The organism is Corynebacterium sp. TAE3-ERU12, assembly GCF_019209905.1.
GTDB lineage: Bacteria > Actinomycetota > Actinomycetes > Mycobacteriales > Mycobacteriaceae > Corynebacterium.
The window spans coordinates 517,120-978,492 of sequence record NZ_JAHUTM010000001.1 but is presented as its reverse complement, the minus strand read 5'-3'; the positions used below and the strand labels follow the sequence as shown (position 1 = coordinate 978,492).

Here is a 461,373-nt window from a genome sequence, read left to right as displayed (position 1 = left end):
ACGCACTAGATAGGGGCAGATGGGTAGGGTCGGCGTCTATTTCTGGTTGGTGCTGTGGTGACCCGATTAACCCCTGCCCACCAGCCTCGAGGAGCTGCTGGGCAGGGGTTAAACCGCTGAGTTAGCTACCGCTAGAAATTCTCGGCTTCGCGAGCAGCACTGACAAGATTTTCTACCCGGGCGCGCACGGAGACCGGAATCCGGTCATCGTCCAGGTTCAAAAATCCCTGCACGATGAGGTCGCGGGCAGCGTCTTCATCAAGGCCCAAGGCGGTGAGGTAGTCAATTTTCTCATCGTCGATCATGCCGACGGAGGCCTCATGGGACAGCTGGGCACGCGCGACCTTCGCATCCAAGGCGGGCACTGATTCGATGGCACCGTTTTCGCCAAGCAGGAGGCCGTCGCATTCCAGAAAACCGCGCACGTCAGCAGAGCCACCGACGAGGGTGGAACTATTCCGAATCACGCCACCATCAGAGACCATGCGGGAGACCATTTCCGCTTGAGCGCCGGCAGCGCCCAGGGTTGCGGTGCTGTTCATCACGCGCTCAGTGCCGGTGGGGGCGAATACCACCATGTGTGAGGTGTATTTTGCTCCTTCGGCGAGCTCGACGTGGGAATCATCGACGGACTTATGCACCCCTGATACCGCCACCGAGACTGAACTCATCGTGGAGTCTTTGTCCATCTTGGTGCGGCTGTAGGTGTTGATATTCATCTCTTTGCCCCACCGGTCCACATCGACCGAGCGCACTGTCGCCCCGGCACCGACGAAGGTTTCCGAGACTGAGACGTGTGAGCCGTGGGTGAGTTCTGGGGCCACGGCGGAGCCGGAGACTTCGTCGACGGTGGCGCCGGCGCCAATGACGGTGATGTCGTGGACGAACTGGCGTTCCTGCGGAACTGTCATCACGGAGAAGGTCTGGGTGGGCTTGTCGACGTGGGCGCCTTCTTTGACCCATGTGAATGTGCCCAGGGGTTCCCGGGTGGATTCGAAGGCGCGGCGCAGCACTTCATCCTCGTCGGGGTCGATGAGGCTGAACATCAAGTCCTGGACCCATGGGTATTCCAGCAGGGCCTGGGCTAGTGGCAGCACGACGACGTCGTCGTCACGCGAATCCATGGCGGCGTAGCCGTGGTCGAGTAAGACCGTGGTCATGCTGCGATTATCGGGGTCTGCCCAACCAACAGAGCTCAGCAGGTCCGGCGTCGCAGTTGCCGGGCCAAGACCGCTGCGGGTGTGGGTGAGATCAGTAGTCATTGCGATTCACTCCTATAAAACAGTGGGTGCTGCGGTTAGGCGGTGGCTGATGCTCGGTAGCCGCCTTCTTGGATGGCGGTGAACATCTCATCGGGCTTACCGGAGTCGATCAGGCGGCCGTCGACCATGAGGTGGGCGATATCGGCCTTGAGGTGGTTGAGGATGAAGCCGGTATGGGTGATGACCATGCCGGCACGCGGGCGGCCTTCGTCATCGGCGGAGTCGAGCAGATCGCTGATGGCTTTGCCAACGACTTTGACTTGTTCGAGGTCAACGCCGGATTCGGGTTCGTCGAATAGGCATAACGACGGTGATTGCAGGGTCAGCTTGAGTACTTCAAAACGCTTGGATTCGCCGCCGGAGAATCCGCAGTGGATATCCCGATCGGAGAGGTGACCCAGGGCGAGTTTGTCCAGGCCGACATTGACGCCACCGCCGGCGTTGATGGCGTCGGCCAGGCGACGTACCGACACTCCGGTGATGGCCGGTGGGCGTTGGAAGGCCATGCCCACGCCGGCTCGAGCGCGTTGTTCGACGGGCATGTCGGTGATGTCTGTACCGCGCAGCAGGACTTTGCCGGCGGAGATGCGGAAGGGGTGGATTCCCATGATTCCGGCAAGCAGGGTTGATTTACCGGATCCGTTGGGGCCGAGCAGGATGTGTCGCTCGCCTTCGTTGATGATGAGGTTGATGTCGTGGCAGATGATATCGTCGCCAGCAGCGATATCAACACCGCGTAATTCGAGGAGGGGGTTGGCAGACATGGTGCCTCCAAGGGGTCGAAAGGTGAACGAATCAACGATTCCTATGCCCCTTAGTTTATGTCTGTGCAGCACGTAAAAATAGCCCCGAACGGGTATTTTTAGGGCAGCTTTAGCATGTTTTTCTTAGCCAATACCCCTCCCCGCAGGACACATAAGCCGAAGGCGCAATAGGTGAACACCACTAATAAAACCCTTGCCAATACAACTAAGGACCGGCTAACCTTTCCTACTGTGACTCTTATCGATGAGCTTTCCGACAACGACCCGGCCGGCATCGCCGCCCAGGAGCGCCTGAAGGCGGCTACGTCCGCCATCCCGAAACTGCACAACGATGAGAATTCCCCCAAGATCTGCCTCGTTACCGGTGCTGCTGGCGGTATCGGCAAGGCCACTGCAGAACTACTGGAAGAAAACGGCTACCGCGTAATCCGCTGGGATCTGCAGCACGCCCCCAACTGCATACCTATTGACGTCACCGATGCCGCCGCGGTGGCTGATGGTTTCGCCACCATCGTGGAAGAAGAAGGCTGCCTCGACGCCCTAGTGCACGCCTCTGGCGCATTGGTGCCCGATACCGCCATGGACCCGTCCTCAGGCGCACTACAGGCCTGCTTCGAAGTTAACTTCTTCGGCACCGTCAATGTCTGCTCCCAGGCCGCACGCATCATGGCACGCCACGGCGGAGCGATTGTTGGCGTGACCTCCAATTCTGCTGCGGTACCCCGGATCGGCATGGGCTCCTACGGCGCTTCTAAGGCAGCAGCCGAATCCTGGCTGCGCACACTCGCCTTGGACTGCGCCCCGCACGGTGTGCGGTGCAATATCGTCTCCCCCGGTTCCACAGACACCCCCATGCTGCGCAATATGTTCAATGGCGAGGACTTCACCGAACCCCTCGTCAAGGGCGATGCGGAAAACTACAAGATGGGCATCCCGCTGGGCCGAGTCGCGGACCCAGTTGACGTCGCCCAAGCCTGCGCTTTCCTGCTCTCCCCCGCCGCACGGCATATCACCATGCACGACCTGCGCGTCGATGGCGGCGCCACCTTAGACGCTTAGCCCAACAGCGTTCACCAGCGGCCAGCAGCGACCATATGCTGGCCGCTGCTGCTATGGGCACGCCCGTGGGGCTATATCGCGGTTGTGGAACGTTGCGGGCGCACATCGAGGCCCATCAAGCCCCCAAGCACCCGGTCAGACAGTTCGCCAAGGCAACTGAGGTTGGCAAAACCCGGGCCCTGATTGAAACCTGCCAACGACGGCAACAACAGTTTCGGCTGCAGGCCATGCACAGACATATCCGCCGCAATGCTGCGTTCCAGTGCCGGTGCGGTCACATGGCCGCCCACAGCGTCGGAAAGCTCAGCCATGGCCTCCTCATCGAGCAAACCGGTAAACCACAGCGGCGAATTGCCACGAGCATCAATGACGAGGTCATAGGGGTGCTCGGAAGCCTCACCGAAAGAATCGACGATATGGACGCCCAGGCGCCCACCGGCAGCTTCGGTGATATCGGTGACCCGGCCATGCAAATGGCCTACCCGGTCATCCCAGTGCAGATCCTGCTGGACGCGCACACTGAACACTCCCCGGTCGGTGCGGCGAATAACCTCGCGGCGCTCCTCAGCATCCAGCGTCGCCCACTTATCAGGGTCGGTGTATAGCCGGTTTTCGAACTGGCTCTCACCACGGGAAAACACCGCAGCCAGTGGAGATACCACCGAAATCTCGTCCAAATTATGGCGGAACAGCTCAGCGATAATGCTCGCAGCTGTCTCGCCACCACCAATCACGGCGGTCCGGGTGGCATTAAATAACGTGCCCTCGGCAATAGCCGCCCAGAAGCCCGCCACAGACAACACACCATCTAAATCAGCGAAGCGACGATCGCTGCGGCCCGGGCCGGTAATCAGCAAAGCCCCGGAATGGATGGTGCGGGTGCCACCGTCGGCAGCCTCCACGGTGATATCCCACTCACGGTTGCCCTGAGCATCAGAGTCGCCCGGCGCGGTTTTCACCACCCGGCCTTGCACAACTGTGAGATCAATGCGCTCAGCGACCCAGTTGAGGTACTCCGCCCACACCTCATGGCGCGGGAAGGGGGCGCCGCGGTCAACCCAATCGGCATAGCGGTCAGTCTCGATAAGGAAGCGGTTCCAGCTGTGCTCGAGAAGTCCGGCATCGACCTGGGCGGACTGCGGGCCTGCGATGCGGGTGCGGTACGGGAAACCGACGTCCTTGGCTGGCGGGGTTCCCAGGAGGTGGCGGCCGTCAGTCCATCCCCCCACGGCCCGCCAGTTAGCACCAATCCCGCGTGGCTCAACGACGGTGATCTCAGGAACGGTGATGCCAAGAGCGCTCAGCGCGTGCGCCTTGGCAGCAATTGCCACGGCTTTAGGGCCTGCACCGACGATGGTCAAAGAATTCATGCAGCTTTATCCTCGGGTGGAAACGTAGGGTGGAGTGCCGTTGATGTCATGGCCCACTCTGGTGTCCACCACACCTGGGCCACGTAACAGATTAGCATCGCCTTAGTGGATTAACTAAGGAGCCAATAAGCGTTTGCTCACCAAATGACTAGACGCGCATGCTGCCGGTCTCAAGGAAACGGGTATGCCAACTATGCGCAAGCTCCAGGTCATGCGGGGTATGCAGATGTGAGGTACCCGAGGCCTCGGCTCTTTCGACATAGTCCAGCAACATCTCCCGGAAATCCGGGTGGGCGCAGTTATTGATAATCACCTTGGCGCGCTGCCGCGGGGCCAGACCACGCAGGTCTGCCAAGCCCTGTTCGGTGACGATGATCATCGTGTCGTGCTCAGTGTGGTCAGTATGGGAGACCATCGGCACAATCGACGACACCGCACCGCCCTTGGCCACCGAGGGAGAGACGAAAGTCGAAATATAAGCATTTCGAGTGAAATCACCACTGCCGCCAATGCCGTTGAGCATCCGGGTGCCACCAACATGGGTGGAGTTCACATTGCCGTAAATATCGGCCTCCACCATTCCATTGCAGGCCACAACACCTAGCCGGCGGATGACCTCCGGGTTATTGGAAATCTCCTGTGGGCGCAGCACAATTTTCTTCGCATAGTCCGCGGCAGAGCGGTTCATCTGCTCGGCATAGTCCGGAGAAAGCGCGAATGACGTTGCTGAGGCCACCGAGAGCACTCCGGCATCGAGCAGGTTGATCATCTCGTCCTGAATCACTTCGGTGTAGGACTTCAGGTTTGTGAAACCGGACTCGGCAAGCCCGGCGAGCACCGCATTGGCCATATTGCCCACACCGGACTGCAGTGGCAGCATCTGCTGCGGTATCCGGCCGTGGCGGATCTCGTGTTCGAGGAAGTCAACAAAATGCCCGGCGATGTTGTGGGAGGTCTCATCGATCGGGGTGAAGGCGGCATTGCGGTCTGCGGCGTTGGTGTAAACAACGGCGACGACCTTGTCGACATCTATCTCAAATTCTGTGCTGCCGATACGCTGGCCAACCTCGGTCAGCGGGATGATCTGGCGGTTCGGTGGGACTCCGGGGCTCCAGATATCGTGCATGCCCGCTAGGTCCGCTGACTGCCACTCGTTGACCTCAACAATGATCTTTTCTGCTTTGTCGAGGTAGATATTCGTATTACCTACCGACGAGGTGGGCACCAGACCACCGGTTTTAGTGATCTGTGCGGCTTCTACCACGGCGATATTGATCGGCCCTAAGAATCCTTGGGCTACCTGGGCTGCTGAGTGCGACAGGTGCAGGTCAACGTAGTTGGTGACACCTTCGTTGATCTTGGCCCGCATGGCGGGGTCGGATTGGTAGGGCGCGCGGAAGATAACCTCGCCTGTTTTGGCCAGCACACCATCGAGCTCGGATGCGGTGGACGCGCCGGTGAACACTCGGATGGGGAAAGAATCGCCGCGTTGGTGGGCCTCTCCGATACGGTGTGCGAGTGCCTCCGGGACTTCCTTGGGATAACCGGCCCCGGTGAATCCGGAGAAGCCGATGGCGTCGCCCGGCTGGATAAATTCGGCTGCTTCTGCCGCACTCATCACCTTTTCGCGTAGACCTGGGTGGTGGATTCGGTCACTCTTGTCGAACATGATGAGCTCCTTGGCATAAGGTGCGAACCGACAGCGTTAGTACGTCCTAAGTTCTAGGCGTAGTAAATAATGCTTAAAGATTAACTACCGAAAGGACTGTTGTATATGGCACGCACGAGCAGACACGGCGATGTTCACCCCATTAGCCTGCGCGAACTCGAAGTATTGCGCATCGAGGACATCACCTCCGGCATGCGCCGTATTATTTTTGGCGGCCCCGGCTTGGGCGCCCACACGATTGATGGCGTCGAGATGCCTGCGCTGGTCAGCGATGGCTTCGACGACGATATGCGCCTGGTTTTCCCGCACCCGGAAACCGGTGAGCGCCCATACCCGGCACCGATCGGTGACGGTTCCCTCGACTGGACTGCCGAAGTCAATGACCTGTTCCGTGTCTACACCGTGCGTTGGTTTAACCCCGACGCTGGCGAACACGGTGAACTAGCGGTGGATTTCGTGGTTCACCCCGGTGGCCTGGCCGCAGAGTGGGCCCTGGCTGCTGAGGTCGGCGACGCCGTGTGGGCTGCTGGCCCGAAGTTGTGCCTGGATCTTCCGGTGCACCGTGATTGGCTGCTCCTGGTCGGCGATGAGACCGCACTGCCAGCCATTGGTCGTGCTTTGGAGGAGCTGCCCGAAGGCTTCCCGTGCCGCGCCATCGTGGAAGTCGCTGAGGAAGACCATATCCAGGACATTTCGTCCAAGGGGGATGTGGAAATCACCTGGCAGGTGCGCGCCCGTGGCGATGAGCTTGCCGACGTTATCTCCGATCTGAAGCTGCCCGAAGGCCAGCCCTATGTGTGGGTTGCTGGTGAGGCCGGAAAGCTCAAGCCGTGGCGCGGCCTGGTGAAGCAGAACGAGATTGATCGTGCTGATGCTGAGTTCACCGGCTACTGGCGCAAGACTGCGGCGAAGACTGCGGAAGCGAATAAGGGTGGCGCCGCCCCGGCTGCCGACTCGAGTTTCTCGGCTCTGCAGAAGTTGCATGACCTGGCCGATATTGCCCCGGCATTTGCTATTCAGACTGCGGTGGCGCTGGATATTTTCGTCGCTATCGACGAGGCCGAGCCGGCCACTATCGCCAATGTCGCCGCTGCTACCGGTATTGCTCCTGAGCGTTTGGCCCGCCTGCTGCGCTATCTAGCCAGCATCGATATTGTCGCCCTGCCCGATACCGGCAGCGATGATCTCGGCAGCCAGACCATTGAGCTTGGTGCCATCGGTCAGGAGCTCACCAGCCCTGACTCTTATGCGGTGCGCACGCTCAAGGGAGCCACCTGGGCGCGCATGACTGGCCTGATCAACTTAAACCAGGCTCTGCTGGGCCAGGAGCCTGTGGTGATGGGGGCAACCGGGACTACCTGGTCTGAGTATGTGGAGAGTTCCCCGGAAGCTGGCCGTGAGGTCGCCGAGCTGGCCGCTATGCGCGCGATGTGGGTTGCTCCCGCATTGCCGGACACGCTGCCTGATGAGGTGAAATCCGGTGCGCAGTCCATTGCGTTGGCCGGCCCGGGTGCTGTGGTTTACGCCGAAGAGCTGGTTCGTCGCCTGCCCGAGGCTAATATCCGGCTGCTGTTGAGTGCGGCGGAGATGCCGACCGCGCAGGCCCTTTCTGAGGCCGCTCGTCAGCGCGTCGATGTGGCCCCGTGGTCGCCGGGCGCGTCTGCCGACGCTGGTTTCGCGGTGTTGATTGACCCGTTTGCGCTGGCCAATGACGCCGGTGAACTATTAGCTGGGCTGGGCTGCGCGGCGAAGGTCATCACCAAGATTATGGAACCGCACGGCCGTGCCGAGGATCATGATTACGCCGAGGATTTGGCCCGGATGGGTCTGGAGGGCACCTGCTCGCCTACTCCGGCGGATCTGGATGCGGCTGCAGCCGCGGCTGGTGCGACGGTTGAGAACCTCAAGCCGATTGGCTGGGGTGTCATGGTCGCCGATATTGTCCACTCCTAGGCCCTGCCGATATGCCTGACAGTGTGCTGCTATTTTCAGCACACTGTTGAGTCTGCAGATTCCTTAGCCTAGCCTTGGTCGAGGCTCGACCTAACAGCGTCACCATATGGTGGCGCTGCTCTTATCTGTGAGGACGGTTCGCACGTGGAAGACATGCCCACTCAGGCAGTCACCGACGGCCCCGAGATTGACATCTCCGGGCTGGTGAAACATTTCGGCACACTCACCGCACTCGATGGCATTGATATCAGTGTCGAGCGGGGGTCGGTACTCGGCTTATTGGGCCCGAATGGCTGCGGTAAAACCACCACAGTTTCCATCCTGTCGACCCTGCTTAAACCTGATGCCGGTGAAATCCGCATTGCCGGCCGTGACCCGGTAGCCAACCCTGAGAGCGTGCGTGAGGTCATCTCACTGACCGGCCAGTACGCGGCCTTGGACGAACGGCAAACCGTTCGGGAGAACCTCATTATCTTCGGTCGGCTTACCGGGTTGAGTGCATCACGGGCGAAGCAGCGTGCGGTAGAGCTGGCGGAGATTTTTGATCTGTCGGATTTCTTAGACCGCCGTACCGGTTCGCTGTCTGGCGGTATGCGCCGCCGCGCAGATATCGCCGCGGCTCTAGTCACCCGTCCCCGGGTGTTGTTCCTCGATGAGCCAACTACCGGCCTGGACCCCCGGTCGCGGCAGGCGGTGTGGGATGCAGTTCGTCGGCTGCGCGATGAAAACGTCACGGTTCTTTTGACCACCCAGTACTTGGAGGAGGCCGATAAGCTCGCCGACCGCATTGTGTTGTTGCGGCGCGGCAGTGTTGTTGCTGAGGGCACTCCAACTGAGCTCAAGCGCGGTATCGGTGACCAGATTGTCGAGGTCGTGCCAGCTGATCCACATGATGTGCCTCGCCTGCTCGAGCTATTTGATAATGCGCAGGCAACCGGTGCGGATCGGGTTCATATTCCTGCCGTGGATGCCACCGACGACCTTGTGCGGATCGCCACTGCCCTATCGGCGGCGAATATCGCGGTGCACGATATCGGCCTTCGTCACCCCACTCTCGACGAGGTCTTCTTCCATCTCACCGGGGATACCCCGCAGCCGGATGGGCACGATTCTGAGGCTAGGGAAGGCGCGCAGTGAGTTCCACACTTTTTGTTGACCACTATCAGCGTCGCACCGTCGGCTGGGCCGGAGCCCTTCCCCCGCTGGCTCGGGGCGCAACATGGCGGGGTTTACGAGAAGGCGATGTGATCAGCGCAATGGCGGCGCCGATCCTGTTTTTCATCTGCTTTCACGTTCCGCTGAACGAGTCGATGCCGGAGTACGCCAATTTTTTGGTGCCGACGGTCATTATGCAGGCGGTGATGTTCACTGCCATTCTTGCCGCCCAGAATGCTGGGCGAGATGTCAGCGGCGCGGTGCAAGACCGGCTGATGACATTGCCGATTCCTCGTATGGCCCCAGCTGTGGCACGCCTTATTGCCATGGTGGTGCGGACAACACTGGCTATTTTTGCCGCGTTTTTTGTGGCGACGCTTTTTGGTTTCCGTTTCCGCGGTGATGCTCTGGATGCGGTGGCGCTTTTCCTGCTCCCGTTGCTTTTCGCCGTTGGGGTGTCGATGCTGACCGACGCCCTGGGCCAGGCGGTGCCTGAGCCTGACTCGGTCGGCCAGGTGCTCATGGTCCCGCAGATGTTATTGGTGATGATGTCGGTGGGCATTGTTCCGGAGGCGGGTTTTCCGGAGTGGATTCAGCCGTTGGTGCGCAATCAACCGTTGTCGCAGATGATTATTGCTATGCGCGGGTGGATTGAGGGCACGGATGTGAACCTCACTCCGGTTGTGTTGTGGCTTATTGGATTGTTCGTCGCTGGTATAGCGGCACTATATGCAGCTAGCCACCGGGAGGCCCGCCGATGAAAACGTATTTTCCCGATCCTCGTTGCGCTGTGGGTTTTGTTCCGGCGACGCTTTCGCTGACTGGGGCGTTGTTGCGTTCGTGGATGCGCAATCCGGTTATGGCCGTCCAGTCCATTATTTTTCCGGCGTTTTTGTTGATGGTCTTCGACACCGTTTTTGGCAGCACCGTGACTCGCATGGGTGGTACTGATTCCATCGGTGGTACTGCTGCGCTTATCGCCTTGGTGTCGGTGCAGCAGGGCACCTTAACGTCGGCTGTCTATGTCACGCGCGATCGTGATTCCGGTTTGCTTGACCGGCAGTGGTCTTTGCCTTTCCCGCATGGCGCGATCCTGTCGTCGAAGGTGTTGGCTGAGTTCCTTCGTGGTTCGATTTCCACCATCATCATGCTGGCTATCGGTTTCTTATTGGGCTTGCGTTTTTCTGGCGGGTTGCTGCCGGTAGTTGCTGCGATTGGCTTGTCGGCGTTATTTGGCGTGGCATGTTGCTTATTCATTTTGGCGCTTGCTGCCAATAGTGATGAGAAGACTGTGCTGATGGTTTTCAGCAGTATTTTCTTGCTGCAGTTGTTCTTCAATACTGGTTTTGCACCGTTGGAGTCCTACCCGGGCTGGATGCAGCCGTTGGTGGAGTACCAGCCGATGTCGCCGGCTATTGATGCGATGCGGGCCTTTTTTGATGGCACTGTTGATGTGCGCGCGACAACTATTGCTGTGGCTTGGGTGAGCGTCATGATCGCGGTTTTTGGGGTGTGGGCACAGCGCTCAATGTCGTCCATCGTCGGTAGTCGGTAGTACAACCCCGGTGGGCGCGTCGTTGATGTTAAGCTCACCGCTGTTCACAATGTGAGAAGGAGATCCCACGATATGAGTGAAGCGCTCAAGATCGCTGTCATTCCCGGTGACGGCATCGGTACCGAAGTCACCACCGAAGCGCTGAAGGTTCTGCGCGCAACCATCGGCGAGTTCGACTCCACCGAATACGATCTCGGCTCCCGCCGCTATACCCGCAATGGCGAGCTGCTTACCGACGCTGACCTCGACAGTCTCCGCGAGCATGATGCCATTCTGCTCGGTGCTATCGGAGACCCAGCCCGCGTCGCCCCGGGAATCCTGGAACGCGGCCTGCTGCTGAAGATGCGTTTCGCCCTGGATCACCACGTCAATCTGCGCCCGTCCAAGCTGTACCAGGGAGTGAGCTCCCCGCTGCGCAACCCCGGCGATATTGACTTCGTTGTCGTCCGCGAAGGCACTGAGGGCGCCTATACCGGCAATGGTGGCGCTATCCGCGTCGGTACGCCGCAGGAAGTCGCTAATGAGACCAGCGTGAATACCCGCTTCGGTGCTGAGCGCGTGGTCCGTTATGCCTTCGAGTTGGCCATGACTCGGGATAAGAAACTCACCTTGGTGCATAAGACCAATGTGCTGGTCCACGGCGGTGGCCTGTGGCAGCGCACTGTTGACGAGGTCGCCACCGAGTACCCCGAGGTCGAGGTCTCCTACTGCCATATTGATGCGGCGACTATCTACATGGTCACCGATCCTTCGCGTTTCGATGTCATTGTCACCGACAACCTCTTTGGCGACATCATCACCGATGAGGCCGGTGCGGTTGCCGGCGGCATTGGCCTTGCTGCTTCGGGCTGCATTGATGCATCCGGCACCAACCCGTCCATGTTTGAACCCGTCCACGGCTCGGCTCCCGATATTGCTGGCCAGGGCATTGCTGACCCGACTGCCGCTATTTTGTCCGCTGCGATGATGCTGCGCCATGTGGGCCGCGCCGCCGATGCTGAGCGTATCGAGGCCGCGGTGGAAGCCGATGTGGCCCAGCGTGGGGACACCCCGATCCGTACCACCGAGGTCGGCGACCGGATCGCTGCTGCTGTCAAGCAAAACTAGCTACCAACGACAAACACCCGGTCGCCTGCCATAGCGGAGGCGACCGGGTGTTTGTGGTGGCTAAAGGAGAAATCCGGCTGAGGTGTTAGCTCGGGTTGATGACGCGGCCCCAAGTGGACTTATTACCCCAGACGTTCTGGCGCAGACCCTCGAGCTGGAGGATCTGGGAGTGGTCAACGAACAGGTTGCACTCATTGCCGTAGTTCTTGATGTACCACTCGAAGACCGGGCCATCGGCGGCCTCGAACATGACGTTCTCCAGGCCCAGGCCGTTGATGATGGAAGCGGCGGCACCGGTATTCCACTCACGAACGTTTTCGGTGATGCCCTCAGACTCAATCATGATGATCGAGGCACCAGCATCGAGGGCGCGCTTGCCGCGGTCAACCAGGTCTCCGACGTCCTTGGCGGACTCTGCGGCCAGCTCCTCTTCAGAGGAGTCACCGCCGGAACCAATCTGGATACCCAGTTCCGGCTTAGCTTTCAGACCGGCCTTGACAACCTTCTCCACCAGGCGCTCCAGACCAGAGGTGGGCAGCATGATGAAGCCGGTGGAGATCTCGATGACGTCGAATCCGACCTCCTTGGCTTCCTTCAGGTACTGGTCCACAGCATCGTCGCCGTAGCGCAGGACGGTTTCGATCCAGCCGCCGGAGGAAACGTAGGCGTCGTTTTCGTGGGCGATGTCAGAGAACTTACGGACCTGCTCCTTGGGGACCAGGGAGAACGAACCGCCTGCCCACTTAATGCCATCCACCCACTGGCCGGCGACGTCGAAGACATCCTGCAGGTGGCGGGTGCCGAAGGTGTTGTAGTACGGCGCGCGGATCTCGGTCATACCGAACTTGCGGGGCTTGGCCGGGCGCTTGGCGCGGGGAACAAAGTTGAAGGAAACGTCGAAGTCGATCTCGTTACTCATGTGAAAAGGTCCTTTCCAGGAAAACGTGGTGTGTGGTGGGTCGTTGCGCTTAGCTGCGCGTGGTGCTGACACGACCGAGTAGTTCGGTCAGCTCGGAGATCTCGGCGACCTCGTCGAGCTTGTGCACGACCTCGCAGATCTGGTCGCGCAGGTTCTGGTCGGCGAACGGGGTTGCCAGGTCGGTGAACTTGGCAACAGCGCCGTCCCAGTCCAGCGGCTGGGAGTGGAAGCCGTCGTAGGCAGATTCGACGGCGTTGAACTCTGTGCCGTCTTCGAGCACGACGGTGAGGTCGGACGGCATCTCCTGCGGGAAACGGTCGGAGAAACCGTCATCCGGGGTGATGACCACCTTGTTCATCAGGCTCTGCACATCGTCGGCGACGATGCGCTCCGGGGCGTACTGCGCCGGGTTGAGTTCCCCGTCGAGCAGCATTGCAGCGACCATCCACGGCAAGGAGTGGTCTGCTTCTTCCTTGGTGCGGATATTGCGCTTATCGCCCTCTTCGCCGCCACCGATAATGGAGTAGGCGACATCGAAGGTGGTCAGACGCACTTCCTTGATCTTGGTGACGTCGAAGCCCTCGCGGCTGCGGATATCAGCTGCGGCCTCCAGCGCAGACTGCGAGTGAATCTCGGCGTTGTACTTCTTGATGATGGAGCGCTTGACCGACTCAAGGTCTTCCGCAGACCAATCCAGCTCATAATCACCGGCGAGAGCCTTGAAGCCCTTATTGCCTTCAAAGACTTCCTCGGGGCCGGTCATGCCCTTGGAAGCAAACATGGCGTAGAACATGCCTTCCTTGGACACATGCGGGTACGCCAGGGCCTTCCAATGGGAGAGATTGCCGGTGCGGGTGACACGCAACGCGACATTGGCGGTACCGGTCATCGCGGCGGCATTAGCGATCTGGTCTGCGTTGAGACCCATCGCCAGCGCCGCCGACGCACCCGCGGCGAAAGCGCCCTGGGTGGTGTGGTCGAAACCGTGGGCGCGAACCGGAGCAACATCCGACAGGCGGGTGTGGATCTGGTAAGCCACGGCGAAGGCGGTAAGAAAATCCCGGCCGGACGCGCCGGCGATTTCTGCGGCCGCCAGGACTGCACCCATATTGTCCGTGGGGTGGTTGGTCTCCCCCTTGGCCAGGTAGGCGTCCATAAAGTCCAGGTATCGGCTAGCAGCAGAGTTATGGAAAGCAGCCATCGGGGCTGGTGCCTTGCCGCCGCCGATGAGGGTGGCGGCGGGGTTGCCGCCGAGATCGTCGTTAAGCGAACGGATCGCCTGGATAACATCCGAATCAAGTGCGCCGATAGCGACGCCGATGGTGTCCAGGACACGAATCTTGAGCTGCTCCAGGGCCTCGCTGGACATGTCGTCAAGGTTGGCGCTGACAGCGAAATCAGCCATCTGCTGAACTTCGGTGCGCTGTGCTGAGGTCATGTGTGATCCCGTCCGGCGGAGCCGCCTCAGGCCGTGCATGGGCCTTCAAACCCCGCCTAGGTAAGTTTAGGCTTACCTCGCAAGGGTAGGGATTGGCGGATCACTGTCAACGGTGTTTTCAGTACCTCCTGGGGAAATGAGGCAATAGGACCCCACCGTTCACCCCCACTAACCCAATAACAACGCACAAAACCCGCTAAGCACCGGTTCTCCACCGGCACCTAGCGGGTTCATATGCGCTAGAGCGCGACCCTAGTCGAGCTCGATCTGCAGAATCTTCGATGCTTCGATGGCATCGGCGATGCGCTCACGCAGCTCGGCGGGGACCTCAGCGTCGACACGCAACACAATAATGGCGTGGCTGCCATCGGTCTCCGGGGACAGCGCAGCGGCCTCAATATTGATGCCTGCCTCACCGAGGTGACCAGCAATACGACCCAGGGCACCGGGCTTATCCGGGTAGGTCATGATGAGGTTGCGGCCAGCAGCACGCATATCCAGGCCACGGCCATTAATGCGCACGATCTTCTCGACCCGCTGCAGGCCGGTCAGGGCACCAACGACGGTGGCCTTGGAACCATCAGCAGCAATAATCGTGACCTCGAGGGCACTGCGGTGAGTCACAGACTCGGAGTTGGTGGACACCGAAACCTCAATGCCGCGCTCCTCAGCAATGGCCGGGGCGTTGACGAAGGTAACCGGCTCATCAACCATGGTGGCGAACAGGCCACGAGCAGCAGCCAGACCCAGGATGTCAACATCCTCAGTAGACAGCTCGCCACGTGCGGTGACCTCAACAGAGGTCGGGGCGCCATCAAGCAAACCGGCAGCAACCAGACCCAACTCGCGGGCAAGTTCCAGCCAGAGTGCGACCTCTTCGCCCACAGCGCCACCGGTGACATTGACGGCATCCGGGACAAACTCGCCAGCCAGGGCCAACAGCACCGACTTAGCAACATCGGTACCGGCACGGTCCTGGGCCTCAGCGGTCGAAGCACCCAGGTGCGGAGTGACAACAACCTCGTCGAGCTCGAACAGCGGCGAATCGGTGCACGGCTCGGAGGAGTACACGTCGAAACCGGCGCCACGGATCTGACCGTTGCGGATAGCGTCGGCAAGCGCTGCCTCATCAACAAGACCACCACGGGCGGCATTGATGATGATCTGGCCCTTCTTGGACTTAGCCAACAGCTCGGCATTGAACATGCCGGCGGTTTCCTTGGTCTTCGGCAGGTGGATGGTGACGAAGTCAGAACGCTCCATCAGCTCGTCGAGCTCGACAAGCTGCACACCCATCTGAGCTGCCCGCGCGGGGTTAGCGTACGGGTCGTAGGCCACGATGGTGGTCTCGAAGGAAGCCAGGCGGTGGGCAAAGAGCTGACCAATATGGCCGAAACCGACAATGCCGATGGTCTTACCGAAAATCTCGGTGCCCTTGAACGACGAGCGCTTCCATTCCGCATCGCGCAAAGTGGCGTCGGCAGCCGGAATCTGGCGGGCGGTGGACAGCAGCAACGCAATGGCGTGCTCACAGGCCGAGTGGATATTGGAGGTCGGGGCGTTGGCGACCATCACACCGCGCTTGGTGGCGGTATCGATGTCGACATTGTCCAGGCCGACACCAGCACGGCCAACGATCTTCAAGTTCGGGGCGGCTTCGAGAACTTCGGCGTCCACGGTGGTCGCAGAGCGGACCAGCAGGGCATCAGCTTCGCCTACAGCGGCGAGCAGCTCGGGGCGGTTAGGTCCGTCGACCCAGCGCACCTCCACAGAATCTCCCAGCGCGTCCACGGTGGACTGCGCCAACTTGTCGGCGATGAGGACGACCGGGCGAGCGTTATTGCTCACAAGCAACTCCTGTCAATGCAATTGATGACCGCCCCTGCAGGCACGACCGCGTCGGCAGGAGCGGGACCACGCCGGCTCGGTGACGTGGAACAGCACCATCATATCCCGCAACCCCTCCCCCAGATCGGCGCATTCGAACAATAAAAAACCGCGCTCCGGGGCTGAATAGCATTCAGCCGGAGCGCGGTAGGCCTAGCCAGCAGTTACTGGTAGGTCACCACCCACGGGGTGGGATCGATCTGGGCGGTCTGCTCGGGGGTAAACATCGGCTGATCTTCATCAATGAAGTTCTTCCACGCCAAGAAGATATCCGGCTGCAGGTCCTGCTTCATCACATTCCAGGTCTCCAGCTTCTGGCCCGGGGTGCCATGACCGTCGGCATGCAACACGATGGACAGCTCCGGATGGGAGGTGTCGATCTTCTCCCGGTCACGAATCATCTGCAGCTGGAACTGGTGCAGCATCAGCATCTTCTGCGGCAGATTGTTCTCACGGGTCAGATTCGCCAACCAGTCAGCGACCTCGTTGACCTCATCAGCAGTGACATGACCAACCTCAGTGGCCGGCGCCACCCCGGGCTCCATCTTCCACTCCGCATCCAATGCCAAGCCGACATTGGGGCGCTTGAGCAGATCCTCGTAGAACTTCGCCTGGTCGAGGAACTTAGCGTTGCCCGGCTGCAGGTCCAGCACAACATAACCACCAGCATCGGTGATGGCATCAATATAGGGCTCGAGGTCCTTCGCCGGGGCGGTCACCGAGTAGGTGCCATCCGAGCCGGGATCTGCCTGGGCAACAGAGGCGATGATCTCAAACATCGGCACCACGGGCTCATCGGTGTACTTGGCGTACTCCACGACGCGCTTCTTCACGTCCTCGATGGCTTCCTTCGGGGTCTCCTCACCCATCACGCCCATTGCCGGGGCGCCCGGGTGTCCATACAGCGCCACCATGCGCCGACCCGGGAACAACACCTGGCCACCACCAGCCAAATTCAGCTTGGCGACGTCCTTATTACCGGCGATCTTGGAGAGCTTGGCCAGCTTCTCGTTATCCCCAAACACGGAGCCGAGGCCCACAACTTCGCGGCCATCGCGGATCGCAGAGATGGAGTCATCGGTCGCACGGGGGTCAGCCGCCGGCAAGTACAGCACATCATGACCAGCTGCGCGGGCAGTGGCGATAGCGCCCAGCGGAGAGCCAGGTGCGGCGAGGATAACCATGTCATCATCGCCCGAGCCCTTCATCTCAGGAAGCTCGACTTCCTTGGTGTCAGTGGCACTGACCTCCAGGTCGGGAGCGGTGGGCTCTTTGCGGTCCATCGCAGCGATGGCCTTGGCCGGGTAGCGCTCCCCCTCGGGGACGCCCTTAACTTCCCGGCCGGTGATATTCGCAAAGGCCTGGGCATTGCCGGCGTCGGTAATAACGGTGCGGCCTTCGGCGCTGGCGTCGAAGTCGGTCTCGCCCACTAAAACGACGTGGGAGGGCTTGAGCCGTTCCAGTTCAGCACTCACCTCATCTGCGGGAGAGCCGGAGGTGGCCTGAGCCCAGTAGCTTTCCTCCGCAGCCTGCTGTCGGGCCTGCTCAACATCATCTTGGAAGGCGAGCGACCCGCCTTCAGCACGGGCGTTATCGATGCGCTTCTGGTTGTCCGCGGTGCGCACCACAAGCATCGGGGCGCCAACGGCAACAGCGATCGCGGCAGCGCGGCGTTCAGTTTTGGGGCCCATGGCTGAGACCACGACGGTATCGGCATTATCGACGAGGGAATCAGCAGCGTCGATCTCGGTTTCGACAACCGTCGGGTCAGCGGGGGGTTCGGCACTCTTAATGCCGACTCCCTCCTGTGAATCACCGCAAGCGACGAGGCCGCAGGCAAGAGCAACGCTGGCCACAACTGCGACCCACCGACGAGCATGGTGACGGAGAGTGGACGTGGGTAAGGCAGACCGGGTCACGTGAGGTAGACCTTTCGGTAAACGAGAACAAGGTATGTAGGCGATTATACGGCCCGGCTTGGCGAACTTTGTGAGCGGCATTCAGCGAAGCATGAGTCCAGCTTCACCCGGGCTGGCAGGCTACAAACCCGCCGCCATATCCCACTGCGTCAACAGACACCGCGGCCACGGGAATCCAGCTCAGCACCTGTTGTCACGATCGCGTGAGCCCCGTGCAGCAACATGTATGTGCTGCACGGGGCTTTGACGCGACGGTAATGCTTACTGTTTAGGCAGTGGCATCCAGCGGGTTCTTGACCCAGCTCATGAGGTCACGCAGCTTGGCGCCAGTTTCCTCAATCTGGTGGGAGTTGTAGGAGGCACGCAGCTCCTCGAGTTCCTTGTTGCCGCCCTCAACGTTGGCGATAAGGCGCTTGGTGAAGGAACCATCCTGAATGTCAGACAGGATGTCCCGCATGCGCTGCTTGGTGTCGGCGTTGATCACGCGCGGGCCGGAGAGGTAGCCACCGAACTCAGCGGTGTCGGACACCGAGTAATTCATGTTGCCGATGCCGCCCTCGAACATGAGGTCAACGATGAGCTTGAGCTCATGCAGGCACTCGAAGTAGGCCATTTCGGGCTCGTAACCGGCCTCGACGAGGACCTCGAAACCGGTCTTGACCAGTTCCTCGGTGCCGCCACAGAGCACGGCCTGCTCACCGAAGAGGTCGGTGACGGTCTCTGCTTCGAAGGTGGTCGGGATAACGCCGGCGCGGGCGCCACCGATAGCTGCGGCGTAGGACAGGCACAGGTCGCGGCCTTCGCCCTTGGGGTCCTGGTCGACGGCGATGAGGCAGGGCACGCCCTTGCCGTCGACGAACTGGCGGCGCACCAGGTGGCCGGGGCCCTTCGGGGCGATCATGCCGACGGTGATGTTGTCGGCCGGCTTAATCAGGTCGAAGTGGATGTTCAGGCCGTGGCCGAAGAGGATGGTGTCGCCATCATTGAGGTTCGGGGCGATCTCCTCGGCGTACACGGTGGCCTGGGTGGTGTCCGGCACCAGGATCATGATGACGTCCGCCCATGCGGTGGCCTCGGCGTTGGTCTTCACCTCAAAGCCGGCTTCTTCGGCCTTAGCAGCGGACTTGGAGCCTTCACGCAGGCCGATGACAACCTCCACGCCGGAGTCGCGCAGGTTCTGGGCGTGCGCGTGGCCCTGGGAGCCGTAGCCAAGCACGGCAACCTTGCGACCCTGGATAATGCTGAGGTCGGCGTCATCGTCGTAGAACAGTTCAATAGCCATGTGTAGTAATTCGCCTTTCGGGGTGTAACAGTTGTGTATGTGCGGTAGAGCTTACCGACGGTTAGGGCCGGCTGGTGAGCATCGGCTTGGGGCCGCGGGCGACCGCGACTACGCCGGACTGCACCAACTCGCGGATACCGAAGGGCTCGAGGACCTCCAGCAGCGCCTGCAGCTTCGAGGGCTGCCCAGTGGCTTCGATGACCACCGACTCAGGCCCGACGTCGACGACGCGGGCGCGGAAGAGCTTCGCGGCATCGACGACCTGGGGCCGGTTGGAGTTATCGGCGGAGACCTTGACCATCAACAAGGCGCGTGAGACCAGCTGCTCTTCGGGCATGCGCACGACCTTGATGATCGGCACAAGCTTATTGAGCTGCTTGGTGATCTGTTCGATCGGCAAGTCTTCGGTCTCTACCACCAGGGTGATCCGGTTGATGCCTTCGACCTCGGTCTGGCCGGAGGTGATGGACTGGATCGAAAATCCGCGGCGGGTGAACATGCCGGCGATGCGGACTAGGATGCCCGGCTCATCGAGGGTGAGCACGGAGAGAGTGTGCATTTCAGCCATGGTTGCTTCCTCTTTTCCTAGGCTCGCTTAGCGGCCCTGGATGGTCGGGTGGTCGGCGTCGAGGGCGTTGTCTTCGCCGCGCTGGTCGATGGTCTCGTTGATCTCAGCCGGGGGCTCCCCTGCCGAGATTTCGTCGTCGAACAGCGGGCGCAGGCCCCGGGCCGATTCGATCTCATCGTTGGATTTACCGGCGGCGACCATCGGCCACACCTGGGCGTCTTCTCCGACGATGAAGTCGATCACCACGGGGCGGTCGTTGATTTCGCGTGCCTTCTGGATGGCTGGGATAACTTCCTCTTCCTTGGTGACTCGGATGGAAACACAGCCAAGTCCCTCGGAGAGCTGCACAAAGTCGGGCACGAATGAGTTATCGGCCGGGCGCAGCTTGGTGTTGGAGTAGCGCTTTTCGTAGAACAGGGTCTGCCACTGGCGCACCATGCCGAGGTTGCCGTTATTGATCAGGGCAACCTTGATCGGGAATCCTTCCACCGCGCAGGTGGTGAGTTCCTGGTTGGTCATCTGGAAGCAACCATCGCCGTCGATGGCCCAGACTTCCTTTTCGGGGGCTGCGGCTTTAGCACCCATGGCGGCGGGCACGGAGTAGCCCATCGTGCCTAGGCCACCGGAGTTGAGCCAGGTCCGGGGCTTGTCGTACTGGACGAACTGGGCGGCCCACATCTGGTGCTGGCCGACGCCAGCGACGTAGATGCCATCGGTACCGACGATATCGGACAGGGTTTTGATGACGAACTGCGGCGACAAGGAGCCATCGGACTGTTCATCCCAACCCAGCGGGAACCGGGAGCGCAAACTATCGAGTTCTTGGTACCAGGAGCCCATCTTCGGGGCGGGCAGGTCTTTGGCGCGGTAGGTGTCCAGCAGTGCGGTGAGCACTTCGCGGGCATCGCCGACGATGGGGACCTGGGCTTCGCGGATCTTGCCGATTTCGGCCGGGTCGATATCAGCGTGGATGACCTGGGCGTCGGGTGCGAAGGTGGACAGCTGGCCGGTGACGCGGTCGTCGAAGCGGGCGCCGATGGTGATCAGAAGGTCGGCTTTTTGCAGCGCGGCCACCGCGGAGACGTCGCCGTGCATACCGGGCATGCCCATGTGCAGGCGGTGCGAGTCCGGGAAGGCGCCGCGGGCCATCAGTGTGGTGACGACGGGAACATCGGTGTGTTCGGCGAAGGCGAGCAGTTCCGCGGAGGCGTCGGCCTTGATGACACCGCCGCCGACGTAGAGCACCGGTCGCTTGGCGTCGGAGATGAGGCGCACGGCCTCGTCGATCTGGCGGGAGTGCGGGGTGGTGACGGGGCGGTAGCCGGGCAGGTTGATATTGGGCGGCCAGGAGAAGTCGATCTCGGTGTTTTGCAGGTCCTTGGGCACGTCGACGAGCACGGCGCCGGGGCGGCCGGTGGCGGCGAGGTGGAAGGCCTCTGCGATGGTTTTCGGGATGTCTTCGGCGTTGGTGACCATGAAGTTGTGCTTGGTCACCGGCAGGGTCACACCGCGGATATCGGCTTCCTGGAAGGCGTCGGAACCAAGGAGCTGGCAGCCGACCTGGCCGGTGATGGCAACCACGGGCACGGAGTCCATATTCGCGTCGGCCAGCGGCGTGACCAGGTTGGTTGCGCCAGGCCCGGAGGTGGCAATGCACACGCCGACCTTGCCGGAGACCTGGGCGTAGCCGGTGGCTGCGTGTCCTGCGCCTTGTTCGTGGCGGACCAGGACGTGCCGGACTTTTTCGCTGTCGTACAGCGGGTCGTAGAGGGGCAGAATGGCGCCGCCGGGGATGCCGAATACGACGTCCGCGCCGAGCTCTTCGAGGCTGCGCACAATGGCCTTAGCGCCGGTAATGCGCTCTACCGGGGTGCGGTTGGCATGTGCTGCCACGGTCGCGGGCGTGGGACTGGAGTTGGGGGCGGCGGTCACGTCGTGCGCTCCTGATGTTGGTTTCGTTGTTCAGGTCGGCCAGGCCTACCAGGTTTCACTGTAGTTTTCCTGTTTTCGACCACGGACGACGCCCCTGGGTTTCCATGGTGCTGGGCGGGGCGACGAGCATTGGTGCTGGTGAATTGCTCTAGTGGCTGGTGGCGGCTACCGGAATCTGGTGGATCTGGTGCACAGCGCAAATCGTATTCGTCCACATAGTGAGAAGTCAATCCCACTGGTTGGTACGGGCGTGTCTGTGTCCAGTAACGCCTTATCGGCCACCACAGCCGCTCTTAGCGCCACTGGCTGTGCCTCTGGCACCACCACCGCACAAGGCCTACCGTGGCGGCCATGGAATTTCTGCTCTACCTGTTGATGCGGACCTGGTCCTGGGTCGCCGACCGCGGCATCACTATCGCCGCGCTCATCACTGTGCTGGTCCTGATCCCAAGAATCCGCCGCTTCATCCTCCTCATTGCTACCCGCAATCTCAGCGATGATGAGGAAGAAAATAAGGGCCGTAGGGCCCTGGTGGGCGCCATCGTCTATGTCATCGAGATGGTCGCCTACTTTGTGGTGGGCCTGAGCTTGCTGTCGGCAATTGGCATTTCGCTCGGCGCAGCTGTTGTGCCCGCAACCATCATTTCCGCTGCCCTTGGTTTTGGCGCCCAGGGTTTGGTCAATGACCTCCTCGGTGGTGTGTTCATCATCTTGGAGCGCCAGTACGGCGTGGGTGACTGGGTGGCCTTCTACACCCCCTCGGGCATGGTCGAGGGCAATGTTGTGGACTTGACGCTGCGTGCGACGACGATCCGCACTATCAACGGCCAAGAGATCAATATCCCCAATGGCGAGGCCCGGATGGCGATTAACTCGTCGTCTCGCTGGTCGCGCGCAGTCATTGAGGCTCCGGTGCCGATTACCGCAGGTGGGTCCATCACCGAATTGGAGAAGCAGACTCTCGCTGCCGCCCAGAAGGCCATTGAGGCTGACAATGTGCGCGACCATGTCCGCTCTGCCGCCCGCATCCAGTCCTCGACTGGTATCGAGCAGCCCACCACACTGGGTCAGCCGTGGACGGTAACGATGCGCGTGATGGTCGACTGTGACCCAGGAGATCAGTGGCTTATTGAACGCGCGGTTCGTGCCGCGATCATTGATACGTGGTGGCATGCTTATGGTGAGCGCGCTGAGGCCAATGCTCTGGGCAGCCCCGATCAGCTTTCCGACGCTGGCGCGGCAAGGAGCAATGCCACCACCTTCGGCAGCTCCGATCCTTCTATGTCCAGTGACACTGCTGATTCTTCCGGCGCTGGGATCGCTAGCTTCGCCGCTGGCGCTGGTGCTACCGCCGCGGCCACCCATGCCGCCGAGACTGCCGCCACCGAGGAGGAAGGCTCCGGTTGGGGCAATAATCCTGATGCTGCCCCGGGCTTGCCGACGAAGGCGGTCGACGCCGATGACAGTGCGGTGTCCGATGATGACCAGGTCCACGAGGACGATGGCTCCAATAAGGCTGCCGCGAACGATGACAAGCCCAAGAAGCAGTCGTGGCGCCAGAAGACCCGGGAGATTCTTTCTGCGGGTGGCCGCGCCCGCCCCTCTACCGTCGTCATGCTGGTGACCCTTGCGGTGCTGGGGTTGCTGAATTTGGCCACCATCGAGCCCAGTGAGGACTCAGATAGCCCGTCTGGTTGGTTGGCGCCGAGCCGTTTTACCGAGCATGAGGAAGAAAACGAAGAACAAAACGGCGAAAACGGCGCGGTGAATCAGAACCAGCCGGACCGGGGCAATCAGAACCAGTGGAATAACGACCGCACTGACCCCAATGAGCAGGCACCGCAGTCGAATAATTCCGGTAATCAGGATGGGGTTCTGCCCGGCTTTGGCGACGGCGGCAATGGCGATAATGCCGGCGGCTATGGCGGCGGTGATGGCCCTGGGGCGACCTCGGGCGGTAGTGGCGGCGGCGCTGGCGATGGCGACGCCGGTGCTGGCGGCGGCAACACCCAGTAGGCCGAGGGCGGCGTGCGCATCACTGGCGACTACGATGGACTCCCATGAGCTCCGAATCCAGTGATGCGAACCACCGCGGCACCACTACCATTCCGGGTGGTTGTTTCCGCCCCCAGCGCACGCATTACCTCGGCGTGGGCTTCCTGCTGTTGATGGTCATCATCGGCATGGGTTTTTCCATGACCTACTTCTGGTGGACTCTCATCTTCCCGCTGCTGTATGTGGTGTGGATTCACCGAGTCCGCACCACCATTGACCAGCGTGGAATCACCGCTGTTCCACTATTTGGGAAGCGCCATTTCCTGCCCTGGTCAGACTTCCGCGGCGTGTTGTTCAGCAAGAGCGGAATGGCCTACGCAGTAGCTAAAGACGGCAATGACGCAGATAAGGCCGAGCGGTTCCGGATGCCGGCAATCAGCTTTAACTCTTTGCCGTCATTATCCGAAGCTACTGGCGGCCGCATCCCCGATGCTCTGTCGGCTGGTATCGCTGCCCGCGATGACATGGTCGAGATTCATCACAGCGATGGCCGTTCTGAGCTGCGCCCACGCAAGGAGGTCGAGGATAAGAATATTCCGACCTTTGAGGTTAAGACCACCGAAATCCCCCGTAACGGCGAGTAGCACTACCCACCACCAGCCCCATCCCACAATGTGGACACGTTCGCCCATCAAGTGGGATTCACGGTATAGTGCTGCAATGCTCCACTGAGCCAGTGAAAGCACGCACGAACGCACAACGAAAGCCACCCATGATTCCCCTTCGTTCCAAAGTCACCACCTCTGGGCGCAATGCCGCCGGTGCGCGTTCACTATGGCGCGCTACTGGTATGACCGACGATGACTTCGGCAAACCGATCATCGCCATCGCGAATTCCTATACCCAATTCGTCCCCGGCCACGTGCACCTGAAAAATGTCGGCGATATCGTCGCCGAAGCCGTCGCCGAAGCCGGGGGCATCGCCCGCGAATTCAACACCATCGCCGTCGACGACGGCATCGCCATGGGCCACGACGGCATGCTCTACTCACTGCCCTCCCGTGAGATCATCGCTGACTCTGTCGAATACATGGTCAACGCCCATACCGCCGACGCCCTGGTGTGTATCTCCAACTGCGACAAGATCACCCCGGGCATGCTCAACGCGGCCATGCGGCTAAATATCCCGGTGGTCTTCGTCTCCGGCGGCCCGATGGAATCAGGTTCTTCCGTCGTCGTCGACGGCGTCGTCAAAGCCGGTTCCGACCTGGTTTCGGCCATTTCGGCCTCCGCCAACGACCGCGTCAACAATAACCAGCTGCTCGATATTGAGCGCTCCGCCTGCCCCACCTGCGGTTCCTGCTCCGGCATGTTCACCGCAAACTCGATGAACTGCCTCACCGAGGCCCTCGGCCTGTCGCTGCCGGGCAATGGTTCCACCCTGGCCACCCACTATGCCCGCCGGGACCTGTTCACCCGCGCCGGCAAACTGATCGTCGATATCGCCAAGCGACACTACGACGACGGTGACGACTCGGTCCTGCCGCGCAATATCGCCACCCGCGAGGCCTTCGAAAATGCAATGGCCCTCGATGTGGCTATGGGCGGCTCCACCAACACGGTGCTGCATATCCTCGCCGCCGCACAGGAAGGCGAAGTCGACTTCGACTTGCAAGACATCGACCGCATCTCCCGTGGTGTGCCATGTCTATCCAAGGTCGCGCCGAACTCCGATTACTACATGGAGCACGTCCACCGCGCCGGCGGTATCCCCGCTATCCTCGGTGAACTGCACCGCGGCGGCCTGCTCAATGAATCCGTGCATTCGGTGCACTCCCCCAGCCTTATCGAGCATCTCGAAAAGTGGGATATCCGCGGCGGCTCGGCCTGCGCGGAAGCCTCCGAGCTGTTCTACGCCGCCCCTGGTGGCGTGCGCACCACCGAGCCGTTCTCCACCCACAACCGGTGGGAAAGCCTGGATACCGACGCCGCCGAGGGCTGTATCCGCGATATTGAGCATGCCTACACCGCCGAAGGCGGACTATGTGTGCTGCGCGGCAATATTGCCCGCGATGGCGCGATTTTGAAGACCGCCGGAATCAGCGAGGAACAGTTCCACTTCGAAGGCACCGCCCGTGTGGTGGAAAGCCAAGAGCAGGCTGTCTCGGCGATTCTGAAGAAAAAGCTACAGCCCGGTGAGGTTCTGTTCGTGCTCTACGAAGGCCCCGCTGGCGGGCCCGGTATGCAGGAAATGCTGCACCCCACCGCGTTCATTAAGGGCTCTGGCCTCGGCCCGGTATGCGCCTTGGTCACCGATGGCCGGTTCTCCGGCGGTTCCTCTGGCCTTTCCATTGGTCACGTCTCCCCCGAAGCCGCCGCCGGTGGCGCCATTGGCCTGGTCCGCGATGGCGACCCGGTCTATATCGACGTCGGTGAGCGCAAGCTGGAACTGCAGGTTTCCGATGAGGAACTAGAGCGCCGCCGCGCCGAAGAGCTCGCCCGCGAGCACCCGTTTACTCCGCACACCAAGCGCCCGCGTCGGGTAACGAAGGCCCTGCGGGCATACGCGAAGATGGCCTCATCTGCGGATAAGGGCGCTGTCCGGATCGTCGACTAGCCCAGTCCCGGGATCGGCACCTCAGCCGATCCCGGCAACTGCGGGATCGGCGCCGAACCGGACACCGAGTCGATAGTGATAAACGCGTTGCGCACATCATTAGTGTGCGCCTCGCGGGTGCCCCGAGTTTCGGCGGCGACAACAAAACCCGGGCCGATCGACGCCGAGGCGTGATGCGAAACCCGGTCATTAGACCAGCCCAGTTTCGTGCCGGTTACCCCAGGCAAAGTGGCGGTACCGAAATTCTGCGGGTACCCGTCCGCAGCCACCGGGTAGGGGTTGCGCATCGCGTCAAGCACCGGACCGGCGGGATCTTCTAACTGCAGGCGCAGCAAAAAGGTCACCAGGTCATAAGACGAGGTGCGGGAGACTCCCCACGAGGCACCGGCCTTGGTGTCGCTCAGCCCGTAGTCCTCAGCAATGCGCTTAATGGACTGCGGGTACTTCTTATACAGGCGGGTGGCGATCTGGTCATCGGAGGCGCGAATCATCTGACGCACAGCCGGAATATCCAGGGCATTGCCTTCACGCACAATGTAGTGGCCAATATAGAGCTTGACCATCGACAAACCCGGGCGCGGCTCGTGCTGGTTCGCGGTGCCTACGCGCAGCCCCGCTGGAAAATAGGCCACCGTGATCTGGGTCTGCGCGGGGGCGCGAAGATTGCCGGCCTGATCCAGGTTCGGCAGCGGCACTGCCCGGGCTGGTGCTGGTGTAATGGCGCCGGTAAGGGCGCAGCCGAAGACAGTGAGCGCAACAATAAAAGTGCGTACAGGTGGCTTCCACATCAGCAAATTGTCTCTATTTTCCTCGGGGATAGTGCGGCCTTAGTGTGCCATACCCCACCCCGTTTATCCTAGATACACGACGCCGCCCGCATACCTACTGGCATACGGGCGGCATACGCGCAACCACCAGCGCACTGTGTGCGCGGGGTGACTACTAATTCAGCGGGGAGTCCACCGGCACGTCAACGGTGCTGGAGCCGACGAACGGCAAGCTACCGGTAACGAAGAACCAGATGGCCACCGCAGCGGCGATCGCAATCAGGGCGAACAGCCAGGAGCTCACCAGCGGACGGCGTGCCCAGCCACGGGCAACGTCGAGGCCGTAACGGCCCGGACCGGTGAACTGCAGCGCCAGGGAGGCACCGGTGAGCAGCAGGAACAGCTGCATGTAGCCGGAACCTTCGGCGGAGATAATATCCCAGCCAGAAGAGTTCAGCGCCACATCAGCCATCGTGGAGAAGGCGGACACGACGATGGCCAGGGCAGCACCCAGCGGGGTGGCCAGGCCCAGCACCAGCAGAGCGCCGGCAATAACCTGCAGGGTCGGTTCAAGTACGGCGACCAGGCCCGGCATATTCCAGCCAGCCTGGGCGTAATCATTTTCCAGCTGGCCAACACCAGCGGCGCCGGAGAACCCAAAGAAGGTGCTCAGTCCGTGTAGCAGCAACATGCCGCCCACAACGAGGCGCAGCACCAGCAGGCCTAGGTCGAGTGTGCCGCGGCGGGTTTCGACCTCGTCGTCGTCTTCCTCATCGCGGTTGTAGTCCTCGTCGGCGGCCACAGCGGCGCCGGAGGCGGTGGCGTTGTCGGCGAACATGGGGTTGCCAGCGGTCTGGCTGGTCTCGGCGGGGCGGAACTGAGCGGTTTCCGCATTCGCCGCGGCCGTATCGTCGTTGGGCTGGATCACCTGCGGCTGTGCGCGGCCCGCGTTGGCGTATGCGTCCGGCTGGTTGTCGGCTGCGGGCACCTTGGCGGTATCTGCCTGGGCGTTTTCCTGGTAGGTGGGCACGTCGAAGTTATCGTCGTGCAGACCGTCGGAAAGGTCATCGATTTTGTGGTCGTCCGGGTTCTTTTTATCAGTCACGACCTCCACCCTAGGTTTAGTTACCCCCATTCAACAGTCGGCGGGGCCGTGTTTTGGATTTATTTTCCCTATCCTTGGTCACGTGACTATCCCCCGCACCCCACTGCGCCGCGCCGCGGCGGCACTCACCGCCGCGTTGGTGCTGTCCGGGTGCTCATTTGATCCGGCCGCGCAGGCTCCGTTTAGTGACCAGACTGAGCAGATGCCGCCGGCGAAAATGCCGAAGGCCACCCCTGATGGCGCTCCTGGGGCCGGTAAGTCCCACAGCGGCAAGCAGGATAGTTCTGGTGACCCGTGCGCCGTCGATGACACCACGTTGGCTGCGTGCTTGCCGACGGTGACAGCGCTGGTGGGCATTGATATGTCCCGTGGTCTCGCTGCTACTGAGGACGGCGCCGTGTGGGATATCCGGCCTGGATTGCAGCCCACTGTGCTTACCGACGCTGGCGGCCCGGTACGCCAGCTGGTGGCTTCCCCCACGGTGTTCGAAGACGGTCAGGTTTTTGTGCTGATGGAAAGCGGGCAGGTGCGCCGGCTGACCGTATTGCCGAATAACCGGGTCGACTGGCGTGATCTCGATACGTTGCGCGAGCCTGCGGTGCTCACTGCACCGAAGCGACCGGGTGCTGAACCGGAGCCGTTATTCAGCGATGATGAACGCATTGAGCTCATTTCTGCGTGCACCCAGGAAGCTGGCCCGCCGACGCTATTGAGCACCATGCTCGAGGGGGTGCCACTGATTTCGCAGTGGGATGGGTTCTTACTCAGCCCGGTCACTGGGGTCAGTTTCGATAACTCCATCGGCGGCTGCGTGGTGGTTAATAAGACGCTTATTGTTGCGGTCCCTGGGGCGCAGCAGGTCGTCGCCATTGAGTTACAGCTCGATGGCGCCGATGAGTTCAGTTCGTGGACCACCAAGGGCGCACCGGAGGTGCTGGTAGACGGCCAGTTTGGCCATATTGAAGCACTGGCGGCAGTGCCTGGCCCCGATGGCGTAGAGATCTGGGGCGGCACCATTAATCGCCGGATGGGCACCGGCGGCGCCGCCGATGACCGAATCGTGCGGATTCCGTCCGACGGCGCCGGCGGGGCTTCCCCGGTCTAGCTACATCTTGGCGACCAGTTCACCGATGAGCTTGTTGACCTGCGCCGGGTCGGCCTTGCCGCGGGTGGCCTTCATCACCTGGCCGACAATGGCGCCGCCGGCCTTGGTTTTGCCGTCCTTAATCTTGGCGACAATATCGGGGTTATTGTCCAGTGCGTCCTGCACGGCCTGGGTGATCGCCCCGTCGTCACGCACCACCTCAAGACCACGATCCGCAACAACCTGATCGACATCACCTTCGCCGGCGAGCACACCGTCGACGGCCTTACGGGCGAGCTTATTGGTGAGCTTGCCTTCCTTAATCAGCTCGATTACGCGAGCCACCTGGGCCGGGGTGATCTCCAGTTCAGCCAGTTCGCAACCACGCTCATTGGCCTGCTGGGAGAGGTAGGCAACCCACCAGGAGCGGGCCTCATCAGGTGTGGCACCTGCCTCCACGGTGTCGATAATGAGGTCGAGCGCACCGGCATTGACAAGGTCGCGCATTTCCTCATCCTTCAAACCCCACTCGGCCTGAATCCGGGCGCGGCGCACCCAGGGCAACTCCGGCAGGGTGGCCCGGATTTCTTCGACCCATTCGGCCGGGGCCAGTACCGGGGGCAGGTCGGGGTCGTTGAAGTAGCGGTAGTCCTCGGCGGTTTCCTTGATTCGGCCGGCCGAGGTTGACCCGTCGGTCTCCTGGTAGTGGCGGGTTTCCTGGCGGATGGAGCCACCGTCGGTAAGCACCTGGGCCTGGCGCTGCATCTCGTAGCGCACCGCCTGCTCCACGGACTTCAGGGAGTTAATATTCTTCGTCTCGGTGCGGGTACCGAACTCATCCTGGCCCACCGGGCGCAGCGACAGGTTGGAGTCCACACGCATCGAACCCTGGTCCATGCGGGCATCGGAGACACCCAGGGCCTTCACCAGGTCACGCAGCGCGGCAACATAGGCGCGGGCGACCTCGGGGGCACGCGCACCAGCGCCTTCGATGGGTTTGGTGACGATCTCGATCAGCGGCACACCGGCGCGATTGCAGTCCACCAAGGAGCGCGTTGCGCCATGAATGCGGCCGGTAGCGCCGCCGAGGTGGGTGAGTTTGCCGGTGTCTTCCTCCATATGGGCGCGCTCAATCTCAACGCGCCATTCGGTGCCGTCGTCGAGCACCACGTCGAGGTAGCCGTCATAGGCGATCGGTTCGTCGTACTGGGAGATCTGGTAATTCTTCGGCTGGTCCGGGTAGAAGTAGTTCTTCCGGGCGAAGCGGGACGACTCGGCGATCTTGCAGTTCAGCGCCAGGCCGATCTTGATAGCCCATTCCACACCGATGCGGTTCACCACAGGTAGCGCACCGGGCAAGCCCAGCGAGCAGGGGTCGACGTGGCTATTCGGCTCGGCGCCAAAATCGGCCGAGGACGAGGAGAACATCTTCGTCTTCGTGGCGAGCTCCACGTGCACTTCCATACCCATTACCGGGTCGAATCGGGTGAGCACCTCGTCGTAGTCCATCAGATCATCTGCATAAGCGGCGGTCATGGTCGACATCGTACTAGCGGGTTGCTGGCGCCGCGCCGAAGGTCGCACCGGGACGGGTTATCGTTATGCCATTGCTGTTCATCGCACCGCAGTTACCCCAGGTGACCCCGCGCGTGTTCGCCCCAGGAGGTCCTACGTGTCCACACCCGCAACCCCACAGCCTGACGACCAGCCCACCGTTGACCCGGTGACTGCTTCGCGCAGTAGTGCCCAGCCCAACGAGGCCGGCTCCTCGCGGCGCATGATCTGGTTAGTCATCGCCATCATTGTGGTGATTGCGCTCATTGCTGGTGGGGTTGGGTTGTGGAAGCACTTCCAGGGGGCCAAGGGGCACGGCGCGGAAGTGTCGGCTGAGGCGGTACGCGACCGGCTACCAGAGTCGCTGAATAGCTACTGGGTGGCTGAGGGCTGCGTCCGGGGCTCGGAAAATCCGGCCGGGCTTGGTCTGGAACAAGCGGTGCCGTCGATGTCCTGCCTGCTATTCGATGACCCCGAGGGCGGCACGTTGGTGACCCTTTTCGCCGATCCGGAGCTTGCCGACGCCGTTCGCCGCACCGGCGAGGACGCCCCGCTGGCGGAGGTGGGCTCCTCCGCCGACGGCGAGCACAACCTGAGTTATGTGCGTGCCGCCGGGACCTTATACGACCGCACTGATGATGCGGTGCTGCGTTATGGCCCCTTCCCCACTCTGGCGGAGGCAAAGAAATTCGCCGCTGCGCACGGCCTGATTTAAGGCGCGTGCACAGCGGCGGGAATATCCGGATTTGGGCTTAGCCCCTTCTGGCTACCGTGCTTCCGGGGTGTCCTTAGCGGTGGTGGATTCATCGTGGAGCACGATCTCATCGCCTTCTTGGAAGGATGAATCCTCGTCCTTAGCCAGGACGGCGGCGACATCGTCGGCAGCTGCCTGACGCATCTCATCGTCCTCAACATTGGATTCGGCCACCGCAGCGTCCAGCTTCTTCTGGTCGGACTTGGTGAACTCCTCGTCCGGGTCGGCCTTCTTCCGGGCCAGCTTCTGGATGCGGCCGCGGCGCTTGTGCTCATCCATAATCTCGCTGCGCTGACGCAGCCAACCGAAGACGAGCACACCGATCAATGCGATGCCGATATAGCCCAGTGCCGGGTAGACCACGGCAACGAGCTGGGTGAAGCCAATGAAGGACAGGCCGTAGCCGATGACGCAGGCAACGGCGAACAGCGGGTAGAAACGTTCCGGGCGGTTGGCGGTCATGCGCTTGCCGAGGGCGTAGAACATGCCGATGGCGGTGTTGAAGATCATCATGTAGATGACCACGGCCATACCGATCGACAGGGTGGGGTTGATCTCATCGACCAGGGCCAGCATCGGCAGGTCCTGATCGGCGACGTCGGGGGCGGAGAACAGCAGGGCGGCTGCGGCCAGGGTGAGCAGCGCGCCATAGATGATTCCGCCGAGCAGGCCGCCATAGCCGGCCGAGCGCGGCAGGAAGTGGTTACCGCCGATCACAATGGTCATGGAGACGGCCATGATCATGCACAGTCCGACGTAGTTCAGCGCGGAGATCCACCAGTTCGGCAGCGAAGAGCTCAGCTCAGCATTGGCGTAGGCGTCGGCTTCGGCGAGGCTTAAGTCGGTGTGGATGAGTGCCCATACCGAGGCCAGCACCAAGAACACGATGATGAACGGGGTGATGGCGCCGATAACACGGCCGACGGCGTCGACATCGAGCAGACCAGCGCCGAGCACCAGGGCCAGCATGAGTGTTGCACCCACCCATACCGGCAGGTTGAACTGCTGCTCTAGGTTCGAGCCCGCACCGGCGAACATGACGAAGCCGGTACAAAACAGCGTCACCATGATCGATACGTCCAGGAATTTAGCGGTCAGCGGCATGGCGACGCGGTCAAGGACCTGGGTGTGCTCATTGGCGCGGAAGTAGCTGCCCAGCTGCAGCAGTCCCGCACCGGCGACAATCATGACAATGCCGGCGATACCTGCTCCCCAGAGGCCTCCTGCGCCGAATGAGGAGAAGAACTGCAAGGTCTCCTGGCCGGATGCGAAGCCCGCGCCGATGATGAGTCCAACGAAGGCCATGGCAATGGTCAATGCTCTTTTGAGCATGCGTAATTCCCTTTCCGGGCCGGAGCGCAGCTCCTGCGGGCACCGCTAGATGGCACACTACAAACGCTGTACCGACCGGTAGCTTTTGTGCGCGGGTACCGGCTATGAGAAACCAGCACCCGACGGCGTTGGTGTCCCCACCGTGTAGCGGTGGCGGGGCGGCTGCTCATTATGCAGCCATATCTACATTAATAGATCCCTGTTTCGGCCTAGCCGAAGAGGGCCTGCGCGGCATGATAGCGGCCCGGCGGGACAACCTTAAGTTCAGAGACAGCATCGTCGATATCGATGCGGGTAATATTCTCTCCCCGCAGCGCAACGATGGTGCCGTAATCCCCCTCATGAACTGCCCGGGTGGCGTGCACACCGTAGCGGGTGGCTAGTACTCGGTCATAAGCGGTCGGTGTGCCGCCGCGCTGGATATGGCCGAGCACCGTAGTGCGCACGTCATAGCCGGTGCGGGACTTGATCTCATTGCCGATCATCTGGCCGACATTATTGAAGGTCTGGTGGCCGAACTGGTCGATGCCGCCTTCTTCAAATTCCATGGTGCCTTCCTTCGGGGTGGCACCTTCGGCGACGACGATAATGCCGTACTTCTCCCCCATCTGGAACCGGCGTTCCATGGACTTGCAGATCTCGTTGATATCGAAGGCTTCTTCGGGAATCACGATGTAGTGCGCGCCGCCGGCCATACCGGCGTGCAGGGCGATCCAGCCCACGTGGCGGCCCATGACCTCCACAATCATCACGCGCTGGTGTGATTCGGCGGTGGTGTGCAGCCGGTCGACGGCGTCGGTAGCAACGGCCACAGCGGTATCGAAACCGAAGGTGTAGTCGGTGCCGTTGACGTCATTATCGATGGTCTTGGGCACACCGACGACGGGGACGCCGTTATCGGAGAGCCACTTGCCTGCCTTGAGGGTGCCTTCACCACCGATCGGGATCAGGGCGTCGACGCCAGCGTCGTTAAGGTTTTCCTTGATCCGGTCCAGGTTGGCGGTGAGGATATCGGGGTGGACGCGACCGGTGCCCAGCATGGTGCCGCCGCGCAGCAGTACGCGGTCGATGTGTTCGTCGTCGTACAGCTGAACCCTGCGGTCCTCCATCAGGCCAATCCACCCGTCCTCGAAGCCCACGACGGTGGAACCGTACTCGGATGAGGCGGTGCGGACGATGGCTCGGATAACAGCGTTAAGGCCGGGGCAGTCGCCGCCGGAAGTCAGGGTCGCAATGCGCATGAGCACCAGGGTAGCCGGGGCATTCAGATTGCGCCCAATGAGCTGCGTATCGGCCTGTTGCACAACTCAACACAGCAGGAATAGTGAAGGGTTTTCCCAGCTAGAGCGGTTTCTATTGCGTGACCCCCGGGCTGCACTCGCACTACCCCACTGGGTATAGTCACAACAGCCACGTAGTTCCCAGAACCTGCGATGAGAAAGACGTGCCATGCCACTGTCGAGATTCACCACACCCGAACCGGACCGCCACCAGCCAGGTGAGCGGCCCAGCTCTGGGGTACCCGGTGAGGAGCTGGAGCCTGATCCCGCCGAGTCCGCAACCCACCCGCGGCCACGTAGTGCAGCACCTATTGTCATCGCAGCACTGCTCATAGCCGTACTGGCGGTGTCGGGGTATGTGCTTATGCACGATTCGCGCAGTGAGTACGCCCCCACGGATCAGACAGTCGAGGAGCTTCCCGACGAGTTGGTGGACATGGTCGATTTTTCGTCCTGCCATCCGCAGTCGGTCAACGTCATTAATTTATTGCAGGATGACGACTCCACCGCCTGCCGCCTCGATGAGGGCCCGCTGGCCGATGGCAGCATCACCTTCACGAATGACCATGCCGCGCGCACCCTGCCGGCCAAGGTCAATAACGCCTACGAGATGGTCTCGGCCTGGCAGTCGAAGCGTTTGCTGGATCCGAATAAGCAGATGAGCAACCTGACTGTGCTCAAGCAGGAAGGCCCGTCGGGTTTCTTTGTATTCGCCCAAGGCGGCGTGGTTTTTGCCTGTAAAGAAGGGGTGCTCATCACCCTGAGCCCGGTGAAGTCGATGTCTCAGGCCAGGTTGCTCTCTGAAAAAGCCAACCTTATTTAGGGGCTTTCCGACGTATTGGGCCGAAATCCGGCTACCGCGACAAAACCCAGCACCAGGATGACGGCCTGCATCAGCAGTGCTTGGCCGAGTAATTCACTGCCAGCGCCTGCTGCTTCGCGCCACTGAATAAACGCCGCTGTCGCCGCCGAGCCTAAGACAGCACCGACTTGCCGGGCTGTGTTGTACACACCGGAGGCAGCGCCGACCACATCGCGGGCGATATTGCCCATTGTGGTGGTCGAGTTCGGGGCCCAGACGCAACCATTGCCGAAACCAAGCAGCACGCTGGCCACCGGGATCGCCCAGAGCGGCATATCGGGGCGCATCACTGCCCACAGTGCGATATGCCCGGCAACCATCATGGCGAAACCGAACATGGACAGCACCCGTGGCCGAATGCGGCCAATAAGCTTGCCGACGAGCGGTGCGAGCAGACCGGAGACGATCGCCATTGGGGCGATGAGCAAACCTGCGGTCAGGGCGCTGGTGTGTTCAAAACGCTGCAGGTAGATCATGATCGGCAGCGCATTGGAAGCCACGGCGAAGCCCATCGTGGCGATGGAAAATGAGCCGCGGGAGAAGTTGGAGTTGGCAAATAGGCGCAGCGGCACCAGCGCTTCGACTTCCCGCCGCGAAGCGGTGGCCTGCAACCACACAAATACTGCAACCAGCCCGATGCCGCCGATAATCAGCAGCCATACCCACAGTGCCCAGTCGGCGCCTTGTCCTTGTTGGAGTCCAAAGACCAACAGGCTCATCGCGATTAAGGACACCACGATGCTGGGGATGTCGAAACTGCGGGAGACTCCCGGCAGGTTGGGCACAAATTTCGCGGCCATCAGCACGCAGGCAAGCCCGACGGGCACGTTAATGAAGAAGATCCAATGCCAGGTAAGGCCGGTGACGATCACCCCGCCGAGGATGGGCCCAGACAGTGCGGCAAGGCCGGCGACTGTTCCCCACATGCCCATTGCGGGACCGCGCGATTCCGGGGCGAAAACGCGGGTGATGATTGACAGCGACTGCGGCGAAATCATGGACGCGCCGAGGCCTTGGAGGGCGCGGGCGATGATGAGCATTTCCACGGTGGGGGCAAGCCCACAGCACAGCGAAGCGATCGTGAACAGCGCGACGCCGGTCTGGAAAATGCGTTTTTGGCCGAACTGGTCGCCGAGTCGGCCCATAACAAGCAACGGAACAGCGTAGGTGAGTAAGAAGGCGCTGGTGACCCAGATGACTTCGTTATAGTCCGCCCCGAGGCTGGTCATAATGTCCGGGGTGGCAACCGCGACGATGGTTTGGTCCAGCAGGATCATGAAGAAGGCGGTGCATAGCGGGATGATGGCTAGCCAGGCCTGTTTTAAAGGCAGGTAGTCATCGCTGTGCTGGGCGCTAGGTGGGGTGTTGTCCTGGACCACGGTGAAGACGCTACACCCTTATCGAACTGATAAATCGGTTGCGGTGGCTGAGACCCCGCCGAACCGAACACCCCCAAAGCAGCCCATAAACACGCGCACCGGGGCTGGCAGCTATCTGCCAACCCCGGTGTGGATGCGCCCAAACCCCGCAGGCGGGTCTAGTTCACGTCGCCGCGCACCTTCTCGTAGGCAGCGCCGACGCGGTAGAGCCGGTCGTCGCCGTGGCGCGGGGCCATGATCTGCAATCCGGTGGGCAGGCCGGTATCGCTGGCCCGCTGGGACGGCACGCTCATACCGCACATGCCTGCCAGGTTCAGCGGCAGCGTGCACAGGTCGAACATGTACATGCTCAGCGGGTCGTCGACCTTTTCGCCCAGCTGGAAGGCGGTGGTCGGGGTGGTCGGGGAAATCAGCACGTCGACCTGCTCGAAGGCGCGGTCGAAGTCCTGCTGGATGAGGGTACGGATGCGCTGGGCCTGGATGTAGTAGGCGTCGTAGTAGCCCACCGACAGCGCGTAGGTACCAATCATGATGCGGCGCTTGACCTCATCACCGAAGCCTTCGGCGCGGGTAGCGGCCATCACCTGTTCTGCGGAGTGCTTGCCGTCATCGCTGGCGCGGTTGCCGTAGCGCATGCCATCGAAGCGGGCCAGGTTGGAGCTGACTTCACAGGGCAGAATCAGGTAGTAGGCGGACAGGGCGTGGTCGAAATTGGGGCAATCAACCTCGGTGATTTGTGCACCTGCGGCCTTAAGATCCTCCACCGCCTTGTGGAAGCTCTCCAGCACACCGTCCTGGTAGCCATCGCGGTCGAACTGCTTCACAACACCGATCTTCACGCCCGTGAGGTCGCCTTGCGCGCCCTTGCGGGCGCCGGCAACAACATCGGCGATCGGCTGATTGGTGGAGGTGGAGTCGTTGTCATCGTGGCCGGCGATGATCTCGTGGAGCAGCGCGGTGTCGAGCACCGTGCGCGCCGTGGGTCCGCCTTGGTCCAGGGAGGAAGCGCAGGCGACCAGGCCATACCGGGAGACGGTGCCGTAGGTGGGCTTCACGCCGACGGTATTGGTCAGCGCGGCGGGCTGACGGATCGAGCCGCCAGTGTCGGTACCGATCGCCAGCGGCGCCATCGCGGCAGCCAGGGCCGCTGCGGAGCCGCCACCGGAACCACCCGGGGTGCGCTGCAGGTCCCACGGGTTCTTGGTGGCACCAAAAGCCGAGTTTTCCGTGGAGGAGCCCATGGCGAACTCATCCATATTGGTCTTACCCAAAATCGGGATGCCGGCTTCACGGAGTTTCTTCGTCACCGTGGCGTCGTAGGGGCTGAGGTAGCCCTCGAGCATTTTCGAACCACAGGTGGTGGGGGCGTCGGTGGTGGTGAAGACGTCCTTCAATGCCAGCGGCACACCGGCAAGCGCAGAAGCCGGGGCTTCGCCCTTATCCAGTGCCTCATCAACCGCGCGGGCAGCAGCGAGGGCTTCCTCGGCGCCAACGTGCAAGAAGGCGTGAACATCGTCGTCGGCATCAGCGATGCGCTGCAAGAACGCTTCGGTGACTGCTACGGAGGTCAGCTCGCGGGAGTGGATTTTCTCGGCGAGCTCTGCGGCAGTCAGGCCGAGGATCGGGTCATCGGCGACTGCGGAGTACAGGTAGTTGTTATCCGACATGGTTATTCCTCCTCGCCCAGGATCTGCGGCACCTCGAAGCGGTCCTGCTCGACCGATGGGGCTTGGTCGAGTGCCTGCTCAGCGGTGAGCGTGGGCTTAATTTCGTCCTCACGCATCACTCCGGACAGGGAGGAGGGGTGGCTCATCGGCTCCACATCGGCCGCGGCGACCTCCTGGACCTGCTGGACATGGTTAATAATGCCGTCAATCTGGCCGGCGAACTCCTCGAGTTCAGCCTCGGTCAGCGCCAGGCGGGACAAACGTGCGAGGTGGGCGACCTCATCGCGCGAAATGGCGGGCACGCGGGACCCCTTTCCTTTATTTGGGTAGCGGATCTGCCAATAGAGGGTAGCCCGCTTGGCGGCGGCGCGGTTGTATCGGGGGCCGCGCGGCGTTACTCCCCCACGTCTTAGGGGCCGTAGCAGACAGCGCCGCGCCGGTCGGGAACAATGCGTGGGGCCCAACACGTTATTGAGAAGAGTGTTTACACATACGCCATCTTTCGGCGTTTCCGACGCAATGAAAGGCGAGCATCATTACCGCCATGACCTACTTACTTCGTGTCCTGCTGCCCGATGTCCCGGGTTCCCTGGGCTTTTTGGCAGCTGCACTGGGCGAGGCAGGTGGTGACATCCGCAGCGTCGACGTAATCGCTTATCACGAGGATCGCACTGTCGTCGACGATATTGTGGTGGACCTGGAGACCCCTACTCCCCCGGATGCGCTGATTAGTGCAGCCCGGTCTGTGGGGGATATCGAGGTTGATTCCATCCGGCCGTATTCGGGAACCACCAACCGTCGCGGCGAGACCCGGATGCTCGCTGAGTTGGCCGGCGACCGTCGCCAGCCTAAGCGCGCCCTACAGGCTTTTGTTGATGCGTTGCCGCGCACAATGACGGCTGGGTGGGCGATTGTGCTCGATCATGATGACGTTGGCACCCGGCGTCTTGCTGCGTCCTCGGCGTCTCCGGAAGATGATGGCCGGGTGCTGTCCGAGCCGCCGGTGGATTCTCCGCGGGGGTTGGATGCCGAGGCCGAGGACTGGATTCCGGATTCGTGGACGGTGATGGAATCTTCCCTGGCCGCCGCCCCAATGGGCAATGACCGGGTGTTGATTATTGGCCGCCCCGGCGGGCCGGATTTCTTGCCCTGCGAGGTGCAGCACCTCGGCGATTTGGGCACCATTATCGGCGCGATCGTCGATTAGCTGCCCTGCTCCTGGTGGCTTGCCCGGCCCGCTCCGCGAGCACGGCGTGCCGACGGTAAGGTCAATGTGCACGGTTATTCAAATGCAAGGAGTGTGCTGTGACGAGCTTTACTGACCGCCTCGGTTCCCATGTTCGGGCCGAGTCCGGCCGTACCCCGCAGACCGCGACCGAAACAGAGTTCTGGTCGGGGCTCTCTGGTGTCGTCGTCGACGAATTGGCTGAAAACTGGGAGCGCACAAACCGCGCTTATGCCCAGACTCGTCGGCAGCATTATTTCTCCGCCGAGTTCCTCATGGGCCGCGCTTTGTTGAATAATCTGCTCAACCTGGACCGCCTTGATGAGGCCCGCGAGGCAGTTGCCTCCTTCGGCCATGACATCACCGATGTGCTCGAATCGGAGCACGACGCTGCTTTGGGCAATGGTGGCCTGGGTCGCCTGGCCGCCTGCTTCCTCGACTCCTGCGCCACTCAGGATTTGCCGGTCAACGGCTACGGCATTCTCTACCGCTATGGCCTGTTCCGCCAGACTTTCGAAGATGGTTTCCAGGACGAGCACCCCGACCCGTGGATGGAGGAGGGCTACCCCTTCGTCGTGCGCCGGGAGGAGTCTTACCGGATTGTGCGGTTCGACGATCTTGTGGTGCGCGCGGTGCCCTATGACATGCCGATTACCGGTTATGGCACCGATAATGTCAATACGCTGCGGCTGTGGAACTCCGAGCCGATGCGCGAATTCGACTATGACGCCTTCAACTCGCAGCGCTTTACCGACGCCATCGTCGAACGCGAACGTGTGCACGACCTGTGCCGCGTGTTGTACCCGAATGATTCGACCTACGAGGGCAAGGTGCTGCGCGTTCGCCAGCAGTACTTCTTCGTTTCTGCCTCGCTGCAGCAGATGGTCGACGAGTACATCGCCGAGCACGGTGATGACCTGCGCGATTTCCACAAGTACAACTGCATTCAGCTCAACGACACCCACCCGGTGCTTGCCATTCCCGAGCTGATGCGCATCCTGCTCGATGAGCACCACATGAGCTGGGAGGATGCGTGGGAAGTCACCTCCAAGACCTTCGCCTACACCAACCACACCGTGCTGGCTGAGGCCCTGGAGACCTGGGAGTTCTCCATTTTCGAGCGCCTGTTCCGCCGGGTGCTGGAGATCACCCAGGAAATCGACCGCCGCTTCCGCATTGATCTGGCTGAGCGCGGCGTCGACCACGCCACCATTGATTACTTGGCGCCGATTTCCAATGGCCGTATCCACATGGCTTGGATTGCCTGCTACACCTCCTTCTCGATTAATGGCGTGGCCGCGCTGCATACCGAGATCATTAAGCGCGAGACGCTCAAGGAATGGCACGATCTGTGGCCGGAGCGTTTCAATAACAAGACCAATGGTGTGACCCCGCGCCGCTGGCTCAACCAGTGCAACCCGCGGCTGCGGGCATTGCTTACCCGCCTGTGCGGTTCCGACGAGTGGGTCACTGACCTCGATAAGCTCACCGAGCTGGAACGCTTCGCCGATGATGAGGATGTGCTGCGCGAACTCATCGATATCAAGCAGGCCAATAAGGCCGCGTTCGCCGACTGGATCTTGGATCGTCAGGGCGTGCAGGTGCCCACCGACGCTATTTACGACGCCCAGATTAAGCGCCTCCACGAGTACAAGCGCCAGCTGCTCAACGCCTTGTACTTGCTGGATTTGTACTTCCGGATGAAGGAAAACCCGGAGCTGGATGTGGTGCCGCGGGTGGCTATTTTCGGCGCGAAGGCCGCCCCGGGCTATTTCCGGGCTAAGGCGATCATCAAGTTCATCAATGAGATAGCCGAGCTGGTCAATAATGACCCCGCCGTAGGCGACAAGCTCAAGGTGGTGTTCGTGGAGAACTACAACGTCTCCCCCGCCGAGCGCATTATTCCCGCCGCTGATATCTCCGAGCAGATCTCCACTGCCGGTAAGGAAGCCTCGGGTACCGGCAATATGAAGTTCATGATGAACGGTGCGCTGACCTTGGGCACTCTCGATGGCGCCAATGTCGAAATCCATGAGGCTGTTGGCGACGAGAACGCCTATATTTTCGGCGCCCGCGAAGAGGAGCTGCCGCAGCTGCGCGCGAACCATAATCCGTTTGCCCTTTACGAGCAGATTCCGGGGCTCAAGCGCGTGCTGGATACGCTTACCGACGGTACTTTCTCCGACGGCGGCACCGGCATGTTCAACGACCTCAAGGCCTCGCTGCTCAGCGATGACCAGTGGTATGTGCTGGGTGATTTCGCGGACTACCGCGACACCCGCGACCGCATGGCCGAGGATTACCGCGATGAGATGGCCTGGGCACGCAAGTGCTTCATCAACATCATCCGCTCTGGCCGGTTCTCCTCTGACCGCACCATCAGCGACTACGCCAATGAGGTGTGGAAGATCAGCCCAACGGCTATCTAAACCACACCTCGCCCCACACACGCCCGCTGCGGTGGCCCCGTCATTATCGACGAGGCAACCGCGGCGGGCGTGAGTGCGTATCCGGCTGGTTGGACTAGGTGTTGTCGCCGGTGTCTGGGATGGCGGCGGCGCCGTCGGCAAGCAGCTTGGCAAACCCTGCTTCGTCGAGGGTCGGCACCCCCAGCTGGGCGGCCTTATCCGCCTTCGAACCGGCATTTTCACCAATAACCACCACGCTGGTCTTCTTCGACACCGAACCAGCTGCCTTACCGCCGCGAGAAATAATCGCCTCCTTGGCGCTATCGCGGGTGTAATTCTCCAGGGAGCCAGTAACGACGATGGTGAGGCCCTCTAAGGTGGCGGCGGGCGTGTCCTGCTGCGCATCGGCCATCCGCACACCAGCCGCGGCCCACTTCTGCAGCACTTCCTGGTGCCAGTCGACAGCGAACCATTCCAGGATGGAATCCGCCAGCACCCCGCCGATACCGTCGATCTCGGCGAGCTCTTCGCGGCTGGCATTACCGATGGCCGCAATGGAACCAAACCGGGTCGCCAATAGTCGCGCCGCAGTGGGGCCGACATGGCGAATCGTCAGGCTCACCAGTACCCGCCACAGGTCCTGGTCCTTGGCTTCTTCGAGGTTGCTGAGCAGTTTCTTGCCATTGGCGGTCAAGCCCGTCTGCGATGTTGTGGCCCCATAGACCTGGGTGCGGGCAAGATCGTCGGCAGTGATGTCGAACAGGTCAGACTCGTCCTCGACCACGCCGTGGCGGATAAGGTCAGCGACCCCGCGCTCACCGAGGTTCTCGATATCAAACGCAGAACGCGAGGCCATGTACTCCAGCCGGCGGCGCAACTGGCCGGGGCAATGCCGCACATTCGGGCAGCGCCAATCGGCATCATCCTCTTTCGCCGGCGCCAGCCGCGTCCCGCACTGGGGGCACAACGTGGAGTAAATAAATTCACGCTCGGTGCCGTCGCGATCAGCGGCGACTGGGCCCAGTACCTCCGGGATCACATCACCGGCTTTGCGGATAGTGATCGTATCGCCGATAAGCACCCCCTTGCGGCGCACCTCAGAGGGGTTGTGCAGCGTCGCCCGGCTGACCTCAGAACCAGCCACCACCTTCGGCTTCATCACCGCGAAGGGGGTGGCGCGTCCGGTGCGCCCAATAGAGACCCAAATATCGAGCAGCTCAGTCATCGCCTCCTCGGGCGGGTATTTAAATGCAATAGCCCACCGGGGTGCGCGCGAGGTCGCCCCCAATTCCCGCTGCGCGGCGATGTCATCAACCTTGACAACCAGCCCGTCCATCTCATGCTCAGCATCGTGGCGGTGCTCCCCCCAGTACTGCATGCGCTGCACAACCTCATCGGCGGTGTGCACCAGCCGGGTGTGGTCAGACACGTGCAAACCCCAGGCCGCCAACGCCCGGTAGCCCTCATGCTGGCTGCTGAGCTCAATGCCCTGGCGTGCACCGATGCCATGACAGATCATCGACAGGCGCCGCTTGGCGGTTTCTTTCGGGTTTTTCTGCCGCAGTGAACCGGCCGCAGCATTGCGTGGGTTGGCAAACGCATCCTTGCCGGCTGCGGTGCGCTCAGCATTGATGCGATCGAATTCCTCCAACGACAGGTACACCTCGCCGCGTACTTCCAGCAGTTGAGGAACCGGGAATTCCTCAGTGCCGGTGAGCTGGTCGGGAATATCGTCGATGGTGCGGGCATTGGCGGTGACGTTCTCACCAACAATGCCGTCACCGCGGGTAGCCGCGCGCACCAGGCGACCGTTTTCGTAGACCAGGTCAATAGAAAGCCCGTCGATTTTCAGCTCGGTGAGGTAGGACGAAGCCGGGGTGCGTTCCAGCCAACTGCGCAGTTCGGCCTCGTCGAAGACGTTATCTAGGCTGTAGAGCCGCTCAATATGTTCCACCGGGGCGAATACGGTGCCGTCGCCGTCAACGTCGGCAAGCTCGGAGATGGGGGCGCCGACGGACTGGGTGGGACTGTCCGGGGTCTGTAATTCGGGGTAGCGGTCCTCAAGGTCCTGCAGTTCGCGGAAGGCCTCGTCGTATTCGGCATCAGAGACCACCGGTTCGCCGGCGTAGTAGCGCTTGGAGTTCTCCCGGAGACTATCCGCGAGTTCGTGCCAGCGCTGTCGGGCGGTGTCGGGCACATCCTTGTCAGTCACGCGTTCTAGCTTAGTAACGTCGGTCGGCGGCGCTGGTGTCGCAGGCGTGCCTAGACTGGTGCGCATGAGCCGTTTTGATGTCGCCAAGATGGTCGCCTTTGACCTGGAGACCACGGGCACTGACCCGTTGAGCTGCAAGATCGTCACCTCTGCGCTGGTCCGCCTCACCAGCGGCAAACCCCAAAGCCTGGCGATGCTAGCCGACCCGGGAGTCGAAATCCCCGAAGCCGCGGCGAAAGTGCACGGCATCACCACGGAAAAAGCCCGCGCCGAGGGCCAGCCGCATGATGAGGTCCTCCAGCGCACCATTGCTGCGCTGCGTTCGTCCTGGCAGGAGGGCTACACGGCGATTATTTATAACGCCGCCTATGACCTTTCGGTGCTGCACGCCTTAGACCCCACCTTCACTGTCGACGGCCTGGTGGTCGACCCGTTTGTGTTGGACAAAAAGTTCACTCCCCGGGTCAAGGGCGCCGGGCAGCGCAAACTCGGCCCGACCTGCGAACGCTATGGGGTGCGCCTGGATAATGCCCACGACGCCACCGAGGATTCACTGGCTGCGGCGCGGCTGGCGTGGGTGATGGCCAAAAAGCACCCCGAAATCACCGAAATGGACGGTGATGAACTCATGGAGATGCAGGCCATCATCGCCTATGAGCAGGCGAAATCATTCCGCGAGTATTTGCAGTCGCAGGGCAAGTCCGGCGCCGATGTCGACGGGTCCTGGCCGCTGCGCACCCACTAGGTCGACGTCGCGGCCGACTGCGGGTGCGGGCTTTCCGACGGCCACAGCGCCTTATCCCCCAGCAACCGCACAATGGCAGGCACGGTCAGTGGCCGGATGATGAATGTGTCCAACAGGATGCCGATAGCCATGGCGATACCGAACTGGAACAGTTCCCGGATCGGCATCACCGTTAATACGGAAAAAGTCGCGGCCAGGATAAGACCAGCCGATGACACCACCCCACCAGTGGTCGTGATCGCCTCCTGCAATGCCGCCCGACTGGGTTTATCGGCAAGCGCCTGACGATACCGAGCCATGACGAAAATGGTGTAGTCCACGCCCAAAGCAATGGTGAAAACCAACACATAGGCCGGCACCTGGGCACCTATGCCACTGTCCCCACCAATGATGATGGCGGCGATAACAGTGGCCCCCATCGTCGCGGCATACCCCACAGCCTGCAGCGCCATCAGGTACAGCGGCGCCAAAGCCGAACGCAGCAACACACCAAGTACCGCACCGACAACTACCAGCAATAACGGCAGCAATACGAGCAGGTCGCGGTGCACACTGGCGCGGATATCCCGGTTCTCCCCCGCATTACCGGCCGCAACCACTGAGGTGTCGATACCAGCGTCGACAAGCGCCTGCCCATATGCGGCGCTGGCCTCGGCCACACTATCCATGGCCTGATTGGAGTACGGGTCTGTCGCCAGCACCATGCGCACCCGACCCACCGTGCCATCCGCACTGACCGACGCCCCAGGGGCCACCGCAACCCGGTCAATAAGCCCGGGGTGTGTTTCAGCGGCAACATCACCAGCGGCAACCAACGCATCCTCGCTCAAAGCAGCGCCCTGGGTGGTGACCAGTAGCTGCTCAGGTGCCACCTCGCCCGGCGCGATGTGCTCAGCAATGACCTCGCGGCCAGCCTTTGCATCAGATTCCACACGCAGCCCAGAGACAATGTCGTAGCTCTCTGTGAAAGCGAAGAGGCCACCGCACAGGGCGATGAGCAGGGCTAACGAGCCGGCCAGGATTTTTGCCGGGGCGCGGTCAATACCAGCGGCGATCCGCGACCACAGGCTGTGGTGCTGCGCGCGGGCGACCGCCTTAGCCCGGCCGCCCGGCCAGAACACGGCATCGCCGAGGACCACCAGCAATGCGGGCAATAGGGAAAACGCCACCGTGACCATCACCGCCACTCCGATGGCAAAATACGGGCCGAAGCCGCGCAGCACCGGAGTAGTAGCCGCCAGCAACGCCAAGAGGGCCAGCACAATGGTGCCTGCCGACGATGCCAGCGCCGAACCGGCCCGCCCCATAGCCGCAATCATGGCCTCCTGGCGGCGCTGGTGGGTGGCCAATTCCTCCCGGTAGCGGGCGTTAATAATGAGTGCGTAGTCCGTGCCGACGCCAAAAAGCAGCACCGTCAGAATCGAGGTGGACTGGGCGGTGACCTCCACAAAACCGGCCTCGGCCGCCACCGCTGCAACGGCATTGGCCACCATCAGGGCCACCGCAACGGCAACCAGCGGCAGCACCGCCAATACCGGGGAGCGATACACCGCCAACAAAATGACCAGCACCAACACAATGGTGGTCAGCCCCAGCACCCAGTCGGCCTCCGAAAACGCCTGGGTGAGGTCATTGGCCACCCCCGCCGGGCCAGTGAGATGAGTTGTCGTACCCGCTGCGGCGGCCTCTGCTGCCTGCGCGGTGGTGGTACGCAACTGCGCGATAGCTTCGGTGAACCCATCAGCCCCCGGCGGCAATGCCATCAGTGCGGTTACCGTCAGCGTGCGCCCATCGGCGGCCACGGTGCCCTCAGGCGGGGCGGGAATGCACTGCGGGCCGGGGCGTAATCCGCTGCTCGGGTCGGCGCATAGGTGGCTGACCACCTTGCTCACCGCCGAACTGTCCTCCAGGGCGCCGATGACAGCCGCAGCCGCCGATGTGGTGCTGGCCTGCGTGTCCCCGCTAATGGTGATGATGGCTGGTGGGGCGCCATTGCTATCCCGGTCTCCGAAAGCCTCATCGAGTTCGCGGGCGGCGACCTGGGACGGGGTACCAGAGGGGGCTCCCCCAACCTCATTGCCCTGCACCTCACCAATCGGTGGGGCGGCAATAACAACAACGCCCGCAATAACGAGCCAGGCCATAATTGTCAGCCAGGCTCGACGGGTGCTGCCCAGCAGGGCGGAGGAGACACGTTGGTACATGCCCACAATTATTGCCTACTGGTTATCGCCTACCGGTCGTTCCCTACAGGTCACCAGCGGCCCGGCCAATAAGTTCGGCAGTACGCCGAGTCGCCGCCAGCGCAGCGGCAACATACTGGTCATCAGCACGGGCGAAACCAGCCTGCGGGGTGATGGTGACCCGGTCAACAAGATCCGTGCGCGGCAGGCCCAATTCATCCCATATCCGGGCTAATCGCCGGGCGAAAACCCGCTCATCGGGAACCTCCCACGCCCCAGTGGTCGGGTCACTGCTCACCGGCTGCGGCGGAACAACACCCACCTCCAGGTCAACCCCCTCCGAGTACAGCCCACCGACGGCATCCAGCACCTCGGTGCCCACCAACTCACCGGCCTGCACCCACAACGCCGACACACCAGAATCAGCGATAACCTTCGCCGGCAAAATCGGCGCCGGCCCACTACCGGCATCCGGGTCCGGCGCCGGAACCTGCTGAAGCACCGTCGGCGGCTGGCCGGGGCGAATAGTCGTGGCGATCCCAGCGTCGGCAAGCACACTGGTGACCTCCCGCAGGATGGCGGCGGACTCCCGCCACCCGCCTGAGCCCAACACCGGGCGGTGCGCAGCATCGGCGACCTGATTACTGCTCACCCGCGCCAACTGCGGCTCATCGAGCTGAACAACCACCTCAGCGGCATGGCGACGCGCAATATCAGCAGCCACCTCCTGCACCCCCGCAGCCAGAGACTGGGCCAGATAACGCACCGCGCCGGCGTCGGAAAGCAACCGGTGACCATTCGCCAACTCCACCGCGCACGCCAACGTCCACGGCCCCACCACCGGCAACCGCACCACAGCCGGATTCGTGCCCCACACCGCCTCACAACCATCGGCCTCCGCGGCAAGCACATCGCGGGCCCGAATCGCCGCGCGCGAAAAATGCTCCGCCGGAGCAGAAGCCGACACCCGCCACGAACGCGGACCACGATCCACCGGCAAATCCACCAACATCGCACAGGTACGACCCACCGGGTCCGCCCCCAAACCCCGGGCAGGCTGGATAGGACGATGCACAACCCCCGCCGACTCACTGCCAATAATGTCCGCCGCGGCGGGCACATCACTGCCGGGCATAACACCCAGGCCCGTACACGCCGTCACGACGCAGTCTCCCGGATAGTGCCCGAAGCCACCACATAATCACCAGCCACATCAGGGCGATACAGCACCGCCGCCTGACCAGGGGCAATACCGCTGAGTGGCTGCGCCACATGGACCCGGAAAGCACCACCACGGCCAGTGGCCTCATCACGAGGACCCGAAATCACCTCGATAGTGCAATCCGTAGCCCGGCCATGGGCACGAACCTGCACCTGCAACGGGCCAGCAGTAACCTCATCAGGATCGAGCAACCACACCGCGCGATCGACCTCCAAGGTCCGAACCGCCAAATCATCCTTCGTACCCACCGTGACCGTGCCTGTGGTGGCATCAATACCGGTCACATAGCGTGGCTTGCCATCAGCAGCCGGGCCCGGCAACCCCAAACCCTTGCGCTGCCCAATGGTGAACTCATGTACCCCGCCGTGCTGGGCGAGCTCCTCACCTGTGTGCTTATCGACGATGGCGCCCCGACGCACCCCAATCGTGCGGCCCAGAAACGCCTGCGTATCGCCATCAGGGATGAAACAAATATCATACGAATCCGGCTTGCTGGCCGTGCCCAAACCCAGCTCCTTAGCCTCCGCGCGGATCTGGGGCTTCTCCGTATCACCACACGGGAACAAGCACCGGGCCAACTGGGCGCGATCCAACACCCCCAGCACATACGACTGGTCCTTCTTGTCATCCGGGGAACGACGCAACAAACCGTCGGTAAGCACCGCATAATGACCCGAGGCAATAGCATCAAAACCCAGGGCTACCGCGCGCTCCAATAACGCCGCGAACTTGATCTTCTCATTGCAGCGCAAACACGGGTTCGGGGTCTCACCGCGGGCATACGACTCGGTGAAATCACCAATCACCTCATCCTTAAACCGCTCCGAAAAATCCCACACATAAAACGGGATATCCAACATGTCGCACACCCGGCGAGCATCCGCGGAATCCTCCAACGAACAACAACCACGCGAACCTTCACGCAGCGTCTGCGGGTCCTTCGACAAGGCCAAATGCACCCCAGTGACATCATGGCCAGCAGCAATCGCACGCGCAGCGGCCACAGAAGAATCCACTCCCCCGCTCATCGCGGCTAAAACTCGCATGCCTTACGGCCCCCTTCATATGCCTCGCGTGTGATCGTCTGATCGTCGTAGAACAGTTGCGCCTAAGCCATACCAGCGGCCCGCGCCCGTTGGACGGTATCACTGACGCACGCCAGCACCGCGTCCACGTCGGCCTGCGTCGACGCCCAACCAAGACTGAACCGAATCGCGCCACGAGCCACCATCTCATCGACCCCCATCGCCAACAACACATGGCTCGGCCGATTCACTCCCACACTGCACGCCGACCCCGTCGAACAACCCACACCAGCAGCGTCGAACAGCATCAACAAACTATCGCCCTCGGCGCCAGGGAAACTCACGTGCACATGGCCAGGCAACGCCGGCTCACTCGTGTGCACCACGACGTTCTCCACACGCTGCACAATCCCATCGCGCAACTGGTCACGAAGACGCGCGACCCGCACGTGCTCCTGCTCACCATGTGCCCGGCAGGCCGCAACAGCCGCGGCCATCCCCACCGCAGAAGCAACATCTGGAGTACCCGAACGCAAACCACGCTCCTGGCCACCGCCGCGCAGCAGCGCCTCAAGCTTCATATCCCGACGGACAATCAACGCGCCAATACCGCGCGGGCCACCGAATTTATGCGCCGACACCGCAAGTGTGGCCGCCCCACTAGCCGCAAAATTCACGTCCTCGCAGCCGACGGCCTGAACTGCGTCAATATGCACCGGCACACCAGCGTCGCGGGCGGCCTCGGCCACGGCCGCCACCGGCTGGATCGCGCCGGTCTCATTATTGGCCCACATGCAACTAACCAAAGCCAAACGGTCAGCATGAGCAGCGATGAGGTCGCGGGCAGCATCCTCATCAACGCGGCCCTGGGGTGTCACCGGAAGTTCAATGAGCTCCGCGCCGGTGGCGGCGATGGCGTGACCAACGGCGTCGTGCTCAATAGCGGCTGCGGCAATGGCTGGGCGCGGGGTGTCCTTATTGCGCAAAGCGTAGAGGCCCCGGATGCCGAGATTATCGGCCTCCGTACCGCCGGAGGTGAAAATGACCTCAATGGGCTGACACCCGAGATGCCCGGCAATCGTCTCGCGGGCCTCCTCGAGCGCCCGCTTGGCGACCCGACCGGACGCATAGTGGCCGCTGGGGTTGCCGTAGTCGGCATCGAGGGCAGCCACCAGAGCCGCCTTGGCCTCGGGCCGCAGCGGTGCGGTTGCTGCGTAGTCGAGCAGGTGCGCGCTGTGTTGCATGGCTCCCCAGCGTAATGCGCCGGTGGTGTGTGGTGGCTGTGGGGGCTGCTGTCCCGGCTGCCCCGGCTGTCCCCGAGATAGATCCGTACGAATCGCGCAGATCCGTGCGGAATTTCGCACGGATCTGCGCAATTGGTACGGATCTGCGCTGACGAGGCGGCACAGCCTGCGAAACAAGCCAGGCGCCAGCCGCAGCCGCCGCCCCCAGACACACCAAAACGGGGCCGCCCCAGTTTCCTGGAGCGACCCCGCTAAGGGTCTTGAACGCCCGGCGGCCGACAACCTACAGGCTGCCCGCCGCTAGAGAAGCACCAAAAGGCTTACTTGAGCTTCTCGGTCAGGGCCGGGGCAACGTCGAACAGGTCGCCGATGATGCCGAGGTCGGAGATCTCGAAGATCGGGGCTTCTTCGTCCTTATTGACGGCAACCACGGTCTTGGAGGTCTGCATACCGGCCTTGTGCTGGATAGCACCGGAGATACCCAGGGCGATGTAGAGGTCCGGGGAGACGGTCTTGCCGGTCTGGCCCACCTGGAACTGGCCCGGGTAGTAGCCGGCGTCGACAGCGGCGCGGGAAGCACCGACGGCGGCACCGAGGGCGTCGGCCAGCGGCTCGACGACGTCGGAGAAGCCTTCCTCGGAAGCAACGCCACGGCCACCGGAGACGACCAGCTTGGCTTCGGTCAGCTCGGGGCGGTCGCCGCCCTCAGCCGGGGTGAAGGACAGGATCTCGACGGGGGCGTCGGGAGCCTCGGGGAACGGAACCTCGGTGACGGACGGGGAAGCTTCGGCTTCTTCCGGGTCAACCGAGCCCGGGCGCAGTGCGTAGACCGGGGAGGCACCGAAGGCGCCGCCGTCAACGGTGAAGTCGCCACCGAAGATGGAGTACTTCACGGAGCCGTCGTCTTCGATGGCGACGACGTCGGCCATCACGCCGGAGCCGGTCAGGGTAGCAACGCGGCCGGCGATTTCCTTGCCGGCAGCGGTGGCGGCGACGAGCACGGGGACCTGACGCTCGGAGGCCAGCGCCACCAGGGCGTCGACCTCGGAGGACATCAGGTACTTGCCTGCGTCGTCACCTTCGACGGCGAGGATTTCGCCGGCGCCGTACTTGCCGAGCTCGGCGGAAAACTGCTCAGCGGTGCCGGGCTTGCCGACGACAACGGCGGCGGGGGTGCCCAGCTTGCGAGCGGCGGTGAGCAGCTCAGCAGCGGAGTTCTTCAGCTCGCCATCGGTGTGGTCGACGAGAACGAGGACATCGGTCATGGTTTATATTCTCCTGCTTTTCGTTCGTTCAGTGTCGCGGTGGCGGACTAGATGAACTTGTTGGCCTTGAGGAACTCGGCGATCTTGTCGGCGCCGTTGCCCTCGTCGGGCACGATTTCGCCGGCGGTCTTCTCCGGCTTCGGGGTCACGCCGGTGACGTTGGTGGCGGCGTTTTCCACACCCAGCTGCTCCGGCTCGGCGGCGACGTCGGCCAGGGTCAGTTCGCGGACCGGCTTCTTCTTGGCGGCCATGATGCCCTTGAAGGAAGCGAAGCGCGGGGTGTTGGACTTCTCCGTGACGGAGACGATGGCCGGCAGGGAAGCCTTGAGCTCGTAGACGCCGTCCTCGGTCTCACGCTCACCGGTGACGGTTTCGCCGTCGACGGCGACGGAGCGCATGTGGGTCAGCACCGGCAGGCCACGGTAGACACCGAGGTTGGCCGGGACGGTACCGGTGGCACCGTCGGTGGATACGTTGCCGGCGACGATCAGGTCGACCTCGCCGATAGCGTCGATGACGTTGGACAGGGCCCAAGCAGTCTGGACGGCATCGGAGCCGGCAATGGCGTCGTCGGAAAGGATGACGGCGTCGTCGGCACCCATGGCCAGGGCCTTGCGGAGAGCCTCGACGGCACGCTCGGGGCCAAGGGTGGCGACGGTGACATTGCCACCGTGTTCTTCCTTCAGCGCCAGAGCAGCCTCGACGGCGTTCTCGTTGATCTCGTCGAGCACGGCGTCCGCGCTCTCACGATCGAGGGTGAAGTCGCCCTCAGAGAGCTTGCGCTCGGACCAGGTGTCGGGGACCTGCTTGACCAGAACCACGATGTTCGGCATGTGTCTGTCGTCCTAACTGTGGGGAATATGTCTATGTTTCTCGCGTGACGGCGGTGATGGCGTTCAGGGCGCGCACTGGCCAAGTGTTCTTGGTCAGGCACGTGCTCTGGTAGCCGCGTTGCGGCGGCGTCCATCGCTGCCATTCCACGTCGTCCTTCTCGAAGATAACAGCGCTATGACCCACCGTGGGGTGATCCAGGTAACAAAGAGCTAATAATTTCGGCTACAACTCAGTCACGGCGCTTTTCGGGGGTGTATCACGTCTGCCACCTCACCCCCGATGGCGTAGGCAGGAGACCCCACCGGTCGTTTTTAGGGGGTCACCGGCCGCTGTTCGCGCGGGCCACAAATGAAGGCCACCGCCGATGTGCCCACGCGGCTGACCACAACAGCCAGCGGCTGGGTGCCTTTGAGTTTCCAGCTTTTGCGCAGTTTGTCTGGGTCCGCGTCGACTCCTCGGATCAGCACCTCGACGGAGCCGCAGTCGCGGGCGGCGAGTTCCCGGCGCACGTGTTTCAGCCCCACTTGCGCCAACACTTCGAATCCGGATTCGCCGCCCGGGATGGCCGGGCCGGTGAGGTGGGCGATGCGTTCATCTATTTGGTGCAGGTGGTGTGCGGCGGCGAAATGGCGGACCAGGCCGGCGCGCACCACTGCCCCGTCGGGGTCGATGAGGTACCGGTCGACTGGGCCGACTCCGCAGTCGTCTGCCATGGTGTCGTCGTAATGCCGGGTGTGGCCGTCGCGGATCACAGTGGCTTTCCGGCGCTGCCCTTGCCGGATGAGCCCCGGGGTGTACAGGCATGCTTCTTTCACACCGCCGGCAACGCTGACGACGTCGACGGCGCCGTCCCAGTCGGAGTAGTCGATGCCTGGGGCGCATTTGACCGCTAGTTCGCTGCCCTGCCAGGCGTCGAGTAGGGCCGGCAGGGGCGGGATGAGGTCTTCGGGTTTGCTGATGCGACGCCCACCGCTGCGTCGGGCTGGGTCGGCGAGGACGACTGCGCCGGTGCTGACTGGGGCCAGGGCGTCGGCACGCACGAATTGGGCGGTGGGCACGTTGGTGGCGGCCATGCGGACCCGGGCGGGGTCGATATCACTGCCGAGTACGTCGAAGCCTGCGTTGCTCAGCGCTGCGCAGTCGCCGCCGATGGAACAGGTCACGTCATGGATGGGGGCGCCCTGAGCTACGTCGCGCAGGTAGGTGGCGCGGTGTTGGGCGACGTCGGCGTGGGTGGCTTGCTGCGCGGCGTCGGCGCTCATCAGCCAGGTTGTGGGGAGCTTTCCGACGCTGGCGCGGCGGGCCTGCACCAATTCCATCAGTGCCCGTGCTGCCGGGCCGTAGTCAGCGCGGAGGGCGGCGGCGTCGGTAATGGCGCTCTTTTTGGTCATGGGCAGCTCTTCGGCTGCGGTGATGGCGTCGGGGTGGTTGATAAGCCATTCGACGTCGGTGAGGTGAAGACTCATTGGGCGGGGCGGGTGTGGTCACGGTGGGCGCGGGCGGCGTCGCGGAGGCCGCCGAGGTGGTCAGCGACGGCGAAGAAGGGGTCCATCACTTTTTCGCCGAGGAAATCGGAGGTGGTGCGGTACATCGGTTCGCGAGCCATCTCCATTGCCTGGGCTGCTGTGGTTGCTTCACGCAGGCGGTTGAGTTGGTACCACGTCGGCGGCATCAACCCGATCTGGCCGTCTTCCCACTCGTCGAGCAGTGCTTGTGGGGCGGCCCAGCGGGAACGTTCCGATTCCCCGGTGTCACCGTCGGCGCGCTGGTGGGGTGGCTGTGCGGCGAGGAAGAAGAAGGTATCGAACCGGGTCGGCAGCCACGGCGGGGTGACCCAGTTACCCCAGGGGCGGAGCAGGTCAGCGCCTATGGAGAGGTCATTGTCGCGCAAGAACTGGCTCATCGCCAGGGTGCGGTCCTCTAGTGCGTAGCGGGATTGGCGCAGGTGCTCGGTGGTGGTGACGACTTCACCATCGGCGGTGGTGGCCACGAGGGTGCCGGTTTCTTCGAAGGTTTCGCGCACGGCGGCGATAACGAGCGCGGCGGCGGTATCGGCGTCGACATTGAGCATTGTGGCCCAGGTGTGGGCGTCGGCACCGCACCAGGGAACTGATGTGCCGCTGCTGGGCCGGTCGCGGGGGTCTACTCGCCCACCGGGGAAGACAGTCATCCCGGCGGCGAATTTCATTGTTCCCACCCGCTGCTGCACAAAGACTTCCAGCTGATGTGTGTCGGCGTTGTCCCGCAGCAGCAGCACAGTTGACGCCAGCCGCGGTGGGGTCTGCTCGCTCATGGGTTAGTCCTCATCGGCGGCGGTGGCCCCGGGTTGCGGTGGGGTGCGGCGGGCGAAGAAGCGGCCATCAATGCGGTCGACGGTAATCGGCTGGTGGAATGCGCGGGAGAGGTTTTCGGAGGTGAGGACTTCGTCGATAAGGCCTGCGGCGACGACGTCACCGTCGTCAAGTATGAGGGCGTTGGTGAAGCCGTAGGGGATCTCTTCGACGTGGTGGGTGATCATGACAATCGCCGGGGCGTCAGGCGACAGCGCTAGTTCACCGAGGTAGCCGACGAGGTCTTCGCGGCCGCCGAGGTCGAGTCCACCGCCCGGCTCGTCGAGCAGCAACAACTCGGGATTGACCATGAGGGCGCGGGCAATGAGCACCCGCTTGCGTTCGCCCTCGGACAGGGTGCCCCAGGTGCGGTTGGCTAGGTGCTCGGCGCCGAGGCTGGCCAGCATCTTGTCAGCCTGGTCGAAGTCCATGGTGTCGTAGTCCTCACGCCACCGGCCAAGCACGGAATACGATGCGGAAACGACGAGGTCTTTGACCTTTTCTTCGGCCGGGATGCGATGGGCAATCGCCGAGGAGGTCAGGCCAATGAGGGTGCGCAGTTCGCGCATATCGGTGCGGCCTATTTTCTCGCCCATAATCCGCGCGGAGCCTGCCGACGGGAATTCCTCGGCCGCGGCCATGCGGATAAGCGAAGTCTTGCCCGCGCCGTTGGGGCCAATGATGACCCAGCGTTCGTCCAGTTCGACCTGCCAGTCAACTGGGCCGACCAGTGTCCGGCCGCCCCGGTTCAGGCACACCCCGGAGAAGTCGATGAGTAGGTCTTCGTCAAAGTTGTCGTCGAAATCAGCCACGGTATCTATGGTGCCCCAGTCCGTGGCTGCCCGTCGATGTCACTGCCCGGCGCGCCGCAGGTTTATTCCCTTATCCCCTGTTGTACGGGTAGTGGGTGGGGGCTTGTGCTGTCGGGCGGTACCAACCCCGCATCTGCTCTACCCTGGGGCCTGAGGCGACGAAACCGCGTCGATTGTTCCCATAAAGGAGTGGACTTAGTGACTGGACGACTTGGCATCGATGATGTTCGGCCGGTAGTGGATGGCGGCGTAACCCCTGCGAAGGCGGTGGTCGGCGAGGTCGTCCCGGTTTTCGCGGTGGTCTGGCGGGAGGGGCACGATAAGCTCAACGCCACCTTGAACGTGAAGGGCCCCGGGGAGTCTTCTTTCGCCGCGCGCACCCAGCGCATTCCGATGCGGTTTTCTGATCACGACCCGAACCAGGTCAATGCCACCTTCGTGCCGGATGCCCCCGGCCTGTGGACCTTCCGCGTCGACGCGTGGTCTGACCCGATGGCGACGTGGCGTAATTCGGTGACGAAGAAGATTGAGGCTGGCCAGTCGGCCGCGGAGCTCGCTAACGATATGGCTATCGGCGCGGGCCTTTTCGACCGTGCCGCGGCGAATTCGGCCACCCAGTACCGCCCGCATTTGCGTGGTGTGGCCAGCTTGCTGCGCGATGAGTCCGCCGATGTGCGCGCCCGTGTTGCGGCTGCGCTTTCCGACGAGACCCGCCATATCTTGGAGTTGCACCCGCTGCGTGAGCTGCTCACCCGCGGTAAGACCCGCAAGGTGCTCGTGGATCGCCGCGCCGCGTTGGTTGGCGCCTGGTACGAGTTCTTCCCGCGTTCTACCGGCGGTGTCGATGATGCCGGCAATCCGGTGCACGGCACCTTCGCTTCGTCGGTAGGCCAGTTGGACCGGGCGAAGCGGATGGGCTTTGACGTGGTGTACCTGCCGCCGATTCATCCCGTCGGTGAGATTAACCGCAAGGGCCGTAACAACACGTTGACTCCCGAGCCGGAGGATGTCGGCTCCCCGTGGGCTATTGGTTCTGAGCTTGGTGGGCATGACGCGCTGCACCCGGAGTTAGGGGATGCCGACGATTTTAAGAAGTTCATCGCCGAAGCCGAGGACCGTGGCCTGGAGGTCGCTATTGACCTTGCGCTGCAGTGCGCCCCGGATCACCCGTGGGCGAAGGAGCATCCGGAGTGGTTCACGGTGCTTCCCGACGGCACCATCGCGTATGCGGAGAACCCGCCGAAGAAGTACCAGGACATCTACCCGCTGAATTTCGATAATGACCCCAAGGGCATCTATAACGAGATTCTGCGTGTGGTGATGTTGTGGGTCAAGCGCGGTGTACGGACCTTCCGTGTGGACAATCCGCACACCAAGCCCGGCAATTTCTGGGAGTGGCTGATTTCCACGGTCCATGAGACCCACCCGGAGGTCATCTTCCTTGCTGAGGCCTTCACTGCCCCGGCGCGGCTATACGGGCTGGCGAAGGCTGGTTTCCAGCAGTCCTATATCTACTTCCCGTGGAAGACCACGAAGAAGGAACTCACCGAATTTGGTGAAGAAATTGTGCGCCACTCCGATATCGCTCGGCCCTCACTGTGGGTCAATACCCCGGATATCCTGCATGAGTTCCTCGTCAGCGGTGGCCGGGCCGCCTTCGCCATTCGCGCCTCTATTGCTGCGACCATGTCTCCGCTGTGGGGTATGTACTCCGGCTTCGAGCTCTACGAGAATGTGCCGGTCAAGCCGGGTTCGGAGGAGTACCTCGATTCGGAGAAGTACCAACTGCGCCACCGCGATTACGATGCGGCCCTGGAGTCAGGCAATTCCCTGGAGCCCTACATCACCACGCTGAATACGCTGCGGCATGAGCACCCGGCCTTGCAGCAGTTGCGTACGCTGCGCTTCCACGAGGTCGATAATGACAACCTGCTGGCCTACTCCAAGTTCGATCCGCTCACCGGTGACACGGTGCTGGTTGTGGTGAACCTGGACCCGTGGAATGCGCAGGAAGGCACCCTGACTATCGGGATGAATGCTCTTGGCCACCGCACCGTGGACCGCTTCGATGTCACGGACCTGGTCACCGGTGAGACGTTCAACTGGGGGCAGCACAACTATGTGCGCCTCGAGCCGTGGCGCAATGTGGCCCATATCATCCAACTACCCGACGTGCCGGAGCATATGCGTCGTGAACTGGCGTGGCGGGAAGTCCCCGACTACGAGGGTTAACCCAGTGTGACCGCTCTTGCCTAGGCTGGACCTGTATGAGCCGAATATGTCGGGCTGGCGCCTACGCGCTGGCCGACTATTCGCAATAATTCTTCCGGAAGGACGAACTCCCTGATGACCTCCCCGTCTGATCCCCGTCTCGGTATCCCCGAAGGCGACCTGGAACGACTGCGTTCCTGCTCCCACCACGCACCGCATGACTTTTATGGCGCCCACGTCATTGACGGTGACACCATCGTGCGCTCACGCATTTTCGGCGCCGCCGAGGTTGTGGTGGTCACGGACCGGGGTGAATACCCCGCTGAGCCGATTGGCGACGATATTTTCGCCGCTTTGATCCCGGGCACTGAGGGCTTCGATTACCGGCTCCGTATTCAGTGGTCCGCCGGCGGCAGTCAGGAGCGTGCCGACGGTTATTCCTTCCTTCCCACCGTGCGCGAAGGTGACCTGCACCTTATCGCTGAGGGGCGCCATGAGCGGCTGTGGGAGGCCCTCGGTGCCCGCCCGCGCAGTTATGACACGGCCCTGGGCACTGTCACCGGTACGTCCTTTGCTGTGTGGGCGCCCAATGCCCGCGGCGTAGCCGTCGTCGGTGATTTCTGCATGTGGAACGGCGCCCAATTCCCGATGCGTTCGATGGGTTCTTCCGGTGTGTGGGAGTTGTTCATCCCTGGTGTCGAGCCCGGTGATGTCTATAAGTTCGCTATCACCACTCATGAGGGCCACCGCATCGATAAGGCCGACCCGATGGCCTTCGAGGCGGAGATCGCGCCGTCGACGGGTTCTGTTGTCACCCAGTCCGAATACAGCTGGAATGACGATGACTGGATGGCGCGGCGGTCGGCGACGAACTGGCAGGCCGAGCCGATGAGTGTCTATGAGGTCCACCTGGGCTCCTGGAAGAACGGCTTGTCTTTCGAAACGCTCACTGAGCACCTCGTCGCCTATGTCGTGGAGATGGGCTACACGCACGTGGAGTTCATGCCGGTCGCCGAGCACCCGTTCTCTGGTTCCTGGGGCTACCAGGTTTCGGGTTACTACGCTCCGACGGCGCGCTTTGGCACCCCGGACCAGTTGCGTGCCCTCATCGACGCCTTCCACCAGGCAGGTATTGGTGTCATTGTGGACTGGGTGCCTGGCCACTTCCCCAAGGACGAGTGGGCATTGGCGCGTTTCGACGGCACCGCCTGCTACGAGCATCCTGATTGGCGCCGCGGTGAGCAGCGTGACTGGGGCACCTACGTGTTCGACTTCGGTCGCAATGAGGTGCGTAACTTCCTCTACGCCAACGCGCTGTTCTGGGCTGAGGAGTACCACATCGACGGTATTCGTGTGGATGCGGTGGCCTCTATGCTCTACCTGGATTACTCGCGCGAAGAGGGCGAATGGCTGCCGAACCAGTACGGTGGCCGCGAGCACCTCGAGGCGGTGCAGTTCCTGCAGGAGTTCAACGCCACGGTGCATAAGCACTTCCCTGGCTTCCTCACCATTGCTGAGGAATCCACTTCCTGGCCGGGGGTTACCACGCCCACTGACCAGGGTGGCCTGGGCTTTTCGATGAAGTGGAATATGGGGTGGATGAACGACACCTTGGAGTACTTCGCCAAGGACCCGATTCACCGCTCGTACCACCACAATGACCTGACCTTCTCGATGGTCTACGCCTACTCGGAGAAGTTCGTGCTGCCCTTCAGCCACGATGAGGTTGTCCACGGCAAGGGCTCATTGTGGACCCGGATGCCCGGCGATAACTGGAATAAGGCCGCCGGGCTGCGCACCTTATTGGCCTACCAGTGGACTCACCCCGGCAAGCAGCTGCTGTTCATGGGCCAGGACTTAGGCCAGGAGCGCGAGTGGAATCACGATGACTCCGTCGCCTGGGATGATTTAGAGGGCTGGGGCGGCGAATTCCACCGTGGTGTCCAGTTGTTGGTGCGCGATATGAACGCCATCTACAAGGACAATCCCGCACTATTCACCCAGGATGACCAGCCGCAGGGCTTCCGGTGGATTAATGCCGACGATTCGGGCAATAGTGTGCTTTCCTACCTGCGGATGGGGTCTGATGGCTCCAAGATTGCCGTCATCTTGAACCTGGCTGGGGTGACGCACCCGAGTTACCGCCTGGGCTTGCCCGACGCCGGTACGTGGTCGGTGCTGCTCAATACTGACGCCCACCGGTACCAGGGCGCAGGCTTCGGCAATGAAGGGCAGGTCCATACCGAAGCCGAGCCGTGGAATGGTTTCGAGCAGTCGGCTGACCTGTTCTTGCCGGCAATGTCAGCTACCTGGCTGCGGTACGAGGGATAACCCACATGTCTGGCAAACGTGGTTTGGATTCCACTCCCCCAGTGGAGATGGAACGCCGGGTCGGCGCGATCTTAGAGCGCATGATCGCCCACCATGAGCGGCTCAAAACGCGCCGCTTTGGGTTGATCGTCGCCCCGCTGACCATTATTGCCGGACTGCTGCTGCTCATCGTCGGTGTTATTGCCCTGCCGGCACCAGGACCAGGCTGGCTGTTGATCTTCACCGCCCTTGGCGTGCTGTCGCTGGAACTGCGGTTCGCGCGCGGCACTGTGCTCTCCGCGGCCCGCGGTTTCGATAAAAGTGAGCGCTGGTACCGGCGCCGTAATCTCGCCGTGCAGCTGAGCTTAGTGGCGCTGACCACGCTGTCGGTGCTGGCCATCCTGGGTGGCACCTACTATCTTCTCGCCCCCACTGATTGGCCACTGACCAGGGCGGCGCACTAACCGACGGTTGCCGCTAACGCAGCACACCCCGGCGGTGGTGAGGACAACTCCTCGCCACCGCCGGGGTTTTTCGGTGCCCGCCTAGAATAATGCCGAAGCCAGGCGACGGCGCGCGTCGAGAACATCCGGGTCCGCCGGGTCCAACATCTGGAAAAACTCCAGCAGGCGCTTTTGCGCCTTAGCTCGGTCCTCTCCTGCGGTGGCGGTAATGGTGTCGAGCAGGCGGTTAAGGCAACTGGTGCTATCGCCCATAGCCATGTACTGGTCAGCGGCGGCCATCGCGGCGTCCACATCGCCAGGGTTATCGTCGGAACGCTTGATGTGGTCGACGGTGCGGTCTAAGTGGGTCACACGAGCCAGGAAGGCCACATTGGTGCGGGCGGCCTTGAGTTCAGTATTGGCAGGCTCGGATTCCAGGATGGCGTCATAGACGGTAAGGGCCTTATCGAACTCGCCGTCGTTGAGCAGCTCTTCGGCCTCATCCAGGCGCGGGTCCTGCGTCGGAGGCTGCACCGCATCCTGCTCATCGGCGGCGCCATCAGCGGATTCCCCGGCACCACGCATATAGGAACCAGCCGGCAGCCCACGCAGGCGACCACGCACCGCATCGAGGACAGCATTAATCCACTGCTCTAAGAAATCCCGGGTCTTCTCCCCCGCCGCCTGCCCGATCGGGCTTCCGCCAGCCACAGCCACCAGCGTCGGCAGCTGCTGCGCACCGAAAGCCTGGGCAAGCTGCGGGTCGCGGTCAGCGTCGACAAGCCCCAGTACCCATTCCAGATTCGCCTGGCGCACCATCTCAGTCAGTTCGGTCTTCATCCGGGTGTAGTCGGATGCCGCACCGCCGCCAATAAGCACAACGACGGGAACCTCTTGAGAACGCAGCACAACAGCCGGTTCGAGATTATTCGGATCCAGCTCAACGACGGGGTCAATGGCACCATTTGGGTCAGAGTTGCCCTTGGCGAGTTCCTCCTTGCGGCGGGCCTCCGCCTCGGCGCGCTGGCGCATCTGCTCTAGGTCCACAGTGCCCGGCGGGGGCGGCGGGGTGGAGCACTCGCGATGCTGATGCGCACCTGCACCATGATTGTGGCCGTGACTGTGGGTCATTACTGTCCTTCCGCATCGGTCGTATCGGCCATTGCCGGGAAAGTACCGGCGAGGCGCTGTTCTACTCGCTCAACCTTATGCCGCAACTGGCCTGTGCGGCCCGGGCGGATATCGGCCTTGAGCACCAGCGAGGTACGCGGGCTGACCGCACTGACAGCCTCAGTGGCGCGCTTGACGACGTCCATGACTTCATCCCATTCGCCCTCGATGAGGGTGAACATGGCATTTGTCTCATTGGGCAGGCCGGATTCGCGCACGACCCGGACAGCTTCGGCCACAGCCTTGGACATGCCCTCATTGGGGTCGCCGGCTGCCGGAGCTACGGAGAAGGCAATAAGCATGGGCCCAAGGGTAGCCGGTTGGCCAATGGTGCTGAACCGGCACTGCCGACGCGGGGTTCCCACGGCAGCACAAAAGCCGCCCCGGGCCACATACCCAGGGGCGGCTTTTCTAAGTGCCGGGGATTAAGACTCCGGCTTGGCGTTGACCTCGAGGAGACGGTCACCGGCGGCGATATTATCGCCCTCGGCGATGACGTTGATATCACCGAACTTGCGGTAGTTGGTCACCAGAACCGGGGTGATCGGCGAATAACCAGCAGCCACAATGGCCTCGCGGTTAAAGCGCACCAGCGGGGTACCGGCTTCGACCTCATCGCCCTTGGCGACGAGCAGTTCGAAGCCTTCGCCGTCCATATTGACCGTGTCCACACCGATATGGATGAGCAGCTGAACGCCGCCCTCCAGCTTCAGGCCAATAGCGTGGCCGGTCGGGAATGCAGCCATGACCTTGGCGGCACACGGGGCAACGACAGTGTCCCCGGTGGGGTCGATAGCCGCGCCACGACCAACCTTGCCGGCCGCGAAGGCCGGGTCGGGGACCTCAGACAGGGCAATAAGGCGGCCCTGCAGCGGGGACTCCACGGCAACGGCGTCAAGCACAGCTACCGACGTGGTCGCCGGCTCAGCCTTGGTGGCCGCAGCACCGGCACCGGCGCCTGCGGCAGCACCGGCACCGGCAACCGCGGCGGTGTCAGTATTGGTGGTCTCGGCGTCTTTTTCTGCGGCCAGTCGGGCAAGTACCTCGGCGCGCTCATCGGCGGTGCGGTAGTCGAAGAAGACCACCAGCAGCATCGAGGTGAAGAAGGCGACTGACAGGCCGATGGCATAACCGCCCATGGGGTCCATGGGCGGGATGGTCAGCAGCGAGGTGAACACGAATGCATTGGCCTTGACGTTGAAGATGCCCATCACAATGCCGCCGGCCAGACAGCCGGGCAGCAGGCGCAAGTAGGACTTGCGGAAGCGCAGCAGCACACCGTAGAGGCTCGGTTCGGAAATACCGCCAAGCAGGCCGGCCATCATGCCGCCGAAGGAGACCTGGCGCATCTGCTTGTCGTGGTCGCGCAGGGAGATGATGAACGCACCGGTGACCACACCGAAGCAGGCGAAGTTCCATGCACCCATGGGGCCCTGGATGATGTCGTAGCCCAGGGTGGCGATGTTTTGAATCATGATGGCGTTAAGCGGCCAGTGCAGACCCAGCGGCACCAGGAACGGGTACAGCAGCGGAACAATGATTGCCAGGATGAACGGGCTGAACTCATTGATATTGAGCAGCAGCGTAGAGATGCCATTGCCGATACCGATACCGAACGGGCCGAAGACGAAAGCTGTCAGCGGGATCAGGATCAGCAGGGAGAAGAACGGCACGAAGACCATGTGCACCGCGGAGGGGATGATCTTCTTGAGTCCCTTTTCTACCCAGAACAGGGCGATAGCCGCGATGAGCGGCGGGAAGACCTGCCCGGAGTAGCCATTGAGCACCATCGGCAGGCCGAATACCTGGACGATATCGCCCGGTTCGCCCATGTCGATGAAGGTCGGGGTGAGCAGCGCACAGGGAATAGCTGCGCCGACCCACTCATTGGCGCCGAGCTTACGGGCCGCACAGGCGCCGACCATGACCGGAAGGAAGTAGAACACCGACTGCCACATTGCGTGCATGAACGCGAATGTGGGCGGCTGATCTTCGGCGCGGAAGTCCTGGATACCGAAGGTGTCGCATAGCACCAGGAGGGTGATGATGAGCGAGGCGCCCAGCAGGGCCCACAGGATGGGGCGGAACGTGTCAGAGAGGAACTCGAAGCTGTAGTCGACCCAGCCGTACTTGCTGCGCACGCCACCGTATTCCTTGCCGGCTGCCCTGCGGTCATCGTCGCCCATACCGGGCTGCTTACGGAGTTCACCGTAATACTCAGCGACACCGCCGCCCATGATGACCTGGAGGCCAGTGCTGCCCTGGGGGACAACACCCATGACCTCAGGGTTGCTATCAAGTGCGTCGGTGTCGGCTTTGGACTGATCATGGAGCTGGAAACGCAACCGTGTTGCACAGTGCGTCATGGAGGCGATGTTATCGGCGCCACCAAGATGCTCCAGGATGAATCTCGATGTTTTTGCGGTGTCGGCCACCAGAGGCCCCTTTCTCTCCGGCGCAGCTAAGGGGTAAGCCACCAGCTGCGCGGGCTGTCCGACGTGCCGGGCGGCGCGTCATCCTGATTCCCTACCGCTAGGTGCTGATCGCTATCTCTGAATCGATCATTCTGGGGCGTATGAAGCACCCAGATTCGTTAAGGGGTATCAACGGGGAATTATATAAGTGCCCTGGGGCCGTTGGAAGGAGCTATTCGGCATTGGTACGGACGAATTAGTCATACCCGGTGCTGTCCGCCTAACGCGCAGGCCCAATCCGGTTCCTGCGTTGCCAGCAATTTCGGTGCCAGTGCCGACGGTCATCTGCACCGGCGCCATAATCGACCGGCCAGGCCACAATATGGGCTACTCCCGGTGGGATTTCTTGGTCACAGGCCGGGCACCGATAAAACTTCGTCGCCTGACCAGCGGTAATAGCGCGGACATGAAAGTCCTCCTGGGCGAGCCGGCCCGGCCCGGTTTCCACCCAGGTCCCTGATAACGAAGAACCGAACTGCGGCAGTGGGCGCGACGGAGCCTTAGCCGAGCGCGCCCCTGAGCGACGACGAGGACGATTACGACGTGGCATTAGAACAGGCGCAACTCGTTTGAGTCCGTGCCGCGCAGCTCGTCGTAGTCGACCACCACGCACCGAATGCCGCGGTCTTCGGCAAGCGTTCGCGCCTGCGGCTTGATCTCCTGGGCGGCAAAAACACCTTTAACCGGGGCGAGCATCTCATCACGGTTGAGCATCTCGAGATAACGCGTGAGCTGTTCGACACCATCGATATTGCCGCGCCGCTTGACCTCTACGGCAACGGTGGTTCCATCACTATCGCGGCCCAGCAGGTCCACCGGGCCAATGGCGGTGGGGAATTCGCGCCGGATCAGCGTCCATCCAGTGCCGAAGGTGGTGAATTTGTCGGCAAGCAGCTTCTGCAGGTGTTCCTCCACACCGTCTTTTGTCAGCCCCGGGTCCTCCCCTAGCTCTTCGGTGTGGTCGAGCACGATGTCAGAAACGGTGATGCGCAGTTGCTCGCCTTTGCTGTTTTCCACCACCCAGAGCTGTTCGCCGGTGTCTTCGCCGGACTCGTCAGTGATGACGCGTTCGGTCAGCGTGCACGGCGGGGTCATCCAGTTCAGCGGTTTATAGGCGCGGTCGTCGGCATGCACCGACACGGACCCATCGGCTTTGACCAGTACCAGACGGGTTGCTTCGGGTAGGTGGGCGGTGAGCCTACCGACGTAGTCGACAGTGCAGCGGGCGATGACAAGACGCATTCGACCACCATAACCGGCGGCTAGCGGTTGCGCGTATTGCGCTTGCGGGCGGCGCGGAAACCACGTTCGATATTGACCGGCAACCTGCGGGTTTGCCGCATCGATGGGGAGGATTCAATCCAGGAGACTAATGCGGTGTCCCCAGAGATATCCACGGCTAATTCCCACTCGCGGCCGTTGTCTTCAACGATGTGCAACACCCGGGTGTCTTGATCAAAAAATCCCGCCTCGACCTCAGAAGGGTCGCGGCGGGAGACAAGATCGACGCCATGACGGGCGATAGTGATGTCAGCACCGGGGCGCAGCGAACGGAGTTTATACATCTTGGCCACAGAGTCAGAACACACGGCCACACCATGACGCCAGCCACTACCGTCAGTCTTGGTTGGCATCGGGCGGATGGCTACGGGAAGTCCGGAAGAACGCAGGTGCGAAAAGCGCCACAGGGCGAGTAACCCGGCGAGGGCGACGGCCATGCCGAGCGCGAGGGTGAGGAGAAAGAGAAGAGTCAACGTCACCTCTTGCGGACGGTCCCCTAGCCAACGGGCTGGCTGACTACGGGAGGAGGGCGGAGTAGATATTTTTGATAACTCTAGTCCAGCAATCACCCAGTAAAAAACCGATAGCGCTAATTACACCCAAAAAGTTCGTTGCAGCGAACTTGCCCGGATATGACAACAACCCCGCCCCCGGGCAAGCCGGGCAGTGCGGGGTTGTTGGGTACGCAGTGGTCGCTTAGGACACGCCAGCCTTCGCGCGACGCTGGGCACGCAGGGCGCCCTCCGAGCGCGCGACGACAGCAGGGTCGTCGGACGTCAGACCAGCTTCAGCTTCTGCAGTGTCGACATCAGAGGCCCACACTGCCGAATCTGCCAAGATGGTCACCTTCGAGGTGGAAACAGAGAGGAAGCCACCCTGGACAGCCGCGACGAGAACCTCGCCACCGACGGTCTTGATAGTCACCGTGCCATTATCGACCAGCTGGCCGAGGAAAGGCTGGTGGCCGGGCAGGACGCCGATCTCACCCTCGGTGGTCTGTGCAGAGACCAGGGTGGCGTCGCCAGCCCAGAGCCTGCCGTCAACGGCGACCAGTTCAGCGGTGATTTCAGCCATGTGGACTCCCCTTACTTCTTCTGCATTTCGGCGTACTTCTTCTCGACATCGTCGAGACCACCGAGGCCATCGAAGGCCATTTCGGGGTAGTTGTCGAAGTCGCCCTTGCAGATGCGGTCGAAGGCTTCCACGGTGTCGGTCAGCGGGACGTAGGAGCCCTTCAGGCCGGTGAACTTCTCCGCAACGAAGAAGTTCTGGCCCAGGAAGCGCTGGATACGACGTGCGCGCTGGACGGTCACCTTGTCCTCTTCGGACAGTTCGTCCATACCGAGGATGGCGATGATGTCCTGGAGTTCCTTGTTCTTCTGCAGGATGTTGATGACCTGCTGCGCAACTCGGTAGTGCTCGTCGCCGACAATGCTCGGCTCGAGGATACGAGAGGTAGAGGTCAGCGGGTCCACAGCAGGGTAAATACCCTTCGAAGCAATGGAACGCGACAGCTCGGTGGTTGCATCGAGGTGTGCGAAGGTCGTCGCCGGCGCCGGGTCGGTGTAGTCGTCGGCGGGCACGTAGACGGCCTGCAGGGAGGTAATCGAACGACCCTTGGTCGAGGTGATTCGCTCCTGCAGCACACCCATCTCGTCAGCCAGGGTGGGCTGGTAGCCCACGGCAGAAGGCATACGACCCAGCAGGGTCGAGACCTCAGAGCCGGCCTGGGTGAAACGGAAGATGTTGTCGATGAACAGCAGCACGTCCTGGTGCTGCACGTCGCGGAAGTACTCGGCCATAGTCAGGCCGGACAGGGCGACGCGCATACGAACTCCCGGCGGCTCATCCATCTGGCCGAAGACAAGCGCGGTGTCCTGCAGCACACCCATCTCTTCCATTTCCAGGAAGAGGTCGGTGCCCTCACGGGTACGTTCACCAACACCGGCGAAGACGGAGGTACCGGAGAACTCGCGAGCAATACGGGTAATCATCTCCTGGATGAGAACCGTCTTCCCCACACCAGCGCCACCGAACAGGCCAATCTTGCCGCCCTTCACATACGGGGTCAGCAGGTCAATGACCTTAATGCCGGTCTCGAGGATCTCGGTCTTACCTTCGAGCTGGTCGAAGGCCGGCGGCTCGCGGTGGATACCCCACTGCTCGCCATCGCGGCCGAGACCCGGCTCGTCGAGGCAGTCACCGAGTGCGTTGAAGACGTGGCCCTTGACGACGTCGCCCACCGGGACCGAAATCGGCTTTCCGGTGTCGTGCACGTCGACGCCACGAACCAGGCCGTCGGTGGGGGCCATGGCGATAGCGCGCACCATGTTGTCACCGAGGTGCTGGGCAGTCTCCAACACGATGGTCTTCGCCACTGCTTCGAGTTCAACCTCGACGGTCAGGGCGTTGTACAGTGCCGGAAGCTCGTTACGCGGGAACTCCACGTCGACGACGGCACCGATAACACGCGCGACGCGGCCGACGCCGCCCTTCGCGGTGTCCTGCTCTTCAAAATCTTTAAGAGCTGTGCTCATATCTAGTCACTTTCTCCGCTGTCGTCGAGCGCACCGGCGCCACCGACGATTTCTGTGATTTCCTGGGTAATCTGCGCCTGGCGAGCCTGGTTGGCCACCCGGGAGAGGTCCTTGACCAGCTCCGTGGCGTTGTCCGTCGCCGACTTCATGGCAGTACGGCGGGCAGCCGACTCAGAGGCAGCAGCCTCCAGCATGAGGGCGAAAATGGTTTTGGACACATACTGCGGGAGCAGTTCAGCCAACAGGGTGTCGGCATCAGGCTCGAACTCGTAGTCAGGTACGACGTCGTGGTCCGGCGCGGCCAACATGTCCTCGCCGAGATCCAGTTCTTCGTCCTCGTACACAGGCTCGATGGGCAGCAATTTATGCGCCGAGGGAACCTGCGAGAGCATCGACTTGAACTGGGTGTACACGATGTGCACCTGGTCAAAGCCCTGAACCTCTTCGCCCTCGGCAACGCCGCGCAGACCTTCACGCCACTTAGCGGTGCCCTCGGAACCACCGACGAAGCCATCAATCAAGTGACGGCGCACATCGTGGGTGGCCGCGTACTCCGGGTCCTGAGAGAAGCCCTCCCAGGTACCGGCGAGGCCGACCTCGCGGAAATCGTAGTAATCGATTCCCTTCTTACCGGTGACGTACAGGGCGACCTCAAAGCCGTCCTTCTCCAACCGAGCACGAAGCTCGGCGGCGCGCTTGATGACGTTGTGGTTGTAGCCGCCACACATACCGCGGTCACTGGTGACAACCAGAACCGCAGCACGCTTAGCGTCCTCACGCTCCCGGAGCATCGGGTGTTCAAGCGAGGAAGCCGAGGCGAGCCGCCCGATGACGTGCTCGATCTCGTCGGCGTAGGGCTGGGAATCAGCAACACGACGCTGCGCCTTGGTGATGCGCGAGGTCGCAATGAGCTCCTGTGCCTTGGTGATCTTCTTCGTCGAGTTCACCGACTTAATGCGGGCTCGTAGTTCACGAAGATTCGCCATATCTAACGCCTCCCTTCTTTATTTCCGATGACGGTCTGTACACGCATGGCCGCCTACTTCTGGGCCTTGCGAGAGACCGTGATCTGCTCCTTGTTCAGGTCCTTGTCGTCCAGCGCATCAGCCGGGGCTTCGTGGGCGACAGGGTGACCTTCAGAGGTCTGGAAGGAGCGCTTGAACTTATCCACGGCCTGCTTCAGGGTCTCCTGAGACTCATCAGCGAAGGGCTTGCCGCCCTCAATCTGGTCGTAGACCGCGGAATGCTCTGCGTGCAGGTACTCCAGCAGTTCGCTTTCGAAGCGACGGACATCCTCAACCGGGACATCGTCGAACTTGCCCTGGCCGGCAAGCCAGATGGACACCATCTGGTCTTCGACGGGCTGCGGCTGGTTCTCCTTCTGCTTCAGCAGCTCGACCAGTCGCTGGCCGCGCTCAAGCTGAGACTTGGAGGCGTCATCGAGGTCGGATGCGAACATCGCGAAGGCCTCGAGGTCACGGTAGGCAGCCAGGTCCAGACGCAGGTTGCCGGAAACCTTCTTCATGCCCTTGGTCTGGGCGGCACCACCGACACGGGAGACCGAAATACCGACGTTAATAGCCGGGCGGACACCCTGGTTGAACAGGTCGGACTCAAGGAAGACCTGGCCGTCGGTAATCGAAATGACGTTGGTCGGAATGAACGCCGAGACGTCATTGGCCTTGGTTTCGATGATCGGCAGGGCCGTCAGCGAGCCAGCGCCCATATCGTCGGACAGCTTCGCCGCGCGCTCCAGCAGACGGGAGTGCAGGTAGAAGACGTCACCGGGGTATGCCTCACGTCCCGGGGGACGACGCAGCAGCAGGGAGATGGCACGGTAGGCCTCGGCCTGCTTGGTCAGGTCATCGTAAATAACCAGAACGTGCTTGCCCTTGTACATCCAGTGCTGGCCCAGGGCGGCACCGGCGAACGGTGCGAGCCACTTGAAACCAGCCGAATCGGATGCCGGGGCGGCAACGATGGTGGTGTAGTCCAGGGCGCCGTTCTCGGCGAGGGTCTGGCGCACACCAGCGATGGTCGAGCCCTTCTGGCCGACGGCGACGTAGATGCAGCGGACCTGCTTCTCGGGGTCGCCAGACTCCCAGTTGGCCTTCTGGTTGATGATGGTGTCGATGCAGACCGCGGTCTTACCGGTCTTACGGTCACCAATGATCAGCTGACGCTGACCGCGACCAATCGGGGTCATTGCGTCGATGGCTTTGATGCCGGTCTGCATCGGCTCCTCGACGGGCTGGCGCTCAAGCACGGAAGGGGCCTGCAGCTCGAGTACGCGCTGCTCCTCTTCCTTGATGTCGCCGAGACCGTCGATGGGCTCGCCAAGGGGGTTGATAACGCGGCCGAGGAAGTCGTCCCCGACCGGGATGGACAGGACTTCTCCGGTCCGCTTGACCTCGTCACCCTCTGCCAGCGTTTCAAACTGGCCCAAGATAACGACGCCGATCTTGTCAGTGTCTAGGTTCTGGGCCACGCCAATGACGCCACCCGGGAACTCGAGCAGCTCGTTAGTCATCACCGACGGCATGCCAGAAACCTGGGCAATACCATCGGCAGCACTAATGACCGTGCCGACCTCCTCACGGGAGGTCTCCGGCGAGTGGCTCGAAGTGTAGTTCGCAATCGCGCTACGGATCTCATCGGAGGAGATCGTCAGCTCCGCCATGTTCTTCCTGCTCTCGGTTAATTCTCTTCCAGTGAATACGTGTGAAACCATCCGTCAGCTGAGGCCAACCCGCAGGGTTTCGATTTTCTTCGAAACGCTGCCGTCAATGACCTCGTCGCCAACTCGAATAACCAGGCCACCCAGGATCGAATTATCGATCGTGGTGTGCACCGAAATATTCGTGCCATAGATCCGGCCCAACTTCTCCGCCAGTGCGTTCTCTTGCTCAGAGCTCAAACTGGTGGCGCTGGTGACCTGGGCGACCTCGCAATCGCGCAGGTTTGCTGCCTGCTTGCTGATTGCGGTGATGTCGTCGGCAGGTCGCTGCCGGGGGCGTGCGACGGCCTGTGCTGCCAAAGCTTCGGTCACCGAAGTGACCTTGCCGTAGAGCACCGAGGCCAGCAGTTCACGCCGGGCCTCCGGTGTTGCGGTTTTAGTCGCGAGCAGCTGTTCAAGCTGCGTTTCGTTAGCCAGAATATGGCCCAGGCGGAATAGCTCGTCCTCAACGGTTTCGAGCTGATTCTGCTGCTGCGCAGAGCGCAACAGGGCGCGACGGCCAACTTCCACCAATGCACGGGGCAGGTCTCGCGGCTTAGACCACGACTGCGCGGCTGCGGTGGCGACTACCTCCACGGTCAAGTCGGACACCTTGCCATTGAGCACGTCCCGGACAAGTCCGGAGCGCTGCTCGACAGGTGCCGACTGGTCGGCGACGGCACCACGCAGGCCGCGGTCGCCATCAAGAACCTCGACAACGTCGAAGATCTCTGCACCGGCGGTGGCGGCGGCTGCGACGGAGTTATCGGACTGCTCAATGCGCCTGTCCAGATCCGTCTGGAGCGTCTCCAAGGATTCGCGGCTAGCTGCGTGCATGTCGCCTACTTTCCGGCCGGAGCCACGGTGTCGAGGTCGCCTAGGAAGCGATCGATGGTGCCCGAGGTCTTCACATCGTCGGACAGCTGCTCTCCGAGCAGACGCTCAGCAAGGTTGATGGAGTTCTGACCCATCTCCTTGCGCAGCTCGGTCACAACATTTTCGCGCTGCGCCAGAAGCTGACGCTCACCGTTTTCGATGATGCGGTCGCTTTCGGCATTAGCCTTAGCGGTCGCGTCGTCAATGATCTTCTGGCCCTGGACACGGGCTTCATCGCGAATCTTCGCGGCTTCGGTGCGGGCCTCAGCAAGCTGGCTGTTGTACTTCTCAAGGGCAGCCTTGGCCTCGGCCTGTGCGGCCTCGGCACGTTCAATGCCGCCCTCAATCCGGTCCTCCCGCTCGGTCAGGACCTCCTGGAACTTCGGAAGCACAAACTTCCAAAAGATAACCAGAATGATTACGAGGGCAAAGATGGACCAGACGATGTCATAGGACTTCGGGACCAGCGGGTTGATGGCATCCCCCATAGGGATCTCACCCGCCCCCTCCGCCACATTAAAAAAGAAATCGTTCATGGTTCAGTATCTTCCGCTTGTCGGTCCGGATTAGTAGACGAAGCCAGCAACCAGGCCGATGAGGGCGAGGGCCTCGGTGAAGGCAATGCCCAGGAACATGGTGGTACGGAGCTGGCCGGCCATCTCGGGCTGGCGAGCCATGCCTTCGACGGTCTTGCCGGCAACAATGCCGATACCAAGGCCCGGGCCCAGGGTAGAGAGACCGTAACCGATGGTCTTCAGACCACCTTCGCTGGTGGCCACAGCGTCCTGGGCGGTGAGGATGACGTCGTTCATTATGAACTGTTCCCTTTCTGGAGTACCCGGGCGTTGTTTGTAGGTATGAAACCCGGGCGTGAGGTCAAGTGGGGTCGTGCTATTTAGTTGGAGTCATCGTCCCCGGTGCGCTCACCGGGGCCGGGGTTCTAGTGCTCGTCTGCGTGCAGCGACAGTTCGATATACACGGCGCATAGCAGGGCGAAAATATATGCCTGCAGGAAAATTACCAGTAGCTCGAACAGCGTGAACAAGACAGAGGCGACCAGAGTCAGTCCGGACAGGGCCGTCCAACCGTTCAACTGCCAGAAGAAGAAGTTCGTGGCAGAGAACAACAAGACGAGAACCATGTGGCCAGCCAGCATGTTGGCCATCAAACGGATGGTCAGCGTGGCCGGTCGCAGGACGAAGGTGGAGAAAATTTCGATCGGCACCACGATGAGGTGCAGCACTGGCGGCAGATTCGGAATCACCACAGACGACTTCACGAAAGAGAAGAAGCCGTACTTCTTAGCACCTGCGTAGATGAAGACCACGTAGGCGAAGAGGGCGAGAACCAAAGGCATGCCGATACGCGCGTTCGGCGAAATATTCAGTCCAGGAATAACGGCAGCGAAATTCGTCGCGAAGACAAGGAAGAAGATGGTGGCAATCACCGGCAGGAACCGGCGGCCTTCCTTCTTGCCCAAGATGTCTTCGGCGATGTGAATACGCACGAAATCCAGGAAGAACTCCGCAACGTTCTGCAGTCCCGACGGCACGAGCTTCGGACGTCGCATAGCGACGATGAAGAACACACCGACGATCACGGCCATGAGCAAACGGACAAACATCAGACGATCCATGGCGAACCAGTCGCCGGCATCCCCGATGAGCCATTTGCCCAACCAGTCACCCGGGAAAAACTCCTCCTCCAAGCTGGGCGAATGGAATTCGCCCTTCATGGCAAGTGTTGCAACGCTCAGCGTTCTCTCCCGTGTTTGGGCCGCAAGAACCAGGTCAAGCGGTGCGAGGGATGTCCTTTAACGTGGGTTGCCGCGGATTCCCTCGCACATCGGGGCGGCACTCACGGGGAGCCAGCCTGTACTGCCTCCGGACTCCCGGCGCAGCACCGAGAACACGTCATGCACACACCAATGGTGCTGGTATGGGCTGGATCGGGCTCGGCTGTCTTACCCATTGCTTAGGATAACAGTTCCGAATCGGCTACACCCACCCGCCATACCCCCACAACGCGCATTTATTTGGGTGCGTTGTGGACGGGGCCAAGGATCGGGGTACCGCCGATCGGGTGGAAGGGTCAGCCCCTACCCCACAGCTTTGGCCTAGAAAACGCTATGCGCTGCACAGAGTCTGTCTCAGCGACTACTGAGGCGTTATTTCGATCCCACGTAGGTGAGATTTTCCTGTGCCATACCCCACACTTCAGCGCCGATGGTGACAATCAACGCGACGATGACAGTGACGAAAAACGCATTTTTGTCGTAGAAAGTCATGTCGTTAATCAGCGCCAGCACAAGGATGAGGGCCACAACTTTCAGCAGCCAGGACCCCATCACCACTGCACCGGTAACGACGGGGGTGGTGCCTGCGGTAAACCACACCGACAGCACGGTCAGCAGCACAAAACCACCGCCGATGGCTGTACCAAGCACTACCCCCCACACTCCGGGCATGCCTTCTTTACCGCCCCAAGCAAGCAGGGACAACAGCATCGCACCTGCTAGGGCGAGTGCACCGTATTTCGCAGCGGACTGCAGCGGGCGGCGTGAGTTGTCGTACTTGGACAATGTTTCGGCCGGTTCGGGCGTGGCGGAAGAATTGGGCTCAGTCACGTTGCCGGATCATACCGGGCCTATCCCAGGTCCTATTTATGTGGCGCGCTGTTGCGTTTCACCCTGGGTGGGTGTGCTGCACTGGCCCGGCCATTGCGCGCCTTGTGGGAATGCCGCCCGGCAGGTGCGGCGCTCATGTCCGCGTCGGGGGTGGTGTGCCCCGTACTTTCATCGCGAATGTGCTTTGGTTCGCCGATTTGTCCGCGCCAGCCGAAGGTCACCAGCACCGCGACGATGAGCAATACGCCAAATGTAAGCAATACAAAACCAGCTGGGAAGACTGTGGTGCCCACCGCCGCATAGGCCACGACCGACACCCAGGTGTAGAGCACCAACACCACCCGACGGTGACTATGGCCAAGGTCCAATAATCGGTGATGCAGATGCATTTTGTCGGGGGCAAACGGCGACTTGCCGGCCCGGGTGCGGCGCAGCACCGCCAAAACCAGGTCCAGCATGGGGATGGATAATGCTGCTGCGACCACAATGATGGGCGACCACAAGGCGACCGCGTCGGCAGTGCCAAACATCGTCGGAGAGATGCGTCCCGACGCTGATGTCGACGCCGCGGCCAGCAATAGGCCAATCAGCATGGCCCCAGAATCGCCCATAAAAATGCGGGCCGGCTCAAAATTATGCGGCAAAAAGCCCAGGCAAGCACCTAAAAGAGCCGCAGAAATCATCGCCGGCGGGTACGCAGAGACCGCACCGCCCTGGTCGTGCAGCATCACCATCGAATAGACAAGGATGGCCCCGGCGGCAATCATGCCCAGCCCTGCAGCAAGGCCATCGATACCGTCGACAAAATTGATGGCATTAATCAGTGCCACGGTAAACAGCACGGTCAATATCGTCGCCAATACGGGGTCGAGTACCAGCACCGAGCCACCATCAAAAGGTACGTACAGCAGGTACCAACTCACGCCTTTGAGCGAAAGCACCAAGGCAGCCAGAATCTGTCCCAATAATTTCGTCAGCGCGTCCAGGTCGAAAAGGTCGTCGGCAACGCCAATGCACAACAGCACTGTCGCCGACCACACCACCGCTTCCATATCCGGGGTGACCGGCGGGAACCCCCGGTTCAGCGCCGGCAGGTTACTGGCCAACAGCACCGCAATAATGACGCCGGTGTACATCGCCACCCCACCCAGCCTGGGCTTGGGGATATCGTGCACGTCGCGGCTGCGCGGCTCATCCAACCAGCCCGATGCCACCACGGCATAGCGCACCACACCGGTGAGTAAGAACGTAGCTGCCGCAGCAACCAATGCGATGAGCGCCAACTCACGCATTGGTACACCGGCGCCACCTCCGGCGGCGGCCAATATGGCCGTCTCGCCTGCCCCTGCCAACTGCATAGGGCTTAACCGTTCGACTGCCCGCGCAGCAGGTCCGCAGACATGCCCAATACTTCAGCAATGCGCTCGGCAGAAATCGCGCCCTCCCGCAAAAGTCGCGGCTGGTTGCCGGATAGGTCCACGATGGAGGAGGCAGTGCCCGTATCGGCTTGGCCACTGTCGAGGTAAATGGCTACTTCCCCACCGAGCTGTTGTTTAGCGCGCACCGCAGTTACCGCCGGCTCCTGGCCGGAGATATTCGCCGACGACACCGCCATCGGGCCGGTGCGGCGCAAAAGCTCAATCGCCACCGGGTGCAGCGGCATCCGCAACATCACGGTGCCGCGGGTATCTCCCAGATTCCACGGCAAGCTCGGGGCCTGGTTAACCACAATCGACAACCCGCCGGGCCAGAAGGCCTCCACCAGAGTGCGGCCAGCAGCGGTGTGCTCCCGCACCAGCCCATCGACGGTAGACCAGGAACCAATGAGCACCGGCACCGGCATATCCGGGCCACGGTGCTTTGCGCGCAGCAGCGCCGCGACGGCTTCATTATTGAACGCATCGCAGCCCAGGCCGTAGACAGTATCGGTCGGCAGCACGACCAGACGCCCCGACTGCACGGCGTCGGTTGCAGCGGTAAGACCAGCCTCGCGGCCCTGCTCAGTGGAGCAATCGAAAATCCGGCTCATGGGAGTGCGGCCAAACCTTTCTACGCAGATATCGTCGGTCTCGCTAGTGTCGCACAGCGGTACTGAACCGGTCGCGTCCAGCAAGATCCTGGTGCACCGCCGCCGCACTGAAACCACCGGTATCGGCGAATACAGCGCTGATGCCTGCGGCAGCGTCATCATCATGTTCAATTGCCGCCACCCCACCGGAACGCAGCAGGCGGCGCACTGTGGCCATCATAGGTCGAATAACGTCCAAACCATCGTCACCACCGAAAACTGCATGGTGTGGGTCGGCGCGCACCTCGGGTGCGACCACAGTGGCCTCAGGCACATACGGCGGGTTCGACAACACCGCATCAACCCGACCAGATAGGCCGCTGAGCAGCTGCGGGTCGGTGGCATCCCCCTTGATCAGGTGCACGTCGCCGCGCTCGTGAGCATTGCGCGCTAGCCACTCGAACGCGACCGGGTCAATTTCGACGGCATAAATCTCGGCATCGATCTGATCGGCGACGGCCAGCGCGATCGTGCCGGAACCAGCACATAGGTCCACCACAATCGGGCGCGCAATGCCGCGCAGCTCGTTCACCGCCCACTCAATAAGCAGCTCGGTTTCCGGGCGCGGGATGAACACCCCCGGGCCAACAGCGAGTTCGGTGCCGATGATCTGGGCGCTGCCGATGATGTGCTGCAGCGGTTCCCGTCGCGCCCGCCGGGCCACATAATCGACAAAAACACCGGCCAGCGGACTATCGACGCCCACTTCATCGCGCCGGCTAAACAGCAGCTGGGTACGCGACCAGCCGGTGGCATGCATCGCTAAAAGCTCAGTATCGGCACGCGGTGAGGCGCACCCAGCGTCGGCAAGCTCAGCTTCGGCCTGCGCGAGCACCGCCGCGACGGTGCGCATCTATTCCGCCTCCAGGCGCTCCTGGCGCTCTGCCTCATGCAAGGCAGTCAGCAGGTCACCCATATCGCCACCCAACACCGCATCAAGATTGTGCGCCTTATAGCCAATGCGGTGGTCAGACAGGCGATTTTCGGGGAAGTTATAGGTACGCACACGCTCCGAACGGTCGGCCGTACGCACCTGCGAGCGCCGCGCATCAGAGGCCTCAGCCGCGGCTGCTTCCTCCTGCATCTGCTGCAGCCGGGCAGCCAGCACCTGCATGGCGCGCGCCTTATTCTGAATCTGGGAGCGTTCCTTCTGACAGGTCACCACCAGGCCAGTGGGCAGGTGTGTCAGGCGCACAGCAGAGTCAGTGGTGTTCACGCCCTGGCCGCCCTTACCGGAGGAACGGTAGACATCGACGCGCACATCCTTATCGTCGATCTGGACGTCCTCGACCTCATCCGGTTCGGGGTAGACCAGCACCGCTGCCGCGGAGGTCTGAATCCGGCCCTGGGACTCAGTCACCGGTACCCGCTGCACTCGGTGCACGCCGCCCTCGAATTTGAACACGCTCCATGCCCCATCCGGCGACGGGTTCTTCTGCCGGATAGACATGGTGAGGTCCTTCACGCCCCCGAGATCGGACTCGGAAACACCGAGCACCTCGGTGACGAAACCATTTTTCTCCGCGTAGCGCTGGTACATACGAGCCAGCTCACCAGCGAATAGGGCAGCTTCCTCGCCGCCGGCACCGGACTTGACCTCCATGACGATGTCATCACCATCATGGGGGTCACGCGGGGCCAGCAGGTCCGCCAGGTGCTCTTCGAGCTCGATGCGTTCGGTCTCCAGTGTCTCGGCCTCAGCGGCGAATTCACTGTCCTCACGCGCCATCTCCCGGGCGGCTTCCAGGTCTTCTTCGACCTGGGTGAGTCGCTTATGGGCCTGCACGATCGGCTGCAGCTGCGAGAATCGCTTGCCGACGCGGCGGGCTGCCGAGGCGTCGTTATGCAGCTCCGGGTCGGACAGCTGGGCTTCCAGACCGTGATATTCGGAGAGGATGTCGTCTACTGCAGTGACCTTATCGGCCATAAGAATTACTCCTAGACCATCTCGTCGACGTCAACATCGGCAGCCATGGGCGCCGAGGTTGCCACGCGAGTGAGGAATTCGCGGTTATTGGCCGACTTCTTCAGTTGCTTAATCAGCAGGTCAATGGCGTCCTGCGGTTCAAGGGCGGACAGGATGCGACGCAACTTGTGCATCACGCGGGCCTCTTCGGGGTTGAGCAGCAGCTCGTCCTTACGAGTACCCGACGGGGATACATCCACAGCCGGGAATACGCGGCGCTCCGAAATGCGGCGATCCAGCTTCAGCTCGGCATTGCCGGTGCCCTTGAACTCCTCGAAAATCACGGTGTCGCCGGCAGAACCGGTCTCGACCATCGCAGTGGCGATGATGGTCAGCGAGCCGCCCTCTTCGATATTGCGGGCAGCGCCGAGGAACCGCTTCGGCGGGTACAGCGCGGAGGAATCCACACCGCCGGAAAGGATACGGCCCGATGCCGGGGAGGAATTGTTGTAGGCACGACCAAGGCGGGTGATCGAGTCGAGCAGCACAACAACGTCCTTGCCCTCCTCGACCAGGCGCTTGGCGCGCTCAATAGCGAGCTCGGCGACGGTGGTGTGGTCCGACGGCGGGCGGTCGAAGGTGGAGGCAATAACTTCGCCACGCACCGACCGCTTCATGTCGGTGACCTCTTCAGGCCGCTCATCGACCAGGACGACCATGAGGTAGCACTCAGGATTATTCGTGGCGATGGCGTTAGCGATGTTCTGCATGATCGTGGTCTTACCGGCCTTGGGCGGGGACACGATGAGCGCACGCTGGCCCTTACCAATCGGCATGATCAGGTCGATCACACGAGTGGTGAGGATCTTCGGGTCAGTTTCCAAACGCAGGCGCTGGTTGGGGTACAGCGGGGTGAGTTTGGAGAAAGTGGCGCGCTGCTTGGCCTTATCCGGGTCCATGCCGTTGATGGACTCGACCTTGACCAGCGGGTTGTACTTGCGCTTATTGCGGCCGGAGCCGTGGGTGACCTGCCCGGAGGAGCCGCCATCACGCGGGGTGCGGGCTTCACCGACGATGGCATCGCCCTTACGCAGACCGAATTTACGGACCATGTTCTGGGAGATGTAGACATCGGAGTGTCCCGGCAGGTAGCCGGAGGTGCGGACGAAGCCGGAGTCGTTATCGAGCACGTCGACGATGCCGGCGACCTTTTGCAAAACGTCGCCCTCGCGCACCTCATCGGCGCCGCCGCCGTTATTGCCGGGGTTGTCGTTGCGGTTGCGACGATCCCGGCGGTTGCGGCGATTGCGGCGGTTGCGTCCGCGACCGTCATTGCGGTCGTTGCGGTCATTGCGGGGGCCGTTGTTGTTGTCGTTATTGCCGCCGCCGTTGTTATTACCGCGGTTGTCGTTGTTGTTGCCGCGGTTGTCGTTGTTGTTACCGCGGTTGTCGTTATTGCCGCGGTTATCGTTATTGCCGCCGCCGTTATTGTCACGGTTGTCGTTATTGCCGCCACCGTTGTTATCGCGGTTACGGCGGTTGCGGTTGTCGCGGTTGTCGCGATTATCCCGGTTATTCTTGCCGCCACCGTTGTTCTGATCGCGGTCGGACTTATCCTTACCGGAATCCTCGGCAGGCGCGTCCTGCTTGTCCTTGGACTGCTTATCGTCGGACTGCTTATTCGAGGACTGCTGCGGCTTATCAGAGGAATCGTCGCTATTGGCCTTGCCCTCATTCTTCGGCTTGCTGGCCTTCTTGGGCTTGTCCGCAACGGGGGTTGCAGCCGCAGCGTTGCCACCCGTCGAATTCTGAATCGCTTCGATCAGGTTGCTCTTGCGCATCCCGGAAATCCCCTTGATGCCTTTAGAGGCGGCAATGGCGCGCAATTCCGCCATACGAAGCGCAGCAAGGTTTTCTGGCTGTGCCTGGGCGGTGGTGTCCGTATCGGTCACGGTGTCCTTTCAATGTGGGTCCCCACCCGCTGTCCGCTCGGTAAAAATGAACTCAAGCGCCAATGGGCGGTGTACTGCCCCGCCTGGCGATGCCATGTCAGAAGGGCACCGCAAAATCTGGCGGAAAAGATGTGGGGTGGCTCGCGGTAAAACCAGGTGACTCTCCGCCGTTACTCGTAAGAGCGAGTGTGGCGGGTCGGCCGCGATGGCCATCGGACTACAGGGTAGTCATTCTAAGGCCCACCGGGCAACCACAACCCCATTCCAGCGTGTCGGCCCCCTATCCCAGATAGGCTGGACGCCATGCACAGCACCATGCAGCAGGTCCCTTTATCGGTGGCCCGGATTGTGGAGTACGGCCGCACTATTCACGCCAACACCCCGGTAACCACCTGGACTGACGATGGCCCAGAAGAAACGACCTTCGACACGATCGGCGCGCGTGCAGCAGCTTTAGCCCATGCCCTGCGTGATGATCTGGGCATCGACGGTGACCAGCGCGTCGGCACGCTGATGCATAACTGTGCCGAACACCTGGAAACATTCTTTGCGGTAGCCAGCATGGGGGCTGTTTTCCAGCCACTGAACCGGCAGCTGATGCCGGACCAGATTGTGCACATCATCAATCACGCCCACGACGAGGTCATCATCGCTGACCCCCGCCTCGCCGAGCTGCTTGGGAAGATGTTGCCGGACTGCCCGCATGTGCGCGCAGTGGTGTTCATCGGTCTCACCGAGGTTGAGGCCGCCACGCGCCACATCCCCGATTCCGTCGAGTGTTACTCCTACGAGGGGCTTATCGACGGCAAACCCACCAAATTCGACTGGCCTGTTGTCGACGAGAACGACGCGGCAGCCCTGTGCTACTCCACTGGTACTACCGGCGCCCCCAAAGGTGTGGCGTACTCACATCGTTCGATGTACTTGCACACACTGAACCTGCGCACCCCGGATGCTCTGGCGATTACCCACGGTGAAGCGTGGTTGGCGTGTGTGCCGATCTATCACGTGCTGTGCTGGGGTGTGCCGCTGGCGTGCTTTGCCTGCGGGGCGCCGATCGTGTTCCCCGATGCTGATATGTCGCCGCAGCGGCTCGCCGATATTATCGCCACCTCGTCGCCACGGGCGGCTATTGGCGTTCCGACGGTGTGGATTTCGCTCATTGTGCACTACTTGAACAACCCGCCGGAACGGATGAGCCTGCAAGAAATATTTGTTGGCGGCTCCCCCGCCCCGCCGCGACTTATTCGCCTGTGGGAGCAGCATTACGGCATCGACGTCATCCACGCCTGGGGTATGACAGAAACCTCTCCGCTGGGCACGGTGGCCCGGCCGCCACGCGGAGCCTCTGGCGAAGCCCGTGAGAGTTACCGGTTCAGCCAGGGACGTTTCGGCGATTTATTGGAATTCCGCATTGTTGATGAAGAAGGCCGCCAGCTTGGCCTGCATGACCGCAACCAGGGTGAACTCCAGGTCCGGGGTAATACTGTGACTGCCAGGTACTTCCACTCCGAGGAGGAAGACGAAGGCGGCGACGCACATATCTTCCGCGGCAATGAGGTCGAAGACGGTGCAGATATGTTCACCGACGACGGGTGGTTGCGCACCGGCGATGTTGGTTCCATTACCCGTGACGGCTACCTCAATGTTCAGGACCGGGCCCGTGATGTGATTCGCTCCGGTGGCGAATGGATCTACTCCGCCCAGCTGGAGAATCTTGTGATGGCCTCCCAGAAGGTCGTCGAGTGCGCTGTGATCGGCATGCCGGATAAAAAGTGGGGCGAGCGTCCCCTGGCGGTCACTGTGCTTATCGACGGTGTCGAACCCAATGCGGAAACCGCCACCAAACTGCGTGATTTCTTAGCCCCCAAGCTGCCGAAGTGGATGCTGCCGGAGTACTGGGCCTTCGTCGACAGTATCGATAAGACCTCAGTACAAAAATTCGACAAAAAGGACCTACGCAAGCACCTAGCCGATGGCGATTTCGACATCGTGTGCCTGCCGGGGCCGGGCTCTAACCCCACCGCAGCAGGTGCTGGTGAAGTCGGCCGCGGCGGCGCTGCGGCAGGACCGGCCCCACACTAACCGCCCAGGCCACAGCAAGAGCCCGGCTGCGCTGGTACGCGCAGCCGGGCTTTATGCCTCAAAAAGGGCCAGTTAGTCCAGAATCTCTACTGTGGCAGGGCCAGCGACATCGAGGTTCTTTATGGAGATACCGGACTCCCGCGCCTCAGCCAGGACATCGTCTGGCACGTATTCCGTGCCAACAACCAGGCAGGTCGGGCCGGCACCGGAGAGGAACGCGGCATAACCGCGGTTACGCAGGCGGTTGACCCACTCTGCGGTGACCGGCAGCACCTCAGCGCGGTAGGTCTGGTGCAACCGGTCCCGGGTGCCCTCCCACAGCAGCTCGGGGTGTTTGGTCAGCGCGGTGACCATCACGGCAGTACGGGAGACGTTGAACCGTGCGTCGACGTGCGAGACATCGCTAGGCAGCACCTGGCGGACCGCATTAGTAGAGGCATGGAAGGTCGGCACCAATGCGGTGGCTTTAATATCCGGGTGCACGTCGAGACCCACAGCACGGTACTGCGGGGAGGTGTGCCCATCGACAGGTTTATCCGTCCAGCTCACCACTGCCCCACCGAGCACCGATGCCGCGGCATTATCGGGGTGGCCCTCGAAAGCCGAGGCGGTCTGGATGACCTGGCCATCGGTCAACGCGAAACCGGCCAAACCATTGGCGGCGGCCACACCGGCGACTGCGGCGGCAGCCGATGAACCCAACCCACGAGACTGCGGGATGGTGTTATGGCAGCTCACCCGGATACCGGGGGCGGTGACGCCGCTGGCACGCAGGCCCGCCTGGATCGCACGCACTACCAGGTGCGACTCGTTGCGGGGCAGCTCGTGGGCCCCTTCGCCCTCGATTTCGACCTCAATGCCGGATTCGATGACCTCGACCTCGACGACATCGTAGATGCTCAAGGCCAAGCCCAAGGTATCGAAGCCGGGACCCAGATTGGCCGAAGAACCCGGCACGGTGACCCGTACCCGCTGGCCAGGCACAACTTCTTGGACCATGACTAGATATCCATCCCTTCGAGGCGGATGACGGAATTAACCGACAGCACCGCGTCGAGGCTCTTCAAGGACTCCACGCATGCGTGCAAATCTGCCTCACGGGCGGAGTGCGTGATGACCACCAACCGGGCGCCAGAATTATTACCTTCCTGACGCACGGTACGAACCGAAATGCCCTGGTCGGCGAAGGTGCGGGCAACATCGGCGAGCACACCGATGCGATCATCGACATGCAGGTCGATGTGGTACCGGGTGATGACCTCACCGAAGTCAAGAATCGGAAGGTCCGCGTAGGTCGAATCGCCCGGGGCGCGGCCGCCGAAAACCTTATTGCGACCAGCAGCAACCAGGTCACCCAGCACCGAAGAAGCAGTCGGGTTACCGCCGGCACCGCGGCCATAGAACATGAGTCGACCAGCAGCGTCAGCCTCGACGAAAACGGCATTGAAGGACTCGTGCACGGTAGCCAGCGGGTGGCGACGCGGAATTAGGGCCGGGTAGACGCGGGCGGAAATGCCTTCGTTGCCCTCGGAGTCGGTAACGCGCTCACAGGTGGCCAACAGTTTGATGGTGCAGTCAGCGTCCTTTGCCGCAGCGATATCCGAGGCGGTGACGCTGGAGATACCTTCGCAGTAGACATCATCAGAGGTAACCCGGGTGTGGAAAGCCAGTCCGGCGAGAATAGCGGCCTTCGAGGCTGCGTCCAGGCCCTCCACATCGGCGGTCGGGTCGGCCTCGGCGTAGCCCAGTCGGGTGGCCTCGGCGAGCATCTCCTGATAATCGGCGCCGGTGGCGTCCATCGCATCAAGGATGAAGTTGGTGGTGCCGTTGACGATGCCGATGACCTTATTGACCTTGTCACCAGCCAGCGAGCGGCGCAGCGGGCCCACAACCGGAATAGCAGCGGCTACTGCGGCCTCGAAGAACAGGTCCGCACCAGTGGAGTCAGCAGCGTCGGAAAGCTCAGCACCACAGGCGGCCACAAGAGCCTTATTCGCGGTGACCACGGACTTGCCGGCGTGCAGCGCAGCGAGAACGACCTTACGGGGGTAGTCGATACCACCGATGACCTCGACGACAATATCGATATCTTCGCGCTCTACTAAGGAAAACGCATCGTCGGTAAGCAAGGACTGGTCGACTCCGGGGCGCGGTTTGGTCTTATCGCGCACCGCCACGCCACGGATCTCAATGGGGCCGCCAACGCGGCGCTCGAAATCTTCAGCGCGCTCATTAAGCAGACGCAGAACTTCAGCTCCGACGGTGCCGAGGCCGAGGATGGCCACGCCTACCGGCTGACCGGCGCCTTTGCCGGGATTGTAGGTATTCGCGGTCATGAGGGATTCTCACACTCCAGGCTCAGTAGATCGGACAAGCTCTCTCGGCGCAGAATAAGTCGCGCCTGACCATCACGCACGGCAACCACCGCAGGCCGCTGCAACATGTTGTAGCGGCTCGACATGGCATAGCAGTACGCACCGGTCGCGCCGATGGCGAGCAGGTCGCCTTCGGCAATATCGTTCGGGTACAACGCATCGTTGACGAGAATATCGCCGGACTCACAATGCTTACCCACCACACGGGACGGCACCCGGTCGCCGGAGACACGGCGATTAACGATGCGGCCATCATACGGGGCGCTGTACAAGGCGGGCCGAATATTGTCGCTCATGCCACCGTCGACCGACAGGTACCGGCGAGACAAACGCTCATCGACCTGGACCTGCTTAGTCGTACCCACGGTATAGACAGTCACCATGGACGGGCCGATAAGAGAACGACCCGGCTCGATAGCAATCGTCGGCGTCGGCAAGCCAAGGCGCTCGGCCTCGGCCTCCACGGCGGCGAGGATCTCGTCGGCAAGCCCCTGAATCTCCAGCGGGAACTCCCCCGGCAAGTAGGCGATACCAAAACCGCCACCAAGGTCGAGTGTGGTCAAGTCCTGCGTGACAGCGTCACCGTGACGCCCCACAAGATTCGCCACAGCCTTCAAAATGCGCTCCGCGGCAAGCACGAAACCATCCGCATCGACAATCTGGGAACCGATATGGCAGTGCAGGCCAGTCAGCCGCAGATGCGGGTCCGTGTAGGCGCGGTCGGTGGCTTCTAACGCATCACCGGCAGCGAGCGAGAAACCGAACTTCTGATCCTCATGGGCAGTAGCAATGAACTCATGAGTGTGCGCCTCCACACCAGGGGTGACACGGATGAAGACATCCTGCACCACACCAGCTGCCGCGGCGGCAGCACTGACGCGCTCGAGCTCAATGAAGCTGTCCACAACAATCCGGCCCACACCAGCGGCGATGGCATCAGCGATTTCCTGCTCGGACTTGTTATTGCCGTGGAAGGTCATACTCGAGGCCGGGAAACCGGCGTGGAGTGCAACACCCATCTCACCGCCGGAGGCCACATCAAGATGCAGCCCTTCTTCCTGCGCCCACTTCACCACCGTGGTGCACAAGAACGCCTTGGAGGCGTAGTGCACATTATCGGCGCCCCGGAAAGCCTTCGCCATCGCCCGACAGCGGGTACGGAAATCCTCTTCGTCGAGGACGAACACCGGGGTGCCGAACTCCTCGGCAATATCGGTGAGTGCGACACCGCCGACCTCAACAACATCATCAGCACCGCGCTTGGCGGTTATAGGCCACACTGCCTGCGGCAACTCATTGAAATCAGAGCTATCCGGGACATTGGGGCGTTCGCTGCTGTCGAAACCATTACCCAAAATCGTCATGGCTTACATCCTCTCCGGTGCCGTCACGCCGAGCAGACCCAAGGCATTTGCCAGGGTGACTCGGGTAGCGCTGGCCAGGGCGAAACGTGCCGAATGCAATGGTTCAGGTTGCTCATCATTTTTCGGCAGCACCTGGCAGGCGTCGTAGAACCGGTGGAATGTACCGGCGAGTTCTTCGGCATAGCGGGCAATACGGTGCGGTTCCCGCAGTTCAGCGGCAGCTTTCACAACCTCCGGGAACTCCCCGAGGGTACGGATGAGCTTGCCTTCCCGGTCGTGGGTCAGCAGCGCCGGGTCCGCCCCGTCGGCACTGATTCCGGCCTCGGCGGCGCGGCGGGCCAGGGAGCACAGGCGCGCGTGGCCGTACTGCACGTAGTACACCGGATTGTCATTGGACTGCGCGGTCCACACAGCCAGGTCAATATCGAGCGAGCTATCCACCGAGGAGCGAATAAGCGCGTAGCGTGCGCCATCCACACCAATGGCTTCTACCAGGTCATCGAGGGTGATGACGGTGCCTGCGCGCTTCGACATCCGCACCGGTTTGCCGTCCTTGAGCAGATTCACCATCTGGCCGATCATGACCTCAACCGCATCCGGGTCATGCCCCAGGGCAGCCGCGGCGGCCTTCAGCCGGGCGATATAGCCATGGTGGTCCGCACCCAGCATGTAGATGCACAGGTCATGGCCGCGCTTGAACTTATCTTCGATATAGGCGATATCACCTGCGATATATGCGGCGTTGCCATCGGATTTGATGACGACGCGGTCCTTGTCATCGCCATAATTCGTCGAGCGCAACCACCAGGCATTATCGGCTTCGTAGAGCTCGTTGGAGGCTTTCAGCCGGGCAACGGCCTGTTCGACAGCACCGGACTCAAACAGCGAGTTTTCGTGGAAGTACACATCAAAGTCGGTGCCGAATTCATGCAGCGAGGACTTGATGTGGTCAAACATCAGATCCACACCACGGGACCGGAAAACCTCCTGCACCTCTGCGGTGGTGAGCTTCCCGGACTGCTCGTCGGCAAGCAGATTGGGGTTCTCATCGGTGATGGTGGTGGCGATATCTGCGATATAGGCACCGCCGTAGCCATCTTCGGGTGTGGGTTCACCCTTGGCTGCGGCCATCAAAGACCGGGCGAAACGGTCGATCTGGCCACCGTGGTCATTGAAGTAGTACTCGCGGGTCACAGTGGCGCCATTAGCGACCAGCACGCGCCCCAGCGCATCGCCAACAGCTGCCCACCGGGTACCGCCGAGGTGAATCGGGCCGGTGGGGTTGGCGGAGACAAACTCCAAGTTGATGGCGGTATCGCCCAAGGAGTTGTTGTGCCCCCAGTTTTCGGCGGCGTCAAGAATGGTGTGCACCAGGGCGCCCTGCGCGGCAGCGGCGAGCCGAATATTAAGGAATCCAGGCCCGGCGACCTCAGCGGTGTCGATGCCGTCGGCAGCGGTGAGGGCCTCGGCTAGCCAGGTGGCCAGCTCACGCGGGTTAGTCCCCACGCGCTTTCCGCATTGCATGGCGAGGTTCGTAGCGTAGTCGCCATGTTCGGGGTTGCGGGGTCGTTCGACGGTCACCTGCTCCGGCAGCACTTGCTGATCGAGGTCATGTGCGGCGAAGACTTCGGCGGCCACATCCTTGATAAGGGCGGCAAGTTCGGCGGGAGTCATGGTGACACATAGTAGCCGGTGCCCGGACATCACTTATGTCCGGCCAGCCAACGAGAAATACCCCAGGCCAACGCGGGCCTGGGGTATTTAGGTGTGCCCCCGACACGAGTCGAACGTGCGACCTTTGGTACCGGAAACCAGTGCTCTATCCACTGAGCTACGGAGGCGAAGTGCTAGCGAGTAGCACGCCGAACAATATAGCACCGCACCCAGAAGCAACGAAAACCATTGCCCTTTCAGCACGAACAGCGTCATCGCCGTGAGACCGCTACCGTCCTCATTCCGTTTTTATTTCGCATCTATTATGATTTCCAGGCAATGCACAGTTGCTAAGGTCAGGTTGTCCTTATTGCGGCTAGCTGCTGTTTCTACGCCGCACTACACGCCCAGGCGACGCTGACCTTGTACGACCCCCAATCAAGGAGAGTCATATGACGTTCACTTTGCGCCGCAGCACTGCAGCCTTCGCTGCCCTGGCCGTTACCGCCGGTTCCCTCGTTGCCTGCTCCAACGATGAGGAAGCCACTTCCGCCACCGACGCCACCGCAGAAGCCACGGTGGATAAGCCCGCCGCCGTACTCGAATACGTAGCCGCGGACACCATGAACACCCTCGGCATCGAAGACCAGATCAAGGGGGTAGTCACCGTGCGCGGTGAGCTGCCCGCTGAGCTCGACAGCCTCAGCGATAAGGTCGCCGACGGCTCCATCACCGACCTCGGCAGCATTGTGGAACCGAAGCTCGATACGGTGGCCACCGTCGCGCCTGAGATCATCTTCTACGGCCGCCGCAGCGCCGAGCTGGAAGGCGAATTCAATAAGCTCGCCGAGACCGCCATCAATACCCAGGTCTCCGCGCAGGACGGTATCTCCTACTTCGAATCCAACCGCGAGCAGGTGCTCAAGGTTGCCGGCGAATACGATGCCACCGATGCCGCTGAAGAACACCTCGCAGAAATCGACGAGATGGTCGCCGACACCAAGGACAAGGCCGCCGACGCCGGCACCGCACTATTCATCATGACCACCGGCGGCAAGGTCTCCGCTTATGGCAGTGATGACAGCCGCTATGGCTTTGTCTACAACGAACTCGGCTTCGCCCCGGCTGGTGATATTGCCTACGAGGGCCGACATGGCACCGCCATTTCCTTCGAGGAAATCGCCGAGATGAACCCCGACCACGTCTTCGTGCTCGACCGTGACGCCGCTATCGGCAAAGAAGGCGAATCCGCCGAGCAGGTCCTGGACAACCCCATCTTCAAGGAAACCAACGCCGCGAAAAACGGTGGCGTGCACTACGTTGACTCCAGCAACTGGTACCTCATCGGTGGTGGCCTCAACGGCATGAAGGCCATGATCAAGGACATCCAGGACGCCCTGTCCTAAACGTGTCTGATCATCACACCACTATCCGGCAGACCAACCCCCACCGGCTGGGAGGCTTCCTCCCGCTGGTCCGGGGGTTCGTTGCCGTTACGGCCTTAGTTGCTGTCTTCTTAGTGAGCCTCTTTATCAATGTGGCCGATATTTCGCCGTTTGATGCCCTCCGCGGCGATATCACCGAAAAACACGCGCTCTACCTGTGGCAGCAGCGTATCCCCCGGGCAATAGCCAGTGTGTTGGCCGGAGCCAGCCTCGCCATCGCTGGGCTCGTGATGCAGGTACTCGCCCGGAACCGGTTCGTCTCCCCGTCGACAGTGGGCACTGTGGAATCCGCCGGCCTTGGTTTGGTCATCGTCGCCATCATCGCCCCGGGTCTTCCGGTGTGGGTGAAAATGGTGATTGCCATGGTGTTCGCACTAGCCGGCACCGCCGTATTCCTCATTTTTCTCGCCCAGATCCGGCTGCGCGATTCCCCGCTGGTGCCCTTGGTCGGCATCATGCTGGGCAGTGTTATCGGTGCGGCCGCGACATTCCTGGCCCTGCAGTACAACCTCTTGCAGATGCTGTCCACCTGGTTATTCGCAGATTTTTCGGCCGTATTGAAGGGCCGCTACGAGCTTTTGTGGGTGGTGGCTGTGTTAGCAGTTATCACCTACCTGGTGGCCAATATTTTCACTATCGCCGGTTTGGGCTCTGATACCGCAACCAACCTCGGCATCAATCACACCGCAGCTATGTGGGGCGGCATGTCGATTGTCGCCGCGGTATCCGCCGCCGTTGTGGTCACTGTTGGCGCGATTCCCTTCCTTGGCATCGTGGTACCCAACGTGGTGACCCAGGTGCTTGGCGATAACACGCGCCGCAATATTCCGTGGGTGGCCTTCGGTGGCGCGATGACTGTGCTGGTCTGCGACACCGTCGGCAGGATGCTTCCCGACCTGCTGGCTTTTATCTCTACCGGCGAGTTCAACGGTGTCGGTGAGATTCCCGTCGGCACGGTGATGGGTTTTATCGGCGGAGCGGTGTTCTTGGTCCTACTGCTGCGAGGAGATAGTGCCCGTGGACGTTAATAACCATGCCGTCACGCACCGCCGCACCATTGCACATGGTGCTGTGGTGGGCATTGCCATCATCCTCATTGCGGCATTATTCCTCGACACTTTGCCCGACCGGGTGGGCTCTCCTGCTTGGTGGTACACCCTAGAGCTTCTGGGCAGCCAGGTGGGGGCAATGATCGTGGTCAGCGCCTCCATTGGCGTATCGACGGTGCTGTTCCAGACCATCACCACAAACCGCATTCTTACCCCGTCCATCATCGGCTTCGATGCCCTGTATTTGTTGCTCCAGACGATGCTGGTGTGGTTTGTCACCAGTGTGCCCAATGGGGCACTGTCCTTCCTCGATAATCCCCTGGCCAACTATGCGCTCTCCGCTGGGCTGATGATCATTTTCGCCCTCGCGTTGTATTCCTGGTTGTTGTTGGGTCGCAAAGTCCAACTCATGACATTGCTGCTCGTCGGGCTGGTTATTGGCCTGGTTTTCCGCTCGTTTACCAGCCTGTTCATGCGCCTGCTGGACCCGACAGCATTCATTCAGGTGCGTGCGGCAATGTTCGCGAACTTCAGTTATGTCGACCGCCGACTGCTGATAGTGACGGCCATCATCACCATCATCGGTATCGCGGTGGCTTATCGCCGTCGCCGTAACTATGACGTGATGCTGCTGGGCCGCGATCCTGCAATATCACTGGGAATCAACTACCGACGCGAAACCATCATTGTGTTGTTCCTGTGCGCGGTGTTGGTGGCGAGCTCCACCGCATTGGTCGGGCCCGTACTGTTCTTCGGCCTCATCGTCGCCAATGGCGCCTACCAGCTGCTGTCCACGCAGCGGCACTCCCATACTTTGCCGATGGCAGTAGCCCTGGGTGTCGCCGCCCTGGCCGGGGGCCAGTTGGCGCTGCGCCAGTTTGGTGTGGAGGGCTCACTATCGGTTGCCGTCGAGTTCATTGGCGGCGCACTATTCCTATTCCTGCTGTTGAGAGGACGTACCTCGTGAATAAGCCGGTGCATCACGACGCTCACGACGACGGCATCGCGATTGCCGGGATTCACCAAAGTTTTGGTGATAACGAGGTCTTGTCGAATGTGTCTACCTCTATCGCCAAGGGGACGGTGACGTCGATTATCGGCCCCAATGGTGCGGGTAAATCGACTCTTTTGGCGATCATGAGCCGGTTGGCTTCCCCAACGCAGGGCTCAGTACATGTCGACGGGCTGGACGTGCAGACCACTGCGTCGAAAACCATCGCCACCAAATTGGCTGTGCTGCGCCAGGAAAATACCGTCGGAGTGCGGCTGACGGTGCGGGAGCTGGTGGGCTTCGGGCGTTTCCCCCATGACCACGGGCGTCATCGCGCCGAGGATATCGCGGCGATCGATGAGGCCTTGGATTATCTCGAGCTCACCGATCTCGCCGACCGGTTTCTTGATGAGTTATCGGGTGGGCAACGCCAGCGCGCATTCGTGGCCATGGTGTTAGCCCAGGACACTGACTATGTGTTTCTCGATGAGCCGCTGAATAATCTCGATATGAAGCATGCGGCGAACATGATGAAGCGGGTGTGGCGGGCTTCTCGTGAACTTGGCAAAACATTCGTTTTGGTGATTCACGACATCAATGTCGCTGCTGCGTACTGCGACCACATCATTGCGCTGCGCGACGGGCGTGTCGTCGCCGACGGCAGCCCAGCTTCGGTGATGGATACCGACGTGCTGCGCGATATCTACGATATGGACATGCCTGTTATTGATGTCAACGGGCAGAAAATGGCGATGTACTTCGGGCGGCCGGACTGACCCGACCGTCCCGAAGTACCCGCTACTGTGTGTGGCTTACTTCTCCGGCAGGACGATGACCAGGATCAAGTAGATCAACAGCGGCATCGGCGGGGCTGCGAAGAAGAAGGCCAGCGCAACGACTGCGCGGACAATGGTTGAGTCGATATTGAACGCGCGCGCAATGCCTCCGCACACGCCGAAAAACCACTTATCGTCCGTGGGTCGGTAGAGCGGCCGCTTGGCGACTCGCTCCAGTGCTCGGTGGACGGATTCGACATCAAAGCCGTTGGAAGCCATGGTTGAGCCTCTCTGCTGGGTTGGGGTGTACCTGCACTTAATTATATGTACGTGGGCCTATTCGCGGAGCAGCTCAATATCGAGCTGGCGTGCATTGAGATCCCGGTAGCGGTTGATATCGCAGGTAAAGACCAATACCTGGCCCTGCTCCCCCGCTTTGGCGAAGGCGTGGCTCATTGCGCTGCGCCGGTGCGGGTCGGCATAACCCAGGGCATCGTCGAGAATCAGTGGTGCTGTTTCACCACTGTCGAGCAGCGAGGCCGCAGCAAAGCGCAAGAGCAGGTCTGCTTGTTCTTGGGCCCCGCCGGAGAGTTCCTCGAAATCAACGGTGACCCCGCCGAGGGTGCGTTTGGCAATACCGAGGTCATCGTTGAGTTCGAAGTCAACATCGCGGCCAAATACCGGCTGGGCAAATTCGCGCAGTCGCTTCACTAAGGGGGCGTGGTACTGGGCGCGCACGTCATCCCGGGCGGTAACCAGGGCTTGATAGAGCGCTTCGACCGATGCGATGTACTTGCTGTGTGATTCGGCTTTCTGACGAGCCCGCTCCCGGTCTTCATCGAGGCCGCGCATCTCTTCGTCGAGGCCCTGGGCATCATTCATCACGCTTTCGTTTTTCGCGCGACGCACCTGCCACTCGTGGATACTGGCTTCGGTCTGGGTAACTGTGGCAGCAAGCCCCTCATAGGCGCTAAGTGCCGCTTCGGGCTGCACCTCATCGACTTTTTCGGCCACCACGTCGGCTTCTTGCCGCGCTTTGTGCAGCGCTGTTGTTGCCTCAGCCAGTTTCGTATCTAGTTGCGCATCATCGGCGGCCGCCCGCGCTGCGCTGAGCTCATCAGTGACGCGTTTGTGTTCTGCCTCGGCGTTTTCGAGTGCTTTCTCCGCACGGGCCTGGTCTTCGAAGACCGACATTTTCTCGGTGGACTGAACTTTCGCCTCCGCGACCTGCTGCGCCCGCTGGGTGGCACGGGCCTGTTCGGCAGCAGCAGCCAGCACCTCTTCAGCAGCGCTTTTATCGGCCGGGGCTTCCGGGATCTCACCAGCGCCATGCCAGGTGCGTGCGCGGGCTTCTTTTTGTTCTTCGGCGCTACCGGCGCGCTGGATCAGTGCTTCATCGGCATCGCGATCATGGTCGCGGCGCAGCACCTCACGCTCAGTGGCCATCGCGTCGCGGTGCTTAGCAGCGGCAAGGTGTTCTGCATGTGCTTCGCGGGCGGCACTGACCGATTCAATATCGTAGTCCTTGAGCAGCTCGATAAGAGTCGTGCGGGCATCGCTGAGGTCCTGTTCAACGGACTGGCCGGCTACGGACTCGACCACAATATGCAGGCCGTCGGCGGCAAGCTCGAGACTGCCGGCCACGTGGTACTCAATTTCTTCAGCACCGACGTGTTGGTGCGCACCATCGACTGTGATCTCCCGCTGGGGGTCTGCGGTGATGCGCACGGCCGCGGCGGACTGTTTGAACTGGGCCTCGGCAATAGCTACCGCTGTTTCGGCCTCAGTAATTGTGGTGAGCACCTCAGCAGTAATGGGGTGCTGTTTTAAGGCCTGTTCGGCTTCTTCGAGTTGCGCATTGGCCTTGTTCAGCTCCTCGATACGACGCTTAGCCGCGCTGAGTCCGTCGGCATCAGCGGCTGCGCGCACATCGAATTCGGCTAGGGTTTTGCGTGCTTCGGCCTCACGGTGGGATGCCTTTGCTTCCTCAAGCGCACTGCGAGCTTGTGCGACCTGTTCTTCGTAGTGGCCAACGCGCTCTTTGGCCGCAGCGAGGTCATCTTTCGCCTTATCGGCAACGCGGGCGCGTTCGGTGGCTTGTTCGGCCAGCGCGGTACGGGCTGCCACGGCTGCAGCTGCTGATTTTTCGGCGGCCTCAGCTGAGCTGACGCGTTCCTGGGCGCGTTCTAGCTGACCGTGGAGTTCCTGGGCCCTATCGGCTGCTTCTTTAGCCTGGTCCCGGTCCGCGATAAGAGTGGGCAGTTTGTGTGTGAGATCAGCAATTGCGGTTTCAGCCCGGGCGACCTTATCCACCGCCGCATCGCATTCGGCGCGGCGTGAACTGAGCTGCTCATACCGTTCATCAAGCTCGGCGACAGTCTTGGCAAACGCCCGTGATTTGGCGTTCTCATTGCCACTGGGGGTGAACCATTCCTTGTAGAGCTTCTCCACGCTGTCCATCAGCTCGGCTTCTGCGGCAGCGCCTGCCCCGCTGTCCATGCCGGTGATGGCAGTCAGTGAGTCCGATAGGGCGCCGAGCTCGTCGAGATGCAGCTTATTGAGTGCCTCGCCCTGTTGGGCTGCGAAGGCAGACCACAGCTCGCTAAGCCCGGCGTTTTTGACTCGTTCAGCAAGCCAGTCATCTGCCGCACCGCCTTTTAGGGTGTTCCGGCTCGGCTTGTGGACAGTGATAACCGTGGCGTTTTTGCTGCTGCTGCCCGTGAAGGTTTTATCAAGGGTGCAGGTATAGCCATCGATGGTCATGTCAAGGATGATGCGCGGTGGTTCAGCTGTTGTTTTTGAGGCCAGCTCGCGGGCTTCTTTGCGCGTCGAGGTGCCCTTGAGGGTCAGTGCGGCGTACACGGCCTGCACCACGGTGGACTTGCCGAATTCGTTGGCCCCGTGGACCACGGTGACCCCGGGGGAAGTTAAGTCGGTGAGCTCCAGCGAGCTGACACCGCGGACATTGTGGAGAGTAATGCTGTGCAGCTGCACGGTTAGCTGTCCTTCCGGGTGAGTCGGTAGAGCAGGGAGAATGCTTGTCGGCTGGCCTCGGCGGCATCGCCCTGGCCTTCGCTTGCTTCGGCAAGCGCTTCAGCAGCACGGGCTGGGTATCCGGACAGGCCAAGGTCTGCAGGAAGATCGCCGCGCACCACGGCCAGGTCGAATAGTCGCTTTCGTGGGTAGAGGCATGCGTAGAGTTCGCGCAGTTCGGCGACCTCATCTTCTAGGCGTAGCCACTGGTCGTAGGTGACGGTGCCGACGAGGTCGTATTTCACTGCGGTGCGGTCTTTATGCGGAATCTCGCGCATTGTGGTCAGCCAGGCTTCGAGGTCATCCTCGGAATTGATCTGTGCACTCGATGCGTGGAAGGCCCAACTGCCCACCCGCACCGGGCTCACACGGCGTTCCACCGCCCCGGTATCGTTGATGGTGAGCTCCACGACGAGCACATTGCCGGAGTCTTTTTCAACGTCGTCATACCGGGTGACTTCGTGCGCGCCGGAGAACCACACCCCAGGCAGCGCCTCGAGTGTGCCGTGCCGATCTCCGAGTGCCGCATATGCCAGCGTGCCATCGGCGATTGCTGCGCTAAGGCGCTCCCCGTCGATGAGGGCATCATCACCGAAACCTTCGATCTGGCCATGCCCGACGAGCACCCGCGCTGCCGGTTCGGTGTAATCGTCGGCACTGCGCTGCTGCTCCAGCTCATCCAGGGCAACCCCGACGGGGTCATCGGTGGGATGGCGGGTCAACAGTGGTGCCGCTAACAGTTCCACCCGGTCATTGATCCGGACCGGGCCGGGTTCACTAAGAACGTGCACGCCCTCAACGTCGGTAAGCACACTGCGGCGGAACACCGAGGACGGGTCATAGGAGTCGTGGTTTCCGGGCAACAGGTACACCGGAACGTCGAAACCCCGCAGTTTCTCCACGGCCCTACCTAAGGCACGGTCGGAGGGCTGGTTGGTATCGAACACATCGCCGGCAACGACGATGAATTCACAGTCATATTCGGCGGCGACCTGCCCGAGGCGTTCAACCGCATCCAGGCGCGCGCGGGCGAATTCGGCGGGAACTGATTCCCCACCTGCGGCAAGGAATGCTGCAGGCATACCGAGTTGCCAATCAGAGGTGTGCAGGAACTTCACTGTGGTTGCCATCTCAGTTATCTCTCTCCGCCAGCTTGACCAGCGTTATGTAGAGGTCCTCAATATCCGATACTGCCTGGATACTGTCTTGAGCGTTAAAACAAATTGCGGCCATTGCCTTATGCAGCAGCTTGCTGTCCATGTCATACGAGGCCGGGGCTGGCCGCACCGACGGCGGCTCCAGGAAAACCTCCTCACCCCAAAAGCAATACTGCGGCTGCCGGTAATCAACACCTTTTTCCGGGGCGCTGGCCACCGGCACTTCCGCACCGGATCCCCAGCGCAATACCCCATCATTGGCTGAGGGAGGTGACGGCTGCTGCGGCCTGGAGTCCTTCCCGACGGGGTCGGGAATACTGCTGGTATCAACACCGCGCAGTTCCAGGACAGTGCGCGGGTCCTTGGTCATCAGCTCGCCTGCGGCCAAGGCAACAGCCATGACGTGCTTGCATACGACCTGCCGGTCTGGGCAGGTGCATCCGGTGCGCAGGGGTTCTTCCACACCAGCGACGAGGTAGCGCGCCTGACCGGAATCAATACTCCCGCTCAGCAGTGCCCCTACCCCACCGACCCGGTCGGCCATTGCGTGCACCCGGTGGTAGACCTCGGTGGCATCGCGGTGCGGCAGGGTGAGAGTCACCTCAAACGGGTCCAGTTGGGAGCCACGCACCTCAGCGGCGATCACACCGGCACGGAAAGTCAGGTGTGTGACCCGCTCTTCCCGCCAGTACATTGCGCCGCGTTCACAGCGGCCCTTATCCGTTGCTGCCGCCGCCACATTGACGATGGCTTTACCCGCCCAGTTGAAGGTTGCTAGTTCTTTCAGCTGCGCAGGTGGCGCGATATAGGTGACGTTGTGGCGGTGCTCATCGTCGGCCTTATTCAGTGGCTGCTGCGCGCTGTTACGACTGAAGTCCACCCAGTAGACGTTGTTGTTCATGATGGCTCCTGCCCCGGATTGGGGTTGCGCCGCCCCACCCGTAGTCGCACCAGGTCGTGAAGTTCATCATCACTGAGTTGAGTCAGCTCCGGCAGATCACCATCCATGACGGACTCAGTGACCTCAAGCTTAGATTCGATCAGCGCGTCGATACGTTCTTCTACCGTGCCTTTACAGACCAGGTTGTGCACGGTGACCGCTTTGGTTTGGCCGATCCGGTAGGCCCGGTCAGTAGCTTGATTTTCCACCGCGGGGTTCCACCACCTGTCGTAGTGGATGACGTGGTTCGCGGCAGTGAGGTTCACGCCCACACCGCCGGCACGCAGCGACAGCACCATCACCGGGGACCCGAAGGTGGACTGAAAACGGTCCATCATTATTTGCCGCTGGGCGCGGGACACCTGGCCGTGCAGGTAGTCGATATGAATGCCGTAGCGCTGTTCCAGAAAGTCGCGCAGTACGTGCCCAAAGGCGGCGTACTGGGTGAACACCAAGGTCCGCTCCCCGTCGGAGATGAACTCGTCCAATAGCTGGGTGAGCCGCTCAATTTTATAAGAACGCGGGGCAGAACCAGTTTCCACAGCGCTGCCATCGGCGAGGTAATGGGCCGGGTGATTGCAGATCTGCTTCAGCGCTGTGAGAGATTTCAGCACTTCGACGAACCGGGCTGGACCTTCTAATTCGGCGAGCCGCTGCTGCATCTGGTCGACATATGCGGTGTAGAGCGCGGCTTGTTCGTCGGTGAGCGGCACGATTTCCTTGTGCACTGTTTTGCTCGGCAGGTTGTCGAGAATGCCTGGTTGTTTTTTAGTCCGGCGCAGGATGAATGGGTCGATGATCGCGTGCAACCGGGCGGCGACGGCATCATCTTTGGAATGTTCGATGGGGTACATGAATTTCTTGCGGAACTCGACAGTGCTGCCGAGGATGCCTTCATTACAGAAATTCATAATGGCGTGTAGTTCGCCGAGGTTGTTCTCCACCGGGGTGCCGGTCAGCGCTATGCGGTGACGCCCCGGCATACCGCGGCACACCCGATGCACCCGAGTATTGGGGTTCTTAATGGCCTGGGCTTCATCGACAATGACGTGGTCCCAGTCCACCTGGTACAGCTGCTCGGCATCGCGCACCGCCAGGGCGTGAGTGGTCAGCACAATGTCAGCCTCGGCTGCTTGGGCGGCGAAGTCATCCCCGGTAGCCCGGCGCGGCCCGTGTTGCACCAGCACGGTGAGTTCCGGGGTGAAGCGTTCTGCTTCGCGCCGCCAGTTTTCTACGACACTTGTTGGCACGATCACCAGGCTGGGTTGGCTGATCCCGATTTCTTTTTCGTGTTGCAGCAGCGTCAACACTTGGAGGGTTTTGCCCAGCCCCATATCGTCGGCCAGGATGGCGCCGAAGCCTTCGCGGGACATCCAGTCCAACCATTCGAATCCGGTGCGTTGGTAGTCGCGCAGGTAGGCGAGCAAACCGTCGGGAAGCGGCAGGGGTGTGGGCGTTGGTGTGACCACCCCAGTGAATATCTCGGCGAGGTCGCCTTCCCCGTGGATGTCGGTGTCTACGCCGTCGAGGTCATCGCCCGCGTGGGGTTCCCAGCCGTGGAATGCGCCGAGGGTAGCGCTGCCCACACCGGGGTCCTGTCCGGGTTCGGTCTGCTTATTGATGAACCGGATGGCGCGGGCGACGGCACCGGAATTGGCAAAGACCCACCTGTTGCGCAGCCGCACCAGGCTGGTTTTGGCGTCAATGAGGGTGCGCATCTCTTCATCGGAGATTTCTTGGCCGTCGAGGCTGAGCCGCCATTGGTATTCGACGATGCGCTCAAGTCCCACCGGGGACCCGTCGGGGCGGGCGACTGCGCCGGTGGGCACCGGGGAGCGTACCGACGCGGTGAGCGTGGTCTTAGCGGCATCCCATGACCGGGGCACCATGACGTCAATACCCGCTTTACGCAGCACCGCGATGCCGTGGTCGAGGAGGCCGATAACTTCAGCGGTGGTGAGCAGTTTGTCCAGCCCGAATTGGCCGGCCGGCGCGGTTTGCAGCGGCGGGAATGCGTTTCCTGCCGCGACCATAAGGGGCGCAAGATCCCGGCGGACTGTGTCGGTGAGCAGGTCAGGATCGACGTCGTGGACAGTACCGTCGCCGCGGCGCAGCATCACCCGCAGCGGCCAGCGGGGCTCATCTTCAGTGTCGGTATCCGCTGGGTCATCGGCGGTGGTGCTCAGTTCGTTTTCGTCGAGGTCATCGGGCTCTTGGAGCTGCATGACCAGTTGGAGTGCGCCGTCGCTGATAGAGCGTCGCCACGCGGCTAAAGCTGAAATGAGCCCTGGTGTGGTGGTTTTCAGCGGGGTGCCGTAGACGAGGGAGTGCGCAAACCGGTGCAGGTTCGCCGTGCCGGGTTCTGCGGTGCTGCTTCGACCAATGGTCGCTCCGGCCTCAATTGCGGTGACAATATCCCGGTTGGCCAGGGTGTGGGTGAGTTCGTTGCGGAAGTCAGTGAAGCTGGGGGCTCCTCCGTTAACCCACAGCACTCGTGGCGTCATCCGTAGGGCGTATTGCTCCCAGTCGGCGCTTTGCTGGTCTTCGACTAAACGCCACTGCGGCACCCATTCCCCATCGCTGCTGACCATGGTGATGGTGATCCGCCCGGCGCGCACGAACCTGCTCAGCGAGGCCCCGACATAGCGGTAGTAGCGCAGGTCCGGGGCGAGCTGCACGGTGGTGGTTTTCGCATCGAGGTGTTCGAAGAAGTCCGGCACGTTGAGCGGGCCGATGAAAGTGGCCGGCAGCATCACCTGCCCGCGTTTCTTTCCCGCATATTCGATGGTTAGTTCCAACGAGCGTGACCAGGAGCGGCGCTGCAGGTAGTGGATGAGTTGAGTCTGCGCCTGCGGCACACCTGTATCGCCAGCATCGAGGGCGGAGGCATCGGGTAGTGCTTGCCGGGTGGTGGTGTCTTCTAGCCATACTCCAAGTCCGCGGCCGGGCACCCATAGTCCGTGCACCAGGTAGCGTCCCGACGAGGCGGGCACGCCGGTTTCCCCCGGGGAGGTGTGGTCCTCCGCGGGGGCTTGTGCCTCGTCGTGATGATCGCTCATGCATTGATTAGTAGCAGCCGGGTGGACATGAGTTCTTTAGCGGAGTGTGCGCGTTCGAACACGGCTAGATTTGCCCGACCTGTATCTGGGGTGAAAGGTTAGGGCAGCACTGTTATTCCACGGACCTCCCCGGATTTGCCGCGAGCGTCCATATAAGGAGACTTTGATAGATGAGTGAACACTCTTGGTTCCTCGTTGCTATCGCCATCTATTTGGTGATGATGCTTTATATCGGTTGGGCTGGCTTCCGCCGCACCACCGAATATGACGATTATGTTCTTGGCGGACGCGGGCTGCACCCGTTCGTCGCTGCTCTTTCAGCTGCTGCCTCTGATATGTCCGGCTGGCTGCTCATGGGCCTGCCTGGTGCTATCTACCTGTCGGGTCTGAACCAGTTGTGGATTGCTATCGGCTTATTCGTCGGTGCGACCGCTAACTGGCTGCTCACCGCCCCGCGCCTGCGTTCGTACTCGCATGTGGCGCGTAACTCGCTGACCGTGCCGACCTTCTTCGAGGCCCGCGTGCGCGATAACAGCCACCTGATCCGGGTGGCCTCGGGCATCATTATTTTGCTGTTCTTCACCTTCTACGTGTCATCGGGCATGGTTGCCGGCGGTTTGTACTGGCAGTCCGTCTTCGATGGTTCCTACCTCACCGGCATGCTCATTGTGGCCGGTGTGACCGTGGTGTACACCCTGCTGGGTGGTTTCCTCGCGGTGTCTAATACCGACACTGTGCAGGGCAGCATCATGTTCGTGTCCTTGCTTGTGGTGCCTACGGTTGCGGTTATTTCGTTGCTGACTAACCAGGGCTTGAGCCTTGGTGAGATCTTCAGCTTCCCCGCCGATAGCCCCTACCCGGGTTCTGAGGGGGTTGTTGCCTCGGGTTGGTTCAATATGACCGAGGGCATGACGACGCTGGGCATTATTGGTCTGCTTGCTTGGGGCTTGGGCTACTTCGGTCAGCCGCACGTGATTGTGCGTTTCATGGCGCTGCGTAAGCCTTCGGAGGCCCGCAAGGGCATGCTCTATGGCGCTGTGTGGCAGTTCGTGTGCTTGACTGCCGCGGTGATTGTCGCGCTGATCGCTACGTCGTTCTTCGCTTCCACGGGCGCCTCGGTGGTTGATACCAATAGCTACGAGACCATCTTCTTGGATATGGCCCGCTTCCTTATGCACCCGTTGATTGCGGGTCTGGTGCTCACCGCTGTGCTGGCTGCGATCATGTCGACGATTTCTTCCCAGCTGTTGGTCAGCTCCACTGCTTTGGTGGAGGACCTCTACCGGGGTCTGACGAACAACCAGATGTCGTCGAAGGTGTCCATGACGCTGTCCCGGATCGCGGTTCTAATCGTGGCTGTGATCGCCGCGCTGCTGGCCCGTGACCCGGAGAATTCCATCCTGGACCTGGTTGGGTTCGCCTGGGCTGGTTTCGGTTCGGCCTTTGGGCCCATCATGTTGGCTTCGCTGTACTGGCGTCGTTTGAATGCCCCGGGTGCAGCTGCGGGCATGATTACTGGCGCTGTGGTGTCGTTTTTGTGGGGCCGTTCGGAGCTTGCCGACGTTGTCTACGAGATTCTGCCCGGTGTTGCCGCGGCGACGATTGTCATGGTGGTTGTCACCTTGCTGACGAAGAAGCCCAGCGAGGACATCACCGCCGAGTTCGATCGTGCTGCTGCGGAGGCGAAGTTGTAAAACTCATGGAACCGGCCGGGGTGGTCGTGGCGTCTAAATAATGTGCCGCAGAATTTTCCGCCCCGCCGCCGTGTTCCCCGCAGTCTTTATCGGCGCGCACCTGATCCATGTCGGGGGCGCGCCGCTTTTGTGTGTCTGAGTGTTGTGGTTGCGCTCATTACGAGCGTCGGCATGCTCACGCTGCTCCCCCGGCACCGGGTGGACCCGCAGTTGCGTGCCGACGTTAGCGCCGCCTTGGCCGAGGTGAGTGTTGTGCAGCAACGTTCAACGATTACCGGATATGACCGGGATGCTTTTGGGGGTTGGGCGTCGGCTGGCTCGTGTACCACCCGCCAGGTGGTGTTGGTCGATTATTTCGGCGGCCGGCCCTGCCACCCCGCTGGTACCGCCGTGGTGGATTTTTATACCGGCGAGGATCTGCGCGCTGCCGACGCTGATATTGACCACATCTATCCCCTGGCTGCCGCCTGGGATTTCGGGGCCTGTTGGTGGACTGCCGCCGAGCGTGCCCGCTTCGCGAATGACCCAGCGAATTTGGTGCCCACTGATTCAGCGGTGAACCGGAAGAAGTCGGATTTGACGTTGGCGCAGTGGTTGCCGCCGTATCAGCCGCACCGGTGTGCCTATGTTGCCCGCTATGTGGGGGTGGCTCGTGCGTATGGCCTGCCTCTTTCGGTAGCTGATTGGCAGGCGGCGGCGTCGGCATGCGGAATTGATGGCGGATAACCTTATCTATCTGCAGTTGTGGTTAGGGCAACACAATTCGCCGGGCTGGATATCCGTTGCTTAGGGTGTGTTCTGCCCCCGAGGTCATCAGCCTCGGACGTTATTTGTAGCCGCAACCACAAGAAAGCAGCTTTGCTCTCATGAACCTCATCCAGATCGCTCACGTCGTGGCGGCCATTCTCCTGATCGGCCCGGTGACCGTCGCGACCTCCATTTTCCCCCGCACTGCCGCCGCTGCTCATGCCGGTGACCAGGGAACCCTCGGCGCAGCCCGGGTGCTTTATGGCATTTCTCGCACCTACGGCATCATTTCGCTCGCAGTGCCGCTATTGGGTGTGGGGCTGGCCTTCACCGATGTCTCGCTGTACTTCACCAACGGCATCGTGCACGCATCGATCCTCGGCTCGATTATCGCCTGGGCTTTGCTGTTCTTCGTCATCCTGCCCCGCCAGCGCGTGATGCTCGCCGGCTTAGGTATCGCCCCCGACGGTGAGGAAGCTGATGACCCGGATCTGGCCAAGCTCAAGGCCAAGGCTGCCGAGCTGGATTGGCAGAAGGCTAAGGGCCAGTTGGCGATGTTCTCCGGCCTGTTTGCCCTGATCTGGCTGGTCATTGCGGTGCTGATGTTCTACATCTCCTAGCTTTGCCACTTTCCTGGCATAGCAAAAGCCCCGGTACGCAGTTTTTCCTGCTGTACCGGGGCTTTTTGTTTGAGGGCTTAGGCCCTAGTGGGGCTTAGCGTTCCCAGCGGTCACGCTTGGCGCCACGGAAGCCGCCGCCACGGTTGTCGTCACGGCCACGGCCACCACGGTTGCCGCCGCGCTCGCCACGGTAACCGCCACGGCCACCGCGTTCGCTGCGGTCACCGCCACGGTCGCCACCACGGCCACCGCGGTATCCACCACGGTCACCTCCGCGATGGTCGCGTCCACCGCGGTCATCACCGTAGGAGTCGTCGGAACCTTCCGGGGCGGAAGTGTCGTCGGAAAGGTCAATCGGGCGGCCCGCGATGCGGGTACCGGAGAGGTTATTGCGCACGTCCTGCGGGAGGTTCGCGGGCAACTCCACCAGGGTGTAGTCATTGCGGATATCGATATGCCCGAAGTCCTTCGACTGCAAACCACCCTCATTAGCAATGGCACCGACAATGGCACCCGGGCGCACACCGTGGCGGTGGCCGACGGAGATGCGGTAGGGCTTCATGCCTTCGCGGTTGAAGTTAACCGGCTCGGCCTTGCGGTTATTGCGGTTGCCACCACGGTCATCGCGGCCACGGTCGCGGCGGTCGCCACGATCGTTGCGGTCGCGGCGGTCATCACGTTCGCGCTTCGGCCGTTCCTTCATCAGGAAGTCCTCATCCTGGTTGCTGGCGGCAAGCGCGGCAGCAATATCCAGCATGGGGGTGTCATTTTCTTCGGCGTACTGACGAATCAGCTCGCGGAAAAGGGAGACCTGATCGTCGGCAAGCGCCTCGGTAATAGCGTCGGCGAACTTCTGCTTACGCGAGTCATTGACCTCATCGACCGTCGGGAGGTTGATTTCCTCCAGGCGGGACTTGGTGGCGCGCTCGATAGCGCGCAGTAGGCGATTCTCACGCGGGGTGACGAACAGCAGTGCTTCACCGGAACGACCCGCGCGGCCGGTACGGCCAATGCGGTGGACATAAGACTCAGTGTCGTGGGGAATATCGAAGTTCACCACATGGCTAATGCGGTCAACGTCGAGACCACGGGCAGCAACGTCGGTAGCTACCAGAATGTCCAAGCGGCCATCCTTGAGTTGATCGATGGTGCGCTCACGCTGATTCTGGGCGATATCGCCATTGATCGCCGCGGCGGTGAAGCCACGCGCACGCAGCTTCTCGGCGAGCTCTTCGGTCTCGTGCTTGGTGCGCACGAACACGATCATCGCTTCGAATTCTTCGACCTCAAGCATGCGGGTCAGCGCGTCGAGCTTATTGCGGTGCGCAGTCATGAGGTAACGCTGGCGAATATTCTCAGCGGTACGGGTCTCGGACTTAACGGTGACCTCGGCCGGATTATTGAGGTACTTCTTCGACAGGCGACGGATCGCGGCCGGCATCGTCGCGGAGAACAAAGCAACCTGCTTGTCCTCAGGAGTGTCGGACAAGATGCGCTCAACATCGTCCTGGAAGCCCATCTGCAGCATCTCATCGGCCTCATCGAGGACCACGAAGCTCAGCGTGGAGATATCCAGGCTGCCCTTCTGCAGGTGGTCGATAACGCGGCCGGGGGTGCCGACAATGACCTGCGCGCCACGGCGCAGGCCGGAAAGCTGAATGCCATAGGACTGGCCACCGTAAATCGGCAGCACCTGGATGCCACCGAGATGATCGGCGAACTGCTGGAAGCTATCGGCAACCTGCAGGGCAAGCTCACGGGTAGGTGCGAGCACCAGGGCCTGCGGGCGGCGCACGGACGGGTCAATGCGGGCAAGCACGGGCAGCGCGAATGCGGCGGTCTTACCGGTACCGGTCTGGGCCAGACCAACCAGGTCCTGGCCGGTCATCAAGGTGGGGATGGTCTCCGCCTGGATGGGCGAAGGTGTCTCGTAGCCGACCTTGGCTACAGCAGCCACAACCTTTTCCGGCAGGTCGAGGTTGTCGAAGCCGGGCTTGTTATTAGCGGCCTGTGCATCGGTATTTTCGGCGGTGTCGGCGAAATCATTCGCCGCGTCGTTGTTATTCACGTTCTTGCCCTCATCGGCGGAGCGTCCCTGCTCGCCGTCATTCTCGGAGCGTCCCTGCTCCGTATTGTTCAGTGTGCGCGTGGCGTCCTGCGTGCCATCGTGCGCGTGCGCCTCGCGAAAAGGATTGGTTTCGGTGCTGTCTGCACCGCTCGCGGCAGGCGTTGTGGCGGGGCCTTCTCCGTCGGCTGTACCAGTTTCGGGCACAGTTTCTCCGGAGTCACTAGCTTCCCAGCCGTGCAGCAGATCCTCCACTTTTAGTGGGGTGCTGTCATGTGAGCTTTCCTGAGATGTGCTTGGGTCATGTTCCGGCTGTACTTCGTCGCCGGTGACGCTGTTGCTATCACTCATTGCGTAGCTACACTACCGGCGCTACCTGCATAAAGCGACTCGGCGGCGCGTGGTGGACACCGTGCCCGATGTGGGGTTAGCAGCACCAGTAAAATCCACCCCCGGTTCGCCCCCACGCCACCAAAAACCGGACACCGAACACCGCATAGGGTCGCAAAAACCCCACATTTTCGGCCTCCACTAGTGGTTGCTTGCCGACGCACAGAAGACGGAGTGTGGCGTGGTAGCGCGATTTTTATTGCGCCTGTTTCACGAAATAGACCAGTCCCTGACGCCCGTACATCTTTTCCACTGCACAACAATTTGGGAGGCGATGGCCGGGCGGCTACGAACCTGCGTACGTTTTCGCGCCACAAGACTGCCTCAACACCCCACACCTCTTGTGTGGCCAGCAGTTGCCTACCGACGGTGATGGCGCCTGGTGCTAAGCAACCAACAGGCAACGACCTATCCCCCACAACGTGGACAAGTGCTGGCGTTGTGGAAAACCCTAAACGGCGTAAGCGAATCTACGTTTCGCCGTGATACAACACGGGTGCTCATGAGGAAGTCGCCACCGGAGAAGGGTGGCACCAACGGGGAGGGCCCATGGGACGAAAGATTCGGAAGACTCAACTGGCAATGCTGGGTGTCGTTGTGTGTTGCGCGTTGGCAACCGGCTGCACCACTGACGAGAACGCCACGCAGGCAACACCAACTGCCCAGACATCAACAGCACCAGCGGTAAAAGTCGCGCCAGGAACCCTGCCACCCACCGGCGAGCCACAGCCCGGCGACGCACCGCTGACTGAGGACGGCTACTACGACTACGACGACCCAGACTTCACACCCGGCGAACCCTGCTCGCCAGAAATCCTCGCAAGAGCTGAAAAGGAAGGGTTCATACCAACCGGACTTAAAGAGGATTGGGATCAAATATCTCGCAGTCGAAGCTGCATGCTAGGCAAAACCGATGGATTTGAAAGTCTCGTTATATCCGTCGGCACCAGAGGGCTGCTGTCCCTTCGGGAAGCTGAAGTCGAGTACGACACGATCGATATAAACGGGAAAACCGTCTATCTGGAAAACGAACAACACGTTCGCAACATCGCAGATTGTACCGCCCGCATTGATACACCCAAAGGTTCATACGGTCTTACCCGGTTTTGGGGAGATCTGGGTGACTTCCGAACTGCCGAGGAAGCATGTATGTCGGCTTCCCAAAAATTAGATGATTACATACTGGGGGATTTCGAATGAAAATACAGAAGTCATCAATTAGCTCTGCCGCGACACTACTTGGGATTTCATCTACAACGTCCCTAGTCGACTACACACCAAACTTTGCCTCTATCTCTGGTATCCCGTCACTACAGCTTCTCGCTACCCAGCACTCTTCCGCGATTCAGGGTTCTTCTGGTTCCGCGTTCCAGGTGGGACTTCAAATCAACAGTCTACTCCGATGGAATTCCCGCAGTCTCGCTAGTTTCATTAAAGCGCTGGAAGAACATGAGAATGAAATCGCTTTTGATTTAAGTGCAACCTCAACCAAGGGAGAAGGAACTGTTTCAGTTTCCCACGGTGGAACAACGGTAGCTACGTTCCAATCACGCCAGAGCTTTGATTCGGGCAGTGTGAGCTTTACATCTCCAGTACTGACCGCTGAGCTGACGATGACTCCAGAACAGCTCCTTGCCGCATTCCGCGGAACACAGGATGCAAACTTCGTCGCAGCCGGACAATTCTGGCGCCGATACGCAGCGAAGACGTCCGAGACTGCGGCTGATGTAGTGACGACTGCCGGGAGATTAGCTTCTGAAAATTTGGGGGCGTCCATATCAGCAGCAACAACTCACCTATCGAACCTTGCCGCCAAGATTGAAGCCGTCTCCGCATCGGCCACCATCCTGGCCGGCTACCTCGACGCGCTACCCCCAATCAAAAGAGCCGCCATCCACCAGCTCGAAGCAATCATCGCAGAATCAGCCGCCTACGAAGACCCCATCATCGCCCGCACAGTCGCACAAGCAGAGGCCGAAGCCTACCTCACCAGCCAATACCTACCCGCCCTACGCGCAGCAACACCCGTAATCTCACAACTAACCTCCCCACACCACGGCAACGCAGGAACCATCGCCATCACCGGCACCGCATCCTCCACCACCTCAGCCAGCGGCATCGACTACACAATCACCGGCAACAGCACCCTCAACCCGGTCTCCCCCGGCACTACAGCACCAACAACAAGTTCCACAATCACTGAGGCAACACCGTCCGGAATGACCAACCCGGCACACACCTCCCCCAGCTCGGCAACCCCGGCGACTTCCCAAAACGGCATCCCATCTACTGCCGGCCCCACAAATGGAACCATCAACCCCGGATCACCAACTCCGCAAACAACCTCCACAGCGCCCACCAACATCGGCGCCACCAACAGCCCTACCGGGGCCACCACCGGCGGAAATAACGGAACTGTCCGCCCATCCGGAATGGGCTCACACACGACACCAATCGCCCAAACAGCACAATCCGCACGCCACAATCCAGCCTTCCACCCCGGCATAGGCGGAAACACTCTCAGAACTCGACCCCCACACCGAACCAGCGAATTAGGACACAGCTTCCACGCCGCACCCGGCGCCGGCACAGCAACCGGTCACACCCCTAACAGCAACACCGGAACACACACCCGAGGCATACGCCCACCCAGCGCCATGCCAACCACACAAGAAACAACCACCCACACCGGCACCACGCGGAGCGGAGCCAGTGGCGCTTCTTCCCAGAGCAACCAAACCCGCACCAACACCATCTACGGCACCCGCCCACCCCACAACAACCGACACGACGACCACAACAGCGTCCACTCAGTACGCCACACCCCACACGACTACGAACAAAACGAATACCAATCAGAACTATTCGGCCCCAACCCCACCACCATCCCCAGCGTCATCACCGGAGCAGTCCGCAACTAACTGACAGCAGGATTCTCGCCGGTCTGCACGCACATCCGTAGCCGGTTCGAGCGGAACGTGTCGACGGAGTACTCCACCGCCTCGCCGGTGGAGTCAAACGAAGTGCGACGTATTCGCAGAACAGGACCTCGTGGTGAGCCAGAGAATAAGTGCGCTTCTTCAGCGTCGGATAGTCCTGGCTCAATGTGCTCGGTCTTCGACTCCGGTGCACGGTGATACGTATCCCGCATCAGACCGTAGAGCGATGCGGTGATGTTGTGGTCGAGCAGATCGGGGAAAAGGGCAACCGGAAACTGGGAACGCTCTACCAAAATGGGAACATCATCGATGCAGCTTAAACGGTGAATAACCCATACTTCGGCCCCTTGATTGAGGCGGAGGGCTTCACGTTCTTCGGCCTCTACGACACGTTTTTCGGAGAGCAGAACAGTCGACGTCACCTTGTGTCCGCGGTCGTAGAGCTGCCGCATGAAACCGCGGATATCGGTCAGCTCAACCAGTGGTGCTGGTGGGAGCACCACGGTGCCACCACCACGGCCGCGCCGCCGGGTGACAAGCCCCTCAACTTCGAGCGAATCGAGAGCTTGCCGCACTGTTGAGCGCGCAACGCCAAGCTGGGAGCACAGCTCACGCTCGGTGGGCAGCCGGTGTCCAGCGGGGTATTCCCCGGAACGAATGCGTTGTCGCAGCTCAGAGGCGATAGAGCTATACAACGGTGAATTAGGGTGGGTCACTGCAAATCCCCGCTCCGGCCTTGGCTGGGCCAGTGAAGGATGGAAATTTTTATACCGCCACAATGATAGCCCTATGGCGCTGATGGAGACTGTGCGCTCACGGTCGTCATGCCTTTTCGGGTGCGCTTTCCCTACCGAATAGCCATATCAGCGCTGCCATTGCCATCAACACACCGCAAACGGCGAACCCCACCTGGAATCCCGCCGCGTCAACAATGGCACCCACAACGAGCGGCCCGAGGATCATCCCCATGTCCTGCGCCATCTGGTAATTCGCCAGCACCTTTCCGCCAGGCTTTTCCGCCCCGATCACATCTGCGATCACGGCCTGCTGCACGGGGTTGACCATGCCGGCACCGAAACCGGCCAATAGCGAGACCACAAGCACCGCCACGTCGGTATGCATAAATCCGAAGATGCCGGTGAACAGGCCATTGATAATCAGACCAGTTAGCAGCACGGGTCGCCTACCGATCCGGTCGGATAAAGAGCCCGAGAACTGCATCGACAGCACCGTCCCCAGAGCGAACACGGTCAGTGCAATGCCGGCGACGGCGGGGCCACGGCTGAAGGTGGCTCCTGCAAAAAGTGGGATGATCGCGACGCGAACACCAAAATTGGTCCACCCGGTTGCAAAGCCAGAACACAGCACTGAACGGTAGGCAGGATCCTGTGTGGCTTCGCGGAATGTCATTGCCGGGGCTGTTTGACGGGGAACGCGCTGCCGTAGTGACTCAGCGTCAAGGCGTATTGCGACGATAACGACGGCTACGAGCAGGGCGAAGCCGTAGATCAGGAACGGAATCCGCATTCCCCAGCTGGCCATGGCAGCACCAAGGACCGGTCCGATGATGCTGCCCAGCAAGAACGCGCTGCCGTATGTGGCCGAGCATCGACCACGAATAGCTGGTGGCGCGATGCGTGCAATAAGCCCCATGGCTGAGACAGTGAACATGGTCGAGCCGATACCGCCGACAGCACGGAAGATGATGAGCTGCCAGTAGTTCTGGGCTGCGGCGACTGCCAGCGTGGATACCGCCACCACGGTGAGTCCGGTCAGGTAGGTCTTGCGGTAACCAACGCCGTTGACCATGCGTCCACTAAGGGGCGCGAACATCAACCGGAATACAGCGAACACGCTAACCACGAAGCTGGCAGCAAAGATGGAGACATCGAAGCTGCGGGCGTATTGCGGCAGGATTGGGGCGATTAGGCCAAAGCCCAAAGCGATGATGAATGCCGCCGAGACCATGACCCAGATTTCGTGTGGGATGGGGATTTTGGCTGTAGGCGGCGCTTCGTCACCGGTGCGGCGAAGCCACGGGGAAAGCACAAAGCCTCCAATCGGCAGCGGGTCAGACGCTATGGATGTGAGCTGGGTTCACCCTAGCGTGAGTGAAAAACAGGCCCCTCACCAACCCGTTCGAACATAGATTCGACATTCGAACGTTGTGGCGAATCTTCGTGTCCACTCCGGGCTTAGTGTGACAGCCATGAGCAACACAGTAGATCTGCCTTCGCCCACCAATAACACTGCCCCAGCTATTACCACCACCGCTGAGCTCGCTGCGCTTTACCGCACAACAATCGGCGATGACCTGCGCTTAACCGGCACCTTCCTCAGACACCCTACTGCCGCACGTGGCTCTCGCGGCGCCATGACTCACGAGATTGAGCTTCCCGACGCTAGCGGCATCTTCGCGCGAATGAAGACCAGACGAGTTCGCTTACCACGTGTCCTTGTTCGACAACTAGCCAAGCGTGATCCGGACTATTTCATCTTCGACGGCGAGCCCATTTATCTCTGCGAGCTGACCATCACTATCCGGCGCCGAGCCATCGACCTGGCAGCCGGCCCTGGTGCAGCACAGTGGCGAGCGCGCGCTATTGCCGAGGCGATGCATCCTGCACGGGCTGCGATAAATATCCACGATTGCGGGGCTCGCCCAGAAACTGGTGACTACCGGTTCAGTTGGATCAGCACACGCTCCGGGCATGTGCTCACCAGCCCTGCCGAGTTATTCGACAACCCAGGAAAGGCCGCATAAATGCCTGCACCTCATCGTTTCCAACGTCGTAGTCCCTATAATCGCAATACTCGACCAGGATCAGGACGAGGAGTAGTAAACCGGCCGAGCAATACTCGCCCGCACACACCGGTAACTCCCCTGCCCCGGGTATGGGAGAGCCCCGGGTCCTGGTGGAACCGGGGCGCAGCCTAAGCGAGGGAACGGATCATGATGGTTTAGTTGTCGGAGTCCTTTTCCGCAGCGTCATCATCATCGTCGTTATCGTCTTCGTCGTTGTCGTCGTAGTCGTCGTCCCAGTCGTCATCGTCGTCGTCATCGAACAACGGGGCGTAGGCGTATTCGATACACCCGTCGTCGACCGGCACGAGCTGGTCTTCCCATTGCTCAGCACGGTCAACAACAAGAGCCAAGGCATCAAAGAGGAGGTCGAAGTCAGTGAAGGAGCCGAGGTTGAGCACTTCGTTGCGCAGGTTTTGCACATCGGCGTAGAGCTCGTCGAACATCGCCCGACGGTCATCGTCGGTAAGCACCATCTCTGCTTCGGAGTCCCAGAATTCCTCAATGGCCTGGTCCACAATATTGTCCAGGTTGACGTCCTGGGCAATGAAGCGAACGTGGGCAACAGCCGCATTGTCTTCCGTAGTGGCAATGACCTCAACTAGGGACGCTTCACCCACACGGGCAACCAGAAGCGTTGCTTCTTCCGGGTCCTGTTCGAAATCGAGGTTTTCTAGACGATCATCATCGCCATCCAAGAGTTCATCGAGCAACGCGACCATCCGGTCGGTAGCTACATGGTGGTTGACCTGGGCAATCGCATCCTCGGTGGAGAAAACCACCGCAACCAGCGTTGCCTCAAATTCATCATCATCGGAATCCACATCGGCAGCAGCGACGTAGACCTCAGCGGCTGGAAGCTGCTCGTCGATGGTGACGAACTGGACTTCCAAGTCCTCGGTAATCGGAACGAACAAAGTGTCGTCATTAACGCGGCTTTCGATGCCCTCGGCATCCAACCCCGCGGCGATCCGCTCAAAGAAGATCATGGGCTAGGTACCCCTTCCCTCGTTGGCTATACACCGGCAAAGCACCGCCATACACACAGTCGCGCACAGCTAGCCCTTTCCGGCCCAGCCGCCATGGTAGCTAGGTTTTGAATATCAGTGCTCGCAAACGCCAAGCGCACTATCCAGTGAACTTGGTTTACAATCTTGACGTTCAACAGCCGCGACACCCCGCGGCAATAAATCTAAGGAGACCCATGTTCGGACTATTCGAGAAGAACAAGGACAAAAAGACTTCTGGCGAGATCACCGACTCGGTGTCCTCCGACCCCACGGCCATCGAGCGCGAAGCCGGTATCTCCGGCCGTATCCTCATCCATAGCCTCGACACGGCAGTGAGCTGGCAGACCGACTTCATCGCCAGCTACGTGCGTCAACTGCGCGCCAGCCACCCCGATGAGACCCCTGAGCAGATTCAGAAACGAATCGACTCACAGTTCCTCACCATCGTCACCGGCACCGGCGGCGCAGCAGGCTCGGCTGCCCTGGTCCCCGGCATTGGTTTCATCACCGGCCTCGGCGCCATCGCTATTGAGTCCCTGGTCTTCCTCGACATCGCTGCCTGGCACACCCTGGCCTCCGCACGCCTACGCGGCATCGACATCACCGATGAAGAACGACGCAAATCACTGATCCTGGTCACCCTCCTGGGCTCCTCCGGTTCCGCCCTGGTCGCCGCCACCATCGGTGAAGGCTCCCTGCGCCAACACCAGGCTAAGAACTCCGCCGCTAATATGCTCACCCGCCTCGGTGTGCCCCAGCTTGGTGGCATTAACCAGCGCCTCATCGGCATGGCCCAGAAGCGCCTGTTCAAGAAGGTGCGCATGTCTATGCTCGGCAAGCTGGCTCCGCTGGGCATTGGTGCCGTACTCGGCGCCACCGCCAACCGCAGCCTCGGCCGGAAGCACATCGAACGCGCCCACTCCTCCCTCGGCCCGGTGCCCACCGACTTCGACGCAGACCTCTCCGTCTCCAGCGAAGACGTCAAGAAGGCCGAAAACCAGGATGATCCGACCCCACCGATCCTCGACGAGGTCAAGGCCGACGCCCAGGAGTTCGTTGCCCAGAACCTCGGTGACGAGGAAAAGAAGTAGAACGCGACTAGCGTCACAAAGCACTTCAGCGTCGCCCCAGCCCCGGCCTACGATGGTTTCTATGAGTTCCGAGAAACCGATGGCCTTGCTGTGGCGGCGCTGTCTGCATCATCCCCGGATTCTCGCGACGGTGATTGCCTGCACCACCACCGTCATCATCATCGAAACCATCCTGCCGCTGCTGACCCGCGACGCCATCGACGTCGCCACCGGCCAGGGCGACGGCGGCCAATTCGCCAGTTGGCTCCCAGAGTTCTCCCCCATCAACGCAGTCATCATCGCCTTGGTGGGCCTGGCGATCTTCCGCGCAGTCGTACAAGGCATCCGGCGCTATAACTCAGGCCTGCTCTCCCTCGTAGTCCAACACGACCTACGCACCGCAGTCCTGGCAGCCCTCCAGCGCCTCGACGGCCCCGCCCAAGACAGAGTCCGCACCGGCCAAGTCGTTTCCCGGTCCATCTCAGACCTACAAGCCATCCAAGGCGTGCTCGCGATCCTGCCGCTGACCTTAGGCGCAGCCGCAAAAATCGTGCTCACCCTGGGGGTCATGCTCTACCTGTCGGTACCGCTGACAATCGTCGGGCTTTCCGTTGTCCCCATCTTGCTGTTCATCATCGCCCGCTCCCGCGGGGCCCTCCACGCGGCCACCTGGACCGCCCAGCAACAAGCCGCTGAAGTTGCCACCCATGTCGAAGAAACCGTCACCGGCGTCCGCGTCGTCAAAGCCTTCGCCCAAGAACAACGCGAAGTCACCGTCCTCGAACAACTAGCCCGACGCCTGTACGCACTGCGCATGCGGGCGGCGAAACTCTCCGCGCGTTTCCAGCCGGCCCTGCAATCCCTGCCGCAAATCTCACTGGTCGCCAATCTGGCACTCGGCGGTTGGCTCGCGCTGCGGGGCACCATCACCATCGGCACTTTCGTTGCCTTCGCGACCTACCTGTCCACGCTCACCGCCCTAGCCCGCCTGGTGTCCAATATGGTCATCTCGGTGCAGCTGGTCAGCGCCTCTGTTGAACGCGTCCAGGAAATCATCGATACCGGCCCGGACCACAACGACCCCGAAGAACCACATCCGCTGCCCGGCGGCCCGCTAGGCATCGTCCTCGACCACGTCACCCACCAACGCAACGGCCGCACTCTGCTCAGCGACGTCAGTGCCGAGGTGCCCGCCGGCAGCACCATCGCCGTGGTCGGCCCGCCCGCCTCCGGTAAAACCGTGCTGACTGAACTTCTCGGCAGGTTCTACCTCGCCGATAGCGGGTCAATCCGCTTCAGCGGCGCTACCGCCAGCGTCGACCTGCGCGAGGCCGCCGGCGACGATGTGCGCAGAGCCGTCACCGTCGTGCCCGATGAGCCCTTCCTGGCCTCAGGCAGTGTGCGCGACAACATCGCCATGGGCTGCTCCACCGCCGACGACGCCGCCATCCGCCAAGCCGCCGAAGACGCCCAAGTCACCTTCCTCGACGAATTACCTCAGGGCTGGGACACCCTCATCGGTGAACGTGGCCACACTCTTTCCGGCGGGCAACGCCAGCGCATCGCACTGGCACGCGCCTTGCTGTCCCGCCCGAAAGTGTTGGTGCTTGACGACGCCACCTCCGCCATCGACGCTGATACCGAAGCCCGCATTTTCGACGCCCTCGGGCAGCGCTATGGCGATATCACCACCGTCATCATCGCCCACCGCTCCTCCACCGTCGACCGCGCCGACACTGTGCTGGTCCTCGATGGGGGCGTCGCCATTGGCTACGGCACCCCCGCCGAGCTGCTGGCCACCGACACGGCTTTTGCCGACCTGATGGATATCAGCACCGCCGATACGGGGCTGCCCGCATCGGCTAAGACCTCCGGGCCGCAACGGCGCGAACCCGGCGTGACCGTCGATGCCCCCGATGCTGCCGAACCGGACTGGGACACCCTGTGGCCCGCCCCTGCCCCGCCTGATGCGGCTGGTCTTGCTGGTATCCCGCCCTCGGCTGGGATCGTCACCGCAGCATCGCTATGCGGCACCGACGATCTTGGGCGGCCTGCCGACGTGCCCTCCCCTCTGACCGCCCCGCAGGCACGCAGCATTGTCCCCTCAAGTGTGCGCCAACGACCAGGTGCGGGCCGGGGTGGCCCAGGCGGTGGCGGCTCCGGTGTGGCCGGACTTGGCGGCATGAGCACCGCAATGGCGGCCACCCCAATGACCCCGCAGCTCATGGAGCGCATCCGGCGGCTGCCTGAGGCCACTGAGCAACCCAATATTGAGGCCATCGACCCCTCCCCCGGCACTCCTTTCCGGCTGGTGGATTTGCTCCGCCGGGTGCCTGGGCTCATCGCCGCTGTGATCGGTTTGCTTCTTATCGCAGCAGCAGCCGATCTTGCCTTCCCGCTGCTTGTTGGCGCCGTGGTCGATAAGGGCGTCACGGCGGGCAATACCAGCGTCATCTGGCAGGCTTCCCTGGCTGGCCTGGGCATTGTGGCTATTTCGTGGATTGCGGCGACTATTACTGGCGTCTTGACTTCGCGTACCGGTGAGCGGCTGCTATTCGTGCTGCGTGTCCGGTCTTTCCGCCATGTGCATTCGCTGGCGTTGAATTATTTCGAATCGCAGCGCGCTGGCCGCATCATGACGCGGATGACCACCGATATCGATGCGTTGTCCAGCTTTTTGCAGATAGGTGTGGCACTGGGCGCGACAGCGATTTTTACGCTGGCCGGTGTGGTCGCCATGCTGATCATTGTCGATGTCGGTCTTTCTGGCATTGCGTTATTGGCGCTGCCGGCCATCGTGGTGGCCACGGTCATTTTCCGGCGGGTTTCTTCACGGCTTTACAGTCGCGCCCGGGAGCAGGTTTCCACTGTTAATGCTGATTTCCAGGAAGCTATTGCGGGCCTGCGTAGCTCCCAGATGTTCCACCGCGTCGATATTGTTCAGCACAATTTCGCCGCCGGTTCCATGCGGTATCTGCAGCTGCGCGCCCGCGCCCAGGTGGCGGTGGCGACGTTCTTCCCCGTCATTAACCTCATTGCTGATATCACCACTGCGGCGGTGTTGTGGATTGGTGCCGGGCTTGTCGCCACTGGTGAAACATCCGCGGGTGTGTTGGTGTCCTTCACCTTGTACCTCGGCATGATGTTCAGCCCGATCCAGCAGCTTTCTCAGGTTTTCGATAATTATCAGCAGGCCAAAGTTGGTCTGGACCGGATTGAGGCGCTGCTGGCTACTGATACCTCCGTGCCTGACCACGGCACTCGTAGTGGTGCCGCTGAGGCTGCCACCGGTGAGCTGGAGCTTGCCGACGCTCAGTTCGCCTACGCCACTCGCTCCTTTGACGAAACCGGCACCGCAAGCACTGATAGTGACCACGACAAGAATGTGATTAGTGGTTTTGACTTGCAGATCGCCCCGGGGGAAACGGTCGCCCTGGTTGGCGCCACCGGTGCTGGCAAGTCCACCGTCGTGAAGCTCTTAGCTCGATTCCACGACCCCACCAGTGGCGCCGTTTTGGCTTCTGGTGTGGATCTGCGCGAGTTTCCGTTGCAGCAGTGGCGGCAATGCCTGGGGTATGTGCCCCAGGAGGCGCATTTATTCTCTGGCACTATCGCGTCGAATATTGCTTATCCGGATAGTGCCGCCACTGAGGCCGATATCACTGAGGCGGCCCGACGCGTCGGTGCGCTATCCACCATCGCCGCTATGCCCGGTGGTTTCCGCCATCCTGTGGGTGAGCGCGGGCGCGGTTTGAGTAGCGGCCAGCGTCAATTAATTGCCCTTGCCCGGGCGGAGATGGCGCAACCGAAGTTGTTGCTTCTCGACGAGGCGACGGCGACTCTTGACCCGGCTACCGAACAAGCGATCTTGGCGGCAACGAACCGCGCGGCGCAGCGAAGAACAGCAGTTATCGTCGCTCACCGGCTGGCTACTGCTGCCCGGGCGGATAGAATTATTGTCCTAAAAAATGGTTGTATCCAGGAACAGGGCAGTCACGAAACGCTGTTAAGCGCTGGCGGCGCCTACGCCCGATTGTGGAAGACGTACCATGGCCACAGGACCGCCGTGGAAGCGGATCAAGAACACAGTTAATCTTGATAGGACGCGCGCAACCACGGCGGCGTAACCGGCGAACGCACCATAAACCCAGGAAATGAGGCGAGCATCTGCCGTGAGCACTGACATGAGCTTTGGTCAGAACGAATGGCTGGTGGACGAGATGTTCCAGCAGTACAAGGAGGACCCCCAGTCCGTAGATGAGGAGTGGCGGGAGTACTTCAGCAAGAATTCCTCTGGGGCTGAAGCTACATCTGCACCGGCGGCGTCCGATGCTCCGAACACCACTGCCAAGCAGAAGCCGAAGAAGGCTACTACTTCGAAAAAGTCGGCGCCGATGGCTAAGCGCGCCGCAGCCACCGAGGAGGAAGAGCGCGACACCGCGCGTCGTCCCTCCCGCGGCCCGGAGCCGACGAAGTCACCGCATAAGACCCCGTCGCCGAAGGCTAAGCAGTCGCCGATGGAGAAGGCTGCCAACGTAGCGGCACCGGAGGCCAGCGAAACCCAGCTCAAGGGCATCGCGAAGGCGATTGCGAAGAATATGGAAGCCTCCCTGGAGATCCCCACCGCCACCTCGGTGCGGGATATGCCGGCCCGGCTGATGTTCGAAAACCGCGCCCTGATTAACGACCAGCTGGCTCGTTCCCGTGGCGGCAAGATCTCCTTCACCCACATCATTGGCTACGCCATGGTCAAGGCGGTCATGCTCCACCCGGACATGAATAACCGCTACGAGGTCAAGGACGGCAAACCGACCATTGTCACCCCGGAGCACATCAACCTGGGCCTGGCTATTGATATGCCGGCCAAGGACGGCTCCCGCGCGCTGGTGGTCGCCGCCATCCGCGAGTGCGAAAAGATGTCTTTCGCCGAGTTCCTCGAGGCCTATAACGACATCATCAACCGTGCCCGCAATGGCAAGCTCACCGGCAAGGACTTCTCCGGTGTGACCATCTCGCTGACCAACCCCGGTGGTATCGGCACCCGCCACTCGGTGCCGCGCCTGACCGGCGGCCAGGGCGCCATTATTGGTGTGGGTTCGATGGACTACCCGGCCGAGTTCTCCGGTGCGTCCGCTGACCGCCTGGCAGAACTGGGCGTCGGCAAGCTGGTGACTATCACCTCCACCTACGACCACCGCATCATTCAGGGTGCGGAGTCCGGTGAGTTCCTGCGCACCATGTCGCAGATGCTTATCGACGACCACTTCTGGGATCACATCTTCTACTCCATGGGTGTGCCCTACACCCCGGTGCGCTGGGCCCAGGATGTGCCCAATACCGGCATCGACAAGAACACCCGCGTCATGCGCCTCATTGAGGCCTACCGCATGCGCGGTCACCTGCTTGCCGATATCGACCCGCTGCACTTCAACGCCATGGGCACCATGCCCGACCACCGCGACCTCGATATCGCGACCCACGGGCTGTCCCTGTGGGACTACGACCGCACCTTCAACGTCGGTGGTTTCGGCGGCAAGGAGTCCATGACTCTGCGTGAGGTGCTCGGCCGCCTGCGCAATGCCTACTGCCTGAAGGTCGGCACCGAGTACATGCACATCCTCGACGCCGATGAGCGCGAGTGGCTGCAGGACCGCATCGAAGGTGGCCAGCCCAAGCCCACCAACGCCGAGCAGAAGTACATCCTGCAGAAGCTCAATGCCGCTGAGGCCTTCGAGAACTTCCTGCAGACCAAGTACGTCGGCCAGAAGCGCTTCTCCTTGGAAGGCGCCGAGGGCCTGATCCCGATGATGGATGCGGCCATTGACACTGCCGCTGGTGCTGGCCTCGACGAGGTTGTCATCGGTATGCCGCACCGTGGTCGCCTCAACGTGCTGGCCAATATCGTCGGCAAGCCGATGTCGCAGATCTTCACCGAGTTCGAAGGCAATATGGACCCGGCGCAGGCCGGCGGCTCCGGTGACGTGAAGTACCACCTGGGCACTACCGGTGAGCACATCCAGATGTTCGGCGACGGCGAAATCGACGTCACGCTCACCGCCAACCCCTCGCACCTTGAGGCGGTGAACCCTGTGGTTGAGGGCCTGGCCCGCGCCAAGCAGGACACCCTCAATAAGGGCGAGGACGGCTACACCGTGATGCCGATGCTGCTGCACGGCGACGCCGCATTCGCTGGCCTGGGTGTGGTGCAGGAAACCCTGAACCTGATGGACCTGCGCGGCTATAAGGTCGGCGGCACCATCCACATCGTGGTCAATAACCAGATTGGCTTCACCACCGCCCCCTATAACGGTCGTTCCTCCTACTACTCCACCGACCTGGCTAAGGCCTACGGCTGCCCGGTCTTCCACGTCAACGGCGATGACCCCGAAGCTGTGGTGTGGGTTGCCCAGCTGGCCGTGGAGTACCGCAACCGCTTCCACAAGGACGTCTTCATTGACCTCGTGTGCTACCGCCGTCGCGGCCACAATGAGGCCGATGACCCGTCGATCACCCAGCCGTTGATGTACAACATCATCGACGACAAGGAATCGGTGCGCGCCCAGTACACCGAGGACCTCATTGGTCGTGGTGACCTGTCGAAGGAAGAAGCCGAAGCAGCCCGACGCGACTTCCACGATCAGATGGAGTCGGTATTCAACGAGGTGCGTGCCTCTGAGTCCGCCGGCCCCGGCGACCAGACCGGTATCGCCGCCTCGCAGCCGCTGCCGCATGGCCTGGATACCTCCATTGACAAGCCGACCCTGGTTGAGATGGGTCAGTACTTCGTCAACACCCCGGAGGGCTTCACCACCCATAAGCGCATCGCGCCGGTGGCGAAGAAGCGCGCCAAGATGGTCAAGGAAGGCGATATCGACTGGGCAGCAGCTGAGCTGTTCGCTCTTGGTTCGCTGGCCGGCGAAGGCCGCCTGATCCGCCTTGCCGGTGAGGATTCCCGCCGCGGTACCTTCACCCAGCGCCACGCAGTGCTGGTGGACCGCGACACCGCCGGCGAGTACACCCCGCTGGATGTTTACGCCCAGGACCAGGGCAATGGTGGCCGTTTCCTGACCTACAACTCGTCGTTGACTGAGTTTGCCGGTATGGGCTTCGAGTACGGCTACTCCCTGGGCAATCCCGACGCTGTGGTGCTGTGGGAGGCACAGTTCGGCGACTTCGCCAACGGCGCCCAGACCATCATTGACCAGTACGTCTCCTCCGGTGAGGCCAAGTGGGGCCAGACCTCCAAGCTGGTGCTGCTGCTGCCGCACGGCTACGAAGGCCAGGGCCCGGACCACTCCTCGGCGCGTATCGAGCGTTTCCTGCAGCTGTGCGCTGAGGGTTCGTTCACCGTCGCCCAGCCCTCGGACCCGGCGAACTACTTCCACCTGCTGCGTCGCCACGCACTATCGGAGTTGCACCGCCCGCTGGTGGTCTTCACCCCGAAGTCCATGCTGCGCAATAAGGCCGCCGTCTCCCCGATTGATGGCTTCGTGAAGAAGACCAAGTTCGAGTCCGTGCTGGATGACCCGCGTTATGTCGCCGGCGAGGCGGACCGTGAGAAGGTCACCAAGCTGCTGTTCTGCTCCGGCAAGATCTACTACGACCTTGCTAAGAAGCGCGCCGAAGAAGGCCACGACGATGTCGCCATCGTGCGCCTGGAGATGCTGCACCCGGTGCCGTACAACCGGATTCGCCAGGTCTACCAGTCCTACCCGAATGCCGAAGATATCCGTTGGGTGCAGGACGAGCCGGCCAACCAGGGCCCGTGGCCGTTCCTGGCCTTGCAGCTGCCCGAGCTGCTGCCGGATATGCCGAAGGTCAAGCGCGTTTCCCGTCGTGCCCAGTCCTCCACCGCCACCGGTGTGGGCAAGGTGCACAATATGGAAGAAAAGGCGCTGCTTGAGGCCGCTTTTAAATAATGTCGGCTGATGCCTAGCGGCTAAGCGAAGGCGCCCACACCATTTGGTGTGGGCGCCTTCTCGTTGTTGTCTGCGGGGCGAACTGGGTGGTTAGTGCGTGATCTTGGGGCGCTGGTGCGGCGGGTGGTCGCCCTCAACTGCGTGTTCGGCCTGACAAATGGCCTGGATCACCAGGTTCGCGGCGTGCTCATCCTGCAGGGAGTAGAACACCCGGGTGCCTTCCTGGCGGGTTGAGACCATCCGGGCCATGCGCAGCTTCGCTAGGTGCTGCGATACCGACGTGGGGGTCTTATCGACCCGCGCAGCGAGCTCTCCGACGGGCAATTCCCCCTCCCGCAACGCCAGCACGATACGCACCCGCGTGGTATCGGCGAGCATAGAGAACACCTCGACCGCTATATCGATATAGGGCGAATCCGGGTTCAATGAATCCTCGTGGATGTTCTCGTCATTTCCAGCGAAGGGAAAGCGTTGCTCCTGCATGAGGCAAGGTTAGCACGGGGTTTTCGCCGCCCCCGATAGCACCAAAGCTGACCTAACCTGTGCTGAATCTGCTGGTAGTGAGCCATTGTTCGGCCACCTCGGCAGGATCGGCACCGGACTGGACGCGCCTATCGAGCTGGCTGACTTCCACCGTGGAGATCGAGCCGGCTACCCGGTTGAGCACCTGCACCCGGTCCCTGCGGTCCAGTGCGGGCTTGGCGTAGAACGGCACCAGGTGCTGCGGCAGGTACTCCCGCTGCGCCTTAGGTAGCCAATTGCAGGCAAGCGCATTCGACGGGTCGGTGGCCATCACATCGCCCGGCAGGGACTGGGAAAATTCGGCGTAGACCTCGTCGCGCCATTTCGCGGAGAGTTCCTTGCCGGGGTCATCGTCGGCGGCGTAGCGCTGGTGCAGTTGCGCAGCGCGCTGTGGGTTGAGTTGTGCGAGTAACTCCCCGGTGCACCCAAAGGAGACGGTGGCGGCGCCGGTGCGCACCGCGTTGAGGCGTTCCGCAGCGGCGATGGGTTGGGCGATGATCCCTTCGCGGTGGGTGCGGGCGAAGGCTTGGGCGTAGACCTCGGCCAGGACTTGTTGTTCGGGGCTGTCTCCGGTGGCGACTACTACTGGGTCGCGCTGCGATTGCGGCTGGGTTGGTGCTGGTTCCTGGGCGGCGCATGCCGACAGGGCCCCGGTGGCGCTGAGGATAGCGATGACGGCGGCGGTGGTGCAGTTGCGGCGATGACGTAGGATTTCCATGTTCGAACGTCAGGCTACCCTGCAGGAGATGAACGTGGATAACCAGCCACGCCCGATCCCGGTTCAAGAGGCCACCCGTGACTGCGCAGTCTACGTCGATGGCCAGCGGTTATCCGGCGAATGGGACCACCGCACGGCACTCGCCCATGTCCGCGAAACTGGTGAGGGTTTCGCCTGGCTATCGCTTTCCCGGCCCAATGAGGCCGCTATGGATAGCATCGCGGAAACCTACGGTCTTGACGAACTGACCGTAGAGGACGCGCTTACTCAGCGGCAGCGCCCCAAGGTGGAGATTCACGATGACCACATCGTCTATGTGCTGCGGTCGGTGCACTACTCCCCCGAGGGACTGTCTGATGATGAGAACGAAAAGATCCGCACCGGGCAGATGCTCATGGTGCTGGGCAAGGACTACATCATCACCATCCGCCACGGTTCCTCCAAGGAGGATATGAAGCGCCTGCAGCGCCGGGTCAATGCGGATGCGGATCTGCTCAAGCCGGGACCGGCCGGTGTGTTGTGGGCACTGACCGACATGCTGGTGGATAACTACCTCGTCATTGCGCACCAGCTGGAGGGCGTGGTCGAGGATATGGAAGACCAGGTTTTCGAGCCCGGCGGTTTCGGCGATATTGAGGATATCTACGTGCTCAAACGAGAGACCCTCGAGATGCGCCACGCCATTGATCCGCTCACTGCTGCCCTGAAATTGGTGCTTACCCTCAAAGCCCCGCTGATGCCGAAGGTGGTGCGCCGCTATCTTGGTGACGTCCTTGACCATCAGCTCGTCGCCGCAGACATGATCCGGGGTTTCGATGAGCGACTGACCTCGCTGATCGATGCCGCCGCGGTGAAGGTGTCCCTGCAGCAGAACACCGATATGCGCACCATCTCGGCCTATGCTGCGGTGCTTGCGGTACCGACGGCGCTGGCTGGTATCTACGGCATGAACTTTGTTTATATGCCGGAGCTGGAGTGGCATTACGGCTACTACGCGGTACTTTCGGTGATGGGTGTGACCGTTGTGTTCTTGGTCTGGTTATTGCGCCGCAATAAGTGGTTGTAGCCACCAGCCCTGGCCGGCTAGCTCACTGGCCGCCTGGCCACCTGGCCGGCCGGCTGCCTGGTGGTGCTAGCGGATATTTTTCTGTGCGAGCACGTCACGGGCGCGTTCTGCATTACGCGGGGCGCACAACACGTCGTAGCGGCCGGCAACGATCTGGGTGGTGGAGGCGAAATCACGTTTGCCGTTCTGCATGGCATAGGGCACGGCCGCAGCCACCAGGCCGAAAATGGCACCGATTCCTACGCCCACGAGCAGCGGGGTGAGCCAGTCTTCTTGGAATAGGCCGAGCAGCAGGCCGAAGAACAGGCCCATCCACACTCCGTAGAGCGCACCGCCGCCGAGGACTTTGCCCCAGGTCAGCCGCCCGACGACGCGTTCGACCTGCATGAGGTCCACGCCGACGATGGTGAGGTCGCTGACCGGGAATTCGTCGAGGTCAGAGAGCATATCGACGGCTTGCTGCGCTTTTTCGTAGCTGGCGAAGCTACCCACGGGCCAGCCTTCGGGCGGGGTGGGCATGGGGTATGTGGATTGCGCGGCCATGGCGGATAACTCCTTGCGACTGCGGTGGGTTCTTATAAGAAAAACGCTTCCCGCGTGCGTTTTGTTCCGGCGCTGTCGCTAGCGTTTTCTTGCCGTACGGTAACGCCGATAAACTGCCTGGCATGGCATCAATTTCGCGTGTGTACGTCGGCAGGATCACTGGTATGCCAGTGCGCAATCCCGATGGGGATTCCATTGGGCGCGTCCGCGATATTGTTGTGCGTTTGCGACCTCATGGGGTGCCTTCCCGCGCACTTGGTTTGCTGGTGCAGATGACCGATAAACGCCAGGTTTTCATGCCGATGTTGCGGGTGGCCGCGTTCGAGCCGCAGGAGATTTTGCTGACTTCTGGCCAGGTTTCCCTGCGCCAGTTCAAGCCCCGTGCCGGTGAGAAGACCGTTATTGGCGATATCGTCGGCACGCAGGTGCAGGTTGATGACCCGGAGTTGGATGGCCTGCACGGCACCCCGCAGGAGATCACGGACCTGGAGATTGAGCGCACCCGCACCCGGGACTGGGTGGTCTCACGTGCTGCGGTGTTGGGCCCGAAGAAGGGTTTCCGTGGCCGCCGCGATGTCAATGTCACTCCGTGGCAGCACGTCCACGGCGTCGGTGTTGATGATGTGTCGCTTGATTCTGATTCTGAGCTCATCGCCGAGTTCCATGAGATGCACCCGGCCGATATCGCGAATCGGATGAGTGAGCTGTCGACTGCGCGGCGGCGTCGCGTGGCTAATGCTCTTGATGATGAGCTGCTGGCTGACATCATCCAGGAGCTTCCCGACGATGACCAGGCCGAGGTCATTGACGATATGACCATTGAGCGTGCCGCCGACATCCTTGAGGAAATGGATCCTGATGATGCCGCCGACTTGCTCCATGAGCTTGACGACGATCGCGCCGACGTGCTGCTTGAGTTGATGGCCCCAGAGGAGTCGAAGGCGGTGCGGCGCCTGATGACGTTCGATGCGGATTCCGTGGGCGGTTTGATGACATCCGACCCGCTCATCATGCAGCCCACCGATACTGTCGCCGAGGCCCTGGCTCGTGCCCGCGACCCCGAGTTGCCGACGTCGCTGGCCTCCCTGGTGTTTGTGGTGCGCCCGCCGACGGCCACCCCCACTGGGCATTTTTTGGGTTCGGTGCATTTGCAGAAGTTGTTGCGTGAGCCCCCGTCGACCCAGATCGGCGGCATTCTGGACCCGGATTTGCCGCCGCTGTACCCGGAGGACCACTACGACACTGCGGCGCGCTACTTCGCCACCTACAACCTGGTCAGTGGGCCCGTCATTGATGACCAAGGCCACCTGCTGGGCGCCTTGAGCGTCGATGACCTGCTGGATCACATGCTGCCGGAGGATTGGCGCGAACAGGATCTGCGCCCCGATACGGAAGGGAACACTCAATGAGCCGTCGCGAGGAGCGCAGCCAGAGCCGTGATGAACGCCGCGAACACTCCGGGCGGATCGATCTGGGCACCCCCGTCACCCAGCGTCGGCGTAGCTTTTTCACCTTCGATGGTGACCGGTTCGCCGAAGGCGCTGAGGCGGTAGCCCGGTTTTTGGGCACCGGTAAGTATTTGGCGTACCAGACAGCTGTTGTGCTGGTCTGGATTGCCTTGAATATTGGCGGCATGAAGTGGAACTGGGACCCCTACCCGTTCATCCTGCTGAACTTGATGTTCTCCACCCAGGCTGCCTATGCGGCGCCGTTGATTTTGTTGGCGCAGAACCGCCAGGAGGACCGGGACCGCGCCGCTATTGCTGAGGATCGACGCCGGGCTGCCAATACCAAGGCCGATACAGAGTTCCTTGCTCGAGAGATCGCTGGTGTGCGCGCCCAGGTGGGTGAGTCTGTTACTCGTGATTATTTACGCCGCGAGTTGGAGGACCTCACCCGTGTCTTGGACCGCATTGAGGCGCGTCTATATGAGGCCGACGAGCGCGGCCCGGAACCTGATGATCGCCGCTGACTCATGCTGGCGGTTTCGGTGCTGGTAGGGCCTTGGGGTAATCACTAAGGCTGCACTGTTCTGGGGGCTTTTCCATCTTCGGTCTAGGATTGAGCGCGATGTCCACAATTACCGAAGCACAGGTCCGCACTGCCCTCGCAGCTGTCGAGGATCCCGAGGTCCGCCGCCCGATCACAGAGATCGGCATGGTCAAGTCGATCACGATCTCGGATTCCGACGATATTGCCGTCGAGATTTATCTGACCATCGCCGGCTGCCCGATGAAATCCACTCTTATCGAGCGCACTGACGAAGCCCTTAAAGGTATCGACGGGGTGGGTCAGACCACGGTCACCACCGATGTGATGAATGACGAACAGCGCCGTCAGTTCCGGGAGGCCGTGCGCGGCTCCGCGGAGCCGGTGGTGCCATTCGCGCAGGCCGATTCCACCACCCGAGTATTCGCGGTCGCCTCCGGTAAGGGTGGCGTCGGCAAGTCCTCGGTCACCGTGAACCTGGCCGCCGCCCTGGCGAAGAAGGGCCTTGCCGTCGGCGTGCTCGATGCCGACGTCTACGGCCATTCTGTGCCGCACATGATGGGTTCGACGGAGAAGCCGCACCAGGTTGACGACATGATCATGCCGCCGCAGTCGCATGGGGTGTCGCTGATTTCCATCGGTCACTTCATTGATGACAATGCGCCGGTGGTGTGGCGTGGCCCGATGTTGCACCGCGCCATCCAGCAGTTCCTGGTGGATGTGTTCTGGGGTGATCTGGATGTGCTGCTATTCGACCTGCCCCCGGGTACTGGCGATATCGCTATCTCGGTGGCCCAGCTGGTGCCGAATGCCGAACTGTTGATTGTCACCACCCCGCAGCAGGCTGCCGCTGAGGTCGCCGAGCGGGCGGGCACGATTTCGCTGCAGACCCGCCAGCGCATCTTCGGTGTGATTGAGAATATGAGCTGGATGGAGATGCCCGATGGCTCCCGCATGGAGGTCTTCGGTGAGGGCGGCGGCGAGGCCGTGTCCAAGCGACTGACCCGCCTTACCGGCGCGGAGGTGCCGCTATTGGGCCAGGTGCCGCTGGATGTGCAGCTGCGTGAGTGCGGTGATACCGGCACTCCCATTGCTATTGAGAACCCGGACTCGCCGGCGGGTAAGGCGCTTAATGAGATCGCGGGGAAGCTGCAGATTCGTCGCGAGTCCTTAGCTGGTAAGTCCTTGAACCTCGGTGTTGCCCAGAAGGGCGATAACCTGATGGGCTAGGCCGGCCTACAAAATATCGTCGTCATCCCACTTTGACGACCCCGCAGCATTGCCCTCAGCCTGTGGCTGGGGGTTTTCTGCTGCCGGGGTGCTGGTGGAGGTATCGACCTCGGTATGGGCAGGCGTGGGCGAGGGTGCCGCCGCAGGCGCCTGGTACTGGCTGGTATTGGCCTGCTGGGCGCGCTGCACCTGGGCGCGGCGGGCCGCATTGGCTTTGGCCTGCCGGGACTGCCCGGTGGTGCGCGGTTGGGCTGCGGTCGCGCCGCCGCCGACAGCGGGCTGGCCGTTGAGCATGTCGAGGTAAGTGTCATCGCCGTCGAAAAGGGTGCGGGTGATGGCGGTGCGCGGGTTGAGTCGCCGCAACTGGCTAAGTTCGGACAGCGGCTCGCGGAATTCGTCGAAGTCCTCGCCGAATTCGTTATTGAGGGTGTTTTTAGCATCCTCAATGGCGCGTCGGGCGGCGAAGATCATTGCCCGGGCATCCTGTACTACCTGCGGCAACCGCTCGGGGCCGATCAGGATCAGCCCGAGCACAAGGATGAATAGGATTTCTCCCCAGCCGACATTTGAAAACACGCTGTCCTACCTTAGTCGCCGCCGCGAAGTCTCGCGTGCTGAGTGCGCCCTAGCCTGCAATTGGGGTGATTTCGAGGTCCATCTCCGCACCATCGCGCAGCAGCCGCACCGTGGTGGGGTTATCCGAACCATTGCTCCACACCGCCACCTGTAGTTCATCCGCGCTGGTGATATCGCGGTCACCGAGACCAATAATCACATCCCCCTCGCGCACACCTGCGGCAGCAGCGGGACTATCAGGCAGCACCGTAGCCACCCGGGCCCCCACCAGGGCGCCGTTGCCCGCAGTCGCGGCGGTCACCCCGATGCTGGGGTGCAGCACCTCAGTGCCGCCGATGATCTGGCGGGCGACGTCGATCGCGCTATTGATGGGGATGGCGAAACCGATGCCCTGGGAGCCACCAGAGGTCGACAGGATCATCGTGTTGATGCCGATCACCGCGCCCCGCGAATCGACCAGGGGGCCACCGGAATTGCCGGGGTTGATGGAAGCGTCAGTCTGGATCGCGTCGGCGGCGCCGTCGGTATCGCTACCCTCCCCGACCAGCCGCACTGGGCGGTGTAGCGCGGAAATAATGCCGGAGGTGACGGTTCGGTTCAACCCCAGTGGGGAGCCCATGGCGATGACCTCATCGCCGACGCGCACCGCATCGGAGTCACCCAAGGCCGCCACACTCAGCCCGGCAACATCATCAACCTTGATGACCGCCAGGTCCGTTTCGGTATCTCGGCCGACGATGCGGGCAGGCACAAGTTGGGAATTGCCGGAAGATTGGAATTGGACCTGGATCTCCACCTCCGGGTTTTGCGCCGCCATCGAAATGACGTGGTTATTCGTCAGGATGTGGCCCAGATCGTCGATGACAAAACCAGAGCCGGAACCACCCTGCTCCGGCACTGCCGGGTTACCAACACGAATAGCGGCCACCGCGGGCTGTACCCGGTCGGCGACCTGCCCAATGAGCGTGTCCCCGCCGCGGCCTGGTTCCTGCACCAACTGGACTTTGTCCCCCTGGCTGCGGTCCCAACCGCCCAGGCGGCCGCCGAGGTAGCCACCCACACCAGCGATCGCAAGCGTCACCGCAGCGCCGAGGGCAATAATGCGCCAGGCAATGGGCGCACCAAAAACCACTTCCCTACCGGTTACCCGAGGCACCGGCACGACCGGGGTGGCCTCGTCTTGTTGCTGCTGGGGTGCGGCAATGGCGGTATCGCCGGGCCGCATCAGGGTCTGGTCAGTAGCGAAAGGGTTATAGCTGGCGTGTGCTGCGCCATCGTCGGCACGCACCTGGCCCGTAATGGCAGCACGGGTGGCTGCATTGGGGTGGCCGAAAAAATCGCCCTGCTCGGGCGGTAGCTGCAAACCGTCGGCGGCCTCAGCGTCGGCAGGGGCAGAAAACCTCGCCGCGGTCTGCGCATCCGGCTGGTGCAGCTGGGCTCCGATGCGCTGTTCATAATCGGGGGCATTGCGGAAAGCCGGGTCGGCGCCGCCGGAGACGCCATCGGGCCGCGCGAAGGCCCGATCCTGGGGGCTGGTCATGGACGAGGCCCCCACATCCGGGCATTCCGAAGCTGGCGCAGCGTCAATTCCAGTGCCGCGGTCACAGATTTCGGGGTGCGGCGGTCAAGGTGGCTGGCATCGGGACCATTAGGCGAGATTTCGCCTTCGGTGAAACTCGCCAGCCGGGAGCGCAGTTCAGCGGGGATGTGGATATTGCCGCTATCGCGCAGACGGCGGGCGGCTTGGCGCTGCCGGGCGACTTCGTGGCGGCACTCACTGCAGGCAAGAAGGTGCGCGGTGGCGCGGCGGTGGGCCACAGGCGGTAATTCACCGTCGACAAAAGAGGCGACTGCTTGTACCCCCAAGTGATCGGTGGAAGAGAACTCGGGGCTTCGTCGTTTCTTCTGCGGGGCGGACACCGTCACCTCCCTATGGCCGACTGTCATCGTGCTACTTGCCTACGACGATAGCCTTATTTGCGGCACCACTGCATGAGCACAGCCCGCAACCGCCTACTGCACGTGGGCGTGGCTGGCCTGGTCCTGCTGCGCTGCTTCGCGTTCGGCCTCGGCGCGCTTGAGGTGATCGCGCAGTTCGGTACGGGCGCGGTGGATGCGGGAGCGCACCGTGCCCATCTTCACGCCCAGGGTTTCTGAGATTTCCTCGTAGGTCAGGCCGACCACGTCACACAGCACCACAGCGGCGCGGTATTCGGGTCGCAACGCTGCCAGGGCGGCGTCCAGATCCGGGTCAAGGTTGGCGTCATGCCAGGCCTGTTCCGGGGTGGGGGTGGTGCCGGGTACCCGGTCGTAGTTCTCCGGCAGCGCTTCCATCCGGATGGTGCTGCGGTGGCGGACCATATCCAGGAATAGGTTCGTGGTGATGCGGTGCAGCCAGCCTTCGAAGGTGCCTGGGCGGTAGGACTTCAACGAGCGGAACACGCGCATGAAGGTTTCCTGGGTGAGGTCCTCGGCGTCATGCTGGTTACCGGTCAGCCGAAAGGCAAGGCGATAGACCCCGTCGGCATGCTGTTCTACCAGCTCAGCCCAGGTAGGCATATCGGCTTGGCCAGCGTCGAATGCTGCGGTGCCCCGCAGTGACAGCTGTCGTCCGGCGTCATCAGTCATGTCGCCTACTATTCCTCGTCGAGATAGGCACCAGTATATTGCGCCCTAAATAAACTCTGTGAATCAGGTTAACTTTTTTGGGCTAAAGATGCCAGTAGTGAAGTGATAGAAGAATAACGCGCACGCCACATAAAAGCACCTCCACCTGGTCACACCGGCGCGTTACCGCCGCACGCAGGCGCAATGGCCGTAAAGTGTGGCCCGTGACGAACTCAGCATCCCCTCGCGAAGCCATCCGCGCACATATCTCGGCCACCACCGCCGACGATGAGGCCCTCGCTGCCGCCCGCGACGCCGCCGCCGAACTGAGCCTGCCTGTGCCCTCCCCCGCCGACGGGGAAGCCCTGCAGCTCATCGCCGCTTTAGCCACCTCGTCCACCGGCGGTGGCGGCAACTGCGTCGTCGCCGCCCCCGCAGCCGGGGTGATCGGCATCCACTTGCTAGCTGGCATGGCAGAAAACGGCCATATCAGCTGCATCGACCCCGATACCGAACACCAGCGCCTCGCCAAAGAGGCCATCAACGGCTACCGCACAGGCTCAGCGAAGCACCGCTTCTTGCCGGCCCGGCCTACCGACGTGATGGGCCGGCTAGCCACTGACTCCTATGACCTGATCTACGCAGAAGTCGCCCCCGCCGACCTGATGACGGTGCGTGACCTGGCCTGGCCGCTGCTGCGCAAAGGCGGTGTGCTGGTTTTAGGTGGCAGCCTGCTCGATGGCACCATCGCCGATGACAGCCGCCATGACCGGGTGACCACGGCTGCCCGGGATGCTGATGCAGAACTGCGCGCGACATCTGGTGCGTTGGTGGCGCGGATGGATATTTGTGGCGGCGCCACGGTGCTACACAAGCGCTAACGGCCGCACAGCCTGCGGCTGGCTTGTACCAGCGGCCGACGGCGACCCGCTGGGGCGGATATAGAACAACCCGCAAGGAAGCTGCCTTGCGGGTTGTTGTGCGACTGGGGGGGTTGTGGCTAGATAACTTCGTTCTTGCCCACCGTGACCACGCCGCCGTCGGAAATGCGGAAGCGTTCCGCGTCGCGCTCATGGTCCACACCGACGATCTCACCGTCGGAGACGACCACGTTCTTATCGAGGATGGCGTGGCGCACCACAGCGCCGCGGCCGACGCGCACGCCGGGGAAGAGCACCGAGCCTTCAACGGTGGCGCCATCTTCGACAATCACATTGGACGAGAGCACCGAGTTGCGCACAGTGCCGCCGGAAATAATTGTGCCCGAACCCACCATGGAGGCCTGGGCGATACCGCCCTGGACGAATTTCGCCGGGGGCAGCATGGCTTCGCCGTAGGTGTGGATCGGCCAGCGACGGTTGTACAGGTTAAACACCGGGTGCACGGAGATGAGGTCCATATGGGCCTCGTAGAAGGCGTCGACGGTACCGACATCCCGCCAGTAGGCCTTATCGCGCTCGGTAGCGCCGGGCACCTGGTTGTCGTTGAAGTCGTAGACGTAAGCTTCCCCGCGTTCGACGAGCATGGGGATGATGTCGCCGCCCATATCGTGATCGGAATCCTCATTTTCGGAGTCTTCCTTGATCGCCTCGATGAGGGTGGAGGTGGTGAAGATGTAATTACCCATCGACGCGAAGGTCTGGGTTTCATCATCAGGGCAGCCGGGCGGGTCGGCCGGCTTTTCTAGGAACTGGGTGATCCGGTCATCACTATCGGAGTCGATGCAGCCGAATGCGGTGGCTTCTTCGCGGGGGACGCGAATACCGGCCACGGTCACACCAGCACCGGATTTCTCATGGGCGTCGAGCATCTGCTCGGGGTCCATCCGGTAGACGTGGTCAGCGCCGAAGACAATGACGTACTCGGGGTCTTCGTCATAAATCAGGTTCAGGGACTGCAGGATGGCATCAGCAGAGCCAGTGAACCAGCGCTTACCCAGTCGCTGCTGGGCGGGCACTGGGGTGACGTACTGACCAGTGACGCCGGATAGCTGCCAGGCCTGGGAAATATGCCGGTCAAGCGAGTGCGACTTGTACTGGGTCAGCACACAGATTTTCACAAAACCTGCGTTGACCAAGTTCGACAGCACGAAGTCGATAAGCCGGTACATGCCGCCGAAGGGAACAGCGGGCTTGGCGCGGTCTGCGGTTAACGGATATAGGCGCTTGCCTTCACCGCCGGCAAGCACGATGGACAGGACGTGTCGTTTGCTCCTCACGTCCTCCAACTTACGTGCGTTTTGTTCTACGCGCTGGGTATCGCGCGACACTGTGGGCCTGGTTACTCCCCAACGTGGGTGAGCCTCGCTGCGGGCTGCCTCATGCTGCGGCGAGCACGGCCGAAAGCAGGGCGCTGGTGGCCGAACCGGGATAGGCTTGAGTTATGCGCGTTGCGATGATGACCCGAGAATATCCACCGGAAATCTACGGCGGCGCCGGTGTGCACGTCACTGAGTTGACCCGCTTTATGCGCGGTCTCGATGACGTCCACGTCGACGTGCACTGCATGGGTGCGCCCCGCGATGAACAGGACTGCTACGTCCACGGCGTCGATCCTGAGCTTGCCGACGCTAACCCCGCAATCAAGACCCTGTCGACGGGCCTGCGGATGGCATCAGCAACAGAAGGTGTGGACGTGGTGCATTCGCACACCTGGTATTCGGGTTTGGGCGGGCACCTGACTGGTTTGCTGCGCGGTGTGCCCCATGTGGCCACCGCCCATTCCTTGGAGCCGCACCGGCCGTGGAAGCGGGAACAGCTCGGCGGCGGCTATGACGTCTCCTCCTGGTCGGAGAAGAACACCATGGAGTACGCCGATGCGGTGATTGCGGTCTCCCAGGGCATGAAGGGCGCCATTCTCGACGCCTACCCGCGTATTGATGAGTCCCGGGTGCATGTGGTGCTCAACGGTATTGATACCCAGCTGTGGGCCCCGCGCCCAACGTGGGAGGAGTCGCAGGAGGCCAACGGCTGGTCGGTGCTCAACGACCTGGGTGTTGACCCCAACCGCCCGATTGTTGCGTTTGTGGGGCGGATCACCCGTCAGAAGGGTGTTCCGCACCTGCTCAAGGCTGTCGCCCAGTTCGATGAGGATGTGCAGCTGGTGTTGTGCGCCGGCGCCCCTGATACCCCAGAGATCGCCGCGGAGACTGAGCAGCTGGTGCAGCAACTGCAGGCCCGCCGTGATGGTGTGGTGTGGGTGAAGGAGATGTTGGAAAAGGAGAAGCTGCAGGAGATTCTCACTGCGGCCGATACTTTTGTCTGCCCGTCGATTTATGAGCCGTTGGGCATTGTGAACCTTGAGGCTATGGCCTGCGGCACCGCCGTGGTTGCTTCCGATGTCGGCGGTATCCCTGAGGTTGTTGTCGATGGTGAGACCGGCACGTTGGTCCACTACGACGAGAATGACCCGGAGGGCTTTGAGCGCGGTATCGCGGAGGCCGTTAATGCGATGGTCACTGACCGTGACCGCGCTCGTGCCTTCGGCGAGGCAGGCCGCACCCGCGCGGTGGAGACCTTCAGCTGGGAGAATATCGCCGAGGAGACGGTGAACGTCTACCGCAGCCTGATGTAGTAGCTAGTCGGCCAGGCCCAGGCGGGTGATGTGCGCCCGGGCGGTCACGGTCATCTGCTCGGGCAGGGCCGCGATCCGCTCGGCGAGCACGTCGGGGTGGATATGGCGTGCCGACGGGCTCATCCCGATCTGGGCGGCAATGGCGTCCTGGGCCAGGGTCATCTCAAATTCGACCATTTCGGGTTCCCCAACTGGGGTGAGGTGGCCTTCGGCCTGGGCGATCATGCGCTCGACCTTGCCTTTTTCTACGTCGATAATGCCCAGCGGGGCGCGTAGTTCTGCCAGGTGGCCCTGGGCGGCGGTGAGCACCACAACCTGACCACCGGGCTTGAGCACGCGGGCAAATTCCTCGGCATTGCGCGGGGCGAAAACCACGGTGATGGCGTCGACGGAATTATCGCGCAGCGGCATCCGGGACCACGCATCGGCGACGATGGCGCCGACTCGCCGGTGGCAGCCAGCCAGGCGTTTGGCCGCCGGCACGGAGACGTCGATACCCACCCCGCGGGATTGGGCCACCCCGTCGAGGGTGTGCGCCAGGTAGTAGCCGGTACCAGCGCCGACTTCGCAGATGACGGGTTCGGCTTCATCGGCAACACCGGCCTCATCGAGGGCGTCTTGGACATTGCCGGTGACGGCTTCGACGAAGGGGCCGTAGTGACCGCCGGAGAGGAAGGTCTCGCGGGCTGCGATCATTTTTGCGTCATCACCGGTGTAGCGCAGGCCCGCTCCCCCGGCCAGGGTGACGTATCCCTGGCGGGCGACATCGTAGGAGTGCCCGGATTCGGACTTTAGGGTTGCCCAGTCTGCGTCGCCGCGCGTGAGCGGGGTGCCGTCAATGGGATCGGCAAGAACATCAATGATGTCGGCTAGCACGGGTCCTCCTCGTCGATGGGGGTGGGCGGTGTGCGGAAAAGTTCATATCATCTTACGCGCAGTGCTGTCCCCGGCTACGGGCACATATGTATCGGCGGTTTCACCAGGCACTATGGCTTGGTGAAACCGCCGATTAAGGTGATCGCTGCAATGCGCTTCACCTTGGGGGTCGGTCCCGTTGTTTAGGAACCGACTGCGGACAGTGCGGCGCCGAGTTCAGCGGCCTCATCTGCGGTGAGCTCGACTACCAGCCGGCCACCGCCGTCAGCCGGTACACGCATGACAATCTTCTTGCCCTCTTGTACGGCTTCCAGAGGTCCGTCTCCAGTTCGCGGCTTCATCGCTGCCATATGACACTCCTTCACTGTTCCCTGACCCAGCCGTCAGCGGCGTGGGCTCATAGGTGCCATTCTATGCTTTTCCGACGCCGCTGTCGGCTCTTCGTTCCTTCTGCGCTTGCCGACGGCGACGCCGACGGGGCCGCCGATCATCATTTTTGACCCCCACACGCGCCAAAACGTCGGAAACGTGCACAGCTGTGCTGGTCTCTTCGGCGGCTTGATGTCGCGTATCTGTCTTATTGGCGCCTTGATTGGCACCTGGTACGAATGCGCTGAACAGCAACCACAGGCACAGCCAGGTCGCGGGAATGAGCAGGATATACACCGCTGACTCGATCCACTGCTGCATTCCCATTGCTACTCCTGATCAGCGTTGATAGTTCTCAGCGGCGGCCGGTCCGGCGCGAGGGTGCGTTCTATTTCAGCAGACCGGTCAACACCGCATCGGCGCAGCGCAGTCACCATAACCTGGTGGGCCATTGCGGTTAAGTCCCGCAGTGGCCGGTTGCGGTGCCGCCGCGCACCTAAGTCCACCTCGGCGATAGCGCAGCGCCCGTACCGGTCTGCGATATCAATGACGAGTCCTATTTCCACACCGTAACCGGCGGCGAAGGGCAACTGTTCGAGCACATCACGTCGGGCGGCGTACTCCCCGGACAGTGGTTGCACCAAGTCGGCCAGCTGTGGTCGAAAAGCACTGAGCACGGGCCGGGCGGTCAGTTCGGTGACGCGGCCGCCACCGGTATCGCCGGGCAGATCCCGACGGTAGCGGCCTTTGACTAGACGCACTGGCGCGTCCTGCGACCAACTCTGCTGTAGCGGCGCGATGAGTCGGGGCACCCACTCTGGGTCTGGGTCGCGCAGATCGGTGTCGAGAAAGACCACGATATCGCCGGTTGTGGCGGCTAGTCCGCGCCACAGCGCTTCGCCTTTGCCCGGTTGGGGTTCGCCAAGCCCGGTAACCTCACGCCAATTGACCACGGTGGCACCAGCAGCCCGGGCGTGCGCGGCGGTGTTGTCGGTGGAATCAGAATCGACAACCACCACCTCATCGACCAGGCCGCTGTGCAGGTGCGGCATGACTGAGGCGACCACACCGGCGACGGTGTGTTCTTCATTCAGGGCCGGCAACACCACCGAGACCGTCGGGGCGGGCTGAGGTGTCATTGCAGGCCTCGTACGGTGGACAGTGGTGCGACCTCGCCGGTGATTGCTGCGATCATGCGGCAGGTATCGATTGTTTCGGTGACCTCATGTACGCGCAGCATCGCCACCCCGCACAGGCTTGACCAGGCGGTGGCGGCCAGGGTCCCGGCGACTCGGTTGTCAACATCGCGGCCCAGGGTCTCTCCGATGAAGTCCTTATTCGACAGGGCCATCAGGACCGGATAGTCACCTTCGGTCAGCTCCGCCAGGCGTCGCAATAATTCCAGCCCGTGGTGGGTGTTCTTGCCGAAATCATGGGTGGGGTCGATGAGGATTTTCTCGGCCGGCACCCCGGCGGCCTCGGCTTTTTCGGCTAGCCGGTAGGTATCGCGGCGTACCGCATCGACAATATCGCGGTAGTGCACCCGCAGTGGCCGGGTGCGTGGCTGGACATCTCCGGTATGCGAACACACATATCCGACGCGGTGCTGGCCGGCGACGGCGACAAGTTCTGGGTCATGGCCGGACCAGGTGTCATTGACCAGATCCGCCCCGGCGCGGATAGCGGCGTCGGCGACGTCGGCACGCCAGGTGTCCACACTGATGAAGACCTCCGGGTGCTGTTTTTTCGCCTCGGCGATAGTGGGCACCACCCGGTCAATTTCCTCGGCGGCAGCAACGACCGGGCCAGGGCCGGCTTTGACCCCGCCGATATCGAGCACATCCGCCCCGGCGGCGACCACGTCGTCAATGCGCCGCATCGCGGCGTCAAACGATGCGGTCGCGCCGCGGTCATAGAAAGAGTCCGGGGTGCGGTTAATGATGGCCATTACCGCCGGCAGCTGGCTGCGCTGGAATGCGGACAGCGGGACTGTGCCGTCACCAGCAAAGGATTCACTGGTGGGTGTACCGGCGGCGGAGGCGTCCTGGTTACCGAGCATCGGCAGCTCCGGCGTTATGCCGGGCGGCTTCTGCTACCTCACGGACCCGCCCCTCGTGGGCATCCCGGATATGTTCCATTGCCTCATCGACACTGTCGGTGACGAAGATGAGGTCCATATCCTCAGCGGAAATCATCCCTTCGCTGACAAGCCGCTCCCGCATCCAATTCACCAGGCCACCCCAGTGCTCAGTTCCCAGCAGCACGATGGGGAATTTCGTGATCTTGCCGGTCTGCACCATGCACAGCGCCTCGAATAGCTCGTCGAGGGTGCCCAGGCCACCAGGTAGACAAATGAAAGCCTGGGAGTACTTGAGGAACATCGTCTTGCGGACGAAGAAATACCGGAAGTTCATGCCCAGGTCGCACCACTCATTGAGGTGCTGCTCATGGGGCAGTTCAATACCCAAGCCCACCGAGAGGCCATCGGCATTCCATGCGCCACGGTTAGGCGCCTCCATCAGGCCCGGGCCGCCGCCGGTGATGCAGGCATAACCGGCCTTGGCGATCGCCTCCCCCATCTCCATGCCGAGGGTGTAGAGCGGGTCGCCCTCTTTGGTGCGGGCGGAGCCGAACACGGTGATGGCTTTGGGGATCTCAGCCAAGGCCCCGAAGCCCTCCACGAATTCACTCTGGATGCGCAGCACCCGCCAGGTGTCAGTGTGCAACCAGTCCGTATTGGGCTGGGTGTCCAGCAGGCGGGCGTCGGTGGTGGAGCGTTCCGGGTCATTGCTGCCGTCATCGCGGACCATCAACGGCCCACGCAACCGGCGGATGCGGTCTGGGGAAGGGGTGCGTTCCGGGGCCACAGTATTCTCCGTTCGACGAGAGTGACTAGCTAGTGAGGTAGCGCTGCAGAATCTGCGCGACCTGGCGGATCATGGATTCCGGGCAGTGTTCCCCGGGGGTGTGGCATAACGACGGGTCACCGGGGCCAAGGTTGACCGCGGGCATCCCTAACGCCGCGAACCGGGACACATCGGTCCAGCCGTATTTCGCCTGCGGCGGGGCCCCGCAGGCCGCCACCAGTTCCGCGGCAGCCGGCTGGCTCAGGCCCGGCGCGGCTGCGGCACTGATGTCGTCGTATTCGATGCTGAGGAGCTCATCATCACCAATGGCTAGCACCTGCTCAAAGTGTGCTTTGGCTTCTTCGACGCTGCGGTCGGGGGCGAACCGGAAGTTGACGAACATCCATGCTTCATCGGGCACGGTGTTATTGGCCACCCCAGCCGACAGCTTGGTCACCTGCATGCCTTCGCGGTACTCAAGGCCATCAATATCGACGCTACGGGCCTGGTAGGCCGCCACCCGGGCGATCACTGGGGACAGCCGGTGCACGGCGTTATCACCCAGCCAGGACCGGGCGGAGTGGGCGCGGGTGCCGCCGGCGGTGACCTTGATGCGCAGTGTGCCCTGGCAACCAGCTTCGATCACGGCATTGGACGGTTCCCCAAGCAGCGCCACATCGCCGTCGAGAAGCTCGGGCCGTTGCTGTTCAACTAAACCGAGGCCGTTGTATTGGGCGGCGACCTCTTCGGCTTCGTAGAGCACCAGTGTCATATCGCGGGTGAGTTCGTCACTATTGGCCAGGGTGGCGAAAGCATGCAGGTAGCAGGCATCGCCGGCCTTCATATCGACCGCGCCTAGGCCGTGTACCGCGGGGGTGCCATCAGCACCAGGTGCCCGGTGGGAGGGCAGGTTATCCGCAGCCGGCACGGTATCGAGATGCCCGGCGAGGATGACGCGCATCGGCAGGTCGCGGTGGGTGCGGGCCACGAGGGTGTTGTGTACCCGGTCGACAGTGACATTCGGGATATCCCGCAGGACCTGTTCCACGGTGTCGGCGATATCGGCTTCGTGGTGGGACTGGCTGGGGATATCGACCAGCGCAGCGGTGAGATCCACCGGGTCGCCAGTCGGGTCTAGGGAATAACTCACGTCTCGAGACTAACGCGGATTCTGTGTGAGCGCCCAGGTGATCCGGTCGTGCAGGTGCGCCGCGAGCCCGTGGAGCGCATCCCCATTCGGTGGTGCGCCGGCGATGAGGTGGGCCACCAACGGCTGGCAGCCTTCTGGCGTAACGACGGTGGCGTCGGTGGCGGGCAGCTCAACAACGCCGGTATCGAGCAGGAAAACCTTGATGTGGGCGCCGTCGGGAAGCTGCGGTACCGGCTGTGGGTCGGTGCCGGGGCATACCAGCACCGCCACCCGTGAACCGTGCACCGCGATCGCGGGCACCCCGGCAACCACCGTGGCCCCAGGAAGAGCCCGGCAGATAGCGCTCAGGCAGGTCACCGCAGCGTCGGAATGCGAACCAATAACCAGCTGGTCGCCTTGCCGTATATAGGTGGGATCTAATTCGCGGCGGGCGTCGCCTAATTCATCAGCGGCCCAATTGGGCAGCGCGGCAAGACGGTGCTGGCGGCGGCGTTCCGCAGCGTTGTACTGGACCCGGGCTATCGCACCGGCTACCGCGCCGGCTGCTGCCCCACCGACGAGCAGAATCGGAATCCACGCATCCGTGGTGAGCAGTGTGGCCACTAAGGCCACAACGGTTAGCCCCACCACCACCGGCCAGTGCCGCACCGCCACCATCGCGATGATCTCCACTACCGCCAATACCAGCGCCAAGATCAGCGCCGCCGTTAGCGCCAACCAGCCCCAGCGCAGCCACAACACGTCGGCAACAAGCGCCACTACTGCCAAGGGAACAACCGGGGCAACGGTGCCAACCATTGAGATCGCGGCGGTGACCGGGGTGGGAAGCTCAGTTGGTCGGCGCATGGGGACCTCTCAGTTCGCGGGTGGAAACAGCCTCGATATTATGGGTTCATGTTGACTTCGGGTGCCTCCGCCATCGGTATTGCCAATATCGCAATGGATGGGACAGTCCTCGACACCTGGTATCCCTCCCCGAGGCTGGACGACAATATCGACACCTCCGGCACCCGGCGGCTCAGCGCCAGGGACGTCACCCCGCAGCTGCTGCGACAGGTACTTATCGACGAGGACCGCCATGTCGAGCAGGTCGCCGTACACACCCATATCGCCGATCTCTCCGCCGACGCAATCGACGCCCATGATGCCTACCTGCGGCTGCACCTGCTCTCCCACCGGGTCGTGGAGCCTTTTCAGATCAATATGAGCTCGGTGATTTCCAAGCTCAACACTGTGGCCTGGACTAATAAGGGCCCGTGCCTGCCGTATAGCTTCGAATCGGTGCGCACCAACCTGCGCACCCGCGGGCTGATCCACGTCTATTCCATCGACCTGATGCCCCGCATGGTCGATTATGTTTTGCCCGATCACGTCCGCATCGCCGAGGCCGAACGCGTCCGGCTTGGCGCCTACCTCGCGCCGGGCACCACGGTGGTGCGGGAAGGGTTTGTCTCCGTCAACGCCGGCTCGCTGGGCCCCTGCAAAATTGAGGGCCGCGTCTCGTCGAATGTCACCTTGGGTGGGGGCACAAATATTCAGGTCTCTGGTCTGGTTGCCGCCCGCCATGACGAAAATCGGCAGCGGGTGCCCCTGCGCGTCGGGCAGCGGTGCCGGATTGGTGTGGCTGCTGGCACCGTCGGGGTGGATTTAGGTGATGATTGCGTGATCGACAACAACATCCTCATTGACCCTGATGTGTCGATTGACCTGGTCGAAGAGGGTCGTCGGGTCAATGCGTGGGAGCTGGCCGGGCGGGATCGGATGCATTTCTACCGCGATCCGGACCGCAGCTCAGTGTGTATGCGCACCACCGATCCGGTGGCCTAAACCGCACCGGGGCGGCACGATTTAGCTACCCCCTTGGGGTTTTTCGGCACTACGCTTAACTAGCTGTGGCTTCGCCCGGTAACCTCAGCCCCCATGAACGACAACAGCACCTCATCGCCGGTAGCCGGCGGGGCAGCGGGAAGTGTCACCGCTGATACCGAAGGCTTAGGCTCCGGCCTCAAAGTACGACACCTGACCATGATGGGCCTCGGCTCCGCTATTGGCGCCGGGCTTTTCCTCGGCACCGGCGTGGGCATCAACCTCGCTGGTCCGGGCGTGCTCATCTCCTACATCATCGCGGGCATCATTGTGGTGTTCTGTATGCAGATGCTCGGTGAGATGGCCTCGGCCCGGCCCGCCTCGGGTTCTTTCTCCACCTACGCGGAGATGGCCTTCGGTTCCTGGTCTGGTTTTGTGCTGGGCTGGATGTACTGGTTCATGCTGATCATGGTGCTCGGCGCCGAAATCACCGGCGCGGGCGCCATCATGGGCACCTGGTTGGGGGTGCCGGGCTGGATTCCGGGCCTGGTCTGTGTCGTCTTCTTCGCCCTGGTCAACCTGGCTAAGGTGAGCGGTTTTGGTGAGTTCGAGTTCTGGTTCGCTTTTATCAAGATCTTCGTCATCATCGCCTTCCTGATTCTCGGCATCGCCTTGGTGTTCGGTCTGCTTCCGGGCACCACCTTCGTCGGCGCCCAGAACATTGCTGAGTCCGGTTTCCTGCCTAATGGTCTCTCCGGTGTTTCCGCTGGCCTGTTGGCTGTTGCCTTCGCCTTCGGCGGTATTGAGATCGTCACCATCGCCGCCGCTGAGTCTGAGGACCCGAAGCGGTCTATTGCTGCGGCTGTGCGCTCGGTGATTTTCCGCATCCTGGTGCTCTACTTGGGTTGCGTGCTGATCATCACCTTGCTGTTGCCCTACGAGCAGATCAGTGGTGCCGATTCCGCCGCCGATTCCCCGTTCACCCTGGTGCTGCAGCAGGCCAACCTTCCCGGCGTGGTTGGCTTCATGGAGGCCATCATTGTGTTGGCCCTGTTGTCTGCGTTCAACGCCCAGATTTACGCCACGTCCCGCCTGGTGTACTCCATGGCGCAGCGCGGCGAGGCCCCTGGCCTGTTCAATAAGGCCAATAGCAGTGGTGTGCCGATTCCGGCGGTCATCCTGTCGATGATTTTCGCGTTCCTGTCTGTCGGCTTGCAGGTGGTGTTCTCCGGCACCACGTTGTTGGAGTGGCTGTTCAATGCTGTCGGTGGCTGCCTGCTGGTTATCTGGGTGTTTATCGCACTGTCTGAAATTAAGCTGCGCCCGGAGTTGGAGAAGGAAGGCCACCTGGAGATCAAGATGTGGGGTTACCCCTTCCTGCCGTGGCTGGCGGTGGCCATGATTGCTGGTTTGGCTGTGCTGATGCTTACCGACGACAGCGCCCGCTACCAGGTCATTGCTGTGACCGTGCTGTTCGTGGTGTTGGTGGTGACCGCCTTGTCGACGAAGCCGCTGCGTAGCCGGGCCCGTGCTACCGCCGAGCGTAAGGAAGCTGAAGCTCGGCGCTAACAGCGTCGACTGATCATTGCGGATAAAAAGGGGGAAGCGGCCACCAATGCGGTGGCCGCTTTCTTGTACCCTTAACCACCATGACTACTGGAGCACGCGCACTTGGCCTGGCCACTATCACCGATGACGGCACCACGTTGGATGCCTGGTTCCCCGCCCCGGAGCTTACCGACGGCGGCGCCGGCACCCAGGTCACCCAGACCGATGATCTGCCCGAGCACCTAGCGGCCCTCACCGGCACCGATGAGGCCCGCGGCACCCGCCGTGTGGGTGTAGAGGTCACCATCGGCGACCTGGATGCCGCCCCCGAGAGCGCCGCGGACGCCTACCTGCGGTTGCACCTCATCTCCCACCGTTTGGTGAAGCCGCATGGGGTGAATGTGGACGGTGTGTTTGGCCTGCTGGCCAATGTGGTGTGGACCAACCAGGGCCCCTGCGCGGTGGCGAATTTCAACGAGACCCGCGCTAAGTTGCAGGCCCGTGGCCCGCTGAATGTGTACTTGGTCGACAAGTTCCCCCGCATGGTTGATTATGTGGTGCCCACCGGTGTGCGCATCGGTGATGCTGACCGGGTTCGCTTGGGCGCGCACCTGGCTGAGGGCACCACTGTGATGCACGAGGGTTTCGTGAACTTCAATGCCGGCACCCTGGGTAGCTCCATGGTGGAGGGCCGTATCTCTGCTGGTGTGGTTGTTGACGATGGTTCCGATGTCGGCGGCGGCGCCTCCATTATGGGCACTCTCTCCGGTGGCGGTAAGCAGGTTATTTCTATCGGTAAGCGCTGCTTGCTCGGCGCTAACGCCGGTGTGGGTATCTCCCTGGGCGATGACTGCGTGGTCGAGGCTGGGCTGTATGTCACCGCTGGCACCAAGGTTGTTGTCAAGGATGAGGACGGCGAACGCACGGTGAAGGCCGCTGAGCTGTCTGGTGGCTCCCATATGCTGTTCCGCCGCAATTCGCTCTCCGGTGCCGTTGAGGTGGTGCCGTGGGCCGCTGAGGCTGTGGCGCTGAACGAAGAGCTGCACAAGAACTAGAAAACCGAATCGGAAACCCTTTTCCACGATGGGTGCACGCGAGTAAGGTGTTGCTCATGATCGAGTCACGCTCAAACCGTGCCGTCGCCTCTGAGGAGGCCACCACTACCTCTACCGCCTACAGCGTTGGTGCTGTGGCGGGGCTAGTGATCATTGCGGTCTTCGGCGGACTACCCACCGTGATTGAGGGCCAGCCGAAGTGGGCAGCTATCGCGGGTGTGGTCGGTGTCATCGTCGGAGCGGTGATGCTAGGGGTGGCGCTCAATGGTGTGCTGCGGGAACGCCGCCGCCAAGCCAGCCACTAACCCACCTGCCTCCCTTCTGGTCGGGCCCCAAAAAATGACCGTGCCGCTCCCCCTTACACCGGGAGCGGCACGGTCATTGTGCTTGGGCGCCTAATTATCGGCGGCAATGCGACTAGCTGCGGCCTCAATCTTCTCGTCCGTGGCGGTCAGGCCAATGCGCACATGCTGGTGCCCCTTGGGGCCGTAGAAATCACCGGGGGCGACAAGCACGCCACGCTCGGCGAACCAGTCCACCGTCTCACGGCAATCAATGCCTCGACTCACCCACAAGTAGAGGCCACCGTCGGAGTCATCAATGGTGAAACCGGAGTCCAGCAGGGCTGCGCGCAACAACTCCCGGCGGCGGGCATAACGACGCCGCTGCTCGCGTTCCTGCGCGTCATCACCAAGGGCAACGATCATGGCCTGCTGCACCGGGCCGGGCATCATCAGGCCCGCATGACGACGCGTTTCTAATAGTTCCGAGATGAGCTTCGGGTCGCCCGCGAACCAGCCGGCACGGTAGCTGGCAAGATTCGACGTCTTCGATAGCGAATGAATGGCCAGCAGGTTCGTGGTGTCCCCATCGCAGACCCGGGGGTCAAGAATGGATACTGCCTCCTGGTCCCAGGACAGGCCCAGGTAGCACTCATCGGAGGCAATAATGACGTCGCGTTCGCGCGCCCAGGAGACAACCTTGCGCAGGTGCTCAACACCTAGCACCTTGCCGGACGGATTCGCCGGGGAATTGAGGTACATCAACGTCGGCGTCGACGGGCCGAGCTGCAGGGTCGAATCCGCGCGCACAAAATCAGCGCCGGACAGCCGGGCACCGACCTCATAGGTCGGGTACGCCAATTCCGGGATGACAATGGTGTGGCCCTCGCCGATGCCGAGAATAAACGGCAGCCACGCGATGGCTTCCTTCGTGCCAACCACGGGCAGCACCTGGCTATCCGGGTCCAGCTCGATGGTGCGGTAGCGCCGCGTCATCGCATCCGTCAACGCCTGACGCAGCTGCGCGGTGCCGATGGTCTGCGGGTAGCCGGGGGCGGCGGCGCCGTCGGCAAGCCCCTTTTGGATGGAATCGGCAACCGGGTCCACTGGCGTGCCGACGGAGAGGTCCACCATGCCGTCCGGGTGCTGCTGCGCGGTGGCTTTCGCGTCGGCAAGCGAATCCCACGGGAAAGCTGGCAGCCGGTGATCCGCGGGCACGCGGGGCGGACGGGGCATGGCGGTTACTCCTTAGGCATTAGGTGGCAGGTTCTCGATGAACGACACATCGAAATCCTGGGGTCCGAGGCGGGCTGCGCCGCCAGGGGAACCGAGTTTGTCGAAGAAATCGGCATTTGCGTCGGTGAAGTCGAGCCACTCATCGGGCAGATCGTCCTCATAGAAAATAGCTTCCACGGGGCAGACCGGCTCGCATGCGCCGCAATCGACGCACTCATCGGGATGAATATAGAGAGTTCTCTTGCCTTCGTAGATGCAATCTACTGGGCACTCTTCGACGCAAGCACGATCCATCACGTCGACGCAGGGCTGAGCGATGACGTAGGTCATGGTGTGCGGTGTCGCCTTTCCACGGGTGAAGGGAATAATGCAGGCTGCGTTGTATTGTGTCACCTCTGCCGACGTAGAGGCCAACCACCCCCGGCAATCCCCGCGATAAGCAGGGCCAACGGGCGCAGCACCCCGGCTAGGGCCACATCGCCGCCAGCCGGCAGGAACGCCCAGAAAAATACCAGCACGAAACCCGCCACCCACACATAAAGCGGGATGGACGCCACGGTGCGGTTCGTGGTCCACAACAACATCGTGTTGGTGATGATGAGGTTCATGAAATACGCCATCACCACCGTCCACGGCATAGGCACCGTCACACCCCACACGGTGAGATAAGTGCCCAGGTAGACAACCTCAATAATGAGGGCCGCCAAGGCGGCCACGCTCAGCACCACTGTGGCGCCAATGCGTTCGCCACGGCCGGTGTCCTGCCGGACTTGGGCACGGCTGGGGTCTCCCCAATGCGGCTCCGAAGGCTGTTCAGTGGTCATTAATGTCCTGGCTATGAAGGCGGGCGGCTAATTACCAAGCAGCGTGCTAAGACGCTCCCGGTCCACGGTACCGGGTACATAGTGCTCCACCGGCAGCAGCGGCTGGCACAGCAGGTTCGACAATGCCCACACCCCAGCGGCCGCCCCGGAACCATCCACCGCACCGACGGCCGGTTCGGGATTAGTGTCACTTATACGACCATCACCGATCCACACCTGGGTGGCGTGGGCGGCCATAGCTTCCCGCTTGGCCGTGATGTCCTCAGCGTCCAGGTGCACCGCCACTGCCCCGGCGGCACCAGCATCCGCACAAGCAATCTCGTCGGTATTGGTCGGTCGCCAACCATCGGGTATCTCAGTGATGGCGTCAAGCCCGGCCTGCAGTGCCTGCCGGTCAGTGACCGCCCAGGCGGTGCCGTAGAGACCAGCCTCATCTGCGGCGGTGCACTCTGCGCGCAGCCGCTCGGTGGCGGCCACAGTCAGCTCATGGGCGCGGATATGGTCCGGGTGGCCATAGCCGCCATCGGCGTCATAGGAAATGACAAGGTGCGGGCGCACCGCGGCGAGCAGGCCCATCAGCTCCTCGACGGCGGCGGCACCGGAATTGACTAATGCCTTGGTGTTTTCAGCGGTCGCCGACCCGGCCATGCCGGAATCGTGGTACGCACCAAGACCGCCCAGTAGGCGTGGTTGGTGGGCTGGGCCATTAACCCCCAAGACGGCCAGGGCGTCGGCAAGCTCACGCACCCGGAAAGCGCCGAGCTGGTCGAGTTGATGATCCCCAAGGGCCTGGTAGGTATCGCCGATGATCTCACCGTGCTCGCCGAGGGTGCAGGTGATGACGCTGACGTCGGCACCCAGGCGGCGCAGTTTGGCCAACAGCCCACCAGTCCAGATGGATTCATCATCGGGGTGGGCGTGGACGGCGGCGATGCGGTAGTGCGACAGGGGCATAACGCTCTTTTCTAATCAATGCGCCGCCACTGCGGCATAGTCATGAAAATTCCGATTTCCGCATCTGCGGGCCAATAATTCACCGTGGAAAACCCCTCGGCGATGATGGAATCACCAACGACGGTGAGCACGGTGTCCCGCACAATCGGCAACTCCACTGCTTCTGCTGCCACTGCGGCGGTCAGTTCTTCGGGCACGTCGACAGTGTCCGCGTACTGCGTGAGGAGTTGTTCGACGTCTTGGTCACAGATTCCGGACAAATTGGTCCCGCGGGCGGGAATCCGCCGCGTCGAGGTGTCGGCATCGGCTGGCTCGGTCGAGGTCGTAGTTGTCGACGTGGTGGCCGAAGACGTCGCCGAGGTATCAGCTGAAGCATCAGTCGCCTCGTCCTCATCGGGTGCGTCATCCCAGGTGGATGGGGGCACCGGGGGCGTGGCCTGACCATTATCTGGCTTGCGCGACACCCGGGACTCACTTGGGCAACCAAACCGGTCAGCCATAGCCAGCACAGTGTCAGCCTCATCGACCCAGCCGACCACCAGGTCCACCTGACCATAGGGCAATAAGGTGCGTGCCAGGTCATCGGCGTCGGCACCAGAGACCGTGGTGGGCACACCGGCGGCGGAAAGCTCAGCGGCGATGGCCCGGGCTGCGGCAACCGAGGTGGCATCCCCCATGGCACCAATGACGAGCGGCTGCGCTGGAAGCGGGGCGACTGCGGCGTCGTCAGCAACGGGCCAGCGCTGCGGGATCTGCAGGTCATTGCGACGCCCGGTGGCCACCGCGGCGACATCGCTTTGGTTAATCGCCCCCAACACCGCGCGGCGCACCGGCGCTTCCGCTAGCCGCGGGGAGGACACATTGGCCTGCACGGTAAGGGTGCGGGGCCGGTTGAACGTCACTTCGGTAGCGCCAGGCACCATGGAGTAGTTCAGCGACGTGGTCTCTTCCGGGCGGACCTGTACTGCCTGCAGGCGACCAGAGCGCAACAGTTCGGCACCGGCGACGGGGCCGCGCTCAGCGCGCAGGACCAGCGATTCCGTCAGCGGTGGGCGGGAACCCCAGAAGCGGTCATTGCGCACCAGGCGGATCTCATTGCGCCCGATATCAATATCTTTAACGGCGTAGACATTGCCGGAGGCGAGCACCTCGCTGCGCATGATCGTGGCGAAGGAGTCACCAGAAGAGCGCAGCAGGTGGCTGGGCAGCAGGTGCGTAAACAGGGTGCGCCATTCCGGCAGTGGGCCGTCGACGGTGACGTCGACAATGCGGCCGCCGCCGGAGGTGCTGATCCGCTCAATCCGCTCGTAGGCTGCTGCATTGCGCACCCCAGGGGTGGAGGTAATGCCGTCGCGTAGGTAGGTGAAGTCCGACCCGGAGATCGGGGTGCCATCGGACCACTGGGCGCCGGGTTTGATGCGGTAGCGGAATATTTTGCGCCCTGCGGCGCGCGCGGCGGTATCGGGATCGTCGGCGGTATCCCCATCGGCGTCGACTATATCGGCGGATTCCAGCAGGTCAGCGTTCATTACAAGCCGGTCGGGGTTGACTGGGGAATGCACGAAAGCGCTGGGCAGCACCATATTGGCCACCAGGTCCACCACGGGTGAATTTTCGTAGGCCAGGTGGGGGTTAAAGCCTTCGTCGAATTCGCCGACTCCGACGGTGATCTCGCTGGCTTCGGGGTCGGTTACCTGCACGGGCACTTGGTTGGCGTCGCCGTTATCGACGATGGGCGCCTCGGTGGGTTGGACCATGCACGCCGAAAGCAGCCCGGCGCTCAGCAGCGTGGCGGCCACTGACCCGCGGCGGGCGCGTTGGGGTACGCGGGAGCCACTTGTCATGGGCGTCATTCTAGTCTGTGAGCGCCGGGATACTGGTTTAGGTGGTGCGGTTGCGGGCCTTCTCGCGGGAACGGGCGCGTCCCCGCTCGGTGGCGTTGAGGATGACCTTGCGCACACGGATGCCGTCTGGGGTGACCTCAACGCACTCGTCGCCGCCACAGAACTCCATGGCCTCATCCAGGCTGAGGTTCTTGGCCTTTTCCAGGGTCACGGTGGCGTCGGCATTGGCCGAGCGCATATTGGTCAGCTTCTTTTCCTTGGTGATGTTGATGTCCATATCTTCATCACGCGGGTTTTCGCCTACGACCATGCCTTCATAGGCCTGGTCGCCGGGCTCGACGAAGAAGGAACCGCGGTCGCCGAGCTGGGTGAGGGCGTAGGCGGTGATCTGGCCGGAGCGGTCGGCAACGAGGCTGCCGGTATTGCGGGACTTGATCTCGCCGGCCCAGGGTTCGAAACCGGCCGAGTAGTGGTTGGCGATGCCGGTGCCCTTGGTCTCGGTCATAAAGGTGGTGCGGAAACCGATCAGGCCACGGGCCGGCACGGTGTATTCCATGCGGATCCAGCCCGAACCTTGGTTGCCCATCTGATCCATGCGGCCCTTGCGGGAGGCCATGAGCTGGGTGATGGCACCGAGGTATTCCTCCGGCACGTCAATGACGAGGTGCTCGGTGGGCTCATGCAGGGTGCCGTCGATGGTGCGGGTAACGACCTGGGGCTTGCCGACGGTGAGCTCGAAGCCTTCGCGACGCATGGTTTCGACGAGCACGGCTAGTGCCATTTCGCCACGGCCCTGGACTTCCCAGGCGTCGGGGCGCTCGGTGGGCAGCACGCGTAGCGACACGTTGCCGATGAGTTCTTGGTCCAGGCGGGCCTTGACCAGGCGGGCGGTGACCTTATCGCCGCCGCCCTGGCCGGCCATCGGGGAGGTATTCACACCGATGGTCATGGAGATCGCCGGCTCGTCGACGGTGATGCGCGGCAGCGGGTTGGGATGCTCGGGGTCACACAGAGTGTCGCCGATCATGATCTCGTCGATGCCACTGATGGCGGCGATATCGCCTGCGATGGCCTCGTCGGCGGCGACTCGGTCGACACCGACGGTGCGCAGCAGCTCGGCGACTTTAGCGTTTTTAATGTGCTGGTTGCCGTCGGAGTCGTAGTGAATCCAGGCGACCTGCTGACCCTTGCGGATACGGCCGGAGTGGATACGGATCAGGCCGATGCGGCCCAGGAAGGACGAGGAGTCCAGGTTGGCGACCTGTGCCCGAAGGGGCGCGTCGATATCGGCGGAAGGTTCGGGCAGGACCTCGCGGATGACGTCGAAGAGCGGCTGTAGGTCTTCGGAGTCGGGGACCTCGCCGTCGCCGGGATTTTCGGTGGAGGCCTTGCCGGCGCGGCCGGAGGCGTAGAGAACCGGCAGTTCCAGGTTGTTCTCGGCGGCTTCGGCGGCTGCGGGGTCTTCCACAGTGCTGGCCAGTTCGAGGAGCAGGTCCTGGGCTTCTTCGACGACCTCGTCGATGCGGGCGTCGGGGCGGTCGGTCTTATTGACGCAGATGATCACGGGCATCGAGGCTGCGAGGGCCTTGCCGAGGACGAAACGGGTCTGCGGCAGGGGGCCTTCGGAGGCGTCGATGAGCAGGACGACACCGTCGACCATGGATAGGGCGCGCTCAACCTCGCCGCCGAAGTCGGCGTGGCCGGGGGTGTCGATGACGTTAATCACCAGGTCGCCACCATCGGCTGCTTCGCCGCGGCGGCGAATTGAGGTGTTCTTAGCGAGGATGGTGATGCCCTTCTCCCGCTCGAGGTCCCCGGAGTCCATGACTCGGTCCTGAACCTCGCCGTGGTCGCCGAAGAAGCCGGACTGCTCCAACATGGCGTTGACGAGGGTGGTTTTGCCGTGGTCGACGTGGGCGACGATGGCGACATTGCGGAATTCGGCGATGCTCACTGGGTGGTGGCTCCTGGAGATAAATGAAAAGAAAACTGCTACCCGCGATACTGGCCGATTATTCGGCCGGTCTGCGTCGGGGCGTTGCTTAGGCTACTCCCCACTGCCCAAAACCTGCGACTTCTACGCGGCGAGTAGCCCCGACTGATGGGAAAGGGGCCTGTTGTCGGGTGGGGTTCTGGCCTGAAAAAGCGACCCTGAGCGCCACATCAGCCACATATGTCACAGCAACCTCACCCGCCCCACTAGCCACAGTGGTTGATTTGGGCTACTGTTACTGGGGTAAAAGTCTCAGACGCGCAGATTTTGTGTTTTTCTCACGAAAAAGATCTGTGCGGCTATTATGGACCTAGTTCCAGCGGTCACGCGTGCCGCACGTTTTTCTGAACCGACCAAAACACCAAGGGGAATAACCAGTGGCCAGCAACCGTCGCTCCAATATCCGCCGCGTCGCAGCTGCGCTCGGCACAGCTGCTCTACTCACCGGTGGCGCCGTCCCGGCTGCCACCGCTGCTCCGTCTTCCAGCGACATCTTCCCGTTCGACCAGTTCGGCCGCCCGAACCCCTGGTTCGAGGAAAATGCGCGCGAAGCCATCAACAACCCCGCCGTGCCCGAAGAAGTCAAGGCAGCCCTGAACAAGGCCCTCGACTTCCTGGCTGGCGAGGGCGAGCCCGGTATCGATATCCCGACCCCGGGCCCGGAGATCCAGCAGTTCTTGCCGCCGACGGCTGCCGAGAAGTGCATCAATGGTGAGGGCCGTTCCTTCGGCCTGGCCACCTCCGTGCCCGGCCCGGCCGGCCTCCCGCTGCCCGGCGTCGGCCCGGAGCAGACCGCTTTCGTCTTCACCGGCCTGGGTACTGCAGGTGTGGCCAAGGAACAGCGCACTGAGATGAATGTGCACTGGTTCAACCTGGCCAATGCCCGCTACGGCACCACCCAGCTGAAGTACACCGGCATCAACCCTGATGGCCCGGGCACTGTCAATGGCACTGCCGATACCGGTAAGGGCCTTGTCCTCGCCGCCCTGGAAGGTGGCTTCACCTCCGCCGAGTCCGTCGGCCCGGTGGACTGCGAGTACACCCCGACCTTCGCGCTCATCCGCGTCGGTTTCTAAACGCTTTCTGCGTACCGCACCCGCTACAGCCACTGTGCTGTGGCGGGTGTTGTTTTTTCGCCCACTTTCTCGGCGCGCATTTTCTTAGCGCGCATGTTCTCGGCGCCCACTCCCCCGGCTGGGCCAGCACCGTTGTTGCTGGCCGGTAGTCTGGGGCTATGTCTGAGGACCACGCACCGGTCAAAGCGCCAAAGTACGAGCGCTTCGCTATCGCCGCGGGGGTCAACAGTGATCCCAAGGGTTTTCTGCGCGAGGTAGACACCTACCGCGAGCACCCCTTTGGGCTCTATCTGGCGCGCGGCGCCGACCACCCTGATTTCGGATATCTGCAGTCGTGGCTATTGCCAGATCTGGGGCTTAGGGTGAGTATCTTCCACCGCCGCCCCACCAGTTCCTACGATTTTGATTTCTACCTTGATATCGCCGATATCGACCGGCCCAGCAGCGATGGCGGCTCGTGGTCCACCACAGATCTTTATCTTGATGTTGTTGTTGCAGGCACCCAGGTGCGCGTCGAGGATGCCGATGAGCTCACTGCTGCTGTGGAGTGCGGCCTGGTAAGCGCTGAGCGCGCTGCTAGCGCCATTGATCGCGCGTGGACTGCGGCGGTGGGCATCACGGCCCAGCACGGCGATGTCGACGCATGGTTAGCTTCTCAGGGCTGCCCGGTTTCGTGGGCGCAGCCTGATTCAGTCACCCTGGTAGCGCAAGGCGCGTGGCCTGAGCCCACCCGCGATCCCCAACGGAGAGACCTCACCTCATGAGCGTTATTACCGATACTGTTCGCTCACATTTGTGCGGCTATTTTGAGCAGTCCAATCCCGATACTGCGCAGCTGACCTTCCTCGGTGCCGATGCGTTAACTCTGTTGCGCTTTGGCCCGGATACTGACTCAGTGGTCACCTATGCGACGCTGGGTTGTTCGGCCAACCCGATGCACGATCCGGCTGATTTTATGCCGGATCCCCATTCCGGCCCGCGGGCGGAGCTCATTTTGCCGCTGCGTGGCGGCCTCGATGAGGCGATTCGGCCCTTGGCAATGCTGGCTGCTTCCCCGTCGGTGGAGGGTTTGGTGCTGCAGCCGGGGGCGTTATTGGATTTCGCCGCACCGCTATGGACTGATTCGCGTTTTACTGGTTTTGTGCTTGCCGACGCTGATATCCCCAATGTGCCGATTAGCCATTTAGATGGTGTGGATGCCTCGGCTGAGGAGGTGCAGATTTTGCACGCGATCCCGGCGAGTGGCAATGAGTTCGCGCTGGCCCGGGCGAAGGGCGCGGCCGGGTTGCACCAGGCGTGGCAGGCCCAGGGGGCGGATGTTTCCGACCCCCATCGGGCTTCTGTGGTGTAGCTGTTCGCTCGGCTAGGTCAGCCGGAGGAAGAGTTCTTCGATATCGTCTGCGCTCAAAGCGTCGCCGGAGCCGTGAATGCATCCGCGCATGGCGGAGGAGATGATTTTGAATCCGGCCCGGTCAATGGCTTTGGAGACTGCGGCGAGCTGGTTGACGATATCGCGGCATTCCCGGTCGTCTTCGATCATGTTGATGACGCCCTGCAGCTGCCCATTCGCACGTTTGAGCCTATTGATGATGGCCCGGCGTTGCTTGGCTTGCAGCTGTGCGAGCTCCTCGTCGGTCAAGTCTGGTTCGACTGCCGGCACGATGAGGTCCTCGTCAGCTTCGGCCGCTTCGCTGGGAGTTGAGGCGACGTGACTCGATGCGGCGGCATTCGTGTCGTCTTCCTCGTCCCGGGCGGATGTCCAAGGTAGATCCCCCATGGCCGGCTCCTTCCAGGGCTATCGGCGTCACATCGTCGACTGCCGATGCGCTTCTTGTGAATCTTAATTCATACGCAACGAGTCGATGGACCATCGTGGTTGCCCCTACCGGTATTAACCCTGGTAGGGGGTGCCCCGCTGCTTCGTCGTGAACACGATACACCTACTTTGTCGATTTGTTCGAATACCACCGTGGTCACGACCAACTGTTTTAACCTCGAAGCATGACCTCCCAGATGCCGACCTCGCTTGCCGACGCTGTCCGCGCCGCCCACACCGTCGCCTTCTTTACCGGAGCCGGAATGTCTGCTGACTCAGGTCTGGATACCTTCCGTGACTCCACAACTGGCCTGTGGAGTCATGTCGATCCGCAAGCAATGGCGTCGACTGACGCGTGGTTTACCGATCCTGGCTCGATGTGGCCCTGGTACCTGTGGCGACTCCGGCAGGCCCGCCAGGCCTCCCCACACCCCGGGCATATCGCCATTGCCCAGTGGTCCCAGCATCTGGCCGCCGCCGGCGGCTGGGGGCATGTGACCACGCAAAATATCGACGACCTGCATGAGCGCGCAGGAAGCGATGATGTGGCGCATTTACACGGCAAACTCAATGAGTTTCGCTGCGATACCTGCGCTCACCCAGCAGCAGAACCAGAGCCTTTAACCGAGCCGACTGAGTACCTACAGCCGCCCTTGTGCACTATGTGCCTGATGGGTCATATCCGCCCGGGGGTGGTCTGGTTTGGTGAGGCGCTGCCGGCACGTGAATGGTCCGAGGCCGAAGCGCACATCACCACTGCCGACCTGATTGTTGTGGTCGGCACTTCTGGGGTGGTCTACCCCGCGGCGGGGCTGCCTTTGCAGGCCGCACGTCGTGACATCCCCATTGTGGAGATTTCACCGCAGGAAACCGATCTGAGCCCGCTCACAGTTGCCTCATGGCGCACTACCGCCGCCCAGGGCCTGCCTGCTGTAGCGCACCTGGTGTGCAGTTAGCCCATCGTCACCAGGTAGCTACCGACGGCAGCGACCACAATGACAACCACGGATACCAGCCCACCGTGGACGAATGGGCGCCAGCCGGCAGCGGCCAGTGTCTCGCGGCGCACACCAGTACCAAGAGCGGTCATGGCGACGAGGAAGAACCATGTACGTACCTGCTGGCTGGCATCAATGATGGCTTCGGGGATCGGCAGGATTGAACGCAGCGCCACTGCGACGATGAAGCCGATAACAAATAGTGGCACCAGCGGCGGGGTTGCTGCCGACGGATCAGCTTGGCCACGACGACGTTCCTGGATTCCGATGACCGCAAGCACCGGGGCCAGCATGAGCACACGGGCAAGTTTGACGACCACGGCGACGGTCAGTGCCGCGGAGCTCACTGCCGCACCGGCGGCGACGACCTGGGCGACTTCATGGACGGAGCCGCCGATAAAAATGCCGGCAGCTTCATCGCCGAATCCGAGGAGGCGCGCCAATATCGGGGCGATAGCGATCATGGCGGTGCCGTAGAGCACGACCACAGCAACAGCGGTGGCGGCTTCGTGAGCGCGACGTTTGGAGAGCACGCCATCAACACCTGCGACTGCGGCAGCACCACAGATAGAGCAACCGCCGCCGATGAGTAAGGATTGTTCCCGTGGCAGTCCCATTGCCCGGCCGATGAGGACCGCGGCGGCAAGGCCGGCGACAACGACGGCGACGACCAGTACAAGTGCCCCGATTCCCAGGCCGATGATATCGCCGACGGGGATAGCAAAACCGAGCAGCACCACACCGATGCGCAGTACTTGCTTCGCCGCTACCGCGATACCTGGTTCCGCCGCCGTGGGCACACCGGTGGTGTTGACCACGATAATGCCAAGCAGGATAGCTACCAGCAGCGATGGGATACTGATGCCGAGGTGGGCGAAGACCAGCCCTATCCCCCAGGCGATAATTGCGCCTGCCAGACAGAATCCGAGCCCAGGAATTTTCGCTGCTTCCATAGCGGTTTAGTGTAGACCACACTGCCAAGGCCTATCGGCAGCAGAAAACCCCGATCCACCAAAAATTGGATCGGGGTTTTCTATGCTCTGAGCTGGTGTTATCCGCGCTTCTTGGCTTCGGCGAGCACCTGACGGCCCATCACCAGGCGGCAAATCTGGTTGGTGCCCTCGTAGATCTGGGTGATCTTGGCGTCACGCATCATTCGTTCAACCGGGAAGTCAGTGGTGAAGCCGTAGCCGCCGAGCAGCTGAACAGCGTCGGTGGTGACCTCCATGGCAACGTCGGAAGCGAAAGTCTTCGAGGCGGCAGCCATGAAGCCCAGCTTGCCGCCCTCAGCGGTCGTGCCACGCTCGGCATTAGCGGCGGCGGTGTAGACCATGAGGCGGGCAGCTTCGATCTTCATGCGCATATCGGCCAGCATGAACTGGGTGTTCTGGAAGGCGGCGACGGGCTTACCGAACTGCTCGCGCTCCTGGACGTAATTCACGGCGTAGTCGAAGGCACCCTGTGCAATACCCAGGGCCTGCGCACCGATGGTCGGGCGGGTGTGGTCCAGGGTCGCCAATGCGGTTTTGAAGCCGCTGCCTTCTTCACCGATCATGCGGTCGCCGGGAACACGGCAATCCTCGAAGTACAGCTCGGCGGTCGGGGAACCCTTAATGCCCAGCTTGTGCTCGAGGCCGCCGACGCGGAAACCTTCGTCGTCCTTGTGCACCATGAATGCGGAGATGCCATTGGCGCCCTTATCCGGGTCGGTCACGGCCATCACGGTGTACCAGGTGGAGCGGCCACCGTTGGTGATGAAGCACTTGGAGCCGTTGATAACCCAGTCATCGCCGTCGCGGACGGCGCGGGTCTTCATCGCACCGGCATCGGAACCAGCGCCGCGCTCAGTCAGGGCGTAGGAGGCCATCTCGCCATTGACCAGGTCGCCGAGGACCTTCTGCTTCAGTTCGTCATCACCGGCGAGGATAAGGCCCATGGTGCCGAGCTTGTTCACGGCCGGGATAAGAGAGGAAGAACCACACACGCGGGCAACTTCTTCGATGACGATACAAGCGGCAACCGAGTCGCCACCCTGGCCACCGAACTGCTCCGGTACGTGAATGGCGTTGAAGCCAGCGGCGTTCAAAGCCTGCAGGGCTTCTTCGGGGAAACGGGCATTAGCGTCGACATCGGCTGCATGCGGCGCGATTTCCTTCTCAGCCAGGTCGCGAACGACGGAGCGGAGCTCCTGATGAAAATCTTCGAGCTGGAAGAGTTCGAAATCGGGGTTCAGTGCCATTGGGTGGGATCCTCCCTGGATCATTAGCGTCCCGGGCTTAATCTAGCCCGTAGAAGTACATTCTTTGTCTAACTATACGCAGTCAACTGGGGCTGTGGCCGATATTGCGCGCCGACCACAGACTCAGCAGCACCCCCACTGTCAGTCCAGGTAGAGGATGGCGCAGTCCGACGGCAAGAAATTCGCGCAGCATTGCGGTGGCCCAGTACCGCACGGGGGTGGGCGCACCGGTGACATGCCAGTGCAGGCCGCGTGCACGAAGTTCATCGCGGATTCGGAAAACATGGAAATCACTGCTCACAGCCACCACCGGCCACCGGGTCACCATCGGCGCCGAATAATCAAGATTTTCTGCAGTGCTCGTGGACTGAGTTTCTTCGATAGCGCTAATCCCGCGCTGCGCGAACCACTGCCCCATCACGCGAGCTTCAGCGGAAATCTCGTCGCTTCCCTGTCCCCCAGAGACAATGACGTCCACCGGAACAGGGTTGGTGGTGATGATCCGGTAGGCAGTTTCTAAGCGGGCCTCGAGCAGCTCGGAGGGTTCATTGCCGCGTAAAGCACACCCCAGCACCACGACGGTGCCGACAGGCCCGGTGCGCGTGCGGGCCCAATACCGCCGGGCGAGTTCAAATGCTGGCACCATCGCACCGGGCATGGCCGGGGCAATCAATCCGGCGGCCGCTAATACCCGCTGCCAACGAGGCCGCTGCGGCGCATCCGCGACCGGGCTCAGAGCAGCTATGCCAACAGCGGTGAGCGCCCCGAGCGTCGGCAAGCCCCACACCGGCGGTCGGGCCTTCGGCAATTTTGGGGGCTGCATGAGCGGGTCGCACCAAGCACGCAACCCGCCACCTACCAACACTGCGACGGTGGCCGAACCGGCCGCAGCGGTCACAACAGCGCGTGGGCTAAGCATGGTTCTGACGCTAATCGACAACCACACTGAGCTGCACGCACAAACGCCACCGCCGCACCCGAGAGTCGGACGCGGCGGTGGCGTAGCTAGGCGCGGTGGTTTACCGCAGGGCGATATAGGTGTTCTTATCGGCCCAACGCACCAGCTCCACAATCTGCTCGGTGGTCACTGCCACACAGCCGGCCGTGGCGGCGCCATTGGTCTCATGCAGGAAGAACGCAGAACCGCCACCGGGCTTACGGGTCGGGTTGACCCCCATCACCAGGGCGTAATCATAAACGTCGTAGCTGGCGAGGCGCTCAGACTTCGACTCGTCGAAGGGGCAGGTGCCCGGGTTGCATTCCTGGTGAGTGTTGTACAGGGGGCTGTTGGAGTCCCCAACCCACCAGTCATCGCCATCAACCTGGGTGTAGGGCACCTTCGCACCCGGGTCGGCGGCGCGACCAAACGCAGTATTGAGGGTGAATACACCAGCCGGGGTCATCGGGGTGCCTTCGCCGTAGTTCTTACCAATGCCGTGCGGGCCGACCTTGGCGGAGATAGCGGGGCCAACCGGCAGCCAACCACCGCCGACGCGCTCGTACCGGCGCAGGGTGGCATTGGAGCCGTTGGTGCCTTCGACAGCCACAACCTGGGTGGCGGTCAGCGGAACATCGGAGTCAAACCAGGTATCCACTGCGTCCGGGTTGGGCTTGGGCAGCTCCGGCTTGGGGAGTTCCGGCTTCGGCTCGGGCTTGGGCGTCGGTGCCGGTGCCGGTGCAGGTGCAGGTTCCGGTTCCGGCTTCGGCTCGGGCTTCGGGGCCGGCTTATCGGTATCAGTGTCCGGCTTATCGGCATCAGTGTCCGGCTTATCGGTTTCACCGTCGTTCTGGCCGAAAACGCTGCTGAGCACTTCGTCGAGGTAATCGAGTAGGCGCTCCACATTGTCAGTGGGCAGGCCCAGGCTTTCACCCAATGCCACCAGGGCGCGGTAGATATACGGCGGGATGTACTTGCCGTCCAAGGGCAGGGACTCTGCCAGTTCCTTGGCCTCAGCCGGGCTCAGGGAAGCCTCGGCCTGGCGGCGGGCGTGTTCGACCACAGTCGGGTTCAGTGGGCGGTTTTCTGATGAGGTGGTGCCAATAGTGCTCTGCGGCACTGTGGGCGCTGACTCTGCGGCATAGGCCGGCACGGCCAGCGAGCTAAGCAGACCAGCTGCAGTAGCAGCCGATACCAGGGTCCTGCTGAGGTTCATGAATTCACTCCGAAACACGATGTACGCGACTAATTGAGATTACTAACAGCAGCAAACTGTTACAGGTGGGGTTGATGTTACAGGTGTTGCTAGTAGTCGGCCGAAACTATTGCTCAAGATACCCCTGGACACTCCCCCTGGCAGCTACGCATTCTCACGCTGAAAAGTACGCACACCCCAAGCAATACACAGCCCCGAAAGCACCAGCGTCCACAACAAAGCCCACAGGGTCTCCAGGCTCAACACCTCACCGACGAACGTGCCACGCAAACCGTCAACAATATGGCGGAACGGCAAAATATTAGCCACGAACTGCAACCAGTCCGGACCCAGCGACATCGGCAACAAAATGCCCGACAGCAACAGAATCGGCATCAGCGCCATATTGATAATCGGCGCCATCACGTCCTCACTCTTAGTGGTCAACGCCATCGCATTCGACGCCGCCGCACCAGCAGAACCCAGCAATAACGCAATCAACAACCCCACCAACACCCCACCCAACGGGGCATCCATGCCGAACAAATAACCCAAAATGATGAGCAAGGTGGCCTGCGTCAACAACTGCACCAAGTCACGCAACACCCGCCCCAACAGCAGCGACACCCGAGGCGCCGGCGTCACCCGCTCTGCCTCCACAACGCCCTCGCGCCACTCGTTGATCAAACCAAAACCGGCGAACAGGGCACTGAAAATCGCCAACTGAATCAACAGCCCCGGCACGAAAAAGGTGTACGTATTGTCCACCCCAAGGGTTCCCGACAGCGGTTTAAGCAGCGGAGCAAAAAGGAACAGGTACAACACCGGCTGGGCCAAGCCCACAATCACCCACGCAGGATTGCGCAGGTTCATCCGCATCTGGCGGCGAAAAACCACATTGGTACAGGTAAGAAACTCGCTCATCACTACTGCCCTTCCCGCAAAGAGTATCCAGTGAGGTTGAGGAACACGTCGTCAAGCGTCGGACGTTGCACCTCCAACCCATCGGCGGCGACACCAGCGTCGGCAAGCTGACGTAAAAGCTCCGGCAACTGCCGCGAGGCATCACTAACCCGCACCCCAAGCACCGTCGCACCACTGCTGACATCACGATGCACCCGCACCTCATCATCAGCACTGCTGGCATGACGGGCCAGAATCCGGGTGGCGGCGGCACAATCATCAGAATCGGCGACCTCAAGACTCACCAATTCACCAGGAATATCGCGCTTGAGCTTGCGCGGCGAACCATCAGCGACCAGACGACCATGATCAACAATGAGCAACCGGTCTGACAGCGCATCAGCCTCATCGAGATAGTGAGTGGTAATGAACACCGTCACACCATGATTCTCCCGAAGACCCCGAATATGATCCCACAGATTCTGCCGCGCCTGCGGGTCCAGCCCCGTCGTCGGCTCATCAAGAAAAATCAGCTGCGGGCGGTGCACCAACCCCATCGCAATATCGAGACGACGCCGCTGACCACCCGATAAAGTCCGCGGCCGACGATCCCACAGCCCACCCAGATCTAAATCCTCAAATAAAGCCTCAGCCCGGGCGGTGGCCTCACGCAGACTCAACCCATACATCCGGCCGTGGTCAACAACCTCCTCACCGGCATGAGCGGTACCCCCAGTCGAACCGGACTGGGACACATACCCAATCGCGCGCCGCACCCCCACCGGATCAGTAGCAATATCGCACCCCACAACCCGCGCCGACCCCGAATCAGGCTTCAGCAACGTGGTCAACATGCGCAGCGACGTGGATTTACCAGCACCATTGGGCCCCAGGAAACCAATAATGGAGCCCGGCGCGACATCAAAGGTCAGATTGTCGACTGCGGTATGCGTGGTGGTTTTCCCCTTGGCTTTAGAGGTAAACACCTTGGTCAGTTCGCGCGCAGAGATAATGGGTTCAGCCATGAACACTTCCGTTCAGACAGGGCAAGGTGCGCCCCCTTTGAAACACGACACCGAGAGTCTACGCGCCACAGGCCACGCCCTAGGCCCGAGTGTGCAGCGTCCACACCGCCAACTGCTGCGGCTGATGAGCACCAATATGGGCATCTTCCTGCCTGGCCCACATATGCCAAAACGGGCCAAAATTTCCATCCCGCGCCATCGCCCGGCGATACCGGGTTTCGGCGTCCAACTCGACCCAGATCGGCCACACCGGCCCAAAACGCCGGGCAGCAGCAATATTCGCCGCCGTCACCGCCCCACAGCCTTCAATAATCATCGACTGGGTCGGGTCAGTCGGCACGAACTCAGCGAACCTGTCGGCGTACCAATCCCAGCGTCGGAAGCCCGGGCGGCGTGGGTTGAGCATCTCTTCAGCTACCGACGCCGAGCCCTCAGCAAGCCCCGACCAACCCGGGTACGCGTCTTCAATATGCACCACCGGCCAGCCCAGGGTGTTGTGCGCACGGCGGGCGAAAGTGGTTTTCCCGGAGCCGGAACGGCCGTCGATAAGCCAAATCACCTAGCCCCCCATGCCAATCAGCCGGAAGGTACCGAAGTGCATCGCCAGGCCCAAAGCCACAACCGGCACCGCAACGCAGTAGGCAAAGAACACCGCATCGGCGAAACGCAGATGCGATTGCCGGGCCCAGGTGCGTTTACCCTCAGCGCCAAAACCACGGGCTTCCATCGCGGTGGCGAGTTTGGTGGCCCGGCGCAAAGCGAAGACCAGCAGTGCGAACACCTGGTTCAGCAGGCGACGGATAAGCCCGGTATCCCCCAGCCCCCGGGCGCGGCGGGCGCGGGTGAGGGCATACCAGTCATCAATAAACAACGTCACCATGCGCACACTGGCGGTGGTGGCGATAACGAACCGGGCCGGTAGTTTGCACAGCTGGGACAGTCCCGCGCCGAGCTCAGTGGGGTCAATATTGATCGAGAACACCACCGCAGGCAGACCAATAGCCAACACACGCAAAGTGATCGCGATGGCCAATTCCACCGAGTTCTCCGTGACGTGTGCCAGCAGGAACGAGAAGTACTCCTTCCCGCCCGGTTCGCCGTAGAGCAACATGGAGATACCACTCAGCGGCGCGGCGAGAAGGACCTGCCAACCACGCCGGGCAATCCGACGCAGCCCCACCCCGCAGATAAACGCCGCAGTCAGGGTCAGCACTACCGCGATGAGCGCGGAGAGCCAGTCGATGGTCAGCAGCAGCGGGGTGCCCATGACCAACAGCCCAACAAACCGAGTAACCGGGTTTAGGCGACCAATGAGGGTGCGGTCAGGTTCTGCGGTGCCATCAAGGCGTGTCGCCCCGGGGGCGGCAGCAGCAAGATCGAAATCACTCATCGGTTACCTCCCTCGCGGGTAGGTCAATGACATGGTCCCCCATGGCTTCGACCACCAGTGGGTCATGCGTAATAGACACCACCGTGCCCCCATCATCAACGAGGCCGCGCAGCATGTGCAGCAGCTCAGTGAAGGTCCTGCGGTCCTGGCCGAAGGTCGGCTCATCAAGAAGCACCACCGACGGGGCGGTCGACAGCACCGTGGCCACCGACAATCGCCGCTTCTCCCCGCCAGAGAGGGTAAACGGGTTGGCTTTAGCCAAGTGACTAAGCCGGAGGCGTTCGAGTAGCTCATCGACGCGGGCGTTGGCAGTATCCGTCGCAACACCGAGCACCTTCGGTGAGACCAGGAGTTCTTCGCGCACACTCGGCGCGGTGAATTGGTGCTCTGGGGATTGGAAAACACTGCCGATACGGGCGGCGAGTTGGCGCGAAGACCAGTGTTGCGGGTTCGCCCGATAAGCCGGGTCGATGGGCTGGGGTGTTGCCCACCGCCGCCACTTGGGCCGCGTGTGCGTCGGCAAGCCCTCACATAATTGCGCCGAGGCCAGCACCTGCCCGCTAGCGGCTGGCAGCAACCCGCCGAGGGTCAATGCCAGGGTGGATTTTCCGCACCCATTAGGGCCGGTAATGCAGGTCGAAGCGCCGACGGGCAGTTCGATGGACAACCCGGTGCGCACCGGGTCGATGATGCCTTCGGAGTTTTTGTAGCCGACGGCGAGGTTGTCAGTTGCCAGTGCCCAACCATTACCGGGAAGCGGCTGGGCGGTGCCGACCTCAGGTGGCGGCCCGGGAATCCACACGCCATCTTCCCGCAGGGCATCGCCATAGTCGGCGAGGATCTGGGCGACCGGACCGTCGGCGATGATGCCGCCGCGACCGACGACGATGATCCGGTCCACCACATCAACCCAGGCGTGGACACGGTGTTCGACAACAATGACGGTGGCGCCAGTGTCATCGGCGGCGCGGATGACCGCATCGCGCAACTCCCCCACCCCGGCCGGGTCGATATTGGCTGTCGGCTCATCAAGGGCAATGATGCGCGCCCCCATGGCCAGCACGCCGGCCAGCGCTAAGCGTTGTTTCTGCCCACCGGATAGGCGGGCGGTGGGGTAATCCCAAGGCCGGGGCAGCCCGACGACGTCGAGGGCATGGTGGACGCGGGGGAAAATCTGCTCCCGGTCGATACCGAGGTTTTCGGCACCGAAGGCCACATCATCACCAACGCGGGCGGAGATGACCTGCGCATCGGGGTCTTGCAGCACCAGGCCCACATCACCACGCGAGGCATCAGCGCGGCGGCCGTGGATGAGTAGCTCACCGGTCTGCTCGCCCTCATCAGAACCACCCAGCACACCGGCGATAGCGGCTAGCAGGGTGGATTTGCCTGCACCTGAGGCCCCGAGGACTAACACCCGCTCCCCGGGGTCAATACGCAGGTCTATATCAGCAAGCGCTGGGTTTCGGCGGCCACCATGACGCCAGCCGAAACCGCGCGCACGTACTGCTGGGGTGTCGTGGGGACTCACACCAAATCGCGGGCTTCACGGCCAGCGGCGAAGCGGTCCAACGCACCGGTGGCGGCAAGTGCCCGGGTGAGCAGCCAGCCACCAACACCGGCGATAACGGCGCCGGAGATCATCGCGGCCACAAGGTAGATCATGTTGAATTCCAGGGACTTCTCGATATTGCCCCACAGGAACAACTCATGGGCCCACATACCGAAACCGGCCATAGCACCGGCGAACATGGAGGCCTTCAGGCCGAAGAACTTGTAGGCCAGGATCAGGAAGGCAAGTTCAGCAGCAGCGCCCTGGGCCAGGCCGGACCACAACACGGTGTAGCCCCACTCATTACCGACGGCGGCAGATACCGAGGCGCCGACCATTTCCACGAAGAGGGCGGCACCGGGCTTGCGGATAATGAGGCCGCCCAGCACACCGCCGATGAGCCAGCCGCCGCCGGCCAGGCCGGACAGGCCGGGGGTGAATCCGTCGAGGAATTCGTAGCCGCGGCCACCGATGTAGTTCCACACGAGGAAGATCAGGCCGGTTGCCACACCGAGGACGGCGGCGACAACAATATCGACCAGCCGCCAGCTCAAGTTGCGGTGGGCTGGTTCGATTTCTTGGTAGTTACTCAATGTGTGCTCCTTTGCTTTTATAGCTTGAGCACACGGGTCTCACCGTGACACCACCAGCGCGATGTGCGTCGCGTGGCAGTATCTGCTTCCTTCGCCGGCATTACCCGGATCAGGTTCAACGGTCGAAGGCGATCTGCGCCTTACTCTCAGCCCGCCTATTCGGGCCCCCGTGCACTGCGACCAAAAGTACATGATCGGCCACATTGGGCGGTACCGCGGGGTTATAGTCCCACAACCATGAGCACTGTGTTCCGCCCCGGCGTGCCTGCCGCAGATGATCCGGTGGCCGCAGCGAAAGCCCGCGCCGCCCAGTTTGAGCGTCGCCCCTCTAAACAGACATGGCTCCGCCTGGTTTTCGTCGCCATTGCGATCCAAACCGTGGGGCATATCTGGGTGCTGAGCGGCCGCACCTTCTACTGGGATGATTTCATCATCGTCGGTTCGGCGGTGGAGCACTCGATGTTCTCCCCCAGTTTCTGGTGGCAACCCCATGACGGGCATTTAGCGCCGCTTGCTTTCTTCCTGCAGGCCGCCGTCAACGCCATTGCACCCTGGCAGTGGTGGTTACCGGCGGTGATCATGACGCTTGCTCAGATTGGGGTGGGCTTAGTCGCCGCGCGTACCATCCACGCCATAGCTGGGCGTTCCTGGCAGGGCCTGATTGCCTTGGCGTTTATTACCTGGACCCCGCTGGTGCTGCCAGGTGGTACCTGGTGGTCGGCTGCGGTGAACTCCTTGCCGATGCAGTTAGTGCTGTTTTATTGGGTGCGCGCTGCGGTGGTGTTCTCTCTCCGCAGTGAGCGGCAGATTTCTGTGGCCAAGGCCGCCCAGGCCAGTGGTTTGCTCATCATTGCTTTGCTGTTCTTCGAGAAGTCATTGGCGATTGTGCCGGTTTCTGCGGCTATGGCGGTGTCGGTGGCGTATATGGAGCGGCGCAGCTTAGCTGGGATGTTCAACCGGGGCCGCCGGCTGTGGATTCCGGGCACCATCATCACCCTGGTCTGGGCAGTGATTTACGGCATCGTCGCTGCCGACGATGCGCGCAAGGCCTCCGGGGAGCCCCGCATGGAGTTGGTGCTCAACGGTTTGGGCCAGGTTTTGGCTGCTCAGGCAGGTGGTCCGTGGCGTTGGGAGCGGTGGGCCCCAGGCCAGGCGTGGGCTGATGCCCCTGCGGCGCTGATCTCTACGGGCGCGATTTTGGTTCTGCTGGGCGCAGCGGTGGCCATGCACCGGGATTGGCGCGCGTGGCTGCCGCTGAGCTTTGCCACCACCTACCTGTTCGCGGTGCTCATAGCCATGACCTGGGTGCGTTCGGGTGAGGGCACCGCCAATGAGCTGGCGAAAACGCTGCACTATTACGGCGATGTGGCCATGGTGACTGGTTTGGGCCTGGCTGCGGCCTGGTCGGACCGGGTGAATCCGTTGCCGAAACGCTCCCGCTACCTGGTGTTAGCGCTGGGCGCGGCGCTGGCGGCCTCTTCGCTGGTGTCAGTGCATGCCTATCGCACTGCGTGGGCTGATGATGTGGTGCCGTCGTGGTTGGCTACGACAAAGAAGTCGCTTGCCGACGCTGCCCCGAACACGCCGGTGCTGAATCAGCCGGTGCCCTTGGAGGTGCTGTTGCCGGTGGTGCGGCCGATGAACACGTATCACTACGTGTTCGACGATCTGCGCGACCGGCCGCCGTTTGAGCGCTATACCGACCGCCCGCAGATGTTTGATGCCAGTGGTGCGCTTATTGCTGCGGAGGTCTCTGCTGTTGGCACGATGGAGCGCGGTGGGGTGCCTAATTGCGGTTCGCAGATGGTGATTGAGGCTGATGGCACCGGCACCATGGATGTCCCGATTTCGGACATTGTGCAGATAGGTGACTGGGTGGTGGAGTTCAATGCCACCGCCAGCGAACCGATGCAGGTGCGGGTGGCAATGCCCAACCCGTACCAGACTGTTGCGCAGACCTACGAGGGTTCGGCGGTGGTTCCCGTTGGCACTGATTTGAAGCGCCAGTGGGTTGCTGTGGGCGGCGGCGGCAATATTGTGCGCGTGGTGGTGCGCGATGCCACCCCGGGCGCTACCTTGTGCGTCGGCGCAGGCGGGGTGGGGCCCTTGGTCCCGGCTGGTAGTGCTTAGTGCCCGCGTTTGGCCCACTGTGCCGTATCGGCGGGCACAGTCAGATAGAGTTGGTGTCAGCAAGTAGCGTTTCTCACCTATGTACCCGCCTCTAGGAGACACTTATGCGCCACCGTCTACCCGCCGCCATCGCCGCTCTGGCTCTTGCTTCTGCTGGTCTGGTTGCATGCTCCCCGCCGAATGAGCAGGACTCTGATATCACCGTCGGCGATCAGGAAGCCACCACCGACAGCTATAAGCAGGACATGTCGACTACCCCGAGTGACGACGCTGCTACCGACGGCGAGCTGCAGGACAGCACCAGCGAGGTCAACAGCACCGATGAGGTCGACAGCACCTCTGATGATGCCGTCAACGAGGTTGAGGACGCTGTTCAGTAGCGACTTCCGCAACACCGTAAAAAGAACGCCCCCGACCGGTATCCCCGGCCGGGGGCGTTTGTGGTGGCCTACCCAGCCGACCAGTACCAGCTCTCCCCGTTAGCTTCGGTGACCTTCGCCCGGGCCGCTTCGGTGATATCGAGTTCCACATCGATGCCATTGGCGCCGTCGGCAGATACTGAGCGCCACACAATGCGCTCATTATCGACCGAGGTGATCTCCACCCGGGCGTCTTGTAGCCACGGGTTGCGCCGCCGCAGCGAAATAAGTGCCTGGTGGGCCTGGAATACCGGCTCGCCTAGTTCGGAGAGTTCTTCCGGGGTCGGCGGGAACAGCGGGCGGACCTGGTCATCGCCGCCGAAGCGTTCCTCCTTGATCCCGGTATATCCCTGCTCATCGCCGTAGTAGACCAGCGGAACACCGCCGACGGTCATCAGCACAACGAGGGCAAGAACTGCCTTATCAGAGCCGACCTGGGAGGCGATCCGGGTCACATCATGGTTGCCGATAAATGTCACGGGGCGGAACGCGTCCTGGAATCCGTTATGCCGGCCCAGAGTCCATTCCAGCTCGTAGAAATTATTTTCCTTCAGGCTGGACCAGGTGGCTTTCCACAGTTCATACTCGGTGACCGAGTCCAGGCCGGAACGGTTGACGATATCGACGTAATCACCGTGGATGACCTCACCATAAATAAACGCATGCGGATATTCGGCGCGCACCTCCGGCAACACCTGCGCCCAGAACTCCGGTGCCACCGCGTAGGCGGCGTCGAGGCGCCAGCCGTCAATACCGCGGCCCAGCCAGTGCTTCATCACATCGGTGATGAGTTCGCGTACTGCGGCGGAGTCATGATTGAACTCCACCAAAGACTCATGCCCTTCAAAGCACTGCAGGTTTCCGGAGTCATCGAAGCCGAATAGTGCGGCGGCGTCGCTATCGGCGTCGGCAAGCGCTTCTTGGACCAGGTGGTGATCCCGGGCGACGTGGTTGAACACACCGTCGAGAAGCACCTTGATGCCACGCTCATGGGCAGCGGCGATGAGCTCGGCGAAAGCATCATCATCACCGAGGCGCTCATCGATGCGGTAGAAGTCGAGGGTGTCGTAGCCATGACTGACTGATTCGAAGATGGGGCCTAGCTGCACCACATTGGTGCCAAGCTTCTGGACGTAGTCGAACCAGTCCGCAATATGGGCCAGCCGGGGTTTATCCGGCTCGGCGGCCGCGGCGGAACCGGGATGCACCGGCGCACCGGTAAAACCCAGTGGGTAGATATGCCAACCAATGGCGTAGTCGGTCCAGTCGGGGGCGCTCATCGGGTCTCCTGGGGGTCAGAGCTGGTGGATTCGGCATCAATTTTCGGCTCCGCTGGTGCAATACCGGCGCCGGCGGGGGTGGTTGCGTCTGCCTCAGGTGCGACCGCATCAGCAACCGGGACCCGGCCGCTGCGGTCACCGGCTTTGGACTGCGGGGTGCCGTGGCCAGGTTTGGCCGGGCGTGGCGGGATCGACCCCGGGCTCGGCCCCACTGAGCCGTCGCTTGCCGGCATTGGTGGCGGGGTGGGCAGCCCGGGAGCTAGCGCATCGAGGGCGATCTGCACCTCCACTTTCACCCCGGAGACCATGGCGCGTTCCACAACATCGAATTTGGAATTATGCAGGAAGTAGGGGTTGCCGACCTCAGGCCCACCGCTGCCGAGGAACATATAGCAGCCCGGCACTTCCCGAGAGAAGTAGGAGAAATCATCCGACGGGGCCCACGGGGAGGCGCGGAACACGCGGCGCTCGCCGATGGCGCGGGTGGCCGCATGCCAGGCCCGGTCTGCGGCGAGCTGCGCGTTGACGACCATGGGGTACGGGATCTGCCAGTCGAATTCGGCCTGGGCGCCGTGGGCGTGGCAGATGCCAGTGACCAGCCTTTCGATGCGTTGGCACATCGCTTCCCAGTCAGTCTCATCAACAGAGCGCAACGAGACCTCAATATCGGCGGTGTCGGGGATGACGTTGCCGGCGGAGCCGGAATGCAGCGAGCCGACGTTGACAATATTCATGTGCTTCGGGTCCAGGTTTCGGCCCACGATGGTGTTGAGCATCGTGGTGGCCTCACTGGCGATGAGCACCGGGTCGACCGATAGCTGCGGGTTTGACGAGTGCCCGCCGCGGCCCCGGACCTTGATGTGCACAATGCCGGACATGGTGGAGACCCGCCCCGGGCACACTCCGACATAACCGACCGGGTGGGGTGCGACGTGGAAGGCGTAGACCTCGTCGAGGTCATCGGCAGCGCCGTGGGCGATGAGTTCGCGGGCGCCGCCGGGCAGCTGCTCCTCGGCGTGCTGGAAGATGCAGTGGACGCGGCCGTGGAGTTCATCGCGGCGGTCCTGCAGTATTTTCGCCGCGCCCAGCAGCGTTGCGGTGTGCACATCGTGACCGCAGGCGTGCATGACCCCGTCATTACGGGAGGCGAATTCCAGCCCGGTTTCTTCCTGGATTGGCAGGGCGTCGATATCGGCCCGGTAGCCGATCTCGCGCCCGGTATCGGGGTCGCCCGCAGTGCCGGTGATAATGCCGATCACGCTGGTGGGGGTGAGCCGGGTGGTTTCGATATCCCAGCTGCGCAGCAGGCCCTCCACGAAATCAGCGGTATTGGTTTCTTTGAAGGACAGCTCGGGGTGGGCGTGCAAGTGCCGCCGCCACGAGACGACGTCGTCGAAAGGCACCGCGATTTTGGGCGCGGTCGCCTCGGCGGCAGGTGGTGCCTCAGGCGCGTTCGGGTCTACTGCAGCTTCTTCGCTCATAGTTGTTCAGTGTTGTCTGTACTGGGCGGGTTTTCAAAGAATCGGCAGTTATCTGCCGGCCCAATAGGCGGCGAGCACCGCAGCCAGCAGCCACGGGTCCTTCGCGCCGGTCATTTCTCTGGCCGAGTGCATCGACAGCATCGGCGCCCCGACGTCGACGACCTCGATACCCAACCGGGTGGCTGTGAGCGGCCCGATGGTGGAGCCGCAGGGCTTATGGTTGGCGGCGACGAAATCCTGGGCGGCAATAGGGCACCCGGCGGTTTCCGCGGCGGCCCTGGTGAGCCTGCGCCACAGGCCTTGGCCGGCGGCGTCGGTGGCATAGCGCTGGTTGGCGTTGATTTTGAGCACCGGGCCGCAGTTAAGCTGCGGCTGGTGGCCGGGGTCGTGTTCCTCGGCGTAATTGGGGTGCACCGCATGGGCACCATCAGCACTAATACAGCTGGATCGGCGCAGCACTAGGGGGCGCTCATCCGGCGCGATATTCAAGGCGATGCTGATGCGTTCGAGGATTTCGCCCAGCATCGGGCCGGCCGCACCGGTGGTGGTGCTCGACCCGACTTCTTCGTGGTCATTGGCGATGAGCACTGGGACGATCCCAGACTCGGCAAGCCCAGCCGGTGAAAGTGGGGCGCACCAGTGTTCAGTGCCGGCGGGGGCCTGGGTATCGGCCAGCATTGCCTCGAATACGCGCAGGCTGGCGTGGACGGACATGAGGTTATCCAGGCGACCACAGGCAAGGAATTCGCCATTGAGGCCGAATACGCGCGGCGGTTGGGTGTCGGCGGTGATGAGGTCGAAGGCGTCGATATCGTCGGGGCGGACCCCGGCTGCTGCGGCGAGGGTCTCCCGAAGGTCGCCGCTGAGCCCCACTACGGGTGCGGTGTGTTTTTGGCGGTGGAGTTTCAGGCCCTCCTCCCCTATCTCGCGGTGCAGGTGGATGGCCAGTTGGGGGATGCGCGCGATCGGGCCGGTGCGAGTGATGATGCTTTCGCCGCTGGTGGTGACGATGCGTCCGGCGAATTCGATTTCGCGGTCTAGCCAGGCGTTGAGCAGTGCGCCGCCGTAGACCTCCACTTGGGCGCGGGTGTAGCCGGCTTTGGTGTCTTGCAGGTTGGGTTTGAGCCGCAGTCCCGGGGAGTCAGTGTGGGAGCCGATAATGCGGAATCCGGGTAGCTGCGCGGGTTTTTCGGGAATGACCCAGGCTGCCACGGCCCCGCCGCGCACCAGTACGTAGGCGCCCGGTTCGGTGGGGAAAGGTTGCAGGTCATCGACTTCGGTGGCCCCTGCGGCGCGTAGTCGGCGGGCGACTTCGGCGGCGGCGTGGACGGAGGAAGGAGCCGCCTGCACAAACTCCATGAGGTCTTTCAGGTGGGGCTGGTGTGGCAACTGGTGGTCAGTCATAGTGTCCATAATTCCAAAAACCTTGGTAGTCCGGCTGGCGGGGTGTGGTTATTGCTGCGGCACACCGTGGTCTGTGACGCATTGTGGGCGCTTTGGCAGTACCGTCTTTTGCTATGCAGAATTCCGTTCTTGTTTCCGATGGTGCGCTAGTCCTTGAGGGCGGCGGGATGCGGGTGGCCTATACCTCCGCGTTGATTGATCTGTTGTTGTCCGAAGGTATTGATTTCGGTTGGGTGGGCGGCATTTCCGCTGGTTCGTCGCTGGCTGTGAACTATTTATCCCGGGATCGGTTCCGGGTGCAGCAGGGTTTTGTGGATATGGCTACCAACCGTAATTACGGCGGTTGGCGGTCTTTTGTGCGCGGTAATGGGTTTTTCAACGCTGAGTTTATTTATGAGCGCGCCTCCCAGGAGGGTGCTGAGGCGCCGTATGATTTCGCGGCTTATCAGGCCCATCCGGCTGCTATGCGGATTGGGGCGGTGCGGGCTGATACTGGTGAGGCGGTGTATTGGGGTCGTGAGGATGTGCATTCCCGCCGTGATTTGATGGCCCGGGTGTGGGCGTCGTCGACGATGCCGTTATTGATGAGTCCGCCGGATATTGATGGGGTGACGTATTTCGATGGGGCGTTGGGCCCTTCGGGCGGCATTCCTATTGATGTGGCTATTGCTGATGGGTTTGAGAAGTTTTTGGTGGTGTTGTCGCAGACGCGTGATTATGTCAAGCCTGAGGTGTCGCGTCCGAATGTGATTCGTCGTGCGTTGCGGCGGTATCCGGCGGTGGCGGAGGCGATGATTGCTCGTCCGGCTATTTATAACGAGACTCGGCAGCGTCTTTTTGAGCTTGAGCGCGCGGGCAAGGCGGTGTTGTTTTTCCCCGAGGAGATGACGCTGAGTAATCGGGATCGGCGGTTGTCGGAGTTGCGGGCGCATTATCAGCGCGGTGATGCCCATGCGCGGCGGGTATTGCCGGAGATCCGGGAGTTTTTCGGCATTAACTAGGGCTCGCTTGCCGACGGTGGCGTCGTGTCGGGTGCAACCGACTGACGGGTCCACAGTGACAGCTGGTGCCACTGTGGCAGTTCGTTATCTTTGCGTGATGTTTTGGCCGCTGCGCTTTTGCGCTGCCCGCACATCGCCAAACCAGACATCGATGTGTGAAGAGCGTTCCGATACCCACTTTATGCCCGTTTTACCCCCGCGTTTTACCCCCACTTTTACCCCATCTAGCCGTTTATTACCCCCATTTGCAGTAATTTTCGGTTTTTAACTTTTAGAGGCTCATAACGCTCTTGTAACGTTCCCTGCGTCTTCGCGACAGGCGCCCTCGGGACGCAGCTGCCGCGAACCATGATGTCCGCACAACCTGGAGAAAATATGACCTCGGTTTACACCGACGTGCCGGTAGAGTCCGCAGCACGCGGAAAAAAGAAGGTGCTCGCCGGCACCCTCGTTGGCACCACCATTGAGATGTACGACTTCCTCATCTACGCCCAGGCCGCTGGCTTGGTGCTCGTGCCGCTGTTCTTAGAGCCGGCCCAGAAGTCCAATCCCAGCCTGGCGCTGGTTATCTCTTGGGCAACCATCGGTATCTCCTTCCTCTTCCGCCCCTTGGGCGCAATCGTTGGTGGACATATCGGCGACCGCTACGGCCGCAAAACCGTCCTGGTGTTTTCCCTGCTGGGCATGGGCCTGGCCACCACCCTCATCGGCCTGCTGCCCACATACGCCACCATTGGCCTAGTAGCGCCGCTGCTGCTGATACTTCTGCGTATCTTCCAGGGCATCTTCGCTGGCTCTGAGTGGGGCGGTGCGGCCCTGATGTCCGTGGAGCACGCGCCTGACCATAAGCGCGGTTTCTACGGCACCTTCCCGCAGATGGGTGTCCCGCTGGGCTTATTCCTGGCCACTGGTACGTCGCTGACCGTCTTGGCGATCGTCGGCACGGACGCTTATATGGAGTACGGATGGCGTATTCCGTTCCTGTTCTCGATTGTGCTGGTTGTCATCGGCTACGTCATTCGTCGCGCTGTCGACGAATCCCCGGTCTTCCAGGCCATGAAGGAAGCTTCTGCTGAGCGCACCGCTCCCCTGCCGGAGCTGCTGAAGAACCACTGGAAGCCCGTCTTGCAGGCCATCTTTATCTTCGCTGGCAATAATGCCTGCGGCTATATGGTTATTGCCTTCTTCCCGTCCTACGCCATCAATAAGCTCGGCATGGACACGATGGAAATCAAGGCCGCCACACTGCTTGCTGCCGTCGCCTGGGCTGCGCTGACGCTGCTGTCCGGGCCGCTGTCCGACAAGTTCGGCCGCGTCCAGGTCTTCACTGTCGGGTTCATCTTGCAGGCCACCTGGATTCTGGCCCTGTGGCCGCTGCTGCAAAGCGCAAATATCCTCGCCTACACCATCGCAGTGGTTGTCCTGACCATTCCGCTGGCGTTGACCTACGGCCCAACACCTGCGCTGTTCGCTGAGATGTTCCCGGCTGGGGTGCGCTTTTCTGGTGCGTCCATCGGTTACGCCTTCGGCGCCATCGTCGGTGGCGCTTTCGCCCCGATGATCGCCCAGATTCTTACCGACAGCCTCCCGGTGTGGTCGGTTGGTGTCTACCTGGCGCTGATGACCGTGCCTGCACTGATTGCGCTGTTCATGCTGCCGAAGAACCTCCACGAGCGGTGCCTGCATGACTAGGTACTAAATCTTTTCCAGGCTTTGTCACCGCCTGCCGACCCAGCCCCTTTCACGGGAGTCCTCGGCAGGCGGTTTCTGGATCTGAGGGGTCTCATATGTGCTACCTCTCGTGCCGCCACGGGGCTACTGCACGGGGCTATCTTCGGCGCTACCTGGACATTCTCCCCTATGGGAAAGAGTGAATCGGAAGTACACTCGGGTAATGCGCTCACTATCCGATGGCACCATCACCGACACCGTCGCGGCTTTCCGCGGCTGTGCATCCGACCAGGCAGTGCCGGAAAACACCTCTCCGGCGGCCCTTCGCGGCCTGTCCTGGGACCTATGCCGCGCCCACTTCGCTGATTCCAAGCTGAAAAATAAGCCGAAAAAGCGCGAACGCGACCGGCTTCACCTAGCGACCTACCTAGCCAACCAGGGCCTCGTTCAGGCGGCATCACCGCTGCTGAATAAGGTCAATGCCACCCACTACGACGCCTGTTTGGACGTGCTGAAAAAGCATGCCGACGATATCGCCGACCTTGACCTGGGTGACTATAAAAAGAAAAAGCGGCGCCAGAAGCTCCTCGACGCCCACCAGGAGATCAGCCTGACCCTGTTGCCGAATTCCGGCGGCACCGCCACAGCGGCATCACGCACGCTAGACGGGGTTTTTGCCTGCATACCGTGTTTTGATGGCGCGTTTTCCGCCACTATGCGTTATCTGTCGGAAGATATTTTCCCCGCTTCCACATTCGTCGCCCCGAATCATGAGGCCTTGGAATTCGTCTACGAGTTCTACAAAGCCCACGATGACGAGATCGACGAGTTGGCCTCAACTATCCGCGTTGTCGATGTCGTCGCCGGTGAATTCACCGATCTTCCCATCAGCCGCGCCCGGGTGCTGGAGATGTTCACCACCCAGTTCGCTGAGACGCTGCCGAAGCGTTAACCACACAGCGGCCGGACACGCCACCGCCCCCGACTCCTTATCTGGAGCCGGGGGCGGTTGTGCGTGGCAACGAGGTTATTGCGCGCGCTCAATAGCACCGACAGTGGTGATGAGTTGGCCGGGCTGGCCGTCGTTATCGTCGAGCACTAAGGCAATGGGGATACGACGGGTTTCATCGGGGCCGACGTCGGGACGCTTGGATACCTCAGCGGTAATGATCGTGCCCCTGGGCCCGTATTCGATCCACGGGTCACGCACGACAACATGCAGCACCGAGAACTTGATAGTCATATCGGCAGTGCCGGAGTATTTCACCACGCCCTGCCCATCACTATTGCGATCATCGGAGACCAGGGTGAACCCGATCGTGTCATCAGTGGGCGTGACCGCCTTGCCCTTGGCTTTGAGCCCACCGCCCAGGGTGGTGGTGATTGTGTCCACTACGGATGACGAGAACACCAGGTCTGGGCTGCCGGGTTCTGGGGTATTCGGCCCCGGCTGCGGGGAATACGGGATCGGGATGTAGAACTCTTCGGCCTCGTTGACCGAACCGGCGGCGGCGTAGATGTAGACACCGAAATTATCGCCGGTGGTTTCTTCCGGCGGGTCGACAGTGATGACGGCATCGAAATTGCCGTTTTCATCCATTGGCTGATGCACTCGGGCCAGCACGCGACGCATATTGATCACAGTGCCGGGGACCTTCTCTAAGGTGCCCGGAGGCATCACCCAGGCCATCCGGTCGTGCGGGTGGGTGCGGTTTTCGGCCGGGGCGCCCTGGCTGGGTTTCCAGTTATCGGGGAAGCCGCCGTAGAGGACGAAGACCCCATTGGGCGTACCGGGCGGCACGGGCACCGGGAAGCCGCCTTTATTGGCCTCCGGGTCGAAGTCACGGCCGTGCACCACAAGCTGGTCACCGCGGTGCACCACACTGTCGCCGACGGGGGACCCATCGGGGAAGGTGACGGTGACGGACGGGTTTTCCACCGAGGGGTTAGCCTGCGAGGAACCATTGGCAATGGGGCTGTCGTCCGGGATGACGGGGGCGGCCTGCGTGGCGGGGACCAGCGCAGTCGCCATGATGAGGGCGAGCGCGGCTACTCCGGCGCCGAGCCGCGAGCGCCGCGATGGGATAACGCGGTTGGTGCGGTATGCAGTCATAGACCCCATACTATTCGGTTAGCGTCACCTAAAAAAGCCGCTATGAGGTGACATTATTCACCCTGTACCAGCAGTTTTGGCCCCACATAGCTCACCCCGCAACAGCGCATAAACGCTGCTGCGGGGTGAACTACTCAGGCTCTGAACTCAGTATAGAACCACACTAGGCGCGGTCGCCTTCGCGACCCTTGAAATCATCCATCGTGTTATTGATACCCAGCAGGGAGCACAGGCGGTCAAAAATCGGCACCGGCAGCAGGCGACCGAAGAAGGTAGCGCGCGCCACGGCAGGCAGAATGATCTGGTGGCGGCCGTTTTCCACACCATCGATGGTGGTTTCGGCAACGTACTGGGGCTGCAGAATCGGCAGCAGCCACGGCACCTTCGTCTTCACGCCCTCGAACATGCCGGTGTCAATGTAGAACGGGCACAGCGACATGACGTTGACGCGGTTATTCTCGCGCTTCATCTCCACGCGCAGGGACTCAGCAAAGCCGATGGCACCCCACTTCGACGCCGAGTAGTCGGTCTGGCGGGCCACACCGACGATGCCGGCCGCGGAGGCCACCACCACGACGGTGCCGCGGTTGCGCTCAATCATGCCGCCGAGGAACGGGCGGGTGACGATGTAGAGCGCACGCAGGTTGATATCCAGGGTCTTATCGACTGACTCCTGGGAGGTCTCCAGGAAGGTGCGGCCGGAGACCACACCGGCATTATTGATAAGCAGGTCAATCTCGCCGGTCTTGGCGGCCTGGTCCTCGACGGCCTCCTGGTTGGTGACGTCCACAATGGCGTATTCGGCCTCGGCGCCGCGGGCCTGCACCTCTTCGGCAACCTGGGCGGCACGCTCTTCGGAGATATCCCAGATGATAACTTTCTTAGCTCCGCGCTTGGCGCACTCGAGCGCCATCAGGCGGCCGATACCTGAGCCAGCACCGGTAATCAGGGCGGTACGGCCCTTTACTGGAAGTTTGTACTTATTCGGCAACAGGCTCGCGGCCTTGTTCTTGATTGTGTCAACAGCACCCATAGTGGGTCCTTTCGTATATGACCACGCCGATATGTGGCGTGGCATGGATAGTAAGTTGCTTTCACTGTAGTGAACTACGTAGCTAGCGGCTAGAACTCTTGGCTACTTTGGTCATAAAAAAATTTCTACGCGATACACCCAGCCAGCCCCACCGGTGGCGAAAAGCCCCAACGGTGCGCTACACCGCTGGGGCTGGCTAGTCGGCTAGGCGAGAAAAGACTGGCCGAGCCTAGACGCCGAGATTATCGCCGGTTTCGGCGTCAAAGAGCGCAATGCGCTCCTGGTCGAACCACAGCTCAACGATCTCGCCGCGCCGCACCTTCGACTCCGCCGATAGCCGGGCCACCAGGGTGCCGTCGCTCTCGTCGAGCCCGGTGTCCTTCGCCGCAGCGAACGTACGCACATCACCGGCCACACCATCAGGCACGGTGAAGTAGACGAACTTGTCAGAACCCATCGATTCCAACACGTCAATCTCGGCGCGGAAGGACCCTCCCCGCTCCCGCACGTCGTCTTCTACCAGGTCAATATCCTCAAAGGCCTCCGGGCGCAGGCCGACGATGACCTTGCGCTGGGCATTATCGCCAACCTTGGCGGCCAACTCGTCGGTAAGCGGAATATCCCCGAAAGCGGTGCGCACAACTGTGCCGTCCACGTCGCCGGCGGTGAAGTTCATCGCCGGGGAACCAATAAACCCAGCCACGAACAGGTTGCGGGGCCGCTCATAGAGTTCCTGCGGCTCGCCGACCTGCTGGATAACACCATTTTTCAGCACCACGACACGGTCGCCGAGGGTCATCGCCTCGGTCTGGTCATGGGTGACGTAGACGGTGGTCACGCCGAGCTTCTTCTGCAGTCGAGCGATCTCGGTGCGCATCTGCACGCGCAGTTTGGCATCAAGATTGGACAGCGGCTCGTCCATTAAGAACACCTTCGGGCGCCGCACAATAGCGCGCCCCATAGCCACCCGCTGACGCTGCCCGCCGGAGAGGTTGGACGGCTTACGGTCCAAGAACTCGGTGAGGTCCAGGGTTTCTGCGGCCTTATCGACGCGCTGCGCGATTTCCTTCTTGTCCATCTTCGCCAGCTTGAGCGGGAAGGCAATATTCTCGCGCACCGTCATATGCGGGTACAGCGCGTAGGACTGGAAGACCATCGCAATATCGCGGTCTTTGGGGGCGATGTCATTCACGCGCTCGCCGCCGATGAGGAGCTCACCTTCAGTGATGGACTCCAAGCCGGCGATCATATTCAGCGTCGTGGACTTACCGCAGCCTGATGGGCCGACGAGGATGATGAATTCCCCATCGGCGATATCAAGGTTGGCGTTATCCACGCCGACCGCGCCGTCGGGAAACTTCTTGTGCACATTCTTGAGTTGAATTTCGGCCATGACGGTTATCCCTTCACTGCGCCGGAAGTCAGTCCGGCGACGATACGGCGTTGGAAGATGACGACGAAGATGATGATCGGAATCGTGATGATGATGGCTGCAGCAGCGATCGACCCGGTGGGTTCTTCGAACTGGGAGGAACCGGTGAAGTTCGCCATAGCAGCCGGTGCGGTACGCGCAGCTTCTGTCGACGTCAGAGAGACAGCAAGCAGGAAGTCATTCCACGCGAAAATGAACACCAAAATAGCGGCGGTGACAATACCCGGCACCGCCAACGGGGCGATGACCATGCGGAAAGCCTGGAATGGGGTTGCCCCATCCATCTTGGCGGCCTGCTCCAACTCCCACGGGATCTCCTGGAAGAACGAGGACAGGATGAAAATCGCCATCGGCAGCGCGAAGGTGATGTACGGCAGGATCAGGCCTGGCCAGGTATCGAACAGGCCGATTTTGCGTTCGATATCGAACAGCGGGGAGACCAAGGACACCTGCGGGAACATGGCGATCAGCAAGGAGACGCCAACGATGGCTTGTTTACCGGGGAAGTTCAGGCGGGCAATGGCATAGGCGGCCATGGTGCCGATCATCACCGCAATGACTGTGGTGATAAGCCCAATGCCGATGGAGTTAATCAGCGCCCGGGTGAATTCGGTGGTTTCGAAAATGCCCCGGTAGTTATCCAGCGTCCACTCCTGCGGGATGAAGTGCCCATCATGCAACGTCGGGGTGGTCTTAAACGATAGGGACGCTATCCAGGCAACCGGAACCAGTGCGTAGAGAACCACCAGGGTTAACGCAATGGTCCACAGTGTTTTCTGTTTCGATGTGGATTCATTCATGGCGGATCACTTCTCCCCTGCCTCAGGCGCACCAGCACCCAGGCCCTTAACGAAGATGAAGGCGATAATGGCCACGCACAAGAAGATCAGCACCGAAATCGCTGAACCTATGCCGAGGTTGAACGCCTTGAACAAGTTGTTATAACCCAGGATCGATACCGAACCAGTGCCGTTATTGCCCTTCGTCAGGATGTAAATACTGTCGAAAACGCGGAAGGCATCGAGGGTACGGAACAGCAACGCCACCACAATTGAGGACTTCATCAGCGGCAGCGTCACCTTGAACAGGCGCTGCCAGAAATTCGCCCCGTCGAGCTCTGCGGCGCGCAGCACATCATCGGGCACCAAGGCCAGACCGGCCAGCAGCAGCAAAGCCATAAACGGGGTGGTCTTCCAGACCTCTGCGAGCACCACGATCAGAATTGAGGGCCACTGTTCAGTCAGCGGCGCCGAACCGTCGGGAAGCAGATTGGCAAGATAACCAGTTCCGGGGGTCCAGGCGTAGTTCCAGGAATACGCCGCAGCCACAGTCACGATGCCGTAGGGCACCAGGACGACGGTGCGGACAATGCCGCGGCCGAAGATGGCCCGGTGCATCACCATGGCAATGGCCATACCGAGCACAAGCTCGAAGGCGACGGAAACAACGGTGATAAATAGCGTCACGCCGAGCGCTTCCCACCAATACGAGGAGCTCAGCACGGCAATATAGTTGGACAGGCCGACGAATTCGCGGTCGGCGGGGAATCTCAGGTCGTAGCGCTGTAGGGATAGCCATACCGCGTACAGAATCGGGTAGGCGGTCACAGCGACCATCAGCAGCACCGCCGGGGCGACCAGCATCAGCCCGAGGCGACGCTCGGCGCGCTGGTTGGCGTTGCGCTCCTCGACAGCCTTATCTACGCCCTGGTCGGTGGCGGAATCCTTAGCAACGGCTTTATGCGTGGTAGCCATCAGGGCACCAGTCCTTCGGAGTCAACGGCGCGCGTAATTTCGTCGGAAAGCACACCCACCAGCTCATCGGGTTTAATATCCGCCGGCGGGCTGAGCCGGGAAGCCAGCAGAATGGAAATCGACTGGTATGCCGGGGACTGTGCACGCACAGCCACACCGACACGTCGCGGATTAGGCAGCAGGGCCTTTTCTTCCTCGCCGAGCTCGGACGGGTCGAGCTTATTCAGGGACTCGAAAATCTCCCGGTAGAAGGGATATTCCTGCTCAAACTCGGCGGTGGGATTGGTATAGAGCGACGTCAGCGTCGGCGGCAGACCACCGGTGAGGGCGTTATTGAGCTGATTGTCCGCATTGCGCAGGCACTTAATCGCCTTAAACGCCAGGTCCTGGTGCTTCGAGGTACTCGGCACGGCGATATTGAGGCCACCAATAGTGACCTTGGACGGCTCGCCCTTATTCACCCCTGGGTAGACAGTCCAGCCCAGGTCGTCGAAAACTTCCTGCGCTTGGGCATTGCCTTCTTCGGCTTTGCCTTTCACACCCGCATACACGAACGGGTAGTTGACCTGCATGAACGCATCACCGCGGTCGAAGGCCAGGCGGGCTTGGTTCTCATCGAGCTGAGAGGTCGACGGGTCGTGGCCTTTGGCGGTCGCGATCTCGCGCATTGCCGTGAGTGCCTTTTCGGCAGCATCTCCCTCACCGATGGTGACGGTACGGCCATCCTCATCAACGATGGAGCCGCCGGCAGACTCAATCAGGGAGTTAAACCAGACCACAATGCCCTCGTACTGGGCGGCCTGGACACCGGCATAGGACGGCTTGCCCGCATCGGCCAGATCAGCGCCCAGCTGGGCGATTTCTTCCCAGGTCTGCGGCGGCAACGGCTGGCCGTCGGGGCCCTGCGGCATCAACGACTTGCGATACCACATCAGCTGAGTGTTGGTATTAAGCGGAGCGGCGTACAAGGTGTCATTCCACGAGGCCGTCTCCAGTGGGCCTGACATGGTGCCATCGCGCACGTCGGCGGCGAGATCGTCGGGAAGCGGAACCGCCCAACCGGCTTCGGCGAACTCGGGCGTCCAGGTGACGTCCATGCCCATGATGTCGAAGGAATCATCACCACCGACGATGCGACGGGCAAGCTGTAAGCGCTGGTCATCGGTCTGCTTCGCAGAGACATCGTACTCAATGGTGTATTCGCCATTGGACTGCTCACTGCACTTCTGGGCAGCAGCAGTGTACTGGTCGACACCATCAGCTGGCCCCATAAAGCGCAGCACGGTGGCATTGGTCTCTTCTTCACCACAGCCGGTTAGTGCTGTAGCTGAAAGCGCCAGGGCTGATACGACGGCCGCCGGCTTATGCCAGCGCCGACGTGTCGCACCTGCGCGCCCGAAGGGCCCCTGCCGAATCACATCCGACATGAGTTTTTCAGCTCCTCGGTTAGTGCAGATAGGGGAAGGTTTATCTGGTTAAACTACTGGCCACACTAACACCGCAGAGGGTTCTCCGATACCGCTTTTAGCGAGCAGTTATGGATTCTCGCAGGGGCGAAAAATGGGGCGCTAGACCCGTTCCCAGTCCTGGACCTCACCGGGAATAAGCCGGAATAGTGGGTGCGGGCGGTCGGTGCCTGCGGCCCAAAGCTCATTGGCGAGCACATCAGGGGCGCGCGCGTCGAGTTTGGCGCGCAGGTGCGTGAACTCGTAAGCCAATTGCCCCTCAGTCAGGTCAATGCGGTCGAGCTCCACGCCAGGCTGAGGCGGGACGAGAATCTTCGAGCGGTCGAATTTATAGCCCCGCACAACAGCCTCATCCTGGATTCCCGCAAGATAGGCGCCGACTGCGGCCAGCGGCTGCCGGTGCTCGCGGAACCGCACCAACTGTGGGTGGTTGCGGTAGCCCTTAGTGCCGCCATCGAGGACTTTCTGCGCCAATAGGGTCTCTCGCCAACAGGCAACGAGACCCACTCGGTCCAGGTATTCAGGGTGCATGCTCCAGATTCGCATGCCCTCGAGACTATCTGCGGGCAGCCCTTATGCTGTGCCCCAGCGCTGCTGGCGCAGTGCGGCACCACGCCGGATCTCATCGGGCAGCACTGATACGAGCAGGTCATAGGCCCGGTCCAGGGTCGGGTCACTCACCCCGGCAGCGCGGGTTCGTCCCACTGCGGCTAAAAGAGCCTCGGCGATATGGGCGTCGACAGGCACAACCGGGGTTCCCGGGCGCGGGCGGACCCGCCAACGCAGGTCATCACCGAGGTAGGCCTCCAGATTGCGCATCCCGGCGGCCTGGCGCAGGCGTTGTTGCGCAGAAACTGCCGAACGGTCAGTCAAGTGGGATAACTCCGAGGTATTGGGCACACGTTCAATGACCTCAAGCAGCAACCGGTCGACTTCACCAGGCCGGTGCTGGAAGCTGCCCGTGATGGGGTCAGGCACCGTGCCGGGGCCGGCGAACTCATCGGTGGCTGGTTCGTAATCAGCGATGATCTCGGCGATATCGGCAGTATCGGCGGCGCAGACCTCAACAATGCCGCACGCGATAGTGCCGTCAAAAACAGTGCCGACCGCTGGTGGCAGGTACACCACTGCGGGGCGGCCCGCGATGGTGGTGCGGGCCTGGATACGCAAGCCCGGGCCGAGGCTACCGCGCAGTTGGGTGGGCACTTCACGGGCATCAGTGAGGGTGCAGCACACCGGCAAGCGGGTGCCGTAATGCAAGCTGGACGCGCCAAGGCTGGTGTAGGCGTCGAGTACATCGGCGCTATGGGCGCGTTCTTGGTCTGGGTCGAGCCCCCATATGGTGCGCAGCTCCTGCTCCCCGCTGGCCAGGATGGTGTCGATAGCGGCGATATGCAGTGTGGCTACGCAATCGTCGGCACGCCCGGCGCCGCCAGTACTCCACAGGTCATCGCCCATCACACTGGGATCGACATAAGCCGCCCAGCCGCCCGAGGGCAATGAGCGGGCAAGGCAGACCCCGTCGAAACCTTGGCGGGCGATAGTCACTGCGGCTGTGCCGGGGTCGGCGACAGGGCGGTGTGCGGGGTCGAATTCGTAGTGTTCTTGGGTGTGCCACCCAGCATCGCGGGGCGCGGTGGTGATGGTGGTCCAGATATCGCTGGTCTTCCCGAACTGCAGGCCCAAGCAGGTGGCGATATCGGTATCGGTGCGGGTCTGCTGCATATCGGCGATAAGCCCGGGGCCTTCGGCGACGGGGCCGCCAAGGTCCATCCAGCCGGGCCGGCCCAGCACGATGGAGGGCGGATTCGGAGCGAAGAAACGCCCGGTGAGTACCGCGTCTCCGGTGAGGGTGGCGCCGACCGGGTACGGGTTGGTGGGTGTGAGGACGTTCTTGGCTGCGGGGTGGTGGACGCGGCGGGCTGAGATATCTGGGGCGCAGGCGTCGACGACGCAACCATCGGCCAGGCGCACGGTGAGGTGCCAGAACACCGTGGCGGTCATGATGTTGAGGTTTTTCTCGGCGCTGACGATTGCTGCGGTCACCGGGGTGGGGTGGCCGTCGGCAGGCAATGTGGAGAGTTCTTCGCCTCCGATGGCGACGGAGGCGTTATCGGCGAATAGCAGGCATAACTGCAGCCGCCCGTCTGGTTGTTTGACCTGGTAGCTGCCATTTTCCGACGGTGGCCCGGGGAAGATGCCGCGTGGGTCGGTGACGTGGAACAGCCGTGGGATGGGCACGGTGTCGGAAATACGCGGGTCATAGCCGAGGTTCTCGGCTGATTCGGTGGGGTGCAGTGCCGCGTTGAGGCTCAGCAGTGCGCATCCGCGACCGGCGCCGTCTTCGGGCAGATAGGCAGCGCCGACGGGGTTGATCACGCCGCCGTCGAAGCCGAAAACGACGTGATTGTCGCCGACGTGGAGTACTGCCCCGGAGAAGTCGCGGAGACGTCGGCTCAGCACGGGCCCGTGGTCGGTGTTGGTGACCTCGACAGCGCGGTAGGCAGAAAGGCCGTCGCCGAAGGCCTGGCGGATTCCGGCGGCGGTGGTATCAGCGAAGGCGAAACCGACTGAGCGCTGGAATTGCGCCCAGTTCAGCTGGCCTGTGGGCGGCTGGTTGCCGCCGTTGAGGCTGTCGAATTCGCTCATGGCCACACAGGGTACGGGGGTATGCCCAAGCCTGCCGGGTGAAGATCTTTCACTCGCGGCGAGCAGGTTGTGCGGCTGTGGGGTGGTTGGGTTGGACTCTGGGTGGCAAACCACACAAGACCGGGCAGTAAGCCCACCACAACCGGACGTAATACCCCCAAATTCCCCTGATACGCACCAAAAACCCACACTCGGCGGCTTATGTGTCCGCGCCGGGTGGGTGCGGGCATATTCGGCTTATCCACTATCCCGCCGCGTGGACACCGTCGGTAAGCAGCCGAGCTGGGCGGTCATAGGCGCGATCTCACGAAATGAGTGCAACGCAGTGACTGAGACGATAGTTCACCTTTTATTGCCACCCCCACTAAATACCCCCGGCAATGATAGCGATGACGCCATAACCACTCATTACGCCGACAACCGCACCACCTGGCCCCCACACCGCCCCGCCGCGGGTTCATTCCGCCGTAAACGGCACATACACTTCATCGCACTCTTTAAATAATTATGTCTCTGCATCCGACACACCCGTCGGACGTTGGGCTGCACCACCCAAGGGTTCACCGGCCACACCAACCCAGCACGGCCGACAACCCTTACCCACCCACACTCATCCCAGGAGACGAAGTGCGAATCGGAGTCCCCCACGAGCCCGACGAGCGCCAGCCGCTGGTCGCGGCCACCCCGGACACCGTGGCCAAGCTCATCAAGCTCGGCTATGACGTCGACGTCCAGGCCGGAGCCGGCGAAGCCGCCGCCTACCCCGACGACCTCTACCGCGAAGCAGGCGCCACCATCGTTGGCGACGAGGTCTGGCAAGCAGATATTGTCACCGCCCTCGACACCCCGCCGCGCGAATACCGCGACCAGCTGCGCGAAGGCGCCACCCTGATCTGCCGCATGGCACCGGGCCGCAACGAAGAACTCATCAACGAGCTCGCCCAGCGCGACATCACCGCACTGGCAATGGATGCGGTACCGCGCCTATCCCGCGCCCAGTCCATGGACGTACTGTCCTCGATGGCCAATATCGCCGGCAACCGCGCCGTCGTCGAGGCCGCCTCCGCCTTTGGTCGCCTTTTCAACGGCCAAGTCACCGCCGCCGGCAAGGTCAACCCCGCCACCGTGTACGTCATTGGTGCAGGTGTCGGCGGTCTTGCTGCAATCGGTGCAGCAAACTCCATGGGTGCCATCGTCAAAGCCACCGACCTGCGCCCCGAAGCCGGCGAGCAGGTCGAATCAATGGGCGCGGAGTTCATCCCCATCCCCGTCGCCGCGGAGAAATCCGAGGACGGCTACGCCAAGGAGATGAACCAGGACCAGGCCGCCGCTGCCGCCAAGCTGTACTCCGAGCAGTCCGCGCAGGCCGACGTGGTGATCTGTACCGCCAATATCCCGGGCCGAAAGTCCCCTACCCTGCTCACCGCAGCCGACATAGCGAATATGCAGCCCGGCAGTGTGGTCGTCGATATGGCCGCCGCAAATGGTGGCAACTGCGAACTGACCAGGCCCGACGAAACCTACGTCACCGATAATGGGGTGACCATTATTGGCCACCGCGACCTCGCCGGTCGCCTGCCCGGACAGGCCTCGCAGCTATACGGGCAAAATATTGTCAACCTGTTCAAGCTCATCACCCCGGACAAGGACGGCACCCCGACGCTGGATCTCGACGATGAGATCATCCGCGGCATCACGGTGACCCACCACACGGACTCCGGCACCGAGATTCTGTGGCCCCCGCCGCCAGTGAAAGTCTCGGTTACTCCAGCCGCTGATAAGCAGGAAGAACTCGCCGCCAAAGCCCACGCCGAAAAGCCCGAACAGGTCTCTGTTTTCGGCTCCGGCAAAGCCAAGATTGGCCTCGGTGTCGCCATTATTCTCGGCGTGCTGCTGGTGCTGCTCAGCCCGGCCGCGATTAGCGCTAATTACATGGTGCTCACCCTGGCGATTGTGCTTGGTTTCTACGTCATCTCCGCGGTGACCCCGACCCTGCACACCCCGCTGATGTCTGAAACCAACGCTATTTCCGGCATTGTCCTCGTCGGCGCGATCTTGCAGGTCGGCGACGGAAACGTCCTGGTGTCGGCGATGGCGTTTTTCGCCATTGTGGCTTCCTCGGTCAATATCTTCGGCGGTTTCGCCATCACCAACCGCATGCTCGGCATGTTCCAGAAAGAGGGCTAAGCGACCATGAGTGCATCCTTGACTTCCGCAACGCTCGCGGCCGAGACCAGCACCTCCGAACTGCAGCAGTGGACGAACCAGTTCTCCAACCTGGCCTATATCGCCGCTGCTTTGCTGTTCCTGCTGGCCCTGTCTGGCCTCTCCAAACCGGAAACGGCCCGCCGCGGCAACCTTTTCGGCATGGCCGGTATGGCCGTCGCCATTACCGCCGCAGTTATTCAGGCTGCGGTCAACGCAACTGAGCATTCTTCCGATGGCCATTGGGGCCCGCTGGCCACAGTGCTGGTCATCGCCCTGGCGATGAGTATTGGTGCTGTGTACGGCATCTGGCGCGCCCATAGTGTGGAGATGACCGGCCTGCCCGAGCTCATCGCCATGTTTAACGGGCTGGTGGGCCTGGCCGCGATCTTCATTGGCTACAACTCGTTCCTGCACACCGATGAGTCCACTGATTCTGCAATGGTCGCGTTCCACTTGGGCGAGGTCTTCATCGGTGTATTCATCGGTGCGGTCACCCTGGCTGGCTCGATTGTGGCTGGTCTGAAGCTGTCCACGAAGATTTCCGGCGCCCCGAAGCTGCTGCCCGGGCGCAACTGGATCAACCTGGGCATCCTGGTGGTGTCGCTGCTGTTCCTGGTGGTTTTCGTTGCTGCCGACGATTCCTTCATCGGCTGGTTCGCCCTTGCTGTGATGACTGTCCTGGCGCTGCTGTTGGGTTGGCATTTGGTTATCGCTATCGGCGGCGGCGATATGCCGGTGGTGGTCTCGATTATGAACAGCTACTCCGGTTGGGCTGCCGCGTTCACCGGCCTGATGTTGGGCAATACGTTGCTGATCATCACTGGCGCTTTGGTTGGTTCCTCCGGCGCGTTCCTTTCGTACATCATGTGTAAGGCCATGAACCGGTCTTTCGCGTCGGTGATTCTGGGTGGCTTTGGTACCGACGGTGGTGTCATTGGTGACCAGGATTTGGGCACCCACACGGAGATTTCCGTCGGTGAGGCTGCAGAGGCTCTCAAGGCTGCCCGCAGTGTGATGATTACCCCGGGTTATGGCATGGCGGTGTCTCAGGCGCAGTACCCGGTTGCTGCGCTGACCAGCAAGCTACGCGAGATGGGTAAGACTGTCACTTTTGGTATTCACCCGGTGGCGGGCCGGTTGCCTGGCCATATGAATGTGCTGTTGGCAGAGGCCAAGGTGCCTTATGACATCGTGCTGGAAATGGACGAGGTCAATGATGATTTCGACGATGTTGATGTGGTGTTGGTTATCGGCGCCAATGACACCGTGAACCCGATTGCTGAGGAGCCGGGCTCCCCCATTGCCGGTATGCCGGTGTTGAAGGTGTGGGAAGCCGGCCGGGTGATTGTGTTCAAGCGCTCGATGGGTTCGGGCTACTCCGGGGTGCAAAACCCGCTGTTCTTCAATGAGAATTCGGACATGCTGCTTGGTGATGCCAAGGCCTCTGTTGAAGGAATCACCCAGGCGCTGTAATTCGGTTTGCTTTCCGACGCTGACCCCGGCTCGCACATTGTCCTCGTGTGCGGGCCGGGGTTTTTGTGTGCGTTGGGCTAGCTGGTCTTTTTACCCCAGTTTTTGAGGTAGGTGCCTTCGCGCTTTTGGCGGATCTGTTCTTCCCAGCTGAACTCGGGTTCTTCCCAGTCGGTGAAGTAGTCCTCGTCGACGTCTTTGGCCCACGGAGTGCCGGGGCCGGTGGGCGGCCAGTTGGGGTTGTCGGTGACTGGTTCGCGGATTTCGCGCACTGCGGGGTTGTGCCGGCCGTAGCGGAACCACTGGGTGTAGGTCTTCTCGAACATTGGGGTGCCGTCCCAGCGTCCGGCGGGTACCTCGGAGCCGAACCAGCGGCCGCCTAGTACGCCCCGCATGAATTTTCCGGTGTGTTGTTGCTTTTTGCGGAACTCGACGGTGCGCTTGACGTAGATATTTTGCAGCCGGGTCATCACGCCGCCGATGAGTTCGATATTGATCCAGTTGATGGCTGCTGGCAGCGGCCCGTCGGGTTCGTAGCCGATACGCCAGTGGTTGATGAGCCTGGTGCGCTCCCCTTTGAGCGGGACGACGTAGAAGCACCATGCGGCGGCGAAGTGCGTCATCGTCGGAAAGCGGAAGGCGTAGGAGCCTGGTGCGGCGGGCGGGTTTTTGGTGTCGACCCACTGGACGACGTATTTGCCGGGTACGACGTCGGCCCATTCCATGGACATGCCGTGGAAGTCGAAGGCGCCGATATCGCCGGGCATGAGCGAGTCCGGCTGCTGGAACTCTTCTTGGATTTCGTAGCTGTTGTAGAAGGGCAGCCGGGCAAAGGTGCGTTCTAGCCATTCGGAGGAGAATGAGCCGGACTTATCGGCGCCGAGTTGTTTGAACAGTCGCCAGACTGCGTAGGCGGGGGCGTCGATGGTGACGGCGTAGGTGGATGAGTAGCCGTTGTCGTAGTTGGCGTCGATGAGGTCGTCGCCTGGGTAGCGCCATGCTTTTTCTTCGTCGGTGGCTTGGCCGGTGAGTTGGCTGAAGGTGTACATGCCGCCCAGGCCGGCGGCGGCGAGGCCGGTTCCGGCGAGGAGCGGTATGCGCCACTGTTTGTCGTTGGTTGCCATGAGTGGTGGCCTTTCGTGCCGAGTGTGAATGACTCTGTTAGGCATTCACCTTCGAACTAGCCTGTGTGGCTTCCCATACCTTCTAGGCGAACGCCAACCATGATTTTATCAAGTTATAACTACATCCTTTCCGTGATGTTTGCCACACCTATTATTGGTGACAAATATTCGTAATTGCTCGTCATTATAAAGTCATCAAAATCATACAAAAACCGGCCACACGCAGCACGTATGGAAAAAGTTATTATCACACCGGAAATTCATTCCGGCTTGCAAAACAATGAAGAAAAGTTTTAATCTTATAAACAGGTTTCGGCACGAACGAGCCGTCGAACTACGAGCCCGCGGACATGCCGAACGCATACGGTCAGGAGCACACCTGCTATGTGGGAATCAATAACACCACCGGACTACTCCACCCTTTTCTTCTTTGAAACTGGCGAATGGTGGGACTACGCCATGCTGCTCATCGTCACCGCAGCATTGGCCACAACCGCCTGGCTCGCCCAACGCAATAAGTGGGTAGTCCTCGTCGTCTTCGTCATCGCCCCGGTACTGCTCACCATCTTCTGGTGGCCGCACTCGACCGAAGGAACCAACTCCGCTGGCTGGTTCCCGATCGTCAAGCAGTACTCCGCGCTGCTCGGCAGCCTAAGCCTGGTGGCGCTGCAGTTCTTCAAAAAGCTGCGTACCAACTACTGGTACCTGTGCATCCCGCCGCTGATTCTGGCGGTCAATATCGCCGAAGCCGTCGTCCGCGACTTCCAGTGCTACGGCATCCACGGCATCGACCCCTCCCAGGGCATGGTCACCTGGGGTGGGCCGTGGAACATCATGAACGGCATCGCCGGCATCTTGAACCTGCTGGCAATCTCCGGCTGGATCGGTATCTTCGTCGCCCGCGGCAAGTCCAAGGCCATCATCTGGGGAGATCTCACCATTTGGTGGATCATCGCCTACGACGCCTGGAATCTTGCCTACGTCTACAACTGCCTGGCAGACCGCGCCTGGTACTCCGGTGTCGCACTGCTGGCATCGTGCACCATCCCGGTGCTGTTCAAGTTCGGCCGCGGCGCCTGGATCCAGTACCGCGCCTACACGTTGACCCTATGGTCCGCAGTGGTGCTGACCTTCCCGCACTTCATGCAGGATTCGATGTTCGCGCACCGCTCCGCCCATAACCCCTACGCCCTGTTCCTGCTGTCCTTTGTGGCACTGGTGCTCAACGCAGCCGTCTTCGGCTACCACGTCGTGCGCATCATCAAGACCCGCCGCAACCCGCTGACCCAGGAGGTCTACTCCGACACCAAGGAGTACACCGAGATGATCCGAGACAACGCTTCCGTCGAGGACCAGGACCGCATCGCCGCGCGCCTGGGCATCCCCGCCACGGAGCTCGGCTACCGGAGCAGCGCACACCAGCAGCACTCCGGCTCCCCTGTGCCCGCCTAACCCTGGCCCGGCACCTGTAAAGAAAGAGACCCACCAATGGATTCACTATTCCTTTGGGAGATCGGCACCCCGATCGTCTACGTCGTGTGGCTTATCGTCTTCGCCGCGCAGATCGCGATCTCCGAAATCAACCGCCGCTGGACCTGGACGGTCTTCGCGCTGTGGACCGTCGGCGGCATCCTGCTTATGCCCTACGCCGCCATGCACGGCACCCCAATGGTTGGCTGGTTCCCGTTCGGCAAGTACGTCATCATGGTCGCCACCGCGACAATGACCGGCTTCCTGCTCTGGTACGGCAAGCGCAACCCGGCTAAGACGCACCGCTACGCCATCTGGTTCGGTGTGGCTTTGTGGATTGGCCTTGCGGTCAACATCATGGAAGCCAATATCCGGGACATCACCATCTTCTTCGAAAACGACGAGTACCTGCGCTGCGCCGCGGACCCGTCCTGCCTGAAGGCCATTAACGAGGCCCATGTGGGCATCGACATGATTAATGGTCTGCCTGAGTCTCGTGGTGTTGCCGGCCCGGTCGGCTCCGATGCGTGGTACGCCGGTGTGGCCCAAAACTTCGCCGACTCCGGTGTGGGTATTGACCCGGCCACTGGTTTCCGCACCATCGGCGGCTACTGGAATATCATCACCGCGATCGCTGGCCTGCTGAATATCATCACGATCACTGGCCTTGGCAAGATCTACATCACCTCGAATAAGGACCGTAAGGTCAAGGGCCTGATCTGGGTCGACATGGTGTGGCCGTGGGTTATCGCCTACGACCTGTGGAACCACGCATTCCTCTACAACGCCCTGTCTGATTACACCTGGTACTGCACGCTGGCTTTGCTGCTGGCGGCAACTATCCCGGCGTTTACCTGGGCGAAGGGCCAGTGGATTTGGTTCCGTTGCTTCACCCTCATGTTCTGGATTGCCATGAACAACCTGCTTCCGGAATTCTTGGTGCCGCCGAGCGATATCCAGAACTTCTCGACGATGAACCCGACCGCCAATGCGGTGTGCGCGTGGGCAGCGTTCCTGTCGAATGTGGCGCTGTTCATCTACTGGATCTACAAGATTCGCTCCACGGGCCGGAACCCGCTGCGCGACCCGCTCTACGTCGAGCTTGGCGAGTTCCAGCACATCATGCGTACCCATGCCGACGAGAAGGACAAGTACTTCGTTGTCGACACCATTGAGCCCACCCCGAGCGAGCTGAACTTCGAGCCCGCCTCGGATACTCCCCCGGCTGATGGCTGGGTTGGCTGGATGCCGTGGTGGAAGTCCGATAAGCGCTACCCGAAGCCGCGCACCCCGCTGGCTGCGGACCCGGTGCTGGTGGAGAAGGGAATCGAAGCAGACTCCCGCTATGACGCTGTTGCGAAATAGCAGCAGGTAGCCACCGCTACAGTCGGTGTGGACAGGGCCGTGATGGCTCTGCCCACACCGACTTTTTCATAGAACCCCGCCCTTGCCTCTTGACCCTTACGCGACGTCAGGCCCGATGGTGACTGTATGAGCAATGACGAACAACTCCGCACCGTTGGTGAGGTCGCACGTCTGCTGGGTCTTTCCGTACGCACACTGCATTACTGGGAAGAGCGCGGGCTTGTCGTGCCGACGGCGCGTACGTGGTCGGAGTACCGGCTCTATTCCGACGCCGATATTGAGCGCCTGGAGCAGGTGATGGTCTATCGAGCGACGGGCATGAGCCTCGACCACATCGCCGAGGTGCTGACTGATGAAAGCGACCGTGTTGTGCATCTGCGGCGGCAGAAGGCATTGCTCATGGACAAGAAAACCGAGCTTGACACCATGATTCAGGCTCTCGACCGTATCTTGGAGGATTCCATGGGTGAGAAATCATTGTCTGTCGATGAGATCGCGGAGGTGCTGGGCGAGACCCAGTTCCCCGCCTATCAGGCAGAAGCAGAACAGAAGTGGGGCGACACTGAGGACTGGCATCAGTCCCAACAACAGCAGGCTCAGATGTCGCCGGCCGATTGGCAGAAGTTCTCGGAACAGAACCTTGAGCTCGAGCAGCGCCTCGCCGCAGAAATGAAGGCGGGTGTGCCAGCTGATTCCGAGCAGGCCCAAAGCTTCGCCGAGGAGCACCGCGCACTGATCAGTCGGTTCTTCCCGGTAAGCCACGCGAAGCAGGTGTTGATTGCCGAGGGTTATGTTCAAGACCCGCGCTTTAGGAAGCACTACGACAAGCAGGCTGAGGGGCTGGCCGTGTGGTTAAAGCAGGCGATCGATGCCAATGCTGCCGCCCACGGCATCGACCCCAGCGACGCTGAATGGGCCTAACCGGTAGGTCATACTAAGAGCAGTTGGCTGTACCGGCCCTAGATGTCACCTGCTGCTGGGAGTGTTGCTAGATATGTTGGAATACCGTGTCGGTGAGCGGGCTTTGGCCTGGTATTTATCGTCGATTACTGGGTTTATTGACGCCATCGGTTTTATCCACCTGGGTGGGTTCTTCCTGTCTTTCATGTCCGGCAACACCACCCGGCTGACTGCGTCGGCGGCGGAGCAGAACTGGGTGATTACCGCTAAAGCTGCTGGCCTGATGGGTTTGTTCTTGGTGGGTGTGGCGACTGGTTCGTTGATTCATCACATTGGTTCGCGGCGTTGGGGGCATGGCCGACCGCGTGAGGCGGTGTTGTTATTTGTTGCTTCGGCGACGGTGGTCTCGGCGCTGTTGGTGGCGGTCGATCTTGGTGGGCCGGCGATGTTTGCCCTGTCTTTTGCTGTTGGTGCGATGAATAGTGTTTTTGAGCGCAATGGCCAGGTGGCGATCAGTCTGACGTATATGACGGGCACGTTGGTGAAGATGGCGCAGCTTTTTGTGGGGTCGTTTTTCGGCGCCGATCCGCGGCTGTGGATTCACCATTTCTTGCTGTGGGCTTCGCTTGCTGCTGGTTCGGTGCTGGGTGGTTTGAGTTATGTGCACTTTGGCCTGCGGGCGGTGTGGATTGCGGCGGCGTTGGTGATTACTGGTGCGGCTGCGGCGTTTATTAATCGTCAGCGTCGTCGTCGGCTGGGGTTGCCGTTGTAGGTCGTGGTTGTGCTTGCCGACGGTGTGGGCGTGGGGTTAGCACGAGTGCAGCGGAGGTGTACTGCATTTACTGCGAGTGCTGGCAACCAGGTCTACTGTGGGGCGTCCACCAACTCATACGAGTACAAGGAGGACCCATCATGGCCGACTTAAACAACAAGACTGTTGCTGTTATTGCCACTCATGGCTTCGAGGATTCTGAGCTCACCAGCCCGGTCGAGGCCGTGAAGAACGAGGGCGCTACTGTCCACGTCATCTCCACTGAGGGCGAGACCATTTCCGGTAAGAACGGCACTGAGGTCAGCGTCGATAAGCTCACTGCGGACGTCTCCGCCAGCGATTATGACGCGCTGATTCTGCCGGGCGGTACCGGCAATGCTGACCAGATTCGCCTGGACGGCAATGCGGTGGAGTTTGTGAAGCAGATTGTCTCCGCCGGTAAGCCCACCGGTGTCATCTGCCACGGCGGCTGGATTCTGGCCGACGCTGATGTCCTTCAGGGCCGCACGATTACCTCGTACCCGTCGCTGAAGACTGACCTTGCCAATGCAGGCGCTACCTGGGTTGATGAGGAGGTCTGCTGCGATAAGGGCCTGGTTTCCTCGCGCACCCCGGATGACCTTCCGGCGTTCAATAACAAGCTGGTCGAAGAAATCGCCGAAGGCAAGCACTAAGCCTTCGCTACTGCCCTCGCTTGCCGACGGCCTGGGCCCACTCGCCTGCCGCTAGCAACGGGTAGGCGACGTCCCAGCCGCCGAGCCGGCGGGCATCTTTGCCGGCGTCGACAATGAGCCCGTGGAAGTGCGCGAGTTCAGCGGCACTGAAACCGGCCTTGTCGACCTCGAGGTCAAGTGCCTTCTTCGCCTGGTTGTAGTTCGCATACGTTCCGAACCCGGCGGCCTCAAGAAGACGCAGCCCATACCGGTCGTAGATAAACACCGGCCGCTGGTAGACGTAGAGCAGGATGTCATCAGCGGTTTCCGGACCCACTCCCCTAATACTGAGCAATTCCTCGCGCAGCTCGTCAGTTCCAAGCTCTCGGGCAGCGGCATCACGATCAATAAACCACCGGCTTACCTCTTTTAGGTAGCCGGTTTTTGTGTTGTAGTACCCACTCGGACGAATAGCCTCAGCCAGCACAGCCGTGTCCGCGTCGATGACGGCCTGCGGGTCCAGCAACCCGGCTTCCACCAGATTGTCGATAGCCTCCTCCACCCGCTCCCACTGCGTGTTCTGAGTCAGCACCGCACCAACAATGACCTCAAAATCACTATCAGCAGGCCACCAAATACCAGCAGTCACCTGACTACTGAGCAGGTCGAATAGTGTGCGCACGATTATTTTTCCGCTTCTGCGTAGAGCTTCATGAGGTGACCAACAATAGCCGTCTCATCACCAGTGAACTGTTGCCCGTAGGCCCGGGCGCGGTCAATAATGCACTGACGCTGGTCCTCGGTGGAATCGGGCTAGACGAGAGTGTTGTAGACAATGTCGGCTGAGTTCATGACCGAGCTTGACCCGGATCGCTAAATGGACGCTGGCGAAGCGATTCGACCTGTTCGTTGTAGACCTTGAACTTTTTCACCGGCTCCACGAGCAGACCTATGCCTATAAGCGAAGACCGGCCCTGGACTCCCACCAAGGTGGGAAGCGGAACCGGTCATGTTGTCTACAACAAGTACCTCGTCGGAGTGGCCGACGCAAGAGTGATTGCCGCGTTCTACGGCAACGTCTTGAGTTCATCTTTGAGATAAGGGTCCCGTTGTTCTGAATCTCGAAAAGGTCTAGCAGGACTTTACGTAAGTGCCCTGCTTGAAAAAGCCCCGGCTATACCGGCCGAAGGCATCGGCGGTGAAAGTCCCGCGTCCTCGGCGAAAAGGCAGACCACAAACCGCACACACAACACATTCAATGCGTGCTGGGACTCTTCGGACTCGGGATTGATGTACTGCTGTTCTAGCGCGTCATGCAGACGCCCAATGAGTTCACCGGCCTCAATGAAGGCCTTGCGTTCTTTCTCCTGGAGGAAGGTTAGCGGGTCTACCAGGAAGTTCAACAGCGTGAACTGGTCGGGCAGTTCCTCAAGTCTGAACGCCAGGTAGTCATCTTCCAGGTCTTTCTTGTTGCGATCCTGGATGCGGAATTCACCGAAATTACACCCAACGATGTCGTCTGTCCGCTAGTTATTCGGCAGACAGTAGCGGCACGTTTTTGTTCGACGAAAGGAAGTGGCATGACACCTAAACTTGCTGCAGATTGGACACACTGCGAGGCACACAAGAAGGACTGTTCGATACTGCTGCGGTGTTATGCGGATTTTCCGATCGCGAAATACAAAAAATTGTAGGTGAACGGCGCTAGCCTGAATTTATGTCGAAGCAGTCACGACAGCATCAGGTGAGGCAACAACACCGCACTGGTGTTCATCCTTCGCTCCTGCGCGCCACTCTTGTAGGTACTGTGCTCGGCGGTCTCGGGGCGGCTGCAGCACTGTCCACGCCATCCCTGGGCGCTATGGAGACACTTGGGTTAGCGCGCAATCCCGACTCGGCAGCGCAATCACAACCTCAGCAGCCCACCACCACTGTCACGGTTACTGGCGACCTGCTCTGGCATGAGCCGGTGTGGGAGTCAGCCATGACCGAGAACGGCGGCTGGGATTTCACACCCGTCTTTGGTCCCATGTCTGACTTCATCTCCGGGGCGGATCTGTCCATCTGCCACGAAGAAGTTATGTTCGCCCCGTGGGAGGGCCCCTTCACCGGGTACCCGCAGTTCCAGGCGCCGCCGCAGATCGCTCAGGGTGTTGCTGAGGCCGGTTGGGATTTGTGCACCACCGCGTCGAATCACTCCGTCGATGGTGGTTTCCCCAGCATTGAGCGCACCCTCAATGCCTTTGATGAAGCCGGTGTACTGCACGTCGGCACCGCCCGCTCCCCTGAAGAAGCAGCCCAGCCTGTCATTTACACCACCGATGATGGGGTGCGCATCGGGGTTGTTGCCGGCACTTATGGCACCAATGGCCTGCCAGTGCCGCAGCCGTGGATGGTGCAGGACCTCGATGTCGATGAGTTGCTCGCCAAAGCTGCTGCGACCCGCGAGGCCGGCGCGGATATCGTCATGGTGGCGATGCATGCTGGTGGGGAGGGAATGACCGAACCAGATGGGCAGCAGTTATGGCTGGCTGATGCCCTGACCCGCTCCCCTGATGTTGATGTGGTCTATGGGCATTCCTCCCATGCGGTGCAGCCCATTGAGAAGGTCAACGGTAAATGGGTTGTTTATGGGCTTGGCAACCTTGTCGCCGCGCAGACAAAAGACAATTACTTGGCCTATGAGGGCTTGGCTGTGGAGTTCAGTTTCGTGCCCGATGGGGACGGGTACCGGGTGAAACAGCTGAAATACGTGCCGACGGTGATTTCTGCGCATGGGGAACGCCCGGTGCGTGCAACGCCGATCTCTGATCTCTTAGGTACTCCCGGGGCGGATGATGATCGGTTGCGTGCTGTGCTCAACCGCACTAGGGATACTGTGCGTTCGCGTGGTGCGGATATGGAAGCTGAGTTCGTTGAAGGCTAGTTCGGGCAATCAGTTTTTTGACTGATATTTAAATAACTGTCGCTCTGTGGCTACGTCGCCCCCCCCCATAGCGTTTCCTACTACTTTCGGCAGCCGCCGAATCTCGTATTGGAGCCACTTACCCATGCACATTTTGCGCCGCACAGCCTTGGCAACGGGAAAGTCCGCTTTGGTGCTGACTGTTTCCATCTACAGTGAAGCTTACACCTACACAAATAGCAGGTATCATCACTAACGCAAACAATTTAACGAGTTTAGTTAATGCTCCACTGGAACCGCTTGAACCTGTCGGCCAATTCAAGGATCTCGGGACCACTCGTAAGCGCTTTTGTATGCGGTCCACTTCGAACAAAGAATGTTTTATTGAAGGCCAAAGGTTCCGAAATAGCGTTTTCAACGCCAGGCACACCCAACCGAGCGACCAGCCTAGTCTCGCCGCTACGATCCGATATCGACAGCAACTTGAAGTCATTTATCAACGCAGTTTTGAACTTGTCGGCACTTGTGCTATCGGGAAGAGAATCTGTATTGTCGATCAAGTTCCTAAACTTGTTTGCGTACGCTTCGCTGGTCATATCATAGAAAGCTAATTCATGATCAATACCGGTAACGTAAGCGAACTCATTACTGACGTCACTGCCCAAGTCTAGAGGCTCAACGTTAAACATGTCAGCAAGACGCTTGAGCGTCGTGCCATCGTTCTTTTCAACAAGACCGACATAAATCACGCCGCCAACCGAAGGATCACTATTGACCATCGCGGTAGCTGTCTTAATGAGCTTCTCAACCAGTTTTTCAAATTGCTGATCACTGGTCGCTAAGGTTTGACTACTCGATCCAGACGAGTCACTGTGTTGCTTCGGATCTAGGTTTACCGTACCCTGCTTAAACTCGTAGTGGGAATATTCGTCTACGTACTGACGAATATCCACCTTCAACTGATCAATCGCCGCATTTACAGCTTTCATCTCGGGCGAATCCATGTCTTCGAAGCACTTTGCTACTTTGCCTTTGAACTTGTCAATCTCTCCACGGCGGTTTTTAGCCTTCCACGTACCACCTTGATCAATTTTCGAATTTTTCCAGTAACCCTTCGTCTTCTCACAAAGCAAATTTCGGTCTACCAGTTGCTTGGAATCGAGGTAGCGGAGTTCGTAGAGCGCTATAAAGGCCACCAAATGGTACCTAGCGATGGGATTACTCGTCGGCTTTCCGAGATGAGCACACCAAGTCGTTTCGGAAGACCGCTCCACAATTTCTTCGATCATTTTATTAATCGCAATGAACCGCTCACAAAGAAACTCTTTTTCCGAAACTTTTTTTAACTCAGTGTCAACTTTTTTGCCGATCTCTGAGTGAACATCATACGCTTGTGTCCGCTTATCTGCCGAGATATCCACGTCTGGCGCTAGAATGTTCAGCAATAGATCCAGAATCAACTGCTCATCGAATGACGAACGCAAGTCGTCGCGACGCAAAATTGCTTGCTCCACCCAGAACGTTCGATCAACCAAGACCCCATCGGTCGCGCCATCATTCCACCTAAGAGAGATTTCTCCTATGCCATCGAGAGGCACCAGGTTGCTTTTTGTAGCATCTCCACGAACTTCCGCTGCGATTTCTCGAACGACGTCGGCTATGGGTGACACACAACCAGCTTGGCGCACATCTTGGCGACTCAACATTCGACCAGAAGAGTTTATTCTCCGAAATGTGTTGTCAACTAGGCTAGCTTTGGTCGCCTGAAAAGTAGATACAGGAATCTGATACTGCGTAAATTTCAGAGATTCATCTCGACTAAGGATGGGTTCACGTTGCACCAGTTCACCCTTATCCTTTTGCGACTTCGTAAGACCAATGCTTTCAAGGTTAAAGAACTTACCCTGGTAAGAGAATTCGTTTTCAATAAAGCCAAATATTGCGTTTAGTCGCTGCAGACCATCAACAATTTCTGTGCATCGATCGTCGTCTTTCGCCTTAGCCAGAAGAATTAGAGGAACCGGAATGTCAGCAAGTATGGAGTCCACCAACGTTTCTTTTTGATCTTGTGACCAAACAAGCTTTCGTTGATAACGACGGTTTACGTAAAACTTTTTCCTGGCGTAGTTCTCGTACAACTGTTCTATGCGCTGCCCCTGAACAGTTGTAGAGGTGTTTGTCTGCGGCTGCGTGTCCATAGTCCTACCCTTTCGTTTTGGTGAGCAACTAGACTTTAGCGCACGACTTCATCCGCTCCCCCAAAAAGTAGGTACCTGTACAGCCGCGATCGATGACTAATCGTTCCAAGACGTACTCGACCGACCTCTCCAGGAAACGCAAAGCGGAGCACCGGGCACCTCCGCCAACAGTGCAATCACGCTGACGACTTACAGAGGAAAGCACCTCCACATCGTTCACTCTTCTTCAGCAGCGCAGCTCAGATGGGTGCTTTTTCGCCAGGAGGCAACGTAGTGCATCTCCACCTTCTCTCTATCAAGGAATCGCAGGTAAATTATCCCCCCCGTGCCAAGCTTCCTCGTGGCTACAGCCCGTCCGTAGCCCCACTGGGGGCAGAACAAACTCCTACAAGGTGCGGTGACGCCAGGTGCCGGCTGTTTACGAACTTCAGCTCGTTGCCCAAAGAGATTCCCGGACTTCCCCGATCAATCCTGGATGAGAAGCTCTTCGAGCTTTTCTTCACTTGGGGAATCTCGCACACGATGGACACAACCTGGCGACCATAGGTTCCATAACCAGGAAGGTTCTCGTTGTGATCGCCGGTTCCCCGATAAAAACGCGTTATTTTATTTTCAAGGTTCCACTGGTGCACCGGGCGCGTCGAGCAGAGGTCTCGATGAAGGAAGCGTCAGCAGCTTCGTTTTGCAGCATTAGCAAAACCGCCCCACAGTGCAAAGACTGTGGGGCGGTTATGAACTACTTAGAGCTGGATTTTTAGGCCTTATCAGCCAGGTTGGTCCAGTCTTGCGGCATCAGCTTGGCGACGAGTTCGAACTTGCCGTCACCCTTGGGCTGAATCACATAGGCCACGCCCTGCGGGTCCGGGTAGATGCCGGTTGCGGCTTCGAAGACATCATCGTGGCCGACGATGATGTTGTTCTCGCCCTTGGCGGGCTTGTCTGACAGATACGGGGTGATCCCGTCCTTCATCTGCTCGATTTGTTCATCGGTGTACTCCTCGGACTTGGCGAAGTTGAGCGCCGCGTCCTTGTCATACTTTCCGAAGGCCAGCTGTGCGGTCTGCCATGCGCGGCAGTACTCAGAGCTGACAACTTCACCAACAGGAATCTCCGCCTTCTTAAAAGCAGCGCCGATTTCGAGGGCCTGGTCCCAGCCCTTCTCGCTCAGGGCGCGTTGGGTGGAGCAATCGTCCAGATTGAGTTCGCGCGAAGCCTGGTCTGCGTAGTCTTTCTCGGTCTGACCGTGTCGGATGAACACCACCATCCCGCCGTCCTGCAGGCCTTCTAATAGCTCTTCGTCGTCGAGCTTGTTCTTAAAGTCAGCATTTTTCTGCTCGGCTTCGCTCGGGCTGTCATCGCCGTCTTCGCCCTCTTCGGCTTCTTCGGCGTCTGCGCTGCTGGTTTCGGCATTATCCGAGGTCTGCTCGCTGTTGTCGTCGGAATCAGTTGTTACTTCACTGGTGACGCTGGCGGCGGTGTCTTCGGCTTCCTCGGTGGAACAGCCGGTGATGGCCATCGTGGATGCGGCAGCGATGCCGACTAAGGCTGTGACGATGCGTACGTTCTTCATTAACTCTCCTAGGTGTACTTAATCTGTTTAGGTGAGCCTATTCTTTTCATACTTGCATGTCAATGAAAATATTCAGACTGGAAGAGAATATTCTGCAGCCGACAGCCACCCCAGACATGCACAAAGACCCACCCCAGCAACACTGGAATGGGCCTTAACTCTCCTGCGACAGCGTCATGCGCTGCGCGACAACACCTAGGCGGCGCTACGAGATGGAGGAGTCTCTTAGTTGTCGAGATCCATATCGTCGTCCATGTCGTGATCGTCATGATCATCGTGATCGTCGTGATCGCCATGGTCATGCATGTCATCGTCGTCCATGTCATGGTCGCCCATGTGGTCGCCCTTGTCATGGTCGCCGTCATGCATGTCGTCATCCATGTCGTCGCCCATCTCGTCCATCTTGTCGCCAGCCTCGTCAGTGGCGGACTCGACGGAGTTGGTGGCCTCGTTAACGGCGTCTTCAGCGTCATCGCTGGAGCAGCCGGCAAGGGCGATGGAGGAGGCGGCAGCAACGCCGACCAGGGCAGTAACAATACGGAAGTTCTTCATAAAATCTCCTTGGTTAGTTTGATTTACTCTCGCAACCCTATTAACCAAATTCACCAATGTCAAAGATCCACCAATTAATGTGGAACTATTCACACGATATTAATATGAAATAACATCACTAATCCCCCCAAGGCAGGGGCAGCACCAACCACCACCCCAGGCCCCTCACCAGCACCTTTCACCTAACCGTCGGCAGCTGGGACACCACGCGCCACCGGCAGATTAGTTCTCATCCGTGGAAAGCGCGGCAACGAAGGCTTCCTGCGGCACGGACACCGAACCAATATTCTTCATCCGCTTCTTACCGGCCTTCTGCTTCTCCAGCAGCTTGCGCTTACGCGAAATATCGCCGCCGTAGCACTTGGCAAGAACATCCTTACGCAGGGCCCGGATATTCTCACGACTGATGATCTTCGAACCGATCGCAGCCTGCACCGGCACCTCAAACTGCTGACGCGGAATAATCTCCTTGAGCTTCTTCGTCATCTTATTGCCGTAGAACTGGGCATTATCGCGGTGCACAATCGCACTAAACGCATCCACAGCCTCGCCCTGCAGCAAAATATCCACCTTCACCAGGTCGGCCTGCTGCTCACCGGACTCCTCGTAGTTCAACGAGGCGTAGCCCTTAGTCCGCGACTTCAGCAAGTCGAAGAAATCAAAGATGATCTCACCCATCGGCATCGTGTAGCGCAGCTCCACACGATCCTCAGACAGGTAATCCATGCCACCCATCTCGCCGCGCTTGGACTGGCACAATTCCATCGTCGGGCCGACAAATTCACTGGGCACAATGACGGTGCACTTCACCATCGGCTCCCACACCTGCTGCGGCTTACCCTCCGGCCAATCAGAGGGGTTGCGCACCATAATCTCTTCGCCGTCTTCCTTCACCACCCGGTAGACCACGTTCGGCGACGTAGAGATCAAGTCCAGGTCGAACTCACGCTCTAAGCGGGTACGAGTGATCTCCATATGCAGCAGCCCCAAAAAACCACCACGGAAACCGAACCCCAACGCCACTGAGGTCTCCGGCTCAAAGGTGAGTGAAGCGTCGTTAAGCTGCAGCTTTTCCAGCGCGTCGCGCAGGTCCGGGTAGTCCTCCTGAGAGATCGGGAACAGACCCGAGTACACCATCGGGCGCGGGTCGGCATAACCCGGCAACGGGTTGTCCGCACCATTGGTCGCCAAGGTGACGGTGTCACCAACCTTCGACTGGCGCACATCCTTCACACCAGTAATGAGGTAACCAACCTCACCGGCAGATAAGCCCTCACATTTCTGCGGCTGCGGGCTGACAATGCCGATCTCCAGCAACTCATGCTTAGCGTTGGTGGACATCATGCGCACCACATCACGGTGGGTGAGCTTGCCATCAACAACACGCACATACGTCACCACACCGCGGTAGGTGTCGTAGACCGAGTCAAAAATCATCGCCCGCGGCGCGGCGTCGGAATCGCCCTGCGGGGCAGGCACCAGCTCACAAATCTTGTCCAGCAGCTCCGGCACACCCTCACCGGTCTTACCGGATACGCGCAGCACCTCCTCCGGCTCGCAACCAATAATGTGCGCGATCTCCTCGGAGTACTTCTCCGGGTCCGCCGCCGGCAAGTCAATCTTATTGAGCACCGGGATGATTTCGAGGTCATTCTCCATGGCCAAGTACAAATTGGCTAAGGTCTGCGCCTCAATGCCCTGGGCCGCATCTACCAGCAAGATCGCGCCCTCACAGGCATCAAGCGCACGCGAGACCTCATAGGTGAAGTCGACGTGGCCGGGGGTGTCGATGAGGTGCAGCACAATCTCTTCACCCTCATGGGCACCAGAGCGCGGAACCCACGGCAGGCGCACATTCTGCGCCTTAATGGTGATACCGCGCTCACGCTCGATATCCATATTGTCCAGGTACTGATCCCGCATATCGCGGTCCTCAATCACCCCGGAAAGCCCCAGGATGCGATCCGCAAGGGTGGATTTACCGTGATCGATATGCGCGATGATGCAGAAGTTACGGATCTGTTTGGGGTCCGTGAAGGTCGTCGCAGCAAAATTCTTGGTCACGTAAAAGTCACTTTCATCGCGCGTCAGCAGTCAGCAAAGGATATTCGCACCTCACCCTACCGGCTACACTATGGACCTATGAGCAACCGGTTGGTAGACGCCCTGGGACGCGGCATGCGCACGCTCACTGACGCCTTCCGCGGACCGGACGCCCTCGACGAAGGCCTCGCCATGCTCAGCGAACAACTCGGCATGGCCCCCGGCGAACACGCCGACGTACTCCACCGCCGAGAAGCCGCCACCACCGCACGCCCCACCCACGAAGCCGCCCGCTCAGTGGTCTACGCCCCCGATATGGACGGCCAAACCGGCCCCGGCGAAGTCGTCTGGGCACCGGTGCTTATCGACGGCGACTCCGGCTCCGCCCGCGAACGCGCAGTCGTCGTCCTCGGCCGCGATAAGCACTACCTACTCGGCGCACTTATCTCCACCGACATCCGGCACGCCGATGACGATAAGTGGATGCATATCGGCATCGGCGCCTGGGATGGCCAAGCCCGCCCCAGCTGGGTGCGCCTGGACAAAGTCCTCGAGGTACCCGAATCCGGCATCCGACGCTCCGGTGCGGTGATGCCGCGCCGACGTTTCGACCGGATCACCGCTGTGCTGCGCTCTGAATACAACTGGTCCTAGCCCACGCCCACCACAGAAGCCTTTTGGCCAGGACCAGCCCACCTGGTAGGGTCTTTCGAGTTCACCGCGCGCTGATGCGCATTGAGTGTTGATGATCAGGACCTTGGGTTCATCACCTCGACGCATGGGCGGGACCACCAACCCGGCACAGCGTGTGGCAGCCAGAACCGATACAGGAAACAAGAGGTTTTACACATGGCGAATATCAAGTCTCAGATGAAGCGCATCAAGACCAACGAGAAGGCCCGCCTGCGCAACCAGGCCGTCCGCTCCGCGGTCCGCACCGAAATCCGCAAGGTGCGTGCCCTCGTCGACGCCGGCGATAAGGCCGGTGCCGAAGCCCAGCTGCGCATCGCCAACCGCAAGATCGACAAGGCCGTCAGCAAGGGCGTCTTCCACCGCAACACCGCGGCCAATAAGAAGTCCGGCCTGGCCAAGGCCGTCAATAAGCTCGAGGGCTAATCCCCTCCAGCTACAGCGTAAATACCGCCTGAGGTTCCACCCGGACCACAGGCGGTTTTTCGTGCCCAGCCTTGCCTACCCGCCCCTAGCGGCGCGCCGAGTTAGCGATCCGGGCGATCTCAATGACAGCCCGCTCCAAGGAAAACTCCGGCGTATGGCCCTCCCCCTTGACCTCAGCATCCAACCGGGAAGCAACCTGCACCGCCGAAGCGACCATCGGAGTAGTCCACCGCTGGGCAACCGCATGCACCTTCGTCAACTTCCACGGCGGCATGCCATAAGTGCGCGCATCAGCCGGGCCAGGCCGGGCAGCCGCATGCAACCGGGAAATATCCCCCACCGCACTGGTCAGCGCAGAAGCCAACAACACCTGATTGGTGCCCAACTGCATCGATCGCCGCAACCGGCCCAACGCCTGCTGCACATTGCCAGCCACCGCCAAGTCGGCGACCTCAAAGCCGGTGACCTCAGCAGAAGCCCCGTAATAGGTCCGAATTGCCTCCTCGGTGATATTGCCCTCAGTATCCGAGGCCAGCTGGCGCATCGCCGTTGCTAACTCGCGCAGGTCCGACCCCACCGCGTCGAGCAGCGTGGTCACCACATCATGGCTTAGCCGCACCCCCAGCCGGCGGGCCTCGCCCTGCACGAAACTGGGCAACTCATTGCGTTTGGGGGCCTGGGCAATGAACTCACGGGGAGTGAACTTGCGCAGCGCCTTCACTAGCGCCGCCGAGGTCCGCCCCTTACCGGAATGCTCCACAATGACGGTAATACCCGGGCTGGGCTGGCCAATAACGTCAATAATCGGCCCATAGGTGTCCTTGCCAAGGTTGTCCCACTGGTCAATGACCACCACCCTGCTATCGCCAAACAGGGAAGGGCTCAGCAGGTTCACCAGCTCTGTGGTGGTGGCATTGGCCGCATGCACAGTGGTGATATCCAGCCCTGTGGTGTCCCCAGATTCGGCGCGGGCATCAGCGATGATCGCATTGCGGGCGCGCTCCACCAGCAACCCTTCATCGCCGAGGATGAGGTTGAGTGGTTGTGCTCCATGTGCGCTCACGGACACTATCGTGCCAGAGGCGCGGACCTCACCGCAGCCGCACTGCCCCGCCATACCTGCCCGCCGGGATAGAGCACCTGCGGCCCGCCCTCATTCGGGCACACCACGGCCACACCCGTAGGGGTGCGAATATCCCCGCGCGCCCGGTCACCGCAGCGTTCCACCACAATCCAATCCAGCGACCGCCCAGCAAGGCTCGCCTCGTGGGCCTCATCAAGCGTGCCGACGATAGCGCCCTCCACCGACTGCGCCGACGCGCCAACAACCGGCCGGTGGCGCACCGCACGTCGGCACGCCTGTGCGCGCGGCGGGGCAGCACCCGGGCCAATAATGCGCACCTCCCCATCGACCACGCACGCAGCAGCCACCCACCCACCAGGAGCGCTGGGCAGATGCACCCCGGTGCTGAGCACCACAGCGCCAAGCAGGCCCACCACGGCATACAACGCCGCGCACACACGCGGCCAAGCCAGAAAAGCCAGCAGCGCCCCGACGGTCAACACAGCCCCCACGAACCCCATCTGCGATGCCGCCCCAGGCACCGTGCCCGCTGTCTGCCCCACCTCATACACCCACCACGCCCACGGCGCGGCCGCCCACAGCAACGGGAGCGCCAGCCACGCACAGCCAAGCGCGATACACCCCGTAGCAGCGGTGCCCAATACGGTGACCGGTGCCACCGCAGGCGCGGCGACGAGATTGGCCACCACCCCCACATGCGGCACCGTGCCGACAGTCGCCACCAACACCGGCGTTGTTGCCACATGGGCACAGATGGTCACCGCCACCGCCCGCACCACCACCGCCGGCCAGGCGCGAACCCACCACAGCTGCCCCAGGGCCCGCGCCACCGGCTCGGCAAGCACCACCAGCCCCGCCGTCGCGGCGACAGAGAGCATGAACCCCACCGACAAGGCCATCTCCGGGTACACCACCAGCAACAGCAGCACAGCCCCACCCAGGGCGGGCAGTGCGTCGCGGGCCCGGCCGGTGAGAATCGCGATGAGGCCGACAAGGCCGGTACATGCCGCGCGCAGCACACTCGGTTCAGTGCCGACCACAGCGACGAAACCACATAGTGTGGCCAGCGCCGCGAAGAAACGAACCCGCGGGCCCAACCAGGCGGTTATGGCCACCGCCCCGCCACAGACCAGGGCCACATTCGCCCCGGATACTGCCGATAAGTGCGCAAGCCCCGCATTGGTCAGCACCTCACGCTCTGCTGGGGAAACCAACCGCTCATCACCTAGCACCATCGCGGGAACTAGCGTGTCGGCCCCGGCTGGCAGCCGCGCGCATAAGGTGACCAGTTCATTGCGGATCTGGCTGGTAAACCCCCCATCGGCGAGCAGCTCTGGTTCGCCGCGCAGTTTGAGCCCAACCCCAGACAGTGCCGATATTGGTGACTCGGTCACCGCAACAGGGCCGCGCAGCACCGCGCCGCGGTCATAGGCAAGCAGCTCCTGCGCGCCGTGGATGGGCACCGTCCCGGGCAGGCCAGCAATAGTGGCGGTGGCCTGAGCCCCGAAATCGGTTGCCTGCGGGGCGGTTGCCAAAGTGAACTCGGTACGCACAGTCTGGCCCAGGTGCTGGGCAACCCAGTGCCGGTGTACTGCCCATTGTCGGATCGCTGCGCTGCAGGCGGCAGTGGCAATGCAGACCAGGACCAGGCCGACCCCACCGCGCACCCCGGGGTGGAGGCGATACCTGGTCAGAACCACCGGCACCAGGCACCACGCCACAGCCGAAACGCAGGCCGATACGCCAGCACCGCCGCTAGTGTGATGCACACCACCGGCGCTGATTAAGGCCGCCACGCACCCCCAGGTGGCAACAGCTGCGGGGATAAGCCGCAGGTCAAGTTCTCGGGCTTGGGTGATATCACCGTCGCCCGAGCCGCTCATAGCTGAACGTGGTCCTTGATTTCTGCCAGCTTCGCCGGGCCGATGCCGGGTACCTCCACGAGGTCGTCCACGCTGGCAAACGGGCCATTTTCTACACGGTGGGTGATAATGCTCTCCGCGATGGCCGGGCCCACCCCGGGCAACTGTTCCAGCTCCTCGGCACCGGCGGTATTGATATTGATCCGGCCGGCCTGGCCGCTACCAGCAGCTGGCGCCTCCTCCCCTGGGGCCGATCCGCCACCGGGCAGTGGTGTGGGGCCAACGGCGACCTGTTCGCCATCGGATAATTCGGCGGCCTGGTTGACTGAGGCGATATCGGCCTCAGGCAGCATTCCGCCTGCTGCGGCGATAGCGTCGGCCACGCGGGAGCCTGGGGCAAGGGTGACAACAGAAGGATGATGGACCAACCCCACCACGGACACCACGATCTCTTCGGGCACCTCATCGGCAGGCTCCGTCTCGGTGGTAGCTGCCGGTGCTGCGGCGGTGGTGCCACCAGTAATCGGCTGGTTGGCGCTGGGGCGCAGCTGGGTGTGCGGCATGTGGGTGGCGGGTTCGCGCAGCCACCACCACACAGCGCCTATTAGCACCGCGATACTGGCCAGGGCCGCCGCGATAACTGCGACAGTGCGCACCGCCCAGCGTTGGTTGCGGTAGTCCACCGGCATGGTCTCATCGCCTGCGATGGGCTCAAGCAGGTCTCCAACTCGTTTCTGCAGCGTACTCACAGTCGCCAACCTTAGTGCGCTGGTCAATGAGGTGTGCGGGCGCACCAGGTGAAAGCCCTGCTGGCTGGCTGCGGCGGTGGAGAAAATCGCAACCGTGGATAACTACCGCCCGCGCGCCACCAGCAGCTGTGATTAGTGCTTGTCCGAGGCCGAATCGGCCTCCGGGCAGGACTCATCTCCCGGATCAGGTGCATCCTCCGGGCCAGGCGCGGCCTTATCGGCCTTATCGGCACCTGCCTTATCGGCATCGGTGTGGTCGCGGTGCGTGAAATCCGAAATCGCCCGGGCCAAGCTCTCCGCACGCTCCCGGGCGGCGCGCCGGTTTTCCGACCACGTCGGCAACTTCGCCTCAATGGTCGTCACCCCCGGGGTGTGCGGATGAGTCCGCTGCGTATCCGGCTCAGCGTCGGCAGGCGCATAGTCGGCAACATCGGGACTGGCCACTAAAGACACAAAGCACGCATTCGGCCCAGTGTGCACAATCACCGAGGCAGGCAAATCCACACTGCGCACAACCGAGTCCACCGGCAACACCGTCGGCAAGATCTGCGCCAACTGCTCCCCCACCGTGGACTCCCCTGCCGTCTGCACCACACATTCGACCGGCTTCGCCCCAGCAGCATCCGTACAGCGAGAAACAATCGTTTCCAGCAGCTTCTGCTCAGTGCGGCACTTGGCAGCAACCCGGAGTTGGCCGTCGGAAAGCCCAATCATCGGCTTCATCGCCAAAGCCGTCGACAGCACCACCTGGCCCGTGGAAATCCGGCCACCGCGGCGCATCGTATCCAGCTTCGGCACATACCCCCACAGGTACGAACGGTTCAGGCTTTCCTGGGCGATCTCGGCGCACCGCTGCCGGTCCGCACCACGACGAGCCGCCTTCGCCGCAGCAATCGCAGCCACCGCCAGGCCAGCCCCAGCGGCCTTGGAGTCGATCACATCAACGCCGCCGACCGCCTCAGCAGCGGCAACAGCATTGCTATACGTCGACGACAGTGCACTGCCGATATGGATCGCCACCACACCAGCATCCTGGCCGCGCTCCTGGGCCCGGGCGTAGGCGGCACACAACGGCAATGGCTGAATAGCCGAGGTGGTGGGCTCATCCCCATCGGTATTCACCGGCAATTCCAGCACCGTAATGCCGTATTTTTCGGCCTGCTGCTCGGTGATGCAGGAGCCGTCATCAACAATGACTTGAACTTGGTAGGGCATCAGGCCTCATCTGCTGGCTGGGTTGCTTCGCAGTTAAATGCGTCGAGGTACCAGGCCAGCTCCCCGTCGGGGCGAAGTTTGGCCGATAGCTCCACCCACGCGGTATTCCGCATGCCGTTGAACATCATGTAGTGGGACTTCGGCAGATCCGTCAGTGATGCCGTCAACGCCGCAATCGCGCCGCCGTGCGCCACCAGCAGCACAGTATGACCCGGCCACTCGGCGTAGTTGGCAAGCAACTCATCAACAACGACCCGCATCCGCTGCGCGACCTCAAAGCGAGTCTCCCCACCAGGCGGCGCCCAGCCCGGATTATGCCGCCAATGGGCGCGCTGACCAGGGTAATCAGCATCGATCTCGTGGTGGGTCTGGCCCGCCCAGTCCCCCAGCCGGGTCTCCCGCAGGCGCGGATCAGTAGTGACATCGACACCTACTTGCTTGCCGACGGCCTGTGCCGTCATCCGGGCACGACTGAGATCAGAGGAGATAATGCGGGAAATCCCGAAGTCGCGGGCGGCGAAATGGGCGGCAACATTATCCGCCTGCCGCAGACCCACATCCGACAACTGCGTGTCGAGCTGGCCCTGCATCCGGCGGGTGGCGTTATAGCTGGTCTGGCCGTGGCGCAGGAGCAACAGGCGACGAGGGGCAACCACGGTGAGGTTGCCTTCCCGGTCCCACTGGTCTGCCATTAGAGCAGCTCCTGGTCATCCGGGGTTGCCTGGGCCAACGGGATATCGTCAATGCTGTCCGCGCTGCGGGAGGCATCCTGGGCGGCGCCGTCGGCATGCAGCGGGCTGTGCTGCTCCACACCGTCGATCTCCACCTGGGGGCAGTCCTTCCACAGCCGGTCCAGGCCATAGAATTCGCGCTCTTCGTGGCGGAAAACGTGGACGACAACCATGCCGTAGTCCAGCAGCGCCCAGCGGGCCTCCCGAACACCTTCGCGGCGCACTGGGCGGTGGCCAGCATCGCGCAGGTCGTCTTCAACCTCATCAACAATAGCGTTGACCAGGCGTTCATTATCGGCGCTGACCAGGACGAAAGCATCAGTGATCACCAGCGGCCCGGATACGTCAAGGACCTGGATATCCTCGCCCTTCATCCGGTCGGCTGCGGTGGCGGCAATGGCGGCTATCTGGTGGGCCTGTTCAGAAACGGTCACGGTAGTGAGGTCAGCTCCTATGAGTTGGTGAGATCAGAATTAGGGGTGCCCGCCGAGGATTTCCCCTTCGGCGAGGGTCGCACCTGTGCGGCAGTAATCGCCTGGCACTCATGCGTAGTGAGACTATCCAACGGCGGAATGCCCTGGTATAAGCCCCTCTTGGCAATGTACTGCACCACACCATCTGGCACGAGATACCAGACCGGGCGGCCCTTACTGGCGCGTTCGCGGCACTCCGTCGACGAAATAGCCATAGCCGGGATCTCCAGCAAATGAATACGACTGCGGTATTCGGCGGGCAGGTCATCGTCGGCAAGCTGAAAACCTGGGCGGTTGACACCCACGAAGGTGGCCTGGTCGAACATTTTCTCCCAGTCCCGCCAGGTCACAATGCGCTGCAAGGCATCAGCACCGGTGATGAAAAACAGCTCAACATTCTCGCCGAACTGGACATGTAAATCACGCAGAGTATCGACGGTGTAGGTCGGCCCACCACGGTCAATATCGACCCGGGAGACCATAAACCGCGGGTTCGACGCGGTGGCGATAACCGTCATCAAATAGCGGTCTTCACTATCGGTGACAGCCCGGCCACGTTTTTGCCACGGTTCGCCGGTGGGCACAAACACCACCAGGTCCAGTTCGAAACGGTCGGCGACTTCAGAAGCAGCCACCAAGTGCCCGTGGTGGATGGGATCGAATGTGCCACCCATGACGCCAATGCGTCGAGGTGGGCACCGGTGGCGGCTGTCTGACATGGGAAGTGAGCCTAGTCGTGGTGGTGGGGGTGAGGAAACCTCATCGGCCAGCACTGGGTGAACTCGTGCCGCACGAAAGCCGACCCGGCCGCACCACTGGTGCAGTGGCGGCACATCCGGGCCGGCTTAACGCTAGCGCGCGAAGGGGGCAGGGAAAACGCTTAGGCGTTCTTCTCTTCGACGCGTTTGATGGCCTCTTCGGCGACCTTTTCCTGGATGCCCATATCCAGCTCCGAGGTGAAACCAACGCAGGAGCAGTTGATCTCGCCGAGGACATAATCATCGCCGCCGTCTTCAGCGTCGGCAAGCATGAAGTCCGCGGTCCAGATCAGCGGCACGTTATCGCCACCGAGCTTCTCGGCAATGACCGGGCGGGCCTCCTTGAACTGGTCCATCAGGTCCTGCCAAGCCTCGGGCTTGTCGTAGGTGTACTTCGCGCCAGAGAACAGCGTGGCGGAGAAGTTATCGCCACCGGCGGCCGGCTTCTTGTGCACAACAAAGACCGGGTGCGGGCCGACCAGCAGAATGCGGATCTCGCCTTCGACGATGCGCGGCATGAAGCGCATATCCACCAGCATGCCGTTATCGCCGATGATGTACTTGTCACAGAAGTCCATGAAATCACCGAGCTTGAACTCCTCGGTGTGGTTGTCCACAGCCTCGGTGCACTTCAAGACGGTGTCGAGGGGCAGCTCGGTGCCCGGCTCAACGGAGTTCTGCAGATCCTTGTCCTTGATCTGGACGCGCCAGATGCCTTCACCGGTGGAACCGCGGTTCTGCTTGAGCACGCGCTCACCGTAAGACAGGGTCTTCGGGAAGGTCTCGTGGAAGGATTCAACGTCGTAGTAGGCGGCGGTGTCCTCGGGGACCAGCGGGGTCATATTGAGCTTGACCAGCGCGTCCTTAGCGCCGTAGGCCATCATCTCTTCCGGGGTGGACATGCCGACCAGGCCGACTTCTGCCAGGCGGGTCAACAGGTCGAAGTAGCCCTTCTCGCCGCCGGGAATATTGCCGGGGTTGACGCGGGAAATATAGCCGTCAGCCTTTTCCGATACGTAGTCGAACAGTGCCTCGGCCCACTCAGGGCGGTAGTAGAGAACTTCGGCGTCCCAACCTTGTGCCTTGATCGCATTCACGATCGGCATGGTGTCCTTGCGGTGGCCGTCGAAGTACTTGTCCGAACCGCCTTCAATCTCGAAGACGACAATATTCTTTTTCATGTGTGGGGCCTTTCTGCCAGTCACTGTTCCAGTGCTCACGGGTGTCCGCGCCTTATGCAGATGCAGACACTTCCATGGTGCTCCTATTTGGCAGCGCGCACCTTTCAGAACCTGGTGAAATTAGTCACCTTAAAAACACAGAAAAATCCCCACTTTTATGGTCTAGAACGTCCCACAGTCATTGGGTAGCTCGCCCCCGGTGAACGAGTCCATAAAGAACATCAGCGCCTCCGGGATATCGCCGAAGAGCGGCACGACGTGGTTCAGGGCTGTCTTCGGGATGAGCACCGGTGTGTCATTTTCCAGGTACTGCACATTCGACCCCATCGCGCAGTAGTCACGCCCCAACTGTCGGGCCTGCTCAACAGGCACAATGTCATCATTAACACCGATCTCGACCATGATATTGGCCTCGGGCTTACTCTTCGCCAGACTCTGCGCGTCGAGGTAATCCCCCAGCTCGGGGATATCGGCAACGAGGTCACTGAAGCTTTGCCCAGTCGTGGTCAACTCGCGTGTTTTCTGAAAACCCCACGTCACGCCGGAGTCGGCCAGGCATTGGGTCTGGGTGGTCGCCATAAACTCACGCCCCTGCTCATTGAGGTAGCCATCAATGGCTGCGCCCAGCTGCGGCTGGTAAACCAGGCCAGCGTTGAGGCCGTAGCCGATAGCGCCGGCAAGGGTGCCGCCGTCGATAGCGCGAATAACGTCGCGCAAATTCGCCGGCACCGCTCCGAGGTAGGCGCCGGTGACGTTGAGCTCTGGGGCATAGATCGGCTGGTGTTCTGCGGCGGCACCTGACGCACCGCCGCCTTGGGAGTAGCCGTAGATCCCCACTGGCGCGTCAGGCGAGGCGCCAGCAAAGCCCAGTGCGGCGCGACCTGCATCAAGCACAGCTTGTGCCTGGTCAATATAGTTGCCGTAGGTGTGCAGCCCTGGTGTGCCCAAGCCGATGTAATCAGTAAGAATCACCCGGATGCCGCGTTGTGCGAGCGCGTACATCATCGGCAACTCATAATTCAGCGCCAATGAGGGCTGTGCGGTGATACCGGCGAAGAGGCCAGTGCCCCGGGAGGGGGCGCACTGGTCGCCTTGGCCCATTGTCCCTGGGGCGATGATTACGGTGGGCCGCTGCCCTGCGCCGCGCCACGGGGTCGTGGGTTCAATAACGACCCCGGTCACGGGGGTGAGGGCACCGTTTTGCCGGGTGGATGTGTACATGATCCGGGTTGCGCTGCCGGGCCACTTCAGGCCCGTTAATTCCAGCAGGTGTGGGGCTGGCTGGGTTTTGAGAACGTCACCGGCCTGGCCTAAGTCGTCGGGAATCTGGGTATAAAACTCCGCCTGCGCAGGCGACTCCCCTACTGCCGCAATGCTGCCCACCTCAGAACTAGGCCCTGCTGGTGTGGTCTGTGCAGGCAGTGCATAAGCGGGTGCGGCACTAGCAAATAGGGCGAGCAGGCTGGTTGTGGCAATAGCCGCGGTGCGGGTGGATGTCATGATATTTTCCTATCGCTTTGGATACCTAATAAGTATGCGTGACAATACTGCCACGCTGAATACAGCAACCCCGGGTGGCCAATCTTCCGCAGTGTCACACTGCAGCAGCTAGCCACCCGGAGGTAGAGCGTTATTACCGACCTTGGCTGGCTCGACTAGAAGGAGCCGCAGTCATTGGGCAGTTGCTCACCATTGAACGCATCGACGAGATATTCCACCGACGGAGTGGTGTTATACAGCGAGGAAGCAATATGGTTCAGTGCCGAGCGGGACAAAATACTGGGAATCTCGTCGGGACGGAACGCAACATGACCGCCGCGCGCACAGTAGCTTTGCGCCAGTTCGCGCACCTGGCCGGTGGGGATGGCATCGTCATTAACGCCGGTGGCGATGGTCATCGGGGCGTTGAGATCGCGCAGCCCCAGTTGTTGACTATCAATAATCTCCGCAATGACGGGTTCTCGGTCCAGCACTGCGGCGAAATCACTGCCGTCGGTAGTAAACGAGTCAGTAGTCCGGGTGCCCCACATCGCGACTGAGTCCACAATGCACTGGTCCTGCGTGGTCTCAAGGAAGCGTTTGCCCTCGTCGTTGAGGAACCGATCCAGGATGACGTCGACATCAACATCGTCTTCCAGGTACTCGATACCGGAGTTCAAGGCGTAGCCGATCGCCCCGACGATGGCATTACCGTCGATCTGGTGCAGCACCTTGCGCAGGTTCGCCGGCGGCGCTCCGGCATAGGTGGCCTTGAGATTGACGTCGGGAGCATATGAGGCAGCACGCTCGGCCGCAGCCGCTGCCGCGCCGCCACCCTGGGAATAGCCCACCAGGCCCACCGGGTCATCAGCATCGGCCCCAGCCAGAATTAACGCTGCCCGCGCAGCATCCAGGACTGCATGGCCTTCATCATCAGAATTGACGTAGGTATGCACCCCTGGGGTGCCCAGACCGATGTAGTCAGTAACAACGACCCGCATTCCCTTACTTGCCGCGACATAGGCGGTGAGCAGTTCGTAGTTGAAATTCAGGCTGGGCTTTTCCGCATCGACAGCACCCAGCAGCCATTTACCTCGCGACGGGGCGCACTGGTCACCCTGCCCCATCGTGCCGGGGGCGAGCACCACAGTCGGGCGGGGGCCTTTGCCCTCCCAATCCCCCACGGGGTCAATGACGAACCCGGTTACCGGGGCGAGCTGACCATTCTGCCTCGTTGAGGTGTACATGATCCGAGTTGCCGTACCTGGCCAGTCGGTCTCCCCCATGCTTAACAGCTGGTCTGCGGGCTCGGTTTTCAGCACCGTACCTGGGCTACCAAGGGCGTCTGGGATCTCGGTGTAGAAGGGGTTATCCAGTTCATCGGAACGGCCCAAACCAGAGCTGCCCAGCGAGCCGGTATCAGAACCAGGTGCCTGGCCGAAGGGGCCGGGCAAGGCAGCGTTGTCGGTATTGGCAATGTCCTCCCCCAGTGAGGTCCATGGGTCGGCGAAGGGGTCGAGCTGGGCAGGTGCGGCGGCGGCCGGACCAGCCGCAGACAGGGTCATAGCCACTGCACAAGCGGCAGCCAACAAAGAAGGATTCTGTTTCATGCGCATAATTATTACCTTTTGTTAATGATGTTGGCTAGGAATTTACGAATTGAAGTCACAATTTTTTTCAGCCACCACCACAACCCCCGAGAGTCACCACAAACCCCAGCTCACAGCACCGAACACACCCACCAATACCGGTCGGGGTATCGTGCACCAACCACACCAACAACCACCCGCGCCGGCGCAACACACAAAAGCAGCGCCCCATCATCAACGATGGGGCGCTGCAGAAAGGCAAGCTATCGGCGGCGACTAGAACGTGCCGCAGTCATTGCCTACCTCCTCGCCATTAAAGGCCGCGACCAGGAAGTCCATACTGTCCGGCATATTGGCCAACAGCGGAACAATATGGTTCAGGCCGGTCTTGTCAATCAGCAACGGGGTGTCATTTTCCAGGTAGCTCACGTCGGCACCCAGGGCACAATAATCGCGACCAAGCTGACGGGCCTGCCCCGCCGGAATGGCGTCGTCATTAGCGCCGATCTGCACCATCACCTTCGCATCCGGCTTCCACCGACCAAGCTTCTGCTTATCCAGGTACTCCCCCACCTCAGGGATCTCATCCACAAGAGCCTTGAAGGGGCGGCCATCCTTAGTGAAGGACGAAGACTTACGGAAACCCCACATCGCTACCGAGTCCACAATGCACTGGTTCTTCGTGGTCTCTAGGAAACGACGCCCCTCATCATTGAGGTAGGCATCGACCAGCGGCTCAAGCTCGGGGTTATAAAAACGGCCAGTATTGAGCGCATAACCCACCACGCCTTCGATACTGCCGCCCTCAATACCGTCTAGCACCTCACGCAGGTTCGCCGGCGGGGCCCCGGCATATGCGGCCACCAAATTCAGCTCGGGCGCATAGGCAGGCTGGTACTCAGCTGCCGCAGCTGAGGCGCCACCACCCTGGGAATAACCGACCACCCCCACCGGCGAGTCGGCCGGATCTCCGGCAAACTCCAGCGCAGCGCGAGCCGCATCCAATACGGCATGGCCCTCATCAGTGGAGTTGACGTAGGTATGCACCCCAGGGGTACCCATGCCGATATAGTCGGTCACCACCACCCGGATGCCCTTAGCGCTGGCGGTATAGGCACTGAGCAGCTCATAGTCGAAGCCGAAGGACGAGTTCGCCAGGTCAATATTGGCCAGCTGCCCCCAGCCCGCCGACGGGGCACATTGGTCGCCCTGCCCCATTGTTCCCGGGGCAACAACCACGGTGGGGCGCGGGCCACTGCCCTCCCATTCGGTGGTGGGCTCGATGATGAAACCAGAAACCCCCACTCGCTGGCCGCGCTCATTGACTGAGGAGTACAAGATCTTGGTCGAAACGCCCGGCCAGTCGATACCGAATTTCTCGATGATATGCGGGGCAGGCTGGGTGCGGATAAGTGCGCCAGGCTCCGGCAAATCAGCCGGCGGCTGGTAGAAGGGGTCGCTGGCCGGGTCGGAGGAACCGGCCGGGGAACTGCCGACCGGATTAGTAGAGCCCGAGTCCGAGCCCGGCGCGTGGTCGATAGAACCGGTCCACCAGGGCCCGTCACCGCCTTCCGACGGTGCCGCAGCCGCCACCCCAGTAGCGGCGAAACAGAGTGCTACAGAGCAAGAAAGCGCAAGAATACGACGAGATGGTTTCATGCACGCACACTAACAACCACATTTCGAGTTCACAAGCAAAATAGCTTTTTAATGAATACTACTTCGTGGGGTCTCGCAGCCACGTGCGCTAACTACCCCCTAGGGCCGACACTGCCCATCGCCACGAACAATCCACTTCGAACTGGTCAGCTCCGGCAACCCCATCGGCCCCCGCGCATGCAGCTTCTGCGTCGAAATACCTATCTCCGCCCCCATGCCATACTGCTCCCCATCGGTATAGGCCGTCGACGCATTCACCGACACCGCAGCCGCATCCACAGCCTGGGCGAAAACCTCACACACATACCAATCCCGGGCCGCGACCGCCTCCGTATGGCCCGAACCGAACTGGGCGATATGCGAAACCGCGGCGTGCACACCATCAACGACCTTCGCGGCGATATCCATCGACAGGTACTCATCACTCCAGTCCGCATCAGTAGCCGGCACCACCGCATCAAGGAGCTCACCAGCCACACCAGCAGCAGCGAGATTGTCGACGTCACCATGCACGGTGACGCCAGCGTCGGCAAGCGCAGTGAAAACCCGGCGCACCTGATCGGCCGGCAGGGCCGCATCAACCAACACCGTCTCCGTGGCATTACACACCGACGGCCGCCGCGTCTTGCCATTCAGCAATATCGCAATGGCCTGCTCCAGATCAGCTGAAGCATCGATATACAGGTGACAATTGCCAGTACCGGTCTCAATAGCCGGCACCGTCGCACCAGTGACCACAGCATTAATCAAACCAGCACCACCACGCGGAATCACCACATCAACAAGCCCACGCGCAGTAATCAAATCCTGCACCGAATCGTGAGTCGCGCACGGAAGTAACTGCACCAAATCAGCCGGCGCCCCCTGCTCAACAAGCACCTCCCGCAGCACCTCCACAAGGGCAGCATTGGTGCGCTTGGCGGACTTAGAACCACGCAATAACGCCACATTGCCGGACTTCAACGCCAACCCAAAAGCATCGACCGTCACATTCGGGCGGGCCTCATACACCATGCCCATCACCCCAAGCGGCACCCGCACCTGCGATAACCGCAGCCCATTAGGCAACGTCGAGCCCCGCAACACCTCCCCCACCGGGTCCGGCAAACCAGCAACCTGACGCAAACCAGCAGCCACGCCCTGCACCCGATCCGGGCCCAGCCGCAACCGGTCAATCAACGACGGGCTCATCCCGGATTCCGCACCAGCAGCAATATCGCGCTCATTGGCGGCGACAAGCCGATCAGTGGCCGCAACCACAGCATCAGCGGCGGCCAACAAAATCTCGTTCTTCCGAGCAGAGGTATAACCAGCCAACTCGGCTGTCACAGCCTTAGCCCGGCGGGCCTTATCCAAAACCTCAGCACGCTCAGCGGCGCGGGAATCACTAACGGGGGCACTATTGGTCGAAGACATGGCACCCAGCATAGAAAAGCCAGGGCACGCGCGGGCCTATACCGCCACGTCCATCCACGGCAACATATGCGCCACCTCAGGGAACACAAACTCAAACAACACAAAAACCACCAGCAGGAATAAGGCCAACGCCTCAATCGCCTTCACCCACGTCGGCCCAGGCAGGACTCGCCATAACGCTGCGTACATCTACTGCACCTCCTGCTGCGGCTTATCAACAGCCTTCTCCAACACCGCGTGAATAATCATCCGGTGCGCATTCTGCCAATGGGGATGGCACGTGGTCAGCGTCAACAACGGCAAAGTCGGCTGCATATCGCCGCCGGCCATACCCGAACTCTGCGGGACCGCGGCAACCACACCATCACTGCTGGGAACCACGATCTCGCGGCCAGACACCTTCTCGTATTCCGGGCTAGCCAACATCATCCGGGTCTGCTCCGAAACACAATTCATCGCAGCCCCGTCGGTAGGCAACACCCGGTAGAAATACCGCGTACGGGCGGTTTCCACAATGATCTCATCGCAGGTAGACAACTTGTCCAACTCCGAAAAATGCGCCGCATTACCATCGCGGTGCGCAGCGAAAGCCACATTGCCGACCTCACCGGGAAGCTGCGACTGCGGGTACCGGCCCGGGCCATTAGCCAACACCGGTAGCCCCACCCCCTCCTGGAACACCGCATCCAGACCAATCCGGGGGATCTCCAAATACCCCATCGCACCACTAGCGGTCACAGGCACCGCCGTACCCGGCTGACCAGGCTGGCCCGGCTGGCCCGGCAGTTCACGCTGCCACTCGGCCTGCAAATCCTTACGCATCTCATCTTGCGCCTGCCGGGTCTCCACCCCGGTCCACCACAACTGGTGCACCACAAACAGCGCCAAGACCACAGCAATGGTCACCATCAACTCGCCCAGCACGCTGAAAACAGACAAAGAACGGCGCGTGCGGTACTGATCCTGATCGCGGGATATCACAGCGTCGGGGCATCCTCTCGCACGGCGGGGCGGCCACCTATGGCCAATACAGCACAGTTTCGACTAGTCACAGCGATTTTATACACGGGAGGCATAATTCGATAGGTAGTCCGCGTGGATAACCGGGCGCCGCAACGCATCCGGCAACTCCGTCGTCGGCCGGCCCATAATCTGGTCCAGCTCCTCCCAATTAAAGGCAATCTCACCGCGGCCAATGATCTCACCATTAGGGCCCACAATGTCGACAATATCGCCGGCGGAGAACTCCCCATCAGCCGACGTAATCCCCACCGGCAACAGCGACCGGCGGTTCTCCGTCACCGCACGCACCGCACCAGCATCAATACGCAAAACCCCAGAAGAATCCGCAGCGTAGAGCGCCCAAAACTTCCAGGCCGAAATACGCTGATCCCGCGGGGCAAACGCAGTACCAATATCTGCGGTATCCAAAGCGCGATCAATCTGGTCAGCCGAGGTCAACAACACCGGCACCCCACCACGAGAAGCCAACCGCGCAGCCGAGACCTTCGACGCCATCCCGCCGGTACCAAGGCGGCCACCATCACCGGCCACCACCGACTTCAAATCACTTCCGCTCCACACCTCCGGCACAAACCGGGCACCAGGTTCAGCCGGGTTGCGGTCGTATAAGCCCGCGACGTCGGAAAGCAAAATCAACGCATCGCAATACGCCAAATGGCTCACAATCGCAGCGAGGCGATCATTATCGCCAAACCGCATCTCAGAGGTGGCCACCGTGTCGTTCTCATTAACAATCGGCACCGCAGATAGCTGCCGCAACCGGTCCAAAGTGCGCTGCGCATTGCGGGCACGCTGCCGATTACCCGCATCCGACGAGGTCAACAACACCTGCGCGGTAGTACGCCCAAACCGGGCAAACGACCGCGACCACTCCTGGGCCAAGCGCACCTGCCCCACCGCCGCCGCAGCCTGCTTCGTGGCCTGATCCGACGGGCGGGTGGACAACCCCAACGGCCCCATCCCCGAGGCCACCGCGCCCGAAGACACCACAATAAGGTCAGAGCCACGCGCCATGCGCTTTTCGACGGCCTCGGCGATGACATCAATACGCCCAGGGTCAGTACGCCCATCCGGGCCAGTCAACGACGAGGACCCAATTTTCACCACAACCCGCTTCGCATCGCGGATGGCATCGCGGGTAGAACTGGAAAACGTAGCGTCCACGGTCACTGGAAACGCTCCCGATCTGCCTGCTCACCCTCAAACTGGAACTCGTCGATAAGACCACGGCGGGCCTGGGAGGCACGCTTGCGCTCCTCCGCGCTGGCACGGCGCACCCGGTCCAGGCGGCGGTCAGAACCGCGACGATTCGCCAACTCCGCGTCCATACCGGCGGCGGTCTGCGGCTGCCATTCAAACGTGACCTCACCGATAGTCACCGGGGAGCCCTCCACCGCACCGGCCTTGGCCAAAGCGTCTTCCACACCAAGCTTGGCCAGGCGGTCACCGAGGTAGCCGACGGCCTCATCATTTTCGAAATCGGTCTGGTGGATCCAGCGCTCCGGTTTGCGGCCCAGTACCAAGAACCCGCCATCAATATCCGGGTCAGCTTCGATGGTGAAGTCCTTCACACGCCGGCTGACCCCCTGCGGGCGGATCACCTGAGCCGGGGCAGTAGACGTCACCGGGTGGTCCTTGCGGTGCTGATTGACCAGCTCAAGCAGCTTATAGCGCAACTGGTCCAGGCCCTGGTGGGTTGCCGTGGAGATCTCGAAAACCGGCCAGCCAAACGACGCGATTTCTTCGGACATCATCTCCGCCATATCGCGCGCATCGGGGACATCGAGCTTATTGAGCACAATCACACGCGGGCGAGACATCAAGTCCCCCAAGGTGGAGCTTTTGGTCAGCGACTCGGTGTAATTGGCCAGCTCGTGCTCCATGGCGCGGATATCCGAGACCGGGTCGCGGTCGGATTCGAAGGTGGCGCAATCGACCACATGCACCAGCACAGCGCAGCGTTCAATATGGCGCAGAAAGTCCAGCCCCAGGCCCTTGCCTTCACTGGCGCCCGGGATGAGGCCCGGCACATCAGCGATGGTGAAAGAGTCATGGCTGACCTGAACCACACCAAGGTTGGGCTGCAAGGTGGTGAATGGGTAGTCCCCGATTTTCGGTTTAGCCGCAGAAATCGCAGAAACCAGCGAGGATTTGCCTGCCGACGGGAACCCCACCAGGCCCACATCGGCCATGGACTTCAATTCCAGGGTGAGTTCGCGTTCTTCCCCGGGCTCGCCGAGCAGCGCGAAACCCGGCGCACGGCGGTAGCGGTTGGCCAAAGCGGCATTGCCCAGGCCACCGTAGCCGCCTTCGGCGGCAACAAATTCGGTGCCGGTACCCATGAGGTCAGCCAGCACATTGCCTTCGGCATCGGAGACCACGGTGCCCTCGGGCACGCCCATAATGAGGTCTTCGCCACGGGCACCATTGCGGTTATCGCCGGCACCGGGGCTGCCATTACCGGCAGTGATATGCGGGCGGAAGTGGAAGTCGAGCAGGGTGTGTACCTGCGGGTCGACCTTCAAGATGATGTCGCCGCCGTGGCCGCCATTGCCGCCGTCGGGGCCGCCGAGGGGTTTGAATTTTTCGCGCAGGATCGAGTTACAGCCGTGTCCGCCGTTGCCAGCCCGCAGGTGCAGGGTGACGCGGTCAATAAAACGGGACATGGGGTGGGCCTTTCCTCGGGGACTGCGTTGGTGGTCCAACGCTGCATTGTCGCACGTCCGGTCCATTAACCGTAGTTCAGCGGTGTGGCCTGGGGGCATATCCCACCGCAATGTCCACCCCATGTGCTGTAGTGAGGCTATGGCGCAGCACTCTGATTCCGCTTCCCCGACGTCCCAGCCCACCGCCGCATCCCGCGCTGAAGCTGAGCAACTGCTGCGCGCCTTAGCTGGTCACAGTGCTGCGTTGCGTGATGACCAGTGGCGTGCGATTGATGGTTTGGTTAATCACAATCAGCGGATGTTGGTGGTGCAGCGCACGGGGTGGGGAAAATCTGCGGTGTATTTTATTGCCGCTGCGCTGCTGCGGCGGCGAGGTTATGGGGCGGCGGTGATTATTTCCCCGCTGCTGGCGTTGATGCGCAATCAGGTCGCCGCGGCCCGTCGGGCAGGCATTGTTGCCGAGACCCTCAATTCGGCGAATATGACCCAGTGGGAGGAGATTTCGGGCCGGATTAGTGCCGGTGGCGTCGATGTGCTGCTGATTTCCCCGGAGCGGCTGAATAACCCGGATTTCTGCGAGACCACCCTGCCGCGTCTTGCGCAGCAGGCGGGTTTGGTGGTTGTTGATGAGGCGCACTGCATTTCCGACTGGGGCCATGATTTCCGCCCTGACTACCGCCGAATCCGGGACTTGTTGGCCGATTTGCGGCCAGATGTGCCGGTGCTTGCCACCACCGCCACCGCAAATGACCGGGTGGTTGCTGATGTGCGTGCTCAACTTGGTGGGCAGGCGCAGGTGTTGCGCGGCAGCCTGGACCGCGAATCTTTGCACCTCAATGTTGTGCAGCTGGCGGATACCACCTCCCGGCCTGCGTGGTTAGCCACGCACCTGGGTGATTTTGGTGGCTCCGGCATTATTTATTGCCTCACTGTCGCCGCGGCGGAGGAACTCGCTCAGGCTTTGGGGGCGGCTGGTTGGCAGGTCGCTAGTTATACCGGGCGCACTGACGCTGATGAGCGCGAACGGTTAGAACAAGCCTTGTTGAATAATGAGCTCACGGCTTTGGTGGCGACCTCCGCGTTGGGGATGGGCTTCGATAAACCTGATTTAAGCTTCGTTGTGCATATGGGGGCGCCGTCGTCGCCTATTGCCTACTACCAGCAGATTGGCCGTGCCGGGCGTGCCACTGAGCGTGCCGAGGTAGTGCTGTTGCCGGGTGTGGAGGACCAGGAGATCTGGGAGTACTTCGCGTCGGTGTCTTTCCCCGATGAGCAGAAGGTGCATGAAATTCTTGATGCCATTGCATCACGGGATGGGGCCCCGGCCTCACTCGGTGTGATCGAGTCGTTGGTGGATATTCCCAATAGTCGGCTCACACAGGCGTTGAAAGTCCTTGATGTCGATAATGCGGTGCGCCGGGTCAAGGGTGGCTATATCACTACTGGTGCTGGCTGGGAGTACGACCGGGCCCGGTATGCGGGGTTGAGCGCTGCCCGCGCCGCCGAGCAGCAGTCCATGCTCGATTATGAGGCCACTGGCAAGTGCCGGATGGTGTTTTTGCGCGCCGAGCTTGATGATCCGCAGATTGCTGGGCCGTGCGGGCGTTGTGATAACTGCCGTGGTGTGTCCTTGCCGACCGATATTGATGCGGATATGGCGCAGCGTGTTGCTGGGGAAATGTCTGCCCCTGGTGTGGTGGTGCCGGCCCGGAAGCAGTGGCCGACGGGGATGGACCGGCTGGGTGTGCCGGTGAAGGGCAAGATCCGGTTGGGCTCTGGCCGTGGGGCGCCCAATGCGTTGGGTGATGGCCGGGTGCTTGGCCGGCTCAGTGATATTTCCCGTGGCCCGGCGCTGCGGCAACTATTGGAGCTCAATCAGTGGCGGCCGACGGGGGCGGCGAGCTGGGGTGATGATATGTGGCTGCGCCGGATTGTGGCGGTGCTATCGGACTGGTCGTGGGATAGGCGCCCTGGTTCGGTGCTTGTGTTGGGCAGCACGGACCCGGCCCGCACCGAGATGTTGAGGTGCTGTGGGCAAAGCATTGCTGAGATTGGCCGGATGACGTACCTGGGCGAATTGCCGGTGGTGCAAGGTGGTGAACCAGTTGCGGCGCAGAACTCCGCGTACCGGGTTGCGCGCCTTTTGCAGCATTGGCAGTGGGCTAGTATCCCGCAGTTATTGGCCGCCCGGGCTGATGACTCCCCGGTGTTATTGCTTACCGACGTGGTGGGCACTGGCTGGTCGGTGACGGTTGCTGGGGCGAAGGTCGCCGAGCAGGCGGGGGCGCAGGTGTTGCCGTTGGGGCTGGCTTCCCGCGGCTAGCGGTGGTGTGCGGCAGCTGCGTGCGGCAGCAGTGTGCGGGCATGCGAAAGCGCCCGCGGGGAGGAAGGTCCCTGCGGGCGCTTGCGTCGGCAAGCCTGTTTAGGCCTCTGCCTCAGCGTTCTCCACGATGGAGACGATGCGGCGCTTGCGCTTGGTGCCGAACTCGACGGCACCGGACTTGAGGGCGAAGAGAGTGTCGTCGCCGCCACGGCCAACGTTCTCACCGGGGTGGAACGAGGTGCCGCGCTGGCGGACGAGGATCTCGCCGGCCTTGACCTGCTGGCCGCCGAACCGCTTCACGCCGAGGCGCTTGGATTCGGAGTCGCGGCCGTTATTGGTGCTGGACGCACCCTTCTTGGAAGCCATTGTATTCTCCTGGGAAAAGTGTGGTGGAAGGGGCGGTTAGGCCTTGACTTCGGTGATCTTCAGCTCGGTCAGCTGCTGGCGGTGGCCCCAGCGGCGCTTATAACCGGTCTTGTTCTTGTAGTGCATACCGCGGATCTTCTGACCCTTGGTCTGCTCATTGATCTCGGCCTTAACAGTGACCTTGCTCAGGTCGTCGCCGGAAATGACGTTGGCGCCGTCGACGAGCAGAACCGGGGTGAGATCCACGGCGGTACCGGCATCTCCCTCAATCTTCTCGACCTTGACGAGGTCACCTTCGGCAACCTTGTACTGCTTGCCGCCGGTCTTGACGATCGCGTACATAGGAGGGCTACCCCTTTTTCTTGGTTTACTCGTGCAGGCCGCGCGGCGGCCCGAATGGACAATGAAAATTTGCAGCCAGGGCAGAACAGCTCTTGCGAGCTGGGGCGGAACCCGGACATAGGGAAACGTCCGGCGCGCGCCAACTGACTGCGACTGGTCAAGACTAGCCAATGACCCGCCTAAATCACAAACTGCCTGCCCCAAAAACTCATCCACGCCCGCCTCCACCCGAAGCCACCATGTGCGGTGGCCTCAGCTGGAGGCGGCTGCTGCGGCGCTAGTGCGAGGTTTTACGCACAACCCGGCGACGTCCGCGACGACGGGCACCACTAGTGGCCGATGTCGCCTGAGCTGGCTGCTTCGCCTCGGACTTCGCGGCCTTCGGCGCTGCTTCCTTTTCTTTATTCACCGGTTTGTGAGCACGCGCCGTGGAGGTCTTGCGCACCACGCGGCGGCGACCGCGGCGCGGCGCCTGCTTTACGGCGGCGTTTTTCTCAGCTGCTGCCTTATCGGCGGCGTCCTGTGCGGCGCGGTTCTTGGTCTGCGCTTCGGCTTCGGCCTGGGCCTCGGCGCGGTCCTGCTGCGCGGCCTTGGCGGTTGCCTGCTGGGCTTCGCTGGCGTCGCTGGCTGCCTTGCCGGTGATGCCGAAGTCCTCCGGTTTGGGCGCGTGGTCGGAGCGGGAGCGTCCGCGGGTGGGCCGCTTGCGGCGCGGGCTTGCCTCGAATTCGGCGAGGGCCTCTTCGTAGGTCTGGGCCTTGCTTGCCGACGCAGTGGGCTGCTGCTTGGCAGGCTTATCCTGCTTAGCGGGCTTGTCCTGCTTGGGCTGCTCCTGCTTGGGCTGCTCCTGCTTGGCGTCGGCACGCTTGGGCTGGGCAGTGCTCACACGGCGCTTAGCGGTACGGCGCCGACCACGGCGAGCACCCTGGCGGGCCTCATTGGCCTGCTGCTTCGGCTCAGAGGTGGACTCAGGCTGCGCCTCAGCCTTGGGTTGGTCCTGCTTCGGCTGGTCGTCGTGAGCCTGCTCCTGGCCGCGGTCCTGCTGATGTTGCTGGGTGCGGCGGACAACGCGGCGACGGTGCCGACGGCGCGCGGACTGAGACACGTAACGGTCATCCGAGGGTTCCTCGGGGTCCTTATCGCGTGCCTCGTCGGTGGCTGAGGCAGCAATAGCGGCCAGATCCACCGAACCGGCCTGAGCGGATTTCTTCTCCTGCTGCTTCGGCTTATCGTCGCGCTTTTCTTCTTGCTTATCCTCGCGCTTTTCGTCGCGCTTATCGTCGCGGCTCTGCGATTGCTCCTGATTCGAGCGGGTACGGCGACGACGCCCCCGACGGTTGCGGCGGTTGCCGCGCTGCTGGCCATCGGACTCATCACGCGAGTCATCCCGGCCCGTGGTAGCAGCGTCGGACTGCTGATCCTCGGCGGCGTCGTGTTCCCTGGTCTCGGTGGACTCGCCGTTGTCGGAGTCCGTGTCGAGATCATCGTCATCGTCGTCGTGATCATCACCATGCGCCCGCAGCGCCAAGGCAGCCGGGTGCTTCGACGGATCATTGACCTTGCGGCGGCGCTTATTGCGCGGAGTCTGCGCCTCCTGTTCCACCGGGTCCTCATGCACGATCAGACCACGGCCATCACATTCACTACACGGGGTGGTGAAGGTCTCCAGCAGGCCAGTGCCTAAACGCTTCCGCGTCATCTGCACCAGGCCTAGGGAGGTGACCTCAGAAACCTCATGGCGAGTGCGGTCCCGGCTTAGTGCCTCATTCAGGCGGCGTAGCACCAGGTCCTGGTTTTCCGGCAGCACCATGTCGATGAAGTCAACGACAATCATGCCGCCAAGGTCACGCAGCCGCATTTGCCGCACGATCTCGTCGGCGGCTTCAAGATTATTGCGGGTGACAGTCTCTTCGAGGTTGCCGCCAGAACCGGTGAATCGGCCGGTATTGACGTCAATAACGGTCATCGCCTCGGTGCGGTCGATAACCAGCGAACCACCAGAGGGCAGCGTCACTGTGCGATCCAGGGCCTCCCGGATCTGCTCGTCGATGGTGTAGTGGCTGAACACATCGACGCCCTTATTCTTGCTGGCGTCATAGCGCTCAAGCCGGTCAGAAAGCTCCGGGGCAACGTCGTCGACGTAGTTCTTCACCGTGCGCCATGCGGACTTACCCTCCACGATGAGCTTGTCGAAGTCCTCATTGAACAGGTCCCGGACCACCTTGACCAGCATGTCCGGTTCTTCGTACATGGTGACCGGCTTGGCGCCCTTGGTGTTCTTCTCCTTCTCAGCGCGCTTGGAGATGTCCTGCCACCGCTTTTCCAGGCGATTGATGTCCTCGGCGATCGCATCCTTTTCCACGCCTTCTGCGGCGGTGCGAATGATCGTTCCCGAGCCCTGCGGGGTGACGTCTTTGAGGATCTCCTTCAGCCGCTTGCGCTCCGGCTCCGGCAGCTTGCGGGAAATCCCAGCAGACTTACCACCGGGCACATAAACCAGGTACCGGCCAGCCATAGAGATATGCATCGTCAGACGCGGGCCCTTATGCCCCACCGGGTCCTTGCTGACCTGAACCAGAACCTGGTCACCGGTCTTCAAGGCGTGCTCGACACGTCGGGAGCGATTAGCGCCCAACTCGCGCCAGTTGAGGTCAGCGGAGTAGATGACACCATTGCGGTCGGTGCCGATATTGATGAAGGCGGCTTCCATCGACGGCAGCACGTTTTGCACGCGGCCCAGGTAGATATTGCCGATCATCGAGGTCTGCGTATCTGAGGTGACGAAATGCTCAACAAGCAGCCCGTCCTCAAGGATGCCGACTTGGCTGACGGTGCCGGGGTGGTCGGTGCGGTCACGGTCACGCACCACCATGGTGCGCTCAATGGATTCACGTCGGGCCCTGAATTCGGCCATCGACACCGTCGGGCGCTTACGGGACTGCTCACGACGGTCAGCGCGGCGACGACGCTGGGCTTCTAAACGAGTCGAGCCCTTAATCGCGACTGGTTCGTCGACCTGCTCCACCTCGTCGGCCGAATCATCGCTGGTTGCGGAGTTATTGCCGGAAGCGCTGTTATTTCCGGAGCCGGTGTTATTGCCGCTATTGCCGTTATTGCCACCCCGGCCACGACCGCGGCCACGGCGACGACGGTTAGGCCGGTCATCACCGGGCTGGTCATCGCCGTCGTCGGTGGAGTCCTTCTTCGCCGGAGCCGGCTCGGTGACTTCCTGCGGCGCCATGAAGATCGGAATATCGGCAACCGGATTCTCCGGCGGCGGGGTCACCGGGGGCACGACCTCGGTAAGCGTGTCGTCCTGGATCACAAAGTCCGGCAGCAAAGGCTCATCCGAGGCCGCCGGCTGCGCCGAGGGCTGCTCAGTCGCCGTCTCATCTGCTGCCGCGTTCTGTTTGGCAGTGGTCTTCTTAGTGGCGCGCGGCGTGGTTTTCTTCGCCGCGGCCTTATTCGCAGTTGTCTTCTTCGCCGCGGTTTTCTTGGTGGTGCGCTTCGCGGTCTTCTTCGCGGCCTTCTTCGCCGGCGCCTTCTTTGCGGGCTTGTCCTTGGCAGCTTCGCTGTCGGCACCGGCGATGGTATCCAGGGCCCGGTCGCGTTCGTCGGCCGTTACCGACGAGGAGGCGCGCTTGCTGGGAGCACCATTATCGGCGAGGACCCCAATGAGGTCGCGGGACTGCATGCCCAGCAATTTGGCGAGCTCGTGGACGCGCATCTTGCTGGGTGCGGCGTCGCGATCGAAACTGCGCGCGCGTTCAATATTGTCCTGGCTTAATTCGGCCACGATTATTCGGTTCTCCTTGGCGCCACCTGGCCTCGCGACCACCGGTAACGGTGGCGGGGCCCCTATTAGGCAGCTAGTGCTGTGTACAAGTCTTTAGTTGCAGTGTTCAGCGATCGAAAACGCGGATGCGGAGCGAACACTGCTGCCATTGTCGCATAGACAGCACTGGGGTGGGCTCATCCGGTCACTCGGGTTGCATAACAACGCCCCGCACAGCCATAACGGCGATGCGGGGCGTAAGGGGTGCTACGTGGTGCTGCGGCGGCCTAGAGGTTCGGGAACCAGATGCCGATCTCGCGCTCAGCGGACTCGGGCGAGTCGGATCCGTGCACGATGTTCTCGGCCACCTCGAGGGCGAAGTCACCGCGGATGGAACCGGGGGTGGCGGATTCGACGGGGTTGGTGCCACCGGTGATCTGGCGCCATGCGGCAATAGCGTTCGGGCCTTCAACAACACCGGCGACCAGCGGTGCGGAGGTGATGAAGTCCACAAGGTCGCCGTAGAAGGGGCGTTCCTTGTGCTCTGCGTAGTGCTCCTCGGCGGTGGCCTTATCCGCGGTGCGCAGATCCATGGCCACCAGCTTCAGGCCCTTGCGTTCGATGCGGGAGATGACCTCGCCCACGAGGCCGCGTCGGACACCATCGGGCTTGATCAGGATGAGAGTGCGTTCAGTCATGGATCAGATCCTACCGGTAGTGCGCCGCTTTCTCGCCGCGGGCTGATTTAGCCAGATAGCGGGCTTTTTCGACGCTACGGCCTAGGTGTGCTGTGTGGTGAGCAGCCCCATCCGCATGCGTTCCAGCAAGGCTTTGCGCAGATGCAGAATGTAGAACCACACCAGCAGGAATAGCAGGCCCACCAGCCCCATTGACCAGTGCACGAAGACCGCCAGGACACCGAGCACCTGCAGCCCCAGGTCGGCTTTAAGCGCCCAGGACTTCTTCTGCAAAAACGCCATCACCAGCAGCGCAATGCCCAGGAATGCGACGTAGCCCATGCGCCACGGGGTTGCCAGCGTGCCCTCGGCGACGCGGGCGACCACGGACAGGCCGAGCAGCACCGAGATGGATTGCATCACTAAGGTGCCGGCCATGACTCCGCGCAGCCCCACCATGGGGTCTTTTTCCGGGTCGTGACCGGGCCCGAGTGGCCCGTATTCGGTTTGCTGACTCATTGCGGTTCCTTTCCGAACAGGGTGCGGGCCTCACCGGCGGTGACTACTGAACCGGTGATAATCACACCCGATCCTGACACAATGCCGTCACCAGAATCGGTCTCTTCGGCCAGCGCAATCGCCAACTCCACTGCTGATGGCAGATGGTCAATGGCGTGGACTCGCTCGGGGCCGAAAACCTCGATGGCGATATCTTCCAGGTCGCGGAAGTCGGTGGCCCGTGGCGAGGCATTTTGCGTGACGACGACTTGGTCGGCGAATTCCTCCAACTCGACGAGAATGCCGCGCGAGTCCTTCTCCCCCAAGGTGGCCACCACAGCAACCACCCGGCGGAAGTCGAAGGCAGCACCCAGGGCTTCTTTGAGTGCTTTGGCCCCGTGCGGATTATGGGCGGCGTCGACGAACACACTCGGTGTGGCGCGGACGCGCTCCAGCCGTCCCGGAGAGTTCACCTGGGCAAAACCATCGCGTACGGAGTCGATATTGAGCGCTCGCCCCGGGCCGGCACCGAAGAATGCTTCCACCGCAGCCAGGGCGGTGGCCGCATTGCGGGCCTGGTGTGGCCCATGCAGCGGCACAAAGATGTCGGTGTAGGAATCAGCCAGCCCACGCAGGGACATCGACTGTCCACCCACGGCGATGGTGTGCTCTTCCACGCCGTATTCGATACCGGCACGCGCGACCATGGCGTCCACCTCAGTGGCGCGGTTGAGCAGCACCTTCATCGCCTCTGGGGTTTGCTCAGCAATGATCGCCACATTATCTGGCGGGGCCAGCAGGTCACCGCGGTCCCACCGGGACTTGATGATGCCGGCCTTTTCCGCGGCGATCTCCTCGATGGTCTCACCAAGGTATTCGGTGTGGTCTTGGCCCACCGGCATAACAACGGCCACATCAGCATTGGCAACATTGGTGGCATCCCAGGTGCCGCCCATGCCGGTCTCCACGATGGCGACCTCGACGGGGGCGTCGGCAAAAGCGGCGTATGCCATAGCGGTGAGCACCTCGAATTTGCTCATCCGGGGTCCGCCTTCGGCGACAGACTCGGCATCAACCATCTCCACGAAGGGCTGAATCTCCTGCCATACGCGGATGTAATCGCGCGGGTGGATTGGGGACCCATCAATGGCGATGCGTTCGGTAACCAGCTGCAGATGTGGGCTGGTGTAGCGGCCAGTGCGCCGCCCGAGGGCGCGCACGATGGATTCGATCATGCGCACCGTGGAGGTCTTGCCATTGGTGCCGGCAATGTGGATCACCGGGTAGGTGCGCTCCGGGTGGCCGAGGATATCCATCAGCCGCTCGATGCGGTCCAGGCTCGGTTCGATCTGGGTTTCCCCCCAGCGGGTATCCAGCTCCGCTTCGACCTCAGCGAGGGCGGCTAAGTCCGCGGCCGAGATTTTCTCCGGCTCCGGATCGCTGGTGGGTCCGGTCAGCGGTAAAGACAGACCCTCATCATTGAGGTCGATGAGACTGGGATTGCCGGAACCATCCCAGTTGTCATCTAGACCCGCTACCTCAGGGTTCACCGCAGCACCGCTGGGCTCCTGCGCAGCGGCTAGTTCCTCTTCTGGGTCGGCGTCGAAATCAATATTCTTCGCCACCTCACCCATGGTGACGTCGAAAATCTTGTCGTCACCGGTGCCACCGTCGTCGGGCAGTTCGTTGCTATCGGTCATGCCTTGGGCAGTCCATCGAGTCGAGTCTGGAGGCGCTCAATTTCCTCACGCGCCACCTCGTGCCGGGCGCGGATCTTCTCCACCACATGGTCCGGGGCCTTGGCCAAGAAGGACTCATTGGCCAGCTTCTTCTCAGTGCCAGCCAGTTCCTTCTCAGCGGCGGCGAGGTCCTTTTCTAGGCGACGACGCTCAGCGGCGATATCAACCGCGTCGGAGGTATCCAGCTCCACAGTGATGGTGGCCTGAGACAGGCGCACCTCAAGTGAGGCAGTAGCCGAGAAGCCCTCCTCCGGGCGCTCAAGTCGCGCGAGGGTGCGGATGGAATCCTCCTGGGCGGCCAGGTCAGCCGGGGCCAGGTCCACCCGGGCGGGCACCCGCTGGGCGGGCTTAACACCCTGGTCAGAACGGAAGCGGCGCACCTCGGTGACCAGCTTCTGCAGGTCATCCATGCGGCGGGCAGCGGTCTGGTCAGTTTCAGCACCACCATTAGCGCCACCGGCAGCCGGCCACTGGGCAATCACCAGGGATTCGGGCATATCTGCCTCACCCTCGGTAAGCGCCTTGAACAGCACCTCGGTGACGAAGGGCATGGTCGGGTGCAGCAGGCGCAACACGACATCAAGCACGCGGCCGAGCACCACGCGAGTAGAGGCCATGCGGGCCTGCTGCTGCTCGGTCGGGGTGGTCTCATCGTTGGGACGCGGGAAATCGGACTTGGCGATCTCGAGGTACCAGTCGCAGAACTCATCCCACGCGAAGTGGTACAGCGCCTCGGAGGCCTTAGCGAACTCGAAGCGGTCGAAGGCGGCATCCACCTGGGCGCGCACGGTCTCCAACCGGTCCAGAATCCACCGGTCAGCGTCGGTCAGCGTCTCACGATCGGGCAGCTCGCCGACGTGGGCGCCGTTCATCAGGGCGAATTTGGTGGCGTTGAACAGCTTGGTAGCGAAATTACGCGAGGATTGTGCCGCATCATTGCCCAGGGGCAGATCAGATCCAGGGTTCGCACCGCGGGCCAAGGTGAAGCGCAGTGCGTCGGCACCGTAATCGCGGACCCAATCCATTGGGTCAATGCCATTGCCGAGGGACTTACTCATCTTGCGGCCCTGCTCATCGCGGACCAGTCCGTGCAGGAATACGTCAGTAAACGGCACCTGCGGGCGGCCATCCTTGCCCAGCCCAATCGGGGTGTCTTCGAGGGTGGAGGCGAAGGTGGCGAACATCATCATCCGGGCCACCCAGAAAAACAGGATATCGTAGCCAGTGACCAGCACAGACGTCGGATAGAACGTCTTCAGGTCAGCGGTGGCATCCGGCCAGCCGAGCGTAGAGAACGGCCACAGCGCCGAACTGAACCAGGTATCCAGCACATCGGGGTCCTGGTGCCAGCCCTCCCCCGTCGGCGGCTCCTCATCGGGGCCAACACAAATAACTTCATCATTCGGGCCGTACCAGATCGGGATGCGGTGGCCCCACCACAGCTGGCGGGAAATACACCAGTCGTGCATGTCATCAACCCAGTCGAACCAGCGGGGCTCCTGGGAGGACGGGTGGATCACAGTATCGCCATTGCGCACCGCGTCACCGGACATGGTGGCCAGCTTGTCGACGCTGACGAACCACTGCAGCGACAGGCGCGGCTCAATGGGCTCCCCGGTGCGCTCGGAATGACCCACCGAGTGCACGTAGGGGCGGATCTCCTTAACGATGCGGCCTTCTTCGCGCAGTGCCTCGCAAATTTCCTTGCGGGCCTCGAAACGGTCCATGCCGTCGAAACGGGTACCGGTATCGGCAATGACACCGACCTCATTAATGATGACCGGCATGTCCAGGTTGTGCCGCTGGCCCATGGCGAAGTCATTCGGGTCATGTGCCGGGGTGATCTTGACCGCACCGGTACCGAACTCGGGGTCAACATAATCATCAGCGATGATCTTCAGCGTCAGGTCATCACGGAACGGGTGCGGCAATTCCTTGCCGACCATGCCGGTATAGCGCTCATCCTCGGGGTGCACGGCGATCGCAACGTCGCCAAGCATCGTTTCCAAACGAGTAGTGGCCACCACAATGGCGTCATCACCGTCGCCATAGCGGAAGCTGACCAGCTCACCGTCAACGTCCTCGTACTTGACCTCAATATCGGAGATGGCCGTCTGCAGCACCGGCGACCAGTTCACCATGCGGTTAGCGCGGTAGATCATGCCCGCGTCATACAGGTGCTTAAAGATGGTCTGGACAGCGCGGTAGAGGCCCTTATCTAAGGTGAAACGCTCCCGCGACCAGTCCATGGAGTCACCAATGGTGCGCATCTGGCGGGTGATCCGCTTGGCGTAATCGTCCTTCCACTCCCAGACCTTGCCGACGAATTCCTCGCGCCCGTAGTCGAAGCGGTCCTTACCTTCGAGCTCCTTGAGCTTGGCTTCGACCTTGGTCTGGGTGGCGATACCGGCATGGTCCATGCCCGGCAGCCACAGCACCTCATAGCCCTGCATGCGCTTACGTCGGCACAGCACGTCGATAAGCGTGTGGTCCAACGCGTGCCCCATATGCAACTGGCCGGTCACATTCGGCGGCGGCAGCATGATGGTGTACGGCGTCTTATCGCTATTGGCATCAGCTGTGAAATAGCCCGCGTCTACCCAGCCGTCGTAAAGCTCAGTTTCTACGTCGGAAGGGTTCCAAGACTTAGGCAGGCGTGCTGCGCGGTCGGTGGGCTGCTCTGGGGTATCGCTGCTCGAATGTGTCACGCAGGACAGTCTAAAGGGTGCCCGGACATGCTGAAGCGCCGAGGCCATTCCGCTAAGGACTAAGCCCTCACAGATACAGCCTCGGCGCTGGTCAGTGCGCAACTATTATTAGCGCAGCAGGTCGGCGACAGCTTCACGCTCGGCGCGCAGCTCTTCGACGTTGGCCTGGATATTCTTGCGCTGGTAGTCGCTGAGCTCGAGGCCTTCAACGACTTCCCACTTGCCGTTGCGGGACACGCACGGCATACCGAAGACCAGGCCCTCATCGACGCCGTAGGAGCCGTCGGAGGGAAGGGCAACGGACACCCAGTCGCCTTCCGGGGTGCCCTGGACCCAGTCACGCATATGGTCAATGCCAGCGGAGGCAGCCGAGGCGGCCGAGGACTTGCCACGCACCTCAATGATCTCCGCACCGCGCTTAGCAACCCGCGGCATGAACTCATCTTCCAGCCAGGCATTGTCAACCAGGTCGGAAACCTTCTCATCGCCGATGGTGGCGTAGGTGACGTCCGGGAACTGAGTGGCGGAGTGGTTGCCCCACACGGTCATCTTCTCAATATCGGTGACCGGGCGGCCAACCTTCTTCGAGATCTGGGCCAGCGAACGGTTGTGGTCCAGGCGCATCATCGCGGTGAACCGATCCGCGGGCACATCCGGTGCGTGCATCTGGGTGATGAGCGCATTGGTGTTGGCGGGGTTGCCAATGACCAGCACGCGCACATCATCGGCGGCGTGGTCGTTGATCGCCTCGCCCTGGGGGCCGAAAATCTTGCCATTGGAGGCAAGCAGGTCAGAGCGCTCTTCGCCCTTGCCGCGCGGCTTGGCGCCGACGAGGAAAACAGCGTTGGCGCCGTCGAAGGCCTTATTGGGATCTTCATCGATCTCAAGGTTGGCCAACAGCGGGAAGGCGGCATCCTGAAGTTCCATCGCCACGCCTTCGGTGGCCTTGATGGCTTCCGGGATTTCCAGGAGAGTGACACTGACCGGCTGGTCGGGGCCGAACACGTCGCCGTTGCAGAGGCGGAAGAGCAGGGAGTAGGCAATCTGACCGGCGGCGCCGGTAACGGCAACCTTCACAGGAGTCTGGGTCATCGAGATCCTTTCGGCGCGACCCGGGTGAAAACGCGACCGGATCCGCTTCGTAAAACACGTCTTAATTACAGCCCCACGATAGCGGCGTGGGCGGGCACATGCAGAACCGTGCCACCAGGGGCTACACACAGCCAACAGCGACCTACCCCCTGGTCACGCACAGAACCAACACAACCGCGGCTAAACAGTGCCTGCCCATCCAGGCGGAATACCCACACGAGGGTCTAATTACCCCCGTGCAGCGGTTATTCACCCGCAACAACCGGGAGTTTTGTCGATGGTGTTCCCCGCATGGCGGGGGTGCATCACTCTTTGCAGCCTTCGCCACACGATTACAGTTAATTGCAGTAATGACGGCACTGCGTGGACGCGGTGACGTCGGCGTCGGCAGTTATTGCTGGCGCTATTGCACACCCCCGTCGAGGAAGGCTCCATGACCCCACCTGGGAACGACGAGTTTGCCGAGCGCACAGTACTGGAAGCAGCACTGGACCTGTTCGTTCGCAAGGGTTTCGCCAATACTCGCCTCGATGAGATCGCCCAGACCGCTGGGGTGACCCGCCGGCAGCTGACCTACCACTACCGGGATAAAACCTCGCTGTACCGCGAGACGCTCCGCTACGGCCTGCGCCTGCTGCATATCCCGGCCGAACAGCTTCGCTCCACCGCCGATGTGCCTGTTGAGGCGATGCGTGAGGTCATTGGCCGAGTCTTTGACGCCTTCTTCTCCTCCCCCAATTCAGTGCGCCTGATTACCGCGGAGAATCTTCACCCGATACTGCCTCCGGGCGAGTCCGGGGATCTCGTCGAACAGCACCCAGCAGTTCAGGAATACGACCGCATCCTGCTATTAGGCCGCGACCTGGGGGCATTCCGCACCGACGTGTCGGCCCTGGATATCCACTTCATCTGCGCCTCGATGTGCTGCTTCCCCACCCTGGGCGACCCGGCCTTCCACGGTATTTATTCCATGCCGCTCACAGCCGAGGCCCTGCGCGATCGCACCCGCGCATTGGTGACGGACACCATCATTGGTTTTCTCACCTCGAGCTCTGGTGGCTCCGGCGATACGTCGTACACCGGAATCGAACTACCGGCTGAAAAAACGAAGGTTCAGATCAAGCTTGCCGACGAGGTCTACGGCGAGGACGACACTCAGGTCGTCGCCGACGAAGTAGCCCCGGATTTCACTGATATCTACCAGGACTAGCCGACGGCGCCCATTAGGCGGAGCGCTCGTCCTGGTCAGCGGTAATAAGCTCCGGTTCGGCCGCGCCGTCGACGCATTCCTTGGTCACACGCACCCGCACCACATCATCGCGGTCTGGCACGTCGAACATCACCGGCATCAGGATTTCCTCCATAATGCCGCGCAGACCACGGGCACCGGTATTGCGTGCAATGGCCTTAGCCGCGATAGCGTGTAGCGCTGCATCGTCGATGATGAGCTCCACATCGTCCATTGTGAACAGGCGCTCGTACTGCTTGACCAGGGAGTTCTTCGGCTCAGTGAGTACCCGCACCAGCGCTTCTTCGTCCAGGTTGGTCACCGATGCCAGCACCGGCAGGCGGCCAATGAACTCGGGGATAATGCCGAATCGGATGAGGTCTTCGGGCAGCACCTTGCCGAAGACATCAACATCGGCTTCGTCGGCGGCGGACTGAACGTCGGCACCAAAGCCAAGGCCTTTTCGCCCCACGCGTTCCTGGATGACTTTTTCCAGGCCCGCGAATGCGCCGGCGACAATGAAGAGCACATTCGACGTATCGAACTGGATGAACTCCTGATTCGGGTGCTTGCGACCACCCTGGGGCGGCACCGACGCCACCGTGCCCTCCAAGATCTTCAGCAGCGCCTGCTGCACACCTTCGCCAGAAACATCGCGGGTAATTGAGGGATTCTCACTCTTACGCGAGATCTTGTCGACCTCGTCGACGTAAATAATGCCGCGCTGGGCCTTGGCGACATCAAAGTCGGCGGCCTGCAGCAGCTTCAACAAAATATTTTCGACGTCTTCACCGACGTAGCCGGCCTCTGTCAGGCTCGTGGCGTCGGCAATGGCGAAGGGCACGTCAAGTTTGCGGGCCAGGGTTTGCGCCAGGTAGGTCTTACCGCAGCCGGTGGGGCCGAGCAGCAAGATATTGGACTTGGCCAGCTCCACATCATCGGCGGCTAGTTCACCGGCGTTGATGCGCTTGTAGTGGTTGTAGACAGCCACGGCGAGGGTGCGCTTCGCGGAGTCCTGGCCAATGACGTACTGGTCGAGGAAGTCGCGAATTTCACCCGGGCGGGGCAGGCGATCCCCGGTTTCGGCCTCGCCGGTGCCGGTGACCAGCTCTTCTTCAATGATCTCATTGCACAGCTCGATGCACTCATTGCAGATGTACACACCAGGACCGGCGATGAGCTTTTTGACCTGCTTCTGGCTTTTGCCACAGAAGGAGCACTTCAGGAGGTCAGAGCTTTCCTGCATGCGCGCCATAAGAGCGACCACTTCCTTCTGTTGCCGACGTCTGGGACGTTCCCACACTACCCCGCACTATGGGTAGCGCCTTGGCAGCCGGTTCTGCGGCGTGGTGAGACCGGCATATCCCACCATAGGAATAGATTTTGGGTTTCAAAATGATTACCCTATGGGAAGATTGTTGCCACACAGCAGTCATTGCCGCTGCTGCTCCGTGCCGGCCATCGTCGGCGGATGAAAGGAATCCCCATGTCACGCCACTGGCGCCGCATTGCAGCAACCACAACGATGGTTGTCTCGCTCGGCCTTCTCACCCCCGTAGCTGTCGCGGCCCCCACCCCAGACGCCCAGACACCGGGTTCCGCCGCTCTGCCGGGTGCCGACAACCTGCCCGCAGATATCGCCAATATCCTCGACCAGGCCCTTGCCGATGGTGGCGTGAATATTGATGAGTTCACCAAGCTGCTGCCCTTCCTCGGCGAGGGGGCCACAGAGGCCTTCACCCAGATGCGTGCACAGGCCCCGGTCAACCAGGAAAAGCTTGCCGACGGCTCGGTCGACAAAGACGCCACCGCCTCGTTGGGCGATTCCACTGAGAAGAAGGATTTCTGGACCGCCAACCTGGTCACCGGTTGTGGTTTCGCGGACGCGAAAATCTCCGGCGCCCTGTCCTATGTGCAGCCCGGCCCGAACTACGGTCTTGGCCCTCTTATCGGCGCGAATAACCTGTTGTCCCCGTATATCCCCCAGGGGCATATCTTCGTCAATAGTGTGGTCGGTTCGGACAAACTCATCCCCGTGCCTAAAGACGGCGCTGGTCTGAAGGCCATGTGGGTGAACTGGAGCACGTTCACCGCCGGTATCGAGCCGATGGATGACTACGTCGGTGCTCTTTCGTTGATTCCGCAGAACTCCACCCTCATCAACACCGGAGAGGGCCTTGTCACCATCTCCACCTACGGCACGGTTGCCTACCGTGATGAGGTTGAGTGCACTGTGTTGCCCGCAGTCGGCCACGTGCAGGTGCAATCCGCCAAGAACTAACCCCGGCTGATTGATCGCTTAAGCCCGCCGCCGGAAATACTCCGGTGGCGGGCTTTTCGCTGCTCTATTGACGCAAGACGTACTAGGCGCGCTTATTGAGCTTGCGGTACTCGAAGACCTGGTCCACGATGCCGTATTCCTTGGCCTCTTCGGCGGTCAAAATCTTGTCGCGGTCGGTGTCGATACGCACCTGCTCAGCGGTCTGGCCGGTGTGCAGCGCCAGCGTTTGCTCCATGAGGGTACGCATGCGCTCAATCTCCTTGGCCTGGATCTCCAGGTCAGACACCTGACCCTGGACACCCTGGGTGGCCGGCTGGTGAATAAGCACACGCGCGTTGGGCAGTGCGGCGCGCTTACCCGGGGCGCCGGCAGCCAACAGCACCGCGGCCGCCGAGGCGGCCTGGCCCAGGCAGACGGTCTGCACGTCGGGGCGCACGTACTGCATGGTGTCGTAGATCGCCATTAGAGAGGTGAAGGAACCACCGGGCGAATTGATGTACATGGTGATATCGCGATCGGGGTCGAGGCCCTCGAGCACGAGCAGCTGCGCCATGATGTCATTGGCGGCGGTGTCATCAACCTGGGAACCCAGGAAGATAATGCGCTCCTCAAACAGCTTGTTGTACGGGTTGGATTCCTTCGCGCCGAAGCTGGAGTGCTCGACGAAGGAAGGCAGGACATAGCGTGACTGCGGCATCTGCATGGCCGGGCTCATTTCCGAAGTGATCTCGTTCATGTGGTTTCCCTTTTCTCCCATTGCCTATGCCTGGTCCGTGGTGGAATCGCCGGCGGTGTCCTTCAGCGTGGTCACCACGTGGTCAACGAAGCCGTACTCAAGGGCTTCCTTGGCGGTGAACCAGCGGTCGCGGTCCGAGTCAGCCTCGATGCGCTCCAGCGGCTGGCCGGTGTGCTCAGAGATGAGCCGGGCCATTTCCTTCTTCGTCTGCGCGAACTGCTCAGCCTGGATGGTGATATCCGAGGCGGTACCACCGATGCCGGCAGAAGGCTGGTGCATCATGATGCGCGCATGTGGCAGGGCATAACGCTTACCCTTCGCGCCGGCCGACAGCAGGAACTGGCCCATCGAGGCAGCCAGGCCCATGCCATACGTCGCCACGTCGCAGGGCACGAACTGCATGGTGTCGTAGATGGCCATACCCGCGGTGACCGAGCCGCCCGGGGAGTTGATGTAGAGCGCGATATCGCGCTCCGGGTCTTCCGCCGCTAGCAGCAGCATCTGGGCGCACAGGCGGTTGGCGATGTCATCATCAACCTGGTCGCCGAGCCAGACAATGCGCTCCTTCAGGAGCTTGTCGAATACTGCGTTCTCCGCCAAGGGGGTCTGGTCGCTCATCGGTACGCTTCCCTTTCATTTCGCCTTACTCGTCGTACACCCAGTGCACCATCGGGCTGCCTTCGCGGGCAGTCCATGTGGGCGCACACGTGATGTGACAAGTGCTTGCACTAGAGGTTAACGAACACACGCGGCATCTTGTTCTTCGCTTGGCGGGTGTTCGCTATCAGCGTTGGCGCGCGGTGGCGGGTAAAGACCACCCACTACCCCGCTACAGCAAAGCGGGGACAGCCTGCTGTGGGCTATCCCCGCTGGTGCGTCGCTACACAACGGCTAGCGACTATGGGCCGACAGACTTATTCGTCGTCGCCCTCGGACTGGGTTTCAGTCTCGGCGTCGCCCTCGGCCGGGGCGTCGTTCTGGCCGAAGTACTCGGCGACATCGATGTCATTGCCCTCGGTGTCCTTAACCTCGGCTTCGAGGATGGACACAGCCAGGGCCTTGCCGCGGCGAACATCGGCGAAGAGGTTGCCGAGCTGGCCGGACTGCTGAATCTGCTGCACGAACTGGTTCGGGTCCATGCCGTAGGACTGCGCGGTGAACAGGATGTGGTCGGTCAGCTCCTGCTGCGAGACCTCAGGCTGTACCTTCTCGGCCAGCGCGTCGAGGAACAGCTGGGTGCGCACGGCCTCTTCGGCGGACTTGCGGGAGTCAGCGTCGAAGTCCTCGCGGGAGGTGCCCTGGGCCTCGAGCATCTGGTTAAGCACGCGCTCGTCGCCACCGAACTGGCTCAGCAGCTGCTGCAACTGGCCGTCGACCTGCTCCTTGACCACGGATTCGGGAAGCGGAACCTCGGTCTTGCCCATAGCGTCGGCAAGCACCTTGTCGCGAATCTGGGAGGCCTGCTCGCCCTTCTTGGTCTGCTCGACCTTCTTGACCAGGTCCTCGCGCAGCTCTTCGATGGTGTCGAACTCGGAAGCCATCTGAGCGAACTCGTCATCGGCCTCGGGCAGCTCGCGCACCTTCACGGAGCGCACAACCACGGTGACCTGGGCATCCTCGCCCTCGTGCTCGCCGGCGACGAGGGTGGTGGTGAACTCCTTGGACTCATCCACGGACAAGCCGATAATGGCGTCATCCAGGCCGTCGATGAGGTCACCGGAGCCAACCTCGTAGGACATGCCTTCAGTAGAGGCCTCCTCGATTTCCTCGCCGTCCTTGGTGGCGGAGAGATCGATGGAGACGAAGTCACCCTTCTCAACCGGGCGCTCAACGCCCGTCAGGGAGCCGAAGCGGGCCAGCAGGTTGTTCAGTTCGGCCTCGACTGCCTCATCATCGGCGACCAGCGGGTCAACCTCGACGGCGATATCGGAGAAGTCCGGCAGCTCAATCTCGGGGCGGACGTCAACGTCGGCAGTGAATTCGACGACCTCGCCGTCTTCAAGCTTGGTGATGTCCACCTCCGGCTGGCCGATCGGCTTGACGTCGTGCTCCTGCACAGCCTGCTCGTAACGAGAAGGGATCATCTCGTTGAGGACCTGCTCCAGAATCGGGCCGCGACCGATGCGCGCCTCGAGGAGCTTCGCCGGGGCCTTGCCCTTGCGGAATCCGGGGATGGTGACCTGCTGAGCGAGGGCCTTATAGGCCTGTTCGAACTCCGGCTTGAGCTCGTCGAAGGGAACCTCGACGGTCAACTGGACTCGGGTCTCGCTCTGCTTCTCGACGGAGCTCTTCACTGCCTTAACACTCCTGATTGTTGATGTGAAAGGTATTCGTTAGTCAGTTCACGGCGGTTTGCCGTGTTACTGGTCGGGGTAGCGGGATTTGAACCCACGGCCCCTCGCTCCCAAAGCGAGTGCGCTACCAAGCTGCGCCATACCCCGTTGCTTGGTGCAGTGTACGTGTACCTGTTTAGTGGTGTCCGCACGGCCCCATTAAAGAAACCCGCCAACCCCATACGCTGGGATAATAGCGTGCCGACGGTGACGCCAACACACATTATGCGCAAAACGGTTTTTCTCACCATGCACCCGTGCGCTAGACTCTGCTACGCACTGACGCTGATAATCAGCGCCGGTTGCGCCACTGGGGATGTCGTATAGTGGCTAATACCTCAGCCTTCCAAGCTGAAGACGCGGGTTCGATTCCCGTCATCCCCTCCACGTATAGACCGCATCTCGGCTCCGAGATGCGGTCTTCGCCGTGTGTTGCCTTTTGGGCACTTGACACCCCACTTTCAGCTGGTACGTTGTACTCTGGGTTACATCATGACCATTGATTATGTGCGCTGGATGGGTATTGCAGCATGGGCCTGCGGGCTTGCGATCCCACGGTGCTCGCGGGGCTTGTCACTAGCGCCAGGCGAATCTCCGCGCCACATTTGCATTGAAAGTGTCGGCGCGGCGAGGGATGCACTCGAGTTAATCGAGCGCGAATACACCGGTATTCAGTGGCTTCTTGGCGGATCACCTAGTGATGAAACGACGCTCGATTACGTCTACCACCAACAGCTGTGTGTGACCGCAAATGGCCTCGGTAACGACGCTTTCGCTGTGGTTGATTTCGACGCTTCTGCTGGCAACGACCGCGCTTATACCCCCGAGGCATCGCTTGCGGCAGCTCGACACGTTAGCTCGCAATTAGTGGGCCACATTCCATCGTGGCCCCTCGCCGAACCCCTAGGTCTGCTCGCCCTTGCTGTGCGTGAGTGCGTTACCGGTTCCGTCGTGCGGCGACTCACCAGCGAATACGTATCCCGATTTGATGCGGCGCCGCAGCCCGCTGATGGCGCTCTAGGCTACGGTCGGCTGGCGTATAGCGTGCTGCCGCATCATGAGTCAGCAACGAACTCCCCTGCCCTGACTCTGCATGTGCTTGCCGACGACCCGATTTTTACTGCTCCGGTTCTGCAGGACCTCATTGACCGGGCACAGGCCTTTGCCGACGTTTTCGGCAGCGTCGTTGATTGCCACGCAACCTTCGGCGACATCCGTACTCATTCTGTTTTCCCATCGACTATCCACGAACCGGACGCAGAAGATGTCCCCATCCTGCTGTACAAAATCCCATTGGCGGCGGATCTTCTCCCGGTTGCTTCCTGTGCTCCGGTTGTTGCTTCCGACGGCTCGATAGCCTCAGGCTCAACGTCGGTGGTTATCCACCGGGACGCTGACAGCGGCGCAATCGAGGTGCGCCGGTTTATTCCGGGGCAGACAATCATTGACCGCGCACTCCGTGAGGGTGGCTATCTGTCGCCGAAGAAGGTTATTGCCCAGCTGCAGCGCGAGTGCGCAGAAACTGATCCGGGGTGCCTCGCAGCGGCGGCTACTCCAGCGATGATGTCGGAATCGCTAGCTACCTGGGGGTTAGCGGTCGATGGGGACAACGCTATGCGCGCGGTGCGCCCGAATGTTGTGCAGCCAGCCGGCGATTCCATTTCTCAGCCGCTGCTGACGGTAGAGGTCTCCGCATCCGCACCGCCGGGCAGCGTCGTGCACGAGGTGTGCGATGTTCTTGACGCTCTCGGGGTGTACGAGGGGCTGGATTTCCCTGTTGAGGTGGTCGATGCCGGATCGCTTTCTGGCCCCACAGCATCCGCCGAACCCGAAGACGCAACCGCATTGCCATGCCTATGGCCCCGGGCTCTTGGCGCACGCGAAGCCGCCGCCTCTGGTCAAGCGCTTGCCCTCGCCGCGGTACGTCAGGCACTCCGTAAATATCGGCCAGACGGCGGCGTCTGGGTGGGTGTCACGTATTCCCGGCCATCGTCGAGCAACCAGCACCGCATTTCGGTGGCGACGGATACCGATCTGCCCCGCGAGTTCGTCCAGACGCTCAGCGACATCTGCACTGAGCATTTCCCTGACGCGCAGGTGGAGTGCGACATTGTCGCCGCCCCGCACGCCGACGATGCCCACAGCTGGGTCACAGCTGCCGGCTATCACCCTGTTTTCGGCCTTCTGCCAGCATATATCCAACTGGTTCGCCGCAGCGTGACCTAGTGCCCACGCTGCTGGCCTTCGTCGGCTATGGCCAGCGGATCATTCGAGCATTGCAATGGCAATGTGTGACATCTAGGCTTAGTTGCATAACACGCTACTATGCTTAACAAGGGTGTTGCGTTGGCAGAATCACAGTTACGCAAAGGGGCCATCGAACTCATCGTGTTCGGCCTCCTCGAAAGCAGGCCTTCCTACGGCGGTGAGCTTCTCGACCGCCTGCGCCAGGAGGCAGGCGTGGAAGTGTCTTCAGGCACCGTCTACCCACTACTGTCCCGCCTCCGCAAAGCCGGGTTGGTCACTACTTCCTGGGAAGAATCCCCAGCAGGTCCGCCGAGGAAGATCTACGAACTCACAACCTCAGGCAGACAGCGGCTCACCGAGTTAAACGATGAGTGGGACGTACTGACCTCGGCAGTGGCAAAAGTGACACACCGAAAGGAACAGCAGTAATGACATGGTTCGGCCACGACGCAGAAGGAAGCACCCGACTGTTCGGGATCCCTGTTTCACCACTGTGGAATGGAGAAACCGACGCGATTCTCGACGTATTTGAACCCGAGAACCCCAATCTTCTCGTTCCGCGCAAATATGGGCTGGGATGGGATATCAACGTGGCTGCAGTAGCAGTCAAGGCCGGTTGGATTCGCCCCGATGATTCGCTCCCCGATTTAGCGGACAACGTTGCCCCATTATTAAGCAAAATAATGCGGGTTGCACCTACCGTTGTCGGCCTGCTCACCGTAAGTGCAGCTGCACTGGTGGCCCCGCAGGATCGCGTTGCCACAAGTTGGAGTCTCACCGGGAAACCACGCAAATTCACTACCGGGAAAAAGGCAATACTGACTCCCCTGCTCATTTCCGCAGCAACAGCGACGTTGCCACGACTTGCGCAGCGAAGCACTCCCGAGTCACCAAAGGCGGTTGCTCTTGGCCGATATGCGGATCAGCTCGGCATCCACATGATGCTGTTGGCTGGTTTGGCGGCAACATACCGTAGCGCCAACCAGCCCACGAAACGACAACCGCTAGCCCTGATCGCGCCAGCATTATGGCCAATAACCTCTGGCGCCCTACAGATCGCCTACGTCAAAACAGCGCTGAGCAGAATCAATGCTCAACTACACCACCAGCAATCGGAAGGATGAAATTCCATGGTGGGCGTTAACACAACCATTCCAGAACTAGAGACCTTAACCACACCAGTATTAGTGGCAGTCGGACTTATTGCAGTGATTCAGGCAGCACTGATGATCTGGGCACTTGTGCGTTTATACAGAGATAAGCGCACCCGCATTTCCGATATTCCACGGACACTCTGGGTACCTATTATCCTCTGTGGCGGGATAATTGGCTCGGTCGTTTTTCTTGTACTACATAGCAAAGAACGACGTCAACGTGCCGTACAGCGCCATTATGAGCAGACCCATCACCCCAAAAGTGTTGCCGATAGCAAAGAAACATCAACTGTTATTGACAACCTGTACGGAAAATAGGCTCTCATGGATTGGGCAGTAACAACGACCAACTTATGTAAGTCATACGGGAGTCACGACGTCCTCACAAATGTGAATTTACAGGTTCCGGAGGGGGCGGTTTACGGATTCGTGGGAGCCAATGGAGCAGGTAAGACCACAGCTCTCCGCATCCTCTTAGGGTTAGCAACCGCCACCAGCGGCAGTGCCACAGTGCTCGGTGTACCCCGTGGCAGCCTGCCCCCGAAACCAGTTCCAGGTGTGTCGTACTTACCTGATGTTCCCCAGATCACTCCCTGGTTGGGAGCAAAAGATGCTCTGATCTCCTTAGCCCGTTTGGATGGCGTGGAGCCAGATATAGCCGCTAGCAGAGCAACAGACCTCCTCGATGTCGTGGGTTTAAAGCACCCACCGGGGACAGTCGGCGCGTTCTCAAGGGGGATGAAACAGCGTCTTGGAATAGCTGCTGCGCTCATCACAGCCCCACAGTTATTGGTTTTGGATGAGCCCACCAGCGCGATTGATCCCATCGGGCGTGCTGATGTCCTCGCCATCATTAAACACATCGCCGGCCAAGCAACAGTAATTTTTTCCACACACATTCTCGACGATGTGCAGAAGGTCTCAACCCATATCGGAGTCCTACACCGCGGCCACCTACTCGCCCAAGGGCCATTGGATGACGTGCTCGAAAGCACGCACCATGCCCGCGCATATTTCACTCTGAGCGCGCGTCACGAAGTAAGCGAGAAACTAGCCGACGCAGTCCACAGTGTTGATTCCGATGCTGTTCTGGAAAAACAATACCCGGGGATTCAACAGTGGTTCGAGAATCTCACCACACATGCGGATATGGACTCATGATGAACAGTAAAGCGATTCCCGTATGGGGCTACCACGCGAAAAGGCAGCTGCGTTCCACCGGAACCTGGCTAATGGCTTGTCTTGTTGCAGTACTAGCAGTAACGCAGGGCATTTTAACCGAACACATGCTTGCCATCATGGAAAAACTTGGTGGCGAAGAAATGGTCCAACTGATTTCCTCGACGCTGCCCGAGCCTTCGTGGCAGCAAAGCTACGCAGGGTGGGTAAAAAGTCTCTCCCAAGTCATTTCTATTGCCATCATTACGTTTAATGCACTGTCCTGCGCCTCGCTGACAAGTAACGGAGATATCCCCTTTATCCTCACCAGAAATGTCCGCCGTTCGCATTACTTTGTCACTTCGGTACTAACAACCTGGTTAACAGTCATCGCACTCGCCTTTGTTGGGGCGACACTGACCTGGGCGGGCACTGCCCCACTGTTCCCAGATGCTCCCTATTCGGCTGTCTTATCTGCAACTCTGGTGTGGGCACTCGAAATCATCATGATTCACGCAGCCCAGCTTCTGGCCGTGACCATAAAGAAGGGCATCGCTCCTCCACTGCTGACTGGCCTGGGCTTGTACTTGCTGGTCGCCATCGCGGGCGCCTGGGGAAAACTCAGTGCGCACACTCCCCTTGGGGTAGCCACGCTGAGTCATCAACTCTCTGGCCAGGTATCTAACAACATCGGATTATGGCCAGTTATTTCGAGCCTCATGCTCACCTCAGTACTCGTCGGCGGGGCTGTATACCGGTTCAATCGCATGGAGCTTGCCTAGCGGTGGGAGAACACTCAGGGTGGCTCTTTCACAGCTGGTGTTTCGATGACATCCCACGTGATGGCCCACGTGTGTATCTGAACAGGGATAACTTCCTTCCTGGGGAGGAATGTGGGGGTAGTGCAAACACTGTTCACGAAAGGTTTAGGCTTATCCCTATGGATCCCCGCATCATCGACCGTGACTCCGGCATCGAGCTGTGGACGGCGACTCAATGCGCAGAGTTTTCGAACACCGCTCGCGGTACCTTCACCAGCTACGCCGGACGCGGAAAAGCCCCCAAACCTGTCACTAAGCTGCACGGGCTGACCCTGTGGAACTCCACGGAGGTTCGTGAGTGGCAGGAAAATCGGCACGCCCGCAAGCGCGACTAGCCCCTTAGGTAACCGTACGAACCTGCCGGATAAGTACTGCACCAATCAGGGTCAGTCCGGCGGCGAATAGATAGAGCCCGGGATATCCCCCGAAACCCGTCAGCGCCGCTGCGGCAAGCACCGGCGCCAGCGTGTTCGGCCCCGCCACAGCCAGGTTCATGATTCCCATATCTCGTCCGCGGCGGTCGGCGCTTGGCAGTACCTCATTAATGAGAGCCTGGTCGACGGCCATGAATACTCCCCAGGCCAGGCCGAGGACCAACGCGCCCCCAATAACAATGGCAAAGCTGGTGGCCCACGCCATCAGCACGCACGCGGCAGCAACGCCTGCTGAGGACGCACCGACATAGATACGGCGTTTGCCTGATTTATCCGACATCGGTCCGGACACCATCGCCGTGACCACCACGCACACCGCGTAGATGCCGGTCAGCACCAGCACCCCGGAGTCCGGATCGGCCAGGCCAATTCGGTCGCGCAGGAAGTAAAAGAGGTAGAACAGCGCCACATAATTGCCGGCAGTAACCAGGAACCGGGTGATGAATACCCAGTTGAAATCTCGGTAGCTGCGTTCAGGCGGGCTCTTGGCGAGATCCGGAGTTTCTAGCTTGCCGACGCTGACGTCGGCACGAACCGTGTCGTCCCTGGCGGGATCCCGGAAGCCGATGAGGAACTGGATGATGGCGACCATCACGAGTACCGCAGTGACCGTGTAGGCCGCTTGAATATCCAGCAGTGTCGCCACCGCAGTACCGAGCACCAAACCCATTGTGTATGTCAGGCCCAGCACGCCGGAGACTGTGCCGTACTGGCGGGTGGGAACCACATCGGGTGCGACGGCTTGCGCGGCATTAATTGACGCGGCAATGAAGAGCTGGAAGACCGTCCAAGCAGCAACCAAGGTGGCAAAGCCCGGCGCGTGTGCCATCACTATCAGGCAGGCGCTGGCAACAAGACCGCCGCAAGCAATCCACGTTGACCGTCGCCCGAAGCGCACCGGAGTGACGTCGGAAAGCCACCCCGCCAGGGGGTGTCCAATAAGACTTGCCACACCGCCAATAGCCATGAGTAACGCGAGTTTCTGCTCCTTCTCCCCCGGGTACCAGACCAGAATCTGTTGGGCGAGCAATAGTTGCGCAGGCGCCGCCCAGGAAGTGTTCTGCCCCAGGTAGAGCAGCCCATAGCGGGTGATCCAGCCGCGGGACACAGCCGGCCGGTGGTCGGCGGGCTGGTCGACCAGGTCCGTGGGGTGGGTATCGCCAGAACTCATGCCGGCGCCTGCGGGTAGGAAATACCGGCAATGTAGCGGGCATAAAGATCCCGGGTGATGGTGCCGGTGCGACTGAGCTCGCCGAGCAATTCGGCCGAGGGTTTTGGGCTGCGCTGCTGGGTGTCGTAGTCAAGGTGGACAAGACCGAAGCGGGGCTTTTCACCAAGGTTCCACTCCCAATTGTCCACGAAACACCAGTGGTAGTAGCGCGGGATATCAAGCCCCGAGTTCGCGATTGCGGTGAGGTGGTCCACGATGAAACGACTGCGGAACCGCTCAAGCTGCCCGGTGGTGGGATTGCCGTTATCGCAGGTGCCATTTTCGGTAATCCACACCGGGGCGTCATAGCGTTCGATGAGGTCACGGGCGCAGTCGACTAGGCCCTGCGGGTAGATCTCCCAACCGAGGTCGTTGACCGCAACGCCGGGGAAGGTGCCGTCGTCAAGCTTGTCGATGGCGGTGCGTGAGTAGTAGTTCAGGCCCAGGTAGTCGTAGTAGCGGCCCTGTCGCACTCCACTGCGCCAGTTGCCGCCGATTGCTGGGTGGAAGGTGCCTGTAAGCATGGCTTCGGCAATGATGTCTTGAAAAAGCTTGCGGGCAATGGCGCTGGTTGCGCGATGAAACCGGTTATTGCGGTTGCGGGGCGCGAAGGCGCGGGCATGATGGGCGAAGCCGACGTTGGCACGCTCCCCTTGGAGCTCGTGGATGAGGTCATAAGCGCCGATATGGGAGATGGCTGTGTGCCGCAGCACCCGCATCGTGTCCCGCCAGGAGCGGTTCGCCGGCGGGCCTTCGCCGAATAAGTGTGCCTGGGTGGCGTACACATTGGGCTCGTTAATGGTGACCCAATCGGTGACCAGGTCACCAAGAGCATCGACGACGGTGCGGACGTAGCGCAGAAAAGCCCCACGGGATTCAGAGTTGGTGAAGCCGCCGCGTGTGGCGAACCAGACGGGATTAACGAAGTGGTGCAGGGTCACCAGCGGCGCGATATTGCGGTCGACAAGGTCGCCAATTTCTTCGCGGTAATGGTCGATCGCGGCGTGGTCGAAGACCCCGGGGCTGGGTTCAATCCGGGCCCATTCCACACCAAGGCGTGCTGCACGCAACCCCATTGCTTGCATGAGCTGGTTGTCTTCGCGCCAGCGATTCCAGTGGTCGGTGGCGCGCACTGGCGAGGAGCCGTCGGCAATATTGCCGGGAGTGCGCGACCATTCCTCCCAGTCGTTATTGCGGTCACCTCCTTCAATCTGAAGGGCCGCAGAGGCTGTTCCCAGCACGATGCCGCGGAGGTCAATCTCTTCTGCCAGCGTGTTGGGCGCGGTGATGGGTACGGCATTGGGCGGGTGCTGTGGATGGTCGCCGCGTTGTGTCGAAGCTGCGCCCGATGAATGCTTCCAGCCATGAAACTTCATGTGGCAAATAATAAATACTGCGAACCCTTTTGGGTGCAATATTTACCTATCTGTGGAGCCGCCACATAACGCAGCGCCCCGCCCGGAGCTACGTCCGAGCGGGGCGCTAGGTGAGTAAAAGGGTCGCTGCTGCGCGTGTTATTCCGGCAGCGCGGGAGCGATACCGGTCTTTTCGTAATCAGCGAGGATATCGATGCGGCGCTGGTGGCGCTCCTCATTGCTCCACTCCTGAGAGACGAAGGCATCCACAATGGCCAACGCTTCATCCTCGCTGTGCATACGGCCACCTAGGCCGATGAGCTGGGCATTATTGTGCTCGCGGGCGAGCTTGGCGGTCTCTACGGACCAGGCCAGGGCACAGCGCGCGCCCTTGACCTTATTGGCGGCAATCTGCTCGCCATTGCCTGAGCCACCCAGCACGATGCCCAGCGAACCTGGGTCGTTCACGGTGCGGGAGGCGGCCTCAATGCAGTAGGCCGGGTAATCGTCGGCGGCGTCGTACTCGAGGGCACCGCAGTCGACGACCTCGTGGCCTACCTCTTCGAGGTGGGCCTTAATGATGTTCTTCATCTCAAAACCGGCATGGTCTGCACCCAGGTAAATACGCATGCTTCGAACTTTAGTCACAGTTGTGTTCGACCTCAGTACATCCACGCGGTAATCAATGTCCGAGCCGTCTCTAGACTGAGTGATATCAGTTCGACACCACTAGCGATGGAGGCCCCCTTTGGCACCGGTTGTTGATATCACCGGCCGCGGCAAGACGTTTACTGAGCCTGTCGTGGGGCTTAAGTCCAATAACCGGGCGCTGCATCGCCTCTTCACAACCGGCGAGGAAGATAGGTACCGCGCCAGGATAGCCCCGGTTTCGCTTGTGCCAGAGCCGGATAATCCGATGGACCGGCGCGGACATGCGATTTCTGTGCGGTGGGAGGGCACTCATATCGGCTACCTGGAATCAGCGCGTGCCGACGAGTACTGGCCCGAGATCGCCCGGGTGGCTGCCTCCGGAGTCTCGGCGATGGCGTGGATTCAGCTATTTAAGGACGATCTCGGTGATGAGACACGCTTCTACGCCAAGTTGAAGATTCGTGAGCCTGGCCAGTGTGTTCCCCTCAACGATCCGCCAGCCGAGCCTTTTACGTTGCTTCCCGACGGCCGCGTGATCCAGGTGACGAAAGAAGCTGAGCATTTCGACGTGTTGGCGGACTATGTGCCGCCGGGCGGGACTGGCCAATTGCTGGTCAGCCTGCACAGTATTCAGACTGGTATTCGCACGACGAAAACTGTCGTCGAGGTGCGCTTGGACGAGCAGCGTATTGGTGAGTTGTCGAAGGGCACGAGCGACAAACTCCTTGCCGCGGTGCAGCATTTCGAGCAGATGGACTTGGTGCCGGTGAGCAGGGCTGTTATTCAGGGCTCAGCGCTGGCTGCAGAAGTGACATTGCAGTGCGCCCGCTCCGAAGAGCTCACCGATGATGATTTAGAACCAGAGATATCGCCAGCGCCGACGCTGGTGGCTTTTGAGGATGATCCGGCTAATTATGACGTGCCGGATGCCTGGGGCAGCGGCAGTAAACCAGTGCTGACGAGCCTTGGGGCGAAGCTGCAGCACGCAGCTAAGCAGGCAGCGGAGAAAAACGCTGAACGCAAGCAACAGGCCGGGGCTGCGCAGGCAGATGCTTACCGCAGCTACCAGCCCGAACCGCCGGCAGCGCCAATGCCGCCGACAGCCCCACCGAAACCACGCACAGACACGGTGGACCCGTTTGCGCCGCCGGTACACGCTCCCACCCCGGCGGTAATGCCGGATAGGGACATAAGCGCGCCAACGGGGCCGCAGGATACGACGCCCCTTATCCGGCCACGCCATAATCCCAGGTTGCGTCGATTTTTGGCCTATTTCTCCATCTTCCTCGGTGTCGTCATGCTGTTAACCGGCATCTTGGACAACGGAGGAGACCCGAACGTAATTATTGGTTCTATCGGGCTTTCCGGATTGTTCCTTATTCCTCCTGGTGCTTGGTTCTACTACGAGCGCAAAGACGCCAAGGCGTGGGAGGAAGCCCGTGACCAGGCAGAGGCGCAGAAGTACCTCACCGAGACTGACCGTGAATTCTTAGGCCTGGATTTTCCAGTAGAGCCAGAGCGCGTGCGTCGGCGTTGGGGTGTGGTGTGGCTCGTGGCACTCACAATCGGGATTGCAGGCAGTGCCGTCCTGCCCGAGGAGCCGGGCAATGAGCCGCCGGGGCCTGAGACGGGCATCGACTCGCCGACTGATCCTGAATAGGGCCGAAACCCCTGCCGGCCTGCGCCAACGTCGGCAAGCGGGCCAGCTGTAGGCGGCCAGGCAAAACGAACGGTTTGGTAACGTTATTCACCTAAGCCCGTTTGAGTGGGGTTAATATTGTTTTCCTTTGGTAGCGTTCCCACGAACACCAATAAAAATATTTAGTTCTGCAAGTTCGGAAGACACTTGGGACTGAAGCCCACCCGCTGCTTTACCTAGTGAAGCCGAGCGTGGGTTGTCGAAAGGACACCACATGACTCATCCGAATTCTCACGAGCAGAACAACCCCACCGGTTCCGAGCGCATCGTCGATACCGAAAAGCAGCCCTGGTACAAAAAAGCCGGCTGCCTCATTCCGCTCCTAGCCGCCCTACTGATTGCTCTGGCAATCCTGATCTTCTTCGCCGCCTGTGGTGACGAGGTGGAAAACGAAGTAGACGAAGCCAGCAACGAAATCTCTAACGAGGTTGACGAAGCTACCGACGAGGTCAGCGACGAATACACCGAAGCGTCCCGAGAAGCCACCGACCCCAAAGCCGTCGTCTACATGATTGATGGCGACGCCCAGTCGGCCATGGTCAAGTACGTCGTAGCCGAAGGCCAGACCGAAACCGAAGAAGGCCTCGCCGCTGGCTGGTCCAAGGAAATCCCCGTTGAGGATTTCTTCGCCGCCTCCCTCACCGCCACCAATGGTGATGACGATAACGGCGAACTCACCTGCATGATTCAGGTTGATGGCGAGACCCTGGCCGAGGACACCGTCTCCGGTGCCGGCGAGTCCGTCTCTTGTGCCGTCGCTGCTGAAGAGCTCGAAGACAACGAGTAATTCATAAGCCACAGCGGCGCCACCGAGGTTAATCCCGGTGGCGCCGCTTTGTGCGATCCCTACCCCACGTAGGAAGCGCGACTACCCAAACTCAGGAGCTTCAGTGCGAGAGCGCTTGAGCTCGAAGAAATGCGGATTAGCTGCTAGTGCCACAGCACCGTCGAAGATCGTGGCCGCGTCTTCACCACGCGGGATGCGGGTGAGCACCGGGCCAAAGAAGGCGGTATCCCCGAACTTCACCACCGGGGTTCCGACCTCGTCACCAACAGCGTCCATGGCGCCCTGGTGGAATTGCCGCATCGTGGCGTCGTACTTATCGGTATGGGCGGCTTCGATGCGCTCGGCGGGCAGGCCGCAGGACTTCAGGGCGTCGCCGATCATCTCGTCGATAAGCTTCTTGGCGCCCTCAATATCCAGTTCAGCAGCTTTTTTCAGGCCACCATCATCATGGAAGTTGGTTCCCAGCTGGCGGTACAGGCTGTCCATGTGCTCCAGGCCGTCGTGGGTGGCAACGGCGGTGCACACCCGCATCGGTGCCCACGCGGCCGCCATCTTCATTTTGTAATCCTCGGGCAGGTCGCGGCCCTCGTTGAGCACTGCCAGGCTCATCGGGATGAACTGGACCTCAATATCGCGGACCTGCTCAACCTCTTTCATCCAGCGGGAGGTAATCCACGCAAACGGGCAGAACGCATCGAACCAGAAAGTGACCTTCTGAGACATCAGGGGCTCCATTTCATGAGGGTGGAGAACAGTCGTTGGCATCGTATGCGCCCCACAGTAGTGGTCGGCGGTGTTGCTGTGGGGTCTGCGTCGACCGTCGCGCTGCACATGCCTACTCTGTAAGGCACACCTATTCGTTCGACTCGTTTCGCTATAAGGAGACCACCAGGTGACCTCTATTAATCTCACTCGCGACGAAGCACGCGCCCGCACCGAAAAGGTTCGCGTGCAGCACTACGACGTCGCCCTCGATGTCACCGCCGACGCCCCGACCTTCGGTTCGGTCACCACCGTTGAGTTCGAGGCGCTTGCCGACGGCGAGACCTTCATCGACCTACGCGATGCCGATATCAACGCCGTCCACCTCGACGGCACGGATATCACCGACACCGCCTGCCGGGGCGATAAGGCCAACTACAACAGCGACGAGGGCCTTACTGTGCCCCTGTCGAAGGGCACCCACACCCTGGTGGTCGACGCGCAGTGCCGCTACACCACCTCTGGCCAGGGCCTGCACCGCTTCGTCGACCCCGCCGACGACCAGACCTACATGTACACCCAGTTCGAAACCGCTGATGCCAAGCGCGTCTTCGCCTGTTTCGACCAGCCCGATCTGAAGGCGACCTGGTCGCTGCGTGTTACCTCCCCGGCCGAGTGGACCGTGGTCAGCAACTCCGCCCCCACCATCACCGATGCCGACGGCGGCGCGAAGCTGTACTCCTTTGAGGTCCCGGTTCCGCTGTCGACGTATCTCATCGCTTTCTGCATCGGCCCCTGGCATGAGGTGCACGACCAGTGGCGTGGTGAAGTCACTGCGCACCCGGAGACCCCGGCCGATCATCTGCCCGATGGTGAACTCACCATTGACCTGGGCCTGTTCTGCCGCCAGTCCATCGCCGAGCATCTCGACGCGGACACCCTGTTCCGGGAGACTAAGCAGGGCTTCGATTTCTACGCGAAGAATTTCGGCGAGCCCTACCCCTTCGGTAAGTACGACCAGATTTTCTGCCCCGAGTTCAATATGGGCGCGATGGAAAACGCTGGCTGCGTCACCATCCGCGATGAGTACGTATTCCGCTCCCGCGCCACCGGCTACCGCTACGAGCGCCGCAATGACACCGTGCTGCACGAGATGGCGCATATGTGGTTCGGCGACTTGGTGACCATGCAGTGGTGGGATGACCTATGGCTTAATGAGTCCTTCGCCACCTGGTCCGCTGCCGCCGCCCAGGTTGCGGTGTCTGATTACAGCCAGGCCTGGACCACTTTCGCCAATGTGGAGAAGTCCTGGGCCTACCAGCAGGATGAGCTGCCCTCGACGCACCCGATTGCCGCCGACGCCGGCGATATCGACACTGTGGAGCAGAACTTCGACGGCATCACCTACGCCAAGGGCGCCTCGGTTCTCAAGCAGCTGGTCGCCTACGTCGGTGAGGACGCTTTCCTCGCCGGCGCCCGCTTGCACTTCGCCCGGCACCGTTTCGGCAACGCCACCTTCGATGACCTGCTGGAGGCCATGAGTGAAACCTCCGGCCGCGACCTGTCGAACTGGGCTGAACAGTGGCTCAACACCACTGGCTTGCCGACGCTGGCGGCTGACTTCGACGTTAAGGACGGTGTGTACACCTCCTTTGCGGTCACCCAGTCCGGCGCTCAGCCCGGCAAGGGCGAGATTCGTGACCACCGCATCGCCGTCGGCATCTACCGCCTGGACAGCGAGAATGGCGAGCAGTCCTTGCAGCGGGTGCGCCGGGAGGAAATCGATGTCACTTCTGAGCGCACTGAGGTGCCCGAGCTGGTTGGCTGCCCCGCCGGCGACCTGGTCCTGGTCAATGATGATGATCTGACCTACGCCCGGTTGAACCTTGACCAGCGCTCGCTGGAAACGGTCATCAAGCACATCGGCGATATCACTGATCCGATGCCGCGCACGTTGTGCTGGTCGGCGACCTGGCAGATGGTGCGCCGGGGCGATATGCGCGCCCGCAACTTCATCGACCTGGTGCTGGGTGGTTCCGGCGATGAGGACCAGATTGCCGTTTTGGAGCGCGTGCTCTCCCAGGCTGTGACCGCAGCCACCCGCTACGCCGAGCCGGTCTGGGCCAAGCAGACCGGCATTCCGGCGCTGGCCCACGGCCTGTTGGCCAGCGCCCGCGCCGCCGAGCCTGGTTCGGATGCGCAGCTGGCGCATGTCAATGCGTTGGCTCAGGTGCCGCTGGCCGGTCTGGGCGCTCCGGTTGTCGACGTTTTCCGCGCGATTGTGCAAGGCCAGCCGGAAACCGTCGGACTGTCCGGCCTCAGCGCTGATTTCGATATGCGCTGGACTGCCCTGACTGCACTGATTGCCGCCGGTGCGGTGACGGACCCGGCCACCGAGATCGACGAGTTGGCTGCCGAGGACAAGTCCGCCCAGGGTGTGCAGTCAGCCACCCAGGCGCGGGCTTCGCAGCCCACCTCGGACGCTAAGGCCACCACCTGGTCGGCAATGACCGCCCAGGGTGAGGACGCTCCGTCGAACCTGGCGCTACGTCACCTCATCGCGGGCTTTACCGCCCCCGGCTCCGGCGAGCAGTTGGTCGAGGAAGGCTACACCGACCGGTACTTTGAAAGCGCCCTTAAGTGGTGGGAGGACTACTCCTCGGATACCGCGCTGCGGATGCTCGAGGGCCTCTACCCCATCTGGGATATCACCGACGAGGCCATCGCACAGGCCACCGGGGTCATCGACGACCCGGCCACGCCCGCACCGGTGCAGCGGGTGCTTTCTGAGGGCCGCGACCACGTGCGCCGCGCACTGCACGCCCGCGCGATCGACCGCAATTAATTGATAGCCGCGGCCACAGAGGCCGATTCCTCCTGCCCTGTGGCCGCGGTTACTCTTGGAATCATGAGCGCTGATAGCCCCCAGACCGTGTTCGACACCATTGGCCCGGAGACGTTCCAAAGATTTGTGCACGGCTTCTATCAGCGTGTCGCCACCGACGACATCCTCGGCCCGATGTACCCCAGTGACGATATGGAAGGCGCCGAGGAGCGACTGCGGCTGTTCCTGCAGCAGTACTGGGGTGGCCCGGCGGAGTACTCCCAGCAGCGCGGGCACCCGCGACTACGGATGCGGCATATGCCCTTCCGTATCGATGTGCACGCCCGCGACCGCTGGCTGGACCTCATGGCCGCCTCCCTTGAGGAGATCCCAGACGAGGAGTTGCCGCAGGCTGAACGGCGGGCGCTATGGGACCACATGGTGCGGGTGGCGGACATGCTCATCAACGCACACCCCTAAACCATCTGCGGGCTAGATGACGCTGATACCGAACCCGCCACCGGAGAACACACTGCCGTAGCGGCCATCCAGGCGCAGCCACCGGCCCCGCGCGGAAATACGTACCGGCTCATTGGACTGTGGATTATCCGGCACAAAACCCATCCGGCGCAGCGCGAAAATTTCCCGCGTAGTCACCGCGGCACGCAGGCCCTCATCATTGCTCACCGTGAGCACTTCTTGGTCCAGCAGTGCTGCCGGTGGGCCGAGTGGGGTATTAATTGTGCGCGCCTCAGCCTGGGCTTTGTCATCGAGGTCTACGACGACTGAGGCCGGCACCATATCCAGCAGAGTAAAACCATCAGCCGGGGGCAGCACCCCAGGCCAGGGCGCTACCGCACCGCCGCACTGCACCACACTGGCTTCTGGGTCCGCGGCCTGTACCGCGGCGCTAACAGCGTCGGCACGCACACACACCGAAGGGTCATCGGTCTCGATGGCTATCGTGCGGCACGCGAAGGGACCAAACGGGGTGGTGGTGAACACCCGCGGCGCCGTGCCCTCGCGGGGCTGCACGCGCAGCAGCGCACCACCATCAAGACCTTCGGCCCGGCGCGCCAAGATAGCAAGATTACGCAGCTCGGCTGGGGTTGCGCGGACCTCTACCCCGCTCATGAGGCGGTCTCCCCGGAATCACCGCGGGTGAGTTCTTTGGTGGCGAAATTCTGCAGCATCGCTTTGGCTGCCGGGGTGACCTCGACCGGGCGCAGGGTGGTGCCATCGATGACGACAAGCACCGTGGTGACCTTGGCGACAATGTCATCAGCGCTGGTGCGAAGGGTTTGCACCATGGTGTACGAGGTTCTGCCGCAATCGGTGATTTCGGTGTCAATGATGATTTCGCGTGTGCCGGGCAGGATGGGGCGCAAAAAATCGATGCTGACATTGCGGGCCACCGACATGGGCACCTCGGCGCCGTCCATGCCGTCGACAAGCACCCGGTAGCGGGCTTCCTGGGAGTAATCCAGGTAGACGGCATTATTGACATGGCCGTAGCGGTCGAAATCGGACCAGCGCACCGGCAGCGTGACACTGTGCGGGGCCCGGTGGGTGGAATTAGGCATGGCTCCTCCTACAAGAAGAAAAGCCCCCGGTCACCACATCGGCACGAAGCCGGTGTGGGCCGGGGGCCGTGTGAGCCCAGCCTAGCGCTAGCGGGTCAGCTTGCGGCGGGTCACGCGGGACGGGCGTGCGGCCTCGGGGCCGAGGCGCTCAACCTTGTTCTTCTCGTAGTCCTCGAAGTTGCCTTCAAACCAGAACCACTGGCCTTCTTCCACATTGCCTTCCCAGGCGAGGATGTGGGTACAGGTGCGGTCCAGGAACCAGCGGTCGTGGGAGATGACCACGGCGCAGCCAGCGAAGTTCTCCAGCGCGTTTTCCAACGAGGACAGGGTTTCCACGTCCAGGTCGTTGGTCGGCTCATCGAGCAGGATCAGGTTGCCGCCCTTTTTCAGCGTCAGCGCCAAGTTCAGGCGGTTGCGCTCACCACCGGAGAGCACCTTGGCTGGCTTCTGCTGGTCAGCGCCCTTGAATCCGAAGGCCGACAGGTAGGCGCGAGAAGGCATCTCATTCTGGCCGACGTGGATGTAGTCCAGACCGTCAGAAACGACCTCCCACACCGACTTATTGCCATCGATCTGCTCGCGGTTCTGGTCCACGTAGGACAGCTGCACAGTCTGGCCGACCTTGACCTCACCGGCGTCGGGCTCTTCCAAGCCGACGATGGTCTTGAACAAGGTGGTCTTACCAACACCATTAGGGCCAATCACGCCCACAATGCCGTTCCGCGGCAAAGTGAAGGACAAATCCTTAATAAGGGTGCGGCCGTCGAAGCCCTTTTCCAGGTTCTTCACATCAACGACCTGGTTGCCCAGGCGCGGCGGGGTCGGAATCTGGATTTCTTCGAAGTCGAGCTTCTTGTACTGCTCGGCTTCTTCGACCATCTGCTCGTAGCGTTCCAGACGGGCCTTGTTCTTTGCCTGGCGGGCCTTCTGGCCGGACCGGACCCAGTTGAGCTCGTCCTTCAGGCGCTTCTGCAGCTTGGCGTCCTTACGGCCCGCGACCTCAAGGCGCTCGGCCTTCTTCTCCAGGTAGGTGGAGTAGTTGCCCTCGTAGGGGTAGAGCTTGCCGCGGTCGACCTCACAGATCCAGCCAGCGACATGGTCGAGGAAGTACCTATCGTGGGTGACTGCCAGCACAGCACCCGGGTACGTCTGCAAGTGCTGCTCAAGCCACAACACCGACTCCGCATCCAGGTGGTTCGTGGGCTCATCGAGCAGCAGCAGATCCGGCTCGGACAGCAGCAGCTTAGCCAGCGCGACACGGCGGCGCTCACCACCGGAGAGGTGGCTCACCGGCTCATCACCGGGCGGGCAGCGCAGCGCGTCCATAGCCTGTTCAATCTTGGAGTCAATCTCCCAGGCATCAGCCGCGTCGAGGTCCTCCTGCAACTTGCCCATTTCTTCCATGAGCTCGTCGGTGTAGTTCGTCGCCATCTCTTCGGCGATTTCCTCGTAGCGCTGCTTCTTTTCGAAGATCTCGCCGAGGCCTTCCTCGACGTTGCCGCGCACAGTCTTGTCCTCATTCAACGGAGGTTCCTGCTGCAGGATGCCGACGGTGGCACCAGGCTCGAGGAACGCTTCACCATTGGAGGGCTGGTCCAGCCCGGCCATGATCTTCAGAATTGACGACTTACCGGCGCCGTTGGGGCCAACCACGCCAATCTTGGCGCCCGGGTAAAACGCCATGGTCACATTGTCGAGAATGACCTTTTCGCCGTGGGCTTTGCGTACGCCCTTCATCTGGTAGATGAACTCAGCCATAGTGCTACCACTGCCTTCCTGCTGGTGAGGTAATCCCCCAAGAGACTACGCACCGCGTACCGATCGAACAACGCGACAAACCGGACGCGGGTGAGTTAAAACGACGGCTGGGCCTCCTTATCGCGGTACATCGCATTGGTGGCTACGTCGACCTCATCGTCGTTGTCGTCAGAAACCTTCTCGCGTGACGGGTCCGAGGTGTGGTTAGCCCCGGCCTTAGCGACAGTGCTATTGCGGTTCGCCCAATTCATGGTGCCGTCCATGCGGCGCAAATCAGGGCCGACCGCAGTTGCCCGAATACGCATCTTGGTGCGCGTCTCGCCTTCCTTATTGGTCCACCGGGAAGTCTCCAGCCGGCCGTGCACAATCACCGCCATCCCGGACGTCAATGTGGTCATCACATTCGGGCCCATCGGCTCCCAGCAATCCACATCAAGGTAGGTCGGTTCCCCGTCCTGCCATTGATCCTCAACAAAGCGACCCCGGGAGGAGGCGACCCGGAAAGTGGCGACCCGGTGGCCATGAGTGGTGGTGCGAAGTTCCGGCGACTGAGTGAGATTACCCAAAATGGTGATGGTCGAATTAGACATTGCGGTACTGCCTTCCTGTGCGGCGGATGTGGTGTCGCCTCGAACATTGCCCGCAACACAGCACTCGCCCCGGTGCACAACCATGCAACCGGGGCGAGAGTGTGGATAGTCACCGAAGTGTCAACAACTCTATGAGCAGCACCTATTTCATCTTTCGGACCGTTTCTGAACGCACCGGGTTATCCAAATGCATCTCGTGGTCCTGGTCAACAGAACTGGTGAAGTACCGGCTACTGCCAGGCTCACGGCCCTGCCCCATCTCAGCAAGCATCTGGTTATACGCCTGCAGCTCAGCGTCGTTATCGCGTTCGGCCTTACGGTCATAACGTCGGGCTTCGCGCTCATCAGAATTGCGCCACTGCACGAATAGCGCAGCCATCACAATGAACATCGGCACCTCACCCAAAGCCCAGGCAATAGCGCCACCAGTGTTCTGGTCCTCCAACAAATTGACCTGCCACGGCAAGTCCAAGGTGGAGTAGTAATCCAAAGCCATAACCTGGCTCATCTGCATCAACGCGATACCGAAAAACGCGTGGAACGGCAGCGATCCCATCAGGGTCACAAGCTTGATGGACTCCGGAATGCGCTGCGGCGCAGCATCCACACCGATAATCACCCAGTAGAAGATGTAGCCCGAGATCAGGAAGTGGATATTCATGAACAAGTGCCCGGCGTGCTCGTCGGCAAGCGCACCGAAAATCGGCGTCATGTACATGATGTAGAAACCAGCCACGAACTGCACCGTCGCCACCAACGGGTTAGTGAGGAACCTGGAAACCGGGTTGTTAATGAACACCACCAACCACTCACGAAGACCAGGCACACCGTCCTTACCGCACGGCTTAAGCGCGCGCAGACCCAGCGTCATCGGGCCACCCAAGCACAGCATCACCGGCACAGCCATGGAGTAAATCATGTGCGCAAGCATGTGAACGCTGAACAATGCCGGCATGTACACACCCAACGCCGAACACGACGTAAACAGCAGCAACGCGCAACCAGACAACCACCACACGATGTACGACGTCGGCCACTGACCACCGCGCTTCTTCAGCAAATACACCCAGTACAGGTAGATCGCGGCAGCAATAATGGCCGCCGAGCCGAAGAAAACATCAAACCGGAAAGTCGAAAACAGGGCTTCCCAGCCAAACGGAATGTCCAACTTATAACCGAGCTTGACCTCCATCTGGGTAATCTCGGGCAACTCACCGGTACCACCAGCCTGCTCGGCGTACTGCGGCGGCGGAGGAGTACGCGACAAAGCCACGGCCACACCAATGGTCAACGCCATGATGATGACCTCAACAATGGCCAAACGCCGGAACGCGAAACCGAACGGATCATTCTTGATCTTCGGGATAGTGATCTGGCGATGAAGGTAACCCACCAGGCCCAGCACAATAATCGCGACCGCCTTAATCACCACCAACACCCCATACGTGGAGGTGAACAGGTCATGCCAGCCAAGGTTGATCCAGGCATTAATCACGCCAGAGACCGTCATGGCAATGAAAGCAACAAGTGCGACGAAGCTGTACCGCGCAACAGCGACGTCAAGGAAACGGCCACGGCGACGAGCGTGACCAATCAGCGCCATCAAGCCACCGACCCACAACACCGTGAACGTCAAGTGCCAGATATAGGAGTTGGTGCCATAGTCATGGTTGCCGCCAGTAGCGTTATGGCTCACCACAGCCAGCGGCATCATCGACAACAGCGACAAGGCAAAAAACACCGGCTGCCAAATCCACTTCCGCGTCAACGCCGCGCCCAAGGCACACACCAGGGAGAAAATGCCCACCCACAACCAGGCGACAGCCTCAGAAACCTGGTCGAGAGCAACTGACCAGTTCTGCGGCTGAATAGTTTGTGACAACGGCAAGCCCGACACGTCGGAAAGCACCAACGGGATCTGAAGCAGACCAATACAACCCCACGCCGCTATCGACCACATACCGGTGCGCGAGGCGGCATAGCCATCAAGATCCAAAGTGCCGTCAGGGCGGCGCTTAGTGGCAAAAGCGGCCAGCATGAACGAACCAGTCGCCAAAGAAGCAAAGATCTCGCCACCAGCCTTAGCCAGCGGGAAACCGATGGTGGTAATGACACCAGGGTCAGGCACGCCCAGGGTGGTACGAGATTCACTGTTGAACCACAACGACAGTCCGCCAGCGAGACTGCCTGCGATTAAAGCGAACAGCAGGTACCAGCCGACGGTGCGGCGCACACGTTTGCGCCCAGTAGCCGGCGAGGATTCCGGGTGTGCGGAGTCGGTGGGGTGAACCGGGTCCGCAGTTGTCGCAGTCATACCGTCAACGGTAATACTTTCAGGGCCTCGTAGAACCTATCGGGCATACCCGTTAGAATTCGGCGCAGACCGGCTCCCCTGCGCGTATCAACCCGCGTAGGCGCGACCGGTGGGCGACATGAGCGCTCAAAGCCCCTATAGCTCAGTGGATTAGAGCAGCCGGCTTCTACCCGGCGGGTCGTGGGTTCGAGTCCTACTGGGGGCGCTAGCGGAAAACCCCCAACTACCAGTGGTTTTACCTGGTAGTTGGGGCTTTTTCGTGTTTTTAAGGCGTTGAGCTTTACGCCTATTTATGCCGGTTTCTGCGCGGTTCTGAGCCAAAAGTGAGCCAAAAATGAGCCACAAAAACCGACCCCTGAACACGGAAAAAGCGCCCCTCCGCCGTTCAGGCAGAGGGGCGCTATTCCGTTACTGGGCCGGGGGTTCACGCGGATGAGGGCCAGTTGCTTCCACAACCTTCTGAAGCTGCACCAAAACCGGTTTCACCTCCGGCGGCGGCGGCTTCGCGCCCGCGTCTATCCACACCATCACGGCCTGCAACGCGTGAATCGCCCGCGACAACTCCAGCATCAACTCGTGAGCGTTCCATTCGGCAGTCATTAACTGCTTCTGTGTCTCCCCCAACTGCTTATCCATCGTCTGGAGGCGACTCTCCACGTCTGCGAGACGGTTAAACACTCGAGTGTTGAACTCCTCTTGCTGCGAGGTCGCAGTTTCCTCGTGCGTCCCACGCCAGGAGAACCACGCGCCAACAACCGATCCGACAAGGGCAATAACTGCAACGACAATTGACGGGTCCACGCTTCACCCCTCTCGACTGTCGTCGGAGCCAGGCACCTCCGGAAGATCGGGAACCTGTGATTCCAGCGTGCGACCGGTGTTTCGTCCGACGATGAGACCGCATGCCATGGCGACAAGGGCCAACAGGAAGTAGTTCTTTGCGCTCACCCACAGTCGGTTCTGTTGGTCCATGGAGTCGCACAGATAGGCCATCCCCCACCCACACAACAGCCCGGCCGTCAGCGTCATTCCAACACTGCGGCTGATGCGGGCGATGCCACCGACGGTTCCGCCGGGTGGAATGACAGCCCCAATGGTCATGAGCGTTGCGGCTATGCCCCACACCACGGGCACAGCGTGCCCGGGCAGCAGTCGCGCCACCGCGAACAACTGCTCGGGGGTCTCATGGAAGTAAGCGATCATGGTTGCCCACGCCCATAGCGCCCATACAGCGGACACCACACGAGGCAACACAATCACACGATGCATAGCCACCGCGTCACTCCGCCCGATGCCGACCAGACACATCGGCAGCCAGCCGGTCGATAGCTCGACCGTCATGGCCTGAGGCAATCGGCTCACCGACAATCTCGGCCACGCGGCGAGCAGCCTCCTCCACGCGATTAATTGCGGCATCGACCTCAGGGGTGGGCATGGGGATGTGGTTCTCGATCACCTCACGGGACTCGACCTCCCGGGCGTCAGAGTTCGCGCCGGTGAGCAGACCAGCCATACCAAGGGCCAGAGTTGACACGGCGGTGTAGATGGCATCGGCGTTGATAGCAGAGTCGGCCTGCTCAGGGCTTGCCTTGCCGGTGAGCACAAGCACCAGGCCAGCTATGCCGGTGAGCAGGTACACGGACTTACGGGTAATCCAGGGGATCTGGTTCTTGGAAATGTTCATGGTGTTCCTACTTTCGGAGGTTGTTGATGGGGTCCAGGACGTCTGCCTGGTAGTCAATGCCCTGTGCCTCGGCGAGTCGCTGCACGGCGTGGCGCACCTCGAACAGGGTCTTGTCGATCACCTGAATTGCCTGGTCACGAGTGAGAACCACCCTGGGGTCAACCAAGCTGCGGATGTGTCCCTCGGGGCACGGGGGCAGCTCCGGGGTGTCCGGCTCGGGCTCGGGCATGTCTGGCTCGGCGATGACCTGCTCGCCGGTGGCCTCGTCCATGAGCTGTCGGGCACGGGCCAGGACAATGTCGTATGGGAAATTGGGGCCGGGGTCGGTGTGGTCGGTGGTGCCCCAGGCTCGGGCGTCTCGGTGACCACCGACACCGTGGACATAGCGGCCGAACTCGGCCTGGCTGCGCTTCTCGCACGGGATGTTGTAGGTGCGACACCAGTACGCGATGACTCGGGCGCAGCCCTCCAGCATCTTGGGGTGTTGGAGCCACTGCTCGCGGGTCATGGCGGCGCGGGCGCACAGCGACACGTGCAGGGCAATGTCATTGCCGCGGTTGGCCGTGGCCCAGACCTGCCAATCGTCGGTGTTTTCCAAGGTGATGGCGCCGGTGGTATCGACCAGGCGGTGGTATGAGCCGGACTGGCTGCGCTGCTGGTACCTGACGATGTTGATGGACCGGCAGGTCCACGGGTCGTTCTCGGTGGTGTGTACGACAATGAAGCGCTTCGGCAACCGAGTTGGGCGACCAAAGGGGATCATGTGCGACAGGTCAACGTCCCATCCCCGGTCCAGTTTGGCCGCAGTCTGGACGGCCTTCACGGGATGTTGGCCCCAGAAACTGTGCAGGACCTCGTTGACGTCACACTCGACGCCGTCCACAGACACGGTGCCGCGCCGCTGGTACAGGACCGCCTCTGGGGCGCGTTCACCGTGCGACCACGCCGCGGTCTGCCAGGCGAGATGCCGGCCACCACCCAGGGCAGCAATGACACCGTCCTGGGCAGCCCAGGCGATAACGCGACTGTGGCCGTAGATGCCGACTCGTTCAGGGCCGAGAACCTTGCCGGCCGCGCGGAAATAGTCCGCAGCCACCTTGTTCCATTGGTTCAGGGTGATGTCGAAGTCCACGGCGAAGAACACCGGGTGGCGGCTGCACCCGAGCTTATCGAGCTGTGCTTGGGCGGCTTTCGCGTCCAGCTCGCCGCCGCGGGCACCACGCATCGCGTCAGGGTGTTTCTCCTTGCCGAACTGCCACACGAACGCGGTAGCCAGTCCGTGCCCGGTGTAGTCGCGTTGCTCCGCAGGCTCGATGGGCTTGCCGCGCATCCATGACTCGCGTGGCGGGCTGATATACCGCACCGCACCGGCGAACCCTGCGGAAGCCACCTTCTCGGCGCGGGGAACCCCGGCACTGTAATCAATGACCGTCTGCATGTTTTTCTCCTAGATATGCGTAAACCCCGCTCGGTGGCGGGGTTGTGGTGGGTTATTCAGTTGGTTCAGGAATGTAGTAGTGGACGATGAGGCCGCCTGGGGTGCCGGGTTGGCCGTTGGTTCCGCCGGGGGCGGCTTTGCCGCCTGCTCCCCCGTTGCCGACAACGAGATCGGCTGAGGCGGGCATCCGGTCGATATGGATACCGGTGGGGCATGCTTCGGGCAGGTCGGTAACGGTTGGGCCTCGTTTACCGGCCGCGCCACGACGCCCGGGGAATCCCTGACCACTTCCACCAGCCGCGCCACCGTCGCCGCCGGCACCTCCACTAGTCCGGCCTGGGCCACCATTGCCGCCGCTACCACCGGTTCCACCGCGGTCGTTCGCACTCGATCCGCCGTCACCGCCGGGGCCACCTGCCCCACCGGTGACCCCTCCGGCGCCGCCTGCGCCACCATGGTGGCCATATCCGCCCGCAGAGTGCTCACTATCGCCGCCGTTACCGCCGCGCCCACCAGCGCCGCCGGTGATGCCGCCTGCACCGCCCCCGCCGCCGTGCCCACCGAGGCCACCAGCGGTCTGGGTACTAGCAGCTCCAGGGGCACCGTGACCACCTGCGCCACCACTGGAACCGGGGATAGTGCCGGTAAACCCCTCGGGCACAGGGAAATCAGTGCCGTCAGCGCTCGACAGTGCCCCCAGGGTCGATACGCCGCCCTGGCCGCCCGGGCCGCCACGGGAACGTCCCGCGCCGCCGCCACCGCCGCCGTGCGCACCGGAGTACAACCAGCCCTCCGCAACTGCACCAGCAATACTGTGTCGCTTCCACGGGCCTGCCGTGGTGTGGGTTTCCCACATCTCGCGGGTGCTAATCCAGTGCCGCATATCGGGGCCGATATGTTCACCGAGCATCAGGAAGCATGCGTTCCCTGACATGGTCAACGACGCCGTGCCCTCAGGGAACACCTCTTCAGACTGATTGAATGCGCCGCCGTTACTGTCACCACTCACCGAACTGCCGTCCACGCGCCTGATATTGATGCGGTAGCCGCGCCAATCAGGGGTCGTAAACACCTCAACCCACGACCACGGGCGGCTGACCTCCGCATCAACACGAACCGTGCTGCCAGCCGTGCCAACCGACCGGGCGCTAACCGTCGCCCCACTGCGGCTGATAACAAGCGCCTCACGGGACCCATCGCGGATAGTGACCAGTCCCCCGTCAGCGAGACAGACACAAAAGGCCTGCTCACGTGACGATAGGCCGGTAACGATCTGCGACCACGGCTTCGCGGGTGGGGCGACCGGGCCGACAGCCCGGTCAGCGTACTTCCACCGCACGAACTCGTAGCCCCGCTCCCATGGCTCCGCCACGCTGATGGTGTCAGCAGGCCATAGGCGCGTTGACCCCAGCCACACGTTTTTTACCGGGGCGCCGCCCAGGTGGGCTGCCGAAATGTTGGATAACCGCATCTAAACCTCCACGTACAGCGTGCTCGGGTCGGGGTCGTCCGGCGGGGCACCAACCACAATCCGGGTCACACCCTGCCCGGTCACCATCCCAGGCTGCGTACGGCCCACCTGGGCTGCTCGGTTCCACAGACCAAGCGCCTGAGCAAGCACCTCAGCTGCGACCCCATGACCGGCGGCAGTCGGATGCACCCGATCATTGGTGACAAGCCCATACTTGATGAGTTGATCCACATCACCATCGAGTAAATCCTCCCCCGACGCATAGCCCACCCGGTTAGGGTCATCATCCGCCGCCGCCTGGAGGGCACGGGTCACGATTGACCGGTCGAAATCTGGGTTCTGTGTCACGGCTCGCTGCGACACAAACAACACCGGCAAGGGACGCCCGGCACTATGTTTCGTGTGCAGAACGATATTCTTTACGGCCTGCTGATATTTCTTCTCATCAGTGCCGCGGGTCTCATCGTTAGCGCCGGTGAACACCACAACAAAATCAGGCTGCACCGACAGTAAGCGACCCCGAATATCCTCGTAGTACACGTGGTCGAACAGCGTCGCCCCCGGCCAACCAGCATTAAGCAGAATTGCGCCGCGCTCCTCGTTATCGTCCAGGCAATGGATGAAATCAATCCCGGCGAGGCCGCCGGTTACCTTGATTTTCACGGTGTGCTTTTTGCGCGGCAGGCCCTCAATTTTATGCAGCCCCGTGAACCCGCGGTCACTCTTTTTCGTGCCCTCCATCCAGCCGATAGGCACGTCAACCTGGCCAGTGGCCAACTCGGCCGCCTCGGGTGACCCGTCATCGACCGTCACGGTCACGTCACCAATCCCGATGCCCTCAGCCAGCCCGATCCAGAACCCTGTACACGGGCCGGGACTCTCCAGGGTTGCCGTCTGCCCATCCTGCAGCACGGTCGGGGCGGCCCCGAGGCCACGGCGGAGTTGACCATCACCAGGAACCGAGCCGCCAGTGATGAGCGTGGAATCGCCCCGCAAGCTCAAGGGCCGACGGTCATCACGCAAACCACATGACCGATTCAACATGATTTCCAACCGCGCGCACAGATTCAACCGGTCACGGTCAACGCCCGCGGGGATACCCACACCGGCAACACCGGACGCCCCAACAAGAATCCCGACGGGACGGTCCTTTTGTAGCGCCGCCGTCAGCATCGGGACGTGATGTGGCGCGACAGCAGCAGTTACTACACCATCACCGGGGGCACCCGGCGGTCCGGGTTCACCTATCGGACCTTCGGGGCCACGCGGCCCGGGCGGGCCTTCAGGGCCAGGCGGCCCGGGCGGGCCTTCAGGGCCAGGTGGGCCTGCAGGGCCTGGCCCGCCCGACCCACCTGGCCCGGCGCAATCCGCCGCTGCCTCCGCACGCTGCGCCGCAGCCTCAGCCGCCGCCAACGCCTCCCGCACCTCACGTGCCGCCGCCTCAACCCGCGACACCACCGCAGGCTCCCAATCCACATCCTGACCCAACAAGTCAGCCAGTGAGTGGGCGCCGTCCTGCGGCAACGTAATCCGCCACTCATGCCACACCCCCTGACACGACAGCTGCACCAACACCGGGCCAGGATCCAGCTCAGGACTCGTAAACACACCCCCAACCAGCGGCAACACATGCGGCGACGTAGTCACCACCTCACCCGGCTGATTAACCGCAGGACGAATAACCGCAGACACCAACGTCACGGTGCCACGCGCATCCTCCCCCGCAATATCCCGAAAATCCCCAGTAAGAACCGTCATCCCTATTCCTCCGTCCAATCGCCCGGGTGCCCCGGATCCACCGTCGACATCTCCCGAGACCGAGACTGTTTCTGCACCAGCAGCAACGTGTAACCATGACCACCCAGCAACCACCTATGGCGCCCCGCGTCCTGGTACACCCGCACCGTCACACCCTCGGCGGCGTCCTCCGGCGACACCACCAAAGGCAGCACGTCAATGTTTGTGCCCTGGTCTGAGCCGATCACCTCTGTGGACCATGACTCCGCTAGCAGTGACCCGTCAGCCCGAAACACCTCAATCCACATGCGCTGCCAATTCCCGCCCGGCGCGGACGTGCCCGACACCCCGGTCTTCGCGATGATTTGCCATGACCCCGGCGTGCGGATCACTACGCCTCCAGCCGGGTCAATCGCTGCACCAATCAGTGGGCCGATCTGTTCGGTGAACGGAATCCGCTCTCGCTCACTGTGGGTCCCGCGCCCTCGGTAGGCGATGTTCCGTGATGAATACGTGCAACCCCGGCCACGCTCATCGATGAGCTTTTGGGTTTTGGATTGCTGGTCTGCGATGGCCGATGTGATTTCAGGCAGCTCACCAGGGGACCCTGTGAATGCCTCCGCCAGTGGGGCGAACACCAGCTCATCTAGCGATGACGACAGGCCATCACGGAAACCGGCAGCTATCGGGGAATACCCCTCCGGTGGGTTGCCACGCAGAGCATCACCCAGAGCCGGTAGAAAACCGTCGAGAAAACCCTCGCGAGCTTTCTCCAACGGTTTCCGTACCTGGTCTTGGAGGCGTTTGCGAATCTGTTCGTCTGTCGAGGACTGCATCGCCCGCAGTCCTGAACCACCTGTAATAGCGTTATCTGGTGAAACCCCCTTAGGCGACGTCATGGTTAACCCACTCCCCACCGCCGGACAGCGGATCCGATGGTGGTTCATACCGGCGCGTCTGCAGCTCGGGGTGGTGCCGGAATCCGCACTCCCACAGGTGTTTTGACCACTGCCGTAGGGCCGGTTCAGGCACCAGCATGACCGCTGTGGCACCGGGGCCTGGCAGACCCATTAACGCCCAAAGCAGGTGCTCATCAGGACTCTCTGGGTCACACTTATCCTGGTCAGGGACGCTAAACATACTTTTTCTCCTATGCGAGATTGTGCCGACGCATCGACCGTGTTAGGCGGCGTATATGCCGTAAGCCCCGGTCCCACGGGGACTCCGTTGCCCGCGGGTCACCGCACTTGATGTCCCACTCGACACCATCCCGGGATTCATGCAGCACCAGTTGGTGAACCTGCTCAACCAGCACCCGTCCCGGTGGGAGGCCTTTTATCGTCGCCCCGATGCGGTCGCCTAACTCGAAATGTCCTTGCCCTGGAGCACCAATCAGATACGGTGCGCCGTCGGCGACCTTTAACTCGAAATTGTCGTGGCCACGAGTGCGCCAAAAGGCTCTCCGAAAAGCAATCACGCCCGATAGGGTGAACACGTTATCCACATCGTCAGCAAATGCTTCCTGCTTATGGAAATGGCCCTGCCGTGCGATACGAAGAAGCGACTTATGAGTAGCGAACGCTAACCACACGTCCTCGTACATTGGGGCAACGGCATCGTCGATGATGTCGCCCAACGTATCCAGGCGGAAAATTGAGCCCATGACATTGCCGGCCAGCCGAATGGCTAGCGACTGGGCCTCATTTACGCCCGGCGCGGAGTGGCCGCCGGCGGTTATTTGTACGGGGCCTTCTTGCACTCGGGTGTATTTCGCGGCTTGTACTCCCGAGGGGTAGCCGTCGCGGTAAATGACCCAGGGTTGCGTCGGGGATGTACCTAGCCATTGGGATACCGAGTATTCGGCGGGTTCTATTGGGTCGGCGACGGTGTTGACGATTTCGTCGACGAGGTTGTCGGCATGGGAGGTAATCGTGCGGGCCAGGCCGCCGAAGATAGTTCCTCCGTGGCTGGTCTGCTCGAAGACTCCGGATTTGTCGATGATGTCTACCACTAATTGGCCGGTGCGCATGATGGCTCCGGGCCATGGTGGTGGGTCCCCGTCGAGCCATCGTCGGCAAGTGACCATTAGTCCTGCGTCTGCGAGGATTTCCTCGGCGGCCGCGAACCAGGTGTCCATGCGCGTGTCGACGATGCACCACTGTGAATCGTCCAGGACCAGTGAATCGGGTTGTACTACTACTGGCCATTCTGATGGCACTAGTCCTTGGGCCCACGTGCGTGGGTCGAGGGGGTTATCGGGCAGGGTCCAGAGGTTGCCGGATAGTCGGAATAGGTTCACGAATAGCAGCAACTTGAGCATGTATCGAGATGGCCCGGCGAGCGTGAAATAGTGCGGGAATTGGGGGCCAGTGGCTGGGGCGAATGGGTTCGGCCAGCATGGCAGGTTCATAATCTGGCCGAGGTCGTGCTCAAAATTGAGGGTTAGTAGCCGTTCGCCTTTGTCGGTTTTTTCCAGTTCGTAGCTATCGAGCTGTCCGGACCACCGCATACCTCGAACGTCTGCGGTGAGGAAGACGTTTTGTAGGCGGTGGTGTCGGTCGAGTACCCACTGCGCGGCGTGAGAATCCGCCCGTAGTGTCACGGTGCCTGTGGAGGCCTCGTTCATTACGAATGGCAGGTCGGATTCGATGCGTTCCTGCAGCCAGAATGATTGCTCGAAATCACCATCCCAGAGCCGCATTTTCGAGGGCTGTTGGCGGAGCTGGTCCATTGTGGAGAGCTGCTTCTGGCACCGCACCCACACGTCATCGTGGGCGTCGTTGAGGGCTTGGTCGTTCTGGGTCACCGGAGCCTGAGGAGGCAGAGTTACCGGTATCACGGAGTCACCACCCCCCACGGTCGTGAGTACAGAGGTACGCAGTACACCTTCGCGCTGGCTCCGGCCATCTGTGCCACGGATCCGTAGGCGGTGGTGATGAGTTCACCGGCGGAAGGGAGTTTCAATGCATCCCTGACAGCGCCGAGCCATTCGTCCATATCGTCGACGGTCAGCTGGTCTGCGGCTTCGTCGATTCGCTCAATCAACTCTTCTGGAGTCCACGACAGCACCGTGTCGGTCGGAATGTTTCCGAGAACACCGGTCAACGCTTGGGCGAGGGCGTAACTGCCCTTGGCGGGAATTGACGGCGGGATATTCAGGGCCCTCAGAATCTCGGGCAGGTGCGGGATTGGGTTCACGGCCACCGGTATCTGCGTTGGCGGGGTGTTCGGCGGTACCGGGAACTCAAACATCTGACCATTCCACCGAGCCTGGAATTGGTGCCCATCGGTGGCCACACCCTGCAGGTCCATCAATGAGGTATGGATGCGGGCATCCTGACGCTTTGCAGGGTCATGGTGCCACCGCTGGAATGGTAGGGCGATAAGCCGCTCCGCATACGCTGAACGCCAATCGGCAGGGTCCCTGGTCCACGACCAGTCAGGCAGAATCCACGACGCAGGAGCCTTCAGTGACCACCGAAGGAACATTGGTAGGTCCCCCGGGTTAGATACCGTGACATGGCCGGCGTAGGTTCGCCCATCGAAAACGAAAGTGTCCGTCAACGCTGTGCCGACGTAATCGGGCTCACCAGCACGCACCACCATGACGAACCGGGTGTACCCCGTTACATGCGGGTCGATGGACACCTCCACCTGCGGTTCACTCATCAATCGCAGGTAGAGACGCCGTTGTCCATTCGGTGTGGTGACAACGAGTTCACCATCACGGTCATAGTCCCACGACCGGCGCCACAAGGACTCGATCTGTTCAATTTCTGCAGAGGAATGCCCGTGGCAGTGGATGGTCATCGTTACGTCCCGCGGGGGCCGTGTGGACCCCAGCATGGACGCGCCCACCTGGTTCGCCCCTGCGGCCCACGTCGTTTCACGGGGACTGTCATAAATTCCAGCAGGTTTCAGGCCAAGAGCCACGCCACGTGAGCCAGCACCGGGCCCATGGATTATCCACCGAGACCCGTCGACGCCGCACCATTCGATGACTGACGATTCATAGGACATTTAGCCCACCGCCAGCATCTGTGCGTGCTGCGCTGCCCGAGCCCGCTCACGACGGATCGCCTCATCCATGTTCATCACTTGGTAATGCACATGAACCTCCTGTCCTGCTTGGTTCGCCGCTATATGGGCCGTCTGCTGCATGGGCTGTCGGACGGCGTACGCCGCCTGGTTGACACCATCCGGGGTTCCGATTCCCAACACGCTCGGGCCGAAATCAATCTCAGTCGCCCGGATAGTGTCCTCACCGGCGTGCACCATGCGGATACCCGCCTCAGTCACCTGTCCGGCCAGTTCAGCTGCGACCATGGAGCCCGCGTCAGCCAACGCCGTGCCGCCAACATTGGCCATAGCCCCGGCTGCCGTTGTGAACGGCGACATGGTCGGCACCGCGGCACCAAGGGCGGTTAGCCCAGTCGAAGCAGCACCTACACCGGCAGTGATTGCTGCTCGGGTGGTGTTCCGTGTGGCCTGCCGTACCGCTTCGGGGGCGGCTTCTTCCAGGGCAGATCGGAAATCACCACCTGAGCGGTTCAAGGCGTCGAGGAACTCTTCGTTGCCCTGAGCGCCGTCTTCGTTGACGACGAATTCGTTCTCTGCCAACCACGCGGCAACATCGTCGTTGGCAGTTTTCCCGCCACGGCGCCTACGCGAAACCTGCCCACCATTGCCGTACCCAGCGGTAGTCGGCCACTTTTCCTGAGGTCCGCCGTATCGGGATACGACCCAGCCAAGTGCGGCAACGATGTTGGCCAAGGGGTCGGTGCGGTCATTCGGTAGGCCACGGTTAGCCTCTGGGTACTGCTTTCGCATGGCGTTGAATGTGGCACCAATAACCTGCAGTAGCCCCACAGAGGGGTCACCGCGCATAGCGTTGATATCCGAATCGTTGCGCGCGTTCGGATCCCCACCCGATTCGATATCGATCTGTTGGATGGTGACGTTCGCGTCGGACTCGGGTAGTCCCATGCGCTGCAGGGCGTTAAGTACTACAGGTCGCCACTGCTCAGCGCCGGCATCCGGGTCATACTCACCGACAGCAGGCGAAGATGACATCGAGGGGGTAGCAACGCTATGTGAGCTCGAACCAACGGAGTCAGCGGTGGACGACTCATGCTCCCGTTCTTCCTCAGCCCGGCGGTTACGTTCCTCGACAGCAGACTTGAGCTTGAACCCCGCTCGTGCGTACGACGGCATTTCATCGCTCAGGCCAAACACATCGAGAGCATCACCAAGGTACGAGCTGGTGGTGTTCTTAATCCACTCTTTCGTGCCTTCTCCTACGGTCTCCCCGACCCAGTCAGACCACCGCTGCGGAGTGGGCCCCTCCGAGGTTGAACCAGTAGAGCCAGCAGAGCCGTAGGTGATTTCCTCCGTCTCGGATGTTTCAGAGGAGGAGTCCGGACTGCCGTAGGTAGCGTTTTCGATTGTCGGTGATGGGTCAAACGGAGGAACCATCGCCGCGGGGTTCAGCGTGTAGTGGTGAGTGAACTGCGGGTCGAAAGCACCATCTCCCTTACCAACAGATGGCCCGCCCACATCCCCACCCGATTCGACGCTGACGCCGTCGATGGTGGCAGCCATATGCTCGTGGTTGACGCCAACTACAAACGGCCCGTCGCTACCGGGCTTAAACCCGGGCCACTGTCCGGCCAGCATCGTGTGGGTGGTTCCCATACGGCCCATCTGGTCCGGGTCTTTACCTTGGGCTGCCCATGCAGGGCGGCCTACAAAGCCCGAACAATCAGCGGCTTGACGGGCAGTGCCGCCCCACACGTAGCTACCACCGGCGGAGGCGCGGGCCTCATCGAGAGCTCGGTCAATTGCTTCGCGGCTACCCTGCTGTACCACTTCCACCCGGCCACCAGTGGCGTACGCGGGCAGCATGTCCCGCAGTCGCTGGTCATCACGATTAATCGCATCGAGCAGCGCATCGTATCGCTGGGACGAGCGTCGGTTGATGACCCACTCTCCACGGTCGACACGGGCGGTGGGCATACCGCGGCCATCCACTCCGAGGATACCGTCGGTGGTGTGCGTGCCCGGTCCGGTGACCGGCAAGCGGCCGCCGGCGGCAAACTCTCCAACTCGGCCGCCGGCGGCATGATTACCGTGGTCAGAGAACCACCGGCTAACACCGAGCACGACGTTGATCTGCTGCCCAGACCATTTAAACAACCGCTTTAGCCAATTCTCGGAGTCCACAACACCGTCCCTGATGCCCTGATTATTCAGCGTGGCGTCAGGCTCAGGGTGCTGGACATCAAGGTCATTGAGCTGCATCTTCGACACATTTACGCCAGCATCCAGCAACCCGTGCTCAAGGTCTGCGTGTGGCTCAGGGCTCATCGCCGCTAGTGTGTTCAACTCGCCGACGGATACTTCTTTGCCTGCGAGCAGCTTGTCGATAATTAGCTGCGCTTGTGGCGACGGATGCTCGAGGTTCAGCGCATCGAGAACACCCTTAGCCTGCGAAGCCGAAATACGCATCGGCGTATCGTCGAGAAACACCGTCGGGTTAATCGGCATCCCACCCAAATCGGCAGCCAACAAAGCCAGCTGCTGCAAATCTTCGCGAGCCTCCTCGTCCTGGGCGGTAACCTTAACGTTTCCGTCCGGCAATTCCTCGACCTCATAGCCGAGGTCCTTGAGCCGTGCGAGAGCGTCTTCAGTGAGAGGATCGACCTCGATGGACTTGCCTTCCGGGACATTGTCCAGCGCTCCAGCCACCTTCACCAGCTGTTGCGTTGTCTCATCTGCGCCATCGAGGTTGACCAGGGTATCAATAGTTTTCGGGACCAGACCAAAGGACTTGATGAGCGTGGCCATCTCCTCGTCGGTGAGATGGAACTGAGACTGCAGTTCCTCGAGCTGCGGGCCCATGAGCTCGAAAATTTTGCCTGTATCACCACCGTTGACAGCGACATTCTCGAGTTCTGACCGCATCTCCGACAACGAATCGGATAGAGCACGGGCGTTCGCGTTCGCGGGGTCTAACTTGCCTGCTGCATCGAACATGGCGTCACCCAACCCGGCGCTCTCATCAATCGCGCCAGCAGCTTTATCCGAAAGCTCCTCCACAGCCTCGGCGGCGTCCATCATGGCCACCTCCGCATCCTTGGGGGCCAAACCAAGAGCCTGCATCACAGTCTCGAGCGAAGAGAGCTTATCCTCTGCGCTGGAGCCTGCTTCGGCGAGGGTGTTGACAGCGTCAGATGCCTGAACAAACGCGGGGTCAAGGCGCTGGGCCGCCTTAACCATGTCGTCGACCTTCGCACGTGCTGCTTCAAGCTCATCTGCGGCGTGGTTACCTGCGTCGCCGGAATTCCGTAGGCGTGCAATCAGCCGGTCAAACTCCGGACCGCCCTTAGCGACGATGTCGTTGAGGCTATCCATCGGGATACCAAGGTCCTCAGCGGCGCCCTCGAGCGCCTCATACGACTCATGCAAGCGCTTCTGCTTTTCCGTGGCTTCAACCGCGGCTTTCCCGGATTCGTTGAAGAACCCCGGGACGTGGCTCAGAGCCTGATCAAGCCCCAACGTAGCTTGTTCCATGTTCTCCATAACGCTAAGAGACCGAGAGCCCTCTTCTATAAAGCCCGCCATCTCACCGCGGACAACCTTTGCCGCCAGAGCAAGGCCTTCTTCGCTAAGCGCACCGGTTGTGCCAGCAACCGCACCCCGCAGCTCCTCTTGAGCTTCCGCACCCTCACGCACCGCCTGCGTCATGCGATCATGCGCGGCCTTCGCTGCAGCAACAGCAGCCTTTTCCGAACTGATGAGCGCCGTTACAGCAACTAGTCCAACCGTCAGCGGACCACCCATAGCAGCTACCAGTCCACCCACACCTGTCTTCACCAGATTGAACCCGCCAGCAGCAGTCTTCGTGGCACTGCCCAGATTGACGAATCCCGGTGCTGTATCTGTGAGGTACTTCGCGGCGACAGCCGTGCGAGAAACTTCTGGGTGGGCACGCCGAAAAGCCGTGAACTGCGAACCCAGCTCAGCAGCATTAGTTGCCGCGGCCTTCAGGGGAGCAGTCGCTTGCGAGACTCGGTCCAGTAGTGCCGGGACGGTCTTGAACCCAGTCCAGGCAGCCACAGCGGCCGCCACCAGTCCCGGGTGGTCGGCCATCAGGTCTGACACCAACTCAAGGGGCGGCGTCAGCGCTTGCGCAGCCGCGCCCGCGCCTTCCAGGACTGTTAGGAACAGGTTCCAGCCGCTCACACCAAGAGCTGCGCTGGCCTCACCTAGCGCGGAGGCGATGTTTCCCAGCGTCGGGCCTAAACCAGCCGCTGCGGCACCCAGCTCCGAGAAAACATCCGCTGTCCGGGCAACCGTGCCGGACTTCGCGAAAGATTCGAACAGCGCACCTGCCTGGGCCGCCATGCGCCCCATCGCCGGGACGATATCCTTCTCCAGCCGGGAGCTGAAGGCATCCATGACCGGTCCAGCAGCGTCATTCATGCTGTCTAGTGCATTTGTGATGCCGCCAAAAGCGCCTGCAGCTTGGTCGAAAAATGGTCCAGCTAGCGTGGCGCCCAACCTTCCGGCCGCAGCGCCCATATTTTTGAACGCGCCGGACACCGTCTCGCCGGCCGCCAGAGCTGCTCCGGACATGCCGCGTTCCATCGCGGACTGGAAAGTCTCGAAGTCAATCTGTCCCTTCGAGACCATATCCGAGACCTCCTGCGAGGTCTTGCCCAACTCTTCTCCGAGCAGCTGCAGTACCGGTACACCGCGAGACATGATCTGCAACATGTCGTCGCCCTGGAGCTTTCCTCGGGCCATGACAGACCCGAAGATAACGCTCATATCGTTCAGGTTGGTTCCAGCTATCGTGGCAGTATCACCCATGATTTTCAGGGTGCGTTCCAAGTCCTTACCGGGCTTCACACCAGACGCAACAGCACCTGCTGCAGCCGATGCGGCTTCCTCGAGACCAAAGGACGTGCCCTTTACAGACGCGAGAGCATTCTTCATGATGGCACTGACATCGGACGCGGAATGGCCAAGCCCCTTGAGCTTCGCCTCCGCCTGTTCGATGCTGTTTAATCGTCCGAGGCCCTTTGCCAGGCCAGCACCAAGCGCACCGCCGGCAGCAATACCTGCTCCGATGGCAGACTTCTTCAGCACGCTGCTCATGCCCGTGGCGAGCTTCGAGCCCATACCCCTGCCTGTGGACTCAGCAGACTTATCTACTCCACTCAAGGCCTTCTTTACCCCGGGAGCGATTTTCGAGGTCTCAGGCACGATAGAGACGTAGTACGCGGACAACTCGGCCATGGAGACCTCCTATAAAGAGCTATTTTGTTCTCGCTGCCACCGCAGCTCGTAGCTGAGCCGCGGTGTATTTCGGTCGTTCTGGTTTTCTCTCCTCCACCAGCGGCACTAGGGCTTCCCGGACTGCGTTTCCGGGGTCGCGTTTCCAGCGGTCGACGAGGAACCACAAATCCCGCCACGTCAGTCCGGGCCCTAGTTCGTCCAGACTGCGGCCAATTTTGATGAGCTCGTACCGTAGAGCCCCCTCCAGGCCAGGCAGTTCTAGGAATTGGAGGAGGCCTTGGATTCCCCCAGAGTCTTAGCGAAGTCCGTATCGGAGTTCTGCCAAGCCAGCCATACCTGCACCACTTCGCCTTCAGGGCGTGCAAGGACATTTTTTGCTATGTCTTTGTCCACGAGCTTTTTGAACAGGTATTCAAGCTGCTCATCAAGGCTTACAGTGGGCTTCTTCTCCTTCAACCGCTTCTCGTTCTCACGGTCAGTCCAGGACCGCATCCCGGACATGGTCGGCCGGTCGATAAACGAAAGCAGCGGCAGGTGGAACGTTTCAATTCCGAATTCATCAGGGAATTCGATAGTGACTTGGGTCTCAGGGACACCGGCGGGAATGATTCGTGTGGAGTACAAGGGGCCTCCTGGGCCATAACGTTGTGCGGCCACGCTATGGGGCGTAAGGCACCCACATAGCGTGGCCGGATTGTCAGATGAGAGGGTTACTCGTCGCCGACAGTGTCGGACGAGGCCTCACCGTCATCACGAAGCTCGAGGACGTAACCGCCCTTGAGTTCATCAGTCACCGGCTTAAACGTCTTGATAGTGATCTGATGCCGGGTGACGTCGCTATGCACGTCCTTGATTTCCGACACATTCGCGACGCGACCACGCTCTACGACATAAGTCTTTGACTTGTCGCCGTAGACGCTCTTCACGACAAACGAGGACAACGGCAGCTGCTGCTCAGTGTGATAGACGGTGCGCTGTACACCGTGCTCCGCGGTGGCCTCGGTCTTCTTCACCGCATGGTCACCGAAGGTAGTCTTCAGCACCGCGTCATTATCGTCCTCAAGCAAGGTGAGAACGATAGTTTCGTCGTACGACTCCTGCACGTCGATGAAGGTACCGCCTCCGAACATTTTAATGTCCGAGGTGTTGCGCTCATTCGAGACGGCAATACCGTCGTCACCGACGGCACCGTGGTCTTCAAACGCCGCGTCGAGTTCCTCTGTAGCACTCTTCGGCAACGGGGTACCCAGTGGGGCGCGGTAGAACACGCCACCGTCAATCGGCGGAGAACCAATAAAAGCATTTTTAACGTTCACGGTCATGGTTAGCCTCCTGTGGCTATCGAAGGCGGATTTTCAGGCCGCCAGTGAATTGGAATCGGTACCGGGTATCGGTATTCGGATCGTCTTGTCGAACCACGTTGTCGTCGTCATAAGCTCGGACAACGTCATGGGTGCGTAGGTCACGCCATGCGGCGCGAACCTGCTCGGCGAATTCTTCGGCCAACAGTTCATCGGATGCGTAGCACTCAATGAGGAACCGTGGGTCAGATGTGGCAAACGTCGATGCCCCGCCGCCGATCCGCGACACGACGATGAATTTCTCAGCCGGTTGCGCTGGCAGACGGGTGCTCACCTGTTCCCCGGTGGCTTCAGTGAGCGCCTGCACAGCAACGAGCTGCCCAGCTGGCGCTGCGGGAATTGGCATCTAGCCACCTGCCCGCAACAGTGTGTTGTTCTGAGCCTGGTCACGACGGGCACGCCAGGTGCCCGGGAACACAATCCCGCGAAACCGCGTCTTACCCTGCATCGTTGCGTACGAGTACCCCTTGCCGGCACGAGCCGCGAAAGCCGCGCAGTGTTTCGTGATTTCGGCCTGAGCCCGCGGGTCTCTACGCATCTTTTCGAATGTGCTGAGGTTCCATTTCAGGGTTCCCATCAAGCGTCCTCCCATGCCACATGCGCCCACACGCCCGGCGCGAATAGCTCCTTGGTGATGACTGCTTGCTGGTCTTCGAAGACCGCTAAGGCGCCGTCCTCGAGGCCGAATGAACCTGCGGTAATGCTCTTTCGCTGGTTATCGCCGTACAGGATTACGAGGTTGCGTTTTGTCACTGGATTCTCCTCAGGTCGACCAGTTCTCGGTTTGGGCTCCACCATGGGCCGTTATCCCAATTCGCGGGTCTCCCGTTCACGACGAATCGGGAGTCGCCGAGCTGCGGGGCTGTTACCTCATCGTCGGCGGTGAAGGCTCCTGTCTCCGCAATGATTCGGGCGTCAATAGTTTCGCGTTTGTGCCCGGCGATTTGGGATTCGTCGGCGGTGGGTACCCATACCGCAAAGACCAAGACTTCGTCTGTGGTCTCGATGTTTGTGGCATTGCCGAGTGGCCCAGGTGGTCCATGTGCTGAGCGATGGCGTAGCACCGGCACGGTTAATGGGAAGTGTTCGGTCATCGCCGTCCCCGTGGTTCTGTGCCGTCTGGGCCGTTGACCCACACCCCCGCCAGCGGTGGGGTTGTTTTATCGACGGTCATGTCGATGCCCACATGTCGGGGTTTAGCACCGTTGAGCAGTGCCTTGTGTGCTGGGGTGAGCTGCATGATGCCGCTGATGGTCTCCGACCCGTAGGTAACTGAGTCCGTGAAATCGCCGGCTGTTTGGGAGCGTTGCCGGATTCCGTTGGGGTTCCGTAGGGCCTGGATAGTCAGCTGCGTGGTGACGTAAACCAGGCGGGCACGCCAGGTGCCGTCTGGGTCGTCGGTTAACCGTTCTTGTAGCGACGGGAACTCTGCGAAAATCAGGGTTTCTGCATCATCTATCCACGCTTGGATGACTGCGGACGATGGCAAATCCTCCGATCCCAGCCACCGCGACCGCACGTCTTCTGGTGACGTCCATGTGGCATCAGGCATAACGCCTCCTAGCGTTTCTTCGCCGTAGCGGCCTTCTTTGTCCGAGACTTCGACTCGTCGTCGGTCTTCGTTGCAGCTTCTTCCATCTCAGGGATGCCCACCTCGGTCCAGCCGAGACTCTGCAACGCGGCTACACCATCGGCCGGCACGTCATGAACAGTGCTATCAGGCGCTTGGAGGAGCATTATTCGGCCTCCGCCGGAGTGAGGACACCCGCCGGGTAGCGAGAGTCGGCGTCGCCGATGCGGGTCATGGGGTTGGCTACCTGGAAGCCGACACGGAAGACAACGCGGAGCGCCTTCATGTCCTGCTGCATCAGGTTCACCAGCACCTTGCCGGAGTCATCGGTGATGACGCCTTCTCGGAACAGGTCGAAGGTGATGTCCTGTCGGACACCGACGACGAATTTTGTCCAGTCCGCGGCTAACAGCTCGGCGGCCTCGGCGTTCCACGCACCGTTGTTGACCTCATTGAGCGGGAAGCCGTAAAGGGACTGCGGCTGGCCCGGCGCGAGTGCGGGGCTGTAGAGCGGTGCGCCGTTGGGGGTGCGGGAGCCGACGAGGTCCCAGTGCATGCCGGGCTTGGAGGCGAAGCCGTTGACGGCGAAGCCGTCGGCGGAGACGAGGCCTGCGAGGGCGGCGATGTCGGCGGCGATATCGGTGTTGGTGCCGCGCTTGACGACGTTTTTGGCGGTGATTGCGGCGGGGACAACGGCGGTGGGCCAGGATTCGGGCTTATCAGTGCCGAATAGGGCTGCGGTGTCGACCTTCTTACCGATTGCTTCGACGAGCAGTGGCTTGATTTCGTCCCAGAGGGGGACGTCGGCGTCGTCGATGAGGGCGTCGGGGATGGGGACGATGGCCGCGAGTTCCTCGGCGGTCATGGTGACGTTTTCCCATCCGGCCTTGGTGGTTTCCTTTAACCCGGTGTCGCCATTGACCCAGTAGGCGTCGGGCAGGGCGGCGAGGACCGGCTGCTTGGACTTCTTACTGGACATGGGTACGCGGCGGGCGCGGGAAAGCACCGTGGACTGCGTCTCGGCGGTCTTGAGGATTTCCTTGGATACCTGGTCAGGCAGTAGGGCGTCGGAGACGTCCGCTCGGCCGACCACGTTGTTGAACTGGGGCATGATGGCTCCTTTTCTTATCGGCCGCGCAGTGCGTCGCGCAGCCAGTTGTTGTCGTCAATGACCGGCGTATTGCCGGCGTTTTCCCCCGGCACTCTGGGTGCGTGGGGTATGGCCTCCTCGATGGCGGCTTTACGTTCGGTATCGATGAGGGCTCGCAGCGCCTGGGCGTGCTGCTCGATGTCCTCGGCGGTGGCGCCGTGCACGAGGTCTGCCGGCACGTTGTGCTCGCTGGCTGCCTTAGTGCGGGCGGTGTCGAGGACAATGCGTTGGTTCTCTGCCTCCAGGGCAGCGATACGTTCCTGCGCCTTTTCCTGCTCGGTTTTCGTTGCTTCCTCGGCGGCGCGGGCTTTGTCTGCCAAGGGGCGTAGCTCGTTGCGTTGGGTGCGGTACCGGGCTGCTTCCCGACGGACCTTGTCCAGTTCCTTCTTGTAGTCCTCCAGGGACATCTCCGAGTTCTTATCGCTAGGCGACGCCTCGGAGTCAGTACTGTTGGCCTGGGTTTCCTCCCGGCCGGTGGTCTCGTCGGCGGAGTCGGCGGAATCAGGGGTGGTCGAGGGGTCCATAGTGCTCCTCCTGGGAGTGAGATGGGCATAACAAAACCCCGCCACCCAAACCGGGTGCGGGGTTAGTGGAAGACCAGGGAATCGAACCCTGTCGGTGCTGCGCCTCCTACTAGGCGGGGTCTTCCATGACGAAGCCCGGCCCCCTGCAGAACAGGAGGGCCGGGCGTGACAGGCGTGCCGACGGTGGCGGCTAACCAGAGCTATCGGTGTTCTTAGCGCTATTGGCCCGGATTCTTTCCACGAACTCGGGCATGACTCCCACAACGTCGTGTTCTAGAGCCCGGTCCAACACCTCGTCAGACAGCGTCAAGCCTTCACAGGCGCACTCCTCCACGAGCTCAAAAAGAGTGTAGGACCAACTCGGACTATTACCCCGATAGGTAACGGCGTAATTGATATCGGCTTCAATGCCCTCGCTGTGAGGCTGGTCGAGGATCTCCAGCACGATAGCCTTATAAATAGCGTTGACCTCGATATCAGGATCATCCGGACCGTCGATCTCCTCAGGCCACAAATCGATATCGGATATATCGATCTTCAACACGGCTAACACACCTCCTCTAATCCAAATCGACCCGACGGAACTTCTTGTCCCCCGCCTTATCTGTTGTGGCCGGGCGTTTACTACCGTCTGCTCCTATCGATACTACCCCGTCACCACGCACCGGGTGGGTATGAATGAACTTTGGTTTCCCGTTGACGTGAGTCCATTTAGCCTCGACGGTAACCTCGTTGCCGTCCTCATCTCGGAAGGTTTTGCGCACCACACGCGAAGCACGTGACTTGTTAACTGGGATGTATTCATCCGGGTCTTCGATGGTGTCGCGTACCGCGTCCGCTATCTTCTGGTCCGACCAGGATTTCGGGAACAATGTAGCGCCACGTCGTGTAGACCCGTACCGGTGTCCCTTACGCAAATCCCTGGTATGCGCCGCACGGTCCGTGTTATCAGTCCACTTTCCCTGAGGGGGCATCTCCCGGTCATCAGTCCACCCAAACAACACATGAGGCACTGCTTTATCCAGGTCGGGTAAGTCTTCGCGCTTTCCGAAGACTCGAGTTGTCCCATCCCCTCGGTAGGTGGGTTTCCGCAACCCCGGCACCGGCGGCCACAACAGCGCAGAGTCTCCAGTACGCCGACGACGCTCGTCGAAAATCACACGCCGCCACAGCGTCTTACGTTCCGCTGGCGACATCCCATCCACCGCAACCCTGCTATCCCACATGTCCCGAAGCTGCCTGTTAACAGGCGGCAACCCCGCAAAGGGGTCCTCGTCGGTGGCTTGTGGCGCCTCAATCCCCAAGCATCGACAGTTGTCGTGATATTTCGACATATCCGACATGGTCACCTTGTCCCGGGAGTACACCGCACCACGAGAGGCCAACATCAGACAGAAAGAGCACGCCCCGGGTTCTGGTATGCGGGCATACCTCGTACCGTCACGTTTGGTGTTCTTTTCAACGGTTTGACGGGCCGGTTGCAGCACGAGCCGAGCAATAGCCCCCTCTAGCTTGCGACGAATCAATGCCCGATTCATCAATCCGTCTTCGATGCTGGAGTGCACGGCCCATCGAAGCGTCCCACGCAGCTGCTGAACCTTCGCAACTTCCGCTGCTTCTGGGGTTGGTAAGAACATCAGCTCATCTTCCAAGCTTCTGTTCAAAATCAACGTGTCCACAGCCGTATACGCCGCTTCTTCCCCGTATGCCTGCGTGATGACTGTAAAAGGCTCTTCCATGTAATTAATCAGCTGGTCCGGGTCCTTGCCGTATCGGTTTTTCGCGGTCCACCAGTCAAGAAGGTCAGCGCGGGCTAAGAACACCAAATCGTCGAGTTGCCGCTTGTAATCGTCAAATGCGCCCACGCAGCACCTCCTCTACAAGACGCCCTCCATGCTCAAATGCTCTACGTCATCGGCGCCGTCCGATTCGGCCCCACCCGGGCCATCCACCGCCGCTGGCTCTGTGACCCGCGAAATCGAGCTACGCATGGTCGATATCCGCTCAACCGAACGCTGCTGCGCCGCCGCTACCCTCAGGCGACTAATCGTGGCTTGGTCGTAACCCAGCAGCTCCCAGGTCACCTCCGACATCTTCGGCAGAACCCCGGCCGCCACCAGCGCCATAACCGACTGGGCATTAGCCGCCTTCGTCGGGGTCGCCGGGTCACGCCACTGCACCTGCAGGTGCCGCATATCAGGGTCAGCCGAGCCATCACGCACCGACTGAGCCAGGGCCATCACCCGTGCCCAGGCATGCCCATAACCGGTCTGCGCACGTTCAGCGACGGTGATGAGGTCGGCCTCGGCCGCGCGAATCGCGTCAGCCGACGACGGGTTGTCATGCACGATGCCGAGGTAGTTCAGCGGAATGCTCGTCTCACCGCTGAACAGCGACGCTGTTGCCCGCAACTGCTCAATATGCGGCTGCGGAGAGGATGAGGAAAACTCCCCCATCTGCGGCAAATCACCGTTCTCATCCCGCCCGAGGGCGAGGAACCGGTTCAAGTAGGTCTTGAACGAGTCGTCGAAATCGTCCCCCACGACGCCGAGAGCGTAGCGCTGCGGGAAGCTGAAGAACTCAGCGGTGGCCTCCATCCGCAACAGGGTGCGTGCGGCCGAGTCGGTCAAGTCCATGACTGTGTTGGTAATGCGAGGCACCCCGAACTCCCTCTCGAGGTGTGGCCGGAACGACATCATCTCCATCGGCACCCGCCCCAGGCGGTGCGGCGACCGAATCAGATTCCACTGATTGTCGGTGTTAGTCAGTGTGACTGTGCGGTCCGGCAACCACATCGTGAGAGCTTTCTCATCGTCACTGTTGTTCACCGTCAGACCCGCGGTTATGCACCGCCGCCGACGCGACCACAACGCCGTGGCCTCACGAGCAGACCGAGCTGCAATAACCACCGGAGGTTCTCCTTCGGCGGTGTCGCCGGCAGAGACCGTGACGAATGCGGTGCCATGGATGAGGGAGGCGGTATGCGTCATCGACGCCGTGACTGAGAGGTCGTTGTCCTCCCAGATATCAGCGAGGCCAGCATCACGGTCAGCGGAATTGGGTCGCACAAAGCCCATGATGTTCAACCGGTGCTCGAGTGTGGTCACAGCTTTCGCTGGCCATCCCAACACAGATTCCAGCTTGCCGACGTTCGGTGGCATCGCCATACCGAGCTGCCCGAGCCTATGCAGGTAATGCGCTCCCAGGTAGTACTCGGTGCGCCGGTTATTCGCCCGCTGGTGACTGGCGAACTGGGAGACCAGGCGCCGCAGCGTGGCTTCCTCGGTCGCCTCTAGCCCGATGGTCGAGGGAAGCGTCAAAGCACCATTCATTAGTTCAGTAACCTCGCTCCCCGCGCCGTTGCTGTACTGACCTTGGTGCTGCGCAACACCAAGGTCCGTCCCATACGGGCCCCAATCATCGTGACCGCATAATCGACCAGGTGCTTCGATGACCGGTTTGTCTTACCGATGCTCACACCCCACTGGTTCGGACGCCGGCGGGCGTTGTGGACGTGCTGACGCAGCATCGGGTCACCGTCGTGAGTCAAAGTGCCCTCCTCGTCGATATCGATAGCGGTCTGCATCGCAGCCTCCGTGAACAACCTGTTGCGACGAACAGCCCCTGGCTGCGACATCCTCATGTCGAAGAGCACGGAATGTCCGCCGGCTCCTGGAGTCGCCCACACCTTCAACCGACGCGCGAAATCTCGGTGCCACTGGTCAATCGTCGGCGCCCAATACAGAGCCTCCGTGGCATCATCAACCGCCGGCGACGGGTCCACTCCGAACCACACCACCTGATAGGTCTCGAACGCTTCACGGACCACGGCATCGACGACCTCACGCGGAGCAAGCCAGCCCGACCCACGGTCACCATGCGGACGTCGCCACCCACCCAGGCTGAATACATGTCCATCAGAGAGACGACACCCAGATAGCGTCGTCGCGTCCGAGGACTTCGAACAGTCCAGGAACAACGTGACCTTCTCGCCCGGCGCGACAATTTCGTCGGGTCGTGCCAGGGCGTCGAATTTGGCGGGGTCGACCCATGCTTCCTCTGCGGCGGCGAGGCCGTTGAGGAAGAATCGGACAGTTTCTGCTGGTGAGGTTCGTAGGTCTTGGGCTTCGGCGACGATGGTGTCGATGTCGGCCCATGGGGCGTCGGAGTAGGCCTGGGTGATTCCTGTGCGGAGTTGGTCTTCGTCGGTGATGTCGAGTCCGGGTGCGGCTTCGATGGAGTCGTAGAGGATGTCGATGTGGTGTGTTTTGCCGGCGACTTGGTCTTGCCATGCGTGGAAGGCGCGTTCAGCGACGGAGTCTTGGCCCTGTTGGTGGGCGTTGGTGAGTTCGAGGGCTCGGGCCTTCACCGATGTGGGTGATTTAGCGACGTTTCGTCGGGAGACTTCGGCGATTCGGTGGCCACCCGATGATTGGGTCATGTGGTGGGTCTCGTTGAGGATGACTGCGGTTGCCGGCGAGCCCTCGGTGGAGCGTTCCGAGGCGGTGAGCAGTTCGATGCGGGAGCCTGAGGGCAGCATCGTACGGGTCATGCCGGTGTCGATACGGAGCTTGTTCTTCAGCGCCGGGGATATCATCGCGTTGGCGACGGTTAGTAGCTCGGAGGCCTGGTTGAGGGAGTTCGCGGCTATTTGCACCTTGGAAAGCCTTCGGGGTCTGCCCACTGGGTGGCCCTGGTCGTTGGTGCCGGCGAATTCCACGGGGCCGCAGAACTCCGCTAATGCGACGAAGGCACCGAAGGGGTCTTTGCCTGTTCCCTTGGCGCCGCGCTTGATGCCAGAGCGCCAATCGAAGCGGCCAGTCTTCGGGTTGATGGCCCACCACATGTGGATGAACCTCTTCTGTCCCATGGTGAAGCGCCACGGTTCGCCAGTTTGGTGATGTACGAGCCAGTGCTCACCCCAGGCGATGATTTGTGGCCCCAGTGACGGGGGCAGCAACTTCAGTCGGTTTGGGTCGGTCATCGGAAGTTCCGGGTCGCCCGGCCATGGCAGCGTTGTCCATGCGCCGGTCACAGGGTCCACCTGGTAGCCCGGCAGCAGGGCATCGTTAGCCATAGATGACCGCCGGGTTCATCTCGACGACATTGTTGGTCTCGTTTTCGGTGCCGTCGGTTCGGACGAGCTCGAGGCGCAGTCGGCGACGGGCGCCCTCCGACGTCAACAGGTTGTCCATCATGGATAGAACCTGGTTAATGGTCGCCGCGCGCGGCTTCTCCCGACTGAGTTCATCAGAAAGGATGTCAGCGGCAAGCTGGGCGTACGCCCAGTCACTCGGTTCATAGAACGCAGACTGACCCGAGTGCCTCAACGAGCGATACCACCGTTTAGCGGCAATATGCCAGGCACGGTTTTCCGCGGGCGGCTTCACCGCAGACGTGGCCACCGTGACTTTTGTCGGGCTGTTGTCCTTGTTGCGGCGGCGACGCTGGTCAGAACGCTTGGGAACAGGGCCGGGCATCGCCACCTCCTCTACTTGCGTTGCGGAATCTCGTTTCTATTGCTCATCTGCTCAATCAGGCCGACTGCACCGGTCAACGCCACAAGACCCCCGGGCTGCACAACGTCAGTGGTGACTCGGATGAACCGGTCCCGGGAGTACACCTCAGCTCGGCCGAGCACACGACCCGGAGACTCCGGGAGCAGACCGAAGATATGCAGGCCGTTTCCCGACATGCTCCGCTCAACGAAAGCGCCCGGCGCGGCATCAATGATTCGTTGTGCCCAGGGCTGAATCCTGCCGGCGGTGATGCACTTGTCCAGGTCGATGCACGCGAATCCTCCGCCGAGCATGAAGCCGTTGGGTTGGCCGTTCACCTCGTCGTGCGATGACCATGTCGCGGGATTCGTCGACGAAGCGGGAGTCCCTGAAACTGTGACCGGGCGTTTTCCCTTGGCGCATACCCACCGGTTGGCTGTAAGCATCTCCTGGGGCAACTGACGCTTCTTGCGGCGCCGGTAGGCCTTCTGTCGGCATGCCGAAGAGCAGTACACAGCGGGGCGCCGGGATCGCGATGGGTTCAGCGTCTCTCCACAGCACTCACATGCTCTCTGCATGATTTAAGTATACCAGCAAAACGTTACGTTATATATAGTCCGACCTGCATATTTACCGGATAATTCTACGCGCTTCGCTGCACGCCACACAGAAGCGCTACATGCCCAATTCTGGGACTAGAAGACCCCCAGGTCACGAAAGCGCCGCTGCGTAAAATCCACGCAATATGGGGCCTGACCTGGCAAAAAGGTGTAACCCGTACCGAGTTTTGGGCCCTATGCCGTCCGTACCCGCCCGGGGTGGGGAGGGGGCTTCCCCACCCCCTCCCCTGCTCGACGGAACGGCATGGCGCGCTTACCTCACCAATCCAGGATGAGCCGGGGGCGGGCGCTTGCGACTGAACCTCCGGCGGGCACGCTGCGCCTCGGACTGGGTCTTGGCCTTATGGCACTCGGTACACACTGCGCGGAGATTGCTCATCGATGCGTCGCCGCCTTCAAAGAACGGCGTGATGTGGTCGACCTCTGCGGCAGTGGTGATGCACTGAGGGCCACGAATCTGGCACACCCACCCATCGCGGACCAACACCCTGCGGCGGGTCCGGTCAGAGAACCCTGTCGAAGTGCGCTGGCGGCGATTAGAACGAAATCCAGACATCGTCACACTCACCTTTTGCCATCACGCACGCATGCAAAACGCCTCGCTGAGTGGAATCCGAAATGGACTCGTCAACGAGGCGAAGTCGTGCGCTAAGCGCAGCGTACCACACGAGGTGTAAAGGCCAGGTCGCAGCGGTGCACCGTGCACACCCAAGGCACACCACATCGCTACGACGGCAATACCGAGAACACCAAGACCACCACGCACTAACCAGCATCGCCGCCACCTACTGCACCACCACGACGTTGACACGCCACTGCCCATACCTGCGCCAGGTCATACCGCTGCGACCCATCCTCCAGCAGCTGAGCATCCACCAGGCCAGCACGGGCCCACGCCCGGATAGTCGTGTGGCTCACCGGCACACCCAACACCGACATCGCCTGCGACACCTGCCGCGCCGACCCGACACCAACACCAGCCGACACAGCCGACACAGCCGACGGCGGACACCCGCCATCCACAGCGGAGCTACGGCCAGCAAGCAGGCCGGCTACACCGACCACTTCACCCTCATCCGCCACCGGGAGAGCACCACCAGACCACCCCGGTGCCACACCACCCGGGGGTGGTCCAGAACGCACAGGGGGGTCAACCAAATCCCCCACCCGGCGGGCATGCCCAGCAACCTCCTCGGCACAATCACGCGCCCACTCACAAGCAGCGATATCCGGCACACGGAACCGCAACCACTCGGCAACATCAACCAACGACCGAGACCTCGGCCCGCGGCCACCAACAGCTTCACGCAGGCACGCACACCACCCACGCACACACGTCTCCGCATCAGCCTTCACATCCAACGGATGCACACGCAACGGCGGCCGCGAACCCCGCAACCGCACACCACGCCCAGCATTAGTCCCCGACGCAGGAACCGTGGGAACCATCACGTCATCCAACCGAGAACCACAAACGACAAGCACCCGTAGATGCTCACGTAAACAATCCTGTTCAACCTCAGAAAGAAACATGGTCATCTTCTCCTACGGCGACCAGAGGACTTCTGGGCAGGCTGACGCCGACCCTGCCAGGCCCGACCCGGCCCGTCCCTACCCGTCCCGGACAAGCCAGCTACGGGAGTCGATGGATCTAGATCCGATCTAGATCGCCGATAGTTATCCGGTGGCGACGCACCGGTTCGAGCCTCTACAGAAGACTCGGGGGACGAAGGTGCCGCGCGGGGTCTAGGCACAGCTGGCTGCTGCCCCGACCCACGGCCCGCGGCATTACTACTCCCCGGCTGCTGGTCGCATCCAGCACTAAGTGTGCGGGGGACGGTCGCAGCTGGCTGCTGCGCCAACCCACGGTCCACACCACCAGGGTCATGCTCATCCGCGCGGGGTCCTGCCACAGCCGGTTGCTGTGCCGACCCACGGCCCGCGGTTGTGTCCTCGGCGCGGGGTCCTGCCACAGCCGGTTGCTGTGCCGACCCACGGCCCGCTCGAGGAGTGCCGGACCCGCGTACCGCCGCTGGCTGCGACGAGGGGTCGACGGTCTTGTCCTGCTTTCCCTTAGCCGGTTTGGCATACCGGAGGGGAAGTTCATTTTGTGCTGCGCTGCTCAATGCGGGCAGCACGTAATCATGGTCATGCGCCCACTGGCTGCGGGCGAAGAACGTACGAGTCGACGGTGAGTACCACGGCTCAGATGGAGGCGGCAGCAGCGGCAGGAACTCATCGGCTGCATACGTGTCCTTGTCGAGCCGTCTGGAATTGCACTCCCGGCAAGCGACAACGAGGTCTTCCGGGGTGATGTCTTTGCCGCGCCGACGATGGTCATAGGTTGCGCCACGATTGCCGGACCGGTCTTGCCAGTCCACAGTCTTCGCGCAATATCGACACTGGTCACCGTCGCGGTACCTGACCGGGATAACCAGAGTCGGGTTCCGAGAATCCCTTTTGCGTTGACGGTCAATGGTGACTTCAGCCGCAGTTTTAAATCCGACAAACTCTGGGTCGTTGAGTAGCTCCCAGCGTTGGCGTTCAGCGTCAGAGGCATCGGTCATCAGACCTGCAGCCGTACAGAGCTCAATTAAGCTCCACGCTCGGTTGGGGTCCTCGGCACACATCAGGGCTTCACCGAAACCCACCACGCCATCGGTCAAATGCGCGGCGGTGATGGTGACCATCTGCACGAAAAATCCGAAGACCTCGGTACGGGCGCCCGGCCAATAGTTGGGATGTTCGGCGACACGGAGCAGCTTTGGGTAGCTGAGTGCATCATCACTGATTCTCACCCATGCCATCAGCCATCACTCCCGGACCGGGGCTGGCTGACGCAGGCGGCGATACCCAGCAATCTCATGGCGACTCCGTTCACATTCATCATCAGTGGCAACACTCATGCCCCCTTACGGGCTCCGGCAGCGACAACTCACCACAACACCTCCTTCATCAATCCCGCAGAACAGCAGCACCGGCACAGCGGGCCCCTGCGCGCCTCCGACCACCACTGACCGACAGCAGAACGCACCTCAGGCTCATCCGTCAGAGGCTTGCCGCACACTGGGCACATTCCCGCAACATCCTCATCGGCGACGCCACACCGGTGCGGAGAGCCGTACACATCACCGGCAACAACGCCATCAATGGCGACACCTGCACGATGACAATCAAGAACGTAGGCATGGCACTGCAACAGCAACGGGCAGCTGAAACACAACTCAGCGGCATCATCACGCCGCACTTCTGCCGACTGCAGGGACTCCCCCTCATTCCAGAAGTTCCAATGCTCTGGGTCCCGCTGACACGGCGTCACGGCATGAACCTCACCGCAACGACTCAACCTGGCAGCGCTGCACTCAACGCCCATTACGAGCCTCCTCAACAGCGCCGACAGAGGTCTTCAGCATCGATAGCGCATAACACAGCAGCTCACCATCAACGGCCATATCCCCGCACATGGTGAACGCCACTGTCATTGCTCCGACGTGCCCCATATGCACCTGGGCAACGATGCCTTTCCGGTTCATCTCCGGAGGACGAATCACTGCTGGGAAACCAGCTATATCCGCTACCACCAGCTGACCGTCGAAAAGCGGCAGGAAATACTCCGGCTCGAAATTTGAGGCCCGCACAACGCGGCGAACATGCTTATACGGGTCAATCATGATGGGCTCCCGGACACGGGGTATCACCCACACCCCAATCCCGCGAAGGCTCGGGGGGACACGTCTGCGAAGACTTGGGCACAACCGAGGAAACCGACGTCACAGTCGTTGTCGAAACTGTCGGCGGGACGGTACTCAAACAATGCGATGACGCTGCGCCACCAACCCACCCCACAAAAACCGCCGCGACCATCACGCCGCCGGCCACGAATGCACGGAACCAGAACATCACACAGCCCCATGAGAACCAGCGGCTACGACAACCTTTACCGGCTCATTACACTCGTCTTCATTCGACTGTCCCTCGTCCGAGCAGAAGACCGTGGCACGCACAGGACCAACCGTCACCCTCGAACGATGCGAACCGGCCAGCTTCTCGACGTGCATCGAATCGTTGAACACCATCGCTACACGCCCCAATAACGATGCCTGGCGTGGCGTCATAAACACCGAACCGCCGGTATCTGCGGCGAAGACGTCGCCTAAGACACTCGGAACATCAACAACGGGTGACACCACTGTCGTCGCTGGTCGGCGAGTACAGCATGACTGCGGCCCAAAGATGTCATCGCCGAAATCACATTCGACCTCTACCGACTCCTCGAACCCGGTCAAAATGGCAGCCACCGGCTCCTGCTTATCGCGCGGTTTAATCGACTGGGCGAGCTCCTTGGCAACATCTGCGGTAAAGCTCATAGAGCCAGGCTCAAAACACTCTGCCGACGGCACCACAATGGAGCCAGCCCCCATCGGATTCGACGCATACACCACAACTTCGGATTCAGTTGCGGAAACGTGCACATATTCATGCCCATCAATTTTCATATCCGCGAAATTTGAAATAGCAAGTAGCGCTTTCTTCAAATCAATCGCAGGTTCAACCTGGAACCTCAATACGGGTTTCATTTACATTCCTTTTCCTATTTCCCGTCCATCAATTGTCAGCTGACCGGGAATATCTGCCTCTGATACTTGGCCGTCCCCAAGCCACCGGTGCAACCGAATACGACGCTCTTCCGGTAGCTGGGACCACCACACATCGGCGTCGCTAAGCGCCACGGCGGGATTCGAAGAAGTCATTCATCCGGTTCTCTAAGTCGGGAGATAAACCACGCCTATACGCACCGTGGTTGTTAGGGCATCTCGCTTCATGAGGGGCAAAGAGGCGCTCGCCATTGACTGCTGCTGCGGAAGCGACCGGGGCAGTCAAACGTTCACCCCGCAATCCGACCGCACGGACAGTTCCGCCAACTACGGGTTCCGGCTCGACGACCAATCGAGCACCAACGGCACTGCGTAGAACCCGGACGTCGGCGCCACAAAACGGGCATACACTCAGCGTCACCAGACCCACCCCGTCGTTACCGTCACGAAGATGAACGCCAGCGCGAACGCGAACGCGAACAGCGCGAAGGCAATGTAGATGCTCGTAGCGACCTCCAACAGGGCACGCCGGACCAACGCCAACCGCAATCGACGGTCTGCCACCGAAACGCTTCCAACCCCTTGCGGCTGCGACTGCCGCCGAGGTTCATAGCGACGGCCCGATTCGGTGACGTATTCCTTCCGGCGACCAACATCCACCGGAGCTACAGGGCTCACCCACGGCGGGGTCTGGAAATCATCCGGACGAAACGACGAATCTTCTCTAAACGGGGACATAGGGAACTCCTTTGGGAAATATTTAGGCTGGATTGGGATAAACGAGGGGTTTCTCACCGCGGCGGTAAACGTGACGGTTAACCCCGGCTATCCTGTGGTTATGGCTAACCCTGCAATGCTTCTTCACAAACAATTGACTGCCTGGACCGACCCGAATAAACGGGTTCATAGCGCGCGGAACCTGCACGATGAAGAGGGATGGATTACGCAACGGCAGACTGTCGAGCTGCTCTCCCACCTCTCTGATGCCATCGATATGGCGGAACAGCAGGGCATGTCGATGGATATGGCGCGGAAATACTTCCCCGCCTGGGTGCGCACAGTCTTCGCCTTCCCAGCGGGATGGGATGTCAACGCCCAACGTCCTACCGAAGCTGCGATGGACATGCTCTACGCCACAGGGGTGACTCTGAGCACGGTCATTCCCACGTTCGAAACCGACGGCCCCCACGCGCTGAGGGCCTTGCTTAACGGCATCCTGACCAATCTCGATGGCGCGCCGCCCGCTCTGGAGAAGCATGCTCGAGGCGTTGTCTGCCATATCCTCAAGCTCGTTGACGAATGGCACATTTACGGCGAGTTCCGCATCGCTAACGCCATGACCGACCTGCAATCGCTGCTCGACCTCTTGGAAGAGCAATCTAACGACGCTGAGAAGAGCAGTTGGTTCAACAAGGCGAAGCGAGCCATGTGGGCGGTCTTCGGTTCCGGCTTTGCCGCGATGACGCTTTCTGGGTATGTGGCCGACCAGCTTCCGGGCATCGACGAGCTCAAAGCAATCGCACCGGTCGTCAGTGACGAATCCCCGACCAGTGAGGACGCCCCGGAGGAAGACTGAATTACTCATCGACGCATCCTCCGAGCTTCTTCGCTGGATAGGACGGCAAGCCACTGAATCTCCGCCTGCGCATGACCGAGAACCTCATCGAGGGGTAACCGAGCAATCTCAGCTACCCGTTTGCACTCTCCGAGTAAACGGTGCATCGCCCAGTACTCGGTCACCGGAAGTCCAGCGGGGACAAACACCGGCCGGTGCTTCGGTTCGTATGCAGGCTCCGTTGGGCGGTCGGTACTCATGCGCAACTCCTCGGGTCTGGCGGGAAACCGCTCTGGATAACCCGGTCAATCTCGCTGGACAGGATTCGCCAGTGCTGGCGGGAGCCAGGGGTTTTCGGCAGGGTCCGTAATCGGCCGGCCTGGCACCACCGGTAAACCCGTTGCGGGTCGATGGCGAACGTGGCGGCGAACTCGGTCACGGTGACTGTGGTGCGTTTGATGGTTGAGGTCATCGTGTCCACCTCTGTGGTTTACTGGTCATGAGATTTCCCTTCGAGGTCTCATCTGACCCGTCCTTGTTGCAGCAAGGGCGGGTTTCCTTCTGCGCTGCCGTGGATTACTTGGGAGTAGGTGTCAGCCGCGATGTCGCGGTACCGGGCGAGGAATCGCCGGTCACTGAACGCGAATGTTGAGGCAAGCTTCGACAACGTCGCTGCTGCGTCTACACCGTCGGTGGCAGTGGCCCACCGGTACACCGCAGCGAGCAGGTCGCCTACGGCATCCCGGTTTGTGGTGCCGTCCAAGGACGACGCCTCCATCTCCAGGCCAAAGCTGATGGCCTGATAGTCGGGCGGCTTCGCGACGCGGAGCGCCTCTGCGCGTAACGCGGCGACCATGCTCCAGACAGGTTCCTCCTCGCCCGGCGTCATGGTTGGTACGGTTTGGGTGGCTCCGGGGTGCATCCGGGGCCTCCTTTCATTACGGGGCTATGCCCTATTCCTTCAGGGGTTTTCGGTATGGATTGGTGGTCAATAGGGCTAGGCATCTTCGGCGCCGCCACCGGTGTGATTGGCCTGACCTTCGCGCATTTCGCTAACTGCGTCGCTAAGAAGGCGAACGGCATAGCCGAGCGGGCAGTTAAGGAAGCCGCCAAAGCGAATCGCGTCGCTGAAGAGGCAAACGAGCTGGCTAAGGATGCGAACGCGGTCAGTGAGCGAGCGCTCAAGGTCTCCCGCGAGAACTTCGAGTACCAGTGGGGATTCCGGGTCGAAGACGATGGGATTGCGTGCGTCACCAACGAAAGCGCCCACGATGCAATCGACCTCACCTTGTTCGTTGAGGCGCAGCGCACGGGCAAAGCTATATTTCCCACCCACACCCATTACCGGGACATCAAGAGAGCGGCCTTCGGCGCGGAGTTGAGCTTCAAGGTCGAGAGCATTTACCCGGAGTTGGTCACCAAGGCGCGCCGCCAGAAGCGTCGCATCAGCGCCATGTTCGGCGACTCGGTCCACTACAACGGGCGTGAGCCCATCGTCTTCGACGTGGTATGCGTCATGACCTGGGCAACCCCAGGTGGCGGCAAGCGTGGAACCACTATCAAGCACCGCCTCAGCTGTCGCGAGGACAAGGCTGGTCACATCGTTTTCAAGGTCGAGAGCTGACATTTCAAGCCTCCTTTCGTTGGGCAGAGTTCCTGCGGCGCTTTCTAAGCGGCTGAAACCTCGGCCCGGCGCGACGGCACGGTTTCCTCCGCGTAGGCAGGGTGCGGTCAAGCAGCGATTTGCTTGATGCAGCGAGTACGCCGACGTTCAGCGACTTCTTCTGTGGCTACAAACGCCTCGTCAAAGGAAATAGGAAATGTCATGAGAACAGCGCCAATAAAACGTGCGCTGGCTTCCCCTTTGCCCGATAACCATCGCGAGGCGGTGGACTTTTCTACCCCCAGTTCCTTAGCGACACCGGTCACGGTTCCGTAGGTGTCCAGGACCTCGTCAACCCATTCATCGCGGACACGAATTGTTCTAATCGTGTTCATCAAATCTCCCAGTTGCCAGTTTGGAACCTTTCGTTCCAACCCTGGAACTGAACCTATCATGGCAGTTTCTGTCCTGCAACCAGAACTACCTTCCCTGTTCTGACTTGCACTGTTGCAGATGTGCAACTACCGTCACGGGTATGGCGGACACACGATGGTGGAAGTACCTGCAAACACTGATGGGTGAACAGACCCAGTTGGAGGCAGCGCACTTCATTGGAATTTCAAAGTCCAACATCACGCGTTGGAAGGATGGCACTCGCGCTGCACCGGATTTCGTGGTCAAGGTTGCCCGCGCCTATCACGCCAATGTTCTTGAAGCCCTCGTGGAAGCGGAGTTCATCACTGCCGAGGAGGCAGCGCTGAAGGAGATTGACCGCGGAGGCAAGAAGCTAGCCGACGCTTCTGACGTCGAGCTCGCGGAAGAGATGGTTCGCCGACTACAGCGCTCTGAATCCGCCCGGCGCAAGGGCGGACAGTCCAGTGTCGGTGGTTCGTGTTCTTAAACCGGTTGTTACGAAAGGAAACGCAATGAAGAAGTCAATTCTCGCTGTCTCGGTCGTCGCCTCTGCGGCAGTGCTCGTAGGTTGCGGCGGCGATGCCGATGAAGACACCGGGCCTACGCAGCTGTCCATAGGTCAAGAGGTGGAGTTGAACTGTGGTGGTGATGGTTGCCCAGCCACCATCGCGCTCGAAAAGGTCGAGGTCGGGTCGACGTGTGAAGACCTGGGCGTACCGACGCTAGAAGGCTTTGAAGCTGATAAAGACGGCGACATTGCAGCTGTCGACAGCATTGTCAGCACTTCTGCTGAGCATGACGGGCCATACACAGCGTTGATGCAATGGAACGCCGTTACTAGTGACGGTGTTTCTCATCCGCTTGACGAGTCCTTCCAGTGCGCGTGGGATGGCTCTGTAGGACAGGAAATAGGGTTTACGACTGTCGCAGCGGGCCAGAAGAAGGAATGGAAACAAGCTTTCATCATCCCCACTGATGCCGTGAAGATTCAGATCGTAGATGGAGAAACCGGCGACGTATTCGAATACCCAATCGCCGATTAGCGGATTACTGCATCGCGAGCATCGACCCCTCTAGCCGTCGAGCGAGGAGCACATGGCCAGCATTACCGCGTACACGACTAAGTCCGGCCGGCGGTGGCAAGTGCAATGGACCAGACCCGATGGGCGGCGCACCCGCACCCGGGGATTCCGCACCAAAAGCGAAGCCCAAGCATGGGTTGAAGAACAGGGGCATGCCCGTCGGCATGGCGCGTGGGTCGACCCGGCAGACGGGCGCACCACCGTCAGCGACATCGGAGACCGATGGTTGGCCGCGCAAACCCACCTCAAGCCATCGACGTGGCGGGTAACTGAGCACACGTGGCGTTGCTACGTCGAGCCAGAGTGGGGCCGATACCCCGTCGGGAATATCCGCCAGTCCGACATTCAGGCGTGGGTGAGCAATATCGACCGCAGCGCGTCAACAGTCCGGCGTGCTCATGCGTGTCTGGCGCAGGTGCTGGATGCTGCAGTGGCGGATCGTTTGGTTGCCAGTAATCCTGCTCGAGGTGTGCGGTTGCCGAGGAAGGCACGGGCTCGGCATGTGTATCTGTCTATGGAGCAGGTGCGGATGCTTGCTGATGAGTGCTCCCACCACGGGGAAATTGTGTGGGTGCTCGCTACCACTGGTTTGCGGTGGGGAGAGCTCGCCGGGCTGCAAGTTGCTGATATTGACCTGGATAAGCGCAGGATTCATGTGCGTCGGGCTGCGGTGGCGGTGGGGTCACGTGTCGAGGTTGGGGAGCCGAAGACTCATAAGCGTCGCACGGTCGCGGTGCCCCGGTTCGTCTGCAACATGCTGGCGCCGATGCTTGAGGGTCGTGATGGCGGAGAGTGGGTGTGGCACCGCCGAGATGGCGGGCCGTTGCCGAACCTGACGCATGGTTCATGGTTCTTTGAGGCGCGGGACCGTTTGGTGGCACGGGACCCTGATTTCCCGGCGATTACGCCGCATGGGCTTCGTCATGTCGCTGCGGGGCTGCTGGTGGGGGCAGGGGCCAATGTGAAGGTGGTGCAGCGACAGTTGGGGCATGCGTCGGCGACGATGACTTTGGATGTGTATGCAGATTTGTTCGACGGTGACCTCGATGCTGTTGCGGACACTATGGAGGATTTGCACTCGGAGCTATGTGAGCCAAAAGTGAGCCAAATTCCTAAGAGTGCCTAGCGTTTACGCTGTTTAAAGCCGTTTTCGAGTCTTATTTTCGTGGGTTCGAGTCCTACTGGGGGCGCTTACAGGAAACCCCCAACTGCCAGTAGTTTCTCCTGGTAGTTGGGGGTTTTGGCGTCTCTGGAGGCCAGTTGCTTCCCGAGACTTTTAGAACTGCCCACAAGACGTTTTCGCTTCTATTGACGAAGCCTTTGCACAGCATGGTTTCACGACATCACGAACTGCGATGCGTCGATGGAGTGGAAAACAAAAACCCCGCCCCCCATCCACCAAGGATGATTAGCGAGGTGTCGTGGCCACGCCGGGAATCGAACCCGGCACGAATCAACCAGATGGCCTACTTATTGTTCTTACGGAATTCGGCATTAAGTTCCTGCCAAGACGAGATGAGCTCTGCACTCAAACCCCATATGGTCCACTCCTTGAGCTGATCGAACACCTCATCAGAGATAACGCACTTAGTAACCGCCTCGTCGATAAGCGTGAGAATCGCAGATTCAGGGACACCGCAATCCAAAGCGTACTCAGAGAACTCACGTGAGATCGATGCAGGAATTCGCGCATTAACCCACTCCCACTTCTGCCAATCATCGAAATCACGCTCTCTAGCGCCCATTGCGCACACCCTTTTCATACTCACTCTTGGTGACCGGATACGCCGTCACAGAGTTCGGTAAAGCTTCACCATCGACAACCGAGTACTCCGCCTTGACGTATATATCTCCTATCTTTCGATAGGAGATACGCCTTCGGTTCATCTTCACCACATCATCCGGTTCCTCAATTGTATCGCGAACAGCGTCAACAATCTTCTGGTCCGACCACGAACGCGGAAACGTCGTAGCGTTTGGCCTTTCACTGTTCCACCGGTGACCCCGGCGGGCCGACGGCACATGCGGCACCCAGCGCTTATCCCCCAACTTCTCATCGCGCCACCCAAAGAGCACATGCCCCGGCATGCGCTCCAACGACGGCAACGGCTCCCCGCCAAACACCTTCGACGTCCCATCACCGCGATACTTCGGAGTCTTCGGGTACCCAAGCTTCGGCCACCGAGGCTTCGCACGCTCACCATCAACGAACTCCTGCCAGTCCTTAGTCGTCAGCGTCTTACCGCCCTTTTGCTCACGCAAAAACTCAGCCTGCGCCTGCAAATCCTTCACAATCTGCGGCGCATCATCCGCAGTTTCACACTCAATCGCCAAACACCGACAATTATCGTGGTACCCATTCATACCGCCGAAACCCTGACTACCCGGATACTTCGCCCCACCGGCAGCCATCAAATAACAAAAATTACACGCACCCGGACAAGGAATCCGCGCATACAAAGTGCCCGCATCCAACACAGCCTTCTCAACCGTGTCCCGAGCAGACTTAAGCACTAAACGATTCAACGTGGCCGATAATTTCCAAGCAGCAGCATTAGCAAAAATCAGTGGAAGCTAGAACTAGCTACACCTGGATGATTAGAGTTATAGCGTAGTTTCCGGCTAGTAGATTCGGTAAATATAACTGCCTGCCCACGCCATTAGGTACTGCGATGCGCCAATGGAGAAAACGAAATTTGGATTCACGCGCATTGTTCGTGTATTCCCACCGGGAATCGAACCCCTGTCGGTGCAGCGCCTCCTACTAGGCGGGGTCTTCCATGACAAAGCCCGGCGCGACCAGACGGGTCGAACCGGGCTGTCAGCGGACCGGGCTATGCCACGGTGCTTTATTCCTGGTACTTGAGGTCTCTTTCCAGACCTCGCCACTGCTCCTCGGTGGCTTGGTCCCAATCACCGACAATGTCATCGATCACGATGTTGCGGAACCGATTCGTGTCGTCGAGAAGTTCGGGTTCGTGACGGTACATAACCCTGCGTTCGGGAATGTGAACAAACACACTCATTGACCCGTTGTCATAGTAGAACGGGAAGTCTTGAAAAACCTCGTAGTACTTCCCGCCCTGGATCTTCAGCCCATAATCCAAGACCTTGCAGCCGTCTTCTCGGAATCTCTTCGGCTGATGCTTCCGAGCCATCTCCACGGCTTCCTCAAAGGTCAGCTCATTGGAAGTCATGCTCGCTCACCACCATCTCCGCAATCGACTCCTTGGGCTTACAGTTGCCGATTCTATCCCCTCATATGGATATTGCAGCAGTATCCTCAATCGGCTGCAGCGAGCTCACGCGAACCCAGAACTTCCGGGTAGCTGTTAGCATTCTCCCTGGTCACAATCTTTTGGGGCCATGTCAGCGAAGCCGAAGCCTACCGGGGTGCGTATCGGCGCAGCCCCGATCTTCGTCGCCGCACCGTTGTGGGTAAGCGGGCAGTCTCGATACCAGTAAGGCCACCAAAAGGATGCCTCCTATACTGGTGAGACAGTTTTTCTTATTTCGGTGGTCAGTTTCTGGCTTCCTTAACCAACTCACATGAGCCCCGCCCACCATATGGGTGGGGATCTACGAAGGGACCCCAAATGCGTACACACCCCACTTTCCGGCGCGACGCCATCGCTACTGCTTGTGCCGCAGCCCTCATCGCCACGCCAATGGCGCCGGCAATGGCCGCGCCCGGCTCGTCGGCAAGCGACTTCATCGATAGGTTCACCGGCCCCATCGACAACGGCGAAGCCCCTGCCGGTTCTGTGCGCGCCGAGTACAGCACTGCGGGGCCCCACACTGTTGCTGCCACACAGGACCCCCATAGCTGTGAGTCACTGTTCATGCGCGTCTACACCGGTATCGCCACCAAAACCCAGGGATTGAATAAGGCCCCGGAGTGCTACGGCTACGCCCCCGAGGACGCGCTCTCGCCGGCCGGCATCGAATACATCTACCCCTCGGACCTCGCCCCCGGCGAGAAGGCACCGCTGATCGTGCTCTCCCCCGGTATTGGCGCTGAGCCCGGCATGCTCGACGAGCAGGCCCGGTTGTACGCCTCTCACGGCTATATCGTCGCCATGGGTTTCACCACCCTGAACTGGTTCGGTGTGCAGTTAAACGCTGCGGCGCTCGGTGCTGTGATATCCGCCCAGGAGGAGGGCAATCCCCTCTACGACCACATTGATTTCACTAACACTGCCCTGGTCGGCCACTCCGCCGGTGGTGGTTCCGCGCTGACCGTCGCTGGTGCCATGGAAAAGTCCATGCAGCCGCTGGTGGAGGGTTTCAGCATCAATGCCATCGTCGGCCAGAACCCGGGCCCCAGCGAGTTCGGTATCGCCACTGTGCCTACCGACGCTAAAACCTTGGTCATTGTCGCTGATAAGGAGACCGTCGCCCCCGCGGAGTTCTCCCGCATGCGCTACGACCAGATCACCAACGCCCCGGCTTGGTGGGTGGGAACTCGCAACACCACCCACGCATCGGCTATCGACTACGTGGACAACTCACCGGTCGCGGGTCTGACGCTGTCATTTTTGCAGTACGCCATCCGCGGTGACGCCAACGCTAAGGCGCTCTACACGGGTGCTTTCACCCTGCAGCACGACCCGGAACTGTTTGCCACCGAGCGCAACGCTCAAGCCCAGGCCCTCTAAACGGCCTTTCCACACCCGCGGGGGCGCGGTGGGGCGTTAGGCTGGGATGCCAGCGGTAGCACCACTGCACCGTTGTCGACTGACAGAAAGGCAGGCCCATGGCCTTACCCGCCCCCGCTCTGGCCGACCGCGCCGTCGTCACCGGTGCATCCTCTGGCATTGGTCGCGCGATCGCCCGCGAACTCGCGCGCCGCGGCCACAGTCTCATCCTCACCGCCCGCAGCGAGGCGCCGATGCAGGCCTTGGCCGACGAGCTGTCCGGCCCGTCCCTGAAGGTCGACGTCATGCCCTGCGATCTTTCCGACGCCGAGCAGCGCGCACGGTTTATCGACGAGGTTGACTGGGATCATGTCTCGGTACTGATCAACTGCGCAGGTATTGCTACCTTCGGCAAATTCCAGCACCTTGACCGTGCCTACGAGCGCGCCCAGTTCGAACTCAACGCCACTGCCTTATTCGAGCTCACCGACGTCGCTATTGCGGCGATGACTAATCGTGGCTCCGGGGCGATCCTCAACGTCGGTTCGGCCGCGGGCACCACAGTGATTCCGAATAACGCTACCTATGTTGGCACCAAGGCCTTCGTGAATACCTTCACCGAGGCCCTGCATTATGACCTCAAGGGAACCGGGGTTGCCTGCACTCTGCTCGCTCCCGGACCGGTGCGCCCGGACCAGCGTGATGATGGCGATAATGAGATCGACGAGGCCGTCCCGGATTTCCTGTGGACCTCCACCGAGGACTGCGCGCGCGATGCGATCGACGCGCTGGCCACCAACCGACTGCGCGTGGTGCCGGGGGCATTGTCGAAGGGCATGAATACGGCCGGTAATTACCTGCCCCGGTGGTTGCTGGCCCCGATTATTGGACGCTTTTACGAGGGAATGGCTAATGACTGAGGCGCACAAGACGTCGCACCACAACACCAATATTGAGGCTCGCTACGACCGCATTGTGTGGATTGACTGCGAAATGACCGGCCTCAATCCCGACGAGCACGTCCTCGTGGAGATAGCAGCCCTGGTCACAGATGCCGAACTCAATATTCTCGGCGAAGGTGTCGATGTGGTGATCCATGCCAGCGAAGATGAGCTGGCGAAGATGGACGATGTGGTCACCGAAATGCACGCTAAATCTGGGCTGACCGAAGAGATTCGTCAGGCCACCATCAGCGTCGCAGAGGCCGAGAAGATTGTCCTGGACTACATCAAAAAGCACGTGGACCGCCCGATGATGGCGCCGCTGGCCGGCAACTCCATCGCTTCTGACCGTGGCTTTATCCGCAAGTACATGCCGGAGCTGGAGGACTACCTTCACTACCGCATGATTGACGTCTCCAGCATCAAGGAGCTCGCCCGACGCTGGATGCCGCGCGTGTACTACAACCAGCCAGAAAAAGGCATGGCCCACCGCGCATTGGCGGACATCATCGAGTCCCTGCGTGAGCTGGAGTACTACCGTCTCACAGCTTTCCGGGACGGTGATGTGCCACGAATGGGTGTTGCCGAGGCAGCCGCTAAGCAAGCGGCGAAGCGTTTCCCAGTCAAGTAGGGCACAACACCGTTTAACCTGGCGTTTTGGCGCAGTGCCGATGCTGGGTTAAGCTATTCCTCGCTGTTCACACTAAGCGTGTGAGTACGCGATGGTGACTGTAGTTCAGTTGGTAGAGCACCAGGTTGTGATCCTGGGTGTCGCGGGTTCGAGTCCCGTCAGTCACCCCAAAGAAAACACCCCCTGACCTGTAGAGATACGGGCCAGGGGGTGTTCTTTTATGCGTTCAGGGCCCCTAGCGCGGCGCCACCGGCTCACCGATCTGCCCGTCTACCATCTCCAGCACACGGTCGGCGATGGTCAGCTGCGAGTGGTCGTGGGTGACGTACAACGCCGCAGCGCCAAGGTCGTGTACAACAGTGCCCAGTAGTTCGGTCACCGCCTCCGCGGACCTACGGTCGAGGGCGGCGGTAGGTTCGTCGGCCAGGATCAGCGCAGGGTCATTCATCAAAGCCCGGGCCAGGTTCACGCGCGCCTGCTGGCCTCCGGATAGCTCACCGGTTTTGCGTTCGGCCAGATCGGCCACTCCCACTGCGGCGAGAAGGTCCATTGCCCGCTGCCGAGTTGTACGGCGTTTTTTCGCCGAGGGCGGCAGCACTCTACCTAGCCGGGACATCACCTCAAGTTGTTCCCGCACTTTCAACGCTGGTAGCAGGTTGGCCTGCTGGAACACAATGCCGATGTGGTCACGTCGGATAGCGGCGGCCTGGTTTGCCTTGGCTGCGGCGAGATCAATTACTTCTCCCCCGATATTCAGGGTGGCGGCACCGGCATCGGGGCGCTGCAAACAGCCAGCAACGGCAAGCAGGGTGGATTTACCGGAGCCAGACGGCCCGGTCAGGCCGACGATCTCACCGGCGGCAACATCGAGACTGATGCCATTAAGCAATCGGCGGGTGTCGCGCCCGTCCGCAACGTCAAGGGTGATGTCGGCCAGGTGTAGGCCATTGGTGGTGTGGTTCGTTGTGTTCATGGTGGTGTCCTTCCACGTGACGGGGTGAAGCAGGCTCGATGGTGGGGTTTAGGCGTTCTGCAGCGAAGCGCGCGGCTCGGCTTTGAGTACCGGGACAAGCGACATGGCGGCCCCCATCAGGCCGCACATGGCCAGAATCAGACCGGGTACAACGGTTGTGGCGACAGTGATGGACACCGGGACCTCCGCGGGGATCGCCAGGCCCGCACCGACGGTGATGGCGGTGCCGGAGATAATGCCCAGGGCCAGCACGGCGAAGGCTTGGCCTAGCGAATCAGCTGCAAGCACACGTCGGGAGGCGCCGAGCGCACCGGAGATGGCTACTGAGCGCAATCGCTGCACGGTCCACACCATGAAGAACGCCCCCACCACAAGGGCGGAAATGACGTACAGCAAGGAGGTCATGGTGCCAAGTGACGCCTGCTCACCCGCGTAGGACGCCGAGGCTTTCAGCCGGTCATGGCCGGTTAACACAGTGGTTCCTGCGACTGTGGGCGCGGGTTCCCGAGTGATCACCGCGGCCGCCGGGCCGGCGATGGTCTTCGCGTCGGTAGTCGAGAGGTACACCACGGGCTGGTGGTCTAGCCACAGGTCGCCGGCTGAACCTGTGATGGTCACGGCGATATCGCCGATATTGGTCTGACTGCCGACTGGGGCCTGGTCGGCTAGCGCGTCGGTAATCCGCGCCTCACCCGCGTTTAGTGACTCATCCGGCATGACAATGATCGGGGTATCACCGATGCGGGCGCGGCCAATATACAGCGCAGTACCACCGAGTTCGTCGACCTGGGCGTCGGTAAGCCGAGAGGCCGACAGTGAACCCGAGCTGGCATCTGAGAGCACCAGCGCGGTGCCATCGCCTAGCTTCTCGTCGAGGGCAGAGACACTGCGGTGGGCAAGCCCGGAGGTCAGTGCGGACAGGAATGTCACCAGTACCGCAATCAAACCGATAGTGACGGTGATCAGTGCGGTGCGGCCCGGTGCGGAGCGAAGTTCTCTCAATGCCTGGTACATGACTCTCATAGTCGTCTGCCTGGGCTTTTGTAACATCGGCCGCGGGATTACTCTTCGGCTCCAACTTTTGGTTGATACCGGTTGCAACCTATTCGGGCTTAGGCTCACACCATGTCCGTCGCTGCTTCTTCGCCGATTGCCGCCCAGGGCGCTGTTGCCGACCCGGAATCTCTCACCGGCGCCTGGCGCATCCTGCGTATCGCCTTGGATATCCTCATCGCCGCGCTGCTGTTCATCACGCTGATCCAGGACCCGCGCCCACAGACTTTCGTCGCTGGTGCGTGCTTCGCCGCTGTGTACCTGGCCGGGGCGATTATGGGGCGCAGGTTGGCTCGTCGCGCCGCTGAACAATCCGCTGCGGGGCTTGCCGACGCTAAGGGCGCCCCGACGCCAGTGCCAGGCACGCAGGGGTTGGTTTTGGCGTGGTTGGTGGTGTTGCTGGCGGTGTGGACTGTATTCGCGCTGATCAGCCAGACCGCGGTGTACCTGTCGTTTCCGCTGTTCTTCGTTGCGATGCAGGTTGCCGCCGGGGCCGCTGGCATTTTTACTGTGCTGGTCACCACGGCGTTAGCGATCGGCACTATTGGACACCACGGTGGGTGGACGCTGGGTGCCATTTTGGGCCCCATCATTGGTGCATCCGCCGCTTTGGCTACTGGCCTGGGGTTCCGGTTGTTGTTGGCTGAGGCGCACGCCCGTGCTGCTGCGATTAGTGAGCTCATTGCTGCGCGCAATGATGTGGCGCAGATGTCGCGGCGCGCTGGTGAGTTGGATGAGCGCGCCCGCCTGGCCGGCGATATTCATGACACTGTTGCCCAAGGCTTGTCGTCGATTCAGTTGCTGCTGCACGCCGCTGATGATGAGCTTTCCCGGTCCGGTTATACGGGCGCCGCTGTGGAGCGAGTGCGGTTGGCGCGCACCACCGCTGCGGATAATCTCGCCGAGACTCGCCGCATTATTGCTGAGCTGCAGCCCGCCCCGCTGGCTGGTGCGGATGTGCCGGTGGCCTTGGCCCGGATTTGTGCCACTACCCCGCTAGGCAATGCGATGAGTTTCCATGTTGATGGCCAGCCAACGCAGCTTGCCGAGGCCACCCAGACTGCGTTGGTGCGGATTGCGCAGACCCTGATCGGCAATATTGTGCGCCACTCGGGGGCGACCAGTGCCGCGGTGACACTGACTTTCCAGACCGACGAGGTGTGTCTCGACGTGGTCGATAACGGGTGTGGTTTCGACCCGCAGGCGCCGACCTCGGCGGATTCCTTTGGGTTGTCCGGGGCCCGACGGCGAGCTGAAGCACTTGGTGGCGCCATCACTATCGAGTCCGCTCCTGGTGAAGGGTGCGGCGTCCAGGTGCGCATTCCGACGCTACCCTGAGAGCTATGATTCGCGTTCTTATCGCCGATGATCATCCCGTGGTGCGGGCCGGCCTGCGGTCTGTGTTGGAATCGGCTGGTGATATCGACGTTGTTGGCGAGTCCGATAATCCCGATGCGGCCGTACGGGCCTGCGTTTCTGGGGATATTGATGTGGTTCTCATGGACCTGCGTTTTGGTGATTCCCCCGGCTCTGCTGCAACGGCTGGCGGGGTTGGCGCCACTGAGCAGATTCGGCAGCAGCCCAACCCACCGCAGGTGCTGGTGGTCACGAACTACTCCTCCGATGCCGATGTGCTGGGGGCGGTGTCGGCCGGTGCTGTCGGGTACTTACTCAAGGACGCGGCCCCGGCGGAGCTTATCGACGGGGTGCGTTGTGCGGCGCGCGGCGAGACGGTGTTATCCCGGCAAGTGGCAGGACAATTGATGGGCCGGATGCGCAGCCCTGCAACGCAGTTGACCTCCCGGGAGACTGAGGTGCTCAACTTAGTTGCTGAAGGGTTAAGCAACCGGGTGATCGCGCGCCAATTGGTGCTAACGGAGGCCACTGTGAAAAGCCACCTGGTGCATATTTTCACCAAGCTCGATGTTGGTTCGCGTACTGCGGCGGTAGCGGAGGCGAAAAAGCGCGGCATCCTCTAGAAAGAGAATGCCGCGCTGGTACCGAATAGCTACTGATTATTCGGGCTTAGGCGTTGTCGGAGTCACCGGTATCCGGCTTGGCGTTGCCGGCCTTCCAGGTTTCCCACGGGATATTCCAGTCCCCCAGGCCGTCGTAGCCGCTGAGTACATCGCCCTTGGTGTTCTTCACGATGACAACGTCGCCACGCTTGGTGTTCTCGTAGAACCATTTGGCGTTTTGGGTGGAGACGTTCAAGCAACCGTGGGACGTATTCTGGCTGCCTTGCGCCCATACGGACCACGGTGCGGCGTGGACATAAATGCCCGAGTAGGACATTTGGGTGGCGTATTGAACATCGGTGCGGTAGCCGCCGTCTTCGATGGCCAAACCGTAGGTGGTGGAGTCCATCACCATTGACTCATTGTGATCACCAAGTAAGTAGATGCCATTCGGGGTCAGGAACTGGTCTCGTCCCATCGAAATAGGCATCGTCTGTTCAATAACGCCATTGCGCTTGACCGTCATGGTCTTAGTGGCGTCATCGGCTGTGGCGACGACACGGTCACCGATGGTGAAGGTCGAAGAGATATCACGGGCGCCGTAGTTGTTATTGCCGAAGTCCTTGCCGTAGACCTTTGCGTCCACAGTGACCTTGGTACCGGGCTCCCAGAATTCGGCGGGGCGCCAGCGCACCTCCCAGTCAGACAGCCAGAAGAAGGCGCCTTCCACCGACGGTTCGGTGGTGATCGTGATGGCATCCTGGGCTGCCTGGCGGTCTTCGATAGCAATACCGAAACGGATGGCGACGGTCTGCCCAACACCGACGACAGCTCCATCAGCGGGGCTGACACTGGTATTGACCTGGATATTGGGGCTTACCGTGGTGAATGACTGCTCGGTGGTCTTGCCATCAACGGTGGCAGCCACGGTGTAGGTACGCCCGTATCCGAGTGGCTCGGCGGAGGTCCAGCTCATATCTTCTTCAGACATTTCGCCTTTGACCTCATTGCCCTCTTCATTGGTCATCGTGACCTTAGAGAGCTCATCTTCGGTGACGTGCACCTTGATGGGATCGATCACCGACACGCCGGTATCTCCGTCGGCGAAGCTGAAGACGGGCTTAATGACCTTCTCCGCTGCCTTGGTATCTCCGGCTTCCCCCGACGTGCTGTCGCCAACAGTGCAGGCGACGAGGCCGAGGCAGGCAACAAGTACGGCTGCAATGGCCGCGACAAGGCGGCCAAGGCGTGAAGTCAGAGCGGGTAGGGCCATCGTTGGGGGAACTCCAAACAACATTGAGTATTTCGGGTGATGCACAGGTACAGAAGGGCTGCGTACCTAACCAGGCTGCCAGAGGATAACCCCCGGGGGCAGACGCTTAGCTACCAAGCGAATCTAATCGCCTAGCGCGATAAAAGCAGCATCCTGCGCCGAACTGGGAGGTGACAATTCGGCAACACTGCCAACCTCCGGTGCAGTCCTCGTGCAACGTGAGTGACAGTCTATCGGTTGGGTGCGACATCACACCAAGCGTGAAGGTCTCAGCACTGCCCGAGATGATGCGTCGCAACGTGTCCACAGAAGCGGCCATATGCGAGATATACACCCCATAGAGCAGCACAAAAAGCCTATCTGACCAGGCGATTTTACATTGCACCGAGATGGGGGTTATATTTTTCTCCGTTGCTTCGACGGGGCGAAAACGCCACAGACGGCAGCGATGAGCGCCATTAGCTCAATTGGTAGAGCAGCTGACTCTTAATCAGCGGGTTCGGGGTTCGAGTCCCTGATGGCGCACCAAATCTGCAGGCCAGGAGATAATTCTCCTGGCCTGTTTTTGTGTTCCAGCACCAACGCCGCAACCCGATAAGGAACATATAGTCGCCCCCACATCCATCTATCGAACATAGTGTCGATATTTTGCTCGTTGTTCGATACTCGGCCGCTGGCTGCGCTCTACGGTTTGGCGTATTACTGGCGTACGTGTTTTTAGGGAAAGGACACTGATGGACCACGCCGCCCCAGCTCGTCAGCGGGAACTCCACCCCGCAGCCCCCGCCTATATCAAGGCACGCATGCTCAGTGAACTCCCCTGGCCGGCCGGCGCAACAATTATCTTCGCAGTGCTAGCCGTATTTACCAGCGCGTGGTTGTGGATCGGCGCAGCTGTGAGCTTGGTCGGCCTGATATGGCTTGCGGTGCTTATTCCCATGCAGGTCCGCAACCTTGGTTGGCTGGAGACCGATGACGACCTCCTCGTTGCCCGCGGCAAGCTGTGGCGCAGGTTCACGGTGATTCCTTATGGGCGTATCCAGTTCGTTGATGTTTCCGCCGGGCCGATTATGCGTTGGCTGAATTTGAAGAAAGTGGAGATTCACACCGCTTCGGCTACCTCAGATTCCACAGTGCGTGGTCTCGATGCGGATACTGCCGACGGGCTGCGCGACCGCCTGGCGGATAAAGCACGGGAGAGGATGAGTGGCCTGTGAGCTCTCCTACCACCGAAGAGTTTCACCGGGTACACATCCTCACCCCACTGCTGCGGGCCTCCACCACACTGATCGCGGTTATCGCCATTGGTTTCCTCAATACCGGTGTGGATGTCATCAAAAGCACCCTGGAGGCCTTTGATCTGGAGGCAACGGCGCTCTGGTTAGTTCCTGCGGTCGCGGTGGGCGTCATCCTGGTGCTGTTCGTCATCTGGTTGATATCGCTGCTGTGGTGGCGGGTCACCGGTTACCGGATCAGTGCTGAAGAAATCGCTTTCCACAATGGGCTGCTTAACCGCAATGTGCGCACTGCCCGCTTCGACCGGGTGCAAGCCGTCGATGTGGTGGAGTCATTCCTACCGCGGTTATGCGGCCTGGCTGATGTGCGAGTAGAAACCGCCGGCGGTAAGGATTCAGCGCTGGTAATTGGCCTGTTGACGAAGCCCGAGGCGGAGAGCTTGCGACGTGAGCTGCTCACGATGCTCGATGCACCGTCACCTATCTCCGAGGCCGCACTGAGCCCGGTTCCCAGGGAAACTCCGCATTCGGTGGCTACGTCGGCGCAGCGTCAGGATGCGGCGGGCGAGAAGTTGGTTCCCACTATTCCGATTGGGCGCAGTCTGGCTGGTGCTGCCCTGTCGGGGCAGACCATCTTCGTGGCTATTTCTATCGCCGTCGGTTTGCTCACTCCGTTCGGTGCGGGCGTTATTCCGCTGCTTATTGCTGTGGTGCCGTCGGTGTGGAATGTGCTCAATCGCAGCTGGAAGTTCACTGCTGTCGATAACGGCGATGTCGTTGTGATTACCTATGGTCTCGCCGAGCGTAGGTCGCAGACGGTGAAGAAGAAGCGCATCCACGGCATTACGATCACCCAGCCGCTGCTGTGGCGAGTGACTGGCTGGTGGAAGATTTCGATCGATGTTGCTGGCTACGGCGAGCTGTTAGGTTCCGAAAGCACCAGTGTGGTCTTACCGGTGGGTTCTTTAGCTCAGGTCCGTGCGGTGCTTTCGCGGATCTCCCCGCTTTCCGACGCTGAACTCGACGTACATGGGGATCCAACCGGCGCTGAGACTGCCACCTATCGTTCGCCGAAGCAGACGAGATGGTGCTCGCCGGTGGATTGGCGACAGCACGCGGTGACACTGCTCAGTGATGATGGCGGCCACCCGCGGGCCGTAGTGACCAGGAAGGGCCGATTGAGTCGCACTCTGAATATGGTGGCCACCAAGCATATTCAGGAACTCACCTGGTCTCAGGGGCCGATTTTGCGTTTATTGGGTCTGGCCGAAGTCACCTTGGACCTGGTCAACGGTCCAGTGATTATGAGTGGCCCGGAGATCGCTGAGGCCGATGCTGATGAGCTGCTGGAGGTGCTGCGTAGCCGTAGTTTGCCAGAGCTCACCCCGGTCGACCCCGATGTGCTCACTGCGGAGCGCAGTTAGCTAGCTTATTCCCCTGCAGAGATCAGCAAACACCCCGGTTAACCAGTGGTTATCCGGGGTGTTCGGGTGTAGAGCCAAGCCCGCGTTAATTGGAGACGGACTCAATGAGCTCGCGGATGCGGTCGATCTCCTTGGAGCGGTTGCGGTTACGCATCACCGACAGGCCCACCAGGCCGACGACGGCGGCGGCGCAGACACCAAGAATGGCCTGCACCTGTGGGTCGCGCAGCTTGTCGAGGGCACTGTCCTTGGCCTCGTTGGCGATGGTCTTCGGGTTGCCCCGGTTGACGAGCTCGTCCAGGGTATTGGCGAGCTGCGTACGGTTACGCTCGATATCGCGCTGAATCTTGTCAATGTCGCGGGCCACGGGTTCTCCCAGAGGTCGAAGTTCGTCTGTCTATCGCATGAGGTTAACACCTTCTACCGTTTTAAACGCGCGACGGCGTGCGATTGCGTGATTAGGATCGCCACCATGACTGCTAACGAGACTCCTCAAACCGCTGATCGCCTTCAGCCCGGTGATGCCGCACCGGCGTTCACATTGACCTCCGATAAGGAAGAACAAGTCGCCTTGTCGGATTTCGCGGGACGTAAGGTGCTGGTGTTCTTCTACCCCAGGGCCAATACTCCTGGCTGCACCACCGAGTCCTGCGATTTCCGCGATAACCTGGCCCGATTCAACGATATCGGTATCGATGTAGTGGGCATTAGTCCCGACAAGCCCGCCGCGCTGCAGAAGTTCCGGGACGACCACGGGCTCACCTTCACGCTTCTATCCGACCCGGATAAGGAGACCATGGCCGCCTGGGGAGCCTTCGGTGAGAAGAAGAATTACGGCAAGATCGTTCAGGGCGTAATCCGCTCGACTGTGCTTGTCGACGCTGACGGCACCGTCGCGAACAGCTGGTACAACGTGCGCGCCAAGGGCCACGTCGACCGCGTGCTGCGCGATCTCGACGACTAGCTCACGCAATCGCAACGACCTGCGTCTAGATCTAGGCGCCAGATTCTGATCTGGGATCACAAATTATTTGCCTTACAGTGCATCTCTAGGAATGGGGTACTCAAAATATGTTGTCAATCATCGCTTTAGTAGCAGCAATTGGTTTCGCATACGCGATTCACGCAAGGTTGAGCGGCATTGAAAAGGCACTCAACCACAGAAATAGTCTCTTAGAAGACGACAGATAACGCACTTTCCTACCGAGGATGAACATTTCTAAAAGAATTACGGTCTGTGTTATCTATCCCCGATATCCCGATAATTCCGAACCTCTTGGTGGATTCGTAGAGTCCGAGGATGCTGCACGCGAGATGGACACCTGGTGGCGCTCTCAACCCGGGAACATGATGGGGACATGGGAGGATTTTGAGGTTGAGGTTGATAGCCGCAATCAAATCCTCTTCGGAGTTTTCACCGGCACCCCGAATCTAGAAATCGACGCACCCTGCTTTCGTGACCCTATCTGCTATGGGGTGTACGCCACCCGAGAAGCAGCCGAAAAAGCTACGAGACCTGAGACTATGTGGGAGAAGAATAACTCACCCACCAAGTTCGTACCCCCATTCCGGCTCGGGTGGAAAAATGAGAAATACTTTCCCGATGGGATGGCCTGGCCACCTGACCTTTTACAGAGACAAGACTGCCTGGGCGATGTCGATTTGGCCCGGCAAGATTGGCCACGCCCACAATAAGTATCACCCAGCTACGCCCCAATCCGAATTAATGTACCGAATAAACAACCGTATCGGTCGAGGTGTTGGCCTTCACCATGAAGGGGATGAACCCGGTGCTATCAACGAGTGCCGCACTTTTGCTGATAACGGAACCCTCGTCACTCTCGTGTAAGGAGTTCTAATGAACCCAACATTGGCGCGAATCTTGTAAGCGATTGCTGGCTTCTTAGTGGGGTGTGCCACTTTGTACTTGGGTGGTTTATTCACCCTCGACGTGCTCGAAACAACCGTTCTATTTGGGTTACTGGCACCGGTTATCGCAGGTCCTCTTATTGCGATCGTGATCTTCTGGTCGGCACGCCAAACAGACTATATTCCAGTCCGAAAAGCAGGGTACACGTTCGGTACGTGGTTCATTATCGGGCTTGTACTTACAGGCCTAGCTTGGTCGTGGCTACTTTATGCTTACGCCACCGGATCTCCGTACCCGACGTTCTAGGTGGGCTAAGAGTTCTTTACTCCCGACGATCGCATGAAGTATGCCCTACACACACGATGGCGGTGTCGCCGTTCTACTGCTTGTATGGCGGGTACGACGTCACTCCGCATGTGGGTACCCACTGCAGACAGCCTCCGACACTGGAAGAGACCAAGGAATACGCGCAATCAGTTCGCGCAAGTTTAGGGTTGCACTGACGAGGGCATACACCGCCAATATCTGGCGTTTTCCAGCGCCGACGACTGCTTGCCACCACGTGGAATTGGCCTCACGCCTTGCCCTTGTTCGAGTCGTAAGCGAGCCTAAATGTGGAGGACCAAGGTTGACTCCGCAGTCCTGCCCGCCGCCGGCAGCAAGACCAGTCCCCTCCCCAGCACCAGTTGCATTGGGTTAATCTACCCGAAACCATCTCCGCTACCGGCAGTAAATACAAAGGTAGTTCGTTGACAAGCCCCACCCCGGCGGCGGAACTAGCATAAGTAGTCAACCATCGTGCCGTATAGCTAACGGTGAGCCGAAGATACCTTGAGGTGAAACACGAACTATGAAAACGAGGGCAGTTGCTACAGGCTGGTTCATTCTCAGCGTGCTACTCATTGCCTTTGGGACGTGGGTGTTGAGAACTGGATTCGATAACGCAAACACAACAGGTGCCACGGGGAGCGCAACCCCTGGACTCGTACTTTTTGGACTCAGAGTAGTCCTGCTCATCGCCCTGTTGATATTTATGGTGCCGCAGCTACTGAATCGCTCCACGTCTGACGATGGGTAATACCCCCACTAGTTGTGTCTCCAGCGACTGCAGATACCTTCTAGAACCCCGCTCCGGTATCGCACCGGGGCGGGGGTTTTCTGAACAGATGTGCCCTTTTTTGTACGTGTTTTTGATTTTGCACCTGTGCGCCACACAAAGAAAATCCCCGTTTACGCAGGTAAACGGGGTGTTGTGCGCCTGGGGAGACTTGAACTCCCACGTCATAAGACACTGGAACCTAAATCCAGCGCGTCTGCCAATTCCGCCACAGGCGCGGAAAACTTAACCGGGGTCTTGAGGCCACGGAAATGCTTCACCAGATAGGCTAGTAGGCGTGTCCTCCACTCCACAAATAGACCACGCCCCAGCGTCCCAGCCGCCGCGTCGGCGTGTGCGGGTGGTGCAACTCATCTTCCTCATCGCTGCGGTCACTGCGACTATGCTGCTGGCCTATTGGCAGTTCAGCCGCTGGGAGACCACCAGTTCGTTCCAGAACCTCGGATACGCCCTGCAGTGGCCCGCTTTCGGTGCGTTCTTCATCTGGGCCTACCGGCGCTATATGGAATACGAGAAGGAACGAGCTGCAGGCAATATCGAGGCCGCAGTTAATACCGACGATGACACGATGACCGAAATCCCTGAGGGGTTTCTGCCCCCGCGCCCAGGTAGCGAATCGGCCACGACGCAGCAGAGCTACGAAGACACTACTGACCAGGAGCGTTAACCAGTGACTGAACCAGTGCCCTCGTCCCCCAACCCCACTCGAATCAAGCGCGTCAAGCGCGCCCTGACGTTTTTCTCCGTGACCGCCTACATCACCGGTTTCATGTTGTTACTGCTGTGCGCAGTCATGATCGCTATCTACGGCTTCATGGGTTACGGCTTCACCGACGGCCAAACCAAGCCTGGCTGGTTCACCACCGTCGCTGTGGTGCACGGCTACTGCTACATGGCGTTCATGATCGCCGTGGTGAATCTGGGTGTGAAAGCCCGCTGGGAACCGATGAAATGGGTCATCACCGCACTTGGTGGCGTTGTACCGATGCTGTCGTTCTTCGTGGAAGCCAAACGGCGCCACGAGGTCGAAGAAAAGTTTGACCTGGCGTAGCGCCGTCTAGATTCAGCTCACTCGCGGGTTAGCCCAGTCCGGGCTCTCCCGCGAGTTTTTCGATCACCGATACGGCCTGCCGCAGGGCCCGACCGCGGTGGCTAATCGCATTTTTCTGCTCCGCACTGAGCTCAGCGGCAGTGCGCCTATGTGCAGCAGAGTCGGTCATACCAGCCCCACCGATACGGCGTTGGTCTTCTTCCGCCGGAATGAAAATAGGGTCATAGCCGAAACCGCCATCGCCTTGGGCGTGCTCAGCGATCCGGCCTGGCCACTGGCCACGCACGGTAGCGACCCCATCGGGCTGCTGACCAGGGGTAGCAATAGCAATAGCGCACATGAAGCTCGCGCTACGCCGACCAGCTGGAATATCGGCCATCTGGGCCAGCACCAACTCTAAATTGGCGGTGTCCGCACCATGCTTGCCGGCCCAGCGGGCAGACAGCACACCCGGCATACCGCCCAGGGCCTCAATGCTCAGGCCGGAGTCGTCGGCAAGACAAGCCATACCAGTGGCATTAGCCCCGTCAATAGCCTTGATGATGGCGTTGTCCTCAAACGTTGCGCCCGTTTCCGGGCGCTCAGGGTAATCGTCCACATCGGCCATGCTGACCAGTTCGATCTGGTCGAGGTCAGCGTCGGCAAGCACCTGCTCTAATTCGATGAGCTTCTTGGCATTGCGGGAGGCGACGAGCAATTTCATCGGCACACTCCCCTACTGCTGGCCCGGCAGCTGACCCGGGTACGGCGCACTCAGCGCCTGCTGCTGAGCAGCAATAAGCTCCCGCAGACCCTTTTCTGCGACATCAAGCATCTCATTGAGCTGGGCCCGGTTGAAGGTACCTTCCTCACCCGTGCCCTGAATCTCAACGAGCTCATCATTGGCGTTCATGATGACATTGAGGTCGACCTCAGCGCGGGAATCCTCCTCATAGGGCAGGTCCAGGCGAACCTCACCATCGATAATGCCCACCGACACTGCAGCCACCGGGGGCTGCAACGCATCGCCGGAAACCGCGCCAGCGGCCTTGAGATACGTCAGGGCATCAGCCAAGGCGACATAAGCGCCAGTGATAGCGGCAGTACGGGTACCACCATCGGCCTGCAGCACATCACAATCGATATTGATGGTGTTTTCACCGAGCGCACGCAGGTCAACCGCAGCACGCAGGGACCGGCCCACCAGGCGAGAGATTTCGTGAGTGCGGCCCTTCACCTTGCCGCGCATTGCCTCACGGGGCATCCGGTCATGCGTGGCGGCCGGCAACATGGCGTACTCGGCGGTGAGCCAGCCTTCCCCGGAATCGCGCTTAAAACGAGGCACAGACTGCTCAACGCTGGCGGTACACATCACACGGGTATTGCCGAAGCACACCAGCACAGAACCCGCGGGATTATCGGTGAAACCACGGGTGATGGACACCTTGCGCATCTCATCATTGGCACGGCCATCGGCACGGTTGGTGTTCTGATTCATCGAAGTCATGCACCCCACCGTACCTACGCCCCCGACGCAAACGTCGGCTGAGGGCAACTGGTTAGTTGCCGACTTCAATAACGCGCCCGCAGTACGCCAGACTCACCGGGCCGTCGAACTCACTACGAGCTGCCGCCAAGGCTGCCTCTTTATCGTTATATGGCGGAATATGGGTAAGCACCAGCTCACGCACCCCAGCTTCACGGGCGGCGCGACCAGCCTCGAAACCAGATATGTGCATACCCGCAACAGGGCCTTCTGCGCTGCCGCACCACGTGGCTTCAGCTAGCAACAAATCCGCGCCCTGGGCCATCTCCACCAGCTCATCAGTCCAGGCGGTATCACCGGTATAAGCCATGCAATAGTCGGCGGATTCGACACGGAACCCGAAGGTCACAATGGGGTGAACCATCGGGAAAGGAGTCACAGTCATACCACCGGCCTGGAAAGACTGCCTGGCGGTGAGAGTATGCACATTGAACGTGTCGGAGATGTCATCAATGCTGTCGCCAGTTTCTGCCGAAGCGCGACCAATACGCTCAGCAGTATCAGAGGGGCCGAAAAGGTTCGCCTTGGCGCCTCCCCCATCCTTGGGGTGGAATCGGCGCCACACAATCATGCCGGGCAGATCCAAACAATGGTCAGCATGCAAATGGGACAGAGCCACATCGACCGAGCAGGGATCAATATGGCGCTGCAATTCACCAAAAGACCCCGGGCCTAAGTCCATGACCAGCGCACCTTCGGGTCCCTGCACCAGGTAGCCGGATGCGGGCTCACCTGGAGCCGACATGCTCCCTGAGGCCCCCAAAACCGTGACGTTCATACGTCTATCGTGCCACGTGATGGTGAATGCAGGAAAGACAACCCCATTATGGGAGCTGATCTCACATTATCGCGCCGCCTGTGACATCTGTTACGGCCGGACCGAGGAAGCGCCGGGCAAGCCGCAAAAACGGCTCCGGATCGCCAGTGGCCTCAAAACTCAACGTCGGATGCGGGTCCACCCCCGGCTCGGCCAATAAGTCCAATTCACTCAGCACCCGCAGCACATCCTTAGCGGTCTCCTCCGCCGAGGACACCAACGACACATCCGGGCCCATCGCCAACTGCACCACACCAGAAAGCAATGGGTAATGCGTGCAGCCGAGCACCAACGTATCGACCCCCATCTCCTGTAACGGCGCCAGATACCCCTCGGCAATCCCCAGGATCTGGCGGCCCGAGGTGATCCCCCGCTCGACGAAATCCACGAAACGAGGGCAATCCACCGCCCCGGCCTCCACCGTCGGAATGGCATCGAAAAGATCCTGATACGCCCTAGACCGGATAGTTGCCGAGGTAGCAATCACACCGACTTTGCCATTGCGGGTAGTTGCCACCGCACGCCGCACCGCCGGCCCAATTACCTCGACAATCGGCACCGGGTACCGCTCGCGGGCATCCCGCAAGAACGCCGCGGTAGCCGTATTGCAGGCAATGACAATCATCTTGCAGCCCCGGTCGACGAGATCGTCGGCAATATTTTGCGCATAATGCCGCACGTCGGCGAGCTTGCGCGGCCCATAAGGACCATTGGCGGTATCGCCGATATAGATGATCGATTCCTGCGGTAGCTTCTCGACGATGGTGCGCGCCACCGTAAGACCACCAACACCGGAATCGAAAATGCCGATCGGTGCAGTGCGGTCCACATCGAGATCAGTGGGCAGATTGGGGTGAGTCACGCACGATTCCTTCCACTAATGCGGGCCGCAGCCACGATGCCGCCAATCGCACCGAAAAGGTGCATCTGCCAGCTCACGCCCATCTGGGTGGGGAATACTCCCCACAACATGCCGGAATAAGAGAACAACAAGACAATGCCCAGCAAGATCTGCCGCACCGACCGGTTATAAAACCCACGGACCAACAAAAACGCCAACCAGCCGTAGATAAGACCGGACGCACCGATATGGACCTGCCCGAAACTGCCAGTCAGCCAGGCACCAAGCCCGGAAATGATCATCACGATGATGGTGACACGAAACCATAACCTGCGCGAACTCCACGCAATCAAACCAGTGAAAATCGCCGCCGGCACCGTATTAGCCATCAGGTGCGCCAGGTCAGCATGCAGAAAAGGCGCGCACAGCAGCCCCCACAAACCCTGCGGGTCCCACGGGCGCACACCGAAATAATTCAGGGTTCCGGCGAAAAAGAAGCGGTTGATGAAAAACACCGCCCAAATCACGACGACGAACCATAAGGCAGTGCGAATAGCTACCCCAGGGCCACCATCACGCTGGGTGGGGGCGGGGGCCATACGCGGCGAGCGCCGAACCGTGGGCTGGGCGCCATAGGCCCGCGTCGGATTGCCATACCAACCTGGTGCCATCGTTACTCCTCACCGTGCCGCGGTTGCGTGTTCCGCAAAAGCTAGCACCCCACCACGACTGGTGGCGCTGCGCACCGCATCAACAATGGCGAACTGCACCGCATCAGCAGCAGCAGCGCTCAGTCCAGCCAGCTGCTCAGGACTCACCCCCGCCGGGTTGTCCTCCGTGCCGGAACCAACATCACCCAGGCAAAACAGGGTGTCCCCATCAAAAGGCAAGTGGGAGGGGCGAATCGCCCTGGCCATACCATCATGGCCGGCCATAGCCAGGCGGCGTGCCTGGGCCGCAGTAACCGGCGCATTGGTGATGACCGCACCAATAGTGGTGTTCAACGCCGACGCAGCACCGTCGGAAGCTGCCGAAGCTGCCGAATCCGCCGAATCAGAACCCTCCTCCCGGCGCAATACCTTGGTCAATCCCACAAACACTGTGTCCAAACCGGCCCGGGCATCACTATCCAACGTGCCCCAGTCCGGGTCACCGTAGAGCCTATTATCGGGCCCAACCACCGCCCCCAAGGGATTCGCCACCACAACAGCAGCCACATAAGCGCCGCTATCGAACCGCACCACAGCCTGCCCCACCCCGCCCTTGAGCGCACCGGCCATCGCGGCGGTCCCCGCGCCCACACTGCCGGACTGGGCAGGCCCAGCGCTCGCCGCGTCAAAAGCAGCCCGGCCCAGCTCAGCATCAGGCGCATCAGCCGCCCCGACAAGCAGATCAAAAATCACCGCAGCAGGCACCACCGGGATTCGGATATCCGGGTGATCCTCACTGACCTGCACACCGACGCCGTTATCCCGCAACGCAGCCAACACACCATCAGCAGCAGCCAGGCCCGGCGCGGACCCACCACACAAGGCAATAGCGTGAACACGCTGCACAGTGTTGGAGGGATCAAGTAAGTCAGTTTCCCGAGTGCCGGGTCCTCCCCCACGCACATCAACCGCACCGATGGCGGCCACATCGGGGATAAGAACCGTCACACCAGTATCACCACTGCTGGCATGGCCAACGCGCACACCGACGGTGGCTTCAGCAAAAGCGTCAGCGCCAACGTCGGCACGCCCACCGAAAACCGCAGCCGCGCCCTGGGGATTGCGCTGAGCACTCATGCGCGCATGAGCTCCTCAACCAGAGACTCCTGGTTATAGGTCAGCCACTGGTAGAACATGTCGGTTTGCTCGGCGTGCTCCATCGGACCAGCGAGATTCTCCAACGACGCATGTAAATAAAGCCGCAGGTCATTAATCGCAGCCAGCCACGCATGAGCCTGTTCCTCTGTGATGGTGACCACACCATCGTCGGCGGGCTCCAGGGCCTCAATCACTGTGCGCAGCTGCTCTAATTTGCCGCGGGTGATATCGGACTCATGCAACGAACGCAGCATCGCGTTCTCACCGTCGTACTGCTCATCATCAGGCTTCTCGAAATCCGGCAATAATCGCGCCAGGCGCGGGTCATCGGGGGCTTCGGAATGCCCCGAGACCATGCCGGTGAGTTCTGACAACTCATCTTTTGGCGCAGTGCGGGCGCGCTCCATCAGCGAATCGCATACCGTCACCGCCAGTTCGCCGAGCAGCTGTCGCTCCTGCGGCTCCAGGACGGCCTGGTAGCGGATGCCGCCACGCAAAAGAGAACGCTTGCGTTTCCAAGGCTGCATTGAGGGGATGCTCCTTCCCGGGGCGGCGGCCCGGCGTCTACTCGGCCTGCTGCATTGTGGCCCACAGGCCAGCCTTATGCAGCTTCTTCACATCGGATTCAACTTTGTCACGCTCGCCCGAGGACACCACAGCACGACCCTCCTCATGCACCTTCAGCATTAGTTCGTGGGCCTCCTGGCGGCCCATCCCGAACAGCATCTGGAACACGTAGGTGACATAGCTCATCAGATTGACTGGGTCATCCCAGACAATGCAGAGCCACGGTTTATCGGCCTTGGTCTCCGTATGGGGGTCGGCGACCTCCATTGGGGTTGCGGCAGGCATGGTCATGTTCACCAGAATAACGACGCCAATTGATACGTGCACCGGGTTAGACTCGGCGTCGTGACTGAATCGACCGCGTTACTTACCGATATGTACGAATTGACCATGCTGCAGGCCTCTCTGCGCGATGGCACCGCCCACCGGCAGTGCGCCTTCGAGGTCTTCGGTCGGCGCCTTCCCAATGAACGCCGCTACGGTGTGGTTGCCGGCACCGCCCGGGTTCTCGACGCGGTCACCCGCTTCCGGTTCACCGAAGAGCAGCTGGCCACCCTTGATTTCCTCGACGAAGACACCATCGAGTACTTACGCCAGTACCGCTTCACTGGGCATATCGACGGCTACCGCGAAGGCGAACTGTACTTCCCGGCCTCCCCGATTTTGACTGTGCGCGGCACCTTCGCCGAATGCGTGATCCTAGAAACACTCATCCTGTCGATTCTCAACTCCGATTCCGCGGTCGCCTCCGCCGCCGCACGTATGGTCACCGCCGCTGATGGCCGACCCATTATCGAGATGGGGTCGCGCCGCACCCAGGAAACCGCCGCTGTCACCGCCGCCCGCGCCGCCTACCTCGCCGGTTTCGATGCCACCTCGAATCTGGAGGCATCGAAGGAATACGGCATCCCAGCCTCGGGTACCTCTGCGCATTCGTGGACCCTGCTGCATACCGACGCCGATGGCAATGCCGATGAGGCAGGTGCCTTCCGCGCCCAGGTTGATTCTCTGGGCACCGGCACAACGTTGCTGGTGGATACCTACGACATCACCCAAGGTGTTGCCACCGCCATTGAGGTCGCCGGCCCGGAACTTGGTGCGGTACGCATCGACTCCGGTGACCTTGGTGTGCTGGCCCGTAAAGTGCGCCAGCAACTTGATGACCTCGGCGCCCACAACACCCGCATCGTGGTCTCCTCTGACCTCGACGAGTTCGCCATTGCCGCGCTGCGCGCAGAGCCCGTCGACGCCTATGGTGTGGGCACTTCCGTGGTCACTGGGTCTGGGGCCCCCACCGCTGGCCTGGTGTACAAGCTCGTCGAGGTTGAGGGGGTGCCGGTGGCGAAACGCTCGCGGGATAAGCATTCACATGGTGGCGCCAAGGCTGCGGTGCGTGCTTGCCGACGCTCTGGCACGGCGGTCGAAGAAGTCGCCTACCCCTTGGGCGCTGAGCAGCCGCAGATCGGTACCTTGCAGTCGCACCCGCTCACCGTGGCGTTGATGCGCGATGGTGAGGTCATCGAGGGCTTGCCGACGTTGGAACAGTCGCGGGAACACTTAGCTGCCCGCCTCATCACCCTGCCGTGGGAGGGCCTGGCGCTCTCCCGGGACGAGCCTGTTATTCAGGTTCGCTTCGACCGCGTCTAGCCCACTGTGTCTGATTTCTTCGACGAGGTAGCCGCTGATTTCGACACCCCCGAGGTCGATATTGCCGGCGATGTGCACGACGAGGCGGACCTGCTCGACCCCGCCACCGCCGATGAGGTGGAGGGCCTGCTGGCAATCGCTGTTGACGAGCTCGGTGGTAGCCGCCGCGATGGCCAGGTGGCAATGACCCGCGCCGTGCACGAAGCACTCAGCTCTGGCAAGCATGTTGCTGTGCAGGCCGGTACCGGCACGGGTAAATCACTGGCCTACCTGGTTCCCGCGATCCGTTCGGCAATGACCGATGGGGGACCTGTGGTGGTATCCACGGCGACTATCGCGCTGCAACGCCAGCTTGTCGACCGGGACCTGCCGCGCCTGGCTGAAGCGCTCTCCGGCCCGCTGGGGCGCACCCCGACCTTCGCGATCCTCAAAGGCCGCAATAACTATGTCTGCCTGGACAAACTGGAACGCACTGAGACCGCGGACCCACACAATAACGACACTGACCAGGCAGAAATCATTAACGAGGCAGCGCTGAGCCGCCAGGCCGCTGAAGTACTGCGTATCCGCGAATGGGCCAGGCACACCACCACCGGGGACCGCGATGAACTCGTCCCCGGTGTTTCCGACCGGGCCTGGCGGATGGTGTCGATGACCTCGAAAGAACGCGCCGCTGCTGGACCGTGCCCGGAAGGTGAAGAATGTTTCGCCGAACAGGCGCGCCGGGCGGCCAGCATGGTCGATGTGGTGGTCACCAATCACTCACTGCTGGCTATCGATGCGATGACCGATGCGGCGGTGCTGCCGGAACACTCCAAGGTCATCGTTGACGAGGCCCATGAACTGGAATCCCGGATCACTGGTATGGCCACTGAAGAACTCAGTCGCCGAGCCATTGCTAACGCCGCCACCAGGGCAAAGAAATTCGGCGCGGAGGACCAGGCAGACCGGCTCAATGATGCCAATGATGCGTTCCACACCTTGCTGCACGATCTCGGGGACCAGGTGCAATGCCGGTGGGTGGAGCTCGACCCCGCCGTCGGCAATGCACTGGCAGCGCTGCGCAACGCCTTGCATGCCACGGTCACCGCACTGCAGACCTCCAGCCAGGGTGAAGACGCCGACCGGCAAACCGTGCTGGCCATGTGCGAAACCCTGCACGACACCTGCGTGCGGGTACTGGAGCAATTCGAGCAGGATGATCCTGGTGCTGGGCCCGATGTGGTGTGGGCTAATGAGGACCAGGTCCTCACTGTGGCACCGCTGTCGATTTCTGGGCTGCTGCGCGAGCGCCTCTTCGGTGAATCCACGGTCGTCTTGACCTCAGCAACACTGACCTTAGGTGGGCGTTTCGACGCGATGGCCGCCACCTGGGGACTGCCGAAAAACAGTTTCACCAGCCTCGATGTGGGCTCCCCCTTCGATCCGGCCCGGTCCGGCATTTTGTACGTGGCCAGCGACCTGCCGCGCCCCGGACGAGAGGGCACTGACCCGGCAATGCTGGACCGCATGGAGCAACTCATCACCGCTGCCGGGGGCCGCACACTGGGACTATTCAGTTCGCGGCGTGGCGCCGAGCGGGCCGCCGAACAGCTACGTCAGCGCCTCGAAATGCCGATCCTCTGCCAGGGCGAAGACACCACCGGGGCGCTCGTCGACCAGTTCGCCGCCGATGCGCAAACCTGCCTATTCGGGACCTTATCGCTGTGGCAAGGCGTGGATGTGCCTGGGCCAGCACTGTCGCTGGTCATGATTGACCGCATCCCCTTCCCCCGCCCCGATGACCCACTGTCCTCCGCGCGGGCGCGGGCTGCGGATAATGCCGGGCGCAATGGGTTCATGGAGGTCTCAGCCACGCACGCAGCCCTGCTGCTTGCCCAGGGCGCCGGCCGGTTGCTGCGCTCCGTCGATGACCGCGGCGTCATCGCAGTGCTCGACCCGCGCCTGGTCACCGCCCGGTACGGGCCGTGGTTGCGCAAATCAATGCCGCCGTTCTGGTTCACCACCAATGTGCAGCACGCCCTCAAGCCACTAGAGCGCCTTAACGCCGCGCACTAACGCTAGCTAGTGCCGGTTACAGCCCGGCGCGGTCGGCAGCACCGACGGCATAAGCAATGAGGTGGTCAACCATCTCCACCGTGGGAGCCCCATCCGGTGCAGCATTGGCGGGCATATCACGCACCCGACGCACCACCCCTTCAGCAATAATGGCGACCTTCCACAAACCCAGCACATGCCAGTACGCCAAAGCGCTGCCATCACAACCGGTGGCATCGATATAGCGCTGGGCCAGCTCCTGCCCCGTCGGGAAGCCCTCCTGCAAAGCGGCGGCGAAACCAGGTAAGACCAATCCATCACGCTCTGGCCAGTAGGCAAGCAAGCTGCCGACGTCGGCAAGCGGATCACCGAGGGTGGACAGTTCCCAGTCCACAACGGCTAGCACCGCGCCGGTCTCCGGCTGACACAACAGGTTGCCCAGGTGCAGGTCACCATGAACCAACACAGTACGATCCTGCGCCGAGATGGTGTTCTCAAGGCGCTCGGTGAGACTATCCAAGGCAGCCGAGTCCCGAGTGCGGGTGCGCTCCCACTGCCGCGACCAACGACGCAGCTGACGAGGGGCATACGGCTCGTGCGACGCTAGCGAATTGAGCCCCGTGGCATTGAGATCAACATTATGGATGGCGACCATAGCGTCGATAAGCCCCTCGGCCGCCGCCCGGCGCGCCTGAGGGCTGAACTTCTCCGCATGCCGATCAGATGTGATCGCAACCCCGGGGACCTCCGCCATCGCCACAACCGGCGCATCGGCGATATCGGCGTCCTCAGCGATGCCAAGAATCTCCGGCACCGGCACATCAGTGCCCCAAAGCGCCTGCATAATACGGCCTTCGCGGGCCACATCATGGGCCGAGGACTGCAACGCCCCCAGCGGTGGGCGGCGCACGACCACGCGGTTGCCCTCCGCGTCGGTGGCACGGTAGGTCAAGTTGGACTGGCCGGCGCCGAGGCGCTCGAAATCGACGGGCCCACGGGTGGCGCCGGGAAGGTGGTCAAGCCACTTGGCGATCCGGTCCGGGTCAAAAGCAGTGGGGGTGGATTCACTCATCGGTTCTCCTTGCGGTGACGGCGCAGTTCAGCGCGCGCGATGGTCATCAAATGCACCTCATCGGGGCCGTCGGCCAGGCGCAGGGCGCGCAGACCAGCCCAGAACGTGGCCAGCGGGACATCATCAGTCACACCTTCGCCGCCAAAGACCTGGATGGCCCGGTCCACCACATCCAAACCAACCCGGGGCGCGGCGACCTTAATCGCCGCAATCTCCTGGCGGGCTTCCTTATTTCCATATTCGTCCATCAACCAGGCAGCCTTCAACGTCAAAAGCCGGGCCATCTCAATATCGATGCGGGAATTGGCGATCCAGTCTCGAATATTGTCACGGCTAGACAGCGGGCGGCCGAAAGTCTCCCGGGAATCAGCGCGGGTACACATCAGCTCCAAGGCACGTTCGGCCATCCCGATAGCGCGCATGGCGTGGTGGATACGCCCGGGCCCAAGACGGGCCTGGGCGATCGCGAAGCCCTGCCCCTCCCCTTTGAGAATGTCCTTGGTGGGCACGAAGACATTATCGAAGTGCACCTCAGCATGACCCTCGCGGTCGTGGTAGCCGAAAACCGGAAGGTTGCGCACCACCTGCACGCCAGCAGCGTCGGCAGGCACCACCAACATCGACTGCTGGTGGTGCACATCAGCATCAGGGCTGGTCTTACCCATAACAATCAGCACCGCAAGGTTGGGGTGCATGGCATTAGACGCAAACCATTTGCGGCCATTGAGCAGGTAGCCGCCGTCGGTGGGCTCCATGCGCATAGCGACGTTAGTGGCGTCAGAGGAAGCCACACCAGGTTCAGTCATGCAAAACGCGGACCGGATGGTGCCCTCAAGCAGCGGGGTGAGGTATTTCTCGCGATGCTCGGCAGTGCCGAAAAGCTCGAGGATCTCCATATTGCCGGTATCGGGGGCATTGCAGTTGAACACCTCCGGGGCCAAGTGCGGGCTGCGGCCCATGATTTCGGCAAGCGGTGCGTATTCGGTATTGCTCAGCCCCGGGCCGGTGCCGGGGTGCGGGTGGAAAAGATTCCACAGGCCTTCAGCTTTGGCCTTGGCTTTGAGCTGTTCGACGACCTCAGGGTGGTGGTGCGAGTTACCGGTGGCTGCAATGGCCTCGGCGACGCTCCGTTCGGCCGGGTAAATATGCTCGGCCATGAACGCCTCGAGCTGGGCCTGCAGTTTCTTAGTGCGCTCGGTGGGGCGGAAATCCATATCGGGCCTATTTCTTCGGGGTGGGTTGCGGCGTGCCGATGAGCTGACCACCGTCAATAACGACGTTCTCGCCGGTTATCCAGCCAGCAGCGTCGCTGGCGAGGAAGGCGATGAGCTGCGCGACGTCGCCGGGTTCGCCGATGCGGCCCAGCGGGGTGATGGAGTTCACGGCCTGCTCATGGTCGCGCCACAGTGCCTCTGAGAGTTTGGTGCGCACCACGCCCGGGGAAATCGCGTTGACCCGGATTGCGGGGGCAAGTTCGCGGGAGAGCTGGCGGGTGATGTGCAGCAACGCGGATTTCGCCGCGTCGTAGGCGCCGAGGTGGTCCTCGACGGTGAGGGCACCGATGGAGGCGATATTGATAACCGAGGCGCCGGGATTGTTGCCCATCCCGGCGCGCACTGCGGCACCAGTCCATGTCACCGGGGCGAGCGCATTGATGGCGAAGGTTTTCTCCAGTGCTTCGCGGCTCTGCTTCACCAGCGGGCCGAAGGCGGGGTTCGTGCCGGCGTTATTGACCAGCACGTCCAGGCTGCCGAATGTGTCTACTACTTCGGCGCAGCAGGCTTCGGCGGCTTCTTCGCTGCCGGCATGGGCGCCGATACCGATGACGTTTGCGCCGGTGTCGGCAGCAATCTCGGCGGCGGCTGCGTGTGCGGCCGCGTCGTGGCGGGAGGTGATGGCGATATTGGCGCCGGCTTTGGCGAGGGTGACGGCGGCGGCGCGGCCAATGCCGCGGGTGCCTCCGGTAATCAGTGCGGTGCGCGAGGTGAAGTCGTAGGTAATCATCGTGTGCGTCCTCGTTGGTGGGGCTGCGCCCCGGGTCGCTCCCAACGCTATTAGCTGGGATAGTTCCGCCAACCCTAAACTGAATCGGGATTCATGTCACCGTTTTTCGGCAGGCCCCACCCGGGGTGTACCCCCAAGGCCGCCCACCACACCCGGTTAACGGTGGCTAGTACTCGCTCGAAGGTGGCATCACTGTTATCGAAGACCCCTTCCACCCATGTGGCATAGGCCAGCCGGGAGGTCATCGAGGACAGCGCCGCAGACATCATCTCCGTATCAATCCCGGCGTCGATCTCCCCGGCCTCGCGCAATTTTTCCAGCCATGCCGCGTTGCGGGCAACGAAGTCTTGGGCGCGTTGAATACGGATATCGCGGATATCACTGCGCGCCTGGGATACCTGTTCCAACAACGCCATTATTTCCGCATTCCGACGGTATGACTCCAGGTAGGAGCGGTTTGTGGCGGCAAGTTCCGCACCTGGGCTGGCGTTGCGTACGGCTGCGGCAGCAGGTCGGCGCATGTCATTTTCCACACTGCGCAGCACGGCGGCGAGCAATGCTTCTCGGCCAGCGAAGTGAGTGTAGAGCGTTCCGACGGAGCAGCCCGCCTCGGCTGCGATATCAGTCAGTCGAGCGTCGTGATAGCCATCGCGGATGTACACGCGACGAGCGGCATCCAGAATCGCCGCACGGCGTTTCTGGGCGGCGTGTTCGCGGGTGGTGGCGGCGTCGGTCATGGCCTCAGACTACGCACCGCAGGCCGGGCGGCGGCAGCGCAACAACTCCCTAGACATTGAATAGTGATTCAGATAACATTGCCCGAAAGGAACTACACTAGATAAAACCATGACACCGGTTACTGGTTGTTCCGCCGTGAACACCGCACACCGAACCGCACACTAAGGAGCAGCATGCCGCTTACCTCGACTATCACCGACTACCCGTTGCCGGAGACCACCCTGTTCGACCTGCTCTTTGGAGATATCTCCGAAGAACACGCCGATAAAACCGCCATTGTCGACTCCGCCGGCAGCATCACTTACTCCGAGTTGAAGATCCTCGTCGAGGCTTTCGCTGGTTCGCTCGCCGCCCGCGGCATCAAAAAGGGCGATGTCGTCGCCCTGCACTGCCCGAACTCCACCACCTTCGCCGTGGCCATGCACGGCGTGCTGCGCGCCGGCGCTATCTGCACCACTGTCGCATCAATGTCGACTGAAGAAGACGTCACCAAGCAGCTGCAGATCTCCGGCGCCAAGATGATGCTGACCGCATCCTCCATTGGCTGGGCAGGCAAACTCGGCGCCCAAAACGCCGGCATTTCCGACGATATGATCATTGGCCTCTCCGGCACCCACGGTGTCGGTGAAATCGTCCACGAAGGACACCGAGCCCCTGATGTGGAAGTCCACCCTGACGATGTGGCGGTTATCCCCTTCTCCTCGGGAACCACCGGCCTGCCCAAGGGAGTACAGCTCACCCACCGCAACCTCACCTGCAATGTCGTGCAGGCAGCGCTGGCCACCGAAGACGCCCTCACCGTGGATACCCCCACACTGACGGTGCTGCCGTTTTTCCATATCTACGGCATGACCGCCCTGCTCAACCTGTGCCTATACCGCCGCACCACCCAGTACACGATGGCCGAGTTCGACTTCGCCGCCTTCCTGCACATCGCCCAGCAGTACAAGGTGGAGTTCGCCTTCATCGCCCCGCCGATTGCGGTGGCTTTGGCGAAGCACCCCGCCGTCGACAAATTCGACCTGTCCTCGATGCGGGTTATCTTCTCCGGTGCCGCCCCGCTGGCCAATGAGCTAGCCAAGGCCGTCGAGAAGCGTATTGGCTGCACCGTCGGCCAGGGCTTCGGCATGACCGAGACCTCACCGGCAACCCATATTCGCGTCAACCATGAGGCCCCCTTGGATTCCATTGGCCGCGCTGTGGCCAATACCGAATACAAGATTGTGGATGTCTCCAAGGACGACTTGCCGGAGATCGACGTGCCCAGTGAGGGCCATTCCGAGGCCGGCGAACTGTGGATCCGCGGCCCCCAGGTGATGCTGGGCTATATCAATAATGAAGAAGCCACCCGGCAGACCATCACCGAGGACAACTGGCTGCGCACCGGCGATATGGCCGAGTTGGACCCGGAAGGCAATGTCTACGTTGTCGACCGCTTCAAGGAGCTCATTAAGTACAAGGGCTACCAGGTCGCCCCCGCTGAGCTAGAGGACCTGCTGCTGCAGCACCCGAAGGTTGATGATTCGGCGTGTATCGGTGTTACCCGGCACAGCGATGGCGAGGAAATCCCGAAGGCGTTCATCGTGCTTGCTGAAGGCACTGAGCCTTCCGACGAGCTGGCCAACGACATCATGGAGTTCGTCGAAAACCGTGTCGCCGGCTACAAGAAGGTCCGCGCTGTGGAGTTCATCGACGAGATTCCGAAGTCCAAAACCGGCAAGATTCTGCGCCGCAACCTGAAATAACCCCACTGCTTTTCCGCCCGCCCCGGGCTTGGTGCCGTAAATACGGTTCCCGAGCCTGGGGTTCGGCTTTATTCGCTTACCGACGGCCCTTGCGCCCCATCCCCGGCGCGTCACCCAGCCGCCGCGGCGTCGGTGGCGTCGCTGGCATCGATGGCGTCGACGGCGCACACAGTCACCGAGCCGGGGGCGACCTCGGTATAGCCAGCATCAGCGACACGAACTAGGGCTGTATCGGCAATCGCCTGGAATACCTCGCGCGGCACTTCGCGCACATTGACTTCGCACCCACTCTCCCACCAGGCCCACACCCGCTCAATCGGCAACTCTGCGGCCAGAAGCATCGCCGCGTGACCCACCTGGGCTGCGGCCTTACCGACGCTCATGCCAAGGTCGGCGTCGATATAAATCGTCGGGCGGTTGTGCTGAAGTGGGGGTTGCTGCCCTGCTGGTTCAATATCGGTGCCGCTGATTTGTAGTTTCCCGATGCGCGGGTCGACCTCATCTAGTGGGCCGGGAATAAACGACCGCACCTGCGCGCCCTGGTCCTCTGCGGTAGCACCGGCAACAGCCTGCACATCACGCCACTTCTTCCCCCGCGCCCGGCGGGCAATCTTGCGGATCCGGGCGCCGTACCAGCAGGCCAATGCCTCCCGGTAGGCGCCATCGTCGGCACTGCCAGGCTCCGGTTCGGCAGCCAAGGGGTGCAAGCACGCCAGCGCAACCGAGGCACCAGCAGCCTGAAGCAACGCAATCCGCTGCGGCGGGTTAGCCTTTTCTATCCGCAACACCATCGGCATAGCCCGGACGGTCTCAGGCCGATTCGGGTCCTCCCACCCGCTGCGCTGCTGGGTGGTGCGCAGCAACGCATAGGCGGATACAAACCAGGCGGGAATATCGCCCATTACTGCTCAAGCGGCACCCGGCGCAGGGTGCCGTCCTCGCGGTCGGCGTGCTCAATCTCATCGCGGGTAATACCGAGGAAGAACAGCACCTCATCAAGGAACGGATTATTCACCGAGGTATCCGCGACCTCCTTGAGCGCCGGCTTGGCGTTAAAAGCAATGCCCAGGCCGGCCACGGAAAGCATGTCAATATCATTGGCGCCATCACCAACGGCCACCGTCTGGTGCATCACCAGACCGGATTCGGCGGCGAATTCCTTGATGCTGCGGGCCTTTTCCTGCCGGTCAACCACATCGCCGATAACCCGGCCGGTGAGCTTGCCGTCAACAATTTCCAAGGTATTAGCGCGGTAGAAGTCCAGGCCGAGGTCTTCCGCCAACGGCTTCAGAATCTGAATAAAGCCACCAGAGACCGCACCGGTTTTATAGCCCAGCCGTTTCAGAGTACGAATCGTGGTCCGCGCACCCGGGGTGAGCTCGACCTGGTTACTGACCTCGTGCAGCACGGATTCCGGCAGACCGGCCAGGGCCTTGACCCGCTCATGCAGGGACTCGGCGAAATCAAGCTCGCCGCGCATGGCGCGTTCGGTCACAGCAGCAACCTCGGCCTCACGACCAGCGTGGGCGGCGAGCATCTCGATGACCTCACCGGTGATGAGGGTGGAGTCCACATCGAAGCAGATCAGGCGTTTGGAGCGACGCTGCAAACCATCGCGCTCGATCGCAATATCAAGACCGGAGTCCAGTGCTAGCTCAGCCAGGGCCTTACGCAGCGGGACACCGCCACCTGGTTTGGGGTTGGCGATGGTGACCTTGAGCTCCAGGCCGGTTACGGGATAGTCAGCGATACCGCGGATGGTGTCGATATTGGCCCCATAGTCGGCCAGCACCTGGCCGAGGCGGGAGATATTGGCGGCGGTCACCGGGTTGCCCAGCACGACAACAGCGTGGGTTGAGGCGTGCCGGGTGGAATTGGCCGCGTCTGTGGATACCCGCACCGTCATGCCATAACTGCGCAGGGTTTCCTGCAGCCCGGAGGACATCGTGTCGAGTTTGTCGCCGCGCACGCCGATGAGGGTGGCAAGCGAGAGGCGTTCCCGGAAGACGGCCTGTTCGACGTCGAGTAGCTGCGCGCCGTGGGCGGAGAGTACCCGGAAGAAAGCGGCTGAGACGCCGGGCCGGTCGGCGCCGGTGGCGGTGACTACTGCGCGAACGAATCCGTCGGGCAGGGCCACGGTCGAGATATCCGATGGGGCATTAGAAATGTCGGTGCTCACGGGTTGAGTATCGCAAACCGCGGCGTGGGTCGCGCGATGTGGGTGTGGGTTCGGCGCTGCGCTGCTCTGCTCGGCGGGGCGCTGCTCGGCGGGGCTCGGCGCGGCGCTGCTCGGCGGGGCTCGGCGCGGCGCTGCGCTGCTCGGCGGGGCGCTGTGATGGCAGATCCGTACCGTTTGCGCAGATCCGTACGGAATTTCGCACGGATCTGCGCAAAAGGTACGGATCCTTGCTGAGACCGGGCGCACAGGCCCGGCAGCAGACAAAACCGCGCCCCCAACCGGTGTGGTTGGGGGCGCGGTAGCAGCTATAGCTGCTGGCAGCTAACAGCTATGCCTGCTGGCTTAGAGCTGGGGGCCGACGTGGGCCTCGGCACGCATGCGCTCGACCATGTGCGGGTAGTGCAGCTCGAACGCGGGGCGCTCGGAGCGGATACGCGGCATGGAGGTGAAGTTGTGGCGCGGCGGCGGGCAGGAGGTGGCCCACTCGAGGGAGTTGCCGTAGCCCCACGGGTCATCGACAGTGACGACCTCGCCGTAACGGATGGACTTGAAGACGTTCCAGATGAACGGCAGGACCGAGATACCGAGGATGAAGGAACCAACCGTGGAAATCATGTTCAGGGTGGTCCAGCCATCGGTAGCCAGGTAGTCGGCGTAACGACGCGGCATACCTTCGTTACCCAGCCAGTGCTGGACGAGGAAGGTGGAGTGGAAGCCGATGAAGGTCAGCCAGAAGTGGAGCTTGCCAAGCTTCTCGTCGAGCATGCGACCGGTCATCTTCGGGAACCAGAAGTACACGCCCGAGTAGGAGGCGAACACCAGGGTGCCGAAGAGGGTGTAGTGGAAGTGCGCGACGATGAAGTAGGTATCCGAGATGTGGAAGTCCAGCGGCGGGGAGGCCATCATGATGCCGGTCAGACCACCGAAGAGGAAGGTCACGATGAAGCCCAGAGCGAAGATGATCGGGGTTTCGAAGGTCAGGTGACCCTTCCACATGGTGCCGAGCCAGTTGAAGAACTTCACACCGGTGGGCACCGAAATCAGGAAGGTCATGAAGGAGAAGAACGGCAGCAGGACAGCACCGGTGACGAACATGTGGTGAGCCCACACAGCCATGGACAGGCCAGCAATCGACAGGGTCGCGAAGACCATGCCGGCGTAGCCGAACAGCGGCTTACGGGAGAACACCGGAACAACCTCGGTGATGATGCCGACGAAGGGCAGCAGCAGCACGTAGACCTCGGGGTGACCGAAGAACCAGAAGAGGTGCTGCCACAGGATGGAGCCACCGTTGGCCGGGTCGTAGATGTGGCCACCGAGCTTGCGGTCGTAGAGCACGCCAAGAGCGGCGGCGGTCAGAACCGGGAAGATAAGCAGTGCCAGGATCGAGGTCACCATGATGTTCCAGGTGAAGATCGGCATGCGGAAGGTGGTCATACCGGGTGCGCGGAGGCACAGCACGGTGGTGATCATGTTGATGGCGGAAGCAATGGTGCCCACACCACCGACGCCAACACCGACGATCCACAGGTCCGCGCCAACGCTCGGAGAGTGGATGGAGTCGGACAGCGGGGAGTACATGGTCCAGCCGAAGTCAGCAGCGCCACCCGGGGTGAGGAAGCCCGACAGCATAAGGATGCCACCGATGGTGGTCAGCCAGAAGCCGAAGGCGTTCAGACGCGGGAATGCCACGTCGGGGGCACCGATCTGCAACGGAAGGATGTAGTTAGCGAAACCCCACACAATCGGGGTACCGAACAGCAGCAGCATCACCGTGCCGTGCATGGTGAACAGCTGGTTGAACTGCTCGTTGGATAGGAACTGAAGGCCCGGCTGGAACAACTCAGCGCGGATGAGCAGGGCCATGAGACCGCCGATGAAGAAGAACGTGAAGCTCATCACGATGTACATGATGCCGAGCTTCTTATGGTCCGTCGTCGTCAGCATTTCCCACGCCCAGTTGCCCTTACGGGAGTGACCGAAAGGCGCAGGACGCTCAACCTCAGTCACTTCCTGACTGGGTCGCGGCGATACTGCAGTCATTCTTCCTCCTGACTACGCGATACCCGCTAAATAATGCGGAATACCGAAATTCGAGTGCTGCCTTGGCACCGATGCCTCTGTCTTATGCGCACAGGCGACGAAGACAGGGGCACTGCTGCCACTTGGAACAGAGTGTATAGGGAACCTGTGGAAAAGTTAAGGCGGCGACGCCCCAGCGGGGCGCGGCCATTTGGGGTCGAACCTGAAATTTTTACTAAGAATTACCTTAAGCTGCACTGTTGAGCTGGGCAGGACCATAAGTTTCCTGAGTGTTCCTTACCCTTAACGGGGGTATTAGCTACTCCCCGGCCTGCAGCGAGGTTTCTTAGAAGTCCCAGTCCTCATCTTCGGTCGACTCGGCCTTGCCCATGACATAGGACGAACCGGCCCCGGAGAAGAAGTCATGGTTCTCGTCGGCATTGGGCGACAAAGCCGACAGGATGGCCGGAGACACGCGAGTCTCATCGGCCGGGAACAGACCTTCATAACCAAGGTTATTCAGTGCCTTATTGGCGTTGTACCGCAAGAAGCGCTTGACATCTTCGGTCCAGCCCAGCTCGTCGTACATATCTTCGGTGTACTGGCACTCGTTGTCATAGAGGTCAAGCAACAGGTCGAAGGTGTAGTCCTTGAGCTCTTCGGCTTCCTTCGAGGACAGCAGCTCCAGATTCTTCTGGTACTTGTAGCCGATGTAGTAGCCGTGCACAGCCTCGTCACGGATGATCAGGCGAATGATATCGGCAGTATTGGTCAGCTTGGCGTGGCTGGACCAGTACATCGGCAAGTAGAAGCCAGAGTAGAACAGGAACGACTCCAGGCAGACAGAAGCGACCTTGCGCTTCTGCGGGTCCTCACCCTCGTAATAGTCGAGAATGATCTGCCCCTTCTTCTGAAGGTTCTCGTTTTCCTCGCTCCAGCGGAAAGCCTCGTTAATCTCCGGGGTAGAAGCCAGAGTCTGGAAGATCGAAGAGTAGCTCTTCGCGTGCACCGACTCCATGAAGGCGATATTGGTGTACACCGCCTCTTCGTGCGGGGTCAGTGCGTCGGGAAGCAAGGAAACCGCCCCGACGGTGCCCTGGATAGTATCCAGCATCGTCAGACCAGTAAACACCCGCATAGTGGTCTGCTGTTCCAGCTCATTGAGGGTGTGCCAGGACTTCAGGTCATTGGACAGCGGCACCTTCTCCGGCAACCAGAAATTACCGGTCAGGCGGTCCCAGACCTCGAGATCCTTCTCATCGGGGATGGTGTTCCAGTCGATGGCTGAAATTGGGCACGCCTTGGATTCCGGGTGCTTCTCACGGTGCGCCGGGGTTGCCGGCGGGCAATCTTCGCGGTTGACGGTCATGGTCGATCCTCTCGACGGTGCTTTATTGGGGTGAGTCTAACGCGTATGGCTGGCCCGGTTCAGTGGTGGCGGGAATCTCCAGCGCTGGGTCATCCTTCACGCAACCCCGGGAGCATATTGGCTCCCGGGGTTGCGCGTCATTCCTTATCTACTTAGAGCATGCAGCTCACACAGCCGGTGACCTCGGTGCCTTCGAGGGCAACCTGTCGCAAGCGGATGTAGTAAATGGTCTTGATGCCCTTACGCCAGGCGTAAATCTGGGCGCGGTTGATATCGCGGGTGGTGGCGGTGTCCTTGAAGAACAGCGTCAACGACAAGCCCTGGTCGACGTGCTGGGTAGCAGCGGCATAGGTGTCGATGATCTTCTCGTAACCGACCTCATAGGCGTCCTGGAAGTACTCCAGGTTGTCGTTATCCATATGCGGTGCCGGGTAGTAGACACGACCGATCTTGCCTTCCTTACGGATCTCGATCTTGGAGGCAATCGGGTGGATCGACGAGGTGGAGTTATTGATATACGAGATCGAACCCGTCGGCGGCACCGCCTGGAGGTACCGGTTGTAAATGCCGTACTTCTGCACTGAGTCACGCAGCTCCCGCCAGTCGTCGGGAGTCGGCAGATGCACCGTGGAGTTGTCGAAGAGCTCGCGGACCCGCTCAGTCTTCGGGGTCCAGTCGCCATCGATGTACTTATCGAAGAAGGAACCGTTGGCGTAGTCGGACGTTTCAAAGTCCGCGAAGGGTTTGCCGCGTTCCTTGGCAATGGTGTTGGAGGCCTTAATAGCCTCGTACGCCACCGCGTAGAAGTACATATTGGTGAAGTCGATGCCCTCTTCGGAGCCGTAGTAGATGTGCTCCCGGCCCAAGTAGCCATGCAGGTTCATCTGGCCCAGACCGATGGAGTGCGACTTGTCATTGCCTTCCCGGATGGACGGCACAGAGTCGATGGAAGTCTGGTCCGACACTGCGGTCAACCCGCGGATGGCGGTCTCGATGGTCTTGGAGAAGTTCGGCGAATCCATCGCCTGGGCGATATTCATCGAGCCCAGGTTGCAGGAAATATCCTCACCGACCTGCTTATAGGTCAGGTCCTCGTTATAGATCGACGGAGTAGCGACCTGGAGAATCTCCGAGCACAGGTTGGACTGGGTGATCCGGCCTTCGATGGGATTAGCCCGGTTCACGGTGTCCTCGAACATGATGTACGGGTAACCGGACTCGAACTGGATCTCGGCCAACGTCTGGAAGAAGGCGCGCGCGTTGATCTTCTTCTTCTTAATGCGCGGATCTTCGACCATATCCGCGTAATTCTCCGTGACATTGACGTCAGCGAAGGGCACCCCGTAGACACGCTCCACGTCGTACGGGCTGAACAGGTACATGTCGTCGTTATTCTTGGCCAGCTCGAAGGTGATATCCGGGATGACCACACCCAACGACAGCGACTTAATGCGGATCTTCTCGTCCGCGTTCTCACGCTTGGTGTCGAGGAAACGCATGATGTCCGGGTGGTGCGCGTGCAGGTAGACCGCACCAGCGCCCTGCCGGGCACCGAGCTGGTTAGCGTAGGAGAACGAGTCCTCCAGCAGCTTCATCACCGGGATGACACCGGACGACTGGTTCTCGATGTGCTTAATGGGCGCACCCATCTCACGCAGGTTCGACAGCAGCAGGGCGACACCGCCGCCGCGCTTAGACAGCTGCAAGGAGGAGTTCACGGCCCGGCCGATGGACTCCATATTGTCCTCGATGCGCAGCAGGAAGCAGCTCACCGGCTCGCCGCGCTGGGCCTTACCGGAGTTGAGGAACGTCGGGGTGGCCGGCTGGAAGCGTCCGCCGATGATCTCGTCGACAAGTTCCTTGGCCAGGTCGAGGTCACCGTCGGCAAGCGTGAGCGCAACCATGCACACGCGGTCTTCATAACGCTCCAGGTAGCGCTTACCGTCGAAGGTCTTCAGGGTGTACGAGGTGTAGTACTTATACGCGCCAAGGAAGCTCTTGAAGCGGAACTTGTGCGCGTAGGCCTGCTTGAACAGGTCCTTGATGTCGTCGAACTCGTACTTATCAATGATCTCGGGGTCGTAGTACTTATTCTCGACCAGGTAGTCGATCTTCTCCTTGAGGTTGTGGAAGAAGACGGTGTTCTGGTTGATGTGCTGCAGGAAGTACTGACGTGCAGCCTGGCGATCCTTGTCGAACTGGATCTTCCCATCATCGTCGTAGAGGTTCAGCAACGCATTGAGTGCGTGATAATCCATCTCGTTTGCGCCTTGTGGTTCCGGCACAGTTCTGCCCTTATCAGTCACCCTGATTCTCCCTTAGGTGGTGTGGGGCGCGGCCACACTGGACCGCGCCAAAATCGTTATTACAAATTGGGATTAGTTGAGGTCGCGCGGCCAGTTCCGCTGTGGAACTGGAACGGACCACTCCGCCCATTGCCGGAGTGGTCCTTAGGCGCTGCGCTTGGTGCTATCAGCGCCATCCTTATCGTGGTGTTGTTGCGCGAATTGTTCGAGCCCGTGGCGGACAATCGCGACGTCTTCGTCATTGCCCATGAGCTCGAAACGGTAAAGATATGGCACCTGGCATTTCTTGGCGATGATGTCGCCAGCTAGGCCAAAATCGGCGCCGAAATTGGAGTTCCCCGCGGCGATAACGCCGCGGATAAAACGTCGATTGTGTTCATTATTGAGAAAACGAATGACCTGGGGCGGCACCGGGCGGGTATTCCCACCAGAGATCGAGGCCCCTCCCCCATAGGTCGGACAGACCAACACGTACGGCTCATCGACGAAAAGATCGTCGTCCGTTTTGCGCAGTGGGATGGCTTTAGCGTCCATCCCTAGCTTCTCGACGAAGCGTTTGGTGTTTCCGGTAGCTGAGGAGAAGTACACAATGAGCATGGTCTCTGGCCTCTCCCCTTCGTTGTGGCCTGGTTGCGCGGTGTGTGCCGGGCGCGGTTTAGGCGGCCTGGATAGCTTTGATGCGGTCGGGGCGGAAACCGGCCCACATTTCGTCTCCGGTATCAACAACCGGGACCTGCAGGTGGCCCATCGCCATGACGTAGTCACGCGCCTCGTCGTCAATGCTGATGTCGACGACGTCGTAGGAGATGCCGGCCTTGTCGAGCGCACGGGTGGTGGCTCGGCACTGAACGCAGGCGGGCTTGCTGTAAACGGTGACCATGACCCCTGTTTCCTCACATCTGTAAGTAATGCTGCAGCCCCAGCGAACACTGTCTGGGGCGGGCCGTGCCGTCCTGGGCGCGACAAGACAAAACACTACACATTGGGCCTACATCCGTCTAGTGGTACTACATGTAGTAGTTACAAGTGTGATATTCCCAGCTCACCAGAATGCAGAGCACTAGATATTGCGCGCTTGGCAGTCACAACCTTGTAATTCGCCGCCCAGAAAGGCCGATTTCCCTACTCACAATCATGTAATCCGGCCCTCAAATACCGTTTTGCCAGTTGGGCGCTACCCCCTTTCGGGCCACACCACACCAGTTAACATCAGTCACACCGGCGGCGCGCCGACCCCGTGGACATAAGAAAAGCCGCACCCGGGTACAACCCAAGTGCGGCCCTGCAACTCACGTTACCGCGAGCACATCACACGATTTAGCCCTGACGAGCCTTGAAACGCGGATCCTTCTTGTTAATGACGTAGACCTTGCCGTGACGACGCACGACCTGGGCGCCCGGCTTGTTCTTCAGCGACCGAAGGGACTTACGGACCTTCATCGGGCGCTCCTTTCTGTCGATTCGAGCTTGTCTCGCGGGCCAGCACAATGCCTCGGCCACGCTCATCGTGACGTCACAATCCTGACGTCAGAACACGAGTTGGCATCGTAGCGCACCAAATGGCCGCAAACCAAAACCAGCCACCACCGTCGGCACGCACCAAAGGCCCCCTATCCCTTACGCATATCCTCCTGGACCTGCGCCAACGTCCGACCAGTAGTCTCCGGAACCTGCGTAAAGGTGAACACGAACGCCGCAGCGGACAGCACCGCAAAGCACACGAAGGACCACGGCCCGCCAATGGTGTCAACCAGCGGCAAGAACGTCTGCGCAACCACCCAGTTAGCCACCCACAACGCCAGGCCAGCCATGCCCATACCAATGCCACGCACCTGCTCCGGAACCAGCTCAGAAATCAGCAGCCACGTGACGACGGAAACAGCAGCCTGCTGGAAGGCAATAAACAACGTCATCAGACCCAACGCCGCCAACGCCGCAGCAGTCGAATCAGCAGCAATCCGGTAGACCACAGCAACACCGACCAGCGACAGCGAACAACCAGCCAGGCCCACCAGCAAAATCCGGCGCCGGCCCACGTGGTCGACAATCATCATGCCAATGGCACACATAATCACCGACACGGTGCCAATCAGAATGGAGGTGTACACCGAGTTCTCGGCCGACAGCCCAACCCGGTTCATCATCGTCGGGGCGAAGTACACAATCGCATTGACGCCGGTGATCTGCTGCACCACACCGATAATCATGGCGATAATCACGGATCGGCGAATCCACGGAGTCTTCAGCTGCGCCCATTCCCTACGACGACCACCATCGGCCACGGACTGCTCAGCGACCTCGATATCATCCATGGTCGCGTTGGGCCCACGCATTGCCCGCAACACGCGCAGCGCCTTATCAGTCTGGCCGCGACGAGCCAGCTGCGCCGGAGTATCAGGCAGCATCGCCATACCAATCAGCAGCACTAGGCCCGGTACTGCGCCCAAGCCCAGCATCCAGCGCCACGATCCGGAAGAGGCCAGCGCCGAGTTCGTCAAAAACGCCACCAACTGGCCGATGACGATCATCAGTGAGTTCAGGCTCACCAGGCGACCGCGAATGGCCGGCGGGGCCATCTCAGATAGGTACATCGGCACCACAATCGACACCGCGCCGATACACAGGCCCAGCAGTGTGCGGCCCGCACCAAGGTGAAAGGCGTCAGCAGCCAGCGCACACCACACCGAGCCGGCAACAAAACCCACCGCACCGAGCAGAATCGTCGCTCGCCTGCCAATAGCGTCGGCAATGCGACCACCGGCCAGCGCACCCACCGCCGCCCCGGCAAGCAACATGGCGGTGATGGTGGATTCCTCAGCCGGAGTGAGTTCGAAGGATTTCGTGATGAACAGCAACGCACCGGAGATCACGCCGGTGTCGTAGCCGAAGAGCAAACCACCTAACGCGGCAATGATGGCGACACCAATGGCACGCCGGTTACTGAACACAGCGGTTTCGTCGGGCTTGCCGACGGCAACAGATTTAGACACAGACGTATTGTGCCAACCCCCGAGTACCCTGGCCACATGGACTCAACCCAGCGCAGCATTATCGACGAACTCCACGTCCGCGACACCATCGATCCTGCCGCCGAAATACGCGCCCGAATTGCCTTCCTGCGCGATTATCTGACCACCACCGGCGCGAAGGGTTTTGTGCTGGGAATCTCCGGCGGGCAGGACTCCACCCTGGCCGGCCGGCTGTGCCAATTAGCTGTTGAACAGGTGCGTGCCGACGGTGGCGAGGCCGAATTCATCGCCGTACGCCTGCCCTACGCAGTACAAGCCGACGAGGATGACGCCCAGGCGGCGCTGCGATTCATCGCGCCCGACCGGACTGTGACAGTCAATATCGCCAGCACAACCAACGCAATGGACAACGCAGTCTCCGAAGCACTAGGCCTACCGGAGCTGACTGATTTCAATAAAGGCAACGTTAAAGCGAGGATGCGCATGGTCGCCCAATACGCCATTGCCGGCCAACACAACATGCTCGTGGTAGGCACTGACCATGCCGCCGAAGCAGTCACCGGTTTCTACACCAAATTCGGCGATGGGGCCTGCGACCTGGTGCCACTTGAGGGGCTGAATAAGTCCCAAGGCGCCGCACTGCTGCGCGAACTAGGCGCCCCGGAAGCAACCTGGCAGAAAGTCCCCACCGCCGACCTTGAGGAAGACCGCCCCGCACTTCCCGACGAAGAAGCCCTCGGCGTGACCTACCAGGCAATAGATACGTACTTAACCGGTGGTGAGATAGCCGAGGGCGACGCGCAGCGCATTGAGCACCTCCACCGCATCAGCCGGCACAAGCGGACTACCCCGCCAGGCCCGTCGGCTAACTGGTGGCGCTGCTAACGCTATCTAGTAACGCTCAGGCTCTTCGCCCAACTGAAACTTACGGCCAGAAATATCCCTCGGAGCCACCACAACATAGTTGTATTTGAGCGTCGGCAACCAGGGGCGCAACTCGAGCTCATCCGCAGCCTCAATCTCGGCATTGGACTGCAGCACTCGCGCCTCGCCCTTCACCACAACAGACCAGGCCTCCGACTTTCCCTGGTCAACGTTGTCCGCTTCGAAGAGCACGTCATTATTCAGTGTCAGCGAGAACAATTTGGAGCCTTCCGCGGTGCGGAAGTAAATCTCGCCCTCATGGACCACGTAGTTCAGCGGGAAGATGTCCATATCGTCGGCACGACGCACGACGAGGCGACCGAAGTGCTGGGTCGACAGCAGTTCTAGGGATTCTTCGTCTGTCAGCTTGGTGATGACGTCGTCAGTTTCACTCATAGGTTCCATTGTTACACCCGTTGCGGCGGTGTGGGGAGGATGAACCCAATCCTGCGCCCGGGCACACCTTCACCCAGGGCCGTGAGCTGGTCGAGGAGCCCGGCAGGCAGGCCTAGAAGCGTCCGTCTTCCTCAGCCCACACGCGTGCGGCGATGGGGTCAAGGGTTTCGAAACTGAGCTCCTGGTTACGTAGCAACAGCTCTGTTATCCGGTCGACGACTGCTGCGTGTTTTTCTATCTTTTCCAGCGCTTTCAGCCGCGCCAAGGACAACAGTGAGTCCGGGCCGCAGTCCGGTGCAAGCGCCTCAGGCCGGATACCGCTTGCCACCATGTGCTGGGCCAAGGCAGCGGCATCGAGTGCATCACTGCAACACGACCGCTCGCGATGCTCGTCGACGCCAATTGTCCCGACATCAGCAGCGACCATGACTGCCAGGAACTTCATATAGTCCTCAACAACAGCTCCGCGACTGCGATAACGACCATGGGCGACGGCGGGCATAGTGCGCCAGTGGGTCGATCCCCCACTGCCACTATGTGGCCGTACCTCTATGTGCTCCACGGGAAGGCCATAAGCCATAGCGACAACCGCATGGCATGCCTCATGTCGGCAGCGCACGCGGATGGCGTTATTCGACTTTTTTCTGCCGAACCAGTGGGTAAACATTGCAAGCAATCTAAACCACACCGGGGCGGTACACAACCCCTATTTGCGCAATAACGCAATAATCAGTTGCGCAGGTGAGATACCAAAAAGGCTGCTGACGTTGTTGTACAACAACGCCAGCAGCCTCTTCTGCAAGAAAATGGTGGAGCTAACGGGACTCGAACCCGTGACCCCCACACTGCCAGTGTGGTGCGCTACCAGCTGCGCCATAGCCCCGAAACACGCTTGCGCGTGGTCCTGCTTATTTTCTTAATTTCTCACCAGACCCGGTGATATTGGCCCACCGATTACTCGGTGAACACAGTGGAGCTAACGGGACTCGAACCCGTGACCCCCACACTGCCAGTGTGGTGCGCTACCAGCTGCGCCATAGCCCCGTTGCAGCGACGCTACCTAAAACAGAAGCGCCGTTGCGACTCAAATTAAGCTACACGTCATCTGAAGTTTTACCAAAACCCCAGGTGAGGTGTCGCTCAGTAGAGTTACTTACCAGCGTCGAGAACCAGCTTGACCCATTCGCCGAGACCACCATTGGGGGCATTAAGCAAGATGTCCTTGCCGTCAACGACAACATGCGGGCTGGTGACACTGTCAGTGTCCAGCGTCTTCTTCAGGTTCTCGCCATTGGCCTTGCCGATCGTGGCGGCAGCCTTCATATCGAGTCCGTCCTTGACGTCATCGACGAGTTCATCATCGCCGCCCATCTTGTCGATCTGATCGGCGTAGTCAGCGAAATCCCAGCTTGCTGCGCCCTGCTGGTCACGCATGAGCAGCGTGTGGAAATTCCAGAACAGGTGCGCGTCGCCGGTCTCAGCAATGCGATTCATCACAGCCAGAGCGCGGGTCGAGTGACCCTCAGCGCCACCATCGAGGAAGTTCAGGAGGCGGTATTCCACCACCATGTCACCGTTATTCAACGCGGCGAGCTCGTCGGCATGCCCGCCGACAGACATCTCCGCGCAGTAGTGACAAGAGAAGTCCTCATACACCGCGGCAGTGGTCGCGTCCTCGGCGCCGTCCTTAGCCAGAGTGATAACACCGTTATCAGCACTGACGGTGAAATTGACCTCGTCACCGGGAAGGTCTTCGCTGCTCTCCTTTTGGCCGAAGTAGAACACTGCGGCAATAACAGCCGCAACGATGGCGACGAGCGCGATCAATCCGACTACGAAGCCGGAGCTTTTGGCGTTGGGGTCCTTAATTTTCTTACTCACGCCGATACCGTACCCCGCCTGGGGTGGATTAGGGACCTAGACCAGCACCAAACAGCCGCGAGTCTGCTCACCTACCGCAATCTTTCGTGGTCAGGCATGCACCGACAGGCGGGTAAACGGGCGCCACACAGTAATGCCAGCCATAGCGAGGAAGACAAGGTCGCGAAGCATCTCGACTACGTAGGTGCTGGCATCGGCCTCAGGATTCTGGCCGCCGCCACCAAAACAACCACAGTCGATAGTGAGCCCGCGCGCCCACGCCGAGCCGATCCCGATCAGGAACGCCACAATGATGAGCGCCGAGATAACACCTGCACAGCGGATAAAAACACCCAGCAGCAACATCAGGCCCAGGATCAGCTCCACCGCAGGCAGCAGCACCGCCAGGGTTTCCAGGAAGTCCACGGGCACAAGCTCGTAGGCAGCGATCGCCTGGCGGGTATCCAACGGATTCAATAACTTGACGAATCCAGACCACAACCACACCCCCGCGAGGCCGAACCGGGCGAGGGCGCTGATTGCGGTACCGAGATTATTCACGTGATCGAATCTACTGGTTACTTCAAAACCTCGCCCACGAGCGCAGCTGCTTCATCCTGAACCTGCTTGAGGTGGTCTTCGCCCTTGAAGGACTCAGCGTAAATCTTGTACTTGTCCTCCGTACCGGACGGGCGCGCGGCGAACCACGCATTCTCCGTGGTCACCTTCAGCCCACCAATCGCGGCGCCATTCCCGGGAGCCTCGGTGAGCTTGGCGGTAATCGGCTCGCCGGCCAGGGTGTCCGCAGTGACCTGCTCGGGAGACAGCTTCTTCAAGATGGCCTTCTGCTCCCGGTTGGCCTCAGCGTCGGTACGCGCGTAGGCCGGGTCACCGAACTCGTTGACGAGCTCGGCGTAGCGCTGCGATGGGGTCTTACCGGTCTTGGCGATGATCTCCGCGGCGAGCAGGTCCATGATGATGCCGTCCTTATCGGTGGACCACACCGTGCCGTCATGACGCAGGAAAGACGCACCAGCGGATTCCTCACCACCGAAGCCCACGGAACCATCGAGCAGGCCGGGCACGAACCACTTGAAGCCCACCGGCACCTCAACAAGCGTGCGACCCAGGTTGCCGACAACACGGTCAATCATCGACGAGGACACCAGGGTCTTACCCACTGCGGTGTTCTCCCCCCAGCCTGGGCGGTTGGCGAAGAGGTAGTCAATGGCCACCGCTAAGTAGTGGTTGGGGTTCATCAGCCCCTGGTCCGGGGTGACGATGCCGTGGCGGTCCGCGTCGGCATCATTGCCGGTGGCGATGTCGTACTTATCGCGGTTACCCACCAAGGAAGCCATCGAGTTCGGGCTGGAACAATCCATCCGGATCTTGCCGTCAGTATCCAGCGTCATGAACCGCCACGTCGGGTCGACCTGCGGGTTGACCACGGTGAGGTTGAGATTATGCGTCTCCGCAATAGCGGCCCAGTAATCCACCGAGGCGCCACCCATGGGGTCAGCACCAATGCGCACACCGGCCTCCCGAATAGCATCAATATCGACCACATTGGGCAGGTCAGCAACATAATTGCCCTTGAAGTCGTACTTGCTGACGGCGTCCTTGGCCTCATCGACACCGACGCGCTGCACACCCTTCATGCCATCGGCGATGTACTCATTGGCGCGCTTGGCAATCCAGTCAGTCGCCTCAGCGTCGGCAGGCCCACCCGAAGGCGGGTTGTACTTAAAACCACCATCGCGCGGCGGATTATGAGACGGGGTGACCACAATGCCGTCGGCACGCTTGGTGTCAGTGCCGGTCGGGCCACCGGGCAGGTCGCGATTATGCTGCAAAATGGCGTGGCTAACCGCCGGGGTCGGGGTGAAACGATCATCGGCATCGACCATGACCTGCACGTCATTAGCGACAAGCACTTCGATGGCGGACAGCATCGCCGGGGCGGATAGGGCGTGGGTATCGCGGCCCAAAAACAGCGGCCCGGCAATCTTCTGGCCAGTGCGGTAGTCCACAATCGCCTGGGTGGTGGCGTGGATATGGTCCTCGTTGAAGGCGGTATCCAGCGAGGAACCACGGTGACCGGACGTGCCGAAGGTCACCGCCTGGTCGGGGTTACCGGGCTCAGGGTGACGGGTGTAGTACGCCGAAACGAGAGACGAGATATCGACCAGATCACTGGGCTGAGCTAACTGGCCGGCGCGTTCATGTGCCATGTTTCCTCCTGGGCCCCGGCAGTGAGCTATTGGGCTCATGGGGCATTGTTGGCGGGAATCCTTACTGACTAGTGTTCCCGTTTTCTTTGTCGCGCGCAGGGTGGGCGTACCCTCTCCCCCATGATGACGTTGGTGGAGCTGCTTCTCACCGCCGCCGGCGGTGCCACAGGGGCGCTGAGTCGGGCGGTGTTTCTGTCCGATTCGGCGTGGTCACTTGTGATTATCAATATCGTCGGTTGCGCCGTAATGGGCCTGACCACTGAGTATTTTGCGGGCACCAAAGCCTGGTTCTTTATCGGCCCGGGGTTCTTGGGCGGCTTCACCAGTTTCTCCACTTTTGTGGTGCTTGCCGACGCCAATATCGCCGCCGCAGTAGCAACAATTATTGCCTGCCCGGCGGCATACCTGGTCACGCACGCGTGGGCGGATGAGCGATGACCACAGCAACGCTTATCGCTATCGCCATTGGTGGCGCGCTCGGTGCGGTTATCCGCCAACTCTTAGCCCGGCGCGGCAAGGTCGGCATCTTCATCGCTAATACGGCCGCCAGCGTTGTGCTTGGCGCACTCATCGGGTTCGACAGTTTCAGCCCGGTTGTCATGGCCGGCCTGGGCGCTGGTGTGGCCGGGGCTTTATCGACGTGGTCCACATTGGCCGCCCAGATCGGTGAAGACATTCGCCTCGGCCACTACCGCGCCGGATTGACATACTTACTGTTCACAGTGGCCGCTGGGCTTATCGGCGCCTACGTCGGCACGCTTTTTGGGACCTTTCTGGCCGGATAATCCGCCATAGCCGACGAAAAGCGCAGGACAGCCTTATATGGTTTTGGATATGTCTGAACTTTTCTCAAATATCGAAGCGTTTGTGTGGAGTCCATTCCTCCTCATTCCGCTGCTATTGGGCACCGGCTTGTGGCTCACCATCCGCCTGGGCCTGTTGCAGCTACGCAAACTGCGTCCTGCTCTTCGTCTTGGCCTGATGGAACGCTCCGACGAGGGCGGTGAGGGCGATATCAGCCAGTACGAAGCACTGGCAACCGCCCTGGCCGCCACCGTCGGTGTGGGCAATATCGTCGGTGTGGCCACCGCTATTGGTACCGGTGGCCCCGGCGCCCTGTTCTGGATGTGGATCACCGGCCTCGTCGGCATGGCCTCGAAGTACTCCGAGTCCTTCCTCGGTGTCCGCTTCCGCAAGACTGACTCGGCTGGGGAACAGCTCGGCGGCCCGCAGATCTACCTGCGTAACGCCATCCCCGGCCCGGTCGGCACCACCCTTGGCGTGCTCTTCGCGGTCTTCGCTTCCCTGGCTGCCTTCGGCATCGGCAACCTCACTCAGGCCAATGCTGTGGCCTCGAACTTGGAATCCGCCTTCGGCGTGGACCCGGTCGCCGCTGGTGCTGTGCTGTTCGTGGCCACCGGTGCGGTGCTGCTCGGCGGCATTAAGGCCATCGGCAAGGTCACGTCCGCATTCGTGCCGTTGATGATCGTGCTCTACATCGGTGCCGCCATCTGGGTTCTCATCGTCAATATCGCCGATGTGCCGGCTGCGCTGGCCCTCATCTTCACCGACGCCTTCACTGGTACCGCCGCCGCTGGTGGTTTCGCTGGTGCTGGCATCATCCTGGTCATCCAGATGGGTGTTGCCCGCGGCCTGTTCTCCAATGAGTCCGGTATGGGTTCGGCAGCGATTGCCGCCTCCGCGGCGAAGACATTCCACCCGGTGCGTCAGGGCCTGGTGTCGATGACCCAGACCTTCATTGACACCATCGTCGTGGTCACCTTCACCGGCCTGGTCATCATCACGACCGGTGTGTGGCAGGACGGAGGCGACGCCGGTGCGATGACCGCCCGCGCCTTCTCCGCTGGCCTGCCCGGGCACTGGGGCGACTCGGTAGTTGCCCTGTCCGTGGTCTTCTTCGCCTTCTCCACCATCCTGGGCTGGTCCTACTACGGTGAGCGCTCCTTCGAGTCCCTCGTCGGCCGGGTCGGCATTCGGCCCTACCGCAGCATCTTCACCGTGGTGGTGTTTATCGGTGCGACCACCCAGCTGCAGACGGTGTGGGCACTGTCTGGCGCCCTCAACGGCCTGATGGCGGTACCAAACCTCATCGGCCTTGTGATTCTCTCCGGCCTCATCGCCCGCGAAACCAAGGCCTACCTGGACTTCGACCCGCAGCTGCGGGCCACTGCGGAACAGGTAGCCGAATGGGAGAAGCAGCAGAAGGTGGCTTAGCTGCCGGCCCCACAGCGCTCAGCGGTTGCTGGATCATCCAGCACGCTGAGCGCTTCTTGTACGTCGGTGACCGCATAGAGCTGCATATCCCCAGCATCCGCGGTCAGCGCCTCAGCGCAGTTATCGTCGGGGACGAGGAAAAAATCCGCCCCCTCGGCCTTAGCGGCTGCGATCTTGTGCGTAATGCCACCAATCGGGCCGACCACGCCGGCGCCGTCAATTGTTCCGGTACCGGCGACGTGCTTGCCTCCGGTTAAGTCTCCCTCGGTGAGTTTGTCGATAATCGCCAAGGTCAGTACCAGCCCGGCGCTCGGCCCGCCGATACCGGAGACGTTGTAATTAATGTCCACACCGTTGGCGGGCTTAGCCATCACGGCGATACCCAGCTGGCCGCGCTTGGGGTTCTCCGGGTTCTCCCCCAGCGTCACGTCCTGGTCGATGACTTTGCCTTCGCGGCGCACAGTCACCGTCACACTATCCCCCGGGGCGTAGCGGTTAATGGCGTCCTGCACCGCGCGGGGGTTGAACATTTTCTTGCCATCGACGGCAATAATGATGTCGCCTTGTTGGAGCACATTTTTAGCGGCCCCGTCGTCAAGCACCGTGCCCACCGAGACTTCCAAGGGGTAGTCCAGTTCTTTCATCGCCGCTGCTGTGGCATTGGCTTCGGACTGGTCGAACATCAAAGTGTTGCGCTCATCGACCTCTTCCTCGCTCATCCCGGGCGGGAAGATCGCCTCAATGGGAACCAGGTCGTAGTTCTCATCAGCCCATAATGACAGTGCTTGGGGCAGGTTGAGCCGGTGCCCGACGGCCACGGTGGTCATGTCGATCTCACCGGTGGCGGCCTCATCGACGTCTGCGCCCTTGATATCCACGATGGGTTTACCTTCGTAATCACCCAGCACATTGACTACCGGCCCGGGGCCTTCGGCGGCATACGGCACAACGGCGGCTGGGGACAGCAGTAATGCACCAAGGCCCACGATCGGCACGGCACCAACAAGGAGAGTAGACATTCGACGGTTCACGCCCAGCCACGATACCGGCGACGCAGGCTGATCGCCGTTAGCGGATAGGTGCGCCGTGCCTGCAGTAGCACCGGGGACGCCGGTACGCTGGCGCTCATGACTAACCGTGGTTTCGGCTTCACCCCTGGCGATGACGACGATGAGGAGGGCAAGAACAACCCGGGCGGCAATAACCCGTTCGGTTTCTTCGGCTTCCCGATGGGCGGCTTTGGCGGTTCCGGTTCCGGCAAGAATGAACCGAATTTAGGCGAGCTGCTCAACCAGTTTGGGCAGATGCTTTCCGGCGTTGGCCAGTCCATGGGAGATGGCTCTGCCCCGGTTAATCACGAGGTCGCCGAGCGCATTGCGCGCCAGAAAATCGGTAACCAAGATCCGGTACGCGAATCCGACGTCACCGCCTTAACCGATGCGCTGCGCCTGGCTGAGGTCTGGCTGGACCAGGCCACGACCCTGCCTGCCGGTGCGAACCGGGCGGAGGGCTGGAACGCCACCCAGTGGCTCGAGCACACCATGCCGACCTGGAAGCGCATCGTTGACCCCGTTGCTAAGCGGATGAGCGATGCCTCAACGGAGTCCATGCCTGAGGAGGCCCGCCAGGTGATGGGCCCGATGATGGGCATGTTGAACCGGATGAACTCGATGAATTTCGGTGTTCAGCTGGGCGGCTCATTAGCCGATATCGCCAACAGTGCCCTGACCGGCTCCGAGTTCGGCCTGCCGCTGGCCACCTCGGGCGCTGCGGTGCTTTTGCCGCGCCACCTGCGGGATCTGGCGAAAGAACTTGAACTTCCCGAGCGTGAAATGCTGGTCTACGCCTGCGCCCGCGAGGCCGCCCACCAGCGCCTCTACGACCGGGTGCCGTGGCTGGCGGAGCGCATGATCTCCTCGGTGGAGGAGTACGCCGCTGGCCTTGAGTTGGATTATTCCCAGATTGAGGAGGCCTCCCGGGAGATCAGCCCGGAGGTGCTACAGGACCCGGCCCGGATGCAGGAGGCCATGGAGCGGCTGCAGAATATGGACTTCTCCCCGCAGATCCGTTCCGCCAATGAGCATGCCCGCACCCGCCTGGAAACTCTATTGGCCCTGGTTGAGGGCTGGGTGGATGTTGTGGTGATGGACGCCCTGGGGGATCGACTACCGGGCGCGAATCAGCTTGATGAGGCCTGGCGGCGCCGACGCGCCACTGAGGGCGCCGAGCAGGCTTTGAAGAAGTCCACCGGCATTGATCTCGGTGCGCCGAAGGTCCGTGAGGCCGCTGAGCTGTGGCGTCGCCTGACCACCGCCGCCGGGATGGAACGCCGCGACCAGGTGTGGGATCACTCCGATTTCCTGCCGGTGGCCGAGGACCTGGATTCCCCGGCTGGCTTTATCGACGGTGTTATCGGCGGCCAGGAGGGCGATGATTTCGACCCCATCGCTGAGCTGGAAGAACAGATGCGTCGGGAACAAAACGGCGAAACCCCGAAGGATAATCAGCAGGACGATAACGGCGATAGCTAGTCGCGGCTGTCACTACCCCAGCGTTGGTAGGCCTCAAGGTAGCCCCGGGCGCGTTCGTGTTGCGGGGCCTTGGCGGCCCATTCCCAAAATTCTGGGGTGTGCCCGCCGGGAATGAATGTGTGCACCAGTTCGTGGATGATGACGTCGTCAAGCACATAATCGGGCACGTCAGCCAGCCGGTGGGAGACACGGATCCGGTTGGGGTGCATGCTTACCGACGCCCACCGCCGCGACATGGTGCGCACCCATTTGATGGATTCAAATTCCGGGCGCCCGCCTAGCACTGTGTCCGCAAGTGTGCGTGCACGACGTTCCAGGGCAGCATTATCCAGGCGGTTTGAGGATTTATTGCGGACCCGTTCGACCAGTTCAAGAACCTCACGGCGTTCTTGGCGCGGATCAATATCAGCTGGGGCCATAACGATGACCCGGTTGCCTTCGGCGCGGGCTTGGTAGGTGCGTTTGCGCCGCTTGGAACGCCGGACTTCAATGTCCGGGCCGTAGTCGGGGCGCTTGCCTGTCATGCCACCAGCGTAGACAAGGCCCTGTGCGGTGGAGGGATACGCGCCGATGTGCTTTGGTATCTGCGGGGGAAATATCGCACGGGGGTGGTGTATGTGAGTGATGTGCGGATGACCCTGGGCGCGCAGGTGCTATTGCGCCCAGGAAATCGCATCCAGTTTGGTGTCGATCCGAAGCGCGCGTTGGTATTTCAGCTTCCCGACGCTGTCGCCCCAGGCCAGGTGCTCAAGGCCTTATTGGATGATTTACGGGTTTTTCCGCGCCCTGACATGCCGCTGGCGACTGCGCTGACCACCTCCGGGCTGGAGCGGCACACGGTGCAGCAATTATTGGTGGACTTAGTTGCTGCGGGCCTGGCCCGGCATGGGGATTATCCGCAGTGGCCCACGGTGGCGGTGATCGGCGCCGGTGTGCTGCGCGACCGGCTGGTGGACGCCATCATCGCCAAAGGCGGCGCTGCTACGGCCCGGGCGCCGGGCAGTAGGACCGCGACGTGGCTGCAGCGCAGTGGGACCAGCAAAGCCCAGTTGGTGGTGCTGGCGGGGTTGGCGGTGCCGGATGTGGCTTTATTGCAGTTATTGCGCCGGGTGGGGATGCCGCATGTCAGTGCGCGGCTTCGTGATGGTCGTGGGGTGTTGGGGCCGTGGGTGACTCATGATGGTGCGGCGTGCCCGGCGTGCGCGGAGCGGCATTTGGAGGACGCCGACCCGGCTCGGCCTTTATTGTCGCTGCAGTTGCGTTCGGCCCAACCCAGTGCTCGCTGTGAGGTCATTGATGCCACCATTGCGACGTTGCTGACGCACCTGGGCGATGGCCGGGCGTTACGTGGTGTGGAGGTGGAGGTTGATCCGGTGGGATTGGCACCGGGTGTGCGGGCGATAACCCCGCATCGGCATTGTCCGGTCTGCACGATGTAGGCCGGGGCGGGCACAATGGCGCCCATGAGCGATTCGTCTGTTTCCGGTTCCAGCGTTTTCCGAACCGCCAAGCTCGCTGGGGTGCCGTTAGGTGCGGGTGCGCGCAGTCTGCGTCGCCGTGGCCGGGAAACCAACCTGGTGGACACCACCCGGCAGCTCACCGCTGTGCTTGGGGAGCTCAAGGGTGGGGCGATGAAGGTTGGTCAGGCCCTGTCGATTTTCTCCCCGGTGCTCCCTGAGGAGCTGGCCGAGATCGTGGGCCCGACGCTAAGTTCCTTGCAGGCTGAGGCCCCGCCGCTGCCGACCGGTTCAGTGCATAAGGTGCTGCAGCGCCAGTTGGGGGCTGATTGGCACAAGCATTTCCGTGAGTTCAGCGATGAGCCCGTCGCGGCTGCTTCTATTGGCCAGGTGCATCGTGCTACCTGGTCCAATGGTGATGAGGTGGCGGTGAAGATTCAGTACCCAGGCGCGGATAAGGCAATCCGTTCGGATTTGCGGCAGCTGCGTTTCCTCACTCCGGTATTGCAGCGCATGGCGCCGGGGGTGAATATGTCGGGGCTGATGAAGGCGATTGCGGATTCTGTGTTGGAGGAATTGGATTACCGCAGTGAAGCCGCCCATCAGCGTGCTTTCCACGCCGCCTATGCCGACGGCAGGGAACCACTGATTTATGTGCCCCAGGTCTACGCCTGCGCCCCGCAGGTGCTGGTTGGGGAATGGGTCGACGGTGAGCGGCTGACCAGCGTGATTCAAAGCGGCGATTTGCAGCGTCGTTCCCGGGCTGCGGAGGCGCTGACAGTATTCGAGTTTTCTTCACCGCAACTGGTGCGTCGTATGCATACCGACCCGCACCCGGGCAATTTCTTATTGCGTGCCGACGGCACTCTGGCGGTTATCGATTTCGGTGCCTGCCAGCAGCTTCCCGACGGGCTGCCCCGCCCGTTGATTGAGCTCGTAACAGCCACGGTCGATGGGCGGCGTGATGATCTCGTCAACCTTGCGCGGCAGTACGGGTACCTGGACACCACAAAAGTCGGTGAGGTGTCCTCGGAGGATGTGGCGGCTTTTCTAGCGCCCTTTGCCGAACCATTAGAGCACGATGATTTCGTGTTCACGGTGGAGTGGCTGCGCCGGGTGATGCACCCCTTTATGGACCCGACGTCGGCGGAGTCGAAACTGTCCCGCAAATTCGGAATGCCCCCGGAGTATTCGATGATCCACCGCGTACTTGCCGGTGCGGTGGCGGTGCTGTCCCAATTGGAGGCGCCCGCACCCTACCGGCAGGTCATTGCCCGCCACTACCCAGAGATGCTGGGCAGCCAAGACGGCTGGGGCGGGCAGTAACCGGGCTTAGTTGGCGGCGTTATCGAGGGCGGTGGCGAGATCCTCGTCGCCGTCGAGTACACCCAAGTCCCGGTTGGCGAGAGCGTCGAAACGCTCCACCACCCCGGCCAGGGTGGCTGCCACAGTGGCGCGGGAGGTGGTGCGCTCCACGTCTGCTTCGCCGGAGCCGCTCCCCAGGTACACGGTGCCGACCGGATTGTCGTTGAGCATCCCAGGCATGACGATGACGTAATTATGGCCGGAATCGCGCAGGTGCTGGTCAGCTTTGCCCTTAGCCTCGGCGTAGGGGAAGAAATCGTGATCTTCGGGAACGCCGTGGTCAGTAGAGGCTCCCCAGTAGGACACCATGATGTAGCCGGTGCCCTCGGGGGCGTGGTTCATCGTGGCGATGGCGGCGTCATGGTCGACGGCCTTGGTGCGCTTCGGGTTGCCGCCGCCAGCCCCGGCGGAGAAGATGACCAGTTCAGCGTCGGCAAGCAGGTCGGTGAACCCATTGCCGTCGAGGGTTTCGATATCTGCGACCTTCGGCATGGCGCCGGTAGCGGCAATCTCGTCGGCGTGGTCGGGGTTGCGGATAACGCCGGTGACGGTATGTCCGGCGTTGACGAGCTGCGGCAGGGCCTGCAGCGCGATCTTTCCATGGGCTCCAATAACGGTAATACGCATAACCGCGAGGTTACCCCGATTCACCTGCGCCGGGGTTGCCGCATCCACTGAGTCCCCGACCCGGACTTAGCGCGAAGCCAATAACTGCAGCAACGACTCGCCGTACCGGTTGGCTTTAATCTCACCAATACCGGGAATCATCAGCAATGCTGCCAGGTCCGTCGGCTGCGCCTCAGCTATCGCAATCAACGTGGCATCAGAAAACACCACAAAAGCCGGGACGGACATCTCCTTGGACATCTCCAAACGCCACTGCCGCAACGCCTCCACCAATTCCGGGTCAGCGGTCGACGGGCAGGACGAACACCGGCCCATGATTTTCTCCGCGCTCCCCTTCAGCGTGGCGCCACAGTTACGGCAGGTGGATTTCTTGCGCTTCGTAGGCGCGGACTGGGCCAGCCCATAGCGTTCGGTGCCCGCATTCAGGAACCTGGACCTGGTTCGGTTAGTGCGGCCACCTTCCTGCCGCGACAGTGCCCAGGACAGCTCGAGGTGTTCACGGGCGCGCGTAATCCCGACGTAGAGAAGCCGGCGTTCTTCCTCCACGTCCTCACTGGTATCGCCCTTACGCACGGCGTGCTGGATGGGCAGGGTGCCGTCGGTGAGGCCCACGAGGAATACCGCGTCCCATTCCAGGCCTTTGGCCGCGTGCAGGCTGGCCAGGGTGACCCCAGCGATCGTCGGGGGCTGCTTGGCGTCGGAGCGGGTCCGCAACTGCCCAAGCAGCCCCGTGATGTCGAGGTCCGGGTTGATGTGCACAAGCTCTTCGCACAGATCCGCCAATGCGCCAAGAGATTGCCACCGCTCGCGGGCTTTGGCACCTTCGGGTTCTTCCTCGGTGAGCCCCAGTGGCTGCAGGACCTGGCGCACAGCGACAACAAGTTCGCCGCCTCGGGGTGATTCGGTTCCCTGCTGTTGCCGGGCGACGCGGATAAGTGCCGCAATCGCATCACGGATCTCTTGTCGCTGGTAGAACCCTTCACCGCCACGAACCTGGTAAGGGATACCGGCCTCCGACAGGGCCTGTTCAAACACCACCGACTGGGCGTTGACGCGGTAGAGGATCGCGATCTCATTGGCTGGTACATCCGAGTCCAACAGCCGACGAATGCGTTTGGCGACGACCCGGGCTTCGGTGGGTTCATCGGTGTACTCAGTAAAGGTCGGCTCTGGCCCAGCCGGGCGCTGGCCGTAGAGTTCCAGGCCCGAACCCGCCAACGCACCGGAGGCTTTACTGATCACCAGGTTGGCGAGTTCAACAACCTGCGGGGTGGAGCGGTAGTCGCGTTCCAGGCGTACTTGGGTGGCGTTGGGGAACCGCTTGGGAAAATCCATGAGGAACCGTGGGGTAGCCCCGGTGAAGGAGTAGATCGTCTGGTTTGGGTCACCGACGACGGTGAGGTCATCGCGCTCCCCCAACCAGGCGTCGAGTACTCGCTGCTGGAGTGGGGTGACGTCCTGGTACTCATCGACGACAAAACTGCGGTACTGGTTGCGGAATTCCTCAGCCACCGCCCGGGAGTTTTCCATTGCCCCAGCGGTGTGCAGCAACAGATCGTCGAAGTCGAGCAGCATGCCTTCCGGCGAGGTTTTTAACTCCTCATAGCCCCGGTAGGCCTTGGCGATTTTATCGGCGTCAACCGGTGCGGGCCGGCCCAGTTCGGCGGCCTTGGCGGCGTAGTTATCGGGTGTGACGAGGGTGGCTTTGGCCCACTCAATTTCGCCAAGCACATCCCGCACGGTTTCTTTGCTGGCATCAATGCCAGCTGCCCGGGAGGCGCGGGCGACGACCGGGAATTTATTGTCCAACAGTTTCCACTGCAGGTCGCCGGCGATCTGGGGCCAGAAGTAGCGCAGTTGCCGAAGAGCTGCGGAGTGGAACGTGCGGGCCTGCACCCCAGGGATTCCCATCCGGGCCAGCCGGTCGCGCATCTCCCCTGCCGCCCGGGAGGTAAAAGTCACCGCCAGGATCTTGTTCTGCCCCACAAAGCCCTGGTCGATGAGGTGGTAGATGCGGTGGGTGATGGTGCGGGTCTTGCCGGTACCAGCACCGGCGAGGATACGCACAGGGCCAAGCGGGGCCGTCGCAGCAGTGAGCTGCTCCGGGTCCAGCCCGGTGAGATTAGCGGGAGGCATCCGCTTCGACTTCGTCGCTGAGCACGCGGCGCACGTACAGCAGGCGGTCACCGGGCTCCACCGACTCACATTCCGGCGAGTCGATGCGGTAGAGCGAACCGGAACGCACCACGCCGAGCACAATATCTGCCAGGTGCCGCGGGCTGGCGCCAATTTCTTCTTCGGTGATGAGGCGCTCCGCAACAGAGAAACCCTCATTCGGGGACAGCAGGTCCTCCATCATCTCCACCACAGTGGGTGTGACTGTCGCCAAACCCAGCATCCGGCCGGCAGTTTCGGACGAGATCACGACCTGGTCGGCGCCGGATTGCTCCAGCAGGTGGCGGTTTTCGGACTCGCGCACACTGGCCACGATGGTAGCGCCGGGGGCCAGCTCACGTACTGACAAGGTGACCAACACCGCGGTGTCGTCCTTATTGGGGGCGACGACAACAGAGCGGGCGCGCTGAATACCGGCAAGTTTGAGCACATCGGATTTCGTCGCCGAGCCATGCACTGTCACCAGGCCACGGTTGGAGGCCTGGTCGAGTACTGCCTTGTCGGTGTCGACAACAACGATCTGGTCCGGGTCGACACCATCGCCCAACATCGCGGCAATGGCCGAACGGCCCTTGGTGCCATAACCAATGACGACGGTGTGATTGCGCACGGTTCTCCTCCAACGCTGGATCTGCAGGGTTCGGCGGGACTCTTCGGTCAGCACAGACAGCGTCGTACCAACCAAGAGGGCCAGGAACACCACGCGCAGTGGCGTGATGACCAAAATATTCATAATGCGGGCATGGTCACTGACCGGGGTGATGTCACCGTAGCCAGTAGTCGACAGCGATACCGCCGAGTAGTACAGGCAGTCCAGGAAGCTCAGTGGTTCGCTGTAGCCATATTTGTCGACATAGACCACCAATGCTGCGCCGAGCAGCAAGATCATCGCGTACCCCAGTCGGCGCACAATCAGCCGCCACGGTCCCTTACGTTCAGGCTCGGGGATGGAAATAACCCCCAGCAGCGCGTGGCCAGGAAGATCGTCGAGCTCGCGCTCCACTCCGAACGTGTTGCTAAGCGGTTCCGACACCGTGTTCCTTCCCTTCGCCTGCGGCAGGATCCACCTCATCGGCAGAAATCCGCACAGTCGCCGCCAACTCTATCGTGCTGGGCAACTCATCGGGCTCCACGGTGAGTCCTTCGCCCACGTAGTGGAATACCGCGCGCACATCCTCAGGCTCCAAAAACTCGCCTGCATCAGCGCGCACCTGCACCCACGCCTGCCGGTAGATCGCCAACTGCAGCGCAGCCCGACGAGCAGCAGCACCACTGGGGGCGCGCCCAGTCTTCCAGTCAACAATGACCCACTGGCCGTCGATACGGAACACCGCGTCGATTCGCCCAATGATGCGCCGCCCACCCAGACCAATATCGAAGGGCACCTCGACGTACTCAGGGACCCGGTCGGCCCACTGACTGTTCAGGAAAGCCTCCTTGAGCTGCTGCAGGGTGCGTTCATCAGTGACGTCCATGCCGGCAATCTCTGCCAGTTCGGTTTCATCAATAACCGCTGTCGCCCCCATCCGGTGCTCCAGCCAGGCATGGAAGGCAGTACCACGCCGGGCATACGGGCTAGGTTTATGCGGCACCGGCCGCAACCTGCGCCGGGCGAAACCACGGGGGTCATCACACTGGGCTTGGACCTCGGAGGTCGACATCTGCACCGGTGCGGCCACATCGATCACATCGCTGCTGCGCCGGGCTCGTTCCTCGAGTACCAGAGTGACGTCATCGGCCCAGACTGCGGAGATATCCCCAGCAAGCGGCTCGGCAGTATGCCCTTCGATGGCTGCGCGCACCTCTGCAGCAGCCTCGGTGAGCTCATCGCGGGTGTCGGCAATTGGGTCATGCGGCCAGACCACACCGTCGGCATGCGTTTGTGGCAGCGGGTCTTCTGGGGCCTCAGTAACCCACGTACTCGCAGCGTCAGGGAAAGCCCGGTAGAGGCCCAGAAGGTGCTCTGATGGGCCATCGGGGGCTTTTTTAGCCCGGTTAATACGGTGCGCGGCGGAGACGAAAAGCTTCCGCGCCGAGCGCGTCACCGCCACGTAGAACAACCGGTCCGATTCACTGCGCTCAATATCTTTCAGTTCCTCCCGGTACGCCTTCACCGCCTTGGTGATATCGCTTTGGTACTCCACCTCGGACAGATCCAACTCAGGAGCCCCATCCAGCGGCGCAGTGCCATCCAGTTCGGTGGGAAGCAATTCTGCCGCCGTCGGCCACGCCATCGGGCGCGGAGCGTCGTACACCGCAGCACACACATGCGGCACAGCCACCACGTCCCACTCCAGCCCCTTGGCTTTATGCACCGTCAGGATCTCTACCCGGTTGCCAGCAACACGAACCTGGCCCGGAGTAAGTCCTCGGTCATGGGCCTCCGCTAATTCCAAATACCCTAAGAACCCGGCCAGGTCACCGCCTTTGCGCCGGGAATAGTCGGCCGCAACGTCGGCAAGCCGGTCGAGATGGACCGTGCGGGACTCATCAGCAGTTGCGGTCTGCACCCGGATACCGAATTCTTCTTCCACATCGGCGATGATGTCCGGCAACGGTTTACGCAACGACCAGCGGCGCAAAGACCGAAGCGAACGACCCAACTCCGCAATGCGCGCAGCACCGCTATCCGAGTAGTCCATACCGGCAAAATCAGGGTCAGCCACAGCATGGCCCAACCCGGCGGCTGGCTCATCGGCTTCCTGGGCAATGGCATCCAGATCATCGATGAGGCGGCGCAGCGGCTCCGCCTCGGGGTCTGCGCGATCGATAAAAGCAGTGCTGTAGCTGGTCAACTGCTTAGCGCGACGGTTAAGTGTGTCAATATCCTTCGCCCCCAGCCGCCAGCGCGGCCCAGTAAGGATGCGCAGCATGGCCTCGTTATGTGCCGGGTCCACCAGCACCTGCAGATAACTGATCACATCAATAATCTCGGGCAAACCCAGCAAACCGCCCACGCCGACGATCTCATAAGGCACCCCCGCCGCAGCCAGGGCCTGCGCAATGGGGGCACAGTCCTTATTGCGGCGCACCAACACCGCAGCGGAAAGCTCCTCCCCTGCCTGCGTTGCCCGCTGGTATTCCTCGGCCAAAACACCCGAGAGCCAATCCAGCTCGGCATCAATATCAGCATGCAGTGCCAACTCCACAGACCCGGCCTCAGCATTGGGCCGCGGCTGCAACGGGTCAACGGTGCGGGTGCGGCCAGCAAATGCTCTGTCTGCGACCTCATTGGCCATCTCCAGCACCTCAGGCGGGTTGCGCCACGACGTAGTCAACTGCAGTGTCGGCGCGGGCTGGCCTGCTTGGGTGGGGAAATCCTCCGGGAATTGGGTGAGGTTGCCGGCAGTGGCGCCCCGCCAGCCATAAATGGCCTGCATGGGGTCCCCCACAGCCGTCACCGGCGCCCCGGCGTATAACGCGCGCAACAGCAAACGCTGGGCGTGCGAGGTGTCCTGGTACTCGTCGAGCATCACCACCCGGTGATACTGCCGCTCAGTGGCACCGACCTCAGGGATCTCGACAGCCAGGCGGGCAGCAAGAGCCATCTGCCGGGTAAACGTGCGCGTTCCCTCCGCGTCGATAGTGCCGTAGAGCTCATCGACTAAAGACAGCAGCGCCAACCGGTCCTTCTGCGCCGCCACAATCTTCCGCAGTTCCTGCGACATGGGTGCGTTTTGACGCTTAGCCGGGGTGCTTTCAATATTGGCGATAAATGCCTTAGTGGCAGCGCGCACCGAGTCGATATCGGCCAACTGGGCCTCAATGCCGCCAGAGAGCTCAATGAGCTTCTTCGTGAGCGTGTCGATTGTCGCCTCAGTTGCAATATGACGCTGCTCGCGCACCACATTATTGGCCAGTTGCCACAACGTTGCGCTGTCGAGCACATCGGCTTGCGGCTCCGTGGGCAGCAGCAACCCATAATTGCTGACCAAATCACCGGCATAGGCGTCATAGGTGGCCACCTGCGGCGCAATGGACTGCAAGGCCTCCTTGACGCTGTCATCGGCGGCGGCGAGGAAAGCCTTCGAATGCGCCAACTGCAATAACCGTTTGCGGATGCGCTGCCCGAGTTCCCGAGCGGCCTTGCGGGTGAAGGTCAGGCCGAGCACCTCATCGGGACGCACGTGCCCATTGGCGACAAGCCACACCACCCGGGCGGCCATCGTCTCGGTTTTGCCGGCACCGGCGCCAGCCACCACGAGCATCGGCCCAGGTGGGGCACCAATGACCGCGGCCTGCTGGGCAGTGGGAGTGTGTTGGCGCAATAGTCGGGCAAGGTCAGTGGGGCTGAACTGGCTCATAGTTGTGCCTCCTGTGCTGGGCAAGCCCGCCGTACCGGGCAGGTCGCGCACTGCGGTCCCGGGGTAGCTAATGCTGTCGGGCCCCGCGAATCCGCCGCCACCTGGACCGCACGGGCACGCCACTGCTGCACCCCATCAGGTGTGAGCTGGGTTTGGCTGCGCACCGTCGGCTGGCCAGCAGAGGTCGCCTGCCGCGGGTACACCAGCTGCGCAGCCCGGACCGGCATCCCAGAACCGCTGACCACACCACGCCCGCTGAGTTGGCCATAATGCAGCGCTAGTTGGTAGGCACCCAGCTGCGGATTGTTCTCCACACCGTGTTCGCCTTTGATCGGCACCGGGTGTTTTCCGGTTTTGATGTCGACGATGGTGTAGCCCTCGTCGTCCTTATGCAGCCGGTCAATTCGTCCCGCAATCACCACGTCCTCAGTAATCGGCACGTCGACGCGGACTTCAGTGCCCACCACGTCGGCAGCAGCAGACCAATCAGCCCAGGTCTGTAATGCCGTGCACCACTCATTTTCGGTGTTCTGCACCGCCCACGGGGGTTCATCAACCAGGCGGTGAATGACATCGCGGAGCTCCTCAGCAGCCTCTGCCAGGCCTACGCCCTCATCGAGGGCCTGGGCCACCCGGTGAAAAACGCTACCCATTGACAAGGCGAGCCCATGCGCGTTGGGCTGCAGCAAAGCCTTCAGCGGGCAATCGAGAATATCGCCGAATCGAGACGGACCCAGCCGCACTGGGCCGGTATGCACTGGCTCATCGGTGCTCACCGGGGCCATTCCCCACCACTGCTCCGGCCGGGCACCGGGCACCCCGTCGGCGGCGAGACGTGCAAGCTGGGTGGCTGCGCGTCTGCGCAATGCCGGGGTGGAACCCACCAGCGCTGCACGTAATTCTGCGGTCAGTGCTGTCTCAGAAAGCAGACGTGGCATGCGTTGTGCCGGTGGGGGCTCAGGCAGGACGATCTCATCATCGGAGTCGAGCGGTGCTGGTTCGCTGCCTGTGGAAGAGGTGTCGGTATCGATGGCTGCGGCTAATTCCGTGATGAAGCGGGATGGTTCCCCCTCCTCATCTGGTGAATTGACGGCCGTGACCAGCACCCTTTGCGAGGCGCGAGTAATCGCCAGGTAGAACAGGCGACGCTCTTCAGCCACACGATCAGCGATCTGGGACACCAATGTGCCCGGCACAATGCCCTTATCAACGAGATCGATAAGTTCCTGCTGGCGCACGATCGAGCCGGTGCGCGAGGTTGTCGGCCAGGTGTCCTCCTGCACCCCGGCCACGACAACCACCTGGAAACTCCGCCCCGCTGCGGCGTGTGCGGACAGTACCGATACCGCCTCCCGTGTGGCACCGCGTCGGTCGCGCACCCCCGTAGGCAACTCCTGTTCTGAAACCGCGGCAATGAAGGCATCAAGCCCCATATTTGGCAGGTCTTCGATGAGGTCACCGGCGAAATCAAAGAGCGTCAAGACAGCATCAAGGTCCCGGTCGGCCGCCGCGCCCGAAGCACCGCCGCGCAAAGACTCAGCGACAAGATGGTCATCCAACCCGGATTTTTCCCACATGGCCCACAGCACCATCTCCACGCCCTGGGGAATAGCTGCCCGGCCCGCCTGCAGTACCTGCAACGGCCGCTCCAGCACCAGCCGCTCACGCGGCCCAAGGCTGGCCAGTAGCTTCTCATCAGACTCGGTGAGCTCAGCGCTAGCCAGAAGTTCCACAATCCGGTCCATAGCCCGTTGCTCCGGGGCGTGCCGACGCACACCACGACGCAACCGGGTCAAGGTAATCGGGTCGGCCTCACCTAGTGGCCCCATGAGCAATTCCTCCCACTGGGCCTCAGTCAGCGCACCGGTCAACGCCCGCATAGCCAGCATTAATGCGGCGACCATGCGTTGTTCGCGCAGCACAATATCGGTGGGGTCGATATGTACTGGCACTCCCGCCCGGGCCAGGGTGCGGTGCAGGGATGACTCAGTGGCCCCGGCGCGCAACAACACCGCCATCTCGCTCCACGGCACCCCGTCGGTCGCATGCGCGCGACGCAACGCATTCGCAATCGCATTATTTTCCCCGGTGCCGGTATCAAATACCGCGATATCGACGCGCGGGGCGATGGCCTGGTCTGCACTGCGCTCATCACGACCGCGCAGCCCATGGCGATGCCCAGTTCCTGGTAGCTGCTGGGCAATGGCGTTACCCGCATACGCCACCGGCGGCGGGCAGCGGAAAGATTTGCGCAGTTCAATGCTGCGGTCGGCGGTGATATGCGAATTGAGGAACTCCGTGGTGGCGCCACGGAAGCCCAGCACCGCCTGGTCAGCATCACCAGTGATGATGGTGGTGCCATTGGGGTGGGCCAAGCGGTCAATAAAACGCCCTGCCTGCGGGTCGTACTGCTGCCCATCGTCAACCAGCAGAACTCGGTGGCGGAACTGCTCGGCCACATCATCGTCGGCATCAAGCTCAGCAATAGCTGCACCGGTGAGTTCGGCAGCATTGACATCTTCTGAGCCCAGCAGGCGCACTGCCTGGGCATAGCGCTGCATAAACTGGCCGACGGCAACCCATTCCGGCACCGAATGCTGCTGCCCCAGCCGCACCAAACCATCTGCGCTTATGCCGCGTTCCTGGGCGCGCAGCATGATGTCGCGAACCTGGCGCGCAAAGCCCACCATGCCCAGCGCCGGGCGCAGCCGCTCCGGCCACACGTCACCGCCGTCTTCTTCCTCACCGGCGAGCAACGTGCGGACCCACGCATCCTGGCGCGCACCCGGCATCAGTTGTGGTTCAGTCTCACCACGCAACACCCGGGCAGCGCGTACCACGGCAAACGCATGCGAGTGCACCGCACGCACCGCCGGAGCCTTACCCGCGTTATCGCGTACGAGCCGGGCAGCGATATCAGCACGCAGGCGTGCTGCCGCATCCTTAGCAGGGGCAACTACGAGAATCTCGTCGGCAGGCACCCCAGCATTGATATAAGCCACCGCCAGATCCACCAGCAGCGCAGATTTACCTGTGCCGGGCCCGCCCAGAACAGTCCACGGCGCACCAGTAACCGGCAAACGCGCATCACCTGGGAATAAGGCGCCGACAGCACCATCCCACGAGCGCGAAGCAGCAGGACTGGGTTCAACCAGTCGCACTCGCGGCGTATTACGCGTCCCGGATTCGCTCATGGCGCCATAGTTTCATACGCCTGGACATTACTAACTAACCCCGCCTGAACAGCGCAAACACCGAAGCAACACGAAATCAGATCAGTTCGCGTCACCCTCGGCACGCACCTGCTCAGCACACGCCGCCTTGACCAGCTCCGCCGCCCGCGACAACCCCCGCCAGTTCGTCAGGGCCGCGTCGGGATGCACAGCGTGAATAAAAAGTCGATACAGCATCGCGCGCAACACCTGCTGGTGCCAGTGCGGAATATGGGTAAAACGGCGCAACAAGCCCTCATCGGCACCACCGAAGATCAACGCATCAACTGCAGCCAACGCCGGGGTATAACCCGCCGGGTGCCAACAAGGCACCAAATCAGTCACCACGGGCACATTCGCACCATCGAAAATGGTGGTCGCCAGAGGGTCGGCATGGCAAATATGTTCCTCAGCGTCGAAATCTCGACGCAACCGCGTCAGCTCAGCGGCAGCAGCCAACGCATCCGCGGCATCCGCGCTGGGCACAGTACTCACATCGAGGACTTTCTCCAGTTCAGCAGCCGGGTCATTCACCCACGCTGCGCGGTCGCACACACCGAAAACATCCTCCGGGCTGCGGGCCAAGAACCGGGGCCGGGCAAGGCCGGAGAGGGCATCTTCGAGCCTGCTGCTGGCCACAATCAGTTCATCAGCGCGCAAAGCCGGAGCGCCGGGGGCGAAATGCCGGGCCTGCCACCCACCAAGAACGTGGCGGCCATCAGTGGTGCGTACCGGGCGGGCAACACTGACCCCGTCGGCGGCGAGGACCTCACGAACCTTCGCCGACCAGGCCGCACGCTGGGAATCAGCTACGCGGGAAACAACGATATTTCCGTACTGGTAGCCGTCATCCCATGCGGGGCCAGCGGGTTCGGGGTTGCCGTAGGCGCCGAATGCCTCGAGCACATGCGGGGGCGGTAGCTGAGTCATGGCACCAAACTTACCGGCCTAGGTCTAGTTGCTGGGGCCACCATGCGGATAGGGCCACGCATTGGGCCGGCAGGTCGCCCCATCGTCGGGGTAGACCATATGACGAGAACGTGCAGCGTTAGGTAAAGGAAGAATCGACATATTTACCTTCCACAAATTCTAACTAGCTGGGCATGCCCTACTCGCCTTGGACACTCTGAACTTTTTTCAGTAAAGCGACCGCAAGGTGCTGCGTGGCGTTAATCGTAATCAACGAAAACACCAATATAATCAAATTTTCACTAACATCCAATTCGTCACCTTCTACACCCCGCAGGACGAAAAGGATAACCAGACCAATCGACACACTTAGAACACCTTCAAAATACCTATCTTCACCAACTCTAGAATCATTACCGAAATCTGGAAAAGCAAACCAAAGAAGCACTAAGTTCACAAATGAAAATAACGCCATTACCCAAACTAAACCATCAGCACTAAAACCCAACTTGTTAGTCATCACACCAAAAGCTAAAAGCATGGCGAAATAAATAAAACCGGCAACCACAGCAAACGCTAAGTAAACGTCTCTTGACTTCCTAAATTTTTGATTCATATCTCCATTTCCCTTCTTAATTAGGCATTGGTAAAATAAGGATAGCTAGATTCATTGCAGATCCAAAACTTCCTAGCACTTATCTATCACACAAGTAGAGCCCCCCACAAGGGGGGCGGAGAAAGATTTTCGTCCCAGCTAAACAGAGTTTGAATCACACAGCCCGATCCGCCACCCGGCAAGCGCCTCCAGCTTGACCAGAATTCGGACTATCGAGAATCCCACTCCAGTTATATGTGCCAACCGGAAGTGTAAAACTACACACCTCTTATCCCACTGATAAGCGAATTAAGAGGCCGCTGGATTGTTCCGGCTACACCTTCGCCTGACGATGCTATAGCCCGCCGTAGGCGCCGAATGCCTCGAGCACATGCGGGGGCGGTAGCTTAAGTCATGGCACCAAACTTACCGGCCCAGGCCTAGTTGCTGGGGCCACCATGCGGATAGGGCCACGCATTGGGCCGGCAGGTCGCCCCATCGTCGGGGTAGACCTCATCGGGGGCGAGCTGATGCAATTCGGAGTTATTTAGGCTCATCGTTTGCTGCATCATTACCGGGGCAAGGGCCCCATCGGAGGGGCAGGCCTCGTGTTTGGCATAGCCCAATGCGTGACCGGCCTCATGGTTAATCAGATACTGCCGGTAGGCGCCAAGGTCCCCAGCAAATGGTTGGGCCCCACGCACCCACCGGGCGATATTGAGCAACACCTGGCCAGGTTCATCGTCGGTGGGCTGGATGCGGCAGCTAGTTTCCACTTTGATTTTGTTGCCACACCGCTTGTGCACGGTATTGACCGTGGTCAGGCGGAAAATGGTGTCCGGGTTGTCATCAGGGTTGACGTGTGTCACGGCGAAGCGTTCATTACTCGTCCAACCACGCGGGTCAGTCAGCGTCGCATCGATCATCCGGGCAAAAGCGTCCGCGCCGCCGACTGTGGCGGCATCAATGCCATCCTCAATCTGGATGGCGTATCGGAAAGTGGTGGCTGTGCCCTGCCCCGCCGAGGCTCCTGCGGTTCCGACGGTGGTGAACGCGCCGGTTCCGTTTTCCGGCACCGGCGGTCCGGGCGGCAACTGCCCTAGCTCAAGTGCCTGGTCGTAATTGCCTGTCGGGATGGCCCCGGGCAGGCCGGTATCCACTACGCTGTGCTCCCCGGCGGGCTGGGGGTTGTCTCCAGTGCCACGAATCACGTCGGTGACCACCCAGGCGGTGGCCACAACCAGCACCGGGATGACGTAGGCCCGCCAGCCCAGTGTGCGGGCAATGCGCACTGCTGTGGGTTCTGCGTGGTGCGGCGGCGGTGCTTGCCGACGTTGGCGCGGTTGCCCAGGCACACGCGGCTGCCGGGGCCCGCGCGGTTCCCGCTGTTCCCGCGGGTCCCGCTGCAGGCGTGGGTCGCGTGGGTCCCGGCGGGGGTTGCGGCGCGGTTCCGGTCGGCGTGGTGGGTTCATTGCTGGTGTGGGGCAACCGTGGTGTGCGGTGTTTAGGAGACGAAGCCGACCTTGCGGGCAGCAGCCGGGCCGAACTGTACGTATGCGATGTGTTCGACGCGCACGAGGTGGCGGCGATCCGTGTTGTCGGTGAGCTCAATGACACCGGTGCCCGACGTCAGGGCGGAGTTGATCCGCTCCCGGGCTTCCTCGCCATCCCGGACGCCGGTGACGGTGAGCTCGCGAGGGACATTGACGAAACCGAAAGTGATATCCATGGCGGCAACTATAACCACCCAATCCGACCATTGGTGAGCTGCGGGTTAGGATATGCATTACAAGCCGCAACTCAGTAAAGGAGACCTCCGTGGCACCTGAGCCGGGCCCCACTTTTGCTTCCCTCGGGGTGGCCGCAGAAATCTGCGACGCTCTACACGACCGCGGGATTACTCGGACTTTTGCCATTCAGGAATTGACGCTGCCGTTGGCGCTCGATGGCACCGACATCATCGGCCAAGCCCGTACCGGTATGGGTAAGACCTACGGTTTCGGGGTGCCAATGTTGGACCGCATCTTCGATGACGCCCGCGTGCCTGAACCCAATGGCATTCCGCGTGGTCTCGTCGTGGTGCCCACCCGTGAGCTCGCCCACCAGGTTGAACATGATTTGGCGCCAGTGGCCAAGGAAGTCGGCCTGGACACTGTGGTCATTTACGGCGGTCGCCCCTATGAGGAGCAGATTGAGGCTTTGCGCAAGGGCGTCGATATCGTCGTCGGCACGCCGGGGCGTCTTATTGATTTGCACCAGCGCGGCGATATGGATCTGTCCCAGGTTGCGGTGCTGGTGTTGGATGAAGCCGACGAAATGCTGGACCTGGGCTTTTTGCCGGATATTGAGAAGATTCTGCGTGCGGTCCCCGATGAGCGGCAGACAATGTTGTTCTCCGCGACGATGCCTGGCCCCATCCTCACCCTGGCGCGTACTTTCATGAATCGCCCGGTGCATATTCGCGCCGAGTCCGGGGATTCTGAGGCCACTGTGCATGAGACCACCCGGCAGGTGGTCTTCCAGGCGCACCGGATGGATAAGGTGCCGGTGCTTGCCCGCATTTTGCAGGCCAATGGCCGTGGCCGCACCATTATTTTTGCACGCACGAAACGCTCCACGGCTGCTGTTGCCGAGCAGCTTGGTGAGCGTGGTTTCGCCGCGACTGCGGTGCACGGCGATATGGGCCAGCCGGCGCGTGAGAAGTCGTTGAAGGCGTTCCGTTCCGGGGATGTGGACGTGTTGGTGGCTACCGACGTCGCCGCCCGCGGTATCGATATCGATGATGTCAGCCATGTGGTCAATTACCAGGTGCCTGAGGATGAGATGACCTATGTGCACCGGATTGGTCGTACTGGCCGCGCTGGTCATTCCGGTACTGCGGTGACTCTGGTGGGCTGGGATGAAGTGCCGCGCTGGATGATGATTAATGACACCCTGGGGCTGGAGATCGGTGAGCCGCCGCAGTGGTTCTCTAGCTCGCCGGAGTTCCTTGACGCTCTGGATATTCCCGAGTCCGCCGGCGAAAGTGTCGGCCCGGCGCGCCCGGTGCTTGGTGCCCGCCCGAAGGATCGTCCCGGTAGTCATGGCGGCCACGCTGGCCGGGGTGGCCGTGGTGGGCATCGTTCTGGGGGTTCGCGAAATGGTGGCGGCCGTCGCCGATGAGTCGTGATTGGCTCATTGCGGCCGGTGTTGCCGCTACCACCCTGGGCATTATTGGCATCACGTGGTGGGGCGCTCCGGCGCGCCATGTGGATCATGTGGTCGCGGCTGAACCTGCGGTGGCGGTATCGGTTGCCCGTGGGGAGCCCCCGGCTGGGGTGCGTGAGGCGTGGGTAAGCGATGACGCGGGTCTAGCCGCCCCGTCGCGTGGTTCGAGCACTGTGTTGCTTTCCGACGTTGATGGCGTGCGCGGGGTGCACCCGTATACCGGGGAGACGGTGTGGAGTTATCACCGCGATATTGATTTATGTGCGGCCATGCAGTCGGAGAACCGGTCAGTGGTGGTGTTCGATGGCCCTGCTGGTTGTGGCGAGGTTGCCTCGTTGAATTCCAGTGATGGCAGCTATTACGCCACTAGGCGCTCTATTGGGCCTGCTGAGGTTGCTCCGCTGTCCTCGGCGCAGCGGTCGGGGGTGTGGTCGCATCAGCGCGCTGAGTTGTGGCGCGGTGATTTGGTGCGCACTGTCGAGTTCGGGGAGAACCCGGCTCCCCAGGAGGCGAATTTCCAGCCGTGGCCGGAGTGCACCATTGGTGATGCGCTCACGCGTGAGTACACGCTGGCGGTGGTGGCGAACTGCCCTGATGGGGCAACCCGGGTGGGGGTGCAGACTACTGAGCCGGAGGATTCGCGGAAGCCGGAAATGGATGGCGAGTTCTCGGTGACTGGCCCGGCCCGCCTTGTTGCTGTGGCCAAGGATGCGGTTGCGGTGTACCACGACGGCGTGGTGAGTGTGCACCGGCCGAATGGTTTACGGATCGGTGGTTTCGATATTCGCGCCGCCGATGTGCAGCCGGGGCCTTCCCGTCGTGCGGATCAGGTTGCCACGCAGGGCCATACGCTGTGGTTTACCGGTTCTGAGCTCGTCGGGCTGCGACAGCCGGATTTGCAGGAGCAGCTGCGCACCCCGGCCATTGGTACCGGGGATGTGTGGGATGAGCAGGTGTTGGTGCCGGTAGCAGGCGGTATTGCGGTGGTGAACTGGGATGGCACTGTTGAGCGCACAATTGCTGTGCCGCGTCCGGCAGAAACCACCCGGGTGGACCTGCGGGTGGTGGGCTCGGCGATTATCGAGTGGCGTGACGGCAGCGTCGTTGGGCTTGTTGGGCTTTAACGGCCGTAGTTTTCTGCGGCCCAGTCCACGGCCTTTGGGCTGAACACGCATGCCAGTACGGCCAGTGCTGTCAGGCCGGTGATGGCGGCGAGTACAAGGGCCTGTGAGGTGAACATGTAGTAGGCCACACCGAGCAGGCAGATATTGAGCATCACGATCGGCCCGCGGCCCCAGCGTCGGTCGCGTAGCAGCGAGATAGCGCCGACGAGTACGGCGCCGAAGATGATGATGAACCACAAGCCGGTTCCCCATCCGGAGATCACGGCGAGTTCGTCTTCGTAGCCTTCCACATCACGGATGCCGAGGAAGATGCCGTAGCCGATGCCAATCACGCACTCGACGACGGCGATCCACGCGGCGATGATGACAGAACGCGGGGCGGCCATGGGGGCAGTGGTTTTGCTGGCGGTGCTCACGCCGCCCAATCATATCTGCACCGTAGAGTGGCACGCGTGCGAGCCTTACTGATTTCCAATCCAAACTCAACGTCTATCTCTGATGAGACCATGCGCTATGTGGTGCCGCCGCTGCTTGCGGTGCCCGGCTTGCAGTTGCTGTCCAAGCACACCGCCTATGCCGGGCATGCCACTGATATGTGCCGTGGTCTTTCTCGTGCTGACTACGACGTTGTGATCGCTATGGGTGGTGACGGCACTGTCAATGAGGTCGTCAGTGGCCTATTGGGTTCGGGCCCGACAAGCGAACGCCCCGATTGTGAGGATCTGCCGGCGGTGGCGGTCATTCCGTCGGGAAGCGCCAATGTGCTTGCCGGTGCCTTGGGTATCCCCCGGGACAGTGGTGCTGCGGCGCGGTTGGTTGCGCACCTATTAGCTGAGGAAGCTACTCGCACGATCTCTGCGGGCCGGGCTGATTCCACCTGGTTCATTGTGAACGCGGGGTTGGGAATGGACGCTGAGGTCATTCACAATATGGATACGCTGCGCGAAAAGGGGGTAACCGCTAATCCGGCGCACTACGGGGTCACTGTGCTGCAGACCTGGCGGCAGTTGCGGGGTAACCCTCCTCAGCTTTCGTGCCGTGCCGACGGTGAGGTCATTGGCGAGGGACTGGCTATGGCGGTGGTGTCCAACTCGAATCCGTGGACTTTTGTTGATGCGCTGCCGGTTGTCACCAATCCGCACACCACTCTCGATGGGGGACTTGGGGTGTGGGGGTTGACCACGATTGGCAGTGTGCGCGGTATCGCCGCGCTGGTGCGGTTGGCGGGCGGGCCCCGCTCGTGGGACCCGCTGAACAGCAAAAAGTGTTCTGTTGCCACTGATAATGCCTCCAGTGTGGTCCTTGAATCTGAGCGGGAATTGCACTTCCAGGTCGACGGTGAAGCTATCGGTAAGCGTCGCCGGATTGAGGTGGAGGCGGTGCCGCGGTGTATTCGGATGGTGGCTCCGCCGGCGCAGCGAGATTTCGCTGCTACTGAGGCAAAGAATCCGTGGTGGGTGCCGGTAACACGGCGCTTGCGGTCTGTGGTTGGGCTCGATTCTTCGTGTTGAGTACCCCACCGGGCGACGCTGTGGGTGGTGTGGCTCGGGTTGGGAAGTGTGAACTCAAAAGGCAAATCAGGATCCCTGAAGGCCCCCTCATTTATTACCCCCATCTGCGCCAAACTTAGGCTATCGTAACTTAATCTTTAATTTGCTTCTCGTCGTTAAGGCGCTTACCTGGGGTTGTAACCCAGCGTTTAACTAAATGTGAGCTTAAACACAATTTGGTCACTAACTCTTCACAACGCCGGTTTTGCGTGCCACTCTTCTAAAGGTCCGCAAGAGGAACACATCACGTCGCACTCTTGCACAGAGAATTCCGAAAGCCCCGCACCCTGCTCGACACGCCAGTCCGGCGGTGCCGGCTTTCCCGCACACCGGCCCACGCGCCGCGGTAATACCCGCGACCGAAGCTTGCCGGGATTACCCACCCAGTGATTTTCAAGGAGTATTACCTATGGATTGGCGCCACAAAGCAGTCTGTCGCGAAGAAGACCCCGAACTATTTTTCCCGGTCGGCAACTCCGGCCCGGCCCTGGCCCAGATCGCCAAGGCCAAGGTTGTCTGCAACCGCTGCCCTGTCACCACCCAGTGCCTGGCATGGGCTCTGGAAACCGGCCAGGACGCCGGAGTCTGGGGCGGCATGAGCGAGGACGAGCGTCGCGCCCTGAAGCGCCGCCGCAACCGTGGCCGTACCCGCCGCACCCGCACTACCGTCTAAGCTTGTAGTACTCAACGGATAACCTCCCCAACAACTCCAGGAGACTCATATGAGCAAGCGCGGACGTAAGCGTAAGGACCGTCGTAAGAAGAGCGCCAACCACGGCAAGCGCCCCAACGGCGCCTAAACACTGCCCTTTTTGGCAGAAACGCTACTGGCCTGAACATCCACCACGGATGCTCAGGCCAGTAGCGTTTTTCAGCTAGTTACCAGCGATATTCAGTACGCACATACGTCACCCGAATCCTGCGGCTAATCCGCGACCGCAGGCCGTCGGGAGCTTGCGCTGTACAACACCGCTGCAATAACCGCTGCAAAACTGCGTCTTGCTCAAAGGTCGCCAAACACTCCGGGCATTGCTGGGTGATGCGCTCAACCTCGCGAGCCACCTCAGCGGTGCACTCGCATTCCAGCAAAGCCATCAGACGAGCGCGCAGCTCAGCGCAATCGTGGTGCTGGGATGAATCAGTCATCTGCCTCACTGCCCTTCCACGGTGTCAGCGCCGGGCCCGTCGGAATCACCCGCAGCACGGATAAAACCGCGCTCCTGGGCCACTCCTGTCAACGACTCGCGCAGCTTTTTTCTTCCCCGATGCAGCCGAGACATCACAGTGCCAATCGGGGTACCCATAATCTCAGCGATCTCCTTATACGGAAGCCCCTCCACATCGGCGTAGTACACCACCATCCGATTCTCCTCCGGCAATGCCTCCAAGGCCTGGCGGATCTCATCGTCGGGAAGCGACTCCAAAGCCTCCACCTCAGCTGAGCGCAGCCCCGTCGACAAATGCGAGGCCGTCTGGGCGATCTGGTGGTCCGTGATGTCATCGGTGGCGAATTCAGCAGGACGACGCTGAGCCTTGCGGTAATCATTGATATAGGCGTTGGTGAGGATGCGATACATCCACGCCTTCAAGTTCGTACCCGGCTTGAACGAATGAAAACCCTGAAAAGCCTTGATATAGGTCTCTTGGACCAAATCCTCAGCATCCGACGGGTTCCGCGTCATCCGCAGCGCAGCGCCATAGAGCTGATCCAGCAATGGCATCGCCTGCTCCTCAAACCGGGCTGCGCGCTGCTCATCGGTCAGCTCAGCCACAACGGCAGGGACATCCCCATTATCCGCTCCGGTCTTCGCATCGGTCATAGTCAGCAGTCTAACGACGCCACCACCCCCGGTACCCAATCCCTACTCGGCAGGCCCCTCCAGCAACTCCGGGCCCTGCGCACTGGCATTGCCGACGGCCCTGCTGACCGCCCGGATCGAAAAATCAGCAACTGCCGCAGCCGAGACAGGACGACGCAGCTCATCGACATCGGCAGTGGTGCCATAGAGCCAGGTGGCGCATTCCTCCGGCGGCAATACCCGCGGCATCCGGTGATGCAACCACGCCAACTCCCCCACCGCATCGGTGGTGATAATCGTGCACGAGTACCCCTGCCACCAGGGCTCCCACAGGCCAGCTAAAAACACCACCCCGTCCTTAGGGGACACGAAATACGGCTGCTTATCGCGCCACTCATACCACCCATCGACAGGCACCAAACACCGCTGCCGGCGATAGGCCGAGCGAAACGACGGCTTCTCAGCAACTGTCTCACCGCGGGCATTGAACAGCGTCGACGTCGGCAACTGCTTCGCCCAGGAAGGAACCAACCCCCACCGGGCACCGATTAACGCGGTAGAGCGCGCCGCGTCTTTGGTGGCCGATAATGACTCCGCCACCGCTACCGGGGACTGGCCAGCCCACGGCAGCAAAACCTGTGCCGGCTCAGTCGGGGCGACGTTAAACCGGGCCGGGGCTTGTGCACGAACCTCAATATCGGCGATACCAGGCACGACCCGCGCGCACTCAGCGAGGTCCGCACCGACGGTAAAAGAAACAAAACGTCCACACATACAGTCCATGGTGGCCCAAAAAGCACCCAAGGCATCACGAAAGCTCCCCCGATGGGGAACAATGGGGGCGTGAATCATCCCCGTACAGACGAGTACTGGTCCGCGCCCACCGCGGACGGCCCGGTCACGGCCACTGTGACGGTCCCCGGATCGAAATCGATCACCAACCGGGCTCTCATTATCGCCGCCCTATCGTCAACGAACTCGACGATCCACGGAGCCTTACGCTCCCGCGACACCGACCTGATGATGTCGGCACTGCGCAGCCTGGGCACAGTCATCCACGACAGCTCCGATTCCACTGGCACCGCCGACCGCGCCATTCGCGTCGAACCCCGCCAGATGCACGGAGGCACCGTCCACTGTGGCCTCGCCGGCACCGTGATGCGCTTCGTACCTCCCGTGGCCGCTACCGCCACCGGCGAGGTCTTCTTCGATGGTGATGAAGAAGCCCGGGTGCGCCCCATGGGAGCCGTCCTCGACGCATTGCGTGAACTCGGCGCCAATGTCGACGGTGACCGCCTACCGTTTACCGTGCACGCCGGGGCCGACCTGGGCGGCACCGTCACCGTCGATGCTTCCGCCTCCTCCCAATTCATCTCTGGGCTACTTCTGGCCGGGGCCAGCTACAGTCGCGGATTGCACCTCATGCAGTCCGGCAATGTGCCCTCCCGCCCGCATATTGATATGACCCTGGAGATGCTGCGCGAAGCCGGTGTGGTCATCGACGAACCCCGTCGCGGAGAATTCCATATCGCACACCAAGAAATCCGGGGCCGCGAATGGCATATCGAACCTGACCTGTCTAATGCCGCACCGTTTTTAGCGGCCGCCGCAGTAACTGGCGGGCAGGTCACCATCCCCGACTGGCCTGAACACACCACCCAACCGGGCGACTCCATCCGGCGCATCCTCACCGCAATGGGGTGCACCACCCAGATCCGCAAGCACGGGCAACGCCGCGACCTCGTCGTCACCGGCCCCGACACCCTGCAGGGTATCGAGCTCGATATGGGCGATATCGGCGAAATCGCCCCCACCGTGGCCGCTATGTGTGCCCTGGCGGCCACACCGTCCCGGCTGACCGGCATCGCCCACCTACGCGGCCACGAAACCAACCGACTGGCAGCACTTGTGCGCGAGATCAATCGACTAGGCGGCGCGGCCGAAGAGCTCGAAGACGGCATTGCCATCACCCCAGCAGACCTCCACGGCGGGCATTGGCGTTCCTACGCCGACCACCGCATGGCCACTGCCGGCGCCATCATTGGCCTGAAAGTGCCGATGGTGCAGGTACAAGACATCGCCACCACCGCTAAAACCCTCCCCGGCTTCGAAATCCGCTGGGCTGAGATGCTGAACTGTTCAGCCGCAGGGGAGGTGACCGACCCTGAGTAGACGGCGCAGCGAATGGGACGAATCGGACGCAAAATTCCGCCGCCGACGCGGCTCGCGCCCGCGGACGAAGGATCGACCCAGCCATGACGACGCGGTCTCCGGCATGGTGATCACCAAAGACCGCGGCCGTTGGGGCGTCCACCTCGACGACGGCACTGTGGTGACCTGCATGCGGGCCCGCGAACTCGGCCGGGTCGCCATTGTCGTCGGCGACCGCGTCGGCGTTGTTGGCGATACCTCCGGCAAAGAAGGCACCCTGGCGCGGATTGTGCGTCTGGATAAGCGTTGCTCAGTGCTGCGCCGCACCGCCGACGACACCGACCCCTATGAGCGCATCGTCGTCGCCAATGCCGAAAAACTACTCATCGTGTGTGCCGTGGCCGACCCGCCGCCGCGGACCGGTTTCGTCGAACGCGCTCTCATCGCCGCCTACGCCGGCGGAGTGGACCCGGTGTTGTGCCTGACCAAATCTGACCTGGCCGACCCGTCCGAATTCGCCGCCGAATTCACCGACTTGGACGTCCCCGTCATCGTCTGCGGTGTCGACGATCCTCTCGACCCGGTACTCGATGTCACCCGGGGCACGATCACCGCACTCATCGGGCATTCTGGGGTCGGCAAATCCACACTGGTAAACCGACTGGTGCCCGACGCGGACCGCGCAACCGGGGTTGTCAGCGGAGTCGGCAAAGGCCGCCACACCTCCACCCAGACTGTGGCCCTTGCCCACAACGACGGTTGGATTATCGACACCCCCGGTATCCGCTCCTTCGGGCTGGCCCACATCACCCCAGAGACAGTACTGTCCGCCTTCCCTGACCTGGAAGAACACTTAACCGCCTGCCCGCGCGGATGTACTCACCTCGGCCCCCCAGCCGACCCCGAATGCGCTCTCGACACCCTTGACGGCACCCCTGGCCGCCGTGCCTTAGCGGTGCGCGAACTCATCAGCGCGGTATCCACCAAAGATGGTTGGGAGTTAGACATTGACCGAGACTAAACAGGACCGCGCAGCACAGCGCCAACGGCATTCCGGACTGGACCTATCCGCGCTGGTGCGGCTATGCATCATCACTTTCATCGTCGGTGTGCTCACCGGCCTTGCTGCCGCAGGCCTGGTATGGGTCCTGCACATCATCGAAGGCTTCGTCTACGGCCAACACGAAGGCGAACTCAAAGTCGTCACCGAAGGCACCGAACCCCTACAGCGGTTCATCGGCATCACCATCGCGGGTCTTATCGCAGCCCCAGCCTGGTACGCGGTGCGCCGCTTCGGCCGCCCCATCGAATCAGTCGAAGATGGCATGAAGGGCACCCGGATGCCCGTCGTGGAAACCACCGCCAACGCCTTCTTACAGATGGCGACGGTCGCCGCTGGTGCCTCTGTGGGCCGTGAGAACGCCCCACGTGAGCTAGGTGCGATGTTTGCCAGCGGTATCTCGCACAAGCTGGCGCTGAACTCCGAGACCACCAAAGTCCTCGTCGCTGCGGCCGCCGGCGCTGGCCTGGGCGCGATTTACCACATCCCACTAGCCGGGGCCGTATTCGCGCTGGAAATCCTGCTCACCACCATCACCGTGCGCGCCGTGATGGTGGTGCTCGCGTGCTCCGCTATTGCGACGGTGACCTCCGGCATCATCGTCGGCACGCAACCGCTGTACTCCACGATCAGTCTGACCGAAGGCTTCGGCAACCTCTCCGGGGCCATCTTCGTCGGCGTGCTGCTGGGCGCTAGTGGCGTGCTTTTCCGACGGGTGACCGCGCAGGCACAAGACGCCGCCCCTCGTGGAGCTGGGGTGCTGTGGCAGCTGCCCCTGGCGTTCATGTTCGTGGGCCTGATCGGCATGTGGGTGCCCGAAGTACTCGGCAATGGCCGCAATGCTGCTACCCAGGTCCTCGAGGACAACCCGGCCTGGACAATTATCGGCATTCTCATGCTGGCCAAACTGCTCGCCGTGATTTTCACCCTGCGCTCAGGCGCCGTAGGTGGCCTGCTCACCCCAGGTTTCGCAGTCGGCTCCATGGCCGGCTACCTGCTCGGCGTTCTCGCGCAGCCACTGTTCCCCAATGTGCCGCCGACGGACTTTGCGCTGATGGGCGCCGCCGCGTTCCTCTCAACTGCGATGGCCGCTCCCCTGTTTGCGCTGATCGTGACCGTCGAATTCACCGGGCAACCATCATCGGCCTACCTTGCTCTATTCCTCGCCGCGGCGACTGCGGCGCTGACCGCCGAGTTCATCAACCACGGCAAATTCGACCAGGTCACACTGCCGTGGAACCGCAAGACCGGCGCCGAGCAGGAGCAGCCAGACACTGATGATGCGCCCCAGCCCGGCGGGTCCCGGCCGATATCGAAGGACTAGGCAGCCAGCGGCTGCTAGGCGGCCAGCGGCTGGGACTCAACCGGGTTCGGCGCCAAATGCTCCATCTGGTCACCGCGACGACGACGGCCCAGCAGAATCTGGAAGGCCTCCTTCGTGGTCGGTCGAACCTTCTTCAATAGCCGCAGACCAGTACGCAGGCCCTTACGCGGGTGCGCTAGCGGGTCCAGTACCTCCTCGATAATCGGGTGATTATCGAATGCGGCATCCGAACGGACCTCGGGGGCATTGCTCTTATCCGCAGCCATCAGCTGCGGCGGCAGAGTCAGTTTCAACAAGGTGCGCTGGACCTGCAGGAACTGTTCGAAGAAAGAGCCAGTGTTATACGGCAGGTCGTAACGGTCGCAGATATCGCGGACCTTCTTCGCCGCATCAGCAAGCCGGTTGGACGGCATATCCGGGAATAAGTGGTGCTCAATCTGGTAATTCAGGTTGCCGGAAAGCACAGAGAGCAAGAACCCGCCATGGAAATTCGCGCTGCCCAGCATCTGGCGCAGGTACCACTGGTTATGGTCCTCGTTTTTGTACTGCTCCTTGGTGAAGGTCTCTGCGTCATCAGGGAAGTGCCCGCAGAAAATCACTGCGTAGGCCCACACAGACCGAATCAGGTTCGCCATCGCATTGGCCTTAGCGACCTCGCCATAACGACGCCCAGCCAAGGTGGGGAACAGCAGGTAGTCCTTGACCACCTGATTACGTGATTTTTGGATGACCTCAATGAGCTGGGGCTTGGCCTCAGACCAGTCCTTTTTGCCACTGAATACGCGGCCCAATTCGACGTCATAGAACGCCACTGCCCACTGGAATAGTGACGCCAGGATGACATTGACCGCCGGTTGGGCGAGGTGCTTGGGCTGCCAGGGACGGTCCCGGGTCACGCGCAGAATGCCGTAGCCGACGTCACTGTCCATGCCGATGACGTTGGTGTACTTGTGGTGCACGAAATTATGCGAGTGCTTCCAGCCAGATGCCGGGCACGCGTTATCCCATTCCCAGGTCGCGGAGTGCACCTCCGGGTCGTTCATCCAGTCCCACTGGCCATGCATGGTGTTGTGGCCAATCTCGAGGTTCTCAATGATCTTCGACAGGGCCAGTGCGGAGATGCCGCCCCATTTCAGCGCCCGCTTGCCTGGGATGAGCAGGGCCAGGCGCCCGCCGACTTCAAGGCCGCGCTGCACTCGGATGAGGTTTTTGATGTAGCGCACGTCGCGCTCGCCGAGATCATTGCGGATATCGGCGTAGATCTGGTCAAGTTCGGCACCGATGGCGGCAATATCCTCATCGGTGAGGTGGGCATATGAGGCGATGTTGGTAATAGCCATGAGAATTGTCTCCTGTGGAATAAGAGCAGCAAGGACAGAACATCAAGAACGCCGCCTGTGCGGTCCCGCAGTGCCTTTACCGGGCCCGCATGGCTGGCGGGGCCGGGGTTATGGCGCGATGACGACGTCTCCGGCGGGCACGGTGACGCACACCCGCACTCGGTCGCCGGCTTCGTGGGTATTGCCGGTGCGGAGGTCGCGTGCGGTACCGCCGTCGAGTTGGCGCACGCAGGTGGCACAGATGCCCATCCGGCAGCCATAGGGCAACTGGATGCCCGCCTTCTCCCCCGCTTCGAGGATCGTGGTGGCACCGTCAACTTCAATCTCGCCGCGACCGGGGAAGCTCACCACCCCGCCAGCAGCGGTAGTGCTACCGCGGTCGAGGGTGAATCGTTCACTGTGTGCACCGGGGATGACGCGCTCAATATCATCAAGCATCGCGGTGGGCCCACAGGCGTAGACCTCGCGGTCGTCGAGGTCACTGATGAGGGCGGGCAGGTCGTCGGCACGCAGGCGACCTTCGGTGCTGGTAATACGCAGCCGCAGGTCATAGCCGGGCTGCTGGCGAGCCAGTTCATGAAGCTCTGCGGCGTAGAGCACCTCGGCGTCGGTACGCGCAGAGTGCAGGTGGATAACGTCGGGGAAGGACGCTTGGGCGGCTAAGTGCCGCAGCATCGACATCACCGGGGTGATTCCAGTACCGGCGGTGATGAACAGCAGTTTGGCCGGGACTGGTTCCGGTAGGTGGAAATCCCCGGCCGGGGCGGCCAGGCGCACCACGGAGCCAGGGTGGGCATGAGCAACCAGGTGAGTGGAGAGCCGACCATCCGGGATGGCTTTGACGGTGATTACAAGATTGCCGTCCTGCGGGCCTGGTGGGCAGGTCAGTGAGTAGGAGCGCCAGACGAACTGGCCGTTGACGCGCACCCCGATGCCGATATGTTGGCCGGCGTGGAAATCGCTGGGTACTCCCCAGCCGCGACGGATAACCAGTTCGGCAACATCGTCGGCGGGGTAGTTGACGGCGATGATCCGGCCGCGCAGTTCACGGGCGGACCACAGTGGGTTGACCAGCACGGTGTAGTCGTCTGGCAGCAGTGGTGTCGACAGTGCGGTAAATCCGCGGCGCACCCATTGGCTAAGACTCATTGATGCCCCTCACGTAGGTTACGCTTTAGTAGGTTACGGTGGCGTAACCTTGGGGGCAAATTGAATGTACGAAACTAAATTAATTCCAGTAACACTGGTAACTCACTGACGTCGTACCAGGCCAACTCGAGTTCTTGAGCATCACCAACGGTCAGCTCCGCGTCCTCATCGCCAAGGTCAGCCTTGTCGACTTCTGGAAGCGCAGTAGCCACCAGCGACTCCGCCGCAGCGACATCCACATGCACCGAAGACACCTTGGCCAACGGCACCGCACCGGCAATGCGCACCACAGTCTCCCCCATCTCGGGGTCTTCCGTGGCGTCAACATCGGCGGCAACCACCACTCGACGGTGCGGAAAATCCCCGTCGTAATGAGTCAACAGCCGCAGCGACGCCAATGCCGCGTCGGTGAGGGCAACGTCGGCAAGCTCATCCTCATCGGCGTCATCGAAGAAATCCCGCACCTGCTGCGTCACCGCAAAACCCCAGCCACGCAGCGGAGTGATATCGCCACTATCGCGCAAGTGCTCAAGCATCTCGCAGGTCGCCGGGATATAGACGCGCATCAGAATTCGCCTTCAAGCTCGAATAGGCCAGTGATTTCCACCAGTGCCCGGTCGAACTGCTGGAAGAACACGCCCACCAGCCCGTGCTCAACGGCGCCGTGGATATTGACAATCGAGTCATCCACTAACACGCAGTCATAAACCGGCAGGCCCAGGCGCTCAGCGGTGATATCGAAAATCTCCGGCTCGGGCTTTTCCGCCCCAACCTCGCCGGAAAGAACCACTGTGTCGACCACACCGGATGTTTCTAGCTCGCGGATATGGTCCGCGCCCGATCCACCGGGATCATTCGACAGCACAGCAGTAGCTACACCATTCTTGCCGGCAGCGCGCAGCAGTTTGCGCCACCGTGCCTGTTCTTCTTCAGAACCATCCAAAACGCCGCAATAGTCCACGATCAGTCCTCGCATGCAGACCACTGTAACCGCGTCAAGGTGCAAAGGCTTGCTCCTACTGTCACAATTCGTCATGACCGCACCAGATGTCTTGGGGGGAGACAGTCTTGCGAAAGGATTCGGCCACTCTCGTGCCCGCCGCGGGTTTCCAGATTCTGCACCGCCTTGGGCCACCGCAACCAGATGCCACGGCAGCACAACAGCACGCGCGCCCGCTTGCCGACGATGGCAGCACCAGCGACAAAGCCGCTCGCGTGGTGCACCCATGCCCGGTGCCGCGCAACCCAGAACTTAATGCCCAACTCACCCGCGTGTTGAACCTGGCCTTTGACGTGCTCGCCGGGCGCCGCCCGGACACGGTTTTGCGCCAGATCCCGATCTCGTCGATTGTGCGCGCTGGCCTGACCACCCGGCTGCGCCGCGGCGGCATTAAGGGCTCGGCCCTGCACTCGCTGCATACCGACCCGCGCCGGTGCGGGACGGAGGCGCATTTTGTGGGCACGTGGGGCACACCAAAAGGGGTGCGAGCGCTCGCAGGCCGTGCTGACCGGGAGCCCGGAGGCACCTGGACAGTCACGGCCTTGCGACTGATCTAGCTACGAGAAGGTGTAGCGGCAGCGCTACTTGCGGCGCTTGCGGCGCTGCGCCCGGTTGCCCGCACCGCTTTCGCGGCGGGCATGGGCGGCACCGTCCTCACCGGGGCCAGATAGGGTCATCTGCTCCGGCTTGCGCTCAGCCTCCATCTCGGGGGTGACAACGCGTTCGGTCACGCGGTCCTGCTCGCTATTAGCGCGGGCTTCCTCGGCGTTCTTGACCTGCTGGCGCACCAGGAACAGCTGCCGTAGCGACTCTTCCTTAATGCCGTCCATCATGGCCTGGAACATGTCGTAGCCTTCTCGCTGGTACTCCACCAGCGGGTCGGCCTGGGCCATGGCGCGCAGGCCAATGCCTTCCTTGAGGTAGTCCATCTCATAGAGGTGCTCGCGCCACTTCCGGTCCATCACATTCAAGATGGTGAAGCGCTCCATGGCGCGCATCTGCTCCTCGCCGCTGAGGGAAGAAACAGCCTCCTCGAGTTCGGCGTACTGGCCGGTGATGTCGTCGTGGACGGCCTTGCGCAGTTCACTATCGGACAGGTCACCTGCGGCGTCATACTCGGTGCCGTTGACCAGATCCTGCCACTGCATTGACGGGCCATACAGGGCCTGCAGGGCGTTCCACAGTTCATCGAGGTCCCAGTCTTCGACGTAGCCTTCGGCAGTGGCCCCGTCGACGTAGGCATCGACGACCTCATCCATCATCGACTGCACCTGGTCGCGCAGGTCCTCACCGTCAAGAATCCGGCGCCGCTCGGAGTAGATGACCTTGCGCTGCTGGTTCATCACCTCGTCGTACTTGAGAACATTTTTACGGATCTCGAAGTTCTGGCTCTCCACCTGCGTCTGCACGCTCTTAATGGAGTTGGTGACCAACTTGGAGTCGATCGGCACATCATCGGGCACGTTGAGCGTATTCATCAGCGCTTCCATACGTTGACCGTTGAAACGCACCATCAGCTCATCGCGCATCGACAGGTAGAACCGGGTCTCGCCCGGGTCACCCTGACGGGCGGTACGGCCACGCAGCTGGTTATCGATACGCCGGGACTCGTGGCGCTCAGTGCCCAGCACGTAGAGGCCACCACATTCGCGGACCTCGTCTGCTTCCTTCTCGGCGGCAGCGCGCACCCGGGCGATCTCATCATCCCAGGCGGCCTCGTACTCATCCGGGGTTTCCACCGGGTCCAGGCCGCGGGCACGCAGGTTGATATCGGCAATAATGTCGGGGTTGCCGCCCAAGACAATATCGGTACCACGGCCGGCCATATTGGTAGCCACGGTCACAGAACCACGGCGACCAGCCTCGGCAATGATCTCGGCTTCCTGTTCGTGATGCTTCGCGTTGAGCACGTTGTGCTTAATGCCAACGCGCTGCAGCAACCGGGAAAGGTACTCCGACATTTCCACTGAGGCGGTACCGACGAGCACCGGCTGGCCGTTTTCGGTGCGCTCGCGGATATCCTCCACCACCGCAGCGAACTTGGCTTCCTGGGTTTTGTACACCAAGTCCGGGTGGTCCTGGCGCTGGTCCGGGCGGTTCGGGGGAATCGCCATCACGTCGAGGCTGTAAGTCTGGTGCAGCTCCGAGGCTTCCGTCTCGGCGGTACCGGTCATGCCGGCGAGCTTGTCATAAAGCCGGAAGTAGTTCTGCAAGGTGATGGTGGCCAGAGTCTGGTTTTCCTTCTTAATCTCCACCCCCTCCTTGGCCTCAATGGCCTGGTGCATGCCCTCGTTATAGCGGCGACCATCGAGCACACGGCCGGTGAACTCATCGACAATGAGGACCTCACCATTGCGGATGATGTAGTCCTTATCGCGGGTGAACAGCTCACGTGCCTTAATGGCGTTATTGAGGTAGCTCACCAATTGGGAGTTCTCCGCGGCATAGAGATTGTCGATGCCCAACTGGTCCTCGACGTAGCTGACACCTTCTTCGCGGATACCGACGGTGCGCTTGCGTTCATCGACTTCGTAGTGAATATCGCGGCGCATGCCGGGCACGATCTGGGCGAACGCCAGGTACCACTTCGGGTCGCCATCGGCGGGGCCGGAGATAATCAGCGGCGTACGCGCCTCGTCGATCAGGATCGAGTCAACCTCGTCGACAATGGCGTAGTGGTGACCACGCTGCACCAGGTCATCGAGGTTGTGCGCCATATTGTCGCGCAGGTAGTCGAAGCCGAATTCGTTATTGGTGCCGTAGGTGATGTCGGCGTTATAGGCCTCGCGGCGGGCAGCTGGGCCCTTGCCGGAAAGAATCACGTCGGTCGATAGCCCCAAGAAGCGGTGCACACGACCCATCCACTCCGCATCGCGCTTGGCGAGGTAGTCGTTGACCGTAACGACGTGCACGCCCTTGCCTTCGAGGCCATTAAGGTAGGCCGGCAGCACACAGGTAAGGGTCTTGCCCTCACCGGTTTTCATCTCGGCGACGTTACCGAAATGCAGGGCTGCACCACCCATAATCTGCACCGGGTAGTGCTTCTGACCGAGAACACGCCAGGAGGCCTCACGTGCGGTAGCGAACGCCTCCAGCAGCAGGTCGTCGAGGCTTTCGCCTTCTGCGATGCGGGTGCGGAACTCCTCAGTTTTTAAGCGGAGATCCTCGTCGGACAGCTCCGAGTACTCGTCTTCGAGTTCGAGAACCTGATCTGCGATGGACTTGAGGCGCTTAACAGCGCGGCCTTCGCCGACGCGGAGCAATTTGGACAACGAGAACACGGGAGGTGACCCCTTCCGACGTGGAGTGATGACTGCCTAAGTATAAGGGCGAACCCCCGGCCCAGCACCTGGCCCCTTGCCAGGCGCGTGTTCCGGGGGTGTGGACTAGACGTACGCAGTGATTACTCGGCGCCCTTTTCGGTCAGCGTAATCAAGCCGTAGTCGTAGGCGTGGCGGCGGTAGACCACCGACGGCTGGCTGTTTTCTTCGTTAATGAAGAGGTAGAAGTCGTGGCCGACCAGCTCCATTTCCGACAGTGCAGCATCGACGCTCATCGGGGTGGCCTCATGCTCCTTGGTGCGCACCACCTGGCCGAGCTGTGCCTCTTCGACCTGATCCTCATACGGGTCAGCCTTCACAGCCTCATTCTTGGCTTCCTCCACCAGGGCAGCGGTAGCTTCGCCCACGGAGATAGGTGCCCGGTGGCCGGAGCGGCTGATCTTGCGGCGTGCCTTCACCTTGCGCAGGGAACGATCCAGCTTGCCAAGGGCGGTCTCAAGGGCAGCGTAGAAGCTGTCCTCCTTGGCCTCGGCACGGGCAAGGTGGCCCTTGCCGGTGGCTGTGATCTGAATGCGGTCAGTGCGATCGCCGCGGCGCGGATTCGGCTCGTGCTGCAACTCGACGTGGAAGAACGTCAAAGTGGGGTCGAGGCGCTCAATTTTCGCGAGCTTGGACTTCACTCGCTCGGCGAAGTGTTCCGGGACCTCAACGTTGCGGCCGGTGATGGTCACCTGGGCGTTGGGGCTGAGGGTCTCGTTATTGTCAGCAGGTGTCGACACGTGCTTCCTACCTCTGCGTTGGGCCGTCGTGCGCATCGAACCGGATTATTCGACGCGATCCCGACGACGTTGTGCACTTCTAAGAATACCGCCCTGGGTGCCCCCGATGCCATACCCAATATGACAATCACAACGACGCAGGCTCCCCCTATTTAGGCGTGCGCAAAGACCAGCGCAGATGCCACCTGCACCCCCGCCGCACGCAAGACTCGCGACGTTTCGGCGACAGTCGCCCCCGTAGTGAGCACGTCGTCAACGAGGATCGCGTGCGCATGATGGGCGCGACTAACCGCTGGGGTAAGTGCGATATTTCCGGCCAGATTACGACGCCTCTGATCCGCACTCAGGCCCACCGAATCTATCGCGCCACCAGTGGTTTTCACTGCTCGTACCACTTTTAGATCGGTGTGTTTCGCCGCCGCGATTGTGCAGGCATACGCCACTGGGTCTCCCCCACGCCGGCGTGCCGACCACACCCGCGTTGGCGCCGGAATAAGCACCACAGGCTCCACCCTGGGATCTGGAATCTCGCCCTGCGCGGCAAGTCTGCCCACCGCCGCAGCTAATACCGCACCCATGACATTGCGGGCCGCACGGTTGCCATGCTCCTTAGCCGCAAGCACCACATGTTGGCGTTGGTGGGCATAAAGCCCACAGGAAAACACCGGCACCCCAACTACCACACGTGGCGAGATCGGTGCCGGCGCCGCAGCGAAAACAGCCCGGCAGTCCCGACACACCGTTGCCACACCGGCCATATTGCATCCCGGGCAGCGCGCCGGACTGATCAGGTCAAACAGCGCGCCAAACCCCACCATCGCCTGGGCCTACTCGGCGGTCACCGGGGCGGCACGGCCCGACACATGCGGTACCGGGCGCCAGAATTGCTGGTCCCCCTCGTCGCTGACCAACTCCATCAACGCATTCTCATCGAGGGCGAAAATGCGTGTCGACGAAGCCGCCACCACAGTCACCGGGGCAGTCAGATTCACCTTCGGCACCATATAGTTCGATGACCCATCAGGCTGCACCCGCCAAATCGGCGCCTCCGTACCCCAGGCGCCCACCAGAATCGTCGAATCCGGCGCCCACGCCAACGACAGCGGAGCGGTGCCCTCCGGCAGCGAAATCTCCCGGGGCGTCACCAACTGCCAGGGCCCCTTCGTGGTTTGCACGATGGTGGCCAAGACAAGCTTGCCGTCGATAAGCAACGCCGCCTGGGTGCCCGTCGGGTCGATTCGCAGCTCGGAGATCTCGCCGGTAAAGCTATCCAGCGCAGAAATATCGACTTCCTCACTGACCAGGCCCGATGATGCCGAGGACCACGCTATCCGGCGCACCTCATCACCATCTCGCACCGTCCACACCCCTGATGCCCCAGGCGACCAACTCGGGCGAGTCAAGGTCTCCCCGGACAAGGGGCTTTCCGCCTGCTGGCCTGGGCGCCCCACATAGAGCTGCGCAACCTTGGTCTGGCTGCCTTCGGTACGAGCCACTGCTGCATAAATCTCATCACCAGTGACATCAATACCCATCGCCGCGGATACCAAGAATGGTTCACCAGCACCCCACGGGCCTTCGCCGATCTCAACGCCTTTATTGGTCACGGTGTAGAGCGCACCGTCGCCAAGAACCCGCAGATTCGACCGGTCAGCCGGGCCTTGTTCGGGGTCATAAGGCTTAATCTCGGTGGAATCCCGAGTCCAGTTCTGGCCTTGGCGCCCCAATAGTGCACGGCCATCGACAGTGATACTCCACGGGCCGCGCTGCCCCGCTTTCGAAAGGGTCCACACGGTCTGCGCGGCCAACAGTAATTGCTGACTATCGTCGAGCTGGCCGACGTTGGCGTAGGAGACCTGAGTGACCGGCTCATCAACCCCAGTCACCTCCACCGAAGCCGAGGCCTGCAGCGACGTGCTCACACCACGGGCCATCTGGGGGCGCGGCCCCCGACGCAACAAATCCAGCAATACGGCCTGATCAGTTTCGGTGCCCTTATAGATCCAGCGCCGGTCCGGCACCAAGTAGTTGCCGGTGGGATCAACGAAATACAAATTCCGGGCGATATGCGTATCAGTAAAAGACTGCCGTTCCATGACAATGCCGTCCGGCAAGCCGTCGATAAGCCACTGGCCAGAGGGGTCTCGCACCATAGCAATATCGCCCCGCCAAGTGCCGCCGGACTGCTCATAGGCCCCGCCGCCGCGGACCTGCCCCAGCACCTTCGCCGAAGCCGAATACACCGCCTTACCGGCCCCAGCATCATCAGACGCGAGCACATTAACGCCCTCGACGACCAGCGTGCGCCGGCCCGGATTCCAGTTGGCATTGGCCACCGGGGTGAGGAATGCGCGCGCAGCGGCGTGGTCATCGGTGGGGTGCGCCATGGCGGTAATGAAATCGCGCAGCACCAAATCCGGGGCGATATCAGGCCGCGGCACCGGAATATCCATGCTGCGGGACCGATCGGCGAAACTACGCAAGGCCTGCGGATCAGAATTGGTGGGCAGCGAGGTGCAACCACTCAACGTCAACGCAGCAACAGTCATCGCCGCGAGGAAACGCCGAAAGTGGCGCGGGGTGGGTGCGCTCATTGCTGCGGCTCCTCGGGAATAGCAGTGTCTGGGTCATATTCCGGGTCAATAACCGGGCCGTTGCTGTGCGGGCCGGCGCTGTCTAGCTCAGCGCCTTCCGGTTCAGCGGGCTCGGACTCGGCGGGGCGTTCTGGTTCAGCGTCAGGGTCGATGGGATGAGGCGGCGCGTCGAGAGCCAACGGCGGCTGGCCAAGAGGCTCACCCGCCACCAATGGCAGGGTAAGCCGGAAGCGCGAACCCCCGCTGGGAAAGCCGTGGGCGTCGAGCGTGCCACCGTGCAGCATCGCGTCTTCGCGGGCAATCGCCAAACCCAGGCCGGTGCCGCCAGTGCGCCGCTCACGGGACGGGTCAGCACGCCAGAATCGGTTGAAGACCAACTCCTCCTGGGAGGGCTTGATGCCCACGCCGTGGTCAGTAACGGTGATACCCACCGCGGTCTCATTGGCCGCCATATCGATATCGATGGGTTTGCCCTCCGAGTGGTCGATGGCATTAGCCAACAGGTTGCGCAGCACCCGCTCCACACGACGGGTATCGACCTCAGCCAACAGTGGTTCTTCCGGCAAGTGTTGCCGCACCTCGGCACCAACATCGCGGGCCACAACAGTCAACGGGGCCATCGCGGCGGTGACGCACTGGCGCAGGTCAATACGCTCGGCCGACAGTTCGGCCACACCAGCGTCGTGACGCGAAATCTCCAGCAGGTCGTTGAGCAGCATCTCGAAGCGGTCCAGCTCGTCGATCATCAGCTCAGAGGCGCGCTGGGTGGTCGGGTCGAGATCCTCGGCACCATCGGCAATGAGGTCGGCGGCCATCCGCACCGTGGTCAGCGGTGTGCGCAACTCATGGGAAACATCAGAGGTGAACTGGCGCTGCAAGGAGCCGTACTCCTCCAGCTGGCGGATCTGCTGGGAGAGCGATTCGGCCATCAAGTTGAAGCTCACCGCCAGGCGAGCCATCTCGTCCTCACCCTGAACAGTCATACGTTCACGCAGATGTCCACGGGCGAAACGTTCCGCGATCTTCGCGGCCTGCCGCACCGGGGCAGTGACCTGGTTAGCGAACAGCCACACGATGCCGATGAGCAACAGAATCATAATGAAGGCCGCACCAGCGAAAAGGCCACGCACCAACGACAAGGTGGACTGCTCCGCCGTCAGCGGCATGATCAAATACAGCTCAAGACCATTGATATCGCTACTGACTGGGGTGCCAATAATGAGGGCGGAATACTGATCATCGGCGCCGTCGATGGTGGCGTACTGATAACTAACTTGGTTCTGCTGGACGAAGGCACGCAATTCCTTCGGGATTTGCAGATTCCCCGGCGAGGACACAATAGAACCCGGGGTGTCCCCAGGGGCGATCAGTACCGGCTGGTAGACGGCCAATAAACCTTGATCACCGGTCTCATTGCGATCCACCAGGGCTTCCCGCACCACATTGAGCTGGGCCTGCAAAGTATCCGCAGACAACTCACTGACCTCTTGCTCCACCGTGATCCGGGCACGGTCAATTTCCTCATTGGCAACAGCGAGTTTCTGGTCCAGCAATCGCGACGTAACGATGGAGACCAAGCCGACACCCACAACACCGACGACAAGGCTGGTGACAATGAGGACCGGGATAATCACCCGGGCCTGCAACGAGGTGCGCCAAACAGTCCTGAAATAGCGGAACCCCGAGAAAAACCAGTCCCTCGAGGCCCGTCCCAAACGGGACACCGAACTACTCCCCGGTCTTGTAGCCAACACCGCGCACGGTCAGCACAATGCGGGGATTCTCCGGGTCGCGTTCAATCTTCGAACGCAGCCGCTGCACATGCACATTGACCAGACGAGTATCCGAAGAGTGGCGGTAGCCCCACACCTTCTCCAACAGTTCCTCACGGGTGAAGACCTGCTTCGGCTTCGACGCCAGGGTGCACAGCAACTCAAATTCCAGCGGGGTCAGCGCGATTTCTTCACCGCCGCGGGAAACCACATGGCTGGGCACATCAATGCTGAGGTCGCCGACCTCAATGACCTCGCTGGGCTCATCGTCTTGACGGCGCAGCCGGGCCCGGACTCGAGCAACGAGTTCCTTGGGCTTGAACGGCTTGGTGACGTAGTCGTCGGCACCGCTTTCCAAGCCGAGCACCACATCAACGGTGTCGGTCTTGGCGGTCAGCATGATGATAGGCACGCTGGAGCGTTCCCGAATCGTGCGGCATACGTCCACACCGCCCATGCCGGGAAGCATCAGGTCGAGCAGAATGAGGTCGGGGTCCTCACGTTCAGCCGCTGTTACTGCTTCCGCACCATCGCCTACGACGACAGTGGCAAAGCCCTCCCGTTCGAGGACCATATTCAGCATTTCGGAGATGGCGGGGTCGTCATCCACCACGAGAATTTTCGCGCTCATAACCCTTTAGTCTAACCAGGACGGCGGCTACCGGTTCATCTCGGCCACAGCGGCCAGGACTTTCCGGGCGGAATCAGCGGTGCTCTCCTGCGCCGCCACCTTTATCCACGGGCCGCCGAACTGCGCGTCGGCAAGCTGGCGATAGGCCGCTGCCGTGCGGGACTGCAGGTCCGCGTCCCGCTCGTAGCGGTCACGAGTGCGGGCAGCATCGGCGACCTCCCGGCCAGCAGCACGCTGGGCCGCCAATTCCACCGGGGCCTCCAGGTAGACCGTCAGCTGCGGGCGGGGCAGCTCAAAGCGACCAAATTCCAGCTCCTCAAGCCAGCCGATAATGGTGGAGTCCATTGTGCGCGCCAAGGTATAGGCCACATTCGACGCCACGTACCGGTCCAACAGCACCACATCGTGACTGTCCACCGCACTGGCCAGCGCACCGCTGCTATCCCGGCGGTCGAGAGCGAAGAGCAACGCCATCGCCCACGCCGAGTCGGCGGTATCGCCAAGCCTGCCGTGCAAGGCGTCATCGGCCAGGTCGGCGAAAAGAGTTGCGCCGTAATTGGGGAAACCCAGCCGGGTGACGGTTTTACCCGCCGCAGTGAGCTGGTCGTGCAGCTGTGTGGTCAGGGTATTTTTGCCGGCGCCGTCGATACCTTCGATCGCAATAATCATCATTAGTACCGGTAGTGCTCGGGCTTATACGGGCCCTCGACATCGACACCGATGTATTCCGCCTGTTCCTTGGTGAGCTTGGTGATCTCGCCGCCGAGGGCCTCCACGTGGGTGCGGGCGACCTTCTCGTCGAGAATCTTCGGCAGACGGTGCACACCGGTGCCGTACTCCTCAGCGCGGGTAAACAGCTCAATCTGGGCGATGGTCTGGTCCGCGAAGGAGGTGGACATCACAAACGACGGGTGCCCGGTGGCATTGCCCAGGTTAAGCAGGCGGCCCTCGGACAGCACGATGAGGGACTTGTCCGCACCGTCCTCATGCGGGAAGACGTACTCGCACACCTGCGGCTTAATCTCAATGCGGCGCACATCGGAGCGGCGGTGCAGCGACTGCATATCGATCTCATTATCGAAGTGACCGATATTGCCCAGCACTGCGTGGTCCTTCATCCGGCGCATGTGCTCGAAGGTGATGATGTTCATATTGCCGGTGGCAGTAATGATGATGTCTGCGGTGCCGACGGCCTGTTCCACCGTGGTGACCGGGAAACCATCCATCAGTGCCTGCAGGGCGTTAATCGGGTCGGCTTCGGTGACCTGGACGCGGGCGCCCTGGCCGGCCAGTGCCTCCGCGCAGCCCTTGCCGACGTCACCATAGCCGCAGACCAGGGCGGACTTGCCGCCGATGAGCATGTCGGTGCCACGGTTGAGGCCGTCGATGAGGCTGTGCCGGGTGCCGTATTTATTGTCGAATTTCGACTTCGTCACCGCGTCGTTGACGTTCATTGCCGGGAACGGCAAAATGCCCTCCTCAGCGAAGTGGTAAAGGCGGTGCACACCGGTGGTGGTCTCCTCGGTGACACCACGCACGGACTTCGCGGTGCGCGTCCACAAATCGGGGCGGTCCTTAGCAACCCGGCGCAGCATGTCGAGGAAAGCAACGTATTCGTCGGGATCGTCGGCCTCGGCGGGCGGAACGACACCGGCTTCCTCGAACTGCAGACCACGGACGACGGCCATGGTGGCGTCGCCGCCGTCATCGAGAATCATATTGGGCAGCTGGTCGCCCCAGTCGAAAACGCGCTCCAAGCACCACCAGTATTCCTCCAAGGTTTCGCCCTTCCAGGCGAAAACCGGCACCCCGGTGGGGTTATCTGGGGTGCCATCACCGACGACGACGGCTGCGGCGGCCTCGTCCTGGGTGGAGTAGATATTGCACGATGCCCACCGCACTTCGGCGCCGAGTGCGGTCAGGGTTTCGATGAGCACCGCGGTCTGGACGGTCATGTGGATGGAGCCGGCGATGCGGGCCCCGGCCAATGGCTGCTCGCCTCGGTATTCTTCGCGCAGTGCCATCAAACCGGGCATCTCATGCTCGGCGAGGCGAATCTGGTGTCGGCCGGAATCGGCCTGGGTGAGGTCAGCGACCTTGTACTCGAACATGGGGCATCCTGTTTCCACTCGACGGTGTTGCGATGCCCAAGGCTATCTGAATAGCGCCGGAGTTCTTCACACACTCATTATTTTCTCCGGGTAGATCTCTGACCCAGCTGTGCTATCGTGACGATACCGTAATTCAACCGTGATGCTATTGGGGCGTCCACCGAGGGAGGGCCATGAGGCGCGCAACCACGCTCACCTGCCTAGCAGCAGCGCTTGTCGGCTCCGCCTTCATTACCTCGTGCAGCGATAACGTGGTCATTCCGGAAAAGGCCGGCAATTCGTCGCCGGCGCCGTCCACGACGCAGACAACCCCGCCCACGACGTTGAAGACCACTCCCCGCGACGTCGACGCTAATACTCAGCCCGACGCTGATCCGTTCATGCCGCCCCACGCGGTCATCCCGGATAATCGTCCGCTGCCCACAGCGCCGCCGGCACCTGTGCGCCCCAGCTACACGCCGCAGCCGAATAGCAGCACCCCGTCGGTAACTGAGTCCACGCAGGCACCGTCGACAAGCCCGTCGACGAGCCCGTCGACAACACCGGAAGAAACGCCCACCAGCGCGCCGATTCCCGAGCCGAAACCCCCAGTGCCGCTGCTGCCGGTGAAACCGGCGGAGCCGGAAAACCCGTTCCCGGACTTCCGCAACGCCCCTGAGCCCACCGAGCCCACCGAGCCGCCGGAACAACCCAAGGGCGAACCGGACGGCGAAGCCGATGATTCCCCGGCGCCGACTACTCCCCCGTCCTCCAGCAGAGGCAGCCTCAGCTAAGCAGGCAGCCCCTAGGCGGCGGAGTAGCCCTTAGGGATAGTTGCAATAAAGACCTGCGCGCTACCCAACGCGGTCACCCCAGCCGACTCACCATGCGGCAGCCACATCGCCTGGCCCTGGGACGTCTGGGTAGCACCAATGCGGGCTTCGCCCTCAGTCACCAGCACCATTGCGGGACCACTGGCGGTGACAGTATGGCCCTGCCCCACACGGGCCGAAGAGATCTCAAACTCCCCAACTGGAGTTGGGTAATGGCACAACTGGCCTTCGCACTCAGGGTCAATCACCGGGTCAGCCACCGTGCTAAACGTCAATACCCGCAGCAGCTCAACCACATCGACATGCTTCGACGTCAAACCACCGCGCAGCACATTATCCGAGCTGGCCATGATCTCCACCCCCATACCACCGAGGTAGGCATGCAAATGGCCTGCAGCAAGGAAAATGGCCTGGCCGGGCTGCAAACTCACCCGGTTTAACAGCATTGCCGCCAGCACCCCAGAATCACCGGGATAGCGCTTTGCAATAGCCGCCGTGGTCTTGGCGACCTCACCAATCCAACCGCCGCCGGTGTATTCCGCGCAGCGCTGGCGCACGGTCTCCACCAACTCGCCTAACACTCGTCCCGGCAGGGTCAGCCAGGTGGCGAATAAGCACCGCAGACCCTCATCGTCATCAAGCACCACCGTGTAGTGGTCCAACTCCGGGATCGCCAGCTCAGCAAAGAGTTCACGGGTCTGCTCCACCGGGCGGAAACCCGCCAGGGCATCGAACTGGGTCAAGGCAATGAGCAGTTCGGGCTTATGGTTCGGGTCGCGGTAATTGCGCTGCGGGGCCGTCAGCGGCACCCCGGCGGCATCCTCGGCCTGATAACCAGCACGCGCCTGCTCCAACGTCGGGTGGGCCTGCAATGACAACGGCGCATCGGCGGCCAGCACCTTCAGCAAAAACGGCAATTCGCCCTCAAAACCGAGTTGGCCGGCCGGGTCGTCGGCAAGCACCTCAGTAAAAGGGCGACCTCCCACCGTCGACGGGGCAGAGGGGTGGGCACCAAACCACAACTCCGCCTGCGGGCGGGGGCTTGGCGTCGGCTGGCCGAGCAACTCGGCAATGCGAGTCCGCGAACCCCACGGGTAGGCCTGAACAGCAGGCTCAATACGCTCCATGACTCGTCATTCCTCCATCACATAAGCAGCAGCCGCGGCTACCCGCGCTGCAGACACGCACACATCAACAAGTTGATGATGTACCTCAACATCCTCCGCAGGGCATTCCACCCGCACCCACGGCAACTCCCCCACCCGGGCCGTCGTGGCCTCCAGGTTCTCCGAGGAGGTCAACACGACCGCCCCACGAGGCGGGCCGGCAGGCGCCGCGGCAGGATCGTCGAACTCTGGGTCAAAGAAAATATCATCAACCCGTGGGCTAAAAGTATGTGCCGCGCGCAGCACATCGGTCAACGCCGCACCATGAGCGGTCACCCCAGCATCGCACAACCAGGCCGCGGCCAATTCGGCAACAGTGCGCCACACTTCCCCATCGCCGGCGAACACCACACTGCGACCGCGCACCCACTCCGCAAGCTGGCGGGCCGGGTTGACCAGCAGATCCCGCTCCGCCGAACAGGCAATCGCCTCCGCATCCACCGCGTCTGCCACATCACGCAACACCGCAGCCGGGCCTAGCCCAGATACCCCGGCACCAGTCAGGGTGGCGAAAACAGCACCAATATAGCCACAAAACGACCCGATTATGCTCATCGTGGGCCGCTGGATAAGCACCGTCGACGAGCTGGCGGCATGGCGCACCGGGCCCTCATCCGGGCCGACTAATACCGTGGCGGCACCGCGGCGGTCGGCCTCGGCAAGAGAACGGGCGGCTAGTTCATCGCCCGGGTCGTCGGTAAGCACCATGACCAGGTCCAGCGCACCAGTAAAGTGCGGCACATACCGGGCCACCATAATCGGGCACCGGGCATCACTGGCCAAGGCGACAACGGCCTCAGCGGCCAGCCGCGCACGGGCCTCACCGGTGATGAGAATGACGCTGCGGGGCATGCCTAAACCAGACAGCGGGCCATCGGCAGCCGAGGCGGCGGCCCGAAGATGAGCGCCCTCGGCGGCGGCGGTGAACAGCATGCTGCGCATATCCATACCCTTCAGTGTGCCCCCTCAGGGCCCAAAAATGGGATGCTAGGCGCGGATAATGCCAAGAATCTCGTCGCGCAGCGCCGCCATGTCTTCTGCGGTTTCGGCTTCAACGTTCAGGCGCAGCAGCGGCTCCGTATTGGACGCGCGCACATTGAACCACGCCTTCGAATCAGCCACCCCGATGGTCAGCCCGTCGAGATAATCAATGGAACGAGTCCGGTCGACGAAAGCCTGCGCCACAGCTTCCTGGCGTTCCTTCTGCTGCTCGGCGCTGTCCAGGCGGGAGTTAATCTCTCCGGACTGGACGTAGACGTCGTACTTGGCCTTCAGCTGCGACAGCGGCACGTCGGTTTCAGCCAGCGCGGCGAGCACATGCAATGCCGCGAGCATCCCGGAATCGGCATTGAAGAAGTCCCGGAAGTAGTAGTGCGCGGAATGCTCACCACCGAACACAGCATGGGTGCTGGCCATCTGGGCCTTAATGAAGGAGTGGCCCACCCGGGTGCGCACCGCAATGCCACCCAATTCCGCAATCAGCTCCGGCACCGCAGCTGAGGTGATGAGGTTGTGGATGATGGTCGCACCTGGGTCATCAATGAGACTCCGCTCGGCGATCAGGGCGCAAATAGCCGAAGGCGACACCGGCTTGCCTAACTCATCGACAACAAAGCAGCGGTCAGCATCACCATCGAAGGCAATACCGATATCGGCGCCCTGGTCGACAGTGAATTTCTGCAGGTCCTCCAGGTTTTTCGGCTCGAGGGGGTTGGCCTCGTGGTTGGGGAAATTGCCATCGAGCTCGAAATACAGCTCCCGCAGGTCAGTGATATCGCCCAGTACTGCCGGGGCGGTCAGGCCGGCCATGCCATTGCCCGCGTCGACAGCGACGGTGAGCTTGCGGCCAGTCACCGGGGCCAGGCCGTGCAGGAATTCGGCGTAGCCGGAGAGCATGTCGCGGTGAGTGATTTCGCCGGGCTGGACATCGTCGGCCACGGCGGGCACCCCGTCGACGAGCATGTCGGCGATATCGCCGAGTCCGGTGTCCTGGCCGATGGGGGTTGCCAGGGCGCGGCAGAGCTTAATGCCGTTGTACTTCGCCGGGTTATGGCTGGCGGTGAACATGGCGCCGGGCATATTCAGCTCGCCTGAGGCGTAGTAGAGCTCATCGGTCGAAGCCAGCCCAATGAAGACGACATCGAGGCCACGGCTGGTGACGCCTTTGGCGAAGGCGGTGGCCAATTCCGGCGAGGAGTCGCGCATATCGTGCGCGATGACGGCGGATTCCGCATTGTCTTGGGCGATGAGGTGGCCGAAGGCAGCACCGGCGTCCTCGGCGAACTGGGCGTCTAATCCCTCGCCGACGACGCCGCGGATGTCGTAGGCCTTAATGATCGCATCAATCTCGGAGCGACTACGCGTGGTCATTGCTCTCCCGTGGTTGTTGAAGTGGGCCGCATCGGGCCCAGGCACAGGAAGGTGAGTTTACTCCGGGTCGGGGACAGCGCGAAGATGCGCGCGGCGCCGCGAGGGGTGCCGGTTCGGCGGATTTTCTTGCCAGGTGGTGCGACCTTCTTCACGCAGCACCAGTCCGGTGGCCTGGCGGCCTGCCTCGCGCACGGCCTCGGCCAGGGCGGTGAGGTCTTCGTCGGAGTTTTCCTGGGGGATGTCGTAGCGGACTAATTCCCACCCCCACGGGGCGGTGATTTTCTGCGCGTGTCGATCGCAGAGGTCCCAGCTGTGCGGTTCACTGGCAGCAGCCAATGGCCCCACAACAGCTGTTTGTTCAGCGTAGGCGTAGGTCAGGGTGGCCACGGCAGGTTTACCGCAGCCTGGACGGGAGCAGCGACGGAATTGACTCACGCCGGAAAGTCTAGACCCAAACTTGAGGTTTAGACAGTCGGATTATGACTATCCCCCATTTTCCACCCACCACAGCACCCCACAAGCAACCCCCTACCCCAGACTCAACCACGCTTTGCCGACGCCGCCCTGCGCGCCGACGCCACAACCGCCACCACGCCGCCTAACCTGATAGGCCATGAGCACAATGCGCAATCACGACCGCCGCGGCCACGGCCTACGCGGTCCGCTATTGCCGCCGGAAACCCCGCGCTGGCGCAGTCGCCGCGAAGCCTTCGACCAAGCAGTGCTCAACGCCTACGCCCCCATCGAACAACGCTGGCGCGATCACCTCACCCACCTCGATATCGCTGTCGACACAGTGCCCCGCATGCACGTCCGACCCGGCACCGTACTTCCCGACGAAATCGCCGCCGACGGGGCAGTGCCCCTAGGCCGCCTCATTCCCGCCGGCGTGGACGAAATGGGCCGACCCACCCGCCCCCGGATTGTGATTTTCCGGCGCCCCATCGAACTGCGCGCTGGCGGCGGCGCTGAACTCGAAGAACTGCTCTCGCGTGTGCTGGTGCAACTTGTTGGAGTGCACCTCAACCTCACCCCGGAGGTCGTTGATTCACGCTGGCACGACTGGACTGAATAAACACCCGCCCCGGCCGTCGGCACGCAAAAACTCCCAGCACACCACTGCGCTGGGAGTTCATTGTGGATCTGGGCTAGGCCACCTGTCGCACTAGCCGAGACGCTTCTTCAGGCGGCGGCGCTCACGCTCAGAAAGGCCGCCCCAAATACCGAACCGCTCATCATTAGCCAGGGCGAATTCCAGGCATTCATCACGAACCCCGCAGGCGCGGCAAATACGCTTCGCCTCACGGGTGGAACCACCCTTTTCCGGGAAGAAAGCTTCCGGGTCGGTCTGGGCACACAGTGCCTGTTCTTGCCAGTCCTGCTCAACTGCTTCGAAGAGGTTGGGAAGATCGCCAGTCCAGTCAGCCAGCGGGCGGATATGTTCCACCGCGGTCGCGTCATTCACGCGAGCTTCCCCCATATTCGTATCGAGCTCGGCTTGGCCGCGCACGCTGGCGTCATCCATGTACCCGGCCCTCCCGTCGGCGTAGGTGTGTCAATTGCATTGGGTGAATACCCAATAATTACGGCCTGTGCCGCAATCACATGATTGTGATTACACACGTGAAACCCAGGTGTGGTCAAGCGCTTTGTGACATGTAAAGCGCGACACGCCGATCATGCAGGGGAAACTTTTCCAAAATTCCCCCCGCTTCGGGGATCAATACCAAGTTGAGGGTTCTGCATTAGTCGCCGCGGACGCGGCGCATAACGGGTAAACCCCCTACACATCAGTGGAAAAACGCACGCCACCGTCGGGAATCGTCACCCCAGGCCACACTCGCGCACCACCAATAAACTCACAGCGCGCACCGATATCCGCGCCCTCACCAATCACCGCATCACGGATCACCGCACGCGGCCCAATCGTGGCACCAGCGGCAATAATCGACCGCTCAATCGTGGCCCCAGCACCGATATAGGCACCATCGAAAATCACCGCCTGATCCAGGCGACAACCAGCGGCAATCTCCGCGCCACGGCCCACCACCGTGCCGCCATACAGCAAAGCCCCGCCCCCTACTGAGGCCGAAACGTCAACGAGGCTTTCCCCATGCGAGCCGTCCAATAGTGGCGACGGCGCAATACCGCGCACCAAATCCGACGACCCCCGCACAAAATCAACCGGGGTACCCATATCGCGCCAATAGGAATGATCCACATGGCCGAAAACCCGTGCATTCTGCTCCAGCAGGTTCGGGAAGACCTCACGCTCCACAGACACCGGCCGCCCATCGGGAATATCCTCAATCACCGAGCGGCGGAAAACATAACAACCAGCATTGATCTGGTCAGTCGGCGGGTCCTGGGTTTTCTCCAGGAATGCCTCCACCCGGCCATCGGCGTCAGTAGTGACACAGCCATAGGCGCGCGGATCAGCCACCCGCACCAGATGCAGGGTCACGTCGGCGTTATTCGTGATATGCGTATCGAGCACCGCGGTGAGGTCTGCGCCGCCGAGTACATCGCCGTTGAACACCATCGCAGTGTCATAGCGCAGCCGGTCCAACACATTGCGGATACCGCCACCGGTACCGCGCGGCTCATCCTCATGGACATACTCGATCTCCAGGCCCAGGTCCGCGCCGTCACCAAAATGCTCCCGGAAAACCTCCGAGCGGTACGACGTCCCCAACACCACATGGCGCATACCGGCATCGCGAATGCGGGCCAGCAAGTGCGTCAAAAAGGGCATACCCGCAGTCGGCAACATCGGCTTGGGGGTATTCACCGTCAACGGGCGCAGGCGAGTGCCCTTGCCGCCGACAAGAATGACCGCATCAGTCTGGGCGGTGTCTACCATCGTCCAAAACCTCCTCCGGGCGCCCCACGTACGAGCGTCACCTGTAGTTAAAGTTCATTCCTACGCCGCGCCAGCCCGAGAAGGATGGAGGCGCGCAGAGCCAGCCCGGCGCGCAACCCCCATCGCAGGGGAGCCCACCGCCACCCCGGGGCCCGGTCCGCATTGAACCGGTATGCCGACTCATGGTGCGCCCGAATAGTGCGGGCCTTGAACTTTTTCGCGCTATGGCCCTGGTCATGATGGATCTCCGCCGCCGGGCAGAAAATATTGCGCCACCCCGCGCGCCCCAGCCGGTCACCGAGATCCACGTCCTCCATGTACATGAAGTACCGCTCGTCGAACCCCCCGATCTCATCAAAGGCCGCCCAGTTAAGCAGTAGGCACGACCCCGACAACCAGCCAGCATCGCGCTGCCGGTCCATAGCACTGTCTCCGTGGTAGCGCCGCGAGAACGGATTATTCGGCCATACCCCAGACAACACCGCATGTCCCGTGCCCCCAATAAGCGTGGGCACCGCGCGTGCCGACGGGTACACCGAACCGTCGTTTTCGCGGATCAGCGGCCCGACGCTACCGGCATCCGGATTGGCGCTAGCGCACTCAAGCAGCGCGTCAATAGCCCCCTCGGCGAAAGTCACATCCGGGTTCACAAGCAAGACCACATCGCCGCGGATAAGACCGTCGGCACGCATCCGGGCCAGCTCAGCAATACCGCGATTAGCTGCCGCGCCGTAGCCAATATTTCCGCCCGTGGGCAGGAAATGCACATTGTCATAGGCCTCAGCTACAGCCTGCGGGGAACCATCAGTAGAACCATTATCGGCGAGGATGATTTCCGTATTCGCCGATAGCGACTCAACCAGGGCAGGCAGATGCTGCCCCGGTGAGTACGTCACTGTCACAACACCCAGGGGCAGCGGAGTTCCGGCGTTTTTCACCCATCCGAGCTTAGAGCAGGGCCCGGCGCAGCCCATCGCGCCACTCCGGCAGCCCTTCGTAGCCCGCGGCCACCCAGGCGGACCCATCCAGTGCCGACCATTGCGGGCGCGGCGCCGGGCGCGGGAACTCCTCCGTCGTACACGGCACCACTCGCTGCGGGTCAGCCCCCACCAGCTCGAACACCTCGCGGGCCAGCCCACACCAGGTCGTCACACCACTATTGGTGAGATGAAACAGCCCCGGGGTGGGGCGCTTGGCAAGGGCAATCAGCGCGTCGGCAAGGTCGCCGACAAATGTGGGGCAGCCGTACTGGTCATCGACGACACGAATGGTGTCCTGCGTGGCCTCCAGGCGGCGCATTGTGGTGACAAAATCCGGTGTGCGCCCGTCGTATAGCCACGCGGTGCGCACAATCGCTGAGCGTGGGCATACCTGTTGTACTGCCCGCTCCCCCGCGAGTTTGGTGCGCCCGTAGACGGTGCGCGGGGCAGGTGTATCGGTGGTCGACCACGGTCGGGCGGTGCCGTCGGCAAGCACCTGGCCATCAAATACGTAATCGGTCGAAATATGGATGAGGAACGCCCCGCTAGCCGCACATGCCTGCGCCAGATACCCCGCACCGGCCTCATTCACCGCCGCCGCGGCCTGCGGATGGGACTCTGCATCATCGACGGCTGTGAAGGCCGCGCAGTTAATCACCACGTCGGCGGAGCCAAGATCGGGGTGGGCCATAACCGCCGCGCGGTCGGTGATATCCAGCTCAGCACGGCCCAGTCCGCGCACGCCGCGGGCCGTGAGTGCGGAGCCCAACTGGCCGCCCGCCCCCACGCAAAGCACACCAGGATGCGGCATTACTGGCCCCCTTTCACTAAAATGACGTTTCCAGTATGTGCGAATTATGGTGAACCCAGCATAATGAGCCCGATATTGTCCACCGGTGCGCAGGAGGTACCACGTGAGCGCGACGCCACAACGGCCCAGGCATGCCCGGGCTATCCAGGCTCCTCCATCGCGCACCAGGGATATCTCCCAGGCCTTGCCGGCCTCGGCGCGCGGTGTGTTGATCTTCTTCTCGCTGATTTGTCTTGGCCTGGCCGCCATCGGTTGGACCACCCTCGGCCGTGCCGCCGATAACCTCAGCTCCGGGGGCAATTTCTCCCTCGGCGCGGAAAAAGACGGCGCCACCGACATCTTGTTGGTCGGCTCTGATTCGCGTACCGACGCAGAAGGCAATGCGCTGTCGCCGGAGGAGATCGAACTGCTGCGCGCCGGCGATGAGACGGCCACCAACACTGACACCATCATGGTGATCCGTGTGCCCAGCGACGGCACCTCCGCCACGGCTATCTCCATCCCGCGCGATACGTATGTCAGCACTCCGGCGCTGGGCAACGTCAAAATCAACGGTGTCTATGGCCTCACCAAGGAAGCACGCGCCGAGCAGCTCATCGCCGATGGCCGCTCCCCTGAGGATGTGGAAAAACTTTCCACCGAAGCTGGGCGGCAGGCGCTGATTAACGCCATTGATGACCTCACCGGTATCGCCGTCGACCATTACGCCGAGGTGGGCCTGCTGGGGTTTGTGTTGCTTACCGACGCTGTGGGCGGCGTGGATGTGTGCCTTAACGCCCCCGTCTACGACGAGTTTTCCGGCGCGGACTTCACTGCCGGCCGCCAGACCCTGGGTGGCGCCGATGCGTTGTCCTTCGTCCGGCAACGCCACGGCCTGCCGCGCGGCGACCTGGATCGCATTACCCGCCAGCAGGCTTTTATGGCCTCATTCGCCAATAAGCTGCTCTCTGCTGGCACCTTGTCCAACCCGGCACGCCTTAATGAGCTCGGTGGTGCGGTGCGGCGTTCGGTGGTGCTTGATGACGAGTGGGATGTCATGGGATTCGCCACCCAGATGCAGGGCCTGACTGGCGGCAATGTCATCTTCGACACTATCCCGGTGACCTCCATCGACGGTGTCGGTGACCACGGTGAATCTGTGGTGACTGTGGATAAGGGTCAGGTGCACAAGTACTTCGAGAAGCTGCTCGACACCGATGATGAGAGCAGTACGGAGTCCGAGGCCCCCGAGGCAGTCAATTACGATGCCGCCAAGGTGACCGTCAGTGTGTACAACGCCACCTTCACTGACGGACTGGCCGGGCGTGTTTCCGATCTTTTGGCCAAGGACGGTTTCGCTGTCGGCGATGTCGCCAACGCCGAGTACACCGGTGTGACCATGAGTCAGGTCAACGCCACCGACACCGGCGACCCGGCCGCGTTGGCTATCGCCAAGAAGCTCGGTGACCTGCCTGTGGTGTACGACCCGTCACTGCCGCCGGGCAATGTGTCGGTCACGTTGGCCGGTGATTACAACGGCCCCGGTCTTTATTCCGACGACTCCGCAGAAGCCGGTGCTGCCGAGGCTGACTCCGCTGACGCCGCAGGGTCCGGCGAGGTCGTCGGCGACGAGGGCGGCGCGCCTGCACCTGAGCCCACCACCGAGCCGATTGATGCTGGTGGCAACGGCCCAATGTGCGTGAACTAGGCACTCGTGGCCGGTCGAGGTTTTCCGGTTCCGCGCTGAGACCAGTCACCGGCACACCCACACTCCACATATAAAAACAGCCGGCCCCAGCACTAACTGGGGCCGGCGTTTCCTGCCTTAGCTGCGGGTTATGCCCCGCTCGTTGGGCAGGCTGTTCGCATTAATCGCGGTAGAGCAGCAGGGCATCGCCCTGGCCGCCGCCGCCGCAAAGGCTGACCCCGGCACGGCCGGAACCGCGGCGGGCCAGTTCCATGGCGGCGGTGAAGGTCAAGCGGGCACCGGAGCAACCAATGGGGTGGCCCAGGGCGATCGCGCCGCCGTAGATATTGCACTTCTCGTGCGGGTAGTCCAGCTGACGCAGCGACTTCACAGCCACCGCAGCGAAGGCCTCATTGATCTCAATGAAGTCCAGCTCATTGGCCTCCCACCCGGCGCTGTCCAGCGCGGCCTGCAGCGAATCAGCAGGCTGGGCGTGCAGGGAGTTATCGGGGCCAGCGGTCTGACCGGCCTTACCCACCACGGCCAGGTAGTCCAGGCCGTGCTCTTCGGCGTAGCGACGGGAGGTCAGCACCAGGGCGCACGCACCGTCGGAAATCGGCGAGGCGTTTCCGGCGGTGATGGTGCCACCATCGCGCACGAACGCCGGACGCAGCTTGCCGAGGGACTCAGCGGTGGTGTCCGGGCGGATGCCCTGATCGGTGTCGACAACCACCGGGTCGCCCTTGCGCTGCGGGATTTCCAGGGGTGCGATCTCCTCAGCGAAGATGCCTTTCTCCTGGGCGGCGGCGGCGCGCTGGTGGGATGCTGCAGCAACCTGGTCCTGGTCGTCCCGGGAGATGCCGAGGTCATCCAGCGGGCCCTCAGTGAGCTCACCCATGGAGATGGCGTCGAAGGAGTCCACTAGGCCATCGCGCATCAGAGAATCTTCCATGCTCAGCGGGCCGTAGGCCTTGCCCTTGCGCACGCCACGGGCGACGTGCGGGGCGTTGGTCATGGATTCCTGGCCGCCGGCGACGACAACATCGGCCTCGCCGAGGCGAATCATCCGAGCGGCGTGGATGACCGCGTCCAGGCCGGACAGGCACACCTTGTTCACAATCTCGGCAGTAACATTCCACGGCAGGCCAGCCTTGATGGCAGCCTGACGGGCCGGGTTCTGGCCAGCACCGGCGAGGATGACCTGGCCAAGCACGACGCGCTGCACGTCCTCGGGCTTCAACCCCGAGCGCGCAACGGCGTTCTTGATGGCGTGGGCGCCGAGATCGACGACCTCAAGCGGGGCTAACTGGCCCAGCAGTTTACCCTGCGCAGTGCGGGCACCAGCAATAATGACGACATCGTCGGGGCTGGCGGCGGGGAATTCGCTCATAATGTGTTCTCCTTACAGGGAATTGCTTGCATCATCGAGGTCGACAACAAATCTAGCTTCAGTCTTCGCCTCAATCTCCTCCACTGTCACACCAGGGGCGAGGCGCCGAAGAATGAGGTGATCGGTTCCAACATCGAAGCTACCGAGGTCGGTAATAATCCGCTTCACCACCTTCGCACCCGTGAGGGGTAAATCGCATTCTTTTACCAATTTTGGGCTGCCATCTTTAGCCACATGGTCGGTGAGCACGATGACGCGCGGGGTTCCGGAAACAAGGTCCATGGCACCGCCCATGCCTTTGATCATTTTTCCCGGGATCATCCAGTTGGCCAGGTCACCGTTCTCAGCGACTTGCATCGCACCAAGAACGGCCATCTTCACGTGCCCGCCGCGGATCATGCCGAAACTGGTCGCCGAATCGAAGACAGCAGCACCGGGCACCAATGTCACGGTTTGTTTGCCGGCATTGATGAGGTCGGGGTCCTCCTCCCCCTCATACGGGTAGGGGCCCATGCCGAGGATGCCGTTTTCGGATTGCAGGATGACACGCACTCCTTCGGGCACGTGGTTAGCAACCAGTGTGGGAATGCCGATACCCAGGTTGACGTAATCACCGTCGGAGAGTTCAGCGGCGGCTAGGGCGGCCATATTCTCGCGTGTCCACCCATGCTGTTGGGCCTGTGTGGGACTCATCGGGCTTCCTCCTTGGGGCGCACGGTGTGCTTTTCGATGGGCTTGTCAGTGCGGGTGGTTGTGACGACGTGGTCGATGTAGACGCCCGGGGTCATCACCCGATCCGGGTCGATATCGCCACGGTCGACGAGGTTTTCTACTTCCGCGATGGTGATGCGCCCAGACGCTGCACACATGGGGTTGAAGTTCTGCGCGGTCGAGCGGTAAACGAGGTTGCCGTCGATATCTCCGGTGTGGGCGTGCACGAGGGCAAGATCGGCGACAATGCCGCGTTCTTGCACGTAGGTTTTGCCGTCGAATTCCGCGTGCGGCTTCCCTTCGGCAACAAGCGTGCCGACGCCGGTGGCTGTATAGAACGCAGGAATACCGGCTCCGCCCGCGCGCAGGCGTTCTGCGAGAGTGCCTTGCGGGTTGAACTCCACTTCGAGTTCTCCCTCGAGATATTGGCGGGCGAATTCCTTATTTTCACCGACATAGCTGGAGATAGCCTTTGTGACCTGCCCATTTTCCAGGAGCACGCCAAGGCCTAGGCCGTCGATACCCATATTGTTGGACACGATGGTGAGGTCCTTGGCACCGCTTTCGCGCAATGCGTCGATGAGGTCATATGGCACGCCGCACAGACCGAAGCCACCAACGGCGATGGTCATGCCGTCCTGAGCAAGCTCGGCGATGAGTTCGGTGGTGTTGTTATGGACAACGCTCATGATTTACACCCACCCCAGGACGCGCGGGGCCATCTCGCGCAGCTGAACTTTGCGGACCTTGCCGGAGGCGGTCATCGGGTATTCGTCCACCACCTGCACATAGCGCGGGATTTTGTGGCGTGACAGTTTGCCTCGGGCGAACTCAGCCACCTCGTCGGACGTAAGATCGTCGACGTTGTCGTGCAGGATGACCCACGCCATGATTTCCTCGCCATACTTATCGTCGGGAACGCCAATGACCTGCGCGTCGACAATGGCTGGGTGGGTGAACAAGAACTCTTCGATCTCGCGGGGGTAGATATTCTCGCCACCTCGGATGAGCATGTCCTTGATGCGGCCGGTGACTGAGACATAGCCTTCTTCGTCCATGACACCGAGGTCGCCGCTGTGCATCCAACCGTCGGCATCGATGGCTTCGGCGGTCTTCTCCGGGTGGCCCCAGTACTCCAGCATTACGGAGTAGCCGCGCACCACAATCTCGCCCTGCTCACCCCGCTTGACTGGTGCACCGGTCGCTTCGTCGATAATGGCGAGCTCTAGATGTGGCATGACCTGGCCGACGGTGCTGACGCGTTTTTCCAGTGGGGAGTCCGCGCGGGTCTGGAGGGACACCGGGGAGGTTTCGGTCATGCCGTAACAGATGGCGACTTCATTCATATTGAAGCGGTCCATCACCTCACGCATGGTCTTTGATGGGCAGGAAGTGCCAGCCATGATGCCGGTACGCAGTGAGGAGACATCGTAGGGGCTGCCGTACTCCTCATGATCGTGCTGCTCTTCGAGGGCGTGAATGAACATTGTCGGTACCCCGTACAAAGAAGTGGCCTTCGCTGAGTGCACGGCTTTGAGCGTTTCGCGGGCTTTAAAGGTCGGGGCGGGGATGACAATGCACGCACCGTGGCTGATGCAGTTGATGGTGCCGATGACCATGCCGAACGTGTGGAAGAACGGCACTGGCACGCACACCCGGTCTTCTTCGGTGTAGCCAAGCAACTCACCGATGAAGTAGGCATTGTTCAGGATGTTTTTGTGCGAAAGGGTCGCCCCTTTGGGGAAGCCTGTGGTTCCAGAGGTGAACTGGATATTGGCTGCATCATCAGCGGAGATACCGTCCGAATACTCGGTGAGGTCCTCGATATCGCTGTGCACGAACTCGTACCACTCCGATGAACCAAAGTAGAAGATGTCCTTCACGTTGACGCCGCGCTGTTTGCGGGCCTCGTTGAGCATGGTCCGGTAGTCCGAGTCTTTAAACCGGCGGGCGGCGAACACACAGCTCACACCAACCTTTTCTAGGACGTAATTGAGCTCGTGCTGGCGATAGGCCGGGTTGATATTGACCAACACCAGGCCCACATGGTGACAGGCGTACTGGACCACAACCCATTCCCAGCGGTTGGTCGACCAGATACCCACCCGGTCGCCAGGGCGATAACCAGCGCGTACCAGTGCCGAAGCCAGGGACAGCACCTTGCGGTAGAGCTGTTCGTAGGTCAGGGTCTTATCGGCGTAGACATCAATCATGGCGTAGCGGTCCGGCCACCGTTCGACAATATTGCGGAGGTTGTCGCCGAGGGTTTCATTCCGCAGCGGGGCTGCGCCCTGGTCCACACCTGCACCGAAGACATGGGATAGCTGGTTGCCTTCGTCATCAACGACGGTGCGGCCATAAGGGGTGGGGATTGTCTTGAGATCAGTCATGGCAGTGTCTCCTTAAACTGCTCTGCGGAGGATGGCTTCGGCCTGGCTGACCAGAGGCGCGTCAACCATCTGGCCGGCGAAACTGAAAGCGCCGGAGTTGTCTTTAGCGGCCTCAAGCAGGCCTGTGGCCCACTCGATTTGTTCGTCGGTAGGCCGATAAGCCTGCCGAATGATGGCTACTTGGGATGGGTGGATACAGCAGGTGCCGACATAGCCCAGGGCGGCAGCATCATCGGCCTCAGCGCGCAATCCGTCGACATCAGCAATGTCAACGTGAACGGAGTCCAAGGCGCTGACGCCTTGCGCCGCGGCCGCCAGGTGCACGTGGGCGCGGGCATATCGGGCCACGTCGCGGTACGTGCCGGTGCTGTCACGCGAGTGGGTGCCGCCCAAGGCTGCGGTGAGGTCTTCGGCACCCCAAAACATGGCGACGAGGTTGTCAGCGCTGGCGATATCGAGGGCGTTTAACACGCCCCTCGGGGTCTCACACAAGGCAATGACGTCGAAGCCGTGCAGGGCAGCGATCTGGGACGCGGACTCGGCTTTAGGCAACATGACGGTGCGGAACGGGGTCTTTTTCAGCGCCGCCAGGTCCTCGGCGTGATCCGGACTATCGGCTGGGTTGATCCGCACGATGGTGCGCTCGGGATCGAGGTCAGTTGCCGCAATATTGGCGCGGGCCTGGGTGCGGTTTTCCGGTCGGCAACCATCCTCAAGATCGAGGATGACAACGTCGGCCCGCTGCGCTGCCTTGCCGAAACGCTCCGGGCGGTCCGCCGGGGCGAAGAGTAACGCCGGCCCTGCGGGGAACCAGGTGTGGGAGGTCATAGTGCGTCCTCCCCTTCGGGTCGGCATTGCACCAAGGTGGCCCGCACCGCCCGACACACCACAGTGCCGTGTTGATTGCGGCCGATGTGCTCGAGCTCGACGATGCCCTGACCCGGTCGAGATGCACTGCGCCGGGTAGAGCGGCAGATAGTCTCGCCATAGAGTGTGTCTCCGTGTTTCATCGGCGCGGGGAAGGTCACCTCGGTGAACCCGAGATTGGCGACAATGGTGCCCAGGGTGAGCTGGGCCACGGAGAGCCCCACGAGGGTGGACAGTGTCCACAGTGAGTTGACCAGGCGTTCGCCGCCGAAATCGGCCTGCTCTTGGGCCCAGGCCGCATCGAGGTGCAGCGGCTGATCGTTCATGGTCAGCGTGGTGAAGAGGACATTATCGGCCTCGGTGGCGGTGCGGCCGGGCCGGTGTAGGTAACGCACCCCGGTTTCGAATTCCTCGAACCATAGGCCGCGCTGAACTATATGGCGCATCGCGTCGTCGGAGGTGCCTGGCGTGTATGGGGTATTGGCGGTGGTCATGGCGAATCCTCCTCTATAGGCCCAGACCGCGTGCGATGAGCATGAGCTGCACCTCGGAGGTGCCTTCACCGATTTCGAGGATTTTGGAGTCGCGGTAGTGACGGGCGACTCGGTACTCGTTCATGAAGCCGTAGCCGCCGTGGATTTGGGTGGCGTCACGAGCGTTGTCCATCGCGGCCTCAGAGGACAGCAGTTTGGCGATGGAGGCTTCGCGGCGGAAGTCCAGGCCCTTCACCATCTTCGCGGCAGCATCAAGCCAGGCGGTGCGCGCAGCGTGGGCGCGGGCCTCCATTCGGGCGATCTTGAAGGAAATGGCTTGGTATTCGGCAATGGCTCGGCCCATTGAGGTGCGTTGCTTGGCGTAGCGCACCGACTCGTCGACACAGCCCTGGGCAACACCGGTGGCCAGGGCGGCGATAGCGACGCGGCCTTCGGCGAGGGTGGATAAGAAGTTCGCAAAGCCGCGACCACGCTCGCCTAGCAGGTTGGACTGCGGCACTCGGACGTTGGAAAAGGTCAACGGGTGCGTATCGGAGGCATTCCAACCGACCTTGTCGTAGGCCGGCTCAGCGACAAAGCCCTCGGTGTCAGTAGGCACCAGGATGGTAGAAATCTCTTTCTTATCCCCGGCTGTGCCGGTAACGGCGGTAACGGTTACCAGGGAGGTGATGTCAGTGCCGGAGTTAGTGATGAACTGTTTGGAACCATTGATGACGAAGTCGTCGCCATCGTCTTTGGCTGTGGTGCGGGTCGCGCCTGCGTCGGAACCAGCATCGGGTTCGGTTAGACCAAAGCCGGCGAGTTTCTTACCGGCGGTGAGATCCGGTAACCATTTTTCTTTTTGTTCCTCGGTGCCGAAGCGATAAATCGGCATTGCACCCAGACCAACGGCGGCTTCGAGGGTAATCGCCACGGATTGGTCGACTTTGCCCAGTTCTTCTAGGGCCAGGCCCAGGGCCAGGTAATCACCTCCCATGCCGCCGTATTCCTCCGGGAAAGGCAGACCGAATAAGCCCATCTCCCCCATCTGGGAAATGACCTCATACGGGAAGGTGTGGTTGCGGTCATGCTCGGCGGCTACCGGGTCGACAACGTTATTGGCGAAGTCGCGTACGCCCTGCTGCAGTTCACGGTATTGGCTGGGCAGATCGGCGGTGTTGATATCAGTCATGGTGTACTCCTTTTCAAAACCAAACTCTTAGGTGGGTGTTCTGGGCTTTCCGACGTGCTGAGCACAGCGCGTCACACCCGCGGTGGACTACTCGTCCGGCTCAATCGTGGCCAAATCCTTTTCCGCGGAAACCTGGTCAGCCTCGGCGCAGTGATAACTGACCAAGCCGGCAAATGGGGCCCGCAAGGTGTGCTCCATCTTCATGGCTTCGACCACCAGCACTGCGTCCCCTTCCGCAACGTGTGCACCGTTTTCCTGGGATAACGCAATGACGGTGCCTGGCATCGGTGAGCGCAGCACCCCATCGCCGCCACCGATATCGTCGGCCGCGGAGTGGACTACGTTCTCGCGGTGGACAACCCACGCCCCCTCATCACACGACACGATGATGTCGGTGCCGAGATCCTCTACCTGCCATTGCCGGGCCACACCGTCGATATCGACGCGGATCATCTCGCCGTCGGCGTGAATGGTAGCGACATAACTGCGTGGCTCGGCTGCATCTTCATCGGTAACACCGGGCATCTGATCGTCGACGACAACGTCGGCACGCCCCGGGGAGCCCGTGATCGAGATAAGTGTCGACTCCCCTGCTGCCGCCAACCGCAATCGCTGCGCGGCGGTATGACCAGGACGCCACGCGTCTGGCACCTGCCACGGGCTGGTGGGGTTTTGTGGCCACCGGTTGGACAGCCACGTCATCGCGGCAGCAACCAGTGCGGAATCTGGCACCTTGGAGCGAACATAACCGTCGGCAACGCGGTCGAGCAGCCCAGTATCTAAGTCGCCGCTGGCCACATCAGGAACTTTCAGCAAATATCGACAGAAATCAGTGTTAACTGTGACACCTGCAACCACTGTCTTCGCCAAGGCCTGGTCCATACGTTCCAGAGCTTCTTCGCGGTCAGCGCCGTGGGTGATGACCTTCATCAACATCGGGTCATATAAGGAGGACACCACGGTGCCATCAGCGATACCGGAATCAACGCGCACCCCAGCGCCGGTGGGGTCAATAACCCGATGGATAGTCCCGCCAGTGGGCAGGAAACCAGCCTCAGGGTCCTCGGCATACACCCGGGCTTCTACAGAGTGGCCGGTGAGCGTTATACCGTCCTGAGTAATCGGCAGCTTCTCTCCACGGGCGATTGCCAACTGTAAAGCCACCAAGTCCAGCCCAGTGACCTCCTCCGTGACCGGATGTTCAACCTGGAGGCGTGTATTCATCTCCATGAAGTAGAACTTCTCTGGCTCATTGGCCGGGACAATGAACTCCACCGTGCCGGCGCCGACGTAGCCCACTGAGCGCGCCGCATCACAAGCAGCACCACCGATGTCCTGGCGAATCTTCTCGGTCAGCAGCGGCGATGGCGCCTCCTCAATGACCTTCTGGTGCCGACGCTGCAGGGAGCATTCACGCTCTCCTAGGTGCACCACATTGCCATGAGTATCAGCGAGAATCTGCACCTCAATATGGCGCGGAGTATCGACGAAATGCTCCAAAAACAGCGCGTCATCACCAAACGAACTCGCCGCTTCACGACGGGCAGTGCGCAACGCCTCCGGTAAATCTTTCGGGTCCTCCACCCGGTGCATGCCTTTACCGCCACCGCCGGCAGAGGGTTTGATCAGCACCGGAAAGCCCACTCCCGCAGCAGCATCGACCAACTCCTCGTCGGTCAAGCCCGGGCGCGAAATACCCGGCACCGTCGGCACATCGCGGGCCTCCACGGCAGCACGGGCAGAAATCTTATCGCCCATGGTTTCGATGGCCTGCCCAGAGGGACCCATGAAAATAATGCCAGCGTCGGCGCAAGCCCTCGAAAATGAGGCGTTCTCCGATAAAAACCCATAACCGGGGTGAATCGCTTGTGCGCCAGTCCGACGGGCCGCGTCAAGGATCACGTCGGCAAGCAAATACGACTCTCGCGCAGCGGGCGGACCGATGCGGACAGCGATATCAGCCATCCGCACATGCTGGGCATCAGCATCTGCGTCGGAGTACACCGCAACGGAGCGAACTCCCTGCTCGCGGAGAGTACGGATGACACGGCAGGCAATCTCGCCACGATTGGCAACAAGAACAGTGGTGATATCAGTCATGGCTGCAACTCCTTGAAGGGCGCCAAATAAAACCAGGTGAAAACCGAGTTGAGAATGAACATCAGGGTCTACATACGGAAGACGCCGAAGCCGGGCTCCGCCAACGGGGCGCCGCCGGCAACGTCGAGCGCCATGCCGAGCATGCGGCGAGTGTCGGCGGGGTCAATTACGCCGTCATCCCACAGCCGCGCGGTGGAGTAATAGCAACTCGACTGGCGCTCAAACTGCTCGCGCACCGGGCGCTCGAAATCCTCCTGCTCCTCCGCCGACCAGGTACCGCCGGAGCGCTCGATCTGATTGCGACGCACAGTAGACAACGTCATCGCCGCCTGCGGGCCACCCATCACCGCCACCCGAGCATTCGGCCACATCCACATAAATCGCGGCGAATACGAGCGGCCACACATCGAATAGTTACCGGCACCGAAGGCACCTCCAATAACCACGGTGAATTTCGGCACCCTAGTGGTTGCGACCGCGTTGACCATCTTCGCGCCGTGCTTGGCGATACCGCCGGCCTCATATTGGCGACCGACCATAAAACCTGTGGTGTTCTGCAGGAAGACCAGCGGGATTCTGCGGGCATCACACAACTCAATGAAGTGCGCACCCTTTTGAGCTGATTCAGCAAACAGAATGCCGTTATTGGCAATCACACCGACCGGGTGACCATGAATACGGGCAAAAGCAGTGACCAAGCTGGAACCAAATTCGGCCTTGAACTCGTGGTAACTCCCACCATCGACCAGAATCTCAATAACCTCGTGCACGTCATAGGGCTGCTTCGGGTCGACCGGGACAACGTCATAAAGATCCGTCTGTGGGCGCTTTGGTTCGACAGTGTCGCGCACCTCCCACGGCGGTGTGGGCTCAGCCGGCAATGTGTCGACGATGCTGCGGACACGCTGCAAGGCGTCAGCGTCGTCAAGCGCAAGGTGGTCGGTAACACCAGAGGTTTTCGAGTGCATCTCCCCGCCGCCGAGTTCCTCGGGGGTGACGTCTTCACCGGTCGCCGCTTTCACCAAGGGCGGTCCAGCCAAGAAAATGGTGCCCTGTTCCTTGACGATGACGGTCTCGTCAGACATTGCGGGAACGTAGGCGCCGCCAGCGGTGCAGGAACCAAGTACCGCGGAAATCTGCGGAATGCCCTTGGCGGACATATTGGCCTGGTTGAAGAAGATTCGCCCGAAATGGTCCCGATCCGGGAAGACTTCGTCCTGGTTGAGCAGCATCGCGCCACCGGAGTCGACCAAGTAGATACAGGGCAGGCGGTTGGCGTCGGCAATCTCCTGGGCGCGGAGGTGCTTCTTCACCGTAATGGGGTAATAGGTACCGCCAGAGACGGTGGCGTCATTGGCCACCACCATGCACCGGCGACCTTGCACCAGGCCGATACCGGCGACAACACCGGCTGCCGGGACGCGTCCGTCGTACATTTCATGCGCAGCTAACGGGGCGACCTCCAGGAAGGGGCTACCGGGGTCGAGGAGTTCTGCGATGCGCTGTCGAACAAGCAGCTTGCCTCGGGATATATGCCGCCTACGGGCTTTTTCTGGGCCACCTTTGGCTGCGGTGGCAACGGTTTCGCGCAGTTCAGCGACGAGAGTTTCGTGGCCTTCGCGGGATGACTGGATCATGGGCGTTTTCTCCAAGCAACTTCGCTAACACCATTTCGTTAATGGCGATTAACTCTTGCCGTGGAGACTAATGTGTCGCAGAACACATTTCAAGGACAAAGCAATATTCGTCACTGAAATTTCTTAGATGCCACAAAAACGGGGGTACCCCCACTCCACCTAGGGCGCGTCGATGACCGCAGAGACCATCTCCAACGTATTGCTGCGCACAGCCTCTACCCCCGCCCAGTGCAAAATGTGGCGCGAGGAGTTGATCAGCCCAGCCAGCAACTGGGTCCGCACCCGGGCGGTCTGCCGGTCAAGGCGCGGCCGGTGGGCGATGAGCGTATCGACCCACATATCCAGGTATGCGCGCTGCAGTGCGCGGACCTTCTCCCGCTGAGGCTTATCCAGATTGCCGATTTCGCGTTCTTGGACCCGAATCCGATCAGGCTCACTCACGGCGAAGTCAACGTGGTAGGCCAGCAGCTCACGCAGGGTGTGTTCTGCGTCCCAGCCGTTGGCGTCTGCGTCGGCAAGCACTTGCTGAGCGCCTTCGTTGAGCCGCACAGAGATGTCCATCAGGATCTCGAAGAGCAGGTCTTCTTTGCTGCCGACGTAGCGGTAGAGCGCGGGCCCGGAAATGCCGACGGCTTTGCCGACGTCTTCCAGGCGGGTGGCCCGGAAGCCGCGGTCGGCGATAATGGATGCGGCCGCAGTGATGATTTCACGGTGGCGGCGCTGTCGTTGCTGCTCGCGGTTGGTCATGCCTACACGTTAATCACAATTAACCACCCATGAGATCGAGCTCCGCATCGAGGGCTTCGATCAGACTATGCGAATCGGCATAGCCGGCATGCCGCGAAGAACGGTCAAAAGCGATTCCACCACTTAAATCTGGGTACTCGGTGGCGGCATGGTGCGCAAAGACCTCCCCCATCCCAGAATCACGCCCTGCCACCACCGCAGCAATAAGCCGGGCCTGCCGGTCGATGATGCCGAAGGCACCGGAATTGGTCTCAATCATCCCTGGCGCCCACAGTCCGGGGTACGTGCGGTGCGCGCAGCGCAGGTACAACTTGCCCATCGCCTCCTCCCCTCCGAAGAGTTCCCGGGCCACCGGGACCACGTGCCGGTAACCGGTGCAGGCTAGGACAAGGTCGTAATGCTCGCGGGTGCCGTCGGTGAAGACCACAGCGTCGCCGTCGAAGCGGGCAACGTCGGGACGCACCCGGATATCGCCGTGGCGTAGGTGGTGGATGAGTTGGTCATTGAGCAGCGGGTGGGTTTCAAAAACGCGGTGGTCGGGTTTGGGAATGCCGAGGCGGCGCAGGTTGCCGAAGTGCAGCCGCAGGTAGATCTGGGTGATCCATTGCATCGGCAGCGTCGGCAGGTTCGGGCTGGAGGTGGTGAAGTCGTCGGAGGGCCGGCCGAGGATGTGCTTGGGAATGAACCAGTAGCCGCGGCGCATGGAGATATCGGCGTGGTCGGCGGCCTGGGCGGCGTCGCAGGCGATATCGCAGCCGGAGTTGCCGGCACCGATGATGAGCACTCGTTTGCCGCGTAGTTCGTCGATGGAGCGGTAGGTGCTGGAATGGCGGTATTCGCCGGTGAATTCGCCGGGGTAATGGGGCATTTTCGGTTCGGCGAGGGTACCGGTGGCGCACACCACGTCGCGGTAGGTGCTGGTGGTGCCGTTATCGAAGGTGACGGTGAAGCCGCCGTCGGTAGGCGCGACAGTTTTGACGCCGGTACCGAACTGGATATGCGTGCCGACGCCGGTGTCGTGCGCGAAATCCTGCAGGTAGCGGTGGATGACGCTGCGCGATGGGTAGTCGGCGGTGCCTTCGGGGAAGCTGCGTCCGGGGTAGCCGGAGTGTTTGGTGGAAGAGATGAAGTGCGCGGATTCGTACATGGGGGTGTACGGGTTGTCGATATCCCAGAGTCCACCGACGCCGTTATGGCGTTCGACGTGGTCATAGGCGATTCCGGCGCGGGTAAGGTGAGCGGCGGTGGCCAGGCCTGATGGTCCGGCGCCAATAATCAGCACAGTTGATTCCATGTGAAAACCTTATATTTTTTCGGTGTGGCCGGAACCGTCTTTAGTTAAGTTTCTCCCGTCCACCGATAAGGAGCGCTATGCCTTCCGCCGCTGTTGTTGGCTCTGGCCCGAATGGCCTGGCTGCGGCGATCCGTCTTGCCCAGCATGGGGTGGCGGTGACGGTCTACGAGGCTGCGGCGACCCCTGGCGGCGGGCTGCGCAGCGCTGAGTTGTTGCGCTCCGGGGTGGTGCATGATGTGTGCTCCGCGGTGCACCCGATGGCGTTAGCCAGCCCGTTCTTTAGGTATGTGGGGTTGCGCCAGTACGGCTTGGAGTTCGTGTGGCCTGAGGTGGACCTGGTTCATCCGCTTGCCGACGGCAGCGCCGGCGTGTTGTACCGGAATATCTCGCGCACTGCGGCGGGTCTTGGTGTGGACGCGGCGATGTGGCAGTGGAGTTTCGGTGGTTTTTCCCGCCGGTTCGACAAGCTTCTTGCCGACGCACTGCAACCGCCGGTGCACGTGCCGCACCGGCCATTTTTATTTGGCGCCTTTGGTGCGAATGCGGCGCTTGCTGCGTCGTGGAGTTGGCGGCGGTGGCGAACAGCGCAGGCTACGGCGCTTTTCGCTGGTATTGCAGGCCATGCTTTCACCAGGTTGGACACTGCCTTTTCGGCGTCGGTGGGCCATCTTTTAACGGTGGCCGCACATGCGCACGGGTGGCCGGTGGCGGTGGGTGGTTCGCAGGCTATTGCCGACGCGATGGTCGCGAAATTCCGCGATCTTGGCGGCATTATCGAAACCAATGCCGCGATTTCTGATCGTGGTGAGTTAGGCGATGTCGATATCGTCATGCTTGATACTTCCCCGCAGGCTGCGGCGAGGATACTTGGGAATCGACAGCCTGCGCGGTTGCGTTCTGCTTATCAGCGGTTTCGGCATGGCGCGGCCGCAGTGAAAGTCGATTTTGTCACCAATGGTGCTGTGCCCTGGACCAACCCGGAGGCGCGACGGGCGGGCACTGTGCATGTGTGCGGCACTGCCGGGCAGGTTGCGGCAGCTGAGCGGCAGTGTGCCCGGGGGATTATGCCTGAGCGCCCTTTGGTGATTGTCGGGCAGCAGCATCTAGCCGACCCGAGTCGCTGCAGTGGTTCTTTGCAGCCCCTGTGGGCCTATGCCCATGTGCCGGCCGGTTATGGCGGTGACGCCACCACAACAATCATCGATCAGATTGAACGTTGTGCGCCCGGCTTCCGGGACACCATCGTCGCCACGCACACGATGACTACCTCCGACATGGAGGCCTATAACCCCAATTATGTCGGCGGGGACATTATTGGTGGCGATTCTGGGGTGCTGCAGTTATTGGCTCGCCCGGTGCTGCGACCGGACCCGTATTTCACCGGGGTTGCGGGGGTGTACTTGTGCTCGGCGTCGACACCGCCGGGCGCTGGGGTGCACGGCATGTGTGGTGCCAATGCAGCTGACCGGGCGTTGCGTGAGCTGAGCCAGTAACTACTCCCCGAATGTAGGTGCCTGCAAAAGGGTCAGGGAGAAACTTTTTCGCAAAACAAGCAGCATTGATTGCTTTTTGATTTAAACTATCTCGTTAATCAAAGCAATCTACTGGCGCACGCCGCTATGAACGGAGGTTCTCGCATGACGGACCCCACAACCGATACAGCGCGGATCGGCAATATGTCCGGTTTCTACGGCGACCGAGCAAGCGCCATGCGCGAGATGCTCGAAGACGGAGAACTCGACTACCTCACCGGCGATTACCTTGCCGAACTGACGATGCTGATCCTCGCCCGCTCGATGATGAAAGACCCCGATAAGGGCTACGCGACAAGCTTCCTCACACAGGTCAGCGAGAACCTAGAACTCATCGCCAACAAGAAGGTCAAGATTGTCGCCAACGCTGGCGGGCTCAACCCGAAAGGCCTGGCCGAGGAACTCCGCACACACATCACACAACAGGGCGTGGACCTCAAGGTCGCCTACGTCACTGGCGATAATGTGGCCGGCCGTGCCGAAGAACTCGGCATCACCGACGCGCTGGCGGCGAATGCCTACCTCGGTGCCTGGGGCATCAAAGAATGCCTCGACGCCGGCGCAGATATCGTCGTCACCGGCCGTGTCACTGATGCTTCTGTCATCGTCGGCCCGGCGGCACATCACTTCGGTTGGTCTCGGGATGATGTCGATGCCATCGCCGGCGCTATGGCAGCTGGCCACGTCATTGAGTGCGGCACCCAAGCCACCGGCGGTAACTACCCGTTGTTCAATAAGCTCGGCGATTCGGTCGACCTGATGCGCCCGGGCTTCCCGATTGCCGAGATTTCCGCCAGTGGCGACAGCGTGATCACTAAGCACCCCGGCACCGGCGGCGCCGTCACCCGCGGCACTGTCACCGCGCAGCTCATGTACGAGGTCACCGGCGCCCGCTACCCCGGCCCGGATGCCACCATGTTGCTGGATTCAATCGAGCTTTCCGACGATGGCGCCGACCGGGTTGCCATCACCGGCGTGCGCGGGGAGGCTCCCCCACCGGAGCTCAAGGTCTCGGTGAATAAGCTGGGCGGCTTCCGCAATGAGCTAACACTGCACCTAACCGGCTTAGATATCGACGATAAAGCCGAGCTGCTCTGCCGCCAGCTGCGCACTATCACCCCACAGCCCGCCGAAGTCGATCTCCGCGTCGAGCGCACAGAGCACCCCGACGCCGATACCCAGGCTGCCGCCTCGGCACGCATTACCGCAGTGGTCTGGGATAGCGATAAAAGGATTGCGGATCAGTTCTCTCGTACCGCCGTCGAGTTCGCTCTCGGCACCTCGCCAGGTACTTTCTTCGATGCCCCGCCTGCCCCGGCCCGACCGTGGGCTGTGTTCATCCCGCACTATATCGGCCAAGACCAGGTCGAACACCAGGCAGCGCTTCCCGACGGCAGCACTGTAGCTATCAGCGCCCCGACTCACACAGTCCCGATCGGTAGCAGCGTCAGCGACCTGCCTTTGCCGAATCCGCCAAAGAACAACGGTGGTGAGACGGTTCGTGCCCCACTGGGCCGGATTATGGGGGCTCGCTCTGGCGATAAGGGCCCGGACGCCAACGTCGGCGTGTGGACCTATTCCGATGAGGCCTACGCCTGGTTGGTCGCAACTCTCGACATCGACGAATTCAAGCGCCTGTTGCCCGAGACCAAGGACCTCACAATCGAGCGTTTCGTACTCCCAAAGATTCGGGCCATGAATTTTGTTGTCCACGGCCTGCTCGGTCATGGCGTTGCGCACGGCGCTCGGTTCGATCCGCAAGCCAAGGGCGTCGGCGAGTGGCTGCGCAGCCGCTACGTCGACATCCCCACGACCCTCACCCCCGAAAGCGAGGTCCACGCATGACCGCTCCCACCACAGTCGATCCGACGACAAGCGAATACGCGGCCGCCGAAAAGGCGATGCTTGAAAAGCTTGACCGCATTAACGGCTATATCGACGAGGCCGTCGCCGGTGGCGGCGAGCGCAGCATCGCCCGACTGCGCAAACGCGGCAAGATGACCCCGCGCGAACGTATCGAAACGATCCTCGACCGTGGGTCGCCCTTCCTTGAGCTCTGCCCCCTGGCGGCCTGGGGCTCTGATTTCCACGTCGGTGCTTCCATCGTCGGCGGCATTGGTGTGGTGGAGGGGGTGGAGTGTCTCCTCATCGCTAATGACTCCACGGTCAAGGGGGGAACCTCGAATCCCTGGACACTGCGTAAGACTCTTCGCTTCCAGGACATTGCGCGGGAAAATCGGCTGCCCATGATTAATCTGGTTGAGTCCGGCGGCGCGGATCTGCCCACCCAGAAGGAAGTATTTGTCCCTGGTGGCGCGATGTTCCGCAATATTACGCAGCTGTCGGCATTGGGCATTCCTACTATCGCGGTGGTCTACGGCAACTCCACAGCTGGTGGCGCCTACATCCCTGGTATGGCCGATCACGTCATCATGATCGAGGAACGCTCAAAGGTCTTCCTCGCTGGACCGCCACTGGTGAAGGCCGCAACGGGGGAAATTACTGATGATGAGTCCCTCGGCGGTGCGGATATGCACGCCCGCACCTCTGGTCTCGCCGATCACCTAGCCACCGATGAGCATGATGCCGCACGCCTGACTCGGTCGGTGGTGCGTCGCCTGAACTGGAAGAAGAAGGGCCCGGCAGCACGCGGGGCTGGAAACCCGCCGCGGCTCGACCCGGATGAACTCATCGGCGTTGTCCCTGAGGACATGAAGAGCCCGTTCGACCCCCGCGAAATCATCAACCGCGTGGTCGATGACTCCGAGTTCGACGAGTTCAAGCCGCTATACGGCTCGAGCTTGGTCACCGGTTGGGCGGAGATCTTCGGCTACCCCGTCGGCATTCTCGCCAATGCCCGAGGCGTGCTGTTCAGCGAGGAATCCCAGAAGGCCACCCAGTTCATCCAACTGGCCAATTCCTCGGAAACACCGCTGATCTTCATGCACAACACCACCGGCTACATGGTCGGTAAGGAGTATGAGCAAAACGGCATCATTAAGCACGGCTCGATGATGATCAACGCGGTCTCAAATTCGAAGGTCCCGCATATCTCGCTCATCACTGCTGCCAGCTACGGCGCTGGTCACTACGGCATGTGCGGCCGCGCCTACAACCCCCGCTTCCTATTCTCGTGGCCTTCTGCCCGCTCTGCGGTCATGGGCGCCGAACAGCTTGCCAGCGTGGTGTCTTCTGTCGCCCGCGCGGCCAGTAAGGCCCGGGATCAGGACATGGGTGAGGTCGCCGAAAAGATGATGTTTGAGGCGATTAAGCAGCAGATCGAGAAGGAATCTCTGCCCGAGTTCCTCTCCGGAATGCTTTACGACGACGGCATCATCGACCCCCGCGATACCCGCTCTGTGCTGGGGCTCGCGCTCTCAGCTATCCATTCCGGCCCAATCGAAGGCGCTGACAAATTCGGCGTTTTCCGCATGTAACCAGGGGATTTTCCAATGACATATTCCACCTTATCTACCGCTAGCACCGATATTGGGCCCATCCTGGTTGCCAACCGCGGCGAGATTGCGCGCCGGATCATCCACTCGGCAAAGTCTCGCGGCCTAGCTACTGTCGCAGTGCATTCCGACGCTGATGCCGAGGCACCGTTTGTCACTGAAGCAGACGCCGCCGTGCGGCTGCCTGGGGTGACTCCGGCGGAGACTTATCTCGATGTCGAGAAGATTATGGACGCTGCGCAGCGGTCCGGCGCCCGGTCTATCCACCCTGGCTATGGCTTCCTGTCGGAGAATGCCGAGTTCGCCACGGCTGTGATCGACGCTGGGCTGACCTGGATTGGTCCGCCACCGGAGGCGATCGTGGCGATGGGCTCGAAGACCAGGGCTAAGGAAATGATGGCTAATGCCGACGTTCCGGTGCTGACGAATCTTGCCCGGGACGAGATCACCGAGGACATGCTGCCGGTCCTGATTAAGGCCTCTGCCGGTGGTGGTGGCCGCGGTATGCGCGTGGTGGATGACCTCGACGCTATCGATTCTGAATGGGATCGCGCCGCAGCGGAGGCGCAGAGCGCTTTCGGTGATGGCACTGTGTTCTGCGAGCGCTATATCGCCTCCGGTCGCCATATTGAGGTTCAGCTCATGGCTGATACCCAGGGCACTGTCTGGGCGGTTGGCGAACGTGAGTGTTCTATTCAGCGGCGCCACCAGAAGGTGATCGAGGAGGCGCCGAGCCCCTTGGTGGAACGTATCGACGGTATGCGCACGCGACTGTTTGAGGCCGCCGAAAATGCAGCTCAAGCTGTTGGTTATACCGGTGCAGGCACTGTCGAATTCCTCGCCAATAATGACGGCGAGTTCTTCTTCCTGGAGATGAATACGCGCCTGCAGGTGGAGCATCCGGTCACCGAGGCCACCACTGGTCTTGACCTGGTAGCGCTGCAATTCGATATTGCTGCTGGTCTGCCGCTGCCGGCCGATAAACCGCCGGCGATTGTCGGTTGGTCCCTCGAGGCCCGCCTCTACGCTGAGGACCCCGGCAATGACTGGCAGCCGATGTCCGGTGAACTCACCGCAATGGAATTCGACCAGGTCGTCTCGCAGTTCACCGGGCCGGCGAGCACCGGTATTCGCATCGATTCCGGTTTCACCCCCGAGCCGCATACGCCGACTGTCGTCGGTACGAACTACGACGCGATGTTGGCGAAGGTTATTTCGTGGGCGCCGACTCGCCGCGATGCTGTTGGCCGCCTGGCCGCGACACTGCGGCGGGGGCGTATCCACGGCCTCGGCACCAACCGGGACCTGCTGGTGCGAATTCTCGACGATCCCGATTTCCGCGATGGCGACTTCGATACGTCGTTTTTGTCGGGTGCGCGACTCGAAGAGCTTTCTGTTCCACTTGCGGACGCCACCACGGTCAACCTGTGTCTGTTCGCAGCTGCGGTAGCGCTGGAGGATAAGACCTCCGAGACACTGCCCACTCCCCCGGTTCCTGCTGGTTACCGCAATGTGGGCACAGCGACCACCACTCATCGCTTCACCCTTGCTGGTGAGGAAGTCACCACTGATATCAACCGGTCTCGCCTGGGTGTTGCCCGTGGCACCGGAGCCAATGACGGCGCCATTGTCGAAGCGGTAACGCGGTCCCGCACCTGCGCCCACGCCACCACGGTGCGGATCTCGGCCAACTCCGTGACTCGGCCTTTTGTGGTCTATGCCTACCCGAATGGTTCGGTCACTGTGGATAGTCCACTGGGCTCGATCAACCTCGAGACCATGCCTCGCTACGACGACCCTTCCCTGGCGGCCGCCGAGGGCTCACTGATGTCCCCGATGCCCGGTTCGATTATCGCTATCCACGCGGAAGTCGGCGCCACCGTCGAGGCTGGTCAGCTGTTGCTGTCTATGGAGGCCATGAAGATGGAGCACGGTATCCGCGCAGATACCGACGGTGTTGTCACCGAACTGCCGGTCAAGGTCGGTGACCAGGTCGATGCGGGCAAGGTTTTGGCGATTGTGTCCGATCCGGAGGAATGACCGTTTCCTCCCATGCTTGAAATCTCTGCTGTTCACCCACACTTTTTAAGGAAATGCCATGTCGAACATCCCCATCCTCCACTTGACTGACACTGAAGAACAGGCCCAACTGCGTGCTTCGGTGCAGAAGCTCGGCGAAAAGTACGGCCTCGAGTACATGATTGAGAAGGCCGATTCACACACCTACCCCACTGAACTGTGGCAGGAAGCCGGCGAACTGGGTTTCATCGGCGTGAACCTGCCCGAAGAGTACGGCGGCGGCGGTGCTGGCCTGTCCGAACTCATCATCGTGCAGGAGGAGCTGGCTGCTGCGGGTTCTCCGCTGCTTATGCTGGTGGTCTCTCCGGCAATTGTCGGCACGATCATTTCGTCCTTCGGCACCCCTGAGCAGAAGCAGAAGTTCCTGCCGGGCATCGCCTCCGGCACGCTCATTTCCGCCTTCGGTATTACCGAGGCTGACGCCGGCACGAACAGCCACAATATTGCCTCCACGGCGAAGAAGGTTGGCGATAGCTGGGTCATCAATGGCACCAAGACCTATATCTCTGGTGTCGACCAGGCCGACTATGTCCTCTATATCGCAAGCATCGTCGACGACGATGGCAACCGCGGCCTTCCGGGCATGTTTATGGTGCCGACCGACAGTGAGGGCTTTACCGCTAAGAAGATCCCGATGGAAGTTCGGATGGCCGAGTGGCAATTCCAGTTGTTCCTCGACGATGTCGAAATCCCCGCCGATCACCTCATCGGGTCTGTGGAGACCGGTATCTGGGGCCTGTTCACCGGCCTGAACCCGGAGCGCATCATGGCTGCTGCCACCGCCACCGGGCAGGGACGGTTCAGCCTGCAGCGCGCCGTTGACTACGCCAACGAACGCAATGTGTGGGGCGTACCGATTGGTGCCCACCAGGGCCTGGCGCACCCATTAGCGCAGTGCTACATCGAGCTTGAGATGGCGCGGGTGATGAACCAGAAAGCTGCAGCACTGTTTGACCAGGGTCACTCCAAGGAGGCGGCCGACGCCGCCAATATGGCGAAGTACGCCGCCGGTGAGGCGTGCGCGAAAACCTTGGACCAGGCTGTTCAGACCTTAGGCGGTAATGGCTTGTCGACCGAATACGGCCTGGCCCGTATGTACGCCGCATCCCGGCTGCTTCGTATCGCCCCGGTCAGCCGCGAAATGTTGCTGAATTACGTCGGCACCAACATCATGGGCCTGCCCAAGAGCTACTAGGAGCTCCAGACAATGTCTATTCATTACGAATCCGCTGCAGGCACCGCAACGATCACGCTTGCTGCGCCCCAGAGGCGCAATTCGCTAAGCCCGGAGCTCATCAACGACCTGCGCAACACGTTCGACACCGCATTCGGTGATGACGATGTGCGAAGCATCATCCTCACCCACGAGGGAAACACGTTTTGTGCCGGTGCGGACCTCACTGGCGCCGCCTCGGTTGGCATGGAAGAAGCAACAGCAATCTTCTTGGGCTTGCTTCATGCGATAGCTGCTGGGCCCAAACCGATTATCGCCGTGGTCAACGGGCATGTTCGCGCCGGCGGACTGGGGCTTCTTGCCGCATGCGATGTCGCATTCGCTGCCGAAGATTCCAGCTTTGGTGCACCAGAACCGCGTATTGGTGTCGCCCCCGCACTTATTGCGCTGACTGTGTTGGAACGCATGCCGTCACGCCCAGCCAGCATGCACCTACTGGCCGGTGATGTTTTCGGCGCCGCCGAAGCGGAGGCCACTGGCCTCATCACCCGGGCTGTTGCCGACCCTGCGGAGGAGGCGAAGGCCTATGCGACCAAGCTGCTCAAGTGCTCCCCTCAGGGTCTGCGCGAGACCAAGGCGCTGGTGAATTACTCCATGACGACAGCGTTGGAGCAACGCGGCAAGGAAATGGCGGCAACGTCGGCACGCCTTTTTGGCAGTGCGGAAGCCACGGCGGGAATTCAGGCCTTCATGGCCGGGAAACCAGCCCCGTGGGTTCCCGGTGCCGACTAGCTAGACGGCAACACCGAGGAACCAGAGCCGTGGCTCATTCGGTGCTGCGGCAGCCGTGGTGGCGACGGGCTTTGTCCAGGTAAGCTCACCTCAACGGGGAGATACTGAAGAAGGAATGCATTATGACTCAGGCTCCGCAGCAGGACCGCAGCCGTGAGACGCGCCGCAAATTATTGGAGTGCACCGTCGAGATGCTGTCGACGCGCGGTGTGCAAGCCACCACGGTCAGTCAAGTGGCGGAGGCCGCTGGGGTGTCACGGGGCGCGGCGCAGCACCATTACCCCTCGCGAGAGGCTCTTATCCGGGATGCGGTAGAGAAAATTTCGCGGGAGCGCCTCGCCTTATTTAAGCAGGCTATTGATGAGATCAGTCCTGGTGCGCAGGGGCGTAACTCTTCCTACGAGATTGTGCGTCTTGTGTTGTGCGAGTACACCAATCAGTTATTCCACGCAGCGGTGCATATTTGGTCAGCTGCGGCACAAGACGCTGCCCTGCGTGAGGTGATGCTGCCGGCTGAGGAGCATTACAACCGCGAGGTGCACAAGATGGTGGTTACTGCTTTGCGGGCGGATCTGCGTGACCAGCACACTCGCCGGGTGTTGCACACGCTATTCGATGTGGCGCGCGGCCTGGGTTTGGCTTCTGTCCTGGTTGATGTGTCCGACCAGTTAGAGCGCAGCACGCAGACTTACGCGGATTTCCTTTCCGGGATCGCTGTGCTCGACGGGCCCGCATAAGCCGGTAGGCATTTCGGGCGTCTATCCCCGCAATACCTGCTGAGCTGGGTGGATCGCCTGAGACAATAGTTAGGTAGCCAGAAAGTTATTGCGGGTAGAACTTTTTTCTTTAAAAAAAGCACAACTGCTGGTTTTTTCTCTTTGGGAGTGTTTAACTAACCACCACAGCCCACGCAACTCACCCACCAGAAAGCCGTCATGAACAGCAAAGATCCTGAATACAGCGCCGCTGTCGACCGACTGCGGCGCGAAGGCCTGGCACTAGAAAACCTCGTCGCCTCACTCTCCGATGACCAGTGGCAGCTAGAGACACCAGCAGTTGGGTGGACAATCGCTCACCAGATCGGCCACCTGTGGTGGACTGACGGTGCCGCACTAGCCGCGCTCGGCGGCGCCGAAGAGTTTGCCCCCTACTTCCAGGACGCACTCTCCCGGCCCTTCACGCTTACCGACGACACCGCCGCCGAGGCCACCAAGCTGGGGCCCGCAGAACTCCTGACACGCTGGCGCACCCGCCGCAATGAACTAGCCGAAAAGCTGGAAAACGCGGACCTCAATGAGCGCTACCCCTGGTTCGGCCCGCCAATGCGAGCCCGCTCTATGGTGACCGCACGCATTATGGAGACCTGGGCGCACGGCCAGGACATCTACGACACCGTCGGCAGCACCCGACCAGCAAGTGCGGCACTGCGCGATATTAGCCACCTCGGCGTTATTACCCAGCAATTTTGTTTTCAAATCAACGAGCTGGCGCCGCCGGAAGAACCTGTGCGCGTCGAGGTGCATAGCGACGGCGAAACCTGGAGCTGGGGCCCTGAGGATGCCACCAACCGCATCACCGGTAGTGCCACTGACTTCTGCCTGATGGTGACCCAGCGCCGAGAACTTGACGAGCTCGACCTCGATATCACCGGCCCAGTCGCCGCCCAGTGGGCCGAAATTGCGCAAGCCTTCGCCGGGCCGCCGAAGTCAGTCGTCCGCGCCCAGCAGCACAAAAATCAATAAAGGAGACTGACCCATGGATATGACGTTGTGGAACAGCGCAGAGGCCACAGCCCTGCGCGAGATGGTGACAAAGTTCACCGAAACCGAGATTGTGCCCCACCAGGACGACTGGGAAGAAAAGGGAGAAATCCCCCGCGAAGTCTCCAAAAAAGCCGGTGAGCTCGGCATCCTGGGCTTACAGTTCCCCGAATCCGTCGGTGGTGGCGGCGCCGGCTATAAAGAACTGCTCATCGCCTCCGAAGCCATGCACGAAGCAGGTGCTGCTGGCGGCGTGCAAGCCAGCCTGATGACCAGTGCCATCTCCTGTCCCCATATTGTCCACTCAGGCAACCAGGACCTCATCGACCGCTATGTTCGCCCTGCCCTATCGGGCGACAAAATTGGTTCTTTGGCTATCACCGAACCCGATGGCGGTTCTGATGTCGGCGGCATCCGCACCACCGCCCGCCGCGACGGCGACGACTACGTCATTAATGGCGCGAAAACCTACATCACCTCCGCAGTTCGCGGTGACTTCACCGTCGTTGCCGCCCGCACCGGCGGTACGGAAAACCCCGGCAGCCGAGGCATATCCCTATTCGTCGTAGAAAACGACAACCCCGGTTTTATCGTCAACCGCAAACTGGCCAAAATGGGCTGGCGCTGCTCTGATACCGCCGATATCACCCTGCAGGACCTGCGCGTTCCCGCCAGCAATATGGTCGGCATGGAGAATATGGGCTTCGCACTGATCTCCATGGCCTTCGTCTCTGAACGACTCGGCCTGGCCGTTCAGGCATATAGCGCCGCACAACGCTGCCTGGACATAAGCGTGCAGTGGGCCAAAGACCGCACAACCTTCGGCAAACCCCTCATCGCCCGCCAGCACGTGCGGATGCTGCTAGCCGAAATGGCCCGGAAGATCGATATCGCCCGGGTGTACACCCGCACCCTGGCAGAGCGGGCCGATAACGGCGAATTCGACCTCATCGCCGAGGCCTGCTTCGCTAAAAACACCGGCACTGAAGTCGGCGAATGGGTAGCCAACCAGGCTGTGCAGCTCTTCGGTGGCTACGGCTATATGGAAGGCACCGAGGTCGAACGCCAATACCGAGATATCCGGATCAACGGCATTGGCGGCGGCACCGTCGAAATCCTGCAGGAACTAGCCGCCCGACGCCTGGGCTACACCCCCGACTAATCCCCGACTAACGCTGCCCGATATGGGCATAGCAAAGGCCCAGCCCGCGGATTCACACGCAGGCTGGGCCTTCAATTTTAGTGCGCGAAGTGGCGTGCACCCGTCAGGTACAGGGTCACACCGGCCTTTTCTGCGGCCTCAATAACCTCAGCGTCACGGATAGAACCACCCGGCTGCACCACGGCGGAGACGCCAGCGTCGGCAAGCACCTCGAAGCCATCGGCGAACGGGAAGAACGCATCGGAGGCGGCCACAGCACCCTCAGCGCGCTTATCCTCCCCGGCCAGAGTATTCGCGCGCTGCACCGCAAGCTTGGCGGCATCAACACGGTTGACCTGGCCCATACCCACACCCACGGTGGCGCCATCCTTGGCCAGAAGGATGGCATTGGACTTCACCGCACGCACAGTGCGCCAAGCGAAAACAAGATCCGCCAGGGTCTTTTCATCGGCAGCAGCGCCGCAGGCAAGAGTCCAGTTATCCGGGTTGTCACCATCGGCGTGCAGCTCATCGCGTTCCTGCATGAGCATGCCCCCGGAAACCTGGCGCAGCTCAGTAGCGCCACGCTCGGGCTTTTCGGCAATAAGAATGCGAATATTCTTCTTCTGCGACAGCACCTCAACAGCACCATCGGCATAGCTGGGGGCAACAATCACCTCAGTAAAGATCTCCGCGACCTGCTTGGCCATCTCAACGCTGACCTCACGGTTGACGGCAATCACACCACCAAAAGCACTCACCGGGTCACACGCATGTGCGGCGCGGTGGGCGGCAGCAATGGACTCATCAGACACGGCGATGCCACAAGGGTTGGCGTGCTTAATGATGGCCACACAGGGGCGCTGATGATCCCAGGCGGCGCGCCATGCGGCATCGGAGTCGGTGTAGTTGTTGTAGCTCATCTCCTTGCCGTGCAGCTGCTCGGCACGGGCCAGGCCACCATCGCCCGGGGCGACATACAGCGCCGCCCGCTGGTGCGGGTTCTCGCCATAGCGCAGCATGGCCTTGCGCTCATAGGAGGCAGCGGACCACTCCGGGAAACGCTCCTCGCTGGATTGCCCACCCATCCAGGAGGCCACCGCGATGTCATAGGAGGCGGTGTGCTGGAAGGCGGCCACGGCAAGTTCGGTGCGCTCTGCGCGCGTGAAGCCGCCCTGCGTAACAGCGCTGGCGACATCTGCATAGCGCTTCGGATCAACAACCACAGCCACCGACGGGTGATTCTTAGCGGCAGCGCGCACCATCGACGGGCCGCCGATATCAATCTGCTCAACGCAGGAATCAAAATCAGCGCCCGACGCGACGGTCTCAGTGAAGGGATACAGGTTCACCACAACAAGCTCGAAGGGCTTCACCCCCAGTTCTGAGAGCTGGTTGAGGTGGTCATCCTTGCGGGTATCGGCGAGAATGCCGGCGTGCACACGGGGGTGCAGGGTTTTAACGCGGCCCTCGAGACACTCGGGGAAACCGGTGAGTTCTTCGACGCCGGTGACCGGTACGCCAGCGTCGGCAATGCGCTTAGCGGTGGAGCCGGTAGAGACAATCTCTACCCCGGCCTCGTGCAGATTGCGGGCAAGCTCCTCCACTCCGGTCTTGTCGTAGACGCTAATCAGCGCCCGGGTGATGGGCTTGCGGTCAACCTCTGTCATTGCAACTTCGCCTTTCGTCCGTCACGCGTGTAACCGCGGGTTGCGATAGTGGTCAGCACGTCGGCCAGCAGCCGCCGTTCCACCTGCTTGATTTTCTCATGCAAGCTGTCCCGATCATCATCATCGGCGACAGGAACAGCATGCTGCGCAAGAATCGGTCCGGTGTCGACACCGTTATCGACGATATGCACCGTTGTTCCCGTGACCTTCACACCGTGGGCCAATGCATCCTCAACCGCGTGGGCGCCTGGGAATGATGGCAATAACGCGGGATGAGTATTGATAATGCGGTCAGCGTAGGCGGCCACAAACTCTTCGCCCAGGATGCGCATAAAGCCTGCGGAAACAACCACGTCTGGGGCATGGTCTCGCACTGCTGCTAGGAGGCGCCGATTCCACCCGGCGCGGTCGGCGCGGGCAGCATCATCGAAGGGCACCACGAAGGTCGGCAACCCGGCGTCAGTGGCCTTAGCGATTGCCGGGCATTCTTTGTCAGCGCCGACTGCGACGATGGCGACGTTCTCCGGGTCCAGCAGCTGGATAAGTGAGTGCAACAAAGTGCCGGTTCCCGAAGCGAGCACAACGACTCGAAGCGGCAGCGGTCCACGGTTATAGGTCACGCCGAGGAGTTTACCTGGGAGCTATTTCTCCGACTCGTTCGGTGATTCGTCGCCGTCGTCTGTCTGTTGTTCGTCCGGCTCGGCGGGGGCGTCATCGGCCTCCGGTTCGGCGGTGTCCTGAGTATCTTCCGTGGCCGGCTCAGCAGGTTCCGTATCGGCCTCATCGGTGTCTTCTGCTGCGTCCTCCGCCTCGGTGGCGTCGGTGGCCTCCTCGTCGACGGCCTCGGCCTCATCGACGGTGTCGGCTTCGGCGTCGGCTTCATCGGCAACGTCAGTTTCGGCTTCGGCGTCGGTCTCAGCTTCGTCGGTTTCGTCGGCCGCAACTGGCTCGGCAGGTTCCACAGTCACAGCCGGGCGCGGCAGACCACGCAACACCACAGTGACCACAGCAGCAGCCAGCGCAACCCAGGCAGACACGAACACCCCGGCCAGCCACCAGTCCGAACCAGAGGGCCCGTAATAGCCAACAACACCACTGCACAGCCAGGACACAGCACCGACCAGCACACCGGCACACGCACCAGCCCCCACCGCAATGAGGTAAGGAGCACGTGGATCAGTGCGCTGGATAAACGCACGAGTACGCCACACAACCACCACGACCGGAATGATCAGGATGGCCATTGCAACAGGGTGATAGCTCTGCGGCATCGCAGCCAGAACAGGCAACGGCGGCAGATGGCCTGGCACCACAGCAAAGGGGCTCACCTCGGCCATACCCAGCGAAGCAGGCGTGCCAGCAAACACGCCCACCGCAGCCATCGCCGCGTTGGGTAGGTACAGCAGCGCCAACACACTCAGACCGATAGCGGCGCCGAAACCGTCGGCAATGGCATATGTCTCCCGCACCCCGGAGAAATGCCACACCATCGAAGCAATCACCACAACAGCGCCTGCTGCCCACAGCCACAGGGTGATATCTGTGGCCAGCTTGAGCGACGCCACCGGCCACTCCGGCAAATTACGGCGGCGCAGCAACGCAATAAGTAGCTTTGGCCCAAGGCCAGCAGTCAGCGCAATGACCCGCAGTATGACCGCGGCGATCACCGCATGCAGCAGATTCGGTGGCGATACCGCCAGCACATTGCTGGCATCCCACAGCATCAACCAGGCCACGATGGTCAACAGCACGGGCGAACCCACCGCGACTGCGGCCAGCACCCGGATATCGCGCACCGAGACCGGGCCCGAAACTTCCCGACGAATCCGCCAGGCGGTCAAGACAACAAGTAAGGCCGCAGGAACGGCAGGGACAATGCCCAGCGGAATGGAGTCGATAATCACCGGGGACATCTGCAACACCATCCACTGCGCAGCAATCGCAGCCGGTAGCGGTGTGATGCCGGCATCGGCGATGGTCGCTCCCAGCACCGCGATAGTGATGATGAACAGCACCGCGATGCCGTCGGCAGTAGCAATGGTCAAACCGAAGCGTCGGATTCGATCCGCCAGCGACGGGGTGGTGTTTTTTGGACGCGGGTCGGTGGTTTCCGGTGCCGGGGTCGCCGTCGCTGCGGCCGGCTCGGGTCGTGCGGTCGTGCGGGCACGGCCGCGACGTCGTGTCGAGCTTGGTCGGTTTCCGGAGCGGTTACCCGGTCCTCTACGCGCTTGGTCGCTCACCTCGCCGCTGCCCTTTCTTACTGTGGAGTGCACATTCCCCACCCTGAAATGAGATTGCTGTGTTTGGTGGGGATCTAGCGGCCACGTTATACGACGGGTGCGACAGGCAACCCTGGGCGCGCGGAGACTGACCGTTATCAATTGGTTGCTTTTGGGGGTCTGCGGCTGCCCCACCGTCTCGTGAGGTTTGCCACAGCACCGCATCCAGCGCGCCACATAAGCACCACCTGCACCACAAGTTTCAAAAAAGTCCGAGGTAAAGCAGGATGTGAGAGATATATCTGACGGAATAGCGAATTGGGTTGCCCCGCCGAGCTCGTATCGTTACTCTAAGCAGTCGAAGATAACGACGCGGTTACAAAGCACTCAGGTGCAGAGATCATCACCGCGCATGTCGTACGAAATTTCTATGAGTCAATGAGGTGCTAAGTGGGAGCTTCCAGCGTGCGGACCCAAGGCGGAGCACACCGCAAGCAGAACCGCTCCACTATCGGCCGCGTAGCTATGGTGACTGCCACCACTGCCGCAGTGACCGCCGCTAGCTTTAGCGTCGCCGCCGCCGACACCCCTTCCTCCTCCGCGAAGAGCTCCGCTGAGCAGCGCACGCCCGAGACCGAGTCGGAGACCACGACCTCGGCGAAGGCCACCACGACAGCGAAGACCACCGCCCCGGCCAAGTCGACCACCACGGTCACGGTTACCCCGAAGGCCACCGCCGCCAAGCAGGGCGACCAGCCGACGATGTCGCACACTGCCACCCCGATGGCGCAGACCTCCAAGACCGCCGCCCGCTCGGCCGCCGCGGCGCAGCCGGAGCCGGCCACTGTCAAGGTCATCAAGCACAACGAAGCCACCGCCAACGACAATGTGCCCACCGTCGTTGCGGTGCAGAATTTCCGCCCCGCGGTGAACCTGACCTCGCAGCTGATGACTGCCCTGCAGTACAACCATGAGCGCATCATGCGTGACCTCGCCGACCGTGCCCCCGAGATTGTGCTGCCCACTGAAGGCACTCTGACCTCTGGCTTCGGCGCCCGCTGGGGCACGATGCACAACGGCATCGACATCGCCAATGTCACCAACACCCCGATCCTGTCGGTCATGGACGGCACTGTTATCGACGCCGGCCCGGCCCAGGGCTTTGGCCAGTGGGTGCGCGTACAGCACGATAATGGCCTGGTGACCGTCTACGGCCACATCGAATCCATTTATGTCAGCGTCGGTGAGCGCGTCGTCGCCGGCCAGACCATCGCCGGTATGGGCAACCGTGGTTTCTCCACCGGCACCCACCTCCACTTCGAGGTGCACCCCGACGGTCTCGGCCCGATTGACCCCCTGGTGTGGCTCGCTGAGCACGGCCTACACCTGTTCTAGGCCACCTCACCAAGGTTTTATCCCATAGCCCACGCGCCAACCACGGCACGTGGGCTACCTTTTTCCCATGACTCATGCACTGGATAAGCCGACCGGAACGCTCAAAGGCTGGCAGAAGGTTTCCAAGGTGCCGCTGGTAGGCACCCGTATTTTCTCCTTCGGCACCTGCCTCATCGCGCCCTACTTCGGTACGGTGCTGCCGCACGTGCGGGAAATGGAACCCGGCCGTGCCGTGGTCACCGCACCGAAGTGGTGGGGAGTGCAAAACCATATCCACACCTTCCACGCCATCGCCGGCTGCAATGTCGCCGAAGTGGCTATGGGCATGCTGTGTGAAGCCTCCGTGCCTACCACCCACCGGTGGGTGCCGAAGGCTATGGACGTGCGCTATGTGACCATCTCACAGGGCGGCCTGACCGCAGTGGCCACCGCAGACCTGCCGAATTTCGACGAGATCACTGTCGAATCCGGCGGCCAAGACCTGCCGGTCACCATCGAACTGCGCGATAAGCGCGACACGGTTGTCCAGAAGGTCACCATCACCACCTGGATCACCGCCAAAAAGCCGAAGCAGAAATAGCCCGGTACTGCCCGGTTTTACAGCTTCTCCATCGGCAGTCCGCCCAGCAGCATCAGGCGGACCTTGCCGGCAGAACCAAAATCAATCGTGGCGGTCTGCCGCGCCCCCACCCCATCAACCGACACCACGGTGCCCAGGCCGTACTTATCGTGCACCACCCGGTCCCCAGCTGAGAGTTCCAAGGCATTATTCCGGCTGCGGCTAGGGGCTCCGGCACGGCCGCCGCCAGCGCCAGTACCGCGACCAAAGGCAGCACCAGCACCACCAGAGCCCGTCCAGCTGGGTCGGCCCTCATTGAGCCACTCGATCAGGTCCTCCGGGATTTCCCCTAAAAACCGGCTCGGCGGATTGTGCTGCGGCGTACCCCACGACGCCCTCGTCTGCGCCCGAGTCAGGTACAAGCGCTTGCGTGCACGGGTAATACCCACATAAGCCAGGCGACGTTCCTCCGCCAACTCCTTCGGCTCCCCCAGCGAACGCAGGTGCGGGAACTGGCCATCTTCCCAACCGGTGACAAACACAACCGGAAACTCCAGGCCCTTTGCAGTATGCAAGGTCATCAGCGTGACAACCCCCTTACCGTCCTCAGGGATCTGGTCCGCATCGGCAACAAGCGAAACTCGCTCCAGGAATGCCTGCAAACTACCCGGCTCGGGCTCTCCTTCCTCAACCGCAGGCAGACCCGCATCCTCAGCGGCGGCGACCGCAATATCGGCCTCAGCGCTGAACTCACGGGCGACGGAGACAAGCTCGTTCAGGTTATCCAGCCGGGTCGCATCCTGCGGGTCATTAGAGGTCTCCAGCCCGGCGCGATAGCCGGTGCGCTCCACGATGTCCTCAATCACGTCGCCGATATCGCCGTGCTGCGCGGACTCGGTGAGCTCGTCGAGAAGCTGCACAAACTTCGTGATGGCGGACTTTCCGCGCGAGGACACCAACCCCACTTCCCCACGGGCAGTTGCCCGCAAAGCAGCGCCGAATGACGTTCCGGTGTCCTCGGCGTGCAGTGCCACAGCTGCCTGGGCTTTATCACCAATGCCACGGCGGGGCACGTTGACAATGCGGCGCAGGGAGACATCATCATCCGGGTTCGAGATCGCACGCAGGTAGGCGACGATATCGCGGACTTCACGACGCTCGTAGAACTTAGTGCCACCGACGACGGTATAGGGCACCCCCAAGCGCACCATGACGTCCTCAAGCGCACGGGAGGCATTATTGGTGCGGTAGAACACGGCGATATCGCTGTAGTTCGCCTCACCGCGATCCACAAGATTGTCGATCTCATTGGCGATGAAACGAGCCTCATCATGTTCGTTATCGCCGATAAAGCCCCGGATGCGTTCCCCATCCCCCAGGTCGGTCCACAGTTTCTTCTCCCGGCGGTTGTCATTGCGCGAAATCAGCGCATTAGCAGCCGACAGAATCGTCTGGGTAGAGCGGTAATTCTGTTCCAGCAGGATTGTGTGCGCATTCGGGTAGTCCTGCTCGAACTCCTCAATATTGCGGATGGTGGCCCCACGGAAGGCGTAAATCGACTGGTCGGAGTCCCCCACCACACACAACTCACTGGCCTGGTCCCCCTTGCCGACGAGGGCGCTAATCAGGGCGTACTGGGCGTGGTTAGTGTCCTGGTACTCATCGACTAAAACGTGGCGGAACCGCCGTCGGTAATGCTCCGCAACCTGCGGGAAATCACGGAAAATACGCACCGTCTCACCAATGAGGTCATCAAAGTCAAGAGCATTGGCAGCCCGCAGCCGGCGCTGGTACTCGGCGAAAACCTCAGCGACGGTCTCATCGAACGGGTTACGTGTCGTCGCTGCGTCACTGGCGGCACGGTCAGGGTCAATGAGCTCATTTTTCAGATTCGAAATCCGCGAGGACAGCACCCGGGCGGTGAAACGGCGCGTATCAAGATCCATGTCCTTGGCGATCATGGACAGCAGCCGACGCGAATCATCAGCGTCATAGATGGAGAAATTCGAGTTCAGCCCATCAATCAACGCATGCTGGGTGCGCAAAATACGCACACAGGTGGAGTGGAAGGTCGACACCCACATCCGGGCGGCCTCTGGACCAACCAGGCCACTAACTCGCTCCCGCATCTCAGCGGCGGCCTTATTCGTGAAGGTGATCGCCAAAATCTGGCCCGGATGCACCCCACGGTGGGCAATGAGGTACGCAATCCGCCGTGTGAGCACCGCCGTTTTACCTGAACCAGCACCGGCAACAATCAACAGTGGCGCACCGGTATGCACAACCGCTTCGCGCTGGCGGGGGTTCAAACCATCGACAAGATCGCCTGAACTGCCAAAAGCGTCGGGGTTAGGGGTGCTCGTCGGACTGTGCGGGGCGGGATTATTGTGCTGCTCCATGATGAAGCCAGCCTAGCGGCGCCCCGGACATCTGGCTGTGGGGTAACAATGGAGACTATGAGCGATAGCAATAGCGATCCCAGCGCACACCCCCACCACGCGGTGCACACCTTCGAAGTGCGCACCCCCACCGGCACTGATGACCCGCTAGGTTCCGAAGAGATCGAACGCTACCGCAACGAAATCAACCGCCTCGATGAGCTCATCATCGAAGCGGCGAAACGCCGTGCTGAGATCAGCCAGGCGGTGGGGCGCACCCGGATGGGCACCGGCGGAACCCGCCTCGTGCACACCCGGGAACTGCAGATTATTCATGAATTCCGCAATGAGCTGGGTTCAGAAGGCCCAGCCATTGCCACCGCACTGCTGCGGATGGGCCGTGGCCGACTGGGCTATGGCCAGCCGACCAACGCGAAAACACGTAAGCCCAAGCAGAACCCGGCGGACTAGCCCTCCAAGGAGATGAACTTCGTCTCCAAGAACTCGTCAATGCCGACGAAACCGCCTTCGCGGCCCACACCGGACTGCTTCACACCACCGAAGGGGGCCGAGGGGTCGGACAGCGAGCCCTTATTGACGGCAACCATGCCGGATTCGATCCGCTCAGCAGCATCGAGCGCATTGCCCAGGTTCTCGCTGAACAGATAAGCGGCCAGCCCGAAAATGGTGTCATTAGCCCGGGCGATGGCCTCATCTCGATCCGAGAACGTCGTCACCGCAACAACGGGGCCGAAAATCTCTTCCTTAATGAGATCGGCCTCGGCGGGGACGTCGGTAAGCACAGTTGGCTGCACGTAGTAGCCATTCTCATCGACCCCCTCAGGGCGCTCAGCGCCACCACAGACCACAGTCGCACCCTTATCGATAGCGTCCTTGACCAGGCGCTGCACGGTTTCCTGCTGGTCCCGCAAGGCCAGCGGCCCCAGCTGCGTATCCGGGTCAGTACCCGGACCAATCTTTAGGCTGCGGAAAGTCTGCGCCACACGCTCGGCGAACTCGTCGGCCAGGGACTCATGCACCAAGAAACGGTTCGGGGCGATACATACCTGGCCACCATTGCGCAGCTTGGCGCCCGGAATAGCCGCGACGGCCTTGTCAATATCGGCGTCCTCAAAAACCACAAACGGGGCGTTGCCACCAAGCTCCAACGACACCTTCATCGACGTCTCCGCTGCCTTCGCGCCCAGCATCTGACCAATCTCAGTAGAACCGGTGAAGGTGAACTTACGCAGGCGAGTATCCCCCATCAGCTCGGAGACATGAGAGGCCGAATCGGTGGGCACAATATTGACCACACCTGCAGGAACACCGGCCTCATGCAGCATCTTGGCGAGGAACAGCATGGTCAGCGGGGTCTTCGCGGCAGGCTTGAGCACTACCGGGCAGCCAGCGGCCAAAGCCGGGGCGATCTTGCGGGCACCCATCGCTAACGGGAAATTCCATGGGGTAATCGCCAGCACCGGGCCGACCGGCTGACGCACCACAGCGATACGAGCATTACCGGCCGGAGCGCGGCGGAAATCACCGGTGATGCGCACAGCTTCTTCAGCGAACCAACGGAAGAACTCACCGCCATAAACAACCTCGCCGGCCGAGTCCGGCAAGGCACGGCCCATCTCCAAGGACTGCAGGTAAGTTAGCTGCTCGGCGTTTTCAGTAATCAGCTCATAGGCGCGGTACAAAATCTCGCCGCGTTTACGAGGCGGGGTTGCGGCCCACTCCGGGCCAGCGGCTGCGGCGGCGTCCAAGGCGGCCTTGGCATCGCCCGCTGAGGCGGCGGCAACGTCGGTAAGCACGGCATTAGTGGCCGGGTTGCGCAGCTCAAACGTGGCGTTATTTTCCGCGGCACGGAATTCGCCGTTGATATACAGCTCGGTGGGAACTCCGGACAGGATCTCGTCGTGGGTTTTCTGCACGAACTCTTTAGTAGACATAGCTCCCAGTGTTACGGCGGTCACGCGTTCTGTCCACGACAGGTTTTCGATATTCACCCATCCGTGGTCAGCGCAGCACGACGAAGATAACTAGCCTGGGGAAGGACAATCACTATTCGCACACCGGGAGTTCGCATGACGCTCGACATCACCACCACCAACGCGTGGGCCGCTCTGACCGGCCACGTCGACGAGATCCGCAACACCGATCTGCGTACGCTTTTCGCCAATGACCCCGAGCGCGCGAAGCAGCTGAGCTTCACCGCCGCAGGCCTCCACGTGGACCTGTCGAAAAACCTTGTCACCGACACCACAATCGACGCCCTAGTCGACCTTGCCGAGGCCGCTGATGTCGCCGGGGCACGCGAGAAGATGTTCGCCGGCGCACCGATTAACGCCACCGAAGGCCGCTCTGTCCTACACACCGCGCTGCGCCTGCCCGTCGAGCAGGAACTCACCGTCGGTGACCAAGATGTCGCCGCCGACGTGCACGAGGTTCTGGGCCGGATGCGGGACTTCACCCGCGCCCTGCGCTCCGGCGAATGGCTCGGCTACACCGGCCACACCATCAAAACCGTGGTCAATATTGGTATTGGCGGCTCGGACCTGGGCCCGGCCATGGTGACCAAGGCGCTGCGCACCTATGCCACCGCCGGTATCGATGCCCGCTTCGTCTCCAATGTGGACCCCTCCGATCTGCAGGCCGTGCTCGATGAGGTCGACCCCGAGTCCACCCTGTTCATCGTGGCGTCCAAGACCTTCACCACCCAGGAAACCCTGGCCAATGCGCACGCCGCCCGGCGCTGGCTGGTCGAGCAGCTCGGCAGTGACGACGCCGTCGCCAAGCACTTCGTGGCGGTGTCCACCAACGCGGAGAAGGTCGCCGAATTCGGTATCGACACCGACAATATGTTCGGCTTCTGGGACTGGGTTGGCGGCCGCTACTCCGTGGACTCGGCCATTGGCCTGTCGATTATGGCGGTGGTTGGCCCCCAGGACTTCATGCGTTTCCTTGAGGGTTTCCACGCCATGGATGAGCACTTCCGTACTGCGCCACTGGCACAGAATGTGCCGGTCCTGATGGCGCTCTTGGGTGTCTGGTACGGCGATTTCTTGGGCGCGCAGTCCCACGCGGTGCTGCCCTACAGCGAAGATCTTTCCCGCTTCCCGGCATACCTGCAGCAGCTGACTATGGAATCCAATGGCAAGTCGGTGCGTATCGACGGCTCCCCCGTCACCACTGACACCGGCGAGATCTACTGGGGCGAGCCCGGCACTAATGGCCAGCACGCCTTCTACCAGCTGCTCCACCAGGGCACCCGGATGGTGCCGGCGGACTTCATTGGTTTCGCCCGGCCGCGTCAGGACCTGCCCACCGCCGACGGTACGGGCTCCATGCACGACCTGCTGATGTCGAATTTCTTCGCCCAGACCAAGGTGCTGGCCTTCGGTAAGACCGCCGATGAGATTCGTGCCGAAGGTGTTGCTGAGGAACTGGTGGCGCATAAGGTCATGCCGGGTAACCGCCCGACGACGACCATCCTGGCCGAGGAGCTCACTCCGGCAGCCGTCGGCGCCCTTATTGCCCTTTATGAGCACATCACCTTCGTCCAAGGCGTGATATGGGATGTGAATTCCTTCGACCAGTGGGGCGTGGAGCTCGGCAAGAAGCAGGCCGGCGATCTGCTGCCCGCAGTCACCGGTGAACAAAAGCCTGATTCGGGCGACGCTTCCACCGACGGGCTGCTGAACTGGTACCGGGAGCACCGCCAGCCGGTGCTATAACCACAGGTCGCGCCGATAAACGGCAGCTAGACCCGCACAACCCCGCCCCAGGGCCATGTCACGGCCTTGGGGCGGGGTTGCGTCGTAGTAGCGCGTGAGCGCCGAGGCGGTTCGGCCTTAGCGCTGCAGGCGGCCGTTGAATGGGTCGAATCCCACGGCAGCATCGTCGACGATGGTTTTACCGAATGGGAAACAGGTCACCGGGATCATCTTCAGGTTCGCCCATGCCAGGGGCAGGCCAATGATGGTGACAGCCTGGGCAAGGGCAGTAGCCAGGTGGGTGGCGGCCAGCCACACGCCAGCGATAACGAACCACACAATATTCATCAGAATGGTGGCGCCGCCGGCCGGGCGAGATTCCACGACGCTGCGCCCAAATGGCCACAGCGCGTAGGACGCCATGCGGAATGACGCGATACCGACGGGGATGGTGATAATGCCGATACAGGCGATAACACCGGCCACCATATAGCCCAAAGCCAGGAAGATACCGCCGGTGAGCAGCCAGATGATATTCAACAAAGTCTTCATAATCCCCAGCCTAGGTGCAGCTTGGACATTGTGGTGGGCCGGGCAAGCGCCATTGGCAGCAACCCCCTATGATCGGGGGCATGTCAGCCCACCTGAATGACGACATCCTTGCCCTGCGACTCGCCCAGGGCACGAGCGAAATCCTGAAGGGCGTGCGCAATGTTGGTTTATTGCGCGGCCGGGAACTGGGGGACGCCGGCGATGCGCTGTCCCAAGAGTGGATCGCCCGGGTTTTGCGGCAGCACCGCCCCGACGATGGGGTGTTATCGGAAGAGGCCGCAGACCGCCTGGATCGCCTCGATAATGACCGCGTGTGGATCATTGACCCCCTCGATGGCACCCGGGAGTTCGCCGGTGGCCGCCAGGACTGGGCTGTGCACATCGCGTTAGTGGAAAATCACCGCCCCACCCACGCCGCCGTCGGCCTGCCTGATCTCGGCCGGGTTTTCCACACGGGTGAGGCCAAGGCTGTGCTTGGCCCGATGTCCGGCAAGATTGTGGTTTCCCGTAATCGTCCCCCGGCTGTTGCCAAGCATATTGCCAAGCGAGTGGACCGGGAGTTGGCGGATTTGGGTTCTGCCGGCGCGAAGGCAATGCACGTGCTGCTGGGCGATTTTGATGCCTACGTGCATTCCGGTGGCCAGTACGAGTGGGATCAGGCCGCCCCGGTGGGCGTATGTAAGGCCGCTGGCCTGCATGTTTCGCGCCTGGATGGTTCGGAGCCGCTGTTTAATAATCCGGATACCTACAGCCCGGATCTGCTGATCTGCCGTCCTGAGCTTGCCGACGATATTCTCGCCGCGGCCGCGGAGTACCGGGACGAACACGGCGAGTTTTAGCTCCACCCCGGGGTTGTCGGTACCCTCAGGCGCATGAGCATCCCAACCCCGTATGAGGATCTTCTTCGGGAAATCCTCGAGACTGGCTCCGCTAAAGGCGACCGCACCGGCACGGGCACGCGCAGCCTATTCGGACGGCAGATTCGTTATGACCTCGAGCAGGGTTTTCCCCTGATCACCACCAAAAAGGTGCATCTGAAGTCCATTATTTGGGAGTTGCTCTGGTTCATGCAGGGCAACACCAATAAGACCTGGCTTAACGAACGCGGCGTCACCATTTGGGACGAGTGGGCCGACCCGGACGGGGATCTGGGGCCTATTTATGGCAAGCAGTGGCGGTCCTGGCCCACTGCCGACGGCGACACCATTGACCAATTAGCCAATGCCCTAGAGCTCTTGCGGACTGACCCGGATTCTCGGCGCATCATTATTAGCGCCTGGAACGTCGGCCAGCTGCAGGATATGGCTCTGCCGCCGTGCCACTTGTTATTCCAGTTCTATGTTGCCGATGGCAAGCTATCGTGCCAGCTCTACCAGCGCAGCGCCGATATGTTCCTCGGTGTGCCGTTTAATATCGCCTCCTACTCGCTGCTGACGCACATGATGGCGCAGCAGGCCGGGCTAGGTGTGGGCGAGTTCATCTGGACTGGCGGTGATTGCCACATTTATGACAATCACGTCGAACAGTGCGAACTGCAGCTCTCTCGGCAGCCCCGGCCGTACCCGCAGTTGCAGCTGAATAAGGCTGATTCACTGTTCAGCTATGACTTCGATGATGTTGAGGTCATCGGCTATGACCCGCACCCGGGCATCCGCGCGAAGGTGGCGGTCTAGTGCGGCTGTGCATGATCTGGGCGCAGAACCGCGATGGCATTATCGGCGACGGGCTGCGCATGCCCTGGCACCTGCCTGAGGACTTGCAGCATTTCAAAGCAACCACCATGGGTGCCCCGGTCATTATGGGTCGCGCTACCTGGGAAAGCCTGGGCCCGAAGTTCCGTCCCCTACCGGGGCGGCGCAATGTGGTGCTGAGCCGAAGCAGCACTGATTTCGACGGCGCAGAGCACGCCGAGAACCTCGACGCTGCCCTTGCTGCGGTTGCCGACGAGGAAACGGTGTGGATTATCGGTGGCGGCCATGTCTACCGCGAAGCGTTAGCGCGGGCGGAGGAATGCGTCGTGACTGAGATCGATACCGCTGTCGAGACTGATAGTCCGGTCTATGCCCCGCAATTAACTGGCTGGCGCTGTGTGGATGAGGGGGCCTGGCAGACAGCGGCCAATGGCCTGCGGTACCGAATCACCCGTTGGGCACCAGCCGGGTAGTCTAGGTGCTTATGGATCTTCCCAAGACTTCTGCCCATGTCACTATCTACGCCACCTCCTGGTGCCCTCACTGCGCGAAGCTGATCGCCTCGCTGAAGAAGCTGGACATTCCCTTCGAAGCGTGGGATGTGGAAAAGCATGAGGAGCTCGGCGCGTGGGTTGAGTCCGTCAATGACGGCAACCGGATTGTGCCGACCGTGTTGTACTCCGACGGCACCCACGCCACGAACCCGCCGGCGCAGGACGTGAAGAGCAAGTACGAACAGCTCAACGCTTAAAAAAACGCCGACCGCGCCGAGGCATATGCGAAAAGCCGCGACCCCTTCGCTGGGGGCCGCGGCTTTTTGCTGCTGATGGTAGCGGGGGTGGTTTAGTCCAGGTCGTCGTGCGCCATGAGCTGGCGGGCGGCCTCTGTGATGGACCCCGACAGGGATGGGTAGACCGAGAAGGAACCGGCCAGGTCCGCAACAGTGAGCTGGTTGGACACACAGACCGCGATCGGCAGGATCAGCTCGGAGGCGGTCGGGGCAACAACTACGCCGCCGATAATCATGCCGGAGTTGCGGCGGCAGAACAGTTTGACGAAACCGTGGCGCAGGGAACGCATCTTCGCGCGCGGGTTACCAGTCAGCGGGAAGACCTCAATGCGGGCGGAGACCTCGCCGTCTTCGATCTGCTTCTGGGACACACCGACGGTAGCGATCTCCGGGCGGGTGAACACCGCCGAGGACACCGTCTTCATGCGGATGGGCTGCACCCCTTCGCCGAGGGCGTGGTACATGGCGATACGGCCCTGCATGGCGGCAACAGAGGCCAGCGGGAACAGGTCCGTGCAGTCACCGGCGGCATAAATGCCGGGGACGGAGGTGCGCGAAACACGGTCGACGTGGATATGGCCGCTGCGGGTGCATTCCACACCAACAGTTTCCAGGCCCAGGCCGCGGGTATTCGGGATCGAGCCGACGGTCATCAGGGCGTGGGAGCCGAAGATCTCGCGGCCATCAGAGGTGACCACGCGCACGCCACCATCGTCGGTACGCTCCACCAGGTCACAGCGGGCGTTCTTGACGACGTCGACACCACGCTCGAAGAGCACGCCCTCCAGGGCGTCGGCAGCATCAGCGTCCTCGTGCGGAAGGATGCGGTCACGAGAAGCCACCATGGTGACCTTCACACCCAGCTCCGTGAACGCGGAGACGAACTCAGCGCCGGTGACACCGGAACCAACCACAATGAGGTGCTCCGGGATTTCATTGAGGTCATAGACCTGACGCCAGGTGAGGATGCGTTCCCCGTCGGGGCGGGCACCGGGCAAAATCCTCGGTGAGGCACCAGTGGCGATGAGCACAAGGTCGCATTCGAGGGTTTCCTCGCCACCTTCGAGCAGTTCGACGGTGACGTAGTGGGTCACGCGGCCGGCTTCCTGGTCATCCAGCCGAGCGTGGCCCTGCAGGATGCGGATGTCCTCGCGCTCCATCTGGCTTTTGACGTCCATGGACTGGGCGGTAGCCAGCTGCTGCACGCGGTCATTGACGGCGGTGAAGTCGATTTGGCGCGAAGAGAAATCCGGGCGCAGGCCCATCTCGTCGGCACGGCGCATATCGGTACGCACACCGGTTGCTGCAATAAATGCCTTCGAGGGCACACAGTCGTACAGCACTGAGGAACCGCCTAGGCCAGCCGATTCCACGATGGTGACATCAGCGCCGTACTTGGCACCAACAAGTGCTGCTTCATAGCCGGCGGGACCGCCGCCAATAATTACAATCTTTTTTGCCACGGAAACCTCCACTTCCGGACTCCACCATATACCCGGTGGGCGCCGCCGCTGCGGCATGTGCAAAGTCTAGTAGACGCGCAAGGACTACCGCTCGCTACGCGAAGCAACGAAGCGGTCCCCCTCATCTTCACCCAAACGGGCAACAACACCGCAGAATAAGCGCACGCCCACGCCCAGGCAGCGCTCATCAACAACCAGATCGTCACGGTGCAAGTCTTGTTTATCACCCACCCCGGGCCAGCAGCCCAATCGCGCCATAGCCCCGGGGACGCTCTCTAAGTACCAGCCGAAATCTTCGCCGCCGGAGGACTGCGGGGCCTCAATGACCGCCTGCGGGTCCACCCGGCGCACCGTTTCGGCAATCAGCGCGGTGCAGTAGTCGTCGTTAAGCACCGGCGGCACACCCTTGGTGTAGTCGATGCTGTGGCTAACACCGGTGGGGGCCAGAATATCGGCAATGAGGCTGCGGATAAGCGGCTCGGCGCTGCGCCAGGTAGCGATATCGCCGGTGCGGATAGTGGACATCAGCGAGCCGTGGGTGGGAATGGCATTGGCGGCGTATCCGGCATTGACCGCGCCCACTGCCACCACAGTGCCACTGCGCGGGTCGACGCGCCGCGACAACAAAGCAGGCAGGTCGGTAATGAGTTTGGCCAGCGCGTAGGTGACATCAGCGGTCAGGTGCGGGCGGGCAGTGTGCCCACCGGGGCCTTCAACTGTGACGGTCATCGTGTCGCCTGCCGACGTGATCGCTCCGACGCGCACCCCCACATGTCCGACGCGCAGCTTCGGTTCCACATGCAACGCGAAGATGCGGGATACGCCCTTCAGGGCGCCGGCTTCGATGACGTCGGGGGCGCCGCCCTGCATGACTTCCTCAGCTGGCTGGAAAATAAAACGCAGCGGGACCGGCACGCCGTGCACACGGTCGTATTCGGCCATGGCCAGGGCGGTCCCCAGGGTGATGATGGTGTGGAAGTCGTGGCCGCAGGCATGCATCACACCATCGTTGCGGCTAGAGAACTCTAAACCGGTGGCTTCTGTCATGGGCAGGGCGTCCATATCGCCACGGAATGCGAGTCGGCCCATTGGGACGCCATCGACGTCGGTACGCTCATCGCCGACATCAACCATGGCGCCGGTATTGGGGAAACGCACCGGCTCGAGGCCGGCGTCGGTGAGCTTCTCCACAATGAAGTCGGTGGTGTTGTACTCCATATGAGACAACTCTGGGTGGGCGTGCAGGTGCCGTCGCCACTCCAACAGCTGTTCGCTGTTGCGCTGCCACCAATCCCTTATGAAGTCCTCAATCACGCTCCCCACCATAGGATCCCGCCACTGGGCGGGCATGTATTGGCCCCGGAAATAGCCCACGGTTCACACTGCGGTGGCCGAATTTGCAAAAATGGCCCTATGGATCGACCGACTCCGCGCAATGAACGGTGGCAGGACGCCACCGGTTCTTCGCCTGCCGCAGAGCAGGACGCGGCACGTCGGCGTGCCCGGAACCGGCATATTAATACCGGCCCGATCCCCATCATCCCGGAGGAAGAAGCAGCCGCTGTGGCCCCAATCCGGCAGCAGCGTTATAACCCCGGCCTGATTTTGGCGGGCCTGTTAGTTGCACTTGCCTTGGTGGTTGTTGCTGGGGTGGTGGTGTTTTCCAGTAGTGGGAGCACCGCGCCGCAGCAGTCCTTGGTTGCGGTGAGTTCCTCAGAGACCACCCCAGCTTCTTCTGCTGATGCTGCCGATGATGCCCTTGATGTGGATTCCCGCCGGGCTGAGAACCGCGATCGTGACGCGCTGTATGCGCGCAGCCCAGAGATCGCGAATTTCGGTGGCACAGGCTACGACCACCAGGGGTGGCAGTACTCCGATGCGCATTGTGATAACCAGGACATAGCCCAGGCGGTGCTGCGGACCTCGAGTTTCGACATTGTGGTCTGTTCGCTTGGCGCCGATTACTACTACCGCAGTGCCGATGCTGATGGCACCGGCGGGATCACCCTATTCGACGTTGCGAAGAACGGTTCGTCGTACTCGGTGCGCAATGGTGGGGTGCGCTATGTGGTCTCTGCCGACGGCATTCGGATTTATCACAATGGCGAACTTGTTGATAGTGAATCGGCCCAGGAGTGGCACGAACGGGACTAAGTGCAAGATGATGGCACTATGACTTCTCCTTTTTCCACGCGGGCCAATATGTGGCGCACTGCTGTCCTGCCGGGCATGGTGGCCCTGCTGGCGGTACTCGGGTTGACTGCCTGCACTATCGGCGATGTCGAGCAGCCGAATTCGACGAGCAGCACTACTTCTGCAAAGCCCACGTCTACTACCCAGGCCCATAAGCCCGCCCCGGATAAAGACAATCCCCTGGCCAGCCTTGCTGGTGCCACGATTTCGATTGACCCGGGCCATGCAGGCACTGCCCCGCCGGCTTCCGACATGGTCACCGATGGTCGCGGCGGCGTGAAGCAGTGCAACACCACAGGCACTGCCAGCAATAGTGGGTGGCCGGAGCACACGTTCAATTGGCAGCTCACTATGCGCATGAAGCAGATGCTTGAGGATGCCGGAGCTACGGTGTTGCTGTCTCGCCAGGATGATGAGAATCGGGCGCCGTGCATTGACCAGCGGGCGTGGGACGAGAATGATTCCGATGCCGATGCGGTGGTGTCTATTCATGCCGACGGCGCTGCGCCGCAGGCACAGGGGTTCCATATCGCCTATATCGCCGATCCGCTGCCGAATAATTTGCCGGAGGAGTCGAAGCAGTTAGCTGTGGATATCCGCGATGCCATGAGCAAGGCGGGATTCATGGAGTCGAATTATCTGGGCGCGCAGGGTCTGTGGCCGCGCGCCGACCTGACGGGGTTGAATTTGTCGACCCGGCCGAAGGTGCTCGTGGAGTGCGGCAATATGCGAAATGACCAGGACGCTGCGATGTTGCAGTCTGCGGAGGGTCAGCAGCGGCTTGCCGACGCTATCGTCGCCGGTATTGCTACCTTCCTTAGAGGGTCTAATTAATCAACGAGTGGTAACGATACGGCTGTTCTCGCTCGTACAGGCTTAACCGATTCCGTAAGATCGGTGTCACGTTCATGCAAATATGCCGCGCAATGTACTGAAAAGGGGTTGCCCAATGAGTTCGAATAGGTGGGTGGACGACGATTCCACACAGCGAGCATGGAGCAGCGTTGATCCACACCAGACTGCCGAGACGCAGGCGATCCCTGACTTCGACTACGCCTATGCCGCTGCCCCGGCCCCGGCCCCGGGCCAGGCCCCGCAGGAGCCGAGTTCGAACTCGACTAACGCAGTCTTGGTGGCTGCTATTGCGGTGGTGGTGACCCTCATGCTGGTTGCTGCTGGCTTTTTCTTATTCATGAATTTTGGTGGCTTCGACTCCGATGACGTCGCCACCAGCACCGATTCCGAATTAACGGTGTCCGACGATGAGGAATCGACCTCCGAGAGCACCAGCACCAGCACCACGGCCACGGGGGCCTATGGCGATGGGCTGGAGTTCTTTAAGACCTGTGATGCCCAGGAGGCGTCGTGGGTGGGCACCGGCACGGATACCACGTCGTGTCCCTTTGCCACCAATATTGGTATTGCCCTGGCAGGGGTGCCAACCGACGAGGGTGAGAAAACCGGCACGGTGTACAGCCCCACGACCGGCAAGGACTACCAGATGACCTGCAATATCAATCATGACCGGAATGACCAGGAGTACTGGCGGTGCACCGGCGGCATTAATGCTGTGGTGTTCGTTTACCCGTAACTGCTCTAGTTAGTCTGCACCCCGTCCGCTAGCATGCGGACTGGACTTTGACCGCAAAAATTCCGAGGAAAGGCACTGCGATGGGCAACCACGGTTGGGAGACCCACGATGAGTGGGGCCGTCCTATCGACGACAGCGCGTACTACGAGCAGCCGCCGCGTCGCAGCACCGCACTCACAATCGCCATCGCGGTAGTCGCCACGATCCTGGTGATCTTGGTCGGCTTCGGCGCCTACTTGTTGTTCTGGCCGACCTCGGATCAGCGCAATGCTGGCCCGGTCTCCTCGACGCGCCCGACGACCACACAGACCTCCACCAGCTTCGAGACCGAAACCGAGTCCTCTTCGGAAAGCGACTCGTCTTCTTCGTCCTCGTCTTCGTCGTCTTCGTCGTCGAGTTCTTCGTCCACCACCTCGTCGAGCAGCGAAAAGCCCGATGAGCCGGTGGCCTACGGCGAGGGCCTGCGCCTTTCTGAGTCCTGCGGTTCGGGATCGGCTAGCTGGGTCGGCACCGGCAGCGGTGTGACCTCCTGCGGTTTCGCCCAGTCGGTGGGCGATCAACTCGCCGGTCAGGAAACCGGCCTGGGGGCGCGCACCTCGGTAACGGCGAAAAGCCCGGTGACCGGCCAGGACTACGATATGCGCTGCACTGGTGTTGTCGATGGCAATGATGTGCCGGTATGGAAGTGCCGCGGCGGCGATAACGCCGTGGTGTTCGTCTACCCGTAAAACAGCACCGCATTCCACAAAGGGCCGCTAGGAATCACCTAGCGGCCCTTCGTGGTTGGGTGCAGCTATAGCTGGATATTGCGCGGCCCGTACAGGCGGTCGCCGGCATCACCGAGGCCGGGGACGATATAGGCGTCGTCGTTAAGCTCCGGGTCGATGGTGGCAGTGACAAGCCGTACCGGCAGGCCCGATTTCTCCAGGGCATCCACACCGGGCTGCGCGGAGACCATACACACCACCGTGATGGACTTCGCTCCACGCTCAACCAGCAGGTTCAGCGCATGCAGCAGTGACCCGCCGGTGGCCAGCATGGGGTCGACAAGCATGACCTCACGGTCGCTGAGGTCTTCCGGCAGGGCTTCGAGGTAGGGCACCGGCTCGTGGGTTTTCTCATCGCGGGCCAGTCCGATGAAGCCGACCTGGGCGTCGGGGATCATCTTCAGGGCGGGGTCGATCATGCCCAGCCCGGCGCGGATGATCGGGATGATGATCGGTGGATTTTCCAGTCGGTGCCCGGTGGTGGGGCCGACAGGGGTTTCCATATCGAATTGTTCGACTTTAAGTTCCCGCGCAGCTTCGTACACCAGCATGCTGCCGAGATCCGCCAGCGCCGCCCGGAATCCGACGTTATCCGTGCGCTTATCCCGCATGATCGTCAAACGGGAGGTCGCCAGCGGGTGGTCAATGATGGTGATGTCCATGGTCACTACGCTACCGCGAACACCCATCGCGGCGCGGGCGGAGGTTTTTCCAATTTTGAGGGAACCGATCGGGTGGTTCGTGGCGTCTAAAGAGTGTGAAACAGACATCTCTTTCCTCATTGAGCATCGACCCAGCCGCCCTGAGTACCGCCACTACTACCCTGCGTTGTCTAGCGACCACACCCACCCCTGCTGTTATCCCCGCTGGCCCGCCGCCTATTGCTGAGTTCTTCGCCGCCGCGGCCGCGGCCACTACTGCCCATACCGAGCAGGTCAGTCGCCTCGGGGCTTTTGCTTCTGCTGCTGCGGACACGGTCGATTCGGTGGTCACTGCGGTCACTGACCAGGAGCAGCACGTGCAGGTCGCCTTGCATCGGGAGGTGGTCTAGGTGCTTGCGCAGCTTGTGTCGAGCCTGTCGAAGGCCGGCTCCCAGCTTGCCGACGTCGGCGTCGCCCCGGCTGTCGAGGTGGCTGACTGGACGGCGGTGGCTGATGTCATTGCCGATAGTTTTACTGGTGACGCCGGTGAAGTAGCCGCCTCGGCGCTGCATCATGCCGCTCGCGCGGCAGCAATCCTGGACAGCGACAGTTCCACGATTGACAGTGCCCTGGCTGAGGGGGCCTCGCTGATAGCTGCCGCCTCGGCCGAGTTGGCTGAGATCGCGGCCCGGTGCGCTGTGGACTATGCCCGCAATGCTGCGCTGGCATTGAACCCGGTCTCCGCCTTGGGCGCGATGCTGGCAGCTGCGGAGACCACCGTCCGGGCGGCCACACAAGCCCAAGCGGTGGTGAGCAAACTCCAGGCTGATTTAGCTGGCCCAACAGCAGCGCTTACTGAGGTCGCGCAGCGCGATGCAGCTGTGCCGGCCACCCCTACCCCACTGCCCACCGGTTCGGTAGACCCGGCAACTGGCCAGGTGGAAACCGACGCGCCGGCCACCGACACCGACGCTGGTGTCGGCGCGCCCACCCCGCAGGCCCAGCAGGCGGTAGCCAATGCTTTGTCTGCTGTGGGCACGCCCTATGTCTGGGGCGGAAATACCCCGGGTGCAGGTTTTGATTGCTCAGGGCTGACCCACTGGGCCTATGGGCAAGCTGGCGTTGATATTCCGCGCACGGCCGCAGCCCAGGCCGTCGGCACGCAAGTAGGCCCCAATGAACTGCTACCTGGTGATTTGGTGGTGTGGGATGGCCATGTGGCGATGGTTGTCGGCGATGGTCAGATGGTCGAGGCTGGTGACCCGGTGCAGGTCAACCCCATTCGCACATCGAATATGGGGATGGGATTCCTGGGTTTTTGGCGGCCGACGGGATAACGCAGCCGGGTACTGCGGCGGCATAGGCGGCACTAACCGGTATCCTTTGGCAGGACGTACACACAAACTTTGGAACGGGGTTTCGCAATGGCAAAGCAGGGCATCGTCCCCATCAAGCTGGAGCTGACCGAAGGAACCGCTTATACCCTCTTCGCGCCGAGCTGGCGGCAGGGCAATGCGGAATGGCAGGCACTGCTGGGCTACGGCGAGGACGTGTACCTCTTTGACTCCCCGGCCGCGCTGCTGGCCTTCCTGGAGTCCGGCAAGCCACATGATTTCACCGACCACCCCAAGTGGGACCGCTTCGCCAGTGAGCTGCCGGAGTCTGCCGTACACCGCGGCAGCGATGACATCGATCTGGTGGGCCTGCCCAAAGCATTGGCCGGCAAGCCGGATTACAAGAATGTGTCTGAGGCCGACAAGGTGCTGTCGATGGCGCGGTCTATCGGCACGATCTGCGCACTGCAGAAGACCAACCGGATGTTCGCCTCGAACTCGGTGCTGGCCGCTACTACCAACGGCGTGGAACATTTCCACGGCGGCGGCGCAGAACAGTGGTCAGCTATTGGCCGCGTCATCCTCGCCAACTGGGACGATGTGGTCGATGAGATTGATGAACTATGGGTGGACACCCCCGAGGTCGACGAGGAGGCCCTGACTGCTGCCACCACCCGCTATGCGGAGGCCGAGCAGCGCGTCACCGCCCAGCGTGAGGAAGCCGCCAAGAAGCGCGAGCAGGAAAAGGCCCAGGCCGAGAAGGCCACCGAAAATGCTGACCCCTACGACAAGACGGTGTGGGCAGCCGCTGGCATCGATCCGATTAAGGTCTCCATCTCGGGCCGGAACCTCTACACCCTGCGCTGCTACGTCAACCGCCGCCCGATCTTCCTGGGCCGCCACGGCGAGATCCACACCTTCCCTGGTGGGCGTAATCTGGTGCGCTGGCTGCTGGAGCACGATGACCATGACCTGGCCGCCATGTCGACCTGGAATGACATCATCACCGCCGCCAATGCCGGTGAGCTCGAGCTGACCGTCCACGAGGATAATGAGTACTCCTTCACCGGCCTGGTTGAGGACATTGAGAACGGCCCCGGCGCTGTCGATACCGCACAGCTGGGCCGGGCCTACGAGTTGCTTGCCGACGCCGCTGACTGGGCTGGTGACGACAAGGTCAACGAGGTGCTGGCCGGCAATCAGCAACTGCAGTGGTTCATTAACCACCTGCTGGACCCGAGCTCCCAGGACGAGCCGGTGCCGCCGTACGACGATGAGGCCCGCGGCTGGGCGGACCTGGAGAAGGGCCTGACCGACCGCTTCACCACGAAGCTTTAGGCCCGGGCCCCGGTGTCGGCCCGATTACCTGCCCCGGCGCAGGTGGGCCGCCACCGGGTGTTGAGGGAACCGGCGCTGTGAGGTGAGGTCGTTTTCCGGACGTGCGAGTCGGCCGAGTCCGGCCCACACACTAGGTACTTATCACCGTGAGGGCTGGTAGTCGGTACGGCCGATGCTGCCTTTTTCACGGTAAAACGCCTCCTGGTCTCATGGGCAGCGCAATTCACCAAAAATGGCTCACCGGCCAAATGGCATACCTGCCTATCTGAGAGGTAAGTACTGGGTTAGCTAATGCGCTCGGGCAGTCCAACTGTCACACGACACACGGGGTGCATCAATAGCCAGAACAGATTTCTTGATTTCACACCCCATAATTAGGGGTACGCCTCACTAACCCCGCCGCAACAGTGCCCCCAGGGCCCGGACTATTGATCTTCAAAGGGCTCCAGATCCTCGTCGACGTCGATCTCACCGTCGTGGTCACGGTCGGTGAGCTCGAGATAATGCGGATAAATCTGGGTATCAAGGATGCGTTCGCGCGTCGGTAGGTCCGCAAAGCAATTCTCGATCGCATTACAGGTGAGCTGGAAAAGCTCGGTGTAGCCGTAGTCGAAATTATCGACCAGATGCATCATCTCGCGGGTCATTGAGGTGCCACACAAAAGACGGAAGCCGGTATTGACCGTGCAGGTAAACCCAAGGTCATCCAAGAGCGGCAACGGGTGATCATGCAGATCGTCGACAATACCGTCGTGCACATTCGCCGAAGGGCACAGATCCAGCGGAATGCGACGATCCCGCACATAGCGCGATAAAGGCTGCAGTTCAATGCCGTCGAAAGACGCAGTGAAGTCCTCAAAGATCCGCACGCCGTGCCCAATTCTGCTGGCCCCGGCAATAGTCGCCTCGCGGATGGAATCCACCCCCGCTGATTCGCCGGCGTGGATGGCAGTGGGCACCAAATGTTGGCGCAGCACAGTGAGCGCTTCAGTGTGCTCGGAGACCGGATTATTGGCCTCTACCCCAGTGAGGTCAAAGCCAACCACATAGGGCCACACGGGGCTGCCGGTGGTGTATGCGTCGGCAACAGCCCGGGCAATGGCGGCAGAACCCTCCCGGTCGCGGCGGGCACACACAATGAGCCGGGCCGTAATGGCACAACCAGCCTCAGCTGCCGAATGCTCGCCTGCGCGGAGGCCTTCCACCGTGGCGGCGATAACGTCGGCAATGCTCAGCCCGGCATCCATATGCAACTGCGGCGCAATGCGCAGTTCTGCGTAGACGACATTATCCCCAGCAAGGTCTTCAACAGCCTCGCGGGCGGCGCGGGCCAACGCCGGGGCGGTTTGCAGTACCGCGCGAATATGGCCGAGTGCCCGAGCCCGGCAGCCAGCAGAGCCGGAGTTGGCTTGTGCGACGAACCACTGCGCCAGCGCGTCGGCATTATCGGCGGGCAGGTCGTCGTAGTCGAGCTCTGCGGCGAGGTCGAGGACTGTGGCCGGGCGGATACCACCGTCGATATGGTCCAGCAGCACGACCTTAGGCAGCGCAGCAACAATATCGCTGCTGACCACTGCCGTTGCGTCGGACTGTGCGCCTGGGCGGGCGGGCATACTACTTGCCGAGCAGGGTCTTCAGGCCACCGGAACGTGCCGCTTCACCGCGGATATGGATGATGGCCGGGGCGGGGGCATCGACCTCATCGAGCTGCATGGACTCCCAGGTGGTGGCGGTCCAGGCGGAGGCGTACAAAGTGACGCGCCAGACGAAGTAGAACACCACCATGATGCCGATAATCGGGCCGAAGACGGCACCGGCGGGGTTCGACAGGGCGTTAGAGAAGAAGACAGTACCGAGCTGCTTGACAATCTCCAGGCCAACGGCGCCAAGAATCGCGCCCTTGAGCACGGACTTGGTGGGAGTCTCACCGCGCGGCAGGGCCTTGAGCATCCACACGAACAGCAGGTAGTTCGCCAGCAGACCAACAGCCAAAGCCACCAGGAACGTGATGATGGAAATGCCCGGAATATCACCCAGGCCGACCATATCCAGCAGGTCCTTGGTGAACCCGGACGAACCAATTGCGGTGACCGCGAAGGTGACCGCAATCATGACAATGATGCCGACCAGGCGCACGAAGTCGCGCAGCTTACCGAGGAGGAAGTTCGCCGCGGTGAGGTTGCGCTTCCACATCGCGGTCACACCCATGCGCAGGTGATTCATCCACGACAGGCCAGACCAGAGGGAGGTTAAGAAACCGACGGTGAACACGCCGCCTGCTTGGGCGATAGCCGCGTCAATAATCTCGGTGAGGGTATCCCCCATGCCGCCGGAGACATTATCGGTGACCATCTGCTTGACCTCAGCCAGCAACTGGTCATCGCCGCGCAGGATGAAACCAATAACGGCGAAGACCGTCATCAGCAGCGGGAAGATCGACAGCACGGAGAAGTAGGTAATACCGGCTGCGAACTGGTTACCACCGCTTTGGCTGTAGCGCTCATGCATCCGCATGATGTGGTCGAACCACGGCCACTTATGACGGAGCTTATCGATGAACCCCGGCTCTTTGTCCTGGACACGTTCGATGCCGTATCGGTCAGTTTTTCCCGGCCGAGGGCGAGTGGAGGTGGCCACGGGACTCCTTCATGCTTCGGTTCAGCGATGTACATCGCTACTTTAGGTCACTGACCCGCCTATCGGGTATCTCGGGGAGCTTTAGCCACGCCGTGGGGCGAGGAAACCAACCCGCTCGTAGACCTGCTCCAGGGTCACTGCGGCGACCTCACGGGCACGATCGGCGCCATTAGCCAAGATGCGTTCCAGCTCTGCCGGGTCCGCCATCAGTTCGTCGTAACGGGCGCGCAGCGGGGTGGTGAACGCCTCTAGCGCATCGGCGGTATCGACCTTGAGCTGACCATATCCGGCACCGGCGTTCTGGTAGCCCGCGACGATCTCGTCGACCGACTTATCCGTCAGCGCAGACTGGATGACCAGCAGGTTGGACACACCGGGCTTATTGTCCCGATCAAAGCGGATCTCGTTGTCATTATCGGTGACAGCGGACTTAATGCGCTTGGCCGAGGTTTTCGGATTATCCAACAGGTTGACGATGCCCTTGGGGTTGGAGCCAGACTTCGACATCTTCGAGGTCGGGTCCTGCAGGTCGTAGATACGAGCCGCGCCCTCTAGAATGTGGCCCTCCGGCACAACGAAAGTCTTCTTGTACCGGGAGTTGAAGCGCTGCGCCAGGGTGCGGGTGAGTTCCAGGTGCTGGCGCTGGTCCTCGCCGACAGGCACCAGCTGCGGGCGGTAGAGCAGGATGTCGGCGGCCATGAGCACCGGGTAGGTAAACAGGCCGACGGTGGTGCGGTCCGCGCCCTGCTTGGCGGACTTGTCCTTGAACTGGGTCATCCGGGAGGCTTCGCCGAAACCGGTGAGGCAACCCAGCACCCACGACAGTTCAGCGTGCTCGGGCACATGGGACTGCACGAACAGCACGGACTTTTCCGGGTCAATACCCAGCGCCAACAGCTGGGCGCAGCCGGCGACAGTGCGGGCACGCAGTTCCTTCGGGTCCTGCTCGACAGTGATGGCGTGCAGGTCAGGGATGAAGTAGTAGGTGTCGAAGTCCTCCTGCAGACCAATCCACTGCCGCACTGCACCGAGGTAATTGCCAAGGTGGTAGGAGTCCGCGGTGGGCTGAATGCCCGACAGGACGCGCTGGCGGCGCGTAGCGGCGGCGGTGGATTCGGTGGGGGCCTGCGTTTCACTCATGCCCCGGATCGTAACCCCGCGCGCAAGAGCCGGCACCGCGGGGCTGACGTTGCGCGGCTCGGCTGCAGGTGTGCTGGTTAAGGGCGCCGCGCGATGAGGTTCACAGCAGCGACGGCAGCGGCGGGGTGTTCCTCCGGGTAGAGGGCCCTGACCAGGGCTACTGCTGCGCGCAGGCCATGTTCATCCATGACGCGGCGCACCCGGTCACGTTCTTGGGCGGTGAGTTCTACCGGCGCCACCGGTGGGCGGCGCCTAGTCGCCGCGATCATGATGGCCACCAGTACCGCAACGCCAAGGACGGCGACCCACACTGACCAGTGGTAGACGAAGGTCCACGCAATAACGGCGATAGCCAGGGATGCGAGGATGACCCACTTCAGGTTGGGGTGGGTGTTTTCCTCAGGCTGAAGACTGCGTTCGAGCTCGTGGAGACGCTCCAGTTCCTTCTCATCCATGACAAACCTCCCATCCACATCTGCGTCAGCAGTCTACTCCGCCATGAGGCGCTACTCCCCCAGCTCAACTAGCTATAAGTAACCACCAGGGGAGAGTGATCCGACCAACGCTGGTTATAGGCAGCAGCCCGGTCCACGGTGGCGCTGGCCGCGCGGTCAAGCATCGACTTCGTCGCCGCCTGGTAGTCGATCCGCCACCCCGCGTTGGTGTCAAAGGCCTTACCGCGGTAGGTCCACCAGGTGTACGGGCCGTCCTCGTCGGGGCGGAGGCGGCGGGCCACATCAAACCACTTCGGTTCCTGTGCAGCCGTGGGTGGAGTCCAGCTGGAACCGTCGGTGAAGCTACCTGCAGCAAGTTCCTTCTCACTAGCCTGGGCCTGGGAGTCCTGCGGCGCAGCATCGGGCCAGGCGCTGAAAACGGAGTCCATCCAGCCGCGTTCTTGGGGCAAAAAGCCCGAGGAGGTGCGGTTTCCCTTCCAGTTCTTCAGGTCCTGCTCGCGGTGGCAAATATTCCAGTCCCCACCGACAACAACATTGCCGTTGCCGGCGAGAGCGTCGAGGTAGGGGCCGAAGACATCGAGGAAGCGGTATTTTTCGTCCTGCTTCTCGGTCTGGGCGGCACCTGAGGGCAGGTACAAGCTACCGACGGTGACATCCTCATCTAAGCCACTGTGCGCTGCTTCGACACGGGCGGAGATAAAACGCCCGGAGCGGTCGAACTCGTCGGCGCCGAAGCCGACCTGAACGTCGGCAAGCGGCACTTTGGACAGCAGGCCAACGCCGGCGCGGCCTTTGGCGAGCTCATTATCGGCGATCTCCCAGTGCCACCCATCCGCAATGGCGGGTGCGAGGGCCTTCTCGGCCTGCTCCGGGGTGGCACGGACTTCCTGCAGCAGCACAATGTCACTAGGGGTGTGGGACAGCCAGGCGAGCATGCCGGGATTGTCCTCATGGCGTTTCTTTACCGCTGCGCGGATGCCGTTGACGTTGACGGTGGCGATGGTCAAGCTCATGGGCACCTACTCTACGTTTCGACTAGGCGGCGGCGGAGCGGGTGTAAAAGAAATGCGCAATGCCCCAGATCGCCATGGCCAGCACGGCGAGGACAACACCGGCCAGGGACGGGGCACGGTAGCCATAACCGGCAGCGATAACGGCACCACCAATGGCCGCTCCCCCAGCATTAGCGATATTCAGTGCCGCCTGGTTCAGTGCCGCAGCCAGGGTTTGGGCCTTGCCCGCCACATCCATGAGGCGGGTTTGCAAGCTCGGGATGAGCAGCGAACCACACAAGCCGATGAGCCCGAAAACGATGGTGCCGACAATGGCGTTTCCGGAGACAAAGTGGAAAACCAGCAGGCAAGAGGCGATGGCGGCAAAGGCGGCGAAGATACCCCACTCGCCGTTGTAATCGCTGAGACGACCGCCGAGGTCAGTGCCGATAATCATGCCGATGCCGTAGGCCATGAGCACAACCCACATCATGTGTTCGGGCATGCCGGCTTCCCGGGTCATCGTCCAGGTGATGTAGGTGTAGACGGCGAACATACCGCCGAAACCAACCGCGCCCATCGCCACAGTGAGCCACACCTGTGGGGTAGCCAGCGCCCCCAGTTCGTCAAGGGGGCGGGTGGGGGCCATCCGGTTCATATGCGGCACCGCAAACCACAGGCACAGCAGGGCCGCCAGCCCGATGAGCGCCACAAAAACAAAACCGGATCGCCAACCGACGGCCACACCTAAGGCCTGAACTGCGGGCACGCCGATAACGGTGGCTACCGATAGGCCCATGCCGGATAGGGCCACCGCACGGCCACGCGAACCAGCCGGGGCCAGCGAGGCCGCAACAAGCGCGGCGACAGAGAAGTACGCGCCATGCGGCAGACCAGCGATAAACCGGGAGACCAGCACCGCAGTGAAGGAACCGAGACTGCCGGCCCACACAGTGGCGGCATTACCGAGGGTGAATGCGGCCATGAGCAACAGCAGCATCCGGCGACGCGGGATGGCCCCGGTGACCACGGTGATAAGTGGCGCGCCGAGCACCACGCCAAGGGCGTAG

At 61.4% G+C, this 461,373-nt stretch carries 417 protein-coding genes, 9 tRNA genes and 1 riboswitch (1 of these 427 only partly in view); of the genes, 140 read left to right on the top strand and 286 right to left on the bottom strand.

What is annotated here, in order from left to right; all coding sequences use genetic code 11:
* Positions 1-131 precede the first annotated feature (131 nt).
* On the bottom strand, positions 132-1,262 hold the full coding sequence (locus tag KRX51_RS04430) for a SufD family Fe-S cluster assembly protein (RefSeq protein WP_218361741.1): 1,131 nt from the start codon (positions 1,260-1,262) through the stop codon (positions 132-134).
* A 35-nt stretch (positions 1,263-1,297) separates the two neighbouring features.
* On the bottom strand, positions 1,298-2,026 hold the full coding sequence (locus tag KRX51_RS04425; RefSeq protein ID WP_218361740.1) for an ATP-binding cassette domain-containing protein: 729 nt from the start codon (positions 2,024-2,026) through the stop codon (positions 1,298-1,300).
* Between the two features lie 231 nt (positions 2,027-2,257).
* On the opposite strand from KRX51_RS04425, the gene KRX51_RS04420 reads away from it, so the two are divergent.
* Positions 2,258-3,085: an SDR family oxidoreductase gene (locus KRX51_RS04420; RefSeq protein ID WP_370625018.1), complete on the top strand. Its 828-nt coding sequence runs from the start codon at positions 2,258-2,260 to the stop codon at positions 3,083-3,085.
* 71 nt (positions 3,086-3,156) lie between these two features.
* On the opposite strand, the gene KRX51_RS04415 is transcribed toward KRX51_RS04420, so the two are convergent.
* Positions 3,157-4,455 (bottom strand): SidA/IucD/PvdA family monooxygenase, encoded by a 1,299-nt coding sequence (locus tag KRX51_RS04415; protein WP_218361739.1) that lies wholly within the window; start codon positions 4,453-4,455, stop codon positions 3,157-3,159.
* Between the two features lie 148 nt (positions 4,456-4,603).
* Positions 4,604-6,124, bottom strand: a complete 1,521-nt coding sequence (locus KRX51_RS04410; protein ID WP_218361738.1) for an acetyl-CoA hydrolase/transferase family protein — start codon at positions 6,122-6,124, stop codon at positions 4,604-4,606.
* A 105-nt stretch (positions 6,125-6,229) separates the two neighbouring features.
* Here KRX51_RS04410 and KRX51_RS04405 point away from each other — a divergent pair, with 105 nt between their 5' ends.
* The 5 genes from KRX51_RS04405 (at position 6,230) to KRX51_RS04385 (ending at position 11,894) form a co-directional block, all read left to right on the top strand.
* The gene (locus tag KRX51_RS04405; protein WP_218361737.1) at positions 6,230-8,077 is read left to right on the top strand and encodes a siderophore-interacting protein; all 1,848 of its coding nucleotides are present in this window, start codon (positions 6,230-6,232) and stop codon (positions 8,075-8,077) included.
* A gap of 153 nt (positions 8,078-8,230) precedes the next feature.
* Complete coding sequence (locus KRX51_RS04400; RefSeq protein WP_218361736.1) at positions 8,231-9,214, top strand: ATP-binding cassette domain-containing protein; 984 nt, start codon at positions 8,231-8,233, stop codon at positions 9,212-9,214.
* On the top strand, positions 9,211-9,993 hold the full coding sequence (locus KRX51_RS04395; RefSeq protein ID WP_218361734.1) for an ABC transporter permease: 783 nt from the start codon (positions 9,211-9,213) through the stop codon (positions 9,991-9,993). Before KRX51_RS04400 ends, KRX51_RS04395 begins: the two co-directional genes overlap by 4 nt.
* A complete protein-coding gene (locus KRX51_RS04390) occupies positions 9,990-10,787 on the top strand; it encodes an ABC transporter permease (protein ID WP_218361733.1) in 798 nt (265 codons plus the stop codon). The genes KRX51_RS04395 and KRX51_RS04390 overlap by 4 nt, the downstream gene beginning before the upstream one ends.
* Before the next feature lie 72 nt (positions 10,788-10,859).
* The gene (locus KRX51_RS04385) at positions 10,860-11,894 is read left to right on the top strand and encodes a 3-isopropylmalate dehydrogenase (protein WP_218361732.1); all 1,035 of its coding nucleotides are present in this window, start codon (positions 10,860-10,862) and stop codon (positions 11,892-11,894) included.
* Between the two features lie 85 nt (positions 11,895-11,979).
* On the opposite strand, the gene KRX51_RS04380 is transcribed toward KRX51_RS04385, so the two are convergent.
* The 7 genes from KRX51_RS04380 to KRX51_RS04350 form a co-directional block, all read right to left on the bottom strand.
* Positions 11,980-12,813 (bottom strand): phosphosulfolactate synthase, encoded by an 834-nt coding sequence (locus tag KRX51_RS04380; RefSeq protein WP_218361730.1) that lies wholly within the window; start codon positions 12,811-12,813, stop codon positions 11,980-11,982.
* 49 nt (positions 12,814-12,862) lie between these two features.
* Positions 12,863-14,251 (bottom strand): MmgE/PrpD family protein, encoded by a 1,389-nt coding sequence (locus tag KRX51_RS04375; protein ID WP_218361728.1) that lies wholly within the window; start codon positions 14,249-14,251, stop codon positions 12,863-12,865.
* 252 nt (positions 14,252-14,503) lie between these two features.
* Positions 14,504-16,099 (bottom strand): phosphoglycerate dehydrogenase, encoded by a 1,596-nt coding sequence (serA, locus tag KRX51_RS04370; protein ID WP_218361727.1) that lies wholly within the window; start codon positions 16,097-16,099, stop codon positions 14,504-14,506.
* Between the two features lie 203 nt (positions 16,100-16,302).
* Positions 16,303-17,994: a hypothetical protein gene (locus KRX51_RS04365; protein WP_370625017.1), complete on the bottom strand. Its 1,692-nt coding sequence runs from the start codon at positions 17,992-17,994 to the stop codon at positions 16,303-16,305.
* 331 nt (positions 17,995-18,325) lie between these two features.
* The gene (ilvC, locus tag KRX51_RS04360; protein WP_218361725.1) at positions 18,326-19,339 is read right to left on the bottom strand and encodes a ketol-acid reductoisomerase; all 1,014 of its coding nucleotides are present in this window, start codon (positions 19,337-19,339) and stop codon (positions 18,326-18,328) included.
* A gap of 61 nt (positions 19,340-19,400) precedes the next feature.
* Positions 19,401-19,907: an acetolactate synthase small subunit gene (gene ilvN / locus KRX51_RS04355; protein ID WP_218361724.1), complete on the bottom strand. Its 507-nt coding sequence runs from the start codon at positions 19,905-19,907 to the stop codon at positions 19,401-19,403.
* A 27-nt stretch (positions 19,908-19,934) separates the two neighbouring features.
* Complete coding sequence (locus KRX51_RS04350; RefSeq protein WP_218361723.1) at positions 19,935-21,839, bottom strand: acetolactate synthase large subunit; 1,905 nt, start codon at positions 21,837-21,839, stop codon at positions 19,935-19,937.
* Positions 21,840-22,190: 351 nt separating this feature from the next.
* Between KRX51_RS04350 and KRX51_RS10285 the strand changes: the two genes are divergently transcribed.
* The 3 genes from KRX51_RS10285 to ilvD all read left to right on the top strand — a co-directional run bounded on the left by KRX51_RS10285 (position 22,191) and on the right by ilvD (position 26,451).
* Complete coding sequence (locus tag KRX51_RS10285; RefSeq protein WP_218361722.1) at positions 22,191-23,855, top strand: mechanosensitive ion channel family protein; 1,665 nt, start codon at positions 22,191-22,193, stop codon at positions 23,853-23,855.
* 44 nt (positions 23,856-23,899) lie between these two features.
* Complete coding sequence (locus KRX51_RS04340; protein ID WP_218361721.1) at positions 23,900-24,478, top strand: PH domain-containing protein; 579 nt, start codon at positions 23,900-23,902, stop codon at positions 24,476-24,478.
* A gap of 128 nt (positions 24,479-24,606) precedes the next feature.
* Positions 24,607-26,451: a dihydroxy-acid dehydratase gene (gene ilvD, locus KRX51_RS04335; protein ID WP_218361720.1), complete on the top strand. Its 1,845-nt coding sequence runs from the start codon at positions 24,607-24,609 to the stop codon at positions 26,449-26,451.
* Here ilvD and KRX51_RS04330 read toward each other — a convergent pair.
* On the bottom strand, positions 26,448-27,239 hold the full coding sequence (locus KRX51_RS04330; RefSeq protein ID WP_218361719.1) for a hypothetical protein: 792 nt from the start codon (positions 27,237-27,239) through the stop codon (positions 26,448-26,450). The genes ilvD and KRX51_RS04330 overlap by 4 nt on opposite strands.
* 154 nt (positions 27,240-27,393) lie before the next feature.
* On the bottom strand, positions 27,394-28,323 hold the full coding sequence (locus KRX51_RS04325) for a DoxX family protein (protein WP_218361717.1): 930 nt from the start codon (positions 28,321-28,323) through the stop codon (positions 27,394-27,396).
* Positions 28,324-28,405: 82 nt separating this feature from the next.
* Between KRX51_RS04325 and KRX51_RS04320 the strand changes: the two genes are divergently transcribed.
* Positions 28,406-29,428: a hypothetical protein gene (locus KRX51_RS04320; protein WP_218361716.1), complete on the top strand. Its 1,023-nt coding sequence runs from the start codon at positions 28,406-28,408 to the stop codon at positions 29,426-29,428.
* On the opposite strand, the gene gatB is transcribed toward KRX51_RS04320, so the two are convergent.
* The gene (gene gatB / locus KRX51_RS04315; RefSeq protein WP_218361715.1) at positions 29,429-30,943 is read right to left on the bottom strand and encodes an Asp-tRNA(Asn)/Glu-tRNA(Gln) amidotransferase subunit GatB; all 1,515 of its coding nucleotides are present in this window, start codon (positions 30,941-30,943) and stop codon (positions 29,429-29,431) included.
* Between the two features lie 136 nt (positions 30,944-31,079).
* Here gatB and KRX51_RS04310 point away from each other — a divergent pair, with 136 nt between their 5' ends.
* Positions 31,080-31,676 carry a hypothetical protein gene (locus KRX51_RS04310; protein ID WP_218361714.1) on the top strand — a complete coding sequence of 199 codons (597 nt, stop codon included), beginning with the start codon at positions 31,080-31,082 and terminating at the stop codon, positions 31,674-31,676.
* Between the two features lie 51 nt (positions 31,677-31,727).
* Here KRX51_RS04310 and KRX51_RS04305 read toward each other — a convergent pair whose 3' ends face one another.
* Together KRX51_RS04305 and KRX51_RS04300 are read right to left on the bottom strand one after the other, a co-directional pair.
* Complete coding sequence (locus KRX51_RS04305; protein WP_218361713.1) at positions 31,728-33,047, bottom strand: hypothetical protein; 1,320 nt, start codon at positions 33,045-33,047, stop codon at positions 31,728-31,730.
* Between the two features lie 209 nt (positions 33,048-33,256).
* Positions 33,257-34,288, bottom strand: coding sequence for a 6-phosphofructokinase (locus tag KRX51_RS04300; RefSeq protein WP_218361712.1), 1,032 nt, complete (start codon positions 34,286-34,288; stop codon positions 33,257-33,259).
* A gap of 208 nt (positions 34,289-34,496) precedes the next feature.
* Here KRX51_RS04300 and KRX51_RS04295 point away from each other — a divergent pair, with 208 nt between their 5' ends.
* Entirely contained in the window at positions 34,497-35,150 is a 654-nt protein-coding gene (locus KRX51_RS04295) for a hypothetical protein (protein WP_218361711.1), read from the top strand.
* Here the strand turns inward: KRX51_RS04295 and KRX51_RS04290 are convergent.
* The 3 genes from KRX51_RS04290 to gatC form a co-directional block, all read right to left on the bottom strand.
* Positions 35,147-36,568, bottom strand: coding sequence for a DHA2 family efflux MFS transporter permease subunit (locus KRX51_RS04290; protein ID WP_370625016.1), 1,422 nt, complete (start codon positions 36,566-36,568; stop codon positions 35,147-35,149). The genes KRX51_RS04295 and KRX51_RS04290 overlap by 4 nt on opposite strands.
* Positions 36,569-36,726: 158 nt before the next feature.
* Positions 36,727-38,235, bottom strand: coding sequence for an Asp-tRNA(Asn)/Glu-tRNA(Gln) amidotransferase subunit GatA (gene gatA, locus KRX51_RS04285; RefSeq protein ID WP_218361710.1), 1,509 nt, complete (start codon positions 38,233-38,235; stop codon positions 36,727-36,729).
* Positions 38,236-38,237: 2 nt separating this feature from the next.
* Positions 38,238-38,537, bottom strand: a complete 300-nt coding sequence (gene gatC, locus KRX51_RS04280; protein ID WP_218361709.1) for an Asp-tRNA(Asn)/Glu-tRNA(Gln) amidotransferase subunit GatC — start codon at positions 38,535-38,537, stop codon at positions 38,238-38,240.
* Positions 38,538-38,779: 242 nt separating this feature from the next.
* Between gatC and KRX51_RS04275 the strand changes: the two genes are divergently transcribed.
* Both KRX51_RS04275 and KRX51_RS04270 read left to right on the top strand, forming a co-directional pair.
* On the top strand, positions 38,780-39,442 hold the full coding sequence (locus KRX51_RS04275; RefSeq protein ID WP_218361708.1) for an amino acid-binding ACT domain protein: 663 nt from the start codon (positions 38,780-38,782) through the stop codon (positions 39,440-39,442).
* A 98-nt stretch (positions 39,443-39,540) separates the two neighbouring features.
* Positions 39,541-41,889 carry a glycogen/starch/alpha-glucan phosphorylase gene (locus tag KRX51_RS04270; RefSeq protein ID WP_218361706.1) on the top strand — a complete coding sequence of 783 codons (2,349 nt, stop codon included), beginning with the start codon at positions 39,541-39,543 and terminating at the stop codon, positions 41,887-41,889.
* A 94-nt stretch (positions 41,890-41,983) separates the two neighbouring features.
* Here the strand turns inward: KRX51_RS04270 and ligA are convergent, their stop codons facing one another.
* Complete coding sequence (ligA, locus tag KRX51_RS04265) at positions 41,984-44,080, bottom strand: NAD-dependent DNA ligase LigA (RefSeq protein WP_370625015.1); 2,097 nt, start codon at positions 44,078-44,080, stop codon at positions 41,984-41,986.
* A gap of 64 nt (positions 44,081-44,144) precedes the next feature.
* Between ligA and KRX51_RS04260 the strand changes: the two genes are divergently transcribed.
* Positions 44,145-44,825: a 3'-5' exonuclease gene (locus KRX51_RS04260; protein WP_218361704.1), complete on the top strand. Its 681-nt coding sequence runs from the start codon at positions 44,145-44,147 to the stop codon at positions 44,823-44,825.
* Here the strand turns inward: KRX51_RS04260 and KRX51_RS04255 are convergent.
* The 9 genes from KRX51_RS04255 to KRX51_RS04215 all read right to left on the bottom strand — a co-directional run bounded on the left by KRX51_RS04255 (position 44,822) and on the right by KRX51_RS04215 (position 55,740).
* Positions 44,822-47,029, bottom strand: a complete 2,208-nt coding sequence (locus KRX51_RS04255; protein WP_218361702.1) for an MMPL family transporter — start codon at positions 47,027-47,029, stop codon at positions 44,822-44,824. The genes KRX51_RS04260 and KRX51_RS04255 overlap by 4 nt on opposite strands.
* 43 nt (positions 47,030-47,072) lie before the next feature.
* Positions 47,073-48,170: a hypothetical protein gene (locus KRX51_RS04250; protein WP_218361701.1), complete on the bottom strand. Its 1,098-nt coding sequence runs from the start codon at positions 48,168-48,170 to the stop codon at positions 47,073-47,075.
* On the bottom strand, positions 48,167-49,276 hold the full coding sequence (gene mnmA, locus KRX51_RS04245; RefSeq protein ID WP_218361700.1) for a tRNA 2-thiouridine(34) synthase MnmA: 1,110 nt from the start codon (positions 49,274-49,276) through the stop codon (positions 48,167-48,169). Before mnmA ends, KRX51_RS04250 begins: the two co-directional genes overlap by 4 nt.
* Before the next feature lie 62 nt (positions 49,277-49,338).
* Positions 49,339-50,499 (bottom strand): cysteine desulfurase family protein, encoded by a 1,161-nt coding sequence (locus tag KRX51_RS04240; RefSeq protein ID WP_218361699.1) that lies wholly within the window; start codon positions 50,497-50,499, stop codon positions 49,339-49,341.
* A 320-nt stretch (positions 50,500-50,819) separates the two neighbouring features.
* Positions 50,820-51,764 carry an electron transfer flavoprotein subunit alpha/FixB family protein gene (locus KRX51_RS04235; protein ID WP_218361698.1) on the bottom strand — a complete coding sequence of 315 codons (945 nt, stop codon included), beginning with the start codon at positions 51,762-51,764 and terminating at the stop codon, positions 50,820-50,822.
* A 47-nt stretch (positions 51,765-51,811) separates the two neighbouring features.
* Positions 51,812-52,597, bottom strand: coding sequence for an electron transfer flavoprotein subunit beta/FixA family protein (locus tag KRX51_RS04230; RefSeq protein WP_218361697.1), 786 nt, complete (start codon positions 52,595-52,597; stop codon positions 51,812-51,814).
* Positions 52,598-52,909: 312 nt separating this feature from the next.
* Positions 52,910-54,064 (bottom strand): SAM-dependent methyltransferase, encoded by a 1,155-nt coding sequence (locus KRX51_RS04225; RefSeq protein WP_218361696.1) that lies wholly within the window; start codon positions 54,062-54,064, stop codon positions 52,910-52,912.
* Entirely contained in the window at positions 54,061-54,891 is an 831-nt protein-coding gene (locus KRX51_RS04220; RefSeq protein WP_218361694.1) for an NUDIX domain-containing protein, read from the bottom strand. Before KRX51_RS04220 ends, KRX51_RS04225 begins: the two co-directional genes overlap by 4 nt.
* Positions 54,892-54,894: 3 nt before the next feature.
* The gene (locus KRX51_RS04215; protein ID WP_218361692.1) at positions 54,895-55,740 is read right to left on the bottom strand and encodes an ABC transporter ATP-binding protein; all 846 of its coding nucleotides are present in this window, start codon (positions 55,738-55,740) and stop codon (positions 54,895-54,897) included.
* Positions 55,741-55,938: 198 nt separating this feature from the next.
* Between KRX51_RS04215 and KRX51_RS04210 the strand changes: the two genes are divergently transcribed.
* From KRX51_RS04210 to KRX51_RS04200, 3 genes are all read left to right on the top strand, one after another.
* On the top strand, positions 55,939-57,972 hold the full coding sequence (locus tag KRX51_RS04210) for an alpha-1,4-glucan--maltose-1-phosphate maltosyltransferase (protein WP_218361691.1): 2,034 nt from the start codon (positions 55,939-55,941) through the stop codon (positions 57,970-57,972).
* 114 nt (positions 57,973-58,086) lie between these two features.
* Complete coding sequence (gene glgB / locus KRX51_RS04205) at positions 58,087-60,282, top strand: 1,4-alpha-glucan branching protein GlgB (protein WP_218361689.1); 2,196 nt, start codon at positions 58,087-58,089, stop codon at positions 60,280-60,282.
* 5 nt (positions 60,283-60,287) lie between these two features.
* Entirely contained in the window at positions 60,288-60,725 is a 438-nt protein-coding gene (locus tag KRX51_RS04200) for a TIGR02611 family protein (protein WP_218361687.1), read from the top strand.
* An 81-nt stretch (positions 60,726-60,806) separates the two neighbouring features.
* Here the strand turns inward: KRX51_RS04200 and KRX51_RS04195 are convergent, their stop codons facing one another.
* From KRX51_RS04195 to rho, 20 genes are all read right to left on the bottom strand, one after another.
* Positions 60,807-61,835, bottom strand: coding sequence for a tetratricopeptide repeat protein (locus tag KRX51_RS04195; protein WP_218361686.1), 1,029 nt, complete (start codon positions 61,833-61,835; stop codon positions 60,807-60,809).
* A complete protein-coding gene (locus KRX51_RS04190; RefSeq protein WP_218361685.1) occupies positions 61,835-62,176 on the bottom strand; it encodes a thiamine-binding protein in 342 nt (113 codons plus the stop codon). The genes KRX51_RS04195 and KRX51_RS04190 overlap by 1 nt, the downstream gene beginning before the upstream one ends.
* A 123-nt stretch (positions 62,177-62,299) precedes the next feature.
* Entirely contained in the window at positions 62,300-64,312 is a 2,013-nt protein-coding gene (locus KRX51_RS04185; RefSeq protein ID WP_255549470.1) for a glucose PTS transporter subunit IIA, read from the bottom strand.
* A 256-nt stretch (positions 64,313-64,568) separates the two neighbouring features.
* Positions 64,569-64,898, bottom strand: coding sequence for a hypothetical protein (locus KRX51_RS04180; RefSeq protein WP_218361682.1), 330 nt, complete (start codon positions 64,896-64,898; stop codon positions 64,569-64,571).
* On the bottom strand, positions 64,898-65,590 hold the full coding sequence (nucS, locus tag KRX51_RS04175; protein ID WP_218361681.1) for an endonuclease NucS: 693 nt from the start codon (positions 65,588-65,590) through the stop codon (positions 64,898-64,900). The genes KRX51_RS04180 and nucS overlap by 1 nt, the downstream gene beginning before the upstream one ends.
* A gap of 20 nt (positions 65,591-65,610) precedes the next feature.
* Positions 65,611-66,108 carry a DUF2550 domain-containing protein gene (locus KRX51_RS04170; protein WP_370625014.1) on the bottom strand — a complete coding sequence of 166 codons (498 nt, stop codon included), beginning with the start codon at positions 66,106-66,108 and terminating at the stop codon, positions 65,611-65,613.
* 217 nt (positions 66,109-66,325) lie between these two features.
* Positions 66,326-66,703 (bottom strand): F0F1 ATP synthase subunit epsilon, encoded by a 378-nt coding sequence (locus KRX51_RS04165; protein WP_218361680.1) that lies wholly within the window; start codon positions 66,701-66,703, stop codon positions 66,326-66,328.
* 11 nt (positions 66,704-66,714) lie between these two features.
* A complete protein-coding gene (atpD, locus tag KRX51_RS04160) occupies positions 66,715-68,166 on the bottom strand; it encodes a F0F1 ATP synthase subunit beta (RefSeq protein WP_218361679.1) in 1,452 nt (483 codons plus the stop codon).
* Between the two features lie 2 nt (positions 68,167-68,168).
* Positions 68,169-69,152, bottom strand: a complete 984-nt coding sequence (locus tag KRX51_RS04155; protein ID WP_218361678.1) for a F0F1 ATP synthase subunit gamma — start codon at positions 69,150-69,152, stop codon at positions 68,169-68,171.
* 53 nt (positions 69,153-69,205) lie between these two features.
* The gene (gene atpA, locus KRX51_RS04150) at positions 69,206-70,846 is read right to left on the bottom strand and encodes a F0F1 ATP synthase subunit alpha (RefSeq protein ID WP_218361677.1); all 1,641 of its coding nucleotides are present in this window, start codon (positions 70,844-70,846) and stop codon (positions 69,206-69,208) included.
* A 54-nt stretch (positions 70,847-70,900) separates the two neighbouring features.
* Positions 70,901-71,719 (bottom strand): F0F1 ATP synthase subunit delta, encoded by an 819-nt coding sequence (locus tag KRX51_RS04145; protein ID WP_218361675.1) that lies wholly within the window; start codon positions 71,717-71,719, stop codon positions 70,901-70,903.
* 5 nt (positions 71,720-71,724) lie between these two features.
* Positions 71,725-72,246, bottom strand: coding sequence for a F0F1 ATP synthase subunit B (locus tag KRX51_RS04140; RefSeq protein ID WP_370625049.1), 522 nt, complete (start codon positions 72,244-72,246; stop codon positions 71,725-71,727).
* 78 nt (positions 72,247-72,324) lie between these two features.
* On the bottom strand, positions 72,325-72,570 hold the full coding sequence (locus tag KRX51_RS04135) for an ATP synthase F0 subunit C (RefSeq protein ID WP_218361672.1): 246 nt from the start codon (positions 72,568-72,570) through the stop codon (positions 72,325-72,327).
* Positions 72,571-72,698: 128 nt separating this feature from the next.
* A complete protein-coding gene (atpB, locus tag KRX51_RS04130; protein ID WP_218361671.1) occupies positions 72,699-73,493 on the bottom strand; it encodes a F0F1 ATP synthase subunit A in 795 nt (264 codons plus the stop codon).
* A 432-nt stretch (positions 73,494-73,925) separates the two neighbouring features.
* Entirely contained in the window at positions 73,926-74,384 is a 459-nt protein-coding gene (locus KRX51_RS04125) for a hypothetical protein (RefSeq protein ID WP_218361670.1), read from the bottom strand.
* Positions 74,385-74,416: 32 nt separating this feature from the next.
* Complete coding sequence (locus tag KRX51_RS04120) at positions 74,417-75,742, bottom strand: MraY family glycosyltransferase (RefSeq protein WP_218361669.1); 1,326 nt, start codon at positions 75,740-75,742, stop codon at positions 74,417-74,419.
* Positions 75,743-75,747: 5 nt separating this feature from the next.
* Positions 75,748-76,413, bottom strand: a complete 666-nt coding sequence (locus KRX51_RS04115) for an L-threonylcarbamoyladenylate synthase (RefSeq protein ID WP_218361668.1) — start codon at positions 76,411-76,413, stop codon at positions 75,748-75,750.
* 43 nt (positions 76,414-76,456) lie between these two features.
* A complete protein-coding gene (gene prmC / locus KRX51_RS04110) occupies positions 76,457-77,305 on the bottom strand; it encodes a peptide chain release factor N(5)-glutamine methyltransferase (protein WP_218361667.1) in 849 nt (282 codons plus the stop codon).
* Positions 77,306-78,379 (bottom strand): peptide chain release factor 1, encoded by a 1,074-nt coding sequence (prfA, locus tag KRX51_RS04105; RefSeq protein ID WP_218361666.1) that lies wholly within the window; start codon positions 78,377-78,379, stop codon positions 77,306-77,308.
* Positions 78,380-78,390: 11 nt separating this feature from the next.
* Positions 78,391-80,310, bottom strand: coding sequence for a transcription termination factor Rho (rho, locus tag KRX51_RS04100; RefSeq protein ID WP_218361665.1), 1,920 nt, complete (start codon positions 80,308-80,310; stop codon positions 78,391-78,393).
* A 303-nt stretch (positions 80,311-80,613) separates the two neighbouring features.
* Here rho and KRX51_RS04095 point away from each other — a divergent pair, with 303 nt between their 5' ends.
* A complete protein-coding gene (locus KRX51_RS04095; protein ID WP_218361664.1) occupies positions 80,614-82,395 on the top strand; it encodes a long-chain fatty-acid--CoA ligase in 1,782 nt (593 codons plus the stop codon).
* Positions 82,396-82,467: 72 nt separating this feature from the next.
* Here the strand turns inward: KRX51_RS04095 and thrB are convergent, their stop codons facing one another.
* The 5 genes from thrB to KRX51_RS04070 all read right to left on the bottom strand — a co-directional run bounded on the left by thrB (position 82,468) and on the right by KRX51_RS04070 (position 87,975).
* The gene (thrB, locus tag KRX51_RS04090; protein WP_218361663.1) at positions 82,468-83,394 is read right to left on the bottom strand and encodes a homoserine kinase; all 927 of its coding nucleotides are present in this window, start codon (positions 83,392-83,394) and stop codon (positions 82,468-82,470) included.
* A 2-nt stretch (positions 83,395-83,396) separates the two neighbouring features.
* The gene (locus KRX51_RS04085; protein ID WP_218361662.1) at positions 83,397-84,731 is read right to left on the bottom strand and encodes a homoserine dehydrogenase; all 1,335 of its coding nucleotides are present in this window, start codon (positions 84,729-84,731) and stop codon (positions 83,397-83,399) included.
* Complete coding sequence (gene lysA / locus KRX51_RS04080; RefSeq protein WP_218361661.1) at positions 84,728-86,134, bottom strand: diaminopimelate decarboxylase; 1,407 nt, start codon at positions 86,132-86,134, stop codon at positions 84,728-84,730. The genes KRX51_RS04085 and lysA overlap by 4 nt, the downstream gene beginning before the upstream one ends.
* Before the next feature lie 3 nt (positions 86,135-86,137).
* Complete coding sequence (argS, locus tag KRX51_RS04075; RefSeq protein ID WP_218361659.1) at positions 86,138-87,808, bottom strand: arginine--tRNA ligase; 1,671 nt, start codon at positions 87,806-87,808, stop codon at positions 86,138-86,140.
* Between the two features lie 94 nt (positions 87,809-87,902).
* A tRNA-Arg gene (locus KRX51_RS04070) sits at positions 87,903-87,975 on the bottom strand.
* A 264-nt stretch (positions 87,976-88,239) separates the two neighbouring features.
* On the opposite strand from KRX51_RS04070, the gene KRX51_RS04065 reads away from it, so the two are divergent.
* From KRX51_RS04065 to KRX51_RS04050, 4 genes are read left to right on the top strand one after another with little or no spacing between them, the layout of a single operon-like run.
* The gene (locus tag KRX51_RS04065; protein WP_218361658.1) at positions 88,240-89,193 is read left to right on the top strand and encodes a siderophore ABC transporter substrate-binding protein; all 954 of its coding nucleotides are present in this window, start codon (positions 88,240-88,242) and stop codon (positions 89,191-89,193) included.
* Between the two features lie 2 nt (positions 89,194-89,195).
* On the top strand, positions 89,196-90,260 hold the full coding sequence (locus tag KRX51_RS04060) for an ABC transporter permease (RefSeq protein WP_370625012.1): 1,065 nt from the start codon (positions 89,196-89,198) through the stop codon (positions 90,258-90,260).
* Positions 90,250-91,248, top strand: coding sequence for an iron chelate uptake ABC transporter family permease subunit (locus KRX51_RS04055; protein WP_218361657.1), 999 nt, complete (start codon positions 90,250-90,252; stop codon positions 91,246-91,248). The genes KRX51_RS04060 and KRX51_RS04055 overlap by 11 nt, the downstream gene beginning before the upstream one ends.
* Complete coding sequence (locus KRX51_RS04050; protein WP_370625011.1) at positions 91,245-92,048, top strand: ABC transporter ATP-binding protein; 804 nt, start codon at positions 91,245-91,247, stop codon at positions 92,046-92,048. Before KRX51_RS04055 ends, KRX51_RS04050 begins: the two co-directional genes overlap by 4 nt.
* Before the next feature lie 36 nt (positions 92,049-92,084).
* Here the strand turns inward: KRX51_RS04050 and KRX51_RS04045 are convergent, their stop codons facing one another.
* From KRX51_RS04045 to KRX51_RS04025, 5 genes are read right to left on the bottom strand one after another with little or no spacing between them, the layout of a single operon-like run.
* The gene (locus KRX51_RS04045) at positions 92,085-92,327 is read right to left on the bottom strand and encodes a PspC domain-containing protein (RefSeq protein WP_218361656.1); all 243 of its coding nucleotides are present in this window, start codon (positions 92,325-92,327) and stop codon (positions 92,085-92,087) included.
* Positions 92,328-92,384: 57 nt separating this feature from the next.
* On the bottom strand, positions 92,385-95,042 hold the full coding sequence (locus KRX51_RS04040; protein ID WP_218361654.1) for an AAA family ATPase: 2,658 nt from the start codon (positions 95,040-95,042) through the stop codon (positions 92,385-92,387).
* 2 nt (positions 95,043-95,044) lie between these two features.
* On the bottom strand, positions 95,045-96,211 hold the full coding sequence (locus KRX51_RS04035; RefSeq protein ID WP_218361653.1) for a metallophosphoesterase: 1,167 nt from the start codon (positions 96,209-96,211) through the stop codon (positions 95,045-95,047).
* A 1-nt stretch (position 96,212) separates the two neighbouring features.
* Positions 96,213-97,139 carry an SWIM zinc finger family protein gene (locus KRX51_RS04030; RefSeq protein ID WP_218361652.1) on the bottom strand — a complete coding sequence of 309 codons (927 nt, stop codon included), beginning with the start codon at positions 97,137-97,139 and terminating at the stop codon, positions 96,213-96,215.
* On the bottom strand, positions 97,136-100,237 hold the full coding sequence (locus tag KRX51_RS04025) for a DEAD/DEAH box helicase (RefSeq protein ID WP_218361651.1): 3,102 nt from the start codon (positions 100,235-100,237) through the stop codon (positions 97,136-97,138). Before KRX51_RS04025 ends, KRX51_RS04030 begins: the two co-directional genes overlap by 4 nt.
* A gap of 170 nt (positions 100,238-100,407) precedes the next feature.
* Between KRX51_RS04025 and putP the strand changes: the two genes are divergently transcribed.
* The 3 genes from putP to KRX51_RS04010 all read left to right on the top strand — a co-directional run bounded on the left by putP (position 100,408) and on the right by KRX51_RS04010 (position 103,298).
* On the top strand, positions 100,408-101,931 hold the full coding sequence (gene putP, locus KRX51_RS04020; RefSeq protein WP_218361650.1) for a sodium/proline symporter PutP: 1,524 nt from the start codon (positions 100,408-100,410) through the stop codon (positions 101,929-101,931).
* Between the two features lie 171 nt (positions 101,932-102,102).
* A complete protein-coding gene (locus KRX51_RS04015) occupies positions 102,103-102,657 on the top strand; it encodes an HNH endonuclease family protein (RefSeq protein ID WP_218361649.1) in 555 nt (184 codons plus the stop codon).
* Positions 102,658-102,797: 140 nt separating this feature from the next.
* Entirely contained in the window at positions 102,798-103,298 is a 501-nt protein-coding gene (locus KRX51_RS04010; protein ID WP_218361648.1) for a DUF2269 domain-containing protein, read from the top strand.
* A 94-nt stretch (positions 103,299-103,392) separates the two neighbouring features.
* Here the strand turns inward: KRX51_RS04010 and KRX51_RS04005 are convergent, their stop codons facing one another.
* Entirely contained in the window at positions 103,393-105,714 is a 2,322-nt protein-coding gene (locus KRX51_RS04005) for a DEAD/DEAH box helicase (RefSeq protein ID WP_218361647.1), read from the bottom strand.
* Positions 105,715-106,302: 588 nt separating this feature from the next.
* On the opposite strand from KRX51_RS04005, the gene KRX51_RS04000 reads away from it, so the two are divergent.
* Both KRX51_RS04000 and KRX51_RS03995 read left to right on the top strand, forming a co-directional pair.
* Positions 106,303-106,953: a DUF3558 domain-containing protein gene (locus tag KRX51_RS04000; RefSeq protein WP_218361646.1), complete on the top strand. Its 651-nt coding sequence runs from the start codon at positions 106,303-106,305 to the stop codon at positions 106,951-106,953.
* Positions 106,954-107,126: 173 nt separating this feature from the next.
* On the top strand, positions 107,127-108,674 hold the full coding sequence (locus KRX51_RS03995; protein ID WP_218361645.1) for a hypothetical protein: 1,548 nt from the start codon (positions 107,127-107,129) through the stop codon (positions 108,672-108,674).
* Here the strand turns inward: KRX51_RS03995 and KRX51_RS03990 are convergent.
* The gene (locus tag KRX51_RS03990) at positions 108,671-109,408 is read right to left on the bottom strand and encodes a GntR family transcriptional regulator (RefSeq protein ID WP_218361644.1); all 738 of its coding nucleotides are present in this window, start codon (positions 109,406-109,408) and stop codon (positions 108,671-108,673) included. The genes KRX51_RS03995 and KRX51_RS03990 overlap by 4 nt on opposite strands.
* A gap of 106 nt (positions 109,409-109,514) precedes the next feature.
* Complete coding sequence (locus tag KRX51_RS03985; RefSeq protein WP_218362265.1) at positions 109,515-110,660, bottom strand: MFS transporter; 1,146 nt, start codon at positions 110,658-110,660, stop codon at positions 109,515-109,517.
* A 241-nt stretch (positions 110,661-110,901) separates the two neighbouring features.
* On the opposite strand from KRX51_RS03985, the gene KRX51_RS03980 reads away from it, so the two are divergent.
* Positions 110,902-111,456, top strand: coding sequence for a hypothetical protein (locus KRX51_RS03980; RefSeq protein ID WP_218361643.1), 555 nt, complete (start codon positions 110,902-110,904; stop codon positions 111,454-111,456).
* A 197-nt stretch (positions 111,457-111,653) separates the two neighbouring features.
* Here KRX51_RS03980 and KRX51_RS03975 read toward each other — a convergent pair whose 3' ends face one another.
* Positions 111,654-112,484 (bottom strand): hypothetical protein, encoded by an 831-nt coding sequence (locus KRX51_RS03975; RefSeq protein WP_218361642.1) that lies wholly within the window; start codon positions 112,482-112,484, stop codon positions 111,654-111,656.
* 215 nt (positions 112,485-112,699) lie between these two features.
* Between KRX51_RS03975 and KRX51_RS03970 the strand changes: the two genes are divergently transcribed.
* The 3 genes from KRX51_RS03970 to KRX51_RS03960 all read left to right on the top strand — a co-directional run bounded on the left by KRX51_RS03970 (position 112,700) and on the right by KRX51_RS03960 (position 121,494).
* The gene (locus KRX51_RS03970) at positions 112,700-113,596 is read left to right on the top strand and encodes a hypothetical protein (protein WP_218361641.1); all 897 of its coding nucleotides are present in this window, start codon (positions 112,700-112,702) and stop codon (positions 113,594-113,596) included.
* 61 nt (positions 113,597-113,657) lie between these two features.
* Positions 113,658-117,668: an ABC transporter ATP-binding protein gene (locus KRX51_RS10280; RefSeq protein ID WP_304505739.1), complete on the top strand. Its 4,011-nt coding sequence runs from the start codon at positions 113,658-113,660 to the stop codon at positions 117,666-117,668.
* A 79-nt stretch (positions 117,669-117,747) separates the two neighbouring features.
* A complete protein-coding gene (locus KRX51_RS03960) occupies positions 117,748-121,494 on the top strand; it encodes a multifunctional oxoglutarate decarboxylase/oxoglutarate dehydrogenase thiamine pyrophosphate-binding subunit/dihydrolipoyllysine-residue succinyltransferase subunit (RefSeq protein WP_218361640.1) in 3,747 nt (1,248 codons plus the stop codon).
* Between the two features lie 90 nt (positions 121,495-121,584).
* On the opposite strand, the gene KRX51_RS03955 is transcribed toward KRX51_RS03960, so the two are convergent.
* Both KRX51_RS03955 and KRX51_RS10275 read right to left on the bottom strand, forming a co-directional pair.
* Positions 121,585-121,977, bottom strand: a complete 393-nt coding sequence (locus KRX51_RS03955) for a metalloregulator ArsR/SmtB family transcription factor (RefSeq protein ID WP_218361639.1) — start codon at positions 121,975-121,977, stop codon at positions 121,585-121,587.
* 52 nt (positions 121,978-122,029) lie between these two features.
* Complete coding sequence (locus KRX51_RS10275) at positions 122,030-122,734, bottom strand: glycine betaine ABC transporter substrate-binding protein (protein ID WP_218361638.1); 705 nt, start codon at positions 122,732-122,734, stop codon at positions 122,030-122,032.
* Between KRX51_RS10275 and KRX51_RS03945 the strand changes: the two genes are divergently transcribed.
* Positions 122,733-123,800 carry a magnesium and cobalt transport protein CorA gene (locus KRX51_RS03945; protein WP_218361635.1) on the top strand — a complete coding sequence of 356 codons (1,068 nt, stop codon included), beginning with the start codon at positions 122,733-122,735 and terminating at the stop codon, positions 123,798-123,800. The genes KRX51_RS10275 and KRX51_RS03945 overlap by 2 nt on opposite strands.
* Positions 123,801-123,866: 66 nt before the next feature.
* Here KRX51_RS03945 and KRX51_RS03940 read toward each other — a convergent pair whose 3' ends face one another.
* On the bottom strand, positions 123,867-124,343 hold the full coding sequence (locus KRX51_RS03940; RefSeq protein WP_218361634.1) for a general stress protein: 477 nt from the start codon (positions 124,341-124,343) through the stop codon (positions 123,867-123,869).
* 122 nt (positions 124,344-124,465) lie between these two features.
* Here KRX51_RS03940 and KRX51_RS03935 point away from each other — a divergent pair, with 122 nt between their 5' ends.
* The 3 genes from KRX51_RS03935 to KRX51_RS03925 all read left to right on the top strand — a co-directional run bounded on the left by KRX51_RS03935 (position 124,466) and on the right by KRX51_RS03925 (position 127,562).
* Positions 124,466-125,752 carry a magnesium transporter MgtE N-terminal domain-containing protein gene (locus KRX51_RS03935; protein WP_218361633.1) on the top strand — a complete coding sequence of 429 codons (1,287 nt, stop codon included), beginning with the start codon at positions 124,466-124,468 and terminating at the stop codon, positions 125,750-125,752.
* Complete coding sequence (locus KRX51_RS03930) at positions 125,749-126,315, top strand: DUF1003 domain-containing protein (protein WP_218361632.1); 567 nt, start codon at positions 125,749-125,751, stop codon at positions 126,313-126,315. Before KRX51_RS03935 ends, KRX51_RS03930 begins: the two co-directional genes overlap by 4 nt.
* Before the next feature lie 98 nt (positions 126,316-126,413).
* Positions 126,414-127,562: an Mrp/NBP35 family ATP-binding protein gene (locus KRX51_RS03925; protein WP_218361631.1), complete on the top strand. Its 1,149-nt coding sequence runs from the start codon at positions 126,414-126,416 to the stop codon at positions 127,560-127,562.
* Between the two features lie 6 nt (positions 127,563-127,568).
* On the opposite strand, the gene tatB is transcribed toward KRX51_RS03925, so the two are convergent.
* The 4 genes from tatB to sigE all read right to left on the bottom strand — a co-directional run bounded on the left by tatB (position 127,569) and on the right by sigE (position 130,766).
* Positions 127,569-128,138: a Sec-independent protein translocase protein TatB gene (gene tatB / locus KRX51_RS03920; RefSeq protein WP_218361630.1), complete on the bottom strand. Its 570-nt coding sequence runs from the start codon at positions 128,136-128,138 to the stop codon at positions 127,569-127,571.
* Between the two features lie 49 nt (positions 128,139-128,187).
* Positions 128,188-129,678 (bottom strand): S1C family serine protease, encoded by a 1,491-nt coding sequence (locus KRX51_RS03915; RefSeq protein ID WP_218361629.1) that lies wholly within the window; start codon positions 129,676-129,678, stop codon positions 128,188-128,190.
* The gene (locus tag KRX51_RS03910) at positions 129,675-130,085 is read right to left on the bottom strand and encodes a zf-HC2 domain-containing protein (protein ID WP_218361628.1); all 411 of its coding nucleotides are present in this window, start codon (positions 130,083-130,085) and stop codon (positions 129,675-129,677) included. The genes KRX51_RS03915 and KRX51_RS03910 overlap by 4 nt, the downstream gene beginning before the upstream one ends.
* Before the next feature lie 66 nt (positions 130,086-130,151).
* The gene (gene sigE, locus KRX51_RS03905) at positions 130,152-130,766 is read right to left on the bottom strand and encodes an RNA polymerase sigma factor SigE (protein WP_218361626.1); all 615 of its coding nucleotides are present in this window, start codon (positions 130,764-130,766) and stop codon (positions 130,152-130,154) included.
* 203 nt (positions 130,767-130,969) lie between these two features.
* On the opposite strand from sigE, the gene KRX51_RS03900 reads away from it, so the two are divergent.
* A complete protein-coding gene (locus tag KRX51_RS03900; protein ID WP_218361625.1) occupies positions 130,970-131,626 on the top strand; it encodes an O-methyltransferase in 657 nt (218 codons plus the stop codon).
* A gap of 119 nt (positions 131,627-131,745) precedes the next feature.
* Here KRX51_RS03900 and glgC read toward each other — a convergent pair whose 3' ends face one another.
* The gene (glgC, locus tag KRX51_RS03895; RefSeq protein ID WP_218361623.1) at positions 131,746-132,963 is read right to left on the bottom strand and encodes a glucose-1-phosphate adenylyltransferase; all 1,218 of its coding nucleotides are present in this window, start codon (positions 132,961-132,963) and stop codon (positions 131,746-131,748) included.
* A 164-nt stretch (positions 132,964-133,127) separates the two neighbouring features.
* Between glgC and glgA the strand changes: the two genes are divergently transcribed.
* Complete coding sequence (glgA, locus tag KRX51_RS03890) at positions 133,128-134,318, top strand: glycogen synthase (protein WP_218361622.1); 1,191 nt, start codon at positions 133,128-133,130, stop codon at positions 134,316-134,318.
* Positions 134,319-134,321: 3 nt separating this feature from the next.
* Here glgA and KRX51_RS03885 read toward each other — a convergent pair whose 3' ends face one another.
* The 8 genes from KRX51_RS03885 to KRX51_RS03850 form a co-directional block, all read right to left on the bottom strand.
* Complete coding sequence (locus tag KRX51_RS03885) at positions 134,322-135,194, bottom strand: methyltransferase domain-containing protein (protein WP_218361621.1); 873 nt, start codon at positions 135,192-135,194, stop codon at positions 134,322-134,324.
* A 182-nt stretch (positions 135,195-135,376) separates the two neighbouring features.
* On the bottom strand, positions 135,377-135,544 hold the full coding sequence (locus KRX51_RS03880) for a DUF3117 domain-containing protein (protein WP_218361620.1): 168 nt from the start codon (positions 135,542-135,544) through the stop codon (positions 135,377-135,379).
* Positions 135,545-135,605: 61 nt separating this feature from the next.
* Positions 135,606-135,890, bottom strand: a complete 285-nt coding sequence (locus KRX51_RS03875; protein WP_218361619.1) for a hypothetical protein — start codon at positions 135,888-135,890, stop codon at positions 135,606-135,608.
* A 2-nt stretch (positions 135,891-135,892) separates the two neighbouring features.
* Entirely contained in the window at positions 135,893-136,702 is an 810-nt protein-coding gene (locus KRX51_RS03870; RefSeq protein WP_218361618.1) for a glucosyl-3-phosphoglycerate synthase, read from the bottom strand.
* Positions 136,699-137,511 (bottom strand): dihydropteroate synthase, encoded by an 813-nt coding sequence (folP, locus tag KRX51_RS03865; protein ID WP_218362263.1) that lies wholly within the window; start codon positions 137,509-137,511, stop codon positions 136,699-136,701. The genes KRX51_RS03870 and folP overlap by 4 nt, the downstream gene beginning before the upstream one ends.
* 100 nt (positions 137,512-137,611) lie before the next feature.
* Entirely contained in the window at positions 137,612-138,430 is an 819-nt protein-coding gene (locus tag KRX51_RS03860) for a TIGR00730 family Rossman fold protein (RefSeq protein ID WP_218361617.1), read from the bottom strand.
* Positions 138,431-138,455: 25 nt separating this feature from the next.
* Positions 138,456-139,559, bottom strand: a complete 1,104-nt coding sequence (gene dapE, locus KRX51_RS03855; protein WP_218361616.1) for a succinyl-diaminopimelate desuccinylase — start codon at positions 139,557-139,559, stop codon at positions 138,456-138,458.
* Between the two features lie 9 nt (positions 139,560-139,568).
* Positions 139,569-140,405: a hypothetical protein gene (locus KRX51_RS03850; RefSeq protein ID WP_218361615.1), complete on the bottom strand. Its 837-nt coding sequence runs from the start codon at positions 140,403-140,405 to the stop codon at positions 139,569-139,571.
* A 48-nt stretch (positions 140,406-140,453) separates the two neighbouring features.
* Here KRX51_RS03850 and KRX51_RS03845 point away from each other — a divergent pair, with 48 nt between their 5' ends.
* The 4 genes from KRX51_RS03845 (at position 140,454) to KRX51_RS03830 (ending at position 144,273) form a co-directional block, all read left to right on the top strand.
* A complete protein-coding gene (locus tag KRX51_RS03845; protein ID WP_218361614.1) occupies positions 140,454-141,386 on the top strand; it encodes a DapH/DapD/GlmU-related protein in 933 nt (310 codons plus the stop codon).
* A gap of 198 nt (positions 141,387-141,584) precedes the next feature.
* Positions 141,585-142,934 carry an amino acid permease gene (locus tag KRX51_RS03840; RefSeq protein ID WP_370625048.1) on the top strand — a complete coding sequence of 450 codons (1,350 nt, stop codon included), beginning with the start codon at positions 141,585-141,587 and terminating at the stop codon, positions 142,932-142,934.
* Positions 142,935-143,014: 80 nt separating this feature from the next.
* The gene (dapD, locus tag KRX51_RS03835; protein WP_218361612.1) at positions 143,015-143,968 is read left to right on the top strand and encodes a 2,3,4,5-tetrahydropyridine-2,6-dicarboxylate N-succinyltransferase; all 954 of its coding nucleotides are present in this window, start codon (positions 143,015-143,017) and stop codon (positions 143,966-143,968) included.
* A 56-nt stretch (positions 143,969-144,024) separates the two neighbouring features.
* Positions 144,025-144,273 (top strand): hypothetical protein, encoded by a 249-nt coding sequence (locus KRX51_RS03830; protein WP_218361611.1) that lies wholly within the window; start codon positions 144,025-144,027, stop codon positions 144,271-144,273.
* A gap of 90 nt (positions 144,274-144,363) precedes the next feature.
* Here the strand turns inward: KRX51_RS03830 and dapC are convergent, their stop codons facing one another.
* From dapC to typA, 6 genes are read right to left on the bottom strand one after another with little or no spacing between them, the layout of a single operon-like run.
* Positions 144,364-145,485 (bottom strand): succinyldiaminopimelate transaminase, encoded by a 1,122-nt coding sequence (gene dapC / locus KRX51_RS03825; RefSeq protein ID WP_218361610.1) that lies wholly within the window; start codon positions 145,483-145,485, stop codon positions 144,364-144,366.
* Between the two features lie 12 nt (positions 145,486-145,497).
* Positions 145,498-145,815, bottom strand: coding sequence for a ferredoxin (gene fdxA, locus KRX51_RS03820; RefSeq protein WP_218361609.1), 318 nt, complete (start codon positions 145,813-145,815; stop codon positions 145,498-145,500).
* A 59-nt stretch (positions 145,816-145,874) separates the two neighbouring features.
* Positions 145,875-146,309 carry a hypothetical protein gene (locus KRX51_RS03815; RefSeq protein ID WP_218361607.1) on the bottom strand — a complete coding sequence of 145 codons (435 nt, stop codon included), beginning with the start codon at positions 146,307-146,309 and terminating at the stop codon, positions 145,875-145,877.
* Positions 146,310-146,336: 27 nt separating this feature from the next.
* Positions 146,337-147,263 (bottom strand): N-acetyl-1-D-myo-inositol-2-amino-2-deoxy-alpha-D-glucopyranoside deacetylase, encoded by a 927-nt coding sequence (gene mshB / locus KRX51_RS03810; protein ID WP_218361605.1) that lies wholly within the window; start codon positions 147,261-147,263, stop codon positions 146,337-146,339.
* 11 nt (positions 147,264-147,274) lie between these two features.
* Entirely contained in the window at positions 147,275-149,107 is a 1,833-nt protein-coding gene (locus KRX51_RS03805; protein WP_218361604.1) for an ABC transporter substrate-binding protein, read from the bottom strand.
* 37 nt (positions 149,108-149,144) lie between these two features.
* Entirely contained in the window at positions 149,145-151,061 is a 1,917-nt protein-coding gene (gene typA, locus KRX51_RS03800) for a translational GTPase TypA (protein ID WP_218361603.1), read from the bottom strand.
* A 416-nt stretch (positions 151,062-151,477) separates the two neighbouring features.
* Between typA and KRX51_RS03795 the strand changes: the two genes are divergently transcribed.
* From KRX51_RS03795 to KRX51_RS03785, 3 genes are all read left to right on the top strand, one after another.
* On the top strand, positions 151,478-152,176 hold the full coding sequence (locus tag KRX51_RS03795; protein WP_218361602.1) for a hypothetical protein: 699 nt from the start codon (positions 151,478-151,480) through the stop codon (positions 152,174-152,176).
* 158 nt (positions 152,177-152,334) lie between these two features.
* Complete coding sequence (locus KRX51_RS03790; protein ID WP_218361601.1) at positions 152,335-152,940, top strand: DUF402 domain-containing protein; 606 nt, start codon at positions 152,335-152,337, stop codon at positions 152,938-152,940.
* Positions 152,937-153,527, top strand: a complete 591-nt coding sequence (locus tag KRX51_RS03785) for a suppressor of fused domain protein (RefSeq protein WP_218361600.1) — start codon at positions 152,937-152,939, stop codon at positions 153,525-153,527. The genes KRX51_RS03790 and KRX51_RS03785 overlap by 4 nt, the downstream gene beginning before the upstream one ends.
* 12 nt (positions 153,528-153,539) lie before the next feature.
* Here the strand turns inward: KRX51_RS03785 and KRX51_RS10155 are convergent, their stop codons facing one another.
* Positions 153,540-153,791 (bottom strand): metal-sensitive transcriptional regulator, encoded by a 252-nt coding sequence (locus tag KRX51_RS10155; RefSeq protein WP_255549460.1) that lies wholly within the window; start codon positions 153,789-153,791, stop codon positions 153,540-153,542.
* 386 nt (positions 153,792-154,177) lie between these two features.
* On the opposite strand from KRX51_RS10155, the gene KRX51_RS03775 reads away from it, so the two are divergent.
* A complete protein-coding gene (locus KRX51_RS03775; RefSeq protein ID WP_218361597.1) occupies positions 154,178-154,948 on the top strand; it encodes an NAD-dependent deacylase in 771 nt (256 codons plus the stop codon).
* Here KRX51_RS03775 and KRX51_RS03770 read toward each other — a convergent pair.
* The 10 genes from KRX51_RS03770 to KRX51_RS03725 all read right to left on the bottom strand — a co-directional run bounded on the left by KRX51_RS03770 (position 154,945) and on the right by KRX51_RS03725 (position 164,824).
* On the bottom strand, positions 154,945-155,943 hold the full coding sequence (locus KRX51_RS03770) for a YeiH family protein (protein WP_218361596.1): 999 nt from the start codon (positions 155,941-155,943) through the stop codon (positions 154,945-154,947). The two genes, KRX51_RS03775 and KRX51_RS03770, sit on opposite strands and share 4 nt — an antisense overlap.
* Positions 155,944-156,041: 98 nt before the next feature.
* Positions 156,042-157,229: an acyl-CoA dehydrogenase family protein gene (locus tag KRX51_RS03765; protein ID WP_218361595.1), complete on the bottom strand. Its 1,188-nt coding sequence runs from the start codon at positions 157,227-157,229 to the stop codon at positions 156,042-156,044.
* 82 nt (positions 157,230-157,311) lie between these two features.
* Positions 157,312-158,148 (bottom strand): YdcF family protein, encoded by an 837-nt coding sequence (locus KRX51_RS03760; RefSeq protein WP_218361593.1) that lies wholly within the window; start codon positions 158,146-158,148, stop codon positions 157,312-157,314.
* A 100-nt stretch (positions 158,149-158,248) separates the two neighbouring features.
* Positions 158,249-159,382, bottom strand: coding sequence for a L,D-transpeptidase (locus tag KRX51_RS03755; RefSeq protein ID WP_218361591.1), 1,134 nt, complete (start codon positions 159,380-159,382; stop codon positions 158,249-158,251).
* 144 nt (positions 159,383-159,526) lie between these two features.
* Positions 159,527-160,285, bottom strand: a complete 759-nt coding sequence (locus tag KRX51_RS03750; RefSeq protein WP_218361590.1) for an ABC transporter permease — start codon at positions 160,283-160,285, stop codon at positions 159,527-159,529.
* A 2-nt stretch (positions 160,286-160,287) separates the two neighbouring features.
* Positions 160,288-161,289 (bottom strand): ATP-binding cassette domain-containing protein, encoded by a 1,002-nt coding sequence (locus KRX51_RS03745; protein ID WP_255549368.1) that lies wholly within the window; start codon positions 161,287-161,289, stop codon positions 160,288-160,290.
* A gap of 79 nt (positions 161,290-161,368) precedes the next feature.
* A complete protein-coding gene (locus tag KRX51_RS03740) occupies positions 161,369-161,848 on the bottom strand; it encodes a hypothetical protein (RefSeq protein ID WP_218361588.1) in 480 nt (159 codons plus the stop codon).
* Positions 161,849-162,679, bottom strand: coding sequence for an energy-coupling factor transporter transmembrane protein EcfT (locus tag KRX51_RS03735; RefSeq protein ID WP_218361586.1), 831 nt, complete (start codon positions 162,677-162,679; stop codon positions 161,849-161,851).
* Entirely contained in the window at positions 162,672-164,210 is a 1,539-nt protein-coding gene (locus KRX51_RS03730) for an ABC transporter ATP-binding protein (RefSeq protein WP_218361584.1), read from the bottom strand. The genes KRX51_RS03735 and KRX51_RS03730 overlap by 8 nt, the downstream gene beginning before the upstream one ends.
* A complete protein-coding gene (locus KRX51_RS03725) occupies positions 164,207-164,824 on the bottom strand; it encodes an ECF transporter S component (protein ID WP_255549367.1) in 618 nt (205 codons plus the stop codon). The genes KRX51_RS03730 and KRX51_RS03725 overlap by 4 nt, the downstream gene beginning before the upstream one ends.
* A 69-nt stretch (positions 164,825-164,893) precedes the next feature.
* A riboswitch (TPP riboswitch) is annotated at positions 164,894-165,005 on the bottom strand.
* A gap of 56 nt (positions 165,006-165,061) precedes the next feature.
* On the opposite strand from KRX51_RS03725, the gene KRX51_RS03720 reads away from it, so the two are divergent.
* Positions 165,062-166,954 carry a hypothetical protein gene (locus KRX51_RS03720; RefSeq protein ID WP_218361582.1) on the top strand — a complete coding sequence of 631 codons (1,893 nt, stop codon included), beginning with the start codon at positions 165,062-165,064 and terminating at the stop codon, positions 166,952-166,954.
* A gap of 104 nt (positions 166,955-167,058) precedes the next feature.
* A complete protein-coding gene (locus tag KRX51_RS03715; protein WP_218361581.1) occupies positions 167,059-167,334 on the top strand; it encodes a hypothetical protein in 276 nt (91 codons plus the stop codon).
* Positions 167,335-167,402: 68 nt separating this feature from the next.
* On the opposite strand, the gene KRX51_RS03710 is transcribed toward KRX51_RS03715, so the two are convergent.
* From KRX51_RS03710 to KRX51_RS03700, 3 genes are read right to left on the bottom strand one after another with little or no spacing between them, the layout of a single operon-like run.
* Positions 167,403-168,653: an alpha-amylase family protein gene (locus KRX51_RS03710; RefSeq protein ID WP_218361580.1), complete on the bottom strand. Its 1,251-nt coding sequence runs from the start codon at positions 168,651-168,653 to the stop codon at positions 167,403-167,405.
* The gene (locus KRX51_RS03705) at positions 168,650-170,134 is read right to left on the bottom strand and encodes a M20 family metallopeptidase (RefSeq protein WP_218361579.1); all 1,485 of its coding nucleotides are present in this window, start codon (positions 170,132-170,134) and stop codon (positions 168,650-168,652) included. Before KRX51_RS03705 ends, KRX51_RS03710 begins: the two co-directional genes overlap by 4 nt.
* A gap of 48 nt (positions 170,135-170,182) precedes the next feature.
* The gene (locus KRX51_RS03700; protein WP_218361578.1) at positions 170,183-171,538 is read right to left on the bottom strand and encodes a M18 family aminopeptidase; all 1,356 of its coding nucleotides are present in this window, start codon (positions 171,536-171,538) and stop codon (positions 170,183-170,185) included.
* A gap of 113 nt (positions 171,539-171,651) precedes the next feature.
* Here KRX51_RS03700 and KRX51_RS03695 point away from each other — a divergent pair, with 113 nt between their 5' ends.
* The 3 genes from KRX51_RS03695 to KRX51_RS03685 all read left to right on the top strand — a co-directional run bounded on the left by KRX51_RS03695 (position 171,652) and on the right by KRX51_RS03685 (position 175,162).
* Positions 171,652-172,539 carry a patatin family protein gene (locus KRX51_RS03695; RefSeq protein ID WP_218361577.1) on the top strand — a complete coding sequence of 296 codons (888 nt, stop codon included), beginning with the start codon at positions 171,652-171,654 and terminating at the stop codon, positions 172,537-172,539.
* A 375-nt stretch (positions 172,540-172,914) separates the two neighbouring features.
* Entirely contained in the window at positions 172,915-174,231 is a 1,317-nt protein-coding gene (locus KRX51_RS03690; RefSeq protein WP_218361576.1) for an MFS transporter, read from the top strand.
* A 202-nt stretch (positions 174,232-174,433) separates the two neighbouring features.
* Complete coding sequence (locus KRX51_RS03685) at positions 174,434-175,162, top strand: hypothetical protein (RefSeq protein ID WP_218361575.1); 729 nt, start codon at positions 174,434-174,436, stop codon at positions 175,160-175,162.
* Positions 175,163-175,237: 75 nt separating this feature from the next.
* Here KRX51_RS03685 and KRX51_RS03680 read toward each other — a convergent pair whose 3' ends face one another.
* The 8 genes from KRX51_RS03680 to KRX51_RS03645 all read right to left on the bottom strand — a co-directional run bounded on the left by KRX51_RS03680 (position 175,238) and on the right by KRX51_RS03645 (position 184,657).
* Entirely contained in the window at positions 175,238-176,323 is a 1,086-nt protein-coding gene (locus KRX51_RS03680; protein WP_255549366.1) for an HtaA protein, read from the bottom strand.
* A gap of 163 nt (positions 176,324-176,486) precedes the next feature.
* Positions 176,487-177,356 carry an SDR family oxidoreductase gene (locus KRX51_RS03675; protein WP_218361574.1) on the bottom strand — a complete coding sequence of 290 codons (870 nt, stop codon included), beginning with the start codon at positions 177,354-177,356 and terminating at the stop codon, positions 176,487-176,489.
* A gap of 229 nt (positions 177,357-177,585) precedes the next feature.
* Positions 177,586-178,749, bottom strand: coding sequence for an ABC transporter ATP-binding protein (locus tag KRX51_RS03670; protein ID WP_218361573.1), 1,164 nt, complete (start codon positions 178,747-178,749; stop codon positions 177,586-177,588).
* Between the two features lie 5 nt (positions 178,750-178,754).
* Complete coding sequence (locus tag KRX51_RS03665; protein WP_218361572.1) at positions 178,755-179,588, bottom strand: carbohydrate ABC transporter permease; 834 nt, start codon at positions 179,586-179,588, stop codon at positions 178,755-178,757.
* A 6-nt stretch (positions 179,589-179,594) separates the two neighbouring features.
* Positions 179,595-180,431, bottom strand: a complete 837-nt coding sequence (locus tag KRX51_RS03660; protein WP_255549458.1) for a carbohydrate ABC transporter permease — start codon at positions 180,429-180,431, stop codon at positions 179,595-179,597.
* A 110-nt stretch (positions 180,432-180,541) separates the two neighbouring features.
* Entirely contained in the window at positions 180,542-181,969 is a 1,428-nt protein-coding gene (locus KRX51_RS03655; protein WP_218361570.1) for an extracellular solute-binding protein, read from the bottom strand.
* A gap of 141 nt (positions 181,970-182,110) precedes the next feature.
* Positions 182,111-182,554, bottom strand: coding sequence for a pyrimidine dimer DNA glycosylase/endonuclease V (locus tag KRX51_RS03650; RefSeq protein ID WP_218361569.1), 444 nt, complete (start codon positions 182,552-182,554; stop codon positions 182,111-182,113).
* A gap of 27 nt (positions 182,555-182,581) precedes the next feature.
* On the bottom strand, positions 182,582-184,657 hold the full coding sequence (locus KRX51_RS03645; protein WP_218361568.1) for a hypothetical protein: 2,076 nt from the start codon (positions 184,655-184,657) through the stop codon (positions 182,582-182,584).
* Positions 184,658-185,284: 627 nt separating this feature from the next.
* Between KRX51_RS03645 and KRX51_RS03640 the strand changes: the two genes are divergently transcribed.
* Both KRX51_RS03640 and KRX51_RS03635 read left to right on the top strand, forming a co-directional pair.
* Entirely contained in the window at positions 185,285-186,844 is a 1,560-nt protein-coding gene (locus KRX51_RS03640) for a Re/Si-specific NAD(P)(+) transhydrogenase subunit alpha (protein ID WP_218361567.1), read from the top strand.
* A gap of 18 nt (positions 186,845-186,862) precedes the next feature.
* Positions 186,863-188,338, top strand: coding sequence for an NAD(P)(+) transhydrogenase (Re/Si-specific) subunit beta (locus tag KRX51_RS03635; RefSeq protein WP_255549365.1), 1,476 nt, complete (start codon positions 186,863-186,865; stop codon positions 188,336-188,338).
* Positions 188,339-188,415: 77 nt separating this feature from the next.
* Here KRX51_RS03635 and KRX51_RS03630 read toward each other — a convergent pair whose 3' ends face one another.
* Positions 188,416-189,459, bottom strand: coding sequence for a hypothetical protein (locus KRX51_RS03630; RefSeq protein ID WP_218361565.1), 1,044 nt, complete (start codon positions 189,457-189,459; stop codon positions 188,416-188,418).
* 384 nt (positions 189,460-189,843) lie between these two features.
* Between KRX51_RS03630 and KRX51_RS03625 the strand changes: the two genes are divergently transcribed.
* The 5 genes from KRX51_RS03625 (at position 189,844) to KRX51_RS03605 (ending at position 194,640) form a co-directional block, all read left to right on the top strand.
* Positions 189,844-190,911 carry a DUF5692 family protein gene (locus tag KRX51_RS03625; RefSeq protein WP_255549364.1) on the top strand — a complete coding sequence of 356 codons (1,068 nt, stop codon included), beginning with the start codon at positions 189,844-189,846 and terminating at the stop codon, positions 190,909-190,911.
* Between the two features lie 36 nt (positions 190,912-190,947).
* Entirely contained in the window at positions 190,948-192,294 is a 1,347-nt protein-coding gene (locus KRX51_RS03620) for a DUF5692 family protein (protein ID WP_218361564.1), read from the top strand.
* A gap of 126 nt (positions 192,295-192,420) precedes the next feature.
* Positions 192,421-193,215 carry a MerR family transcriptional regulator gene (locus KRX51_RS03615; RefSeq protein WP_218361563.1) on the top strand — a complete coding sequence of 265 codons (795 nt, stop codon included), beginning with the start codon at positions 192,421-192,423 and terminating at the stop codon, positions 193,213-193,215.
* A gap of 73 nt (positions 193,216-193,288) precedes the next feature.
* Positions 193,289-193,966: a YoaK family protein gene (locus KRX51_RS03610; RefSeq protein ID WP_218361562.1), complete on the top strand. Its 678-nt coding sequence runs from the start codon at positions 193,289-193,291 to the stop codon at positions 193,964-193,966.
* Positions 193,967-194,106: 140 nt separating this feature from the next.
* Positions 194,107-194,640, top strand: coding sequence for a type 1 glutamine amidotransferase domain-containing protein (locus KRX51_RS03605; RefSeq protein ID WP_218361561.1), 534 nt, complete (start codon positions 194,107-194,109; stop codon positions 194,638-194,640).
* Between the two features lie 7 nt (positions 194,641-194,647).
* On the opposite strand, the gene KRX51_RS03600 is transcribed toward KRX51_RS03605, so the two are convergent.
* Together KRX51_RS03600 and KRX51_RS03595 are read right to left on the bottom strand one after the other, a co-directional pair.
* The gene (locus KRX51_RS03600; protein WP_218361560.1) at positions 194,648-195,301 is read right to left on the bottom strand and encodes a hypothetical protein; all 654 of its coding nucleotides are present in this window, start codon (positions 195,299-195,301) and stop codon (positions 194,648-194,650) included.
* Between the two features lie 460 nt (positions 195,302-195,761).
* A complete protein-coding gene (locus KRX51_RS03595; RefSeq protein ID WP_370625047.1) occupies positions 195,762-196,133 on the bottom strand; it encodes a type IIL restriction-modification enzyme MmeI in 372 nt (123 codons plus the stop codon).
* Positions 196,134-196,336: 203 nt separating this feature from the next.
* Between KRX51_RS03595 and KRX51_RS03590 the strand changes: the two genes are divergently transcribed.
* Positions 196,337-197,545, top strand: a complete 1,209-nt coding sequence (locus KRX51_RS03590) for a CapA family protein (protein WP_218361558.1) — start codon at positions 196,337-196,339, stop codon at positions 197,543-197,545.
* A gap of 254 nt (positions 197,546-197,799) precedes the next feature.
* Here KRX51_RS03590 and KRX51_RS03585 read toward each other — a convergent pair whose 3' ends face one another.
* From KRX51_RS03585 to lepA, 4 genes are all read right to left on the bottom strand, one after another.
* Complete coding sequence (locus KRX51_RS03585) at positions 197,800-199,722, bottom strand: DUF262 domain-containing protein (protein ID WP_218361557.1); 1,923 nt, start codon at positions 199,720-199,722, stop codon at positions 197,800-197,802.
* A 754-nt stretch (positions 199,723-200,476) separates the two neighbouring features.
* Positions 200,477-201,292 carry a histidine phosphatase family protein gene (locus KRX51_RS03580; protein ID WP_218361556.1) on the bottom strand — a complete coding sequence of 272 codons (816 nt, stop codon included), beginning with the start codon at positions 201,290-201,292 and terminating at the stop codon, positions 200,477-200,479.
* Between the two features lie 225 nt (positions 201,293-201,517).
* Entirely contained in the window at positions 201,518-201,844 is a 327-nt protein-coding gene (locus KRX51_RS03575) for a hypothetical protein (protein WP_218361555.1), read from the bottom strand.
* Positions 201,845-202,066: 222 nt separating this feature from the next.
* Positions 202,067-203,908, bottom strand: a complete 1,842-nt coding sequence (gene lepA, locus KRX51_RS03570; protein WP_218361554.1) for a translation elongation factor 4 — start codon at positions 203,906-203,908, stop codon at positions 202,067-202,069.
* Positions 203,909-203,986: 78 nt separating this feature from the next.
* Here lepA and KRX51_RS03565 point away from each other — a divergent pair, with 78 nt between their 5' ends.
* Positions 203,987-204,541, top strand: a complete 555-nt coding sequence (locus KRX51_RS03565) for a type II toxin-antitoxin system PemK/MazF family toxin (RefSeq protein WP_218361553.1) — start codon at positions 203,987-203,989, stop codon at positions 204,539-204,541.
* Positions 204,542-204,736: 195 nt separating this feature from the next.
* Positions 204,737-205,003 (top strand): 30S ribosomal protein S20, encoded by a 267-nt coding sequence (gene rpsT, locus KRX51_RS03560; protein ID WP_218361552.1) that lies wholly within the window; start codon positions 204,737-204,739, stop codon positions 205,001-205,003.
* A gap of 85 nt (positions 205,004-205,088) precedes the next feature.
* Here the strand turns inward: rpsT and holA are convergent, their stop codons facing one another.
* From holA to obgE, 16 genes are all read right to left on the bottom strand, one after another.
* Positions 205,089-206,066 carry a DNA polymerase III subunit delta gene (gene holA / locus KRX51_RS03555; RefSeq protein WP_218361551.1) on the bottom strand — a complete coding sequence of 326 codons (978 nt, stop codon included), beginning with the start codon at positions 206,064-206,066 and terminating at the stop codon, positions 205,089-205,091.
* Positions 206,067-206,071: 5 nt separating this feature from the next.
* Entirely contained in the window at positions 206,072-207,970 is a 1,899-nt protein-coding gene (locus KRX51_RS03550; protein ID WP_218361550.1) for a ComEC/Rec2 family competence protein, read from the bottom strand.
* Positions 207,967-208,698: a ComEA family DNA-binding protein gene (locus KRX51_RS03545; protein ID WP_218361549.1), complete on the bottom strand. Its 732-nt coding sequence runs from the start codon at positions 208,696-208,698 to the stop codon at positions 207,967-207,969. The genes KRX51_RS03550 and KRX51_RS03545 overlap by 4 nt, the downstream gene beginning before the upstream one ends.
* Positions 208,699-208,830: 132 nt before the next feature.
* The gene (locus KRX51_RS03540) at positions 208,831-209,913 is read right to left on the bottom strand and encodes a DegV family protein (protein WP_218361548.1); all 1,083 of its coding nucleotides are present in this window, start codon (positions 209,911-209,913) and stop codon (positions 208,831-208,833) included.
* Positions 209,913-210,605, bottom strand: coding sequence for a histidine phosphatase family protein (locus KRX51_RS03535; protein ID WP_218361547.1), 693 nt, complete (start codon positions 210,603-210,605; stop codon positions 209,913-209,915). Before KRX51_RS03535 ends, KRX51_RS03540 begins: the two co-directional genes overlap by 1 nt.
* A complete protein-coding gene (rsfS, locus tag KRX51_RS03530) occupies positions 210,605-211,078 on the bottom strand; it encodes a ribosome silencing factor (RefSeq protein ID WP_218361546.1) in 474 nt (157 codons plus the stop codon). Before rsfS ends, KRX51_RS03535 begins: the two co-directional genes overlap by 1 nt.
* 17 nt (positions 211,079-211,095) lie before the next feature.
* Positions 211,096-211,836 carry a nicotinate-nucleotide adenylyltransferase gene (gene nadD, locus KRX51_RS03525; RefSeq protein WP_218361545.1) on the bottom strand — a complete coding sequence of 247 codons (741 nt, stop codon included), beginning with the start codon at positions 211,834-211,836 and terminating at the stop codon, positions 211,096-211,098.
* A 161-nt stretch (positions 211,837-211,997) separates the two neighbouring features.
* Entirely contained in the window at positions 211,998-213,056 is a 1,059-nt protein-coding gene (locus tag KRX51_RS03520; protein WP_218361544.1) for a Cj0069 family protein, read from the bottom strand.
* Positions 213,057-213,218: 162 nt separating this feature from the next.
* Positions 213,219-214,556, bottom strand: coding sequence for a lipase family protein (locus tag KRX51_RS03515; protein WP_218361543.1), 1,338 nt, complete (start codon positions 214,554-214,556; stop codon positions 213,219-213,221).
* Positions 214,557-214,711: 155 nt separating this feature from the next.
* Positions 214,712-216,145: a lipase family protein gene (locus KRX51_RS03510; RefSeq protein ID WP_218361542.1), complete on the bottom strand. Its 1,434-nt coding sequence runs from the start codon at positions 216,143-216,145 to the stop codon at positions 214,712-214,714.
* Between the two features lie 255 nt (positions 216,146-216,400).
* Positions 216,401-217,783 (bottom strand): lipase family protein, encoded by a 1,383-nt coding sequence (locus tag KRX51_RS03505; protein WP_218361541.1) that lies wholly within the window; start codon positions 217,781-217,783, stop codon positions 216,401-216,403.
* Positions 217,784-217,882: 99 nt separating this feature from the next.
* Positions 217,883-219,199 (bottom strand): glutamate-5-semialdehyde dehydrogenase, encoded by a 1,317-nt coding sequence (locus KRX51_RS03500; RefSeq protein ID WP_255549362.1) that lies wholly within the window; start codon positions 219,197-219,199, stop codon positions 217,883-217,885.
* A gap of 36 nt (positions 219,200-219,235) precedes the next feature.
* Complete coding sequence (locus KRX51_RS03495) at positions 219,236-219,388, bottom strand: hypothetical protein (protein ID WP_218361539.1); 153 nt, start codon at positions 219,386-219,388, stop codon at positions 219,236-219,238.
* On the bottom strand, positions 219,389-220,180 hold the full coding sequence (locus KRX51_RS03490) for a class E sortase (RefSeq protein WP_218361538.1): 792 nt from the start codon (positions 220,178-220,180) through the stop codon (positions 219,389-219,391).
* Between the two features lie 78 nt (positions 220,181-220,258).
* Entirely contained in the window at positions 220,259-221,386 is a 1,128-nt protein-coding gene (gene proB / locus KRX51_RS03485; protein ID WP_218362259.1) for a glutamate 5-kinase, read from the bottom strand.
* Positions 221,387-221,388: 2 nt separating this feature from the next.
* Positions 221,389-222,888: a GTPase ObgE gene (obgE, locus tag KRX51_RS03480; protein WP_218361537.1), complete on the bottom strand. Its 1,500-nt coding sequence runs from the start codon at positions 222,886-222,888 to the stop codon at positions 221,389-221,391.
* A 139-nt stretch (positions 222,889-223,027) separates the two neighbouring features.
* Between obgE and KRX51_RS03475 the strand changes: the two genes are divergently transcribed.
* Positions 223,028-225,211, top strand: coding sequence for an ATP-dependent DNA helicase RecQ (locus tag KRX51_RS03475; protein ID WP_218361536.1), 2,184 nt, complete (start codon positions 223,028-223,030; stop codon positions 225,209-225,211).
* A 99-nt stretch (positions 225,212-225,310) separates the two neighbouring features.
* On the opposite strand, the gene rpmA is transcribed toward KRX51_RS03475, so the two are convergent.
* From rpmA to KRX51_RS03435, 8 genes are all read right to left on the bottom strand, one after another.
* A complete protein-coding gene (rpmA, locus tag KRX51_RS03470; protein ID WP_218361535.1) occupies positions 225,311-225,577 on the bottom strand; it encodes a 50S ribosomal protein L27 in 267 nt (88 codons plus the stop codon).
* A gap of 36 nt (positions 225,578-225,613) precedes the next feature.
* Positions 225,614-225,919: a 50S ribosomal protein L21 gene (gene rplU / locus KRX51_RS03465; RefSeq protein ID WP_218361534.1), complete on the bottom strand. Its 306-nt coding sequence runs from the start codon at positions 225,917-225,919 to the stop codon at positions 225,614-225,616.
* A 277-nt stretch (positions 225,920-226,196) separates the two neighbouring features.
* On the bottom strand, positions 226,197-229,712 hold the full coding sequence (locus tag KRX51_RS03460) for a translation initiation factor IF-2 N-terminal domain-containing protein (protein ID WP_370625006.1): 3,516 nt from the start codon (positions 229,710-229,712) through the stop codon (positions 226,197-226,199).
* Positions 229,713-229,978: 266 nt separating this feature from the next.
* Positions 229,979-230,389, bottom strand: a complete 411-nt coding sequence (ndk, locus tag KRX51_RS03455; RefSeq protein ID WP_218361533.1) for a nucleoside-diphosphate kinase — start codon at positions 230,387-230,389, stop codon at positions 229,979-229,981.
* Between the two features lie 81 nt (positions 230,390-230,470).
* On the bottom strand, positions 230,471-230,887 hold the full coding sequence (locus tag KRX51_RS03450) for a DUF4233 domain-containing protein (protein WP_218361532.1): 417 nt from the start codon (positions 230,885-230,887) through the stop codon (positions 230,471-230,473).
* On the bottom strand, positions 230,884-232,566 hold the full coding sequence (locus KRX51_RS03445) for a folylpolyglutamate synthase/dihydrofolate synthase family protein (RefSeq protein WP_255549361.1): 1,683 nt from the start codon (positions 232,564-232,566) through the stop codon (positions 230,884-230,886). Before KRX51_RS03445 ends, KRX51_RS03450 begins: the two co-directional genes overlap by 4 nt.
* Entirely contained in the window at positions 232,563-235,322 is a 2,760-nt protein-coding gene (locus KRX51_RS03440; protein ID WP_255549454.1) for a valine--tRNA ligase, read from the bottom strand. The genes KRX51_RS03445 and KRX51_RS03440 overlap by 4 nt, the downstream gene beginning before the upstream one ends.
* A 99-nt stretch (positions 235,323-235,421) precedes the next feature.
* A complete protein-coding gene (locus KRX51_RS03435) occupies positions 235,422-236,405 on the bottom strand; it encodes a malate dehydrogenase (protein ID WP_218361530.1) in 984 nt (327 codons plus the stop codon).
* A 433-nt stretch (positions 236,406-236,838) separates the two neighbouring features.
* Between KRX51_RS03435 and KRX51_RS03430 the strand changes: the two genes are divergently transcribed.
* Positions 236,839-237,615, top strand: a complete 777-nt coding sequence (locus tag KRX51_RS03430) for a TetR/AcrR family transcriptional regulator (protein WP_218361529.1) — start codon at positions 236,839-236,841, stop codon at positions 237,613-237,615.
* Positions 237,616-237,628: 13 nt separating this feature from the next.
* On the opposite strand, the gene clpX is transcribed toward KRX51_RS03430, so the two are convergent.
* On the bottom strand, positions 237,629-238,888 hold the full coding sequence (gene clpX / locus KRX51_RS03425; protein ID WP_218361528.1) for an ATP-dependent Clp protease ATP-binding subunit ClpX: 1,260 nt from the start codon (positions 238,886-238,888) through the stop codon (positions 237,629-237,631).
* A gap of 231 nt (positions 238,889-239,119) precedes the next feature.
* Between clpX and KRX51_RS03420 the strand changes: the two genes are divergently transcribed.
* Positions 239,120-239,914 carry a hypothetical protein gene (locus KRX51_RS03420; protein ID WP_218361527.1) on the top strand — a complete coding sequence of 265 codons (795 nt, stop codon included), beginning with the start codon at positions 239,120-239,122 and terminating at the stop codon, positions 239,912-239,914.
* A gap of 82 nt (positions 239,915-239,996) precedes the next feature.
* Here the strand turns inward: KRX51_RS03420 and KRX51_RS03415 are convergent, their stop codons facing one another.
* The 4 genes from KRX51_RS03415 to KRX51_RS03400 form a co-directional block, all read right to left on the bottom strand.
* A complete protein-coding gene (locus KRX51_RS03415) occupies positions 239,997-240,617 on the bottom strand; it encodes an ATP-dependent Clp protease proteolytic subunit (protein ID WP_218362256.1) in 621 nt (206 codons plus the stop codon).
* Between the two features lie 57 nt (positions 240,618-240,674).
* Positions 240,675-241,268 (bottom strand): ATP-dependent Clp protease proteolytic subunit, encoded by a 594-nt coding sequence (locus KRX51_RS03410; protein WP_218361526.1) that lies wholly within the window; start codon positions 241,266-241,268, stop codon positions 240,675-240,677.
* 296 nt (positions 241,269-241,564) lie between these two features.
* On the bottom strand, positions 241,565-242,944 hold the full coding sequence (gene tig / locus KRX51_RS03405) for a trigger factor (protein WP_218361525.1): 1,380 nt from the start codon (positions 242,942-242,944) through the stop codon (positions 241,565-241,567).
* A gap of 70 nt (positions 242,945-243,014) precedes the next feature.
* A tRNA-Pro gene (locus tag KRX51_RS03400) sits at positions 243,015-243,091 on the bottom strand.
* 204 nt (positions 243,092-243,295) lie between these two features.
* Between KRX51_RS03400 and KRX51_RS03395 the strand changes: the two genes are divergently transcribed.
* The 8 genes from KRX51_RS03395 to KRX51_RS03360 all read left to right on the top strand — a co-directional run bounded on the left by KRX51_RS03395 (position 243,296) and on the right by KRX51_RS03360 (position 248,698).
* Positions 243,296-243,370, top strand: a tRNA-Gly gene (locus KRX51_RS03395).
* A 354-nt stretch (positions 243,371-243,724) separates the two neighbouring features.
* Positions 243,725-245,209: a hypothetical protein gene (locus KRX51_RS03390; RefSeq protein ID WP_370625005.1), complete on the top strand. Its 1,485-nt coding sequence runs from the start codon at positions 243,725-243,727 to the stop codon at positions 245,207-245,209.
* Positions 245,210-245,329: 120 nt separating this feature from the next.
* Positions 245,330-245,659 (top strand): PadR family transcriptional regulator, encoded by a 330-nt coding sequence (locus tag KRX51_RS03385; RefSeq protein ID WP_218362254.1) that lies wholly within the window; start codon positions 245,330-245,332, stop codon positions 245,657-245,659.
* Positions 245,659-246,354 carry a DUF5808 domain-containing protein gene (locus KRX51_RS03380; RefSeq protein WP_218361523.1) on the top strand — a complete coding sequence of 232 codons (696 nt, stop codon included), beginning with the start codon at positions 245,659-245,661 and terminating at the stop codon, positions 246,352-246,354. Before KRX51_RS03385 ends, KRX51_RS03380 begins: the two co-directional genes overlap by 1 nt.
* Before the next feature lie 6 nt (positions 246,355-246,360).
* A complete protein-coding gene (locus KRX51_RS03375) occupies positions 246,361-246,702 on the top strand; it encodes a PLDc N-terminal domain-containing protein (RefSeq protein WP_218361522.1) in 342 nt (113 codons plus the stop codon).
* A 6-nt stretch (positions 246,703-246,708) separates the two neighbouring features.
* Positions 246,709-247,545: an ABC transporter ATP-binding protein gene (locus KRX51_RS03370; RefSeq protein ID WP_218361521.1), complete on the top strand. Its 837-nt coding sequence runs from the start codon at positions 246,709-246,711 to the stop codon at positions 247,543-247,545.
* Positions 247,542-248,324: an ABC transporter permease gene (locus KRX51_RS03365; RefSeq protein WP_218361520.1), complete on the top strand. Its 783-nt coding sequence runs from the start codon at positions 247,542-247,544 to the stop codon at positions 248,322-248,324. The genes KRX51_RS03370 and KRX51_RS03365 overlap by 4 nt, the downstream gene beginning before the upstream one ends.
* Positions 248,325-248,482: 158 nt before the next feature.
* Positions 248,483-248,698 carry a hypothetical protein gene (locus tag KRX51_RS03360; protein ID WP_218361519.1) on the top strand — a complete coding sequence of 72 codons (216 nt, stop codon included), beginning with the start codon at positions 248,483-248,485 and terminating at the stop codon, positions 248,696-248,698.
* Between the two features lie 4 nt (positions 248,699-248,702).
* Here KRX51_RS03360 and KRX51_RS03355 read toward each other — a convergent pair whose 3' ends face one another.
* The 3 genes from KRX51_RS03355 to KRX51_RS03345 all read right to left on the bottom strand — a co-directional run bounded on the left by KRX51_RS03355 (position 248,703) and on the right by KRX51_RS03345 (position 251,992).
* Positions 248,703-249,968 carry an MFS transporter gene (locus KRX51_RS03355; RefSeq protein ID WP_218361518.1) on the bottom strand — a complete coding sequence of 422 codons (1,266 nt, stop codon included), beginning with the start codon at positions 249,966-249,968 and terminating at the stop codon, positions 248,703-248,705.
* Positions 249,965-251,383 (bottom strand): glycoside hydrolase family 1 protein, encoded by a 1,419-nt coding sequence (locus KRX51_RS03350; protein WP_218361517.1) that lies wholly within the window; start codon positions 251,381-251,383, stop codon positions 249,965-249,967. Before KRX51_RS03350 ends, KRX51_RS03355 begins: the two co-directional genes overlap by 4 nt.
* Before the next feature lie 138 nt (positions 251,384-251,521).
* Positions 251,522-251,992: a ribose-5-phosphate isomerase gene (locus KRX51_RS03345; protein ID WP_218361516.1), complete on the bottom strand. Its 471-nt coding sequence runs from the start codon at positions 251,990-251,992 to the stop codon at positions 251,522-251,524.
* A gap of 118 nt (positions 251,993-252,110) precedes the next feature.
* Between KRX51_RS03345 and KRX51_RS03340 the strand changes: the two genes are divergently transcribed.
* Positions 252,111-253,673: a hypothetical protein gene (locus KRX51_RS03340; RefSeq protein ID WP_218361515.1), complete on the top strand. Its 1,563-nt coding sequence runs from the start codon at positions 252,111-252,113 to the stop codon at positions 253,671-253,673.
* A 253-nt stretch (positions 253,674-253,926) separates the two neighbouring features.
* Positions 253,927-254,499: an MmpS family transport accessory protein gene (locus KRX51_RS03335; RefSeq protein ID WP_218361514.1), complete on the top strand. Its 573-nt coding sequence runs from the start codon at positions 253,927-253,929 to the stop codon at positions 254,497-254,499.
* An 81-nt stretch (positions 254,500-254,580) separates the two neighbouring features.
* Here KRX51_RS03335 and KRX51_RS03330 read toward each other — a convergent pair whose 3' ends face one another.
* On the bottom strand, positions 254,581-255,222 hold the full coding sequence (locus KRX51_RS03330; protein WP_218361513.1) for a DsbA family protein: 642 nt from the start codon (positions 255,220-255,222) through the stop codon (positions 254,581-254,583).
* 169 nt (positions 255,223-255,391) lie between these two features.
* On the opposite strand from KRX51_RS03330, the gene pepN reads away from it, so the two are divergent.
* Together pepN and KRX51_RS03320 are read left to right on the top strand one after the other, a co-directional pair.
* Complete coding sequence (gene pepN / locus KRX51_RS03325) at positions 255,392-258,046, top strand: aminopeptidase N (RefSeq protein WP_218361512.1); 2,655 nt, start codon at positions 255,392-255,394, stop codon at positions 258,044-258,046.
* Positions 258,047-258,109: 63 nt separating this feature from the next.
* The gene (locus KRX51_RS03320) at positions 258,110-258,505 is read left to right on the top strand and encodes a globin (protein WP_218361511.1); all 396 of its coding nucleotides are present in this window, start codon (positions 258,110-258,112) and stop codon (positions 258,503-258,505) included.
* 12 nt (positions 258,506-258,517) lie between these two features.
* On the opposite strand, the gene KRX51_RS03315 is transcribed toward KRX51_RS03320, so the two are convergent.
* From KRX51_RS03315 to KRX51_RS03295, 5 genes are all read right to left on the bottom strand, one after another.
* The gene (locus KRX51_RS03315) at positions 258,518-259,159 is read right to left on the bottom strand and encodes a hypothetical protein (protein WP_218361510.1); all 642 of its coding nucleotides are present in this window, start codon (positions 259,157-259,159) and stop codon (positions 258,518-258,520) included.
* Positions 259,156-259,608: a thioesterase family protein gene (locus KRX51_RS03310; protein ID WP_218361509.1), complete on the bottom strand. Its 453-nt coding sequence runs from the start codon at positions 259,606-259,608 to the stop codon at positions 259,156-259,158. The genes KRX51_RS03315 and KRX51_RS03310 overlap by 4 nt, the downstream gene beginning before the upstream one ends.
* A gap of 87 nt (positions 259,609-259,695) precedes the next feature.
* On the bottom strand, positions 259,696-261,366 hold the full coding sequence (gene ettA / locus KRX51_RS03305) for an energy-dependent translational throttle protein EttA (RefSeq protein ID WP_218361508.1): 1,671 nt from the start codon (positions 261,364-261,366) through the stop codon (positions 259,696-259,698).
* Positions 261,367-261,461: 95 nt separating this feature from the next.
* Positions 261,462-261,956, bottom strand: coding sequence for a single-stranded DNA-binding protein (gene ssb / locus KRX51_RS03300; RefSeq protein ID WP_218361507.1), 495 nt, complete (start codon positions 261,954-261,956; stop codon positions 261,462-261,464).
* A gap of 142 nt (positions 261,957-262,098) precedes the next feature.
* Entirely contained in the window at positions 262,099-264,270 is a 2,172-nt protein-coding gene (locus tag KRX51_RS03295; RefSeq protein ID WP_218361506.1) for a cytochrome c oxidase assembly protein, read from the bottom strand.
* 131 nt (positions 264,271-264,401) lie between these two features.
* Between KRX51_RS03295 and KRX51_RS03290 the strand changes: the two genes are divergently transcribed.
* A tRNA-Arg gene (locus KRX51_RS03290) sits at positions 264,402-264,475 on the top strand.
* Between the two features lie 203 nt (positions 264,476-264,678).
* On the opposite strand, the gene KRX51_RS03285 is transcribed toward KRX51_RS03290, so the two are convergent.
* From KRX51_RS03285 to KRX51_RS03125, 33 genes are all read right to left on the bottom strand, one after another.
* On the bottom strand, positions 264,679-265,071 hold the full coding sequence (locus KRX51_RS03285; RefSeq protein ID WP_218361505.1) for a hypothetical protein: 393 nt from the start codon (positions 265,069-265,071) through the stop codon (positions 264,679-264,681).
* A gap of 3 nt (positions 265,072-265,074) precedes the next feature.
* Positions 265,075-265,545, bottom strand: coding sequence for a hypothetical protein (locus tag KRX51_RS03280; protein WP_218361504.1), 471 nt, complete (start codon positions 265,543-265,545; stop codon positions 265,075-265,077).
* Between the two features lie 4 nt (positions 265,546-265,549).
* Entirely contained in the window at positions 265,550-265,954 is a 405-nt protein-coding gene (locus KRX51_RS03275) for a hypothetical protein (RefSeq protein WP_218361503.1), read from the bottom strand.
* Positions 265,955-265,961: 7 nt separating this feature from the next.
* Entirely contained in the window at positions 265,962-267,392 is a 1,431-nt protein-coding gene (locus KRX51_RS03270; RefSeq protein ID WP_218361502.1) for a glycoside hydrolase domain-containing protein, read from the bottom strand.
* Positions 267,393-267,444: 52 nt separating this feature from the next.
* A complete protein-coding gene (locus KRX51_RS10270; protein WP_218361501.1) occupies positions 267,445-268,863 on the bottom strand; it encodes a hypothetical protein in 1,419 nt (472 codons plus the stop codon).
* Positions 268,864-270,621, bottom strand: coding sequence for a GDSL-type esterase/lipase family protein (locus tag KRX51_RS03260; protein WP_218361500.1), 1,758 nt, complete (start codon positions 270,619-270,621; stop codon positions 268,864-268,866). It abuts the gene before it with no gap.
* 2 nt (positions 270,622-270,623) lie between these two features.
* Positions 270,624-271,436: a hypothetical protein gene (locus KRX51_RS03255; protein ID WP_218361499.1), complete on the bottom strand. Its 813-nt coding sequence runs from the start codon at positions 271,434-271,436 to the stop codon at positions 270,624-270,626.
* 49 nt (positions 271,437-271,485) lie between these two features.
* Positions 271,486-271,740, bottom strand: coding sequence for a DUF2744 domain-containing protein (locus tag KRX51_RS03250; protein ID WP_218361498.1), 255 nt, complete (start codon positions 271,738-271,740; stop codon positions 271,486-271,488).
* 10 nt (positions 271,741-271,750) lie between these two features.
* Positions 271,751-273,406, bottom strand: coding sequence for a phage tail protein (locus tag KRX51_RS03245; protein WP_218361497.1), 1,656 nt, complete (start codon positions 273,404-273,406; stop codon positions 271,751-271,753).
* A 29-nt stretch (positions 273,407-273,435) separates the two neighbouring features.
* Complete coding sequence (locus KRX51_RS03240) at positions 273,436-274,410, bottom strand: hypothetical protein (RefSeq protein ID WP_218361496.1); 975 nt, start codon at positions 274,408-274,410, stop codon at positions 273,436-273,438.
* A gap of 210 nt (positions 274,411-274,620) precedes the next feature.
* Positions 274,621-279,903: a tape measure protein gene (locus KRX51_RS03235; protein ID WP_218361495.1), complete on the bottom strand. Its 5,283-nt coding sequence runs from the start codon at positions 279,901-279,903 to the stop codon at positions 274,621-274,623.
* Positions 279,904-280,161: 258 nt separating this feature from the next.
* The gene (locus KRX51_RS03230) at positions 280,162-280,527 is read right to left on the bottom strand and encodes a hypothetical protein (protein ID WP_218361494.1); all 366 of its coding nucleotides are present in this window, start codon (positions 280,525-280,527) and stop codon (positions 280,162-280,164) included.
* A gap of 86 nt (positions 280,528-280,613) precedes the next feature.
* The gene (locus KRX51_RS03225; protein ID WP_218361493.1) at positions 280,614-281,225 is read right to left on the bottom strand and encodes a hypothetical protein; all 612 of its coding nucleotides are present in this window, start codon (positions 281,223-281,225) and stop codon (positions 280,614-280,616) included.
* Positions 281,226-281,241: 16 nt separating this feature from the next.
* Positions 281,242-281,610, bottom strand: coding sequence for a hypothetical protein (locus KRX51_RS03220; RefSeq protein WP_218361492.1), 369 nt, complete (start codon positions 281,608-281,610; stop codon positions 281,242-281,244).
* 230 nt (positions 281,611-281,840) lie between these two features.
* Complete coding sequence (locus KRX51_RS03215; protein ID WP_218361491.1) at positions 281,841-282,017, bottom strand: hypothetical protein; 177 nt, start codon at positions 282,015-282,017, stop codon at positions 281,841-281,843.
* Positions 282,014-282,358 (bottom strand): hypothetical protein, encoded by a 345-nt coding sequence (locus tag KRX51_RS03210; RefSeq protein WP_218361490.1) that lies wholly within the window; start codon positions 282,356-282,358, stop codon positions 282,014-282,016. Before KRX51_RS03210 ends, KRX51_RS03215 begins: the two co-directional genes overlap by 4 nt.
* Entirely contained in the window at positions 282,355-282,816 is a 462-nt protein-coding gene (locus KRX51_RS03205; protein ID WP_218361489.1) for a hypothetical protein, read from the bottom strand. The genes KRX51_RS03210 and KRX51_RS03205 overlap by 4 nt, the downstream gene beginning before the upstream one ends.
* 8 nt (positions 282,817-282,824) lie before the next feature.
* Entirely contained in the window at positions 282,825-283,001 is a 177-nt protein-coding gene (locus tag KRX51_RS03200; protein ID WP_218361488.1) for a hypothetical protein, read from the bottom strand.
* On the bottom strand, positions 283,001-283,945 hold the full coding sequence (locus tag KRX51_RS03195; RefSeq protein WP_218361487.1) for a phage major capsid protein: 945 nt from the start codon (positions 283,943-283,945) through the stop codon (positions 283,001-283,003). The genes KRX51_RS03200 and KRX51_RS03195 overlap by 1 nt, the downstream gene beginning before the upstream one ends.
* A gap of 14 nt (positions 283,946-283,959) precedes the next feature.
* On the bottom strand, positions 283,960-284,508 hold the full coding sequence (locus tag KRX51_RS03190) for a hypothetical protein (RefSeq protein WP_218361486.1): 549 nt from the start codon (positions 284,506-284,508) through the stop codon (positions 283,960-283,962).
* Between the two features lie 190 nt (positions 284,509-284,698).
* Entirely contained in the window at positions 284,699-285,052 is a 354-nt protein-coding gene (locus KRX51_RS03185) for a hypothetical protein (protein WP_218361485.1), read from the bottom strand.
* Between the two features lie 16 nt (positions 285,053-285,068).
* A complete protein-coding gene (locus KRX51_RS03180) occupies positions 285,069-286,373 on the bottom strand; it encodes a hypothetical protein (RefSeq protein WP_218361484.1) in 1,305 nt (434 codons plus the stop codon).
* Positions 286,374-286,385: 12 nt separating this feature from the next.
* On the bottom strand, positions 286,386-287,840 hold the full coding sequence (locus KRX51_RS03175) for a phage portal protein (RefSeq protein ID WP_218361483.1): 1,455 nt from the start codon (positions 287,838-287,840) through the stop codon (positions 286,386-286,388).
* On the bottom strand, positions 287,840-289,585 hold the full coding sequence (locus KRX51_RS03170; protein WP_218361482.1) for a terminase: 1,746 nt from the start codon (positions 289,583-289,585) through the stop codon (positions 287,840-287,842). The genes KRX51_RS03175 and KRX51_RS03170 overlap by 1 nt, the downstream gene beginning before the upstream one ends.
* On the bottom strand, positions 289,578-289,988 hold the full coding sequence (locus tag KRX51_RS03165) for a hypothetical protein (protein WP_218361481.1): 411 nt from the start codon (positions 289,986-289,988) through the stop codon (positions 289,578-289,580). The genes KRX51_RS03170 and KRX51_RS03165 overlap by 8 nt, the downstream gene beginning before the upstream one ends.
* Before the next feature lie 11 nt (positions 289,989-289,999).
* Complete coding sequence (locus KRX51_RS03160; protein WP_255549360.1) at positions 290,000-290,320, bottom strand: hypothetical protein; 321 nt, start codon at positions 290,318-290,320, stop codon at positions 290,000-290,002.
* Between the two features lie 559 nt (positions 290,321-290,879).
* The gene (locus KRX51_RS03155) at positions 290,880-291,182 is read right to left on the bottom strand and encodes an HNH endonuclease (RefSeq protein ID WP_218361479.1); all 303 of its coding nucleotides are present in this window, start codon (positions 291,180-291,182) and stop codon (positions 290,880-290,882) included.
* A gap of 209 nt (positions 291,183-291,391) precedes the next feature.
* Complete coding sequence (locus KRX51_RS03150) at positions 291,392-292,159, bottom strand: hypothetical protein (protein WP_218361478.1); 768 nt, start codon at positions 292,157-292,159, stop codon at positions 291,392-291,394.
* A 2-nt stretch (positions 292,160-292,161) separates the two neighbouring features.
* Entirely contained in the window at positions 292,162-293,433 is a 1,272-nt protein-coding gene (locus tag KRX51_RS03145) for a hypothetical protein (protein ID WP_218361477.1), read from the bottom strand.
* A 128-nt stretch (positions 293,434-293,561) separates the two neighbouring features.
* Entirely contained in the window at positions 293,562-293,945 is a 384-nt protein-coding gene (locus tag KRX51_RS03140) for a hypothetical protein (protein ID WP_218361476.1), read from the bottom strand.
* 43 nt (positions 293,946-293,988) lie between these two features.
* Positions 293,989-294,297 carry a hypothetical protein gene (locus KRX51_RS03135; RefSeq protein WP_218361475.1) on the bottom strand — a complete coding sequence of 103 codons (309 nt, stop codon included), beginning with the start codon at positions 294,295-294,297 and terminating at the stop codon, positions 293,989-293,991.
* Between the two features lie 228 nt (positions 294,298-294,525).
* Complete coding sequence (locus KRX51_RS03130) at positions 294,526-295,203, bottom strand: hypothetical protein (protein ID WP_218361474.1); 678 nt, start codon at positions 295,201-295,203, stop codon at positions 294,526-294,528.
* A gap of 435 nt (positions 295,204-295,638) precedes the next feature.
* Positions 295,639-295,959 carry a hypothetical protein gene (locus KRX51_RS03125; protein ID WP_218361473.1) on the bottom strand — a complete coding sequence of 107 codons (321 nt, stop codon included), beginning with the start codon at positions 295,957-295,959 and terminating at the stop codon, positions 295,639-295,641.
* Between the two features lie 100 nt (positions 295,960-296,059).
* Between KRX51_RS03125 and KRX51_RS03120 the strand changes: the two genes are divergently transcribed.
* Entirely contained in the window at positions 296,060-296,797 is a 738-nt protein-coding gene (locus KRX51_RS03120; RefSeq protein WP_218361472.1) for a hypothetical protein, read from the top strand.
* A gap of 5 nt (positions 296,798-296,802) precedes the next feature.
* Here the strand turns inward: KRX51_RS03120 and KRX51_RS03115 are convergent, their stop codons facing one another.
* The 3 genes from KRX51_RS03115 to KRX51_RS03105 are packed head-to-tail and all read right to left on the bottom strand — an operon-like array spanning position 296,803 to position 297,665.
* The gene (locus tag KRX51_RS03115; RefSeq protein WP_218361471.1) at positions 296,803-297,036 is read right to left on the bottom strand and encodes a hypothetical protein; all 234 of its coding nucleotides are present in this window, start codon (positions 297,034-297,036) and stop codon (positions 296,803-296,805) included.
* Positions 297,033-297,248, bottom strand: a complete 216-nt coding sequence (locus tag KRX51_RS03110) for a helix-turn-helix domain-containing protein (RefSeq protein ID WP_218361470.1) — start codon at positions 297,246-297,248, stop codon at positions 297,033-297,035. Before KRX51_RS03110 ends, KRX51_RS03115 begins: the two co-directional genes overlap by 4 nt.
* Positions 297,249-297,296: 48 nt before the next feature.
* Positions 297,297-297,665: a hypothetical protein gene (locus KRX51_RS03105; RefSeq protein WP_218361469.1), complete on the bottom strand. Its 369-nt coding sequence runs from the start codon at positions 297,663-297,665 to the stop codon at positions 297,297-297,299.
* A gap of 87 nt (positions 297,666-297,752) precedes the next feature.
* On the opposite strand from KRX51_RS03105, the gene KRX51_RS03100 reads away from it, so the two are divergent.
* Positions 297,753-298,400 (top strand): hypothetical protein, encoded by a 648-nt coding sequence (locus KRX51_RS03100; RefSeq protein WP_218361468.1) that lies wholly within the window; start codon positions 297,753-297,755, stop codon positions 298,398-298,400.
* A gap of 107 nt (positions 298,401-298,507) precedes the next feature.
* Here the strand turns inward: KRX51_RS03100 and KRX51_RS03095 are convergent, their stop codons facing one another.
* A complete protein-coding gene (locus KRX51_RS03095; protein WP_218361467.1) occupies positions 298,508-298,774 on the bottom strand; it encodes a helix-turn-helix domain-containing protein in 267 nt (88 codons plus the stop codon).
* Positions 298,775-298,914: 140 nt separating this feature from the next.
* On the opposite strand from KRX51_RS03095, the gene KRX51_RS03090 reads away from it, so the two are divergent.
* From KRX51_RS03090 to KRX51_RS03080, 3 genes are read left to right on the top strand one after another with little or no spacing between them, the layout of a single operon-like run.
* Complete coding sequence (locus KRX51_RS03090; protein ID WP_218361466.1) at positions 298,915-299,280, top strand: helix-turn-helix transcriptional regulator; 366 nt, start codon at positions 298,915-298,917, stop codon at positions 299,278-299,280.
* Between the two features lie 25 nt (positions 299,281-299,305).
* Complete coding sequence (locus tag KRX51_RS03085) at positions 299,306-299,836, top strand: hypothetical protein (protein ID WP_218361465.1); 531 nt, start codon at positions 299,306-299,308, stop codon at positions 299,834-299,836.
* Between the two features lie 52 nt (positions 299,837-299,888).
* The gene (locus KRX51_RS03080; protein ID WP_218361464.1) at positions 299,889-301,001 is read left to right on the top strand and encodes a site-specific integrase; all 1,113 of its coding nucleotides are present in this window, start codon (positions 299,889-299,891) and stop codon (positions 300,999-301,001) included.
* 340 nt (positions 301,002-301,341) lie between these two features.
* Here the strand turns inward: KRX51_RS03080 and KRX51_RS03075 are convergent, their stop codons facing one another.
* The 3 genes from KRX51_RS03075 to KRX51_RS03065 all read right to left on the bottom strand — a co-directional run bounded on the left by KRX51_RS03075 (position 301,342) and on the right by KRX51_RS03065 (position 303,072).
* Entirely contained in the window at positions 301,342-301,620 is a 279-nt protein-coding gene (locus KRX51_RS03075) for a hypothetical protein (protein WP_218361463.1), read from the bottom strand.
* Positions 301,610-302,239, bottom strand: a complete 630-nt coding sequence (locus KRX51_RS03070) for an EndoU domain-containing protein (RefSeq protein WP_218361462.1) — start codon at positions 302,237-302,239, stop codon at positions 301,610-301,612. Before KRX51_RS03070 ends, KRX51_RS03075 begins: the two co-directional genes overlap by 11 nt.
* A 485-nt stretch (positions 302,240-302,724) precedes the next feature.
* Positions 302,725-303,072, bottom strand: a complete 348-nt coding sequence (locus KRX51_RS03065) for a hypothetical protein (protein WP_218361461.1) — start codon at positions 303,070-303,072, stop codon at positions 302,725-302,727.
* Positions 303,073-303,471: 399 nt separating this feature from the next.
* Between KRX51_RS03065 and KRX51_RS03060 the strand changes: the two genes are divergently transcribed.
* The 4 genes from KRX51_RS03060 (at position 303,472) to KRX51_RS03045 (ending at position 306,254) form a co-directional block, all read left to right on the top strand.
* Entirely contained in the window at positions 303,472-304,533 is a 1,062-nt protein-coding gene (locus KRX51_RS03060; RefSeq protein ID WP_218361460.1) for an alpha/beta hydrolase, read from the top strand.
* 98 nt (positions 304,534-304,631) lie between these two features.
* Positions 304,632-305,432 carry a mycolate reductase gene (cmrA, locus tag KRX51_RS03055; protein WP_218361459.1) on the top strand — a complete coding sequence of 267 codons (801 nt, stop codon included), beginning with the start codon at positions 304,632-304,634 and terminating at the stop codon, positions 305,430-305,432.
* Entirely contained in the window at positions 305,425-306,084 is a 660-nt protein-coding gene (gene orn / locus KRX51_RS03050) for an oligoribonuclease (RefSeq protein WP_218361458.1), read from the top strand. Before cmrA ends, orn begins: the two co-directional genes overlap by 8 nt.
* Before the next feature lie 94 nt (positions 306,085-306,178).
* Positions 306,179-306,254: transfer RNA gene (locus KRX51_RS03045), tRNA-His, on the top strand.
* 65 nt (positions 306,255-306,319) lie between these two features.
* On the opposite strand, the gene KRX51_RS03040 is transcribed toward KRX51_RS03045, so the two are convergent.
* Together KRX51_RS03040 and KRX51_RS03035 are read right to left on the bottom strand one after the other, a co-directional pair.
* Positions 306,320-307,057: an ABC transporter ATP-binding protein gene (locus KRX51_RS03040; protein ID WP_218361457.1), complete on the bottom strand. Its 738-nt coding sequence runs from the start codon at positions 307,055-307,057 to the stop codon at positions 306,320-306,322.
* Between the two features lie 48 nt (positions 307,058-307,105).
* The gene (locus tag KRX51_RS03035; protein WP_255549359.1) at positions 307,106-308,080 is read right to left on the bottom strand and encodes an ABC transporter permease; all 975 of its coding nucleotides are present in this window, start codon (positions 308,078-308,080) and stop codon (positions 307,106-307,108) included.
* Between the two features lie 102 nt (positions 308,081-308,182).
* Here KRX51_RS03035 and KRX51_RS03030 point away from each other — a divergent pair, with 102 nt between their 5' ends.
* Positions 308,183-309,448 (top strand): sensor histidine kinase, encoded by a 1,266-nt coding sequence (locus KRX51_RS03030; protein WP_218361456.1) that lies wholly within the window; start codon positions 308,183-308,185, stop codon positions 309,446-309,448.
* A gap of 5 nt (positions 309,449-309,453) precedes the next feature.
* Entirely contained in the window at positions 309,454-310,089 is a 636-nt protein-coding gene (locus KRX51_RS03025) for a response regulator transcription factor (protein WP_218361455.1), read from the top strand.
* A gap of 46 nt (positions 310,090-310,135) precedes the next feature.
* On the opposite strand, the gene KRX51_RS03020 is transcribed toward KRX51_RS03025, so the two are convergent.
* Entirely contained in the window at positions 310,136-311,341 is a 1,206-nt protein-coding gene (locus KRX51_RS03020; RefSeq protein WP_218361454.1) for an Ig-like domain-containing protein, read from the bottom strand.
* Between the two features lie 452 nt (positions 311,342-311,793).
* Between KRX51_RS03020 and KRX51_RS03015 the strand changes: the two genes are divergently transcribed.
* From KRX51_RS03015 to KRX51_RS03005, 3 genes are all read left to right on the top strand, one after another.
* Positions 311,794-311,869 (top strand) — tRNA-Lys (locus KRX51_RS03015).
* A 206-nt stretch (positions 311,870-312,075) separates the two neighbouring features.
* Positions 312,076-312,558 carry a PH domain-containing protein gene (locus KRX51_RS03010; protein ID WP_218361453.1) on the top strand — a complete coding sequence of 161 codons (483 nt, stop codon included), beginning with the start codon at positions 312,076-312,078 and terminating at the stop codon, positions 312,556-312,558.
* Positions 312,555-314,000 carry a PH domain-containing protein gene (locus tag KRX51_RS03005; RefSeq protein WP_218361452.1) on the top strand — a complete coding sequence of 482 codons (1,446 nt, stop codon included), beginning with the start codon at positions 312,555-312,557 and terminating at the stop codon, positions 313,998-314,000. The genes KRX51_RS03010 and KRX51_RS03005 overlap by 4 nt, the downstream gene beginning before the upstream one ends.
* Positions 314,001-314,085: 85 nt before the next feature.
* Here the strand turns inward: KRX51_RS03005 and KRX51_RS03000 are convergent, their stop codons facing one another.
* Positions 314,086-314,367 (bottom strand): DUF3618 domain-containing protein, encoded by a 282-nt coding sequence (locus tag KRX51_RS03000; RefSeq protein WP_218361451.1) that lies wholly within the window; start codon positions 314,365-314,367, stop codon positions 314,086-314,088.
* A 105-nt stretch (positions 314,368-314,472) separates the two neighbouring features.
* On the opposite strand from KRX51_RS03000, the gene bcp reads away from it, so the two are divergent.
* Entirely contained in the window at positions 314,473-314,964 is a 492-nt protein-coding gene (bcp, locus tag KRX51_RS02995) for a thioredoxin-dependent thiol peroxidase (RefSeq protein WP_218361450.1), read from the top strand.
* 2,159 nt (positions 314,965-317,123) lie between these two features.
* On the opposite strand, the gene KRX51_RS02990 is transcribed toward bcp, so the two are convergent.
* Positions 317,124-317,205, bottom strand: a tRNA-Leu gene (locus KRX51_RS02990).
* 59 nt (positions 317,206-317,264) lie between these two features.
* Between KRX51_RS02990 and KRX51_RS02985 the strand changes: the two genes are divergently transcribed.
* Positions 317,265-317,654: a hypothetical protein gene (locus tag KRX51_RS02985; RefSeq protein WP_370625001.1), complete on the top strand. Its 390-nt coding sequence runs from the start codon at positions 317,265-317,267 to the stop codon at positions 317,652-317,654.
* A 3-nt stretch (positions 317,655-317,657) separates the two neighbouring features.
* Positions 317,658-318,038, top strand: a complete 381-nt coding sequence (locus tag KRX51_RS02980; protein ID WP_218361449.1) for a DUF3817 domain-containing protein — start codon at positions 317,658-317,660, stop codon at positions 318,036-318,038.
* A 28-nt stretch (positions 318,039-318,066) separates the two neighbouring features.
* On the opposite strand, the gene rdgB is transcribed toward KRX51_RS02980, so the two are convergent.
* The 8 genes from rdgB to clpS form a co-directional block, all read right to left on the bottom strand.
* A complete protein-coding gene (gene rdgB, locus KRX51_RS02975) occupies positions 318,067-318,741 on the bottom strand; it encodes an RdgB/HAM1 family non-canonical purine NTP pyrophosphatase (RefSeq protein ID WP_218361448.1) in 675 nt (224 codons plus the stop codon).
* A 12-nt stretch (positions 318,742-318,753) separates the two neighbouring features.
* The gene (gene rph / locus KRX51_RS02970; protein WP_370625000.1) at positions 318,754-319,524 is read right to left on the bottom strand and encodes a ribonuclease PH; all 771 of its coding nucleotides are present in this window, start codon (positions 319,522-319,524) and stop codon (positions 318,754-318,756) included.
* A 52-nt stretch (positions 319,525-319,576) separates the two neighbouring features.
* Complete coding sequence (locus tag KRX51_RS02965; RefSeq protein WP_370624999.1) at positions 319,577-320,308, bottom strand: MBL fold metallo-hydrolase; 732 nt, start codon at positions 320,306-320,308, stop codon at positions 319,577-319,579.
* Between the two features lie 94 nt (positions 320,309-320,402).
* A complete protein-coding gene (gene murI, locus KRX51_RS02960; RefSeq protein ID WP_218361446.1) occupies positions 320,403-321,242 on the bottom strand; it encodes a glutamate racemase in 840 nt (279 codons plus the stop codon).
* Positions 321,239-321,892, bottom strand: a complete 654-nt coding sequence (locus tag KRX51_RS02955; protein WP_255549358.1) for a rhomboid family intramembrane serine protease — start codon at positions 321,890-321,892, stop codon at positions 321,239-321,241. Before KRX51_RS02955 ends, murI begins: the two co-directional genes overlap by 4 nt.
* Before the next feature lie 9 nt (positions 321,893-321,901).
* Positions 321,902-323,008 (bottom strand): P1 family peptidase, encoded by a 1,107-nt coding sequence (locus tag KRX51_RS02950; protein ID WP_218361445.1) that lies wholly within the window; start codon positions 323,006-323,008, stop codon positions 321,902-321,904.
* Positions 323,005-323,556: a DUF2017 domain-containing protein gene (locus tag KRX51_RS02945; protein WP_218361444.1), complete on the bottom strand. Its 552-nt coding sequence runs from the start codon at positions 323,554-323,556 to the stop codon at positions 323,005-323,007. The genes KRX51_RS02950 and KRX51_RS02945 overlap by 4 nt, the downstream gene beginning before the upstream one ends.
* A gap of 37 nt (positions 323,557-323,593) precedes the next feature.
* Positions 323,594-323,887, bottom strand: a complete 294-nt coding sequence (gene clpS, locus KRX51_RS02940) for an ATP-dependent Clp protease adapter ClpS (RefSeq protein WP_218361443.1) — start codon at positions 323,885-323,887, stop codon at positions 323,594-323,596.
* 54 nt (positions 323,888-323,941) lie between these two features.
* Between clpS and KRX51_RS02935 the strand changes: the two genes are divergently transcribed.
* Both KRX51_RS02935 and KRX51_RS02930 read left to right on the top strand, forming a co-directional pair.
* Positions 323,942-325,243: a nicotinate phosphoribosyltransferase gene (locus tag KRX51_RS02935; RefSeq protein WP_370624998.1), complete on the top strand. Its 1,302-nt coding sequence runs from the start codon at positions 323,942-323,944 to the stop codon at positions 325,241-325,243.
* A 60-nt stretch (positions 325,244-325,303) separates the two neighbouring features.
* Positions 325,304-327,301, top strand: coding sequence for an ATP-dependent DNA helicase (locus tag KRX51_RS02930; RefSeq protein ID WP_370625046.1), 1,998 nt, complete (start codon positions 325,304-325,306; stop codon positions 327,299-327,301).
* A gap of 16 nt (positions 327,302-327,317) precedes the next feature.
* Here the strand turns inward: KRX51_RS02930 and KRX51_RS02925 are convergent, their stop codons facing one another.
* The 4 genes from KRX51_RS02925 to KRX51_RS02910 all read right to left on the bottom strand — a co-directional run bounded on the left by KRX51_RS02925 (position 327,318) and on the right by KRX51_RS02910 (position 331,093).
* Positions 327,318-328,352 carry a phosphotransferase family protein gene (locus KRX51_RS02925; protein ID WP_218361442.1) on the bottom strand — a complete coding sequence of 345 codons (1,035 nt, stop codon included), beginning with the start codon at positions 328,350-328,352 and terminating at the stop codon, positions 327,318-327,320.
* Positions 328,349-329,566, bottom strand: coding sequence for an acyl-CoA dehydrogenase family protein (locus tag KRX51_RS02920; RefSeq protein WP_218361441.1), 1,218 nt, complete (start codon positions 329,564-329,566; stop codon positions 328,349-328,351). The genes KRX51_RS02925 and KRX51_RS02920 overlap by 4 nt, the downstream gene beginning before the upstream one ends.
* A gap of 7 nt (positions 329,567-329,573) precedes the next feature.
* Complete coding sequence (locus tag KRX51_RS02915) at positions 329,574-330,356, bottom strand: SDR family oxidoreductase (RefSeq protein WP_218361440.1); 783 nt, start codon at positions 330,354-330,356, stop codon at positions 329,574-329,576.
* A 74-nt stretch (positions 330,357-330,430) separates the two neighbouring features.
* Positions 330,431-331,093 (bottom strand): TetR/AcrR family transcriptional regulator, encoded by a 663-nt coding sequence (locus tag KRX51_RS02910; protein WP_218361439.1) that lies wholly within the window; start codon positions 331,091-331,093, stop codon positions 330,431-330,433.
* A gap of 174 nt (positions 331,094-331,267) precedes the next feature.
* Between KRX51_RS02910 and KRX51_RS02905 the strand changes: the two genes are divergently transcribed.
* Positions 331,268-332,839 carry an AMP-binding protein gene (locus KRX51_RS02905; RefSeq protein ID WP_218361438.1) on the top strand — a complete coding sequence of 524 codons (1,572 nt, stop codon included), beginning with the start codon at positions 331,268-331,270 and terminating at the stop codon, positions 332,837-332,839.
* Between the two features lie 110 nt (positions 332,840-332,949).
* Here the strand turns inward: KRX51_RS02905 and KRX51_RS02900 are convergent, their stop codons facing one another.
* The 9 genes from KRX51_RS02900 to KRX51_RS02860 all read right to left on the bottom strand — a co-directional run bounded on the left by KRX51_RS02900 (position 332,950) and on the right by KRX51_RS02860 (position 343,663).
* Positions 332,950-333,741 carry an aminoacyl-tRNA hydrolase gene (locus KRX51_RS02900; RefSeq protein WP_218361437.1) on the bottom strand — a complete coding sequence of 264 codons (792 nt, stop codon included), beginning with the start codon at positions 333,739-333,741 and terminating at the stop codon, positions 332,950-332,952.
* Positions 333,741-335,018: a phosphoserine phosphatase SerB gene (gene serB, locus KRX51_RS02895; RefSeq protein ID WP_370624997.1), complete on the bottom strand. Its 1,278-nt coding sequence runs from the start codon at positions 335,016-335,018 to the stop codon at positions 333,741-333,743. Before serB ends, KRX51_RS02900 begins: the two co-directional genes overlap by 1 nt.
* A 342-nt stretch (positions 335,019-335,360) precedes the next feature.
* Positions 335,361-337,061, bottom strand: coding sequence for a cytochrome c oxidase subunit I (ctaD, locus tag KRX51_RS02890; RefSeq protein ID WP_218361436.1), 1,701 nt, complete (start codon positions 337,059-337,061; stop codon positions 335,361-335,363).
* Between the two features lie 325 nt (positions 337,062-337,386).
* Positions 337,387-338,409 carry a class 1b ribonucleoside-diphosphate reductase subunit beta gene (gene nrdF / locus KRX51_RS02885; RefSeq protein WP_218361435.1) on the bottom strand — a complete coding sequence of 341 codons (1,023 nt, stop codon included), beginning with the start codon at positions 338,407-338,409 and terminating at the stop codon, positions 337,387-337,389.
* A 152-nt stretch (positions 338,410-338,561) separates the two neighbouring features.
* On the bottom strand, positions 338,562-340,667 hold the full coding sequence (gene nrdE / locus KRX51_RS02880; protein ID WP_218361434.1) for a class 1b ribonucleoside-diphosphate reductase subunit alpha: 2,106 nt from the start codon (positions 340,665-340,667) through the stop codon (positions 338,562-338,564).
* A gap of 192 nt (positions 340,668-340,859) precedes the next feature.
* Complete coding sequence (gene nrdI / locus KRX51_RS02875; RefSeq protein ID WP_218361433.1) at positions 340,860-341,312, bottom strand: class Ib ribonucleoside-diphosphate reductase assembly flavoprotein NrdI; 453 nt, start codon at positions 341,310-341,312, stop codon at positions 340,860-340,862.
* A gap of 58 nt (positions 341,313-341,370) precedes the next feature.
* Complete coding sequence (gene nrdH, locus KRX51_RS02870; RefSeq protein WP_218361432.1) at positions 341,371-341,595, bottom strand: glutaredoxin-like protein NrdH; 225 nt, start codon at positions 341,593-341,595, stop codon at positions 341,371-341,373.
* A gap of 437 nt (positions 341,596-342,032) precedes the next feature.
* A complete protein-coding gene (gene ykgO / locus KRX51_RS02865) occupies positions 342,033-342,155 on the bottom strand; it encodes a type B 50S ribosomal protein L36 (RefSeq protein WP_005288826.1) in 123 nt (40 codons plus the stop codon).
* A 170-nt stretch (positions 342,156-342,325) separates the two neighbouring features.
* A complete protein-coding gene (locus KRX51_RS02860) occupies positions 342,326-343,663 on the bottom strand; it encodes a sugar porter family MFS transporter (protein ID WP_218362245.1) in 1,338 nt (445 codons plus the stop codon).
* A 78-nt stretch (positions 343,664-343,741) separates the two neighbouring features.
* On the opposite strand from KRX51_RS02860, the gene nadE reads away from it, so the two are divergent.
* Positions 343,742-344,569 carry an ammonia-dependent NAD(+) synthetase gene (nadE, locus tag KRX51_RS02855; RefSeq protein ID WP_218361431.1) on the top strand — a complete coding sequence of 276 codons (828 nt, stop codon included), beginning with the start codon at positions 343,742-343,744 and terminating at the stop codon, positions 344,567-344,569.
* A 6-nt stretch (positions 344,570-344,575) separates the two neighbouring features.
* Here the strand turns inward: nadE and KRX51_RS02850 are convergent, their stop codons facing one another.
* The 7 genes from KRX51_RS02850 to pgm all read right to left on the bottom strand — a co-directional run bounded on the left by KRX51_RS02850 (position 344,576) and on the right by pgm (position 349,095).
* Entirely contained in the window at positions 344,576-345,004 is a 429-nt protein-coding gene (locus KRX51_RS02850) for a pyridoxamine 5'-phosphate oxidase family protein (protein ID WP_218361430.1), read from the bottom strand.
* A 112-nt stretch (positions 345,005-345,116) separates the two neighbouring features.
* On the bottom strand, positions 345,117-345,671 hold the full coding sequence (locus KRX51_RS02845; protein WP_218361429.1) for a hypothetical protein: 555 nt from the start codon (positions 345,669-345,671) through the stop codon (positions 345,117-345,119).
* 140 nt (positions 345,672-345,811) lie between these two features.
* Positions 345,812-345,887, bottom strand: a tRNA-Ala gene (locus KRX51_RS02840).
* 88 nt (positions 345,888-345,975) lie between these two features.
* Positions 345,976-346,048 (bottom strand) — tRNA-Ala (locus tag KRX51_RS02835).
* 105 nt (positions 346,049-346,153) lie between these two features.
* Positions 346,154-346,885 (bottom strand): thioredoxin domain-containing protein, encoded by a 732-nt coding sequence (locus KRX51_RS02830; protein WP_218361428.1) that lies wholly within the window; start codon positions 346,883-346,885, stop codon positions 346,154-346,156.
* Positions 346,886-346,975: 90 nt separating this feature from the next.
* Entirely contained in the window at positions 346,976-347,425 is a 450-nt protein-coding gene (locus tag KRX51_RS02825; RefSeq protein ID WP_218361427.1) for a MauE/DoxX family redox-associated membrane protein, read from the bottom strand.
* 17 nt (positions 347,426-347,442) lie between these two features.
* Positions 347,443-349,095, bottom strand: coding sequence for a phosphoglucomutase (alpha-D-glucose-1,6-bisphosphate-dependent) (pgm, locus tag KRX51_RS02820; RefSeq protein ID WP_218361426.1), 1,653 nt, complete (start codon positions 349,093-349,095; stop codon positions 347,443-347,445).
* 120 nt (positions 349,096-349,215) lie between these two features.
* Here pgm and KRX51_RS02815 point away from each other — a divergent pair, with 120 nt between their 5' ends.
* The 3 genes from KRX51_RS02815 to KRX51_RS02805 are packed head-to-tail and all read left to right on the top strand — an operon-like array spanning position 349,216 to position 351,330.
* Positions 349,216-349,533 (top strand): CrcB family protein, encoded by a 318-nt coding sequence (locus tag KRX51_RS02815; protein ID WP_255549357.1) that lies wholly within the window; start codon positions 349,216-349,218, stop codon positions 349,531-349,533.
* Positions 349,530-349,880, top strand: a complete 351-nt coding sequence (locus tag KRX51_RS02810; RefSeq protein ID WP_218361425.1) for a CrcB family protein — start codon at positions 349,530-349,532, stop codon at positions 349,878-349,880. Before KRX51_RS02815 ends, KRX51_RS02810 begins: the two co-directional genes overlap by 4 nt.
* A gap of 49 nt (positions 349,881-349,929) precedes the next feature.
* Positions 349,930-351,330: a sodium:alanine symporter family protein gene (locus tag KRX51_RS02805; protein WP_255549356.1), complete on the top strand. Its 1,401-nt coding sequence runs from the start codon at positions 349,930-349,932 to the stop codon at positions 351,328-351,330.
* Here the strand turns inward: KRX51_RS02805 and KRX51_RS02800 are convergent.
* Complete coding sequence (locus tag KRX51_RS02800) at positions 351,327-352,349, bottom strand: PDZ domain-containing protein (protein ID WP_255549355.1); 1,023 nt, start codon at positions 352,347-352,349, stop codon at positions 351,327-351,329. The two genes, KRX51_RS02805 and KRX51_RS02800, sit on opposite strands and share 4 nt — an antisense overlap.
* A 108-nt stretch (positions 352,350-352,457) precedes the next feature.
* Between KRX51_RS02800 and KRX51_RS02795 the strand changes: the two genes are divergently transcribed.
* A complete protein-coding gene (locus tag KRX51_RS02795; RefSeq protein ID WP_218361422.1) occupies positions 352,458-353,861 on the top strand; it encodes a zinc-dependent metalloprotease in 1,404 nt (467 codons plus the stop codon).
* On the opposite strand, the gene KRX51_RS02790 is transcribed toward KRX51_RS02795, so the two are convergent.
* A complete protein-coding gene (locus KRX51_RS02790) occupies positions 353,858-354,385 on the bottom strand; it encodes a YgjP-like metallopeptidase domain-containing protein (protein ID WP_218361421.1) in 528 nt (175 codons plus the stop codon). The genes KRX51_RS02795 and KRX51_RS02790 overlap by 4 nt on opposite strands.
* Before the next feature lie 93 nt (positions 354,386-354,478).
* On the opposite strand from KRX51_RS02790, the gene KRX51_RS02785 reads away from it, so the two are divergent.
* Both KRX51_RS02785 and KRX51_RS02780 read left to right on the top strand, forming a co-directional pair.
* Entirely contained in the window at positions 354,479-355,300 is an 822-nt protein-coding gene (locus KRX51_RS02785; protein WP_218361420.1) for a hypothetical protein, read from the top strand.
* Between the two features lie 24 nt (positions 355,301-355,324).
* Positions 355,325-356,644: an AarF/ABC1/UbiB kinase family protein gene (locus KRX51_RS02780; protein ID WP_218361419.1), complete on the top strand. Its 1,320-nt coding sequence runs from the start codon at positions 355,325-355,327 to the stop codon at positions 356,642-356,644.
* A gap of 6 nt (positions 356,645-356,650) precedes the next feature.
* Here KRX51_RS02780 and KRX51_RS02775 read toward each other — a convergent pair whose 3' ends face one another.
* The 9 genes from KRX51_RS02775 to KRX51_RS02735 form a co-directional block, all read right to left on the bottom strand.
* Positions 356,651-357,310: an NAD(P)H-binding protein gene (locus KRX51_RS02775; protein ID WP_218361418.1), complete on the bottom strand. Its 660-nt coding sequence runs from the start codon at positions 357,308-357,310 to the stop codon at positions 356,651-356,653.
* Between the two features lie 66 nt (positions 357,311-357,376).
* Positions 357,377-359,446 (bottom strand): ATP-dependent DNA helicase UvrD2, encoded by a 2,070-nt coding sequence (locus KRX51_RS02770; protein WP_218361417.1) that lies wholly within the window; start codon positions 359,444-359,446, stop codon positions 357,377-357,379.
* Complete coding sequence (locus KRX51_RS02765; RefSeq protein ID WP_370624994.1) at positions 359,433-360,518, bottom strand: TrkA family potassium uptake protein; 1,086 nt, start codon at positions 360,516-360,518, stop codon at positions 359,433-359,435. Before KRX51_RS02765 ends, KRX51_RS02770 begins: the two co-directional genes overlap by 14 nt.
* On the bottom strand, positions 360,502-363,789 hold the full coding sequence (locus KRX51_RS02760) for a UvrD-helicase domain-containing protein (protein WP_218361415.1): 3,288 nt from the start codon (positions 363,787-363,789) through the stop codon (positions 360,502-360,504). Before KRX51_RS02760 ends, KRX51_RS02765 begins: the two co-directional genes overlap by 17 nt.
* Positions 363,786-366,983 carry an ATP-dependent DNA helicase gene (locus KRX51_RS02755; RefSeq protein WP_218361414.1) on the bottom strand — a complete coding sequence of 1,066 codons (3,198 nt, stop codon included), beginning with the start codon at positions 366,981-366,983 and terminating at the stop codon, positions 363,786-363,788. Before KRX51_RS02755 ends, KRX51_RS02760 begins: the two co-directional genes overlap by 4 nt.
* Positions 366,984-367,064: 81 nt before the next feature.
* The gene (locus tag KRX51_RS02750; RefSeq protein ID WP_218361413.1) at positions 367,065-367,931 is read right to left on the bottom strand and encodes a TIGR02569 family protein; all 867 of its coding nucleotides are present in this window, start codon (positions 367,929-367,931) and stop codon (positions 367,065-367,067) included.
* Between the two features lie 178 nt (positions 367,932-368,109).
* Positions 368,110-368,526: a hypothetical protein gene (locus KRX51_RS02745; protein WP_218361412.1), complete on the bottom strand. Its 417-nt coding sequence runs from the start codon at positions 368,524-368,526 to the stop codon at positions 368,110-368,112.
* A gap of 419 nt (positions 368,527-368,945) precedes the next feature.
* On the bottom strand, positions 368,946-369,977 hold the full coding sequence (locus KRX51_RS02740) for a DUF3152 domain-containing protein (protein ID WP_218361411.1): 1,032 nt from the start codon (positions 369,975-369,977) through the stop codon (positions 368,946-368,948).
* Between the two features lie 32 nt (positions 369,978-370,009).
* On the bottom strand, positions 370,010-370,234 hold the full coding sequence (locus KRX51_RS02735; protein ID WP_218361410.1) for a DUF3107 domain-containing protein: 225 nt from the start codon (positions 370,232-370,234) through the stop codon (positions 370,010-370,012).
* 89 nt (positions 370,235-370,323) lie between these two features.
* Here KRX51_RS02735 and KRX51_RS02730 point away from each other — a divergent pair, with 89 nt between their 5' ends.
* Both KRX51_RS02730 and KRX51_RS02725 read left to right on the top strand, forming a co-directional pair.
* Positions 370,324-371,667: a DEAD/DEAH box helicase gene (locus KRX51_RS02730; protein ID WP_218361409.1), complete on the top strand. Its 1,344-nt coding sequence runs from the start codon at positions 370,324-370,326 to the stop codon at positions 371,665-371,667.
* The gene (locus tag KRX51_RS02725; RefSeq protein ID WP_218361408.1) at positions 371,664-372,836 is read left to right on the top strand and encodes a hypothetical protein; all 1,173 of its coding nucleotides are present in this window, start codon (positions 371,664-371,666) and stop codon (positions 372,834-372,836) included. Before KRX51_RS02730 ends, KRX51_RS02725 begins: the two co-directional genes overlap by 4 nt.
* Here the strand turns inward: KRX51_RS02725 and KRX51_RS02720 are convergent.
* On the bottom strand, positions 372,833-373,252 hold the full coding sequence (locus KRX51_RS02720; protein WP_370624992.1) for a hypothetical protein: 420 nt from the start codon (positions 373,250-373,252) through the stop codon (positions 372,833-372,835). The two genes, KRX51_RS02725 and KRX51_RS02720, sit on opposite strands and share 4 nt — an antisense overlap.
* Positions 373,253-373,288: 36 nt before the next feature.
* Between KRX51_RS02720 and KRX51_RS02715 the strand changes: the two genes are divergently transcribed.
* The 3 genes from KRX51_RS02715 to KRX51_RS10300 all read left to right on the top strand — a co-directional run bounded on the left by KRX51_RS02715 (position 373,289) and on the right by KRX51_RS10300 (position 375,186).
* On the top strand, positions 373,289-374,347 hold the full coding sequence (locus KRX51_RS02715; protein WP_218361407.1) for a diacylglycerol kinase family protein: 1,059 nt from the start codon (positions 373,289-373,291) through the stop codon (positions 374,345-374,347).
* Positions 374,348-374,795: 448 nt separating this feature from the next.
* Positions 374,796-375,059 carry a WhiB family transcriptional regulator gene (locus KRX51_RS02710; protein ID WP_218361406.1) on the top strand — a complete coding sequence of 88 codons (264 nt, stop codon included), beginning with the start codon at positions 374,796-374,798 and terminating at the stop codon, positions 375,057-375,059.
* Between the two features lie 49 nt (positions 375,060-375,108).
* Positions 375,109-375,186 (top strand): 50S ribosomal protein bL37, encoded by a 78-nt coding sequence (locus KRX51_RS10300; protein WP_370625045.1) that lies wholly within the window; start codon positions 375,109-375,111, stop codon positions 375,184-375,186.
* A 79-nt stretch (positions 375,187-375,265) separates the two neighbouring features.
* Here the strand turns inward: KRX51_RS10300 and KRX51_RS02705 are convergent, their stop codons facing one another.
* From KRX51_RS02705 to KRX51_RS02695, 3 genes are read right to left on the bottom strand one after another with little or no spacing between them, the layout of a single operon-like run.
* Positions 375,266-375,532 carry a mycothiol system anti-sigma-R factor gene (locus KRX51_RS02705; protein WP_218361405.1) on the bottom strand — a complete coding sequence of 89 codons (267 nt, stop codon included), beginning with the start codon at positions 375,530-375,532 and terminating at the stop codon, positions 375,266-375,268.
* Between the two features lie 5 nt (positions 375,533-375,537).
* Positions 375,538-376,206 (bottom strand): sigma-70 family RNA polymerase sigma factor, encoded by a 669-nt coding sequence (locus tag KRX51_RS02700; RefSeq protein WP_218361404.1) that lies wholly within the window; start codon positions 376,204-376,206, stop codon positions 375,538-375,540.
* Between the two features lie 42 nt (positions 376,207-376,248).
* A complete protein-coding gene (locus KRX51_RS02695) occupies positions 376,249-376,959 on the bottom strand; it encodes an SOS response-associated peptidase (protein WP_218361403.1) in 711 nt (236 codons plus the stop codon).
* 51 nt (positions 376,960-377,010) lie between these two features.
* On the opposite strand from KRX51_RS02695, the gene aroA reads away from it, so the two are divergent.
* Genes aroA through KRX51_RS02680 form a run of 3 tightly spaced genes read left to right on the top strand, consistent with a single transcriptional unit; the run spans position 377,011 to position 380,720 of the window.
* Entirely contained in the window at positions 377,011-378,357 is a 1,347-nt protein-coding gene (aroA, locus tag KRX51_RS02690) for a 3-phosphoshikimate 1-carboxyvinyltransferase (protein WP_218361402.1), read from the top strand.
* Entirely contained in the window at positions 378,350-379,357 is a 1,008-nt protein-coding gene (rsgA, locus tag KRX51_RS02685) for a ribosome small subunit-dependent GTPase A (protein WP_218362242.1), read from the top strand. Before aroA ends, rsgA begins: the two co-directional genes overlap by 8 nt.
* Positions 379,344-380,720 (top strand): chloride channel protein, encoded by a 1,377-nt coding sequence (locus tag KRX51_RS02680; protein WP_218361401.1) that lies wholly within the window; start codon positions 379,344-379,346, stop codon positions 380,718-380,720. The genes rsgA and KRX51_RS02680 overlap by 14 nt, the downstream gene beginning before the upstream one ends.
* Positions 380,721-380,734: 14 nt before the next feature.
* Here the strand turns inward: KRX51_RS02680 and KRX51_RS02675 are convergent, their stop codons facing one another.
* The 4 genes from KRX51_RS02675 to KRX51_RS02660 form a co-directional block, all read right to left on the bottom strand.
* Complete coding sequence (locus KRX51_RS02675) at positions 380,735-382,060, bottom strand: acyl-CoA desaturase (RefSeq protein ID WP_218361400.1); 1,326 nt, start codon at positions 382,058-382,060, stop codon at positions 380,735-380,737.
* Between the two features lie 108 nt (positions 382,061-382,168).
* Positions 382,169-383,209 (bottom strand): ferredoxin reductase, encoded by a 1,041-nt coding sequence (locus tag KRX51_RS02670; RefSeq protein WP_218361399.1) that lies wholly within the window; start codon positions 383,207-383,209, stop codon positions 382,169-382,171.
* A gap of 74 nt (positions 383,210-383,283) precedes the next feature.
* Entirely contained in the window at positions 383,284-383,775 is a 492-nt protein-coding gene (locus KRX51_RS02665; protein WP_218361398.1) for a hypothetical protein, read from the bottom strand.
* The gene (locus KRX51_RS02660) at positions 383,775-384,185 is read right to left on the bottom strand and encodes an HAD family hydrolase (RefSeq protein WP_218361397.1); all 411 of its coding nucleotides are present in this window, start codon (positions 384,183-384,185) and stop codon (positions 383,775-383,777) included. Before KRX51_RS02660 ends, KRX51_RS02665 begins: the two co-directional genes overlap by 1 nt.
* Positions 384,186-384,301: 116 nt before the next feature.
* Here KRX51_RS02660 and KRX51_RS02655 point away from each other — a divergent pair, with 116 nt between their 5' ends.
* Positions 384,302-384,766 carry a hypothetical protein gene (locus tag KRX51_RS02655; RefSeq protein ID WP_218361396.1) on the top strand — a complete coding sequence of 155 codons (465 nt, stop codon included), beginning with the start codon at positions 384,302-384,304 and terminating at the stop codon, positions 384,764-384,766.
* Between the two features lie 24 nt (positions 384,767-384,790).
* Here the strand turns inward: KRX51_RS02655 and secA are convergent, their stop codons facing one another.
* The 8 genes from secA to ahcY all read right to left on the bottom strand — a co-directional run bounded on the left by secA (position 384,791) and on the right by ahcY (position 395,377).
* Complete coding sequence (secA, locus tag KRX51_RS02650) at positions 384,791-387,490, bottom strand: preprotein translocase subunit SecA (protein ID WP_218361395.1); 2,700 nt, start codon at positions 387,488-387,490, stop codon at positions 384,791-384,793.
* A gap of 122 nt (positions 387,491-387,612) precedes the next feature.
* Positions 387,613-388,269, bottom strand: coding sequence for a ribosome hibernation-promoting factor, HPF/YfiA family (gene hpf, locus KRX51_RS02645; RefSeq protein ID WP_218361394.1), 657 nt, complete (start codon positions 388,267-388,269; stop codon positions 387,613-387,615).
* Between the two features lie 152 nt (positions 388,270-388,421).
* Complete coding sequence (locus tag KRX51_RS02640; protein WP_218361393.1) at positions 388,422-389,087, bottom strand: ComF family protein; 666 nt, start codon at positions 389,085-389,087, stop codon at positions 388,422-388,424.
* Positions 389,088-389,096: 9 nt separating this feature from the next.
* The gene (locus tag KRX51_RS02635; protein ID WP_218361392.1) at positions 389,097-390,863 is read right to left on the bottom strand and encodes an LpqB family beta-propeller domain-containing protein; all 1,767 of its coding nucleotides are present in this window, start codon (positions 390,861-390,863) and stop codon (positions 389,097-389,099) included.
* Positions 390,860-392,587 carry an MtrAB system histidine kinase MtrB gene (mtrB, locus tag KRX51_RS02630; RefSeq protein ID WP_370624991.1) on the bottom strand — a complete coding sequence of 576 codons (1,728 nt, stop codon included), beginning with the start codon at positions 392,585-392,587 and terminating at the stop codon, positions 390,860-390,862. The genes KRX51_RS02635 and mtrB overlap by 4 nt, the downstream gene beginning before the upstream one ends.
* A gap of 4 nt (positions 392,588-392,591) precedes the next feature.
* On the bottom strand, positions 392,592-393,266 hold the full coding sequence (mtrA, locus tag KRX51_RS02625) for an MtrAB system response regulator MtrA (protein ID WP_218361391.1): 675 nt from the start codon (positions 393,264-393,266) through the stop codon (positions 392,592-392,594).
* Positions 393,267-393,293: 27 nt separating this feature from the next.
* Complete coding sequence (locus KRX51_RS02620; protein WP_370624990.1) at positions 393,294-393,938, bottom strand: dTMP kinase; 645 nt, start codon at positions 393,936-393,938, stop codon at positions 393,294-393,296.
* Positions 393,938-395,377 (bottom strand): adenosylhomocysteinase, encoded by a 1,440-nt coding sequence (gene ahcY / locus KRX51_RS02615; RefSeq protein ID WP_218361390.1) that lies wholly within the window; start codon positions 395,375-395,377, stop codon positions 393,938-393,940. The genes KRX51_RS02620 and ahcY overlap by 1 nt, the downstream gene beginning before the upstream one ends.
* A gap of 173 nt (positions 395,378-395,550) precedes the next feature.
* Between ahcY and KRX51_RS02610 the strand changes: the two genes are divergently transcribed.
* Positions 395,551-396,150, top strand: a complete 600-nt coding sequence (locus tag KRX51_RS02610) for a hypothetical protein (RefSeq protein ID WP_218361389.1) — start codon at positions 395,551-395,553, stop codon at positions 396,148-396,150.
* 11 nt (positions 396,151-396,161) lie between these two features.
* Here the strand turns inward: KRX51_RS02610 and manA are convergent, their stop codons facing one another.
* The 4 genes from manA to KRX51_RS02590 are packed head-to-tail and all read right to left on the bottom strand — an operon-like array spanning position 396,162 to position 400,160.
* Positions 396,162-397,316, bottom strand: coding sequence for a mannose-6-phosphate isomerase, class I (gene manA, locus KRX51_RS02605; RefSeq protein WP_218361388.1), 1,155 nt, complete (start codon positions 397,314-397,316; stop codon positions 396,162-396,164).
* 6 nt (positions 397,317-397,322) lie between these two features.
* The gene (locus KRX51_RS02600; RefSeq protein WP_218361387.1) at positions 397,323-398,303 is read right to left on the bottom strand and encodes a hypothetical protein; all 981 of its coding nucleotides are present in this window, start codon (positions 398,301-398,303) and stop codon (positions 397,323-397,325) included.
* A gap of 39 nt (positions 398,304-398,342) precedes the next feature.
* Positions 398,343-399,725 (bottom strand): phosphomannomutase/phosphoglucomutase, encoded by a 1,383-nt coding sequence (locus tag KRX51_RS02595; protein ID WP_218361386.1) that lies wholly within the window; start codon positions 399,723-399,725, stop codon positions 398,343-398,345.
* Positions 399,726-399,782: 57 nt separating this feature from the next.
* Entirely contained in the window at positions 399,783-400,160 is a 378-nt protein-coding gene (locus tag KRX51_RS02590; RefSeq protein WP_218361385.1) for a DUF3499 domain-containing protein, read from the bottom strand.
* Positions 400,161-400,338: 178 nt separating this feature from the next.
* Here KRX51_RS02590 and KRX51_RS02585 point away from each other — a divergent pair, with 178 nt between their 5' ends.
* Entirely contained in the window at positions 400,339-400,800 is a 462-nt protein-coding gene (locus KRX51_RS02585; protein WP_218361384.1) for a metallopeptidase family protein, read from the top strand.
* Positions 400,801-400,890: 90 nt separating this feature from the next.
* On the opposite strand, the gene KRX51_RS02580 is transcribed toward KRX51_RS02585, so the two are convergent.
* From KRX51_RS02580 to rfbD, 4 genes are all read right to left on the bottom strand, one after another.
* Entirely contained in the window at positions 400,891-401,250 is a 360-nt protein-coding gene (locus tag KRX51_RS02580) for a WhiB family transcriptional regulator (RefSeq protein WP_304505729.1), read from the bottom strand.
* Between the two features lie 258 nt (positions 401,251-401,508).
* Positions 401,509-402,588, bottom strand: coding sequence for a sugar phosphate nucleotidyltransferase (locus KRX51_RS02575; RefSeq protein ID WP_218361383.1), 1,080 nt, complete (start codon positions 402,586-402,588; stop codon positions 401,509-401,511).
* Between the two features lie 47 nt (positions 402,589-402,635).
* Positions 402,636-403,526 (bottom strand): glycosyltransferase family 2 protein, encoded by an 891-nt coding sequence (locus tag KRX51_RS02570; protein WP_370624988.1) that lies wholly within the window; start codon positions 403,524-403,526, stop codon positions 402,636-402,638.
* A gap of 10 nt (positions 403,527-403,536) precedes the next feature.
* Positions 403,537-404,379: a dTDP-4-dehydrorhamnose reductase gene (gene rfbD, locus KRX51_RS02565; protein ID WP_218361381.1), complete on the bottom strand. Its 843-nt coding sequence runs from the start codon at positions 404,377-404,379 to the stop codon at positions 403,537-403,539.
* A gap of 103 nt (positions 404,380-404,482) precedes the next feature.
* On the opposite strand from rfbD, the gene KRX51_RS02560 reads away from it, so the two are divergent.
* Positions 404,483-406,066 carry an LCP family protein gene (locus tag KRX51_RS02560; protein ID WP_218361380.1) on the top strand — a complete coding sequence of 528 codons (1,584 nt, stop codon included), beginning with the start codon at positions 404,483-404,485 and terminating at the stop codon, positions 406,064-406,066.
* Between the two features lie 160 nt (positions 406,067-406,226).
* Here KRX51_RS02560 and KRX51_RS02555 read toward each other — a convergent pair whose 3' ends face one another.
* The 11 genes from KRX51_RS02555 to KRX51_RS02505 form a co-directional block, all read right to left on the bottom strand.
* Positions 406,227-407,435, bottom strand: coding sequence for an acetyl-CoA C-acetyltransferase (locus tag KRX51_RS02555; RefSeq protein WP_218361379.1), 1,209 nt, complete (start codon positions 407,433-407,435; stop codon positions 406,227-406,229).
* A 12-nt stretch (positions 407,436-407,447) separates the two neighbouring features.
* On the bottom strand, positions 407,448-408,128 hold the full coding sequence (locus KRX51_RS02550; RefSeq protein ID WP_255549350.1) for a CoA transferase subunit B: 681 nt from the start codon (positions 408,126-408,128) through the stop codon (positions 407,448-407,450).
* Entirely contained in the window at positions 408,125-408,835 is a 711-nt protein-coding gene (locus KRX51_RS02545) for a CoA transferase subunit A (RefSeq protein WP_218361378.1), read from the bottom strand. The genes KRX51_RS02550 and KRX51_RS02545 overlap by 4 nt, the downstream gene beginning before the upstream one ends.
* A gap of 3 nt (positions 408,836-408,838) precedes the next feature.
* The gene (locus KRX51_RS02540) at positions 408,839-410,536 is read right to left on the bottom strand and encodes an AMP-binding protein (RefSeq protein ID WP_218361377.1); all 1,698 of its coding nucleotides are present in this window, start codon (positions 410,534-410,536) and stop codon (positions 408,839-408,841) included.
* A gap of 12 nt (positions 410,537-410,548) precedes the next feature.
* Positions 410,549-411,364 (bottom strand): CoA ester lyase, encoded by an 816-nt coding sequence (locus KRX51_RS02535; RefSeq protein WP_218361376.1) that lies wholly within the window; start codon positions 411,362-411,364, stop codon positions 410,549-410,551.
* Entirely contained in the window at positions 411,361-411,897 is a 537-nt protein-coding gene (locus KRX51_RS02530) for a MaoC family dehydratase (protein ID WP_218361375.1), read from the bottom strand. Before KRX51_RS02530 ends, KRX51_RS02535 begins: the two co-directional genes overlap by 4 nt.
* A gap of 13 nt (positions 411,898-411,910) precedes the next feature.
* The gene (locus KRX51_RS02525) at positions 411,911-413,068 is read right to left on the bottom strand and encodes an acyl-CoA dehydrogenase family protein (protein WP_218361374.1); all 1,158 of its coding nucleotides are present in this window, start codon (positions 413,066-413,068) and stop codon (positions 411,911-411,913) included.
* A gap of 87 nt (positions 413,069-413,155) precedes the next feature.
* A complete protein-coding gene (locus tag KRX51_RS02520) occupies positions 413,156-415,168 on the bottom strand; it encodes an acetyl/propionyl/methylcrotonyl-CoA carboxylase subunit alpha (RefSeq protein WP_218361373.1) in 2,013 nt (670 codons plus the stop codon).
* Between the two features lie 68 nt (positions 415,169-415,236).
* Positions 415,237-416,805 carry a carboxyl transferase domain-containing protein gene (locus KRX51_RS02515; protein WP_218361372.1) on the bottom strand — a complete coding sequence of 523 codons (1,569 nt, stop codon included), beginning with the start codon at positions 416,803-416,805 and terminating at the stop codon, positions 415,237-415,239.
* A 159-nt stretch (positions 416,806-416,964) separates the two neighbouring features.
* Positions 416,965-417,552, bottom strand: a complete 588-nt coding sequence (locus KRX51_RS02510; RefSeq protein ID WP_218361371.1) for a TetR/AcrR family transcriptional regulator — start codon at positions 417,550-417,552, stop codon at positions 416,965-416,967.
* Between the two features lie 19 nt (positions 417,553-417,571).
* Positions 417,572-418,846 carry an NAD(P)/FAD-dependent oxidoreductase gene (locus tag KRX51_RS02505; protein ID WP_218361370.1) on the bottom strand — a complete coding sequence of 425 codons (1,275 nt, stop codon included), beginning with the start codon at positions 418,844-418,846 and terminating at the stop codon, positions 417,572-417,574.
* Between the two features lie 77 nt (positions 418,847-418,923).
* Here KRX51_RS02505 and KRX51_RS02500 point away from each other — a divergent pair, with 77 nt between their 5' ends.
* From KRX51_RS02500 to KRX51_RS02460, 9 genes are all read left to right on the top strand, one after another.
* Positions 418,924-420,339, top strand: a complete 1,416-nt coding sequence (locus KRX51_RS02500) for an NAD(P)/FAD-dependent oxidoreductase (RefSeq protein WP_218361369.1) — start codon at positions 418,924-418,926, stop codon at positions 420,337-420,339.
* A gap of 144 nt (positions 420,340-420,483) precedes the next feature.
* Entirely contained in the window at positions 420,484-422,223 is a 1,740-nt protein-coding gene (locus KRX51_RS02495; protein WP_218361368.1) for an acyclic terpene utilization AtuA family protein, read from the top strand.
* On the top strand, positions 422,220-423,815 hold the full coding sequence (locus KRX51_RS02490; protein ID WP_218361367.1) for an acyl-CoA carboxylase subunit beta: 1,596 nt from the start codon (positions 422,220-422,222) through the stop codon (positions 423,813-423,815). Before KRX51_RS02495 ends, KRX51_RS02490 begins: the two co-directional genes overlap by 4 nt.
* 15 nt (positions 423,816-423,830) lie before the next feature.
* Positions 423,831-425,873 (top strand): biotin carboxylase N-terminal domain-containing protein, encoded by a 2,043-nt coding sequence (locus KRX51_RS02485; protein WP_218361366.1) that lies wholly within the window; start codon positions 423,831-423,833, stop codon positions 425,871-425,873.
* Positions 425,874-425,931: 58 nt separating this feature from the next.
* Entirely contained in the window at positions 425,932-427,107 is a 1,176-nt protein-coding gene (locus tag KRX51_RS02480; protein WP_218361365.1) for an acyl-CoA dehydrogenase family protein, read from the top strand.
* A gap of 12 nt (positions 427,108-427,119) precedes the next feature.
* Positions 427,120-427,878 (top strand): enoyl-CoA hydratase-related protein, encoded by a 759-nt coding sequence (locus tag KRX51_RS02475; protein ID WP_218361364.1) that lies wholly within the window; start codon positions 427,120-427,122, stop codon positions 427,876-427,878.
* 122 nt (positions 427,879-428,000) lie between these two features.
* The gene (locus tag KRX51_RS02470; protein ID WP_218361363.1) at positions 428,001-428,615 is read left to right on the top strand and encodes a TetR/AcrR family transcriptional regulator; all 615 of its coding nucleotides are present in this window, start codon (positions 428,001-428,003) and stop codon (positions 428,613-428,615) included.
* Positions 428,616-428,813: 198 nt separating this feature from the next.
* Positions 428,814-429,620, top strand: coding sequence for a TIGR03084 family metal-binding protein (locus tag KRX51_RS02465; protein ID WP_218361362.1), 807 nt, complete (start codon positions 428,814-428,816; stop codon positions 429,618-429,620).
* 19 nt (positions 429,621-429,639) lie between these two features.
* A complete protein-coding gene (locus tag KRX51_RS02460) occupies positions 429,640-430,800 on the top strand; it encodes an acyl-CoA dehydrogenase family protein (protein ID WP_370625044.1) in 1,161 nt (386 codons plus the stop codon).
* 77 nt (positions 430,801-430,877) lie between these two features.
* On the opposite strand, the gene purH is transcribed toward KRX51_RS02460, so the two are convergent.
* The 3 genes from purH to KRX51_RS02445 are packed head-to-tail and all read right to left on the bottom strand — an operon-like array spanning position 430,878 to position 434,689.
* The gene (gene purH / locus KRX51_RS02455; RefSeq protein WP_218361360.1) at positions 430,878-432,449 is read right to left on the bottom strand and encodes a bifunctional phosphoribosylaminoimidazolecarboxamide formyltransferase/IMP cyclohydrolase; all 1,572 of its coding nucleotides are present in this window, start codon (positions 432,447-432,449) and stop codon (positions 430,878-430,880) included.
* Positions 432,446-433,069, bottom strand: a complete 624-nt coding sequence (gene purN, locus KRX51_RS02450) for a phosphoribosylglycinamide formyltransferase (RefSeq protein WP_218361359.1) — start codon at positions 433,067-433,069, stop codon at positions 432,446-432,448. Before purN ends, purH begins: the two co-directional genes overlap by 4 nt.
* Positions 433,070-433,090: 21 nt before the next feature.
* Complete coding sequence (locus KRX51_RS02445) at positions 433,091-434,689, bottom strand: DUF6350 family protein (RefSeq protein WP_218361358.1); 1,599 nt, start codon at positions 434,687-434,689, stop codon at positions 433,091-433,093.
* 741 nt (positions 434,690-435,430) lie between these two features.
* Here KRX51_RS02445 and KRX51_RS02440 point away from each other — a divergent pair.
* The gene (locus KRX51_RS02440; protein WP_218362234.1) at positions 435,431-436,063 is read left to right on the top strand and encodes a M23 family metallopeptidase; all 633 of its coding nucleotides are present in this window, start codon (positions 435,431-435,433) and stop codon (positions 436,061-436,063) included.
* A 67-nt stretch (positions 436,064-436,130) separates the two neighbouring features.
* Positions 436,131-436,643: a hotdog fold domain-containing protein gene (locus KRX51_RS02435; protein WP_218361357.1), complete on the top strand. Its 513-nt coding sequence runs from the start codon at positions 436,131-436,133 to the stop codon at positions 436,641-436,643.
* A gap of 17 nt (positions 436,644-436,660) precedes the next feature.
* Here KRX51_RS02435 and pcrA read toward each other — a convergent pair whose 3' ends face one another.
* Positions 436,661-439,021: a DNA helicase PcrA gene (pcrA, locus tag KRX51_RS02430; protein ID WP_218361356.1), complete on the bottom strand. Its 2,361-nt coding sequence runs from the start codon at positions 439,019-439,021 to the stop codon at positions 436,661-436,663.
* A gap of 57 nt (positions 439,022-439,078) precedes the next feature.
* Between pcrA and KRX51_RS02425 the strand changes: the two genes are divergently transcribed.
* Positions 439,079-439,471 carry a chorismate mutase gene (locus tag KRX51_RS02425; RefSeq protein ID WP_218361355.1) on the top strand — a complete coding sequence of 131 codons (393 nt, stop codon included), beginning with the start codon at positions 439,079-439,081 and terminating at the stop codon, positions 439,469-439,471.
* Here the strand turns inward: KRX51_RS02425 and KRX51_RS02420 are convergent.
* Positions 439,468-440,955, bottom strand: coding sequence for an NAD-dependent succinate-semialdehyde dehydrogenase (locus KRX51_RS02420; protein ID WP_218361354.1), 1,488 nt, complete (start codon positions 440,953-440,955; stop codon positions 439,468-439,470). The genes KRX51_RS02425 and KRX51_RS02420 overlap by 4 nt on opposite strands.
* A 135-nt stretch (positions 440,956-441,090) precedes the next feature.
* Here KRX51_RS02420 and pgi point away from each other — a divergent pair, with 135 nt between their 5' ends.
* Positions 441,091-442,740 carry a glucose-6-phosphate isomerase gene (pgi, locus tag KRX51_RS02415; RefSeq protein WP_218361353.1) on the top strand — a complete coding sequence of 550 codons (1,650 nt, stop codon included), beginning with the start codon at positions 441,091-441,093 and terminating at the stop codon, positions 442,738-442,740.
* A 117-nt stretch (positions 442,741-442,857) separates the two neighbouring features.
* Here pgi and KRX51_RS02410 read toward each other — a convergent pair whose 3' ends face one another.
* Positions 442,858-443,271, bottom strand: coding sequence for a YccF domain-containing protein (locus tag KRX51_RS02410; protein WP_218361352.1), 414 nt, complete (start codon positions 443,269-443,271; stop codon positions 442,858-442,860).
* Positions 443,272-443,351: 80 nt separating this feature from the next.
* Between KRX51_RS02410 and KRX51_RS02405 the strand changes: the two genes are divergently transcribed.
* The 4 genes from KRX51_RS02405 to KRX51_RS02390 are packed head-to-tail and all read left to right on the top strand — an operon-like array spanning position 443,352 to position 445,713.
* Entirely contained in the window at positions 443,352-444,110 is a 759-nt protein-coding gene (locus tag KRX51_RS02405) for a 3'(2'),5'-bisphosphate nucleotidase CysQ (RefSeq protein ID WP_218361351.1), read from the top strand.
* A gap of 33 nt (positions 444,111-444,143) precedes the next feature.
* Positions 444,144-444,944, top strand: coding sequence for a thymidylate synthase (locus KRX51_RS02400; RefSeq protein ID WP_218361350.1), 801 nt, complete (start codon positions 444,144-444,146; stop codon positions 444,942-444,944).
* Entirely contained in the window at positions 444,944-445,435 is a 492-nt protein-coding gene (locus KRX51_RS02395; protein ID WP_370624985.1) for a dihydrofolate reductase, read from the top strand. Before KRX51_RS02400 ends, KRX51_RS02395 begins: the two co-directional genes overlap by 1 nt.
* A gap of 11 nt (positions 445,436-445,446) precedes the next feature.
* Entirely contained in the window at positions 445,447-445,713 is a 267-nt protein-coding gene (locus tag KRX51_RS02390) for a mycoredoxin (RefSeq protein ID WP_218361349.1), read from the top strand.
* Positions 445,714-445,805: 92 nt separating this feature from the next.
* On the opposite strand, the gene KRX51_RS02385 is transcribed toward KRX51_RS02390, so the two are convergent.
* Both KRX51_RS02385 and KRX51_RS02380 read right to left on the bottom strand, forming a co-directional pair.
* Positions 445,806-447,215, bottom strand: a complete 1,410-nt coding sequence (locus KRX51_RS02385; protein ID WP_218361348.1) for an NAD(P)H-quinone dehydrogenase — start codon at positions 447,213-447,215, stop codon at positions 445,806-445,808.
* A gap of 84 nt (positions 447,216-447,299) precedes the next feature.
* Entirely contained in the window at positions 447,300-448,541 is a 1,242-nt protein-coding gene (locus KRX51_RS02380) for an amidohydrolase (RefSeq protein WP_218361347.1), read from the bottom strand.
* An 87-nt stretch (positions 448,542-448,628) separates the two neighbouring features.
* On the opposite strand from KRX51_RS02380, the gene KRX51_RS02375 reads away from it, so the two are divergent.
* The 4 genes from KRX51_RS02375 (at position 448,629) to KRX51_RS02360 (ending at position 451,727) form a co-directional block, all read left to right on the top strand.
* Positions 448,629-449,369 (top strand): hypothetical protein, encoded by a 741-nt coding sequence (locus KRX51_RS02375; protein ID WP_218361346.1) that lies wholly within the window; start codon positions 448,629-448,631, stop codon positions 449,367-449,369.
* A gap of 18 nt (positions 449,370-449,387) precedes the next feature.
* Positions 449,388-450,242, top strand: coding sequence for an N-acetylmuramoyl-L-alanine amidase (locus KRX51_RS02370; RefSeq protein ID WP_255549348.1), 855 nt, complete (start codon positions 449,388-449,390; stop codon positions 450,240-450,242).
* A 115-nt stretch (positions 450,243-450,357) separates the two neighbouring features.
* Entirely contained in the window at positions 450,358-450,999 is a 642-nt protein-coding gene (locus KRX51_RS02365) for a hypothetical protein (RefSeq protein ID WP_218361345.1), read from the top strand.
* 80 nt (positions 451,000-451,079) lie between these two features.
* On the top strand, positions 451,080-451,727 hold the full coding sequence (locus KRX51_RS02360; protein WP_218361344.1) for a hypothetical protein: 648 nt from the start codon (positions 451,080-451,082) through the stop codon (positions 451,725-451,727).
* Positions 451,728-451,792: 65 nt separating this feature from the next.
* Here the strand turns inward: KRX51_RS02360 and upp are convergent, their stop codons facing one another.
* The gene (gene upp / locus KRX51_RS02355) at positions 451,793-452,428 is read right to left on the bottom strand and encodes a uracil phosphoribosyltransferase (protein ID WP_218362231.1); all 636 of its coding nucleotides are present in this window, start codon (positions 452,426-452,428) and stop codon (positions 451,793-451,795) included.
* Positions 452,429-452,547: 119 nt separating this feature from the next.
* Here upp and KRX51_RS02350 point away from each other — a divergent pair, with 119 nt between their 5' ends.
* From KRX51_RS02350 to KRX51_RS02340, 3 genes are all read left to right on the top strand, one after another.
* Positions 452,548-452,817, top strand: coding sequence for a hypothetical protein (locus KRX51_RS02350; protein ID WP_218361343.1), 270 nt, complete (start codon positions 452,548-452,550; stop codon positions 452,815-452,817).
* Positions 452,818-453,744 (top strand): C40 family peptidase, encoded by a 927-nt coding sequence (locus tag KRX51_RS10145; RefSeq protein WP_370624984.1) that lies wholly within the window; start codon positions 452,818-452,820, stop codon positions 453,742-453,744.
* An 87-nt stretch (positions 453,745-453,831) separates the two neighbouring features.
* Positions 453,832-455,079, top strand: coding sequence for a hypothetical protein (locus KRX51_RS02340; protein WP_218361342.1), 1,248 nt, complete (start codon positions 453,832-453,834; stop codon positions 455,077-455,079).
* Between the two features lie 425 nt (positions 455,080-455,504).
* Here KRX51_RS02340 and KRX51_RS02335 read toward each other — a convergent pair whose 3' ends face one another.
* The 6 genes from KRX51_RS02335 to KRX51_RS02310 form a co-directional block, all read right to left on the bottom strand.
* Positions 455,505-456,692, bottom strand: coding sequence for an adenosine deaminase (locus KRX51_RS02335; protein ID WP_218361341.1), 1,188 nt, complete (start codon positions 456,690-456,692; stop codon positions 455,505-455,507).
* A 1-nt stretch (position 456,693) separates the two neighbouring features.
* A complete protein-coding gene (locus KRX51_RS02330) occupies positions 456,694-457,716 on the bottom strand; it encodes a YhjD/YihY/BrkB family envelope integrity protein (protein ID WP_218361340.1) in 1,023 nt (340 codons plus the stop codon).
* Between the two features lie 81 nt (positions 457,717-457,797).
* Positions 457,798-458,856, bottom strand: a complete 1,059-nt coding sequence (gene trpS / locus KRX51_RS02325) for a tryptophan--tRNA ligase (RefSeq protein WP_218361339.1) — start codon at positions 458,854-458,856, stop codon at positions 457,798-457,800.
* Between the two features lie 77 nt (positions 458,857-458,933).
* Positions 458,934-459,311, bottom strand: coding sequence for a hypothetical protein (locus KRX51_RS02320; RefSeq protein WP_218361338.1), 378 nt, complete (start codon positions 459,309-459,311; stop codon positions 458,934-458,936).
* A 68-nt stretch (positions 459,312-459,379) separates the two neighbouring features.
* The gene (locus KRX51_RS02315; protein ID WP_218361337.1) at positions 459,380-460,324 is read right to left on the bottom strand and encodes an exodeoxyribonuclease III; all 945 of its coding nucleotides are present in this window, start codon (positions 460,322-460,324) and stop codon (positions 459,380-459,382) included.
* A gap of 22 nt (positions 460,325-460,346) precedes the next feature.
* Positions 460,347-461,373: the 3' portion of an MFS transporter gene (locus KRX51_RS02310; RefSeq protein WP_218361336.1), read on the bottom strand. It continues 203 nt past the right edge of the window; 1,027 of the gene's 1,230 nt are visible here — the last part of the coding sequence; the start codon falls outside the window, past its right edge — the gene reads right to left on this strand; it ends in the stop codon at positions 460,347-460,349.

What these genes read in the sequence shown, in the direction of transcription:
- KRX51_RS02910 (WP_218361439.1), bottom strand. Translation starts at nt 331,093, where the DNA reads ATGACCGACGCCGCCACCACCCGCGAACACGCCGCCCAGAAACGCCGT.
- KRX51_RS03605 (WP_218361561.1), top strand. Translation starts at nt 194,107, where the DNA reads ATGGCCGACTTAAACAACAAGACTGTTGCTGTTATTGCCACTCATGGC.
- gatA (WP_218361710.1), bottom strand. Translation starts at nt 38,235, where the DNA reads ATGTCGGATAACAACTACCTGTACTCCGCAGTCGCCGATGACCCGATC.
- KRX51_RS02640 (WP_218361393.1), bottom strand. Translation starts at nt 389,087, where the DNA reads ATGGTGGGGTTTGGCGCGCTGTTTGACCTGATCAGTCCGGCGCGCTGC.
- KRX51_RS03035 (WP_255549359.1), bottom strand. Translation starts at nt 308,080, where the DNA reads ATGAGAGTCATGTACCAGGCATTGAGAGAACTTCGCTCCGCACCGGGC.
- KRX51_RS02735 (WP_218361410.1), bottom strand. Translation starts at nt 370,234, where the DNA reads ATGGATATCACTTTCGGTTTCGTCAATGTCCCTCGCGAGCTCACCGTC.
- KRX51_RS02540 (WP_218361377.1), bottom strand. Translation starts at nt 410,536, where the DNA reads ATGACTGATCTCAAGACAATCCCCACCCCTTATGGCCGCACCGTCGTT.
- KRX51_RS03785 (WP_218361600.1), top strand. Translation starts at nt 152,937, where the DNA reads ATGAGCGTTATTACCGATACTGTTCGCTCACATTTGTGCGGCTATTTT.
- KRX51_RS03930 (WP_218361632.1), top strand. Translation starts at nt 125,749, where the DNA reads ATGAGCCGTCGCGAGGAGCGCAGCCAGAGCCGTGATGAACGCCGCGAA.
- KRX51_RS03715 (WP_218361581.1), top strand. Translation starts at nt 167,059, where the DNA reads ATGCGCCACCGTCTACCCGCCGCCATCGCCGCTCTGGCTCTTGCTTCT.
- KRX51_RS02470 (WP_218361363.1), top strand. Translation starts at nt 428,001, where the DNA reads ATGACTCAGGCTCCGCAGCAGGACCGCAGCCGTGAGACGCGCCGCAAA.
- KRX51_RS02580 (WP_304505729.1), bottom strand. Translation starts at nt 401,250, where the DNA reads ATGGATGACGCCAGCGTGCGCGGCCAAGCCGAGCTCGATACGAATATG.
- KRX51_RS03100 (WP_218361468.1), top strand. Translation starts at nt 297,753, where the DNA reads ATGGATTGGTGGTCAATAGGGCTAGGCATCTTCGGCGCCGCCACCGGT.
- KRX51_RS03110 (WP_218361470.1), bottom strand. Translation starts at nt 297,248, where the DNA reads ATGACCTCAACCATCAAACGCACCACAGTCACCGTGACCGAGTTCGCC.
- KRX51_RS03575 (WP_218361555.1), bottom strand. Translation starts at nt 201,844, where the DNA reads ATGAAGAACTTCCGTATTGTTACTGCCCTGGTCGGCGTTGCTGCCGCC.
- KRX51_RS04180 (WP_218361682.1), bottom strand. Translation starts at nt 64,898, where the DNA reads ATGCCACGTCGTAATCGTCCTCGTCGTCGCTCAGGGGCGCGCTCGGCT.
- KRX51_RS03090 (WP_218361466.1), top strand. Translation starts at nt 298,915, where the DNA reads ATGGCGGACACACGATGGTGGAAGTACCTGCAAACACTGATGGGTGAA.
- KRX51_RS02795 (WP_218361422.1), top strand. Translation starts at nt 352,458, where the DNA reads ATGACTAACCGTGGTTTCGGCTTCACCCCTGGCGATGACGACGATGAG.
- KRX51_RS03590 (WP_218361558.1), top strand. Translation starts at nt 196,337, where the DNA reads ATGTCGAAGCAGTCACGACAGCATCAGGTGAGGCAACAACACCGCACT.
- KRX51_RS04155 (WP_218361678.1), bottom strand. Translation starts at nt 69,152, where the DNA reads ATGGCGAATCTTCGTGAACTACGAGCCCGCATTAAGTCGGTGAACTCG.
- KRX51_RS03295 (WP_218361506.1), bottom strand. Translation starts at nt 264,270, where the DNA reads ATGACTGCGACAACTGCGGACCCGGTTCACCCCACCGACTCCGCACAC.
- nadD (WP_218361545.1), bottom strand. Translation starts at nt 211,836, where the DNA reads ATGTCAGACAGCCGCCACCGGTGCCCACCTCGACGCATTGGCGTCATG.
- KRX51_RS03850 (WP_218361615.1), bottom strand. Translation starts at nt 140,405, where the DNA reads ATGCGCCGACCAACTGAGCTTCCCACCCCGGTCACCGCCGCGATCTCA.
- KRX51_RS04035 (WP_218361653.1), bottom strand. Translation starts at nt 96,211, where the DNA reads ATGGCAACCACAGTGAAGTTCCTGCACACCTCTGATTGGCAACTCGGT.
- KRX51_RS02815 (WP_255549357.1), top strand. Translation starts at nt 349,216, where the DNA reads ATGATGACGTTGGTGGAGCTGCTTCTCACCGCCGCCGGCGGTGCCACA.
- KRX51_RS04085 (WP_218361662.1), bottom strand. Translation starts at nt 84,731, where the DNA reads ATGACCGCGAATACCTACAATCCCGGCAAAGGCGCCGGTCAGCCGGTA.
- KRX51_RS03375 (WP_218361522.1), top strand. Translation starts at nt 246,361, where the DNA reads ATGGTGGGCGTTAACACAACCATTCCAGAACTAGAGACCTTAACCACA.
- KRX51_RS02800 (WP_255549355.1), bottom strand. Translation starts at nt 352,349, where the DNA reads ATGTCTACTCTCCTTGTTGGTGCCGTGCCGATCGTGGGCCTTGGTGCA.
- KRX51_RS04165 (WP_218361680.1), bottom strand. Translation starts at nt 66,703, where the DNA reads ATGGCTGAAATCACCGCTGAACTGGTCGCCGTTGACGGCAGGCTCTGG.
- KRX51_RS04305 (WP_218361713.1), bottom strand. Translation starts at nt 33,047, where the DNA reads ATGCTCAAAAGAGCATTGACCATTGCCATGGCCTTCGTTGGACTCATC.
- KRX51_RS03415 (WP_218362256.1), bottom strand. Translation starts at nt 240,617, where the DNA reads ATGCAGATGCCGCAGTCACGCTATGTCCTGCCTTCCTTCGTCGAGCAC.
- KRX51_RS04430 (WP_218361741.1), bottom strand. Translation starts at nt 1,262, where the DNA reads ATGACTACTGATCTCACCCACACCCGCAGCGGTCTTGGCCCGGCAACT.
- KRX51_RS02475 (WP_218361364.1), top strand. Translation starts at nt 427,120, where the DNA reads ATGTCTATTCATTACGAATCCGCTGCAGGCACCGCAACGATCACGCTT.
- KRX51_RS03420 (WP_218361527.1), top strand. Translation starts at nt 239,120, where the DNA reads ATGTCACGCCACTGGCGCCGCATTGCAGCAACCACAACGATGGTTGTC.
- KRX51_RS04235 (WP_218361698.1), bottom strand. Translation starts at nt 51,764, where the DNA reads ATGACCGATGTCCTCGTTCTCGTCGACCACACCGATGGCGAGCTGAAG.
- KRX51_RS03770 (WP_218361596.1), bottom strand. Translation starts at nt 155,943, where the DNA reads ATGGAAGCAGCGAAAATTCCTGGGCTCGGATTCTGTCTGGCAGGCGCA.
- KRX51_RS03910 (WP_218361628.1), bottom strand. Translation starts at nt 130,085, where the DNA reads ATGACAGTCGGCCATAGGGAGGTGACGGTGTCCGCCCCGCAGAAGAAA.
- KRX51_RS03365 (WP_218361520.1), top strand. Translation starts at nt 247,542, where the DNA reads ATGATGAACAGTAAAGCGATTCCCGTATGGGGCTACCACGCGAAAAGG.
- KRX51_RS02595 (WP_218361386.1), bottom strand. Translation starts at nt 399,725, where the DNA reads ATGACCACGCGTAGTCGCTCCGAGATTGATGCGATCATTAAGGCCTAC.
- glgB (WP_218361689.1), top strand. Translation starts at nt 58,087, where the DNA reads ATGACCTCCCCGTCTGATCCCCGTCTCGGTATCCCCGAAGGCGACCTG.
- KRX51_RS03830 (WP_218361611.1), top strand. Translation starts at nt 144,025, where the DNA reads ATGATCGAGTCACGCTCAAACCGTGCCGTCGCCTCTGAGGAGGCCACC.
- KRX51_RS03095 (WP_218361467.1), bottom strand. Translation starts at nt 298,774, where the DNA reads ATGAACACGATTAGAACAATTCGTGTCCGCGATGAATGGGTTGACGAG.
- KRX51_RS02500 (WP_218361369.1), top strand. Translation starts at nt 418,924, where the DNA reads ATGCCTTCCGCCGCTGTTGTTGGCTCTGGCCCGAATGGCCTGGCTGCG.
- atpD (WP_218361679.1), bottom strand. Translation starts at nt 68,166, where the DNA reads ATGAGCACAGCTCTTAAAGATTTTGAAGAGCAGGACACCGCGAAGGGC.
- KRX51_RS03320 (WP_218361511.1), top strand. Translation starts at nt 258,110, where the DNA reads ATGAGCGCTGATAGCCCCCAGACCGTGTTCGACACCATTGGCCCGGAG.
- KRX51_RS04145 (WP_218361675.1), bottom strand. Translation starts at nt 71,719, where the DNA reads ATGCACGCAGCTAGCCGCGAATCCTTGGAGACGCTCCAGACGGATCTG.
- KRX51_RS03750 (WP_218361590.1), bottom strand. Translation starts at nt 160,285, where the DNA reads ATGAGCGAGTTTCTTACCTGTACCAATGTGGTTTTTCGCCGCCAGATG.
- nrdH (WP_218361432.1), bottom strand. Translation starts at nt 341,595, where the DNA reads ATGGTCACCGTTTACAGCAAGCCCGCCTGCGTTCAGTGCCGAGCCACC.
- KRX51_RS03170 (WP_218361482.1), bottom strand. Translation starts at nt 289,585, where the DNA reads ATGGCTAACGATGCCCTGCTGCCGGGCTACCAGGTGGACCCTGTGACC.
- KRX51_RS03335 (WP_218361514.1), top strand. Translation starts at nt 253,927, where the DNA reads ATGACTCATCCGAATTCTCACGAGCAGAACAACCCCACCGGTTCCGAG.
- KRX51_RS03670 (WP_218361573.1), bottom strand. Translation starts at nt 178,749, where the DNA reads ATGGCCGAAATTCAACTCAAGAATGTGCACAAGAAGTTTCCCGACGGC.
- KRX51_RS03115 (WP_218361471.1), bottom strand. Translation starts at nt 297,036, where the DNA reads ATGAGTACCGACCGCCCAACGGAGCCTGCATACGAACCGAAGCACCGG.
- pcrA (WP_218361356.1), bottom strand. Translation starts at nt 439,021, where the DNA reads ATGGAGCAGCACAATAATCCCGCCCCGCACAGTCCGACGAGCACCCCT.
- KRX51_RS03445 (WP_255549361.1), bottom strand. Translation starts at nt 232,566, where the DNA reads ATGACCGATAGCAACGAACTGCCCGACGACGGTGGCACCGGTGACGAC.
- rpsT (WP_218361552.1), top strand. Translation starts at nt 204,737, where the DNA reads ATGGCGAATATCAAGTCTCAGATGAAGCGCATCAAGACCAACGAGAAG.
- KRX51_RS03235 (WP_218361495.1), bottom strand. Translation starts at nt 279,903, where the DNA reads ATGGCCGAGTTGTCCGCGTACTACGTCTCTATCGTGCCTGAGACCTCG.
- ilvC (WP_218361725.1), bottom strand. Translation starts at nt 19,339, where the DNA reads ATGGCTATTGAACTGTTCTACGACGATGACGCCGACCTCAGCATTATC.
- KRX51_RS04025 (WP_218361651.1), bottom strand. Translation starts at nt 100,237, where the DNA reads ATGAGCGATCATCACGACGAGGCACAAGCCCCCGCGGAGGACCACACC.
- KRX51_RS04385 (WP_218361732.1), top strand. Translation starts at nt 10,860, where the DNA reads ATGAGTGAAGCGCTCAAGATCGCTGTCATTCCCGGTGACGGCATCGGT.
- KRX51_RS04195 (WP_218361686.1), bottom strand. Translation starts at nt 61,835, where the DNA reads ATGACCCACAGTCACGGCCACAATCATGGTGCAGGTGCGCATCAGCAT.
- KRX51_RS04390 (WP_218361733.1), top strand. Translation starts at nt 9,990, where the DNA reads ATGAAAACGTATTTTCCCGATCCTCGTTGCGCTGTGGGTTTTGTTCCG.
- KRX51_RS04400 (WP_218361736.1), top strand. Translation starts at nt 8,231, where the DNA reads ATGCCCACTCAGGCAGTCACCGACGGCCCCGAGATTGACATCTCCGGG.
- KRX51_RS03345 (WP_218361516.1), bottom strand. Translation starts at nt 251,992, where the DNA reads ATGCGTATTTACCTGGGTGCAGACCATGCCGGTTTTGAGATGAAGAAC.
- KRX51_RS04275 (WP_218361708.1), top strand. Translation starts at nt 38,780, where the DNA reads ATGACCTACTTACTTCGTGTCCTGCTGCCCGATGTCCCGGGTTCCCTG.
- KRX51_RS04255 (WP_218361702.1), bottom strand. Translation starts at nt 47,029, where the DNA reads ATGTACCAACGTGTCTCCTCCGCCCTGCTGGGCAGCACCCGTCGAGCC.
- KRX51_RS03610 (WP_218361562.1), top strand. Translation starts at nt 193,289, where the DNA reads ATGTTGGAATACCGTGTCGGTGAGCGGGCTTTGGCCTGGTATTTATCG.
- KRX51_RS03720 (WP_218361582.1), top strand. Translation starts at nt 165,062, where the DNA reads ATGAGCACTGTGTTCCGCCCCGGCGTGCCTGCCGCAGATGATCCGGTG.
- KRX51_RS04240 (WP_218361699.1), bottom strand. Translation starts at nt 50,499, where the DNA reads ATGCAACACAGCGCGCACCTGCTCGACTACGCAGCAACCGCACCGCTG.
- KRX51_RS03435 (WP_218361530.1), bottom strand. Translation starts at nt 236,405, where the DNA reads ATGACCCAGACTCCTGTGAAGGTTGCCGTTACCGGCGCCGCCGGTCAG.
- KRX51_RS03275 (WP_218361503.1), bottom strand. Translation starts at nt 265,954, where the DNA reads ATGAACATTTCCAAGAACCAGATCCCCTGGATTACCCGTAAGTCCGTG.
- KRX51_RS03255 (WP_218361499.1), bottom strand. Translation starts at nt 271,436, where the DNA reads ATGCAGTCCTCGACAGACGAACAGATTCGCAAACGCCTCCAAGACCAG.
- KRX51_RS03070 (WP_218361462.1), bottom strand. Translation starts at nt 302,239, where the DNA reads ATGAATGGGTACCACGATAATTGTCGGTGTTTGGCGATTGAGTGTGAA.
- KRX51_RS03520 (WP_218361544.1), bottom strand. Translation starts at nt 213,056, where the DNA reads ATGAAAAAGAATATTGTCGTCTTCGAGATTGAAGGCGGTTCGGACAAG.
- argS (WP_218361659.1), bottom strand. Translation starts at nt 87,808, where the DNA reads ATGACTCCCGCCGAACTTGCCGCCCTTATCAAGGATGTGGCCGCCGAA.
- bcp (WP_218361450.1), top strand. Translation starts at nt 314,473, where the DNA reads ATGACTGCTAACGAGACTCCTCAAACCGCTGATCGCCTTCAGCCCGGT.
- KRX51_RS02360 (WP_218361344.1), top strand. Translation starts at nt 451,080, where the DNA reads ATGGGCAACCACGGTTGGGAGACCCACGATGAGTGGGGCCGTCCTATC.
- KRX51_RS04065 (WP_218361658.1), top strand. Translation starts at nt 88,240, where the DNA reads ATGACGTTCACTTTGCGCCGCAGCACTGCAGCCTTCGCTGCCCTGGCC.
- KRX51_RS02505 (WP_218361370.1), bottom strand. Translation starts at nt 418,846, where the DNA reads ATGGAATCAACTGTGCTGATTATTGGCGCCGGACCATCAGGCCTGGCC.
- KRX51_RS04405 (WP_218361737.1), top strand. Translation starts at nt 6,230, where the DNA reads ATGGCACGCACGAGCAGACACGGCGATGTTCACCCCATTAGCCTGCGC.
- KRX51_RS03225 (WP_218361493.1), bottom strand. Translation starts at nt 281,225, where the DNA reads ATGACCGTGAACGTTAAAAATGCTTTTATTGGTTCTCCGCCGATTGAC.
- KRX51_RS03510 (WP_218361542.1), bottom strand. Translation starts at nt 216,145, where the DNA reads ATGAAACAGAATCCTTCTTTGTTGGCTGCCGCTTGTGCAGTGGCTATG.
- ettA (WP_218361508.1), bottom strand. Translation starts at nt 261,366, where the DNA reads ATGGCTGAGTTCATCTACCAGATGAAGGGCGTACGCAAAGCCCACGGC.
- sigE (WP_218361626.1), bottom strand. Translation starts at nt 130,766, where the DNA reads ATGACTGATGACGCCGGACGACAGCTGTCACTGCGGGGCACCGCAGCA.
- KRX51_RS03475 (WP_218361536.1), top strand. Translation starts at nt 223,028, where the DNA reads ATGGCGCAGCACTCTGATTCCGCTTCCCCGACGTCCCAGCCCACCGCC.
- KRX51_RS02945 (WP_218361444.1), bottom strand. Translation starts at nt 323,556, where the DNA reads ATGCAGCCTTGGAAACGCAAGCGTTCTCTTTTGCGTGGCGGCATCCGC.
- KRX51_RS03315 (WP_218361510.1), bottom strand. Translation starts at nt 259,159, where the DNA reads ATGAGCGGGGTAGAGGTCCGCGCAACCCCAGCCGAGCTGCGTAATCTT.
- putP (WP_218361650.1), top strand. Translation starts at nt 100,408, where the DNA reads ATGAGTGAACACTCTTGGTTCCTCGTTGCTATCGCCATCTATTTGGTG.
- mshB (WP_218361605.1), bottom strand. Translation starts at nt 147,263, where the DNA reads ATGCCCCTGTCGCACTACCGCATCGCCGCCGTCCACGCCCACCCCGAT.
- KRX51_RS03165 (WP_218361481.1), bottom strand. Translation starts at nt 289,988, where the DNA reads ATGCCCGGCCCTGTTCCCAAGCGTTCTGACCAGCGTCGCCGCCGCAAC.
- KRX51_RS03160 (WP_255549360.1), bottom strand. Translation starts at nt 290,320, where the DNA reads ATGCTCGGCGGAGGATTCGCGTGCATCGACCTGGACAAGTGCATCACC.
- KRX51_RS03985 (WP_218362265.1), bottom strand. Translation starts at nt 110,660, where the DNA reads ATGGTCTCGGCGGCATTCATCATCGCTTTGGGCTTTGGCCTAATCGCC.
- KRX51_RS03370 (WP_218361521.1), top strand. Translation starts at nt 246,709, where the DNA reads ATGGATTGGGCAGTAACAACGACCAACTTATGTAAGTCATACGGGAGT.
- KRX51_RS03025 (WP_218361455.1), top strand. Translation starts at nt 309,454, where the DNA reads ATGATTCGCGTTCTTATCGCCGATGATCATCCCGTGGTGCGGGCCGGC.
- KRX51_RS02915 (WP_218361440.1), bottom strand. Translation starts at nt 330,356, where the DNA reads ATGATTACCTACGACTTCACCTCGCGCACCGCACTGATTACCGGAGGC.
- KRX51_RS02750 (WP_218361413.1), bottom strand. Translation starts at nt 367,931, where the DNA reads ATGACTCAGCTACCGCCCCCGCATGTGCTCGAGGCATTCGGCGCCTAC.
- KRX51_RS10275 (WP_218361638.1), bottom strand. Translation starts at nt 122,734, where the DNA reads ATGGAAATCCTACGTCATCGCCGCAACTGCACCACCGCCGCCGTCATC.
- KRX51_RS03105 (WP_218361469.1), bottom strand. Translation starts at nt 297,665, where the DNA reads ATGACGCCGGGCGAGGAGGAACCTGTCTGGAGCATGGTCGCCGCGTTA.
- KRX51_RS02320 (WP_218361338.1), bottom strand. Translation starts at nt 459,311, where the DNA reads ATGGATGAGAAGGAACTGGAGCGTCTCCACGAGCTCGAACGCAGTCTT.
- KRX51_RS03765 (WP_218361595.1), bottom strand. Translation starts at nt 157,229, where the DNA reads ATGGCACTGAACCCCGATTTCGAACTCTTCCAGCTCGAAGATTTTCAT.
- KRX51_RS02660 (WP_218361397.1), bottom strand. Translation starts at nt 384,185, where the DNA reads ATGCGAGGACTGATCGTGGACTATTGCGGCGTTTTGGATGGTTCTGAA.
- KRX51_RS03125 (WP_218361473.1), bottom strand. Translation starts at nt 295,959, where the DNA reads ATGTCCCCGTTTAGAGAAGATTCGTCGTTTCGTCCGGATGATTTCCAG.
- nrdI (WP_218361433.1), bottom strand. Translation starts at nt 341,312, where the DNA reads ATGCTCATTGTGTACTTCTCCTCAGCTACCGGAAACACCAAACGCTTC.
- KRX51_RS03735 (WP_218361586.1), bottom strand. Translation starts at nt 162,679, where the DNA reads ATGAGTGATTTCGATCTTGCTGCTGCCGCCCCCGGGGCGACACGCCTT.
- KRX51_RS03580 (WP_218361556.1), bottom strand. Translation starts at nt 201,292, where the DNA reads ATGAAGAACGTACGCATCGTCACAGCCTTAGTCGGCATCGCTGCCGCA.
- rpmA (WP_218361535.1), bottom strand. Translation starts at nt 225,577, where the DNA reads ATGGCTTCCAAGAAGGGTGCGTCCAGCACCAATAACGGCCGCGACTCC.
- prmC (WP_218361667.1), bottom strand. Translation starts at nt 77,305, where the DNA reads ATGCGCACCGTCGCGGCGGTGCTCGCGCAGGCCGAAGCTGAGCTTGCC.
- KRX51_RS02955 (WP_255549358.1), bottom strand. Translation starts at nt 321,892, where the DNA reads ATGGCACCAGGTTGGTATGGCAATCCGACGCGGGCCTATGGCGCCCAG.
- KRX51_RS04260 (WP_218361704.1), top strand. Translation starts at nt 44,145, where the DNA reads ATGAGCCGTTTTGATGTCGCCAAGATGGTCGCCTTTGACCTGGAGACC.
- rdgB (WP_218361448.1), bottom strand. Translation starts at nt 318,741, where the DNA reads ATGAAATTGCTCGTCGCCTCCCGCAATGCCAAGAAGCTCATCGAATTA.
- atpB (WP_218361671.1), bottom strand. Translation starts at nt 73,493, where the DNA reads ATGAAGGGCGAATTCCATTCGCCCAGCTTGGAGGAGGAGTTTTTCCCG.
- KRX51_RS02400 (WP_218361350.1), top strand. Translation starts at nt 444,144, where the DNA reads ATGAGCATCCCAACCCCGTATGAGGATCTTCTTCGGGAAATCCTCGAG.
- KRX51_RS03250 (WP_218361498.1), bottom strand. Translation starts at nt 271,740, where the DNA reads ATGTTTAGCGTCCCTGACCAGGATAAGTGTGACCCAGAGAGTCCTGAT.
- KRX51_RS02425 (WP_218361355.1), top strand. Translation starts at nt 439,079, where the DNA reads ATGAGCGATAGCAATAGCGATCCCAGCGCACACCCCCACCACGCGGTG.
- clpX (WP_218361528.1), bottom strand. Translation starts at nt 238,888, where the DNA reads ATGGCGCGCATGCAGGAAAGCTCTGACCTCCTGAAGTGCTCCTTCTGT.
- KRX51_RS02555 (WP_218361379.1), bottom strand. Translation starts at nt 407,435, where the DNA reads ATGAGCGAATTCCCCGCCGCCAGCCCCGACGATGTCGTCATTATTGCT.
- gatB (WP_218361715.1), bottom strand. Translation starts at nt 30,943, where the DNA reads ATGACCGCCGCTTATGCAGATGATCTGATGGACTACGACGAGGTGCTC.
- KRX51_RS03270 (WP_218361502.1), bottom strand. Translation starts at nt 267,392, where the DNA reads ATGCAGACGGTCATTGATTACAGTGCCGGGGTTCCCCGCGCCGAGAAG.
- KRX51_RS02315 (WP_218361337.1), bottom strand. Translation starts at nt 460,324, where the DNA reads ATGAGCTTGACCATCGCCACCGTCAACGTCAACGGCATCCGCGCAGCG.
- ykgO (WP_005288826.1), bottom strand. Translation starts at nt 342,155, where the DNA reads ATGAAGGTCCGTAAGTCCCTTCGGTCGCTGAAGAACAAGCCGGGCGCC.
- KRX51_RS02700 (WP_218361404.1), bottom strand. Translation starts at nt 376,206, where the DNA reads ATGACCGATGCGAAGACCGGAGCGGATAATGGGGATGTCCCTGCCGTT.
- KRX51_RS02375 (WP_218361346.1), top strand. Translation starts at nt 448,629, where the DNA reads ATGGATCGACCGACTCCGCGCAATGAACGGTGGCAGGACGCCACCGGT.
- dapD (WP_218361612.1), top strand. Translation starts at nt 143,015, where the DNA reads ATGACTACTGGAGCACGCGCACTTGGCCTGGCCACTATCACCGATGAC.
- KRX51_RS03630 (WP_218361565.1), bottom strand. Translation starts at nt 189,459, where the DNA reads ATGGCAACCAACGACAAACAGTGGCGCATACCGCTCCTCGCCGGAACC.
- KRX51_RS02675 (WP_218361400.1), bottom strand. Translation starts at nt 382,060, where the DNA reads ATGGCTATTACCAACATCGCCTCATATGCCCACCTCACCGATGAGGAT.
- KRX51_RS04095 (WP_218361664.1), top strand. Translation starts at nt 80,614, where the DNA reads ATGCACAGCACCATGCAGCAGGTCCCTTTATCGGTGGCCCGGATTGTG.
- KRX51_RS10300 (WP_370625045.1), top strand. Translation starts at nt 375,109, where the DNA reads ATGAGCAAGCGCGGACGTAAGCGTAAGGACCGTCGTAAGAAGAGCGCC.
- KRX51_RS02600 (WP_218361387.1), bottom strand. Translation starts at nt 398,303, where the DNA reads ATGGATATGCGCAGCATGCTGTTCACCGCCGCCGCCGAGGGCGCTCAT.
- KRX51_RS03220 (WP_218361492.1), bottom strand. Translation starts at nt 281,610, where the DNA reads ATGCCAATTCCCGCAGCGCCAGCTGGGCAGCTCGTTGCTGTGCAGGCG.
- KRX51_RS03710 (WP_218361580.1), bottom strand. Translation starts at nt 168,653, where the DNA reads ATGAGCGCCCCCGACTGGACCGACTACGCCATTGGTTGGCATATCTAC.
- KRX51_RS02485 (WP_218361366.1), top strand. Translation starts at nt 423,831, where the DNA reads ATGACATATTCCACCTTATCTACCGCTAGCACCGATATTGGGCCCATC.
- KRX51_RS03205 (WP_218361489.1), bottom strand. Translation starts at nt 282,816, where the DNA reads ATGCCTGATGCCACATGGACGTCACCAGAAGACGTGCGGTCGCGGTGG.
- KRX51_RS03010 (WP_218361453.1), top strand. Translation starts at nt 312,076, where the DNA reads ATGGACCACGCCGCCCCAGCTCGTCAGCGGGAACTCCACCCCGCAGCC.
- KRX51_RS04000 (WP_218361646.1), top strand. Translation starts at nt 106,303, where the DNA reads ATGGGACGAAAGATTCGGAAGACTCAACTGGCAATGCTGGGTGTCGTT.
- KRX51_RS02925 (WP_218361442.1), bottom strand. Translation starts at nt 328,352, where the DNA reads ATGAGTGAATCCACCCCCACTGCTTTTGACCCGGACCGGATCGCCAAG.
- KRX51_RS04415 (WP_218361739.1), bottom strand. Translation starts at nt 4,455, where the DNA reads ATGAATTCTTTGACCATCGTCGGTGCAGGCCCTAAAGCCGTGGCAATT.
- manA (WP_218361388.1), bottom strand. Translation starts at nt 397,316, where the DNA reads ATGGAGCGTATTGAGCCTGCTGTTCAGGCCTACCCGTGGGGTTCGCGG.
- KRX51_RS02670 (WP_218361399.1), bottom strand. Translation starts at nt 383,209, where the DNA reads ATGAGTCTTAGCCAATGGGTGCGCCGCGGATTTACCGCACTGTCGACA.
- KRX51_RS02495 (WP_218361368.1), top strand. Translation starts at nt 420,484, where the DNA reads ATGACGGACCCCACAACCGATACAGCGCGGATCGGCAATATGTCCGGT.
- folP (WP_218362263.1), bottom strand. Translation starts at nt 137,511, where the DNA reads ATGGCCATCATTAACCGCACCCCGGACTCTTTCTATGACCGCGGCGCG.
- aroA (WP_218361402.1), top strand. Translation starts at nt 377,011, where the DNA reads ATGGGGAACAATGGGGGCGTGAATCATCCCCGTACAGACGAGTACTGG.
- KRX51_RS02480 (WP_218361365.1), top strand. Translation starts at nt 425,932, where the DNA reads ATGTCGAACATCCCCATCCTCCACTTGACTGACACTGAAGAACAGGCC.
- KRX51_RS03665 (WP_218361572.1), bottom strand. Translation starts at nt 179,588, where the DNA reads ATGAATGAATCCACATCGAAACAGAAAACACTGTGGACCATTGCGTTA.
- KRX51_RS04380 (WP_218361730.1), bottom strand. Translation starts at nt 12,813, where the DNA reads ATGAGTAACGAGATCGACTTCGACGTTTCCTTCAACTTTGTTCCCCGC.
- KRX51_RS03155 (WP_218361479.1), bottom strand. Translation starts at nt 291,182, where the DNA reads ATGTCTGGATTTCGTTCTAATCGCCGCCAGCGCACTTCGACAGGGTTC.
- pgi (WP_218361353.1), top strand. Translation starts at nt 441,091, where the DNA reads ATGACGCTCGACATCACCACCACCAACGCGTGGGCCGCTCTGACCGGC.
- KRX51_RS02365 (WP_218361345.1), top strand. Translation starts at nt 450,358, where the DNA reads ATGAGTTCGAATAGGTGGGTGGACGACGATTCCACACAGCGAGCATGG.
- KRX51_RS04340 (WP_218361721.1), top strand. Translation starts at nt 23,900, where the DNA reads ATGAGCTCCGAATCCAGTGATGCGAACCACCGCGGCACCACTACCATT.
- KRX51_RS02810 (WP_218361425.1), top strand. Translation starts at nt 349,530, where the DNA reads ATGACCACAGCAACGCTTATCGCTATCGCCATTGGTGGCGCGCTCGGT.
- KRX51_RS03650 (WP_218361569.1), bottom strand. Translation starts at nt 182,554, where the DNA reads ATGCGAATCTGGAGCATGCACCCTGAATACCTGGACCGAGTGGGTCTC.
- KRX51_RS04375 (WP_218361728.1), bottom strand. Translation starts at nt 14,251, where the DNA reads ATGACCTCAGCACAGCGCACCGAAGTTCAGCAGATGGCTGATTTCGCT.
- KRX51_RS03915 (WP_218361629.1), bottom strand. Translation starts at nt 129,678, where the DNA reads ATGACCAGCCCCCAGGATCGGGCCTTCGCGCGGCCCGATGGCGTCTCC.
- KRX51_RS02575 (WP_218361383.1), bottom strand. Translation starts at nt 402,588, where the DNA reads ATGGTAGACACCGCCCAGACTGATGCGGTCATTCTTGTCGGCGGCAAG.
- ctaD (WP_218361436.1), bottom strand. Translation starts at nt 337,061, where the DNA reads ATGACTGCAGTATCGCCGCGACCCAGTCAGGAAGTGACTGAGGTTGAG.
- KRX51_RS03880 (WP_218361620.1), bottom strand. Translation starts at nt 135,544, where the DNA reads ATGGCAGCGATGAAGCCGCGAACTGGAGACGGACCTCTGGAAGCCGTA.
- glgA (WP_218361622.1), top strand. Translation starts at nt 133,128, where the DNA reads ATGCGCGTTGCGATGATGACCCGAGAATATCCACCGGAAATCTACGGC.
- KRX51_RS02520 (WP_218361373.1), bottom strand. Translation starts at nt 415,168, where the DNA reads ATGACTGATATCACCACTGTTCTTGTTGCCAATCGTGGCGAGATTGCC.
- dapC (WP_218361610.1), bottom strand. Translation starts at nt 145,485, where the DNA reads ATGCCCCGTCCGCCCCGCGTGCCCGCGGATCACCGGCTGCCAGCTTTC.
- KRX51_RS03080 (WP_218361464.1), top strand. Translation starts at nt 299,889, where the DNA reads ATGGCCAGCATTACCGCGTACACGACTAAGTCCGGCCGGCGGTGGCAA.
- KRX51_RS02755 (WP_218361414.1), bottom strand. Translation starts at nt 366,983, where the DNA reads ATGAGCGAATCCGGGACGCGTAATACGCCGCGAGTGCGACTGGTTGAA.
- KRX51_RS02420 (WP_218361354.1), bottom strand. Translation starts at nt 440,955, where the DNA reads ATGTCTACTAAAGAGTTCGTGCAGAAAACCCACGACGAGATCCTGTCC.
- KRX51_RS02845 (WP_218361429.1), bottom strand. Translation starts at nt 345,671, where the DNA reads ATGTTTACCCACTGGTTCGGCAGAAAAAAGTCGAATAACGCCATCCGC.
- KRX51_RS02805 (WP_255549356.1), top strand. Translation starts at nt 349,930, where the DNA reads ATGTCTGAACTTTTCTCAAATATCGAAGCGTTTGTGTGGAGTCCATTC.
- KRX51_RS03535 (WP_218361547.1), bottom strand. Translation starts at nt 210,605, where the DNA reads ATGGCAGACCAGTGGGACCGGGAAGGCAACCTCACCGTGGTTGCCCCT.
- KRX51_RS04220 (WP_218361694.1), bottom strand. Translation starts at nt 54,891, where the DNA reads ATGAGCGAGCAGACCCCACCGCGGCTGGCGTCAACTGTGCTGCTGCTG.
- KRX51_RS04300 (WP_218361712.1), bottom strand. Translation starts at nt 34,288, where the DNA reads ATGCGCATTGCGACCCTGACTTCCGGCGGCGACTGCCCCGGCCTTAAC.
- KRX51_RS03380 (WP_218361523.1), top strand. Translation starts at nt 245,659, where the DNA reads ATGACATGGTTCGGCCACGACGCAGAAGGAAGCACCCGACTGTTCGGG.
- fdxA (WP_218361609.1), bottom strand. Translation starts at nt 145,815, where the DNA reads ATGACCTACGTCATCGCTCAGCCCTGCGTCGACGTGATGGATCGTGCT.
- KRX51_RS03840 (WP_370625048.1), top strand. Translation starts at nt 141,585, where the DNA reads ATGATGGGCCTCGGCTCCGCTATTGGCGCCGGGCTTTTCCTCGGCACC.
- KRX51_RS03430 (WP_218361529.1), top strand. Translation starts at nt 236,839, where the DNA reads ATGACCCCACCTGGGAACGACGAGTTTGCCGAGCGCACAGTACTGGAA.
- KRX51_RS04295 (WP_218361711.1), top strand. Translation starts at nt 34,497, where the DNA reads ATGCCACTGTCGAGATTCACCACACCCGAACCGGACCGCCACCAGCCA.
- KRX51_RS03515 (WP_218361543.1), bottom strand. Translation starts at nt 214,556, where the DNA reads ATGACATCCACCCGCACCGCGGCTATTGCCACAACCAGCCTGCTCGCC.
- KRX51_RS03645 (WP_218361568.1), bottom strand. Translation starts at nt 184,657, where the DNA reads ATGAGCGAATTCGACAGCCTCAACGGCGGCAACCAGCCGCCCACAGGC.
- mtrA (WP_218361391.1), bottom strand. Translation starts at nt 393,266, where the DNA reads ATGAGCGCGAAAATTCTCGTGGTGGATGACGACCCCGCCATCTCCGAA.
- KRX51_RS02510 (WP_218361371.1), bottom strand. Translation starts at nt 417,552, where the DNA reads ATGACCAACCGCGAGCAGCAACGACAGCGCCGCCACCGTGAAATCATC.
- KRX51_RS03805 (WP_218361604.1), bottom strand. Translation starts at nt 149,107, where the DNA reads ATGACAAGTGGCTCCCGCGTACCCCAACGCGCCCGCCGCGGGTCAGTG.
- KRX51_RS02705 (WP_218361405.1), bottom strand. Translation starts at nt 375,532, where the DNA reads ATGACTGATTCATCCCAGCACCACGATTGCGCTGAGCTGCGCGCTCGT.
- KRX51_RS02635 (WP_218361392.1), bottom strand. Translation starts at nt 390,863, where the DNA reads ATGAGCGCACCCACCCCGCGCCACTTTCGGCGTTTCCTCGCGGCGATG.
- KRX51_RS03585 (WP_218361557.1), bottom strand. Translation starts at nt 199,722, where the DNA reads ATGGACACGCAGCCGCAGACAAACACCTCTACAACTGTTCAGGGGCAG.
- KRX51_RS02665 (WP_218361398.1), bottom strand. Translation starts at nt 383,775, where the DNA reads ATGCGCGTCTATATCCCGGCGACCTGCGAGATGCTTGAGCACTTGCGC.
- clpS (WP_218361443.1), bottom strand. Translation starts at nt 323,887, where the DNA reads ATGACCATGCCTGCCGCAACCCCAATGGAGGTCGCCGACCCCCATACG.
- KRX51_RS03655 (WP_218361570.1), bottom strand. Translation starts at nt 181,969, where the DNA reads ATGTCGGATGTGATTCGGCAGGGGCCCTTCGGGCGCGCAGGTGCGACA.
- KRX51_RS02390 (WP_218361349.1), top strand. Translation starts at nt 445,447, where the DNA reads ATGGATCTTCCCAAGACTTCTGCCCATGTCACTATCTACGCCACCTCC.
- KRX51_RS03190 (WP_218361486.1), bottom strand. Translation starts at nt 284,508, where the DNA reads ATGGACCCCTCGACCACCCCTGATTCCGCCGACTCCGCCGACGAGACC.
- KRX51_RS02525 (WP_218361374.1), bottom strand. Translation starts at nt 413,068, where the DNA reads ATGACTGATATCAACACCGCCGATCTGCCCAGCCAATACCGTGAACTG.
- KRX51_RS02370 (WP_255549348.1), top strand. Translation starts at nt 449,388, where the DNA reads ATGACTTCTCCTTTTTCCACGCGGGCCAATATGTGGCGCACTGCTGTC.
- KRX51_RS03495 (WP_218361539.1), bottom strand. Translation starts at nt 219,388, where the DNA reads ATGTACGCAGCGTTATGGCGAGTCCTGCCTGGGCCGACGTGGGTGAAG.
- KRX51_RS02535 (WP_218361376.1), bottom strand. Translation starts at nt 411,364, where the DNA reads ATGACCTCCCACACCTGGTTCCCCGCAGGGCCGGCGTTACTCTTCGCC.
- KRX51_RS03020 (WP_218361454.1), bottom strand. Translation starts at nt 311,341, where the DNA reads ATGGCCCTACCCGCTCTGACTTCACGCCTTGGCCGCCTTGTCGCGGCC.
- KRX51_RS02465 (WP_218361362.1), top strand. Translation starts at nt 428,814, where the DNA reads ATGAACAGCAAAGATCCTGAATACAGCGCCGCTGTCGACCGACTGCGG.
- KRX51_RS02405 (WP_218361351.1), top strand. Translation starts at nt 443,352, where the DNA reads ATGTCAGCCCACCTGAATGACGACATCCTTGCCCTGCGACTCGCCCAG.
- KRX51_RS03945 (WP_218361635.1), top strand. Translation starts at nt 122,733, where the DNA reads ATGTTCGAACGTCAGGCTACCCTGCAGGAGATGAACGTGGATAACCAG.
- KRX51_RS02905 (WP_218361438.1), top strand. Translation starts at nt 331,268, where the DNA reads ATGCCGCTTACCTCGACTATCACCGACTACCCGTTGCCGGAGACCACC.
- KRX51_RS03565 (WP_218361553.1), top strand. Translation starts at nt 203,987, where the DNA reads ATGAGCAACCGGTTGGTAGACGCCCTGGGACGCGGCATGCGCACGCTC.
- lysA (WP_218361661.1), bottom strand. Translation starts at nt 86,134, where the DNA reads ATGACGATTTTGGGTAATGGTTTCGACAGCAGCGAACGCCCCAATGTC.
- KRX51_RS03875 (WP_218361619.1), bottom strand. Translation starts at nt 135,890, where the DNA reads ATGGGAATGCAGCAGTGGATCGAGTCAGCGGTGTATATCCTGCTCATT.
- KRX51_RS03040 (WP_218361457.1), bottom strand. Translation starts at nt 307,057, where the DNA reads ATGAACACAACGAACCACACCACCAATGGCCTACACCTGGCCGACATC.
- orn (WP_218361458.1), top strand. Translation starts at nt 305,425, where the DNA reads ATGACTGAGGCGCACAAGACGTCGCACCACAACACCAATATTGAGGCT.
- KRX51_RS03060 (WP_218361460.1), top strand. Translation starts at nt 303,472, where the DNA reads ATGCGTACACACCCCACTTTCCGGCGCGACGCCATCGCTACTGCTTGT.
- KRX51_RS04140 (WP_370625049.1), bottom strand. Translation starts at nt 72,246, where the DNA reads ATGGGGGATGCCATCAACCCGCTGGTCCCGAAGTCCTATGACATCGTC.
- KRX51_RS02780 (WP_218361419.1), top strand. Translation starts at nt 355,325, where the DNA reads ATGAGCGATTCGTCTGTTTCCGGTTCCAGCGTTTTCCGAACCGCCAAG.
- KRX51_RS02740 (WP_218361411.1), bottom strand. Translation starts at nt 369,977, where the DNA reads ATGAACCCACCACGCCGACCGGAACCGCGCCGCAACCCCCGCCGGGAC.
- KRX51_RS02460 (WP_370625044.1), top strand. Translation starts at nt 429,640, where the DNA reads ATGACGTTGTGGAACAGCGCAGAGGCCACAGCCCTGCGCGAGATGGTG.
- KRX51_RS03680 (WP_255549366.1), bottom strand. Translation starts at nt 176,323, where the DNA reads ATGACTGCATACCGCACCAACCGCGTTATCCCATCGCGGCGCTCGCGG.
- KRX51_RS03550 (WP_218361550.1), bottom strand. Translation starts at nt 207,970, where the DNA reads ATGAGCGGCTCGGGCGACGGTGATATCACCCAAGCCCGAGAACTTGAC.
- KRX51_RS03760 (WP_218361593.1), bottom strand. Translation starts at nt 158,148, where the DNA reads ATGCTTAGCCCACGCGCTGTTGTGACCGCTGCGGCCGGTTCGGCCACC.
- KRX51_RS03350 (WP_218361517.1), bottom strand. Translation starts at nt 251,383, where the DNA reads ATGAAGTTTCATGGCTGGAAGCATTCATCGGGCGCAGCTTCGACACAA.
- KRX51_RS03845 (WP_218361614.1), top strand. Translation starts at nt 140,454, where the DNA reads ATGTTGACTTCGGGTGCCTCCGCCATCGGTATTGCCAATATCGCAATG.
- KRX51_RS03745 (WP_255549368.1), bottom strand. Translation starts at nt 161,289, where the DNA reads ATGGCTGAACCCATTATCTCTGCGCGCGAACTGACCAAGGTGTTTACC.
- KRX51_RS02725 (WP_218361408.1), top strand. Translation starts at nt 371,664, where the DNA reads ATGAGTCGTGATTGGCTCATTGCGGCCGGTGTTGCCGCTACCACCCTG.
- ilvD (WP_218361720.1), top strand. Translation starts at nt 24,607, where the DNA reads ATGATTCCCCTTCGTTCCAAAGTCACCACCTCTGGGCGCAATGCCGCC.
- KRX51_RS03980 (WP_218361643.1), top strand. Translation starts at nt 110,902, where the DNA reads ATGAGCAACACAGTAGATCTGCCTTCGCCCACCAATAACACTGCCCCA.
- KRX51_RS04190 (WP_218361685.1), bottom strand. Translation starts at nt 62,176, where the DNA reads ATGCTTATTGCCTTCTCCGTAGCTCCGGCAGCCGGCGACCCCAATGAG.
- mnmA (WP_218361700.1), bottom strand. Translation starts at nt 49,276, where the DNA reads ATGCGAGTTTTAGCCGCGATGAGCGGGGGAGTGGATTCTTCTGTGGCC.
- ndk (WP_218361533.1), bottom strand. Translation starts at nt 230,389, where the DNA reads ATGACTGAACGCACTCTCATCCTGATCAAGCCCGATGGTGTCCGACGC.
- KRX51_RS03925 (WP_218361631.1), top strand. Translation starts at nt 126,414, where the DNA reads ATGTCCACAATTACCGAAGCACAGGTCCGCACTGCCCTCGCAGCTGTC.
- nrdE (WP_218361434.1), bottom strand. Translation starts at nt 340,667, where the DNA reads ATGGATTATCACGCACTCAATGCGTTGCTGAACCTCTACGACGATGAT.
- KRX51_RS02950 (WP_218361445.1), bottom strand. Translation starts at nt 323,008, where the DNA reads ATGAGTGCTCAGCGCAATCCCCAGGGCGCGGCTGCGGTTTTCGGTGGG.
- KRX51_RS02335 (WP_218361341.1), bottom strand. Translation starts at nt 456,692, where the DNA reads ATGCCCGCCCGCCCAGGCGCACAGTCCGACGCAACGGCAGTGGTCAGC.
- KRX51_RS03775 (WP_218361597.1), top strand. Translation starts at nt 154,178, where the DNA reads ATGACCTCCCAGATGCCGACCTCGCTTGCCGACGCTGTCCGCGCCGCC.
- KRX51_RS03755 (WP_218361591.1), bottom strand. Translation starts at nt 159,382, where the DNA reads ATGAACCTCAGCAGGACCCTGGTATCGGCTGCTACTGCAGCTGGTCTG.
- thrB (WP_218361663.1), bottom strand. Translation starts at nt 83,394, where the DNA reads ATGGTCCAAGAAGTTGTGCCTGGCCAGCGGGTACGGGTCACCGTGCCG.
- KRX51_RS04225 (WP_218361696.1), bottom strand. Translation starts at nt 54,064, where the DNA reads ATGAGTCTTCACCTCACCGACGTCGAATGGCTTATCAACCACCCCGAC.
- KRX51_RS03675 (WP_218361574.1), bottom strand. Translation starts at nt 177,356, where the DNA reads ATGGGTGCTGTTGACACAATCAAGAACAAGGCCGCGAGCCTGTTGCCG.
- KRX51_RS03625 (WP_255549364.1), top strand. Translation starts at nt 189,844, where the DNA reads ATGTGGGAATCAATAACACCACCGGACTACTCCACCCTTTTCTTCTTT.
- KRX51_RS03135 (WP_218361475.1), bottom strand. Translation starts at nt 294,297, where the DNA reads ATGATTGACCCGTATAAGCATGTTCGCCGCGTTGTGCGGGCCTCAAAT.
- KRX51_RS03195 (WP_218361487.1), bottom strand. Translation starts at nt 283,945, where the DNA reads ATGCCCCAGTTCAACAACGTGGTCGGCCGAGCGGACGTCTCCGACGCC.
- KRX51_RS03540 (WP_218361548.1), bottom strand. Translation starts at nt 209,913, where the DNA reads ATGCCCTACCAAGTTCAAGTCATTGTTGATGACGGCTCCTGCATCACC.
- KRX51_RS03145 (WP_218361477.1), bottom strand. Translation starts at nt 293,433, where the DNA reads ATGGCATGGGTGAGAATCAGTGATGATGCACTCAGCTACCCAAAGCTG.
- KRX51_RS03685 (WP_218361575.1), top strand. Translation starts at nt 174,434, where the DNA reads ATGCGCTCACTATCCGATGGCACCATCACCGACACCGTCGCGGCTTTC.
- KRX51_RS02775 (WP_218361418.1), bottom strand. Translation starts at nt 357,310, where the DNA reads ATGCGTATTACCGTTATTGGAGCCCATGGAAAGATCGCGCTGCAGGCC.
- KRX51_RS03260 (WP_218361500.1), bottom strand. Translation starts at nt 270,621, where the DNA reads ATGACGGTTCTTACTGGGGATTTTCGGGATATTGCGGGGGAGGATGCG.
- rplU (WP_218361534.1), bottom strand. Translation starts at nt 225,919, where the DNA reads ATGTACGCGATCGTCAAGACCGGCGGCAAGCAGTACAAGGTTGCCGAA.
- KRX51_RS04015 (WP_218361649.1), top strand. Translation starts at nt 102,103, where the DNA reads ATGCTCACGCTGCTCCCCCGGCACCGGGTGGACCCGCAGTTGCGTGCC.
- KRX51_RS03935 (WP_218361633.1), top strand. Translation starts at nt 124,466, where the DNA reads ATGGCATCAATTTCGCGTGTGTACGTCGGCAGGATCACTGGTATGCCA.
- rfbD (WP_218361381.1), bottom strand. Translation starts at nt 404,379, where the DNA reads ATGCCGCATCCTGGTGTGCTTTGCGTGGGGGCGGGCGGCCAGTTGGGC.
- obgE (WP_218361537.1), bottom strand. Translation starts at nt 222,888, where the DNA reads ATGTCCCGTTTTATTGACCGCGTCACCCTGCACCTGCGGGCTGGCAAC.
- KRX51_RS04200 (WP_218361687.1), top strand. Translation starts at nt 60,288, where the DNA reads ATGTCTGGCAAACGTGGTTTGGATTCCACTCCCCCAGTGGAGATGGAA.
- KRX51_RS03200 (WP_218361488.1), bottom strand. Translation starts at nt 283,001, where the DNA reads ATGCTCCTCCAAGCGCCTGATAGCACTGTTCATGACGTGCCGGCCGAT.
- KRX51_RS02850 (WP_218361430.1), bottom strand. Translation starts at nt 345,004, where the DNA reads ATGAGTGAAACTGACGACGTCATCACCAAGCTGACAGACGAAGAATCC.
- KRX51_RS03815 (WP_218361607.1), bottom strand. Translation starts at nt 146,309, where the DNA reads ATGACCACTGAACAGCCTTCGGAGCCGCATTGGGGAGACCCCAGCCGT.
- KRX51_RS03310 (WP_218361509.1), bottom strand. Translation starts at nt 259,608, where the DNA reads ATGCCTAATTCCACCCACCGGGCCCCGCACAGTGTCACGCTGCCGGTG.
- KRX51_RS02745 (WP_218361412.1), bottom strand. Translation starts at nt 368,526, where the DNA reads ATGAATCAAAAATTTAGGAAGTCAAGAGACGTTTACTTAGCGTTTGCT.
- KRX51_RS10285 (WP_218361722.1), top strand. Translation starts at nt 22,191, where the DNA reads ATGGAATTTCTGCTCTACCTGTTGATGCGGACCTGGTCCTGGGTCGCC.
- KRX51_RS03505 (WP_218361541.1), bottom strand. Translation starts at nt 217,783, where the DNA reads ATGAAACCATCTCGTCGTATTCTTGCGCTTTCTTGCTCTGTAGCACTC.
- KRX51_RS03450 (WP_218361532.1), bottom strand. Translation starts at nt 230,887, where the DNA reads ATGAGTCAGCAAACCGAATACGGGCCACTCGGGCCCGGTCACGACCCG.
- KRX51_RS02530 (WP_218361375.1), bottom strand. Translation starts at nt 411,897, where the DNA reads ATGACCACCGCCAATACCCCATACACGCCAGGCACCTCCGACGACGCG.
- KRX51_RS02545 (WP_218361378.1), bottom strand. Translation starts at nt 408,835, where the DNA reads ATGAGCGTTGTCCATAACAACACCACCGAACTCATCGCCGAGCTTGCT.
- ilvN (WP_218361724.1), bottom strand. Translation starts at nt 19,907, where the DNA reads ATGGCTGAAATGCACACTCTCTCCGTGCTCACCCTCGATGAGCCGGGC.
- KRX51_RS04005 (WP_218361647.1), bottom strand. Translation starts at nt 105,714, where the DNA reads ATGAGTGATAGCAACAGCGTCACCGGCGACGAAGTACAGCCGGAACAT.
- KRX51_RS03240 (WP_218361496.1), bottom strand. Translation starts at nt 274,410, where the DNA reads ATGACCATCCACTGCCACGGGCATTCCTCTGCAGAAATTGAACAGATC.
- KRX51_RS03695 (WP_218361577.1), top strand. Translation starts at nt 171,652, where the DNA reads ATGCAGAATTCCGTTCTTGTTTCCGATGGTGCGCTAGTCCTTGAGGGC.
- nrdF (WP_218361435.1), bottom strand. Translation starts at nt 338,409, where the DNA reads ATGACCGTCAACCGCGAAGATTGCCCGCCGGCAACCCCGGCGCACCGT.
- KRX51_RS04230 (WP_218361697.1), bottom strand. Translation starts at nt 52,597, where the DNA reads ATGCCGAACATCGTGGTTCTGGTCAAGCAGGTCCCCGACACCTGGTCC.
- KRX51_RS02770 (WP_218361417.1), bottom strand. Translation starts at nt 359,446, where the DNA reads ATGCCTCCCGCTAATCTCACCGGGCTGGACCCGGAGCAGCTCACTGCT.
- KRX51_RS03330 (WP_218361513.1), bottom strand. Translation starts at nt 255,222, where the DNA reads ATGTCTCAGAAGGTCACTTTCTGGTTCGATGCGTTCTGCCCGTTTGCG.
- KRX51_RS03065 (WP_218361461.1), bottom strand. Translation starts at nt 303,072, where the DNA reads ATGACTTCCAATGAGCTGACCTTTGAGGAAGCCGTGGAGATGGCTCGG.
- KRX51_RS02920 (WP_218361441.1), bottom strand. Translation starts at nt 329,566, where the DNA reads ATGGATTTCCGCCCCACCGAGCGCACTAAGAAACTGCAGGCCCAGCTC.
- prfA (WP_218361666.1), bottom strand. Translation starts at nt 78,379, where the DNA reads ATGGCCGATAAGGTCACTGCAGTAGACGACATCCTCTCCGAATATCAC.
- KRX51_RS02550 (WP_255549350.1), bottom strand. Translation starts at nt 408,128, where the DNA reads ATGAGTCCCACACAGGCCCAACAGCATGGGTGGACACGCGAGAATATG.
- KRX51_RS02900 (WP_218361437.1), bottom strand. Translation starts at nt 333,741, where the DNA reads ATGGGCGATATTCCCGCCTGGTTTGTATCCGCCTATGCGTTGCTGCGC.
- KRX51_RS02965 (WP_370624999.1), bottom strand. Translation starts at nt 320,308, where the DNA reads ATGTCGGCTCCAGGTGAGCCCGCATCCGGCTACCTGGTGCAGGGACCC.
- KRX51_RS03130 (WP_218361474.1), bottom strand. Translation starts at nt 295,203, where the DNA reads ATGAAACCCGTATTGAGGTTCCAGGTTGAACCTGCGATTGATTTGAAG.
- KRX51_RS04425 (WP_218361740.1), bottom strand. Translation starts at nt 2,026, where the DNA reads ATGTCTGCCAACCCCCTCCTCGAATTACGCGGTGTTGATATCGCTGCT.
- KRX51_RS02340 (WP_218361342.1), top strand. Translation starts at nt 453,832, where the DNA reads ATGGCAAAGCAGGGCATCGTCCCCATCAAGCTGGAGCTGACCGAAGGA.
- KRX51_RS03690 (WP_218361576.1), top strand. Translation starts at nt 172,915, where the DNA reads ATGACCTCGGTTTACACCGACGTGCCGGTAGAGTCCGCAGCACGCGGA.
- KRX51_RS02620 (WP_370624990.1), bottom strand. Translation starts at nt 393,938, where the DNA reads ATGATGATTATTGCGATCGAAGGTATCGACGGCGCCGGCAAAAATACC.
- KRX51_RS10270 (WP_218361501.1), bottom strand. Translation starts at nt 268,863, where the DNA reads ATGCGGTTATCCAACATTTCGGCAGCCCACCTGGGCGGCGCCCCGGTA.
- KRX51_RS02790 (WP_218361421.1), bottom strand. Translation starts at nt 354,385, where the DNA reads ATGACAGGCAAGCGCCCCGACTACGGCCCGGACATTGAAGTCCGGCGT.
- KRX51_RS03970 (WP_218361641.1), top strand. Translation starts at nt 112,700, where the DNA reads ATGTTCGGACTATTCGAGAAGAACAAGGACAAAAAGACTTCTGGCGAG.
- nucS (WP_218361681.1), bottom strand. Translation starts at nt 65,590, where the DNA reads ATGCGTCTTGTCATCGCCCGCTGCACTGTCGACTACGTCGGTAGGCTC.
- KRX51_RS02585 (WP_218361384.1), top strand. Translation starts at nt 400,339, where the DNA reads ATGAGCACAATGCGCAATCACGACCGCCGCGGCCACGGCCTACGCGGT.
- nadE (WP_218361431.1), top strand. Translation starts at nt 343,742, where the DNA reads ATGGACTCAACCCAGCGCAGCATTATCGACGAACTCCACGTCCGCGAC.
- KRX51_RS03700 (WP_218361578.1), bottom strand. Translation starts at nt 171,538, where the DNA reads ATGACTGACCACCAGTTGCCACACCAGCCCCACCTGAAAGACCTCATG.
- KRX51_RS04045 (WP_218361656.1), bottom strand. Translation starts at nt 92,327, where the DNA reads ATGGCTTCCAACGGCTTTGATGTCGAATCCGTCCACCGAGCACTGGAG.
- KRX51_RS04410 (WP_218361738.1), bottom strand. Translation starts at nt 6,124, where the DNA reads ATGTTCGACAAGAGTGACCGAATCCACCACCCAGGTCTACGCGAAAAG.
- rph (WP_370625000.1), bottom strand. Translation starts at nt 319,524, where the DNA reads ATGACTTCGATGAATCAGAACACCAACCGTGCCGATGGCCGTGCCAAT.
- KRX51_RS03120 (WP_218361472.1), top strand. Translation starts at nt 296,060, where the DNA reads ATGGCTAACCCTGCAATGCTTCTTCACAAACAATTGACTGCCTGGACC.
- KRX51_RS02610 (WP_218361389.1), top strand. Translation starts at nt 395,551, where the DNA reads ATGAGGCGCGCAACCACGCTCACCTGCCTAGCAGCAGCGCTTGTCGGC.
- KRX51_RS03355 (WP_218361518.1), bottom strand. Translation starts at nt 249,968, where the DNA reads ATGAGTTCTGGCGATACCCACCCCACGGACCTGGTCGACCAGCCCGCC.
- KRX51_RS03975 (WP_218361642.1), bottom strand. Translation starts at nt 112,484, where the DNA reads ATGATCTTCTTTGAGCGGATCGCCGCGGGGTTGGATGCCGAGGGCATC.
- cmrA (WP_218361459.1), top strand. Translation starts at nt 304,632, where the DNA reads ATGGCCTTACCCGCCCCCGCTCTGGCCGACCGCGCCGTCGTCACCGGT.
- KRX51_RS02695 (WP_218361403.1), bottom strand. Translation starts at nt 376,959, where the DNA reads ATGTGTGGACGTTTTGTTTCTTTTACCGTCGGTGCGGACCTCGCTGAG.
- KRX51_RS04120 (WP_218361669.1), bottom strand. Translation starts at nt 75,742, where the DNA reads ATGCAGTTGGCAGGGGCAGGCGAGACGGCCATATTGGCCGCCGCCGGA.
- KRX51_RS02410 (WP_218361352.1), bottom strand. Translation starts at nt 443,271, where the DNA reads ATGAAGACTTTGTTGAATATCATCTGGCTGCTCACCGGCGGTATCTTC.
- KRX51_RS03790 (WP_218361601.1), top strand. Translation starts at nt 152,335, where the DNA reads ATGTCTGAGGACCACGCACCGGTCAAAGCGCCAAAGTACGAGCGCTTC.
- KRX51_RS03660 (WP_255549458.1), bottom strand. Translation starts at nt 180,431, where the DNA reads ATGCTGGTCGCCCCGGCGGTGCTGCTGATGGTCGCTGTGACCGCCTAC.
- KRX51_RS02490 (WP_218361367.1), top strand. Translation starts at nt 422,220, where the DNA reads ATGACCGCTCCCACCACAGTCGATCCGACGACAAGCGAATACGCGGCC.
- KRX51_RS03210 (WP_218361490.1), bottom strand. Translation starts at nt 282,358, where the DNA reads ATGACCGAACACTTCCCATTAACCGTGCCGGTGCTACGCCATCGCTCA.
- KRX51_RS03150 (WP_218361478.1), bottom strand. Translation starts at nt 292,159, where the DNA reads ATGTTTCTTTCTGAGGTTGAACAGGATTGTTTACGTGAGCATCTACGG.
- KRX51_RS03615 (WP_218361563.1), top strand. Translation starts at nt 192,421, where the DNA reads ATGAGCAATGACGAACAACTCCGCACCGTTGGTGAGGTCGCACGTCTG.
- KRX51_RS02435 (WP_218361357.1), top strand. Translation starts at nt 436,131, where the DNA reads ATGACTCATGCACTGGATAAGCCGACCGGAACGCTCAAAGGCTGGCAG.
- KRX51_RS02380 (WP_218361347.1), bottom strand. Translation starts at nt 448,541, where the DNA reads ATGGTGGGGAGCGTGATTGAGGACTTCATAAGGGATTGGTGGCAGCGC.
- trpS (WP_218361339.1), bottom strand. Translation starts at nt 458,856, where the DNA reads ATGAGTGAAACGCAGGCCCCCACCGAATCCACCGCCGCCGCTACGCGC.
- KRX51_RS04135 (WP_218361672.1), bottom strand. Translation starts at nt 72,570, where the DNA reads ATGAACGACGTCATCCTCACCGCCCAGGACGCTGTGGCCACCAGCGAA.
- KRX51_RS02710 (WP_218361406.1), top strand. Translation starts at nt 374,796, where the DNA reads ATGGATTGGCGCCACAAAGCAGTCTGTCGCGAAGAAGACCCCGAACTA.
- KRX51_RS03175 (WP_218361483.1), bottom strand. Translation starts at nt 287,840, where the DNA reads ATGAATGGTGCTTTGACGCTTCCCTCGACCATCGGGCTAGAGGCGACC.
- KRX51_RS03410 (WP_218361526.1), bottom strand. Translation starts at nt 241,268, where the DNA reads ATGAGCGACCAGACCCCCTTGGCGGAGAACGCAGTATTCGACAAGCTC.
- KRX51_RS03705 (WP_218361579.1), bottom strand. Translation starts at nt 170,134, where the DNA reads ATGAGCGAAGAAGCTGCAGTAGACCCGAACGCGCCTGAGGCACCACCT.
- KRX51_RS04030 (WP_218361652.1), bottom strand. Translation starts at nt 97,139, where the DNA reads ATGAACAACAACGTCTACTGGGTGGACTTCAGTCGTAACAGCGCGCAG.
- ahcY (WP_218361390.1), bottom strand. Translation starts at nt 395,377, where the DNA reads ATGTTCGAGTACAAGGTCGCTGACCTCACCCAGGCCGATTCCGGCCGA.
- upp (WP_218362231.1), bottom strand. Translation starts at nt 452,428, where the DNA reads ATGGACATCACCATCATTGACCACCCGCTGGCGACCTCCCGTTTGACG.
- ssb (WP_218361507.1), bottom strand. Translation starts at nt 261,956, where the DNA reads ATGTCTAATTCGACCATCACCATTTTGGGTAATCTCACTCAGTCGCCG.
- KRX51_RS03085 (WP_218361465.1), top strand. Translation starts at nt 299,306, where the DNA reads ATGAAGAAGTCAATTCTCGCTGTCTCGGTCGTCGCCTCTGCGGCAGTG.
- KRX51_RS03075 (WP_218361463.1), bottom strand. Translation starts at nt 301,620, where the DNA reads ATGGGCGCTAGAGAGCGTGATTTCGATGATTGGCAGAAGTGGGAGTGG.
- KRX51_RS03030 (WP_218361456.1), top strand. Translation starts at nt 308,183, where the DNA reads ATGTCCGTCGCTGCTTCTTCGCCGATTGCCGCCCAGGGCGCTGTTGCC.
- KRX51_RS10280 (WP_304505739.1), top strand. Translation starts at nt 113,658, where the DNA reads ATGAGTTCCGAGAAACCGATGGCCTTGCTGTGGCGGCGCTGTCTGCAT.
- KRX51_RS03870 (WP_218361618.1), bottom strand. Translation starts at nt 136,702, where the DNA reads ATGACACCTCAGCCCGCCCCGACGGTCTCGGTGGTGTTGCCGGCCCTG.
- KRX51_RS03940 (WP_218361634.1), bottom strand. Translation starts at nt 124,343, where the DNA reads ATGGCCGCGCAATCCACATACCCCATGCCCACCCCGCCCGAAGGCTGG.
- KRX51_RS02515 (WP_218361372.1), bottom strand. Translation starts at nt 416,805, where the DNA reads ATGATCCAGTCATCCCGCGAAGGCCACGAAACTCTCGTCGCTGAACTG.
- KRX51_RS04330 (WP_218361719.1), bottom strand. Translation starts at nt 27,239, where the DNA reads ATGTGGAAGCCACCTGTACGCACTTTTATTGTTGCGCTCACTGTCTTC.
- KRX51_RS03620 (WP_218361564.1), top strand. Translation starts at nt 190,948, where the DNA reads ATGGATTCACTATTCCTTTGGGAGATCGGCACCCCGATCGTCTACGTC.
- KRX51_RS03500 (WP_255549362.1), bottom strand. Translation starts at nt 219,199, where the DNA reads ATGTCTTCGACCAATAGTGCCCCCGTTAGTGATTCCCGCGCCGCTGAG.
- KRX51_RS04115 (WP_218361668.1), bottom strand. Translation starts at nt 76,413, where the DNA reads ATGAGCCGGATTTTCGATTGCTCCACTGAGCAGGGCCGCGAGGCTGGT.
- KRX51_RS03360 (WP_218361519.1), top strand. Translation starts at nt 248,483, where the DNA reads ATGGATCCCCGCATCATCGACCGTGACTCCGGCATCGAGCTGTGGACG.
- KRX51_RS02440 (WP_218362234.1), top strand. Translation starts at nt 435,431, where the DNA reads ATGTCGCACACTGCCACCCCGATGGCGCAGACCTCCAAGACCGCCGCC.
- atpA (WP_218361677.1), bottom strand. Translation starts at nt 70,846, where the DNA reads ATGGCGGAGCTGACGATCTCCTCCGATGAGATCCGTAGCGCGATTGCG.
- KRX51_RS02760 (WP_218361415.1), bottom strand. Translation starts at nt 363,789, where the DNA reads ATGAGCCAGTTCAGCCCCACTGACCTTGCCCGACTATTGCGCCAACAC.
- pgm (WP_218361426.1), bottom strand. Translation starts at nt 349,095, where the DNA reads ATGGCACATGAACGCGCCGGCCAGTTAGCTCAGCCCAGTGATCTGGTC.
- KRX51_RS03955 (WP_218361639.1), bottom strand. Translation starts at nt 121,977, where the DNA reads ATGCAGGAGCAACGCTTTCCCTTCGCTGGAAATGACGAGAACATCCAC.
- purH (WP_218361360.1), bottom strand. Translation starts at nt 432,449, where the DNA reads ATGACAGAGGTTGACCGCAAGCCCATCACCCGGGCGCTGATTAGCGTC.
- KRX51_RS04010 (WP_218361648.1), top strand. Translation starts at nt 102,798, where the DNA reads ATGAACCTCATCCAGATCGCTCACGTCGTGGCGGCCATTCTCCTGATC.